General features: G+C 72.5%; 405 protein-coding genes, 4 tRNA genes, 1 other RNA gene, 14 pseudogenes and 2 riboswitches (1 of these 426 running past the window's edge). Of the genes and pseudogenes, 210 read left to right on the top strand and 214 right to left on the bottom strand.

From position 1 onward, the window contains the following. From AAC944_RS13115 to AAC944_RS13095, 5 genes are all read left to right on the top strand, one after another. On the top strand, positions 1-905 hold the 3' portion of the coding sequence (locus AAC944_RS13115; protein WP_030614588.1) for a 5-dehydro-4-deoxyglucarate dehydratase. It extends 34 nt beyond the left edge of the window; only the last 905 of its 939 coding nucleotides appear in the window; its start codon lies off the left edge, out of view; it ends in the stop codon at positions 903-905. Beyond that, a complete protein-coding gene (locus tag AAC944_RS13110; RefSeq protein ID WP_051871748.1) occupies positions 902-2227 on the top strand; it encodes a glucarate dehydratase family protein in 1326 nt (441 codons plus the stop codon). The genes AAC944_RS13115 and AAC944_RS13110 overlap by 4 nt, the downstream gene beginning before the upstream one ends. A 111-nt stretch (positions 2228-2338) precedes the next feature. After that, positions 2339-3424 (top strand): S-(hydroxymethyl)mycothiol dehydrogenase, encoded by a 1086-nt coding sequence (locus AAC944_RS13105; RefSeq protein WP_368397170.1) that lies wholly within the window; start codon positions 2339-2341, stop codon positions 3422-3424. Then, on the top strand, positions 3424-4053 hold the full coding sequence (locus AAC944_RS13100; RefSeq protein ID WP_030625132.1) for an MBL fold metallo-hydrolase: 630 nt from the start codon (positions 3424-3426) through the stop codon (positions 4051-4053). Before AAC944_RS13105 ends, AAC944_RS13100 begins: the two co-directional genes overlap by 1 nt. A gap of 95 nt (positions 4054-4148) precedes the next feature. Beyond that, positions 4149-5870: a hypothetical protein gene (locus tag AAC944_RS13095; protein WP_051872441.1), complete on the top strand. Its 1722-nt coding sequence runs from the start codon at positions 4149-4151 to the stop codon at positions 5868-5870. A gap of 16 nt (positions 5871-5886) precedes the next feature. On the opposite strand, the gene AAC944_RS13090 is transcribed toward AAC944_RS13095, so the two are convergent. Next, on the bottom strand, positions 5887-7224 hold the full coding sequence (locus AAC944_RS13090) for a 6-phospho-beta-glucosidase (protein ID WP_037773657.1): 1338 nt from the start codon (positions 7222-7224) through the stop codon (positions 5887-5889). A gap of 144 nt (positions 7225-7368) precedes the next feature. Here AAC944_RS13090 and AAC944_RS13085 point away from each other — a divergent pair, with 144 nt between their 5' ends. The 6 genes from AAC944_RS13085 (at position 7369) to era (ending at position 13118) form a co-directional block, all read left to right on the top strand. Beyond that, on the top strand, positions 7369-8511 hold the full coding sequence (locus tag AAC944_RS13085; protein WP_037773655.1) for a carbohydrate kinase family protein: 1143 nt from the start codon (positions 7369-7371) through the stop codon (positions 8509-8511). 142 nt (positions 8512-8653) lie between these two features. Next, positions 8654-9661 carry a PhoH family protein gene (locus AAC944_RS13080; protein WP_030625124.1) on the top strand — a complete coding sequence of 336 codons (1008 nt, stop codon included), beginning with the start codon at positions 8654-8656 and terminating at the stop codon, positions 9659-9661. An 11-nt stretch (positions 9662-9672) separates the two neighbouring features. After that, a complete protein-coding gene (ybeY, locus tag AAC944_RS13075; protein ID WP_030625122.1) occupies positions 9673-10170 on the top strand; it encodes an rRNA maturation RNase YbeY in 498 nt (165 codons plus the stop codon). Positions 10171-10174: 4 nt separating this feature from the next. Continuing rightward, positions 10175-11497, top strand: a complete 1323-nt coding sequence (locus AAC944_RS13070) for a hemolysin family protein (RefSeq protein WP_030625120.1) — start codon at positions 10175-10177, stop codon at positions 11495-11497. Between the two features lie 236 nt (positions 11498-11733). Continuing rightward, positions 11734-12087, top strand: a complete 354-nt coding sequence (locus AAC944_RS13065; protein ID WP_030625119.1) for a hypothetical protein — start codon at positions 11734-11736, stop codon at positions 12085-12087. A 92-nt stretch (positions 12088-12179) separates the two neighbouring features. Next, positions 12180-13118, top strand: coding sequence for a GTPase Era (era, locus tag AAC944_RS13060; RefSeq protein WP_030625117.1), 939 nt, complete (start codon positions 12180-12182; stop codon positions 13116-13118). A gap of 19 nt (positions 13119-13137) precedes the next feature. Here era and AAC944_RS13055 read toward each other — a convergent pair whose 3' ends face one another. The 4 genes from AAC944_RS13055 to AAC944_RS13040 all read right to left on the bottom strand — a co-directional run bounded on the left by AAC944_RS13055 (position 13138) and on the right by AAC944_RS13040 (position 17219). Next, positions 13138-14388 carry an MFS transporter gene (locus AAC944_RS13055; RefSeq protein ID WP_030625115.1) on the bottom strand — a complete coding sequence of 417 codons (1251 nt, stop codon included), beginning with the start codon at positions 14386-14388 and terminating at the stop codon, positions 13138-13140. After that, positions 14385-15755, bottom strand: coding sequence for a GH1 family beta-glucosidase (locus AAC944_RS13050; RefSeq protein WP_030625113.1), 1371 nt, complete (start codon positions 15753-15755; stop codon positions 14385-14387). The genes AAC944_RS13055 and AAC944_RS13050 overlap by 4 nt, the downstream gene beginning before the upstream one ends. An 80-nt stretch (positions 15756-15835) precedes the next feature. Next, positions 15836-16102: a protealysin inhibitor emfourin gene (locus tag AAC944_RS13045; RefSeq protein WP_030625111.1), complete on the bottom strand. Its 267-nt coding sequence runs from the start codon at positions 16100-16102 to the stop codon at positions 15836-15838. 31 nt (positions 16103-16133) lie between these two features. Beyond that, positions 16134-17219 (bottom strand): M4 family metallopeptidase, encoded by a 1086-nt coding sequence (locus AAC944_RS13040; protein WP_030625109.1) that lies wholly within the window; start codon positions 17217-17219, stop codon positions 16134-16136. A 321-nt stretch (positions 17220-17540) separates the two neighbouring features. On the opposite strand from AAC944_RS13040, the gene leuA (AAC944_RS13035) reads away from it, so the two are divergent. Both leuA (AAC944_RS13035) and AAC944_RS13030 read left to right on the top strand, forming a co-directional pair. Then, positions 17541-19307, top strand: a complete 1767-nt coding sequence (leuA, locus tag AAC944_RS13035) for a 2-isopropylmalate synthase (protein ID WP_030625107.1) — start codon at positions 17541-17543, stop codon at positions 19305-19307. A gap of 260 nt (positions 19308-19567) precedes the next feature. After that, the gene (locus AAC944_RS13030) at positions 19568-20257 is read left to right on the top strand and encodes a TerB family tellurite resistance protein (protein ID WP_030625104.1); all 690 of its coding nucleotides are present in this window, start codon (positions 19568-19570) and stop codon (positions 20255-20257) included. Here AAC944_RS13030 and AAC944_RS13025 read toward each other — a convergent pair. Next, complete coding sequence (locus tag AAC944_RS13025) at positions 20254-20448, bottom strand: DUF397 domain-containing protein (RefSeq protein WP_030625101.1); 195 nt, start codon at positions 20446-20448, stop codon at positions 20254-20256. The genes AAC944_RS13030 and AAC944_RS13025 overlap by 4 nt on opposite strands. Next, positions 20430-21257: a helix-turn-helix domain-containing protein gene (locus AAC944_RS13020; RefSeq protein ID WP_030625093.1), complete on the bottom strand. Its 828-nt coding sequence runs from the start codon at positions 21255-21257 to the stop codon at positions 20430-20432. Before AAC944_RS13020 ends, AAC944_RS13025 begins: the two co-directional genes overlap by 19 nt. Positions 21258-21338: 81 nt before the next feature. Here AAC944_RS13020 and AAC944_RS13015 point away from each other — a divergent pair, with 81 nt between their 5' ends. Continuing rightward, complete coding sequence (locus AAC944_RS13015) at positions 21339-21620, top strand: hypothetical protein (protein ID WP_051872440.1); 282 nt, start codon at positions 21339-21341, stop codon at positions 21618-21620. After that, entirely contained in the window at positions 21617-21832 is a 216-nt protein-coding gene (locus AAC944_RS13010) for a hypothetical protein (protein ID WP_030625089.1), read from the top strand. Before AAC944_RS13015 ends, AAC944_RS13010 begins: the two co-directional genes overlap by 4 nt. Before the next feature lie 11 nt (positions 21833-21843). Here AAC944_RS13010 and AAC944_RS13005 read toward each other — a convergent pair whose 3' ends face one another. Together AAC944_RS13005 and AAC944_RS13000 are read right to left on the bottom strand one after the other, a co-directional pair. After that, positions 21844-22185, bottom strand: coding sequence for an XRE family transcriptional regulator (locus tag AAC944_RS13005; RefSeq protein WP_030625087.1), 342 nt, complete (start codon positions 22183-22185; stop codon positions 21844-21846). Beyond that, entirely contained in the window at positions 22182-22538 is a 357-nt protein-coding gene (locus AAC944_RS13000; protein WP_030625085.1) for a type II toxin-antitoxin system RelE/ParE family toxin, read from the bottom strand. The genes AAC944_RS13005 and AAC944_RS13000 overlap by 4 nt, the downstream gene beginning before the upstream one ends. Before the next feature lie 175 nt (positions 22539-22713). On the opposite strand from AAC944_RS13000, the gene recO reads away from it, so the two are divergent. Further along, the gene (recO, locus tag AAC944_RS12995; RefSeq protein WP_030625083.1) at positions 22714-23460 is read left to right on the top strand and encodes a DNA repair protein RecO; all 747 of its coding nucleotides are present in this window, start codon (positions 22714-22716) and stop codon (positions 23458-23460) included. A 55-nt stretch (positions 23461-23515) separates the two neighbouring features. Further along, complete coding sequence (locus tag AAC944_RS12990) at positions 23516-24367, top strand: isoprenyl transferase (protein ID WP_030625079.1); 852 nt, start codon at positions 23516-23518, stop codon at positions 24365-24367. 76 nt (positions 24368-24443) lie between these two features. Here AAC944_RS12990 and AAC944_RS12985 read toward each other — a convergent pair whose 3' ends face one another. From AAC944_RS12985 to AAC944_RS12970, 4 genes are all read right to left on the bottom strand, one after another. Beyond that, a complete protein-coding gene (locus AAC944_RS12985; protein ID WP_030625076.1) occupies positions 24444-24869 on the bottom strand; it encodes a Fur family transcriptional regulator in 426 nt (141 codons plus the stop codon). A gap of 84 nt (positions 24870-24953) precedes the next feature. Further along, positions 24954-25853: a metal ABC transporter permease gene (locus AAC944_RS12980; RefSeq protein ID WP_030625073.1), complete on the bottom strand. Its 900-nt coding sequence runs from the start codon at positions 25851-25853 to the stop codon at positions 24954-24956. A gap of 1 nt (position 25854) precedes the next feature. Continuing rightward, entirely contained in the window at positions 25855-26637 is a 783-nt protein-coding gene (locus AAC944_RS12975; protein ID WP_030625070.1) for a metal ABC transporter ATP-binding protein, read from the bottom strand. A 29-nt stretch (positions 26638-26666) separates the two neighbouring features. Next, positions 26667-27653, bottom strand: coding sequence for a metal ABC transporter substrate-binding protein (locus tag AAC944_RS12970; RefSeq protein ID WP_030625067.1), 987 nt, complete (start codon positions 27651-27653; stop codon positions 26667-26669). Positions 27654-27855: 202 nt separating this feature from the next. Between AAC944_RS12970 and AAC944_RS12965 the strand changes: the two genes are divergently transcribed. Then, the gene (locus AAC944_RS12965; RefSeq protein WP_030625066.1) at positions 27856-29238 is read left to right on the top strand and encodes a glycine--tRNA ligase; all 1383 of its coding nucleotides are present in this window, start codon (positions 27856-27858) and stop codon (positions 29236-29238) included. Between the two features lie 57 nt (positions 29239-29295). On the opposite strand, the gene AAC944_RS12960 is transcribed toward AAC944_RS12965, so the two are convergent. From AAC944_RS12960 to AAC944_RS12945, 4 genes are all read right to left on the bottom strand, one after another. Then, positions 29296-29922, bottom strand: coding sequence for a TetR/AcrR family transcriptional regulator (locus AAC944_RS12960; protein ID WP_051872439.1), 627 nt, complete (start codon positions 29920-29922; stop codon positions 29296-29298). Positions 29923-30010: 88 nt separating this feature from the next. Next, positions 30011-31015 carry an aldo/keto reductase gene (locus AAC944_RS12955; protein WP_030625060.1) on the bottom strand — a complete coding sequence of 335 codons (1005 nt, stop codon included), beginning with the start codon at positions 31013-31015 and terminating at the stop codon, positions 30011-30013. 41 nt (positions 31016-31056) lie between these two features. Next, complete coding sequence (locus tag AAC944_RS12950; protein WP_438272824.1) at positions 31057-31674, bottom strand: MFS transporter; 618 nt, start codon at positions 31672-31674, stop codon at positions 31057-31059. A 96-nt stretch (positions 31675-31770) separates the two neighbouring features. Continuing rightward, positions 31771-33237: an MFS transporter gene (locus tag AAC944_RS12945; RefSeq protein WP_037773652.1), complete on the bottom strand. Its 1467-nt coding sequence runs from the start codon at positions 33235-33237 to the stop codon at positions 31771-31773. 144 nt (positions 33238-33381) lie between these two features. Here AAC944_RS12945 and dusB point away from each other — a divergent pair, with 144 nt between their 5' ends. Further along, the gene (dusB, locus tag AAC944_RS12940; protein WP_030625051.1) at positions 33382-34521 is read left to right on the top strand and encodes a tRNA dihydrouridine synthase DusB; all 1140 of its coding nucleotides are present in this window, start codon (positions 33382-33384) and stop codon (positions 34519-34521) included. Between the two features lie 8 nt (positions 34522-34529). Here the strand turns inward: dusB and AAC944_RS12935 are convergent, their stop codons facing one another. Continuing rightward, positions 34530-34691 carry a hypothetical protein gene (locus AAC944_RS12935; protein ID WP_196943387.1) on the bottom strand — a complete coding sequence of 54 codons (162 nt, stop codon included), beginning with the start codon at positions 34689-34691 and terminating at the stop codon, positions 34530-34532. Between the two features lie 15 nt (positions 34692-34706). Between AAC944_RS12935 and AAC944_RS12930 the strand changes: the two genes are divergently transcribed. The 6 genes from AAC944_RS12930 to AAC944_RS12905 all read left to right on the top strand — a co-directional run bounded on the left by AAC944_RS12930 (position 34707) and on the right by AAC944_RS12905 (position 43056). Next, positions 34707-35621, top strand: a complete 915-nt coding sequence (locus AAC944_RS12930; protein ID WP_030625049.1) for a LysR family transcriptional regulator — start codon at positions 34707-34709, stop codon at positions 35619-35621. A 111-nt stretch (positions 35622-35732) separates the two neighbouring features. Continuing rightward, a complete protein-coding gene (locus tag AAC944_RS12925) occupies positions 35733-36818 on the top strand; it encodes an S-(hydroxymethyl)mycothiol dehydrogenase (RefSeq protein WP_368397169.1) in 1086 nt (361 codons plus the stop codon). After that, positions 36818-37447 carry an MBL fold metallo-hydrolase gene (locus AAC944_RS12920; RefSeq protein WP_030618488.1) on the top strand — a complete coding sequence of 210 codons (630 nt, stop codon included), beginning with the start codon at positions 36818-36820 and terminating at the stop codon, positions 37445-37447. Before AAC944_RS12925 ends, AAC944_RS12920 begins: the two co-directional genes overlap by 1 nt. 242 nt (positions 37448-37689) lie before the next feature. Beyond that, entirely contained in the window at positions 37690-38487 is a 798-nt protein-coding gene (locus tag AAC944_RS12915; RefSeq protein WP_368397168.1) for a type 1 glutamine amidotransferase, read from the top strand. Between the two features lie 325 nt (positions 38488-38812). Further along, positions 38813-41578 (top strand): pyruvate, phosphate dikinase, encoded by a 2766-nt coding sequence (gene ppdK / locus AAC944_RS12910; RefSeq protein ID WP_078888715.1) that lies wholly within the window; start codon positions 38813-38815, stop codon positions 41576-41578. A 485-nt stretch (positions 41579-42063) separates the two neighbouring features. Then, positions 42064-43056 (top strand): ArsR/SmtB family transcription factor, encoded by a 993-nt coding sequence (locus AAC944_RS12905; RefSeq protein WP_078888714.1) that lies wholly within the window; start codon positions 42064-42066, stop codon positions 43054-43056. 7 nt (positions 43057-43063) lie between these two features. On the opposite strand, the gene AAC944_RS12900 is transcribed toward AAC944_RS12905, so the two are convergent. The 10 genes from AAC944_RS12900 to AAC944_RS12855 form a co-directional block, all read right to left on the bottom strand. Continuing rightward, positions 43064-43984, bottom strand: a complete 921-nt coding sequence (locus AAC944_RS12900) for a TauD/TfdA dioxygenase family protein (RefSeq protein WP_030618477.1) — start codon at positions 43982-43984, stop codon at positions 43064-43066. 284 nt (positions 43985-44268) lie between these two features. Next, positions 44269-45105 (bottom strand): carbohydrate ABC transporter permease, encoded by an 837-nt coding sequence (locus AAC944_RS12895; RefSeq protein ID WP_030618475.1) that lies wholly within the window; start codon positions 45103-45105, stop codon positions 44269-44271. Between the two features lie 3 nt (positions 45106-45108). Next, complete coding sequence (locus tag AAC944_RS12890; protein ID WP_030618472.1) at positions 45109-46023, bottom strand: carbohydrate ABC transporter permease; 915 nt, start codon at positions 46021-46023, stop codon at positions 45109-45111. Further along, positions 46020-47288 (bottom strand): ABC transporter substrate-binding protein, encoded by a 1269-nt coding sequence (locus AAC944_RS12885; RefSeq protein ID WP_030618469.1) that lies wholly within the window; start codon positions 47286-47288, stop codon positions 46020-46022. The genes AAC944_RS12890 and AAC944_RS12885 overlap by 4 nt, the downstream gene beginning before the upstream one ends. A 140-nt stretch (positions 47289-47428) precedes the next feature. After that, positions 47429-48604 (bottom strand): bifunctional 3-oxoadipate enol-lactonase/4-carboxymuconolactone decarboxylase PcaDC, encoded by a 1176-nt coding sequence (gene pcaDC / locus AAC944_RS12880; RefSeq protein WP_030618466.1) that lies wholly within the window; start codon positions 48602-48604, stop codon positions 47429-47431. 62 nt (positions 48605-48666) lie between these two features. Then, on the bottom strand, positions 48667-50088 hold the full coding sequence (gene pcaB / locus AAC944_RS12875; protein WP_037772637.1) for a 3-carboxy-cis,cis-muconate cycloisomerase: 1422 nt from the start codon (positions 50086-50088) through the stop codon (positions 48667-48669). Beyond that, entirely contained in the window at positions 50075-50653 is a 579-nt protein-coding gene (gene pcaG / locus AAC944_RS12870; protein ID WP_030618459.1) for a protocatechuate 3,4-dioxygenase subunit alpha, read from the bottom strand. Before pcaG ends, pcaB begins: the two co-directional genes overlap by 14 nt. After that, on the bottom strand, positions 50653-51420 hold the full coding sequence (gene pcaH / locus AAC944_RS12865; protein WP_030618455.1) for a protocatechuate 3,4-dioxygenase subunit beta: 768 nt from the start codon (positions 51418-51420) through the stop codon (positions 50653-50655). Before pcaH ends, pcaG begins: the two co-directional genes overlap by 1 nt. A gap of 9 nt (positions 51421-51429) precedes the next feature. Further along, the gene (locus AAC944_RS12860) at positions 51430-52209 is read right to left on the bottom strand and encodes a CoA-transferase subunit beta (RefSeq protein WP_030618452.1); all 780 of its coding nucleotides are present in this window, start codon (positions 52207-52209) and stop codon (positions 51430-51432) included. Further along, a complete protein-coding gene (locus AAC944_RS12855; protein ID WP_030618450.1) occupies positions 52209-53051 on the bottom strand; it encodes a CoA transferase subunit A in 843 nt (280 codons plus the stop codon). Before AAC944_RS12855 ends, AAC944_RS12860 begins: the two co-directional genes overlap by 1 nt. A 139-nt stretch (positions 53052-53190) precedes the next feature. On the opposite strand from AAC944_RS12855, the gene AAC944_RS12850 reads away from it, so the two are divergent. Next, positions 53191-53628 carry a MarR family winged helix-turn-helix transcriptional regulator gene (locus AAC944_RS12850; RefSeq protein WP_030618447.1) on the top strand — a complete coding sequence of 146 codons (438 nt, stop codon included), beginning with the start codon at positions 53191-53193 and terminating at the stop codon, positions 53626-53628. Between the two features lie 57 nt (positions 53629-53685). Here AAC944_RS12850 and AAC944_RS12845 read toward each other — a convergent pair whose 3' ends face one another. Continuing rightward, positions 53686-54438 (bottom strand): IclR family transcriptional regulator, encoded by a 753-nt coding sequence (locus AAC944_RS12845; protein WP_030618444.1) that lies wholly within the window; start codon positions 54436-54438, stop codon positions 53686-53688. 185 nt (positions 54439-54623) lie between these two features. Here AAC944_RS12845 and AAC944_RS12840 point away from each other — a divergent pair, with 185 nt between their 5' ends. From AAC944_RS12840 to AAC944_RS12825, 4 genes are all read left to right on the top strand, one after another. Then, positions 54624-54872 carry a hypothetical protein gene (locus AAC944_RS12840; RefSeq protein ID WP_030618443.1) on the top strand — a complete coding sequence of 83 codons (249 nt, stop codon included), beginning with the start codon at positions 54624-54626 and terminating at the stop codon, positions 54870-54872. A gap of 241 nt (positions 54873-55113) precedes the next feature. Then, positions 55114-56514: a condensation domain-containing protein gene (locus AAC944_RS12835; RefSeq protein ID WP_030618442.1), complete on the top strand. Its 1401-nt coding sequence runs from the start codon at positions 55114-55116 to the stop codon at positions 56512-56514. Positions 56515-56659: 145 nt separating this feature from the next. Further along, on the top strand, positions 56660-56989 hold the full coding sequence (locus AAC944_RS12830) for a hypothetical protein (RefSeq protein WP_030618441.1): 330 nt from the start codon (positions 56660-56662) through the stop codon (positions 56987-56989). 189 nt (positions 56990-57178) lie between these two features. Further along, positions 57179-57799 (top strand): TetR/AcrR family transcriptional regulator, encoded by a 621-nt coding sequence (locus AAC944_RS12825; RefSeq protein WP_196943112.1) that lies wholly within the window; start codon positions 57179-57181, stop codon positions 57797-57799. Here AAC944_RS12825 and AAC944_RS12820 read toward each other — a convergent pair. Further along, positions 57780-58034 carry a DUF397 domain-containing protein gene (locus tag AAC944_RS12820; protein WP_030618435.1) on the bottom strand — a complete coding sequence of 85 codons (255 nt, stop codon included), beginning with the start codon at positions 58032-58034 and terminating at the stop codon, positions 57780-57782. The two genes, AAC944_RS12825 and AAC944_RS12820, sit on opposite strands and share 20 nt — an antisense overlap. Continuing rightward, the gene (locus AAC944_RS12815) at positions 58031-58855 is read right to left on the bottom strand and encodes a helix-turn-helix domain-containing protein (protein ID WP_438272823.1); all 825 of its coding nucleotides are present in this window, start codon (positions 58853-58855) and stop codon (positions 58031-58033) included. The genes AAC944_RS12820 and AAC944_RS12815 overlap by 4 nt, the downstream gene beginning before the upstream one ends. 236 nt (positions 58856-59091) lie before the next feature. On the opposite strand from AAC944_RS12815, the gene AAC944_RS12810 reads away from it, so the two are divergent. Beyond that, positions 59092-59559 (top strand): ATP-binding protein, encoded by a 468-nt coding sequence (locus tag AAC944_RS12810; RefSeq protein ID WP_368397167.1) that lies wholly within the window; start codon positions 59092-59094, stop codon positions 59557-59559. A 5-nt stretch (positions 59560-59564) separates the two neighbouring features. After that, positions 59565-60971 carry an FAD-binding oxidoreductase gene (locus AAC944_RS12805; protein ID WP_030618427.1) on the top strand — a complete coding sequence of 469 codons (1407 nt, stop codon included), beginning with the start codon at positions 59565-59567 and terminating at the stop codon, positions 60969-60971. Here AAC944_RS12805 and AAC944_RS12800 read toward each other — a convergent pair. The 4 genes and pseudogenes from AAC944_RS12800 to AAC944_RS12785 all read right to left on the bottom strand — a co-directional run bounded on the left by AAC944_RS12800 (position 60940) and on the right by AAC944_RS12785 (position 66339). Further along, entirely contained in the window at positions 60940-61887 is a 948-nt protein-coding gene (locus tag AAC944_RS12800; RefSeq protein ID WP_030618424.1) for an oxidoreductase, read from the bottom strand. The two genes, AAC944_RS12805 and AAC944_RS12800, sit on opposite strands and share 32 nt — an antisense overlap. A 216-nt stretch (positions 61888-62103) precedes the next feature. After that, positions 62104-62480, bottom strand: a pseudogene (gene nirD, locus AAC944_RS12795) (nitrite reductase small subunit NirD). Next, positions 62477-65077 (bottom strand): nitrite reductase large subunit NirB, encoded by a 2601-nt coding sequence (gene nirB, locus AAC944_RS12790; RefSeq protein WP_030618420.1) that lies wholly within the window; start codon positions 65075-65077, stop codon positions 62477-62479. Before nirB ends, nirD begins: the two are co-directional and overlap by 4 nt. Before the next feature lie 2 nt (positions 65078-65079). Then, on the bottom strand, positions 65080-66339 hold the full coding sequence (locus AAC944_RS12785) for an NAD(P)/FAD-dependent oxidoreductase (RefSeq protein ID WP_030618417.1): 1260 nt from the start codon (positions 66337-66339) through the stop codon (positions 65080-65082). Between the two features lie 213 nt (positions 66340-66552). Between AAC944_RS12785 and AAC944_RS12780 the strand changes: the two genes are divergently transcribed. Next, positions 66553-67794, top strand: a complete 1242-nt coding sequence (locus tag AAC944_RS12780; RefSeq protein WP_051871979.1) for a BlaI/MecI/CopY family transcriptional regulator — start codon at positions 66553-66555, stop codon at positions 67792-67794. A 206-nt stretch (positions 67795-68000) separates the two neighbouring features. Here the strand turns inward: AAC944_RS12780 and AAC944_RS12775 are convergent, their stop codons facing one another. Both AAC944_RS12775 and AAC944_RS12770 read right to left on the bottom strand, forming a co-directional pair. Continuing rightward, on the bottom strand, positions 68001-69197 hold the full coding sequence (locus AAC944_RS12775) for a M20 metallopeptidase family protein (RefSeq protein WP_030618410.1): 1197 nt from the start codon (positions 69195-69197) through the stop codon (positions 68001-68003). Between the two features lie 83 nt (positions 69198-69280). Beyond that, positions 69281-70579: an MFS transporter gene (locus AAC944_RS12770; protein WP_051871978.1), complete on the bottom strand. Its 1299-nt coding sequence runs from the start codon at positions 70577-70579 to the stop codon at positions 69281-69283. A 149-nt stretch (positions 70580-70728) separates the two neighbouring features. On the opposite strand from AAC944_RS12770, the gene AAC944_RS12765 reads away from it, so the two are divergent. Beyond that, positions 70729-71748, top strand: coding sequence for an Lrp/AsnC family transcriptional regulator (locus AAC944_RS12765; protein ID WP_030618405.1), 1020 nt, complete (start codon positions 70729-70731; stop codon positions 71746-71748). A gap of 60 nt (positions 71749-71808) precedes the next feature. Here the strand turns inward: AAC944_RS12765 and AAC944_RS12760 are convergent, their stop codons facing one another. Then, positions 71809-72663: an aldo/keto reductase gene (locus AAC944_RS12760; protein ID WP_030618402.1), complete on the bottom strand. Its 855-nt coding sequence runs from the start codon at positions 72661-72663 to the stop codon at positions 71809-71811. A gap of 40 nt (positions 72664-72703) precedes the next feature. On the opposite strand from AAC944_RS12760, the gene AAC944_RS12755 reads away from it, so the two are divergent. Beyond that, on the top strand, positions 72704-73489 hold the full coding sequence (locus tag AAC944_RS12755) for a TSUP family transporter (protein WP_196943130.1): 786 nt from the start codon (positions 72704-72706) through the stop codon (positions 73487-73489). A gap of 34 nt (positions 73490-73523) precedes the next feature. Here the strand turns inward: AAC944_RS12755 and AAC944_RS12750 are convergent, their stop codons facing one another. Together AAC944_RS12750 and AAC944_RS12745 are read right to left on the bottom strand one after the other, a co-directional pair. Continuing rightward, positions 73524-74153: a sensor domain-containing protein gene (locus AAC944_RS12750; protein ID WP_030618398.1), complete on the bottom strand. Its 630-nt coding sequence runs from the start codon at positions 74151-74153 to the stop codon at positions 73524-73526. Positions 74154-74280: 127 nt separating this feature from the next. Then, positions 74281-74610 carry a cupin domain-containing protein gene (locus tag AAC944_RS12745; RefSeq protein ID WP_030618395.1) on the bottom strand — a complete coding sequence of 110 codons (330 nt, stop codon included), beginning with the start codon at positions 74608-74610 and terminating at the stop codon, positions 74281-74283. Positions 74611-74820: 210 nt separating this feature from the next. Between AAC944_RS12745 and cutA the strand changes: the two genes are divergently transcribed. Continuing rightward, a complete protein-coding gene (cutA, locus tag AAC944_RS12740; RefSeq protein WP_030618393.1) occupies positions 74821-75117 on the top strand; it encodes a divalent-cation tolerance protein CutA in 297 nt (98 codons plus the stop codon). A gap of 17 nt (positions 75118-75134) precedes the next feature. Here cutA and AAC944_RS12735 read toward each other — a convergent pair whose 3' ends face one another. Continuing rightward, the gene (locus AAC944_RS12735) at positions 75135-75833 is read right to left on the bottom strand and encodes a SanA/YdcF family protein (protein ID WP_051871977.1); all 699 of its coding nucleotides are present in this window, start codon (positions 75831-75833) and stop codon (positions 75135-75137) included. 112 nt (positions 75834-75945) lie between these two features. Between AAC944_RS12735 and AAC944_RS12730 the strand changes: the two genes are divergently transcribed. The 3 genes from AAC944_RS12730 to AAC944_RS12720 all read left to right on the top strand — a co-directional run bounded on the left by AAC944_RS12730 (position 75946) and on the right by AAC944_RS12720 (position 78001). Next, a complete protein-coding gene (locus AAC944_RS12730; protein WP_051871976.1) occupies positions 75946-76464 on the top strand; it encodes a gamma-glutamylcyclotransferase family protein in 519 nt (172 codons plus the stop codon). Between the two features lie 5 nt (positions 76465-76469). Then, positions 76470-77471, top strand: coding sequence for an adenosine deaminase (locus AAC944_RS12725; protein WP_030618382.1), 1002 nt, complete (start codon positions 76470-76472; stop codon positions 77469-77471). A 74-nt stretch (positions 77472-77545) separates the two neighbouring features. Continuing rightward, positions 77546-78001: a winged helix DNA-binding protein gene (locus tag AAC944_RS12720; protein ID WP_030618379.1), complete on the top strand. Its 456-nt coding sequence runs from the start codon at positions 77546-77548 to the stop codon at positions 77999-78001. A 25-nt stretch (positions 78002-78026) separates the two neighbouring features. Here AAC944_RS12720 and AAC944_RS12715 read toward each other — a convergent pair whose 3' ends face one another. Continuing rightward, positions 78027-80108 carry a molybdopterin oxidoreductase family protein gene (locus tag AAC944_RS12715; protein ID WP_030618376.1) on the bottom strand — a complete coding sequence of 694 codons (2082 nt, stop codon included), beginning with the start codon at positions 80106-80108 and terminating at the stop codon, positions 78027-78029. 219 nt (positions 80109-80327) lie between these two features. On the opposite strand from AAC944_RS12715, the gene AAC944_RS12710 reads away from it, so the two are divergent. From AAC944_RS12710 to AAC944_RS12685, 6 genes are all read left to right on the top strand, one after another. Further along, the gene (locus tag AAC944_RS12710; protein ID WP_368397166.1) at positions 80328-81152 is read left to right on the top strand and encodes a sirohydrochlorin chelatase; all 825 of its coding nucleotides are present in this window, start codon (positions 80328-80330) and stop codon (positions 81150-81152) included. Next, positions 81149-82708, top strand: a complete 1560-nt coding sequence (locus AAC944_RS12705) for a deoxyguanosinetriphosphate triphosphohydrolase (RefSeq protein WP_368397165.1) — start codon at positions 81149-81151, stop codon at positions 82706-82708. The genes AAC944_RS12710 and AAC944_RS12705 overlap by 4 nt, the downstream gene beginning before the upstream one ends. A gap of 178 nt (positions 82709-82886) precedes the next feature. After that, positions 82887-84152, top strand: coding sequence for an NAD(P)/FAD-dependent oxidoreductase (locus AAC944_RS12700; RefSeq protein WP_030618371.1), 1266 nt, complete (start codon positions 82887-82889; stop codon positions 84150-84152). 9 nt (positions 84153-84161) lie between these two features. Further along, positions 84162-84614: a GNAT family N-acetyltransferase gene (locus AAC944_RS12695; RefSeq protein ID WP_030618370.1), complete on the top strand. Its 453-nt coding sequence runs from the start codon at positions 84162-84164 to the stop codon at positions 84612-84614. 74 nt (positions 84615-84688) lie between these two features. Next, positions 84689-86605, top strand: a complete 1917-nt coding sequence (gene dnaG / locus AAC944_RS12690; protein ID WP_030618369.1) for a DNA primase — start codon at positions 84689-84691, stop codon at positions 86603-86605. A gap of 126 nt (positions 86606-86731) precedes the next feature. Then, the gene (locus AAC944_RS12685; protein WP_030618368.1) at positions 86732-87946 is read left to right on the top strand and encodes an RNA polymerase sigma factor; all 1215 of its coding nucleotides are present in this window, start codon (positions 86732-86734) and stop codon (positions 87944-87946) included. Positions 87947-87979: 33 nt separating this feature from the next. Here AAC944_RS12685 and AAC944_RS12680 read toward each other — a convergent pair whose 3' ends face one another. Together AAC944_RS12680 and AAC944_RS12675 are read right to left on the bottom strand one after the other, a co-directional pair. After that, the gene (locus AAC944_RS12680) at positions 87980-89425 is read right to left on the bottom strand and encodes an FGGY family carbohydrate kinase (protein ID WP_030618367.1); all 1446 of its coding nucleotides are present in this window, start codon (positions 89423-89425) and stop codon (positions 87980-87982) included. Between the two features lie 112 nt (positions 89426-89537). Beyond that, positions 89538-89837, bottom strand: a complete 300-nt coding sequence (locus AAC944_RS12675) for a hypothetical protein (RefSeq protein WP_030618364.1) — start codon at positions 89835-89837, stop codon at positions 89538-89540. A gap of 215 nt (positions 89838-90052) precedes the next feature. Here AAC944_RS12675 and AAC944_RS12670 point away from each other — a divergent pair. The 3 genes from AAC944_RS12670 to AAC944_RS12660 all read left to right on the top strand — a co-directional run bounded on the left by AAC944_RS12670 (position 90053) and on the right by AAC944_RS12660 (position 90537). Next, positions 90053-90125: transfer RNA gene (locus AAC944_RS12670), tRNA-Asn, on the top strand. Positions 90126-90130: 5 nt separating this feature from the next. Further along, positions 90131-90203 (top strand) — tRNA-Asn (locus AAC944_RS12665). A 257-nt stretch (positions 90204-90460) separates the two neighbouring features. Further along, a tRNA-Ile gene (locus tag AAC944_RS12660) sits at positions 90461-90537 on the top strand. A 132-nt stretch (positions 90538-90669) separates the two neighbouring features. Here AAC944_RS12660 and AAC944_RS12655 read toward each other — a convergent pair. The 3 genes from AAC944_RS12655 to AAC944_RS12645 all read right to left on the bottom strand — a co-directional run bounded on the left by AAC944_RS12655 (position 90670) and on the right by AAC944_RS12645 (position 95068). Further along, complete coding sequence (locus tag AAC944_RS12655) at positions 90670-91881, bottom strand: cytochrome P450 (RefSeq protein WP_030618361.1); 1212 nt, start codon at positions 91879-91881, stop codon at positions 90670-90672. A gap of 315 nt (positions 91882-92196) precedes the next feature. Beyond that, complete coding sequence (locus tag AAC944_RS12650) at positions 92197-94407, bottom strand: MMPL family transporter (protein ID WP_051871975.1); 2211 nt, start codon at positions 94405-94407, stop codon at positions 92197-92199. A gap of 112 nt (positions 94408-94519) precedes the next feature. Then, positions 94520-95068 (bottom strand): TetR/AcrR family transcriptional regulator, encoded by a 549-nt coding sequence (locus AAC944_RS12645; protein ID WP_030618355.1) that lies wholly within the window; start codon positions 95066-95068, stop codon positions 94520-94522. Positions 95069-95227: 159 nt separating this feature from the next. On the opposite strand from AAC944_RS12645, the gene AAC944_RS12640 reads away from it, so the two are divergent. Continuing rightward, entirely contained in the window at positions 95228-95464 is a 237-nt protein-coding gene (locus AAC944_RS12640) for a hypothetical protein (RefSeq protein WP_030618353.1), read from the top strand. A gap of 376 nt (positions 95465-95840) precedes the next feature. On the opposite strand, the gene paaE is transcribed toward AAC944_RS12640, so the two are convergent. The 10 genes from paaE to paaN form a co-directional block, all read right to left on the bottom strand. Continuing rightward, a complete protein-coding gene (gene paaE, locus AAC944_RS12635; protein ID WP_030618352.1) occupies positions 95841-96956 on the bottom strand; it encodes a 1,2-phenylacetyl-CoA epoxidase subunit PaaE in 1116 nt (371 codons plus the stop codon). Further along, positions 96956-97474 (bottom strand): 1,2-phenylacetyl-CoA epoxidase subunit PaaD, encoded by a 519-nt coding sequence (gene paaD / locus AAC944_RS12630; protein ID WP_030618350.1) that lies wholly within the window; start codon positions 97472-97474, stop codon positions 96956-96958. Before paaD ends, paaE begins: the two co-directional genes overlap by 1 nt. A gap of 356 nt (positions 97475-97830) precedes the next feature. Continuing rightward, entirely contained in the window at positions 97831-98721 is an 891-nt protein-coding gene (paaC, locus tag AAC944_RS12625; protein WP_030618348.1) for a 1,2-phenylacetyl-CoA epoxidase subunit PaaC, read from the bottom strand. Between the two features lie 248 nt (positions 98722-98969). After that, on the bottom strand, positions 98970-99293 hold the full coding sequence (paaB, locus tag AAC944_RS12620) for a 1,2-phenylacetyl-CoA epoxidase subunit PaaB (RefSeq protein WP_030618345.1): 324 nt from the start codon (positions 99291-99293) through the stop codon (positions 98970-98972). Next, positions 99290-100312 (bottom strand): 1,2-phenylacetyl-CoA epoxidase subunit PaaA, encoded by a 1023-nt coding sequence (gene paaA / locus AAC944_RS12615; RefSeq protein ID WP_051871974.1) that lies wholly within the window; start codon positions 100310-100312, stop codon positions 99290-99292. The genes paaB and paaA overlap by 4 nt, the downstream gene beginning before the upstream one ends. 35 nt (positions 100313-100347) lie before the next feature. Further along, complete coding sequence (locus tag AAC944_RS12610; RefSeq protein ID WP_368397164.1) at positions 100348-101529, bottom strand: enoyl-CoA hydratase/isomerase family protein; 1182 nt, start codon at positions 101527-101529, stop codon at positions 100348-100350. Between the two features lie 4 nt (positions 101530-101533). After that, positions 101534-102343: a 3-hydroxyacyl-CoA dehydrogenase family protein gene (locus tag AAC944_RS12605; protein ID WP_438272822.1), complete on the bottom strand. Its 810-nt coding sequence runs from the start codon at positions 102341-102343 to the stop codon at positions 101534-101536. 68 nt (positions 102344-102411) lie between these two features. Continuing rightward, positions 102412-103284 carry an enoyl-CoA hydratase/isomerase family protein gene (locus AAC944_RS12600; RefSeq protein WP_078888710.1) on the bottom strand — a complete coding sequence of 291 codons (873 nt, stop codon included), beginning with the start codon at positions 103282-103284 and terminating at the stop codon, positions 102412-102414. Continuing rightward, positions 103281-104519 (bottom strand): thiolase family protein, encoded by a 1239-nt coding sequence (locus AAC944_RS12595; protein WP_030618330.1) that lies wholly within the window; start codon positions 104517-104519, stop codon positions 103281-103283. The genes AAC944_RS12600 and AAC944_RS12595 overlap by 4 nt, the downstream gene beginning before the upstream one ends. Position 104520: 1 nt before the next feature. Continuing rightward, positions 104521-106284 (bottom strand): phenylacetic acid degradation protein PaaN, encoded by a 1764-nt coding sequence (gene paaN / locus AAC944_RS12590; protein ID WP_438272797.1) that lies wholly within the window; start codon positions 106282-106284, stop codon positions 104521-104523. 127 nt (positions 106285-106411) lie between these two features. Here paaN and paaI point away from each other — a divergent pair, with 127 nt between their 5' ends. The 5 genes from paaI to AAC944_RS12565 all read left to right on the top strand — a co-directional run bounded on the left by paaI (position 106412) and on the right by AAC944_RS12565 (position 110019). After that, positions 106412-106789: a hydroxyphenylacetyl-CoA thioesterase PaaI gene (gene paaI / locus AAC944_RS12585; RefSeq protein ID WP_030618324.1), complete on the top strand. Its 378-nt coding sequence runs from the start codon at positions 106412-106414 to the stop codon at positions 106787-106789. Between the two features lie 5 nt (positions 106790-106794). After that, positions 106795-108177 (top strand): phenylacetate--CoA ligase PaaK, encoded by a 1383-nt coding sequence (paaK, locus tag AAC944_RS12580; protein WP_368397163.1) that lies wholly within the window; start codon positions 106795-106797, stop codon positions 108175-108177. A gap of 4 nt (positions 108178-108181) precedes the next feature. Next, positions 108182-108799, top strand: coding sequence for a TetR/AcrR family transcriptional regulator (locus tag AAC944_RS12575; RefSeq protein ID WP_030618318.1), 618 nt, complete (start codon positions 108182-108184; stop codon positions 108797-108799). A gap of 247 nt (positions 108800-109046) precedes the next feature. Next, positions 109047-109430 (top strand): thioredoxin, encoded by a 384-nt coding sequence (gene trxA, locus AAC944_RS12570; RefSeq protein WP_030618315.1) that lies wholly within the window; start codon positions 109047-109049, stop codon positions 109428-109430. Continuing rightward, positions 109423-110019 (top strand): histidine phosphatase family protein, encoded by a 597-nt coding sequence (locus AAC944_RS12565; RefSeq protein WP_030618312.1) that lies wholly within the window; start codon positions 109423-109425, stop codon positions 110017-110019. Before trxA ends, AAC944_RS12565 begins: the two co-directional genes overlap by 8 nt. Positions 110020-110173: 154 nt before the next feature. On the opposite strand, the gene AAC944_RS12560 is transcribed toward AAC944_RS12565, so the two are convergent. From AAC944_RS12560 to pgfA, 11 genes are all read right to left on the bottom strand, one after another. Beyond that, positions 110174-111205, bottom strand: coding sequence for a rod shape-determining protein (locus tag AAC944_RS12560; RefSeq protein WP_030618310.1), 1032 nt, complete (start codon positions 111203-111205; stop codon positions 110174-110176). Between the two features lie 131 nt (positions 111206-111336). Further along, positions 111337-111852 (bottom strand): hypothetical protein, encoded by a 516-nt coding sequence (locus AAC944_RS12555; protein WP_368397270.1) that lies wholly within the window; start codon positions 111850-111852, stop codon positions 111337-111339. A gap of 172 nt (positions 111853-112024) precedes the next feature. Beyond that, positions 112025-112858, bottom strand: a complete 834-nt coding sequence (locus AAC944_RS12550; protein WP_030618307.1) for an FkbM family methyltransferase — start codon at positions 112856-112858, stop codon at positions 112025-112027. Then, complete coding sequence (locus AAC944_RS12545; RefSeq protein WP_051871972.1) at positions 112855-113115, bottom strand: Trm112 family protein; 261 nt, start codon at positions 113113-113115, stop codon at positions 112855-112857. Before AAC944_RS12545 ends, AAC944_RS12550 begins: the two co-directional genes overlap by 4 nt. A gap of 11 nt (positions 113116-113126) precedes the next feature. After that, positions 113127-114173 (bottom strand): DMT family transporter, encoded by a 1047-nt coding sequence (locus AAC944_RS12540; RefSeq protein ID WP_063759981.1) that lies wholly within the window; start codon positions 114171-114173, stop codon positions 113127-113129. Continuing rightward, the gene (locus AAC944_RS12535) at positions 114170-114922 is read right to left on the bottom strand and encodes a class I SAM-dependent methyltransferase (RefSeq protein WP_030618298.1); all 753 of its coding nucleotides are present in this window, start codon (positions 114920-114922) and stop codon (positions 114170-114172) included. Before AAC944_RS12535 ends, AAC944_RS12540 begins: the two co-directional genes overlap by 4 nt. Beyond that, complete coding sequence (locus tag AAC944_RS12530) at positions 114919-116322, bottom strand: condensation protein (protein WP_030618295.1); 1404 nt, start codon at positions 116320-116322, stop codon at positions 114919-114921. The genes AAC944_RS12535 and AAC944_RS12530 overlap by 4 nt, the downstream gene beginning before the upstream one ends. Beyond that, positions 116319-120863 carry an alpha-(1->3)-arabinofuranosyltransferase domain-containing protein gene (locus tag AAC944_RS12525; protein WP_078888709.1) on the bottom strand — a complete coding sequence of 1515 codons (4545 nt, stop codon included), beginning with the start codon at positions 120861-120863 and terminating at the stop codon, positions 116319-116321. The genes AAC944_RS12530 and AAC944_RS12525 overlap by 4 nt, the downstream gene beginning before the upstream one ends. Beyond that, a complete protein-coding gene (locus AAC944_RS12520; protein ID WP_030618290.1) occupies positions 120860-121585 on the bottom strand; it encodes a class I SAM-dependent methyltransferase in 726 nt (241 codons plus the stop codon). The genes AAC944_RS12525 and AAC944_RS12520 overlap by 4 nt, the downstream gene beginning before the upstream one ends. An 8-nt stretch (positions 121586-121593) precedes the next feature. Next, positions 121594-122787: a glycosyltransferase family 4 protein gene (locus tag AAC944_RS12515; protein WP_030618288.1), complete on the bottom strand. Its 1194-nt coding sequence runs from the start codon at positions 122785-122787 to the stop codon at positions 121594-121596. A gap of 107 nt (positions 122788-122894) precedes the next feature. Beyond that, a complete protein-coding gene (pgfA, locus tag AAC944_RS12510) occupies positions 122895-123929 on the bottom strand; it encodes a cell envelope lipid trafficking protein PgfA (protein ID WP_078888708.1) in 1035 nt (344 codons plus the stop codon). A 360-nt stretch (positions 123930-124289) separates the two neighbouring features. Here pgfA and AAC944_RS12505 point away from each other — a divergent pair, with 360 nt between their 5' ends. Together AAC944_RS12505 and AAC944_RS12500 are read left to right on the top strand one after the other, a co-directional pair. Beyond that, complete coding sequence (locus AAC944_RS12505) at positions 124290-124436, top strand: hypothetical protein (RefSeq protein WP_196943109.1); 147 nt, start codon at positions 124290-124292, stop codon at positions 124434-124436. A gap of 7 nt (positions 124437-124443) precedes the next feature. After that, positions 124444-125667 (top strand): PucR family transcriptional regulator, encoded by a 1224-nt coding sequence (locus AAC944_RS12500; RefSeq protein ID WP_368397162.1) that lies wholly within the window; start codon positions 124444-124446, stop codon positions 125665-125667. Here AAC944_RS12500 and AAC944_RS12495 read toward each other — a convergent pair. Together AAC944_RS12495 and AAC944_RS12490 are read right to left on the bottom strand one after the other, a co-directional pair. After that, on the bottom strand, positions 125660-126292 hold the full coding sequence (locus AAC944_RS12495; protein ID WP_030618279.1) for a mycothiol-dependent nitroreductase Rv2466c family protein: 633 nt from the start codon (positions 126290-126292) through the stop codon (positions 125660-125662). The two genes, AAC944_RS12500 and AAC944_RS12495, sit on opposite strands and share 8 nt — an antisense overlap. Positions 126293-126296: 4 nt before the next feature. Beyond that, on the bottom strand, positions 126297-126800 hold the full coding sequence (locus tag AAC944_RS12490) for a MarR family winged helix-turn-helix transcriptional regulator (protein WP_051871971.1): 504 nt from the start codon (positions 126798-126800) through the stop codon (positions 126297-126299). A gap of 96 nt (positions 126801-126896) precedes the next feature. On the opposite strand from AAC944_RS12490, the gene AAC944_RS12485 reads away from it, so the two are divergent. The 6 genes and pseudogenes from AAC944_RS12485 to AAC944_RS12460 all read left to right on the top strand — a co-directional run bounded on the left by AAC944_RS12485 (position 126897) and on the right by AAC944_RS12460 (position 135505). Beyond that, the gene (locus AAC944_RS12485; protein ID WP_030618273.1) at positions 126897-127916 is read left to right on the top strand and encodes an NADP-dependent oxidoreductase; all 1020 of its coding nucleotides are present in this window, start codon (positions 126897-126899) and stop codon (positions 127914-127916) included. 350 nt (positions 127917-128266) lie between these two features. After that, positions 128267-128695, top strand: coding sequence for an organic hydroperoxide resistance protein (locus tag AAC944_RS12480; RefSeq protein WP_030618270.1), 429 nt, complete (start codon positions 128267-128269; stop codon positions 128693-128695). A gap of 410 nt (positions 128696-129105) precedes the next feature. Then, a pseudogene (locus AAC944_RS12475) lies at positions 129106-130092 on the top strand (LacI family DNA-binding transcriptional regulator); the annotation flags it as partial. 308 nt (positions 130093-130400) lie between these two features. Then, positions 130401-132011: pseudogene (locus tag AAC944_RS12470) on the top strand (sugar ABC transporter ATP-binding protein); the annotation flags it as partial. 253 nt (positions 132012-132264) lie between these two features. Beyond that, positions 132265-134264: pseudogene (locus tag AAC944_RS12465) on the top strand (ABC transporter permease/substrate-binding protein). A gap of 305 nt (positions 134265-134569) precedes the next feature. After that, positions 134570-135505: a ribokinase gene (locus AAC944_RS12460; RefSeq protein ID WP_368397160.1), complete on the top strand. Its 936-nt coding sequence runs from the start codon at positions 134570-134572 to the stop codon at positions 135503-135505. Positions 135506-135650: 145 nt separating this feature from the next. Here the strand turns inward: AAC944_RS12460 and AAC944_RS12455 are convergent, their stop codons facing one another. From AAC944_RS12455 to AAC944_RS12440, 4 genes and pseudogenes are all read right to left on the bottom strand, one after another. Continuing rightward, positions 135651-137126 carry a nitrilase-related carbon-nitrogen hydrolase gene (locus AAC944_RS12455; protein WP_078888705.1) on the bottom strand — a complete coding sequence of 492 codons (1476 nt, stop codon included), beginning with the start codon at positions 137124-137126 and terminating at the stop codon, positions 135651-135653. Continuing rightward, positions 137123-138481 carry a PA0049 family protein gene (locus AAC944_RS12450; protein WP_037772625.1) on the bottom strand — a complete coding sequence of 453 codons (1359 nt, stop codon included), beginning with the start codon at positions 138479-138481 and terminating at the stop codon, positions 137123-137125. The genes AAC944_RS12455 and AAC944_RS12450 overlap by 4 nt, the downstream gene beginning before the upstream one ends. A 62-nt stretch (positions 138482-138543) precedes the next feature. Continuing rightward, a pseudogene (locus tag AAC944_RS12445) lies at positions 138544-139591 on the bottom strand (aldose epimerase family protein). A gap of 41 nt (positions 139592-139632) precedes the next feature. Beyond that, positions 139633-140556, bottom strand: a complete 924-nt coding sequence (locus AAC944_RS12440; protein WP_030618249.1) for an SGNH/GDSL hydrolase family protein — start codon at positions 140554-140556, stop codon at positions 139633-139635. A gap of 325 nt (positions 140557-140881) precedes the next feature. Between AAC944_RS12440 and AAC944_RS12435 the strand changes: the two genes are divergently transcribed. Continuing rightward, positions 140882-141376, top strand: coding sequence for a DUF3145 domain-containing protein (locus AAC944_RS12435; protein WP_030618245.1), 495 nt, complete (start codon positions 140882-140884; stop codon positions 141374-141376). Positions 141377-141440: 64 nt separating this feature from the next. Then, positions 141441-142319 (top strand): NAD(P)-dependent oxidoreductase, encoded by an 879-nt coding sequence (locus tag AAC944_RS12430; protein ID WP_030618242.1) that lies wholly within the window; start codon positions 141441-141443, stop codon positions 142317-142319. 89 nt (positions 142320-142408) lie between these two features. Here AAC944_RS12430 and AAC944_RS12425 read toward each other — a convergent pair whose 3' ends face one another. From AAC944_RS12425 to AAC944_RS12405, 5 genes are all read right to left on the bottom strand, one after another. Then, positions 142409-143689 carry a beta-ketoacyl-[acyl-carrier-protein] synthase family protein gene (locus AAC944_RS12425; RefSeq protein WP_030618239.1) on the bottom strand — a complete coding sequence of 427 codons (1281 nt, stop codon included), beginning with the start codon at positions 143687-143689 and terminating at the stop codon, positions 142409-142411. Positions 143690-143765: 76 nt separating this feature from the next. Beyond that, a complete protein-coding gene (locus AAC944_RS12420) occupies positions 143766-144014 on the bottom strand; it encodes an acyl carrier protein (protein ID WP_030618236.1) in 249 nt (82 codons plus the stop codon). Between the two features lie 103 nt (positions 144015-144117). Continuing rightward, entirely contained in the window at positions 144118-145164 is a 1047-nt protein-coding gene (locus AAC944_RS12415; RefSeq protein WP_030618232.1) for a ketoacyl-ACP synthase III, read from the bottom strand. 14 nt (positions 145165-145178) lie between these two features. Beyond that, the gene (locus tag AAC944_RS12410) at positions 145179-146135 is read right to left on the bottom strand and encodes an ACP S-malonyltransferase (RefSeq protein ID WP_030618229.1); all 957 of its coding nucleotides are present in this window, start codon (positions 146133-146135) and stop codon (positions 145179-145181) included. A gap of 89 nt (positions 146136-146224) precedes the next feature. Further along, positions 146225-147409 carry a PucR family transcriptional regulator gene (locus AAC944_RS12405; protein WP_030249149.1) on the bottom strand — a complete coding sequence of 395 codons (1185 nt, stop codon included), beginning with the start codon at positions 147407-147409 and terminating at the stop codon, positions 146225-146227. Positions 147410-147558: 149 nt separating this feature from the next. Here AAC944_RS12405 and AAC944_RS12400 point away from each other — a divergent pair, with 149 nt between their 5' ends. Beyond that, positions 147559-148248 carry a pirin family protein gene (locus tag AAC944_RS12400; RefSeq protein ID WP_078888724.1) on the top strand — a complete coding sequence of 230 codons (690 nt, stop codon included), beginning with the start codon at positions 147559-147561 and terminating at the stop codon, positions 148246-148248. 21 nt (positions 148249-148269) lie between these two features. On the opposite strand, the gene AAC944_RS12395 is transcribed toward AAC944_RS12400, so the two are convergent. Next, on the bottom strand, positions 148270-149094 hold the full coding sequence (locus AAC944_RS12395) for a serine hydrolase domain-containing protein (protein WP_030618221.1): 825 nt from the start codon (positions 149092-149094) through the stop codon (positions 148270-148272). Between the two features lie 198 nt (positions 149095-149292). On the opposite strand from AAC944_RS12395, the gene AAC944_RS12390 reads away from it, so the two are divergent. Together AAC944_RS12390 and AAC944_RS12385 are read left to right on the top strand one after the other, a co-directional pair. Continuing rightward, positions 149293-149772: a MerR family transcriptional regulator gene (locus AAC944_RS12390; protein ID WP_030618218.1), complete on the top strand. Its 480-nt coding sequence runs from the start codon at positions 149293-149295 to the stop codon at positions 149770-149772. 24 nt (positions 149773-149796) lie between these two features. After that, positions 149797-150813, top strand: a complete 1017-nt coding sequence (locus tag AAC944_RS12385; protein WP_030618213.1) for an aldo/keto reductase — start codon at positions 149797-149799, stop codon at positions 150811-150813. 250 nt (positions 150814-151063) lie between these two features. Here the strand turns inward: AAC944_RS12385 and AAC944_RS12380 are convergent, their stop codons facing one another. The 8 genes from AAC944_RS12380 to AAC944_RS12345 form a co-directional block, all read right to left on the bottom strand. After that, complete coding sequence (locus AAC944_RS12380) at positions 151064-152287, bottom strand: acyltransferase family protein (protein WP_030618211.1); 1224 nt, start codon at positions 152285-152287, stop codon at positions 151064-151066. A 25-nt stretch (positions 152288-152312) separates the two neighbouring features. Further along, on the bottom strand, positions 152313-153527 hold the full coding sequence (locus AAC944_RS12375) for an alpha/beta hydrolase (protein ID WP_078888704.1): 1215 nt from the start codon (positions 153525-153527) through the stop codon (positions 152313-152315). A 229-nt stretch (positions 153528-153756) separates the two neighbouring features. Then, a complete protein-coding gene (locus AAC944_RS12370; RefSeq protein ID WP_438272796.1) occupies positions 153757-154281 on the bottom strand; it encodes a YceI family protein in 525 nt (174 codons plus the stop codon). A 257-nt stretch (positions 154282-154538) separates the two neighbouring features. After that, positions 154539-155219 (bottom strand): response regulator, encoded by a 681-nt coding sequence (locus AAC944_RS12365; RefSeq protein ID WP_030618204.1) that lies wholly within the window; start codon positions 155217-155219, stop codon positions 154539-154541. Then, on the bottom strand, positions 155216-156550 hold the full coding sequence (locus AAC944_RS12360) for a sensor histidine kinase (protein ID WP_037772692.1): 1335 nt from the start codon (positions 156548-156550) through the stop codon (positions 155216-155218). The genes AAC944_RS12365 and AAC944_RS12360 overlap by 4 nt, the downstream gene beginning before the upstream one ends. Before the next feature lie 120 nt (positions 156551-156670). Beyond that, a complete protein-coding gene (locus AAC944_RS12355; protein ID WP_030618197.1) occupies positions 156671-157573 on the bottom strand; it encodes a DUF4429 domain-containing protein in 903 nt (300 codons plus the stop codon). A 132-nt stretch (positions 157574-157705) separates the two neighbouring features. Continuing rightward, on the bottom strand, positions 157706-158920 hold the full coding sequence (locus AAC944_RS12350) for an alpha/beta hydrolase (RefSeq protein ID WP_030618194.1): 1215 nt from the start codon (positions 158918-158920) through the stop codon (positions 157706-157708). 145 nt (positions 158921-159065) lie between these two features. After that, positions 159066-159731, bottom strand: a complete 666-nt coding sequence (locus AAC944_RS12345) for a TetR/AcrR family transcriptional regulator (RefSeq protein ID WP_051871969.1) — start codon at positions 159729-159731, stop codon at positions 159066-159068. Positions 159732-160172: 441 nt separating this feature from the next. Here AAC944_RS12345 and AAC944_RS12340 point away from each other — a divergent pair, with 441 nt between their 5' ends. Continuing rightward, complete coding sequence (locus tag AAC944_RS12340; protein WP_030618188.1) at positions 160173-160529, top strand: peptidase inhibitor family I36 protein; 357 nt, start codon at positions 160173-160175, stop codon at positions 160527-160529. 85 nt (positions 160530-160614) lie between these two features. Here AAC944_RS12340 and aceE (AAC944_RS12335) read toward each other — a convergent pair whose 3' ends face one another. Then, a complete protein-coding gene (aceE, locus tag AAC944_RS12335) occupies positions 160615-163362 on the bottom strand; it encodes a pyruvate dehydrogenase (acetyl-transferring), homodimeric type (protein ID WP_030618185.1) in 2748 nt (915 codons plus the stop codon). 536 nt (positions 163363-163898) lie between these two features. On the opposite strand from aceE (AAC944_RS12335), the gene AAC944_RS12330 reads away from it, so the two are divergent. The 6 genes from AAC944_RS12330 (at position 163899) to AAC944_RS12305 (ending at position 168419) form a co-directional block, all read left to right on the top strand. Beyond that, positions 163899-164339 carry a DUF3052 domain-containing protein gene (locus AAC944_RS12330; protein ID WP_030618182.1) on the top strand — a complete coding sequence of 147 codons (441 nt, stop codon included), beginning with the start codon at positions 163899-163901 and terminating at the stop codon, positions 164337-164339. A gap of 159 nt (positions 164340-164498) precedes the next feature. Beyond that, on the top strand, positions 164499-164957 hold the full coding sequence (locus tag AAC944_RS12325; RefSeq protein ID WP_030618179.1) for a peroxiredoxin: 459 nt from the start codon (positions 164499-164501) through the stop codon (positions 164955-164957). Positions 164958-165088: 131 nt separating this feature from the next. Beyond that, the gene (locus AAC944_RS12320; protein WP_030618176.1) at positions 165089-165664 is read left to right on the top strand and encodes a TerD family protein; all 576 of its coding nucleotides are present in this window, start codon (positions 165089-165091) and stop codon (positions 165662-165664) included. 101 nt (positions 165665-165765) lie between these two features. Continuing rightward, positions 165766-166341, top strand: a complete 576-nt coding sequence (locus AAC944_RS12315) for a TerD family protein (protein WP_030618173.1) — start codon at positions 165766-165768, stop codon at positions 166339-166341. 54 nt (positions 166342-166395) lie between these two features. After that, positions 166396-167526, top strand: a complete 1131-nt coding sequence (locus tag AAC944_RS12310; protein WP_030618170.1) for a DUF475 domain-containing protein — start codon at positions 166396-166398, stop codon at positions 167524-167526. A 158-nt stretch (positions 167527-167684) separates the two neighbouring features. Next, complete coding sequence (locus tag AAC944_RS12305) at positions 167685-168419, top strand: TerD family protein (RefSeq protein WP_030618168.1); 735 nt, start codon at positions 167685-167687, stop codon at positions 168417-168419. Positions 168420-168492: 73 nt separating this feature from the next. Here AAC944_RS12305 and AAC944_RS12300 read toward each other — a convergent pair whose 3' ends face one another. Next, complete coding sequence (locus AAC944_RS12300) at positions 168493-169599, bottom strand: TerD family protein (RefSeq protein ID WP_030618166.1); 1107 nt, start codon at positions 169597-169599, stop codon at positions 168493-168495. A 228-nt stretch (positions 169600-169827) separates the two neighbouring features. Between AAC944_RS12300 and AAC944_RS12295 the strand changes: the two genes are divergently transcribed. The 3 genes from AAC944_RS12295 (at position 169828) to AAC944_RS12285 (ending at position 174306) form a co-directional block, all read left to right on the top strand. Next, positions 169828-171006, top strand: coding sequence for an HpcH/HpaI aldolase/citrate lyase family protein (locus AAC944_RS12295; protein ID WP_030618163.1), 1179 nt, complete (start codon positions 169828-169830; stop codon positions 171004-171006). Continuing rightward, entirely contained in the window at positions 170999-173473 is a 2475-nt protein-coding gene (locus tag AAC944_RS12290; RefSeq protein ID WP_030618161.1) for a phosphoribosyltransferase, read from the top strand. Before AAC944_RS12295 ends, AAC944_RS12290 begins: the two co-directional genes overlap by 8 nt. An 80-nt stretch (positions 173474-173553) precedes the next feature. After that, a complete protein-coding gene (locus AAC944_RS12285) occupies positions 173554-174306 on the top strand; it encodes an HAD family hydrolase (RefSeq protein WP_368397269.1) in 753 nt (250 codons plus the stop codon). Positions 174307-174324: 18 nt separating this feature from the next. Here AAC944_RS12285 and AAC944_RS12280 read toward each other — a convergent pair whose 3' ends face one another. The 5 genes from AAC944_RS12280 to AAC944_RS12260 all read right to left on the bottom strand — a co-directional run bounded on the left by AAC944_RS12280 (position 174325) and on the right by AAC944_RS12260 (position 178353). Then, a complete protein-coding gene (locus AAC944_RS12280) occupies positions 174325-174537 on the bottom strand; it encodes an FmdB family zinc ribbon protein (RefSeq protein ID WP_030618155.1) in 213 nt (70 codons plus the stop codon). Between the two features lie 41 nt (positions 174538-174578). Continuing rightward, positions 174579-175553, bottom strand: coding sequence for a sugar kinase (locus tag AAC944_RS12275; protein ID WP_368397159.1), 975 nt, complete (start codon positions 175551-175553; stop codon positions 174579-174581). After that, a complete protein-coding gene (locus AAC944_RS12270; protein ID WP_030618150.1) occupies positions 175550-176188 on the bottom strand; it encodes a bifunctional 4-hydroxy-2-oxoglutarate aldolase/2-dehydro-3-deoxy-phosphogluconate aldolase in 639 nt (212 codons plus the stop codon). The genes AAC944_RS12275 and AAC944_RS12270 overlap by 4 nt, the downstream gene beginning before the upstream one ends. A gap of 100 nt (positions 176189-176288) precedes the next feature. Continuing rightward, positions 176289-176981 carry a DUF4383 domain-containing protein gene (locus tag AAC944_RS12265; RefSeq protein ID WP_078888703.1) on the bottom strand — a complete coding sequence of 231 codons (693 nt, stop codon included), beginning with the start codon at positions 176979-176981 and terminating at the stop codon, positions 176289-176291. A gap of 109 nt (positions 176982-177090) precedes the next feature. Next, a complete protein-coding gene (locus AAC944_RS12260; protein WP_037772620.1) occupies positions 177091-178353 on the bottom strand; it encodes a hypothetical protein in 1263 nt (420 codons plus the stop codon). Between the two features lie 233 nt (positions 178354-178586). Between AAC944_RS12260 and AAC944_RS12255 the strand changes: the two genes are divergently transcribed. The 6 genes from AAC944_RS12255 to AAC944_RS12230 all read left to right on the top strand — a co-directional run bounded on the left by AAC944_RS12255 (position 178587) and on the right by AAC944_RS12230 (position 183556). Next, a tRNA-Val gene (locus AAC944_RS12255) sits at positions 178587-178661 on the top strand. Positions 178662-178782: 121 nt separating this feature from the next. Beyond that, the gene (locus tag AAC944_RS12250; protein ID WP_196943107.1) at positions 178783-179442 is read left to right on the top strand and encodes a chemotaxis protein CheB; all 660 of its coding nucleotides are present in this window, start codon (positions 178783-178785) and stop codon (positions 179440-179442) included. Between the two features lie 23 nt (positions 179443-179465). Next, a complete protein-coding gene (locus AAC944_RS12245) occupies positions 179466-180209 on the top strand; it encodes a Crp/Fnr family transcriptional regulator (RefSeq protein ID WP_037772618.1) in 744 nt (247 codons plus the stop codon). Positions 180210-180325: 116 nt separating this feature from the next. After that, entirely contained in the window at positions 180326-181717 is a 1392-nt protein-coding gene (locus AAC944_RS12240; protein WP_030618135.1) for an FAD-binding oxidoreductase, read from the top strand. Positions 181718-182019: 302 nt separating this feature from the next. Further along, positions 182020-182589 carry a hypothetical protein gene (locus AAC944_RS12235; RefSeq protein WP_030618134.1) on the top strand — a complete coding sequence of 190 codons (570 nt, stop codon included), beginning with the start codon at positions 182020-182022 and terminating at the stop codon, positions 182587-182589. A 364-nt stretch (positions 182590-182953) separates the two neighbouring features. Beyond that, the gene (locus AAC944_RS12230; RefSeq protein ID WP_368397158.1) at positions 182954-183556 is read left to right on the top strand and encodes an STAS domain-containing protein; all 603 of its coding nucleotides are present in this window, start codon (positions 182954-182956) and stop codon (positions 183554-183556) included. Between the two features lie 105 nt (positions 183557-183661). On the opposite strand, the gene AAC944_RS12225 is transcribed toward AAC944_RS12230, so the two are convergent. Then, a complete protein-coding gene (locus tag AAC944_RS12225) occupies positions 183662-184552 on the bottom strand; it encodes an alpha/beta fold hydrolase (protein ID WP_368397157.1) in 891 nt (296 codons plus the stop codon). 157 nt (positions 184553-184709) lie between these two features. On the opposite strand from AAC944_RS12225, the gene AAC944_RS12220 reads away from it, so the two are divergent. Next, a complete protein-coding gene (locus AAC944_RS12220) occupies positions 184710-186380 on the top strand; it encodes a glycosyltransferase family 39 protein (RefSeq protein WP_078888700.1) in 1671 nt (556 codons plus the stop codon). A gap of 264 nt (positions 186381-186644) precedes the next feature. Here AAC944_RS12220 and AAC944_RS12215 read toward each other — a convergent pair whose 3' ends face one another. Continuing rightward, the gene (locus AAC944_RS12215) at positions 186645-187877 is read right to left on the bottom strand and encodes a 50S ribosomal protein L11 methyltransferase (protein ID WP_078888699.1); all 1233 of its coding nucleotides are present in this window, start codon (positions 187875-187877) and stop codon (positions 186645-186647) included. Between the two features lie 289 nt (positions 187878-188166). Here AAC944_RS12215 and AAC944_RS12210 point away from each other — a divergent pair, with 289 nt between their 5' ends. Next, a complete protein-coding gene (locus AAC944_RS12210; RefSeq protein ID WP_030618120.1) occupies positions 188167-189096 on the top strand; it encodes a universal stress protein in 930 nt (309 codons plus the stop codon). A 13-nt stretch (positions 189097-189109) separates the two neighbouring features. Here the strand turns inward: AAC944_RS12210 and AAC944_RS12205 are convergent, their stop codons facing one another. Next, positions 189110-189727 carry a DedA family protein gene (locus tag AAC944_RS12205; protein ID WP_438272795.1) on the bottom strand — a complete coding sequence of 206 codons (618 nt, stop codon included), beginning with the start codon at positions 189725-189727 and terminating at the stop codon, positions 189110-189112. A 331-nt stretch (positions 189728-190058) separates the two neighbouring features. On the opposite strand from AAC944_RS12205, the gene AAC944_RS12200 reads away from it, so the two are divergent. Further along, on the top strand, positions 190059-190643 hold the full coding sequence (locus AAC944_RS12200; protein WP_037772614.1) for a superoxide dismutase family protein: 585 nt from the start codon (positions 190059-190061) through the stop codon (positions 190641-190643). A 70-nt stretch (positions 190644-190713) separates the two neighbouring features. Here the strand turns inward: AAC944_RS12200 and AAC944_RS12195 are convergent, their stop codons facing one another. The 3 genes from AAC944_RS12195 to AAC944_RS12185 all read right to left on the bottom strand — a co-directional run bounded on the left by AAC944_RS12195 (position 190714) and on the right by AAC944_RS12185 (position 193932). After that, complete coding sequence (locus tag AAC944_RS12195) at positions 190714-191187, bottom strand: DoxX family protein (RefSeq protein WP_030618112.1); 474 nt, start codon at positions 191185-191187, stop codon at positions 190714-190716. 192 nt (positions 191188-191379) lie between these two features. Beyond that, entirely contained in the window at positions 191380-193098 is a 1719-nt protein-coding gene (locus tag AAC944_RS12190; RefSeq protein ID WP_051871967.1) for an alkaline phosphatase D family protein, read from the bottom strand. Positions 193099-193287: 189 nt separating this feature from the next. Continuing rightward, complete coding sequence (locus tag AAC944_RS12185) at positions 193288-193932, bottom strand: HNH endonuclease family protein (protein WP_030618107.1); 645 nt, start codon at positions 193930-193932, stop codon at positions 193288-193290. A 230-nt stretch (positions 193933-194162) separates the two neighbouring features. Between AAC944_RS12185 and AAC944_RS12180 the strand changes: the two genes are divergently transcribed. Both AAC944_RS12180 and AAC944_RS12175 read left to right on the top strand, forming a co-directional pair. Continuing rightward, positions 194163-194921, top strand: coding sequence for an ABC transporter permease (locus AAC944_RS12180; RefSeq protein WP_030618104.1), 759 nt, complete (start codon positions 194163-194165; stop codon positions 194919-194921). Positions 194922-195103: 182 nt separating this feature from the next. Continuing rightward, the gene (locus AAC944_RS12175; RefSeq protein WP_030618102.1) at positions 195104-195685 is read left to right on the top strand and encodes a TMEM165/GDT1 family protein; all 582 of its coding nucleotides are present in this window, start codon (positions 195104-195106) and stop codon (positions 195683-195685) included. Between the two features lie 64 nt (positions 195686-195749). On the opposite strand, the gene AAC944_RS12170 is transcribed toward AAC944_RS12175, so the two are convergent. After that, the gene (locus tag AAC944_RS12170; protein WP_030618099.1) at positions 195750-196412 is read right to left on the bottom strand and encodes an HAD-IA family hydrolase; all 663 of its coding nucleotides are present in this window, start codon (positions 196410-196412) and stop codon (positions 195750-195752) included. Between the two features lie 179 nt (positions 196413-196591). Beyond that, the gene (locus AAC944_RS12165; protein WP_051871966.1) at positions 196592-197629 is read right to left on the bottom strand and encodes a peptidoglycan-binding protein; all 1038 of its coding nucleotides are present in this window, start codon (positions 197627-197629) and stop codon (positions 196592-196594) included. Between the two features lie 310 nt (positions 197630-197939). Between AAC944_RS12165 and AAC944_RS12160 the strand changes: the two genes are divergently transcribed. After that, positions 197940-200000 (top strand): MFS transporter, encoded by a 2061-nt coding sequence (locus AAC944_RS12160; protein WP_030618094.1) that lies wholly within the window; start codon positions 197940-197942, stop codon positions 199998-200000. 50 nt (positions 200001-200050) lie between these two features. On the opposite strand, the gene AAC944_RS12155 is transcribed toward AAC944_RS12160, so the two are convergent. The 9 genes and pseudogenes from AAC944_RS12155 to AAC944_RS12115 all read right to left on the bottom strand — a co-directional run. Next, positions 200051-200557 carry a GNAT family N-acetyltransferase gene (locus AAC944_RS12155; protein ID WP_030618091.1) on the bottom strand — a complete coding sequence of 169 codons (507 nt, stop codon included), beginning with the start codon at positions 200555-200557 and terminating at the stop codon, positions 200051-200053. Between the two features lie 5 nt (positions 200558-200562). Then, positions 200563-200886 carry an antibiotic biosynthesis monooxygenase family protein gene (locus AAC944_RS12150; RefSeq protein WP_030618088.1) on the bottom strand — a complete coding sequence of 108 codons (324 nt, stop codon included), beginning with the start codon at positions 200884-200886 and terminating at the stop codon, positions 200563-200565. Between the two features lie 67 nt (positions 200887-200953). Beyond that, positions 200954-201641, bottom strand: a pseudogene (locus AAC944_RS12145) (helix-turn-helix domain-containing protein). Then, on the bottom strand, positions 201545-202009 hold the full coding sequence (locus AAC944_RS12140; protein ID WP_368397268.1) for a DUF6879 family protein: 465 nt from the start codon (positions 202007-202009) through the stop codon (positions 201545-201547). Before AAC944_RS12140 ends, AAC944_RS12145 begins: the two are co-directional and overlap by 97 nt. Before the next feature lie 380 nt (positions 202010-202389). Continuing rightward, on the bottom strand, positions 202390-203730 hold the full coding sequence (gene proP, locus AAC944_RS12135) for a glycine betaine/L-proline transporter ProP (protein ID WP_037772612.1): 1341 nt from the start codon (positions 203728-203730) through the stop codon (positions 202390-202392). Positions 203731-204211: 481 nt separating this feature from the next. Next, positions 204212-204892 carry a hypothetical protein gene (locus tag AAC944_RS12130; RefSeq protein ID WP_030618081.1) on the bottom strand — a complete coding sequence of 227 codons (681 nt, stop codon included), beginning with the start codon at positions 204890-204892 and terminating at the stop codon, positions 204212-204214. A gap of 146 nt (positions 204893-205038) precedes the next feature. Further along, complete coding sequence (locus AAC944_RS12125) at positions 205039-205557, bottom strand: DUF6114 domain-containing protein (RefSeq protein ID WP_368397156.1); 519 nt, start codon at positions 205555-205557, stop codon at positions 205039-205041. Beyond that, positions 205548-206168, bottom strand: coding sequence for a DUF6230 family protein (locus AAC944_RS12120; RefSeq protein WP_030618078.1), 621 nt, complete (start codon positions 206166-206168; stop codon positions 205548-205550). Before AAC944_RS12120 ends, AAC944_RS12125 begins: the two co-directional genes overlap by 10 nt. Positions 206169-206468: 300 nt before the next feature. Beyond that, positions 206469-206603: pseudogene (locus AAC944_RS12115) on the bottom strand (steroid C27-monooxygenase); the annotation flags it as partial. A 160-nt stretch (positions 206604-206763) separates the two neighbouring features. On the opposite strand from AAC944_RS12115, the gene AAC944_RS12110 reads away from it, so the two are divergent. Both AAC944_RS12110 and AAC944_RS12105 read left to right on the top strand, forming a co-directional pair. After that, entirely contained in the window at positions 206764-207933 is a 1170-nt protein-coding gene (locus AAC944_RS12110) for a steroid 3-ketoacyl-CoA thiolase (protein ID WP_030618075.1), read from the top strand. Between the two features lie 124 nt (positions 207934-208057). Beyond that, positions 208058-208582 carry a DinB family protein gene (locus AAC944_RS12105; protein ID WP_030618072.1) on the top strand — a complete coding sequence of 175 codons (525 nt, stop codon included), beginning with the start codon at positions 208058-208060 and terminating at the stop codon, positions 208580-208582. A 165-nt stretch (positions 208583-208747) separates the two neighbouring features. On the opposite strand, the gene AAC944_RS12100 is transcribed toward AAC944_RS12105, so the two are convergent. The 7 genes and pseudogenes from AAC944_RS12100 to AAC944_RS12070 all read right to left on the bottom strand — a co-directional run. After that, positions 208748-209182, bottom strand: coding sequence for a lytic transglycosylase domain-containing protein (locus AAC944_RS12100; RefSeq protein WP_030618068.1), 435 nt, complete (start codon positions 209180-209182; stop codon positions 208748-208750). Positions 209183-209521: 339 nt separating this feature from the next. Beyond that, entirely contained in the window at positions 209522-210382 is an 861-nt protein-coding gene (locus tag AAC944_RS12095) for an ECF transporter S component (protein ID WP_051871965.1), read from the bottom strand. An 85-nt stretch (positions 210383-210467) separates the two neighbouring features. Further along, complete coding sequence (locus AAC944_RS12090; protein ID WP_030618062.1) at positions 210468-212114, bottom strand: ABC transporter ATP-binding protein; 1647 nt, start codon at positions 212112-212114, stop codon at positions 210468-210470. Further along, entirely contained in the window at positions 212111-213274 is a 1164-nt protein-coding gene (locus AAC944_RS12085) for an energy-coupling factor transporter transmembrane component T (RefSeq protein ID WP_051871994.1), read from the bottom strand. Before AAC944_RS12085 ends, AAC944_RS12090 begins: the two co-directional genes overlap by 4 nt. Continuing rightward, positions 213271-213975 carry an SCO2322 family protein gene (locus AAC944_RS12080; protein WP_030618058.1) on the bottom strand — a complete coding sequence of 235 codons (705 nt, stop codon included), beginning with the start codon at positions 213973-213975 and terminating at the stop codon, positions 213271-213273. The genes AAC944_RS12085 and AAC944_RS12080 overlap by 4 nt, the downstream gene beginning before the upstream one ends. Continuing rightward, positions 213972-215231, bottom strand: coding sequence for an SCO2321 family membrane protein (locus tag AAC944_RS12075; protein WP_051871964.1), 1260 nt, complete (start codon positions 215229-215231; stop codon positions 213972-213974). Before AAC944_RS12075 ends, AAC944_RS12080 begins: the two co-directional genes overlap by 4 nt. Before the next feature lie 177 nt (positions 215232-215408). Next, positions 215409-215548, bottom strand: a riboswitch (cobalamin riboswitch). Between the two features lie 104 nt (positions 215549-215652). Next, positions 215653-215772: pseudogene (locus AAC944_RS12070) on the bottom strand (MBL fold metallo-hydrolase); the annotation flags it as partial. On the opposite strand from AAC944_RS12070, the pseudogene AAC944_RS12065 reads away from it, so the two are divergent. From AAC944_RS12065 to AAC944_RS12045, 4 genes and pseudogenes are all read left to right on the top strand, one after another. Beyond that, positions 215773-216075: pseudogene (locus tag AAC944_RS12065) on the top strand (aldehyde dehydrogenase family protein); the annotation flags it as partial. 323 nt (positions 216076-216398) lie between these two features. After that, positions 216399-219032 (top strand): class III lanthionine synthetase LanKC, encoded by a 2634-nt coding sequence (gene lanKC, locus AAC944_RS12055; RefSeq protein ID WP_030618048.1) that lies wholly within the window; start codon positions 216399-216401, stop codon positions 219030-219032. A 316-nt stretch (positions 219033-219348) separates the two neighbouring features. Beyond that, positions 219349-221877 carry an ABC transporter transmembrane domain-containing protein gene (locus tag AAC944_RS12050; protein WP_368397155.1) on the top strand — a complete coding sequence of 843 codons (2529 nt, stop codon included), beginning with the start codon at positions 219349-219351 and terminating at the stop codon, positions 221875-221877. Positions 221878-221939: 62 nt separating this feature from the next. After that, complete coding sequence (locus AAC944_RS12045) at positions 221940-224123, top strand: ABC transporter ATP-binding protein (protein ID WP_438272793.1); 2184 nt, start codon at positions 221940-221942, stop codon at positions 224121-224123. Positions 224124-224186: 63 nt separating this feature from the next. Here AAC944_RS12045 and AAC944_RS12040 read toward each other — a convergent pair whose 3' ends face one another. Together AAC944_RS12040 and AAC944_RS12035 are read right to left on the bottom strand one after the other, a co-directional pair. Next, on the bottom strand, positions 224187-224750 hold the full coding sequence (locus AAC944_RS12040; protein WP_368397154.1) for a helix-turn-helix transcriptional regulator: 564 nt from the start codon (positions 224748-224750) through the stop codon (positions 224187-224189). Between the two features lie 603 nt (positions 224751-225353). Then, the gene (locus AAC944_RS12035) at positions 225354-225977 is read right to left on the bottom strand and encodes a TetR family transcriptional regulator (RefSeq protein WP_030618036.1); all 624 of its coding nucleotides are present in this window, start codon (positions 225975-225977) and stop codon (positions 225354-225356) included. Positions 225978-226215: 238 nt separating this feature from the next. On the opposite strand from AAC944_RS12035, the gene AAC944_RS12030 reads away from it, so the two are divergent. The 4 genes from AAC944_RS12030 (at position 226216) to AAC944_RS12015 (ending at position 230330) form a co-directional block, all read left to right on the top strand. Further along, positions 226216-227574, top strand: a complete 1359-nt coding sequence (locus AAC944_RS12030) for a glycosyltransferase family 4 protein (RefSeq protein ID WP_030618034.1) — start codon at positions 226216-226218, stop codon at positions 227572-227574. A gap of 62 nt (positions 227575-227636) precedes the next feature. Then, positions 227637-228404 carry a class I SAM-dependent methyltransferase gene (locus tag AAC944_RS12025; RefSeq protein WP_030618033.1) on the top strand — a complete coding sequence of 256 codons (768 nt, stop codon included), beginning with the start codon at positions 227637-227639 and terminating at the stop codon, positions 228402-228404. Then, positions 228401-229471, top strand: coding sequence for a glucosidase family protein (locus tag AAC944_RS12020; protein WP_030618031.1), 1071 nt, complete (start codon positions 228401-228403; stop codon positions 229469-229471). The genes AAC944_RS12025 and AAC944_RS12020 overlap by 4 nt, the downstream gene beginning before the upstream one ends. A 64-nt stretch (positions 229472-229535) precedes the next feature. Further along, the gene (locus AAC944_RS12015; protein WP_030618029.1) at positions 229536-230330 is read left to right on the top strand and encodes a maleylpyruvate isomerase N-terminal domain-containing protein; all 795 of its coding nucleotides are present in this window, start codon (positions 229536-229538) and stop codon (positions 230328-230330) included. A 15-nt stretch (positions 230331-230345) separates the two neighbouring features. On the opposite strand, the pseudogene AAC944_RS12010 reads toward AAC944_RS12015, so the two are convergent. The 4 genes and pseudogenes from AAC944_RS12010 to AAC944_RS11995 all read right to left on the bottom strand — a co-directional run. Next, a pseudogene (locus AAC944_RS12010) lies at positions 230346-230482 on the bottom strand (LLM class F420-dependent oxidoreductase); the annotation flags it as partial. 126 nt (positions 230483-230608) lie between these two features. Beyond that, positions 230609-231484, bottom strand: a complete 876-nt coding sequence (locus AAC944_RS12005) for a DUF5336 domain-containing protein (protein WP_078888695.1) — start codon at positions 231482-231484, stop codon at positions 230609-230611. Between the two features lie 201 nt (positions 231485-231685). After that, complete coding sequence (locus AAC944_RS12000; protein WP_030618023.1) at positions 231686-232615, bottom strand: N-acetylmuramoyl-L-alanine amidase; 930 nt, start codon at positions 232613-232615, stop codon at positions 231686-231688. A gap of 98 nt (positions 232616-232713) precedes the next feature. Next, positions 232714-233364: a class I SAM-dependent methyltransferase gene (locus AAC944_RS11995; RefSeq protein ID WP_030618020.1), complete on the bottom strand. Its 651-nt coding sequence runs from the start codon at positions 233362-233364 to the stop codon at positions 232714-232716. A 475-nt stretch (positions 233365-233839) separates the two neighbouring features. Here AAC944_RS11995 and AAC944_RS36500 point away from each other — a divergent pair. From AAC944_RS36500 to gcvH, 4 genes and pseudogenes are all read left to right on the top strand, one after another. Beyond that, positions 233840-234118, top strand: a pseudogene (locus tag AAC944_RS36500) (thiolase C-terminal domain-containing protein); the annotation flags it as partial. Further along, positions 234115-235617, top strand: coding sequence for an MFS transporter (locus AAC944_RS11985; protein ID WP_051871961.1), 1503 nt, complete (start codon positions 234115-234117; stop codon positions 235615-235617). The pseudogene AAC944_RS36500 and the gene AAC944_RS11985, both read left to right, overlap by 4 nt. An 82-nt stretch (positions 235618-235699) precedes the next feature. Beyond that, positions 235700-236500 (top strand): SDR family NAD(P)-dependent oxidoreductase, encoded by an 801-nt coding sequence (locus AAC944_RS11980; protein ID WP_030618012.1) that lies wholly within the window; start codon positions 235700-235702, stop codon positions 236498-236500. 88 nt (positions 236501-236588) lie between these two features. Beyond that, on the top strand, positions 236589-236972 hold the full coding sequence (gene gcvH / locus AAC944_RS11975; RefSeq protein WP_030618007.1) for a glycine cleavage system protein GcvH: 384 nt from the start codon (positions 236589-236591) through the stop codon (positions 236970-236972). A 123-nt stretch (positions 236973-237095) separates the two neighbouring features. Here the strand turns inward: gcvH and AAC944_RS11970 are convergent, their stop codons facing one another. From AAC944_RS11970 to AAC944_RS11955, 4 genes are all read right to left on the bottom strand, one after another. Further along, a complete protein-coding gene (locus AAC944_RS11970; RefSeq protein WP_030618004.1) occupies positions 237096-237701 on the bottom strand; it encodes a response regulator in 606 nt (201 codons plus the stop codon). Then, positions 237698-238798, bottom strand: coding sequence for a sensor histidine kinase (locus AAC944_RS11965; protein ID WP_078888719.1), 1101 nt, complete (start codon positions 238796-238798; stop codon positions 237698-237700). The genes AAC944_RS11970 and AAC944_RS11965 overlap by 4 nt, the downstream gene beginning before the upstream one ends. A gap of 151 nt (positions 238799-238949) precedes the next feature. After that, positions 238950-239678, bottom strand: a complete 729-nt coding sequence (locus tag AAC944_RS11960) for an ABC transporter permease (RefSeq protein ID WP_030617998.1) — start codon at positions 239676-239678, stop codon at positions 238950-238952. Beyond that, complete coding sequence (locus AAC944_RS11955) at positions 239678-240628, bottom strand: ABC transporter ATP-binding protein (RefSeq protein WP_037772610.1); 951 nt, start codon at positions 240626-240628, stop codon at positions 239678-239680. Before AAC944_RS11955 ends, AAC944_RS11960 begins: the two co-directional genes overlap by 1 nt. Positions 240629-241069: 441 nt before the next feature. Between AAC944_RS11955 and AAC944_RS11950 the strand changes: the two genes are divergently transcribed. Further along, on the top strand, positions 241070-241954 hold the full coding sequence (locus AAC944_RS11950) for a MaoC/PaaZ C-terminal domain-containing protein (RefSeq protein WP_030617992.1): 885 nt from the start codon (positions 241070-241072) through the stop codon (positions 241952-241954). Between the two features lie 168 nt (positions 241955-242122). Continuing rightward, positions 242123-242424: pseudogene (locus tag AAC944_RS11945) on the top strand (short chain dehydrogenase); the annotation flags it as partial. 90 nt (positions 242425-242514) lie between these two features. On the opposite strand, the gene AAC944_RS11940 reads toward AAC944_RS11945, so the two are convergent. After that, positions 242515-242682 carry a hypothetical protein gene (locus AAC944_RS11940; RefSeq protein ID WP_196943096.1) on the bottom strand — a complete coding sequence of 56 codons (168 nt, stop codon included), beginning with the start codon at positions 242680-242682 and terminating at the stop codon, positions 242515-242517. Positions 242683-242810: 128 nt separating this feature from the next. Then, entirely contained in the window at positions 242811-244226 is a 1416-nt protein-coding gene (locus AAC944_RS11935; RefSeq protein WP_368397153.1) for a hypothetical protein, read from the bottom strand. 239 nt (positions 244227-244465) lie between these two features. On the opposite strand from AAC944_RS11935, the gene AAC944_RS11930 reads away from it, so the two are divergent. From AAC944_RS11930 to AAC944_RS11920, 3 genes are read left to right on the top strand one after another with little or no spacing between them, the layout of a single operon-like run. Then, positions 244466-245323: a Nif3-like dinuclear metal center hexameric protein gene (locus tag AAC944_RS11930; protein WP_030617985.1), complete on the top strand. Its 858-nt coding sequence runs from the start codon at positions 244466-244468 to the stop codon at positions 245321-245323. Continuing rightward, positions 245320-246063 (top strand): zinc ribbon domain-containing protein, encoded by a 744-nt coding sequence (locus tag AAC944_RS11925; protein ID WP_196943124.1) that lies wholly within the window; start codon positions 245320-245322, stop codon positions 246061-246063. Before AAC944_RS11930 ends, AAC944_RS11925 begins: the two co-directional genes overlap by 4 nt. Positions 246064-246069: 6 nt before the next feature. After that, positions 246070-247338, top strand: coding sequence for a bifunctional RNase H/acid phosphatase (locus AAC944_RS11920; protein WP_030617980.1), 1269 nt, complete (start codon positions 246070-246072; stop codon positions 247336-247338). 141 nt (positions 247339-247479) lie between these two features. On the opposite strand, the gene eda is transcribed toward AAC944_RS11920, so the two are convergent. Next, a complete protein-coding gene (eda, locus tag AAC944_RS11915; protein ID WP_030617976.1) occupies positions 247480-248136 on the bottom strand; it encodes a bifunctional 4-hydroxy-2-oxoglutarate aldolase/2-dehydro-3-deoxy-phosphogluconate aldolase in 657 nt (218 codons plus the stop codon). Between the two features lie 105 nt (positions 248137-248241). Next, positions 248242-249042: a peroxide stress protein YaaA gene (gene yaaA / locus AAC944_RS11910; protein ID WP_030617973.1), complete on the bottom strand. Its 801-nt coding sequence runs from the start codon at positions 249040-249042 to the stop codon at positions 248242-248244. A gap of 149 nt (positions 249043-249191) precedes the next feature. Between yaaA and AAC944_RS11905 the strand changes: the two genes are divergently transcribed. Beyond that, entirely contained in the window at positions 249192-250652 is a 1461-nt protein-coding gene (locus AAC944_RS11905; protein WP_078888693.1) for an RNB domain-containing ribonuclease, read from the top strand. Positions 250653-250676: 24 nt separating this feature from the next. On the opposite strand, the gene AAC944_RS11900 is transcribed toward AAC944_RS11905, so the two are convergent. Both AAC944_RS11900 and AAC944_RS11895 read right to left on the bottom strand, forming a co-directional pair. Continuing rightward, a complete protein-coding gene (locus tag AAC944_RS11900) occupies positions 250677-251321 on the bottom strand; it encodes a hypothetical protein (RefSeq protein WP_037772608.1) in 645 nt (214 codons plus the stop codon). Further along, on the bottom strand, positions 251318-252139 hold the full coding sequence (locus tag AAC944_RS11895; protein WP_030617968.1) for a MerR family transcriptional regulator: 822 nt from the start codon (positions 252137-252139) through the stop codon (positions 251318-251320). The genes AAC944_RS11900 and AAC944_RS11895 overlap by 4 nt, the downstream gene beginning before the upstream one ends. A gap of 154 nt (positions 252140-252293) precedes the next feature. Here AAC944_RS11895 and rnpB point away from each other — a divergent pair. Beyond that, an RNA gene (gene rnpB, locus AAC944_RS11890) (RNase P RNA component class A) lies at positions 252294-252695 on the top strand. A 434-nt stretch (positions 252696-253129) separates the two neighbouring features. Here the strand turns inward: rnpB and AAC944_RS11885 are convergent. Continuing rightward, positions 253130-253417, bottom strand: a complete 288-nt coding sequence (locus tag AAC944_RS11885) for a WXG100 family type VII secretion target (RefSeq protein ID WP_030617964.1) — start codon at positions 253415-253417, stop codon at positions 253130-253132. Positions 253418-253663: 246 nt separating this feature from the next. On the opposite strand from AAC944_RS11885, the gene AAC944_RS11880 reads away from it, so the two are divergent. The 6 genes from AAC944_RS11880 to AAC944_RS11855 all read left to right on the top strand — a co-directional run bounded on the left by AAC944_RS11880 (position 253664) and on the right by AAC944_RS11855 (position 263181). Continuing rightward, the gene (locus AAC944_RS11880) at positions 253664-258400 is read left to right on the top strand and encodes an FtsK/SpoIIIE domain-containing protein (protein ID WP_030617958.1); all 4737 of its coding nucleotides are present in this window, start codon (positions 253664-253666) and stop codon (positions 258398-258400) included. Between the two features lie 84 nt (positions 258401-258484). Further along, positions 258485-258751 carry a hypothetical protein gene (locus tag AAC944_RS11875; RefSeq protein WP_030617956.1) on the top strand — a complete coding sequence of 89 codons (267 nt, stop codon included), beginning with the start codon at positions 258485-258487 and terminating at the stop codon, positions 258749-258751. Positions 258752-258758: 7 nt separating this feature from the next. Then, on the top strand, positions 258759-259934 hold the full coding sequence (locus tag AAC944_RS11870) for an enoyl-CoA hydratase/isomerase family protein (RefSeq protein WP_368397152.1): 1176 nt from the start codon (positions 258759-258761) through the stop codon (positions 259932-259934). A gap of 62 nt (positions 259935-259996) precedes the next feature. After that, positions 259997-260956, top strand: a complete 960-nt coding sequence (locus AAC944_RS11865; RefSeq protein WP_051871959.1) for a hypothetical protein — start codon at positions 259997-259999, stop codon at positions 260954-260956. Further along, complete coding sequence (locus tag AAC944_RS11860; RefSeq protein WP_051871958.1) at positions 260953-261765, top strand: hypothetical protein; 813 nt, start codon at positions 260953-260955, stop codon at positions 261763-261765. Before AAC944_RS11865 ends, AAC944_RS11860 begins: the two co-directional genes overlap by 4 nt. A 423-nt stretch (positions 261766-262188) precedes the next feature. Then, a complete protein-coding gene (locus AAC944_RS11855; protein ID WP_196943094.1) occupies positions 262189-263181 on the top strand; it encodes a hypothetical protein in 993 nt (330 codons plus the stop codon). Between the two features lie 81 nt (positions 263182-263262). On the opposite strand, the gene AAC944_RS11850 is transcribed toward AAC944_RS11855, so the two are convergent. The 3 genes from AAC944_RS11850 to AAC944_RS11840 form a co-directional block, all read right to left on the bottom strand. Continuing rightward, complete coding sequence (locus AAC944_RS11850) at positions 263263-263793, bottom strand: hypothetical protein (RefSeq protein ID WP_030617944.1); 531 nt, start codon at positions 263791-263793, stop codon at positions 263263-263265. Between the two features lie 359 nt (positions 263794-264152). After that, entirely contained in the window at positions 264153-264506 is a 354-nt protein-coding gene (locus tag AAC944_RS11845) for a hypothetical protein (protein WP_030617942.1), read from the bottom strand. A gap of 317 nt (positions 264507-264823) precedes the next feature. Continuing rightward, positions 264824-265594: an SDR family oxidoreductase gene (locus AAC944_RS11840; RefSeq protein ID WP_030617939.1), complete on the bottom strand. Its 771-nt coding sequence runs from the start codon at positions 265592-265594 to the stop codon at positions 264824-264826. A 237-nt stretch (positions 265595-265831) separates the two neighbouring features. Here AAC944_RS11840 and AAC944_RS11835 point away from each other — a divergent pair, with 237 nt between their 5' ends. From AAC944_RS11835 to AAC944_RS11825, 3 genes are all read left to right on the top strand, one after another. Further along, positions 265832-267460: an alkaline phosphatase D family protein gene (locus AAC944_RS11835; protein ID WP_030617936.1), complete on the top strand. Its 1629-nt coding sequence runs from the start codon at positions 265832-265834 to the stop codon at positions 267458-267460. Between the two features lie 89 nt (positions 267461-267549). Beyond that, complete coding sequence (locus AAC944_RS11830; protein ID WP_051871957.1) at positions 267550-268929, top strand: multidrug effflux MFS transporter; 1380 nt, start codon at positions 267550-267552, stop codon at positions 268927-268929. A gap of 68 nt (positions 268930-268997) precedes the next feature. Beyond that, positions 268998-270053: a serine hydrolase domain-containing protein gene (locus tag AAC944_RS11825; RefSeq protein WP_030617933.1), complete on the top strand. Its 1056-nt coding sequence runs from the start codon at positions 268998-269000 to the stop codon at positions 270051-270053. 12 nt (positions 270054-270065) lie between these two features. On the opposite strand, the gene AAC944_RS11820 is transcribed toward AAC944_RS11825, so the two are convergent. Continuing rightward, complete coding sequence (locus AAC944_RS11820) at positions 270066-270293, bottom strand: hypothetical protein (protein ID WP_030617929.1); 228 nt, start codon at positions 270291-270293, stop codon at positions 270066-270068. Positions 270294-270366: 73 nt separating this feature from the next. Here AAC944_RS11820 and map point away from each other — a divergent pair, with 73 nt between their 5' ends. Both map and AAC944_RS11810 read left to right on the top strand, forming a co-directional pair. Further along, positions 270367-271224, top strand: coding sequence for a type I methionyl aminopeptidase (gene map, locus AAC944_RS11815; protein WP_030617926.1), 858 nt, complete (start codon positions 270367-270369; stop codon positions 271222-271224). Positions 271225-271355: 131 nt separating this feature from the next. Next, positions 271356-272045, top strand: a complete 690-nt coding sequence (locus AAC944_RS11810; protein WP_030617923.1) for a biliverdin-producing heme oxygenase — start codon at positions 271356-271358, stop codon at positions 272043-272045. Positions 272046-272068: 23 nt separating this feature from the next. Here AAC944_RS11810 and AAC944_RS11805 read toward each other — a convergent pair whose 3' ends face one another. Then, positions 272069-272746, bottom strand: a complete 678-nt coding sequence (locus AAC944_RS11805) for a PhzF family phenazine biosynthesis protein (RefSeq protein ID WP_030617920.1) — start codon at positions 272744-272746, stop codon at positions 272069-272071. Between the two features lie 248 nt (positions 272747-272994). Between AAC944_RS11805 and efeO the strand changes: the two genes are divergently transcribed. The 3 genes from efeO to efeU are packed head-to-tail and all read left to right on the top strand — an operon-like array spanning position 272995 to position 276322. Then, positions 272995-274131 carry an iron uptake system protein EfeO gene (gene efeO / locus AAC944_RS11800; RefSeq protein WP_030617917.1) on the top strand — a complete coding sequence of 379 codons (1137 nt, stop codon included), beginning with the start codon at positions 272995-272997 and terminating at the stop codon, positions 274129-274131. A 9-nt stretch (positions 274132-274140) separates the two neighbouring features. Beyond that, positions 274141-275442, top strand: coding sequence for an iron uptake transporter deferrochelatase/peroxidase subunit (efeB, locus tag AAC944_RS11795; protein ID WP_051871956.1), 1302 nt, complete (start codon positions 274141-274143; stop codon positions 275440-275442). A 28-nt stretch (positions 275443-275470) separates the two neighbouring features. Beyond that, a complete protein-coding gene (efeU, locus tag AAC944_RS11790) occupies positions 275471-276322 on the top strand; it encodes an iron uptake transporter permease EfeU (RefSeq protein ID WP_030617911.1) in 852 nt (283 codons plus the stop codon). A gap of 28 nt (positions 276323-276350) precedes the next feature. On the opposite strand, the gene AAC944_RS11785 is transcribed toward efeU, so the two are convergent. From AAC944_RS11785 to AAC944_RS11760, 6 genes and pseudogenes are all read right to left on the bottom strand, one after another. Then, a complete protein-coding gene (locus AAC944_RS11785; protein WP_030617909.1) occupies positions 276351-277097 on the bottom strand; it encodes a bifunctional DNA primase/polymerase in 747 nt (248 codons plus the stop codon). Between the two features lie 119 nt (positions 277098-277216). After that, on the bottom strand, positions 277217-277819 hold the full coding sequence (locus tag AAC944_RS11780; RefSeq protein WP_030617904.1) for a TetR/AcrR family transcriptional regulator: 603 nt from the start codon (positions 277817-277819) through the stop codon (positions 277217-277219). A gap of 3 nt (positions 277820-277822) precedes the next feature. Continuing rightward, entirely contained in the window at positions 277823-278779 is a 957-nt protein-coding gene (locus AAC944_RS11775; RefSeq protein ID WP_030617896.1) for a small ribosomal subunit Rsm22 family protein, read from the bottom strand. 128 nt (positions 278780-278907) lie between these two features. Beyond that, positions 278908-279534 carry a hypothetical protein gene (locus AAC944_RS11770; protein WP_030617893.1) on the bottom strand — a complete coding sequence of 209 codons (627 nt, stop codon included), beginning with the start codon at positions 279532-279534 and terminating at the stop codon, positions 278908-278910. A 98-nt stretch (positions 279535-279632) separates the two neighbouring features. Continuing rightward, positions 279633-281126, bottom strand: coding sequence for a sialate:H+ symport family MFS transporter (locus AAC944_RS11765; protein ID WP_030617890.1), 1494 nt, complete (start codon positions 281124-281126; stop codon positions 279633-279635). Beyond that, positions 281123-282081, bottom strand: a pseudogene (locus tag AAC944_RS11760) (dihydrodipicolinate synthase family protein). The gene AAC944_RS11765 and the pseudogene AAC944_RS11760 overlap by 4 nt, the downstream one beginning before the upstream one ends. 249 nt (positions 282082-282330) lie before the next feature. On the opposite strand from AAC944_RS11760, the gene AAC944_RS11755 reads away from it, so the two are divergent. The 7 genes from AAC944_RS11755 (at position 282331) to AAC944_RS11725 (ending at position 288604) form a co-directional block, all read left to right on the top strand. Continuing rightward, positions 282331-283041 carry a FadR/GntR family transcriptional regulator gene (locus tag AAC944_RS11755; RefSeq protein WP_030617884.1) on the top strand — a complete coding sequence of 237 codons (711 nt, stop codon included), beginning with the start codon at positions 282331-282333 and terminating at the stop codon, positions 283039-283041. A 206-nt stretch (positions 283042-283247) separates the two neighbouring features. Further along, entirely contained in the window at positions 283248-284351 is a 1104-nt protein-coding gene (locus AAC944_RS11750) for a sialidase family protein (protein WP_030617882.1), read from the top strand. Next, positions 284348-285700, top strand: a complete 1353-nt coding sequence (locus AAC944_RS11745; RefSeq protein WP_037772605.1) for an ABC transporter substrate-binding protein — start codon at positions 284348-284350, stop codon at positions 285698-285700. Before AAC944_RS11750 ends, AAC944_RS11745 begins: the two co-directional genes overlap by 4 nt. Continuing rightward, positions 285697-286614 (top strand): carbohydrate ABC transporter permease, encoded by a 918-nt coding sequence (locus tag AAC944_RS11740; RefSeq protein ID WP_030617876.1) that lies wholly within the window; start codon positions 285697-285699, stop codon positions 286612-286614. Before AAC944_RS11745 ends, AAC944_RS11740 begins: the two co-directional genes overlap by 4 nt. Next, the gene (locus AAC944_RS11735) at positions 286611-287456 is read left to right on the top strand and encodes a carbohydrate ABC transporter permease (RefSeq protein ID WP_030617873.1); all 846 of its coding nucleotides are present in this window, start codon (positions 286611-286613) and stop codon (positions 287454-287456) included. Before AAC944_RS11740 ends, AAC944_RS11735 begins: the two co-directional genes overlap by 4 nt. A gap of 84 nt (positions 287457-287540) precedes the next feature. Beyond that, positions 287541-288245: an NADPH-dependent F420 reductase gene (npdG, locus tag AAC944_RS11730; RefSeq protein ID WP_030617870.1), complete on the top strand. Its 705-nt coding sequence runs from the start codon at positions 287541-287543 to the stop codon at positions 288243-288245. A gap of 107 nt (positions 288246-288352) precedes the next feature. Continuing rightward, positions 288353-288604, top strand: a complete 252-nt coding sequence (locus AAC944_RS11725; protein WP_030617868.1) for a hypothetical protein — start codon at positions 288353-288355, stop codon at positions 288602-288604. 46 nt (positions 288605-288650) lie between these two features. Here AAC944_RS11725 and AAC944_RS11720 read toward each other — a convergent pair whose 3' ends face one another. Next, positions 288651-289439 (bottom strand): site-2 protease family protein, encoded by a 789-nt coding sequence (locus AAC944_RS11720; protein ID WP_030617865.1) that lies wholly within the window; start codon positions 289437-289439, stop codon positions 288651-288653. Positions 289440-289584: 145 nt separating this feature from the next. Here AAC944_RS11720 and AAC944_RS11715 point away from each other — a divergent pair, with 145 nt between their 5' ends. Further along, positions 289585-290139, top strand: a complete 555-nt coding sequence (locus AAC944_RS11715) for a DUF6578 domain-containing protein (protein ID WP_368397151.1) — start codon at positions 289585-289587, stop codon at positions 290137-290139. Between the two features lie 238 nt (positions 290140-290377). Beyond that, positions 290378-294169, top strand: a complete 3792-nt coding sequence (locus AAC944_RS11710) for an AfsR/SARP family transcriptional regulator (RefSeq protein ID WP_030617859.1) — start codon at positions 290378-290380, stop codon at positions 294167-294169. Positions 294170-294282: 113 nt separating this feature from the next. Here the strand turns inward: AAC944_RS11710 and AAC944_RS11705 are convergent, their stop codons facing one another. The 3 genes from AAC944_RS11705 to panB all read right to left on the bottom strand — a co-directional run bounded on the left by AAC944_RS11705 (position 294283) and on the right by panB (position 297251). After that, positions 294283-295113, bottom strand: coding sequence for an ABC transporter permease (locus AAC944_RS11705; RefSeq protein ID WP_030617856.1), 831 nt, complete (start codon positions 295111-295113; stop codon positions 294283-294285). Beyond that, entirely contained in the window at positions 295110-296138 is a 1029-nt protein-coding gene (locus tag AAC944_RS11700; protein WP_030617853.1) for an ATP-binding cassette domain-containing protein, read from the bottom strand. The genes AAC944_RS11705 and AAC944_RS11700 overlap by 4 nt, the downstream gene beginning before the upstream one ends. A 198-nt stretch (positions 296139-296336) precedes the next feature. Then, complete coding sequence (gene panB / locus AAC944_RS11695; RefSeq protein ID WP_030617851.1) at positions 296337-297251, bottom strand: 3-methyl-2-oxobutanoate hydroxymethyltransferase; 915 nt, start codon at positions 297249-297251, stop codon at positions 296337-296339. Positions 297252-297457: 206 nt separating this feature from the next. Here panB and AAC944_RS11690 point away from each other — a divergent pair, with 206 nt between their 5' ends. The 4 genes from AAC944_RS11690 to AAC944_RS11675 all read left to right on the top strand — a co-directional run bounded on the left by AAC944_RS11690 (position 297458) and on the right by AAC944_RS11675 (position 302637). Next, a complete protein-coding gene (locus AAC944_RS11690; protein ID WP_078888691.1) occupies positions 297458-299134 on the top strand; it encodes an MFS transporter in 1677 nt (558 codons plus the stop codon). A gap of 39 nt (positions 299135-299173) precedes the next feature. Beyond that, positions 299174-299854, top strand: a complete 681-nt coding sequence (locus tag AAC944_RS11685) for a TetR/AcrR family transcriptional regulator (RefSeq protein WP_051871955.1) — start codon at positions 299174-299176, stop codon at positions 299852-299854. 423 nt (positions 299855-300277) lie between these two features. After that, the gene (locus AAC944_RS11680; protein WP_063759984.1) at positions 300278-301198 is read left to right on the top strand and encodes an endonuclease/exonuclease/phosphatase family protein; all 921 of its coding nucleotides are present in this window, start codon (positions 300278-300280) and stop codon (positions 301196-301198) included. Between the two features lie 230 nt (positions 301199-301428). Continuing rightward, complete coding sequence (locus AAC944_RS11675; RefSeq protein WP_030617842.1) at positions 301429-302637, top strand: MFS transporter; 1209 nt, start codon at positions 301429-301431, stop codon at positions 302635-302637. Between the two features lie 103 nt (positions 302638-302740). On the opposite strand, the gene AAC944_RS11670 is transcribed toward AAC944_RS11675, so the two are convergent. From AAC944_RS11670 to AAC944_RS11655, 4 genes are all read right to left on the bottom strand, one after another. Further along, positions 302741-303220, bottom strand: a complete 480-nt coding sequence (locus tag AAC944_RS11670) for a nuclear transport factor 2 family protein (RefSeq protein WP_030617840.1) — start codon at positions 303218-303220, stop codon at positions 302741-302743. 77 nt (positions 303221-303297) lie between these two features. After that, positions 303298-305049: an NAD+ synthase gene (locus AAC944_RS11665; protein WP_030617837.1), complete on the bottom strand. Its 1752-nt coding sequence runs from the start codon at positions 305047-305049 to the stop codon at positions 303298-303300. Positions 305050-305160: 111 nt separating this feature from the next. Beyond that, on the bottom strand, positions 305161-306795 hold the full coding sequence (locus tag AAC944_RS11660) for a multicopper oxidase family protein (RefSeq protein WP_030617834.1): 1635 nt from the start codon (positions 306793-306795) through the stop codon (positions 305161-305163). 626 nt (positions 306796-307421) lie between these two features. Then, positions 307422-308510: a trypsin-like serine peptidase gene (locus AAC944_RS11655; protein WP_078888690.1), complete on the bottom strand. Its 1089-nt coding sequence runs from the start codon at positions 308508-308510 to the stop codon at positions 307422-307424. Positions 308511-308858: 348 nt separating this feature from the next. Between AAC944_RS11655 and glnA (AAC944_RS11650) the strand changes: the two genes are divergently transcribed. Then, positions 308859-310220 (top strand): type I glutamate--ammonia ligase, encoded by a 1362-nt coding sequence (gene glnA, locus AAC944_RS11650; protein ID WP_030617823.1) that lies wholly within the window; start codon positions 308859-308861, stop codon positions 310218-310220. Positions 310221-310286: 66 nt separating this feature from the next. Further along, on the top strand, positions 310287-313310 hold the full coding sequence (locus AAC944_RS11645; RefSeq protein ID WP_030617821.1) for a bifunctional [glutamine synthetase] adenylyltransferase/[glutamine synthetase]-adenylyl-L-tyrosine phosphorylase: 3024 nt from the start codon (positions 310287-310289) through the stop codon (positions 313308-313310). On the opposite strand, the gene AAC944_RS11640 is transcribed toward AAC944_RS11645, so the two are convergent. Next, the gene (locus AAC944_RS11640; protein ID WP_030617819.1) at positions 313298-313921 is read right to left on the bottom strand and encodes a TetR/AcrR family transcriptional regulator; all 624 of its coding nucleotides are present in this window, start codon (positions 313919-313921) and stop codon (positions 313298-313300) included. The two genes, AAC944_RS11645 and AAC944_RS11640, sit on opposite strands and share 13 nt — an antisense overlap. Positions 313922-314082: 161 nt before the next feature. Here AAC944_RS11640 and AAC944_RS11635 point away from each other — a divergent pair, with 161 nt between their 5' ends. Together AAC944_RS11635 and AAC944_RS11630 are read left to right on the top strand one after the other, a co-directional pair. Next, positions 314083-315600, top strand: a complete 1518-nt coding sequence (locus AAC944_RS11635; protein ID WP_078888689.1) for an APC family permease — start codon at positions 314083-314085, stop codon at positions 315598-315600. 65 nt (positions 315601-315665) lie between these two features. Beyond that, positions 315666-317288, top strand: a complete 1623-nt coding sequence (locus AAC944_RS11630) for an amidohydrolase (protein ID WP_030617811.1) — start codon at positions 315666-315668, stop codon at positions 317286-317288. Positions 317289-317318: 30 nt separating this feature from the next. Here AAC944_RS11630 and AAC944_RS11625 read toward each other — a convergent pair whose 3' ends face one another. The 3 genes from AAC944_RS11625 to AAC944_RS11615 are packed head-to-tail and all read right to left on the bottom strand — an operon-like array spanning position 317319 to position 320988. Then, positions 317319-318188: a phosphatase PAP2 family protein gene (locus AAC944_RS11625; RefSeq protein WP_078888688.1), complete on the bottom strand. Its 870-nt coding sequence runs from the start codon at positions 318186-318188 to the stop codon at positions 317319-317321. 36 nt (positions 318189-318224) lie between these two features. Beyond that, a complete protein-coding gene (locus AAC944_RS11620) occupies positions 318225-319346 on the bottom strand; it encodes a LacI family DNA-binding transcriptional regulator (protein WP_051871954.1) in 1122 nt (373 codons plus the stop codon). Next, entirely contained in the window at positions 319327-320988 is a 1662-nt protein-coding gene (locus tag AAC944_RS11615) for a glycoside hydrolase family 13 protein (RefSeq protein ID WP_051871953.1), read from the bottom strand. The genes AAC944_RS11620 and AAC944_RS11615 overlap by 20 nt, the downstream gene beginning before the upstream one ends. Before the next feature lie 221 nt (positions 320989-321209). Between AAC944_RS11615 and AAC944_RS11610 the strand changes: the two genes are divergently transcribed. The 7 genes and pseudogenes from AAC944_RS11610 to pulA all read left to right on the top strand — a co-directional run bounded on the left by AAC944_RS11610 (position 321210) and on the right by pulA (position 331248). After that, positions 321210-322478: an extracellular solute-binding protein gene (locus AAC944_RS11610; RefSeq protein WP_030617799.1), complete on the top strand. Its 1269-nt coding sequence runs from the start codon at positions 321210-321212 to the stop codon at positions 322476-322478. Between the two features lie 98 nt (positions 322479-322576). After that, positions 322577-323455 carry a carbohydrate ABC transporter permease gene (locus tag AAC944_RS11605; RefSeq protein ID WP_051871989.1) on the top strand — a complete coding sequence of 293 codons (879 nt, stop codon included), beginning with the start codon at positions 322577-322579 and terminating at the stop codon, positions 323453-323455. Between the two features lie 2 nt (positions 323456-323457). After that, the gene (locus tag AAC944_RS11600; RefSeq protein ID WP_196943118.1) at positions 323458-324288 is read left to right on the top strand and encodes a sugar ABC transporter permease; all 831 of its coding nucleotides are present in this window, start codon (positions 323458-323460) and stop codon (positions 324286-324288) included. A 1-nt stretch (position 324289) separates the two neighbouring features. Beyond that, positions 324290-325885, top strand: a complete 1596-nt coding sequence (locus AAC944_RS11595; protein WP_030617792.1) for a glycoside hydrolase family 13 protein — start codon at positions 324290-324292, stop codon at positions 325883-325885. Further along, positions 325870-326940: a LacI family DNA-binding transcriptional regulator gene (locus AAC944_RS11590; RefSeq protein ID WP_030617789.1), complete on the top strand. Its 1071-nt coding sequence runs from the start codon at positions 325870-325872 to the stop codon at positions 326938-326940. Before AAC944_RS11595 ends, AAC944_RS11590 begins: the two co-directional genes overlap by 16 nt. A 170-nt stretch (positions 326941-327110) precedes the next feature. Continuing rightward, positions 327111-328508, top strand: a pseudogene (locus tag AAC944_RS11585) (alpha-amylase); the annotation flags it as partial. A gap of 94 nt (positions 328509-328602) precedes the next feature. Continuing rightward, positions 328603-331248 (top strand): pullulanase-type alpha-1,6-glucosidase, encoded by a 2646-nt coding sequence (gene pulA, locus AAC944_RS11580; protein WP_078888687.1) that lies wholly within the window; start codon positions 328603-328605, stop codon positions 331246-331248. A 19-nt stretch (positions 331249-331267) separates the two neighbouring features. Here pulA and AAC944_RS11575 read toward each other — a convergent pair whose 3' ends face one another. Beyond that, entirely contained in the window at positions 331268-332191 is a 924-nt protein-coding gene (locus AAC944_RS11575) for a PP2C family protein-serine/threonine phosphatase (protein ID WP_368397262.1), read from the bottom strand. Positions 332192-332444: 253 nt separating this feature from the next. Between AAC944_RS11575 and AAC944_RS11570 the strand changes: the two genes are divergently transcribed. Continuing rightward, on the top strand, positions 332445-334508 hold the full coding sequence (locus AAC944_RS11570) for an ATP-binding protein (RefSeq protein WP_030617779.1): 2064 nt from the start codon (positions 332445-332447) through the stop codon (positions 334506-334508). Positions 334509-334543: 35 nt separating this feature from the next. Here the strand turns inward: AAC944_RS11570 and AAC944_RS11565 are convergent, their stop codons facing one another. The 6 genes from AAC944_RS11565 to AAC944_RS11540 all read right to left on the bottom strand — a co-directional run bounded on the left by AAC944_RS11565 (position 334544) and on the right by AAC944_RS11540 (position 342983). Further along, positions 334544-335242, bottom strand: a complete 699-nt coding sequence (locus AAC944_RS11565; RefSeq protein ID WP_030617777.1) for a TetR/AcrR family transcriptional regulator — start codon at positions 335240-335242, stop codon at positions 334544-334546. Positions 335243-335317: 75 nt separating this feature from the next. Beyond that, positions 335318-336412, bottom strand: a complete 1095-nt coding sequence (locus AAC944_RS11560; protein ID WP_030617774.1) for a PDR/VanB family oxidoreductase — start codon at positions 336410-336412, stop codon at positions 335318-335320. A gap of 1 nt (position 336413) precedes the next feature. Further along, complete coding sequence (locus AAC944_RS11555; RefSeq protein ID WP_030617771.1) at positions 336414-337331, bottom strand: metal-dependent hydrolase; 918 nt, start codon at positions 337329-337331, stop codon at positions 336414-336416. Positions 337332-337443: 112 nt separating this feature from the next. Then, on the bottom strand, positions 337444-339429 hold the full coding sequence (locus AAC944_RS11550) for a hypothetical protein (protein WP_030617769.1): 1986 nt from the start codon (positions 339427-339429) through the stop codon (positions 337444-337446). Between the two features lie 54 nt (positions 339430-339483). After that, the gene (locus tag AAC944_RS11545) at positions 339484-339720 is read right to left on the bottom strand and encodes a DUF397 domain-containing protein (protein ID WP_030617767.1); all 237 of its coding nucleotides are present in this window, start codon (positions 339718-339720) and stop codon (positions 339484-339486) included. A gap of 134 nt (positions 339721-339854) precedes the next feature. Continuing rightward, the gene (locus AAC944_RS11540; protein WP_438272792.1) at positions 339855-342983 is read right to left on the bottom strand and encodes an alpha-N-acetylglucosaminidase; all 3129 of its coding nucleotides are present in this window, start codon (positions 342981-342983) and stop codon (positions 339855-339857) included. 334 nt (positions 342984-343317) lie between these two features. On the opposite strand from AAC944_RS11540, the gene AAC944_RS11535 reads away from it, so the two are divergent. The 4 genes from AAC944_RS11535 (at position 343318) to AAC944_RS11520 (ending at position 347307) form a co-directional block, all read left to right on the top strand. Continuing rightward, the gene (locus AAC944_RS11535) at positions 343318-344109 is read left to right on the top strand and encodes a GNAT family N-acetyltransferase (RefSeq protein WP_030617764.1); all 792 of its coding nucleotides are present in this window, start codon (positions 343318-343320) and stop codon (positions 344107-344109) included. Further along, on the top strand, positions 344106-344963 hold the full coding sequence (locus AAC944_RS11530) for a lysophospholipid acyltransferase family protein (RefSeq protein WP_368397150.1): 858 nt from the start codon (positions 344106-344108) through the stop codon (positions 344961-344963). Before AAC944_RS11535 ends, AAC944_RS11530 begins: the two co-directional genes overlap by 4 nt. A 63-nt stretch (positions 344964-345026) precedes the next feature. Continuing rightward, positions 345027-345800 carry a hypothetical protein gene (locus tag AAC944_RS11525; protein ID WP_051871950.1) on the top strand — a complete coding sequence of 258 codons (774 nt, stop codon included), beginning with the start codon at positions 345027-345029 and terminating at the stop codon, positions 345798-345800. A gap of 70 nt (positions 345801-345870) precedes the next feature. Beyond that, entirely contained in the window at positions 345871-347307 is a 1437-nt protein-coding gene (locus AAC944_RS11520) for a PepSY-associated TM helix domain-containing protein (protein WP_037772600.1), read from the top strand. 63 nt (positions 347308-347370) lie between these two features. Here AAC944_RS11520 and AAC944_RS11515 read toward each other — a convergent pair whose 3' ends face one another. From AAC944_RS11515 to AAC944_RS11505, 3 genes are all read right to left on the bottom strand, one after another. Beyond that, entirely contained in the window at positions 347371-347913 is a 543-nt protein-coding gene (locus AAC944_RS11515) for a winged helix-turn-helix domain-containing protein (protein ID WP_030617753.1), read from the bottom strand. A 336-nt stretch (positions 347914-348249) separates the two neighbouring features. Beyond that, complete coding sequence (glnII, locus tag AAC944_RS11510; protein ID WP_030617750.1) at positions 348250-349278, bottom strand: glutamine synthetase; 1029 nt, start codon at positions 349276-349278, stop codon at positions 348250-348252. A 184-nt stretch (positions 349279-349462) separates the two neighbouring features. Further along, positions 349463-349876, bottom strand: coding sequence for an organic hydroperoxide resistance protein (locus tag AAC944_RS11505; protein ID WP_030617747.1), 414 nt, complete (start codon positions 349874-349876; stop codon positions 349463-349465). A gap of 210 nt (positions 349877-350086) precedes the next feature. Between AAC944_RS11505 and AAC944_RS11500 the strand changes: the two genes are divergently transcribed. From AAC944_RS11500 to AAC944_RS11480, 5 genes are all read left to right on the top strand, one after another. After that, complete coding sequence (locus AAC944_RS11500) at positions 350087-350596, top strand: MarR family winged helix-turn-helix transcriptional regulator (RefSeq protein ID WP_030617742.1); 510 nt, start codon at positions 350087-350089, stop codon at positions 350594-350596. A 186-nt stretch (positions 350597-350782) separates the two neighbouring features. Continuing rightward, positions 350783-351655: a HalD/BesD family halogenase gene (locus AAC944_RS11495; RefSeq protein WP_030617738.1), complete on the top strand. Its 873-nt coding sequence runs from the start codon at positions 350783-350785 to the stop codon at positions 351653-351655. Positions 351656-351743: 88 nt separating this feature from the next. Then, positions 351744-352625: a class I SAM-dependent methyltransferase gene (locus tag AAC944_RS11490; protein WP_368397149.1), complete on the top strand. Its 882-nt coding sequence runs from the start codon at positions 351744-351746 to the stop codon at positions 352623-352625. A gap of 98 nt (positions 352626-352723) precedes the next feature. Further along, a complete protein-coding gene (locus tag AAC944_RS11485; protein ID WP_196943116.1) occupies positions 352724-354478 on the top strand; it encodes a choline/carnitine O-acyltransferase in 1755 nt (584 codons plus the stop codon). 276 nt (positions 354479-354754) lie between these two features. After that, positions 354755-355519, top strand: coding sequence for a GNAT family N-acetyltransferase (locus AAC944_RS11480; protein WP_030617731.1), 765 nt, complete (start codon positions 354755-354757; stop codon positions 355517-355519). Here AAC944_RS11480 and AAC944_RS11475 read toward each other — a convergent pair. Both AAC944_RS11475 and leuA (AAC944_RS11470) read right to left on the bottom strand, forming a co-directional pair. Further along, positions 355468-356730, bottom strand: a complete 1263-nt coding sequence (locus AAC944_RS11475) for an MFS transporter (RefSeq protein ID WP_051871949.1) — start codon at positions 356728-356730, stop codon at positions 355468-355470. The genes AAC944_RS11480 and AAC944_RS11475 overlap by 52 nt on opposite strands. Continuing rightward, positions 356727-358547 carry a 2-isopropylmalate synthase gene (gene leuA / locus AAC944_RS11470; RefSeq protein WP_051871948.1) on the bottom strand — a complete coding sequence of 607 codons (1821 nt, stop codon included), beginning with the start codon at positions 358545-358547 and terminating at the stop codon, positions 356727-356729. Before leuA (AAC944_RS11470) ends, AAC944_RS11475 begins: the two co-directional genes overlap by 4 nt. Before the next feature lie 175 nt (positions 358548-358722). Between leuA (AAC944_RS11470) and AAC944_RS11465 the strand changes: the two genes are divergently transcribed. Further along, positions 358723-359412, top strand: a complete 690-nt coding sequence (locus AAC944_RS11465; protein WP_030617725.1) for a FadR/GntR family transcriptional regulator — start codon at positions 358723-358725, stop codon at positions 359410-359412. Between the two features lie 513 nt (positions 359413-359925). On the opposite strand, the gene AAC944_RS11460 is transcribed toward AAC944_RS11465, so the two are convergent. Then, positions 359926-360792: a hypothetical protein gene (locus AAC944_RS11460; protein WP_030617722.1), complete on the bottom strand. Its 867-nt coding sequence runs from the start codon at positions 360790-360792 to the stop codon at positions 359926-359928. Positions 360793-361234: 442 nt separating this feature from the next. Here AAC944_RS11460 and AAC944_RS11455 point away from each other — a divergent pair, with 442 nt between their 5' ends. Together AAC944_RS11455 and AAC944_RS11450 are read left to right on the top strand one after the other, a co-directional pair. Then, complete coding sequence (locus tag AAC944_RS11455; RefSeq protein ID WP_030617720.1) at positions 361235-361855, top strand: hypothetical protein; 621 nt, start codon at positions 361235-361237, stop codon at positions 361853-361855. Between the two features lie 226 nt (positions 361856-362081). Beyond that, positions 362082-362384, top strand: coding sequence for a hypothetical protein (locus tag AAC944_RS11450; protein ID WP_196943088.1), 303 nt, complete (start codon positions 362082-362084; stop codon positions 362382-362384). Here AAC944_RS11450 and AAC944_RS11445 read toward each other — a convergent pair. Together AAC944_RS11445 and AAC944_RS11440 are read right to left on the bottom strand one after the other, a co-directional pair. Then, positions 362373-363650, bottom strand: coding sequence for a tyrosine-type recombinase/integrase (locus AAC944_RS11445; RefSeq protein ID WP_030617712.1), 1278 nt, complete (start codon positions 363648-363650; stop codon positions 362373-362375). The genes AAC944_RS11450 and AAC944_RS11445 overlap by 12 nt on opposite strands. Beyond that, entirely contained in the window at positions 363643-363945 is a 303-nt protein-coding gene (locus AAC944_RS11440; RefSeq protein WP_030617709.1) for a helix-turn-helix domain-containing protein, read from the bottom strand. The genes AAC944_RS11445 and AAC944_RS11440 overlap by 8 nt, the downstream gene beginning before the upstream one ends. 424 nt (positions 363946-364369) lie before the next feature. Here AAC944_RS11440 and AAC944_RS11435 point away from each other — a divergent pair, with 424 nt between their 5' ends. The 4 genes from AAC944_RS11435 to AAC944_RS11420 all read left to right on the top strand — a co-directional run bounded on the left by AAC944_RS11435 (position 364370) and on the right by AAC944_RS11420 (position 369032). Further along, a complete protein-coding gene (locus AAC944_RS11435) occupies positions 364370-364600 on the top strand; it encodes a helix-turn-helix transcriptional regulator (protein WP_030617707.1) in 231 nt (76 codons plus the stop codon). Between the two features lie 712 nt (positions 364601-365312). Next, complete coding sequence (locus AAC944_RS11430; RefSeq protein ID WP_037772644.1) at positions 365313-366461, top strand: DUF3631 domain-containing protein; 1149 nt, start codon at positions 365313-365315, stop codon at positions 366459-366461. A 320-nt stretch (positions 366462-366781) separates the two neighbouring features. Further along, positions 366782-367363: a MobC family plasmid mobilization relaxosome protein gene (locus tag AAC944_RS11425; protein WP_030617701.1), complete on the top strand. Its 582-nt coding sequence runs from the start codon at positions 366782-366784 to the stop codon at positions 367361-367363. Beyond that, positions 367353-369032 (top strand): relaxase/mobilization nuclease domain-containing protein, encoded by a 1680-nt coding sequence (locus AAC944_RS11420; protein ID WP_030617698.1) that lies wholly within the window; start codon positions 367353-367355, stop codon positions 369030-369032. Before AAC944_RS11425 ends, AAC944_RS11420 begins: the two co-directional genes overlap by 11 nt. Positions 369033-369121: 89 nt before the next feature. Here AAC944_RS11420 and AAC944_RS11415 read toward each other — a convergent pair whose 3' ends face one another. The 4 genes from AAC944_RS11415 to AAC944_RS11400 all read right to left on the bottom strand — a co-directional run bounded on the left by AAC944_RS11415 (position 369122) and on the right by AAC944_RS11400 (position 372184). Further along, positions 369122-369700, bottom strand: coding sequence for an HAD domain-containing protein (locus AAC944_RS11415; protein ID WP_030617696.1), 579 nt, complete (start codon positions 369698-369700; stop codon positions 369122-369124). Between the two features lie 34 nt (positions 369701-369734). Next, a complete protein-coding gene (locus AAC944_RS11410) occupies positions 369735-370427 on the bottom strand; it encodes a class I SAM-dependent methyltransferase (RefSeq protein ID WP_030617693.1) in 693 nt (230 codons plus the stop codon). Continuing rightward, entirely contained in the window at positions 370428-371339 is a 912-nt protein-coding gene (locus AAC944_RS11405; RefSeq protein WP_030617690.1) for a phosphotransferase family protein, read from the bottom strand. Positions 371340-371434: 95 nt separating this feature from the next. Then, on the bottom strand, positions 371435-372184 hold the full coding sequence (locus AAC944_RS11400) for a hypothetical protein (RefSeq protein WP_030617687.1): 750 nt from the start codon (positions 372182-372184) through the stop codon (positions 371435-371437). A 219-nt stretch (positions 372185-372403) separates the two neighbouring features. Between AAC944_RS11400 and AAC944_RS11395 the strand changes: the two genes are divergently transcribed. Continuing rightward, complete coding sequence (locus tag AAC944_RS11395) at positions 372404-373759, top strand: NsdA family TPR-like regulatory protein (RefSeq protein ID WP_030617683.1); 1356 nt, start codon at positions 372404-372406, stop codon at positions 373757-373759. A gap of 10 nt (positions 373760-373769) precedes the next feature. Beyond that, complete coding sequence (locus tag AAC944_RS11390; protein ID WP_030617681.1) at positions 373770-374306, top strand: NUDIX domain-containing protein; 537 nt, start codon at positions 373770-373772, stop codon at positions 374304-374306. Between the two features lie 153 nt (positions 374307-374459). On the opposite strand, the gene AAC944_RS11385 is transcribed toward AAC944_RS11390, so the two are convergent. Further along, positions 374460-375524 (bottom strand): hypothetical protein, encoded by a 1065-nt coding sequence (locus tag AAC944_RS11385; RefSeq protein ID WP_030617679.1) that lies wholly within the window; start codon positions 375522-375524, stop codon positions 374460-374462. A gap of 491 nt (positions 375525-376015) precedes the next feature. After that, the gene (gene glnA, locus AAC944_RS11380; protein ID WP_030617677.1) at positions 376016-377425 is read right to left on the bottom strand and encodes a type I glutamate--ammonia ligase; all 1410 of its coding nucleotides are present in this window, start codon (positions 377423-377425) and stop codon (positions 376016-376018) included. Positions 377426-377709: 284 nt separating this feature from the next. Between glnA (AAC944_RS11380) and AAC944_RS11375 the strand changes: the two genes are divergently transcribed. Next, positions 377710-378177 (top strand): RDD family protein, encoded by a 468-nt coding sequence (locus tag AAC944_RS11375; protein ID WP_030617675.1) that lies wholly within the window; start codon positions 377710-377712, stop codon positions 378175-378177. Positions 378178-378429: 252 nt separating this feature from the next. Here AAC944_RS11375 and AAC944_RS11370 read toward each other — a convergent pair whose 3' ends face one another. From AAC944_RS11370 to lipB, 4 genes are all read right to left on the bottom strand, one after another. Next, positions 378430-379128 (bottom strand): DUF4191 domain-containing protein, encoded by a 699-nt coding sequence (locus AAC944_RS11370; RefSeq protein ID WP_030617673.1) that lies wholly within the window; start codon positions 379126-379128, stop codon positions 378430-378432. 10 nt (positions 379129-379138) lie between these two features. Further along, entirely contained in the window at positions 379139-379357 is a 219-nt protein-coding gene (locus tag AAC944_RS11365; RefSeq protein ID WP_030617671.1) for an SCO2195 family GlnR-regulated protein, read from the bottom strand. Between the two features lie 381 nt (positions 379358-379738). After that, the gene (gene lipA, locus AAC944_RS11360) at positions 379739-380689 is read right to left on the bottom strand and encodes a lipoyl synthase (RefSeq protein ID WP_030617668.1); all 951 of its coding nucleotides are present in this window, start codon (positions 380687-380689) and stop codon (positions 379739-379741) included. Positions 380690-380826: 137 nt separating this feature from the next. Then, positions 380827-381609: a lipoyl(octanoyl) transferase LipB gene (gene lipB / locus AAC944_RS11355; RefSeq protein WP_030617666.1), complete on the bottom strand. Its 783-nt coding sequence runs from the start codon at positions 381607-381609 to the stop codon at positions 380827-380829. Positions 381610-382136: 527 nt separating this feature from the next. Here lipB and AAC944_RS11350 point away from each other — a divergent pair. Further along, on the top strand, positions 382137-383657 hold the full coding sequence (locus AAC944_RS11350) for an NsdA family TPR-like regulatory protein (RefSeq protein ID WP_030617664.1): 1521 nt from the start codon (positions 382137-382139) through the stop codon (positions 383655-383657). A gap of 229 nt (positions 383658-383886) precedes the next feature. Here the strand turns inward: AAC944_RS11350 and AAC944_RS11345 are convergent, their stop codons facing one another. Then, the gene (locus AAC944_RS11345; RefSeq protein ID WP_438272791.1) at positions 383887-385491 is read right to left on the bottom strand and encodes an FAD-dependent oxidoreductase; all 1605 of its coding nucleotides are present in this window, start codon (positions 385489-385491) and stop codon (positions 383887-383889) included. Positions 385492-385794: 303 nt separating this feature from the next. Continuing rightward, on the bottom strand, positions 385795-386688 hold the full coding sequence (locus AAC944_RS11340) for a TIGR01777 family oxidoreductase (RefSeq protein ID WP_030617649.1): 894 nt from the start codon (positions 386686-386688) through the stop codon (positions 385795-385797). A 38-nt stretch (positions 386689-386726) separates the two neighbouring features. Between AAC944_RS11340 and AAC944_RS11335 the strand changes: the two genes are divergently transcribed. Continuing rightward, positions 386727-387248, top strand: coding sequence for a GNAT family N-acetyltransferase (locus tag AAC944_RS11335; RefSeq protein ID WP_030617647.1), 522 nt, complete (start codon positions 386727-386729; stop codon positions 387246-387248). 96 nt (positions 387249-387344) lie between these two features. Here AAC944_RS11335 and AAC944_RS11330 read toward each other — a convergent pair whose 3' ends face one another. Beyond that, positions 387345-387875: a DUF4240 domain-containing protein gene (locus AAC944_RS11330; RefSeq protein WP_196943114.1), complete on the bottom strand. Its 531-nt coding sequence runs from the start codon at positions 387873-387875 to the stop codon at positions 387345-387347. A 153-nt stretch (positions 387876-388028) separates the two neighbouring features. Here AAC944_RS11330 and AAC944_RS11325 point away from each other — a divergent pair, with 153 nt between their 5' ends. Further along, a complete protein-coding gene (locus AAC944_RS11325) occupies positions 388029-389027 on the top strand; it encodes an SDR family oxidoreductase (RefSeq protein ID WP_078888682.1) in 999 nt (332 codons plus the stop codon). A gap of 34 nt (positions 389028-389061) precedes the next feature. Here AAC944_RS11325 and AAC944_RS11320 read toward each other — a convergent pair whose 3' ends face one another. From AAC944_RS11320 to AAC944_RS11295, 6 genes are all read right to left on the bottom strand, one after another. After that, positions 389062-390072, bottom strand: coding sequence for a helix-turn-helix transcriptional regulator (locus tag AAC944_RS11320; protein ID WP_030617642.1), 1011 nt, complete (start codon positions 390070-390072; stop codon positions 389062-389064). A 252-nt stretch (positions 390073-390324) separates the two neighbouring features. Continuing rightward, the gene (gene aceE / locus AAC944_RS11315; RefSeq protein ID WP_030617640.1) at positions 390325-392997 is read right to left on the bottom strand and encodes a pyruvate dehydrogenase (acetyl-transferring), homodimeric type; all 2673 of its coding nucleotides are present in this window, start codon (positions 392995-392997) and stop codon (positions 390325-390327) included. A gap of 241 nt (positions 392998-393238) precedes the next feature. After that, positions 393239-393862, bottom strand: coding sequence for a GntR family transcriptional regulator (locus tag AAC944_RS11310; RefSeq protein WP_030617638.1), 624 nt, complete (start codon positions 393860-393862; stop codon positions 393239-393241). Between the two features lie 144 nt (positions 393863-394006). After that, a complete protein-coding gene (gene sucB / locus AAC944_RS11305) occupies positions 394007-395749 on the bottom strand; it encodes a 2-oxoglutarate dehydrogenase, E2 component, dihydrolipoamide succinyltransferase (RefSeq protein ID WP_368397147.1) in 1743 nt (580 codons plus the stop codon). A 54-nt stretch (positions 395750-395803) separates the two neighbouring features. Continuing rightward, positions 395804-397192, bottom strand: a complete 1389-nt coding sequence (lpdA, locus tag AAC944_RS11300; RefSeq protein ID WP_030616512.1) for a dihydrolipoyl dehydrogenase — start codon at positions 397190-397192, stop codon at positions 395804-395806. Between the two features lie 307 nt (positions 397193-397499). Then, positions 397500-399029 carry a leucyl aminopeptidase gene (locus AAC944_RS11295; RefSeq protein ID WP_030616514.1) on the bottom strand — a complete coding sequence of 510 codons (1530 nt, stop codon included), beginning with the start codon at positions 399027-399029 and terminating at the stop codon, positions 397500-397502. A gap of 401 nt (positions 399030-399430) precedes the next feature. On the opposite strand from AAC944_RS11295, the gene AAC944_RS11290 reads away from it, so the two are divergent. Continuing rightward, the gene (locus AAC944_RS11290) at positions 399431-400228 is read left to right on the top strand and encodes an endo alpha-1,4 polygalactosaminidase (RefSeq protein WP_438272821.1); all 798 of its coding nucleotides are present in this window, start codon (positions 399431-399433) and stop codon (positions 400226-400228) included. Between the two features lie 20 nt (positions 400229-400248). Here AAC944_RS11290 and AAC944_RS11285 read toward each other — a convergent pair whose 3' ends face one another. From AAC944_RS11285 to AAC944_RS11265, 5 genes are all read right to left on the bottom strand, one after another. Then, complete coding sequence (locus AAC944_RS11285) at positions 400249-401064, bottom strand: adenosylcobinamide-GDP ribazoletransferase (protein WP_051871886.1); 816 nt, start codon at positions 401062-401064, stop codon at positions 400249-400251. Then, complete coding sequence (locus AAC944_RS11280; protein WP_368397261.1) at positions 401061-401744, bottom strand: hypothetical protein; 684 nt, start codon at positions 401742-401744, stop codon at positions 401061-401063. Before AAC944_RS11280 ends, AAC944_RS11285 begins: the two co-directional genes overlap by 4 nt. 179 nt (positions 401745-401923) lie before the next feature. Beyond that, entirely contained in the window at positions 401924-403012 is a 1089-nt protein-coding gene (locus AAC944_RS11275; RefSeq protein WP_030616528.1) for a nicotinate-nucleotide--dimethylbenzimidazole phosphoribosyltransferase, read from the bottom strand. An 82-nt stretch (positions 403013-403094) separates the two neighbouring features. After that, the gene (locus AAC944_RS11270; protein ID WP_051871887.1) at positions 403095-403679 is read right to left on the bottom strand and encodes a hypothetical protein; all 585 of its coding nucleotides are present in this window, start codon (positions 403677-403679) and stop codon (positions 403095-403097) included. Between the two features lie 63 nt (positions 403680-403742). Beyond that, positions 403743-404981: a bifunctional adenosylcobinamide kinase/adenosylcobinamide-phosphate guanylyltransferase gene (locus AAC944_RS11265; protein WP_030616534.1), complete on the bottom strand. Its 1239-nt coding sequence runs from the start codon at positions 404979-404981 to the stop codon at positions 403743-403745. A gap of 183 nt (positions 404982-405164) precedes the next feature. Here AAC944_RS11265 and AAC944_RS11260 point away from each other — a divergent pair, with 183 nt between their 5' ends. Continuing rightward, the gene (locus AAC944_RS11260) at positions 405165-405392 is read left to right on the top strand and encodes a hypothetical protein (protein ID WP_030616537.1); all 228 of its coding nucleotides are present in this window, start codon (positions 405165-405167) and stop codon (positions 405390-405392) included. A 65-nt stretch (positions 405393-405457) separates the two neighbouring features. On the opposite strand, the gene AAC944_RS11255 is transcribed toward AAC944_RS11260, so the two are convergent. Next, positions 405458-406201, bottom strand: a complete 744-nt coding sequence (locus tag AAC944_RS11255) for a class I SAM-dependent methyltransferase (protein WP_078888646.1) — start codon at positions 406199-406201, stop codon at positions 405458-405460. Between the two features lie 50 nt (positions 406202-406251). Continuing rightward, positions 406252-406851, bottom strand: a complete 600-nt coding sequence (locus AAC944_RS11250; protein WP_030616542.1) for a DUF3043 domain-containing protein — start codon at positions 406849-406851, stop codon at positions 406252-406254. A 267-nt stretch (positions 406852-407118) separates the two neighbouring features. Here AAC944_RS11250 and AAC944_RS11245 point away from each other — a divergent pair, with 267 nt between their 5' ends. The 5 genes from AAC944_RS11245 (at position 407119) to AAC944_RS11225 (ending at position 413724) form a co-directional block, all read left to right on the top strand. After that, positions 407119-407904 (top strand): PspA/IM30 family protein, encoded by a 786-nt coding sequence (locus AAC944_RS11245; RefSeq protein WP_030616545.1) that lies wholly within the window; start codon positions 407119-407121, stop codon positions 407902-407904. Positions 407905-407960: 56 nt separating this feature from the next. Further along, positions 407961-408239 carry a PspA-associated protein PspAA gene (gene pspAA, locus AAC944_RS11240; RefSeq protein WP_030616548.1) on the top strand — a complete coding sequence of 93 codons (279 nt, stop codon included), beginning with the start codon at positions 407961-407963 and terminating at the stop codon, positions 408237-408239. Between the two features lie 197 nt (positions 408240-408436). Beyond that, on the top strand, positions 408437-409726 hold the full coding sequence (locus AAC944_RS11235) for a sensor histidine kinase (protein ID WP_030616551.1): 1290 nt from the start codon (positions 408437-408439) through the stop codon (positions 409724-409726). Beyond that, complete coding sequence (locus tag AAC944_RS11230) at positions 409723-410400, top strand: response regulator (protein ID WP_030616553.1); 678 nt, start codon at positions 409723-409725, stop codon at positions 410398-410400. Before AAC944_RS11235 ends, AAC944_RS11230 begins: the two co-directional genes overlap by 4 nt. A 159-nt stretch (positions 410401-410559) precedes the next feature. Then, positions 410560-413724: an efflux RND transporter permease subunit gene (locus tag AAC944_RS11225; protein ID WP_030616556.1), complete on the top strand. Its 3165-nt coding sequence runs from the start codon at positions 410560-410562 to the stop codon at positions 413722-413724. 60 nt (positions 413725-413784) lie between these two features. Here the strand turns inward: AAC944_RS11225 and nadA are convergent, their stop codons facing one another. After that, complete coding sequence (nadA, locus tag AAC944_RS11220) at positions 413785-414972, bottom strand: quinolinate synthase NadA (RefSeq protein WP_490368263.1); 1188 nt, start codon at positions 414970-414972, stop codon at positions 413785-413787. 291 nt (positions 414973-415263) lie between these two features. On the opposite strand from nadA, the gene AAC944_RS11215 reads away from it, so the two are divergent. Next, positions 415264-415617, top strand: coding sequence for a HesB/IscA family protein (locus AAC944_RS11215; protein WP_030616562.1), 354 nt, complete (start codon positions 415264-415266; stop codon positions 415615-415617). 114 nt (positions 415618-415731) lie between these two features. Here AAC944_RS11215 and AAC944_RS11210 read toward each other — a convergent pair whose 3' ends face one another. Further along, on the bottom strand, positions 415732-417327 hold the full coding sequence (locus AAC944_RS11210; RefSeq protein WP_030616563.1) for a hypothetical protein: 1596 nt from the start codon (positions 417325-417327) through the stop codon (positions 415732-415734). 163 nt (positions 417328-417490) lie between these two features. Next, positions 417491-417724, bottom strand: coding sequence for a hypothetical protein (locus AAC944_RS11205; protein ID WP_196943057.1), 234 nt, complete (start codon positions 417722-417724; stop codon positions 417491-417493). 141 nt (positions 417725-417865) lie between these two features. On the opposite strand from AAC944_RS11205, the gene AAC944_RS11200 reads away from it, so the two are divergent. Further along, positions 417866-418840: a carbohydrate kinase family protein gene (locus tag AAC944_RS11200; RefSeq protein WP_030616565.1), complete on the top strand. Its 975-nt coding sequence runs from the start codon at positions 417866-417868 to the stop codon at positions 418838-418840. 13 nt (positions 418841-418853) lie between these two features. Here AAC944_RS11200 and AAC944_RS11195 read toward each other — a convergent pair whose 3' ends face one another. Then, positions 418854-420245, bottom strand: a complete 1392-nt coding sequence (locus tag AAC944_RS11195) for a cysteine desulfurase/sulfurtransferase TusA family protein (RefSeq protein ID WP_030616567.1) — start codon at positions 420243-420245, stop codon at positions 418854-418856. A gap of 322 nt (positions 420246-420567) precedes the next feature. Between AAC944_RS11195 and ctaC the strand changes: the two genes are divergently transcribed. The 4 genes from ctaC to AAC944_RS11175 all read left to right on the top strand — a co-directional run bounded on the left by ctaC (position 420568) and on the right by AAC944_RS11175 (position 425043). Continuing rightward, positions 420568-421530 (top strand): aa3-type cytochrome oxidase subunit II, encoded by a 963-nt coding sequence (gene ctaC / locus AAC944_RS11190; protein ID WP_030616569.1) that lies wholly within the window; start codon positions 420568-420570, stop codon positions 421528-421530. Continuing rightward, positions 421527-423260: an aa3-type cytochrome oxidase subunit I gene (gene ctaD / locus AAC944_RS11185; protein ID WP_030616572.1), complete on the top strand. Its 1734-nt coding sequence runs from the start codon at positions 421527-421529 to the stop codon at positions 423258-423260. Before ctaC ends, ctaD begins: the two co-directional genes overlap by 4 nt. After that, the gene (locus AAC944_RS11180) at positions 423257-423655 is read left to right on the top strand and encodes a cytochrome c oxidase subunit 4 (protein ID WP_030616574.1); all 399 of its coding nucleotides are present in this window, start codon (positions 423257-423259) and stop codon (positions 423653-423655) included. The genes ctaD and AAC944_RS11180 overlap by 4 nt, the downstream gene beginning before the upstream one ends. 113 nt (positions 423656-423768) lie before the next feature. Next, positions 423769-425043, top strand: a complete 1275-nt coding sequence (locus AAC944_RS11175) for a L,D-transpeptidase (protein ID WP_030616577.1) — start codon at positions 423769-423771, stop codon at positions 425041-425043. A gap of 126 nt (positions 425044-425169) precedes the next feature. On the opposite strand, the gene AAC944_RS11170 is transcribed toward AAC944_RS11175, so the two are convergent. After that, a complete protein-coding gene (locus AAC944_RS11170; protein ID WP_030616581.1) occupies positions 425170-425571 on the bottom strand; it encodes a hypothetical protein in 402 nt (133 codons plus the stop codon). Positions 425572-425858: 287 nt separating this feature from the next. On the opposite strand from AAC944_RS11170, the gene ctaE reads away from it, so the two are divergent. From ctaE to AAC944_RS11140, 6 genes are all read left to right on the top strand, one after another. Further along, complete coding sequence (gene ctaE, locus AAC944_RS11165; protein WP_030616584.1) at positions 425859-426479, top strand: aa3-type cytochrome oxidase subunit III; 621 nt, start codon at positions 425859-425861, stop codon at positions 426477-426479. Between the two features lie 85 nt (positions 426480-426564). Continuing rightward, entirely contained in the window at positions 426565-427374 is an 810-nt protein-coding gene (qcrC, locus tag AAC944_RS11160) for a cytochrome bc1 complex diheme cytochrome c subunit (RefSeq protein ID WP_030616588.1), read from the top strand. After that, a complete protein-coding gene (gene qcrA, locus AAC944_RS11155; RefSeq protein WP_030616591.1) occupies positions 427371-428432 on the top strand; it encodes a cytochrome bc1 complex Rieske iron-sulfur subunit in 1062 nt (353 codons plus the stop codon). Before qcrC ends, qcrA begins: the two co-directional genes overlap by 4 nt. After that, on the top strand, positions 428429-430069 hold the full coding sequence (gene qcrB / locus AAC944_RS11150; protein ID WP_030616593.1) for a cytochrome bc1 complex cytochrome b subunit: 1641 nt from the start codon (positions 428429-428431) through the stop codon (positions 430067-430069). The genes qcrA and qcrB overlap by 4 nt, the downstream gene beginning before the upstream one ends. A 159-nt stretch (positions 430070-430228) precedes the next feature. Continuing rightward, positions 430229-431293 carry an anthranilate phosphoribosyltransferase gene (gene trpD, locus AAC944_RS11145; RefSeq protein WP_030616596.1) on the top strand — a complete coding sequence of 355 codons (1065 nt, stop codon included), beginning with the start codon at positions 430229-430231 and terminating at the stop codon, positions 431291-431293. 170 nt (positions 431294-431463) lie between these two features. Further along, positions 431464-431580: riboswitch (SAM riboswitch) on the top strand. Positions 431581-431797: 217 nt separating this feature from the next. Beyond that, complete coding sequence (locus AAC944_RS11140) at positions 431798-433204, top strand: aminotransferase class V-fold PLP-dependent enzyme (RefSeq protein WP_030616599.1); 1407 nt, start codon at positions 431798-431800, stop codon at positions 433202-433204. A 55-nt stretch (positions 433205-433259) separates the two neighbouring features. Here the strand turns inward: AAC944_RS11140 and AAC944_RS11135 are convergent, their stop codons facing one another. Further along, complete coding sequence (locus AAC944_RS11135) at positions 433260-433541, bottom strand: Lrp/AsnC family transcriptional regulator (protein ID WP_030616603.1); 282 nt, start codon at positions 433539-433541, stop codon at positions 433260-433262. Further along, positions 433538-434287 (bottom strand): rhomboid family intramembrane serine protease, encoded by a 750-nt coding sequence (locus AAC944_RS11130; RefSeq protein WP_030616606.1) that lies wholly within the window; start codon positions 434285-434287, stop codon positions 433538-433540. Before AAC944_RS11130 ends, AAC944_RS11135 begins: the two co-directional genes overlap by 4 nt. Before the next feature lie 191 nt (positions 434288-434478). Between AAC944_RS11130 and AAC944_RS11125 the strand changes: the two genes are divergently transcribed. The 6 genes from AAC944_RS11125 to AAC944_RS11100 all read left to right on the top strand — a co-directional run bounded on the left by AAC944_RS11125 (position 434479) and on the right by AAC944_RS11100 (position 441399). Continuing rightward, entirely contained in the window at positions 434479-434718 is a 240-nt protein-coding gene (locus tag AAC944_RS11125; protein WP_030616609.1) for a hypothetical protein, read from the top strand. An 18-nt stretch (positions 434719-434736) separates the two neighbouring features. Then, a complete protein-coding gene (locus tag AAC944_RS11120) occupies positions 434737-436107 on the top strand; it encodes an NYN domain-containing protein (RefSeq protein WP_078888635.1) in 1371 nt (456 codons plus the stop codon). Between the two features lie 317 nt (positions 436108-436424). Continuing rightward, on the top strand, positions 436425-437447 hold the full coding sequence (locus AAC944_RS11115) for a C40 family peptidase (RefSeq protein ID WP_030616615.1): 1023 nt from the start codon (positions 436425-436427) through the stop codon (positions 437445-437447). A gap of 333 nt (positions 437448-437780) precedes the next feature. Next, the gene (locus tag AAC944_RS11110) at positions 437781-438821 is read left to right on the top strand and encodes a C40 family peptidase (RefSeq protein ID WP_030616618.1); all 1041 of its coding nucleotides are present in this window, start codon (positions 437781-437783) and stop codon (positions 438819-438821) included. Between the two features lie 99 nt (positions 438822-438920). Further along, positions 438921-440195, top strand: a complete 1275-nt coding sequence (locus tag AAC944_RS11105) for a hypothetical protein (RefSeq protein ID WP_107054168.1) — start codon at positions 438921-438923, stop codon at positions 440193-440195. Positions 440196-440256: 61 nt separating this feature from the next. Next, positions 440257-441399, top strand: a complete 1143-nt coding sequence (locus AAC944_RS11100) for a glycosyltransferase family 4 protein (protein WP_030616623.1) — start codon at positions 440257-440259, stop codon at positions 441397-441399. Positions 441400-441576: 177 nt separating this feature from the next. Here AAC944_RS11100 and AAC944_RS11095 read toward each other — a convergent pair whose 3' ends face one another. Continuing rightward, positions 441577-443373, bottom strand: a complete 1797-nt coding sequence (locus AAC944_RS11095; protein ID WP_030616626.1) for an AMP-dependent synthetase/ligase — start codon at positions 443371-443373, stop codon at positions 441577-441579. Between the two features lie 265 nt (positions 443374-443638). Here AAC944_RS11095 and AAC944_RS11090 point away from each other — a divergent pair, with 265 nt between their 5' ends. The 6 genes from AAC944_RS11090 (at position 443639) to AAC944_RS11065 (ending at position 448803) form a co-directional block, all read left to right on the top strand. Next, the gene (locus AAC944_RS11090) at positions 443639-444400 is read left to right on the top strand and encodes a metallophosphoesterase family protein (protein WP_030616630.1); all 762 of its coding nucleotides are present in this window, start codon (positions 443639-443641) and stop codon (positions 444398-444400) included. A 178-nt stretch (positions 444401-444578) separates the two neighbouring features. Beyond that, complete coding sequence (locus tag AAC944_RS11085; protein ID WP_030616633.1) at positions 444579-445052, top strand: SRPBCC family protein; 474 nt, start codon at positions 444579-444581, stop codon at positions 445050-445052. Between the two features lie 2 nt (positions 445053-445054). Beyond that, positions 445055-446251, top strand: a complete 1197-nt coding sequence (locus AAC944_RS11080; protein ID WP_030616636.1) for an ArsA family ATPase — start codon at positions 445055-445057, stop codon at positions 446249-446251. Between the two features lie 138 nt (positions 446252-446389). Beyond that, a complete protein-coding gene (locus AAC944_RS11075) occupies positions 446390-446905 on the top strand; it encodes a DUF5304 domain-containing protein (protein ID WP_030616638.1) in 516 nt (171 codons plus the stop codon). A 171-nt stretch (positions 446906-447076) separates the two neighbouring features. Continuing rightward, positions 447077-448018, top strand: coding sequence for an ROK family glucokinase (locus AAC944_RS11070; protein WP_030616641.1), 942 nt, complete (start codon positions 447077-447079; stop codon positions 448016-448018). An 8-nt stretch (positions 448019-448026) separates the two neighbouring features. Further along, positions 448027-448803, top strand: a complete 777-nt coding sequence (locus AAC944_RS11065; RefSeq protein WP_030616645.1) for an endonuclease/exonuclease/phosphatase family protein — start codon at positions 448027-448029, stop codon at positions 448801-448803. A gap of 55 nt (positions 448804-448858) precedes the next feature. Here the strand turns inward: AAC944_RS11065 and AAC944_RS11060 are convergent, their stop codons facing one another. Both AAC944_RS11060 and AAC944_RS11055 read right to left on the bottom strand, forming a co-directional pair. Continuing rightward, the gene (locus tag AAC944_RS11060) at positions 448859-449629 is read right to left on the bottom strand and encodes a hypothetical protein (RefSeq protein WP_030616647.1); all 771 of its coding nucleotides are present in this window, start codon (positions 449627-449629) and stop codon (positions 448859-448861) included. Further along, positions 449616-450401, bottom strand: coding sequence for an alpha/beta hydrolase (locus AAC944_RS11055; protein WP_030616650.1), 786 nt, complete (start codon positions 450399-450401; stop codon positions 449616-449618). The genes AAC944_RS11060 and AAC944_RS11055 overlap by 14 nt, the downstream gene beginning before the upstream one ends. Before the next feature lie 214 nt (positions 450402-450615). Between AAC944_RS11055 and AAC944_RS11050 the strand changes: the two genes are divergently transcribed. The 5 genes from AAC944_RS11050 to AAC944_RS11030 all read left to right on the top strand — a co-directional run bounded on the left by AAC944_RS11050 (position 450616) and on the right by AAC944_RS11030 (position 455703). After that, positions 450616-451344, top strand: coding sequence for a lysophospholipid acyltransferase family protein (locus AAC944_RS11050; protein WP_030616653.1), 729 nt, complete (start codon positions 450616-450618; stop codon positions 451342-451344). Between the two features lie 123 nt (positions 451345-451467). Beyond that, positions 451468-452718, top strand: coding sequence for a MacS family sensor histidine kinase (macS, locus tag AAC944_RS11045; protein WP_030616656.1), 1251 nt, complete (start codon positions 451468-451470; stop codon positions 452716-452718). Next, positions 452715-453386, top strand: coding sequence for a response regulator (locus tag AAC944_RS11040; protein ID WP_030616658.1), 672 nt, complete (start codon positions 452715-452717; stop codon positions 453384-453386). Before macS ends, AAC944_RS11040 begins: the two co-directional genes overlap by 4 nt. Positions 453387-453555: 169 nt before the next feature. Next, positions 453556-454584 (top strand): 6-phosphofructokinase, encoded by a 1029-nt coding sequence (locus tag AAC944_RS11035; protein WP_030616661.1) that lies wholly within the window; start codon positions 453556-453558, stop codon positions 454582-454584. Positions 454585-454686: 102 nt separating this feature from the next. Next, complete coding sequence (locus AAC944_RS11030) at positions 454687-455703, top strand: 2-hydroxyacid dehydrogenase (protein ID WP_030616664.1); 1017 nt, start codon at positions 454687-454689, stop codon at positions 455701-455703. Here the strand turns inward: AAC944_RS11030 and AAC944_RS11025 are convergent. Next, on the bottom strand, positions 455669-457525 hold the full coding sequence (locus tag AAC944_RS11025; protein WP_030616666.1) for an anthranilate synthase family protein: 1857 nt from the start codon (positions 457523-457525) through the stop codon (positions 455669-455671). The two genes, AAC944_RS11030 and AAC944_RS11025, sit on opposite strands and share 35 nt — an antisense overlap. A 109-nt stretch (positions 457526-457634) precedes the next feature. Continuing rightward, positions 457635-457691: a trp operon leader peptide gene (locus AAC944_RS11020; RefSeq protein ID WP_107054172.1), complete on the bottom strand. Its 57-nt coding sequence runs from the start codon at positions 457689-457691 to the stop codon at positions 457635-457637. A 100-nt stretch (positions 457692-457791) separates the two neighbouring features. Between AAC944_RS11020 and AAC944_RS11015 the strand changes: the two genes are divergently transcribed. After that, positions 457792-459141, top strand: coding sequence for a class II 3-deoxy-7-phosphoheptulonate synthase (locus AAC944_RS11015; RefSeq protein WP_030616668.1), 1350 nt, complete (start codon positions 457792-457794; stop codon positions 459139-459141). A gap of 134 nt (positions 459142-459275) precedes the next feature. After that, complete coding sequence (locus tag AAC944_RS11010; protein ID WP_030616672.1) at positions 459276-459551, top strand: (2Fe-2S)-binding protein; 276 nt, start codon at positions 459276-459278, stop codon at positions 459549-459551. Positions 459552-459585: 34 nt separating this feature from the next. Here AAC944_RS11010 and bfr read toward each other — a convergent pair whose 3' ends face one another. Continuing rightward, the gene (gene bfr, locus AAC944_RS11005) at positions 459586-460089 is read right to left on the bottom strand and encodes a bacterioferritin (protein ID WP_030616675.1); all 504 of its coding nucleotides are present in this window, start codon (positions 460087-460089) and stop codon (positions 459586-459588) included. Positions 460090-460245: 156 nt separating this feature from the next. On the opposite strand from bfr, the gene AAC944_RS11000 reads away from it, so the two are divergent. Beyond that, positions 460246-460869, top strand: coding sequence for a sulfite oxidase-like oxidoreductase (locus AAC944_RS11000; RefSeq protein WP_030616678.1), 624 nt, complete (start codon positions 460246-460248; stop codon positions 460867-460869). A 19-nt stretch (positions 460870-460888) separates the two neighbouring features. On the opposite strand, the gene AAC944_RS10995 is transcribed toward AAC944_RS11000, so the two are convergent. Next, complete coding sequence (locus AAC944_RS10995) at positions 460889-461371, bottom strand: DUF4396 domain-containing protein (protein WP_030616682.1); 483 nt, start codon at positions 461369-461371, stop codon at positions 460889-460891. Positions 461372-461373: the final 2 nt, after the last annotated feature.

Genomic DNA, 461373 nt, shown 5'->3' with positions numbered 1-461373 from the left:
CGGGCATGGCCCGCGGCGTGCTGTCCTTCCCGCTCACCTCCTTCACCGACGGCGGCGCGCTGGACCTGGCCGCGTACCGGGACTACCTCGCGAGCCGGATCGCCGCCGGGCCGCCCGGCGCGCTCTTCCCGGCCTGCGGCACCGGCGAGTTCTTCTCCCTGGACGAGGCGGAGTACGGCCAGGTGATCCGGGCCGCCGTCGAGGCGGCGGACGGGCGGCTGCCGGTCGTCGCGGGCGTGGGATACGGCTGGGCGCAGGCCGCGCGGTTCGCCCGGATCGCCGAGGACGCCGGGGCCGACGCCGCGCTGCTGATGCCGCACTACCTCGTCAGGGCCCCGCAGGACGGCCTGGTCGCCCAGGTGCGCGAGGTCGCCTCCCGCACCGGGCTGCCGATCATCGCGTACCAGCGCGACCACGTCGCCTTCACCGCCGACAGCGTCCGCAGGATCGCGGAGATCCCCGGCGTCATCGGCCTCAAGGACGGCCACAGCGACCTGGACCGGCTCCAGCGCGCCAAGCTCGCGGCCCCCGACGGCTTCCTGTTCTTCAACGGCGCCGCCACCGCCGAACTCCAGGCCCGTCAGTACGCGAGCCTGGGCGTCACCGCGTACTCCTCCGCCGTGCACGCCTTCGCGCCCGAGATCGCCGGCGCCTTCTTCGCGGCGCTCGGCGAGCGGGACGACGCCGCCGTCGAGAAGCTGCTGACCGGTTTCTACATCCCCTTTGTAGAGCTGCGCGACCGGGTGCCCGGGTACGCCGTGTCGCTCGTCAAGGCGGCGGCCCGGCTGCGCGGCCTGCCCGTCGGCCCCGTACGCGCCCCGCTCACGGACCCCTCGGCCGCCGACCTCACCGCCCTCACGGCGCTCCTGGAGCGCGGCCTCGACCTGGTAGGAGCCACCCGATGACCGGCCGCCCGGCGACGTCCCCGGCCGCCGCTGACCTCACCATCGCCGGAGTCCGGCTCACCCCGGTCCTGGTCGCCGACCCGCCGCTGCTGAACACCCAGGGCGTGCACCAGCCGTACACCCCGCGGCTGATCGTCGAGGTGGTCACCGCGGGCGGCGTGACCGGCCTCGGCGAGACGTACGGCGACACCAAGTACCTCGACCTCGCCCGCCCCCTGGCCGACGCCCTGACCGGCCGCCCGGTCACGGACCTGAACGCGCTGCCCGCACTGGCCGCTGAGGTCTGCGGCGACTCGCCCGAGGCGACCGCCGCCGGCGCGGTGGACGTCGGCGGCCTGCGCGGCGTCCAGACCGCCGACAAACTGCGCCTCTCCGTGCTGTCCGGCTTCGAGGTCGCCTGCCTGGACGCCTGGGGCAAGGCCGCCGGGCTGCCCGTGCACGCCCTGCTCGGCGGCAAGGTCCGGGACCGCGTCGACTACAGCGCCTACCTGTTCTACCGCTGGGCCGAGCACCCCGGAGGCCACGGCGAGGCCGACGACTGGGGCGCCGCCGTCGACCCCGCGGGCATCGTCGCCCAGGCACGGCGGCTCGCCGACACCTACGGCTTCGGTTCCTTCAAGCTGAAAGGCGGAGTGTTCGAGCCGAAGGAGGAGATAGCCGCCGTCCGTGCGCTGGCCGAGGAGTTCCCCGGCAAGCCGCTCCGCCTGGACCCCAACGGGGCCTGGTCCGTGGAGACCTCCCTGACGGTCGCCGACGAGCTGGCGGACGTACTGGAGTACCTGGAGGACCCGACGAGCGGCACGGACCGCATGGCGCAGGTCGCGGCCCGTACGGAACTTCCCCTCGCCACCAACATGTGCGTGACGACCTTCGACGAGATCGCCGAGGCGTTCACCCGCGGCGCCGTCCAGGTCGTCCTCTCCGACCACCACTACTGGGGCGGCCTGCGCAACACCCGCGAACTGGCCGCGATCTGCCGCACCTTCGGCGTCGGCGTCTCCATGCACTCCAACACCCACCTCGGCATCAGCCTCGCCGCGATGACGCAGGTCGCGGCTACCGTCCCCCACCTCCACCACGCCTGCGACAGCCACTACCCCTGGCAGACCGAGGACGTCCTCACCGAGCGCCTCACCTTCGAGGACGGCGCCGTCGCGGTCACCGACACCCCGGGACTCGGCGTCGAGCTCGACCACGACCGCCTCGCCGCGCTGCACCAGCGGTGGCTGGACGACGACGGCAGCCGGCGCGACCGGGACGACGCGGCGGCGATGCGGATCGCCGACCCGACGTGGACGACTCCGGCCGTGCCGCGCTGGTGACTCCCCATGACCGGCCGGCGGGCGCCGGGGTGTCGCCCTCTGGGCGGGAATGCGGGGAACGCGTACGGTATGGGTCCGTCCCGTACGTGATCATCGAGAGGGGCTGCCTCCATGGCGCAGGAAGTACGCGGAGTCATCGCAGCGGGGAAGAATGAGCCGGTGCGGGTGGAGACGATCGTGGTGCCGGATCCGGGTCCGGGGGAGGCTGTGGTCCGGGTGCAGGCGTGCGGGGTGTGTCATACGGATCTGCATTACAAGCAGGGCGGGATCAGTGAGGAGTTTCCGTTTCTGCTGGGGCATGAGGCGGCGGGGGTGGTGGAGTCGGTGGGGGAGGGTGTCGCCGAGGTCGCGGTCGGGGATTTCGTGATTTTGAACTGGCGGGCGGTGTGTGGGCAGTGCCGGGCGTGTTTGCGGGGGCGTCCGCAGTACTGCTTCGCCACGCACAATGCCGGGCAGAAGATGACGCTGGTGGATGGGAGGGAGTTGTCGCCGGCGTTGGGGATCGGGGCGTTTGCGGAGAAGACGCTGGTGGCGGCGGGGCAGTGCACGAAGGTGGATCCGTCGGTGTCGCCGGCGGTGGCGGGGTTGCTGGGCTGTGGGGTGATGGCGGGCATCGGCGCGGCCATCAATACCGGCAATGTGGGCCGGGGTGACTCGGTGGCGGTGATCGGCTGTGGTGGGGTCGGGGATGCGGCGATCGCCGGGGCGCGGTTGGCGGGGGCGGCGAGGATCATTGCGGTGGATATCGATGACCGGAAGCTGGCCAAGGCGGAGTCGGTCGGTGCCACGCATACGGTGAACTCCAAGGCGGTGGACCCGGTGGCGGCGATCCGGGAGCTGACCGGTGGCTTCGGGGCGGATGTGGTGATCGAGGCGGTGGGGCGTCCGGAGACTTACAAGCAGGCGTTTTATGCGCGGGATCTGGCGGGGACGGTCGTCCTGGTCGGCGTGCCGACCCCCGACATGACTCTGGAGCTGCCGTTGCTGGACGTCTTCGGGCGGGGTGGGGCGTTGAAGTCCTCCTGGTACGGGGACTGTCTGCCCTCCCGGGACTTCCCGATGCTGGTGGATCTGCATCAGCAGGGGCGTCTGGATCTGGGGGCGTTCGTGACCGAGACGATCGGGATCGGGGATGTGGAGGAGGCGTTTGCCCGGATGCATGAGGGTGATGTGCTGCGCTCGGTGGTGGTGCTGTGATGGCGGCGCGTATTGAACACCTCGTCACCTCCGGCACGTTCACCCTCGACGGCGGCGCCTGGGACGTCGACAACAACGTCTGGATCATCGGCGATGACGAGGAAGCAGTCGTCATCGACGCCGCGCACGACGCGGACGCGATCCTCGCCGCGCTCGGCGGGCGGCGGCTGCGGGCCGTGCTCTGCACGCACGCGCACAACGACCACATCGACGCCGCGCCCACACTGGCGTCCCGTACCGGTGCGACGATCCACCTCCACCCCGACGACCTGCCGTTGTGGAAGCAGACCTACCCGAGCGGCGCGCCGGACCGGGAGCTGGCGCACGGGCAGGTGCTGACGATCGCCGGCACGGACCTCACCGTGCTGCACACACCGGGGCACGCGCCCGGTGCCGTCTGTTTCCACGCGCCGGACCTCGGGGTCGTGTTCAGCGGGGACACGCTCTTCAAGGGCGGGCCAGGGGCGACCGGGCGATCGTTCTCGGACTTTCCGACCATCATCGAATCGATCCGCGAGCGGCTGCTGACGCTGCCACCGCAGACGAGGGTGCTGACCGGGCACGGCGACAGCACCACCATCGGGGACGAGGCGCCGCACGTGGAGGAGTGGATCGCGCGGGGCCACTGAGGCGGGGCCGTACCGGTGTCGCTTGCTGCCGGTTTTCGAACCTTTGCGCCGCTCTCCCCTGCACTCCTGGAGGCGGGCCGGTTACCGTGCTCCGTATGGCAACCAGCACCGCACCGACCGCGCACGGCTACGCATTGCTGATTGCCGCCGATCCGCCGGTGCGGCGGCCGCTGCCGGCGACCACCGTGCTGCCGCAGCTGGCCGCCGTTCCGCCGGCGCACCTCGTGGGTGCGCCGTTCGCCAGCGCCGTGCAGCTGGCGAACCCGGACGACCCCAACACGGTGCTGACCCACATCCGTACCGCGGCCGCTGTCGAGGGCCCGCTGCTGATCTACGTGGCGGGTCACCTCCAGGTGGACTCGCGGCAGGGCAGACCGCATCTGGCGCTGGCCCGGACGGCGCCGCGCACGGTCCGGTACACCGCGCTGCCGTGGCACTGGCTCACCGCTGAACTCCAGCACCGGCCGCCGGGCAGCACCACGGTGCTGGCCGACCTGGCGGCGGCGCCGGAGGTCTGGCAGCAGCTGGGCGAGGGGCGGCTGTCGCTGGGCGGACCGTTCCTGCTGTACGGCACGGTCCAGCGCGGCGACAAGCGGGTCCGGCCCGCGCCGGCGTACACCCAGGCGCTGGCGCAGGCGCTGCGGACGACGGCCCGGCGGCCCGGTACGGAAGAACTGCACGGCTACGTGGCGCGCACCGCCGCGCTGGACGGCGCGACGACGCTGTGGCTGGGCGGACCGCCGGTTCCTGAGGGGACGGCGGATGCGTGGGTGGCCGCGCCTCCGGCTGCGTCTGCGTCTGCGCCTGTGGCACCTGGCCCGGTCGGAGCCGGTCCGGTCGGATTCGACCCTGCCTCCGGTCCGGTCGGATGCGACCCCGCCTCCGGTCCGGTCGCGTCCGGTCCGGTTGTGCCCGCTGCGTACGCGCCTGCTGTGCCCGCGCCCGCTCCCGTACCCGTGGAAGGGCCGGTTGCGGCCCCGGAGCAGGCCTCTGCGCCTGCGGCCGTACCCGCGCCCGGAAGCGCACCTGCGCCCGAGCCGGTGGCGGAGGCGGCACCCGTGCCCGCGCCCGAGCCCGAACCGGCGGTGGAGGCGTCCCTCGCGCCCGAACCGGCGGTGGAGGCGCCGCCCGCGCCTGAGTCGGCGCCCGCGCCCGTTCGTGCGCCCGAGCCGGAGCCCGACTACGAGCTGGCCCCCGCAGCTACGGACGTCCCGCCCGCCCCGGAGGCCAGCGGTTCGGCCACCCCGGAGGCCAGTGGTTCGCCGGCTCCGGAGGCCAGCGGTTCGGCCACCCCGGACGCCGACGGGCCGGCCACCGTGCCCCCGATGCCCGCGCGGCCGCCGATTCCCGTGGTGGCGGCCATACCCCCGGTGCCGGGGGCGGCGCCTGCCGAGGACCCGCACCACGCCGTGTTCGCCGCGGCCGCCGCCGGGCGGCACGGGGAGGCCGCCGCGATGGCCGCGGCCTGGGAGCAGGCGGCCCTTCGGAGTCACGGGCCGGTGTCCTCCGAGGCGGTGCACTGGATCGAGGTGCAGGCCGAGCTGGCCCGGCTGGCCGAGGAGCCGGTACGGGCGAGCGGGCTGTGGATGCGCTCCGCGCACGTCCGGCTGGCCGGCGGGCAGAGCGAGACGGACCCCGAGGTCACGGCCGCGGTGGACCGCGCCCACCACTGCTGGCACCAGGTCAGCGACCACGCCAGCATCCGGGACCTGGGTGTCGAGCTGGCGAACCTGCGCGACCGGGTCCCCGGCAAGAGCGGCGCCCGCGACGACGTGCAGCGCCGCCTCACCCAGCTGACGGAGCCCGCCGGCCGCTAGCCGGTCCCGCCGACCGTCAGCCGGTCCCGGCGAGCCCGGCCGCCTCGCTCGTCGCCCGCTCCAGGACGCGGGAGGCCACCGCGGGGGAGTCCACCAGCGGGTGCAGCGCGAGGGCCCGCAGCGCCGCCTCACGGTCCTTGAAGACGGCCGCCTCCACGGTCGCCCGCTCCACCGCCTTCAGCTGGAGCATCAGCCCCAGCTGGTCCTCGCGGAGCGGGGCGCACGGCAGCGGCTCGGCGCCGCCCGCGCCCACCTCGCACACCGTCTCGATGATCGCCTCGGGGGCGAGCGCCGGGACGGTCGTACCGTTGCGCACGTTCAGGATCAGCCGGGCCCGCCGGTCGTTCGCGATCGCGTGCATCAGGGCCAGCGCCACCCGGTCGTACCCGCCGCCCTCCAGGTCGCAGCTGTCCCGCTGCCAGCCGCCGCCGGCCTCCCGGCTCTCCGCCATGTACGTCTCCTCGCGCTCCAGGCGCGTGCGCTCCCACAGCGCGTACGCGTCCTCGGGGCGCCCGGCCGCCGCTTCGAAGAAGCCGCCCTGCTGACGGTCGAGGAAGGCACCGCGGGGCTCGTCCGCCTCCCGTACGGAGGCGAGCGTCTCGCGGCGGAAGTAGTAGTAGTGCAGGTACTCGTTGGGGAGCGCCCCGAGGGCGTGCAGCCACTCCGCCCCGAAGAGCCGGCCCTCCTCGAAGGAGCCGAGCGCTTCGGGGTCGGCGAGCAGCCCCGGGAGCAGATCGCGGCCCTCGTGGGCCAGCGACCGCAGCCACCCGAGGTGGTTCAGCCCCACGTAGTCGTACGTCACCGCGTCCGGGTCGGCGCCCGCGGCCCGCGCCGCCCGGCGCACCAGCCCGACCGGCGAGTCACAGATGCCGATCACACGGTCGCCCAGCACCTCCGCCATCGCCTCGGTGACCATGCCCGCCGGGTTGGTGAAGTTGATGACCCAGGCGTCCGGCGCCAGCGCCGCGGCCCGTTCGGCGATGCGCAGCGCCACAGGGATCGTGCGCAGCCCGTAGAGCACGCCGCCCGCGCCCACGGTCTCCTGGCCGAGCACGCCTTCGGAGAGCGGGATCCGCTCGTCGGCGACGCGTCCCGCCGTACCGCCGACCCGGATCGCGGAGAAGACGAAGTCCGCACCGCGCAGGGCGTCGTCGAGGTCCGCCGCGAGCCGTACCCGCACCGGCCGTTCCCGCCCCGCCGCCTGCTGCTCCAGGACGGCCGCGATCACCCGCAGGCGGTGCGGGTCGGTGTCGTACAGCGTCACCTCCGTCACGGCGCGCGTGGAGTCGTCGAGCAACGCGCGGTGGACCAGGGGTACCCGGAATCCACCACCACCGAGAATCGTGAGCCTCATGGGCCGGAACGTACCGCACGCGCGCGAGCCCGGACCCGCCCCGCCGTCGACCGCCCGGCGCCCTGATCCGGCACACTGGCGTGACGCGCACGGACGGAAGGGGCAGGCAAGGTGAGCGCTCGAGACGGAGAACGGTTCGCCCCCATGAGTCCCGCGCCGACGGTGCTCGATCCGCTCGCCGCCGTACGCGGGCCGCAGGACCCGGCCACGGATGTGTACCTCACCGGCACGGTGTTCCTGGACATCATCTTCACGGGGCTGGACTCGGCACCGGTACGCGGCACCGAGTCCTGGGCGCGGGGCATGGGTTCGAGCCCGGGCGGCGTCGCCAACATGGCCACCGCGCTGGCCCGGCTGGGCCTGCACACCTCGCTGGCCGCGGCCTTCGGGGACGACATGTACGGCGAGTACTGCTGGGACGCGCTGCGCCAGGGGGAGGGCATCGATCTGTCGATGTCCCGGAAGGTGCCCGGGTGGCACTCCCCGGTGACGGTCTCCATGGCGTACGAGGGCGAGCGCACGATGGTCTCGCACGGACACGAGGCGCCGCCGCCGGAGTCCGCCTTCGACGGCGGGCACGCGCCCGGCTGCCCGCCCGCCTCGCGCGCCTGCGTCGCCTCGCTGGTCCCGGGGCGCCGGGAGGGCTGGCTGGGCTGTGCGGCGGGCCGTGGCGCCCGGATCTTCGCCGACGTGGGCTGGGACGACACCGGGCGCTGGGATCCGGCCGACCTCGCCGACCTCGAACACTGCGAGGCGTTCCTGCCGAACGCCGAGGAGGCGATGCGGTACACGCGTACGGAGTCGCCGCAGGCCGCCGCCCGGAAGCTCGCCGATCTGGTGCCGGTCGCCGTGGTCACCATGGGGGCGCGGGGCGCCTGCGCGGTGGACGCGCGTACCGGCGAGAGCGCCGAGGTCCCGGCGATCGCGGTGGAGGCGCTGGACCCGACGGGCGCCGGCGACGTCTTCGTGGCGGGCTTCGTGACGGGCTCGCTCGCGGGGTGGCCGCTGGCGGACCGGCTGGCGTTCGCGGGGCTGACGGCGGCGCTGTCGGTGCAGGAGTTCGGCGGTTCGCTGTCCGCGCCGGGCTGGGCGGAGATCGCCACGTGGTGGCAGCGGGTACGGGATCACCACGTCGAGGCGCTGGCGGGTCCCGTGGGCGGCCGGGACGGCTGCGGCCTCCCGCTGCGCGACCGCTACGCGTTCCTGGAGGGCGTCCTCCCGGCCGCGTACCGTCAGTGGCCTCTGGCCCGTGCCCTCCCGACGATCGGCTTCCGCCGCGCGAGGTAGCGGGCCTCGCGGAGCGGCCCTCTCACCCGCCCCCGAAAAGTTCTCCGTCGTTGTCGGTGCCGCGTCGTACCCTGGACGTGCTCAGGAGAGCCGCAGGCATCGCTACGTAGAAATGGGGATCAGCAGGCCACAGAGCCGGCCCATGACGCAGACACCCACCAATCAGCAGGCGCGCGCCCAGTTCACCGTCCCGCCCAAGCACCCCATGGTCACGGTCCTGGGATCCGGGGACTCGTTGCTGCGCGTGATCGAGAACGCCTTCCCGGCGGCCGACATCCACGTCCGTGGCAATGAGGTCAGCGCGGTCGGAAATCCCGAGGACGTCGCGCTCATCCAGCGCCTGTTCGACGAGATGATGCTGGTGCTCCGCACCGGACAGCCGATGACGGAGGACGCAGTGGAACGCTCGATCGCCATGCTGCGCTCGGCGGACAACGGCGAGAGCGAGACGAGCGAGACCCCCGCAGAGGTGCTCACGCAGAACATCCTCTCCAACCGGGGCCGCACGATCCGTCCGAAGACGCTGAACCAGAAGCGGTACGTCGACGCCATCGACAAGCACACCGTCGTCTTCGGCATCGGCCCCGCCGGTACGGGCAAGACCTACCTCGCCATGGCCAAGGCGGTGCAGGCCCTGCAGTCCAAGCAGGTCAACCGCATCATCCTGACCCGGCCCGCGGTCGAGGCGGGCGAGCGCCTGGGCTTCCTGCCCGGCACGCTCTACGAGAAGATCGACCCGTACCTGCGCCCGCTCTACGACGCGCTGCACGACATGCTCGACCCCGACTCGATCCCGCGCCTGATGGCCGCCGGGACGATCGAGGTCGCGCCGCTGGCGTACATGCGCGGCCGGACGCTGAACGACGCGTTCATCATCCTGGACGAGGCGCAGAACACGAACCCCGAGCAGATGAAGATGTTCCTCACCCGGCTCGGCTTCGACTCGAAGATCGTGATCACGGGTGACGTGACCCAGATCGACCTGCCCGGCGGCACGAAGAGCGGTCTGCGCCAGGTCCAGGAGATCCTGGACGGCGTCGACGACGTCCATTTCTCGCGCCTCACCAGCACCGACGTCGTCCGGCACAAGCTCGTGGGCCGTATTGTCGACGCGTACGAGCAGTACGACAGCCGCAACGGAAAGCACTGAGCAGAGCAACGATGGCAATCGACGTCAACAACGAGTCCGGTACGGACATCGACGAGCAGGCGATCCTCGACGTCGCCCGCTACGCGCTCGCCCGGATGCGCATCCACCCGCTGTCCGAGCTGTCGGTCATCGTCGTCGACGCCGACGCCATGGAGCAGCTGCACATCCAGTGGATGGACCTCCCCGGGCCGACCGACGTGATGTCCTTCCCGATGGACGAGCTGCGGCCGCCGGCCAAGGACGAGGAGGAGCCCCCGCAGGGGCTCCTCGGCGACATCGTCCTCTGCCCCGAGGTCGCCAAGAAGCAGGGCGAGGACGCGCCGACCGGGCACTCCATGAACGAGGAGCTGCAGCTGCTCACCGTCCACGGTGTCCTGCACCTCCTCGGGTACGACCACGAGGAGCCGGACGAGAAGGCCGAGATGTTCGGCCTCCAGGCGGCGATCATCGACGGCTGGCGGGCCGAGCAGGGCATCGAGGGCCCGTCCCCGGCGCCCACCACCCGGTGACGCGGTGTCCGCCCAGCTGATCGCCGTCGCGGTCCTCCTCGTCGTGGTCGCCTGGCTCGCCGCCTGCGCGGAGGCGGGCCTCGCCCGTACGACCAGCTTCCGCGCCGAGGAGGCCGTACGGTCGGGCCGGCGCGGCGCGGCGAAGCTCGCCGCCGTCGCCGCCGACCCCACCCGCTACCTCAACGTCGCCCTGCTGGTGCGGGTCGGGTGCGAGATGGCCGCTGCCGTGGTCGTCACCTACTGGTGCGTGCGCCGGTTCGCCGAGACGTGGGAGGCGCTGACCGTCGCCATCGCGGTGATGGTGCTGGTGTCGTACGTCGCGGTGGGGGTCTCGCCGCGCACGATCGGTCGGCAGCACCCGCTGAACACCGCCACGGCCGCCGCGTACGTCCTCCTGCCCCTGGCCCGGATCATGGGCCCGATCCCGCAGCTGCTGATCCTCATCGGTAACGCGCTCACGCCCGGCAAGGGCTTCCGCAAGGGCCCGTTCGCCTCCGAGGCCGAGCTGCGCGCGATGGTCGACCTCGCGGAGCAGGAGTCGCTGATCGAGGACGAGGAGCGCCGCATGGTGCACTCCGTCTTCCAGCTCGGCGACACGCTCGTGCGCGAGGTCATGGTGCCGCGTACGGACCTGGTGTCCGTCGAGCGCTTCAAGACCATCCGGCAGGCGCTGACGCTGGCGCTGCGCTCCGGGTTCTCGCGCATCCCCGTGACGGGGGAGAGTGAGGACGACGTGGTGGGTGTCGTCTACGTCAAGGACCTCGCGCGGAAGGTGCACATCAGCCGCGATGCCGAGACCGAGCTGGTCTCCACGGCGATGCGCCCCGCGGTGTTCGTGCCCGACACGAAGAACGCCGGTGACCTGCTGCGTGAGATGCAGCGCGACCGCAACCACGTTGCGGTCGTCATCGACGAGTACGGGGGTACCGCGGGGATCGTCACGATCGAGGACATCCTCGAGGAGATCGTCGGCGAGATCACCGACGAGTACGACCGCGAGCTGCCGCCGGTGCAGGAGCTGGGCGACGGCCGGTACCGCGTCACGGCTCGCCTCGACATCGGCGACCTCGGCGAGCTGTACGGGCTGGAGCTGGACGACGAGGACGTGGAGACGGTCGGGGGGCTGCTCGCCAAGCTGCTGGGGCGTGTCCCGATCGCGGGGGCCCAGGCGGAGGTGGATCTGACGGCTGATGCCGTCGATCCGGCGCTGAAGGCGCTTCGGCTGACGGCGGAGTCGCCTGCGGGCCGCCGCAACAAGATCGTCACGGTTCTGGTAGAGCCGGTCGGCGCGGCGGCGCCGGAGGGGCCGGGGGCTGCGGTCGAGTAGGGCGTGCGGTCGTTGCCGGGTGCGGCGCCGGTTCGCCTGCGGCGGGCATTGCCGTTGCGCGGGGCTTGGCGTCACGGGGCGGGCCTCCGCGGTAGGGGGTCCGGACTGCTTCGCTTCACGTCCGGACCCCCTACCGCTCCGGCCCGTCCCCTCCCGTCGGGGTGGGTGGAAAGACAGGCCGTCGGGGTGGCGCCCCGTTGGAGTGTGCGGGTGGCAGAACGCATATCCTCGGGCGTATGAGCGAAGCTGCCCCCGTGGATCCGGAAGACCGCAAGATCATTACGCTCGCCCGTTCGGCGCGTGCCCGTAACGGTGTCGCCGAAGGCGCCGCCGTACGGGACGAGACCGGGCGGACGTACGTCGCGGGCACCGTCACCCTCGACTCCCTGAAGCTGACCGCCCTGCAGACCGCCGTCGCGATGGCCGTCGCCAGTGGCGCGCAGTCCCTGGAGGCCGCCGCCGTCGTGACCGAGGCGGCCACCGCGGCGGACGAGGACCGGGCCGCCGTCCGCGATCTGGGCGGTGCGGAGACCCCCGTACTGGTCGCAGGCCCCGACGGCGTCCTCCGCGAGACCGTCAAGGCCGGCTGAGCGCCCGAGGACGCGGAACCACCGGTCCGGCCGGCCCGGCCGGACCGGGCCGGTGGTCGGTGTCATGCCCGCGATCGGGGAGAATGGGCGCCATGAGCGTTCGTACAGACTCCTCCGCCCCGCACCGCGCCGGCTTCGCGTGCTTCGTCGGCCGCCCGAACGCGGGCAAGTCCACCCTGACGAACGCTCTCGTCGGTACGAAGGTGGCCATCACCTCCAACCGGCCGCAGACCACCCGGCACACCGTCCGCGGCATCGTGCACCGGCCGGACGCCCAGCTCGTGCTGGTGGACACTCCGGGGCTGCACAAGCCGCGCACGCTGCTGGGCGAGCGGCTGAACGACGTGGTGCGGACGACGTGGGCCGAGGTCGATGTGATCGGCTTCTGTCTGCCCGCCGACCAGAAGATCGGCCCGGGGGACCGTTTCATCGCGGGCGAGCTGGCCGGGATCAAGAAGACGCCGAAGGTCGCGATCGTGACCAAGAGCGATCTGGTGGACTCCAAGGCGCTGGCCGAGCAGCTGATCGCCATCGACAAGCTGGGGCAGGACCTCGGTATCGAGTGGCAGGAGATCGTGCCGGTGTCGGCGGTCGGCGACAAGCAGGTCTCCCTGCTCGCCGATCTGCTGGTGCCGATGCTGCCCGAGAGCCCGCCGCTGTATCCGGAGGGCGACCTCACCGACGAGCCCGAGCAGGTCATGGTCGCCGAGCTGATCCGCGAGGCGGCCCTGGAGGGCGTGCGGGACGAGCTGCCGCACTCCATCGCGGTCGTGGTCGAGGAGATGCTGCCGCGCGAGGACCGGCCCGCCGACAAGCCGCTGCTGGACGTGCACGCGATCGTCTACATCGAGCGGCCCAGCCAGAAGGGCATCATCATCGGCCCCAAGGGCAAGCGCCTGAAGGACGTCGGGATGAAGTCGCGGAAGCACATTGAGGCGCTGCTCGGTACGCCGGTCTACCTGGATCTGCATGTGAAGGTCGCCAAGGACTGGCAGCGGGATCCGAAGCAGCTGCGCAAGCTGGGTTTCTGAGCACGGGGAGCACGGGGGATCACGCCACGCTCCGGATGCGGCGTACGAAGAGTGCGCCGGCCAGGCCGGCCGCCGCGGCTGTCAGGTACAGCGCGGGATAGCCGCCCAGGTGGCGGACGACCGGGGCGGCCAGCGCCGGGGCGACCACCTGCGGCAGCGAGTTGGCGATGTTGATGATGCCGAGGTCCTTGCCGCGGTCGGCGGCGGCCGGCAGGACGTCCGTCATCAGCGCGAAGTCGACCGAGGTGAAGACGCCGAAGCCGATGCCCAGCACGGCGGCGGCGACCAGTGCGCCGGGCCAGGTCTGCCAGCAGGCGAGCAGCACGGTGGCCACCGCCATCAGCACCCCGGCCCACAGGACGAACGGCTTGCGGCGGCCCGTGCGGTCCGACCAGTGGCCGGCCGCCACGACGGTGGCCAGGAGCAGGGCGCCGTTGACGGCGGTGAGGAGCAGGACGCCGTTCTCCGGGTCCGGGTGGTGCAGCGCGTCGCGCAGGTAGTAGAGCAGGTAGAGCAGGACGAGGCTGTTGCCCAGGTTGATCAGGAAGCGGGTCAGCCAGGCCCAGGCCAGGTCCGGGTGGCGGCGCGGGCCGAGCCGGAAGCCGGACAGGAACGTGCGCCAGGAGAAGGGCGGGCGGTGGTCGGCGGGCAGCACCGGGTCGCGGTGCAGCAGGACGTACGGGAGCGGCGCGAGGAGCGTGAAGGCGGCGCAGGCGAGGTAGCCGGCGGTGATTCCGCCGGCCGCGGTCGCGAGGCCGGTACCGGCCAGGACGCCGAGGATCTGGGCCACGCCCAGCCAGCCGCCGACCGCGCCGCGCTGCCGCCGCGGCACCCGGTCCGGCACCGCGGCCGTGAGCGCCGCGAACGCGGCGCTGAGTGCCAGCTGTACCAGGCACCAGCCCAGCAGCATCGACGCCGGGCTGTCCGCGACGGCCAGCAGCGTGAGCCCGCCCGCACCGCCGAGGACGCCGCCCACGATCCAGGGCCGTCGGCGGCCGAAGCGGGCGGCCGTACGGTCCGAGGCAGCGCCGAAGAGGGGAGTGGCGGCCAGCGCGACGGCGGCGCCCGCGCCCGTCACCCAGGCCAGTACGGACTCCTTGGACGTGCCCGGGGGCGCGAGCCCGGCGGCCTGGGACGCGAGGAGGATCTGCAGCGGACCGAACCAGCCGACCCACAAGGCCCCGTTCGCGAGGGAGAGGGCGGCGGTCCAGCCGCCGCCGACCCGTTCGGCGGGCTCGGTCAGGGCGTCCGGGCCCGCCCCCGGTCTCACCGCTGGGCCCGCAGTGCGTCCCGGAGCCAGTGGAAGGACGCCTTCGGGGTGCGGGTGAGGGTTTCGTGGTCGACGTGGACCAGGCCGAAGCGCTGCGCATACCCCTCCGCCCACTCGAAGTTGTCGAGGAGGGACCAGACGAAGTAGCCGCGGACGTCCACCCCGGCGGTCATCGCCTCGTGCAGGGCCCGCAGGTGGCCGTCGAGGAACGCGATGCGTTCGGGGTCCTCGATGCCGTCGTACGAGCAGCCGTTCTCGGTGATCACGACGGGTGGGAGGGCGGTGCCGTAGCGGTCGTGGAAGGTGGTGAGCAGCTCGGTCAGGGCCTCGGGGACGACCGGCCAGCCGAAGGCGGTGCGGGGACGGTCGGTGATCTCGCGCGGCGCGAAGGGGAGCTCCGGTGGCAGGGGGATGCCCCCGAGGCCGGTCACGGGGGCCGCCGGGTCCGGTGCTCCCACCCGCGTCGGCTGGTAGTAGTTGATCCCGTACCAGTCCAGGGGCTGGGAGATGACCTTCAGGTCCTCGGCCACCGGGCCCGGCAGCAGTGCGGCCAGCTCCTCGTCCGGGTAGCGGCCGAGCAGCAGGGGGTCGGCGAAGAGGCGGTTGAGGAGGAGGTCGTAGAGGCCGGCGGCGCTCCGGTCGGCTTCGCTCTCGGAGGCCGGCCATGTCGGGCCGTGCGAGTTGGCGATGCCGACGCTGCCGGCGCCGCGGGCCCGGAGTGCCTGGAGTGCGAGGCCGTGCCCGAGGAGCTGGTGGTGGGCCGCGGGCAGCGCGTCGAAGAGCAGCTGCCTGCCCGGTGCGTGCACGCCCAGACCGTAGCCGAGGAGGGTGACCTCGGCGGGCTCGTTCAGGGTGATCCAGCGCGGTACGCGGTCCCCGAGGCGGGCCGCGACCACGTCCGCGTACGCGGCGAAGGCCTGTGCGGTGTCCCGTGCGAGCCAGCCGCCCGCCTCCTCCAGCGGCAGCGGGGTGTCCCAGTGGTAGAGCGTGGGGAGCGGCTGCACGCCGGCCGCCAGCAGCTCGTCGACCAGCCGGTCGTAGAAGTCCAGGCCCGCGGCGTTGACCCGGCCCGTGCCTCCGGGGAGTACGCGGGGCCAGGAGACCGAGAAGCGGTACGCGCCGGCGCCGAGGTCCGCGAGCAGCGCCACGTCCTCGCGGTAGCGGTGGTAGTGGCCGGTGGCGACGGTGGAGTCGGAGCCGTCCTTCACCCGGCCCGGTACGGCCGTGAACGCGTCCCAGGACGACCGGCCGCGCCCGTCCTCGTCGGCCGCGCCCTCGATCTGCTGTGCCGAGGTGGACACGCCCCACAGGAAACCGGCGGGGAAGCGGGGGAGGGAGCCGGGCGACGGGAGCGGCAGCGGCGTCATGGGCGGGATCTTCTTGACCCTTCAGTAACGTGTCAAGGGCGCGGGCGGAGCCGCCGGCCCGCCCCCCTGGCACGCGTTCGCTAGGCGCCTTCCTTGAGCACCCGGGTGATCAGCTTGCGCTGAGGATCGGTCAGCCGGGGATCGGCGCAGTACACCGTCCGGTCGCCGACGGTGATCTGGTACGTGAAACCGTCCGGCACGCCGACCGGCGGCTCGCTGCGTCCGTCGGCCATCGCGCGCGCGACCAGGTCGTCCCACTGCGCGGCGTCGGTCCGGTCGGCGGTGTCGATCTCGGCGTGCTTCTCTATCCCGGCGAAACCGCCGGTGCGCCTCACCTGAATCCGCATGGCGGCAGCCTTCTCCTCGGGACGCCGCCGGTCAATGACCCTGGCCGTTGGCGACCCCCACCTGCGACCAGGCTTTGACCACGGCCTGGTGTTCTTCGCCCTGGTCGCCGTACCGGGCCTTGGCGGCGTCGGTCGTCAGCTTGGCGAAATCCGCGAACTGGGCGTCCTTGGCGAGCTTCCCGCCGGTCAGTACGTCGTACCAGATCTGCCCCGCGCGCTCCCAGGCGTTGCCGCCGAGCGAGACCGCCGCGAGGTAGAAGGCGTGGTTGGGGATGCCGGAGTTGATGTGCACCCCGCCGTTGTCCTGCGAGGTGTGCACGTACCCGTCCATCGTCGCGGGCTGCGGGTCCTTGCCGAGCACGTCGTCGTCGTACGCCGTGCCGGGCGCCTTCATCGAGCGCAGCGCCGTGCCCTTGTCGACGGCCGGGCCCAGCAGCCCGTCGCCGATGAGCCAGTCCGCCTGCTCGGCGGTCTGCTCCAGCGAGTACTGCTTGATCAGTGAGCCGAAGACGTCGGAGACCGACTCGTTGAGCGCGCCGGACTGGCCGAGGTACTCCAGGTTGGCGGTGTACTGCGTGACGCCGTGCGTCAGCTCGTGCCCGATCACGTCCAGGGCGGTGGTGAAGTCGACGAACAGCTCGCCGTCGCCGTCCCCGAACACCATCCGCTCGCCGTCCCAGAAGGCGTTGGCGTACTCCTGGCCGTAATGGACCGTGGCGTCCAGCGGCAGGCCGACGCCGTCGATGGAGTGCCGGCCGTACGCCTTGAAGAACAGCTCGAAGGTGGCGCCGAGCCCCGCGAAGGCGCGGTTCACCGAGGAGTCCGATCCGGCGGGGTCGGACTCGCCGCGCACTTTCGTGCCGGGCAGGGTCTCCCGGTGCTCCGCGTCGTAGATCGTGCGCTGCGGCTTGTCGCTGCCGGCCCGTGCGGTGGCCGGGGCGGCGAGGCCGCGGACGGTGGTGAGACGGCGGCGGGTGCGCTGGAGCGCGTCGTGCTCCAGGGTGCGGCGGGCCCGGCCGGAGACCGTGTCGCTCTCGGCACGTGAGAGGTGGTCGAGGAGGTGCGGGGGGACGATCCCGCAGAAGGGATGGCTCTGGTTCGAAGAAGTGGCGTCCATGCGGCGAGCGTGGCACCGCGTGTGAGCCATGTCACTCCCCGCTGCCGAGATTCCCGCGATTGTGTGCTTGGTCGCTCATCGGCCACATCGGATCTCTCATCCCGCATACTGATACGGGACGTCCATGCGCCGTCGGTCTCGGCTACAGTGCTGAGCATCATGCGTTTCGGGCTGCTTCTTCTTAGCTGCCGCGGCGAGGGCCTGTAGTCGTAGGCCGACCCCCTCCCCGCGGAGTTCGGTGTTGCGGTTTCCCAAGCCCGTCGGCCGTCCCAGAGCGGACCCAAGAGTCCCGCAGCGGACCTAAGAGGAGCCCTACGCATCATGTCGAAGTCCGAGAACGCCATCGGTCGCCCGACCCCCATCACCGCCGACTCGGTCCAGCAGAAGCCGTCCGGTATGCCGGTGCACAAGTACGGCCGCTACGAAACGGTGGAGATCCCTGACCGTACGTGGCCGGACCAGCGCATCACCAAGGCCCCGCGCTGGCTGTCGACCGACCTGCGCGACGGCAACCAGGCGCTGATCGACCCCATGTCGCCCGCCCGCAAGCGCGAGATGTTCGACCTGCTGGTCAAGATGGGCTACAAGGAGATCGAGGTCGGCTTCCCGTCCTCCGGCGAGACGGACTTCAACTTCGTACGCTCGATCATCGAAGAGGGTGCGATCCCCGAGGACGTGACGATCTCCGTCCTGACCCAGGCGCGCGAAGAGCTGATCGAGAAGACCGTCGAGTCGCTGCGCGGCGCCCACCGCGCGACCGTGCACCTCTACAACGCCACGGCGCCCACCTTCCGCCGGGTCGTCTTCCGCGGCTCCAAGGAAGAGGTCAAGCAGATCGCCGTGGACGGCACGCGGCTGGTCATGGAGTACGCCGAGAAGATCCTGGGCGACGAGACCATCTTCGGCTACCAGTACAGCCCCGAGATCTTCACCGACACCGAGCTGGACTTCGCCCTGGAGGTCTGCGAGGCGGTCATGGACGTCTGGCAGCCCGAGGAGGGCCGCGAGATCATCCTGAACCTGCCCGCCACGGTCGAGCGTTCCACGCCGTCCACCCACGCGGACCGCTTCGAGTGGATGTCCCGCAACCTGTCCCGCCGCGAGTACGTCTGCCTGTCGACCCACCCGCACAACGACCGCGGCACCGCCGTCGCCGCCGCCGAGCTGGCCGTGATGGCCGGCGCCGACCGCGTCGAGGGCTGTCTGTTCGGCCAGGGCGAGCGCACCGGCAACGTCGACCTGGTCACCCTGGGCATGAACCTGTTCAGCCAGGGCGTCGACCCGATGATCGACTTCTCGCAGATCGACGAGATCCGCCGCACCAGCGAGTACTGCAACCAGATGGAGGTCCACCCGCGCCACCCCTACGCGGGCGACCTGGTCTACACCGCCTTCTCCGGCTCCCACCAGGACGCCATCAAGAAGGGCTTCGACGCGCGGGAGGCCGACGCGGCCGCCGCGGGCAAGAGCGCGGACGAGATCGAGTGGGCGGTGCCGTACCTGCCCATCGACCCCAAGGACGTCGGCCGCTCCTACGAGGCCGTCATCCGCGTCAACTCCCAGTCCGGCAAGGGCGGCATCTCCTACGTCCTGAAGAACGACCACAAGCTGGACCTGCCGCGCCGCATGCAGATCGAGTTCTCCCGGACCATCCAGGAGAAGACCGACACCGAGGGCGGCGAGGTCACCCCGGCGGCCATCTGGTCCACCTTCCAGGACGAGTACCTGCCCACCCCGGAGAACCCCTGGGGCCGTATCTCGCTGCGCTCCGCGCAGACCTCCACGACGACCGAGGGCACGGACGCGCTGACCGTCGAGGCGGTCGTGGACGGCCAGGACACGGTGCTGACCGGTACCGGCAACGGCCCGCTGGCCGCGTTCTTCGACGCGCTGCACGCGATCGACGTGGACGTCCGTCTGCTGGACTACGTCGAGCACACGATGAGCGAGGGCGCCGGGGCCCAGGCCGCCGCGTACATCGAATGCGCCATCGGCGACAAGGTTCTGTGGGGCGTCGGCATCGACGCGAACATCGTCCGCGCCTCGATCAAGGCCGTCGTCTCCGCCGTCAACCGCGCGAGCCGCTGACGCCCGTACGGGTGCATCCGGCAAACCCGCTGACCGGGTCCCGGACCGTACCGATGGGCCGGTTTCCCGGCCCGTCGTGAGGCCGCACGGAAGGCCCCGCCCCGCGTCTCCGCGCGGGGCGGGGCCTTCCGCATCTCCCGGTACGACATGCTGACGCGACGGACCTGATGTGGCTAACATCACGTCAGCGCGACAGCGTTGCCGCGGGAATACCTCCCGTGCCCGTCAGGGCCACGGGGGCGTTACGGAGGTTGGGCGTGATGCACAAGCTGGGCATGGTGGGCGTGCGCACGTCATGGCGCACGCTCGCCGACGGCGAATTCTTCTGCACCGAGTGCGGTGGTGACCGCAACTACCGCCGACGTACGGGCAAGCGCCGGCTGACCCTGCTCGGCATCCCCCTCTTCCCGCGCGGTACGGCCGGGCCCGTCCTGGAGTGCTCCTCCTGCCGCGGCCACTTCGGCCTCGACGCCCTGGACCACCCGACCACGACCCGCTTCTCCGCGATGCTCCGCGACGCAGTGCACACGGTGACGCTCGCGGTGCTCGCCGCGGGCGGTACGTCCTCCCGCCCCGTCCGCGAGCAGGCGGTCTCGGTCGTACGGGCCTCCGGCTTCACCGAATGCACGGAGGACCAGCTGCTCTCCCTGCTCGCCGCGCTCGCCGCGGACACGGGCCGGCTCCCCGGCACGTACCACGACGGCCGCGACGGGCTCGATCCCTGCGGAACCGCGCTGGCCATAGAGCTCCACGAAGCGCTGGAGCCGCTCGCCCCGCATCTCGCCCCTGCGGGGCGGGAATCCCTGCTGCTGCAGGGGGCCCGTATCGCGCTGGCGGACGGCCCCTACACCGGCCCGGAGCGGGAAGTCCTCACGACGGTGGGGGCAGCGCTGTCGCTGGACGACGCCGACACGGAGCGGCTGCTCGCCGCGGCGCGTACGCCCTCCTAGAGCTTGAGGGTCGCGACGAACCTCGTCCACGCGTCGGTGGAGAAGACGAGCACCGGGCCGTCCGGGACCTTGCTGTCCCGGACGGGCAGTACGCCGGGGACGTTGGTGGCGACCTCGACGCAGTTGTCGCTGACGCCGCTGCTGTAGCTGCTCTTGCGCCATTCGGCGATGCTCAGGTCCTGTGCGCGCATTGTCTCCAGTCCTCCGCTGCCGACTCGATCAGATGCAGGGACGCCTCTGGCGACAGAGCGACGGCCCTGAGCAGATCGTAGACCTCGGTCGAGCGTTTCACCGTGGCCGGTTCGTCCAGCAGTTCCCCGGAAAACTGGCCCTCTGTACAGGCAGTTGGTGGGGCGTCCTCGAACTCCATGAGCCGCAGGGGCCTCATGGCCGGAGGCGCCCCGACTGTGTACGGGACGATCTGGATCAGGATCCGGCGACTGCGCACGAGTTGCGTCAGGTGGTCCAGCTGCGCCGCCATGGCGCCCGGCCCGCCCACCGGGATGCGGAGGACGGTTTCGTGCAGGATTGCCCAGTACACGGGCGCCGCGGCGTCTTTGAGGATGCGGGCACGCTCCATCCGGGCTGCCACCATCTCCTCGATGGCCTGCTCGGTGTTGAGCGGGTTCGCGGCCAGCATGAGCGCCCGCGTGTACTCGGGCGTTTGGAGCAGCCCCGGCACGAGCATCGGCTCGAATTCGTAGATCTTGGTGGCGAGCGTCTCCAGCTCCACGACCGGCGCGAAGTAGTGCATGTAGCGCGGATTGTTAATCAGCTTCTCGCACAGGCGGGCGAAAAAGCCGTCCGTGTCCAGCGTCTCGTCGATTCGTTCGGCGACATCCAGTTGCGGTTTGCGGATCGCCTGTTCGAACTGGCCGATGTAGCCGCCTGATACGAAGACCCGCCTGCCCAGCTCCTGCTGGGTGAGGCCACCGGCCTCCCGCCGCCGTTTCAGCTCCGCGCCGAAGAATTCCCAGGCGACCTGACGTGGTTTGGCCATGGCCTAACTCCCTCGCGCTGCCGCGCACTTGTAGCGCGTACAAGGCTGCCGATTTTAGATCCGCACCCGCACGCTGAGTACATGAACAGCGAAAGTCTCCCGGAGGGAAAAACCGTGACGGGAAAGTGGAACAGGCGGTTGGCGGCGGAAAGCGTCGGGGACGCGGAGGCGGCGGTGCGGGAATTGCGGGACGTACTCGCGCGGGCCGGTGTCGTGCTCCCTTCGCTCCGCCTCGACCTCATTTCGTGCGCGTACGAAACCCCTCGGCCGCTGGTCGAATTCGGGCGTTGCACGGTCGGAACGGCACGGAAACTGATCGCCGTGCTGCAGGAGCGCGAGAAGGAAGCGAGCGAGGAACGATGAGCGCCGCGGTGGGTTCGTACGTCATGGACACCCGGACGGGCAGAGTCGGGCTGGTGATGGGAAGCGAGGGGCCGTACCTCCAGCTGCGGCCCGTCGGTGGCGGGCGGGAGTGGGACTGTGATCCCGAGGCGGTGCGCGACGCCACCGCCCAGGAGCGGCTGCGCGCGGCCACGGCGTATGTGAACGCCCGCAGCCGGGGCGAGGTGGGCTGATAGGGGCCGGCTCAGCCGAGGACGTACTGTTCGTCGCCGAATTCGGCGACGATCTTCAGTTTCCCGCCGAGCGCGCGGACATAGGCCGCCAGCGTGTCGACCTCGCTGCGTTCAAGTTCGCCGCGCTCGATGCGGGAGACTCGCGCTTGGGTGACACCCATGGCCGAGGCGACATCGACCTGGGAGGCGTGCTGGCGTTTGCGGATTTCCGCGAGGCGGTACGCGCGTACGGTCGCGATCATTTGTTCCGCACCGTGTTCGACTTCGGCCTGCTCGGCGGGAGAGAAGTCGAACTCCTTCACGAGGTCGCTCCAGCGGGCTGCGTTCGGGTTCGTGCGCGACGGACGGCTCACCGTTCCTCCTCCAGCTGTTCCAAGTGGTCTTCGCAGGCTTGCTCTGCGTGCGGGATCGCGGTCCGGTACCAGCCTTTCCAGTCGCCGGACTTGTCCCCTCCGACAAGGAAAACCGCGCGGCGCCCAGGGTCGAACACGAACAACAGGCGCACCTCGGTGCTGCCGGACGCCCCTGGGCGCAGTTCCTTCAGGTTGGCGATCCGGGACCCTCGGACGCTGTCGACGAGCGGGCGACCGAGGCCCGGGCCTTCCCGTTCGAGAGCAGTGATGGCCATGCTGATCTGGAGGAGCGTGGTCCGGTCCTCCTTGCGTAAGGCGTGCAGCCATGACAGCGCCGGCTCCACCGCGATCATGACCGCTATGACATGGTGCGCAAGCGTTGTACCCGCTGCTGAAGCTCGGGCGCAGAGCAACCTCTTCGGGGGACGTGCCCGCTTTTGGGGCGTACGGGGCGCGGGCGTGCGGTACCGGCTCGGGGAGAGTCGCGCCCGGCTCGGGCCCTGTCCTGCCGTACGCGACAATGGGCGCATGAGTCTGTTCCGTGATGACGGTGTCGTGCTGCGCACCCAGAAGCTGGGTGAGGCGGACCGGATCATCACGCTGCTGACCCGCGGGCACGGCCGGGTACGGGCCGTGGCCCGCGGTGTGCGGCGGACGAAGTCCAAGTTCGGGGCGCGGCTGGAGCCGTTCTCCCATGTGGACGTGCAGTTCTTCGCGCGGGGCGCCGAGCTGGTCGGGCGCGGGCTGCCGCTGTGTACGCAGAGCGAGACGATCGCCGCGTACGGTGGCGGCATCGTGCGGGACTACGACCGGTACACCGCGGGGACCGCGATGCTGGAGACGGCGGAGCGGTTCACCGACCACGAGGGTGAGCCGGCGGTGCAGCAGTACCTCCTGCTCGTGGGCGGGCTGCGGACGCTCGCCTCCGGGGAGCACGCCGCGCATCTCGTCCTGGACGCGTTCCTGCTGCGGTCGCTCGCCGTGAACGGCTACGCACCGAGCTTCGACGACTGCGCGCGGTGCGGAATGCCCGGTCCGAACCGGTTCTTCTCGGTCGGTGCGGGCGGAGTGATATGCGGGGAGTGCCGAGTGCCCGGCAGCGTCGTACCCTCCTCGGAGTCGATCGCGCTGCTCAGTGCGTTGCTGACGGGGGACTGGCGGACGGCGGACGCGGCCGAGGCCCGGCACGTCCGGGAGGGCAGCGGGCTGGTCGCGGCGTATCTGCAGTGGCACCTGGAGCGGGGACTGCGCTCGCTCCGCTACGTAGAGAAGTAACCACCCAAGAGCTCCACCCAAGAGCTGTACCGAAGAACTAGGAGACGTGGCACGCATGGCACGACGTGGGATTCTGGGCCGCTCGCGGCGGGAGTACCGGACGCCGGAGCCGCACCCGTCCGGTGCCCGGCCGCCGAAGATCCCCGGTGAGCTGGTGCCCGAGCACGTGGCCATCGTCATGGACGGCAACGGCCGCTGGGCGAAGGAGCGCGGCCTGCCGCGCACCGAGGGGCACAAGGTCGGCGCCGAGCAGGTGCTGGACGTGCTGCAGGGCGCCATCGAGATGGGTGTGAAGAACGTCTCGCTGTACGCCTTCTCCACCGAGAACTGGAAGCGGTCGCCCGACGAGGTGCGCTTCCTGATGAACTTCAACCGCGACTTCATCCGCAAGACGCGGGACCAGCTCGACGCGCTGGGCATCCGGGTGCGCTGGGTGGGCCGGATGCCGAAGCTGTGGCGCTCGGTGGCCAAGGAGCTCCAGGTCGCGCAGGAGCAGACCAAGGACAACGACGGGCTGACGTTGTACTTCTGCATGAACTACGGCGGCCGCGCGGAGATCGCGGACGCGACGAAGGCGCTGGCCGAGGACGTGAAGGCGGGGCGCCTTGACCCGTCGAAGGTGAACGAGAAGACCTTCGCGAAGTACCTGTACTACCCGGACATGCCCGAGGTGGACATGTTCCTGCGGCCCTCCGGTGAGCAGCGCACGTCGAACTACCTGATCTGGCAGAGCGCGTACGCCGAGATGGTCTTCCAGGACGTGCTGTGGCCGGACTTCGACCGGCGGAACCTGTGGGACGCGTGCCTGGAGTACGCCAAGCGGGACCGGCGCTTCGGCGGCGCGCTGCCGAACGAGGTCGCCCAGCCGGACCAGGCCCCGGGCCAGGCCGCGCAGCAGGGCGCCTGAGCGGACGCTGAAGGGCCCGGGAGCCGCCGCTGCGGCTCCCGGGCCCTTCCGTGCTTCTTCGGTCCTGTGGCGTCCCTCAGGACGCCCCCGCGGCCTTCGCGCAGTCACCGCACGTGCCGAAGATCTCGATCGTGTGCGCGACGTCACGGAAGCCGTGCTCCGCCGCGATCTGATCGGCCCACTTCTCCACCGCCGGGCCCTCGACCTCCACGGCCTTGCCGCAGGAGCGGCAGACCAGGTGGTGATGGTGGTCGTCGGTGCTGCACCGGCGGTAGACGGCCTCGCCCTCGCTGGTGCGCAGCACGTCCACCTCGCCGGCGTCGGCCAGCGACTGGAGCGTGCGGTAGACCGTGGTGAGCCCCACCGAGTCGCCCCGGTGCTTGAGCATGTCGTGCAGTTCCTGCGCGCTGCGGAACTCGTCGACCTCGTCGAGCGCCGCGGCCACGGCGGCTCGCTGCCGCGTCGACCGGCCGCGCACCGGAGATCCCGCGCTCGTCGCCACCGTTGCCTCCCTTAGGCGTAGAACATCCCCCTGCGGAACGTCCGGCCATTGTGCCAGGTGATGACCGGAGCCCGGGTGGGACGCTTACACCCGCACGCCGACGTCGTCGGCGGGCGGCCGGGCGCCCGGCACCTCCAGGGTGCACCCCTGCTCGTCCCGTACGGCCGCCCGCGCGCGTTTTTTCGCCAGTGGCGCCGCGATCAACGAGAAGACCGCGAAGACCGCGATGGCCAGCAGGACGATGCTCGCACCCGGCGGCACGTCCACGTAGAACGACACGGCCGTACCGGAAAGCGTGACGATCACGCCGATCGCCACCGCGATGGCGAGGGTCGCGGCGAAGCCGCGGGTGGCCTGCTGAGCCGCCGCTACCGGCACCACCAGCAGCGCGCTGACCAGCAGCAGCCCGACGGCGCGCATGGCGACGGTGACGGTGACGGCCGCGGTGACCGCGAGGAGGAGGTTCAGTACGCGTACCGGCAGGCCGGTGACGCGGGCGAACTCCTCGTCCTGGCAGATCGCGAAGAGCTGGCGGCGCAGCCCGAGCGTGATCACGAGGACGAAGGCGGCCAGGATCGCGGTGACCGTGACGTCCTCGGGGGAGACGCTGGTGATGGAGCCGAAGAGGTAGCTCGTGAGGTTCGCGGTGGAGCCGCCGGGGGCGAGGTTGATGATCAGTACGCCGCCGGCCATGCCGCCGTAGAAGAGCATGGCGAGCGCGATGTCGCCGCGGGTCTTGCCGTACGAACGGACCAGCTCCATGATCACCGCGCCGACCGTGGCGACCAGGACGGCCATCCATACAGGCGAGGTGTTGAGGAGCACGCCGAGCGCGACACCGGTCAGCGCGACGTGGCCGATGCCGTCGCCCATGATCGCCTGGCGGCGCTGCACGAGATAGATGCCGACGGCGGGCGCGGTGATGCCGACGAGAGCCGCGGCGATCAGCGCCCGCTGCATGAAGGCGTAGGTGAGGATGTCCATCTCAGGTCAGCAGTCCTGTCCGGACGGGCTCGTGGGCCGCGTCCGCGTGCGGGTGTACGTGATCGTGGCCGGGCAGGGCGTGCTGGCCGACGGCCTCCGGGGGCGGCCCGTCGTGGACGACGCAGCCGTCCCGCAGCACCACGGCGCGGTCGATCAGCGGCTCCAGGGGGCCCAGCTCGTGCAGCACGAGCAGGACCGTGGCGCCGGCCTCGACCTGCGTGCGCAGCGTCTGCGCCAGCACCTCCTGGCTGGCGAGGTCCACGCCGGCCATCGGCTCGTCCATGATCAGCAGTTCGGGCTCGGCGACCAGCGCGCGGGCTATCAGCACGCGCTGGTGCTGGCCGCCGGAGAGCGCGCCGACCGAATCCTTCGCCCGGTCGGCCATGCCGACCTTCTCCAGGGCCGCCGTCACGGCCGCCCGGTCCGCCTTGCCCGGCCACTTCAGCTTCGTACGGGCCAGCCGGCCCGCCGCCACGACCTCGCGGACCGTGGCGGGCACCCCGCCGGCCGCGGTGGTGCGCTGCGGTACGTAGCCGATGCGCGCCCAGTCCTTGAAGCGGCGCGCGGGCGTGCCGAACAGCTCCAGCTCGCCGGCGCTCAGCGGGACCTGGCCGACCACCGCGCGCACGGCCGTGGACTTGCCGGAGCCGTTGGCGCCGAGCAGCGCGACGACCTCGCCGCGCCGCACGGTCAGGTCGATGCCGCGCAGCACGGGGCGGGCGCCCAGCGCGGCGCTCGCGCCGCGCAGCGAGACGACGGCCGGGGTGTCGTCCGTACCGCTCATGGCAGCTCCTTCCCTGGCGTGGGGCCCGGTCACTTGGCGCCCAGTGCCTTCTGCAGTGCCTTGAGGTTGGACTCCATGACGGAGAGGTAGTCGTCGCCCCGGGACTTCTTGGTGATGCCCTCGATGGGGTCGAGCACGTCCGTCTTGGCGTGCACGTCCTTGGCCAGCGTCTTGGCCATGTCGGGGCTGGTGAGCGTCTCGAAGAAGACGGTGTGCACGTCGTGCTCCTTCGCCAGCCCCTGGAGCTCCTTCACGCGGCTGCCGCTGACGTCGGTGGCCTCCGGGTCCAGGCCGCTGATGGCCTCCTCGGTGAGGCCGTAGCGCTCGGCGAGGTAGCCGAAGGCGGCGTGGGTGGTGATGAAGGTGTCCGACTTACGGTTCTTCAGCCCGTCCTGGTACTCCTGGTCGAGCTTCTCCAGCTCCTTGACCAGCGCGTCGGTGTTCTTCTCGTAGTCGGCCTCGTGCTTAGGGTCCGCGGCGGCGAGGGTCTTGCCGACGCCCTTGGCGGCCTCGGCGTACTTCACGGGGTCCAGCCAGATGTGCGGGTCGAGGCCGGACTCGCCGTGGTCGTGGCCCTCGTGGCTCTCCTCGTGGCCCCCCTCGTGGCCGTGCTCGTCACCGTGGCCGCCGACCTCGGCGCCGTGGCTCTCCAGGGTGGTGAACGAGGCGGCGTCGGCGGTGTGCTTCACGCCGGACTGCTTCACGGCCTCGTCCACGGCCGGCTGGACGCCCTTGAGGTAGACGATCGCGTCGGACTCGCCGAGCTGGGCCGTCTGCTTCGGGCTGAGCTCCAGGTCGTGCGGCTCGGTGCCGGGGGCGGTGAGGCTGGTCACCGAGACGTGCTTGCCGCCGATCTTCTCGGCGAGGAACTGCATCGGGTAGAAGGACGCCGTCACGGCGAGCTTGCCGTCCTCCTTGCCCGTGCCACCGGAGGCGGAGCAGGCGGAAACGGCGAGAAGGCCCAGGACAGCGAAGCCGGCGAGGGCCGCGGTGGATATGTGACGGCGTACGTTCATGACAGTCATTTTCAACTAGGCTGGAAACGATTGTCAACAAACCAGGTGAGACGGGGACAGCGGCGGGAACCGATTTGATCCAGGGGGCATGGCCGCCGGTAACCTGAAGCATTCGCCCGCCCGTCTCCCGACCACCACCCCTCAAGGAGGCGCCAGGGCGCCGCTCCTATTAATCGTTCGTCGTCGCAATGAAGAGAGCACCGTGGCCGCCGACAAGATCGACACCATCGTCAGCCTGAGCAAGCGCCGTGGCTTCGTATACCCGTGCAGTGAGATCTACGGCGGCCAGCGCGCCGCCTGGGACTACGGTCCGCTCGGTGTGGAGCTCAAGGAGAACATCAAGCGTCAGTGGTGGCGCAACATGGTCACCTCGCGCGACGACGTGGTCGGTCTCGACTCGTCGGTCATCCTGGCCTCGGAGGTCTGGGTCGCGTCCGGCCACGTCGCCACCTTCACGGACCCGCTGACCGAGTGCACCTCCTGCCACAAGCGGTTCCGCGCCGACCACCTCGAAGAGGCCTACGAGGCCAAGCACGGCCGGCTGCCCGCCAACGGCATGGCCGACATCAACTGCCCGCACTGCGGCAACAAGGGCGGCTTCACCGAGCCCAAGCAGTTCTCGGGTCTGCTCTCCACGCACCTCGGCCCGACCCAGGACTCCGGCTCGGTCGCGTACCTCCGCCCCGAGACCGCCCAGGGCATCTTCACCAACTTCGCCCAGGTCCAGCAGACCTCGCGCAAGAAGCCCCCGTTCGGCATCGCCCAGATGGGCAAGTCGTTCCGTAACGAGATCACGCCGGGCAACTTCATCTTCCGCACCCGCGAGTTCGAGCAGATGGAGATGGAGTTCTTCGTCAAGCCGGGCGAGGACGAGCAGTGGCACGAGTACTGGATGGAGCAGCGCTGGAACTGGTACCGCGACCTGGGCCTGCGCGAGGAGAACATCCGGTGGTACGAGCACCCCAAGGAGAAGCTCTCCCACTACTCCAAGCGCACCGCTGACATCGAGTACCGCTTCCAGTTCGGCGGCTCGGAGTGGGGCGAGCTGGAGGGTGTGGCCAACCGCACCGACTACGACCTCTCCTCGCACTCCAAGGCGTCCGGCCAGGACCTGTCCTACTTCGACCAGGAGGCCGGCGAGCGCTACACCCCGTACGTCATCGAGCCCGCGGCCGGTGTCGGCCGCGCGATGCTCGCCTTCATGCTCGACGCGTACATCGAGGACGAGGCGCCCAACGCCAAGGGCAAGATGGAGAAGCGCACCGTCCTGCGCCTGGACCCGCGCCTGTCGCCGGTCAAGGTCGCCGTCCTGCCGCTGTCCCGGAACCCGCAGCTGTCCCCGAAGGCCAAGGGCCTCGCGGCGGACCTGCGCAAGAACTGGAACATCGAGTTCGACGACGCGGGCGCCATCGGCCGCCGCTACCGCCGCCAGGACGAGATCGGCACGCCGTTCTGCGTCACCGTCGACTTCGACACCCTCGACGACAACGCGGTGACCGTGCGCGAGCGCGACACGATGAAGCAGGAGCGCGTCTCTCTGGACCAGATCCAGGCTTACCTGGGCGGGCGTCTGCTGGGCTGCTGACGCAGCGGTTCGTCGGCGTGGCTCCCGGGGCGGGGCCGCGCCTTCGTGGCGGACGTGTCACGTCCGCTGTGCTTGATCGCGCAGTTCCCCGCGCCCCTGAGGGGCGCGGAGGCCGCGCAGTACCAGGTCGCGGACCGCGGCGTACTCCGACTCGATGGTCGCGCGGGACCACTCCGCCGCGTGCGCCGGATCGTGGAAACGGGCGGTCGCGTCGAAGACGGCGCGGGCCGTGGCCTCGGGGTCGGGGGACGTGAACACGCCCTGGGCGACGCCGTCCGCGACGATCCGGGCGAGCTGGCCGACGAGCTCGGCGACATGCGCGTCGACGACCCGCGCGGTCTCGGTCGTCAGGACCAGGTACGTCGCGAACAGCTCCGGGTCGTCGCCCGCCTTGTGCCGCTTGGCCGTGAAGAGCGTCTCCAGCCAGTCGGACAGCCGGTCGGCGGCCGGCCCCTCCGTGTCCCGCGCCAGCTCCTCCAGCCGCGCGCTCGTACGGTTCAGCCAGAGCTCCGTGACCGCCTCGCGCAGCGCCGCCTTCGTGGGGAAGTGCCGGTAGACGCTGCCGTGACTGACGCCCAGTACCCGCGCCACGTCCACCACCGTGGCCTTGGCCTGGCCGTGCCGGCGCAGCACCTCTTCGGTGGCCTGGAGGATGCGTTCGCGGGTCAGCGGCTCGGGCGGCATGGGACGGTCGGGCCTTTCGGGTCGGCGAGGGCGGGCGGGGCGCCGTGATACGGACGGTATCCGACGCCCCGCGTGCCGTCGCGTCCGGTCAGCGCTCGCTGTCCAGGTGCGCCATCTGGTTCGCCGGGTAGCGGTCGCCTGCCGCCGCGCCGGCCGGCACCGCCTGCTCGACGGCCGCCAGATCACCGGCGTCCAGCGTGACGTCCACCGCGCCGAGCGCCTCGGACAGCCGCTCGCGGGTACGGGCGCCGATCAGCGGCACGATGTCCTCGCCCTGGGCGAGCACCCAGGCGATGGCCGTCTGCGCGACCGAGACGCCCTTCTGCTCGGCGATCTTCCGCAGCGCCTCGACCAGGCTGAGGTTGTGGTCGAGGTTGGCGCCCTGGAAGCGCGGGCTCATCCCGCGGAAGTCGTTCGCGGCGAGCTGCCGGTCCCGGCTGAAGTGGCCGCTGATCAGGCCGCGGGAGAGCACGCCGTACGCGGTGATCCCGATGCCCAGCTCGCGGGCCGTGGGCAGGATCTCCTGCTCGATGCCGCGCGAGATGAGGGAGTACTCGATCTGGAGGTCGGAGACCGGCGCCACGGCGGCCGCCCGGCGCAGCGTCTCCGCGCCGACCTCGGACAGGCCGATGTGGCGTACGTGCCCGGCCTCGACCAGCTCGGCGATGGCGCCGACGGTCTCCTCGACCGGTACGTCCGGGTCCAGGCGGGCGATGCGGTAGATGTCGATGTGGTCGGCGCCCAGGCGCTGAAGCGAGTAGGCGGCGAAGTTCTTCACCGCGGCCGGGCGCCCGTCGTAGCCGGTGAAGCCGCCCTCGACGGTGCGCAGGGCACCGAACTTCACGCTCAGCAGCGCCTTTTCGCGGGCCCCGGCGGGCGCGGTGCGCAGCGCTTCGTTGATGAGCAGTTCGTTGTGGCCCATGCCGTAGAAGTCGCCGGTGTCCAGGAGGGTGATCCCGGCGTCCAGCGCGGCGTGGACGGTGGCGAGGGACTCGGCCCGGTCGGCGTCCCCGTAGAGCGCGGACATGCCCATGCAGCCGAGGCCGAGGGCGGAGGTCTGCGGGCCGGTGGTGCCAAGAGTGCGCGTCTGCATGACCCCACCGTCGCATGACAGCTGACAGATTTCAATAGTTGTCAGCTGATCGCAGATGTCGGCGCGTCGCGGGCCTCAGGAGAGGGCACGGGGCAGCCGGAGCGACAGGACCGGCATGGCCGGCAGGCCGACGAACTGCACGGCGAGCGCCGCGAGCAGCCACTGCGCTCGGCACGCCGCTCGACCACGTAGAACGCCCAGGCCAGCAGGGGCGCGGCGGCCGGCAGCAGCCATGACCACAGGGGGCCGCCGGCCGCCCGGCCCTCGGTCAGCGGCAGCAGCAGCGCGACCAGGGCGAGCGCGAAGAGCGCCGTACCGGCCCGGTCGCCGCGGGCCGGGCGCGCCGCCCGGCTGCCCGGTACCGAGACCCGGCCCAGCAGCAGGATGGCGATCACCACCGGCACGTTCACCAGGAAGATCGCGCGCCAGCCGGTACCCAGCAGGTCGGCGGAGACCAGCGGCCCGCCGAGCAGCTGCCCGGCGACCCCGGCGACGCCGCCCGTCGCGCCGTACAGGCCGAGCGCCCGGCCGCGCCGGCCGCCGGACGTGGTCGCGTGGCTGGTGGCCAGCGCCTGCGGCAGCATCACCGCGGACGCCGCGCCCTGCGCGGCCCGCGCCGCGACCAGCGTCCAGGCGTCCGGCGCGAGTCCGCACGCCAGTCGCGGGAACGGCTGGCGCGGCTGCAGGAGCTGGCGGTGGCGGCCCGGTAGCTCAGCCGACCGGGGCCCGGTAGCTCGGTCGGCCGGCCCGGCCGCTCAGCCGCCCTGGCGGCTGCCCGCCGGCCGGCCGTCCGCCGGTGCCGGCTCGCCCTCCAGCCGGTCGGCGGCGCGGCGGGCCGTCTCGCGGGCCCAGCGGCCGCTGGTGAGCGCGCCGACGAGGAGGACGGCCAGGCCGCAGCCGGTGAGGATCCGCCAGGCCGGGCGGCTCGCCTCGGCGAAGCGGTCGGAGGCGGCGGCCGCCCCGGCGCCGCTCGCCAGCACCGCACCGATGACGGCGACGCCCAGGGACTGGCCCACCTGGCGGCTGGTGGAGGCCACCGCCGCCGCGACCCCGGCCTGCGCACGCGGCATCCCGGATACGGCGGTATTGGTGATCGGCGCGTTGACCAGGCCGAAGCCGATGCCGAAGAGCACGTAACCGGTGAAGAGCAGCGGTGTGCTGGTCTCCGCCTCGAAGCCGGCGAAGAGGACGCCGCTGATCACCATGCCGGCACCGGCCAGCAGCAGCGGCAGCCGCGGCCCGCGGGCGCCCACCAGCCGCCCGGACAACGGTGCGAAGACCAGTGTCATCGCCGCCATCGGCAGCATGTAGAGGCCCGCGTGCAGCGCCGAGAGGCCGCGGACGTCCTGGAGGTAGAGCGTGTTGACGAAGAGGAAGCCGCCGAGCGCCGCGAACGCGCTCACGGCGATCACGGTCGCGCCGCTGAACGGTGCGCTGCGGAAGAAGCGCAGCTCGATCAGCGGTTCGGTGCGCCGCCGCTCGTAACCGATCAGCCCGGCGAGGGACAGCACGGCCAGTGCGGTGCAGCCCATGATCAGGGGCGAGCCCCAGCCCGCCTCGGGCGCCTCGATGATCGCGTACGTCAGGGAGCCGAGCAGCAGGATGACCAGCAGCTGGCCCACGGGGTCGGGGCGGCGCGGATGGGGCGCGCGGGAGTGCGGGACGTAGCGCATGGTCAGGAAGAGCGCGAGCAGCCCGATGGGTACGTTGATCCAGAAGATCGCCCGCCAGTCGACGGCCTCCACGAGCAGTCCGCCGACCACCGGCCCCGCCGCCATGCTGAGGCCGACCACGCCACCCCACACACCGATCGCACGGGCCCGCTCGCGCGGCTCGGTGAAGGTGTTGGTGATGATCGACATCGCGACGGGGTTGAGCATCGAACCGCCCACCGCCTGCACCATCCGGAACGCCACCAGCCATGGCAGGCTCGGCGCCAGGCTGCACAGCAGCGATCCGAGGGTGAAGACGATCAGCCCGGCCTGGAACACCCGGCGGCGGCCGAGCCGGTCCGCGGTCGAGCCGGCCAGCATCAGCAGCGACGCCAGGACGAGGGTGTAGGCGTCGATGGTCCACTGCATGCCGGAGACGGAGGCGTGCAGATCCTTGCGGAGGGAGGGCAGGGCGACGTTCAGGACGGTGTTGTCCAGGCTGACGATCAGCAGGCTCATGCAGCAGATCGCCAGCACGAGCATCCGTCGCCGGTGGGTGAGCTCGGGCATGGTTGAACGCTACAACGATTCGCTGTGCGCGGCCGGGCGGCGATGGCCGACCGCAGGGGCGACCCGCTTCGCACGTGCGCGACAATGGGAGACCGCACCCGTCCCGTACGTCGAATCCCTACCCGTCGAAGGAACCCGCTCCCTATGTCCTCGCTGCAGATCGGCCCGCACAGCGTGCAGCCCCCGGTGGTCCTCGCGCCGATGGCCGGGATCACCAACGCGCCCTTCCGGACCCTGTGCCGGGAGTTCTCGGGCGGCAAGGGCCTCTTCGTCAGCGAGATGATCACCACACGCGCGCTGGTCGAACGCAACGAGAAGACCATGCAGCTGATCCACTTCGACGCGACCGAGAAGCCGCGCTCGATCCAGCTGTACGGCGTCGACCCGGACACCGTCGGCAAGGCCGTCCGCATGATCGCGGAAGAGGACCTCGCCGACCACATCGACCTCAACTTCGGCTGCCCGGTCCCCAAGGTGACCCGCAAGGGCGGCGGCTCGGCCCTCCCGTACAAGCGCCACCTGCTGCGCTCGATCCTGCGCGAGGCCGTCGGCAACGCCGGATCGCTGCCCGTCACGATCAAGATGCGCAAGGGCATCGACGACGACCACATCACCTACCTCGACGCCGGGCGGATCGCCGTCGAGGAGGGCGTGACGGCGGTCGCGCTGCACGGCCGCACCGCCGCCCAGCACTACGGCGGCACCGCCGACTGGGACGCCATCGCGCGCCTGAAGGAGCACGTCGGCGCGGTCAGTGACATCCCGGTGCTCGGCAACGGCGACATCTGGTCCGCCGACGACGCCGTACGGATGATGCGCGAGACCGGCTGCGACGGCGTGGTCGTCGGCCGCGGCTGCCTCGGCCGCCCCTGGCTCTTCGGCGACCTGGTCGCCGCCTTCGAGGACCGGCCCGAGGACTACGCCCGGCCGACCATGAAGGAGGTCGCGGACGTCATGCTCCGGCACGCCACGCTCCTCGGCGAGTGGCTGGGCGACGAGGCCCGCGGCGTGATCGACTTCCGCAAGCACGTGGCCTGGTACACCAAGGGCTTCTCGGTCGGCTCCGAGATGCGCCGCAAGCTCGCCGTCTCCTCCTCGCTCGCCGAGCTGGCCGACCACCTGTCCGCGCTGGACCTCGACCAGCCCTGGCCGGCCGGCGCCGACGGCCCCCGCGGCCGCACCTCCGGCCGCAACAAGGTCGTCCTCCCGGACGGCTGGCTGGACGACCCGTACGACTGCACGGGCGTCAGCGTGGACGCGGAACTGGACACGTCGGGCGGCTGACCGGCCCCTCAGGGCGCGTCGTCCGTGGCGCAGGTGCGGATCGCGGCGTACGTGTCGGGGCGGGCGGCGCGCAGGTAGCGGGCCCAGGCGGTGCCGAGGCGGCGACGATCAAGAAGACGGTGCCGGGGTGGCGTGCAAGAAGGACCCGTACCGCAGCCCGGTCCCAGCATCTAGAGTGCTTAATCGTGGAACTCAGGCACCTGGAACACTTCGTCGCCGTTTCCGAGGAGCAGCACTTCACCCGTGCTGCCGAACGGCTGCACATCGCCCAGTCCGGCCTGTCCGCCTCCGTACGGGCCCTGGAACGGGAGCTCGGCGCCGACCTCTTCACCCGCACCACCCGCCGCGTCCAACTCACCGCCGCCGGCCGCGCCTTCCTCGTCGAGGCGCGCCGCACGCTGGCCGGCGCGGCGGCCGCACGGGAGGCGGTCGCGGCCGTACGCGGCCTGTTCACCGGCACCCTCGCCGTCGGCACCGAGCAGTGCATGGGCATCGTCGACCCGGTGTCGCTCCTGGCCGACCTGCGCGGACGCCACCCCGGCGTCGAGGTCCACATGGTCCAGTCCGGCTCGGCCCACCTGCTGGAGGAGATCCGCCGCGGCAGCCTGGACCTGGCGTTCGTGGTGTACGAGGGGCACGAGGAGGGGGTCCGCATCCGCCCCCTGGCGACGGAGCCGATGATGCTGCTGTGCCGCCCGGACCACCCGCTCGTCTTCAGCGGCGACCCGCTCCCGGCGCACAGCGGCGAATCGCTGGCCGTACAGGCGCTGGCCGGTGAGGTCTTCGTCGACCTGCACCGCGACTGGGGCGCGCGGCGGGCAGCCGACGCGCTGTTCGCCGCGGCGGGCACGCGCCGCACGGTGGCGATGGAGGTCAACGACGTCTACACCCTCCTCGACCTCGTGGCGCGGGGAATGGGCGTCGCGGTGGTGCCCCGCCCGGTCACCCACAAGGACCAGGCACGCGGCCTCGTCGCCGTACCGCTCGCCGCCAACACGGTGTGGAACGTGGGTATCGCCGTACCCCGCAGCGGCCGCCTCTCGCCCGCCGCGCAGGCCCTTCTGGCCAGCCTCCCCGAGATTGAGCACCAGAAGCGCTGAATCCGATCAGGATTGGATGTTGGACGCAGCTGAGTCGGAACGCCAGGGTGGACGCGGGGCGGGCAGGACAGGGCACCGTCCCGTGAACTGACGTGGCGAAAGGCTGCTCCCATGGCGCAGGAAGTACGCGGAGTCATCGCAGCGGGGAAGAATGAGCCGGTGCGGGTGGAGACGATCGTGGTGCCGGATCCGGGTCCGGGGGAGGCTGTGGTCCGGGTGCAGGCGTGCGGGGTGTGTCATACGGATCTGCATTACAAGCAGGGCGGGATCAGTGAGGAGTTTCCGTTTCTGCTGGGGCATGAGGCGGCGGGGGTGGTGGAGTCGGTGGGGGAGGGTGTCGCCGAGGTCGCGGCCGGGGATTTCGTGATTTTGAACTGGCGGGCGGTGTGCGGGCAGTGCCGGGCGTGTTTGCGGGGGCGTCCGCAGTACTGCTTCGCCACGCACAATGCCGGGCAGAAGATGACGCTGGTGGATGGGAGGGAGTTGTCGCCGGCGTTGGGGATCGGGGCGTTTGCGGAGAAGACGCTGGTGGCGGCGGGACAGTGCACGAAGGTGGATCCGTCGGTGTCGCCGGCGGTGGCGGGGTTGCTGGGCTGTGGGGTGATGGCGGGCATCGGCGCGGCCATCAATACCGGCAATGTGGGCCGGGGTGACTCGGTGGCCGTCATCGGCTGTGGCGGGGTCGGGGATGCGGCCATTGCCGGGGCGCGGTTGGCGGGGGCGGCGAGGATCATTGCGGTGGATATCGATGACCGGAAGCTGGCCAAGGCGGAGTCGGTCGGTGCCACGCATACGGTGAACTCCACGGCGGTGGACCCGGTGGAGGCGATCCGGGAGCTGACCGGTGGCTTCGGGGCGGATGTGGTGATCGAGGCGGTGGGGCGTCCGGAGACTTACAAGCAGGCGTTCTACGCCCGCGACCTGGCCGGGACGGTCGTCCTGGTCGGCGTGCCGACCCCCGACATGACTCTGGAGCTGCCGTTGCTGGACGTCTTCGGGCGGGGTGGGGCGTTGAAGTCCTCCTGGTACGGGGACTGTCTGCCCTCCCGGGACTTCCCGATGCTGGTGGATCTGCATCAGCAGGGGCGTCTGGATCTGGGGGCGTTCGTGACCGAGACGATCGGGATCGGGGATGTGGAGAAGGCCTTCGCGCGGATGCATGAGGGTGATGTGCTGCGTTCGGTGGTGGTGCTGTGATGGCGGCCCGCATTGAACACCTCGTCACCTCCGGCACGTTCACCCTCGACGGCGGTACCTGGGACGTCGACAACAACGTCTGGATCATCGGCGACGACACCGAGGCGATCGTCATCGACGCCGCGCACGACGCCGGCGCCATCCTCGAAGCCGTACGCGGCCGCCGCCTGCTGGCGATCATCTCCACGCACGCGCACAACGACCACATCGACGCCGCGCCCGAACTCGCCGACCGGGCGGCCGCGCCCGTCCTGCTCCACCCGGAAGACTGGCCGCTGTGGAAGCAGACCCACCCCGACCGGCTGCCGGACGGTGAGCTGGCGGACGGGCAGGTGTTCACGGTTGCCGGTACGGAGCTGACGGTGCTGCACACGCCGGGGCACGCGCCCGGCGCGGTGTGCCTGTACGCACCCGCTCTGGGGGCCGTTTTCACCGGGGACACGCTCTTCCAGGGCGGGCCAGGGGCGACCGGGCGGTCCTTCTCGGACTTCCCGACCATCATCGAGTCGATCAAGGAGCGGCTGCTGACGCTCCCGCCGGAGACGAAGGTGCTGACCGGGCACGGCGACACCACCGTCATCGGGGACGAAGCGCCCCATCTGGAGGAGTGGATCCGCCGCGGCCACTGAGCCGTAACCGCCCCCGTCGCTCGCCGACCGAACCGGCCCTCAGGGCGTCAGCCGCGCCACCCGCCGCATCACCTCGCGGCAGAAGCGGCCGGCGTCCTGGGGGCCGTCGGTGTACTGCGACGGTTCCGCCGGGCCGCCGGGCTGCCGGGGCGCCGGGCCGCCGGGCCGCCGGGCCGTACGGCTCGGGGTGCCGGTAAATGTGGCCCCGAACGATACGCCCGTACGAACCGAGCGAGGTCTCCGTGACGAAGCGCGCCCTGGTCATCGCCCACGACCACCTGTCCACCGCGGGACATGTCGGCGACCGGCTGGCGCAGCGCGGATACGCGTTCGACGAACTGCTCGTGGTCCCCGCCGAGCGGTACGCGTCTCCGGACGTCGAGCCCCGGTTTCCGGCGGTCGCCGAATATGACCTGATCCTGTCGCTCGGCGCGCCGTGGTCGGTGAACCGCATGAACGAGTGGATACGGGCGGAGCTGGACCTGCTGCGGGACGCGCGGCGGCTGGGCATACCCGTGCTCGGCATCTGCTTCGGTGGGCAGCTGCTGGCCGCCTCGCTCGGGGGATCGGCCGAGCGGGCCCCGCGCTTCGAGCTCGGGTGGACGGAGGTCGAGGCGGACGAGCCGGAGCTGGTCGGGCCGGGGCCGTGGTTCCTATTCCACGGGGACCGGTGGCTGCTCCCGGAGGCCGTACCGGAAGGGGGCGGCGCCGGTCTGCCGCTCCGCGAACTCGCGCGCAACGAGGTCGCGTCGCAGGCGTTCGTCTGCGGGCGGTCGATGGGGGTGCAGTTCCATCCGGAGCTGACGCCGGAGGTGCTGCGGGCCTGGTTCGACCACGACGACACGGGTGTCGCGGAGGCGCTCGGCGCCGACCCCGACGCGCTGGTCAAGGAGGTGCGGGCGGCGCTTCCCGAGACGCGGGAACGGGCGTACGCGCTCGTGGACGCCTTCCTGGAGCGGGTCGCGACGGCGGATGACGGCGGCGTTACGTGTCCGCCGGCGGGTCCGAATCGTGGGATCGGAGGGCCTCGCGGCGCGTGATTCTCGCCACCCTTGATAAGGGGGGCGCTCAGATGAGCGTTTCATCGGGGCTCTATGTCTCCAAGGCTGGCACTGGGTGCCATGGATCTTGAGTTCAAGCGATCAAGAGAGTCGTCGCGCTCCGTGCAGAATCGACCGTGATCATCCGCACCTTCCGGAGTCATGAGTTCAGAAGATGTATGCATGGGGTCGGGACAGGCGACTTTCGATCTGTTGGCTGACGCCGGGTTACGGGCGTATGTCGACCGAGTGGACGTACCCAGACGCCTTCGATCTGGGTATGTTCCTCGCCGTCAGGGCAGCCCGTCCGCGAGGAGTCAGTCCCGTGTCGGAAACACAAGATCCCCACGTAACCCAGTCGGCCGAGGCCGTGAAGTCGGCGAAGTTCGTCTACGACTTCACCGAGGGCAACAAGGACCTGAAGGATCTGCTCGGCGGGAAGGGTGCGAACCTCGCCGAGATGACCAATCTGGGACTTCCCGTCCCGCCTGGCTTCACGATCACCACCGAGGCATGCAAGGAGTACCTCGAGAGCGGTGCGGAGCCGGCGGCACTCCGTGCCGAGGTGTCCGAGCATCTGGACGCCCTGGAGCGCCGGATGGGCAAGAAGCTCGGACAGGCCGACGACCCGCTGCTCGTCTCGGTGCGTTCCGGTGCGAAGTTCTCGATGCCCGGCATGATGGACACCGTCCTGAACATCGGGCTCTCCGACGAGTCGGTGGGCGGCCTCGCCCAGCAGGCCGGCTCCGAGCGCTTCGCGTGGGACTCGTACCGCCGGCTCATCCAGATGTTCGGCAAGACCGTGCTCGGTGTGGACGGTGACCTCTTCGAGGAGGCGCTGGAGACGGCCAAGCGGGCCAAGGGCGTGAAGGTCGACGTCGAGCTGGACGCGGCCGACATGAAGAAGCTGGTCGGGCAGTTCAAGGAGATCGTCGCCAAGGAGACGGGCCGCGACTTCCCGCAGGACCCGCGCGAGCAGATGGACCTCGCGGTCCGCGCGGTCTTCGAGTCGTGGAACACCGACCGGGCCAAGCTGTACCGGCGCCAGGAGCGCATCCCGGGCGACCTCGGCACGGCCGTCAACGTCTGCTCGATGGTCTTCGGCAACCTCGGCCCCGACTCCGGTACCGGCGTCGCCTTCACCCGCGACCCGGCCAGCGGCCACCAGGGCGTCTACGGCGACTACCTGCAGAACGCGCAGGGCGAGGACGTCGTCGCCGGTATCCGCAACACCGTTCCGCTCGCGGAGCTGGAGCAGCTCGACAAGAAGTCGTACGACGAGCTGATGCAGATCATGGAGACGCTCGAAACGCACTACAAGGACCTGTGCGACATCGAGTTCACCATCGAGCGCGGCAAGCTGTGGATGCTGCAGACCCGCGTCGGCAAGCGGACCGCGGGCGCCGCCTTCCGTATCGCGACGCAGCTGGTCGACCAGGGACTGATCGACGAGGCGGAGGCGCTGCAGCGGGTCAACGGCGCGCAGCTGGCGCAGCTGATGTTCCCGCGGTTCGACGAGAAGGCGCTGCGTCCAAAGGGCGGGAGGGCCGAGCTGATCGGCCGCGGCATCGCCGCGTCGCCGGGCGCGGCCGTCGGCAAGGCCGTCTTCGACTCGTACACCGCGGTGAAGTGGTCGCGTTCGGGCGAGAAGGTCATCCTCATCCGCCGCGAGACCAACCCGGACGACCTCAACGGCATGATCTCCGCCGAGGGCATCCTCACCTCGCGCGGCGGCAAGACCTCGCACGCCGCCGTCGTCGCCCGCGGCATGGGCAAGACCTGTGTCTGCGGCGCCGAGGAGCTGGAGGTCGACACCAAGCGGCGCTGCCTGACCGCGCCCGGCGGTGTGGTCATCGAGGAGGGCGACGTCGTCTCCATCGACGGCTCGACCGGCAAGATCTACCTCGGTGAGGTGCCGGTCGTGCCCTCGCCGGTCGTGGAGTACTTCGAGGGCCGGATGCACGCCGGCGCGGACGACGCCGACGAGCTGGTCAAGGCCGTGCACCGGGTCATGGCGTACGCGGACCGGGTGCGCCGGCTGCGGGTACGGGCCAACGCCGACAACGCCGAGGACGCGGCGCGCGCCCGCCGGTTCGGCGCCCAGGGCATCGGCCTGTGCCGCACCGAGCACATGTTCCTCGGTGAGCGGCGCGAGATGGTCGAGCGGCTGATCCTCGCCGGCACCGACGACGAGCGGCAGGCCGCGCTCGCGGAGCTGCTGCCGCTGCAGAAGGGCGACTTCGTCGAGCTCTTCGAGTCGATGGACGGGCTGCCCGTGACGGTCCGGCTGCTGGACCCGCCGCTGCACGAGTTTCTGCCCGACATCACCGAGCTGTCGGTGCGCGTCGCGCTCGCCGAGTCCCGCAAGGACTCCAACGAGAACGACCTGCGCCTCCTCCAGGCCGTGCACCGGCTGCACGAGCAGAACCCGATGCTGGGTCTGCGCGGTGTCCGCCTCGGCCTCGTCATCCCCGGCCTGTTCGCCATGCAGGTGCGGGCGATCGCGGAGGCGGCGGCAGCGCGCCGGGCCGCCAAGGGCGATCCGCGTGCGGAGATCATGATCCCGCTGGTCGGTACGGTCCAGGAGCTGGAGATCGTCCGCGAGGAGGCCGAGCAGGTCATCGCCGAGGTCGAGCAGGCCCACGGTGTGGAGCTCGGGCTCACCCTCGGCACGATGATCGAGCTGCCGCGTGCGGCGCTCACGGCCGGGCAGATCGCCGAGTCCGCCGACTTCTTCTCCTTCGGTACGAACGACCTCACGCAGACCGTGTGGGGCTTCTCCCGGGACGACGTGGAGGCCAGCTTCTTCACCGCGTACCTGGAGAAGGGCATCTTCGGCGTCAGTCCCTTCGAGACCATCGACAAGGACGGCGTGGGCTCGCTCGTACGGAACGCCGCGGAGGCCGGCCGGGCCACCCGCCCCGACCTCAAGCTCGGCGTCTGCGGTGAGCACGGCGGCGACCCGGAGTCGGTGCACTTCTTCCACCAGGTGGGGCTGGACTACGTCTCCTGCTCGCCGTTCCGCATCCCCGTGGCGCGGCTGGAGGCGGGCCGCGCGGCGGCCGAATCCAAGGGCAGTGACAGCCGCTGACCCGTACCGAGGGCAGCGGTAGCCGCTGACCTCCGGAAAGACTCGTCTGCCGGTCGGTGCACGAACACCGGCCGGCAGGCGGCGGACGGCCGGTACGCCGGCCGTGGACGACCGGAGCCGCTGGATGGGCCCCCGACCCTCAGCCGATCAAGGGGCTCCGGTTCGCCTGAAACGAGGGCGGCACCTGTGCGGAGGTGCCGCCCTCGCCTTTTCCGGACTCCCCCCTCGGGAGCTGCCGCCGCCAGCTCGGCCCGGGCGGCGGCCTTCGGCGGGTAGCGGGACGGCCGGTGACGGCTCGTCACCCCCCACGGGTCCGAGCAATCCGTGCCGTCCGTATCGCCGCCGAATTGAGTATCAGCATTCCGGGAGTTCGGTCCCGGCGCGACCCTTTTCAGATCTGGCCAAAAGGGCGTGGTGACCCCACATGGGCGTGTGCATACTCGGGTGCTCGGGGGCCGACGACTGATGGCGATGGTGGGGTTTCGGTGCTGCGCGTCCATTTCAGTGGACCGGATCTGGCCCGCGTGCGGATCGCCGCACGCCCTGATGTGCTCTGGGAGACCGTTTTAAGTTTTCACCGACTTCGGGACCGGCAGGGTGGTACGGCGCTCAACGAATGGCGTACGGAAACCCGCTCCCGGTTGAATGGTGAAACACGCTACCTCTCCCCGCTGATACCGGCCAAGGGATATTTTCCCGATTTCCTTACGCCCCCCGAAGGGCTGCTCGGAATCGATGACGCACTCGCCGCGCTGAAGGCCACTCCGGCCCCGCGGCTGCACCGCGACCTCACCCGGCTCACCGACGGCCGGCTCGCCGACGGCCGGCCGCCCCAGCCCTGGCTGCGCGACCTCGCCCACGGCGACACCCGGCCGCTGCACCAGCTGACCGGCATCCTGCGCCGCTACCACGACGCGGCCATCGCGCCGTACTGGCCGCACGTACAGGCCCGGATCGAGGCCGACCGGGCGGCCCGCGGCCGGGCCCTGCTGGACGGCGGCGCCGACCGGCTGCTCGGGTCGCTGCCGCCCATGATGCGCTGGCGGCCGCCCGTCCTGGAGGCCGACTACCCCGTCGACCGCGACCTGTACCTGGACGGGCGGGGCCTGCTGCTGGTCCCGTCGTTCTTCTGCCGCCGCACCCCGGTCACCCTGTACGACCCGGACCTCACTCCCGTCCTGGTCTACCCCGTCGAGCACCACGCCCCGCGGCCCACGGCGGCCGCGGCGCCGGGCCGCTCGCTCGGCAAGCTCGTCGGCCGCACCCGCTCCGCGATCCTGCGGGGCATCGGCGGCGGCTGCACCACCAGCGAACTGGCCCGGCGCGCCGAGGTGTCGCTGGCCTCCGCCAGCCAGCACGCGACGGTACTGCGGGAGGCCGGGCTGCTGGTCACCCTGCGGCAGGGCAACGCGGTCCTGCACACCCTCACCCCGCTGGGCGCCGCGCTCATCCGCGGCGGCGCCCCCGCGGAGCCGTGAGCGGCCGTCAGAACGGCCGGTCGCCCGCGATGGCCACCCGCTCGGCGACCCGCCCGTGCGGCGCGTAGTCGGCCACCGCGTAGTGCTGCGTCGCCCGGTTGTCCCAGAACGCCACGTCACCCGCCTGCCAGTGGAAGCGCACCTGGAACTCCGGCACATGGGCCTGCTGGAACAACAGCCGCAGCATGCGGTCGCTCTCGTCCCGGTCCCAGCCCACGATGCGGGTGGTGAAGGAGGTGTTGACGAAGAGCATCTTGCGGCCGGTCTCCGGGTGGCGGCGGACGACCGGGTGCTCGACCGGCGGGAACTGCTCCTGGAGCGGGGCCAGTCGCTCGGCCGGGTAGAAGCGCTCGAAGCCGGGGATGAAGTCGTGCACGGCCGTGGCGCCGTCGATGCGGTCCTTCACCTCCTGCGGCAGGTTGTCGTACGCGGCGGCCATGTCGGCCCACATGGTGTCCCCGCCGAACGGCGGCACCTCGCGCAGCTGGAGCACCGCGCCCAGTGCGGGCCGCTCCCGGAAGGTCACGTCCGTGTGCCAGACGTTCTCGAAGGTGGGAGCCGTGGGGTCCTTCTTGTCGAAGCGCACCACGTCCTCGGAGTCACCGCGCGCCAGCAGCGGATTGGTCTCCAGCTCGCCCCAGTTGCGCGCGAAGTCCCGCTGCTGGGCCGAGGTGAGGTGCGCGCCGCGGAAGAAGAGCACCTTCCACTCCAGCAGCGCCCGGTTCAGCTCCGCGCGCAGGGCGTCGTCCAGCGGGCGGGAGAGGTCGAGGCCGCGGATCTCGGCGCCGATGGTGCGGGCCTGCGGGACGACCTCGAAGCGCTCGTACGGGCGCTCCTCCCAGCCGTCGGGCAGCCGGTTCAGGATGCGCTGCCCTTCGTAGAGGCCGCCGTCGGGGATGCGGTGGTCGCGCAGGACAGGGGTAGCCATGATCGTCACTGGTCCTCCTAGGGGGACAGGGAACGCGAAAGCGAGAAACACGCCCAGGGCCCGGTCAGCGGGCAGGGGCGTAGGTGATGCCGGTGCTGTGGAACGTCAGCGACAGGCGCAGGCCGGGGGAGACCCCACCCGGCCGCGGCGGCGCAGGAAGCTCAGGCCGCGGGGCGCGCACTCACCGTGGGGGCCGCAGTCCTGCGGCTCCCGCACACGGGAAGGTGTAAGCGCCATCATGTTCGCACCGTACCAGGCCAGCGCCGGGCGTCACCAGGCCCGGCTCAGTCGTCGATGCCGGTCCGCTCCACTCCGGCGACGATGTACCGCTGGAGCAGGAAGAAGACCAGGACCAGCGGCAGGATCGAGACCGCGGCCGCGAGGAACAGCTCGTGCAGGTTGACGTTCTGCGCGGTGGTGAACGTGGACAGCGCCACCTGCACCGTCCACGCCTCCCGGTCCTGGCCGATCACCAGCGGCCACAGGAAGGCGTTCCACGCCCCGATGAAGACGATCGTGCCGACCGCGGCGAACACCGGCCGCGAGTTCGGCACCACCACCCGCCAGTACGTCCGCCAGTACCCCAGCCCGTCCACCCGCGCCGCGTCCTCCAGCTCGCGCGGGAAGCCGAGGAAGTACTGCCGGAAGACGAAGCACGCGAACGCGGAGAAAAGGGTGGGGATGATCAGGCCGCGCAGGGTCGAGATCCAGCCGAGGGAAGAAACCAGGACGAAGCTGGGCACGAAGGTGACCGCCGCCGGGACCATGAGCGTGCCGAGGATCGCGTAGAACACCGCGTTCGCGTGCCGGTACGGGATGCGGGCCAGACCGTACCCGGCGAGCGAGGCGAGCAGCAGCGTGCCCAGCGTCGTGGCCACCGCGATCACCGAGGAGTTGAGCAGCGCCCGCGCCATGGGGAGGTTCGGGTCCGCGAACAGCTCGCCGACGTTGTCCCACTGGAGGGAGCGCGGGAAGAACGTCCAGTCCGGCGCCGTGATGTCGGCCTCGGTCGCCAGCCCGTTGCGCAGCAGCAGGTAGAACGGGATCAGGAACAGCAGCGCGAGGACGAGCAGCAGGGCCAGCCGCAGGGCCCGGCCCGCCCGGATGAGTGCCTGGTCCACCGGTCAGTCCTCCTTGCGGCCCAGCCCGAACCAGCGGGCCTGGACGATGGTCGCCACCGCGATGATCAGCGCGAGGATCACCGCGCCCGCGCTGCCGAGCCCGAGGTTCTGCTCGCTGCCGAGCGCGATGTAGTACAGGTAGACCAGCGGCGGCCGGGCGTACGGCGGGTAACCGCGGGAGTCGGAGAGCAGGTTGTAGAACTCGTCGAAGGCCTGGAAGGCATTGATGACGAGGAGCAGGACGACGGCCACCGAAGTCGCCCGCAGCTGCGGGAAGGTGATGTGCCGGAACGTCTGCCAGCCGGGCTTCGCGCCGTCCACCGCGGCCGCCTCGTACAGCCGGGGCGAGATCCGCTGCAGCCCGGCCAGGAAGAGGATCATGTAGAAGCCGGCCTGGAGCCAGAGCCGTACGGTGACGATGACCAGCCAGTACCACGGCGGGTCGGTCGACGACAGCCATGCCGTCTGATCGGCGCCGAACCACCCCAGCACCGTGTTGGCCAGCCCGAACCGCACCCCGTTGAAGATCGACAGCTTCCACACCAGCGAGGCGACGACGTAGCTGCACGCGGTCGGCAGGAAGAAGACCGACCGGAAGAACGCCTGCGCGATGCGCACCCGGTTCACCATCAGGGCCAGCCCCAGCGACAGCACGTACGTCGCGGGCACGATGAACGCCGAGAACAGCAGGAACGTCCCCAGGCTGCTGAGGAACGCGCCGTCGCCCAGCATCGCGAGGTAGTTGTCCAGCCCGACGAAGCGCGTCGGGGTGACGGTGTTGTGCGCGTCGAAGAAGCTGAGCCAGACGCTCCAGAGCAGCGGTACGTACGTGAACAGGGCCAGCCCGACCGCGAACGGGCCGACGAACACCCAGAACCACAGGTTGCGGTTCTGGGCGCCCAGCAGCGTGCGGATCACTTCTTCCTGACCCGGTCCAGCTCGGTGCCGGTCTTCCGTACGACCGCCGTCAGCTCCGACTCCGGGTTCGCGCCGTTCTTGATGATGCGGCTGAGCGCGTCCTGATAGGCGGTCTTCGAGGCGGTGGTCCAGAGCAGCGGTTCGGCGTAGCCGTGGTCCGTGGCGTACGCGACGGCGTCGGCCGCCGCGCCGGACCGCAGCTCCTTCGCCTTCTTGGCGAGGGAGATCCGGGCCGGGATGTGGAAGCCGTACGACAGCGCGAAGTCCCGCTGGTAGTCCGTGCGGTCGACCCACAGCCACTTCGCGAACTCCGCGGCCTCCTTCTTGTGCTTGCCGCGCGCGCTCACCGCCGAGCCGTACGCGCCGACCGGCACCGCGACCTTGCCGCCCGGGCCGTCCGCCGGAAACGGCAGCACCCCGAAGTCGTCCCCCAGCGCCTTCTTCACCTGCGGGAGCGCCCACAGCCCCGACCACTGCATGGCGGTCAGGCCCTGCGTGAAGGCGGCCGGGTCGGACCAGTCGGCGGGCGCGCCGAGGAGCAGGGACTTGTCGGCGTACAGCTCGTGGATCTTCCCGAGCGTGCGGGCCGCCGCCGGGTCGTCGAAGCCGACCTTGCCGTCCTCGGTGACGACCGAGAGGCCGGCGGCGTACAGCGGGGTGCCGCCGAGGGCGCCCGCGCCGCCGTCGTTCCCCAGGAACAGCCCCTTGACCTTGTCCTTCCGGCCCTTGGCGGTCAGCTCGCGGGCGGCGTCGACCAGTTCCTCGAGTGTGCGGGGCGGCTGCACCCCGGCGTCCTCGAGCATGCTCTTGCGGTAGTAGAGCAGCTGCATGTCGACGACCTGGGGGACGGCCCAGATCTTGTCCTGCCAGATCTTCGGCGCGAGCACGGCCTGGTTGAAGTCGTCCTTGGCGGGCGCGACCTGGTCGGTCAGGTCGACCACCTGGCCGCCGCGGATCTGGTCCAGCGTCGGGCCGTTGACCTCGAAGACGTCCGGGCCCGAGTCGGTCAGCAGGGCCGCGGCGGTCTGCCGGTCGTAGTCGCCGGGCCGCCACTGGACGGTGACGTCGGCCTTGTCGTACGCATCGGCGTACCGTTTCACCGCCTGCTCGGTGCCGGGCTCACCGTACTGGTGGTACCACTGGCTCAACGCCGGGCCCGAAGCCCCGCCGCCCCGGCCGGTGTTGGAGCCACAGGACGCCAGGGCGCCGGTGAGCGCGATACCGCCGCCGGCCGCCAACAGCCGCCGTCTGCCGAAGTCCGTCATGCCTGATGCCCCCAGCGCTCGTCGATGATCGACCCGGTGCGGCGACCACTCTGCCGCACCGGTGTGATGCACGCATGACACCCACATGAAACGCGCGGGGGATCATTCCGGACGGGGCGTACGCACCCCCGCCGCGCAGGTCACTCCAGCTCGGCCAGTACCTCCTGGGCGATGCCGAAGGCGGTGTTGGCGGCGGGGACGCCGCAGTAGACGCCGCTCTGCAGGAGTACCTCGCCGATCTCCTCGGGGGTGAGGCCGTTGCGTACCGCGGCCCGTACGTGCATGGCGAATTCGGAGTGGTGGCCGTGGGCGATCAGCGCGGTCAGCGTGATGCAGCTGCGGGTGCGGCGGTCCAGCGTGCCGCCGGTCCAGATCTCGCCCCAGGCGTACCGGGTGATGAAGTCCTGGAAGCGGGCGGTGAACCGGGTCTTCTTCGCCTCGGCCCGGTCCACGTGCAGATCACCGAGGACGGCCCGGCGGACGGCCATGCCGGCGGCGCGGCGGCCCGCGTCGTCGGCCGGTGCCTCCTCCGGCCTGGCGTCCGCGTCCGCAGCGGTCGCGAAGTGCGCGGCGAGCGCGGCGGTCACCGGCCCTGGCCGGTCCACGCCCGCGAGGTGGTAGGCGCCCGCGACCTCGGTCAGGCTCGCGCCGGGAATGCCGTCGGCGATCTCCCGGGCGTGCGCGGGCGGCGTCGCCGGGTCCTCGCGGCCCGCGACGACCAGCGTGGGCACGGTGATCCCGGCGAGCCGGTCCCGGATGTCGTACGAGGCCAGCGCCTCGCAGCAGGCGGCGTACCCGGCCGGGTCGGTGTCGAGGAGGTCCTTGATGAGGGCCTGGCCGCGCGGCGTCGCGGCGAACTCGGGCGCGAACCAGGTGCCCGGGCGGCCGGCCGCCATCGCCTCCGTGCCGTCCTCGCGGACCTGCGCGGCCCGCTCCTGCCAGGTGTCCGGGCCGCCGAAGTGGGCCGAGGAGCACACCACGGCCAGCCGGGTCAGCCGCTCGGGGTGGCCGGCCGCCAGCGTCAGGCCGATCGCGCCGCCGATGGAGATCCCGGCGTACGCGAAGGTGTCCCAGCCCTGCTTGTCGGCCAGCCCCAGCACGAGCCGGGCGAGGTCGTCCACGGCTGCCTCGGCGGGCACCAGCCCGGCCGCCGAACCGCCGTGCCCCGGCAGGTCCCAGCGCAGCACACGGTGGGTACGCGTCAGGGCGGCCAGCTGCGGCTCCCAGACGTCGAGCGAGGTGCCGAGGGACGGACCGAGGATCAGCGGCGGCGCGTCCTGCGGTCCGTCGAGTCGGTGGTGGGGGAGCTCGGCCATGGGGGACCTCCTCGGGGGAGTGACGGGTACGGGTGGGGAGCGGGTGCCCGGCGGGGCGGCTGTCAGGCGCCGGCCGCGGACGGCGGTGGCACGGGCGGGCCGGGCCGGCGCAGTGCCCGGTCGGTGAGGACGGCGGCGGAGCCGGTGTACGCGGCCGGGTCGGCCAGTGCGGTCAGCTCCTCCGGGGGCAGCGCACCGGCCACCTCCGGGTCGGCCCGCAGCACCTCGGCCAGCGTGCGGTCCTCCTCGACGGCGGTGCGGGAGGCGCGGGTCAGCGCGGCCTTGGCCGCCTGCCGCCCGAGCGCGGGCGCGAGCACGGCGGACAGCCGCTCGGCGGCCATCAGGCCCTTGGTCCGCATCAGGTTCGCGCGCATCCGGTCCGGGAAGACGCGCAGGCCGGCGGCGAGCCCGGCGGCCTGCTCGGCGGCGCCGCCGGCCAGCCGCAGCAGCTCGCGCAGCGGCTGCCACTCGGCGTGCCAGGCCCCGGCCGGGCGTTCGTCCTCGGCGGCGAGCGAGCCCAGCACGGTCCCGGCCAGGCCGGGTGCCTGCCGCGCCGCCGCGGCGAGCAGCGTCGCGCGTACCGGGTTGGCCTTGTGCGGCATCGCGGACGAGCCCCCGCCGCTGCCCTCGGCGACCTCGCCGCACTCGGTACGGGAGAGCACCAGCACATCAGCGGCGATCTTGCCGAGCGCGCCGGTGGCGAACGCGAGCGCCGACGCCAGGTCGGCGACGGGCGTGCGCAGCGTGTGCCAGGGGAGGTCCGGCTCGGCGAGCCCGGCCTCGGCCGCGTACGCGGCGATCAGCCGGGGCCCGTCCTCGGGCGTGAACGTCTCCGACAGCGCGCCGAACGCGGCCAGCGTGCCCGCGGCACCGCCCAGCTGGACCGGCAGCCGGACCGCGGCCAGCCGCTCGTACGCGTCCAGGACCAGCGTCCGCCAGCCCGCCGCCTTCAGCCCGAAGGTGGTCGGCACGGCGTGCTGGGTGAGGGTACGGCCCGGCATGACCGTGCCGCGGTGCGCGTCCGCCAGCCCGTACAGCGCGTCCGCCGTCCGGGCGAGGTCGGCCAGCACCAGGGCCACCGTCCGCGACGCGACCAGCATCGCGGCGGTGTCCCAGACGTCCTGGCTGGTGGCGCCCCGGTGGACGTACGGGGCGGCGTCCGGCGCGCTCTCCTTCACGGCCGCGGTGAGGTCCGCGACCAGCGGGATCACCGGGTTGCCGCCGGAGCGGGCGCGCAGCGCCAGGTCGCGCGCGTCGAACCGGCGCACGTCGGCCGCCGCCGTCACGGCCTCGGCCGCGGCCGCCGGGGCCTCGCCGAGCGCGGCCTGTGCCCGGGTGAGCGCGGCCTCCGCGTCCAGCATGGCCTGGAGGAACGCGGCGTCCCCGGTCGCGGCCTCGGCCGCCGAACCGGCCCGGACGGGGGCCAGCAGCCCCACGTCGTCCGGGCCGGTGGCCGGTCCCCCGGTCGGATCAGTCGAAGGCAAGGAAGACCGTCTCCTTCTCGCCCTGGAGGTGGATGTCGAAGCGGTACGTACGGTGCTTGTCCGCCTCGGCCCTGGCGAGAAGAGTCTCCCGCCGCGCGGGCTCCAGACCCGACAGCAGCGTGTCGCCGGCGGGCTCGGCGAGGTAGGCGCGGGTGAAGAGGTGGTGCAGCAGGCCGCGCGCGAAGACGCAGACCGAGACGTACGGGGCGCCGCCCGGCGGCAGCGTACGGACCGCGTAGTGCCCGTCGGCGTCGGTGGGCACCCGGCCGAAGCCGGTGAAGTCCACGCCGTTGCGGCCGTAGTGGCCGCCGGTCACCGGGTCGCGGCGGAGTGAGCCCGGTTTCCCGGCGAGCGAGCCCGCGGGGTCCGCCTGCCAGAACTCCAGCAGCGCGTCCGGTACCGGCTCACCGGCACCGTCGTACACGTACCCGTGCAGCGTGATCGTGTCCGGGTGGCCGGCGGGGGCGATCTCACCGCCGCCGGGGAAGGGCAGCGCGTACCCGTAGAACGGGCCGACGGTGTGCGACGGGGTGGGGGCGGGCGCGGGGGTGTGCTGCTCGGTCATCAGCGGCCTTCCTCGATCCAGGTGGCGGACGGGCCGTCCAGGACGATGTCCCAGCGGTAGCCCAGCGAGAACTCCGGCTGGGAGAGGTCGTGGTCGTAGGCGGCGATCAGCCGCTGCCGGGCGGACTCGTCGGTCACCGAGCGCAGGATCGGGTCGTACGGGAAGAGCGGGTCGTTCGGGAAGTACATCTGCGTCACCAGGCGCTGGGTGAACGCGTCGCCGAACAGCGAGAAGTGGATGTGGGCCGGGCGCCAGGCGTTGGTGTGGTTCCGCCAGGGGTAGGCGCCGGGCTTGATGGTGGTGAAGGAGTAGCTGCCGTCGTCGCCGGTCAGCACGCGCCCGACACCGGTGAAGTTGGGGTCCAGCGGCGCGGGGTGCTGGTCGCGCTGGTGGGCGTACCGGCCGGAGGCGTTGGCCTGCCAGATCTCGACCAGCTGGCCGCGCACGGGACGGCCGCGGCCGTCCAGCAGCCGCCCGGAGACGGTGATCCGCTCGCCGAGCGGCTCGCCGTGGTGCTGCTTGGTGAGGTCGTTGTCGAGGTCCGTGACGTCGGTGTGCCCGAAGGCGGGACCGGAGAGCTCCACGGTCTCCGGGTCGCCGTGCACCGCGACCAGCGGCTGCTTGGGGTGGCGCAGCGTGCTGGAGCGGTAGGGGGCGTAGTCCCGCGGCGGGTGGTGCGCGGCGGGCGCGCCGCCGGCCCGTGCCTTGTCGTACGCGTCCTGGAGCTCGGTGACTTCGCGGTCGATGTCGGCCTGGGTGAGTGCCATGGTGGTCTCCTACTTCTTCCCTGCGGCCTTGAGCGCCCGCAGCGCGGCCAGTTCCTCGGCGGTGGGCGGCGCGGTGGTGCCCACCTCGTCCGCGACCCGCAGCTCCCAGCCGGTGGCCTCGCGCACCTGCTCGACGGTGACACCGGGGTGCAGTTCGGTGAGGACCAGTTCGGCGGTGTCCGGGTCGGGCCGCAGCACGCCGAGGTCGGTGATGACGGCGACCGGGCCGGCGCCCGGCATGCCCAGCGCGGCCCGGTCCTTGGGCCCTGCTCCGTGGCCGAGCGTGGTGACGAAGTCCAGGGCGCGGACGAAGTTGCGGGTCGAGTGGCGCAGCACCATCAGCACCTTGCCGCAGTTGGCGGCGATCTCGGGCGCGCCGCCCGCGCCGGGGAGGCGGCCCTCCGGCTTGCCGTCGCCGCGGCTGACGACGGTGGTGTTGATGTTGGCGTACCGGTCGACCTGGGCGGCGCCGAGGAAGCCGACGTCGATCCGGCCGCCCTGGAGCCAGTAGTTGAACATCTCCGGCACCGGCACCACCGCGTCGGCGGTCTCGGCCAGTTCGCCGTCGCCGATCGAGAGCGGCAGCGCGGTCGGCTTGGAACCGATCGTGCCGGACTCGTAGATGAGGACCAGGCCCGGATTGACGGTGGCGCGGGCCAGGTTGGCGGCGGTGCTGGGCAGGCCGATGCCGACGAAGCAGGTTTTCGCGCCGGCCAGCGCGCGGGCCGCGTTGACCTCCATCAGCTCGTCGCGGGTGAACTCCGCCTCGGGGGCGTTCGCTTCGGACATCAGGCGTTCGCTCCTTCGGCCGTACGGGCTGCGGCCTCGGCGCCGCGTACGTGCGTCTCGATCCACTGCGTGAAGGCCTCGCGGTCCCGCGCGACCGGGTCCCAGGCCTGGTAGAAGGCGTTGTCGCGGACGGAGTAGCCGGTGGCGTACGAGGGGTGGGCGCCGCCGGGCACGTGGGCGACCGCGTCCAGCACCCAGGTCGGCAGGGTGATGCCGCCGGGGCGCGGCTCCAGGGTGTCCACGATCTCCTCGACGGTGACCAGCACCCGGCTCGCGGCGAGCGCGGCCTCCTTCTGCACGCCGGTCAGGCCCCACAGCTGCACGTTGCCCGCGCGGTCGGCCTGCTGGGCGTGGATGACGGTGACGTCCGGGTTCAGCGCGGCGACGGCCGCCAGCTTCTCGCCGGTGAACGGGCAGGTCACGGTGGAGACGGTGTCCGTGCGACCGGGGATGTCGCTGCCGCGGTAGCCGCGCAGCACGGCGAACGGGAGCTTGGACGCGCCCGCGACGTAACGGTTCGCCATGCCGGCGTGGCTGTGCTCGTCCAGCTCCAGGGGGCGCGGCCAGCCGTTCTCGACGGCGTCACGGAAGCGGTGCAGCGAGCCGACGCCGGGGTTGCCGCCCCAGGAGAAGATCAGCTTCTTGACCAGGCCTGCGCCGATCAGCTGGTCGTAGATGACGTCCGGCGTCATCCGGGCGAGGGTCAGGTCGGTGATGCCCTGGCGGATGATCTCGTGCGCCGCGGCGAACGGGATCAGGTGGGTGAAACCCTCCATGGCGACGGTGTCCCCGTCGTGGATGAGGTCCGCCACGGCGTCGTCGAGGCTGCGAATCTCGGCCATCATCACTCCGCGGGTGTGGGTCCAAAGAACGGTGCCGACGGTGAGCGCGCACTGCCGAAAGAAATGCTCAGTGCACTGATTAATTCGGCGATGGGCCGTAGACTTCCACCCAGTTCCTCATTCGTCAATGGGAGGCCACATGGCCGCGGTCGATCTCAGCACCCATCCCGGGCACCTGGCCCGCCGCCTGCAGCAGGCGCACTCGCTGCTGTGGGGCGCGATGGTGTCCGAGGAGACCACCTCCCCGCAGTTCGCGGTGCTCAACGCGCTGGTCGAGAAGCCCGACATCGACCAGCGGACGCTGAGCGAGCACGTGCACCTGGACCGCTCGACCATCGCCGACGTGGTCGCCCGGCTGGTCCGCCGCGGCCTCGTGGAGCGCGTACGCGACCCGCGCGACGGCCGCCGGAACGTCCTGAAACTCTCCGACGAGGGCGCCCGCCACCACCGCAAGCTCACCACGCGCACGGCCCGCATGAACCGGGTCTTCCTGGCTCCGCTGGACGAGGGCGAGCAGGAGACCCTGCTCCGCCTGATCGCCCGGGTCGCGGACGCGGCGGAGGAGCTGCGGGGCTAGCGGATCCGGCGCCGCGGACCGGGAGGGAGGAGGCGCGGGCCGGGCCGCCGCCGCAGGTCAGCCCGTGAGGGGCAGGCCGCCGCCCACCGTGCGGGCCGCCGCCGTCAGGGACGACACGAAGCGCGGCACCCGCTCGGCGGTGAAGCGCGCGGACGGGCCCCCGAAGGACAGCGCGGCGACCACCTCGCCGCCGCGCGAGCGCACCGGCACGGCCACCGAGGACAGCCCCTCCTCGTGCTCGCCATGGCTGACCGCGTACCCGGCGCGGGCCGCCTCCGCCGCCCACTCGGTGAGCGTGCGGGAGTGCTGTGCGCCGTGCGGGGAGCGGCGCGCGACCCGCTCGACCAGGGCCGCGTCCGCGCCGATCAGCAGCACCTTGGACGGCCCGCCGGCCCACAGCGGCAGCTCGTCGCCGACCCGTACGACGTGCCGCAGCGCCTGTGGGCCCTCCTCCTGGGCGATGCAGATCCGGTGCGCGTCGCGCCGTACGTACAGGTGCACCGTCTCCCGGTGCTCGGCCGCCAGCTCGCGCAGCGCGCGCCGGGCGGTGGCCGGGAGGCGCCAGCCCTGGTCCGCCAGCCGGACCCAGCGCAGGAACGTCGGGCCCGCGGTGTATCTGCCGTGCTCGTCCAGCCAGAGCAGGCCGTTCATGCGGAGCGTCTGGAGCAGGCGGAGCGCGGTGGTCTTGGGCAGTCCGCTGCCCTCGACGATCTCCCGGAGAGTCAGCGCGGGGCGCTCCTCCCCGAAGAGCCCCAGGATGTCGATGGCCCGCTGAACCGTCCGCATGCCGCCGCGCTCGCTCTCGCTCATGGCGACCAGTATGGGACGAGGTCCGCTGCGCGGACCAGGGGCAGGTGATCCTGCGATTACTCGTCAGCAACCTCTTGCAGGTAGTCAGCACACGTTCTATCGACACCGCAGCTCGGACCGAGCGGCCCGCACAGCGGACCAGCTCCGTACCGCGGACCCCGATCCGCGCAGCGGACCGGACGAAGGTGTCCCCGCATGAGTGCGACCCTGCGCCCCGCCTCGCCCCCGCCCGTCGTCCCCGACACCGCCGCCCCGCGCTCAGCCGCGCCCGCTACGGGCTGCTCGCCTGCCTCTCCGTGATCACGGCGATCAACCACCTGGACCGTACGCACCTCTCGGCCGCCCTGCCGCACATCAAGGAGGAGCTGCACCTCTCCGGCACCCAGCAGGGATACCGGACACCAGCATCCGCGCCGACCTGCGGGTCCTGCTGAGCAACCGGCCTTCGCCTGGGCGCTCGGCTGCATCGCCCTCGTCGTCCTGGTCGGCCTGCTCGCATACGCCCTGCTCATCGACAAGGTGGAGCGGGCCGAGGGCTGACCCCGGACCGGTACGACGATCGGTACCCCGTTTCTGTCGGCATCCCGGCTCGTTGGGTGAAAGAGCGGGTCCGGGTCATGGCCGCCCTGACCGCGCGAGCGACACGGCAACTGACAGGCGACGGAAAGAGCCATAGTGCTTCAGGTACCCATCGGAGACGCGGAGATCGCCCCGGGACATGTCTTCGAGTGGTCGGTGGTGACCGCGCGGATGCACGGCGCCGCCGAACCCTCCCAGCCATCCGAGACCACGACGTACAACCAGGCGAAACACTTCGCGGTGGCCCACGACACCCATGGCGACGACGACGCCGTCTCCGCCTACGTGGCCGGGTCGTTCGAGATCTCCGGGCCGGTCGACCGCGCCGCGCTGGAATCGGCACTGCTGCACTTCGTGCGCCGCCACGAAGTGCTGCGCTGCACATTCCAGCAGCTCGCCGGCGATCTGTCCTGCGACGCCCTGACCCCGGAGGACGTCGAGCTCAAATGCGTGGACGTGGGACCGGCCGGTTCCGCCGAGGAGGTCCGCGACTACCTGCACCGGTTCTTCCAGCGGGTCGACACGCTCTCCTGGCCGCTGATCATCATGGGCGCGGTGGTCCGGGACGAGTCCACCACGGTGTACTTCGCCTGCGACCACCTGGTGACCGACGGGCTGTCGACGCCGATCGCGGTGAACGACATCGCCACCGCGTACGCGGCGTACGCACGCGGCGAGGAGCCCGCCCTCCCCGAGGTGGGCAGCTACCTCGACTTCAGCCGTGCGCAGCGCGAGGACAACGCGGCCATGGACGCGGCGGACGCCCGGCTGGGCCGCTGGAAGGAGTTCATCGCGCGCGGTGACTGCTTCTTCCCGCCGTTCCCGCTGGACCTCGGTGTCGAACCGGGCCGGCTGTACCCCACGGTCAATGTGACGGAAACGCTTCTGCACGAGCGGGAGGCCGACGCGCTGGCGGCCCGGTGCGAGGCGGTCGGCGGACGGCTGTTCATGGGTGTGCTGGCCGCCGTCGGGGTATCCCTCCGCAAGGAGGGCGGGCCCGACGTCTACCGGGGCCTCATGCCGGTCAACGAACGCGGCCGGGGCGCCCACGCGCACACCATGGGCTGGTACATCAACACCATGCCCATCGAATTCCCGGTGGCCGAGGACCAGGAGTTCCCGGACGTCATGGCGGGCGTACGGGACGCCTGCGCGGAGATGCGGCGCCACGCGGACGTGCCCTTCGTCAAGGCGTGGCACCTGCTCGCCCCGCAGGACTACACCGAGCAGCGGTACTGGCCCTACGCGGTCAACTTCTTCTCCTACCTGGACTTCCGGAAGTCACCCGGTGCCGCCCACCACACGGCGCGGAACGCGAAGAAGCACCTCTGGGTCTCCCGCAGCAACGGCATCTGCTTCTGGTTCCACCGGAACGACACCGGACTGCACATGAACGCCATCCACGTCGACACCCCCCAGGCCCGGAAGACCAAGGCCGCCCTGGGCGGCACCCTCCGGCAGACGCTGGCGAACATGACGGCGGCCGGCACCTTCTGAGGACCAGTTCTGAGGACCGGCGAGGTCCGGCCGCCCCTCATCCGGACATCCCTCATCCGGACATCCCTCATGAGGAGCGGCAGTGGTGGTCCGCTCAGTGGACCAAGAGGCCCGTCAAGCGGTCCGGCGTCGTTACTCTGGCCGTATGACCCTGACACCGGAACTCCCCGCCGCCACCGCCGGCGACTGGTGGGTCACCACCGACCAGTCGCTGGCCGCCGCCGGGCAGCACAGCGCGGCCGCGCGTACCGCCCCCGACCTGCTGGCCACGCTCGCCGAGATCGGCCGGGTGCGGGCCGCGGCGGACTCCGCGCTCGGCGGCGCCGTCCGTGCCCTGCTGGCCTCCGGGTACGAGTGGGACCGCATCGCCGCCGCACTCGGCCTCCCGGACGCGGACGCCGCCCGCCGGGCCACCGCCGACGCCGTCAGCCGCGCGGACCGCGCACTGGACCGGCGCCTCGGCCACCACGACTGAGCCGCACCCCTTTTGGCAGCGCCCAGCCCGCTGGCTGAGTATTCGATCAGCGGGCTCATTGACACGCCCGGCTCCGGCCCCCCGTCGCAACTAACTGAACGCACAGTCAGTAATGGGAGCGGGTCGTGGCGGTTCCGCCGCCGCGCGGTGTCAAGGGTTTGCGCACGCCCCCGGCTGTAGGCTGGCCGCGTGGCAAGAGTCCGGTTGAACGTGGCCGAGCGGCGCGAGGAGCTGCTGCGCGCCGCCATCGAGCAGATCGAAGCACGGGGGGTCGCGGCGGTCCGCGTCTCCGACGTGGCCTCGGCACTGGGCGTCTCCAACGCCCTGGTCCTGTACCACTTCGCCACCAAGGAGAAGCTCGTCGCGGCGGCCTTCGCGCACGCCGCCGAGGCCGACCTCGCCCACCTGCGCCGCCTTCTCGGCCGCCGCACGACCGCCGTGCGCCGCCTGCGCGCGGCCGTCCGCTGGTACGCACCGGCCGGCCAGGCCAAGGGCTGGCGCCTGTGGATCGAGGGCTGGGCGGCGGCCCTCCGCGATCCCGTCCTCCGCGAGACGGCCGGCGGCCTGGACCAGGAGTGGAAGACCGCCCTCGCCGACGTGATGGCCGAAGGCGCGGCGGCCGGCGAATTCGACTGCCCCGACCCCAAGGCCGCGGCCTGGCGCCTCACCGCCCTCCTGGACGGCCTCGCCGTCCAGATGACCTCCTACCAGGGTCCGCTGTCGCGCACGACCATGCTCCAGTGGGCGGAGGAGGCGCTGGCCCGCGAACTGGGCCTCTCCCGCGAAGCCCTCACGGGCGCGTCTGCGTAGTCGCGTACGCGACGAACTCCGACCACGCGGCCGCGGGAACGGCGAGCCGCGGCCCCGCCGCGTCCTTGGAGTCCCGGACGTGGACGGTGTCGGGGGTCGCCGCGACCTCGACGCAGTCGTCGCCGTCGGAGCCGCTGTGGCTGGACTTCCGCCAGGAGAGGGCCACTTCGACGCAGCTGTCGCCGTCACCTGTGCTGTAACTGCTCTTGAACCAGGCGAGCTCGGCGTGACTCATAGCGCTCCTCGCATCCGCTCCAGCAGGCCGACGGAGTCCTCGGGAGTAAGGGCCTGTGAGCGCATCTTGGCATACCGCATCTGGAGCACGCTGATCTCCTTGGCGTCGGTGATCAGCTGCCCGGTGCGCTGGCCCTCGATGTAGCCGTACCAACAGGTGTCCGGGGTCTCCAGCAGCTGCATAGGCCCCTCAAGGGCGGCGTGTTCCTCGCGCGCGAGCGGCATGACCTGCACCTCGACGTTGCGCAGGGCTGCGCAGTCGATGACGTGGTCGATCAGCTCGCGCGTCACCGCCACGCCTCCCACGCGGCGCAGGAAGAGCGCCTCTTCGAGGATGAAGCTGAACGCCGTGTTCGGTCGCTCGCGCAGCAGCAGTTGTCGCTCCTGCCGGGCAGCGAGCCTGGCCCCGATCTCGTCGTCCGTGAGGGGCGGTACGCGACAGTGGAACACTGCGCGCGTATACCCCTCGGTCTGCAACAAGCCGGGTACCACCCGGCACTCGTACGTGCAGAGGCTCACCGCCTGTTCCTCCAGCTTTGCCCACTGGCGGAACCAGGCTGCCAGGCCCGGTTGGCGGGACAGGTGGCGGGCGGCGGCTCTCAGGGCGCCGAAGGCGTCGAGGACTTCCTCGGCGCGGTTCACGAAGTCGCGCGGTGGGAAACGGCGGCCCTGTTCGATCGAGGCGACCGTGTGCGGCGCGTACTGGACCAGCGGGGCCAGCTGCTCCTGTGTCAGCCCGGCCCGTTCGCGGAAGGCCTTGGCGACCGCGCCGAAACCCTTCAGGCTGTCCGACGACTCCGGTTCGCCGCCGCAACCCGTCATGCCCGTCATACCCGTATCGATCACCACGTCCGGTCACCTCCGGTGCACCCGCCCCGACTCCCCGCCCGACGCGCACATGGTTACGCGCTGTGATGCGTACTGTCCATACTCCGGACTCGTACGGTGGGCGGGAGTACGAGTCGCATGCCTGGTCAACGGGCGGTTTCCAGGTCGATCGTTGGCCCATGCTCATCCCGCCGGCTCATCGCCTGCCCCGGTCACCCGTCACCGTACGTATGTTCACGCGTCGTTTCAGCTCCACGCCCCGAGGGGCGCGCCTGGCGCGGCTGCTCGCCGAGCGGCGCCTCGTAGAGTGGGGCGTCCCGCACGGGAGTGACGCCTCCTTCGCCGCGCGGCTGGTCGTCGGCGAACTCGCCGCCAACGCCGCCACCCATGGGCGCGTCCCCGGACGGGACTTCGAACTCTCCCTCACGCTCCTCGCGCCGGCCGCGGCGCCCGCGACCCTCCGCATCGAGGTGAGTGACACCCGGGCCGAACGCGTCCCGCCGACCGCCGATGCGCTCTCCACCCCCTTCCCGTACGCCGACTCCGGACGCGGACTGCACCTCGTGTCCGCGCTCGCCACTCACTGGACCGCCCGCCCCCGCAGCCCCCTCGGCAAGACCCTCCTCGCCGAGCTGGAACTGCCGGCCGGGCAGTCCGGCGTCGGGCATTGCGGGGGTGCCGCGGCGGCAGGACTCTGAGCCACATGGACACCGAAACTCTCGAAGCGCTGAAGATCGCGGTGCGAGGGCCGGTCATCGGGCCGGAGGATTCCGGATACGACGCGGCCCGGAAGGTCTACAACGGGATGCTCGACAAGCGGCCGGCGGCCGTGGTCCCGTGCCGGGACGTGGTCGACGTCAGGGACGTCATCGCGTTCGCGCGGGATAAGGGGGTCGACCTCGCCGTACGGGGCGGGGGACACAGCGCGCCGGGGCTGGGGATCGTGGACGGCGGGGTCACCGCCGACCTGGCGTCGATGCGGTGGGTGCGGGTCGATCCCGAGGCCCGGACCGCGCAGGTCGGGGGCGGGAGCACGCTCGGCGACCTGGACCATGCGACGCAGGGCTTCGGGCTCGCCGTGCCCACCGGTATCAACTCGACGACCGGGCTGGGCGGGCTGACGCTGGGTGGGGGGCACGGGTACCTCACCCGCAAGTACGGCCTGACGGTGGACAGTCTGGTGGCGGCGGACGTGGTGCTGGCGGACGGGTCTTTCGTCACGGCGAGCGAGAGCGAGCACGAGGACCTGTTCTGGGCACTGCGCGGCGGGAGCGGGAACTTCGGGGTCGTCACGTCGTTCACGTACCGGCTGCACCCGGTGGGCACGGTCGGTGTCGGAACCACCGTGTGGCCGGTGGACCGTACGCCCGAAGTGCTCGCCTGGTACCGGGAGTTCATGCCGCAGGCCGACGAGGACGTGTACGGGTTCTTCGCGGTGCTGGCCGTGCCGCCCGGGCCGCCGTTCCCCGAGGAGCTGCACGGGCGGAAGATGTGCGGTGTGGTGTGGTGCCACACCGGTGACCCCGGGCGGACCGAGGCGGTGATCGGGGACGCGCTCGCGGGGGCGCGCGAGGCGGGGGAGCCGGCCTTCCACTTCACGACGCCGATGCCGTACGTGGAGCTGCAGAGCATGTTCGACGAGCTGCTGCCGCCGGGGCTGCAGTGGTACTGGCGGGGTGACTTCTTCGACCGGGTCCCGGACGAGGCGCTGGAGATCCACCGCAGGTACGGGGAGGAACTGCCGAGCGGACTGTCGACCATGCACCTGTACCCGGTGGACAGGGCCGCGCACCGGGTCGCGAACGACGCGACCGCGTGGAGCTACCGGGACGCGGTGTGGTCAGGGGTGTACGCCGCGATCGACCCGGACCCGGCGAACGCCGCGGCCCTGAAGGAATGGTGCGTGGGGTACATGGAAGCGCTGCACCCCTACTCCATGGGCGGCTCGTACGTGAACTTCCTTGGGGAGGGAGAAGGGGAGGAGCGGGTCCGGGCCACCTACCGCGAGAACTACGACCGGCTGGCGCGGGTCAAGCAGAAGTACGACCCGGACAACGTCTTCCACACGAACCAGAACGTCAGGCCTGCTTCGGCGGCGTCGAAGGCGTGAAGTCGTAGGTCACGTCCGTCAGTTGTTCCGACGCGGTCCAGAGCGCCGCCGCCGTGGTGTCGTTCCTCGTCCAGGGGGCGCGGAACGACGGGGCCGGTGCGCCGCGGAGGCCGCCCTGGGGGCCGAGGAACGCGTCGGGGCGCATGCCCGGTGCGGTCGCCGCGCACAGCGTGGGCAGCGCGCCGGACTCGGCGGGCTGGGCGAAGACGCGGTTGCCGAGGGTGGCGAGGCGTTCGGCGCGGTCGCGGCCCTCCATGCGGACGCCGGCCGTCTGGAGGTTGGTGGCGGCGTAGCCGGGGTGCGCCGCCACGGACAGGACGTCAGCGCCGGCCCGGCCGAGGCGGGTGGCCAGCTCGTGCGTGAAGAGCAGGTTGGCCGACTTGGAGCGGGCGTAGGCGATCCAGCGGCGGTACCGGTTCTGCTCGTAGTTGAGGTCGGTCAGGTCGATGTCGGCGAGGGCGTGGAGGCCGCTGGAGACCGTGACGACGCGGGCGCCCGGCGTGCCGAGCAGCGCCGGGAGGAGCAGGCCGGTCAGCGCGAAGTGGCCGAGGTGGTTGGTGCCGAACTGCATCTCGAAGCCGTCGGCCGTGCGGCGGTGGGGGAGGGCCATCACGCCGGCGTTGTTGATCAGCAGGTCGAGGCGGTCCGGGGCCAGGTCGGCGGCGAAGGCGCGGACGGAGGCCAGGTCGGCGAGGTCCAGCGTACGCAGCTCGAAGTCGGCGGCGGGGACCTCGGCGTGCAGCTGCGCTGCGGCAGCGGCGCCGCGGTCCTTGTCGCGGCAGGCGAGGATCACCCGCGCACCGCGGCGGGCGAGCTCACGGGCCGTGACGTAGCCGAGGCCGCTGTTGGCGCCGGTGACGACGGCCAGCCGGCCGGTCTGGTCGGGAATGTGGGACGTGCTCCAGCGGCGGGCCATGTCTGGACTCCTCGGTGCGTGTTGCTCGACGGTGCTCCTCGGCCGGGGCCAGGGTACGACGTACGTCCCGTGGGCCGGACGAAGGGTCTCCCGGCACGCCCTCCCCGTACGCGACCGCCCCGCCGCGCGCCGGGCAGGGCAGGGAAGGCGCGGGCGGGGCAGCCGGGTGGGCGGGGCGGCCGGGCGAGGGGGGGGCCGGGCCGCCGGGGGAGCCGATCAGGCGGCGGCTGCGGCCTCCGGGGTCAGGCGGGTTTCGTAGACCGGGACCGACACCGTGGTGTCGTCCAGGCAGGTGCCCGTCTCCAGGTCGAAGCGCTGCTTCAGAAGGGGGAGGCCACGTACGGGCGGCCGTCGGCGGAGCCGGTGAGGCCGCGGGAGAGGACGTAGGCGCCGGTGAACGGGTCGCGGTTGCCGATCGCGTACGTACGGCCGGCGCGGTCCAGGAAGACGGCGGCCTGTCCGCCGTCGGGCAGGAGCACGGCCACACCACGGCCGGGGACGAGCCCGGAGGGGGCGCAGACGGCCAGCCAGCCGCGGTCCGTGCGCAGTTCGACGGTGCCGGTCGTCAGCGGGCGGTCGAGGGTCTCGGTCATCGGGAAACGGTCCCTTCGAGGGTGCGGACGGGGAGGGTGGGGCCGGCCAGCAGGTCCAGGTCGGGCTTCATCTGGTCCCGCTCGGGGACGAAGCGGACGGACGGGTCGGGCGCGTCCGGCGCGTTGACGAAGGAGACGAAGCGGGCCAGGCGCTCCGGGTCGTCGAGGGTCTCCGCCCATTCGTCGCGGTAGTGGGCCACGTGGTCGGCCATCAGGGACTCCAGCTCGGCGCAGAGGCCGAGGGAGTCGTGGACGACGACGTCGCGGACGTGGTCCAGGCCGCCTTCGATGCGCTCCAGCCAGGCCGAGGTGCGCTCCAGGCGGTCCGCGGTGCGGATGTAGAACATCAGGAAGCGGTCGATCAGGCGGATCAGTTCGGCGTCGGAGAGGTCCTGCGCGAGCAGGTCGGCGTGGCGCGGGTCGGCGCCGCCGTTGCCGCCGACGTAGAGGTTCCAGCCGTTGGAGGTGGCGATGACGCCGAAGTCCTTGCCGCGGGCCTCGGCGCACTCGCGGGCGCAGCCGGAGACCGCGGACTTGAGCTTGTGCGGGGAGCGCAGGCCCCGGTAGCGCAGCTCCAGGTCGATGGCCATCCGGACGGAGTCCTGGACGCCGTAGCGGCACCAGGTCTGCCCGACGCAGGACTTCACCGTGCGCAGCGCCTTGCCGTACGCGTGGCCGGACTCGAAGCCGGCGTCGACCAGGCGGGCCCAGATGCGGGGGAGCTGATCGACGCGGGCGCCGAACAGGTCGATCCGCTGGCCGCCGGTGATCTTCGTGTAGAGGCCGAAGTCGCGGGCCACCTCGCCGATGACGATCAGCTTCTCGGGCGTGATCTCGCCGCCGGGGATGCGCGGCACGATCGAGTACGAGCCGTTGCGCTGGAGGTTGGCGAGGAAGTGGTCGTTGGTGTCCTGGAGGGCCGCCTGCTCGCCGTCCAGGACGTAACCGCTGGCTCCGAGGGTCGGCGCGAGCGAGGCGATGATCGAGCCGACGGTCGGCTTGCAGACCTCGCAGCCGTCGCCGTCCCGGGCCTCCGGGCGGCCGTGCGAGGCGAGGAGCTGCTCGTACGAGGTGAGGCGCAGGGTGCGGATGACCTCGTACAGCTCGGCGCGGGTGTGCGGGAAGCAGCCGCACAGGCCCTTGTCGACGGTGACGCCGCTCGCCTCCAGCTCGTCGTTGACCAGGGTGGTCAGCGCCTTCACGCAGGAGCCGCAGCCGGTGCCGGCCTTGGTGCACTTCTTGACCTCGGGGACCGTGCCGCAGGAGTGCTCGGTGACGGCCGCGCGGATGGCGCCCTTGGTGACGTTGTGGCAGTTGCAGATGACTGCCTCGTCCGGGAGGGCGGACGGGCCGAGGGCGACGGGGGCACCGGTTCCGGCGGGGAGGACCAGCTGCTCGGGGGAGATCGGCGGCACGGAACCGGTGAGCGGGCGGAGCGTGCCGTACGCCTCGGCGTCGCCGACCAGCACGCCGCCCAGCAGCGCGCCGTCCGCGCCGATGACGAGCTTCTTGTAGACGCCGGAGCGGGAGTCGGCGTAGACCACGTCCAGGCAGCCCTCGGTGGTGCCGTGCGCGTCACCGAAGGACGCCACGTCCACGCCGAGCAGCTTGAGCTTGGTGGAGGTGTCGGCGCCGGTGAAACCCGCGGGTTCCCGGCTCGGGTCGGCGATGGCGGCCGCTGCCGTCTCGGCCATCTCGTAACCGGGGGCGACCAGGCCGTAGACCCGGCCGTCGGCGGCCAGGGCGCATTCGCCGATCGCGAAGACGGCGGGGTCGTTCGCCGTGCGGCAGGAGGCGTCCACGACGATGCCGCCGCGCTCGCCGACCTCCAGGCCGCAGTCGCGGGCCAGCTGGTCGCGGGGGCGGACACCGGCCGAGAAGATCACCATGTCGGTGTCGATGCGGGAGCCGTCGGACAGCTCCATGCCGGTCACCGCGCCGTCCTCGCCCGCGGTGATCTCCTTGCCGCCGACGCCGGTGTGCACGGTGACGCCCATGTCCTCGATGGTGCGGCGCAGCGCCTCGCCGCCGCCCTCGTCGACCTGTACGGGCATCAGCCGCGGCGCGAACTCCACGACGTGCGTGTCCAGGCCCAGGCCCTTGAGCGCGCCCGCCGCCTCCAGACCGAGGAGGCCGCCGCCGACCACCGCGCCGGAGGAGACGTTCTTGGCGTACTCCTCGATGGCGAGCAGGTCCTCGATCGTCCGGTAGACGAAGCAGCCCTCGCTGTCCTTGCCGGGGACCGGCGGGACGAAGGGGTAGGAACCGGTGGCCAGGACGAGCTGGTCGTACCGGACGGTGAAGCCGGAGCGGGCGGTCACCGTGCGGGTGGCGCGGTCGATGGTCTCGGCCGGGTCACCGAGGCGCAGCTCGATGCCGTGCTTCTCGATGAAGTCCGCCTCGACGAGGGAGAGGTCCTCGGGGCTGCGGCCGGAGAAGTACGAGGTCAGCTGGACCCGGTCGTACGCGGGGCGGGGCTCCTCGCACAGGACGACGACGCGTGCGGAGCCGGTGACACCGCGGTCCGCGAGGGCCTCCAGGAAGCGCTGGCCGACCATCCCATGGCCGATGAGCACGATCGTGGGAGTGGCAGTCATGGTCAGTGGCCTCCATCATTGGTGAGCAGGTGGAGCACGGGAGCGGCGGGCAGTGGTTCGTCGCCCTCCCAGGTACGGGCGAGCGCGCCGACGGTGCCGAGATCGCCGAGGAGAATGCCGCCGACCAGCCGGTCCCCGCGGATCACGACGCGGCGGTACGCGCTGCGGGTGGCGTCACTGAGCCGGATGACGTCGTCGCCGGGGGCCGGGACGGTCTCGCCGAAGGCGGCGAGGTCCAGGACGGCGGCGGGGCCGGAGCCGGACGCGGCGCCCGCACCGCCCAGGGTCAGCCGGGTGAGCGCCCGCGTACCGCGGTAGGCGCGCGCCGCGTCGTCGAGCAGCCGCGCCGCCAGCAGGTCGGCCTGCTCCAGCGCGGGCCCGGCCAGCCCGTACGTCACGCCGTCGTGCTCGGCGCAGTCGCCGATCGCGAAGACGTGGGGGTCGTCGGTGCGCAGCGCGTCGTCGACGACGATGCCGCGCCGCACGGTGAGCCCGGCGGCCGCGGCCAGGCCGGTACGGGGGCGTACCCCGCAGGCGAGGACGACCAGGTCGGCGTCGAGCGCGTACCCGTCGGCCAGTTCGACCGCGCTGACCGCGCCGTCCGCGGTGCGCAGGCCGCGGACGCGGCACTCGGTGTGCACCTCGACGCCGAGGTCGGTCAGGTGGGCGGTGAGCAGCCCGGCAGCCGCCGCGTCCAGCTGGCGCTCCATCACGTGCTCGCCCTGGTGGGCGAGGACGACCTGGGCGCCGCGTTCGGCGAGTGCCCGGGCGGCCGATACGCCGAGCAGCCCGCCGCCGATGACGACCGCGCGGCGGCCCCCGGCGGCGGCCAGCGCCCGGCAGTCGTCCAGCGTGCGGAAGGGGTGGACGCCGCGCGGGAGATCGCCGGCGCCGGGCGCGAAGAGGCCGCGCAGCGGGGGCAGTACGGGGTTGGAGCCGGTGGCCAGGACGAGGACGTCGTACGGGACGGCGCGGCCGTCGTCGCAGTGCACCCGGCGCACGTCACGGTCGACGCGGACCGCCCGTACGCCGCTCAGCCACCGCGCCCCGGGGACCGCGGGCAGCGCGATCACGTCGGGGGCGTAGCGGCCCGCCAGCACCTCGGCGAGCAGGACGCGGTTGTACGGTGCGTGCGGCTCCTCGCCGATCACGGTCACCGCGTACCGGGCGTCCCCCCGGCTGCCGCCGGTGCCGAGCTGACGCGCGAGCCGGGCGGCGGCCATCCCGCCGCCGATCACCACCACGCGCTGTTTCGAGGTCATGCCGAGAAGCCTGCGGGGCGGCTGTTACCCGTCCGCATCCCGGTCGTTTCCTTCGGGGAACGCTGCTCTCCTCACACGGCGGGGTGCCGTGTGAGGAGCCTGGCGGCGCGCTGCCCGCCGCCCCGAAGATGGGCAGTCGCCGCAGGTCAGGGCTGTGACTCCGGGAAGCGGGACGTAGCGGAAGGCGTCCTTCCTATCCATTACGCTGCCTGCATGAACCGCCTCGGCCCCCTGGAACTGGCCATCATGCAGTGCCTCTGGGACGCGGCGCCTTCATCGATCCCAGCCGTCCGGGCCACGCTGCGGGGCCAGGGGCGCGCGCCGGCCTACTCCACGGTGCAGACCGTGATGAACCGGTTGGTCACCAAGGGTTTCCTGGTCAGGGAGGGCGCCGGCAGGGCCCTGCGCTACCGGCCCGCGCGGACGCACCCGGAGTACGCCGGGGGAGTGCTGCGGGAGGCGTGGGAGGCCACCGGCTGTTCGGCACCGGCACTGGCCCGGCTCCTCGCCGGACTGACCGAGGAGCAGCGCGGCGCCCTCGACGCCGAGGCCGAACGCGGCCCTGACGGGCTCCTCGCCGCGCCGGACGCCGCCGTGCCGCGCACCGCCCGTGCACGGCTCCCTTCCGACGTCGCGGGCCCCGCCGCACCGGCGGAGCGGTACCCCGAGGACTCCGACGGCGGCAACGGCCTGCTCGCCGACATCCTTCAGCAGCAGCTCCGCGACATCGGCATGACCCGCAAACAGCTGGGGGAGGAGCTGGGGCTGCATCCGGCGACCCTCCGGCGGCGCCTGGCGCGTCCGGCGGACCTCGACGCCGGCCGGCTGGCGGCGTTGATCCGGCCGCTGCGGTTCGGTGCGGAGACCCGGGCCACCGTCCACCGGCTGGCGGGGCACCAGCCGCCGCCGGACCCGGCCGGGGAGCCGGCACCGGAACTGGCGGTGTACCAGCGGCAGATCGACGCCGACCCGTACAACCCGCAGGTCTACTACACCCTCGGCTGGGAGGTCGTCCTCACCAACCAGGCATTCCGCGACTTCTTCCGGGCCGGTGCGCACGTCCCGCGGCACGCGACGGCCATGCCGACGCAGAGCACGCTCGGCTACATCACGGAACACCCGTACGCGTACCAGGTCCTCGGGAGCGGCAGCCGGCAGGACTTCCACGACTACTGGCTGATGGTCGCGCTGGCCCAGTTCGCCGCGACCTGGAAGCAGCACTCCGCCCGGCCCGACGTACGCCGCATGAGGGCGCGGCTGATGGCCCGCAGGAAGATCTGGCGCGCACTGCAGAGCGTGCCCGACTTCATCCGGGAACACGGGGACATCGCGGTGGGCACCGCTCCCCGTCCCATATTCGACCAGCGCACGAACCGTGCGACCTCCGTGCAACTCGTCACCGAGGAGCACCCCGGTGGCAGTCTCCAGCACTGCACCTTCATGCTGGCCGACTGAGAGCCTGCGTTTTCACCCCGGCCGGGGCTGACGAACGACGCCGCATCATTGATGAATGACAGTGCCGGTGTCATTTTTCCCCACGGGCAAACGGAACCGGCCATGATGTCCGCCGCGGCACCACGATCGCACCTCGCGACCGCACCGTGGAGCCGGTGGACTGGACCGCGCAGGGGACGGCCCAGCCCGCCCGCTCAGGGGCACCGTCAGGCCGCTGCCTTCGCCAGGCGGCGGGCCGCCAGTTCCGCGTAGACCGCGGCGCCGTCCGCGAGGACGGAGTCGTCGAAGACCGCGAGCGGGGAGTGGTTGTTGGGGGAGGTCTCGGGGTCGGCGCCGGGCGGCGGGGAGCCCAGCGTCAGCATCGCGCCCGGCACCTCGGCGATCACCCGGGAGAAGTCCTCCGAGCCGTGCAGCGGCTGCGGCAGCGGCGCGTAGAACTCCTCGCCGAGCGCCTCCCGTACGGTGTGCGCCACGAAGTCCGCCTCGGCGTGGTCGTTGACGGTCACCGGGTACTGCTCGACGAACTCCGCGTCCACCTCGACCCCGTACGCCTGCGCGATGCCCCGGCAGACCTCGACCGAGCCCTCCCTGACCTTGCGCTGGGCGGGGGGCGAGAAGCTGCGGACGGTCGCGTGGAAGGTCGCGGTGTCCGGGATGACATTCTGCTGGGTGCCGGCGTGGAAGGTGCCCACCGTCAGCACGACCGGGTCGAAGACGTTGAAGGTGCGGGTGATCCACGTCTGGAGCGCGGTGACCATGGCGCAGGCGGCCTGTACCGGGTCCTTGGCGCGGTGCGGCATCGAGCCGTGGCCGCCCTCGCCGTTGACGGTCACCTTCAGCACGTTGGACGCGGCGAGCGCCGGGCCGCCGCGGGTCCCGAAGACGCCGCTCCGCAGGCCCGCGGACATCACGTGGATGGCGTACGCGGCGTCCGGGCGGGTGCCGGAGGCGTCCAGTACGCCTTCGGCCAGCATCTGTCCTGCGCCGTCGAAGCCCTCCTCACCCGGCTGGAACATGAAGACCACGTCGCCCGCGAGGCGGTCGCGGTGCGCGGAGAGCAGCTTCGCGGCGCCAGCCAGCATCGAGGTGTGCAGGTCGTGGCCGCAGGCGTGCATCCGGCCGGTGTCGGCGGCGAAGTCCAGGCCGGTCTTCTCGGTGACGGGCAGCGCGTCCATGTCGCCGCGCAGCAGGACCGTGGGGCCCGGCTGCGCGCCGCGCAGCACCGCCGTGACGGAGCTCAGGCCGCTCCCGGTGCTGATCTCCAGCGGCAGGCCGTCCAGCGCGGTCAGCACGGTCTCCTGGGTGCGCGGCAGGTCCAGGCCGACCTCGGGGATGCGGTGCAGCGTACGGCGCAGCTGTACGAGGTCGCCGGAGAGGGCGCGGGCGTCGTCCCGCAGATTCATCTGTGCTCCTTCGGAGAGGGAGTGGCAGCAACGAGAGGACCGCAACGGGAGGGCTTCCACAAGAGGGCCTCCGCGGTGGGAGATCAGCGTTCGGCGGACTTCAGCGGGCGGATCAGGAAGGTCCCGGCGAGGGAGACGGCGGCGGCCCCCGCTGCCCACCAGGGCACCAGCGTCAGATGCCCGGCCTCGGCCAGGGCCTGGGCGAGCAGCGGGAACGTGCCGCCGAACAGCCCGATCGCAAGCGTGTACGGCACGCCCATCGCGACCACCCGCACCGCGACCGGGAACAGCTGCGCGAACAGCACGTTGGTGAGGCCGATGGGCGCCGCGATCAGGGCCAGGTACACCACCGTGACCAGCCACATCGGCACGGCCCCGTGCGCCAGCGCCAGCATCAGCGGCACGGTGGCCAGGGCCAGCAGGGACAGCCCGATCCGCAGGGTGCGCAGCGCGCCCAGCCGGTCGGCGAGCCGGCCCACCACGACCATGGACGCGACCAGCAGCACCAGCGGGCCCAGCATCGAGGCGGCCGACTCGGTGCCGGAGGCGACGCCGAGCTGCTGCGCGTACTGGGGGAGGTAGGTGGTGCCGTAGTAGTACCCGACGGTCGCGCCGACCGAGATCAGGAAGACGGCCGCCATGTTGCGCAGGTTCGACCGGTACAGCGCGCGCCGCTCGGCGCCCTTCGGGCCGTCCGCGCCCGCCTCGGCGAACTCGGCGCTCTCCGCCACACCGCGCCGGATCCACAGCGCCACCAGGCCGAGCGCCGCCGCGACCAGGAAGCCGATCCGCCAGCCGCCCCCGCGCACCCCGTCCTCGCCGAGCGTGACCAGCAGCAGCGTCAGCACGCCGAAGGAGAGGATGTTGCCGATCACCACGCCCGAGTACGAGATCGAGCTGTAGAGGAAGCGCAGGTGCCGGGGTGCGGTCTCGGTGACGTACGCGGCGGCGCTGGGGTTCTCGCCGCCCATCGAGAGGCCCTGGACCAGCCGCAGCACGATCAGCAGCACCGGCGCGGCGGTACCGATCAGCGCGGCGGTCGGCAGCACCGCGATCAGCACGCTGGCGCCGGAGATGATCGTCATGCTGAGGGTGAGGGCGAACCGGCGGCCGCGTGAGTCGGCGAACCGCCCCACCACGTAACTGCCGAAGGGCCGTACGACGAAACCGACGGCGAAGCCCAGGTAGGCCGCCAGCAGCTTGGTCACCGGGTCGTCGCCGGGGAACATCGCCGCGGCGAAGTACGGGGCCAGTACGGCGTAGACGGCCCAGTCGAAGGACTCCACGACACCGCCGACGGTGGCGGCCGCCAGTGCCTTGCGCCCGTTGCCGTCCGCCGTGCGTGGAGTGTCCGCGGCTCTCGCCGCGACCGCTGATGTCATCGCCAACCTCGTCTCGTAGGCCCGGACGGTGGATGTCCGGTGTCCGGCGGTGCCGAATGGCTCGAATGGATCGCCATGCTGACCAGCCGCCGAACGGAGAGAAACGGATTACCCTCAGGACGCAGGAAAACCTCGTGGAGGCGGTCGCCATGCAGGAAAACGCGCCTACGAACCTCAGTGAGCTCGACGCCCAGCTGATTCACGCCCTGCAGATCGCACCCCGCGCCTCATGGCAGACCATCGCCCCGGTGCTCGGCATCGACCCGGTCACCGCGGCCCGCCGCTGGAGCCGCCTGGAGCGCGCCGGGCTCGCCTGGGTCACCGCCTATCCGGGCGCCCGGCGGCTGGACCGGATGTGCGTGGCGTTCGTCGAGATCGACTGCGTGGCGGGCAGCGTCGAGGCGGTGACCCAGACACTCGTACGGCTCCCGCAGGTGGCCACCGTCGAGCACATGGCCGGCGGCCGGGACCTGGTCGTCACCGTCTTCGTGCCCGGTCTCGCCGCCCTCTCCGACCTGCTCCTGCGGCGCATCGCCGAACTGCCGGGCGTCACCGCCACCCGCGCCGCCATCGGCACCCGGGTCTACGGCGAGGGCAGCCGCTGGCGGCTGCGTGCCCTGGACGCCCGCCAGCGGGAGGCGCTGCGCACCGCCGAGGCGCCGGGGGCCGCAGCCGTGCCGCTGGACGCGCAGGACCGGGCGCTGATCACCGAGGTGTCGCGGGACGGGCGGGGCAGCGCCGTGGACATCGGGCGCGCGGTCGGGCTGAGCGCGCCCACGGTACGGCGCCGCCTCGGCCGGCTGCTCGCCGACCGGGACATCGCGCTCCGCTGCGAGGTGGCGCGCGAACTGACCGAGTGGCCGATCTCGGCGACCCTGTGGGCGAGCGTCCCCGCCACCCACCTCGCCGAGACCGCGCGGGTCCTGCTGGGCCTGCCCGAGGTACGGCTGTGCGCCGCCGTCACCGGCCGGCAGAACCTGCTCTTCACGCTCTGGCTGCAGTCGGTCCAGGACGTGCAGCGGCTGGAGATCCAGCTCGGCGAGCGGTTGCCGCACCTCCAGCTGCACGACCGGGCGATCGTGCTGAAGCAGTACAAGCTGATGGGGCGCGCGCTGGACGACCGGGGGCGCGCCATGGACGTCGTACCGGTCGACCCGTGGGCGGGCTGAGAACCAGGCGCAGGGGCGGCCGTCCGTACGGGCAGCCGCCCCACCGGTCCGGCCCGGCGGCTACCGGTCCGCCGCGGTCGCCAGCAGCTCCCTGTCCGCCGGGCTCAGGGCGAGGTCAGCGGCGGCGAGGTTCTCCTCCAGGTGCGCGAGCGAGCCGGTACCGGGCGTGGGCAGCAGGACGGGGGAGCGGTGCAGCAGCCAGGCCAGCGCGACCTGTCCGTGGCTCGCGCCGTGCCGCTCCGTGACGATGTCCAGGGCGCGTGCGGCGCCGCCGGTCAGCCCGCCGTTGCCGAGCGGGAACCACGGCAGGAACGCGATCCCCTGCCGTTCGCACAGCTCCAGCAGCTCCTCCGAGCCGCGGTCCAGGAGGTTGTAGCGGTTCTGCACCGAGGCGACCGGGGCGAGCGCCAGCGCGGCGGTGAGCTCCGCCGGGCCGATCGTGTCCAGCCCGAGGTAGCGGATCTTGCCCGCGTCCCGCAGCTCCAGCAGCGTGCCGATCTGGTCGGCGAGCGGCACCTTCGGGTCCAGCCGGTGCAGCTGGTACAGGTCGATGGTGTCCCGGCGCAGCCGCCGCAGGCTCGCGTCGCACATCGCGCGCAGCGACTCGGGACGCCCGTCGATGTGCCAGGCGTCCGGGCCCGTACGGACCACGCCGCCCTTGGTCGCGATCACCAGGCCCTCGGGGTACGGGTGCAGCGCCTCGGCGACCAGCTCCTCGGCGACCGCGGGCCCGTAGTTGTCGGCGGTGTCGATGAGGTTCACCCCGCGCTCGACCGCGCGCCGCAGCACCGCCACCGCGTCCCGCGGATCGGAGTGCCGTGGACCCCAGTAACCCGGTCCCGTCAGCTGTGCCGTGCCGTAACCGAGGCGCCGGACCGGCAGCCCGCCCCCCAGGGAGAAGATCTCTGAGTCCATAACTCCCCACCCTAGAACGGCCGGTGCTCCATAAGATCACCTGGTGCCTGACATATCCCTGACGACCCTGCTCCTGCTCTGCCTGGCCGCGCTGGCGGCCGGCTGGATCGACGCCGTGGTGGGCGGCGGCGGGCTGATCCTGCTGCCCGCGCTGCTCGTCGGCCTGCCGCACGTACCGGCCGCGTTCGTGCTCGGCACCAACAAGTCGGCGGCGGTGGTCGGCACGACGGGCGCGGCGATCACGTACGTGCGCAAGACGCCGCTGGACGTGCCGGCCGCGGTGCGCATCGGGCTGGCGGCGGCGGGCGGTTCGCTGGGCGGCGCGTTCCTCGCGGCGGGGCTGGACAGCGCGGTGCTGCGCCCGCTGATCATGGTGGTGCTGGTGGGGGTGCTGGCGTTCGTGCTGCTCCGGCCGTCCTTCGGGACCGCACCCGCGCCCTCGGGCCCGGTCACCCGGCAGCGGGTGCTCGCCGCCGTGCTGATCGCGGGACTCGGCATCGGCTTCTACGACGGGCTGGTCGGGCCCGGCACCGGCGCGTTCCTGGTCATCGCGCTGGCGGCGATCCTGCACATGGACCTGGTGACCGCGTCGGCCACCGCGAAGGTGGTCAACGTGTGCACCAACATCGGTGCCCTGGCGATGTTCGCCTACCAGGGCACCGTGCTGTGGGGGCTGGGCGCGCTGCTCGCGGCGTTCAACCTCGCGGGCAGCACGGCCGGCGCCCGGATGGCGCTCAAGAAGGGCGCCGGATTCGTCCGCGGCGTGCTGGTCGTGGTGGTCGCGGGGCTGCTGTGCTCGATGGCGTACGACCAGTGGCTGGCTTGAGCGGCAGGGGCTGCGGGCCGGTGGGCCTGGGGGCTCAGAGCTTGTTGAGGGCCTGGCGGAGGGTGGCCTTGAAGGCCGGTACCGGCGCGTGCGCGAAGGTACCCATCTCGCCCCACTGCACGACCGTGACCGTGCGGCCCGAGCGGCCCACGCCGAAGAGATGGATGCCCGGCTCGGACTCGGGCATCGAGGTGTGGATGCCGTAGACCCGGCCGCCGTCCGCCGCGCCGACCGTGCCGTAGTCCTTCCAGGACGCGGTGGAGCCGGGCTTGTCGTGCAGCCAGTCACCGGCGCAGCGCGCGACCTTCTGACGCAGCGCCGCCGCCAGCCGGCGCGCGCTGTCGTCGCTGGAGGTCACCACGCTGACCTGCCCGGCGCCGGTGTCGTACTCGGTCCAGTAGCTGCGGTGGTACGTGCCGTCGCCGCCGGGCACCACACCGCCGTCGAGACAGAACGGCTCCGGGTCCGGCAGTCCGGGCGTGACCTTCGAGGCGTACCAGGGCGAGGAGGCGTGCGGCGGGAGCTCGCCGGGCGCGAGGAAGCGCGGCGGCGTGGCGGCCGCCGCCGGGGTCGTGCCGGCGACGGTGGCGGCCAGCGCGGCAGCGGCGGCGGCGAGCGCGGTACGGCGGCGTACGGAACGGCGGCGCACATAACGGATGTGCATGGACGAGACCTTTCCCCCGTGGCGGTACGTAACGGAATCGCGGTACGTAACGGAACTCTCGTCGGTCAGACCGCCGGAACGGCGCGAAGGTTGTGCCGCCCGCCGTACCCGGGCGGCCCCAGCCGGCCTACATGCCGTCGACGTGCGTCACCGAGGTCAGCAGCAGCGCGGAGTTCTCGACGGCCGTCACCCCGTGCTTCTCGCGCGGGATCGTCGCGACCTGGCCCGCGATCATGTCCTGTTTGCCGTCGTCCGTGGTGATCTGCACGTGCCCGTGCAGGATCTGCATGCTGCCCGCCGGCGGCGAGACGTGCTCGTCCAGCGAGGCGCCGCCGATCAGCGCGATCACGGTCTGGCGCAGCGGCCCGTCGTGCAGGAAGAGCCGGGCGCTGCGGCCGTGCGGGTCGGCCTTGGCGTCGTCGAGCTGCTGGCGGGCGAGGGCGGTGAGGTCGTCCATGAGGGGCCCTTCGGTCGCGGAGGTGCCGGCGGTCCGGTGACGTGGTCCTGTTCCCCATCCTCGCGGGTGCGCCGGGCGCCGCAAGTCATCGGCGCGCCGTGGTACCCGTGGATGCGGAAGGATCAGGTACCCGCCCGACCGCAATCCAAAAGGACCGTTCCCGTGACCGACCAGCCCGAGCAGACCGCACCGCCCGCGTTCCTGACCGTGATGACGACGACCGACACGGCGGAGAAGGCCGAGACGCTGGCCCGGGGCGCGATCGAAGCGCGCCTCGCGGCATGTGCCCAGGTCAGTGCGCCGGTGACGTCCGTGTACCGCTGGCAGGACGCCATCGAGACGAGTCAGGAGTGGCAGGTGCTCCTCAAGACGACCGGGCACCGGTACCAGGAGCTGGAGGAGTACCTCCGCGGCGCGCACGACTACGACACCCCGGAGATCATCGCGACGCCGGTCGTCCACGGCGGCGCCGACTACCTGGCCTGGATCCAGGAGGAGACCCGCTAGCGGCTGGGCGCGGGCGTTCACCGCAGGGCCTGGGCCACGCCGTCCTCCTTCGGGCCGAGGAAGTGCGGGTCGGGGCGGAAGGCCGCGTCGGCCGCCGCCTTGCCGGCCGCGAGGATCTCCCGCACGCTCCCGTAGTACCAGGTGGCGTCGTGCGGATCGGCGGCGCCGACCCCGTACGCGTCGATCCCCGCGGCCCCGCAGAGCGCCAGCGCCCGCCGGACGTGGAACCCCTGGCTGACCAGCACCGCCCGGTCCACCCCGAAGACCCGGCGGGCGCGGCTGCAGGAGTCCCAGGTGTCGAAGCCCGCGTAGTCGCTGACGATCTTCCGCGCGGGGACGCCGCGCGCGGTCAGGTACCGGCGCATGGCGTCCGGCTCGTCGTAGTCACGGGTGCTGTTGTCGCCGGTCACCAGGATCGCCCGGACCCGGCCCGCGTCGTACAGCCCGGCCGCGGTGTCCAGCCGGTGCGCGAGGTACGGGGACGGTTCGCCGTCCCACAGGCCGGCCCCGAAGACCACCGCGACCGGCGCCGGCGGCACGTCGGCCGCGGTCCGCACCCGGTCGCCGGACGCCAGCCGCATCCAGGTCGCGGGCAGCAGCGCGAGCACGCAGACGGCCATCACGGCCTGCACCGCCCGCCGCCGCCCCCGGGCCGTGCGCGGCAGCCGCAGCCACCCCGCCACCCGCCGCACCAGGCCGTTCGCCCGCACCTTCATGACGCCCCCGTTCCGTCGCTCTTCGGTCAGCTGTCCGACCTACCGGACAGCGACGCGCCGCGGCCTGGCATGGTTGCAAGCGGGAAGAACGCACCAAGAGGAGAACCGACCCATGAACGACCGGCCCGCCGAGCACGAGCGGCTGCCCTTCTTCGTCTACGGGACGCTGCGACCGGGCGAGGCCAATCACGCCTGGGCCCTGCGCGGCCGTACCGCCGCCGAGCAGCCGGCGATGGTCCACGGGGCGCTGCTGTACGACGGGCCCGGCTACCCGTACGCCGTCCAGGGCCCCGCGGAAGCCGCGGTGCACGGCCATGTCGTCACGCCGCACGAGGCGGCGTACGACGAGGTCCTGGCGGTCCTGGACCGGCTGGAGGGCTACACGCCCGGCGCGCCGGACAACGACTACGACCGGGTCGCCTGCGAGGCCGTCCTCCCGGACGGCACCGCGGTCAGCGCCTGGGTGTACCTCGCCGCCGAACCCCTGGCCGGCCGCCTCCGCGCCGCCGGCACCCCGATCCCCGGTGGCGACTGGCTCGCCACCGGCCGACGTGCCGAGGGCCCGGTGGGCCCCGGCGTCGCCGCCAACGAGGGCCGCGCCTTCGCCGCCGCCGCACAGGAAGGTGCCTGAGCCGCATGAACACCCCCCACCCCCCGGTCCCCAAGGCCGAACTGCACCTGCACATCGAGGGCACGCTGGAGCCCGAGCTGGCGTTCGCGCTCGCCGCCCGCAACGGCGTCGAGCTGCCGTACGCCTCCGAGGACGAGCTGCGCCGCGCCTACTCCTTCAGCGACCTGCAGTCCTTCCTGGACCTGTACTACGCGCTGATGGCCGTGCTGCGCACCGAGGAGGACTTCGCCGACCTGGCGCACGCCTACCTCGCGCGGGCGCGGCAGCAGGGCGTACGGCACGTGGAGATCTTCTTCGACCCGCAGGCCCACACCGCCCGCGGCGTGCCCATCGGCACCGTCATCGAGGGCCTGAGCCGCGCCCTGGACGCCGCCCCGGAGACCTACGGCATCACCACCCGCCTCATCATGTGCTTCCTGCGGGACGAGAGCGCGGAGTCGGCCCTGGAAACCTTCGAGGCGGCCCGCCCGTACCTGGACCGGATCACCGCCGTCGGGCTGGACTCCGCCGAGGTCGGCAACCCGCCGTCGAAGTTCCGCGAGGTGTACGCGCTCGCCCGGGAGGCCGGGCTGAAGTGCGTGGCGCACGCCGGCGAGGAGGGGCCGCCCGCGTACGTGTGGGAGGCGCTGGACGTGCTCGGCGTGGACCGGGTCGACCACGGCGTGCGGTCCCTGGAGGACCCGGAGCTGGTGGCGCGGCTGGCCGCCGAGCAGGTGCCGCTCACGGTCTGCCCGCTGTCCAACGTCCGGCTGCGGGTCATCGACGACCTGGCCGACCACCCGCTGCCCGCCATGCTGGACGCGGGCCTGCTGGTGACCGTCAACTCCGACGACCCGGCCTACTTCGGCGGCTACGCGCACGACAACTTCACCGCGGTACGCGACGCGCTGAGCCTGGATGAGGCCACGCTGCACACTCTGGCGCGGAACTCCTTCACGGCGTCCTTCCTGGACGACGAGACCCGCGCCGCGTACCTGAAGGAGGTCGACGCGCACCAAGGGGCGTGACGTCAGGTCCGCTTGACCTCAAGTCCGCTTGAGCTCCTAGCTTCGCCCGCATACCGAACGGAGAGGGCGGAGCCATGGAGTACTCGCACAGCGACACCGAACTGATCCAGCAGCCCATCGGCTACTGGAGCTGGGCCGCGTACAAGGCGGTCGTCACCCGCACCCGCGGGGCCCTCGCGGAACTGGGCACCACCCAGCCGCAGTGGTGGATCCTCCACCAGGTCGCCGCCGCGCCGGACGGCCGGTCCCGTGCGGAGGTGACCGAGGTGCTCCGGGGTTACCTGGACGTCGGCGACGCGCTGGCGGAGGAGATCGACACCACGGTCGCCCGCGGCTGGATCACCCAGGACGCGGGCGGCCGCCTCCGTATGACGCCGGAGGGTGCGGCCTTCTACGCGAAGGCCGCGGCGCTCCAGAAGGAGCTGTGGGCCGAGCGCCACGAGGGCATCACGGACGCGGAGTACCTGACCACCCTCAAGGTGCTGCAGCGGTTCATCCACAACACCGGAGGGCGGGCCTGGCACCACTGAGGGCCGCGGTGCGGGAGCCGCGGCCCTACGGGGCCAGCCGTGTCAGGCGGACCGCGCAGACCTTGAACTCCGGCATGCGGGAGGTGGGGTCGAGGGCCGGGTTGGTGAGGGAGTTGGCGCGGCCCTCGCCCGGCCAGTGGAAGGGCATGAAGACCGTGTCCGTACGGATGGCGTCGTCGAGGCGGGCCGGTGCCACCGCCCGGCCGCGCCGCGACTCCACCGCGACCCGGTCGCCCTCCGCGATCCCGTACCGCTCCGCCAGCCGCGGGTGGAGCTGCACGAAGGGGCCGGGGGCCGCCGCGTTCAGCTCCGCGACCCGCCGGGTCTGCGCGCCCGACTGGTACTGCGCCAGCACCCGCCCGGTCGTCAGCAGCACCGGGTACTCCGCGTCGGCCTCCTCCGCCGAGGCGCGGTGCGAGACCGGCACGAAGCGGGCCCGGCCGTCCGGGGTGGCGAACCGGTCGAGGAAGAGGCGCGGGGTCCCCGGGTGCGCCTCGTCGGGGCACGGCCAGAACACGCCGTCCTCGGCCGCGATGCGCCGGTAGCTGATGCCGGCGTAGTCCGCGGCGCCGCCCGCCGAGGCCCGGCGCAGCTCCTCGAAGACCTCCTCGGCGTCGGCGGGGAAGCCCTTCTCGTGACCCAGGCGGGCCGCCAGGCCGTTCAGCACCGCCAGGTCCGTACGGACGCCGGGCGGCGGGTCGACGGCCCGGCGGCGCAGCAGCACGCGGCCCTCCAGGTTCGTCGTGGTGCCGGTCTCCTCCGCCCACTGCGTCACCGGCAGGACGACGTCGGCCAGCGCCGCCGTCTCGGAGAGGACGACGTCCGCGACGGCCAGGAAGTCCAGCGCACGGATACGGTCCTCGACGTGCGCGGCGCGCGGCGCGGAGACGACCGGGTTGGACCCCATCAGGAGCAGCGCCCGTACGTCCGTGCCGAGCGCGTCCAGCAGCTCGTACGCGCTGCGCCCCGGCCCCGGCAGGCTGTCCGCCGGGACGCCCCAGACGGCCGCGACGTGCTCCCTGGCGGCCGGGTCGTCGAGCTTGCGGTAGCCGGGCAGCTGGTCGGCCTTCTGGCCGTGCTCACGGCCGCCCTGGCCGTTGCCCTGGCCCGTGAGGCAGCCGTACCCGGAGAGCTCGCGGCCGGCCCGCCCGGTGGCCAGGCACAGGTTGATCCACGCGCCCACCGTGTCGGTGCCCTTCGCCTGCTGTTCGGGGCCGCGCGCGGTGAGCACCATCGAGGACGCGGCGTCGCAGAACATCGCGACGGCCGCGCGCAGTTGCGGCACCGGCACCCCGGTGATCCGCTCCACCAGCTCCGGCCAGTGCGCCATCGCGGCGGCCCGCGCCTCGGCCCATCCGGTGGTGCGCTCCGCGATGAACGCCTCGTCCGTACGGCCCTGCGCGACGACGAGGTGGAGCAGCCCGAGGGCCAGCGCGAGGTCGGTGCCGGGACGCGGCGCGAGGTGCAGATCGGCGGCCTCGGCGGTCCTCGTCCGGCGCGGGTCGACGACGATCAGCCGGCCGCCGTTCTCGCGCAGTTCGGTGAGGTAGCGCAGCGCGGGCGGCATCGTCTCGGCGAGGTTGGAGCCGACCAGGATCACGCACCCCGTGCGCGCCACGTCCGCCAGCGGGAACGGCATCCCGCGGTCCAGGCCGAAGGCGCGCCCGTGCGCGGCGGCGGCCGAGGACATGCAGAACCGCCCGTTGTAGTCGATCTGCGAGGTGCCGAGCGCGACCCGCGCGAACTTGCCCAGCGCGTACGCCTTCTCGTTGGTCAGCCCGCCGCCCCCGAAGACGCCGACCGCGTCGTTCCCGTACGCCTCCCGGGCCCGGCCCAGCCCCGCCGCCACCCGGTCCAGCGCCTCGTCCCAGGTGGCCGGGCGCAGCTCCCCGCCGTCCCGGACCAGCGGCTCGGTCAGCCGTACCCGGCGGTCCAGCACCTCCGCCGCGGTGCGGCCCTTCCCGCACAGCGCCCCGCGGTTCACGGGGAAGGCCGGGCGCTCGACCACCCGGACCCCGCCCTCCCCGGGGCGCAGCGACATGCCGCACTGCAGGGAGCAGTACGGGCAGTGCGTGTCGACCGTGCCGGTCGTGACGTCGGCTTTCATGGGGTTACCGTGCACTGCGCGCGTTTCCGGGGCCGCGCCATGGTGTTACGCGTCCGGCACGGTGCCCTCCCCGGAACGCGGCCTGCCGCGTGAGGACGGAGAAACGACTCGTCACCCCTGCGCAACGCCCCGGCAACTCTCCGCTGCCAGGGTTCCTCCATGACGGCGTCGCAAGCGCACCTTCCCGCTTCGGTTCCCTTCGACAGTACGGCGCAGCTCATGACAGAGATCACCGCACAGCTCAGCACGCAGCTCAGCCGGGTCAGACTCCACAGCCGCCGCACGGTCACGGGCGCCGGCGGCCCGGAGCGGACGCCGACGCTCGTCGCGGTCGCACACGGCAGCCGTGACCCCCGCGCCCTGGAGACCGTCACCGCCCTGCTCGACCGGGTACGGGCCCACCGCCCCGGACTGCCGGTACGCCTGGGCCACATCGAACTGAACGCGCCCCTGCTGCCCGACGTGCTCGCCGGGCTCGACGGGGACGCCGTCCTCGTGCCGCTGCTGCTGGGCCGCGGCTACCACGTCAAGTGCGACATACCGGCGATGGCCGCCGCCGCTCCCGGTGTCAGGACCCGCATCGCCGCGGCGCTCGGACCGCACTCGCTGCTCGCCGAGGCGCTCCACGCACGCCTCACGGAGGCCGGGACGCGGCCCGAGGCGCCCGGCACGGGCATAGTCCTGGCGGCGGCCGGCTCCCGGGACCCGGACTCCGCCGCCGACACCGGGCGCACCGCCCGCCTGCTCTCCGCGCGGCTCGGCGGCACGCCCGTCGTCCCCGGTTACGCGGCGGGCGCCGGCGCCACCGTCGAGGAGGCCGCGGCCGAACTGCGCGCCCGTGGCCTGCGGCCCGTCCTGGCCTCGTACTTCACCGCTCCCGGCCGCTTCGCCACCGCTTCGGCCGCCGTGCTGGAGGCCGCCGCTGCCCCCCTCGGCGACCACCCGGCCCTCGCCCGTCTCGTCCTGCACCGCTACGACCAGGCGCTCCGCTCGCGCACCGGTTCCGACCGAGAAGGGGCGGGTGCGGCTACCGTCGCGGTATGACGGGTACGCCCTTTCAGCCCACCGGCCGTCCGGCACACGAGGACGGCGCAGGACCCGCGCCGCGCGCCGAAACCCGCGCCGGCCGGGTACCGCGCCCCGACGCACACGCCTCGTACGACGCACACGCCTCGTACGACGCACACGCCCGGTACGAGGTGCACGCTCCCTACGAGGCAGACCCCGACGCGCCGCCGAATCCCACGGATCCGGCGGCGCCGGGACTGCCCGAGTACACCGGCTACACGCCCGCCGACGCCGAGCGCTGGGTGGCCGAGCCGGACAAGCGGCCGGGCCGTACGGCCTTCCAGCGGGACCGCGCACGGGTGCTGCACTCCGCCGCGCTGCGCAGGCTGGCCGGCAAGACGCAGGTCGTCACGCCCGGTGACGCCGCGTCCGGCGCGGGCCGGCCGCACGCCTGGGACGCCACCCCACGGACCCGGCTCACGCACTCCCTGGAGTGCGCGCAGGTGGGGCGGGAGCTGGGCGCCGCGCTCGGCTGCGACCCGGACCTGGTGGAGACGGCGTGCCTGGCGCACGACCTGGGCCACCCGCCCTTCGGGCACAACGGCGAACAGGCCCTGAACGAAGTGGCCGAGGACTGCGGCGGCTTCGAGGGCAACGCGCAGTCCCTGCGGCTGCTGGCCCGCCTCGAACCGAAACGGTTCGTCACCGCGGACGACGGCCGTGTCGTCAGCGTGGGGCTCAACCTCACGCGCGCCGCCCTGGACGCGGCGACCAAGTACCCCTGGAGGCGCGGCGGCCACCCTGAGGACCCGCGTTCGCGGAAGTTCGGGGTGTACGCCGACGACCTGCCCGTCTTCCGGTGGCTGCGGCAGGGCGCCCCCGAAGGGGCACGCAGCTTCGAGGCACAGGTCATGGACTGGTCGGACGACGTGGCCTACTCGGTGCACGACGTGGAGGACGGGCTGCACGCCGGGCACCTGGACCCGGCCGTGCTGTACGCGGAGCCCGAGCGCACGGAGATCTTCGCGGTGGCCGCCGACCGGTACGCGCCCGGCGCCGGCGACGCGGAGCTGGGCGCAGCGCTGGACCGGCTGCTGGGCCAGGAGTGGTGGCCGCACGCCTACGACGGCTCCGCGCTCGCCCAGGCCCGGCTCAAGGACGCCACCAGCCAGCTCATCGGCCGCTTCTGCCTGGCCGCCGAGACCGCCACCCGCGAGGCGTACGGTGACGGGCACCTCACCCGCTACCGGGCCGAGCTGGTCGTCCCCGAGGAGGCCCGCCTGGAATGCGCCGTACTGAAGGCGGTCGCCGACCGGTACGTGATGCAGCGGCCCGACCAGGAAGCGCTGCGCGCCGAACAGCGGGTGATCATCGTGGAGCTGGCCGGGGCGCTGCTCGCACGGGCACCGGACGGCCTCGACCCGCAGTTCCGGTCGCTCTTCGACGCGGCAGGGGACGACACCGCCCGGTTGCGGGCCGTCATCGACCAGATCGCGGCCCTCACGGACGCCTCGGCGCGCACCCTGCACGCCCGCCTCACCCGTCGCACGGGCCACGCACAACCGAAGCGCCCGCCCGTGCGTGACAACTAAGGGTGACGTAGCAAGGGCCTACCCTCTTCCCCCATCACGCTCTGTGCGGGACGCTCGAACCCTGCCGTGCTGACGGGCTCGAACGGGGGTATGGCTTTTTCGAACGGGGGCGCCAACGGGGGCCGATCGGGGGGCGTTCAAGGCGCAGACGCACTGCGCCGCAGCGAGGAGGAAGCAAGTGGTCGACGCACACCAGACGTTCGTCATCGTCGGCGGTGGCCTGGCCGGGGCAAAGGCAGCCGAGACCCTCCGGTCGGAGGGGTTCAGCGGCCGGGTGATCCTCATCTGTGACGAGCGCGACCACCCGTACGAACGGCCGCCGCTGTCCAAGGACTTCCTGATCGGCAAGGCCGAGCGGGACAGCGTCTTCGTGCACGAACCCGCGTGGTACGCGCAGAGCGACATCGAACTGCACCTCGGCCAGCCCGCCGTCGCCCTGGACCCGGTCGCCCGTACGGTACGGCTCGGGGACGGCACCCTCATCGCGTACGACAAGCTGCTCCTGGCCACCGGCGCCGAGCCGCGCCGCCTGGACATCCCCGGCACCGACCTGGCCGGCGTCCACCACCTGCGCCGCCTCGCGCACGCCGAGCGGCTGCGCGGCGTACTGGCCTCCCTCGGCCGGGACAACGGCCACCTCGTCATCGCGGGCGCCGGCTGGATCGGCCTGGAGGTCGCCGCGGCCGCCCGCTCCTACGGCGCCGAGGTCACCCTCGTCGAGCCCGCGCCGACCCCGCTGCACGGCGTGCTCGGCCCCGAGATCGGCGGGCTCTTCACCGAGCTGCACCGCGAGCACGGCGTCCGCTTCCACTTCGGCGCCACCCTCACCGAGATCACCGGGCAGGGCGGCGTCGTCCTGGCCGCGCAGACCGACGACGGCGAGGAGCACCCGGCGCACGACGTGCTCGCCGCCATCGGCGCCGCGCCCCGCACCGCCCTCGCCGAGCAGGCCGGGCTCGCCCTCGTGGACCGCGCGGAGGGCGGCGGCATCGTCGTCGACGCCTCGCTGCGCACCTCCGACCCGCACATCTTCGCGGCCGGTGACGTGGCCGCGGCGGCCCACCCGGTCCTGGACACCCGGCTGCGCGTGGAGCACTGGGCCAACGCGCTCAACGGCGGCCCGGCCGCGGCCCGCGCCATGCTCGGCCAGGAGGTCTCCTACGACCGCATCCCGTACTTCTTCTCCGACCAGTACGACGTCGGCCTGGAGTACTCCGGCTACGCCCCGCCCGGCTCGTACGAGCAGGTCGTGCTCCGCGGTGACGTCGGCAAGCGCGAGTTCATCGCCTTCTGGCTGGACGGCGGCGGCCGGCCGCTCGCCGCGATGAACGTCAACGTGTGGGACGTCACCGAACCGCTCCAGGCCATGATCCGCGCCGGCCGTGGCCTGGACGCCGAGGCGCTGGCCGATCCAGCGGTGCCGCTGGAGTCGTTCCTGTCGTAGCGTGCGGGCATGGAGATCCGTACGACGCCCGCGCCGGTGGCGGACATCTTCGACCTCCGCTGGTCGGTGCTGCGCCCCGGGCTGCCCGCCGAGGCCGCCGTGTACCCGGAGGACGCCGATCCCGGCGTCTTCCACATGGCGGCCTACGCCGGTGACACCGTGGCGGCCTGCGCGACCTTCTTCCCCGACCCCGTGCCGGGCGAGGAGGAGGTCCCCGCGTACCGCTTCCGGGGGATGGCCAGCGCCCCGGAGGTGCGCGGCCGGGGCTTCGGTGCCGCCGTGCTGCGCGCCGGCATCGAGGAAGCGGCGCGCAGAGGTGCCGAGCGCGTGTGGTGCAACGGGCGGGTCTCCGCGCGCGGCTTCTACGAGCGGATGGGCTTCACCACGGACGGTGAGACCTTCGACATCGTGCCGAGTGGCGCACATCACCGCTTCGTCCTGAAGATCGCCGCGGCCGGCTGAGGACAGGCGGGCAGGACGGGACCGGCGGGGGAGCGGACCCGGGAGTTGTCGGTGGTCCCCCGTAGAATTCTCGCGTGGCAGGCAGGATCAACGACGACGACGTGCGGGCGGTGCGGGACGCGGTCCCGATCGACGCCGTCGTGTCCGAGTACCTCCAGCTCCGCAACGCCGGCGGCGGCAATCTGAAGGGCCTGTGCCCCTTCCACGACGAGAAGTCCCCCTCCTTCCACGTCAGCCCCGCCAAGGGGCTGTACCACTGCTTCGGCTGCCAGGAGGGCGGCGACACCGTCGACTTCATCATGAAGGTCGACCACCTCTCCTTCGCCGAGACCATCGAGCGCCTGGCCTCCCAGGCCGGCATCACCCTGCGGTACGAGGAGGGCGGTTACGCCCCCGGCCGGCAGCAGGGCGAGCGGACCCGGCTGGTCGAGGCCCACAAGATCGCCGCGCAGTTCTACATCGACCAGCTGGACAGCCCCGAGGCCGAGATCGGCCGGAAGTTCCTCGCCGAGCGCGGCTTCGACCAGGCCGCGGCCCACCACTTCGGCGTCGGCTACAGCCCGGCCGGCTGGGACCACCTCACCCGCTTCCTGCGCGGCCGCGGCTTCACCGACAAGGAGCTGATCCTCTCCGGCCTCTCCCAGGACGGCCGCCGCGGCCCCATCGACCGCTTCCGCGGCCGCCTGATGTGGCCCATCCGCGACATCGCCGGCGAGGTCGTCGGCTTCGGCGCGCGCAAGCTCCGGGACGACGACAACGGCCCGAAGTACCTCAACACCCCCGAGACGCCGATCTACCGCAAGTCCCATGTGCTGTACGGCATCGACCTCGCCAAGAAGGAGATCGCCAAGGGGAACCGCGCGGTCGTGGTCGAGGGCTACACCGACGTCATGGCCTGCCACCTCGCCGGCGTCCGCAGCGCCATCGCCACCTGCGGTACGGCCTTCGGCGGCGAGCACATCAAGATCCTGCGCCGCCTGCTGATGGACAACGGCTCGGCGGGCGTGATCTTCACCTTCGACGGCGACGCCGCGGGCCAGAAGGCGGCCCTCCGCGCCTTCGAGGACGACCAGAAGTTCGCGGCCGAGACCTACATCGCCATCGCGCCCGACGGCATGGACCCCTGCGAGCTGCGCATCGCCAAGGGCGACGAAGCGGTCGTCGACCTCGTGGAGCCCCGCACCCCGCTCTTCGCCTTCGCCCTCCGCACCATCGTCTCCCAGTACCACCTCGACTACGAGGAAGGCCAGGTCGCCGCGTTGAACGCGGCCGTCCCCGTGGTCGCCAAGATCAAGGACCGGACCCTGCGCAGCCGGTACGCCACCCGGCTCGGCGGCATGGTCGGCCTCACCTCCCCCGCCGAGGAAGAGGCGGTGCGCCGCCGTGTGCACGCCCTGGCGGCCAGCTACGAGCGCGGCGGCGCGCGGCAGCAGCCGTCCCGCGCGCCGTCCGGTCGCGAAGCCAGGACCGGAGACGGGCAGCCGGAGCGGCCCGCCGTCCCCCGCGGCCCGCGCCTGGACCTGCGTACCCCCGCCCGCCGTGTCGAGCGCGAACTGCTGAAGCTCGCCCTCCAGCGCCCCGACCTGGTGGCCCCGACCTTCGACGCCTACGGTGCCGACGAGTTCACCGCGCCGCCGTACGCCGCCGTGCGCGAGGCCATCGCCACGGCCGGCGGCACGGCAGCGGCCGACGCCGGCTATCTGGCGCGGGTCCGCGAGGCCGCGCCCGACGACACCGTCGACGCCATGATCAGGGAGCTGGCCATGGAGCAGCTCCTGACCCGGCGTGATCCGGACGAGCTGTACGCCGGTACCCAGCTGGCCGCCGTGCGGCTGGCCGCCGTGGACCGGCGCATCGGCGAGATCCAGGGCGCCATGCGCCGCTGCGAGTCCGGCGGCGACATGACGGCCTACACCGCCCTCCAGCAAGAGCTCTGGGTCCTGGAGCAGTACGCCCGCTCCCTCCGCGAGCGCGGCGCCGCGGCACTCTGACGCCCGCGGGCGCCGCCCCCGCGGTCCGCCGGACCGTCCTTCGTAACCCCGGGTCACCCGCTGAATGCAAAAAGTCGTCGCACGCCCCTCGTGGCGGGAGTGTGTCGTACTCCACACTGAGAAACGGTGCCTGAGTCCTCGGAGCGCGGCGGATCCGGATGTAACGACCCGGAGCCCGACGCCAACCCGCTCGCGTTGTACGGGACGGACGGCGGCTCGGCCGCAGCCGTACCCGACCGTTGTGCCGCCTCAGCAGCGATCACCCTGGAGGTCGCCCCCGTGCAGACCCGGAGCCTCGCCGACGCGCCGGCCGCAGCGGCCGTCACCGTGCCCCAGCAGGCCGAGCCGCCCGCTCCCGAGATGCTGGCCGACGAGCCGGATCCGGCACCGGAGCCGCCGTCCGAGCCGCAGTCCAGGCCCGAATCGGGCGGCCCCTCCTCCGACCTCTTCCGCCAGTACCTCCGGGAGATCGGGCGCATCCCGCTGCTCACCGCGGCGGAGGAGGTCGAGCTGGCCCGCCGGGTGGAGGCCGGCCTGTTCGCCGAGGCGAAGCTCGGCAACACCCCCGACCTCGACTCCCAGCTCGCCGTCGACCTCGACAAGCTGGTGGTGCTGGGCCGGATGGCCAAACGCCGCCTGATCGAGGCCAACCTCCGCCTGGTCGTCTCGGTCGCCAAGCGCTACGTCGGCCGCGGCCTGACCATGCTCGACCTGGTGCAGGAGGGGAACCTCGGACTGATCCGCGCGGTCGAGAAGTTCGACTACGCGCGCGGCTACAAGTTCTCCACGTACGCGACGTGGTGGATCCGGCAGGCGATGTCCCGCGCCCTCGCCGACCAGGCCCGCACCATCCGGGTCCCGGTCCATGTCGTCGAGCTGATCAACCGGGTCGTGCGGGTCCAGCGCCGGATGCTCCAGGAGCGCGGTTACGAGCCGACGCCGCAGGAGGTCGCCGCCCACCTCGACCTGCCCGAGGAGCGGGTGAGCGAGGTGCTGCGGCTGGCCCAGGAGCCGGTCTCGCTGCACGCCCCGGTCGGCGAGGAGGACGACGTCGCGCTCGGCGACCTCATCGAGGACGGCGACGCCGCGTCCCCCGTCGAGTCCGCCGCCTTCCTGCTGCTGCGCGAGCACCTCGAAGCGGTGCTCTCCACCCTCGGCGAGCGCGAACGCAAGGTCGTCCAGCTCCGCTACGGCCTCGTCGACGGCCGGCCGCGCACCCTGGAGGAGATCGGCCGGATCTTCGGCGTCACCCGCGAACGCATCCGCCAGATAGAGTCCAAGACCCTGAACAAGCTGCGCGACCACGCCTTCGCCGACCAGCTCCGCGGCTACCTTGACTGACGCGGCCGGCCGCCGCGGGCCGGCCGCGAAGGCTCAGCCCGCCGTCGCCTCCTGGAATGCGCCCGGGTACGTCTCGTCCCGCACCGTCGTGTACTGCTGCCGCACCGCCTGGCCCACGGCCAGCTCCTCGCCCGGCTCGAACACCTGGCAGGCCGCGGCAGGCCAGGCCGGCGGCTCCTGCGCCGTGTGCGTACCGTGTGCGAGGCCCAGCGCCCACGCCGCCTGCCGGGCCGCGCCCACCGCCGCGTAGTCCGCCGGCTGCGGCACCACGACCTGCGCGCCCAGCAGCGCGGGCGCCGCTGCCTGTACGGCGCCCAGCTCGGCCGCGGCACCCAGCAGGAACACCCGGCGTACCTGCATGCCCCTGCCGCGCAGCACGTCCAGCGCGTCCGCGAGCCCGCACAGCATGCCCTCCACGGCGGCCCGCGCCATGTGCTCGGGCTTCATGCTCTCCCGCCGCAGCCCGTGCAGCGAGCCCGCGGTGTGCGGCAGGTGCGGGGTGCGCTCGCCCTCCAGGTACGGCAGCAGCACCATCCCGTACGCGCCGGGCGTCGACTTCAGGGCCAGGTCCGAGAGGCCCTCCAGATCCGTGCTCAGCGCGTCCGCCATGCCGCGCAGCACCCGTACGGCGTTGCTGACGTGCACGACCGGCAGGTGCATCCCCGTCGCGTCCGCGAAGGACGTGATCGTCCCCGTCGAGTCCGCCAGCGCCTCGTGGTGGATGCCGAAGACCGATCCGGAGGCGCCCAGCGAGACCACCGCGTCACCGATGCCGACGCCGAGGCCGAAGGCCGCCGCCATCGTCTCGCCCGTACCGGCGGAGATCAGCAGCCCCTCGGGCGTCACTCCGGCCGCGTCGGCCGGGCCGAGCACCTCCGGGAGCCGCACCTGGTGCCCGAGCGCCAGCTCGACCAGGTCCGGGCGGTACGCGCCGTTCGCCGCCGACCAGAAGCCGGTGCCCGAAGCGCCGCCCCGGTCCGTCGTACGCCGCGCCGGCCGCCCCAGCAGCTGCCAGACCAGCCAGTCGTGCGGCTGCATGATCTCGGCGACGCGCGCCGCGTGCTCGGGTTCGGCACGCGCCAGCCAGCGCAGCTTCGCCACCGGCTGCGCGGCGTGCGGTACGGACCCCACGCCCTGCGCCCACGCCGAGCGACCCCCGAGCGCGTCGATCAGGTCGGCCGCCGCGCTCTGTGCCCGCTTGTCGTTGCCCATCAGGGCGGGACGCACGAGCGCCCCCTCACCGTCCAGCGGCAGCAGACCGTGCTGCTGCGCCGAGACGCCGATGGCCTGCACCCCTTCCAGGAGCCCGCCGGCGGCCGCCTCGCCGAGTGACATCAGCCACGTCTGCGGATCGACGTCCGGCCCTTTCCCGTCAGGATGCGGGGCGTACCCCTGCCTGACGACGGCACCACTCTCGGTGTCACAGACGACGATGCGTGTGCTCTCGGACGAGCTGTCCAACCCGGCGACTATCCCCATGCGCCTGATGATGCCGCATGGGACGGACGGTACGGAAAGCGGTCTCCCCGGGCCGCGCTGCGGCGGCCCGGGGAGACCGGCGGGTCCGGCCGGGCGCTCCCGGCGGGCAGGCTCAGGTGTTGCTGGTGCCCCAGTCGTCGTCCGTGCCCGAGCGCTGCTCGCGGAGCGAACGCACGCGGTCCGTCACGGAGTTCGGCATCTTGTCGCCGACTTTGGCCGATACCGCGTCGTACGCCTTGGTCGCGGCCTGCCGGCCGGTCTGCGCTGCGGACTCCGCGGTGTTGCGGACTGCGGGGTTCTGCGCGACCCGCTGGGCACTCTTGCGCAGCTGTTCGTACCGCTCCCGCCCGGCCCGCGTGCCGAGCACGTATCCGATGGCCAGTCCCGCGATGAACGTGAGCCGGTAGCGCATCGCTCCACCCTTCTGTCTGGTCGTTCCCGCTCTCCGGTACCCGCCGTCGAAGCGGTCAGTCGCCGGGCTGCACTCCGTCTACCCGCGGCCCGGCTGATCACCCGTGGCCATACCGATTGGCGAAGCACCCCCCTGCTTGCGCTAATGTATGTGTCGCAGCGAGCGCACGCCGTCCGGAAGCCCGGACCGGAGTGCATTCGAGGCACACAGAGCATTCCCCTGTAGCTCAATTGGCAGAGCAGCCGGCTGTTAACCGGCAGGTTACTGGTTCGAGTCCAGTCGGGGGAGCGCAGTCCCCTGTAGCTCAATTGGCAGAGCATTCGGCTGTTAACCGGAGGGTTACTGGTTCGAGTCCAGTCGGGGGAGCAGGAAGAAGGAGGACCCCGCGAGGGGTCCTTTTTCGTGTCGGCGCCCGACGGCGGCGGACCGCCCAGAAATCGAACACCCCGGCCACTCCAAAGAGTGATCCTCTGGGTGGAACCGAACGGTGGGTGATCGCAGTCTTCACGACCGCACGCGGCAGTCCGCTCCGCGTTCGGCAGCCACCCGCGCGGGCAGCAGATCGTATGAGCGGCTATGCTGCGGCAGACGGCGCGCACAAATGTGCGCGGCGCGCCGTGTCGGGGGCGGTAGCTCAGCCGGTTAGAGCAGCGGACTCATAATCCGTCGGCCGTGGGTTCGAGTCCCACCCGCCCCACCACAGCAAAATCGATGCGACCTGCGAGGACGGTCAGGTCGCCGGCTGCGGCCCGATCCGGGCACCCGTGGCGTCACCGTAGGCACGGATCCGCGGACGTCTTGAGCGCGGGTCGCGCGGTATCTGTTCGACTGATCACCACGCGACCGGCAGGCGATAGGTGCCGAAGATCAGGGTGTCCAGCCGGAAGGGCACCTCCTCGACCGGCACCGCCAGCCGGAGGCCCGGCAGCCTGCGGAGCAGGGCCGGCAGGGCCACCGTGAGTTCCGCGCGGGCCAGGAGCTGGCCGAGGCACTGGTGGCTCCCGTAGCCGAAGGCGAGATGATCGCGTGCGTCGCGGGCGGTGTCCAGGGTGTCGGGCAGCGGAGTGCAGGCCGCGTCCCGGTTGCCTGCGGGCAGGCTCATGAACAGTCCCTCCCCGGCGCGTACGTGCCGGCCGCCGAGGGTGAGGTCCGCGACGGCCACCCGGGCGACCGAGTTCTCCACGACCGACAGGTAGCGCAACAGCTCCTCCACCGCGGCCGCGATCACATCAGGGTCCTCGGTGTCCCGTATACGGCTCAGCTGGTCGGGGTGGCGGAGGAGGGCCAGCGTGCCCAGGGCGATCATGTTGCCGGTGGTCTCATGGCCGCCGAACAGCAGCAGCAAGGCCGTACGGATCACGTCCTCGCGGGTCAGCTCCCCGGTGCGCACCCGCTCCGTGACCAGGCGGCCGATGAGGCCGTCCCCCGGCTCGCGCTCCAGGCGGACCACCAGATCCCGCAGGTAGTCGTGGAGGGCGGCCGAGGCGGCCTGCGACTCCTCGGCCGTGGCCGTCACGGTGATGGTCCGGCGGCTGTTCTCCTGGAAGAACTCATGATCCTCGTAAGGCACGCCGAGCAGCAGGCAGATCACCAGCGACGGCAGGGGCAGCGCGAACTCCGCCACGAGGTCGGCCGGTTGCGGTCCGCGAGCCATGCGGTCGAGCAGTTCGTCCGTCAGCCGCTGGATCCGTGGGGTCAGTTCCCGGACCCGCTTGGCCGTGAAGTCCTTGACGACCATGCGGCGGAGCCGGGCGTGCTCGGGATCGTCCATCCGCAGGAAACTCTTGGCCAGCAGGCTCCCCGGACCGCCGGCGGTCAGCCAGGGGAAGCCGGGGCGGGTGGCGTCCGCGCTGATCCGCGGATCGCTCAGCGCGGCCTTGATGTCCTCGTACCGGGTCACCACCCAGGCGGTGGCACCGTTCCACAGGCGTACGCGCTGCAGCCCCTGTGCCGCGCGCCAGTCGGCGTAGGCGGCGGGCGGGTCGAAGGGGCAGGCGCCGCTGCGCGCGGCGGGGTAGGCGGGAAGGTCAGTGAGGGTGCTCATGAGAACGCTCCGGAAAAGCGAGGGCGACAGCTTCCCTGGGGCCGGACGCGCAGCCGGCGACGGCGGCCGCGCCTGGCCACCACTCCCACGGTGCCCACCGCCGGGAGACACGGGAAGGGGCCCGGAGCAGTCACGAGAGCACGTCATGCCCCTTCCGGCACCAGCGGCGACAGGTGTCCCCACCGCTGCCGCCCGGCCTTCAGCGACCACGACGGTCCGGCCCCGCGGGGGCCGGACCGTCGTCTGCGGTCACCCTGCAGGGGGCCGGGCCGTCGTCTGCGGTCGCCCCGCGGGAAGCCGGACCGTCGTCTGCGGTCAGACCTTGGCCGACTCCGCCGATTCAGCCGATTCCGCCGACTCCGGCGCCTGTTCCGCGTCGTCGGAAGACTCCCCGGAACGCCGGCCGGCCAGCTGCCGCTGCAGCTTCTCGCCCTCGATGTCGAAGTCGGGCAGGGCACGGTCGACGGCGCGCGGCAGCCACCAGGCGCCCCGGCCGAGCAGCGACATCACGGCCGGTACGAGGGTCATGCGGACGACGAACGCGTCGATGAGCACGCCGACGGCGAGGGCGAAGCCGATCGACTTGATGATCGGGTCCTCCATGAACACGAAGCCGCCGAACACCGCGGACATGATCAGCGCCGCCGCGGTCACGACGCGCGCGTTGTGGCCCACGCCGCTGACGGTGGCCTGCTGGGCCGTGGCGCCGTGCACGAAGTCCTCCCGCATGCGCGAGACGAGGAAGACCTCGTAGTCCATGGCGAGGCCGAAGAGGATGCCGATGAGCAGGACCGGCAGGAAGCTCACCAGCGGCCCGGGCGTGTCGATGCCGAACGCGTCGGCCAGGTGGCCCTGCTGGAAGATGGCCACGGTGATGCCGAACGTGGCCCCGACGGTGATCAGGAAGCCCAGCGCCGCCTTGAGCGGCACCAGGAAGGACCGGAACACCAGCATGAGCAGCAGGATCGACAGGCCGACGACGAGCAGCAGGTAGACCGGCAGCGCGTCGGCGAGCTTCTCGGAGATGTCGATGCCCAGGGCGGTGGCGCCGGACAGGGCCACGGTGGCGCCCTTGACGTCGGCGACGCGTTCGCGGATGTCGTGGACGGTGTCCTCGGTGGCCGCGTCGGTGGGACCGGTCTTCGGGATGATGGTCAGCAGGGCGGTGGTACCGCGCTCGTTCAGCTGCGGCGGGGCGACGGTGAGGACGCCGTCGGTGCTCTTGATCAGCTGCATGGTCCGCTTCGCCGCTGCGCCGGTCGCCGCGGCGTCGTCGCCGTTGACCACGGCGATCAGCCGGCCGTTGAAGCCCGGCCCGAAGCCCTCGGTGGTCAGGTCGTACGCCTCCCGGGTCGACGAGCCCTCGGCGGCGGTACCGGCACCTGGCAGGGCCAGGCGCATGTCCTGCGCCGGCAGGGCCAGCGCGCCCAGCCCGACGATGCCGACCAGCAGGAGCGGGATGCGCAGCCGGGTGGTGAACCGGCCCCAGCGGAAGCCGAAGCCCTCACGCGCGGGCGCGGTGGCCCCGCCGGTGCGCTGCTTGCGCGGCAGCAGCCGGCGGCCCGCGAAGCCGAGCGCCGCGGGCAGCAGCGTCAGCGCCACCAGGACGGCGATCGCGACCGTGCCCGCCGCGGCCAGGCCCATGACGGTGAGGAAGGGGATACGGACGACGGAGAGCCCGGCCAGCGCGATGACGACGGTGGCGCCGGCGAAGACGATGGCCGATCCGGCGGTGCCGGTCGCGCGGCCCGCGGCCTCCTCGGCCTCGTGGCCCTCGGCGAGGTACTGGCGGTAGCGGGAGGTGAGGAACAGCGAGTAGTCGATGCCGACGGCCAGGCCGAGCATCAGCGCCAGGATGGGTGCCGTACTGGTCAGCTCCACGACGCCGCTGAGTGCGTACAGGCCCGCCATGCCCGCCCCGACGCCGATCAGCGCGTTCAGCAGGGTCATACCGGCCGCGACCAGGGAGCCGAAGGTGATGACCAGCACCACCGCCGCGACCAGGACGCCGAGCACCTCGGTCGAGCCGACCTCCACCTTGGCGTTCAGTACGTCACCGCCGTGCTCGACCCGCAGGTCCTTCGCGGACTCCCCGACGTGTTCGTACGCCGTGCGCTGGGCGTCGGTGACCTTGTCGGCGGTGGTGTCGAACTGGACCTGGACCAGGGCGTACCGGCCGTCGGGGGAGACGGAGCGGGCCTTGAAGGGGTCGACGGCGCCGATGACGCCGGGTACGTCGGCGGCTTCCCGCACCACCGGCGCGACCGCCGCCGGGGCGAGCTTCTCGCCCTTCGGCGCGGCGATGACGATGGTGCCGGTGACGCCGCTGGCCTGCGGGAACTGCTCGCGGAGCGAGTCCAGTGCGCGCTGCGACTCGGTGCCGGGCATCGTGAACTTGTCGGTGGTCGGCCCCATCAACGAGGCGGCCGCCCCGCCGAGTACCGCGAGCAGGATCAGCCACACGGCGACTATTCGTCCCCGTCGGCGGAAGGAGAACCGGCCGAGCCGGTAGAGCAGAGAAGCCATAGCAGGAGGTGTCTCTCGTCGTGGATCAGCAGTGGCGTCGTGGGTCAGCAGTGACGTCGTGGGTCGGCAGTGGCATCGTGGATCAGCAGCGACGTCGTGGATCATCAGTGGATCAGCGAGGGGCGTGCCCGAGCGTCCGCAGGGCGCCCCGGATCAGATGCGTACGCAACTCCTCGTCCGGTACGTCCACATCGCTGGCGCCGGTGATGAAGACGGCGCCCAGGACCATGTACGCCGCGACGACGTCCGAGTGCTCCGCCGAGCGGCCCGCCAGGGCGTCCAGCAGCCGGTCGACGGTCCCCGGGCAGATGCCCAGCGCCGGGTGGCTGGTCATCGCGGGGATGTCCTCGAACAGGACCTTCAGCTCGCGCCGGAAGCGCAGGGCGAGGTCGATGTAACCGGTCACGGCGGCACGGGCGGCTTCCTCGCCCGTCAGGCCGGCCAGTTGCTCGTCGAGCGCGGTGAGGCCTTCGCCGGCCGGGGTGAGCAGCTCGGTCAGTATCGCGTCCTTGCTGGTGAAGTGGTACAGCAGGGACGCCTTCGAACAGCCCACGAGGGTGGCGATGTCGTGCAGCGATGTGCCCTTGAAGCCGCGGGTGGCGAACAGGTGCAACGCCGATTCGAGGATGTGCCCGCGGAGCGCGGAAGCAGGACGTGGCATGCGCAACACCGTAACTGACCGATCGGTCAGAGCTGACCGATCGGTCAGCGAGTCGGCGCGTGAGGTGCGTCACCTTTGCTCGCTTTGTGGGGTGACGTAACTTTCCGCCGGGCCGCGCCGTTGACGGGGCGTCCGATGATCTTGTGCTGGAGGAAAGCCATGCGCGCTCGGCTCAGTTACGCCACCGTCGCCGTCTCGATCGCCGCGGCGGCGCTCGCCGGAAACGTGGCCACACCGGGCGACGCGGAGGCCGCCGGTCACGGGGCGGCCGACGTACAGCGCGACCCGTGCGAGCTGCAGGACGTCCACGTCCTCGACATCCCGGTCAAGGCCGTCAACGGCGTCTGCCGCATCAAACGCCATGCGGCCGAGGACCTGACGGGGGTTGTCGCCTGACGGGGCGTCGGGTGACGGGCTCATCGGTTGACGGAGGCCATCGGTTGATGGGCGTCGTCGGTTGATGGGCGTCGTCGGTTGACGGGGGTCGTCGGTTGACGCCACCTGCGTCGTGCGGGCCCTGGAAGGTCCCGTCGGCCCTGGAAGATCCCACCGGTCTTGGAAGGACCCGCCGGCCGGGGAAGGTCCCGCCGGTCTTGGGAGGGTGCGCTGCTCCGGAGTCATCGGCCGGTCGGCCGTCGGAGTGGGCGGTCGGTCGTTGAAGCCGACCGCCGGGTCGTCGAAGCCGACCGCCGGGGCGTCGAAGCCGAGCGCCGGTGTGTCGAAGCCGACTCTCAGCTGTCGAAGCCGAGCGCCGGGGTGTCGAAGCCGGCTCTCAGCTGTCGAAGTCGACCGTCAGGGTGTCGGAGGCCGGGAAGGTCTGGCAGGTGAGGACGTAACCGGCCTCGACTTCGTTGGTCTCCAGGGCGAAGTTGCGGCGCATGTCGGCCTCCCCCTCGCGGATCAGTGCGCGGCAGGTGCCGCAGACGCCGCCCTTGCAGGCGAACGGGACGTCCGGGCGGGCCTGCTGGGCGCCGTCCAGTATGGCGCGGTCGCGGGGGAGCGGAGAGGTGGTCGTACGGCCGTCGAGGGTGATGGTGACCTCGCTGACCGGCCCGTCGGCCGTGCCCTCTTCGTGCCGGGTCTCCCGGACCGGCTCGTCGTCGGCGTAGAACAGCTCCTGGTGGACGCGGCCCTCGGGCACCCCGAGGCCGGACAGTACCTGCTGCGCGTCGCGGACCATCCCGTGCGGGCCGCACAGCCACCAGTGGTCGGCGTCGGCCACGTCGACCAGTGCACCGATGAGGGCGGAGAGGCGGTCCGCGTCCAGGCGTCCGGAGAGCAACTCGGCCTCGCGGGGCTCGCGGGAGAGCACGTGGCCGAGCTGGAAGCGAGCGGGGAAACGGTCCTTCAGGTCGGCGAGCTCATCGGCGAACATCACCGTGGCGGTACGGCGGTTGCCGTAGAAGAGCGTGACGCGCGAGGTGTCGTCGGCGGCCAGCACGGACGCGGCGATGGACAGCATCGGGGTGATGCCGGAGCCGGCCGCGATCAGCACATGATGGCCGGGGACGGTGAGATCCGGCGTGAAGAAGCCGGTGGGCGCCATCACCTCGACCGTGTCCCCGGGGCGTACGTCGTTGACCAGCCAGGACGAGAACAGCCCGCCGGGCACGACCCGGACACCGATACGCGGGGCGGCACCGGCCGGTGCGCAGATGCTGTACGAGCGGCGCTCGTCGCGGCCCTCGATCTCCCGCCGGAGGGTGAGCGACTGGCCGGGCGCGAACGCGAACTCCCCGGCCAGCTCCTCCGGTACGTCGAAGCTGACGGCGGCGGAGTCCTCGGTCAGCGGCTCGACGGCGGCGACGCGGAGGGAGTGGAACGCCGGACGCCGGCGGGCCGGGGCCGCCGCCTGGGCGGGCGAGGCAGGCGCGGTGGGGGCGGTCATCAGATCTCCTTGACGTGCTCGTACGGTTCCCGGCAGCTGCGGCAGCGGCGCAGCGCCCGGCAGGAGGTGGCGCCGAAGCGGGAGAGCTCCTCGGTGTCGGCGGAGCCGCAGTGCGGGCAGGGCACGGCCCGGCGGGTCGGCGAGAGGTCCAGCAGTACCGGGCCTCCGGAGTGGCGCGGTGCGGGGCCCGGCGGGGCGATGCCGTGCTCGGCGAGCTTGCGGCGGCCCTCGTCGGAGATCCAGTCCGTCGTCCACGGCGGGTCCAGCACCGTCTCGATGCGGACGTCGGCGTACCCGGCGGCGCGCAGCCGGGCCGCGAGCGTGGCCCGCATCTCGGCCATGGCCGGGCAGCCGGAGTAGGTCGGGGTCAGGGTGGCGGTGACCGAGCCGTCCCCGGCCACCTCGACGCCGCGCAGCACGCCCAGCTCGGCGAGGGTGAGCATGGGCAGCTCGGGGTCCACCACCTCGGAGGCGATCCGCTCGGCACGGGACGCCACCGCTTCCGGAGCTACGCGCAACGCCCCCTTGTGCGCCGCCACTCGGCCGGCCGTGGCTCCCTGCGGCGTTGCCCGGTCGGCGGCGGTGGCGTGCGGTGCTGTGGGTTGAGCCGCTGTGTCCTGCGCCGTTGCCCGGTCGGCGGCGGTGGCGTGCGCCGTGGGGTGAGCAGCTATGCCCTGCGGCGTCGCTTGGTCGGCGGCGGTGGCGTGCGGTGCCGTACGGCGGGTCGTGGTGTCCGGCACCGTCGCCCGCTCGGCGGCGGTGGCCTGCGGCGCCGTGGGGCGGGCAGCGGTGTCCTGCGCCGCCGTCCGGTCGGCCGCCGTGCCGTGCTGTGCCGTGCGGTGCGCGGCAGCGCTGTGCGATGTCGTGCCCATCGTCACCACGCGGCTTCCGGATGGGCGCGGGCGACCTCCTGCAACTCCGCGAGCAGCGGCTCCAGATGCTCCGTACGGTCCCCGGCACGGCCGGAACCCGGTACGGCGGTGACCTGCTCGGGGGCCGTCAGCCCGGCGGCAGCGGCCACCTGCCCGAGCACCGCGCGGGTCGCCTCGGCCACGTCCGCCGCGGGCGCGCCGAAGGCCTCGGCCGTCCGGTCGGCGTACAGTTCGTCCAGCCAGGGGGCCAGCTCCGTCCAGGCCGCCTGCATGCGCCGGTGCGATTCCTCGGTGCCGTCGCCGAGCCGGACGACCCACTCCGCCGCGTACTGCCGGTGGTACGTCAGCTCCTTGACGCCCTTGGCGGCCACCGCCGCCAGCACCGGGTCCGCGCAGCCGGCCAGCCGCTCGAAGAGGGCCAGCCGCCATGCGGACTGCACCAGCAGCCGCCCGACGCAGCACGCGAAGTCGCCGCGGGGCAGCTCGGCCAGGCGGATGTTGCGGAAGTCGGCGGCGTCGCGGAAGTAGGCGTACGCGTCCTCGTCCCGGCCCGTGCCGTCGGCCTGCCCGGCGCGGGCGTACAGCAGCCGGGCCTGGCCGAGCAGGTCGAGGCCGATGTTGGCGAGCGCCATCTCCTCCTCCAGCTCGGGGGCGCGGGTGCACCACTCGGCCAGCCGCTGCGCGCTGATCAGCGCGTCGTCCCCGAGGGCCACGCAGACCGCGGCCAGCACCGCGGGGTCCACGCCCTCGGGCAGTGCCGTCGGCACGCCGTGCAGCGGGTCGGCGAAGCCCGTGCCGAAGGCCCAGCGGGCGTCGCCCTCGTCGCCGTCGGCCAGTGAGAGGTACACGTGGTCGTCGGCCGCGTCGTGAGCTTCACTGATGTCGGCTGCCATGTCTTTGCTGCTCCTGGTCGGGCCGGTCAGAAGGAACGGACTGAAGGGAACGGACTGAAGGGAACGGACTGATCGAACTGATCGGATTGGTGACGCTGTCGGCCGAGCGGGCTGTCGGCCGAGCGGGCTGTCGGCCGAGCGGGCTGTCAGCCGGGCGGCTGTCGGTCGGGACGACTGCCGGCCGGGTGGGTTGCCGGCCGGACGGGTCGCCGGGCGGGCTTCGGCTGGTGTGCGGGTGGCCGGGCGGGCTAGATGTGCGGGACGTCCGCCGGGATGTCGTAGAACGTCGGGTGGCGGTAGACCTTGTCGCCGCTGGGCTCGAAGAACGGATCCTTCTCGTCCGGCGTGGACGCCGCGATGTCGTCGCTGCGCACCGCCCAGATGGAGACACCCTCGTTCCGGCGGGTGTAGAGGTCCCGGGCGTGGGTGAGCGCCATCCGGTCGTCGGCGGCGCGCAACGACCCGACATGCACATGATTCAGCCCGCGCTTGCTCCGTACGAAGATCTCGTACAGCGGCCACCGGCCCTGGGTGCCGCCCCGCGCCTCCTGTGTCTCTTGCGTCCCGCTCATGCGGCGTGCTCCTTCTCGTCCTGGCGGGCCCGCTCGGCCGGCTGTCCCCGGCGGGCCTGCTTGGCGGCGTGCGCCGCCGCTGCTTCGCGCACCCAGGCGCCTTCCTCGTGGGCCGCGCGGCGCCGGGCCATCCGCTCGGCGTTGCACGGCCCGTCGCCCTTGATGACCCGCATCAGCTCGGCGAAGTCCGGCGTGCCGAAGTCGTGGTGCCCCCGCTCCTCGTTCCACTTCAGCTCGGGGTCGGGGAGGGTGACGCCGAGCAGCTCGGCCTGCGGCACGGTCATGTCGACGAACTTCTGCCGCAGCTCGTCGTTGGAGTGCCGCTTGATGCGCCAGGCCATCGACTGCGCGGAGTTCGGGGAGTCGTCGTCCGGCGGGCCGAACATCATCAGGGACGGCCACCACCAGCGGTCCACCGCGTCCTGCACCATGTCGCGCTGTGCCTGCGTGCCCCGCATCATCGTCCGCAGCAGCTCGTAACCCTGCCGCTGGTGGAACGACTCCTCCTTGCAGACCCGCACCATCGCCCGCGCGTACGGGCCGTACGAACTGCGGCACAGCGGCACCTGGTTGCAGATCGCGGCGCCGTCCACGAACCAGCCGATCACGCCGACGTCGGCGAAGGTCGGGGTGGGGTAGTTGAAGATCGAGGAGTACTTCTGCCGCCCTTCCAGCAGCCGCTGGGTGAGGTCGTCGCGGTCCGCGCCGAGGGTCTCTGCCGCTGAGTACAGGTACAGGCCGTGGCCCGCCTCGTCCTGGACCTTCGCGAAGAGGATCGCCTTGCGGCGCAGCGAGGGGGCGCGGGTGATCCACGCGCCTTCCGGCTGCATGCCGATGATCTCGGAGTGGGCGTGCTGGGCGATCTGCCGGATCAGCGTCTTGCGGTACCCCTCCGGCATCCAGTCCCGGGGCTCGACGCGCTGATCGCGGGCGATGGTGCGGTCGAAGTGCGCCTGGAGGTCCTGCTCCGGGGGCGGCGCCGCGGTGTCGCCCGGCGACGAGGAGGCAGAGCTTGGCATGTCCATCCTTCCCAACCGACCGTTCGTTCGGTTACTCAGTTTGGTGTATTCGGCCGTGTATGGCAAGAGGCGTCTTGCGATTCGTGGCAACGGACGCGGGGCCCGGATTCCGGGCCCCGGTCCCGCGCCCGGCGGAGCACCGTCAGCGCTCGGCGGAGCACCGTCAGTGCCCCCCGGCCGCCGGCAGCCTTCCGTCGGCAGTCCTCCGCCGGCTCCCTCCGCTCAGCGCCCTTCGAAGGCGGGGCACTCGCGGGCGAGGAAGGAGCGGACGGCCGCCTGATGGTCGTGCGTCGCGCCGAGGGCCGTCTGCGCCGCCGCCTCCCGCTCCAGCACGCCCCGCGTGTCCGTACCCCGCGTGTCCGCGCCCGCGCATCCCGCAGCAGCCGCTTGACCTCGGCGTACGCCAGGGTCGGGCCCTCCGCGAGGCGTCGGGCCAGCGCCAGCCCTTCGGCCGCGGCCGCACCGTCGGGAACCACGCGGTGGGCCAGCCCCCAGTCCAGCGCCTCGTCGCTGCCGAACCGGTCACCCAGCAGGAACAGCCCGGCGGCCCGGGACGGCCCCACCGCCTCGGCCAGCGACGCGCTCAGGCCCGTGTCGGCGGCCAGCCCGATACCGGTGAAGGCGGGGGCGAACCGGGCTCCGGCGGCCACCACCCGTATGTCGGCACAGAGCGCGAGCCCCAGGCCCGCGCCCACGCACGCCCCCTCGACGGCCACCACGACCGGCGGGGCGAGCGCACGCAGCGCCAGTACGACCGGGTTGTACTCCTCGGTGACCGTGGCGAACGCCGCCACCGGCCCCTCCTCCAGCGCCCGCGCGTGCTCCTTGAGGTCCTGGCCCACGCAGAACGCCTTGCCGCGGGCGGTGAGCAGCACGGCCCGTACCGCGTCGCGCTCGTCCGCCGCCCGGCGCACCGCGGCGAGCAGGTCCTGCTTCATGACGGTGTCCAGAGCGTTCCCCGCGTCCGGACGGTCCAGTTCGATCACCGCCACGCCGTCCCGAAGCCGGTACGCCACGCCGTGCCCCGCCAGGCCGTGCCCCGCCACCGCACCGGGTGTCGGCCGAGTACTGGTCGTCGCCTCCGTACCGGGCGTCGCCGATGTACCGACCAGATCATCCGTACCGACCGACTTACCCGTACCGACCGGCTCCTCCGTACCGATCGCCTTCCCCGTACCGAACCCCTCCGACCGGCCGGGCGTCGTTGCCGGGCTCACTCGCTCACTCCCATGTGTAGAACCCCTGCCCCGTCTTGCGGCCCAGTTCGCCGCGGGCCACCTTCTCGCGCAGCAGGGCGGGCGGCGCGAACCGTTCGCCCAGCGTGGCCTGCAAGTACTCCGCGATGGCGAGGCGTACGTCCAGGCCGACCAGGTCGGTCAGCCTCAGGGGGCCCATGGGGTGCTTGTAGCCCAGGCTCATCGCGGCGTCGATCGCGGCGGGCTCGGCCACGCCCTCCTCGACCATCCGGACGGCCTCCAGGCCGAGCGCCAGGCCCAGCCGGCTGCTGGCGAAGCCGGGGGAGTCCTTGACCACGACATCGGTCTTGCCGAGCGCACGCGTCCAGGCGAGCGCCGACTCCAGGGTGGCGTCCGCGGTGTCCGGGGCGACGACCAGCTCGATCAGCGCGGAGGCGGGCACGGGGTTGAAGAAGTGCATACCGAGGAAGCGGGCCGGCCGGCTGAGCGCGGTGCTCAGCTCCGTGACCGACAGCGAGCTGGTGTTGGTGGCCAGGACGGTGTCGTCGGACACCGCACGCTCCGCCGCGGCCAGCACCTTCGCCTTCAGGGCCGCGTCCTCCGGCACCGCCTCGACGACCAGCGCCGCATCGGCGGGCAGCTCCTCGGGGGAGGCGACCGTGGTCACCCGCGCCAGGACCGCCTCCACCGGCTCGGCGAGCCTGCCGCGCTCGGCGGCGCGAGCCAGCCCGGTGGCCACCCGGTCCAGCGCGGCGGCCGCGGCTTCCGCACCGCTCTCGACGACGGTGACCCGCGAGCCGGCCGCGGCGAACGACTGCGCGACGCCGGCGCCCATCCGGCCGCCGCCGATCACGCCCACCGTCTCCGGGGCCGCGTTCACCCCGGCCTCCTTCGCTGCCGCGCTCACGACCGCTCTCCCTTCTCCGCCGGGCCCTTCTCCGCCGGGCCCTTCTCCACCGGGCCCTTCTCCACCGGGCCCTTCTCCACCGGGCCCCTCTTCTCCAGGCCCCGCTTCTCCAGAAACCGCGTCATCCGGTCCTTCTTGTCCTGCCCTTCGAAGAGCACCGCCTGCGCGAGGTCGTCGGCGACCGGATGCGCACCGGGTGCGTCCATCACGAGCTTGGTCAGCCGCAGCGCGGTCGCCGAGGAGCGCGCCATCCGGTCCAGTACGGCATGCGCCCGCGCCAGCAGCTCGTCGGCGGGGACGACCTCCATGACGAGCCCCGCGGCGAGCGCCGCCGGCGCGTCCAGGTTCCGCCCGGCGAGCAGCACCTGCTTGGCGACCGACTCGCCGACCAGCTCCGGCAGCCGCCAGGAGGCACCGGCCGCGGCGAGGATGCCCAGCCCCGGCTCGGGGTTGCCGAACACCGCGTCCGGCCCGGCTATCCGGATGTCGCAGGCGTAACTCAGCTCGGCGCCGCCGCCCAGTGCCCAGCCGTCCACCGCAGCCACCGTCGGCATCGGCAGCCGCCGTACCCGCTCGAACAGCCGGCTGTTGATGCCTTGCAGCGCCTCGTCCCGGCCGCGGCGCAGCAGTTCGGCGATGTCGGCGCCGCCCGCGAAGACGCCGCCGTGCCCGGTGAGCAGCAGCAGCCTCGGGTCACGCTCCAGCAGGTCGCAGACCGCGTGCAGTTCGGCGATCATCCGCCCGCTGATGGCGTTGCGCGCCTCGGGCCGGTACAGGGTCACCACGACCCGGTCGTGCCGCTCCTCGACGCGCAGCGTCTCGTAGGCACCGGAGGCCGAGCCGGGCCCCGCCGTCACCGTCCCGCTCATACCCGCTCCACCAGCATCGCGACGCCCTGGCCGACGCCGACGCACAGGGTGGCCAGGCCCCGGTGGGCGTTCTCGCGCTCCAGGCGGCCGAGCAGGGTCAGCAGGATGCGGGCGCCGGAGCAGCCGAGGGGGTGGCCGAGGGCGATGGCGCCGCCGTCGGCGTTGACCTTCTCCTCGTCCAGGCCGAGCCGCCGGACGACGGCCAGCGACTGCGCGGCGAACGCCTCGTTGAGCTCGATCGCGTCCAGGTCGGAGAGCTTCCAGTCGGCCCGGCCGAGCGCCTTCTCCGTGGCCGGTACCGGTCCCAGGCCCATGAGGTTCGGCTGGAGGCCCGCCGAGGCGGAGGTGACGACGCGGGCCCGGGGCGTCAGCCCGTACCGCTGGACCGCGTCGGCGCTCGCCACCAGCAGTGCGGCCGCGCCGTCGGACAGCGGTGAGGACGAACCGGCCGTCACGACGCCGTCCTTGCGGAAGATCGTGCGCAGCGTGCCGAGCTTGTCGAGGGTGGTGCCGGGGCGCGGGCCCTCGTCGCGGGTCACCTCGGTGTCCGTGCCGTGCTTGCCGCCCTTGACCGGCACGGGGACGATCTCGCGGTCGAAGTGGCCGGCCTCCTGCGCCGCGACCGCCCGCTGATGGCTGCGGAGCGCGAAGGCGTCCGACTCGGCGCGGGTGATGCCGTCCAGGGCAGCGACCTCCTCGGCGGTCTCGCCCATGGAGAGCGTCGTCTTGGCGGTCTCCGGCCCGGACCCCGCCACCTCGCGGTCGGCCGCCGCGAACCGGGGGTTGGTGAACCGCCAGCCCAGCGACGTGTCGTGCACCTCGCCCGGTTTGGCCCAGGGCGTGCCGGGCTTGGCCATGACCCAGGGGGCGCGGGTCATCGACTCCACGCCGCCCGCGACGACCAGGTCCGCCTCGCCCGCCCTGATGGCCTGCGCGGCCGAGGCGACGGCGGTCAGTCCGGACGCGCACAGGCGGTTGACGGTGTACCCGGGCACGGTGTGCGGCAGGCCGGCCAGCAGTACGGCCATCCGCGCCACGTCGCGGTTGTCCTCGCCGGCCTGGTTGGCCGCGCCGAGTATGACCTCGTCGACCGCCTCGGCCGGAGCACCGGCGCGGCGCACCGCCTCGCCGACCACGAGAGCGGCCAGATCGTCGGGGCGTACGGAGGCCAGCGCGCCGCCGTACCGGCCCTGCGGCGTACGGACGCCGTCGACCAGGAAGACCTCGTCGGACACGTCAGTTCCCTTCGGTGGCGGTGGTGCCGGCCGGCTCCGGGGCGACGTGGCGCCGGGACTGGAGCACGTCGAACCGGCCCGTGATGAAGGCGGAGTCGGTGAGCGTGGCGGAGGCGGCCGGGTTCGCCGCGCTGCCGTGGAAGTCGCTGAACGCGGCGGTCTGGTTGGGGAAGACCGCGCCGGTGAGGTTCTCCGAGAGGTGGACGCCGGCCTCGAAGGCGGCGGCGCGGGTGGCCTCCAGGACGTCCTCGCCGGTGGCGTGCACGGTGGCGGTGAGCGCCCCGTGCGCCCGGACGGTCTCGGTGAACAGCCGCAGGCTGTGTTCGGTGGAGTCGGTGGCGATCACGAAGGAGACCGGGCCGAACCACTCCCGGGTGTACGTCCCGGCGTCGGCGGCCGCGTCCAGCAGCGCGACGTGCGGCGTGCTCAGCGTGGCGCCGTCGTACTCGGGGTGCGCGACGGTCTCCGAGGGGTGCACGGCCCGGCCCACGCCCGCCGCCTCCGAAAGCCGCACCCGTACACCGTCGTTGACGAGCGCGCCGAGCGTGCCGGCCGCCCGCTGCGGATCGCCGAGCAGCTTGTCCAGCGCGCCCGCCAGGTCCTCGGCGAACTCGGCCGCGGTGCGGGTGCCCTGGTCCGTACGGATGCCGTCGCGCGGCACCAGGAGGTTCTGCGGGGTGGTGCACATCTGGCCGCTGTAGAGGGACAGCGAGAAGGCGAGGTTGCGCAGCAGTCCCTTGTAGTCGTCGGTGGAGTCCAGCACGACGGTGTTCAGGCCGGCCTTCTCCGTGTAGACGACGGCCTGGCGGGCGTGCTCCTCCAGCCAGTTGCCGAACTCCTTGGAGCCGGTGAAGTCGACGACCCGGACGTCCGGGTGGAGCGCCAGCTCGGCGGCGGTGCGCTGGTCGGCGGTCTCGGCGGCGAGCAGCACCACGTCCGGGTCGAAGCCGGCCTCGGCCAGCACCTCACGGGCGATCCGGACGGTGATCGCCAGCGGCAGCACCGCGCCCGCGTGCGGCTTGACGATCACGGGATTGCCCGTGACCAGGCCGGCGAACAGGCCCGGGTAGCCGTTCCACGTCGGGAAGGTGTTGCACGCGATCAGCAGGTTCACCCCGCGGCCCACGGGCGTGAAGGTCTTCTCCATGACCAGGGGCTCGCCCTTGCGCTGCGGCTTGGTCCAGCGGGTCACGGCCGGGAGCTTCTTCTGCTCGGCCCAGGCGTACGCCACCGCTTCCAGGCCGCGGTCCTGTGCGTGCGGCCCGCCCGCCTGGAACGCCATCACGAAGGGCTGGCCCGTCGTGTGGTGCACCGCGTGCGCGATCTCGAAGCTCGCGGCGTTCAGCCGGGACAGGATCTCGGCGGCGACGCCCGCGCGGGCGTCCGGGCCGGCCGCGCGCCAGGCCGGGGCCGCCGCCTTCGCCGCGGCCACCGCCTCCTCGGGCGTCACGCGCGGGTAGTCGACGTCCAGCGGCAGGCCGTACGGAGAGCGCTCGGCGACGGCGACCGTGCCGCTCTGCGGATGGCCGGGGAGCTTGAAGACGCTGCCCAGGTGGGCGCGGAACGCGGCCTCGCCCGCGGGCGCCGCCTCCTCGCCGTACACCTTCGGGCTCGGCGACTCCGGATACGCGGACCAGTGGTCCCGGTCGCCGGCCGCGGCGACGGCCTGCTCCAGCAGGTCCTGGTGGCGGATGAAGAACTCGGCTCGGTCAGTGGCGCGACGGGAGGATCGGTCGTCGGCTCGGTCAATGACGCTCTCGGACAAGGAAGTCCACCTCTTGACAGGCACTTCAGATGCTGATTGTTTAACCGCGTCGTTACGCTAACCGAATGTTCGGTCGGGCAGCAAGGGTGGTTGATGGCCTGTGGAAAACTCCGGTCCGGCCCAGCGGATGTTCGCCGCGGACCAGGCGTCCCGGCGGCTCGGCATCGAACTGCTGGAGGCCGATGACGGGGCGGCACTGCTCCGCATGACCGTCGGCGAAACGATGGTCAACGGGCACGGCATCGCCCACGGCGGCTACCTCTTCCTGCTCGCCGACACCGCCTTCGCCTGCGCCTGCAACAGCCACGGCCCGGTGACCGTGGCCGCCGGCGCCGACGTGACCTTCGTGGCGCCGGCGAAGCAGGGGGACGTCCTGCTGGCCCGGGCCGAGGAGCGCGCGCGGTACGGACGGAGTGGCATATACGACGTGACCGTCCGGCGGGGTGAGGAAGTCGTCGCGGAGTTCCGGGGGCGAAGCCGCGTGATCCGAGGTGTGGAGGAATGAGCAGCATGGGCAGCAACCTGACGGCCGCGGTGGGCGAGGCACGGAGGACCGGCACCCCGCTTCCCGCGGACCTCCTGGACGCCGGCGAGCGGCTGAGCCGCGACGAACTCCGGGCGCAGCAGCTCAGGAACCTCCAGGCCACGCTGCGGCACGCGTACGAGAACGTGGAGCTGTACCGCAAGAAGTTCGACGCGGCCGGTGTGCGCCCCGAGGACTGCCGTACGCTCGCCGACCTCGCGCGCTTCCCCTTCACCACCAAGGCCGACCTGCGCGACACCTACCCCTTCGGGATGTTCGCTGTGCCCATGGCGGACGTCCGGCGCGTGCACGCCTCCAGCGGGACGACGGGACGCCCCACCGTCGTCGGGTACACCGAGGCCGACCTGGACATGTGGGCGGACGTGTTCGCCCGCTCGATCCGCGCGGCCGGCGGCCGGCCCGGCCACAAGGTGCACAACTCCTACGGGTACGGACTGTTCACCGGAGGGCTCGGCGCGCACTACGGGGCCGAGCGCGCGGGCTGCACGGTGATCCCCGCCTCCGGCGGCATGACCGCCCGGCAGGTGCAGATCATCCAGGACTTCCGGCCCGAGGTCATCCTCGTCACGCCCTCGTACATGCTCACCCTCCTCGACGAGTTCGAGCGCCAGGGCATCGACCCGCGCACGTCCTCGCTGCAGATCGGCATCTTCGGCGCCGAGCCGTGGACCGAGGAGATGCGCCGCGAGATCGAGGAGCGGATGGACATCCACGCGGTCGACATCTACGGCCTGTCCGAGGTCATCGGCCCCGGCGTGGCCCAGGAGTGCGTGGACACCAAGGACGGGCTGCACATCTGGGAGGACCACTTCCTTCCCGAGGTCGTCGACCCGGTGACCGGTGAGGTGCTGCCCGACGGCCAGGAGGGCGAGCTGACGTTCACCTCGCTGACCAAGGAGGCCATGCCGGTCATCCGGTACCGCACCCGCGACCTCACCCGGCTGCTGCCCGGCACCGCGCGCCCCGCCTTCCGCCGGATGGCGAAGGTCACCGGACGCTGCGACGACATGATCATCCTGCGCGGGGTGAACGTTTTTCCGTCCCAGATCGAGGAGATCGTGCTGCGCACCCCCGGGGTCGCCCCGCACTTCCGGCTGGAGCTCTCCCGGCGCGGCCGGATGGACCACCTGACCGTACGGGTCGAGGCGCGCGCCGACGCCGCCACGGAGGCGCGCGCTGCGGCCGCCGGGGCGATCGCCAAGGGCGTCAAGGACGGCGTGGGCGTGACGGTGAGCGTGGACGTCGTCGACCCGGAGACGCTGGAGCGCTCGGTCGGCAAGATCAAGCGCATCGTCGACCTCCGGGACAAGGGCTCAGCCGGGGCCACGGCGCCCGCCGTGGCACAGTGAGGGAATGATCAGACGACCCGACCGGACGCCGGGGGCACGGCAGGGCCGGACCACCTACGACCGCGACTCCCTCGTGGAGGTCGCGGTCGCGGTGTTCAACGAGCGCGGCTACGACGGCACCGGCATGGAGGAGCTGGCCCGCCGGCTGGGCATCAGCAAGTCCTCGATCTACCACCACGTGTCCGGCAAGGAGGAGCTGCTCGACCTGGCCGTCAGCCGGGCACTGGACGCGCTCTTCGCCGTGCTCGACGAGCCGTGCGGCGAGCACGCGGACGCCACGGCCCGGCTGGAGCACACCGTACGGCGCAGCGTCGGGACCCTGGCCGCCGAGCTGCCCTACGTGACGCTGCTGCTGCGCGTGCACGGCAACAGTGAGGCGGAGCAGCGCGCCCTGGAGCGGCGGCGTGATTTCGATCACCGGGTCGCGGAGCTGGTGCGGCAGGCGGCGGCCGAGGGCGGGGTGCGCGGTGACATCGACCCGGGGCTGATCAGCCGGCTGCTGTTCGGCACGGTCAATTCCCTGATCGAGTGGTACCGCCCGGACGGCGGACTGTCCGTCGAGGTGCTGGCCGACGCGCTGACCAGCATGGTCCTCGACGGGCTGCGGGTGCACCGGCCCTAGGGGGCGTGCCCGGCCACCGGCGTGCGCGGGTGGCTCCTGGGCCCCGCGACACGCCCGGGCGACGGTGCCTTCCGGATTCGGTGGAATTCGTATGCCTAGGACGGCGCAAGGTGGGCAGGGGTGCCGGGCGGCCGCGTGGCGCGGACCGCGGAGCACGGCATCTGGGACACCCTGGTGGAATACGCCTCTCCGCGTCTCCCGTTGACGCGGCTGAACACCGACGACCGGACCGGAAGCAGGGAAAGTAATGAGCACGGTAGAGCTCACCAAGGACAACTTCGACGAGATCGTCTCCGGGAACGACTTCGTCCTCATCGACTTCTGGGCCGAGTGGTGCGGTCCGTGCAAGCAGTTCTCGCCGGTTTTCGAGAAGTCCTCCGAGAAGCACCAGGACCTGATCTTCGCCAAGGTCGACACCGAGGCGCAGCCGGAGCTGGCCGCGGCCTTCCAGATCCAGTCGATCCCCACGGTGATGATCGTCCGGGACAACATCGCGGTCTTCTCGCAGCCGGGTGCGCTCCCCGAGGAGGCCCTGGAGGACGTCATCGGCCAGGCCCGCAACCTGGACATGGACGAGGTCCGCGCCTCCGTGGAGGAGGCCCAGAAGGAGCAGCAGGGCGGCAGTGAGTGAGCTGCTGCTGATCCGGCACGGTGAGACGGAGTGGAGCCGTTCGGGACAGCACACCAGCTGGACCGACCTCCCCCTCACCGAGCGCGGTGAGGAGCAGGCCCGGGAAGTGGGCCCCCTGCTCACCGGCCGGACGGTGGCGCTGACGCTGGTCAGCCCGATGGCGCGGGCCCGCAGGACCGCCGAGCTGGCCGGTCTCGCCCGTGCCGAGGTCGACCCCGACCTGGTGGAGTGGGACTACGGCGCCTACGAAGGCGTCCGTACCGCGGACATCCACCGCACGCGCCCCGAGTGGTTCCTGTTCACGGACGGTGTCCCCGCCGGCCCCGAAGGGCATCCGGGCGAGTCACCGGAGCAGGTGGGCGCGCGCGCAGACCGCGTGCTGGCCCGGCTGGCGCCGCGGCTGGCGGCGGACGACGGCGACGTGGTGCTGGTCGGGCACGCGCACTTCCTGCGGGTGCTGACGGCCCGGCGGCTCGGCCTGCCCGCCTCCGCGGGGGCGCTGTTCACCTTCGAGACCGGCGCGGTCGGCGTGCTCGGCACGGAACACGACCGCCCGGCGGTAGTGGCCTGGAACACCCGAACGCCCTGAGCGGCCGGGCGCTCGGCCGGGCCTACGGGGTACGCGTCGTACACGGGGCCCCGCGCGTGGCGTACGAGCGGCGGTTCTCCTCATACGTACGGAGCCCGCGAGCCGGACGGCTCGCGGGCTCCGCCGCGTTCATGGGTACAGCAGGCGCAGCACTTCAAGGGGCCAGCGGAGCCAGCTCCAGTGGGGAGACGTGGCCCTCGATCATCGCGGCCAGCCCCTCCACGGCGCAGGTGTCGGGGCGTTCGGCGACCTGCACGGGCATCAGCGTGCCCTGCCGGATCATCGGCTCCAGGCCGGGGACCAGCGCGCTGCCGCCCGCCAGCATGATGCCGCGCTCGACGAGGTCGGCGACCAGATCGGGCGGGCAGCGCCGCAGTACGTCGCTGATGGCGTCCAGGACGCCGGTCAGCCGGGCGGCGATGGCCCGGTGTACCCGGTCGGGCTCCACGCGGACGCAGCGGGTCTCACCGCTGACCACGTCCCGGCCGTGCACCTCCGCCGGGCCCGGCTCAGGAGTGCCGTCACCGGCGAGCGCCGTGTGCAGCGGGCGGACGTTCCGGCTGGCCACCATCAGCTCGTGATGCACCCGCAGGTGCTGGACGACGGCGTGGTCGATGGCGTCGCCGCCTACCGGGACGGTCTCGGCGGCCACGATGGACCCCAGGGACAGCACCGCGACCTGAGTGGTCCCGGCCCCGCAGACCACGATCATCGTGGCCTCCGGCTGCTCGACCGGCAGGCCGCAGCCCACGGCCGCCGCCACCATCGTGTCGACCAGCTCCACGCGCCGGGCGCCGAGCCCGGTCAGCGTCTCCACGGCGGCCCGTTGGGTCAGCGGCTCGCTCCCTGAGGGCAGGCAGACCGCCGCCCGCATGGTGGGTTTGCGCCGCCACGCGCGGCGCAGTTTGTCGCCCACCAGCTGTCGCAGCAGCCGTTGGGCCATCTCGATGTCCACGATCGTGCCGTGGCAGACGGGCCGGACCACCCGGATGTGGTCCGGGGTACGGCCTGCCATGTACTCGGCGCGGGCGCCGACGGCTATGAGTGCGCCGGTGCGGCTGTTGACGGCTGTAACGGTCGGTTCGTCGACGATCAGGCCGTGATTCTTCACGTACACCCGGGTGCGCGCTGCGCCGAGGTCGACGGCGACCGAGCAACGACGCAACTGCGCAACGCTGGTGGTCATGGGGTCCTCCGGGGGTGGGCCGAATGGGGTCAGGAGCGGCAGCACATCTCTCGACCGTCATCCTTCTGCCGCACGCGTCCGGCTGCCCGCTGAACGGGGCCGTGCGAGGGACCCACGGGCCGTCCGCCGGCCTACTCCACGAGGCGCTGCAGCAGGCCCCAGGTGAACTCCGCGACCCGCTGTTCCGGGCCTCCCGACGGGCCCGGAGTGGCGAATCCCAGCCGCCAGCGGGTGGGTGCCGAGCCCTCCATCGGGCGGGCCGGCGGGAACGCGCGTGCGACCTCGTCGACGGTGCAGCACCACGGCTCCAGGTCATCGGCCGTTCGGAGTACGGGGCCCGGCGCTCCCGGGGCACGGACCAGCCACTCGTTCCACACCGCGCCCCCGGGTGCGGTCAGCACCTCGAAGCGCAGATCGGGCCAGAGCGGCACCGGCCACGTCAGCGCCCGGCAGCTCAGGTCGCCGATCCGGCGGGCGGTGTCGGTCTCCGGAGGGCCGAGGACCGAGCGGTAGCGTTGCAGCGCGCCGCGGGACCGGGGTGAGCGGCTCATCGCCTGCCAGCGGCGGTTGGCCTCGCGCATCTCGGGGCGGGTCGCGCCCAGAGTGCGCAGCGCATCCTCCACCAGCCCCGGCTGGTGGTCGGCCATCCGGCGCAGCAGGACCAGCTGGAAGCCGAGCCGGCCCGGCACCCCGAGCGGCCCCTGCGGCCGTCCCTCGGGCTCCCGCAGCCGGCTCCGCGGCTCGGGCGGCGTCCCGTCCCTGCCGGGGCCGGGAGCACCCGCGCCAGGACCGTCGGTGCCGGGGTCGTCCGTGCCGGACTCATCGCCAGGGCTCATGCCGCACATCGTCGCGCAGTACGGGACGGGTCGCGGCCGGGTTCGTACGGTACGCGGGGTCCCCGGGGCCGCGGCCGCGTGGCAGGAACAGCACGGAGTTGACGTACCGGCGGTGCGGCACCAGTGTGCGGCGCACCAGGCCGTGCTCCGCCACGTAGGACGTGCGGGCCTGATGCCCCGGCAGGTCGAAGGCGGCGAGCGGCAGCCAGCGGTCGCCGGGCAGCACCCAGCCCCGGTAGTCGCGCGCCGCGAACCACTCCAGGACCGGCCCGAGCGGCTGGATGCGCGTCTCCAGCTCCACGAAGAGCGCCGGCCGGTCCCGGTCGACGGTGCGCTCCGCGCCGCGCAGCACGGCCGGCTCGCCGCCGTCCACATCGATCTTGATGAGCGTGACGTCGGACAGTTCCAGCTGGTCCAGGGTCAGGCAGCGGACCTCGATGGCGCCGCGGTGCAGCCGGCGGCGGACCAGGGAGGAGACGCCGCGGTCGCCGCGCCCGCCCGGGGGTAACCACAGTGTCGCGGTCCCCGAGCGGTCGCCGGCCGCGGCCGGCACCACCTCCACGTTGTCGGGCGTCACGGCCGCCAGCGCCCGCGCCAGGTGCGGCACCGGCTCCAGGGTGACGACCCGGTCGGCGCGGCGCGCCAGGTGCCGCGCCCAGGGCCCGTACCAGCCGCCGACGTCCACGGCCGTGCCGCCGGGCCGGCAGAAGTCGGAGAGCCTGCGCAGTTCGGGCTCGAAGCGCGGGTACAGCAGCGTCGCGGCGGCGGAGAGCAGCCGGGGCGGTACGTGCGGGGCGAGCCGGGCGGCGAGCGTCACGGCCGGTCCTCGCCTTCGGAGGGGCCCGCCGTACCGAGTACGCCGCCGGCCGTCTCCATACGGGCGAGCAGCCGCTCGTGCTCCTCCGGGGAGACCTGCTCCCCGGAGGAGGGCAGCAGCTGCGGGACGCCGTCCACGATGGGGTAGCGGCGGCGCAACCGGGGGTTGTAGAGCATGTCGTCCGCGGCTATGAGGGCCAGCGGCCCCTTGTCGAGCGGGCAGGCGAGGATCCGCAGCAGCGGGTCGTCCGGCTTCATGCGTCAGCTCCCTAGTACGAGTCCGGTGGCGGAACGGCGTCGGCCGTCGTGCGCCGGCGGGTGACGGAGACGGTACGCCCGGAGACCACCGCGGGCGCCGGTGCGGACGGCGCGGGCGCGGGCGTGGACGGCGGCGGGCGCCGGTCCAAGGCGAGCAGCGCGGCCAGCGCCACGGCCGTACCGCCCAGCCGCAGCACCAGCCGCACCGGATCACCGGGCAGCGGCTCGCCGAACGCGAGCGTGCCGCAGACGACGGCGAAGACCCCGCTCACGGCCGAGCTCACGGGGACGAGCAGCGAGGCCCGGCAGCGCTGGAGCGCCGCCTGCGACAGCACCAGCCCGGCCGCCCCCGTGCCCAGCAGCAGATACGGGTACGGCGTGGCCCACAGAGCCCCGAAGGCGGCGAGCACCTCAGGGACACCCGGCGGCCAGATGTCCCGCGCGCCGGTCCCTTCCGTGGCCTCCGGAAGCCCGGCCAGCCCCTTGATCGCCAGCGAGCTCACCCCGTAGAGCAGCCCGACCGCCACCCCGTAGGGCACACCCGTCCCCGTCACCCGATGGCGCCGCCGGGCCCGGCGCTCGGCCGCCGCGTACCCCCACAGCCCGGCGACGAGTGCGGGCAGCGCGCACGCCAGCAGTGTGCCGGTACGCGCCGTGCGGCCCAGCTCCGTCGCGTCCGCGCCGTGCAGCGAGGCGGCCACCAGCACCAGCGCGGCCGCCACCGCCACCGTCGCCAGCCGCTCGCGCCCCGTCGTCCGCTCGCCGAGTACCACCGAGGACAGCAGCAGGACCAGCACCAGACCGGCCGCGAAGAGGCCCTGCGCGGCCGCCACGGGCAGTGTGCGGTAGACCACCAGCTGCGCCGCGAAGCCGGCCGCCAGCGCCAGTGAGCCGGCCAGCCACAGCGGGCTGCCCAGCAGCCACCGCACGACCTGGACCGGCCGCCGGACGCTCAGCGGGGGCAGCCGGCTCAGCGCCCGCTTCTCCAGGACGAAGCCGCAGCTGTACAGGACGTTCGCCAGCAGTGCCGCCGCAACTCCCCATCCCGGCACGGTCACCGCGCCGTCCGGCGGGCGTGCACCAGCAGGATGGACGCCAGTGACGGCACCCGGCAGGCCGCACGGTCCAACGGACGCAGCGGCCGCGGCACATCGTGGTACGGCGCCCCGGCCATCCGTACGACCTCGAACCCCGCAGCGGTCAGGAAGCCGCGCAGCGCACGGGCGGTGTACAGCCGGAGGTGGCCGACGACCTGGCTGCCGGGGCGCCCGTGGATGCCGCGCAGGCTCACTTCCGAGAACACCGGCTGCACACCTGCCAGCAGGAGGCCGCGGTTGTACCAGGCGGCGAGGTTGGGTGTGGAGAGCAGCAGATGGCCGCCGGGACGCAGGACGCGCCGCAGCTCGTCCAGGGCCGCGTCGGGGTCCACCAGATGCTCGACGACCTCACTGAAGAGCACCGCGTCGGCCGCCCCGTTCGCGAACGGCAGCCCGGCGCCGGTCAGTTCGCCGCGCACCACGTGCGGGATGCGGTCCGTCGCCCGGCGCAGCGCGTCCTGCGACCAGTCGACGCCCACGAGGCGGTGGCCGGACAGGTACGGCAGCGCCGTGGCCGCCGCGGTACCGTCCCCGCAGCCGACGTCCAGAACGGTGGCCGGGGCCCGCCCGCCACCGGCCGGGCCGAGCGCACGGGCCAGCATCAGCGCCTGCCGCCGCCCCCGCTCGGCCCCGGAGGCGACGGGCACCAACGGATTCTCGTAGAAGTCCCGCAGGCCTCCGGGGCCGTGCCGCGCGCCGGTCGTGGTCATGCGTCCCTCCAAGAAGTCGCCGCCAGGGATTCCTCGAACAGCGCGCAGAGCGCTGAGCCCGCCGCGTCGTCCAGCAGCTCCCGGGACCAGCGCAGCGCCAGCTGGATCCGGCCGCCGGTGGACAGGGCGCTGACGGACAGCCCGCGGGGCATTCGGGCCGGTGCGGAGAACCACACGCCGGTGGCCCGGCCGCCCTCGGCACCGAAGTCGAGCGGGTAGGGCAGTCGGCCGATGTTGGACAGCAGGGCGGTCGAGGTCCAGGGCGCAGCCGCGGCACGGGCCCCGCGGGTCACGGCGGCCCGCACGCCGACCGGCAGCACGGGAACGGTCAGGAGGGTGCCCCCGAGCCCTAGTTGGGGCCCTGGTGTCGATTTCAGGGCCCTGGTGCGGGCCGCGGTGCGGCACAGCAGCCGGGCGACCGCGGCCGGGTCCGGTGGCCGGCGGCCGGCGGCCGGTGCCGCGTCCCGTAGGTCCGCGGGCCCGAAGCCCACCGGGACCAGCCGCGTCCCGTTGCCGAGCGGCATCCCGGTACCACGTGGCCGGTCGTCGACGGGCATCGTGAGGACCACGGGAGCGGGGCGGGCACCGTGCAGGTGGTTCCAGCGTGTCACCGTCAGGCAGGCAGCCACGAGGAGCTGGTCGTTGACGGTGTACGAGGGCGGGGACCCGGGCGCGCGGGGCGGACGGTCCGGTACGGGCAGATCGGTGAGGAGCATGCCGTTACCGGGGGCCGCGCGGCCGCGGTCGGCGGCGACCCGGGCCGGGCGGCGCAGCCCGAGGCACACGGGTGCCGCGCCTCCGCCACGGGTGCGCCGTTCGTCCACCGAGGCGGCGCGTACGGGCGGCGGCGCGGGGGAGTTGTCCGCGCCGCCGTACAGTTCGGCGGTGGTCGCCAGCAGACGCAGGCAGGACGGGGCGTCCAGCGCGGTGTGGTGGGCCACCAGGAGCAGCACCGCGCCGGGGCCGGTGTCCGGTGCGCCGGGCCGTTCGGCCGCCCCGGGCGTGATCACCTCCAGCCGTACGGGCGGTGCGGAGTCCAAGGAGGGACAGTCGGCGAGGGCCCGCTCCCGGGCGCGGCGCAGCGCCTCAGGGCCCGGCTCCGGACAGGACACGGGAACCGCGTCCGGTGCGCCGGCCGGCTGCCATGAGTACCGGCGGTGCCACCAGCGCGCGGGGCCCTGCCGCAGCAGCGCCCTCGGATGCAGCGCGAGCGCCTGACCGAACGCGGCCCGGAGGCGTGCCCCGTCCACACGCCCGGGCAGATGCGCCTCCACGTGCACCGTCTCCGGCTCCGCTTCCTGGGCGCAGTGCCGGGCGATCTCGTCCACGAGGGGGAAGGGGAACGGCCCGGTGGTGTGAGCGGCGGGGCGTGGTGTGCGGACCGGGTGGAAGGTGGTCATGAGGCGGGCCCCTCTCCTTCGGGGGGTTCGCTCTCACGCTTCTTCCTCCGGGGCAGCGGGGGCCGCCGACGGGTGTCACCGGCCGGTGGCGGGGTCTCCCGGTCCGGTGGTTCCTCGTCCGTCACGGGTGGCAGGACGGCGGTGTCGTCCTCGGAGCCGGGCGGGGCCTCACCGCCGGCCGGGGACGGCTTCTCCGCGGCCTCGGTGCCCTTTTCGGCGGGCAGCGGTCCGGTCGTGCCCTCCTCGTCCGGGAGCCGCTTCGTGGCGGGCTCCTCGGCCGTCGGCGGGCCGGTGGTGGCTGCCTCCTCGGCCGCGGTCCCGCCAGGCGCACCCTCTTCGGGTACGCCCTCATCGGCCGCGGCCCCCTCGGGCGCCCGCCGCTTCCGGCGGCCCGGACGCAGTGCCTTGGGCCAGAGCCGGCCCGGCGGTACCGTCACCACCGCGGCGGCCAGCGCAAGCAGGGCGAGGGCCTGGGCCGGGGCGCTGAACGGACCGCGGCCGAGCGCGGCCGGGAGACCGGCCCCGAAGGACGCCAGTACGCCCGCCGCCGCCATCGCGAGGAAGGCGAGCGGCGCGAGCAGGGCCGGGCGGGCCCGGGCGAGCAGCGCGAGCACGGGGACGACCGCCGCGAACGGCCCGGCGACGAGCGCCAGGACGGCGGCGAGCGCGACCACGCCGAGCACCCAGGAGGGCGCCGGGGGCGCCGTCGGCACCGGCAGCTCCGCCGCCCCCGCCCGCCGCCGTACCAGCGCGCACGCCGCGACCAGCAGGACGCCGACGGCACCGGTGATCAGCGCCGTCCGGTACTGCGCGGCCGGCGCGTAGTACAGGTGGACCGTGCCGCCTCCGCCCGCCGGGACCAGGAACGCCTGCTGCCAGCCGTCCACCCGCAGCGGAGTGAGCTCGCGGCCGTCCAGGGTCGCGCGCCAGCCGTCGTTGGCGTTCTCGTACGTCTGGAGGTACACCGCGCGCCCGGGGCCGATGTACGCGTCGCGGCTGTCGCCCGACCAGCCGGCACCGGCGATGACCCGGCGCGGGGCGACGGTCGTCGGTGCCGGTGCACCGCGGCGGAGGGTGACGTCGGTCAGCGCGAGCGGTCCGCGGTCACCGGCCTCCACGCGGTGCCGCCCCGCGGGCAGCGCGATCCGGCCGCCCTCGGCACGGCACAGCTCGACCTTCACGGGGCGGCGCTGCACCAGATCGCGGACCGGGCCCGCGGCCTTCGTGGCGTACCGCACGCCGTCCACGGTGAGTTCGGGTCCCTGACCGCACGGCAAGGAGAAGCGCGCGTCCCTCCTGGGCGGCGGGGTGCGGTACTTCTTCAGGGCCGGGAGGTAGACCTCGCTGAGGCCGACCGGGAGCTGGAGCGGCTGACCGGCCACGGGGTTGTGGATGGTCAGCGGCTTGACCTGGGAGACGGTGATGTCGAGGCGGTCGGTGGTGATCGGGTCGAAGCGGGCCATGCCGTTCTCGTCGACCCCGGCGGTCGCCGCCCCGTAGGGCGAGTTGATCAGAATCTGTTCGGGGCGGGTGGAGATGCCGCCCGCTGCGGGCAGCACGATCGTGTCGATCTTCTTCTTGCCGGGCCAGCGCAGGTGGACGGTGGGCTTGTCCCCGGCGACCCAGGCGGTGGTCAGATCACCGTCCACGAGGTTGCGCGGGCTGAGGGACTGGCCGGTACGGCTGGTGGAGTCGGCGGTGGCGGTGATCCGGTCGCGCTGGTCGGGCGCCGCCTTCGTGAGCAGCGCGTCCAGTTCGCGGCCCGGAACGGCCAGCGCTTCGGCGGACACCTTGTACACGGCGTCGGCGCCCGTGAGGAACTGCCGGTGCAGGCCTGTCTCGGCGGAGACCGGGGAGAGGCCGCCGGGGTCGCTGCCCCGGTGCAGCGCGTACGTCGTGGCGGGCGCGTCCGTGTACTCGGAGTCCGCGGGCACCTGGAGGAGCCGGGTGACCCGGACACCGGGGATGCCGATCTCCGAGATGCCTGCTCCGGAGACGCCGGCGCGAGGCAGCTGGGAGCCCAGGATGGTGACCTTCAGCCACTTCGCCCGCCCCTCCGGTGCCTTGACCGGCTGGCGCCGGCCGTCGGTGCGCAGCTGACTGACCGCGCTGCCGCGGTCCGTGGTCACGCGTACGGCCGTGGGCGCGGCGCGCAGCCCGTCACCGGGCAGCGGGGTGAGCGAGAGCGTCGCGGGGACGTCCACGGGCCTCCTGAAGGCGACCTTGAGCCATTGGCCGACCGGGTCGCCCGCGCTGCCCTCGGCCCATGCGGTGTCCGGGTCGCCGTCGAAGGCGTTCACCGGGTCGTACTGGGGCAGGTGGAAGAGCCAGCTGCCGCTGGAGGACGCGGTGACCGAGCGGGCGCCGCGCAGCACGGCGGTCGTCTGGTGCTCGATGCCGTGGACGGGCAGGATCTGGCGCGGCGGGCGGCCGGGGTCCTGCACGCTGTCCGGGCCGTTCCGCTCGGCGGCGGTGTACGTGTAGGACGTGTTGGTGTTGACGAGCCCGAAGCGGGTGTCGGCGCGGCGCAGGCCGTCCCCGTTGAGCTGGAGCGCGGGAGCGTCGACACCCGGGTGCCCGTCGCCGGTCAGCACCGTGGGCCGGTCGCGCAGCGCCGGGTCGGCGGCGAACTGCAGCAGCGCTTCGGGGCCGCCGCTGAGCCGCGCGGTGTCGGCCGCGGCCCGGGTGGTGACCTTCCCGGGGCGCGCGGTGTCCACCGGTTCGTAGATCTCCACCGCGCGCTGCCTCGGGTACAGGCCCTGCACCTGTACCGGCGTGTCGGCGGCGATCCGGCCGGCGGTCGTCAGCGGCCCGAAGGAGGCCACCTTGCGGTAGCCGGACGCCACGAGCGTGCGCCGGACGGTCTGCGGGGGAACGTAGCCGATCTGGTCGGGATCCAGGTCGTTGCGCACCACCACGTTGTAGAGCCCCGCCCGGCCCAGGAAGTCGCGCAGCCCCGGCACTTCGGAGCCGGTCATCAGCGCCTGCTCCACGGCGTCCATCGTGCGCCGCGAGCCCTTCGTCCCGAAGGGGACGAAGTCGCGCTGCGCCCAGCGGGACTCGGCGAGCACGTCCAGCGGCTGGTCGATGGGGGAGCCCCAGGTGTACAGGCCGTGCGCGGTGGCCGGGACGACCAGCGCGCGGTCGTCGGGGCTGTGGTCCGCGAGCCAGTCGGCGGTCCGCTGCCAGTACGTGGGCAGCTTCTTGAAAGCGCCGGGCTGCAGGACCGTGCCGTTCAGGTAGGGCAGCGCGAGGGCCGGCAGCAGGAGGAGCGCGACGGCCAGGGGGACGTACCGGCCGCCGGGCAGCGGCCGGCCGGCGCGTGGCCGGGCGGCCAGGCCCGTGAGGTGCGCCAGCCCGAAGGCCAGCGCGAGCGCGAGGCCGGGGGCGAACTTGTAGACGTTGCGGAACGGCTGCAGCGGGCCGTCCAGCCAGCTCTGCACCATCTCGTGCAGCGGGCCGCCGAGCACGCCCCCGTATCCCGCCAGTGTGACCGCCGCGACGACCAGCACGGTCAGCAGCAGCCAGCGCCGCTCGGGCAGGTCCCGGCGGGCCAGCCCGGCCAGGCCCAGCGCGGCGGCGAGCGCGGTGCCGATTACGGTGAAGACGCCGGCCACGAGCGTCCAGCCGGCCGGCAGCCAGGGCTCGCCGAAGTTCAGGTAGGCGACCCAGTTGCCGGCGCCGCGCAGCAGTTCGGTGGCCGACATCGTGCCCGTGGTGGCGTCGGCCTGCTCCACGTAAGGCATGAAGTTCTCGCCGTGCACGCCCAGGAGGAGCAGCGGCAGCGACCACCAGGCGGTGACCAGCAGGACGCCCGGCAGCCACCAGGCCAGCAGCTGCCACCGCCGGGAACCGGTACGGGTGAGCACGTAGAGCAGCGCGGGCACCAGCGCGGCGAGTGTGCAGGCCGCGTTGACACCGCCCATGAAGGGGATCAGTACCGCCGAACGTGCCGCGGCGAGCCGGGCGTTACGGCGCGGGTCGGCCAGCGGCAGCAGTACCCAGGGGAGGACGGCGCCGGGCAGCGCCGCGGCCGAGGTGGAGCCGATGACGATGGTGAAAGCGGGCCACAGCGCATACGTGGCGGCGCCCAGCAGCCGGGACGCCGGGCTGCCCATGTGCAGGCGCTCGGCCAGCCGCAGCGCGCCCCAGAAGGCGGCGGTCACCACGAAGGACAGCCACAGCCGTTCGGCGATCCAGACCGGCAGGTGCACCAGGTCGGCCAGCGCGTAGTACGGGAGCATCGGGAACGCGTAACCGATGTACTGGTCGGCGAGGCCCCCGAAGCCGGCCCGGTCGTGCCACAGGGAGCCGAGGTCGGTGAGGAACTTCCACGGGGCCAGCGCCACGCCGAGCTTCGTCTCGAACGTCATCCGGCCCGGCGACGGCGCCAGGAAGGCGACGAAGGACACCGCCCAGAAGGCCAGCAGCCAGCTCCGCCGCCGTGGCCGCTCCGGTGGTGGCCCCCCGGGTGCGGGCGTCGGAGTGCTCCCGGGGACGGGAGAGCCCGGAGAGCGCGAGGTGGCGAGCGTCTGGGTCATGGCAACCGCCGGAGTATGAGAAGGAGGTTCCAGGTGGCGACCTCGCGCACGCCGGGCAGGCGGGCGACGGCGCCGGCCAGGAACGGCGCGTAGCGGGAGCGGGCGGCGAGCACTTCGACGTCCTGGCGGGCCCGTACCTGGCGCAGCGTGGGCCCTACGTGGAGCGCGAAGAGGTTCTCGCCGAGGGTGTGTTTGGGGGTGCGTCCGGTGCGCCGCCGGTAGCGGTCGCGGGCCCGGCGCGCCCCCAGGTAGTGCCAGGGCGCCGTCTCGTGGCCGCCCCAGGGGGACAGCCAGTTGGTGAAGGCGACGTAGATCAGTCCGCCGGGGCGGGTGACCCGCACCATCTCGCTGAGGAAGGTGTGCGGGTCGGCGACGTGTTCCAGGACGTTGGAGGAGAAGCAGATGTCGGCCGTGCCGTCCGCGAGGGGCAGCAGGTAGCCGTCGGCGAGCACCGCGCCCTCGGGCGGAGCACCGCGCGCGTACAGCTCGGCCGGGTCCGGTTCGAGGAGCACCGCGAGCGCGCCGCGGCGGCGGAACTCCTCGGTGAAGTGCCCGGCTCCGCCGCCGACGTCGGCCACCACGGCACCGGCCAGCGGGCCGTAACGTTCCAGCTGGTCGGCGGCGTCCCGGGCGAGCAGCCCGTAACAGCCTTCGGGGTCGGTCTGCTCGCGCAGGAACGCGCGGAAGAGGGCGAGGGACCTGCGCAACGAAGGATCGCGCACCGCGTGCGTCACCTCCCCGGGGCCGTGCGGGCGGTCTCCGAGGCCTCCGCCGCCACCGCGCGGAAGCTGCTGACCGTGGTGCTCCAGCGGAAGCGCGCGGCGCGCAGCTCGGCCGCACGGCCCATCGCGTGGCGGCGCTGCCCACTGAGGGCGAGCGCGCACCAGTGGGCGGCGAAGGCGCTCTCCCCTCGGGCGAGCAGCCCGGTCACCCCGTCGTGCACGGAGTCGCGCAGGCCCGGTATGTCGAAGCCGACGGCCGGGGTGCGCCGGGCGGCGGCCTCCATGACCACCAGGCCCCACCCCTCGATGAGCGAGGGGTGCAGCAGCAGCCAGGCGCGGCACAGCAGTTCGTGCTTCTCGCGCTCGCTCACGTGGCCCGTGAAGCGGACGCCGGGGCCCGCCAGGTCCTCCAGACGGCGGCGCTCCGGCCCGTCCCCGACGATGACCAGGCGGCCGCCGGTGACCGGCCGTACGCGCTCCCACAGGCGCAGGAGCAGGCCGATCCGCTTGTACTCGACGAGTCTGCCCATGGCCAGGAACAGCGGTTCGGGGGACTTCGGGAGCAGCGGGCCCGGCTCCTCGACGCCGTTGTGGACCAGCCGGATGCGGTCCCCCGGTACGCCGAGGTCCCGCAGCGCCCCTGCGGTGGAGTCGGAGACCGCGACCATCAGGTTGCCGCGGTGGGTGCCGGCCAGCGCCCAGCGCTCCAGGCTGCGGCCCAGGCGCGCTGCGGGGGCCGGGTAGCGCAGCCCCCACAGGTCGGTGTGGACGTGGTTGACCAGGCAGAGGGTCGGTCCGCTGTGCCAGAGGGGCGCGAGGTAGGGCATCCCGTTGCACACCTCCACCAGCAGGTCGCAGTCGCCCACCTGGCGGGCGAACTGGCCCCGTATGCGCAGGAAGTGGCTCGCGTCACCGCCTGCCGAGACCACCCGGTAGTCGCGGTGTGCGGCGGGCCCGCCGCACAGCAGCGTGACCTGGTGGCCCAGCGCGGTGAGCCCTTCGGCGAGCCGGTCGACGAGGAGTTCGGAGCCGCCCGCCGCGGGGTTCCCGAGGTCGCGGCGGGCGAGGAAGACGATGCGGCGCGGGAAGGGCGGCGGCGCCGGGCGTGACGGCGTGCGGGCGTGCGGGCGTACCGGCCCGCGCCAGGGGCGTACGGGCTCCAGGGTAGGGGCGTGCGGCGGCGGTGGCACGTGCTGGGGCATCTGCGCTCCAACTCGTCTCAGGGTGCGGTACCTAGGGTGGGGGACGTACTGCGTACTGAGCCGTGCGGAACGAGCCGACCGGAAAGCGACGCCGGCCCGTGGGGACGTCAGTGTTCGCCGCGTGCCCCGCCCTGGCCACTCACCGGAGTGACAAATTCCGGCCCGGTGCCGCCCGCCTCTTCGTCACCGCGCGCAGCATCGGGGCGCGGTCGCCGCCCGATGGCCACGAGCACCGCGCCCGCCAGGGCCAGTACGCCGCCCGCCCCGGCCGTCCACGGCGGGACCGTCTCCCCGGCCAGCCGCAGCTTCGTGGCGTCCGCGTCCGCCAGCGCCACCTGCGCGCGCCGGGTGGCGGGCGTGAAGCGCAGCCGCCGGCCGTCCAGCAGCGTGACCACGTCCCGCTCCCCGCCGGGCGCCCGCAGCGTCCTGCGCGGCGAGATCACGGCGTCGACGATCCGGCCGGTGCGCCGGTCCACGACCAGCTCGATCCCACCGTTGGCGTACCACTCCTCGGCCTGGATCTGCGGCTGCTTCTTCCGGCCCACGAGCTTGCCCGGCACCTGCCTGCTGCCCGTCCTGGCCGGCGGCACGGACCCCGTGAACACGTAGCCCTGATAGCCCGCCACCCACCGCGTCCCGGCGAACCTGAGCGGGACCGCCGCCTGCAGCGTGTCGTCCCACCAGCGGTACGTGCGCCGCTGCACGTCGAAGGGGAACTTCAGGTACGCCTCGCCCTCGTAACGCGCGGGGGACTCCCCGCAGCAGTGCACGGGCTCGTTCGTCCGCCGGTCGGTGACCCAGCGTGCCGTGGTCCACAGCAGCGCCTTACGGGGGTCCTTCAGCCGCAGCGTCCGAGGGGTGTCGACGGTGGTGGACACGTCCCACACGGCGCGCCCGCTGCGCTCGCTCGCCGCCACGTCGCCGAGCACGTGCCGGGTGATGGTGATCCGGCCCTTTCTGGTCTCCAGGTCCTCCGTCTCGAAGTAGCGCCCGGTACCGGTGAAGACCGTGGTGACGTCGACGTCCACGGGGGTGCGCTTCGCCCGCGGCTCCACGTACCAGGCCAGCATCGCCGCCAGTACCAGCAGGAAGACGCCGCTGCCGAGCAGCGCCAGGGACAGGGGTGAGGCAGTCTTCCGCATACGGGCACTCCTGTGGTGAGGCAGGGGCGGGGGCAGTGCACGTGGAGCGACTTCGGTGGCCTTGGGACCCGGGGCCGACCGGCCGGGAAGGCGGCGCTGTACGGATGCGGGAGCACGGGCCCGGGTGGGACACGGTAGCGGCGGCCCCGCCGGGCCGCGTGGCGGTGTACGGAGGTGGGCCGAAGGGAAGCCGGAAGCGGGCCGAAACCGTCCCGGAGGCGGTTCCCGGCCATCGGCCCGGGAACCGTAGGGGAGTACTTGACAGACCGTCAACTCCCTTTCAGACTCGGCACACCGCGACTGCCGTCAGACCGGTACCGGGCGCCGCGCCCGCCACCACGACGAAGGGTCCGCCGCGCCATGCCGAGACTGCTCGCCGCAGCCCTGACCTGTATCGCCGCCGCCGCGCTGGCCGTCGGCGCGGCCCTCGGCGCCGTCGCCGCGCTGAACGCCACCCCGGAGCAGCCGAACGTCCCACTGGTCACCTTCGACCGGACCGGTGAGTAGGCGGGCGGTGGCCGCTGTGGGCCCCGCGTGGCGGGAGGTGCCGCGCCTCCGGGTGCACCGCTTCACCACCCTGGCCATGGACCAGGTGCCCGCCCTCGCCGAAGAGATCCTGCGCGAGATCCGCCGGGAGTACCCGCACCTGCCCGTCGTCCTGGACGAACTCGGCGAGCCCAAGGCGCTGGTGGGCATCCGCCGGGCGCTGGAGCACTTCGTCACGCACCTCGCCACGGGCGACGAGCAGCCCCAGGGCCTGCCGCAGGACTTCCAGGACTTCGGCCGGGGCGAGGGCCTGCACGGCCGCAGCCTGGACGCCCTCCAGGCCATCTACCGGCTCGGCGTACGGCTGGCCTGGCGGCGGCTCGCCGAGATCGGCCAGCAGGCGGAGATCCCGGCCCCGGCGATGTACGAACTGGCCGAATCCGGCTTCGCGTACCTGGACGGACTGGTCGCCCAGTCCGTACGCGGCCACGCCGAGGCCGCCGCCCGGCAGGCCGGCGAGCGGCTCCGGCTGCAACGACAGCTGATGGCGGAGATCCTGGACGGCGGCCCGGCCGTCGCCGAGCGCGCCGCCCGGATCGGCTGGCCGCTCCCCGAACGCGTCGCGGTCGCCGTGCTGTCGCGGCCCGCGCAGGAGGCCGTGGCACCGGCCGTCGGCCCCGGCGTCCTGCTGGACATGGAACGCGAGCGGCCGTGCGTGATCCTGCCGGAACCGGAAGCGGCGGGCCGGCACGGCCTGCTGGCGCGGGCCACGGCCGGCTGGTCGGGCGCGGTCGGGCCACCCGTACCGCTCGCCGCCGCGGCCGCCTCCCTGCACTGGGCGGAGGCCGCGCTCGGCCTCGTGGAGCGCGGACTGCTGCCCCCGGGGGAGCTGCTGCACTGCACCGAGCACACCGAAGCGCTCGTCCTGCTGCCCCCCGAAGAGCTGATCGCCGACCTCACCCGGCGCAGCCTGGCGCCCCTGGAGAGCTTCGGTCCCGGCCACGCCCGGCGGCTCGCCGACACCCTCCTCGCCTGGCTGGAGACGCGCGGCGGCGCACCGGAGGTGGCCGCCCGGCTCGGTGTGCACCCGCAGACCGTCCGCTACCGGCTGCGCCAGCTCCGCGACCTGTGGGGCGAGGAGCTGGACGACCCGGACCGGCGTTTCGCGCTGGAACTGGTGCTGCGGGCGCGGCGCTTACGGGAGGGCGCGGCGGCGGACGGGGCCTCCGCCGCCGGACGACGGGTCAGCTGAAGTCGAGATCGCCGGTGCGGGAGCGCTTGAGCTCGAAGAACTTGTCGTAACCGGCCAGCAGCCGGGCGCCGTCGAAGACCCGCACCGCTTCCTCGCCGCGCGGGATCGCGGACAGTACGGGGCCGAAGAAGGCCACGCCGTCGATGTGGATCGTGGGCGTGCCGACCTCGTAGCCGACCGGGTCCATGCCCTCGTGGTGGCTCTTCCGCAGCGCCTTGTCGTACGCGGTGCTGTGCGCCGCCTCGGCCAGCTCGGCGGGGAGCCCGGTCTCGGCCAGCGCCTCCGCGATCACCGCGTCCGTCTCCTCGCCGCGGCCGTCGTTGTGGATCCGTGTACCGAGCGCCGTGTACAGGTCGCGCAGCACCCCCTCGCCGCGCTGCTGGGCGGCGGCGACGCAGACGCGCACCGGGCCCCAGCCCCGCTCCAGCAGCTCCTTGTACCGCTCGGGGAGGTCCTCGCGGCCTTCGTTGAGGACGGCCAGGCTCATGACCCGGAAGCGCAGCTCCAGGTCGCGGTGGCGCTCCACCTCCAGAATCCAGCGGGAGGAGATCCAGGCGAAGGGACAGAGCGGGTCGAAATAGAAATCAACGACAGGACGGCTGTTTCGGCTGGTTTCGGCGCTCATGGCCTCAGACTAGAGGCGCGGTGCCCTCGCCGTCGGCGGTGCCGGCACCGCCGTCCGTGTCGTCGGCGTCGTCGGCGCCGTCCGCGTCCAGGCCCAGCATCCGGCGCAGCAGCTCCTTGAGCACCGTGCGCTCGGTGACGGTCAGGCCGCCCAGGGGCTCGCGGGCGAAGCCGAGCGCGGCGCGCAGCTCCTGGGCCGTGGTCCGGCCCTCCTCGGTCGGCGCGGCGAGCTTGACGCGGCGGTCGGCCGGGTCGGGGCGGCGCTCGACGAGACCGCGGGACTCCAGACGGTCCACGATCCCCGTGATGTTCGACGGCTCGCACTTCAGGCTCTGGGCGATGCGGCGCATGGGGAGCGGCTCCTGCGCGAGCAGGCTGAGCACGCGGGCCTGGGCGCCGGTCAGGGCGTGCTCGGCCGCGGCGTGCTCGTACTCCTCGTGGTAGCGGGCGACGACGGTGCCGATCAGTTCCACGACCTCGAGAGTCAACGGGTCGGTGCGAGGCGTCATACCCACGAGGATACCCGGTTGCTTGACAACCTGAAATATTGAGGAGCATGGTTGTTTCAGTACATGAAACATCTCCCGCATCAGGAGGCTCCGGGCATGTCCGCACTCCCCACGACCGGCCGCGAATGGCACCTCGTCGCCCGCCCGCAGGGCTGGCCGACCCCGGCCGACTTCGCCCTGCGAGAGGCCCAGATCCCCGAGCTCGCCGAGGGCCAGATCCTGGTCCGCAACCGCCACTTCTCCGTCGACCCGTACATGCGCGGCCGGATGAGCACGGCCAAGTCGTACACCGAGCCGTTCAAGCTGGACGAGCCGATGGAGGGCGGCGCGGTCGGCGAGGTCCTCGCTTCGAAGGCGGAGGGCTTCGCGGCGGGCGACCAGGCGCTGCACTTCGCGGGCTGGCGTGAGTACGCCGTGGTCAAGGCCAAGTCCGCGGTGAAGGTGGACCCTGAGGCCGCGCCGCTGAGCACCTACCTCGGCGTGCTGGGCATGCCGGGCCTGACCGCGTACGCCGGTCTGCTGCGGGTCGCGCAGTTCAAGGAGGGGGACGCGGTGTTCGTCTCCGGCGCGGCGGGCGCGGTCGGCGGCCAGGTCGGCCAGATCGCCAAGCTCAAGGGCGCGTCCCGCGTGATCGGCTCGGCCGGTTCGGACGAGAAGGTCAAGGTCCTGCTGGAGGAGTACGGCTTCGACGCGGCGTTCAACTACAAGAACGGCCCGGTGAAGGATCAGCTCAAGGAGGCCGCGCCCGACGGCATCGACGTCTACTTCGACAACGTGGGCGGTGACCACCTGGAGGCGGCCATCGCGTCGCTGAACCTCCACGGCCGGATCGCCGTCTGCGGCATGATCTCGCAGTACAACGCGACCGAGCCGACCCCGGCCCCGCGCAACCTCGCCCAGATCATCGCCAAGCGCTTCCGCATGGAGGGCCTGCTCGTCGGCGACCACTACGACCTGCAGCCGCAGTTCGTCGAGGAGGTCAGCGCCTGGATCCGCTCCGGCGAGCTGAAGTACCGCGAGACGTTCGTGGAGGGCATCGAGAACGGCGTCGAGGCGTTCCTCGGCATGCTCCGCGGCGAGAACACCGGAAAGATGGTCGTCAGCCTGCCCGCCTGAGTCCACCAGCCTGTCCGCCTGAGTCCGCAAGCCCGCTCGCCTGAGGCCGGCCGTCTGCCCGCCTGAGACCACCAGCCTGTCCGCCCGAGGCCGTCCGCCTGCCCGTCTGAGTCCACCCGCCTGCCCGCCCGAGGCCGTCCGTCCGAGCCGGACCGCGGCCGGGGTGTGCCGGCAGGGTCGTACCGTGGCCAGGTCGCGCGGCGGGGCCGTACCGTGGCCGCGTCGTACCGGCGGCCGGGGTGTTCGTCAAGCCCCCTTGCTGGTGAGGCTCTTGCGGGCGCCCGCTAGGCTCGTGGCAAGCCGTCGCGATCGTGGGCGCGAGTCGCGGCGTACGTACGAGAGGAATCCGTATGTCCATCCAGCCCGTCGACGTCGTCTACACCGCTGTCGCCACGGCGGAGAACGGCCGTGACGGCCGCGTCGCCTCCGACGACGGCAAGCTCGACGTCGTCGTCAACCCGCCCAAGGAGCAGGGCGGCAGCGGCGCCGGCACCAACCCCGAGCAGCTCTTCGCCGCCGGATACAGCGCCTGCTTCCAGGGCGCGCTGAGCGTCGTGGCGCGTCAGGAGAAGGCGGACGTGTCCGGCTCGCAGGTGACCGCCAAGGTCGGCATCGGCAAGACCCCGGCCGGCGGCTTCGGCCTCAAGGTCGAGATCTCGGCCTCGATCCCGAACGTCGACGCGGACACCGCCAAGGCGCTGGTGGAGAAGGCGCACCAGGTGTGCCCGTACTCCAATGCCACCCGCGGCAACATCGAGGTCACCCTGACCGTCGCCTGACACAGCGCTTGCCCCGGAGGGCCGCATCCGATCGCGGGGTGCCGCCTGCCCGGCCTGGAGGGCCGCATCCCGTTGGGGGTGCGGCCCTCCGCCTTTCCGGGGGCCGGGACCCCGGAATCCCCGGAATCCCCGGAATCCCGCCGCCTCGCCTCCCCGGTCCCGTGCCGGGCGCCGTCCGAGGCGGTCTTTCCGTCGGGTAGGGGGACGGGCACCATGTGTCCGAGCGGGCGCCATGTGTCCGGTGTGACGCAGGCTACTCGTGCGGTGTCTTGACGGCAGGGGGATGAAATCGATTACGTAGGCGCCGCACAGACGCGCGTAATCGATTACACCGAAATCTCACCGGAGCGGCCGCACCATGTCGGCGGGCCGCCCGGGGACCAACAGCAGAACGGGACGGCAAAGGCGCCATGGCGAACATCAAGGACGTGGCCGAACGAGCCGGGGTGTCCGTCGCCACCGTCTCGCGCGTGCTCAACGGCCACTCGCCGGTCGCGGCCACCCGCGACCGCGTGCTCGCCGCGGTCGCCGAGCTCGGCTACCGGCCGAACAACGTCGCCCGCGCCCTGCGCACCGCCCGTACCGGCGCGCTCGGGCTGATCATCAGCGACCTCACCAACCCGTTCTTCACCGAGCTGGCCGACGCCGTGGAGGTCGAGGCCCGCAGCCTCGGCTACAGCCTGGTCATCGGCAACGCCGGCGAGAGCCCGCAGCAGCAGGACGACCACATCCGTACGCTCGTCGACCGGCGGATCGACGGCCTGCTGGTCAGCTCGGCCGGTACCGGCTCGCCCGTGCTGCGCGAGGTCGCCGCGGCCGGTACGCCGCTGGTGCTGCTGGACCGGGCCGTGGACGGGCTGGACGTGCCGTGCGTACGGGCCGACGGCCGGGGCGCGCTCGTCGACCTCGCCGCGCACCTCGCCGCGCTGGGCCGCCGCCGCCCCGCGATCATCGTCGCGCCGGCCGGTACCCGGACCGGTGCCGACCGGCTGCGGTCCTTCCGTGAGGCGCTGCGCCCGTACGGCATCGAGCTGCCCGACGAGCGGGTCGGCTCCACGCCCGACCTGCAGCACACCGGCGGCCGCCGGGTCATGCGCGGCTTCCTGGACCTGCCCGAGCCGCCGGACGCGGTGCTCGCCACCGACAACCTGATGGCGCTCGGCGCGATGGACGAGATCCGGGCGCGCGGGCTGCGGGTGCCGGACGACGTGGCGCTGGTGGTCTACGACGACGTGCCGTGGTTCGCGCACACCGACCCGCCGCTGACCGCCATCGCGCAGCCCACCCGCGAACTGGGCCGGGCCGCCGTGCACACCCTGCTGGAACGGATCGAGGGCAGGCCCGCCGAGTCCGTACTGCTCCCGGCCCGCCTGGTACCGCGCCGCTCCTGCGGCGAGCGGGGGCCGACGGGTGCGCCGGGGACGACGGGTGCGCCGGGGACGACGGGTGTGCCGGAAACGGCGGGGCAGCCGGTGCCGGCAGGTCTGCCGGTGCCGACGGGTCCCCACTCGCCGACCACCGAGGGCGGCAGCGCCCGTATCAAGAGCGGCGCCCGTACAGAGAACGGCGCCCCTACGGAGAGCAGCACTCGATGCGACAGCGGCATCCATAACAGCAACAGCAGCAGCACCCGTACCGAAAGCGACACCCGTAACGAGAGCGACACGTACGACGAGAGCCACACTCACGACGAGAGGGGCAGCGCATGACCGGCGTCGAAGACGATGTGCCGGGCGGCCGCGAACTGCTGCGCGTGGAGGGGGTGACGAAGTCGTTCCCCGGAGTGCGGGCCCTGGACGGCGTGGACATGAGTCTGCGCGCCGGCGAGGTGCACGTGCTCCTCGGCGAGAACGGCGCGGGCAAGAGCACCTTGATCAAGGTGCTCTCCGGCGCCCACCGCCCGGACGGCGGCCGCATCCTGGCCGACGCCCGCCGCTCCGGTGACAACGGTGGCAGCAGCGACAACGGTGGCAGCGGTGGCGGCGGCGACAGCGGTGGCAGCGGCGACAGTGGTGACGGGCTGCGCGAGGTGCACATCCGGTCCGCGCAGGACGCCGAACGGCTCGGCATCGCCACCATCCACCAGGAGTTCAACCTGGTCCCCGGCCTCACCGTCGCCGAGAACATCTTCCTCGGCCGGCAGCCGCGCACCGTGCTCGGCCTGGTCGACAAGAAGACCATGCGGGCCCGTGCCGCCGAACTGCTGGAGCGGGTACGGCTGGACGTCTCCCCGAACATGCCCGTCGCCGAACTGGGCATCGCCCGGCTCCAGATGGTCGAGATCGCCAAGGCGCTGAGCCTGGAAGCGCGCATCCTGATCATGGATGAGCCGACCGCCGTGCTCACCTCCGAGGAGGTGGCGACGCTCTTCGGGCTCGTCCGCGAGCTGCGCGAAGCCGGCGTCGGCATCCTCTTCATCACCCACCACCTGGAAGAGATCGGCGCGCTCGGCGACCGGGTCACCGTGCTGCGCGACGGCCGCTCGGTGGCCGAGGTGCCCGCCTCGACCGACGAGGACGAGCTGATCCGGCTGATGGTGGGCCGGGACATCGCCGAGCAGTACCCGCGCGAGCGCCCCGAGGAGCCGGGCGCGCCGCTGCTCCGGGTACGCGGGCTGTCCCGTACCGGGCCCCGGGGCGGGCCGGTGTTCCAGGACATCGGTTTCGAGGTGCGGGCCGGGGAGGTCGTCGGACTCGCCGGGCTGGTGGGCGCGGGCCGTACCGAGGTCGCCCGGGCGGTCTTCGGCGTGGACGCGTACGACGCGGGCACGGTCGAGATCGACGGCAAGGAGCTGGCCCGCGGTGACGTGCGTGCCGCAATGCGGGCCGGGCTCGGCCTGGTGCCCGAGGACCGCAAGGGCCAGGGCCTGGTCCTGGACGCGTCGCTGCAGGACAACCTCACCCTCGCCCGGCTGGACCGCGACACCCGGCGCGGCCTGGTGGACCGTGGCGCGCAGCGGCGCGAAGCGGCCCGGGTGGCGGGCCGGTTGAAGGTACGGATGAGTGGTCTGGGGCAGCGCACCCGCACCCTCTCCGGCGGTAACCAGCAGAAGATCGTCATCGGTAAGTGGCTGCTGACCGACGCCCGGCTGCTGATCCTCGACGAGCCGACGCGCGGCATCGACGTCGGCGCGAAGGTCGAGATCTACCGGCTCATCAACGAACTGACCGCGTCCGGCCGGGCGGTCCTGATGATCTCCAGCGATCTGCCGGAGGTGCTCGGCATGAGCGACCGGGTGCTGGTGATGTCCCAGGGCCGGCTGGCCGGCGAGCTGTCGGCGGCCGAGGCCACCCAGGACGCGGTGATGGAACTGGCGCTCCAGGCCGCCCCCGGAAGCGCGAGGTACGACGGCACGGCGCAGGACGACACGGCGCAGGGCGGTACCACGCACGGCGGTTCGGCGCACGGCGGCTCGGCGCAGGGCGGCACCACGCAGGACGGCACGGCGCAGGACGACACGGTGCAGGGCGGCACCACGCACGGTGGCTCGGCGCACGGCGGCGCGACGCGTGATGGGTCGGGCGGCGAGGCGAACAACGGCAACGGCGAGAGCGCGAGGGAGGGCTTCGATGTCCGCTGAGGTGAAGACGGGGGCTGCTGCCGAGGCGGTGGGCGAGGCTCCGGCGAGGGACGGCTTCGGGCCGTGGTTCTCCCGTGCGGTGCTGCGGAACGGGCCGCTGGGCGGCCTCATCGTTCTGGTCGTGGTGATGGCGGCGCTCTCCGGGGACTTCCTGAACGGGCAGAACCTCCTCAACGTCGGCGTGCAGGCCTCCGTCACCGCGATCCTGGCCTTCGCCGTCACCTTCGTGATCGTCTCGGCCGGCATCGACCTGTCGGTCGGCTCGGTCGCCGCGCTGTCGGCCACGGTCGTCGCCTGGGCCGCCACCACCGAGGGCCTGCCGGTGTTCGTCGCCGTACTGCTCGGCCTCGCGGTCGGCGCCGCGGCCGGTCTGGTGTCCGGTGCGCTCGTCGCGTACGGCAAGCTGCCCGCCTTCATCGCGACGCTCGCCATGCTGTCGGTCGGCCGCGGCCTCGCGCTGGTGATATCCGGCGGCTCGCCGATCGCGTTCCCCGCTTCGGTCAGCAAGCTCGGCGACACCCTCGGCGGCTGGCTGCCGGTACCGGTCCTCGTCATGATCGTGATGGGGCTGATCGCGGCGCTGATCCTGGCCCGTACGTACACCGGGCGCGCGATGTTCGCCATCGGCGGCAACGAGGAGGCTGCGCGGCTCTCCGGCATCCACGTCAAGCGCCGCAAGCTGGTCATCTACGCGCTGTCCGGGCTGTTCGCCGCGGTGGCCGGCATCGTGCTGGCGGCCCGGCTCACCTCCGCGCAGCCGCAGGCCGCCACCGGGTACGAGCTGGACGCCATCGCGGCCGTCGTGATCGGCGGCGCCAGCCTCTCCGGCGGCTCCGGCAAGGCGTCCGGCACGCTCATCGGCGCGCTGATCCTCGCGGTGCTGCGCAACGGCCTGAACCTGCTGAGCGTCTCGGCGTTCTGGCAGCAGGTCGCCACCGGCCTGGTCATCGCCCTCGCGGTGCTGCTGGACACGCTGCGGCGGCGGAGCGCGCGGTGAGGGGGCGTGCGGTGAGGGGGCGTGCGGTGAGGAGGCATGGCGGCATCATGAGTGGGCGTGGCATGGCGGGGCCGCAGCGGCGCATTGGAGCGTTCGGGGTGGTGGGGGCCGTGCTGGCCGCCTTCGCCCTCAGTGGCTGCGACCGGGGCGGGGACACCGATCTCGGTCTCGCCCTGTCCACCCTGAACAACCCGTTCTTCGTGGGCATCAAGGCAGGCGCGCAGGCGGAGGCCGACGCACGCGGGGTGAAGATCAACATCACCGACGCGCAGAACGACCCCACCCAGCAGATCAATCAGATGGAGACGTTCACCAGCCAGGACGTCAAGGCCGCGATCATCAACCCGGTCGACTCCGACGCCGCCGTACCGGCCGTCGGCGTCGCCAACCGCGCCGACGTCCCCGTCATCGCCTTCGACCGCGGCGTCAACGGCGGCAAGGTCGGCTCCACCATCGCCTCCGACAACGTCGCGGGCGGCCGGCTCGCCGCGAAGACGCTCGCCGAATCGCTCGGCGGCAAGGGCAAGGTGGCGTTCCTCGAAGGCCAGGCGGGCACCTCGGCGGCGCGCGAACGCGGCCAGGGCTTCGAGGAAGGCATCAAGAAGTACCCCGGCATCGAGGTCGTCGCCCGGCAGCCCGCCGACTTCGACCGCGCCAAGGCGATGGACGTGACGGCCAACATGTTGCAGGCCCACCACGACATCGGCGGGATCTTCGCCGCCAACGACGAGATGGGACTCGGCGCGGCGAAGGCGCTCGGGGCCAAGTCGGGCAAGGCCGTGAAGGTCGTCGGTTTCGACGGCACGCCGGAAGGTGTCGAAGCGGTACGGAATGGGACCCTGACGGCAACCGTCGCGCAACAGCCGAAGCTGCTCGGCAAGCTGGCCGTGGACTGGGGGCTCAAGGCCGCCCGGCACCAGCCGCTGCCGAAGCAGATCAAGGTGCCGGTGGTGCTGGTGACCGCCAAGAACGCGGCGCGGTACGACGGATGACCGTGGCGCGGTACGACGGGTGGCCGTGGCTCGGGACGACGGATGACCGTGGCGCGGTACGACGGGTGGCCGTGGCTCGGGACGGCGGGTGGCCGTGGCTCCGGGCGGCGGGTGGCCGTGGCTCGGTATGACAGGTGGCCGTGGCGCAGTACGAAGGATGGCTGCGGCGCGGTACGGCGGGTGGCGGTAGCGCCGCACGACGGATGACCGTGGCGCGGTACGACGGATGACCGTGGCGCGGCAGCAGGACCATGGGCGGCGGCAGACCGCCGCCCGGCAGTGAACGAAGAATGGAAACGGCGGACGTGGACGCACACAACGACGACCACAGGGACGACTACGACTACGACGTGCTGGTGGTGGGCTCTGCCAACGCCGACCTGACGGTCCGGGTGGACCGGCGGCCGGACGCGGGCGAGACCGTGCTCGGTACGGATCTGGTCGAGTCGGCGGGCGGCAAGGGCGCCAACCAGGCAGCCGCCGCCGCCCGGCTCGGCGGCCGGGTGGCCCTGCTGGCGCGGATCGGCGGCGACGCCTACGGCGAGCTGCTGCTGAACGCGCAGCGCGCGGTCGGCACCGACGTCACGCACGTCATCGCCGACCCGGAGGCCCGCACCGGCACCGCGATGATCATCGTGGGCGCGGACGGTGACAACAGCATCGTCGTCTCGCTCGGCGCCAACGCGGCCCTCACCCCGGAGGACATCGCCGCTGCCCACAAGGTGATCGCGGGCGCCGCCGTGGTCTCCCTCCAGCTGGAGATCCCGATGGAGTCCGTGGAGGCCGCGGCCGCCGCGGCGGGTGAGGCCGGCACCCGGGTCGTCCTCAACCCCTCCCCGGCGCCCGAGAGCCTCGCCCCCGGCCTGCTCGCCGCGGCCGACCCGCTGGTGGTCAACGAGCACGAGGCGCGCCGGATCTCCGGTGCGGGGGCCGGCGGGCCGGCGGAATGGGCCCGTGCGCTGCGCGAACTCGGCGCCCGCTCGGTCGTCGTCACCCTCGGGGGCGACGGGGCGTACGTCCTGGACGCGGACGGGGAAGCGGTCGTACCGGGGGTGAAGGTGACGGCCGTGGACACCACGGGGGCGGGTGACGCGTTCACCGGTGCGCTCGCGGTGCGGCTGGCGCGGGGGGAGTCACTGGCTGCGGCCGCGCGCTACGCCGTGCGCGTCGGCGCCGCCGCCGTCACGAAGACCGGCGCGCAGCCGTCTTATCCGACGGAGGATGAGCTGCCGGAGGGCTGAGTGAAGGGCGGGGCCGCCTGGTGGGTGGGCTGGGGTGACCGCTCCGGCTGCCCGCCGGGGGGGTTCCGCTGTGCCCACCCTCCCCCGAGCTCTTGAGGAGCAGGGACCCCCTCGCCCTGCGGAACGAATGCCCACGGCGGGGGGGCTACAGGTCCTTCGGGCCGTATCGGCAGTGGTGGGCACCGGTCATCAGGGCCCAGTAGCGGTCGCCGTAGGACCAGTGCCACCACTCCGTGGGGTAGTTGACCAGGCCGGCGCCGCTGAGGGCCGTGCCGAGTATGCGGCGGTGGGTGCGGGCCTCGGGGGTGAGCCCCGGGGCGTGGGTGTAGCACGCGCCGCCGCTCTCCTCGGGGTCCGCGTTGATGCGCGTCCCCATGTCCAGCTCCGTGCCGTCGGCCGTGACCAGCAGCAGGTCCACCGCGCTGCCCGCGCTGTGCGGGGCTGTCTCCGGCGGGGAGACGTACCGGCTGGTGGCGTCCCGGAGAAGCGCGGGCGGCCACTCCGGATGTGCGGCCCGCAGCTCGTCGGCGTACTCCTGGAAGTAGCGGCGCTGCAGGGCCGGCGGGCGGTACCCCTCCGCCACCCGCAGCCGCAGGCCGTCGGGCAGTGCCGCCTGGGCGCGCAGCAGGCGGTCCACCACGCCCTCCCGCAGATGGGCGAAGGCGCCGTCGGAGTCCTCGCGAATCTCCGACACCAGCAGCTCGGGCGCTGCCGTCCGGACGTCGAGCAGCGGCTCACCGCACTCCACGACCGGCACCGCCGCCACCGCCGGGTCCGACATCAGCGTGATCCGCTCCCGCAGGTCGGCGAGGGCGAGTCCGGTCCCGCCGCCCGCGTCCGCGATCCGGCCGGTGTCCGGTGACCAGGCGCCGCTGCCCCCGCAGCCGATGCCCGGCCGGTCCGGGTTCCCCGGGCTGTCCGAGTTCCCCGGGCCACCCGTATTCCCCAAGCCGCCCGGGTTTCCCGGGCCTCCCGGGGCCCCCGAGACGCCCGGGTTCCCCAGTCCGCCCGGATCTCCCGGGCCCGGATGATTGGCCAGCACCACGTGCAGGCCGTGCTTCCGGGCGGCCGTCGCGTACACCTCCTCGGTCCGCGCCGCCGAGTCGTGCAGGGCGCTCGCCAGCAGCACCCCGCAGCCGTCCGCCGCGGCCCGCTCCCACACCTCCGGGTGCGCGGTGTCGTAGCAGGTGGCCAGGGCGATGCGGAGGCCGCCGAGCGTGCACCTGCCGTCCGCACGGCCCGGCGTGAAGACCGCTTTCTCCGGGCCGTGCAGATGCCGCTTGTCGTAGCGGGTCAGCAGCGCGCCGTCCGGGCCGAAGACGTACGACGTCAGGGCCAGGCCGCCGGCCGCCGCGGGCGCCGGGCAGTTGACCACCGCAGCGGTGCCCGTCGCCCGGCAGGCTGCCGTGACCGGCGCGAGGGCCGGATCGTCGGCGGCGAACGCGAACCGCCCGGGCTCGGCGGCGATACCGTCGAGCTCGTACCCCGTCAGGGCCAGTTCGGCGAAGACGACGAGGCCGGCACCGCGCCCGGCGGCCTCGGTGACCAGCCCGGCCATCCGCGCCGCGTTGGCGGCGGCGGCCAGCGGGACGGGGGCGAACTGCGCTGCTGCGACGATCATTTGCCCATCATGCACCCGCCCACTGACAACCGGCACGACGCGGCCTTCGTCACCAGTTCCCGTACCTGGCCGACGATGGCCAGCCGGTTGCGGACGAAGGTGGGGTCGGTGACGGTGCCGGTGGCCGGGTCGGTGTTGCCGGGGGCGAACTCCAGTACCGGCGTGTGCAGATGACCGCCGGACAGGGACCGGTCCACCGCGTCCCGCAGCAGCGTCGCCCGGTAGGCGATCTCGTTGGAGAGGTAGTCGCCGCCCCCGCCCGCGCGTGCCGTGGAGCCCGGGGTCGGTCCGTCCGGACGCTTCACCGGCTCGGTGCCGCCCGCCGGGATCTCGGTGACCTCCGTGTTGTCGTGCACCGGGTACGGGCCGGTCGCGTCGCCCGTGAGCGCCTCGTACGGCAGCGTCGTGCGCGTCCACTGGGGCTGCGGCCGGACCGTCGGTACACCGTCCGGGACGGGTACCGTCTCCGTACGCGACTCCCGCGCGTTGTCCGGGTAGCCGCCCCGCCAGGCCCCGTTGGTGCGCTCCACGTCGAAGCGGCCGGGCCTGCCCTGGCTGATCGTGGTGAAGAGATCGACCTGGCGCGGTCCGGGCCGGAAGTGCGGCAGCAGCGTGTGTTCCACGGTCCCCGCCGCGAAGTCCGACCAGCGGACCGGGAAGACCGCCGTCTCGATGCGTACGGTGCGCCCCGAAGCGGTGCGCACCGTCGTGCCGTCCAGCGCGAGCGCCGCGGCGCCCGAAGGGTTGCTGCGCCGCGGGTCGGCGTCCAGTTGGAACGGGTCGAAGCCGGTGACGAGGACGCGTGTGACGCGCCGGCCCGCCGGCAGGCCGATCGAGTCCTCGCCCCGGGAGGCGCGCTCCAGCGTCCCGGACAGTGCGGTGCGCCGCCCGTCGGAGAGTCCGAAGGACGGCTGCCATTCCCGGAGCGCACGGGTCATCTCCAGCCGCGCCCAGTACAGCGGTCGGTCGTCGTCCCGGCTGAGGTCCCCGCCCGCCGGGCCGCGCCCCTGGACCCGGTCCACGGCCCGTTCCCACAGCTCCTGCCCGGCCCGTGCGACGTACCGTTTCGCCGCCCCGTACGACCGGGTCGCGGCCAGCCCCCTGGTGAACTCCGGCCCGGCGTCATCGAAACCGCTGCGCCGCAGGATCTCCCGCGGCGCCTCCAGGGCGAGCCGCTGCTCCTCCACGGCCACCGGGGACGTGCTCAGGGCCACCGGGGACGGGCCCGCGGCCACCGGGGACGGGCCCGTGTCCGGAGCCTGGTCGCGGGCGGCCGCCGGGGCGGTCAGGGCAAGAGGGAGCGCGGTGGTCAGCGCGGCCCCGAGGACGAGGAGCCTGGTACGTATGCGTCTCATGGGGCGAGTAAAGCCGCCCGTCCCGTGTGCCGGTAGAGGGCGACCGGCCGCCGCCCCGGCCGTCACTCCGCCGAGAACGCCCACACCGTCCGCGACCGGAAGACCTGCCCCGGGCGCAGCACCGTACCGGGGAAGTCCGGCCGGTTGGGCGAGTCGGGGAAGTGCTGCGTCTCCAGGGCGAGGCCGGCGCCCGCCAGGTAGGGGCGGCCGGTGGTGCCCGTATACGTACCGTCCAGGTGTTCGGCGGTGTAGAGCTGGATGCCGGGCTCGGTGGTCGACAGCCGTACGGCGCGCCCGGAGGCGGGGTCGCTCAGCTCGGCCACCGGACGCGGCGCGGGCGCCTCCTCGGAGGGTGCGCCGATCGTCCCGGAGCCGTCGCCGACCACGAACGTGTGGTCGTAGCCGCGTCCTACTGTGCGGCGGGCCCGGAAGTCGAAGCGGGTGCCCGCCACCGGGGCCGGGGGGGCCGGCGGGGATGCCCGTCGGGTCCACCGGGAGGTAGTGACCGGCGTCCATCCGGAGCCGGTGGGTCTCCGCGCCGCCGCTGCCGTCCCCGCTGAGGTCGAAGTACGTGTGGTTGGTGAGGTTGAGGACCGTCGGCGCGTCCGTGGTGGCGCGGTAGTCGCAGGTGAGCTCGCCGGCCGGGGAGAGGGTGTACCGGACGCGGACGTCCAGGGCGCCGGGGAAGCCCTCCTCGCCGTCCGGGGAGACCCGCCGCAGCTCCACCCCGTCCGGGCAGGGCGCGGCGTCCCACAGGGCCGTGGAGAAGTTCGCGGCCCCGCCGTGCAGACAGTTCGGGCCGTCGTTGGCGGGCAGCGCGTACCGCTCCCCGTCGAGGGTGAAGGCGGCGCCCCCGATGCGGCCCGCGTACCGCCCGACCAGCGCTCCGAAGTACGACTCGCCGTGCGCCTGGTACCCGGCGACGTCGGGGAACCCGAGGGCGATCTCGCCCCGCCGGCCGTCCCGGTCCGGGGTCTCGATGCTCTGCACGATGCCGCCGTACGTCAGGATCCGTACCCGGACTGCGCCTGCTTCGAGTGTCCAGCGGTGGACGATACTGCCGTTTTTCAAGGTGCCGAAGGGCTCTCCGGCGGCGTGCGTCGCGCTCATACGCCGACCCTATGCCCGCGCGGAACCGCCACCGTGCCGGGTCAGCCCCCGCCTCCGGGGCGGGTGACGGTGCGGTAGGCCATCTCGGCCAGCTGCCGCTGCCCGCGTTTGCTGGGGTGGAACCAGTCCCACTCGCTCAACTCCCTGCCGGTGAAGCGGTAGTCGAAAACCGCCTGGTCGAACCGGCAGCGGCGGTCCTTCGCGCACTCCTCGCGCAGTGCCTCGTTGTACGCCACCACCTGGTCCCGCACCGCTGCCCTGCGGTCGTCAGCGGCGGGCGAGACGTCGTCGGCGTCGCGCAGCATCGACTGGCAGATCCCGAGCTTCCACACCTGCTTGCCCACCGGGTTCCGTCTGCCTTCCGACCACAGCCGCAGCAGATCGGGCACCGCGGCGACGTAGACCTGGGTCCTGGGCAGTGCCTGGCGCAGCTTCTTCAGGGACGTCCGGAAACCGGTGCGGAATTCGGCCGTCGACGTCATGGCGGAGGCGTTGTTGCGGCAGGCGTCGTTGGCCCCCACCAGGATCGTGACGAGTTCGGGTTTGTGCGGAACCGCTCGGTCGATCTGGCGCGGCAGATCGTTCATGAGCGCTCCGGTGCGCGCGAAGTTCCAGGTGTGCCCGGACTGTTTCGTGACCAGGCGGCTCGCCAGGCTGTGCACGGCGGGGTCGGTGCCGGTGGCCCATGAGGCGGCTGTGCAGTCGGCGAGCAGCCCGCAGGCGTCGAACCCGGCCGTTATCGAGTCACCGAGCGCGGCCACGGAGTCCGGACGGGTGTCCCAAACCGGTGTGGGGGACGGGCGCGGACTGGCCGGTTCCGTGCGCCCGTGCGCGCCTGGGGAGTTGTCGCCGCCGGAGCCGGAACCGCAGGCCGGGACGGTGAGGAGCAGCGCCGCCGCGAGCGCCGCCGGCAGTGTTACCGGCCGCCGGCGGGGGCGTCCGGCGGCCCAGTCGATCTTTGCCATCCCCTGTCCCCCTCCGACGTGCGAGTGATATCTCTTCCGTGAGCGACGGTACGTCACCTCTCGGCGGTCACAGCGCGGTAGCTTTGCCCCGTGGCCGTCGGGCGGCGACCCGAAGGAGTAGCGCACTCCGTACGAACAAATTACAACACGTCATTTCCTGTCCCTTTTGTGGCGAATTGAGCCCCATGGTGTTTACTGTAGGTAACCTCGCGTGCTGGTGCCGAAGTGATCATTGGGGCAGAATGTCAGCAGCTGTCCCGGCCGCGACCGGAACGGGCACGAGGCCGCTGGGGAAGGCGAACCTCGAACCGTACTGGAGGTCCCGGTGACGACACGTGGAGTTCTGTACGTCCACTCCGCTCCGCGCGCGCTGTGCCCGCACGTCGAATGGGCCGTCGCGGGCGTCCTCGGCGTGCGCGTCAATCTCGACTGGATCCGCCAGCCCGCCTCACCCGGCACCTGGCGCGCCGAGTTCTCCTGGCAGGGCGAGTCCGGCACGGCCTCCAAACTGGCCTCCGCGCTGCGCGGCTGGCACCTCCTGCGTTTCGAGGTGACCGCCGAGCCGTGCGCGGCCGCCGAGGGCGAGCGCTACAGCTCCACCCCCGACCTGGGCATCTTCCACGCCGTCACGGGAATCCACGGCGACATCCTGATTCCCGAGGACCGGCTGCGGGCCGCGCTGGCCCGCTCCGCGCGCGGCGAGACCGACCTGGAGGCCGAGGTCGCCAAGCTCCTCGGCAAGCCCTGGGACGACGAGTTGGAGCCCTTCCGGTACGCCGGTGAGGGCGCCCCGGTGCGCTGGCTGCATCAGGTCGTCTGACCGCCGCCCGGCCGGGGCGCGCGTCGTTGGGTTCGAGCGCACTCCAACGCCTACGGTGCGGGGTATGGCTGACAACACCTCAGTGGCAGTGCTCGGCACCGGGATCATGGGTGCGGCAATGGCCCGCAACCTCGCCAGGGCGGGCCTGGACGTCCGGGTGTGGAACCGCACCCGCGCCAAGGCCGCACCGCTCGCCGAGGACGGCGCACGCGTCACGGACACCCCCGCCGAGGCCGTGGACGGCGCCGACGTCGTCCTGACGATGCTGCACGACGGCCCGGCAGCCCTGGAGACCCTGCGCGCCGCCGGTACGGCGCTGAGCCCCGGCACGGTATGGGCCCAGTGCACCACCGCCGGCCTCGCATCCCTCGGCGAGCTCGCGCGCTTCGCCCAGGAGCACGGCCTGGTCTTCGTCGACGCGCCCGTCCTGGGCACCAGGCAGCCCGCCGAGGCGGGACAGCTCGTCGTGCTCGCGGCCGGGCCGGGCGCCGCACGGGAGCTGCTCGCGCCCGTCTTCGAAGCGATCGGCAGCCGTACGGCCTGGATCGGCGAGAACGGCGACGAGGGCGCCGCCACCCGCCTGAAGCTCGTCCTCAACAGCTGGGTGCTCACCGTCACCCACGGCGCAGCGGAGGCCATGGCCCTCGCCAAGGGCCTCGGCGTCGCCCCGCAGGAGTTCCTGGACGCCGTCGCGGGCGGCCCGCTCGACATGGGCTATCTGCGCGCCAAGACACAGGCGCTGCAGGAGGGCGACCTCGCGCCCAGCTTCCGGACCCGTACGGCCGAGAAGGACGCCCGGCTCATCGTCGAGGCCGGCGAGGCGGCCGGTGTCCGGCTGGACGTGGTGGCCGCGGGCGCGGAACGCTTCCGCCGCGCGACGGAGCAGGGCCACGGCGACGAGGACATGGCCGCGTCGTACTTCGCGAGCTTCGAGGAGAAGTAGGACCCGGGCCACGGCGGACGCGGCGAGGCCCGCCCCGGAGGACATCCGGGGCGGGCCTCGTCATGTACGACTCACGTACGACGCGCGTATCAGACCGTACGGAACGCCAGGACCACGTTGTGGCCGCCGAAGCCGAACGAGTTGTTGACCGCGGCGATCGTGCCCTCCGGCAGCTGCCGCGGCTCGTCGCGCACGATGTCCGCGTCGATCTCCGCGTCGAGGTTGTCGACGTTGATGGTCGGCGGAGCCTGGCGGTGGTACAGCGACAGGACCGTCGCGACGGTCTCGATGCCGCCCGCGCCGCCCAGCAGGTGGCCGGTCATCGACTTCGTCGCGGAGATCGCGATGTGGTCGACCTCGTCGCCCAGGACCCGGCGCAGCGCCTTGATCTCGGCGATGTCACCCAGCGGCGTGGACGTGGCGTGCGCGTTCAGGTGCACCAGCTCGGCCGGCTTGAGGTCGGTGTCGTCCAGCAGGTTCTGGACGGCCGCCGCGATGCCGCGGCCGGTCGGCTCGGGCTGCGCGATGTGGTGGCTGTCCGCCGACAGGCCCTGGCCCAGCGCCTCGCAGTACACGCGGGCACCGCGCTTGGCGGCGTGCTCGGCCGACTCCAGGACGACCACGCCGGCACCCTCACCGAGGACGAAGCCGTCCCGGGCGGTGTCGTACGGGCGCGAGGCCTTCGTCGGCTCGTCGTTGTTCTTCGACATCGCCATCATGTTCGCGAAGGCGACGAGGGGCAGCGGGTGGATCGCCGCCTCCGTACCGCCCGCGATGACCACGTCGGCACGGCCGGTGCGGATCATCTCGACGGCGTACCCGATGGCCTCGGCACCCGAGGCGCAGGCGCTCACCGGGGTGTGCACGCCCGCCTGCGCGCCGACCTCCAGGCCGACGTTGGCGGACGGGCTGTTGGGCATGAGCATGGGCACGGTGTGCGGGGAGACGCGGCGTACGCCCTTCTCCTTCAGCACGTCGTACTGGTCGAGCAGGGTGGTCACGCCGCCGATGCCGGAGGCGATCACGGTGCCCAGACGCTCGGGCGTGACGACGGCCGAGCCGTCCTCGGCGGTGTCCTCGCCGGCCGGACCGGTGAAGCCCGCGTCGGCCCACGCCTCACGGGCGGCGATCAGCGCGAACTGCGCCGAGCGGTCCAGCTTGCGGGCGACGGGGCGGGGCAGGACCTCGCCCGGGTCGACGGCCGCGGTGGCGGCCATCCGGACGGGCAGGTCGGCGAAGCGCTCGTCTTCCAGGGGCCGTACGCCGGAGCGGCCCGCCAGCAGACCTTCCCAGGTCGAAGCGGTGTCGCCACCCAGCGGTGTGGTTGCGCCGATACCGGTGACGACCACGGTGCGATTGGTCGCGTTCACGGGAATTCTTGTCTCCACAGGTAGAGGGGTCGAGAATCGACGGCGCCACCGCGGGGTGGCGACATGCGGGGCTGGGTCAGCCCTGGTGCTCGAGGATGTACTTGGTGGCGTCGCCGACCGTCTTGAGGTTCTTGACGTCGTCGTCGGGGATCTTGACGTCGAAGCGCTCCTCGGCGGCGACGACGACCTCGACCATGGACAGCGAGTCGACGTCCAGGTCATCGGTGAAGGACTTGTCCAGCTGGACGTCCTCAACGGGGATGCCGGCGATTTCGTTGACGATCTCCGCGAGACCCTTGACGATCTCGTCCTGAGTGGCGGCCATGATGGCGCTCCTTCGGTGTTTTTCGAGTGAAACTGTTGCTTTGCGGTGAAGTTCCGTACAGCGGTCGGAACGTCCGAGGACGACGGCGCTGCGTAGATCTTGCCTAGGGGAGAGTAACGACCGTGGCGGCGTACACGAGACCCGCCCCGAACCCGATGACGAGCGCGGTGTCGCCGCTCTTGGCCTGACCGGTCGCCAGCAGCCGCTCCATCGCGAGCGGGATCGAGGCGGCCGAGGTGTTGCCGGTGGTCTCCACGTCACGGGCGACCGTGACCGACTCGGGCAGCTTGAGCGTCTTCACCATCGAGTCGATGATCCGCATGTTGGCCTGGTGCGGGATGAAGACGTCCAGGTCCTCGGGGCTGACGCCGGCCACGTCCAGGGCCTCCTGGGCGACCTTGGCCATCTCGAAGACGGCCCAGCGGAAGACCGCCTGGCCCTCCTGGGTGATCGCCGGGTAGCGGATCTCGTCCAGGGCCAGCTGGTCGCCGGGGCCGTCGCCGCCGGGCACCGGGGTGCGGCGGTAGACGTCCCAGCTCAGGGTCTGCTTGATGGTCTCGGACTTGTCGCCCTCCGAGCCCCAGACCGTCGGGCCGATGGCCGGTTCCTGCGCCGGGCCCACGACCACGGCGCCCGCGCCGTCACCGAAGAGGAACGCCGTCGCGCGGTCCTCCAGGTCGGTCAGGTCCGACAGCCGCTCCACGCCGATGACCAGCACGTACTCGGCCGAGCCCTCGGTGACCATGCCCTTGGCCAGGGTCAGGCCGTATCCGAAGCCCGCGCAGCCCGCTGAGATGTCGAACGCGGCCGGCTTGCCGGCACCGATGCGGTGCGCGATCTCCGTGGCCACGGCCGGGGTCTGCTTGAAGTGCGAGACCGTCGAGACGATCACGCCGCCGATCTGCTCAGGGGTGAGACCGGCATCGGCGATCGCCTTGCCCGCCGCCTCCACCGACATCGCCGCGACGGTCTCCTCGGGGCCGGCCCAGTGGCGGGTGGCGATGCCCGAACGCGACCGGATCCATTCGTCGGAGGAGTCGATGTACTTGAGGATCTCCTCGTTCGGCACGACCCGGGTCGGGCGGTAGCCGCCGACACCCATGATGCGCGCGTACGGGGCGCCCTGCGCGGGCTTGATCTTCGAGGTCATGCTCTTCGGTCTCCTTATCCGGCCGAGTTCTCGGCTGCGGGAGAAGCGTGCTCGGCGATCAGCTCGCGGGCCGCGTCGAGGTCCTCCGGCGTCTTCAGCGCGAGGGTCTTCACACCCGGCAGCGCACGCTTGGCCAGGCCGACGAGGGTCCCGCCGGGGGCCGCCTCGATCATCGCGGTGACGCCCAGCTCCTTGAAGGTCTCCATGCACAGGTCCCAGCGCACCGGGTTGGCCACCTGGCCCACCAGCCGCTGCACGACCTCCTGGCCCGAGGCCACGGCCGCGCCGTCCTTGTTCGAGACGTACCGGGTGTGCGGATCGGCGGCGGACAGCTCCGCCACCGCGGCCTCCAGCGCGGACACCGCGGGGGCCATGTGCGCCGTGTGGAACGCGCCGGCCACCTTCAGCGGGACCACCCGCCGGGTGCCCTCCGGCTTGTCCTCGGCCAGCGCGGCCAGCTGCTCGGCGGTGCCGGCGGCCACGATCTGGCCCGCGCCGTTCACGTTCGCCGGGGTCAGGCCCAGCTTCTCCAGGTGCGGCAGCACCGTCTCCGGCTCGCCGCCCAGCAGGGCCGACATGCCGGTCTCGGTGACGGCCGCGGCCTCGGCCATGGCCAGGCCGCGCTTGCGCACGAGGGCCAGCGCGGCCTCGTCCGACAGCACGCCGGTCAGGGCGGCGGCGGCCAGTTCACCGACGCTGTGGCCGGCGGCGGCGCCGACCTGGGCCGCGACGTCCTCCGGCGACGTGAACAGCTGCCGCGCGGAGATCAGTGCTGACGCGACCAGCAGCGGCTGGGCGACGGCGGTGTCGCGGATCTCCTCCGCGTCCGCCTGCGTGCCGTAGTGGACCAGGTCGAGGCCGATGGCGTCGGACCAGGCACGGAGCCGGTCCTCGACACCGGGAAGGTCGAGCCAGGGGGTCAGGAAGCCGGGCGTCTGAGCGCCTTGGCCGGGAGCGACGAGTACGAGCACCCTCACACTCTCTCTTGTGGGAGGTCCCGCCCGCCCGTGGGGACAGGGACGAAGAACCATCGGGGTAATTGTTGGTGTCCGACAAAAGCTTAGGGTTGCGCCTCACCGTCGGCCAGACGCCCCAGGATGAGGGCGATACGCAAGGTGAACGCCGAGCGGACATCGGACGGCGACCATCCGGTGACGTCCGTCACACGTCGCAGCCGGTAGCGCACGGTGTTGGGATGCACGAAGAGCATCCGCGCCGCCCCCTCCAGGCTGCTCGCCTGCTCCAGGTAGACGCTCAGCGTTTCGAGGAGCGCACTGCCCGCTTCCTCCAGTGGTCTGTAGATCTCCTCCACCAGCTGATCGCGTGCTGCCGGGTCGCCGGCCATCGCGCGCTCCGGCAGGAGATCATCCGCCAGCACTGGCCGCGGCGCGTCCGGCCACGCCGCGCACGCCTTCAGGCCCGCCGCCGCTGCCTGCGCCGACCGCGTCGCCGCCAGCAGGTCCGAGACCACCGGGCCCGCCACCACCGGTCCCGCCGCGAACGGCCCGATCAGCGCTTTCGCGGCCTTCAGCGGCTCGTCGGAGCCGCCCGCGATCACCACCAGCCGGGTCCCGAGCACCCCCGTCAGCACCTGCAGCTTCGCGTGCCGCGCGGCGCGCCGGATCGCCTCCACCGTCAGCTCGCTGTCCCCGTCCGGGGCCGTACCGAGGACCACCGCGACGTGCTCGGGGGAGTTCCAGCCCAGCGCCGCGGCCCGGGACACCGCGCCCTCGTCCGCCTCACCGGACAGCACGGCGTTGACCACCAGCGACTCCAGCCGCGCGTCCCACGCGCCGCGTGCCTCCGCGGCCTGTGCGTAGACCTGTGCGGTCGCGAAGGCGATCTCCCGCGCGTACACCAGCAGCGCCTCGCGCAGCACCGACTCGTCACCCGGAGCGGCGACGTCGTCGATCGCGGTCTCCATGACCTCGATCGTGGTGCGGACCATCTCCACGGTCTGCCGCAGTGTGATCGCCCGGGTCAGCTCGCGCGGCGCCGTACCGAAGACGTCCGTGGAGATCGCCTGCGGGGTCTCCGGATGCCGGAACCACTCCGTGAAGGCCGCGATGCCCGCCTGCGCCACCAGACCGATCCACGACCGGTTCTCCGGCGGCATCGCCCGGTACCACGGCAGCGTCTCGTCCATGCGGGCGATGGCATGGGCCGCGAGCTTGCCGGAGGACTTCTCCAGTCGGCGCAGGGTCGCGGAGTGCGGGTGGGCGTCGTGCGATGCGGGTTCAGACACGGGGACAAGCCTGCCTCATCGGGGCGGGGTGATGGCGCGGTGGGGCTACGGTGGCCGAATGCTGTGTTGCCCCGGGGGACGACCCCCGGACCCCCGGCCGGGGGTCTTGAGGGCCTGACCGAAGCGGAATCGGAGGCGAAATTCCGGTGATCGAGGTGCGCAGAGCCCAGGACCGCTACCCGGGCGGGGACCCGCAGGCCGGCGTCGAGACCCGCCACGCCTTCTCCTTCGGCCATCACTACGACCCGGACAACATCAGGTTCGGCGCGCTGATCGCGTGCAACGAGGAGCGGCTGGCGCCCGGCGCGGGCTTCGACGAGCACCCGCACAGCCACACCGAGATCGTCACCTGGGTCGTCGAGGGCGAGCTGACCCACCGCGACTCCACCGGTCACGAGACGCTGGTCGGACCCGGTGACGTGCAGCGGCTCAGCTCGGCCGGCGGCGTACGGCACGTCGAGCGCAACGACGGCACGGAGCCGCTGTGCTTCGTCCAGATGTGGCTGGCACCCACGTCCTTCGGCGGCGAGCCCGACTACGAAGTGGTGCGCGGCATCGCCGACGGCACCCCGTACGCCGTGCCGCGTGCCGACGCGATGCTGCACGTACGGCGGCTCGCGGCGGGCGACCGTACGGCCGTACCGGACGGCGCGCGGGTCTACGTGCACGTCGTACGCGGCGCGGTACGCCTCGGCGACGCGCTCACCGACGGCGGACCGGCGCTGCTGGAGGCGGGCGACGCGGCGCGCGTCACCGACGCCAAGGAGCTGGAGCTGACCGCCGAGTCCCCGGCGGAGCTGCTGATGTGGGAGATGCGGGAGGAACCCACGTACGGCTGATGTTCCGGGCGCGGCCCGGTCTCAGGCCGCCCGCAGGTCCGCCAGCACCGCGTCCGTGAAGGGCGGCCACGCCTCGATCGCCCAGGGGCCGAACGCCCGGTCCGCGAGCGCGGCACAGGCGGCGCCCGCGTCCGGGTCCACCCACAGGAACGTGCCTGCCTGGCCGAAGTGCCCGAACGTACGCGGCGAGGAACCGGCACCCGTCCAGTGCGGCGACTTCCCGTCCCGGATCTCGAAGCCCAGCCCCCAGTCGTTCGGCTTCTGGTTGCCGTACCCCGGCAGCACGCCCGACAGCCCGGGGAAGACCACCGACGTCGCCTCCGCCAGCGTCTCGCGGGCCAGCAGCCGCGGCGCCAGCAGCTCGGCCCCGAAGCGCGCCAGGTCGGCGGCGGTCGACACGGCGTCCTTGGCCGGCGAGCCGCCCTCCGGCAGCTCCGTCGCCGTCATGCCCAGCGGGTCGAGCACGGCCTCCTTGAGGTACTGCGGGAAGGGGATGTCGGTCGCCTTCGTCAGGTGCTCGCCCAGCGCCTCGAAACCCGCGTTCGAGTAGATCCGGCGCGCACCCGGCGCCGCCATCACCCGGTCCTCGTCGAACGCCAGCCCCGACGTGTGCGCGAGCAGATGCCGTACCGTGGCGCCCTCCGGACCGGCCGGCTCGTCCAGCTCGACCGCGCCCTCCTCCACCGCGAGCAGCGCCGCGTACGCGGCCAGCGGCTTGGTCACGGAAGCCAGCGCGAAGCGGTGCTCCTGCGGTCCGTGCGCGCCGGCCACCGTGCCGTCGGCTCGTACGACGACCGCCGCAGCAGTGGGCACCGGCCAGTTCTCGATCATCCGCAGGCTCTCCATGGCCCCGAGCCTAAGCGATCCCCGCGCGGGCCCCGGCGGTGTCCCCCGGCGCCCCCTGACCGGCCCCGCCTGGCCCTGTCCGGCCCTGTCCGGCCCTGTCCGGCCAAATATTGCGTCAAGTCTGCGCTTGCTTGGAGTGCACTCCAGCTCTCTAGCGTTGAGGACGTCGTGAGGGAAACGGCGAACGGGAGAGACGGCATGTCGGTCATGGAGAGCGCCCCGGTCCGGACCCGGGAGCGGCCGCGCAACTGCGCCGGCCTGCGGGTCGGCCCGCGCCGGCCGGACGGCCGGGACCAGTACACGATCAGCGAGGTCGTCGAGCTCACCGGGCTCAGCGCCCACACGCTGCGCTGGTACGAGCGCATCGGACTGATGCCGCACGTCGACCGGACGCACACCGGCCAGCGCCGCTTCACCAACCGCGACCTGGACTGGCTGGACCTGGTGGGCAAGCTGCGGCTGACCGGCATGCCGGTCGCCGACATGGTCCGCTACGCCGAGCTGGTCCGCGAAGGCCCGCAGACCTTCCCCGAACGGGAGGAGCTGCTGACCGCCCACCGCGAGGACGTACGGCGGCGGATCGACGAACTGCGCAGCACGCTGGACGTCCTCGACTACAAGATCGACCTCTACGCCGACGCACGCCGGGCGGCGGAACGGGAGCACGAACGTGGCTGAGCCCGGCGGCAAGGGAGCGGGAACATGACCGAGAAGATCACCTCCGTCGAACTGGGCACGGGCGGACCGCGGGTCGGCGTCCAGGGTCTCGGCTGCATGGGCATGAGCTGGGCGTACGGCCCGGGCGCCGATGCGGGGCAGGCCCGCGCGACGCTGGAGCACGCGCTCGGCCTGGGCGTCACGCTCTACGACACCGCCGACGTCTACGGCGACGGCGAGAACGAGAAGCTCATCGCGCCGTTCATCCAGGCGCACCGCGACGAGGTGGTGCTGGCCACCAAGTTCGCGATCGTCGCCGATCCGTCCGACCCGTACAGGCGCAGCATCCGCAACGACCGCCCGTACGTCCGGCAGGCGGTCGACGGGAGCCTGCGGCGGCTCGGCGTCGACACCATCGACCTGTACTACATGCACCGCCGCGACCCGGACGTCCCCATCGAGGAGACGGTCGGCGCGATGGCCGAACTGGTCGCCGAGGGCAAGGTGAAGCACCTCGGCCTGAGCGAGGTCACGGGGGAGGAGCTGCGCGCCGCGCACGGTGTGCACCCGATCGCCGCCGTGCAGTCGGAGTGGTCGCTGTTCAGCCGTGACGTGGAGCGGAGCGTGGTGCCGGCCGCCGCGGAGCTCGGCGTCGGCTTCGTCCCGTACTCGCCGCTCGGCCGCGGCTTCCTGACCGGCTCGTTCACCAGCGCCGACAAGGAGCTGACCGAGGACGACTTCCGCCGTACGCAGCCGCGCTTCACCGGGGACAACGCGGCCGCCAACGCGCGTCTGCTCGCGCCGGTACGGGAGATCGCGGAGGCGCACGGGGCGACGCCGGGGCAGGTCGCGCTGGCGTGGGTGCAGCAGCGGGCCGAGGTGCACGGCCTTGCCGTCGTCCCGATTCCGGGTACCCGGCGGGCCGAGCGGGTTGCGGAGAACGTGGCGGCGGTCGGGCTTCGGCTGAGTGGTGAGGAGCTGGCTCGGCTGGAGCCGATCGCTGGGCGTGTGGCGGGGGATCGGTACGCCGACATGACGCCGACGTCCGCGGGGCGGGAGTAGGCGGCCGCCTGGGCTTGTGCGGGTCCGTTGCCGGGTGCGTCTCCGTTGCCGGGTGCGTGTTCGTTGCCGGGTGCGGCGCCGTTTCGCCTGCGGCGGGCGGTGCCGCTGCGCGGGGCTTGGCGTTACGGGGACGGGCCTCCGCGGTAGGGGGTCCGGACTGCTTCGCTTTACGTCCGGACCCCCTACCGCTCCGGCCCGTCCCCTCCCGTCGGTGGTGGGTGGAAAGACGGGCGGGTGAGGGGCGAGCTGGTCATGCCATGCCCAGGGCGAAGAGGGCGAAGGACGCCGCGAGCACCGCGGCACCGGCTCGGAGGGCGCGTCCTGCGGTCCAGGGTGCTTCGAAGCGGCGGGTGAGCAGGCCTATCGCGGTCAGCGTCAGGGCGAAGAGGGGGAGCCAGGCCAGGCGGGTGAGCAGCCAGGCCAGGGAGTCGGGGGGTGTGGTCAGGCCTGGGACCGGGCCGAAGCGTGCGGAGGGCACCGCCGCTGCCAGCATTGCGGTCTGGTGCCAGCAGAAGATGGTCATCGCGCAGAGGTTGACGAGCACGACCGGGGCCCAGAGTGCCGGGCGGCGTAGTAGTGCCGTGAGGCGGTCACGGAGCAGGATCGCGGCGCCGCACTGGGCCGCCGCCAGCGCGAGGACCAGCAGCGACGGCGGGTGCGAGTTGGTGCGGGGCGCGCCCGGGACGCCGACCGTGCTGGCGGGGTAGTGGAAGGCCAGGAGGAGGACGGCGAAGAGGGCCGTGCCGCCGGTCAGCAGGGTCCATGCGGCGCGTCGGCCGAGTCGTTGCTCGCCCCAGCAGACCCCCAGTTGGTACGCGAACAGCCAGCCGGGGAGGAGGTTGAGCAGCGCGAGCCAGGGCGGTACGGCGGCCGCGTACGGGCCGTAGCGGAGGAAGTCGATCACTGCGACGGATGCGAGGAGAGGTGCGGCAGCCCATGGTCCGAGCCGCCGTGCGGCACGTGCGCAGTACGGCGTGAGGGCGGTGACCGCGGCGTAGACGCCGACGAACCACAGGGGCTGTACGACCAGCGTCGCGCCCGTACGCAGCGTCGCCTCGGGTACGCCCGCCGCGGACAGTACTCCGATGAGCAGCGCCCAGACGGCCGTCACGGCGAGCACCGGGCGGCCCAGGCGGGCCAGCCGGCCGCTCAGCCAGTGTGCGGTGGACTCCCCGCGTCCGGCCGCGCGCCGGTAGGAGAGGACGGATGAGTATCCGCCTACCAGGAAGAAGATCCCCAGGAGTTGGAGGACCCAGCTCAGGGGGGCGAGGAAACCGAGCGTGGAGAGTGGGCTGGCGTTGTGGAGCGCGCCGTCGGCGTCCAGGGTGAAGCCGCCCACCAGCCAGTGGCCGGTCGGTACGGCGAGCAGCGCGAGTGCGCGCAGTCCGTCGATCGCGCGGTCGCGGTGGGCGGGGGTGCGGGCCTCGATGGCGCGGATCGCGTGGCCCGCCTTGTGCCGGAGCGCGATGGTCATGTCGGGTCCTTGGGTGAGGGCGCGCTCAGCGCACGCCGGAGTAGTGGCCGAGCACGATGTCGGCGAAGCCGGCCAGGGAGTCGGTGCCGGGGACGAGGTAGCCCGTGTGGCCCTCGGCGCGGTCCGCGGTGACGCGGCGCGCGCCGAAGGCGGGGTCGGTGGGGTCGGTGCCGTGCCCGAGGCCCAGCACTTCGACGTTCGGGATGCTGCCGATCCAGTCGGAGGTGTCCCGGGCCGCCCATACCCGGCCGCCGGCGTGCAGGTCGGCGGCCCGTTCCGTACGGGCGCCGGGGGAGCCGAAGAGGATGACGTCGCCGACCGCGGCCCGGCCGGCCCGGGGCGCGGCCAGGCCGCAGACCACCGAGCCGTAGCTGTGGCAGAGCAGCGCGGGGGCCGGGGCGCCGGTCGCGGCCAGTCCCGTCAGCAGCCGGGCCAGCCGTCCGGCGCCGGCTTCGGCGAGCCGCCCGGTGGCCGCGTCCGGGCCGAGGCCGACGGGGGTGGTGTAGCCGGCCCAGGCGATCACCGCGGTGGGGGTGGCCGGTGCGGTTGCGGTCATCCGGGCGCGCAGTGAGAGCGCCATGCCGGTCGGGGTGCCGTACCGGTCCCGCTCGCGGTCGAAGGTGCCGAGGTCGATGTCCGAGCCGGGCACCACCACCGCCGTGTGCCGGGCCGCGGCGAGGTCCCCGTACACCTCGGCGACCTGCCCCCGGCCGCGCGGGTCGAAGAAGAGGATCTGCCGCCCGGGGGCGAGGAGTTCGGTGTACCGGGCGGCCAGCGCGCGGGCCTGCTCGCGGTCCTCGGCGGTGCGGTCCGGGTCGTCGGCGCGGGCGTACTGGCGGGCGCGTTCGGCCCGCAGGGCGTGGGCGTTCGCGCGGTAGCGCAGCTGTACGGGGGCGCCGTCCAAGGTGCCGACGGTCATCGGGTGCCGGTCGGCGAGCCGTTGCCGTTCCGCCGGGGTCAGTCCCGCGAAGAAGCGGGCCACGGCGGCGGCTGAGGCGGTCGCCGGGTCGGGCAGCGGCCGGCCGAGGGTGCGGTCGGCGCGCCAGGCGGCGGCGCCCGGTGCGGGGCCGGTGACGGCGGTCTGCTCCGTGCCGGCCGCCCAGCCTCCGGTACCGGCGACGAGCGCGGCGGCCAGGGCGAGGGCGGCGATACCGCGGCGACGCCGGCGGGCACCGGTCCGCGTGCCGGTGCGGAGCGTGGCGGTGGTGTCGGCGGTACGCGGCGGAGTGCGCAGCGGCATCGTCGGTCTCCCTCTCCCAGTGGCGTGGCGGAGGGAAACGTAGGAAGGGGATGCCGGGTGCGGCGTCACACCGCGGGGCCAAGTGGCGGGTGATACCGGGGTATCGGGCTCTCGTCCGTACGGAGGAGAGGGGCGGTGCCGCGCCGCGCAGCTCCCCTGGGCGGCTTCGCCCCTGACAGGCGCGGCACCAGGTCCGGGTCGGTCACCGGACCACGAGTGAAACGGTTCTTCAGCCGGTGGGCGCGGTCCGGATGGCGGCGATGTCGAACTGGAGGCGGACCTTCTCGCTCACCATGGCGCCGCCCTCCGCCAGCTTGGCGCTGTACGTCAGGCCCCATTCGGAACGGTTGATGGTCGTGGTGCCGTCGAAGCCGACCCGCTGGTAGCCGAACGGGTCGGTGACGTGCCCGATGTAGGTCAGCTCCAGCACGACGGGGCGGGTGACGTCGCGGATGGTGAGGTCACCGGTCATGCGGTAGACGTCCTTGCCCGCCAGTTGCACGTCGGTGCTCTTGAAGGTCATCCGCGGGTGCCCCGCGGCGTCCAGGAAGTCACGGCCCATCAGGTGGGCGTCGCGCTGCTCCACGCCGGTGTCGACGCTGGCGGTGTTCAGCGCGATCTCGGCCCAGGAGCGGGCCGGGTCGAGACCGTCGAAGTAGAGCCGGCTCTCGAACTCCGTGAAGGCGCCGCGGACCGTGGTCACCATCGCGTGCCGCACGGAGAAGCCGATTCTGCTGTGCGCGGGGTCGATCATCCACTCTCCGGTGAGAGCGGCGAGGCCGGGATCGTCCGGGAAGCCGTCCCGGTCACGTGCCGCTGAAGCGGCGGTCGCCTCCGGAGAGTGAGCCTCCGGGTGGCGGGGGGAGGAGCTACGGCTGAACAATTTCATGATTCATGTTGTTACTAAGAAGCCGAGCGGCGCCGCAAGCCCTGCTCAGAGGACGGAACAACCCCTGCTCAAGGGCTACGCAGGTGCTTCACCGGTCCGCCGTGAGGCTGCCTGTCAGTCCGTCAGCGGTCACCGGGAGTCACCAGCCCCGACTCGTACGCGAAGATCACCGCCTGGGCCCGGTCGCGCAGGTCCAGCTTGGCCAGCACCCGCCCGATGTGCGTCTTCACCGTCTGCTCCGCCAGCACCAGCTCGGCCGCGATCTCCTGGTTGGACAGGCCGCGCGCGATCAGCTCCAGCACCTCGGTCTCGCGCGGCGTGAGCCCGTTCAGCCGCAGCGACTCGCGGTCCTTGCGGGGCGCGGGCCGCTGCCGCGCGAAGTCGGCGATCAGCCGGCGGGTCACCGAGGGGGCGAGCAGCGCCTCGCCGGCCGCCACGATCCGTACCGCGGAGATCAGGTCGGCCGGCGGCGCGTCCTTCAGCAGGAAGCCGGACGCGCCGGCGCGCAGCGCCTCGTACACGTAGTCGTCGACGTCGAAGGTGGTGAGCATCAGCACCTTCGGGCGGTGCACCACGCCCGGGGGAGGGGAGAGCAGCTGCCGGGCCGCCTCCAGACCGTCCATCTCCGGCATCCGGACGTCCATCAGGACCACGTCGGGATGGGTGGCGCGGCTGAGCTCGACGCCTTGTACGCCGTCCGCCGCGTCGCCGACGACGTCGATGTCGCTCTGCGCGGCGAGCAGCGCGGCGAAGCCCGCCCGCACCATGGCCTGGTCGTCGACGATGAGCACGCGGGTGGTCATGCGGGCGTCGGGTCCTTTTCCGTCGGGGGCTCCGCGAGCGGGAGCCGCGCGGCGACACGGTAACCCCCGTCCGGCAGCGGGCCGGTGTCCAGGGTGCCGCCCAGCAGCCGTACGCGCTCGCGCATGCCGACCAGGCCGTGGCCGGTTCCGGTGGTCTCCAGCGGCGCGGCGGAGCGCGGCGGCGGACCGTTGACGACCAGGACGGTCAGGCCCGTACGGTCCGGCGTCACCGAGACCCGGGTACGCGCGCCGGGCGCGTGCCGCACGACGTTCGCCAGCGCCTCCTGCACGATCCGGTACGCCGACAGGTCCACGGCGGGCGGGAGCTCGCCGAGCGCCCGGGACAGTGCCGACTTCACCGGCACCCCGGCCCGTACGGTTCCTTCCACGAGCCGCGACAGCTGGTCAAGGCCCGGCTGCGGCGTCTTCTCCGGGCCGCCGTGCCGCTCGCTCTCCTCGCTGCGCAGCACGCCCAGCAGCCGGCGCATCTCGGCCAGTGACTCGCGCGCGGTCGAGGCGATCGTCCCGAACTCCTCGGCGGCTTCGGGCGGCAGGCCCTGGAGGCGGTACGGCGCACTGTCCGCCTGCACGGTGATCACCGACATGTGGTGGGCCACGACGTCGTGCAGCTCGCGGGCGATGCGGGTGCGCTCCTCCAGCAGCGTGCGCCGGGCCCGCTCCGCCTCGCTGATCGTCGCCTGTTCCGCCAACTCCCGCCGGGCGTCCCCGCGTTCCCGCAGCGCGCCCGCCACCAGCAGCACCACGCCGGACAGTACGAACATCAGCACCCAGGTGCCGTCGCCGTCGCCCGATCTGAAGAGCTCGAAGAGGATGCCGGCGGCGCCGGTCACCAGCCAGACGGCGACGAGCGTGCGCCGCCGTTCCCGGAGTCCGAGCGCCACCATCAGGGCGAGGAGCCCGACGACCGTCGGGGCCGGCCAGGGGTACGGCGGTCCGGGCAGCGGCGCCGACATCGTCAGCGCCAGCGCGGTGGCCAGATCGGCCGCGAAGATCACCCACCAGGTCTGCAGCGGGCGGGTGACGGCGAGCAGCAGCGGCACGGTCTGGGCCACGCCGAGGGCACCGGCGAGCCCGCCGTTCATGCCGTAGTCGTTGCTCAGTACGACGATGGCGGTGGGCAGCAGCGAGACGGTGAACGCGAGGGCGACGACGTACGGCAGCCACCGCAGCCACGGGCGTGCGGCGTTGCCGAGGAGGGGATCGCCGGGGCGCGTCGGGGTGGTGAGGGCCGTGGCGAAGGCGCGCAGTGCGTGCCGGGCCGCAGGGAGGCCGGCGCGCGGGGGCTCGGGGGAAGGAGATGACGTGGACATCGCCGGTTCAGCGTAGGCCGCGCGGGTCCGGCCGGGCGTCATACCGGAGTCGTGAGCACGCGGTCATACCTGGGTATCAGGCGCGGGTGGTACCGGCCCGCGCACGGCACCGCCCGGCGGCTACAGCTCCGCCAGGAGTTCGGCCTTCTTCGCGCTGAACTCGTCGTCCGTCAGCAGCCCCGCGTCGTGCAGCTCGCCCAGCTGCCGTATGCGGTCGGCGATGTCGGCGGGGCCGCGGTGCGGCTCCAGGGTGCGGCGGCGCGGCGCGGGGGCGGGGGCCGGGCCCGCGTTCCGTACGGCCTGGAGGACGGCGGCGGCGAACGGCAGCGACTCGTGGACCGGACCGTAGCCGAGCCCGAAGATCACCGAGGCGGGGTCCTGGTCGGCGCCCTTCCCGTCCTCCTCCTCGGTGCCGTGCGCCAGCAGCCGCAGATAGCCGCTGTGCCACGCGCCGGGCGCCGTGGGGGCCGAGGAGCCGTTCTCCGGGGAGCGCCAGACCACGCCGGCCAGCCCGTCGACCGGGAAACTCTGGTCGCCGGACTTCCACTTCGCGGTCGAGGCGCCGGTCCAGAACCAGCGGAACGCCACCGCGTCACCGTCGAAGGTCGCCTTGCCGTCGTACGCCTTGAAGGTCAGCGGCGGCTCGGGCGCCGCCACGAGATGCCGGCCGGCGGGGCCGGCCGCGTCGCCGCCGAGGAGATCGTGCAGCTGGTCGCGGTAGTACGCGGCCTGCTCGGCGCGGTCGGCGGGGAGCACCAGGCGGTACGGGTCGGCGTCGTCCTTGAGCTGGCCGTCGGCCGCCTCCATCAGTGGATCGGCGCCCGGCCGTGGCCGGGCGTGCAGGACCACCGTCCCGCGCTTGCCTCGCGAGAGCGTAACCGTCCTCAGCGCTTCGTAGGGGATACGGCGCTCGCCGAGCGCCTGGAACAGCTTGGGCTTGCGGATCCCCCGTTCGAAGCGGATGAGTACGGAGTCCGTGTCGAACTCCCAGACGGCATGAAAACCGGCCAGCACATCACCCATGCGGTTCATCGTAAGCGGCGGGCCGCCCGCCCGTCCCCCTTCCGTACAGCACGTGCTACGCGCGTCACGCCGTTCCCGGTCCGCGGGGCGCGCGCTCGGGCCGGGAGCCCCGTACGGTGCCCGGCCTGCTCCTCACGCCAGGTCGGCCGCGCAGTCGCCGTCGTCGGAGGCGCAGCTGACGCCCGCCACCGCGCCGACCCCGACGAGGGCGAAATTGGCCAGACTCTGCGTCCCGCGGGCGAAGTACCCCGCGTGCCCGCTCGCGCCCGCCGCGGACAGCACCCGGGAGCCGAACGCCGGGTCCACCGGGTCGGCGCCGTGCCCCAGCCCGCCCAGCTCCAGGTACGGCACGTCCTGGATCCAGTCGTCGGCGTCCCGCATCGCCCAGACCCGCGCCGTGGTGTGCAGCGCCGCGGCGTTCTGGGCGCGCATGCCGGGGCTGCCCGCCACCACGATGTCGCCGACCCGGGAGGGCAGCTCACGGGCGGCCACCCCGCACACCACGGAGCCGTAGCTGTGGCAGAACAGGGAGACGTCGGCGCCGGCCGGCAGCGCGCCGACCATCGACTCCAGGCGCTGGGCGCCCGCCTGCGCCAGCTGCCCGGCCGCCGCGTCCACACCGATCCCGGCGGGCGCGGTGTAGTCGGCCCAGGCGATCACGGCCGTACGGGCGTCGGGGCGCACCGCGCGCTCCGCGTCGTACAGCGAGGAGGCCATGCCGACCGGTGCGCTGTCCGCCCGCTTGGTGCGCTCGAAGTTCACCAGGTTGGTGTCGACGCCGGGCACCACGACCGACACCCGGCGGGCGTGCGTCAGGTCGCCGAAGACCTCGGCGGCGCGGCCGCCGGCGGCCGGGTCGAAGGACAGGATCTGCCGGTCCGGCCGCATCAGGGACTCCAGCCGGTGCATCAGCCGGCCGGCTTCCTGGCGGCCTTCGGGGGTGAGCCGCCCGTCGTGCGAGCGCCGCTCGGCGACCTCCCTGGCCTTGTCCATCGCCGTGCGGTTGGCGTGGTAACGCAGGGTGGCGGGGGCGCCGGCCATGTTGCCGACGGCGAGCGGGTAGCGGTCGGCCAGCCGGAGCCGGTCGGTCTTGCCGAGCTTGGCGAAGAACGCCGCTATGCGGTGCGGGCCCGCCGCCGGGTCGGGCAGCCGGTGGCCGTGGAAGGTGCCGGCCGCCCAGGCGGCGCGGGAGCTGCCCAGCGGGTCGGTGTCGTCCTTCGTGCCTCTGATCCCCGTCCAGCCGGTCACGGCAAGCATCACGAACACCACCAGCAGGGCGAGTGCCGCGCGCCAGGCGGAGGACTGCAGGAAACCGGGGGGAGCGCCGAGCTCGGAGAAGGAAGTCACCGCGGGACAGCCTAGGAGACGGCGCGCGACGCTCGTGGATTGGGTGAGGCAACTCACGTTTCGCTGTGGGTCATTAGGGTCACAACGGACACTTGGTACCCGTTTGTCCCGCTCCGACGTACGGCGGCGTGCTCGTCCGAGCGAATCAGTGGGCTGTTTTGCGCCACTCGCCGGCGATCGCCGGAACGATCTGGTCCAGATGACCCTCGGTGACGGCGCGGATGGACTCCACGCTGCACTCCCCGGCCTCGCCCCACAGCCGCCCCGACAGCCGCATCACGCCGCTGAAGGCCGCGACCACGACCCGCGGACGCGGATCGGCGGCCGGGTCCAGGCCCTCGCGCCGGGCGATCACCCCCGCGATCAGCTCCTCCAGCTCGCAGCTGCGCCGCAGGTGCGCGGCGACCAGTCCGGGCGTGGACTCGATCATCTGGTACGTCCGCATGTGCAGTTCGACCGGGATGATCGACTCGATCACCTGGCCGAGGTCGTCCCAGGCGAGCAGTACCGCGTTGCGCAGCGCCTCCAGCGGGGTCTCGGCGGCCGGGCGGGCCTGCAGGGCCTCCAGGAAGCGCGCCTCGACGGTCTCCTGGACGGCGAAGACCACGTCTTCCTTGGTGGTGAAGTACCGGAAGAAGGTCCGCTGGGAGACGTCGACCGCCTCGGCGATCTCGTCGATCGTGGTCCGGTCGTACCCCTGCTCGGTGCACAGTTCCAGCGCGGCGCGGATCAGGGCGTCGCGCGTACGCCGCTTCTTCCGCTCGCGCAGTCCGCAGCGCAGCCCTTCACGCGGCGTCACCTCGGCTTTCATGCGCCGCCCTCCTCGTCGTAACACTGCTGCTCACGATACCTGTGTGCTAACTGACAGTTACCGACTCATGAAACGCTCTGTCAATTGTCAGTCACTGACATGAGTGATCCTGGTCCTCGGCGGCGCGATCGTCGCCCTCGCCGCCCCCGACGTCCGGTGGATCACCAACGTTGTACCTCCTCGCGCCGGCCTTATCCGACCTGCGGTGCGCAGCGGGCCGTACGTGGTGCCCCGCGCGGCACCGTCGTGGTTGCTCGCGCCCACGCGACGGGGCCGCAGATCGACTCGCGCCGCGCCCCGCCCTACGGGGCGCGGCAATCTCCGGGGCCCGTCTTCCCTCGTCCGGGTGGGCGGGGCCCGGTTGTGTTTTCCACGTACCGGCGGGGCCGCCAGCGTGTCACCGGACCGATCGTCACACGATCACGACACGGGGGGACCCACATGCGTACGACACTGCTCGCTGCCACGTTCGGCGCCGCCGCGCTGCTCAGCGCGCCCTTCGCCGCGGACGCGGCCTCCGGGGGCTGCGCCGCCGGGCAGCTCTGCCTCTGGCCGAAGGCCGGGTACGAAGGCCCGCGCGCGACCCACGAGCTCTCCGACACCGACATCGAGAGCTGCGTGCCGCTGCCGGACGGCCGCCCCGCGCGGTCCTTCGCGAACCGCACGGGACGCCCGGTGACCACGTACCAGAGCGCCGAGTGCGCCGAGACCGGCGAGTACGACACGTACCCGGGTGGTGGTACCTACGTGCCGGACTCGCCGTACGAGGTGCGGGCGATCAAGATCTGGGAGCGCTGAAGGCGCGCCCGCCGGAACGGCGAAGGGCCCGGGCAGCAAGTGCTGCCCGGGCCCTCACCCACGGGAAACGGTCACCGCGGAGCGGTCACGCGTCGCCGCCCGCCTCGCCGGCCTCCGCCGCCGTGACGTCCAGCAGCTGGTAGCGGTCGATGGCCTGCTTCAGCGCCGAGCGGTCGACCTTGCCCTCCTTGGCCAGCTCGGTGAGCACGCCGAGGACGATGGACTGCGCGTCGATGTGGAAGAAGCGGCGCGCCGCACCACGGGTGTCGGCGAAGCCGAAGCCGTCCGCGCCGAGGGACTGGTACGTCCCCGGGACCCAGCGGGCGATCTGGTCGGGAACCGAACGCATCCAGTCGGAGACGGCCACGAACGGACCCTCGGAGCCGGAGAGCTTCCGCGTCACGTACGGGACGCGCTGCTCCTCCTCCGGGTGCAGGAGGTTGTGCTCCTCCACGTCGACGGCCTCGCGGCGCAGCTCGTTCCAGGAGGTGGCCGACCAGACGTCCGCCTTGACGTTCCACTCCTCGGCGAGGATCTGCTGCGCCTCGACCGCCCACGGCACGGCCACGCCGGACGCCATGATCTGCGCCGGGATGGAGCCCGCCGTGGCCGGCTTGACCTTGTGGATGCCCTTGAGGATGCCCTCGACGTCCACGTCCTCCGGCTCGGCCGGGTGCTGGATCGGCTCGTTGTAGACGGTGAGGTAGTAGAAGACGTCCTCGCCCGGCTGCCCGTCCGCGGTCTCGCCGTACATACGGCGCAGGCCGTCCTTGACGATGTGCGCGATCTCGTAACCGTACGCCGGGTCGTAGGCGACGCACGCCGGGTTGGTCGAGGCCAGCAGCTGGGAGTGGCCGTCGGCGTGCTGCAGACCCTCACCGGTCAGGGTCGTACGGCCCGCGGTCGCACCCAGAACGAAACCGCGCGCCAGCTGGTCGGCCATCTGCCAGAACTGGTCGCCGGTCCGCTGGAAACCGAACATCGAGTAGAAGACGTACACCGGGATCAGCGGCTCGCCGTGCGTGGCGTAGGCCGAGCCCGCCGCGATCAGCGAGGCGGTGCAGCCCGCCTCCGTGATGCCGTCGTGCAGCATCTGGCCGGTCGGCGACTCCTTGTACGCCAGCAGCAGCTCGCGGTCGACCGACTCGTAGATCTGGCCCAGCGGGTTGTAGATCTTCGAGGTCGGGAAGAACGCGTCCATGCCGAAGGTGCGGTACTCGTCCGGGGCGATCGGCACGAAGCGCTTGCCGATCTCCTTGTCCCGCATCAGGTCCTTCAGGACGCGGACGAACGCCATGGTCGTGGCGATCTTCTGCTGGCCCGAGCCCTTCTTGGCGGTCGCGTACGCCTTGTCGCCCGGCAGCTCCAGCGGCTTGGCGCGCACGACACGGGTCGGGACGTACCCGCCGTTCGCCTTGCGCCGGTCGTGCATGTACTGGATCTCTTCGGAGTCCCGGCCCGGGTGGTAGTACGGCGGGTTGCCGTCCTCCAGGTCCTTGTCCGGGATCGGCAGGTGCAGCCGGTCGCGGAACATCTTCAGGTCGTCGACCGTCAGCTTCTTCATCTGGTGGGTCGCGTTGCGGCCCTCGAAGTTCGGGCCGAGCGTCCAGCCCTTGACGGTCTGCGCGAGGATCACGGTCGGCTGGCCCTTGTGCGCCTTGGCCGCCGCGTACGCCGCGTAGATCTTCTTGTGGTCGTGACCGCCGCGGCCCAGGTGCAGGATCTGGTCGTCGGTCATGTTCTCGACCATCTTGCGCAGCCGGTGGTCGTCACCGAAGAAGTGCTCGCGGATGTACGCACCGGTCTCGGTGGCGTACGTCTGGAACTGGCCGTCGGGCGTGGTGTTCAGCTTGTTGACCAGCACGCCGTCGCGGTCCTGCGCGAGCAGCGGGTCCCAGGAGCGGTCCCAGACCAGCTTGATCACGTTCCAGCCGGCGCCGCGGAACTGCGACTCCAGCTCCTGCATGATCTTGCCGTTGCCGCGGACCGGGCCGTCCAGGCGCTGCAGGTTGCAGTTGACGACGAAGGTCAGGTTGTCCAGGCCCTCGCGCGCGGCGATGGACAGCTGGCCGAGCGACTCCGGCTCGTCCATCTCGCCGTCGCCGAGGAACGCCCACACGTGGCTGTCGGAGGTGTCGGCGATGCCGCGCGCCTCCATGTAGCGGTTCATCCGGGCCTGGTAGATCGCGCCGAGCGGGCCGAGGCCCATCGAGACGGTCGGGAACTCCCAGAAGTCCGGCATCAGCCGCGGGTGCGGGTAGCTGGAGAGGCCGTTCGGGGCCTTGGACTTCTCCTGGCGGAACGCGTCCAGCTGGTCGGCGGAGAGGCGGTCCAGGAGGTAGGCGCGGGCGTAGACGCCGGGGGAGGCGTGGCCCTGGAAGAAGATCTGGTCGCCGCCCCGGCCGTCGTCCTTGCCCCGGAAGAAGTGGTTGAAGCCCACGTCGTACAGGGAGGCCGAGGAGGCGAAGGTGGCGATGTGGCCGCCGACGCCGATACCGGGGCGCTGGGCGCGCGAGACCATGACGGCCGCGTTCCACCGGGTCGCGTTCAGGATCTTGCGCTCGATCTCCTCGTTGCCGGGGAAGAACGGCTCGTCCTTGGTGGCGATGGTGTTGACGTAGTCCGTGCTGCGCATCTCGGGCACGGCCACGCGCTTCTCGCGGGCTCGCTCGATGAGGCGGAGCATGAGGTAGCGGGCACGTTCCCGGCCTCGCTCATCGACGGCTGCGTCGAGCGAGTCGAGCCATTCCTGGGTCTCTTCAGGATCGAAGTCCGGGACCTGGCTGGGAAGGCCGCCAATGATGATCGGGTTGCGATCGGATCCGGAAGCCACGCTGTTCCTTCGCTGTTCTGGTCGTGTCGTGCTCTGCCCATTCGTGATGCGTACGTAAGGCACACGGATGTCGAGCCCGAGGTCAGATTTCTGTCTCTGCTGGTGTCGCGCCGTCTTCCATCGTGTACCGAGGCACGCGGATACGTCATCTCTACCTGCTGGTAACCGTCCCCTGGGAGACGCCGCCGGAGGCGCGCTCCGGGGGAGAGCAAATCGCAACCATACGCCCATGTCGCGCGCCCGTGGCGGTCGGCCGTACGGATATCGAACACCGGTCTCCGGGCCGCTCCGCTCCCCAGGCCGGCCCGGTCGCGCGCGAGTACCCTAAGGAAGTGGTGCAACGCTGTGGCGTGAATCACTGTCCCGCGGGGTAGAAGGGGTCGCAGTTGCGGCGAGACGGCCGTATCCGTCACCGTTTTGGCGGTCTGGACGGCCGGGTACTTGCGCGATTCGCCCCGCCCGTGTGGACTACGCCCAATGCCCCGCGCACGCGCGAGGTGTAAGGCCTATCCACAAGACATGACAGGAGGCAATCCGTGAGCGCGACCGCGGACCACGCGGAGGAGCGGACCAACCCGGCCATCAAGCTGGGGTTCGAGCCCGGACAGGTGGTCCAGGAGATCGGCTACGACGATGACGTCGAGCAGGAGCTCCGTGAAGCCATCGAGGCCGTGATCGGCCAGGAGCTCGTCGACGAGGACTATGACGACGTGGCCGATGTCGTCGTCCTGTGGTTCCGGGACGATGACGGCGACCTGACGGACGCGCTGGTGGATGCCATCGGTCTGATCGACGAGGGCGGCGAGATCTGGCTGATGACGCCCAAGACCGGCCGCGACGGCTACATCGAGCCGAGTGACGTCAACGAGGCCGCGCAGACCGCGGGTCTGTCCCAGACCAGGAGCATCAACGCGGGCAAGGACTGGACCGGCAGCCGGCTGGTCACGCCGAAGACCGCCAAGTCCGGCAAGCGCTGAGCCGCCGAGCCGGCTCGACCCCGAGCCCCCTTCCGGAGCTTCCCCGGCCCCCGCGCCGAGGGAAGCCGCCAGGGAGGGGGCTCGACGCGTATCGGCCCAGGGGTCGGCACGTAGGGTTGGCGGGTATCTGTTCAGCATCTGCGAAGGGAAACAGAACCCATGGCGATCGAGGTCGGCGCGAAGGCTCCGGAGTTCGAGCTGAAGAACCAGCACGGGGAGACCGTCAAGCTCTCCGACTTCCGCGGCGAGAAGAACGTCGTGCTGCTCTTCTACCCCTTCGCCTTCACCGGCGTCTGCACCGGCGAGCTGTGCGCGCTCCGCGACGAGCTGCCGAAGTTCGTCAACGACGACGTGCAGCTGCTCGCCGTTTCGAATGACTCGCCGTTCTCGCTGCGGGTGTTCGCCGAGCAGGAGGGCCTGGAGTACCCGCTGCTCTCGGACTTCTGGCCGCACGGCGAGACCTCCCGCGCCTACGGCGTCTTCGACGAGGAGAAGGGCTGCGCGGTGCGCGGCACCTTCATCATCGACAAGGAGGGCGTGGTGCGCTGGACGGTCGTCAACGGCCTGCCCGACGCGCGTGACCTGAACGAGTACGCCAAGGCGCTCGACACCCTCTGAGACAACAACCGGCAACCCTCCGGGGCAACAGCAGGTAATCGGTGGGAACCGGTCACTAGGATCAAATCGTTGTTCTGATGCCATGCACGACGGGGGCGCTTTACGTACCCCTCGAATCTATGGGAGGACTCGTGGGAGTCAGCCTCAGCAAGGGCGGCAACGTCTCGCTGACGAAGGAAGCCCCCAATCTGACCGCGGTGATCGTCGGTCTGGGCTGGGACGCGCGTACCACCACCGGTACCGACTTCGACCTGGACGCCAGCGCCCTGCTGACCAACGACCAGGGCAAGGTCGCGAACGACCAGAACTTCGTGTTCTTCAACAACCTGAAGAGCCCGGACGGGTCGGTCGAGCACACCGGGGACAACCTCACCGGTGAGGGCGAGGGTGACGACGAGCAGATCAAGGTGAACCTGGCCGGCGTGCCGGCCGACGTCGCCAAGATCGTGTTCCCGGTGTCGATCTACGACGCCGAGACCCGCCAGCAGAGCTTCGGCCAGGTCCGCAACGCCTTCATCCGCGTGGTGAACCAGGCCGACGGCGTCGAGCTGGCGCGCTACGACCTGAGTGAGGACGCCTCCACGGAGACCGCCATGGTCTTCGGCGAGCTGTACCGCAACGGCGCGGAGTGGAAGTTCCGGGCCATCGGCCAGGGCTACGCCTCGGGCCTGCGCGGCATCGCGCAGGACTTCGGCGTGAACGTCTGACCGAGGACGTACCCGCCCGGCGCCGTACGCCCCCCAGGGGAGTGCGGCGCCGGGCGCGCTTGGGACCAGAGCAGAACCGACACGGGGAGGAAGCGAAGAACATGGGCGTCACACTCGCCAAGGGAGGCAACGTCTCCCTCTCGAAGGCCGCACCCAACCTCACCCAGGTCATGGTCGGCCTCGGCTGGGACGCGCGCTCCACGACCGGCGCGCCGTTCGACCTGGACGCGAGCGCCCTGCTGTGCAGCAGCGGCCGGGTGCTCGGGGACGAGTACTTCGTCTTCTACAACAACCTCAAGAGCCCCGAGGGCTCCGTCGAGCACACCGGCGACAACCTCACCGGTGAGGGTGACGGCGACGACGAATCGATCCTCGTGGATCTCAGCAAGGTCCCGGACCGGGTCGAGAAGATCGTCTTCCCCGTCTCGATCCATGACGCGGACGCGCGCGGCCAGAGCTTCGGGCAGGTCAGCAACGCTTTCATCCGCGTGGTGAACCAGGCCGACGGCAGCGAGCTGGCGCGCTACGACCTCAGCGAGGACGCCTCCACGGAGACGGCAATGATCTTCGGTGAGGTTTACCGGTACGGCGGTGAGTGGAAGTTCAGGGCCGTCGGACAGGGGTACGCGTCGGGCCTGCGGGGCATCGCTCTAGACTTCGGGGTCAACGTTTCGTAAAGCGCCGTCCACCCGTGCGCGGGGGACCCCACACAACGAGGGATTGGGTAGGAAGTGGTCCTGAAAACCTTTGGCTGGTCATTCGCCGTAACGGCGGCGGGCCTGGCCTTGGCCGGCGTCCTCTGGGGGTGGCAGGGGCTCGCGATCGTCGGGATCCTCTCGATCCTGGAGATCTCGCTCTCGTTCGACAACGCGGTCATCAATGCCGGAATCCTGCGGAAGATGAATGCCTTCTGGCAGAAGATCTTCCTGACCATCGGCATCCTGATCGCCGTCTTCGGCATGCGCCTGGTCTTCCCGGTCGTCATCGTGGCCATCACGGCCAAGCTGGGCCCGATCGAGGCCGTCGACCTCGCCATCAACGACAAGGCCCAGTACGAGCACCTCGTCACCGCCGCCCACCCGGCCATCGCGGCCTTCGGCGGCATGTTCCTGCTCATGATCTTCCTCGACTTCATCTTCGAGGAGCGGGACCACAAGTGGCTGGCCTGGCTGGAGAAGCCGCTGGCCAAGCTGGGCAAGCTCGAAACCCTTTCGATCATCATCGCGCTGGTCGTCCTGCTCGTCACGGCCATGACCGTGGCCACCGACGTGGCGCACGGCGGCGGTGACAAGAGCGCCACCGTCCTGCTCTCCGGGGTCGCGGGCCTGCTGACGTACCTTCTCGTCGGCGGCATCTCCGGCTACTTCGAGGACAAGCTGGAGGACGCCGACGAGGACGCGGACGCCGAGGCGAGCGCGCCGGCGAAGAAGAACGGCAACGGCTCGGCCGTCGGCCTGGCAGGCAAGGCCGCGTTCTTCATGTTCCTCTACCTGGAGGTCATCGACGCGTCCTTCTCCTTCGACGGCGTCATCGGCGCCTTCGCCATCACCAACGACATCTTCGAGATGGCGCTGGGTCTGGGCATCGGCGCCATGTACATCCGGTCGCTGACCGTCTTCCTCGTCCGCAAGGGCACCCTGGACGACTACGTCTACCTGGAGCACGGCGCGCACTACGCGATCGGCGCCCTGGCGGTGATCCTCCTCATCACCATCAAGTACGAGATCAACGAGGTCATCACGGGCGGGATCGGCGTCCTCCTGATCGCGCTGTCCTTCTGGTCCTCGGTACGGAAGAACCGGCTGGAGGCCAAGTCGGGCGCGGGATCACCACCGAAGTCCGAGGTCAGCTCGGGAGTGTGACGGGCGCCCGCGTGTGACCGGCGCCTGATTGAGGAACGCTTCTCTGCGGGGCGGCCACGAGAGCCGGGACCGGGGGCACCGCCCCCGGCCCCACCGGCTCCTCGGGCCGCCCCGCGGCAGTTGGATGCGATGGACCCGCAAGCGAGGGGTGGGGCGAAGTGTCGTTCTTGGGGAACTGGCGACGCGGCGGAACGCCGCAGTTCGACAACGGCGGAGCGTCGTACGTCGTCAAACTGACCAAACGCGATCCCGTGGTCTCGCTGACCAAACAGGGCGCGGCCAACGGCAACCTCCGGGTCAACCTTTCCTGGCAGATGCGCACCACGGACTTCGCGGAGTTCAGCGGCCGGCGGAAGAGCATCTGGCGCCACCCGGGCCAGATCTTCAAGCCCGAGGTGGTGCAGGCGCAGGGCCCGGCGGTGGTCAAGATCGACCTCGACCTGGCGTGCATGTACGAGCTCAAGGACGGCACGAAGGGCGTCGTGCAGCCGCTGGGGAACTTCCTCGGCGACCTCAACAGCCCGCCGTACATCCAGCTCAGCGGCGACGACCGGTTCGGCTCGGGGTCCGGCGAGACGCTCTACATCAACCTCGACCACCAGGACGAGTTCAAGCGCTTGCTGATCTTCGTCTACATCTACGACGGCACCCCCGCCTTCGACCGCACCCACGCCGTCCTCACGCTCTACCCGAGCAGCGGGCCGCGCGTGGAGATCGGCCTGGACGAGCGGGCGCCGCAGGCCCGTTCCTGCGCCGTCTTCATGCTGGAGAACGTCAAGGGCGAGCTGACCGTGCGCCGTGAGGTGCGGTACGTCTACGGCTTCCAGGCCGAGCTGGACCGGCTGTACGGCTGGGGCCTGCAGTGGGGCCGCGGCTACAAGACCAAGGTGTGAGGACCGGGCGCCCGCGGTGCGCGGCGCCCGCCCTCGAAGCCGTTCCCGCCCCGCAGCCGCCGCCCGGGGCGGCTCAGCGCCGCTGGAACTGCGGGCCCTGCGGCGGCAGCACCAGCGGCCCGTTCTCCGGCACCGGCCCGGCCGGCTGCCCGGGCGCGGGCGGCGGGTAGCCGTAGCCGGTGGCCGCGGTCTGCGGCTGCGGATAGCCGTAGGCGGGCTGCGCCTGGCCCGGCTCCTGCCGCGGGCCCGGATAGCCGTACGCGGGGCCCGGGGGCTGCTCGGGCGGCGGCCCGGGATGGCCGTACGCGGGCGGGCCCGGCGGCATCGCGGGCGGCGGGGGCACGTTCTCCGGGTAGCCGTAGCCGCCCGCCGGGGCGCCGGTGGGCGGCTGCGGCGCCGGGAAGGCAGCGGCGGCGGCCCCGGTGGACTCGGCGGCGGCCGGTTCGGGGAAGGGCACCGGCTCGGGCACGGCCTGGGTGACGTCCTCGGAGCCGGCCGCCGGCACGGCGGCCGGCGGCTCGGACACGGCACGGGTCACGTCCTCCGACCCCGGCACGGCCCCGGGCGCGGCCGTCGCCCCGTCGGCCGTCCGCGCGGCACCGGTCCCGTCCCCGGTGTCCCCGGTGCCCTCGCCCTCGCTCTCGTCCACCGAGATGCCGAACTCCGTCGCCAGCCCGACCAGTCCGCTGTCGTAGCCCTGGCCCAGCGCCCGGAACTTCCAGGCGTCGGCGCGCCGGTACAGCTCGCCGCAGATCAGCGCCGTCTCGTCGCCGGTCTCCGGCTCCACCTCGAACACCGCCAGTGGCCCGCCGTCTCCTTGCGCCGCGTCGTACAGCTCCACCCGCAGGTCCGTCACGTTGCCGAACGGGCCGCCGTCCGAGGAAGCGGCCACCACCACCCGGTCCACCGACGGGTCCAGCGCGGCGAGGTCCGCCTCGACGGTGTCGGTCAGCGCGTCGGGCAGCCGCTTCTTGGGCAGGTGACGCACCGAGCCGCTGGGGTGCCGGGGCTGGTTGTAGAACACGAAGTCCGCGTCCGACCGCACCCGCCCTTCGGCGCCCAGCAGCAGCGCCGAGGCGTCCACGTCAGGCACTCCCGTGCCCGGCGTCCAGCGCAGGACGGCCCGTACGGCAGTGGCGTCGAGGGGCACGTTCGACCCCTTCTGCATGGCGTGCGTCATGACGTCATCCTGCCTGCTGAACGGGGTGCCGGACAACGCGGGGGCGCCCCGGCGCGCGGGAACGGCGGCGGCGCGCACCCGCCGGCCGGGCTCATGACACGTGATTTTCACCCGCGCGGGAACTTTCCGCAGGGGTCCACACGTACGATTACCGGCCGGATCCGGACACCGGAAACCGAGGAAAGAACCACAGGGGTGGCCGAATCCCGCCCGCACCCGGGGAGTTGTATGCGTCATTTCGGACACCTGCCGCCCGACGTACGCGCGACGCTGTTCCACCAGGAGCCTGCGGAGTTCACCGCCGACTCCCCGCAGCGGCTGCTCGCCGTCGCGCTCGGTGCCACCCTCTACTCGCCCGCGACCAGGCCCCGGCTGGCCGCCGACGTGGTCAAGCAGGCGGCGCGCGGCGTGGTGTCGATGGTGCTGTGCCTGGAGGACTCCATCGGCGACGGCGACGTGGCGGCCGGTGAGGACAACCTCGTACGGCAGTTCGACGAGCTGGCCGAAACCGTGCTCCGTGCGCCGGAGACCCCGCTGCCCCTGCTCTTCGTCCGGGTCCGCACCCCCGACCAGATCCCCGACCTGGCCCGGCGGCTGGGTCCGGCCGTCCGGCTGCTCTCCGGTTTCGTGCTGCCGAAGTTCACCGCGCTGCGCGGCGTCCCCTTCCTGGAGGCCCTCGCCGCCGCCGAAGCGTCCTGCGGGCGGCGGCTGTTCGCGATGCCGGTCCTGGAGTCCCCCGAGCTGCTCCACCTGGAGAGCCGCACGGAGACGCTGCAGGGCATCGCCCGCACCGTGGACGCCTACCGGGACCGCGTCCTCGCGCTGCGCCTCGGCGTCACCGACTTCTGCTCCGCTTACGGCCTGCGCCGCGCGCCGGACATGACCGCCTACGACGTACGGATCGTCGCCTCCGTGATCGCCGACGTCGTCAACGTCCTGGGCCGCGCCGACGGCACGGGCTTCACCGTCACCGGGCCGGTCTGGGAGTACTTCCGGCTGCACGAGCGGATGTTCAAGCCGCAGCTGCGGCAGAGCCCCTTCCTCGGGCGCGCCGAGGAGCTGCGCACCTCCCTCATCGAGCACGCCATGGACGGCCTGCTCCGCGAGATCGAGCTGGACCGGGCCAACGGCCTCCAGGGGAAGACCTGCATCCACCCCTCGCACGTCGCCCCGGTGCACGCCCTCTCCGTCGTCAGCCACGAGGAGTTCACCGACGCGGCCGACATCCTGCGCCCCGAAGCCCACGGCGGCGGCGTCCTGCGCTCCTCGTACACGAACAAGATGAACGAGGTGAAGCCGCACCGCGCCTGGGCGGAGCGCACGCTGCTGCGCGCCGAGGCCTTCGGGGTCGCGCGCGAAGGCGTCAGCTTCGTGGAACTGCTGGCGGCAAGCGTGCCGCATGCCTGAGAACACGCCTGAGAACACGCCTGAGAAGAGGGACAACACAGTGGTGTGGACCGGCACATGGGTCGCGGAGCGGCTCGGGGTCGAACTGAACGGCGAGGACGGGCTGTCCGGCCTGCTGGGGCTCGCGCTGCGGCGCAACCCCAAGCGGGCCCATCTGCTCGTGTCGCAGGTGCTCGGCAAGCATGTGCCGCAGCGGCCCGACGTGGTGTACGAAGCGGGGCACGGTCTCGGCCGCCGGGTCCGCGCGCTGCTGGGCGACGAGGCCGCCGCGCGGGCCGTGGTCCTCGGGTACGCCGAGACCGCCACCGGCCTCGGGCACAGCGTCGCCGACGGCCTGGCGCTCGCGACGTACCTGCACTCCACCCGGCGCCCCGTGCCCGGCGTCGAGCAGGCCGGCGGCTTCGAGGAGGAGCACAGCCACGCCACCTCGCACCTGCTGCTCCCCGAGGACCCCGCCCTGCTCGCCGGCGACGGCCCGCTGGTCCTGGTGGACGACGAGTTCTCCACCGGGCGCACGGTCCTCAACACCATCGCGGCCCTGCACGCCCGTTACCCCCGCGCGCGGTACGTGATCGTGGCCCTGACCGACATGCGCTCCGCGGCGGACCGCGCCCGGCTGGAGAAGTTCGCCGCCGAGCTGGGGGCGCGCGTCGACCTGGTCGCGCTGGCCGCCGGCACGGCCGCGCTCCCGGCGGACGTACTGGAGCGCGGCCAGGCGCTGGTGGCGGAGTACGGCATGGAGCCCGCCGCCACTGTGCCCGCCGCCCGGGACGCGGCCGGCGCCGAGATCACCCGGACCGCCCTGGAGTGGCCCGCCGGTCTCCCGGACGGCGGCCGGCACGGCTTCACCCCGGACCACCGCGCCCGGCTGGACGCCGCGCTGCCGGCCATGGCGGCCCGGATCGCGGCCGCGCTGGGGGAGACCGGACGCAAGGAGGAAGCCCGCGTCCTCGTCCTCGGCAACGAAGAGCTGATGTACGCGCCGCTGCGGCTGGCCTGCGCGCTGGACGAGGCGCTGCCCGCGGAGATCCGGTTCTCCACCACGACGCGCTCCCCGGTGCTCGCCGTGGACGACCCCGGCTACGCGATCCGCACGAAGCTCGCCTTCCCGGCGCACGACCGCCCGGCGGACGGCCCGGGCGAGCGGTACGCGTACAACGTCGCGCCCGGCGCGGACCCCGGCCGCCGCTTCGACGCGGTCGTCGCGCTGGTCGACTCGGCCGGCGACACCCCCGAACTGCACGCGCCGGGCGGCCTGCTGGCCTCCCTCGCCGCGCACACGGACCAGGTCCTGCTCGGCGTCGTCCCCGCGTACAGACCGGGCGCCGGACCGCTGCGCGGCCCCGCCTTCTCCTCCTACGCCCCCGACGACGTCGGCTGGCTGCTCCAGGACTTCTCCGACGTCACCCTCGAAGCGCCCACCGAGGAGCGCGAGGAGGCCATCCAGCGCGGCGGCGCGCACTACGCCGAGTCGCTGCCCGTGGAGTACCAGCCCAGCGAGGAGTACCAGGCCCTCTTCCGCGCGGCGCTGGACACCTCGGCGGCCCGCATCGCCCGCGCCGTCGGCGCGGTCACCGAGACGGTCCTCGCCGAGCGGTCGCCGCGCCCGGTCCTGGTCTCCCTCGCCCGCGCCGGCACCCCCGTCGGCGTCCTGATGCGCCGCTGGGCACAGCACGCACACGGCCTGGACCTGCCGCACTACGCCATATCGATCGTCCGCGGCCGCGGCATCGACACCACCGCGCTGCGCTGGCTCGCCGCCCACCACGACCCGGCCGACGTGGTCTTCGTCGACGGCTGGACCGGCAAGGGCGCGATCACCCGCGAACTGGCGCAGGCGCTGCGCGACTTCCCCGGCGCGCGCTTCGACCCGCGGATGGCGGTCCTCGCCGACCCCGGCGGCTGCGTGGACACCTACGGCACCCGCGACGACTTCCTCATCCCCTCCGCCTGCCTGAACTCCACGGTCTCCGGCCTGATATCCCGTACCGTCCTCCGCGCCGACCTGGTGGGCCCGGACGACTTCCACGGCGCGAAGTTCTACCGCGAGCTGGCGGAAACGGACGTCTCCCAGCACTTCCTCGACACCGTCGCGGCCCGCTTCGACGAGGTCGCGGCGGACGCCCGCGCGGACGCCGCGGCGCTGCTCGCCGCGGACCGCGCGCCCACCTGGGAGGGCTGGGCAGCGGTGGAGCGGATCAGCGAGGAGTACGGCATCCACGACGTGAACCTCGTCAAGCCGGGGGTCGGCGAGACCACCCGCGTCCTGCTGCGCCGCGTCCCCTGGAAGATCCTCGCGCGCAAGGGCGCGGGCGCCGACCTGGAACACATCCGGCTGCTGGCCGCGCAGCGCGGCGTGCCCGTGGAGGAGACCGACGGCCTGCCGTACAGCTGCGTCGGACTGATCCACCCGCGCTACACCCGCGGCGCGACCGGCGCCGACGGCAAGGCGGTGGCGGCGAAGTGACCGGCTCCCCGACGCCCGTGCTGGTCGCCAGCGACCTGGACCGCACCCTCATCTACTCCGCCGCGGCCCTCGGCCTGACCATGCCCGACGCGCAGGCACCCCGCCTGCTCTGCGTCGAGGTGTACGGCCACAAGCCGCTGTCGTACCTGACCGAGACCGCGGCCGCGCTGCTCGCCACCCTGGCGGCCGCCCGGGACGCCTGCTTCGTACCGGCCACCACCCGCACCCGCGAGCAGTACGGCCGCATCCACCTCCCGGGCCCCGTGCCCCGGTTCGCGGTCTGCGCGAACGGCGGGCACCTCCTCGTCGACGGCGAGTCCGACCGGGACTGGCAGCGGACGGTCGCGGCCCGGCTGGCCGCCGAGTGCGCCCCGCTGGACGAGGTACGGGCACATCTGCTGCGTACCGCGGACCCGTCCTGGCTGCTGAAGGAACGCACCGCCGAAGACCTCTTCGCGTACCTCGTCGTCGACCGGGAGCGGCTGCCGGAGACCTGGGTGAAGGACCTCGCGGGCTGGGCCGAAGGGCGCGGCTGGACCGTCTCCCTCCAGGGCCGCAAGGTCTACGCGGTGCCGAAGCCGCTCACGAAGAGCGAGGCGGTCCGCGAGGCGGCGCGCCGCGCGGGTGCCGGCCGCGTCCTGGCGGCCGGCGACTCCCTCCTCGACGCCGACCTGCTGCTGGCGGCGGACCGCGGCTGGCGCCCCGGCCACGGCGAACTGGCGGAAGCGGGCTGGTCCGCGCCGCACGTCACCGCGCTGGAGGAGCGGGGCGCTGCGGCGGGGGAGGAGATCGTCAGGGCGTTCCTGGGAGAGGTGGCCGGCCCCGCGGCCTGAGGAGCCGGCCGGGGCGGCTCAACCGCAGCAGCCGCCCCCGCAGCAGCCGCCGCCACCGCCACCGCTCGGGGCCGGCGCCGCGGCCGTGCCGCCCACCGCCACGGCCGACAGCAGCTTCACCGTGTCCGCGTGCCCCTCGGGGCAGGGCGCGGGCGCGGCGGACTCGGCCATCGGCCGGCTGACCTCGAAGGTCGTCTCACAGGAGCGGCAGCGGTACTCGTATCGGGGCATGGGAGAAGAATACGGCGGCCCGCCGCGGGACAGGGAAGGCCTCAGCGCACCACCGTGCCCGGTGCCGCGCCCAGCATGCCCAGTTCGGCGCGGGTCGGGGCGCCCTCCCAGTCGCCGGGCGAGGCGACCGCGAACGCGCCCGTGGTGACCGCGCGTGCCAGCCGCCCGGCCACCGGCTCGCCGTCCAGCAGCGCTGAGAGGTACCCCGCCACGAAGGCGTCGCCGGCGCCGACCGCGTCCACCGCCCGTACGGCCTTCGCGGGCGCGTGCCGCGGCCCGTCCGCCGTGTACGTGGTGGCGCCCGCCGCGCCGAGCTTGACCACGACCTCGCCGACCCCGGTTCGCAGCAGCTCCGCGGCCTGAGCGGCAGGAGAGGACACGCTCTCCGGCAGGCACAGCGGCAGCTCGTCCTCCGAGGCGATCAGTACGTCCACGGACGGTATCCAGGCGGTCAGCACCTCGGCCGCCGCCTCCGCGTCCCACAGCCGGGACCGGAAGTTCACGTCGAGGCAGACCGTGCTGCCGTGCGCGCGGGCCAGCCGCAGGGCCCGTTCGGCGGCTTCACGCGCCTCGGGGCCCAGCGCGGGCGTGATGCCCGTGAGGTGCACGATGCGCGGCGGCGCGGCCGTGAACGCCCGCTCGGCGTCCTCGGCGCGCAGCCGCGAACCGGCCGACCCCGCCCGGTAGTAGTGCACCCGCGTCACCTCGGGCAGCCGGGGCTCGAACATCAGCAGCCCGGTCGGCGCCCCGCCGGTGTCCGTCGCCGCGTACGACACGTCCACGCCCTCGGCCCGCAGCGTGCGCAGCACCAGCTGCCCGGCCTCGTCGTCACCCACGGCGCCCGCCCAGCGCACCCGGTGCCCCAGCCGGGCCAGCCCGATGGCCACGTTGCTCTCGGCGCCCGCGACGGACACCCGCATCGTGCCGCCCAGCTTCAGCGGTCCGCTGCCGCGCAGGGCCACCATGGTCTCGCCGAGGGTGAGCACCTCCGGCCCGGCCGTGTGCGTACCGCTCACGCCAGCCCCTCCGCGCCCTCGGCGCAGACCTCCAGGAAGTCGGCGGCGCGGCGGCGCAGCCCGGCCAGGTCGCCGCCGTCCGCCGCGTCCCCGATCAGCGGCGAGCCGACGCCCACCGCCACCGCGCCCGCGGCCAGGTAGGCACGGGCAGCGGCCGCGTCCACGCCGCCCACCGGCACGAACGGCAGCTCCGGGAACGGCGCCCGCAGCGCCTTCAGGTACGCGGGACCGCCGAGGGAGGCGGGGAACAGCTTCAGGGCCGTCGCCCCGGCGGCCCGCGCGGCGATCACCTCGGTCGGCGTCAGCACCCCGGCCACCACCGGCAGCTCACGGCGTACGCACTCGTCGACGCCCGCGCCCAGCCCCGGCGTGACCGCCAGGTTCGCCCCGGCCTCGGCGGCCCGCGCGACGTCCTCGGCGGTGGTGACCGTACCCGCGCCCAGCCACGCGTCAGGCCCCAGCTCCTGCCGCGCCCGCCGGATGACACCGAGCGCGTCCGCGCCGCTGAGCGAGACCTCGACGAGCCGTACGCCCTCCTCGGCCAGGGCCATGACCGTACGGAAGGCGGCCTCCGGGTCCTGGCCGCGGATGATGGCGACGAGTCGCCCGGCCCGGAGCGCTGCGCTGAAGTCCATGATTCTCCCGGTGGGTGCGGCGGTGCGGAGGTCCTGCTGCCGCCATTCTGAATCACCGGTCAGGCGCGGTGCCCCCGCCCCGTTACGCGTCCTTGCCCCGTCACGCGCCGCCACGCCGCCGCGCGCGTGCCAGTTTCTGCCGGAGCCCCGCCTCCCGGCTGTGCCGCCGTGCCGTACGGGCGCGGTGCTCCCGGCTCGTGAGCTCCCGCTCCTGCGCCTCCCGCGCGGCCTTCCGCAGCAGCGCCGCCTGCTGGGGGTTGAGGCGGGAGGAGCGGGGCACCTCGTCCGGGTGCCGGGCGCGCCAGTACGGGTTGTCGTGCGGCAGGCCGCCGCTGACCCGGCCGTACATGCCGAAGACCAGCAGCAGGAGCCCGACCACGAAGCTGAACAGGACGTTCTGGAGGCGGAAGGCGAGGTAGTTGAAGCCCGTCTCCAGCAACGCCAGGTTGACGAAGCCGCTCAGCAGGAAGGCGACGCCGAGCACGGCGTTCAGGGTGGAGGCGGTATTGCCGCCGAGCACCATGCCCACGAAGAGCAGCAGGCCGATGACGACGGACAGCACGCTCAGCGCGCCGTTCGTGTTCAGCCCGGCCACCGTGTCGCCGCCGGTGTCGAAGAAGCCGATCCGGTCGATCAGGCCGAGGATGCCGAAGGCGACGAGGACCAGCCCCATCAGTCCGGCACCGAACCGGTAGACCCTGCTCAGCCGGTGGTCGACGGGCAGGTGCTCATCGAGCGTGATGCGCCGCCGGGGGTGGTGGAAAGGCCCGCGGAGGGCGTGGCCGACAGCCATGACCGGCCTCCTTTGCACAGACGTACGCGGGGGACCGCGGGAGTACCTCCCTCCAGCTTCCGCCAGGGGGCGCGAGGCCGCCATCGCACGGCGTGCGTCTGCCCGGCGCTCAGCCGCCGGCGCCGCCCCGCTCCTCACGGATCGCCTGGACCACCCGCGCCGCGGTCTCCCGCACCGCGTCCGTCTCCGTGAGGAAGTGCCACCAGTCCGGATGCCGGCTGCCCTCCAGCCCGGCCTCCGCACGCTCCAGCCGCGCCACCGCCTCGTCCAGCGGACGGGCGTGCCGCGGGTCGGGCGTACTGCGGCCCGCCATCGCCAGCCGCTGCGCGTCCCGGATCGCGAACCGCGTCCGCTCGACCTCCTTCTGCCGGTCGAAGGAGACCTCGTCCAGCCGCCGCAGCCGGTCCCCGGCGGCCGACACCGCCTCGTCCGTCGTGTTCAGCAGGGCCCGTACGGTCGCCAGCAGGCTCGTCGCGTCCGCCCAGCGCTGCTCGTCCCGCGCGCTCTGCGCCTCCCGCAGCCTGGTCTCCGCCTGCCGCACCGCGTCGGCCGCCTGGCCGGGCACCTGCTGGAGGTCCTGCCAGCAGGCCACGCTGTACCGCCGCCGCAGCTCGCTCAGCACCGGCTCGACGCCAGCGGCCCGCGTCGTGATGGCCTGCGCCCGCGTCCGCAGCGACACCAGCCGCTTGTCGATCTCCGCGGCCTTCTCGGGCAGCCGCTCCGCCTCGCTCCGCACGGCTTCGGCCCGCCGCAGGACATCATCCGCGCGCCGGATCGTCTCCTGCACGCCGTGCTGCCCGGCCCCTTGGTTCAGCTTGGTGAGCTCCGGCGACAGCGCCGCCAGCCGCGCCGCGAGATCGTCGGCTCTCAGCCCGCTGCCGCGCACCGAGTCCAGCGCCTGTGTCGCCGCGAGCAGCGCCTGCCGCGCCCGCTCCACCGCCGGCGCCAGCCGCGCCAGCTGTGACTCAGCGGTCTGCAGCAGCGGCCCGAGGCCCTGCGCGAACCGTTCCAGCTCCTTGCCGACCGCCGTCAGCTCGTCCTTCGCGCGGGTCAGGTCCGCCCGCGCCCGTGCGGCGGCGCCACCGTCGAGATCGTCGCGGTCCAGGTCGTGGGCGTCCACCGCCGCGATGTACGTCCGGCTGACCTCGTCGATCCGCCGGCTCAGGCCCGTGTACCCCTCGGCGGCCCGCCGCGCCCCGGCCGAGTCGTCCACCGCCGTGATCGTCTCGATCGAGATCCGCAGGTCCCGCTGCGCGGTGTCCAGCTCGTAGAACGCGGCCGCCGCGGCGTCCTTCGCCGCCTGTGCCTCGGCCCGCTGGCTCTCCCCGCGGCCGAACCACCGCCGCGTACCGCCCCCGGCGAACGCCATCATCCCCCCACCGACTCTCGCCGCGGCCGACGTGGGCACCGACGACGTGCTCGCCGCTCGTACAGCCGCGTGTATGTCGCCGTCACAACCCTCTCCCGCTCGCGTCGCCCCAGGCCCGAAGCCATTCTCCCACCCTGTACGGACGAACACACCGGTCGGTAGGTTCAGCATCCGGGCACTTCCCCCGACGGGTTTGCGAACCATCCCCGCAGGCAAGGTAGTCTGTCGGTTCATCCGGGCGCATAGCTCAGCGGTAGAGCGCTGCTCTTACAAAGCAGATGTCACAGGTTCAAATCCTGTTGTGCCCACCAGCGCGAAGACCCCTCGTCGATCTCGACGGGGGTCTTCGTCGTTCCGGTGGTGCGGCCGGGAGCGGTGGGCCGGAGTGAGGTGCAGGTGGATGTGTTCGGTGGCGGGCATTACTCTGGGGGCGTGTTCGGTACCGTGCAGAAGGCGGGGGGCGCCGCCGCCTTCGATGTGGTGTGCTTGGCGGCCTCGCTCGGGGGTGTGGAGGCCTACCGGGAGATCCTCAGCGAGCTGCCCGAGGGGTTCCCGGCGGCGGTGGTGCTCGTGCAGCACCGGCCGGTGCGGGAGTACGACTCGCTCATCAAGGTGCTCGCCTACCGTTCGGCGCTGCCGGTGCGGCTACTGGCCGACGGCGACCGGCTGACGCCCGGTGTCGCGCATGTCGTGCCCGCGGGCCACGGAGCCTCCTTCACGTCCGAGGGCGAAGTGTCGCTGCACCCCGTGGACGGCAGTCGGACGGCGGATCACGTCCTCGCCTCGGCCGCCGCCGCGTTCGGTCCCCGTCTCCTGGCGGCGGTACTGACCGGCCGGCTGGACGACGGCGCTCTCGGGGTGCGGCACGTCCGGGGGGCCGGTGGCCGGGTGTTCGCCCAGGACCTCAGCACTTCGATGGCCTCCGGCATGCCTCGCGCCGCGATCGCGACCGGCTGCGTAGACTTCGTGCTGCCCTTGCCGGTGCTGGCTCATGCGCTGGTCAGCCTGGTGATGGTGCCGGGCGCCGCGGGGCTGATGAGGGTGTCGTTGCCGCCCTGGGCGGCGGTGATCCCGCCGACGGTCGCCGGCTGACACCGGACGAAAGGCGAGCAGTCATGACGGGCAGCGGAGCCAGTCCCGACGATCTGCTGGGCAACCGGCTCCTGGCGGCTCTGCCGGACGCGGAGCGCGAACGGCTGTTCCCCCTGCTCAAGCGGGTCGACCTGGAGCTCTCGGAGAGGCTGTACCGGCCCGGTGAGCGGATCGACGCCCTGTGGTTCCCCATGCGCGGCGTCTGCTCGATCGTCGCCGAGCTGGACGGGCCGGACGTGGAGGTCGCCACCGTCGGCGACGAGGGGGTGGTCGGGCTCCCGGTGTTCCTGGGCGTCGGCATACCGACCGAGCGGGCGGTCTGCCAGGTCCCCGGCTGGGGATGGCGGATGGACGCCGACCTCTTCCGGCAGGAGCTCGCCCTGGTGGACGGACCGCTCCAGCACGTCATGCAGCTCTACACCCAGACCATGTTCACCCAGCTCGCCCGGAACGCCGCCTGCAACCGCAGCCACCGCACCCGGCAGCGGTGCGCCCGCTGGCTGCTGATGACGGCCGACCGGATGCACAGCAACCAGTTCCTGCTCACGCAGAAGTTCCTCGCGCAGATGCTCGCGGTGCGCAGGTCCTCGGTCAGTGAGGTCGCCGGCGCGCTGGCCGAGGAGGGGTGCATCAGCTACCACCGCGGCACGATCACCGTGCTGGACCGGGAACGGCTGGAAGCCAGGGCGTGCGGCTGCTACCGCGCCCTCCGCGAGTCCATCGACGCCGTGCTGCCGCCGGCTCCGGTGCCGTCCGGGGGCGCCTAGAGCCGCTCCGCGGGAAGCCCGTAAGTGCCCGTGCGCGACGGGCTGGCGGGGGCGGAGGGCGGCGCTACGCTCGGGGGACCGGGGGAGTGGACCCAGGCGGTACCAGGGGGTGTCCGATGGCGGCCCATGAGGCGAGCGGTGCGGCGGTGGACGGTCTGCGGGCCGGGTTCGCGGGGGAAGTGATCACGCCGGGGGACCCCGGGTACGACGAGCACCGTGGTGTGTTCAACGCGATGATCGACCGGCGGCCCGCGGTCATCGCGGGGTGCGCGACCGCCGAGGACGTCGGCCGGGCGATCCGTTTCGGGCGGGAACAGGGCCTGGAGATCGCGGTGCGCGGCGGTGGGCACGGCGTCGCGGGGACGGCGGTGAACGACGGCGGTCTCGTCGTCGACCTGCGCCGGATGAACGCCGCGACGGTCGACGCCGGGAGCCGCACGGTCCGCGTCGGTGGCGGCGCGACCATGGGCGACCTCGACCGGGCGGCCGCCGCACACGGGCTGGCGACGACCGGCGGCCGGGTGTCGACCACGGGCGTGGGCGGTTACACGCTGGGCGGCGGGTCCGGCTGGCTGGAGCGGAAGTACGGGCTGACCTGCGACAACCTCCTGGAGGTCGAGCTGGTCACGGCGGCCGGGGAGGCCGTGCGGGCGAGCGGGACGGAGCGCCCCGAGCTGTTCTGGGCGCTGCACGGAGGCGGCGGCAACTTCGGCGTGGCGACCTCCTTCACGCTCCGGCTGCACGAACTGCCCGCGTTCAGCTTCGGGCTGCTGGTGTGGCGCCCGGAGGCCGGGCCCGAGGTCATGCGCGCGTACCGCGACTTCATGACGGCGGCGCCGGACGAGGCAGGCGGCGGGCTGCTCTACCTCACGGGCCCGGCCGAGGAGTTCGTGCCCGCGCACCTGGTGGGCCGTCTCGTGGTGGCGTGCCTGGTCACGTACGTGGGGCCGGTGGCGGAGGCGCGGGAGGTGATGGCGCCGATGCTGCGCCTCGGGCACGAGGGCGAGCTGATCACGGACATGCCGTACGCGGAGTTCCAGTGCCTGCTCGACGACCCGCCCGGCTACCGGAACTACTGGTCAGCCGAGTACCTGGCCGAGCTGCCCGACCCCGCCGTCGACACCTTCTGCCGGTGCGCCGGTGACATGGTCGTGCCCTCGCCCTCCCAGCACCTGCTGCTGCCGCAGGGCGGCGCGGTCGCGCGCGGCGCGGCGGACCACCCGGTGCCCTGGCGCTCGGCGCCGTGGGCGGTGCACCCGCTGGGCCTCTGGGAGGACCCGGCCGACGACGAGCGGGCCCGGCGGTGGGCCCGCGGGCTGCGGGACGCCGTGCGGCCGTGGTCGAGCGGCACCGTCTACCTGAACTTCATCGGGGACGAGGGCGGCGACCGGGTCGTCGCCGGGGTCGGCGCCGACAACCACCGCCGGCTCGCCGCGGTGAAGGCCGAGTACGACCCGGACAACGTCTTCCGCCGCAACCACAACATCCGTCCGGCGCGGGCCGCCTAGGGCCTCTCGTTCGGCTCCGGCCTGCCGGCCTGTACGGCCATGTCCCTTCTGCCGGTTATGCAGGCCTGGTGACTTCACGCGCCGGAAGTGCGGCGGGAGGGGCGGATGTGACGTGCGGAGAGCCCAGGAGACGACTGAGATCGTCATGGGGGTAAGTGGCCGGAATCGGCCGGTTCCGCGTCGATCGTGAGTTCTATGGTGAGGCCAGGTGACCCTGGACCTCGGTCACGGCTGTTCAGCGTGTTCCGCACGAGCGGCAGCTCGGAGAGAAGTCCGTTTCCGAAGGAGAGCAGGGTCCGGCCATGGAGCAGAGTACGGCCGTCTCCCGTATGTCCCCGGCCCCCGGCCGACCCCCCGCGTTCCGCTGGGTGATCAGCGCACGGCGGCGGCCGGGCAGCGACAAGGAGGCCGCCGTCCTCGCCTGTGCGGTGCTGGACGCGCTCGGTGCCGCGGCGGAGGGGACCGCGTCCGTGGTCTCCGATCTGGCCCGGGCGACGGCCTACGTGATGGACCACGGCAGTGCCGACGCCTACCGCCTCACGATCGAGGTGGACGGCGGGCACTGTGCGGTGCAGGTCGACGACCGGGAGGGGGACGACCGGGACGGATGCCGCGCGCCGGCGGGGCCGGGCGCGGAGGAGCCGGCCGACGGCGGTGCCGGGCCCGTCGCCGCGGAGGCGTACGAGGGCCGGCTGCGGGTGCGGCGCCGTGCGGACGGCACGCTCGCGGTGTCCTTCCGCTGTCCGTTCCCGGCGGTCGCGGAGCTGGCGTCGGACGGTGCGAGGCGTACGGCGGCCGTCGTCCAGCTGCCCGTCGCGGCCTGCGAGAGGGTGGCGGACGCCGTCGCGACGGACCTGGTCGCGGAGGGCTGAACCGCGGAGTGCGCGGTCGTCGGGGTGGGTGCGGGGACGGGTCGCCCAAGGGTGAACTGTGGCGGAACACGGTTGCCGGAGAGTTGACCGGCGACCGCCGCGCTTTATGCTTTCTCCGACCGGGATTCCGTGCATAAATGCAGAGTTCGGAGTTTCCCGCGGTGTTTTACGCCGTTATTCGGCCGCCGCGGGCGCTTGGTATGCCGTCAAGCGATGTGACGAAAATTCACCCGACAGAGGCGTTCTGTCATGGCTGATCGATTCTGCGTCGCGAGGCCCGGTTACGGTGCCTGTGCATCCCAGACCCTGGTGCGCATCGGCCCATCGCCGTGTTCGATACGGCCTTAGCACAACTGGGGGTGACGTGGGGGGAAGCGACGCCGACGTGCAGGTATCCGTTCGCCAGGGAGGCGACACGGTGGTCCTGGCACTTCACGGTGAACTCGACCTGGCCATGGCACTACGCATCGAAGCCGACGTCCTGCTGGCGCTGCACGCCTTGTATGCGCTGCGCCGGTCGGTGATATTCCCCATTCCGCGCTCCGGGGCGGTATCAAGGGGGATTCCCGAAACCCTTCCCAGGGTGAAGGCGCTTCCCGACGTGTGTCCCGAAGCGCCGGTCGAAGCGATTCCACTGACGACAGCGTTTCCCGTGACGCTCTCCGGATTCACTTCCGAGGGACGGGCCGGCGGACTCCCCGACGGGTTCGCGGGCTCCGCGACGGCCGCCGCCGAAGCGGTCGAGACGCAGGAGAAGACGATGCTGATCGACCTGCGGCACGTCACGTTCATGGACTGCAGCGGCCTGGACCTGCTGTGCCGGCTGCGCGACCAAGTGACGGCACGGGGCGGCCGGCTGGCGCTCATGAACCTCCGGCCCATCGTGATCCGGCTGCTCAAACTGGCCGCGCTGCGCGAGCCGTTCGAGCTGATCGGGCAGGCGGACGACGGGCCTCCCGGCGCCTGACACCGGCCCGCCCCGGTCCCCGCGGGTGCGAGTCCGCCCGCGGGGGGCGGTGGTGCCGGACCCCGTGCGCAGCGCCCTGTGGGCCGGCAGGCGGCGCCCTGTACGTCAGTACGCGGCGCCCCGTAGGAATCCGGCCAGTTCGCGGTCGAACTCCTCGGCGTTCTCCAGGTGCACCATGTGGCCCGCGGCGGGGATACGGGCCCGCCGGGCCCCCGGTACCGCGAGGGCCACCGCATGGGCGTTGGCGGAGATGTCGGTGCTGTCGAGGTCGCCGTCCATGACCAGGGTCGGTACCCGGATGTCCGCCAGCCGGTCCGCCGCGCCGGCCTCCAGTGCCGTGCCGCGCCCCATCCCCTCGGCGTGCGCCGTCACGGTGGCGGCCGCCGTGGCCCGTACCCGCTCCCGCAGGACCGGATCGACCGCGGCGGGGTCGCGGTGCGGCCCGTCCACCCACATCCGCAGGAAGTGCTCGATGAAGAGCGTCACGCCGCCCGGCGCGCTCACCGCGGCCACCTGCTCCCTGATGTGGTGCAGCAGGAACGGGTCGGAGAACGTCCGGCCGCTGATGCCGGGGGCGGCCAGGACGAGTGCGGCCACGGCGTCCGGGTACGTCAGCGCGGTGTCCAGCGCGACACGCGCGCCGTGCGAGTGGCCGATCAACGTCGCGTGGCCGACGCCGAGATGGCCGAGCAGCGCCCGGAGGTCCTCGTGGTGGGCGTAGTCCCCGTCGACCGGGGAGGAGCGGCCGTGGCCCCGGGCGTCGTACCGGATCACCCGGTGGCCGGTGCGCGCGAGCCGGTCGAACTGCTCGTCCCACATGGTCCGGTCGAGCATGCCCTCGTGCAGCAGTACCAGCACCGGGCCGGCGCCCGCCGCCTCGTAGTACAGCTCGCCACCCGCCACGGGCGCGGTGCCCGACTCCACGTGCGGCCCCGTGCCGGTCACGCCCTGCGCGTCCGGTCCGACGACTGCGGGCATCCTCATATCGCTGCTCATGGTGCCATGATCACACTTTTGCGGTGGAGAGGGGAAGGGCGGGAGGGATCGGGCGGAGTCGGTCACTTCGGTGCCTGTCGTCCGGCGGCATGGATGCGCCGCACCCGCACCAGGCGTGTATAAACTGCATGTATACGTGGCGTGTAGAGTGCCGTCCATGTCCGCAGATCTCGCCCCTGTACCGATACCGGCCCGTGCGGTCCGCAGCCCGACCCGCGCGGAACTCACGCCGACGCGGCCGGTCTTCGGGCGTACGGTGCCCACGGGCGAACGGCCCGGCCCGCGCGCCGCGGCGGTCACCGCCCTCCCCGCGCTGCTCGCCCTCGCGCTCGGCTGCTGGGGCCTCACCCGCGAGCACAGCCTGTGGCGGGACGAGGCGGCGACCTGGCAGGCGGCCCGGCGTTCGGTGCCGGAGATCTGGGACCTCCTGGGGCAGGTCGACCTCGTGCACGGCCTGTACTACCTGCTCGTGCACGGCGTCTTCACGCTCGGTGGGCCGGGCCTGGTGGCGCTGCGGCTGCCGTCGGTCCTGGCCGTCGCGGTGGCGGCGGCCGCGACGGCGGCCACCGGGCGGCGGCTGGCCGGACCCTGGGCCGGACTGGCCGCGGGCCTCGTCCTCGCACTGATCCCCAACATCCAGCACTACGCCCAGGAGGGCCGCGCCTACGCCCTGGTGACCGCGTCGGTCGCCGTCGCCACCTGGCTGCTGGTCCGGGGCGCGGGCGTCGGCGTGGCGGGCCCGGGGGCGGTCCGGCGCCCCGGCGGCCCGGGGTGGTGGGCCGGCTACGCGGTCGCCGTGCTGTGCGCGGCGCTGCTGAACTGGTTCTCGCTGCTGGTGCTGCCCGCGCACGCCGTGACGGTGCTGCTCGCCCGCCGCCGGGGCCTGCGCGGCGTCCTCGTGCGCTGGCTCGGGTCCGCCGCGTGCGCCGTGGCCGGAGCGCTGCCTCTCGTAGTCGCCAGCCGTGCGCAGGCCGACCAGGTGTCATGGATCAAGCCGGTCGCCTGGACCACGCTGCTCGGCATCGCCGCACTGGTGGCCGTCGGCTGCGCCTGCGCGCGGGTGCCGTACGTCCGTGGCGGCGGAAGCGGGGCCGGGCGCGGAGGGGACGCGTACGGTGCCGCGGCCGGGGACCGGCCGGCCGCGCTGTCCCTGGCGTCCGTCGCGCTGCCCCTGCTCGTCGTGCCCCAGGCCGGTCTGCTGCTCGCCTCCCTGGTCCGCCCGCTCTACCTCGACCGCTACGTGCTCTTCACCAACATCGGCTTCGCGCTGCCCGCCGGCCTGGCGGTCGCGGCGGCCGTACGGGCCGGCGCCGCGCGCCTCCCGCTCCGTACCGGGGCGCTGCTGGCCGGGGTGACGGCCCTCGGGTTCCTGGCGCTGCTGCCCGTGGAGACGGGGCTGCGGACCGCCCAGAGCCGGGCGGACGACGTGCTGCGGCCGGCCGAGGTGGTCGCCGCGCAGGCACGCCCCGGCGACGGGGTGCTTTTCCTTCCGGCGGCCCGGCGGGACACGGAGCTGGTGCGCCCGGCGGCGTTCGAAGGGCTCGACGACCTCGCGCTGCGGGAGGGGCCGGTGGCCGGCGGCACGCTCAAGGGCACCGAGCACGCGCCCGCACGCATCCGGGCCGGGATGCTGGCCCACCGCCGGATCGTGCTGGTCACGGACGCCGCGCCGCCCGCTGCCCGGCCGGTCCCGGCGCGCGAGGCCATGAAGAAGCGGGTCCTGGCGACCGCGTTCACACGTGTCAGCACCACCGAGACACGCGGCCGCCGCGTCGACGTCTACGTACGGAAGCCCGGCCGGGACGGCCACGTGCGGAAGCCCGGCTGAGGGGCCGGGGCCCCGGCGGCCGCCCGCGCGCTCAGAGCCTGTGTCATCACCCTGGTCGGATCAGCGAACGTCGTCCGGTGCGTGCGATCGCAAGGCGGCTGGAAGCCCTCGAGGGGGCACCTCCCTGGCCCTCAAGGCCTTGGGGAGGAGCTACCAGGGCCTTTCCCCAACGCCGCGGCAATGGGGCTCCCCTGCTCGAGCGAAGCCGAGAGCTGGGGGAAGTGCCAGGCGGCGGACGCCCGGCCGGGGTGAGGACACCGGCTCTCAGTCCCCGGTGGGCCCCAGCCGCCACAAAGACGTCACCTCCGCCGCGCGGGCGGCGTGCAGCGGGTCCGAGGTGTCGCGGGCCTTCGCGTGCCGGGGCGCGACGTCCAGCCGGTCGAGCACGGTCAGTCCGGCCGCCTCGAACAGGGCGAGCAGGTCGGCCCGGGTGCGCAGCCCGAGGTGCTCGGCGAGGTCGGAGAGGATCAGCCAGCCCTCGCCGCCCGGCGTGAGGTGGTCCCGGAGGCCCGCGAGGAAGCCGCGCAGCATCCGGCTGTTCGGGTCGTAGACGGCGTACTCCACGGAGGACGTGGGCTTGGCCGGCAGCCACGGGGGGTTGCAGACGACGAGCGGGGCGCGCCCGGCGGGGAAGAGGTCGGCGGCGACGGCCTCGACCCGGTCCGCGACGCCCAGCCGCTCGGCGTTCCGCCGGGCACAGGCCAGCGCACGCGGGTCCTGGTCGGTGCCGATGACGCGCCGGACGCCGCGCCGGGCGAGCACCGCGGCCAGTACGCCGCTGCCGGTGCCGATGTCGAAGGCCAGCGGGAGCGGCTCGGCGGGCAGCGGCGCCCGGGCCACCAGGTCGACGTACTCGCCGCGCTGGGGCGAGAAGACGCCGTAGTCGGGGTGGATCCGGTCGCCGCCCAGTGCGGGGATCTCGACTCCCTTGCGGTGCCATTCGTAGGCGCCGACGAGCCCGAGCAGTTCGCGCAGCGAGACGACGGAGTGGGTGCCGCCGTCGGCGGCCGGGTCCGTGCCGCCGTCCTCCGGCGCGGGGCCGTACGCCTGGGCGCAGGCCGCGCGGACGTCGGGGGCGCGGTGCAGCGGGACGCCGTACCCGGCGTCGAGCGGCACCAGCAGCATGCCGAGGATGCGGGCGCGCTGGCTCTGTGCCGCACGGTGCAGGTGGAAGGCGCGGGCCGGGTCGTCGGCGGGCGCCGGCTTGCGGGGCCGCCGGTCGATCCGGCGGGCCAGTGCGGCCAGCAGCTGACGGGCGTTGTGGAAGTCGCCGCGCCACAGCAGTGCGGTGCCCTCGCAGGCGAGTTTGTACGCGGCGTCGGCCTTCGTGCGGTCGTCGGCGACCGTCACACGCCGCGGTGGCAGCGCGCCGTTCTCCGAACGCCACCGGGCGGTACGCGGCACCCCGGCTTCGCTCCAGGTCAGGACGGGCGCGGGGGAAGCGTCCGGCAGGGGGGCGGCGGTGGTCCGCAGGGCGTTCGGCTGGGGTGCGTTCATGACGTCCCGGATCAGGCGGTACGGCCGGCGGCACGTCCCGGAGGAGGGGCACGGCCCAGAAGCCGGGCGGTGCGGGGAAGTTCGATTTTACCGGCACCGGGGCACCCGCCACTTGCTGATCTTGCCGTCGCCCTTCCGGGCGCCTGTCCGGAAGACGCGCCTGTATCGCCTGTAATGCGTACTGGTCGCACCGCTCGCCGGAGTGGTACCGATCGCAGTGGCCGCGACGGCCCGGGAATCGGCGGGCCGCGGCGGCGTGCGGCTCGCCGTCGGATCGTAGGAGGCAGACATGGACAGCAGGCCGGTCGTCGTGGGGGTGGACGGGTCCCCCGACAGCGAGCGGGCGTTGCACTGGGCGGCCGAGGCGGCCCGGCTCCGCTCCGCGCCCCTCCAGGTCGTCCACGTGTGGCCGTACGTCACCTCGGCACGCGCCGCCGACGCCGAGGCGGGCACCGGCGATCCCGTACTGGAGGAGCTGCGGACGAAGCTGGCCGAGGGGCCCGAGCTGCCCGAGATCGAGTTCCGCAGTCTGAGCGGCCTCACGGATGTGATCCTCCCCGGACTCGGGGACCAGGCGCAGCTGCTGGTGCTCGGCTCGCGCGGCCGGGGCGGCTTCGCGAGCCTGCTGCTCGGTTCCAACGGCATGGCGTGCGCCGCGCACTCCGCCGGGCCCGTCGTGGTCGTCCCGCGCCCGGACCGGGGCGGGACGCGGCCGGAGCCGGCGGACGGGCACCGCCCCGGGACGGCGCACGGGCGCGTCACCGTCGGCGTCGACCCGACGGCGGAGGAGGCGGGGGACAGCAGCGCGATCGACTTCGCCTTCCAGGAGGCGGCCCGGCGCGGCGCGGCGCTGCAGGTGGTCGCCGCGTACATGTGGCCGATGGCCGTACCGGTGGCCTTCGACTACGTCGTCGCCTACGACACGACCCAGCAGGAGTACGAGGGCGCGCTGGTCAAGCAGGTGACGGAGGTGCTCGCGAGGTACCGGGAGCGCTATCCGGACGTCGTGGTGGAGGCCTCGCTGCGGCCGGCGGACGCGGCGGGTCAGCTGGTCGAGGAGTCGGAGCGGAGCGACCTGGTGGTGGTCGGCCGGCACCGCAGGCGGCTGCCGGTCGGCCGCCGGCTGGGCGCGGTCGCGCACGCGGTGCTGTTGCACGCGCTGTGCCCGATCGCGGTGGTGCCGGAAGAGGCGCGGGAGGAGCCGGGCACGTCCGGGTGACGTGCGGAGGCGCTCACCCGGAGTGTGCGGCGCCGCGCTCCGGCCGGCGCATCACGTACAGCGCGGCGGACCCGGCGGCGAAGAGCGCGAAGACCGAGACGGCCGTGCTGAACCAGGTCGCGCCGAGCAGATGGCCGCCGAAGTAGCCCAGGGTCACGCTGTACGCGGCCCAGGCCACGCCGGCCAGCATCGACCAGGGCAGGAACTCGCGGACGGTGCGGTGGGCGACGCCCGCGCCGAGGCTGACGACCGAGCGCCCGGCGGGCGCGAAGCGGGCGAGGACGACGACGATGCCGCCGCCCCGGGTGAGCGCGGTGCCGAGACGTTCCTGCGCTGCTGCCAGGCGGCGGGAGCGGGCGATGGCGCGGTCGAAGCGGTCGCCGCCGCGCCAGGCCACCCGGTACGCGGCCAGGTCGCCGAGGACCGAGGCGGTGGCGGCGCACAGGGCGAGCGCGAACAGGTCCGCCAGCGCTGAGCCGCCGCTCACCGACGGGACGCCGACGGCCGCGGTACGGGTCCCGGCGGCGGTCGCGGCCGCGATGAGCAGCACACCGCTGGGGAGGAAGGGCACGAAGACGTCGAGGAGGACGCAGAGTCCGACGATCAGATGAATCCACGGGGGATCCGCCAACGCCCCCAGACTGTCCAGCACCTCGTTACTCCAAGTCGTCCCCGGCCGCGACGTCGCATGGCAGCGGCAGGGGCGGCTTGTCGCTCGTACAGCCGTACAGCGTACGCCTGGGATGTCCCGAGATCGGCATCAGGGGTGGAAGGTGTTGTCCGAATCACGCATTTCCTGCCGGGCCGGTCGCCTGCTGGGCTACGCGGTGGGCCGCCCGGCCCGCGTCCGGCACCCGCCTGCCGTCCGGGACGGCTCGCGCGGCGGCCGATCGGCGGGGACGGTGTGCTCATGGCGCGCGCCCGCGCGCCTCGGTCACGGGGAGCGACGAGGAGGAAGTGGGATGGCGGCAGGAATCCTGGTGGGAGCGGCGGCGCTGCTGGTCGCTGCGGCGGTGCCCGCACACGGCGGCACGCCCGGTGGCGGCGACCTGGTGGTGGGCAAGGAGAGCCGGTTCGCTCCGGTGTCGAAGTTCGCTCCGTCCGAGGCGGTGACCTACGACACGAAGAAGGTGCCGGTCACGGCACGGATCGTGGTGGCGCAGTGGAGGAACGACCACGGAATGACCATCCGGCTGAAGGTCAAGGGGCTCCAGCCGCACCGTACGTACGGCTCGCACGTCCACACCAAGCCGTGCGGCACGAAGCCGGACGACTCCGGGCCGCACTACCAGAACCGGGTGGACCCGAAGCAGCCGTCCGTCGACCCCAAGTACGCCAACCCGCACAACGAGGTGTGGCTGGACTTCACCACGGACGCCGACGGTGACGCCTCGGTGTCGTCGAAGCACCACTGGTGGTTCAGGGCGGGTGAGGCGCGGTCCGTGGTGATCCACGACCACAAGACGCACACCGGGGCCGGCCACGCGGGGATGGCGGGCGACCGGCTGGGCTGCCTCACGGTGCCGTTCAAGCACGCGGCGAGGTAGCGGGGCCGGACACGACCTGAGGGCCGCCGGGACGGGCGGCCCTCAGGGCTGAGCGGAGTGGTGCGGTGGGTCAGGCGGCGCTGGGCTCGCGCCGGGGCGCTGCCGGTGCGGCGCTCCCGTCGCGGTCGCCGGAGCCGAAGAAGACCCGGTCCAGCGCCCAGGTGCCGGGGCCGGTGAAGACCAGCAGGAGGAAGGCCCAGCAGAACAGGGCCGAGAGCTCCCCGCCGTTCTGGAGCGGCCACAGCGCCTCGCCCTGGTGGACGGAGAAGTAGGCGTACGCCATGGAGCCCGAGCTGATCAGGGCGGCGGTGCGGGTGCCGAGGCCGAGCAGGACCAGGAGGCCGCCGACGAACTGGATCACGGCGGCGTACCAGCCGGGCCAGGAGCCGGCCGGGACGGTGCCGCCCTGCCCCATCGCGCCGCCGAGGACGCCGAAGAGCGAGGAGGCGCCGTGGCAGGCGAAGAGGAGGCCGGTGACGATGCGGAAGAGCGCGGTGGCGTGCGGGCGGGTGCGTTCGGTGAACGCGGAGAGGGCAGCGGGCATGACGAAGACTCCTGCGGTTCGGGACGTTAACCGAGAGGCCTGAAGGTTAGGCGTGCCTTAGTCGTACTTGCAAGTTCAAGTGTTCGATCCATGTAAGCTTGTTCGCTTGGTCTGAACCAATGGCGTGTCGTCACCATGGTCCAGACCAATACGGCCGTCAAGGGGTCGCGCAGCGACGGGATTTCCGCCGGCTCACGTCAACGATCGCTCCATGACCCGCTCCAGACGCACCTGACGTGCGCCCTTCGGGTGGCCCCCGCCGGCGCGCCGACCCGCCGTCGCCCGGGCCTGGTCCAGGCTCAGCCGGGCGTCCCGGCCGCGCAGGGTCAGGGTCATCAGCTGGTTGCCGAACCACGGGCCGCCGGTGCGGCGCCAGGACACCGGCGGCCGGGCGGCCCGTACGTGCCGCAGGAGCAGCCGGCCCAGCCACCGGCCCGGCCGGCTCCAGCCGAAGCGGAAACCCGCCCGCATGGCCGCCGGGATGCTGTTGTGCACCGGTGAGCAGGTCAGCTGCAGGACGCGGCCCGCCGGGCCGTCGCCCGCCGGCCAGTGCGGCTCCGCCACGTACGCGTGGTGCACGTCGCCGGAGAGCACGCACACCGTCGCGGGCGCCGCCGGGCCGGAAGCCGCCTCGGAGACCAGCTCGGCCAGCGCCGCGAAGGACTCGGGGAACGCGGACCAGTGCTCCAGGTCGGCCCGCTGCCGCAGCGACTCACCGTGCCGCGCCCAGCGCGGGCCGCGCGCGCCGCCGCACAGCGCCGCGTTCCACACCTCCGCGTCGTGCACCAGGTGCGGCAGCAGCCACGGCAGCGAACTGCCGATCAGCAGGTGGTCGTAGCTGCCGGGCGCGTCCAGCGCCTCCTGCCGCAGCCACTTCGCCTCCGCCGCGTCGAGCATCGCGCGGCGGCCCTCCTCCAGGACCCGGGTGGCGCGGGTGTCGACCATGACCAGGCGTACCCGCCCGAAGTCGCGCCGGTAGCTCCAGCGCGCGCAGGTGGGGTCGGCGTCCGCCGCTGCCGCGAAGTCGCGCACCAGCTCCGTGCCGTCCGCCGCGGCCCGCACCTGGCGGTAGAGCTCGTCGCGCGCCAGGTCGGCGGGGGAGAGGTTCCCGAGGTGCTGGTGGACCCAGTAGGACATCAGGCCGCCCAGGATGCGGTCGCGCCACCACGGGGTCGCGCGCATCCGGGTCTGCCAGGCGGCCGAGGTGTTCCAGTCGTCGATCACGTCGTGGTCGTCGAAGACCATGCAGCTGGGAACGGTGGACAGCAGCCAGCGCACCTCCGGGTCCAGCCAGGACTCCTCGTAGAGGTGGGTGTACTCCTCGTAGTCCGCGACCTGCGTCCACGGCGGCTGCGAGGTGTCCCGGCGGCGGGCCAGCAGGGCCGCGGTCGCCTCGGAGGTCTGGTCGGCGTAGACCTGGTCGCCGAGGAGCAGCAGGACGTCGGGGCGGGGGTGCGCGGGGTCGCGGGCCAGGGTGGCGGCGAGGGTGTCCAGCGCGTCCGGACCGGCCGGGTCGTGGCTGTCGCCCGGTACGCCCGGCACGGCCGCCAGGTGGCTCCGGCTCCCGGAGGGCGGCGCGGCCCAGCGGCAGGAGCCGAACGCCACCGACAGCGGGCCGCGGCCCCCGGGCGGCAGCGTGCGGATGACGGAGGGCGGATACGGGCCGTCCGGCAGCGGCCAGACCTGCGCACCGTCCAGCAGCACCCGGTAGGGCGTCTCACCGCCCGGCGCCAGGCCCTCGACGGGCACCAGCGCGTAGTGGTGCCCGGCGACCTGCCAGGTGCGGTCGGTGCCGGTGACGCCGCCGTCGCAGGCCACGGTCACCTCGCACGGCCCTTCGGTCTCCACCCACACCGTCGCGCTGTCCTCGTCCACGTAGCGCAGCAGCGGTCCGAGCCGCAGTCCGGTCATCGCGGTCCTCCCTCGCGCGGGCCGGTGCCCGCACCTCGGTACGGGCGGCCGCCCGAGCCTCGGGTCCGAGGATAGGAGGAGCGTCCGGGCTTCCGGGGCGGCCGGCGCCGCGCCCGGGAAGCGGGACGGGCGGCTCCGCGGGGCATGGGGTGGAGGGCGGAGCCGCCCGGGTCCGGGTGGACCGCCGCGTCAGCAGCCGTCCAGGATCTTCTTCAGCGCGCCCTTCTCGGCGGAGTCGGCGGTCATGCCGTACTCGTGCTTGACCCACACCCACATCCGCGCGTACTCGCAGTGGTACGAGGTCTTCGGCGGCAGCCACTCGGCGGGGTCCTGGTCGCCCTTGGACTGGTTCACGTTGTCGGTGACCGCGATCAGCTGGGCGTGCGTGAGGTCGTTGGCGAGCTGCTCGCGCCGGTCGGTGGTCCAGGCGGCGGCGCCGGACTTCCAGGCCTCCGAGAGCGGCACGACGTGGTCGATGTCGACGTCCGAGGACTGCGTCCAGGTCTCGCCGTCGTAGGCGGAGGTCCACGAGCCGCTGGTCGCGGCGCAGCTGCCGTCGGTCTCGACGTTCTCGCCGTCCCGCTTGAGGACGACCTCGCGGGTGTTGCAGCTGTCGCCCTGGTCGCTCCAGTGCGGGAACTTGTCGCGGCTGTAGCCGTCCTGCGACCCCTCGGCCTGCTCCTTGATCTCGGCGAGGTAGGTACGGGCCGTGGCGGCACCGGGCGGGGTGGGCGGTGCCGCCTGGGCGGTCTGGCCGCTGAGCACCAGGGTGCAGACGAGCGCGGCGGCCGAGCCGGCGGCGACGGACACGCGACGCGCGTAGACCTTGGACATCGGAACTCCCGTTGATGTGGGGGAAGACAGGAAGTCGTGAGGGGCGGTCGGACTGCCGGTCGGGTGACCGGCCGGACCACACGATGGCGAGGTGACGTTTCCGCCGCGTGGTCTTCAGGTAACAGAGTGACGACATGCTCACGTCAGATCAAGGGGTGACGCACCGCCAGACCGCCGCGCACGCCCGTCCGTTGCTCCTTTCCCCGAGCCCCCCGATCTAAGGTGATCGTGTGCTGCTGCCGGTGAACACCACCCTCGGGGCCGTGCTCGCGGTGCTGCTCGCCGCCGCCGTGACGGTCGCCGCGCTGTGCCGGCTGGACCACGCACGCAGCATCGCCGTCGCAGGTCTGCGGGCCGCCGTCCAGCTCGCCGCCGTCTCCTTCCTCATCGGCTGGGTGGTGCGCGCCGTCCCCCTGCTGGTCTGCTTCCTGCTGCTGATGTACGCGGTCGCGGTGCGTACGGCGGGCCGCCGCATCACCGCGAACCGCACCTGGTGGTGGGCGGCGGCGCCGATCGCGGCAGGCGTGCTGCCGGTGGTGGCCGTACTGCTGCTGACCGGTCTGGTGCCGCCCCGCGGGGTCACGCTCATCCCGGTGACCGGCATCCTCATGGGCGGGGCGCTCACCGTGACGGTGCTGAGCGGGCGGCGCGCGCTGGACGAGCTGGAGACGCGGCGCGGCGAGGTGGAGGCGGGCCTCGCGCTGGGCCTGCTCGACCGGGAGGCGCGGATGGAGGTGGCCCGGCCGGTCGTCTCCGACGCGCTGCTGCCGGGCCTGGACCAGACCCGGACGGTGGGCCTCGTCACTCTGCCGGGCGCGTTCGTCGGCATGCTGCTGGGCGGCGCCTCACCCGTCGAGGCCGGTGCGGTGCAGCTGTTCGTGCTGGTGGCGCTGCTGGCCGTGCAGGTGGTCGCGGTGGCGGTGGTGCTGGAGCTGGTCGCGCGCGGGCTGCTGCACCGCGTACGCTTGATCCCAGCAGAAGGGGAGTAGCTCTTCGCCGGACCGTCGACATACTGCAGGCCCTCGTGGCCTGCCGGCGCCCGGAGCGTACGGATCCCGATCCGTACGCCAGCGAGACCTTCGGCCGCAGTGTCCGACGCTGCCGTGCCGAAGCGACCCCTTTTCCCCGGGCCCCTTTCGGCGCGGCCCTATCGAACGAGGTATTCCACCCCGTGTTCAGCTTCTCCGTCGCAGCCGTCGTCTTCGGCGTCGTCTTCCTCGCCGAGCTGCCCGACAAGACCGCACTGGCCGGGCTGATGCTCGGCACGCGCTACCGCGCGTCCTACGTCTTCGCAGGTGTGGCCGCGGCCTTCGTGGTGCACGTCGCGCTCGCCATCGCCGCGGGCAGCGTGCTCACCCTGCTGCCGCACCGCCTGGTGCAGGGCATCGTCGGCGTGCTCTTCCTCGCCGGCGCCGCCGTCCTGCTGTTCAAGAAGGACGACGACGAGGAAGAGGTCAAGAAGCCCGCCGACCAGAGCTTCTGGAAGGTCTCGGGAGCGGGCTTCATGATGATCCTGGTCGCGGAGTTCGGCGACCTGACGCAGATCATGACCGCGAACCTCGCGGCCCGCTACGGCGACCCGGTCTCCGTCGGCATCGGCGCCGTCCTCGCCCTGTGGGCGGTGGCCGCGCTCGGCATCCTGGGCGGCCGCACGCTGATGCGGTTCGTGCCCCTGAAGCTGATCACGAAGATCGCGGCCTGCGTGATGATCGTCCTCGCGGGCTTCAGCCTGTACGAGGCGATCGCGGGCTGAGCCGCGCGGCAACGGCGAAGGGCGCCACCCCGTGCGGGTGGCGCCCTTCGTGGTTCTTGTGCGCTCAGGCGGTGACGTGCAGCCGTACGCCGCCCTCGGGGAGCACCTCGACGCGGAGCTGCGTCAGGTCGTCCACCCGCACCGTCGGCCCGAACGCTGCGGCCCGGCCGCCGACGCCCACGACGCGCATCCCGGCGGCCAGGCCGGCCTGGATGCCCGCCTCGGAGTCCTCGAAGACGACGCAGTCCTCGGGGGTGAAGCCCAGCTCGGCGGCGCCCTTGAGGAAGCCCTCCGGGTCCGGCTTGCTGGCGCTCACCGACTCCGCGGTGATCCGTACGTCCGGCATCGGCAGCCCGGCTGCGCCCATCCGGGCCTCGGCGAGCGCGACGGTCGCGGAGGTCACCAGCGCGTGCGGCACGGCGGCGAGCGCGGTCATGAAGGCGGGCGCGCCCGGCACCGGTACGACGCCGTCGGTGTCCGCGGTCTCCTGCTCCAGCATGCGCCGGTTGTCCTCGTGGTTCTGCTCCATCGGGCGGTCGGGGAGCAGCGCGGCCATGGTGGCCCAGCCCTGGCGGCCGTGGACGACCTTCAGCACTTCGTCGGCGTCCATGCCCTGCTCGGCGGCCCAGCGGCGCCAGCAGCGCTCGACGACGGCCTCGGAGTTGACGATGGTGCTGTCCATGTCGAGCAGCAGGGCGCGGGCGGTGAGCGTGCGGGATGCCGTCATCGGCGGACTCCTGTGCTGGAGAGCTGGAGTGATGCGAGACAAGCGGCCCCGCCCGCCGGTCAGGGGAAGCGGGCGGAACCACTTTGTTCATCCACGATACAAAGCACTTCCGCCACACGCCAAGCCCCCCTGGTCAGCAGACCAGGGGGGCGAGGTGGTACAGGGGACGAAAGGGCCGGTCAGGGCTCGGTGGTGAGGAACTCCAGGGAGGCGCGGGTCGCGCGTCCGTAGACGCCGTACGGGTCCTCGGTCTCGCCGTACGTCCGCTGGTACCTCGCCACGGAGGCCGTCACCCCGGCGTCGTACCGGCCGTCCGCGGGCCCGGCGTACAGGTCCAGCTGCGCCAGCCGCCGCTGCAGCTCCGCCACCTCCGGGCCGCTCGCGCCCTCGGACAGCACGCCCGTACCGGCGTCCGAGCCCGTGAGGAAGCGCCGGGCCTCCTCGCGCGTGCGCTCGGCGGTGTACGCCGTCGGAGCGTCCGGCGGGCGGCTGAACGGCGTCTCGGCGGCGGTGGCGGCCGCCCGCGCGCCGGGCAGCCGCGTCGCCGAGCGGGACGCCGCGCCCGGGGCGGTCGGCCGGGCCTCGGCAGCCTCGTCCGCGAGGCCGGCGGCGGGGCGCTCGCCACGGTCGGCGAGCACGTCACCGGCCCCGGTCCCCGCGCGCAGCTCGCCGCCCAAGAGCGCGGCACAGACCGAACCGGCCGCCGCGGTGACCACGAGCCCGGCCCGCAGCACCGGGCGCCTGTGCCGCTCCGGCCCGGGCAGGTCCCCCGCCGGCGCGGCGGGCGCGGGCGGCGCGTCCATGAACGTCACGGGCCCCGCGACGGGCAGACCGTCCGGTCGCAGGCCGGTGGTCCGCCGGGGGCCCGGCCCGGACGCCTGCCCGGCACTCTGCGGGGCGTGCGGCGGATGGAGGGCCGACGGCGCCGCGGACGACGCACCGACCGGTTCCGGGGCGTACCGCGCGGACGACGGCTCGGCGGGCGCGGCGCCCGGCCCGTACGTCCCGGCGGTGGCGTACGGCTCGGAGGCCGGAGCGGACGGCTCCGGGGCGCGCTGCGGGGCGTACGGCGGCCGGGGCACCCGGACGTACGAAGGCGGGGGGAACGCCGGCGGGCCGTAGGCGCGCACCGTGAAGACGCGGGGCCTGCGGGGCGGGTCCGGCGGATCACCGGGGTCGGGCGCGTCCGGCAGTGAGACGTACGGCCGGATGTGCAAGGGGTCGAAATCCTGGGCAGCCGCCTGCTCGCACCGGCAGCCGGGGCGGCCGCCCGTCCGGGCCGGGGCTAAGCAGGTCGGGCAGTTCCTGGCCTCCACGTGCGGTCCCCTCCCTAGTTCTCGGCTGCGATTATGCAGACGCCGCCGCCTCCTGCACAGGGCCCCCGGACGTGAACAACCGGAGTCCAACACATCGCCCAACGCGCCATAGCGGGGCAAAATGATCGGAACGGGGAGTGCGGCTCCGCTCCCCGGCCGCGGTCCGGAGCCCGACCCGCCCCGCCGCGGTTCCGACGTGAAGGAGACGTCCATGGCGCAGGACACCAGCGCTCCCGCCGCCCCCGCCGAGGCCCGGCCGCGGCGGACCGTCCTGGTGGCGATCGGCGCACTGCTGCTCGGCATGCTGATCGCGGCGCTCGACCAGACCATCGTCTCGACCGCGCTGCCCACGATCGTCAGCGAGCTCGGCGGCCTGGACCACCTCTCCTGGGTGGTCACCGCCTACCTCCTGGCGTCCACGGCGGCCACCCCGCTGTGGGGCAAGCTCGGCGACCAGTACGGCCGCAAGAAACTCTTCCAGACCGCCATCGGGATCTTCCTGATCGGCTCCGTACTGTGCGGCATCGCGCAGAACATGCCGCAGCTCATCGCCTTCCGGGCGGTCCAGGGCCTGGGCGGCGGCGGGCTGATGGTGCTGTCGATGGCGATCGTCGGGGACATCGTGCCGCCCCGCGACCGCGGCCGGTACCAGGGCCTCTTCGGCGCGGTCTTCGGCGCGACGAGCGTGCTGGGGCCGCTGCTCGGCGGGCTCTTCGTGGACCACCTCAGCTGGCGCTGGGTCTTCTACATCAACCTGCCCATCGGCGCGGTCGCCCTGATCGTCATCGCCGCCGTGCTGCACATCCCGTCGAGCCGCACCCTGCACCGCATCGACTACCTCGGCACCGCCCTGATCGCCGCGGTCGCCGCCTGCTTCGTCCTGATGACCTCGCTCGGCGGGGTCAGCTATCCGTGGGACTCCTGGCAGATCATCGGCCTCGGCGTGCTCGGCGTCCTGCTCCTGGGCGCCTTCGTACTGGCCGAGCGGCGGGCCGCCGAGCCCGTGCTGCCGCTGCGCCTCTTCCGGCTCCGCACGTTCGCGCTCACCGCGGCCATCGGCTTCGTCATCGGCTTCGCGATGTTCGGCGCGATGACGTACCTGCCGACGTTCCTCCAGGTCGTCCACGGCGTCTCGCCGACCATGTCCGGGGTGCACATGCTGCCGATGGTCATCGGCATGCTGCTCTCCTCGACGGTCTCCGGCCAGCTCGTCAGCCGCACCGGGCGCTACAAGGTCTTCCCGATCGCCGGCACCGCCGTCACCGCCATGGGACTGCTGCTCCTGCACAACCTCGACCGGTCCAGCGGCGTCGCCGAGATGAGCGCCTACTTCTTCGTCTTCGGCCTCGGACTCGGCCTGGTCATGCAGGTGCTGGTGCTCATCGTGCAGAACGCCGTGCCCTACGCCGATCTGGGCGTGGCCACCTCGGGCGCCACGTTCTTCCGCTCGATCGGCGCGTCCTTCGGCGTCTCGATCTTCGGCACGGTCTTCGCCAACATGCTGGGCCCGCGGATCGCCGACGCGCTCGCCGGCCGCCGGCTCCCGCCGGGCGTCGACCCCGGCAGGCTCGCCGAGGACCCGCGCGCGGTGGCGCAGCTGCCGCCCGGCGAGGCCTCCGGCGTGCTGGACGCCTACGCCACCTCGATCACGAACGTGTTCCTGTACGCGGTGCCCGTCGTCCTCCTCGCCTTCGCGCTGGCCTGGCTGCTCAAGGAGGAACCGCTGCGCGGGTCGGTCACGGCCCCGGACACCACCGAGGTGCTCTCCTCGAACCCCGTCGAACGCTCCTCGCACGACGAGTGCGCCCGCGCGCTCACCAAGCTGGGCTGCCTGGAGGGCCGCAAGAAGCTCTACGAGACGATCACCGCGCGGGCCGGGTGCGACCTGAAACCGGCGGCGAGCTGGATGGTGCTGCGGATGAACCGGTACGGCTCGGTGGAGCCCGCGCTGCTCGCCGAGCGCAGCGCCGTACCCCTCGGCGTGATCTCCGAGGCCACCCGGCAGCTGGAGGCGCGCGGGCTCGCCGAACGGGAGGGCATGCCGATGATGCTCACCGAGGCCGGGCGGCGGGTCGCCCACCGGCTCGCGGCCGCCCGCCAGGAGGCGCTGGCCGAACTCCTCGGCGACTGGTGGACCAAGGACCGCCCCACCGACCTGGCCGAGCTGGTGCGCGAGCTGACCGCGGAGCTGGGCGGCTCGGACTCCGAACGGCCGCACAACGGCGACGCCCGGCCCGTCCAGCGCCGCCCGGCGGGCCCGCGCCCGGTCTGAAGGACGCGCGGGCCGTCGGTTCTCCGAGCGGGAACGGCGGCCCGCGCCCGTCAGTCCAGCCGCTTCTCGAACCAGATCTGCGAGTACGGCCCCTCGTTGTACGCCGGTATCTCCGCGAACCCCGACCGCCGGTAGAAGGCGATCGCCTCCACCAGGTCGAGCCGGGTGTCCAGCCGGATGCGCCGAGCGCCTAGGCCGCGCGCCGCAGCCTCAGCGGCGGCCAGCAGCACCCCGCTGCCCCCGCTGCCGCGCAGCCCGGGCCGGACGTACATCCGCTTGAGCTCGGCCGTGTCGGCGGACAGCAGCCGGACGCCCGCGCAGCCGCCCGGCTCGTCGCCGAACCGGGCCAGCAGGAAGGCCCCGGCGGGCGGCGCCAGGTCGTCGCTCGGGTCCTCGGCGACGGCCCGGTCCAGCTCCTCGCCGGTGACCGGGCGGCCGTACCAGCGGGACGCCACCTCGTCGAGGTAGGCCCGCAGGATGGCGGCGGCCTCGGGCGAGGTGACCGGTGCCGCGCGGACCGTCCAGGTCGGGCGGCCGGTCACGCATTCCCCCGTCATGAGGGTCAGCCCTGCTTCGGAGCGGCCTGCTGGACGACCTCGAAGGACCACACGGTGGAGCCGGAGGCGGCCGGCTTCGGACGCTCGGCACCCTCGCCGCCCTGGTGCGCGGCCTTCATCGGGCCCTCCATCCACGCCTGGAAGGATTCCTCGTCCCGCCAGCGGGTGTAGACGAGGTACTGGTCGGTGCCCTCGACCGGACGCAGCAGCTCGAACCACTCGAAGCCGTCCGAGGACTCCACGGCGCCGGCACGCGAGGCGAAGCGCTTCTCCAGCACCTCGCGCTGCTCCTCCGGGACGGTCAGCACATTGATCTTCACGATGCTCATGCCGCCATCCTGCCGCATCCCCCGGAGCCGCCCCGGGGCGCCCCACGGCTGTCGGTCGGGGCTTTTGTCAGTCGGTCAGGGCATCGATGGCTGCTGTGACAAGTGAACGGGCCTCGGCGCCGTACTGGGCCAGCTCTGCCAAGTTCCCGAACGCCTTGAGGTACAGCCCGACATCGCTCGGTTGAGTTTCCTCGATCGACGCCGGCAGCGTTTCGATGTGTACGCGTCGGCGGTCAAAAATGGTGAACGTTTCCAGGGGCCATGAAACGCGGGGTGCGGTGAACGGAATTATTCCCAGCGAGACGGACGGAAGTGCCATGACCGACAGTAGATGTCCGAGCTGAGCAGCCATGACCTCGGTACTGCCGAAGCGATACCGCAATACTGATTCCTCGAGCAGCACGGCGAACCGATGGTCCGATCGAGGCCAACAAGGCTGTTGCATATCCGGGCGTTTGAAAGAAGCCTGGCACAACGTTGGAACAGTACACGTGGAACTGCCGTGTTTGTTCGTAGAGTGGAACGCCCGACTCCTGTAGCCGCCTGAGCCCTGTTCGCTGCAGCCGCTTCCACTGGACGTACATCGAATCCGCTTGCCGGTTGGCGGCAATGAGGTCGGCTGCCTGTTCGGGTACGCCGCACGCCGCACACCAGGCCCTCATGTCGGAGTCGCTGGGAGGCGTCCTGGCGTGCTCGATCCGGGACGACTTGGACTCGCTCCATCCGCAACGGGCAGCCGGCTCGCGGCCCGTGATGCCCGCGTCGAGCCGAAGCTCCCGCAAGCGGCCGGCCAGCGCTGCTCCGGCTTCCTGAGCTCTTGACGAAGGAGATGGCATGAGTGGGCTGTCCGGTTGTGCCTGGATGCTGTATTCGCTGTGCGGGATTGCTCGCTGCCAGACGGCCTCAACGCTTGCCCGCACAGTTTCAGCGTCTCGGTGTCCGTACTGGGTTCATCCGCGACATGACTGCCGTCCCCTGCGAAATGGCGCACGCGGAGCAGGTTTCCGTCGAACAGCCGGAAGTCGTTGGCGGGCAGGAGGACATCGGTTGCCTGCCTGCGCGGCAACCAGCGTACTTCGGAGCTCGCCAACGTGCGCGACCGTGCCCGTGCGGGCGGTGACATGACGACCGTGACCGACTGCAACGTCTTCATGCGTCGGCATCCGGAAGGGCACGCATGACTGCTCTGACATCCGGACCAGGACCCGCAAAAGGAGATGGGGAGATCACATGACCGCTTTGGCAGTCGAGACGTACGAGGCGCGTACGCCTGACGCTGAGGGTTGGCGTGGTGTGCCGTTCGCGCACCCCTGATGATGGCGGACGGCGGTAAGCATGACGGAGGGCCGATGCCGCCCGAGGCTCCGCGATCACCTGAGTCCAAGCCCTCGAACGGCACATAACCGTCTCCGGGACATCCCTCCCCGTCCCGGGTACAGACACGACAGTGCCCCCTGCCGGAGCAGGGGGCACTGTCGTGCAGTCGGTGCGGGAGCGGCGGGGTCAGGCCGCCTTGCTCAGCTCGCGGGCCTCGGCCTCGCTGGCCACCGCGGGCTTGGAGCCGGGCAGCGGCCGGCCGGCGCTCTCGGTCATCTTCCACACCGCGATACCGCCGATGACGCCGGCCGCCATCATGTAGTACGCGGGCATCATCTTGTCGCCGGTGGCGCTGATCAGGGCGGTCACGACCAGCGGGGTGGTGCCGCCGAAGATCGACACGGAGACGTTGAAGCCGATGGACAGCGAGCCGTACCGCACCTTCGTCGGGAACAGCGCGGGCAGCGTGGACGGCATCGTCGAGGTGAAGCAGACCAGCAGCAGGCCGAGCGCGGCCATGCCCAGGCCGATCGCGGCCAGCGAGCCCTGGCGGATCAGCAGCAGCGCCGGGACGGAGAGGACGAAGAAGCCGATGCAGCCGGCGGCGATGACCGGGCGGCGGCCGAAGCGGTCGGAGAGCCGGCCGGCGAACGGCTGGACGCACATCATCAGGGCCATCACGGCCAGCACGACCAGCAGGCCGTGCGTCTCGTCGTACTTCAGCTCCGAGGTCAGGTAGCTCGGCATGTACGACAGCAGCATGTAGTCGGTGACGTTGAAGACCAGGACCAGGCCGATGCAGAGCAGCATCGCGCGCCACTGGCCGAAGACCATCTCGCGGATGCCGGACTTCTTCTCGGCGGCGCGGCGCTCCTTCTCCTGCGCCGCGGCCTCCTTCTCCATCTCGGCGAAGGCCGGGGTCTCCTCCAGCCGCATCCGCAGGTAGAGGCCGATGATGCCCATCGGGCCCGCGATCAGGAACGGGATCCGCCAGCCCCAGGAGATCAGGTCGTCGTGGCTGAGCACCGCGGTCATCAGGGTGACCAGGCCCGCGCCGCCGATGTAGCCGGCGAGCGTGCCGAACTCCAGCCAGCTGCCCAAGAAGCCGCGCTTCTTGTCGGGCGAGTACTCGGCGATGAAGGTGGAGGCGCCGCCGTACTCACCGCCGGTGGAGAAGCCCTGCACCAGGCGGGCGATCAGCAGCAGGACGGGGGCCCAGACGCCGATGGCGGCGTACGAGGGGATCAGGCCGATGGCGAAGGTGCCGATCGCCATCATGATCATGGTGATGGCGAGGACCTTCTGGCGTCCGATACGGTCACCCAGCGGACCGAAGACCATGCCGCCGATGGGCCGGACGAGGAACGCCGCGGCGAACGCTCCGAACGTCGACAGCAACTGCGCGGTCGAGTTGCCCGAGGGGAAGAAGACCTGCCCGAGGGTGACCGCGATGTAGCTGTAGACGCCGAAGTCGAACCACTCCATCGCGTTACCGAGCGCGGCCGCCGAGACCGCCCGTTTCGCCATGGCCGGGTCGACGACCGTGGCACCGTGCCGCTGCTCGCCGGGCGGAGCCTGGGTTTTCGTATGGCTACGGGAATCGGGGGCGACGGTGTGCGTCGGCACGTGTTCGCTCGCCTGCGCTCTCTGGGACGACTGCATTGCAGAGCCCGTCGGGCCTCCGACGGGCGAATGTCGACCTTAGGGGCAGAACGGATCGTCACGGAGAGTGGTCAGTTGTGTTCGGGAAGGGGGTGAAACCCGCTCGTTGCAGGGGAGTCGCCATGGACAGAACGGACATCGCGAAAGTATTCCTGTGATCCTTATCGCTGCGATCCGGTGCAACTGAAGCCCGTTATGTGAGCCATCCCACGTGACGGCGCGGCGTTCCGGGGAACACCGCGCCGTCGGATCGTCGCCCGTCCAGCATCCGTCCGGCGGCTCCGCGGCGCTACTCGGACGGATGCGTACCGTCACGCCGTGACGGTCGGTGAGGAGGGGCGCCGGCTCAGCCGGTGACGGTGATCTGCGAGGCGGGGTCCGTCGTGTCGGACACCGCGTACGTGGCGCCGAACGTCGAGGCGGTCGCGCTCGTCGGGCAGCCGAAGCCGCCGGTGACGGTCACCGGGACCGACGCGCCGGAGAAGGTGAGCGTGGACGGCGCGCCGTTGGTCCAGCTGCCGTTGACGGTGGCCGGGCCGCCGGGCGCTGCCGTGACCGTGCAGCTGGCGAGGCCGCTGGTCTTCACGACGACGCCGCCCTGGGGAATGCTCATCACGGCGGTGCTGGGCGAGCCGTTCTGCATGGACACGCCCCACGTGCCGCTGGTGGTGACGGTGGCGCTGACGCCCGGCATGCTCGTCGTGCAGGAGCTGTACGTCGGTGCGCTGATCGTGCTGGCCACCGGGCCCGCGTCGTTGTGGTTGCCGGGCGCCGCCGGGACCTGGCCGGTGGAGTTCGACGCCGAACAGGTCACGGTCACCGAACCGGCCTTGAAGGTGGCCTTGCCGGTGAGCTTCGCGGCGAAGGCGTGGCCCGCGGGGCTGACGGTGGTGGAGCCGGCGGCGGTGCCCTGCGCGGGGGCGGCCGCGGTGGCCGGTGCGGTGACGGCCAGGCACAGCGCGCCCGCCGCCGCGACGCCGGTGCCGGTGGCGAGGAGGGCGCGGCCGGGTCTGAGGTGGTGTCTCATGAGGGGTCTCCTTGCGGTTGCCGTTGCGGGTGATCGGGTGATCGTGCGGTACCGGTACGGAGTGCTGGTGGTGCGGGGCGTCCTCGGCCACGGCCGAGGCGGCCGAGGACACCGTTCAGGGGAGGGCGGCCGGCGGCCGCCGTGCGCTAACCGGCAGGGGTGGCCGGGTCCGGTGCGGCCGGGTCCGTCGTGGCCGGGGCCGTGGCCGGGTGGGCGCCGTCGGCGGCCGGGGCCGCGCGCGCGGGGTCCCCGGCGGCCGGTTCCGGTGCCGGGCGGGGCTGCCACGCGAACATCAGGGCGCCGCCGACGATGCCGAGCACCGTGCCGATGAAGAAGCCGCCGAGGTTGGACATGACCAGCGCGGCGGCCGCCATCAGGACGGTCAGTACGCCTGCCAGTCCGCGGTAGTGCGGCGCGAACCAGGCGGTCAGGCCCATCACGATCATGACCAGGCCCATCAGTACGGACGGGATGCCGGCGATGCCCTGCTGGAGCATGACCTTCAGCGGCGCCAGCGGGATCACGCAGATCTCCAGGCCCGCCAGGACCGTGGCCAGCCCGCCCCAGAAGGGGCGCGCCTTGCGCCAGCGCCACCAGGCGGAGCGGGGCCGCGTCGCGTCGGCCCGCGCCGCCCGGCGGCCGCCCGCGCGCCGGGTCAGAAGCATTCCTTCTTGCCCTTGCTGATCTTCATGCTCAGCCCGGAGAGCTTGAAGGTGCCCGCGTTGGTCGCCCACGCGGTCTGCTTCAGGTCGGTGATGTTCACGTCGTCGGCCTGCTGCGCGAACGCGTCCTGCATGCCCTGCGCCTCGGCCGGGCCCTTGTCCAGCGTGGAGGCGTCCCGGCCGATCTCGATGTTGTTGAACGCCGCGTTGCCGGAGAGCTGGGTGGCGTCGACGTAGAGGTTCGTGGCCTCGACCGGTTTGCCGCCCTTGCCGGCGGTCAGGTTGAGCGAGATGTTGCCCAGTACCGGCAGCTTGGTGACCACCGACTGGCAGAGGTCGTTCAGCTCCGCCTTCTTGATGGCGGTCACCGCGACCGGCAGCAGCTCACCGCGTGCGTTGGCGTCCACGCCGCCGTACTGCGCGAAGCCGTCCCCCTTGAGACTGCTCGCGGAGACCTTGAACTGCTGGCCCGAGACGGCGAAGGAAGCCGCCAGCGCGCCGTTGGCCAGGGCGATGGCCAGGGCGGCCGTGCCCGCGAAGGCCGGGACGGCGAGCACGGCGAACTTCCGTGCGCTGACCCGTCCCGTGACCGGTCTGCCGTGTGCGTCTTTCATTGCTGTCCCCTTCGATGCGTGGATCGTTACCTGGGTGATCGATGCGGAGATACGCCGACGTGGGAGCGGCCGACGCATGGGCGATCGATGCGTGGGGGGAGAACGAGGCGCGTGGGGGTGGCGGGCGCGGCGGGTCGTGGCCGCGAGCCTGGTGTTACCGCCGGTGTTACCGGCGAGTTGAGTTGAATGTAAGTGCGCCAGTAGGTGTTGACAAGGTTCCGGGTCCGACGGTTTTCCGCCAAAAGGAAGAAGGCGGTGGCCACCGGCCCCGGCAGCCACCGCCCCTGCCACGTACGGCAGTTACCCGTAACTGACCCGCAGCTCCTTCACGCCGTTGAGCCATGCCGAGCGCAGCCGCCGGGGTGCGCCGCTGAGCGCGATGTCCGGTACGGCGTCGGCGATGGCCCGGAAGATCAGGTCGCTCTCCGGCACGGCCGGCCAAGTGGCAAGGCTCACGCGGGAAATGCTGGCGGATGCGGTCGACACCGCACCCTTGCGCGGGTGCGTGGGGCTCGTGAGACTGGGCGCGGAACTAGAACGCGTACTAGTTCTGCCCGGGGGCCGGGCCGCCCGGACAGCCAGGAGAGGACGAGTCATGGCCGCTGAACCCGTCATCGTCGAAGCCGTCCGCACCCCGATCGGCAAGCGCGGGGGCGCGCTCGCCGACCTCCACCCCGCCTACCTGCTGGGCGAGACGTACCGCGAACTCCTGGGCAGGACCGGCATCCAGCCGGACTGCGTCGAGCAGATCGTCGGCGGTACGGTCACCCACGCCGGCGAGCAGTCCATGAACCCGGCCCGCAACGCCTGGCTGGCCGTGGGCCTGCCGTACGAGACCGCCGCCACCACCGTCGACTGCCAGTGCGGCTCCTCGCAGCAGGCCAACCACATGGTCGCCAACATGATCGCGGCCGGCGTCATCGACGTGGGCATCGGCTGCGGCGTCGAAGCGATGTCCCGCGTCCCCCTGGGCAGCGGCTCCAGGCACGGCCCCGGCAAGCCCTGGCCCGACGAGTGGCACGTCGACCTGCCCAACCAGTTCGAAGCGGCCGAACGCATCGCCCGCAAACGCGGCCTGACCCGCGAGGACGTCGACGCGCTGGGCCTGCTCTCCCAGGAGAGAGCGGCCGCGGCATGGGCCGAGGAACGCTTCAAACGCGAGACCTACGCGGTCCAGGTGCCCACCACCGAGGAGGAGCAGGCGGCCGGCCAGGGCATGTGGCGGCTGGTCGACCGCGACGAGGGGCTGCGCGATACCAGCATGGAAGCGCTCGGCGGACTCAAGGCGGTCATGCCCACCGCCGTCCACACCGCGGGCAACTCCTCGCAGATCTCCGACGGGGCCGCCGCGGTGATGTGGGCGTCCAAGCGGATGGCCCGGGCGCTCAGGCTGAAGCCGCGGGCCCGCATCGTCGCCCAGGCACTGGTCGGCGCCGACCCGCACTTCCACCTGGACGGCCCGGTGGACGCGACCCGGGCCGTACTGGGCAAGGCCGGCATGTCCCTCGAGGACATCGACGTCGTCGAGATCAACGAGGCGTTCGCCTCCGTAGTACTGTCCTGGGCCCAGGTCTTCGAGCAGGACCTGGAAAAGGTCAACGTGAACGGCGGGGCCATCGCCCTCGGCCATCCGGTGGGCGCCACCGGAGCCCGGCTCATCACCACGGCCCTGCACGAACTGGAGCGCAGCGACAAGGAATTCGCCCTGATCACGATGTGCGCGGGCGGGGCACTGGCGACGGGAACGATCATCCAGCGCCTGTGACGGCCCGGCTTCACGACGACGACCGACGGCCGTTGTCAGTGGCGCCTGCCACACTCCTGCCATGACGACAGAACCGACGGAACCGGCGGGTTCGGCAGCCCCTCCGAAGATCCCTTCCGACAACATGCCGCCGGTCTGGGCGGGGACGGCCGAGCGTCCCGCCCCGCCGCTGGTCGGCGACGAGCGCGAGATCCTCACCTCGTTCCTCGACTGGCACCGCAGGACCTTCGAGCTGAAGTGCGCGGGCGTGCCGCCCGAGCGCCTCTCGGACAAGAGCATCCCGCCGTCCGGGCTGAGCCTGCACGGCCTGATCCGTCACCTCGCCGGCGTCGAGCACTGGTGGTTCCGCGTGCAGTTCGCGGGCGAGCGGGACGACTTCCCTTACTACTCCGACGACCACCCCGACCAGGACTTCGAGATGCTGGAAGGGGACCCGGCGGAGGAGTTCGCGTTCTGGCGCGCCGAGTGCGCGCACTCCCGCGAGCTCGTCGCCGCCGCGCCGTCGCTGGACGTCACCGGCACCCATGCGGCGAGCGGACAGCCCGTCTCGCTCCGCCGCATCCTGGTCCACGTCATAGCCGAGTACGCCCGGCACAACGGCCACGCGGACCTGCTCCGCGAACGCATCGACGGCGCGACCGGGGTCTAGGGCCCGGACACGCCGTCGGGGGAGAGAGAGAAAGGGAAGGGGAAGGGGAAGCGGGGAGCGGCGGGAGAGCCGTCCGCGGTCCGGTGCCGGCTCCGTACCAGTCGCCTCGGACCAGTTGCCGCAATACCAGTTGGCCCAGCACCAGCCGGCGCAGTACCAGTCGGCTCAGTACCAGTTGTGGGACTGCCAGAAGGACCAGGCGCCGCAGGGGCTGCCGTAGCGCTCGTTCATGTAGTTCAGGCCCCACTTGACCTGGGTCTCCGGGTTGGTCTTCCAGTCCGCGCCGGCCGTGGCCATCTTCGAGCCGGGCAGGGCCTGCACGAGGCCGTAGGCGCCGGAGGAGGCGTTGGTGGCCTGCGGGTCCCAGCCGCTCTCGCGCTCCACGATGTTGCTGAAGCACTGGTACTGCCGCTGGTCCGGGATCTGCTGGTGCGCCGCGGCCTGGGCCTCGCTCGCACCGGCCCGCTCGGCGGCGTGCGCCGGGGTGGCGGCGAAGGCGGCCGTGGCGGCGCCGAGGGCCACGGCACCGGCGGCGGCAGCGCCCGCGGCCCGCTGACGGGTGACGAGACGGGAAGCGGTACGGCCGGCGGCCGAGGACACGGGGGACAGCACGGAGGGAGGACCTTCCGACGGGAGCACGGGGCAAGGTGAGTCGCCGGGCAGCGGTGAGGTTTGCGGGCCCGGCGACCACTTCACCGTGGGAGGCGGCTCGGGGGGACGGCAAGCGATGCCGGTACGCGGCCGGTACGTAGGGGCTTCGTAGCGGGACGGCGGACCGGGACGGCGGACCGGGGCCCGGCCGGGGCAGGAGCGCGCGCCGCTTCCTGCTATGCGGTTTCGTATGTGACCAAGGTCCCTGTGCGGGGCTTCACAGAAGGCGGGGGCGGGGCGGGGTGGGGGGGAGGGGGGAGGCCCCCGGGGCGCCTCAACCGGGGCGCCTCAACCCCCGTCGCGCGTCGTCGTGAAGGTCACCGGGGTGTCGAACGCCGCGTGGCGGGTGGCGCGGCGGAGGGCCTTGAGGAGAGCGGGGCCGACGGTGAGGGTGAGGACGACCGTGAGCAGGGCGCGGGGGAGGTCCCAGCCGAGGGAGGTGGCCAGGCAGTACGTGACGAAGCGGGCGAGGTTCTCCGGGAGCGGGTCGCCGGGGACGAAGGAGACGCCGGAGGCCAGGCCCGCGATGTACGGCCAGCCCTGGAGGTTCATGATCAGGCCGTAGAGGAGGGAGGAGAGCGTGCCGTAGCCGGCCAGCAGCAGCATCTCGCGGCGGCCGCGCAGCCGGTCGGGCCCAGGGAGCAGGCCCGCGCCCATGGCCACCCAGCCCATCGACAGCATCTGGAACGGCATCCAGGGGCCGACACCGCCGGTCAGCAGGGCGGAGGCGAACATCGACACCGCGCCGAGCACGAAGCCGAAGCCGGGCCCGAGCACCCGCCCGGACAGCACCATCAGGAAGAACATCGGCTCGATGCCGGCCGTGCCCGCGCCCAGCGGACGCAGTGCCGCGCCGGCCGCGGCGAGCACGCCGAGCATGGCGATGGCCTTGGCGTCCAGGCCGGCGTCCGCGATGGTCGCCACGACCACCGCGAGCAGCAGCGGCAGCAGCGCGGCGAACAGCCAGGGCGCGTCCTTGGAGTGCGCGAGGCCGGAGGCGGAGTCCGCCAGCAGCGGCCAGCCGAAGGCCATCACGCCGACGGCCGAGACCAGGACGAGCGCGGCCACCGACCGCGGCCCGAGCCGGATCGCCCGTACCTGCCGCTGCACCGTACGGGCAGCCTGCGCCGTTCCCCGGCCCCCGCTCATGCCGTGCTCTTGCTCTCCCCCGCTCATGCCGTGCTCTCCCCGCTCATGCCGTGCTCCCCGCCGCTCATGCCGGGTTCTTCCCCGCTCATGCCGTGTGCTCCGCTGCGGCCAGCGCGTGGGTGACCTGCGGGACGGTGAGCCAGGGCAGCGGGGCGAGGACCTTGGAGACCTGCGGCGCGAAGGACGGGGAGGAGACCACGACCTCGGCGGTCGGGCCGTCCGCGACGATCTCGCCGTCGGCGAGGATGACGACGCGGTGGGCGAGCTCCGCCGCCAGTTCCACGTCGTGGGTGGCCAGGACGATGGCGTGGCCCTCGGCGGCGAGCCCGCGCAGCACGGTCACCAGCCGGGCCTTGGCCGCGTAGTCCAGGCCGCGGGTCGGCTCGTCCAGCAGGAGCAGTGGTGGCCGGGCGGTGAGGATGATCGCGAGCGCGAGGGCGAGGCGCTGGCCTTCGGAGAGGTCGCGGGGGTGGGTGCCGTCCGGTACGTCGGGCAGCAGCCGGGTGACCAGGGCGCGGCAGCTGCCGGGCGCGGCACCCGCGTCGGAGTCCGCTGCCGCGCACTCGGCGGCGACGGTGTCCGCGTAGAGCAGGTCACGCGGTTCCTGCGGTACCAGGCCGACCCGGCGGAGCAGCTCGCGCGGGCCGGTGCGGTGCGGCACGGCGTCGCCCACCCGTACCGAGCCCGCGGCCGGCTCGTGCCTGCCGACCAGCGTGTTGAGCAGGGTGGACTTGCCCGCGCCGTTGCGGCCCATCAGGGCGACGGTCTCGCCGGGGCGTACGGCCAGGCCGACGCGGTGCAGTGCGTCGATGCGGCCGCGGCGTACGGACAGCCCGGCGGCCTCGGCGACCGGCGCGGCGGCGGCTCCGGCCGAGGGCGGCGCTCCGGCGGCCGCGCCCGGGGACGCCGGGGACCGCCCGGCCAGCCGCTCGCGCAGCGCGCCGGCCTTGCGGCGGGCGTCCCGCACGGTCAGCGGCAGCGGTGACCAGCCCGCCGCCCGGCCGAGGGCGACGACCGGCGGGTGAACCGGGGAGACCGCCATGATCTCGGCGGGGTCGCCGATGACGGGTGCGGCGCCGGGCGCCGGCAGCAGGATGACCTGGTCCGCGTACTGGACGACGCGTTCCAGCCGGTGTTCGGCCAGCAGGACCGTCGTGCCGAGGTCGTGGACCAGCCGCTGGAGCACGGCCAGTACCTCTTCGGCGGCGGCCGGGTCCAGGGCCGAGGTCGGCTCGTCCAGCACCAGCACCTTCGGATGGGTGGTGAGGACGGAACCGATGGCGACGCGCTGCTGCTGGCCGCCGGAGAGGGTGGTGATGGCGCGGTCGCGGAGGGCGGCGAGGCCGAGGAGGTCGAGGGTCTCCTCGACGCGGCGGCGCATCACGTCGGGGGCGAGGCCGAGCGACTCCATGCCGTACGCCAGCTCGTCCTCGACGGTGTCGGTGACGAAGTGGGAGAGCGGGTCCTGGCCCACCGTGCCCACCACGTCGGCCAGTTCACGTGGCCGGTGGGTGCGGGTGTCGCGGCCGTCGACGGTGACCCGGCCGTGCAGGGTGCCGCCGGTGAAGTGCGGTACGAGGCCGGAGACGGCGTTCAGGACGGTCGACTTGCCGACGCCGGAGGGGCCGACGAGGAGGCAGAGTTCGCCCTCGGGGACGGTCAGGTCGATCCCCTGGACGGCGGGCGTACCGGCGTCCGCGTAGGTCACCGACACCTGCTCGAACCGGATCACGTCGTCGTCTCCTTCGGGTCCTTCGGGTGCTGAGGGCGCTGCTTCGCGGGCTTCGTCGGCGGGTTCGCCGGTACCGGGGCGACGAACGCCGGTACCAGGCCCACCAGGACCGACAGGGCCGGCCAGAGGGGGAGCGCCGGTGCGGTCAGCGGTACGGCCGGCGGGTGCAGGGCCGTGGACGCGTACCCGCTCGCCCAGATCATCAGCGCGGCCACCGCCACGCCGGAGCCCGCGACCAGCCAGGCGCGCGGTCCCCAGCGGTCGGGCCGGTAGCGGGTGCGGACCGAGCGCCGGCCGCCGAGCCACAGCCCGGCGAGCGCGGCGGCGAGCCCGGCGGCCAGCACCGGCAGTCCGTAACCGGCGCCCTGGGCCGCGAGCAGCCCGTACGTACCGGCGCAGATGCCGAGGAGGCCGCCGAGGGTGAGTGCGGTGGTGGTGTGCCGGACGGCGCGCGGCACCTGTGCGGTACGGCCGTATCCGCGGGCGTCCATGGCCGCCGCGAGCGCCACCGAGCGCTCCAGTGCGCCTTCCAGTACCGGCAGTCCGACCTGGAGCAGTGCCTTGAGGCCGCGGTCGGGGCGGCCGCGCAGCCGGCGTGCGGCGCGCAGCCGCTGGACGTCGGCGACCAGGTTCGGGGCGAAGGTCATCGCGACGACGACGGCGACGCCCGCTTCGTAGAGCGCGCCGGGCAGGGACTTGAGCAGCCGGGCCGGGTTGGCGAGCGCGTTGGCGGCGCCCACGTAGATCAGCAGCGTGGCCAGCTTCAGCCCGTCGTACAGCGCGAAGACCATGCCTTCGGCGGTGACCCGGCCGCCGATCCGGACGCCCCGGGCCCAGTCGGGCAGCGGCAGTTCGGGGAGCGTGACCAGGACGTGCGTACCGGGCACGGGCGAGCCGAGCACGAAGGCGAAGGCCAGCCGGATGGCGAGCACGACCAGGCCGAGCTTGACGAAGGCGCCGTAGGAACGGGCCCAGGGCGCGTCGGTGCGGCGGGCCGCGACGACGTACCCGGCGACGCCGATGAGCAGCCCGAGGAGGAGCGGGTTGGTGGTGCGGGACGCGGCCGTCGCCAGGCCCAGCGCCCACAGCCACCACGCCCCGGCGTGCAGCGCGCGCCCCCGGGCGGCGAGGGGTGCACGCAGCCGGTCGGGGGCGGTCATCGGCGCCGGCGCCGGGCCTGCCACACCGCGGCGGCGCCGAGGGCGGCGACCGCGGCGATGCCGCCGATCAGGCCGGTGGACGGCCCGCCGGCACCGGTGTCCCCGTCGGTCGCGCCGTCGCCGGTCGCGCCGTCGCCGGGCGAGGCCGCGTCGGCGGACTCCTCCGCCGGCCCGCCGGCCTGCTCGGCGCAGCCCTTCTCCGGGTAGCCGGCGATCGCGCACAGCAGCGCACCGGAGTCGTACCGCAGCGGTGCGGCGACCGCGGCGAGGGCCTCTCCGGCGCTGGCGTCCTCGGGCACCCGCGCGCACTCCGTCCGGGCCGCGGGCGGCGTCCCGCCCTTCGGGGCGTCCGCCTTCGTCCCGAAGTCGACGACGACCGCGACCCGCTTGCGGCCCTCGGCGGCCTTCGTCCCGCCGCAGACCGCGTCGAAGTCGACCGCCGGACGCGGGGCCGCGGCGCGCGCGGAATCGGCGCTGACCGTGAAGCGGAAGCCGGCCGTGGAGCCGTCCTCGGGGCGCGCTGTGGAGGGCCCTTCGGTGGCGTACGACCAGCCGCTCTTCCCGTGTGCCGTGGCGTCCGCCGTCCAGAAGGACCAGTAGCGGTACTCCTCGGCGTGCGCGGGCGCGGCGGCCAGGCCCGTGGCCGTACCGGCCAGGACCAGGGCGCCGGCGCCGCGCGCGAACCGTACGGCGTTCCTCACAGCTGGTTCTGCTTCCTGCGGCCGCTCAGCAGGAAGCCGATGCCCGCGCCCGCCGCCAGGCCGACGAGCACGACCCACCACACCGAGATGCCGCCGCCGTCCTGCTCGGCGTCCTTCTCGTCCGCCTGCGAAGCGGACCCGTCGGAGGCGGGCTTCGGTCCGGTCGCGTTCAGCTTGGCCACGAGGTCCGTGCCGCCGAAGTCGCGCGGGTCGGCGCCGGTGGCGTGCGCGGCGAGGATCAGCTGCGCGTACGCGGCGGGGCCGCTCTGCTTCGCCCAGGCGGCGGAGTGCCCGCGGAGCCACTCCAGCGGCTGCTTCGCGTCGTCCGGCCGGCCGGCGGCCGCCAGTGCGACCACGGCGTCGGCGGTGGTGCCGACGTCCGGCTGGTCCTCGGCGCCGGGCATGGCGGACATCAGGTGGTGGCCGTGCGCGTCCATGACGGAGACGAGGTGGTCGGCGCCTGAGTTCGCGGCGCCCTGGGCGTCCTCGGCCGCCTCCTCGCAGGAGGTCTTCTTCGCGGCGTGCCCGCCCGGCTCGACGACGAAGCCCTTCCCCACGGCCCCGGTCACCGCGGCCGCCGTCGCGTCCGCGTTGGCGGTGAGCTTCCCGTCCTTGGGCTGGAACGCGAACGCGCCGCGGTCCGCCTCCTTCACGTCGCAGCCGAGCCGGAAGGTGAGCAGCGCGTCGTACGGCGACGTGCCGTCCTTCTCGGGCAGCGCCGAGGCCTTCGTGCCGGTGGCGGTCAGCGCGCCGATCACGATCGAGGTGGAGTTGGCGTCGCTCGGGGCGCCGGCCGCCGAGCCCCAGCCGCCGTCGTCGTTCTGCGCGGACTTCAGCCAGGAGACGCCCTTGCGTACCGTGTCGGCGTGCCCGCCGACCGCGGCCAGCGCCTGGACGGCGGCGGCCGTCTGGTTGGTGTCCCGCATCGTCTTCGCGTCGCAGTCCTGCTTCTCGTCGGCGCGGTACGCGGTGAACGCGCCGTCGGCGCACTGCTGCCCCGCGAGCCAGTCCACGGCCCGGTCCGCCGGGCGCACGCCCGCGGTGTCCTGGGCCAGCAGCGCCAGCGACTGGCGCCAGACGCCGTCGTACTTCGGGTCCGTGCTGCCGTACAGGCCCTTCGGGAGCTTCGGGGAAGCGCTGGGCGCCGGGGTGTCGGCGAACGCGGCGGGGGCAGCGGCCGCGCACAGCACGGCGGCGGCCAGGGCCGCGGCGCAGCGGCGCGCCGGGGCGGCGAGGGAGCGGGCCGTGATGGCCATGGGGTCGGTGCCTCTCGGTCGGTTCGCGGGGTGCGCGAGGTGGGAGGTCACGCAGCCGCGCTCCGCCGCACCACGTCCGCGGCGTGCGCGGGCGCGGTGGCACCGGGCTCAGCTCCGTATACCTCGACGGTGCCGCGCGCCGGGTGGCCGAGGGAGGGCGGCCGTACGGTACGCGGGAGCCTTGGGTGTGCCCCGCCGGGTGTTCCGGCTCACTCCGGCGCGCTGCTGCGCGCCAGGGCTCACGGCTGCGGGTCAGCGCCGGTTTTCCACCGGCTTCCCCCGGTCGGGCACGAATGAACTTGTCGCAACACTTTAACCGGCGGGTAGCGGCCGGTCCGCGGCACGTACGGGACGGGTACGGCGGCCCGTACGCCAGGCGTCCGGAAGGAGCCCGCTCCACACGGCTCGGACGGCGTCCGCCTCACACCGCCCGGTACGCCACCGGGTCCGTGCCCGGCACCGGCTCGGCCGGCCCCCGCTTCACCAGCCGCCGCAGATGGGTCTCGGCCTCGGAGAGGGCGATGGTGCGCGAGCCGTAGGGGCCGCCCGCGAGGAGATCTTCGGGCCGGTGATCTGTCTGCTGCCGTACGAGGACGAGGCGGAGGCGGTACGGATCGCCGACGACTCCGACCACGGGCTGTCGGGGCCGGTGTGGACGGCGGACGTCGAGCGCGGCATCGAGGTGGCGCGCCGGGTGCGGACCGGCACGTACTCCGTGAACACCTTCGGCCTGGACACGCTCGGGCCGTTCGGCGGCTGCAAGAACAGTGGCATCGGGCGGGAGCCCGGCCCCGAAGGGTACGGCGCGTACCTGGACCACAAGATGATCCACCTCCCGGCGGGGGTTGTGCGCGAGCACGGCGCCGGAGGGGTTCCGGCTGGATTCCGCGTGGCAGTCCCACCCGGTGAAGGGCGAGGTGGACGCCGGGGAGGCGGTGCTGGTGGCGGCCGAAAGCTGTCCGGTCGAGGCGATCCTGATTACGGAGGCCGTCTCCGGGGAAGCACTCTTCCCGCCGGAGGAGTAACGCCAGGCGAACGTGCGTGCGACCAGCTGGTTCGTACTTAGAGTTACTCATGCGTTCCTCACGGTGACCTCATGACGTCTGTGACTGTCCACTCCCCCTTGCACGTGGAAATCTCTTCTCCACGCCGCCGAGGGGGGAGACGATGGACAAGCGGTACGAGGTGTACTGCCTGGCTGACAGGTATTTCTATGAAACCCCGGACCGTTTGTCCGTCGGGGAAGGTGCCGCAGCTGACGACAGTGCGGTGTACGAAGCGGCGCAGCGCGCGGTCCCCGAAGGGTGGCGTTGTTTCCTCTCCGGGGACTGGCTCCACGTGAATCCCGTGGACAGCGAGGGGAACCCGCGTCCGGGCAGGCCGGCCCAGGGGTGGAAGGTACATGTGTCGGCCTGCCCGGACAATGCGGAGAAGATTGCCTCCAAGGTGTGGGACTACTGCGTCTCCCGGGCCGTACCGTTCAAATTCGTGCCGGGTCCGCGACCGCTGCGGCTGCGGAATTCCAAATACGCGGACCGGGCGTCGAGCGGCAAATTTGCCACCATTTACCCGCTGGACGAGGCGGAATGCCATCGCATTCTGGAGGAGCTGGGCTCATTGCTGGACGGCGAGCCGGGCCCCTCCATCCTCAGCGACCTGCGGTGGCACGACGGCCCGCTGTACGTGCGGTACGGCGGGTTCGCGCGGCGGTACTGCGTCGACGGCACCGGGGCGCTGGTGCCCGCCATCGAGAACGCCGAGGGCCGGCTGGTCCCCGACCGCCACGAGCCCGCCTTCCGGCCGCCCGAGTGGGTGCGGCTGCCGGACTTCCTGGCCCCGCACCTGGAGGCGCGCAACGCTACCACCGTCGCCGACCTGCCGTACGCCGTCGAATCGGCGCTGCACTTCTCCAACGGGGGCGGCGTCTACGTCGGCCGGGACCGGACGACCGGGGAGCGGGTGGTCCTGAAGGAGGCCAGGCCGCACGCCGGGCTTGCCGCCGACGGCGCCGACGCGGTCACCCGGCTGGAGCGCGAACGCGCGGCGCTGCAGCGGCTGTCGGGCCTCGACGTGGCCCCGGAGGTGCGCGACTGGTTCACCGTCGGCGAGCACCGCTTCCTGGTCGTGGACAACATCCCGGGCAAGCCGCTGAACGCTTGCATGGCCGAGCGCCACCCGCTGCTGACCGCCGACCCCGACCCGGAGGAGCTGACCTCCTACACCGAGTGGGCGGTGGGCATGCACGCGGCCGTCGAGCAGGCCGTCACCGCGGTGCACCGCCGTGGCCTGGTCCTCAACGACCTGCACATGTTCAACGTCATGGTCGCGCCCGACGAACAGAGCGTCACCCTGCTGGACTTCGAGGCCGCCACGGACGCCGCCGACCGGCCCCGGCAGTCCCTCGCCCACCCCTGCTTCGTCGCCCCGCGCGACCGCACCGGCTACGACATCGACCGGTACGCGCTGGCCTGCCTGCGCCTCGCGCTGTTCCTGCCGATGACGACGCTGCTGGCGATCGAGCGCGACAAGGCCACGGACCTGGCCGAGACCATCGCCCGCGAGTTCCCCGGCGTACCGCCCGGGTTCCTGGAGGAAGCCGTGCGGACGATCTGCGCGCCCCAGCCCGTCAAGGCCCGGATCCGGCGCCCCGCGCAGGCCCGCCATCTCGTCGCGGTCGACACCCGCGAACCGTACGTCTGCGATCCGGCCGACTGGCCGCGCAGCCGCGAGTCCATGGTCCGGGGCATCCTCGCCTCGGCCACACCCGAGCGCACGGACCGCCTGTTCCCCGGCGACGTCGCCCAGTTCGCCGACGGCGGCGGACTCGGCATCGCCCACGGGGCGGCCGGTGTCCTGTACGCGCTCTCCGAGACGGGTGCCGAGGGGTTCGAGGAGGGTGAGGAGTGGTTATTGCGGCAGACCGCTCCGCCTCCCCTCGGCACCCCCCTCGGGTGCTACGACGGACTCGCCGGCGTCGCCTACGTCCTGGACCGGCTCGGCCACCGCGAACGGGCCGACGAGCTGATCGAGCGGGTGCTCGCCGAGAAGTGGTACCGGCTCGCGCCCGACCTGTACGGCGGGCTGGCCGGCATCGGTCTCACCCTGGACCACCTGGCGCGCGAACGCGGCGCACGCGAACTGCGCGACCGTGCGCTGGAGGCGGCCGGACACGCCGCCGACCGGCTGGAGAGCTGCGCGAACCGGGCCGGGCTGCTGCGCGGCGCGAGCGGCCCCGCGCTGCTCTTCCTGCGGCTGTACGAAGGCACCGGGGACCCCGGGCTGCTGGACCTCGCCGCGCAGGCACTGCGCAGCGACCTCGCCCGGTGCGTCCGCAACGAACGCGGCACGCTGCTGGTCGACGAGGGCTGGCGCACGATGCCGTACCTCGGTGCCGGTTCGGTGGGCATCGCGATGGTCCTGGACGACTACCTCACGCACCGCGCCGACGCGGAGTTCGAGGAGGCGCGCATGGCGATGCTGCCGGCCGCGCAGGCCCGCTTCTACGCGCAGCCGGGCCTCTTCAGGGGCCGCGCCGGCATGGTGCTGCACCTGGCCCGTACCACGACGCCCGACCCCGAGGTCGAGGCCGCGCTCGCCGCGCAGATCGCCGACCTGAGCTGGTACACCATGCCGTACCGAGGAGAACTGGCTTTCCCCGGGGACCAGTTGATGCGGCTCTCGATGGACCTGTCCACCGGGACGGCCGGCTGTCTCCTCGCCCTGGGTTCGGCGCTGCACGAGGAGCCCGTACAGCTGCCCTTCCTCCCGCCGCTGCCCGAACCGAACGCGTTGCGCCTCTGACCGGCGCACCGCCCCTGAACGGGTTCGTCCCGGAACCTGTCGGCCAGGGACCGTGAGGTGATAACAGGCCGGCGACGGCAGGGGAGGCGGTCGTTCCCGCACCGGACCGTGAGGTCCGGTCCGGTACGGCGCGGCCACCGCCCCTGTCGCCCGGTCTGCTCCGGCGAGGCCGATCCGGTACGGACCGGTGTGCGTGCGGCTCCCAGGAGCCGCACGCACACCATTTCCCCGCTCCACCCCTACGCCTGCGTACCGCCCTGTCAGGTACAGCTCATCAGCTCAGCTCAGCTCAACCGCTCGTCCGGGAGGAAGAACCGTGACCGCCAAACCCGCCGACCGGCTGCTGCTCGGCGCGCTGCGCCACAGCGCCCCCCGGGCCTCGGCAGTCCTGCTGCTCACCACCGGCGGCGCCGCGGTCGGTCTCGCCCTCCCGGCCGTCCTCGGCCACACCCTCGACCTGCTGCTCGACGGCCGCCCCGCCCAGCCCTGGCTGTTCGCCTGCGCCGGACTCACCGCACTGCTCGTCCTCCTCGGCACGCTCGACGGGCTGCTCACCGGCACCACGGACGCCCGCGCCACCGTCTGGCTGCGCCGCCGGGCGCTGCGCGGCGTGCTGGCCGCCGGGCCCACCGCCACCGACCGCCACGAGACCGGCGACCTGGTGTCGCGCATCGTGGGCAACGCCGCCACGGCCGGCACCGCGCCCACCGCGCTCGCCGCCACCGCCGCCACGGCCCTCACCCCCGTCGGCGCGCTGGTGGCGCTGGCCCTGCTCGACCCGTGGACCGCGGCCGCCTTCGTCGTCGGACTGCCCCTGCTGGCGCTGCTGATGCGCGCCTTCGTCCGCGAGACGGGGGACTGCGTGGCGCAGTACCAGCGGATCCAGGGCGACATCGCGGCACGGCTGCTGGAAGCGGTCGGCGGCGCCCGCACCATCGCCGCCGCCGGCAGCCACGAACGCGAGGCCGCGCGCATCCTCAAGCCCCTGCCGGCCCTCTCCCGCCAGGGCCACCGCATGTGGCGGGTGCAGGGCCGGACCACCGCCCAGGCCGCCGCGCTGATCCCGCTGGTGCAGATCGCCGTGCTCGCCGTCGGCGGACTGCGGCTGCTGAACGGCGCGCTCAGCATCGGCGACCTGCTCGCCGCCGCCCGGTACGCCGTGCTCGCGGCGGGCGTCGGCACGGTCGTCGGCCACCTCAACGGCCTGGTGCACAGCCGCGCCGCGGCCCGCAGACTCACCGAACTCCAGGACCTGCCCGCCATCGAGTACGGCGACCAGGAGGCCGCGGGGACGCACCCGCCGGCGGAGGCGGGCACGGCCGCGGGCGCGGAAGCGGGTGCCGGGGCGTGCACGGGGGCGCTCGAACTGCGCGACATCACCGTACGGAAGGCCGGCCACACCGTCCTGGACGGCCTCAACCTGCGCGTGCCCGGCGGCTGCACGATGGCCGTCGTCGGCCGCTCCGGCACCGGCAAGTCCCTGCTCGCCGCCGTCGCCGGACGGCTCGCCGAACCGGACGCCGGTGAAGTCCTGCTGGACGGCGAGCCGTTGCGCCACCTCAGCCACTACGCGCTGCGGCGCTCCGTCGGCTACGCCTTCGCACGGCCCGCGCTGCTGGGCGACACGGTCCACGACACCGTGGCGTACGGCGTGTACGAGCCGGGCCCCGGCGACGTGGAGGCGGCGGCCCACGCGGCGGGTGCCGCCTCCTTCATCCGGCGGCTGCCCGAGGGGTACGCCACGCCCTGCGCCGACGTGCCGCTGTCCGGCGGGGAGATCCAGCGGCTGGGGCTGGCCCGCGCGTTCGCGCACGCCGAGCGGCTGCTGATCCTCGACGACGCGACGTCCAGCCTCGACACGGTCACCGAACTCCGGGTCGGCCGCGCGCTGCTGCGTGACGTACGTGCCGGGACGCGCCTGATCATCGCGCACCGTGCCGCCACCGCGGCCCGCGCCGACCTGGTCGCCTGGCTCGACGCGGGCTGCATCCGGGCCCTGGCGCCGCACGCCACGCTCTGGGCGGACCCGGGCTACCGGGCCCTGTTCGGACCGGAGGAGACCGCGCCGCCCGCGGGGGAGGCCCGGCAGGAGAGCTGGACGGTGCCGGTGTCGGCCGAGGAGGACCGGACGACGGCCAGGCTGCCGGTGCGGAAGCGGCAGCCGAGGCAACCGGGCGCGAGCGGGCCGACGGCGGGGAAGTCGGCGGCCGGCGCGGGCGGCCCGCGGCCCCGGCGGGCGATCGGCCACGGGGGGCGCTGCCGCCGGCCGGCGGGGGAGGGGGCGGGCGCCGCTGCCCCGGGCACCTCGGGCAGCGGGGCCCCGGACGGTGGCCTCCCCGGCGGCGGCCGTCCGGGCGCCGGGGCCCCCGGCCGTGGCGCCCGCGGCGCGGCGGAGGCACCCGAACCGCGGCTCGGCGGCGCGCGGCTGGAGGGGCTGACGCCTGTGGAGGCGCAGTGGCCGCAGTCGGCGCCCGGCGGCACGAGCGTCCCGAGCTGGGCCCACGGCCGGCAGGCCGCGGGCGGGAGCGCGCCGGCCCCCCGGCGCAGGCCGCTGGCGGGTGCGGGACCGGTACCGGAGGGGATACCGGTGCCGGAAGGGATGCCCGTCACGCAGCGCCGCCGCCAGGCGCTGGCGGACCTGCTCGCACAGGGCGAGCCGCCGGCCCCCGGGGCGGTGCCCGGCCGGGCACCGGAGGCCAGGCCCGGGACGGAGGAGGCCGCGGCACCGCAGGCCCGGTCCGGCACGGAGGCCGCGGCGCCGCAGGCCCCGCGCCCGGAGGTGACCGCGGCGCGCGTCGTGGCCCTCGGTGACCGGCGCCCGGCGGACCGGCGGGGTGACCGGTGAGGCCGGACGGCACGCGGGCCGTTCAGGGGGAGCGGCCCGCAGCGGGAGGGGAACGGACGACGGTGGCCGACGGGAACGGAAGCGGGAGCGGCGTGCACGGCAGCGGAGCAAGAACGGACGGCGGGATACGGCTGCGGGACGGGGCCCGGCAGTTCCTGGGGCGGCGGCGGGCCGTCGTGGCGCGGCTGGCCGCGTGGTCCGTCGCCGAGGCCGCCCAGACGTTCCTGATCGGCTTCGCGCCGGCCCGGGCGATCGACGACGGCTTCCTCGCCGGCCGGCTCACCGTCGGCCTGGGCTGGCTGGCCGCCGCCGCGCTGGCCGTCGCGGTCGGCTCGTACGGTACGGGCCGGGTCTACCGTTCCGTCGCCGACCTGGTCGAACCGCTCCGCGACGAGCTGCTCCGACGGGTCGTCACCCGCGCGCTGCGGCAGGCCGACCACGGTGCGGTCTCCCGCGCCGCGCACCAGGTGGAGATCGCGCGCGACACCTTCGGCGCGCTGGTGATGGTGTCCCGGGGCTTCGTCTTCACCGCCGCCGGCGCCCTGATCGGCCTCGCGACGCTCGCCCCGGTGCTGCTGCTCGTCGTCCTGCCGCCGCTCGTGCTCGGCCTGGTGCTCCTCGCCGTGACGCTGCGTCCGACGGCGCGCGGCCAGGAGACGTACCTGGTGGCCGACGAGGCCATCGCCCGAGGGGTGGGCGTGGCGGTCGGCGGCCTGCGCGACGTGACGGCGGGCGGCGCGGAGGAACGCGTGGTGCGCGAGCTGGGGGAGCGCTTCGACGCCGAGTGGCGCGCGTCCCGCACCCTCGCCCGCTGGGGCGTCTGCCGGAACCTGGCGCTCGGCGTGGGCGGGCGGCTGCCGGTGGTCCTGCTGCTGGTCTCCGTGCCCTGGCTGCTGGACCAGGGGGTGACGCCGGGCGCACTGGTCGGCGCGCTGGCCTACCTCACGCAGGCGCTGCTGCCCGCGCTGCACGCCCTGCTGCACGGGCTGGGCACGTCCGGCACCCGGCTGGCCGTCGTCCTGCGCCGGCTGACCGGGACCGGGCGGTACGCGCCGGGCACCGGCCGCGCCGCTCCGGCGGGCCCCTCGGAGGTCACCGAGGCGGTGGAAGCGGCCGGTGCGGTGCCGGCCCCGCGCCCGCCCGGCCCGGCGGGACCCGGCCTCCCCGTCAGCGCGGGCCCCGCGCTCCCCGCCCGTGCCGGCGCTCCGGACAGGCTCGCGCTGCCGCCCGTGCCCGCCCTGCCCGCGCTGCCCCCGGCACCGGGCGTCCCGGCCCCGCCGGCCGACCGGCCCCGGCCTGCTCTCGTTCCCGTTCCCCCCGGCGGCCGGGCCGGCGGCGGGCGGCACGCCAAGCGCCCGCGGCACGCGCTGCCGCCCAAGCGGCTGACGCTCTCCGGCGGGCTTCCGGTGCTGGCCCGTGCGCAGGACGGACGGCCCGCGCAGGCGGCGGCCGGGTACTCCGGGGACGGTGCCGACGGCGCGCCCGAGCCGCTGCCCGCCTGGGCGACGCCGCCGGCCGGCAGCGGCCTGGCCCTGGAGGCGCGGGGGGTGTCCTTCGCGTACGGCGAGCACGCGACGCCCGTGGTGCAGGGGCTGGAGCTGACCCTGCCGGTCGGCGGACACCTGGCCGTCGTCGGGCCGAGCGGCATCGGCAAGTCGACCCTCGCGGCGCTGCTCGCGGGGGTGCTCGTCCCCGACCGGGGAGAGATCCGGCTGGGCGCGAACGGCGCGGGGTCCAGGCGCGTGCTCGTACCGCAGCAGGCCTATGTGTTCTCCGGGACGCTCCGCGAGAACATGCTGTACCTCTGCCCGCGCCCCGAGGCGGTGCCGGACGCCGCCCTGCGGGCCTCGGCCGTGGCCGTGGGCGCCGCCGGACTGGTGCAGCGGCTGGGCGGGTTCGGCGCGCGGGTCACGCCCGGCACGCTCTCGGCCGGCGAGCGCCAGCTGATCGCCCTGGCCCGCGCGCATCTCGCGCCGGCGCCGCTCGCCATCCTCGACGAGGCCGGCTGCCACCTGGACGCCGCGGCGGAAGCCCGCGCCGAGCGGGCCTTCGCGGCCCGGTCCGGCGGCTCGCTGATCGTCGTCGCGCACCGCATCAGTTCGGCGCTCCGCGCCGACCGCGTCCTGGTGATGGACGGTACGTACGCGCTGTGCGGGCGCCACCGCGATCTGCTGCGGCGCTCCGCGCTCTACCGCGACCTGGTGGGGGAGTGGACGGAACCGGCGTCCCCGGCGCTCACCCGCTGACCGGGCCGGGGCCGGGCCGCCCCCTGAGCGGGGTGCGGCCCGGCCCGTCCACGGGAGTACGGGTCACAGCCAGCCTTCCCCCTGGGAGATGCGGATGGCGTCGACCCTGTTGCGGGCGCCGGTCTTGCGGGTGATCGCCGACATGTAGTTGCGCACCGTCCCGTTGGACAGGTGCAGCATGCCGGCGATCTCGGCGACCGAGGCGCCCTCGGCGGCGAGCGAGAGCACGCTCAGCTCCCGCTGCGTCAGCGGCATTTCGGCGGCCTGGAGGAAGCCGAAGCCGAGCGAGCCGTCGATGAAGCGCTTGCCCGCCGCGACCTGCCGGATGCCGGCGGCCAGCTGCCGGGGCGAGCCCTCCTTGTCGACGAAGCCGAGCGCGTCGGCCTCGAAGGCCCGGCGCAGCGGCCCCGGCCGGCCGGCCGAGCCCAGTACCAGCAGCGCGGGGCCCCGGCGCGGCGCGGCCGCGCCCTCCCGGCCGCCACCGGGCGTGCACTCCGCCCCGCACGGCGCGGTCTCCGCCCCGCCGTGCGCCGGGTGCTCCCGGCATCTGGTGGTCTGCTGCGGGATGTGCGCGATGCGGCCCGCGGCGCGTGCCGGGGCGGCGTGGGTCCCGTGCGTGTCCGTCACGGTCTGCGTGCCGCCCGCCGGGGGCGTCCTGCCGTTCCCCCCTCTGCCGTTCACCGCGGCGCCGTGTGTCCCGGCCGCCGTTCTCGCCCCTCGGGCGCTCCGGTACGTGTCGTGATTCCGATACGCACCGTCACCCCAGCCGGGGTCCTCTCTCGGAGAAGTACCTTCGGCATGTGCCGCAGGCGCCACCCCGCTGTCCGATAGCTTTCGCAACGCATTCAGTCCGATCGGCACGGCGGAGTCCACATCGACCACACAGACGTCCGGCTGCAACGCGCGCACCCGGCTCGCCGCGCCGTCCGGCGTGGACACCGCCACCTCTATGTCGTTTTCCCTGCTGAGCACTTCGGCCAGCGCCCATCGGAACAGACAGACGTCGTGCACCAGCAGTACCCGGATCACTTCAGTCCCCCTCCAGACCCCCGTGTACCGGCATATTTGTCAGCCACCCCGAATTCATACCTGTAATGGCCGCGCCGTGGGGCCGCAGATCAGGCCAAGAGGGGGCAAGGGGGCGCACGGGTGCACGGCAAGATGCATGTATGCACTCCGTGACGGGGCGAACCGTGAGGCGCGGAAGCAGACGTGCCGGGAGGAAGCGGGCTATTCCGGGCGCTGGGGCGAGGTCAGCTCGACAAGCCGGCACACCGTCTCGATGTCGATCTTCACTTGCGCAATCGAAGCCCGCCCGGACAGCCAGGTGATGAGCGCGGAGTGCCAGGTGTGCTCGATGACCCGCACGGCCGAGAGCTGCTCGGGAGTGGCGGCGGAATCCAGCTCCATCGCGTCCAGGATGATCGCCGTCGTCAGCCGGGAGACGGTGTCCACCTCGGGACTCACCGACCGGTCGGCGAAGGTGAGCGCGCGCACCATCGCGTCCGCGAGGTGCGGTTCGCGCTGCATCGCGCGGAAGGCCCGCATCAGCGTCTGGGCCACCCGCGCCCCGGGATCACTCTCCGTCGGCGGCCGTTTGCGCAACGTCGCGTGCATGTGCTGCAACTGGTCCTGCATGGTCGCCACCAGCAGATGGACCTTGGAAGGGAAGTAGCGGTACAGCGTCCCCAGGGCGACGTTCGACAGCTCCGCGACCTCGCGCATCTGCACGGCGTCGAAGCCGCCGCGGCCGGCCAGCTGCGCGCTGGCGTGCAGGATCCGGCGTCGGCGCGCCTCCTGGCGCTCGGTCAGCGCGGGACTGGCAGGAAGCGCCGGCCGGTGTTCGGAAGTCATGTGTCCCATTCCGTGGCGGTCCGTCCGTGCTGCGGGGTCTTGTCGAGCTGCTGATCGGCTCAGCATGGCAGGGGGTGGGTCGTGGCGCGAATCACCTGGTGCGGCTCTTTTCGCCGAGTCTCCGGCCGGTAGATTCGAGCCTGGTGAACTCGTCGGTAACCGATCGGTTCTGTAACTTGTTCTAGATTAGCGCCAGCGGTTACGCTCCGGCGAAAGTCCAGTGAGAGAGGGGCCGAGAGTGTCCGCTGAGGCCGTCCAGGCAGCCGCCGCTCGCCCCGCCGAGGCCACCGGCGACCGCCCGCTCCGGATCGCCCTGCTCACGTACAAAGGGAACCCGTTCTGCGGCGGCCAGGGCGTCTACGTACGCCACCTCTCCCGCGAACTGGCCGGGCTCGGCCACTCCGTCGAGGTCATCGGCGCCCAGCCCTACCCCGTCCTCGACGGCGGCGTGCCCCTGACCGAGCTGCCCAGCCTCGACCTCTACCGGCAGCCGGACCCCTTCCGCACCCCGAGACGCGACGAGTACCGCGACTGGATCGACGCCCTCGAAGTGGGCACGATGTGGACCGGCGGCTTCCCCGAGCCGCTCACCTTCTCCCTGCGGGCGCGCCGCCATCTCACCGCTCGCCGCGGCGACTTCGACGTGATCCACGACAACCAGACGCTCGGCTACGGTCTGCTCGGCGACCTCGGCGCGCCGCTGGTCACCACGATCCACCACCCCATCACCGTCGACCGGCAGCTCGACCTCGACGCCGCCGACGGCTGGAAGCGGCGCGCCTCGGTCCGCCGCTGGTACGGCTTCACCCGTATGCAGAAGCGGGTCGCCCGCCGGCTGCCCTCGGTCCTCACCGTCTCCGGCTCCTCCCGCCAGGAGATCACCGACCACCTGGGCGTCCGTCAGGACCGCATCCACGTCGTGCACATCGGTGCCGACACCGACCTCTTCTCGCCCGACCCCTCGGTCCCCGAGGTCCCGGGCCGCATCGTCACCACCTCCAGCGCCGACGTACCGCTCAAGGGCCTGATCCACCTGGTCGAGGCGCTCGCCAAGGTCCGCACCGAGAACCCCGAGGCGCACCTCGTCGTGGTCGGCAAGCGCGCCGACGACGGGCCGGTCGCCGCCGCCATCGAGCGGTACGGGCTCGGCAGCGCCGTCGAGTTCGTCAAGGGCATCAGCGACGCCGAGCTGGTCGACCTGGTGCGCAGCGCCCAGGTCGCCTGTGTGCCCTCCCTCTACGAAGGCTTCTCGCTGCCGGCCGCCGAGGCCATGGCCACCGGCACGCCGCTGCTGGCCACCACCGGCGGCGCCATTCCCGAGGTCGCCGGGCCCGACGGCGAGACCTGCCTCGCCGTGCCGCCGGGCGACGCGGAAGCCCTCGCCGCGGGCCTCAACCGCCTGCTGGGCGACACGGACCTGCGCAGCCGGCTCGGCGCCGCGGGCCGCGAGCGGGTCCTCGCCCGCTTCACCTGGCGGCAGGCGGCCATCGGCACGGCCGAGCGCTACCGCGAGGCCATCGCGGCCCGCGCCGCCCACCGGCCCGCCGCGGCCCCCACCCCGGCGGCCGCCCCCCGCGTCGGCCGCACCCTGACCTGACGAACACCGCTCCCGGCCGACCCCCGACGGCCGGGACACCCCAGGACGAAAGCTGAGAGGCCGTGCTGACCGTCGACTTTTCCCGATTCCCGCTCGCACCGGGCGACCGCGTGCTCGACCTGGGGTGCGGCGCGGGCCGGCACGCCTTCGAGTGCTACCGGCGCGGCGCGCGGGTCGTCGCGCTCGACCAGAACGCCGAGGAGATCCGCGAGGTCGCCAAGTGGTTCGCGGCGATGGAGGAGGCCGGCGAGGCCCCGGCCGGCGCCACCGCCACCGCCATGGAGGGCGACGCGCTCGCGCTGCCCTTCCCCGACGACTCCTTCGACGTCGTGATCATCTCCGAGGTCATGGAGCACATCCCCGACGACAAGGGCGTGCTCGCCGAGATGGTCCGGGTCCTCAAGCCCGGCGGCCGGATCGCCGTCACCGTCCCGCGCTACGGCCCCGAGAAGGTCTGCTGGGCGCTCAGCGACGCGTACCACGAGGTCGAGGGCGGCCACATCCGCATCTACAAGGCCGACGAACTCCTCGGCAAGATGCGCGAGGCGGGCCTGCGCCCCTACGGCACCCACCACGCGCACGCCCTGCACAGCCCCTACTGGTGGCTCAAGTGCGCGTTCGGCGTGGACAACGACAAGGCGCTGCCGGTGAAGGCCTACCACAAGCTCCTGGTCTGGGACATCATGAAGAAGCCGCTGGCCACCAGGGTCGCGGAGAACGCCCTCAACCCGCTCATCGGCAAGAGCTTCGTCGCGTACGCCACCAAGCCGCACGAGCCGAAGGCGCCCGCCGCCGGTGCGCACGACGAGCCCGCGCGAGCCGCCCTGTGACGAGCCCCGGGCGCACCGAACGACTCGTCCTGCCCGGAGTGCTCACCGCGGAGCAGGCCGCCCGCACCGTCGCCGGCATCCTCGCGACCCAGCGCGCGGACGGCGCCATCCCGTGGTTCCGGGGGCACCACCTCGACCCCTGGGACCACACCGAGGCCGCGATGGCGCTGGACGCGGCCGGCGAGCACGAGCGCGCGGAAGCGGCGTACCTGTGGCTCGCCGAGCACCAGCTCACCGACGGCTCCTGGTACGCCGCCTACGCCGACGGGGACGCGGACCGGCCCACCGACCGCGGTCGCGAGACCAACTTCTGCGCCTACCTCGCCGTCGGCGTCTGGCACCACTACCTCTCCACCGGCGACGACACCTTCCTCGACCGCATGTGGCCCGCGGTGTACGCGGCGACCGAGTTCGTCCTCGGGCTCCAGCAGCCCGGCGGCGAGATCGGCTGGAAGCGCGAGGACGACGGCACGCCCGTCAACGACGCGCTGCTGACCGGTTCCTCCTCCGTGTACCAGGCGCTGCGCTGCGCCCTGGCCCTGGCCGACCAGCGCGGGGAACCGCAGCCGGACTGGGAGCTGGCGGCCGGCCGCCTCGGCCACGCGATCCGCCACCACCCCGAGCGGTTCCTGGACAAGTCCCGCTACTCGATGGACTGGTACTACCCGGTGCTCGGCGGCGCCCTGCGCGGCCAGGCGGCCAAGGAGCGCATCGAGGCGCAGTGGGACGACTTCGTCGTGCCAGGCCTCGGCGTCCGCTGCGTCCTGCCCAACCCCTGGGTCACCGGCGGGGAGAGCGCCGAACTGGCCCTGACGCTCTGGGCGATGGGCGAGTCCGACCGGGCCGTGGACATCCTCCGCTCGATCCAGCACCTGCGGGCCGAGGGCGGCATGTACTGGACCGGCTACGTCTTCGACGACGACACCATCTGGCCGCGCGAGCTGACGTCGTGGACGGCGGGCTCCCTGCTGCTGGCGGTGGCCGCGCTCGGCGGCGACGAGGCCACCACGGCCGTCTTCGGCGGCGAGCGCCTCCCGACGGGCCTGGACCCGGACTGCTGCAGCTGAGGCGACCGCGCCCCCGCCCCTCATATGCGGGGCGGGGGCGCGGAAACCGCACTACTGTGCGGGTATGACACGCCTTGGGCACGAGAGGTACTGCGAAGAGATCCTGGTGCAGGCCGGACTGTTCCGGGAGGCACTGCGGGGGGCGGACCTGAAGACGACGGTCCCCACCTGCCCGGAATGGACCCTCGGAGAGCTGACCCGGCATCTCGGCGGAGCGCTCCGCTGGATGGCGGCGACGGTGCGGACCCGGGCACAGGACATGGTGCCCGACGAGGACGTACCGGACTTCAAGGGGCCGGGGGACGGGGACCCGGCGGCGCTGGACGCCTGGTTCGGTGCGGGTGCGGAGGTGGCGGCCGCGGCGCTGCGGGAGGCCGGGCCGGACACCCGGGTGTGGACCTGGGTCGACCACCAGGCCGCGGGCTTCTGGGCGCGGCGCGCCGTGCACGAGACCGCGATCCACCGGGCGGACGCGGCAATCGCGGCGGGCGTCGCGTACCAGCTCGCGCCGGACGTCGCGGTGGACACCCTGGAGGAGTGGCTGGAGATCGGCACCGCGCCGCAGGCCCTGGAGCTCCGGCCGGAGCTCAGGCGGTTGCTGGGCCCGGGCCGCACCCTCTGCCTCCACGCCACGAACACCGGCGGCCCGGCCGGCACACGCTGGATCATCGACATGACCGGCGACCGGCTCACCTGGCGGCACGGCGAAGCCGACGAGGAGGCCGCCGTCATGGTCAGCGGACCGCTCACCGACGTCCTGCTGGTCTTCTACCGGCGGCTGCCGGCGGACACCCCGACGGTCCGCGTCCAGGGCGACCGCGACCTGTTCGACGAGTGGCTCGGCCTGGTGTCCTGGTAACGGGCGACGGCCCGGCGCGGTGAACGCGGCCGAGCTCCAGGACTCCGCGGTCCAGACGGAGGCGTAACCGTGCCGTTCCGCCTCGCGGGCGAGCTCGAGACGGCGGGGGCCGGGCCCCGTCCCCAGTAGCCGAGCGTCAGGCCGAGCCGCATGCCGACCCTTTCTGACGTGCCGTCAGGACGTCGTGCGGCGACTGTACGAGGCAGGTGCGACATGGCAACGGCCCCGCACCCACGAGCGGTGGGTACGGGGCCGCTGCGCTGCCTCGGCGCGCGGACTCAGCCGCGCTGGATGCCGGTGGTGTCCTGGAGGACGCCGCGGCGGCCGTCCTGGGTCTGCGCGATCAGCGCCTGGCCGCGCTGCTCGACCGCCAGGTACCAGGTGCCGGGCGCCAGTTCGGCGATCGGCGTCGGGGCGCCGTCCTCACCGTAGAGCGGGCGGGCGACCGGAACCGCGAACCAGAACGGCGCGAAGGCTTCGGCCGGCGCAGCGGCCTGCTGGTCGGTCGTGGCCGGGGCCGGCTGCCCGGCCTGGCCGCCCTGCGCGGGCTGCGGCTGGCCACCGAACGAGGGCTGACCGCCGTACGAGGGCTGGCCGCCCTGCTGCGGGCCGCCCGGGTAGCCGTAGCCCTGGCCCGGCGCCTGCTGCTGCGCGCCCGGGTAGCCGTACCCGGCGTTGACGCCGGTGTGGTACGGGGAGGCGGTGGCGGCGGGGGCGCTGATGAGCTTGGCCTGCAGCGCGGGGACGAGCGGCGAGGCGACGGCCGCACCGGCGAGGATCAGCGCGGCGATGAGGCCGATGATGAGGCCGGGACCCGCGCTGCTGACGCTGATGATCGTCCAGAACGCCGTCCAGGCGGCGAAGAGGGTGATCGCGACGCCGAACTGACCCAGGTCGAGACCGGCGACCTTGCGCGGCTGCGGCAGGGCGCGGCTCACGACGATCAGCGCCGCACCGATCACACCGGCCAGGTAGATGCTCATGACGAACGAGAGGGTGTCCCAGGCGTTGGAAGTCTCGACGTCCTGGCAGTACTTGGCGAGCTCACCGGAGCAGTCGGGGCCGCCGGTGAAATCGAGGAACGAGGCGATGAACAGCAACACCGCTGCTCCGATCACCACGCCGTCGCCTCGTGTGAGGGATCGGATGTTCACGTAAGAAGTCCTTTGCCGTTTTTCGTCATGGGTCGTGCTGTCACCGATTGCGCACGGTGCGAGGCGCGGGGGTGGCCCCATCGTAAGGGGGAACCTACCGCCCGATTCGCTGGGCCGTCTCGTCCCTGTATGAGCGCACTGCGGGGTACGGGCCGCGCCGGCGGGCAAGGCGCCCGTACCGTTCCGAACCCGGCTGTACCGTCAGTCGCGCAGGAAACCCGTGATGCCCTCGGTGATGCCGACGGCCGCCTTCTGGCGCCAGGCGGGATCGGTGAGGTGTGCGGCGTCCTGCGCGTCGCGCATGTTGCCGCACTCCAGGAACACCTTCGGCACCCGGGAGAGGTTGAGCCCGCCCAGGTCGGTACGGGTGTCCAACCCCTTGCCGTCCCCGATGTAGTTGGCCGGCGCGCTGCCGGTCGCAGCGACGAAGCGGCCCACGATGTGGTCGGCGAGGTCGCGCGACGGGCCGGTGATCTTGCGGGTGTCCGCGCCGCCGCTGTGCACCACGCCGGGGCGGATCACGTGGAAGCCGCGGTTCCCGGCCCCGGCGCCGTCCGCGTGGATCGAGAGGGCGGCGTCCGCGTGCGCCGCGTTGCCGATCTCGGCGCGCTCGTCCACGCAGGGGCCGTACGGGCGGTCGCCGTCCTGGGTGAGGACGACCTTCGCGCCTTCCTTCCGGAGCAGGGCGCGGGCGCGGCGTGCGACGTCGAGGGTGAAGGACGCCTCCGCGTACCCGGCGTTCGTGGAGGTGCCGGTCGTGTCGCACTCCTTGCGGGCGTTACCGACGCCGACCTGGCGCGCGATCTCCGCCGTGTGGTCACGGTTGGTGGGGTTGTGGCCGGGGTCGATCACCACGACCTTGCCCTTGAGCGGGCCGCCGCCGGCCGCCGGCCCGCGCTCCTTGCCCTCACCCTTGCCGCTGCCGGAGTCCTCGGCGCTGTCGTCCGGCCGCCCCGTGGGAGTGTGCTGCCCGGCAGCGGCGGGCCGGTCCGGGCCCGGTCTGCCCTCGGACGCCGTGCCGCCACCGGTGGCGCCGCAGCCGGCGCAGCCGAGGGCCGCCAGCACGGCCGGCACGAGGAGGAACGTGCGCGGGGAGCGGCGGGAGGTGGGGGGAGTACTGCCGTTCGACACAGCGCGATCGTAACGTCAGCTGGCCGGAAGACGGCGTTCCTGCCGGTGGCGCGTCCGGCACCGGACCTGACCGGGCTTCCCGCGTACGGGAGGGCCGGTCAGATCCCGTCGCCCGTGCGCCGCAGGACGCGCAGCGAGCGGTGCGCCGAGACCTCCGTGAACGCGCCGGACTCCAGTGCGCGCAGGTAGATGCGGTACGGGGCCTGGCCCGTCCACTCGTCCACCGGGTCGGGGAACACGTCGTGGATCACCAGCAGCCCGCCCGGTGCGACGTGCGGCGCCCAGCCCTCGTAGTCCGCCGTGGCGTGCTCGTCCGTGTGGCCGCCGTCGATGAAGACCAGGCCCGCCGGGGCCCGCCAGAGGGCCGCGGCCTGCGGGGAGCGCCCGACGAGCGCGAGGACGTGCTCCTCCAGCCCGGCCGCGTGCAGCGTCCGGCGGAAGGCGGGCAGCGTGTCCATCCGCCCGACCTCGGGGTCGACGACCTCCGGGTCGTGGTAGTCCCAGCCGGGCTGCTGCTCCTCGCTGCCGCGGTGGTGGTCCACCGTGACCGCGGTGACCCCGGCCGCCCGCGCCGCGTCGGCCAGCAGCAGCGTGGAGCGGCCGCAGTACGTGCCGATCTCGATCAGCGGCAGCCCGAGCGCAGCCGCCTCGGCGGCCGCGGCGTACAGCGCCAGCCCCTCGTCGACGGGCATGAACCCCTTGGCCGCCTCGAACGCGGCGAGCGTCTCCGGCTGGGGAGCGGCGGTCATGGGCTACCTCCTGGTGGCGGGCGCCGAGAACCGGTTACCGGCGCGTACGTCCAGCTCATCGTCGCGTACCCGGCCTCCTGGGCTGCGCGCGGGGTGCCGTACCCGCGCCGGGTGACCGTGCTCGTACGGTGTCCGGCGGCCGGTGGCCGGCGCCTGTCGCCTGTTGCCGCCACCCATTACCTGACTGGCCGTCAGTCACGGTCTTCCGTCTGACTGGAACCTGTTCCAGTGTGCCCGGCGTGGGCATCGGGTGCGGCTGCTCGGGCTGTCCCGGGGCCCGGAACCGCGTCCCCTCGTCCGAGCCCGGTCCCCCGGAGGACACGTATGACGGGCAAGGCGTACATCGTCGGCGTCGGCATGACGAAGTCCGAGAAGCCGGGGACGCGGGAGTGGCAGTACTGGGACATAGCGGAGGAGGCGGGCGGCGCGGCGCTCGCGGACGCCGGTGTCGCCTACGAGCAGGTCGAACAGGTGCCGGTGGGTGGTGAACCCCTCCGGCGGCCTGATCTCCAAGGGCCGCCCGCTCGGCGCCACCGGGCTGGCCCGGGCCGCCGAGCTGACCTGGCAGCTGCGGGGCGAGGGGGGTGCCCGGCAGGTACCGACTGGAGAAGCGGGTTCACCGGAGCCAGGAGACGAAGGACCGAGGAACCTGAGTCCCTGGCCCGGTCGTGAGTCCCGGGGGCCTAGGCCCTTCGGACCGGGACCGCTGGGCCGATTATCCGATGCCCCAGGCACCCGTCCGATGACACGATGACCACCATGCCCCCGCTCGTGACCACTGACCAGCAGCCGTCCGGAACCACCGCCCGCAAAGCCCCGCCCGCCTGGGCGGTGATGCTCGCGGTCTGCGCGGGGCAGTTCCTCGTCGTGCTCGACGTCTCCGTGGTGAACGTCGCGATGCCCTCGATGCGGTCCTCGCTCGGCCTGAGCGAACTGGGCCTGCAGTGGGTGGTCAACGCGTACGTGATCACCTTCGCCGGGTTCCTGATGCTCGGCGGGCGCGCCGCCGACCTCTTCGGACGCAAGCGGGTCTTCCTCGTGGGCCTCGGGCTCTTCACCGCGGCGAGCCTGGGCGGCGGGCTCGCCCAGGAGGCCTGGCAGCTGATCGCGGCCCGTACGGTCCAGGGCGTCGGCGCCGCCGTGCTCGCCCCGGCCACCCTCACCATCCTCACCACCTCCTTCCCGCAAGGCCCGGCCCGCACCCGGGCCGTGGCCACCTGGACCGCGGTCGGCGCGGGCGGCGGCGCGGCGGGCGGCCTGGTCGGCGGGCTGCTCACGCAGTTCCTGTCCTGGCGCTGGGTGCTGCTCATCAATGTGCCGATCGGTGCGCTGGTGCTGGCCGGTGCCGCGTTCTGCCTGAGCGAGAGCCGGCAGGAGGGGCGCCGCCGGCTGGACGTCCCCGGCGCGCTGCTGGTCACCGGCGGCCTCGCGCTCGTCGCCTACGGCATCGTGCAGACCGGCGAACGCGGCTGGACGGCCGCCGGCGCGCTGCTGCCGCTGCTCGCCGGGCTCCTGGTGCTCGGCGTCTTCGTGGCGGTCGAGGCCCGCTCGGACGCGCCGCTGATGCCGCTGACCGTCTTCCGGCCGCGGTCGGTGTGGGCGACGACCTCGGCGATGATCGTGGTCGGTGCCGGGATGTTCTCCATGTGGTACTTCCTCTCGCTCTACACGCAGAACGTCCTCGGCTACACCGCGCTCCAGGCGGGCCTGGCCTTCATCCCGCACTCCTTCTCCATCGTGCTCGGCTCCAAGGCCGCGCCCCGGCTGATGGCACTGCCCCGGATCGGCGCCAAGACCGTCGCCGTGGCGGGCGTGCTGCTCGCCGCGGGCGGCATGGCCTGGCAGTCGGCGATGGGCGTGCACGGAACCTACCTCGGTACGATCCTCGGCCCCGGCATCATGATGTCGCTGGGCGCGGGCCTCTCGGCCACCCCGATCGCCTCGATCTGCACGGCGGGCGCGGCGGCCGGCGACGCCGGACTGGTCTCCGGGCTGATCAACACCTCGCGGCAGATGGGCGGCGCGCTCGGCCTGTCGGTCCTGTCGACGGTCGCGGCCGGGGTCGCGGGCAGCGGCCGGGTGGCCCTGGCCGACGGGTATGCGCTCGCCTTCCGCGTCGCCGCCGTGGTGCTCCTGGCCGGTGTTCTGCTGATGCTCTGCTCCTTGCCGGGCCGCGAGTCCCCGCAGGGCCGCGAGAAGGACGGCGGACAGGGCAGCGGACAGGACGGCGCGGGAGGCGCCGCGCAGGCCTGACGGCCGGGCGGGCGTGGGGCGTCGGGCCTGGTCGGAGGGGCCCGGACCGGTTCCGCGGGTGGCGGCACGAGAGGATGCGGGCATGGCTGACACCGATACCGACACCGCTTCCGTACCGTTTCCCGCCACCGGCCGCCGCGTCCTGGTGAGCGGGGCCTCACGGGGCCTGGGACGGGCCCTCGCCCACGCCTTCGCGGAGAACGGCGACCGGGTCGCCGTGCACTACGGCTCGCGCCGGGCGGACGCCGAGGAGACCCTCGCCGCACTGCCCGGCGACGGCCACACGCTGCTGCAGGCCGACATCGGCGCCCCCGAAGGCGCCGCGGAACTGGTCGCCGCGGCCGACGCCGCGCTCGGCGGCATAGACGTCCTGGTGAACAACGCCGCGATCGTCAACACCCCGCACCCGCCCGCCACCACCTCCTACGCCGACTGGACCGCCGCCTGGCAGAGCCACGTCGCGGTCAACCTGCTCGGCACCGCGCACCTGAGCCACGGCGCGGCGCAGCGGATGATCGCCCAGGGCACCGGCGGGCGGATCGTCAACGTCGGTTCGCGCGGCGCCTTCCGCGGCGAACCCGACAACCCCGCGTACGGCGCCACCAAGGCGGCGGTGCACGCTCTCGGCCAGTCCCTCGCGGTGGCGCTCGCGCCGCACGGCATCGCGGTGGCGTCCGTGGCGCCCGGCTTCATCGACACCGAACGGGTCGGTGACCGGCTGGCCGGCGAGCAGGGCGCCGCGATCCGCGCGCAGAGCCCGTTCGGCAGAGTGGCCGAGCCGGCCGAGGTGGCCGCCGCCGTCCGCTGGCTGGCCTCCCCGGAGGCGCAGTGGAGCTCGGGCACCGTGCTCGACGTCAACGGCGCTTCGTACCTGCGGACCTGACCGCCCGCGCCCGTGCCCGGCGCGGCGGGGCACGGCAGCCCGGTTTCCGCCTTGTCGGCCCGGCGGCGGTGGTGCCACCGTCGTCGGCATGGCGAACATCCCCACGGACCTGTCGTACAGCACGGACCACGAGTGGCTCCGCCTGGACGGCGACCGGGCCACGGTCGGCATCACCGACCACGCCCAGCGGCAGCTCGGCGACATCGTCTACGTCGAACTGCCCAAGGAAGGCGAACGGTTCGAGGCCGGTGAGCCCTTCGGCTCCGTGGAGTCGGTCAAGGCCGTCAGCGAGGTCTACCTGCCCGTCGGCGGCACGGTGCTGGAGGCCAACGCCGCGCTGGCCGACTCCCCCGAGCTGATCAACGACGACCCCTACGGCGACGGCTGGCTGCTGGTGATCCGGGTGACCGGCAGCGCCGACGCACTGCTCAGCGCCGAGGGGTACGAGGACTACATCCAGCAGGAGGAGTAGCGGGGGAGGAACAGGCACAGCGGGGGAGCAGGAGGAGCGGCGGGAAGAGGGCGGGGGAGCAGGGTGCGCCGCCAGGGCCGCGGCCGGCGGCGGGGCGGCCGGCTCCTGCCACCGGTGGTGTGCCTACAGCCAGCCGTTGCGCCGCGCCGCCCGTACCGCCTCCATGCGGTTGCGCGTGCCCGTCTTGCCGATCGCCGCCGAGAGGTAGTTGCGCACGGTCGCCTGCGAGAGGTGCAGCCTGCCCGCGATGTCGGCCACCGTCGCGCCGTCCACGGCGGCGGTCAGCACCTCCTGTTCACGCGGCGTCAGCGGATTCGGCCCGGCGCTCAGCGCGGCCGCCGCCAGCCCGGGGTCGATCACCCGCTCCCCGGCCAGTACCCGCCGGATCGCCGCGGCCAGCTCCTCCACCGGCCCGTCCTTCACGAGGAAGCCGCAGGCCCCGGCCTCCATCGCGCGGCGCAGATACCCCGGCCGCCCGAACGTGGTCACGATCAGCACCTTGCAGTCCGGCAGCGCCTCCCGCAGGTCCGCCGCCGCGTCCAGGCCGCTGCGCCCGGGCAGTTCGATGTCCAGCAGCGCGATGTCCGGGGAGGTCTCCAGTGCGGTGCCGACGATCCGGTCGCCCGCCGCCACCTGCGCCACCACCTCCATGTCCGCCTCCAGATTCAGCAGCAGCGCCAGCGCGCCGCGCATCATCCCCTGGTCCTCGGCCAGCAGGACCCTGATCACCTGGACATCTCCTCCGCTCCCGGCAGTACGCCCGCGTCGTCGGGCAGCTCGGCCACCAGCCGGAAGCCGCGCCGCCCGTCGGGCCCCGCGTCCAGCGTGCCGCCGGCCGCCGCCAGCCGCTCGGCGAGTCCGGTCAGGCCCGTGCCGCCGCCCTCGCCAGGCGCCTCGGAGCTTACGGGACCCCGGCCGTCGTCGGTGATCGTCAGCCGGGCCCGGTCGCTGTCGACGCGTACCTCGATCTCGCAGCGGGAGGCGCCGCTGTGCCGTACGGCGTTGGTCACGCCCTCCCGTACGACCCAGCCCAGCAACGCGCCCGCCTGCGGCGACAGCGGCGGACCCGCCTGGCGCACGACCGGCTCGATGCCACCCGCCTGGAGCGCCGAGCGGGCCCGGTCCAGCTCGGTGGCCAGGCTGCCCTGGCGGTAGCCGGTGACCGCCTCGCGGATCTCGGTGAGCGCCTGCCGGCCCACCGCCTCGATGTCAGCGGCCTGGGCCAGCGCCGCTTCCACGTCCCGTGGGGCCAGGCGGCGCACCGCCTCCGCCTTCACCACGACCACCGAGAGGGTGTGCCCCAGCAGGTCGTGCAGGTCGCGCGAGAAGCGCAGCCGCTCCTTCTCGACCGCGGTACGGGCCAGCTCCCCCTGCGTGGCGTGCAGTCGGCGGTTGGCCTCGAAGAGACCGAGGATGGCCGCGGTGACCATGCCGGAGACGAACGTGCCGTAGCCGATGGTGGCCGAGTCCCACGGCTCGCCGCTGCCCCGCCCGGCGAGGGCCCCCGCCGACGCGCTGGCCACGAACAGGAAGAGGAACAGCGGCCTGCCGCGCAGCAGCGTCCCGCCCGCCAGCGACATCAGCGGGAAGAACAGCATCCAGGACCCGCCGTAGCCGATGGCGAGCGCGTACGTCACCGCCGCCAGCGCGCCCAGCAGCCAGTACGGCACCTGGGACGCACGGGCGCGGGAGTGGAAAGCGGCCCGCACCACCGCGATGTAGAGCGAGTTAAAGGCGAGCAGGCCCGCGCCGGCCAGCCAGGGGTTGCCGGCCCGGCCGTGGAGGGTGTTGGACAGCGCGCCCAGGCCCATGACCAGCCAGGGCATGAACGTGGCGGAGGTCGGCCCCTTCCGCTGCGGCGAGCCGACCGGCGTCGTCGGCCCCCACGTCCCCCAGAACGGCGTCCCGCAGTCCTTCTTGGCCATCCCGTCCTCAACTCCCGGGGCGCTGACTTCCCGTAGCCCGCCTCGCCGCACCTCAGACCGTCCGGGCCGCGCGCCGGTACGCGTACACCGCGTAGGCGCCGAAGACCGCCAGCCACGCCACCAGCACCAGGACCGTACCCGCCGACGGGCCGTGCCCCGCGGTGACGCTCCAGCCGAGCTCCGCGAAGCGGTTCGACGGCGTCCAGCGCGATATTTTCTCCAGCCAGCCGGGGAACGCGCCCGTCGGGAACCACAGTCCGCCGATGATCGCCAGCACCATCATGCAGCCGGCGTTCACCAGCCCCGCGGCCTGCGTCGTGAGGCGGTAGCCGTTGCCCAGGCCCAGCAGCGTGAACGGGGCGGTGCCCAGCCACAGCAGCACCACCAGCCCGGCCCACTGCACGGGTGACAGCCGCACGCCGTTGACCAGCGCCCCCAGCAGCAGTACCGCGACGATGGCCGGCAGCACGGTCACCGAGCTGCTCAGGCCGCGGCCCACCACCACCCGCGCCGGGGACAGCGGCGTGACCCGCAACTGCCGCAGCCAGCCGAGCTTCTTGTCCTCCGCGACGCCGTTGCCGGTGCCCAGGGCCGCGCCCAGCGCGCCGTACGAGGCCATGCCGACCATGGCGGTCACCTTCCAGGCGTCGGCGTCCTTCCCCGATCCTCCGCCGATGTTGGTGAGCAGGAGGTACATCAGCACGGGCATCCCGATGCCCAGGATCACGAAGCCTTTGTCGCGCAGCGTCCTGCGGATCTCCAGACGGATGTAGTCGAACATCACCGGGCTCCTTCGCCGACCGTCGCGGCGCCTTCCAGGGCACCGGTACCGCTGACCGCCGGGCCGTCGTCCATGGCGTCCTTGCGGGATGAAGTGAGGGAGAGGAACGCGTCCTCCAAGCTGGCCGGGGACACCTGGAGGCCCCGTATCAAGCCCAGCCGGGCCAGCGCGACCACCGTCGCGTCGGAGTCGCCGGTCCGCAGCAGCGCCCGGTCGGCCCGTATCTCCAAGGACGTGACGCCCGGCAGCTCGGTCAGCCCGTCGGTGGGCGTGCCGGCCAAGTCGAAGGAGACCAGCGCGCCGCCCACGGTGCGCTTGATCGCTTCGCCGCTGCCGTCGGCCACCACCCGGCCGCGGTCCACCACGACGATCCGGTCGGCGTTCTCATCGGCCTCGGTCAGGTAATGCGTGGAGAACACCACGGTGTTGCCGCGCCGCGCGTACGCCCGCATCGCCCGCCAGAAGTCCCGGCGGCCCTCGACGTCCAGCGCGGCGGTCGGCTCGTCCAGCACCACCAGGTCCGGATCGCCCGCCAGTGCCACCGCGAAGCGCACCCGCTGCGCCTGGCCCCCGGAGAGCCGGTCCACCCGCTGCCCCGCCAGCTCCTCCAGGCCGGCCAGCACCAGCGCCTCGGACACCTGCATCGGCTTCGGGTAGGTGGCCGCCACGAAGGCGATCAGCTCCCGCACCGTCACCCGCGGTATCGGCTGCCCGTCCTGCAGCATGGCGCCGATCCGGCCCTGGCGTACCGCCCGCTCGGGCGAGCCGCCGAACAGCCGGATCCCGCCGGACGTGGGCGGCAGCAGCCCGAGCAGCATGCTGATCGTGGTCGACTTGCCGGCGCCGTTGCGGCCCAGCAGCGCCACGGTCTCGCCGCGGCGGACCGTGAGCTCCAGCCCGTCGACGGCCCGCACTTCGCCGTAGGTCTTCACGACGCCCGAGAACACCACCGCGGCGTCCCGCGTGCTCCCCGTTGTTCCCGTTGTTCCCGTTGTTCCGGGTGTCCCCGTTTTCCCCGTTGCCCTCGTCATGCCCATGAATCTACGGACAACGGCGGTGATCTCGGTAGAAGAGAATGTCGCCGACCGGGCGGGACAAATGTCACGGGTGCGGCGGCCGAGGGCGCGAAGTCCCGTACCTGACGGCCTGTCAGGGGGTTCCGGGCTGGGCCCTGATGGGCTATACATGGCCCATCGGTAGAACGCGTTCTAGTGCGCCGGGCGGCGGCGCGGGATGCCGCGCTCCCGCCCCGGCCAGGCGCGCCACCGACCGCTGACGACCCCGGCCGGCCGACGGTGCGGACGCCCGGCCGGGGTCTTACCGCCCGCCGTACCCGCCCTCCGCACGCCACCCCGTACGCCCTCCGCACCACGGTGAAGGAGCCCCGCCCCATGCCCATCGACGCCGACAAGGCCGTTGCCGCCGAGCCGCGTACCTCCGACATCGCCTGGGACCACAAGGACGTCCAGCTCTACCACCTCGGCGTCGGCGCGGGCGCCGCCACGGAGGAGCGGCCCGGCGCCGCCACCGACCCGGACGAGCTGCGCTACACCCTGGAGAGCCGGCTGCACGTCCTGCCCAGCTTCGCGACCGTCGCGGGCGGCGGCATGGCCGTGGTCGGCGGGCTCTCGTTCCCCGGCATCGACGTGGACCTCGCGGCCGTCCTGCACGGCGCCCAGAAGATCACCTTGCACCGGCCGATCCCGCTCCGGGGCGCCGCCCGCCAGACCTCGACCGTCCCCGCCGTCTACGACAAGGGCAAGGCTGCGGTCATCGTGCTGCGTTCGGAAACGGCGGACGAGGACGGGCCGCTGTGGACCAGCGACACCCAGATCTTCGTCCGGGGCGAGGGCGGCTGGGGCGGCGAACGCGGCCCCTCCGACCGCCTCGGCCTGCCCGCACGCGCGCCGGACCGGACGGTGACCCGGCTGATCCGGCCCGACCAGGCGCTGCTGTACCGGCTCTCCGGTGACTGGAACCCGCTCCACGCCGACCCGGAGTTCGCCGCGCTCGCAGGCTTCGACAAGCCGATCCTGCACGGCCTCTGCTCGTACGGCGTGACGCTGAAGGCGGTGGTCGACACCGTGCTGGACGGGGACGTCGGCCGGGTCCGCAGCTACGCCACACGGTTCGCCGGCGTGGTCCACCCCGGCGAGCCGCTGCGCATCCGTATGTGGCGTGACGCTCCCGGGCCCGGGAGCGTCCAGGTGTCCGTCACCGCGCCCGACAGGGAGGACGCGCCGGTACTGGCCGACACCGTGGTCGAGCAGGCCTGAGCGGTCGGGCACGCCTGACCCGCTCGCCGCGCCCCGCCCCCCGGCGAGTCACCCGGGCGAGCCGCAGGAGGGCCGTACGAGCCGCAGGAGCGCTGGAAGGGCCATACGAGCCGCAGGAGCCCCCGCACCACCGCACCTTCCGTACCGTCCGTACCCGCGCTGCGCTTCGGCTCCGGGGAGCCGGGCGAGGGCGGACTCGGCCCGCTGGCGCCCGAGCACGTCGCACCGCTGGTCGGCTATCTCGCCGGACCCGCGGCCGGCCACGTCAACGGGCAGGTCTTCGTGGTGCACGGCGGTATGGCGGCGCTCCTCGAATGGCCGAAGGTGGCCGCACAGTTCGACGCCGCCAAGGACGTCTTCACGTACGAGGAGCTGGACGCGGCCCTGTCGCCGTCCTTCGGTACTTCGCGGACCGCGCTCCGGAGGAGGCGTTCGCCGCGCCGGAGGTCCTGAGCCTGAAGAAACGCTGAGCGGCCGGTCCGGCACGCACGACGGCCGTGGCCGCCACGGGAGACCTCTTCCGTGGCGGCCACGGCCGTCTCGGTGCTGCCTGCTGTCGCTCAGGCGTTCCGGGAATTCGTGGGCCGGCGGTGCCGCCCGGCGCCGGACGCCGCCGCGTCCTCGCTCGCCGCCGGGCCGCGGTGCTTGCCGGAGCCTGCGGCCGTGGCGGCCTGGGCGGAGGCCTCGTGCGGGCGCGCCTCGGTCGTGTCGGTTCGGGCTTCGGACATGGAAAGTGTCACTCCGTCAGATCGCTTACAGGTGTACGCGTCGGGACCGCCGCGGCATCACCGTCGGTGGCCGGGTCAACCGGCTGCGTAGCCCCCTTCCGAATTCTAACGGGGCGTACTTTCTCGCTCTACCGGGCCTCCCGGGCCGCCAGCGGCGCCTGCTGCAGCGGTACTGGCCTGCACGGTTGGGGATGCTCCGGGCCCCTGTACGGTTCCCCCGCCGCGGGGTCCGATTGTGCGGATGTTGTGCAGCCGTCCGGATGTCTGACGGTGGTTCTGAGGATTCCGGAAGCAGGCGGCACGGCGGACGAGGTGTCCCAGGAGACCCGTCTCAGTCGTTGCGAATGCGATCCGGGCCCCCGCGCCCCGGCCGGCACGGGGAGGGCGGACGACGTGGACGACGGGGCTGCGGGAGGGACCGCAGGCGTCGGCGGTGGGGAGCTGGTCCCCGCCTCCCACGACACGCTCACCCGTGCCACGCCGCACGGGGCGGCCGGTGTCGCGTACGGCAGGCGCAGCTCGCCGTCCGGCGTCCAGTGGCCCGTGCCGGCCAGCCAGCCCGCGGGCGCGGCCGGCTGCCGCAGCTTCCGCGCCGCGGGCCGCCACGTGGCGAGCCAGGTCCCCGCCGCCGAGTCCATCCGGAACGCCACCGCGCAGCTCTCCGGGGCGAGCAGCTGCCCCGGCTGGACGGCGAAGGGGGTGAGCGCGGCGTCCGCGGCGTGCAGCGCCTCGGGGAACCGCACCGGCAGCGTGCTGCCCAGTACGCCCCAGCCCATCCGGTCGTATCCGGGCGCGTCCGACCGCAGCAGTACCAGCCCGCTGTCGGGGTCGGCCAGCAGCAGCCGGTCGTTGCTCCGCTCGGTGATCTCCAGCAGCGGGCTGACCTCGCCGCCCCGGCCGAGGTCGATCACGACGGTCTTGACCGGCCCGTCCAGCTCGCGGTCCAGGGCCAGCAGGCGGCCCTCCCGGTCCAGCCAGGCGCCGCCGGTACAGCGGCCCGGCACCAGGGCGACCCGCTGCGGTCCGTCGCCGCCGTGCAGCAGCCAGACCGCGGTGGCCCGGCGCGGGCCGTCACCGCCCACGGGGGACAGGGCGTACGCCCGCGCGCCGCACGGGGCGGGCGGCAGCAGCGTCAGCTCCCCGGACTCCACGCTGCCCAGTGGCAGTTCGCCGGTGCCCGGCCCGGTGGGGTAGAGGAGGCCGACCGTGCTGTGCCCTTCCGCGCGGCGCAGGATCAGCACCCGGCCGTCACCGAGCGGCAGCAGCGCGCTGTCCGGCCGCTCGGGCCGGCGGCAGGGGAGCCGCACCGCGTACGGCTCGCAGCCGTCCAGCGTCCAGCGCTCGGGGAACCAGCCGCCGCCCGGCGCGGGGACGAGCCGTGCGGCGTACGAACCGTCGGCGGCGATCGTCAGGGGAGCGGGGCGGTGGGGCAGCCCGGTGAGTCCTCGCGGTCCGGAGACGCGAGGGGGACCCGCAGGGGTGTGCTCCGTGGCGTCCTCGGTGTTCCCGTCGGTCCTGACACGCTCAGTTGCACAGGCTGTCATTGAGTGGTCACCTCCAGTCACGATCGAAGCTAGTTTTCGCACTTCCTGCCGATCAACGGCTGATGGGTCACTTCACGCGTATGAGTGGCGGTTGTCCGATTCGCCTGCGGGTGGTGCGGCGGATGTGCCGGCGCGGCCGGTCCTGCCGGACCCGCGCGACGCCCCGCCAGGGCGCATCCGGCACCGTGCGGCCACCACGGCTGGGCGTTCGGCCACGGGTGGGAGGTAACCTTCCACCCGTGCCCGCACTGTCTGAAGTCCTCTCCGCCCTCGACGCCCTGTGGCCCGCCGAGCGGGCAGAGGCGTGGGACGCCGTCGGTACCGTCTGCGGCGATCCCGAAGCCCCCGTACAGCGGGTGCTCTTCGCCGTCGATCCGGTGCAGGAGATCGCCGACGAAGCCGTGCAGCTCGGCGCCGACCTGGTCGTCACCCACCACCCGCTGTACCTGCGGGGGACGACGACGGTCGCGGCGTCCACCTTCAAGGGCAAGGTCGTGCACACGCTGATCAAGAACGACATCGCCCTGCACGTCGCGCACACCAATGCCGACACCGCCGACCCCGGCGTCTCCGACGCCCTCGCCGGTGCCCTGGACCTGCGCGTGCTGCGCCCCCTCGTACCGGACGCGAGCGACCCCGCCGGCCGCCGCGGCCTCGGCCGGGTCTGCGAACTCGCCCACCCGATGCCGCTCGCCGACTTCGCCCGGTACGCCGCCGAGCGGCTGCCGGCCACCGCGCAGGGCATCCGCTTCGCCGGCGACCCGCAGCGCACCGTCCGTACGGTCGCGGTCTCCGGCGGCTCCGGCGACAGCCTCTTCGACGACGTACGCGCGGCGGGCGTGGACGCCTTCCTCACCGCCGACCTGCGGCACCACCCGGCCTCCGAGGCCACCCAGAAGAGCCCGCTCGGGCTGCTGGACGCCGCGCACTGGGCCACCGAGTGGCCGTGGTGCGAGCAGGCCGCAGCGCAGCTCGACGAGATCTCCGACCGGCACGGCTGGGACCTGCGCACGCACGTCTCCCGTACGGTCACCGACCCCTGGACCGCCCACGCGGCCTCCTCCCCGACCCCCGATTCACCAGGAGCCCCCAACTGAACGCCGCGCCCGCAGACCAGATCCGCCTCCTGGACGTCCAGTCCCTGGACCTCCGCCTCACCCAGCTCGCGCACAAGCGCAAGAACCTCCCCGAGCTGGCCGAGCTCCAGACCCTGGAGGGCGACCTCACCCAGCAGCGCGACCTCCTCGTCGCCGCGCAGACCGAGGAGAGCGACACCGCCCGCGAGCAGACCAAGGCCGAGCAGGACGTGGACCAGGTGCGCCAGCGCGCCGCCCGCGACCAGCAGCGCCTGGACTCCGGCGCGATCACCTCGCCCAAGGACCTGGAGAACCTCCAGCGCGAGATCGCCTCGCTCGCCAAGCGCCAGAGCGACCTGGAAGAGGTCGTCCTGGAGGTCATGGAACGCCGCGAGTCCGCGCAGGAGCGCGTCACCGAGCTGACCGAGCGCGTGCAGGCCATCCAGGCCAAGGTCGCCGACGCCGTCGCCCGCCGGGACGCCGTCTTCGCCGAGATCGACGACGAGGCCGCCACCGTCACCAAGGAGCGCGAACTCACCGTCGCCGACATCCCCGCCGACCTGCTGAAGCTGTACGACCGGCTGCGGGAGAAGCAGGGCGGCGTCGGCGCTGCCCGCCTCTACCAGCGCCGCTGCGAGGGCTGCCGCCTGGAGCTGGACATCACCGAACTGAACGACGTGCGGGCCGCCGCCGCCGACAAGGTCGTGCGCTGCGAGAACTGCAGCCGCATCCTGGTCCGCACGCCCGACTCGGGCCTGTAAGCCGCGATGCCGCGGACGTTCATCGTCGAGGCGGACGGCGGTTCCCGGGGCAATCCCGGGCCCGCCGGGTACGGCGCCGTCGTCATCGACCCCGGGACCGGCGAGACGCTGGCCGAGGCCGCCGAGTACCTCGGTACGGCCACGAACAACGTCGCCGAGTACAAGGGGCTGGTGGCCGGGCTGCGTGCCGCGTACGCCCTCGACCCCGAGGCGGAGATCAGAGTCCGGATGGACTCCAAGCTCGTCGTCGAGCAGATGTCCGGGCGCTGGAAGATCAAGCACCCGGACATGCAGCCGCTCGCGGCCGCCGCCAGGGCGGTCTTCCCGCCGGACCGGGTCACGTACGAGTGGATTCCCCGCGCGCAGAACAAGCACGCCGACCGGCTCGCCAACGAAGCGATGGACGCGGGCGCGGCAGGCCGCCAGTGGGAGCCGGGCACGTCGAAGGCGGCGCTCGCCACGGGCCCTCGTGAGCCGGCGGGCGCGACGGCCGACCCGCAGGGCGCTACGACCGGTCCGCAGGGCGTGACGGCCGGTCCGCAGGGCGCGACAGTCGGCCCCCTGGGTGCGGCGGCCGAGCCGCAGGCTGCCGGCCCGGACGCCGCCGTCACCGCCGCCCCGTCGTCCGGCTGGGCCGCCCCTGCCGACCTGGGCACCCCGACCACCTTCGTGCTGCTGCGGCACGGCGAGACCGCGCTGACCCCGGAGAAGCGGTTCTCCGGCAGCGGCGGCTCGGACCCCGAACTCTCCGCCGCCGGCCGCCTCCAGGCCCGCGAGGCGGCCGCCGCGCTCGCCGTACGCGGCACGGTCCAGGCGGTCGTCAGCTCGCCGCTGCGACGCTGCCGGGAGACCGCGGAGACGATCGCCGACCGGCTCGGCCTGGACGTGCGCGTCGAGGACGGACTGCGCGAGACGGATTTCGGCGCGTGGGAAGGCCTGACCTTCTCCGAGGTGCGCGAGCGCCACCCGGCCGACCTGAACGCCTGGCTCGCCTCCGACAAGGCCGAACCGACCGGCGGCGGCGAGTCGTTCGCGGCCGTGGCCCGCCGGGTCGAGCTCACCCGCGACAAGCTCAGGGCCCGGTACGCCGGGAAGACGGTCCTGCTGGTCACCCACGTGACGCCGGTCAAGACCCTGGTCCGGCTGGCGCTGGGCGCCCCGCCGGAGGCGCTGTTCCGTATGGAACTCTCCGCGGCGTCGCTGTCGGCGATCGCGTACTACGCGGACGGCAACGCGTCACTGCGACTGTTGAACGACACTTCTCACCTGCGGTGAGCCCGGCCGACGCGGCTACGGGGGCGGGGCTGTGCCCCGGCTGCCGACCGCCGCGCCGTCGTGACCGGTCGCGCAGTTTCCCGCGCCCCTGAAGGGCGCAGCGGTGCCGCGCCTCTGAAGGGCGCAGCGGTGCCGCGCTCCTCAGGGGCGCAGCGCAGCCGCCTCGGCCGCCAGCCGCGCGACCCGGTCCCAGTCCTTGGTGCGTACCGCGTCCGCCGGGAGCATCCACGTGCCGCCCACGCAGGCGACGTTCGGCAGGGCGAGGTACTCCGGCGCGTTGGCCGCCTTGATGCCGCCCGTCGGGCAGAACCGGGCCTGGGGGAGCGGCGAGGCCAGCGACTTCAGGTACGCCGTGCCGCCCGCGGCCTCCGCCGGGAAGAACTTCATCTCCGTGACGCCCTCCTCCAGCAGCGTCACGACCTCGGACGTGGTGGAGACGCCGGGCAGGAACGGCACCCCGGAGTCCTTCATCGCGCCGACCAGCCGCGGCGACCAGCCCGGGCTCACCAGGAAGCGGGCGCCCGCCGCGACGGTCTCCGCGACCTGCGCGGGCGTGATCACCGTGCCCGCGCCGACCACCGCGTCCGGAACCTCGGCCGCGATCGCCCGGATGGAGTCCAGCGCCGCCGGGGTGCGCAGCGTCACCTCGATCGCGGGCAGGCCGCCCGCGACGAGCGCACGGGCGAGCGGTACGGCGTCGGCGGCGTCCTCCAGGACGACGACGGGGACGACGGGGGCCAGGCCGAGGACGGAGCCTTCGGAAGCGGGGGAGGCGGAAGCAGAGGCAGCACTAGTCACGGGTTCATAGTGCGCCCCGGGCACATTCTTCGCAACGGGCGTTGCGCATGCTGCAATGCGGCGATGCTGTGAGGCGGTGACGCCTCCCGGGCGTGCGGGCTCCGGTCAGAGCTCGGTGACGATCACGTCCAGCGCCCACGGCTTGCCGGCCTTCACCGGGGCCTGCGCCTCGACCGTGTAGTCCAGCCCACGCAGCGCCTCCACCAGCTCCGCCGGGCTTGCCGGATCGAGTCCGGCGGAGAGCAGGTCGCGGACCATCCGGCCCTTGGTCGCCTTGTTGAAGTGGCTGACCACGGAGCGCTTCTCGACCCCGTTCACGATCTTCGACTGGAGCACCCGTACCGTCGCCGTCCGCTCGGCGACCTCGCCCTTCGGCTTCCACGCCGACGCGTACGCCGACGACCGCAGGTCCAGCACCAGCTCGTCCCCGGCCGCGGCAGGCATGACCTCCGCCATCGGGCCCCGCCAGTACGCGCCCAGTGCGCCCAGGCCCGGCAGCTTCACGCCCATCGAGCAGCGGTACGAGGGGATGCGGTCGGCGATGCCCACCGCGCCCCACAGCCCGGAGAAGACCAGCAGCGACCGCTCCGCCAGCTGCCGCGCCTTCTTGTCCAGCGTGGCCAGCCCCAGGGCGTCGTACAGCACACCGGTGTAGATCTCGCCCGCCGGGCGGGTGCCGGCGGTGCGCAGTGCGGCGTTCTTCGCGACCTCGCCCTTCAGGCCCTCGCTCAGGCCCAGTACCTCCTGCGCCTTGCCGGCGTCCGCCGCACACAGCTCGACCAGCTCGGTCAGCACGGCCTCACGGGCGGGCGCGAGGCCCGGCAGCGACAGCGCGGCCACGTCCAGCGGGGCCGCGCCGTCCTGCCCGTCGGCCTTGCCCTCGGACGGCGGCAGCAGCGTGAGCACGGTCGTTCTCCTTACGGCGGTACGGGCACGGGGCGGGCCGCCGGGTGGGCGGCCCCCGAGAACCCTATGCCGTCGCCGCGAGGGCGCCTGACGGCCCCAGGAGGTGCCGCTTGACGGCCCTCAGGAGGGATTTGTCCTAGTCTCGTGCCATGCCCCGTCGTCCGATGCGTGTGACCGACGAATCCCCCGAGGACACCGCCCCGCTGTGCGGAGCGCTGCGGGAGCTGCGGGCACGCGCGGAGATCCCGGCGGACTTCCCGGCCGAGGCCATGGCGGAGGCGGCCGACGCCGCGCGTGCCCCACGGCTGCCGGCCGAGGACGCGACCGGCCTCCCGCTGTTCACCATCGACCCGCCCGGCGCCACCGACCTCGACCAGGCGATGTACCTCGCGCGGCGGGAACCGGGCGGCTTCCGCGTGCACTACGCCATCGCCGACGTCGCCGCGTTCGTCACCCCCGGGGGCGCGCTGGACGCCGAGGCGCACCGCCGCGTGCAGACCCTGTACTTCCCCGACGGGCGGGTCCCCCTGCACCCGCCCGTCCTCGGCGAGGGCGCCGCCGGCCTGCTGCCCGACCAGGACCGGCCCGCCGTCCTCTGGCGGCTCGACCTGGACGAGTACGGCGCGCTCGTCACCACGGACGTGCGGCGGGCCGTCGTCCGTTCCCGCGCCCGGCTCGACCACGAGGGCGTGCAGCGTGCCATCGAGTCCGGCACCGCGGCGGAACCGCTCTCCCTCCTCCGCGACATCGGCCAGCTGCGCGAGGAGCGCGAACGGGACCGCGGCGGCATCTCGCTGAACGTGCCCGAGCAGGAGATCGTGGGGCGCGACGGCCGTTACCGCCTCAGCTACCGGGCCCCGTTGCCCGCCGACGGCTGGAACGCACAGATCTCGCTGCTCACCGGCATGGCCGCGGCCGGGCTCATGCTCGAATCCGGCACCGGGATCCTGCGCACCCTGCCCCACGCGCCCGACGGCGCGGTCGGCCGGCTGCGCCGTACCGCCCACGCGCTGGGCATCGACTGGCCGCACCACACCTCGTACGCGACGCTGATCCGCGGCCTCGACCCGGACCGCGCCACCCACGCCGCGTTCCTCCAGGAGTGCACCTCCCTGCTGCGCGGCGCGGACTACACGGTCTTCGACGGCACGGCGCCCGCGCCCGGCGACGCGGTGCACTCCGCGGTCGCCGCACCGTACGCGCACGCCACGGCGCCGCTGCGCCGCCTCGTCGACCGGTACGTCGCCGAGCTGTGCCTGGCAGCGGCGGCGGGGGAGCCGGCACCGGACCGGGTACGGGCGGCGCTGCCCGCACTGCCGGGGGAGATGGCGGAGGGCGGCCGGCGCGCCCACCGTGTCGAGCGGGAGTGCGTGGACCTGGTCGAGGCGGCGGTCCTGCACGACCGGGTCGGTGAGCTCTTCGACGGCTACGTCGTCGACGTCCACGAGGACCGGCCCCGCCAGGGCACCGTCCACCTCTGTGCCCCGGCGGTCGTCGGCCGCGTGGACGCCGCTCCCGACGCCCCGCCGCTGCCCCTCGGCCACCCCCTCCGGGTCCGGCTCACCGCCGCGGACCCGGGCCGCGCACCGGTCCGCTTCGTACCGGCCTGAGCGCGGGCCTGACCGCCCGGCGCGTCAGGAGGCGGCCGGCTCCGGCTCGGCGGCGCCCGCCTCCCGCGCCGCCTCGGCCGCCGCCCGCAGGGCCGTCACCGCCGCCCGTGAGTCGTCCGCGTGGAAGCGGACCGTACGCACCTCCTCGGGCGCCCCCAGGAACCGCCGTACGACCGTGACCGGCGCCGACAGCTCCAGTGTCACCGAGGTCTGCCCGGCGACGGCCGCCTCCAGGACGCCGGCGGGCGGCTTGTCCTTCGGGAAGCGGAGGTCGCGCCGCACGGTGCTGATCAGCTCCACGGGGACGGTGGCGTCGAGCCGGGCGCCGTTCCGTATGCGCAGCCCCTCGGGGCCCAGCAGATGCGGCCGGGTCACCGCGGCGGTGTGCATCCCGACCGCCATCAGCACCGTGTAGACGTCCAGCACCAGCACGATCCAGTGGAGCGTGGGGTGGTCCGCGAGCAGGAAGGAGACGCCGACGGTCTCGACGAGGCACACGAAGGCGAAGCCGAGCACCAACGGGGCCTGCGCCCGTGCGTACCCGAAGGCACGTACCTCGCGCGCTCCCGGGCCCGCGCCGTCCTGCCGCCGCACCACCCACATCCCCAGGCTGGCCAGCCACCGCCCCTCGTGCGCGAGCAGCAGACGCAGCGCCCGCCCCCGGTTCATCCCGCACGCTCCACGAAGAGACGGATCGCCTGCCGGAAGGCCGCGGCCTGAGCGGGTGCGAAGGACGCGTAGAAGGCGTCGAGCAGGGCCCGCGCCCCCGTCCGGTCCCCGGGCCTGGCGTCCTCCGCGGCCAGCGCCTGGTGCGCGCCGGCGGCCAGCTCGGCGCTGACCTCGTCCGGCAGGCACTCGTACAGCTGTCGTGCGGCCCGCGCCACCCTCGGGTCGTCCACCTCGGCCTCCGCCAGTTCGTCCAGCAGCGCGTACACCTCGTACGCGCGGTCCATCGCCCCGGGGTCGTCGAACGCCGCGCCGAGCAGCTGTGACACCTGCTCCGTCGCCGCGCCCATCCCCTCGAACAGCGTCATCAGCTCCCGCTCTTTGGCGGCCATCGCGGGCTCCGGGCCCGGACGCGCGGCAGACGCGTGCGCCATCTTCTTGAAGACGTCCGCCAGCTCCTCGGACACCGGGCCCTCGGCGGGCAGACCGCCGTGCTCCTCGGCCCGGCGCAGCAGCGTGCCCAGCCGCTGCCGCCGCTCGCGGAGGTCCGCCTCCTGCCGGGCCAGATCCGCGTCCAGCTCGGTCAGTACCTCCTGGAGGTCGCGTCGGGCGTCCTCGGCCAGTACGTCCCGCACCTCGTCCAGGCCGAGCCCCAGCTCGGTGAGGCGCCGCACCCGCGTCAGCAGTACGGCGTCCCGCAGCGCGTACTCCCGGTAGCCGTTGGCCCGGCGCTCCGGCTCGGGCAGCAGCCCCAGGTGGTGGTAGTGGCGTACGGTCCGGGTGCTGACCCCGGCCAGCGCCGCCAGCTCGCCGATCCTCATGCCGGCCGTCCGGTGTACGAGTTCTCCGTCTCCATGGCGAACAGTAGAAACGTTGACGCTGCGACAAGGTCAAGGACGCGGCGGTGGCGGTGGCAGCGGCAGTGGCCGGGGACGGCCCGCCGTGGCGTGCGGGTACGATGGTCGGCACGGCGGACGAGCCGGCCGGGCGGTCGCGTGGGGGTCTTCGGACCTCCCCGAGGAACGTCCGGGCTCCACAGGGCAGGGTGGTGGGTAACGCCCACCCGGGGTGACCCGCGGGACAGTGCCACAGAAAGCAGACCGCCGGGGCCGCGAGGCTCCGGTAAGGGTGAAACGGTGGTGTAAGAGACCACCAGCCTCCGAGGTGACTCGGAGGGCTAGGTAAACCCCACCTGGAGCAAGGTCAAGAGGGGCCGTCGCACGACGGCCCTGCGCGGATGATCGAGGGCTGCCCGCCCGAGTCCGCGGGTGGACCGCACGAGGCTGCCGGCAACGGCAGCCCTAGATGGATGGCCGCCTCCCCGAGGCCCGCGAGGGCCCCGGGAGACAGAACCCGGCGTACAGGCCGACTCGTCCGCCGCCATCCCCTTTCCTGCACCGGCACGTCGGCCGGGCGGCCGTGCGCCGTGCGGCACGTCGGCCTGCTCCACATGCCTCCCGGGCGCCGTTTCCTTCGTTGCCGGTGAGTCGTCGAGTTCTCCGCACGGCGCAATTCGCCACGGCCGTGACCGGGACCACAGGGCAAGAATCACGAAAACTCATCAATCCGGACAGCGATCGGATCTCCGGCTGCCTCTCTTGTGAATATTCTGTGGCCGCGCCGTAAGGGAGGCATGGAAAGAGGGAAAAGGCGTGTGAATTCTCGGGGCGGCGGTCCGGCCACCCAATACACCCCTTACCCCGTGCCGCTGAAAGCTAAAAGGGGTGAGGGTGGTGCCGGCCTATCCAGGCCGATACCACCCTCACCCCCGGTGCTGCGCGCGGGCAGCTTCAACCGTGGCAGTCGCCGGCTTACTTGCCGAGCTCCGCGTCGAGGTTCTCGAAGGAGTCCGCCGCCTTCTCCAGGTACTGGGCGAGACCGTCGAGGCCCTCGTTGGTCTTCGACATGCCCTGCTTGAACTCGTCGAAGTCCTGGCCGAACTTCTTCGACGCCTGCCGGGTGACGAAGCCCTTCTCGAGCAGGCCGTCGATGTAGGTCTTCAGGTCGTGGAGCTTCTCCTCGATGCGCTCCTTCTCGCGGTTCATCTTCTTCGCGGCGGCCCGCATGTCCTCATATGTGACATCGAGGTCTTTAGCCATGATGCTCCCCTTCCCTCCGTTAACAACCGCGAGGTCCCCCTCCCGGCACACGCATGGCGCGCACCGCTTCGGCACACGCCGCCTGGCACCCTAGTCGGTAACTCTCACCGGCGCATATGAGCGCAGCCGTGACGGCCATTAACTCCCCCCAAATCCGGATATTGTTGAGGCTCGCCACAGGTACCCGGCCGAGTTGCCGGGACGATATTCTCTTCCCCGTAGAGAGGCATTTCGAGGAGGAGCTAAGTGCGTTTGAAGCTGACCGTCGTCGACCCCTATACGCACGCCAGCAAAGACCTCGTCCTCGACGCTGACCCGGAAACCCGAATCGACGCCGTCGCCCGGGAGTTGGCAGCCCGGGTGCGGGGCGCGGGCGCGCCCGGCACGTTCCCCGGACAGCCCGGTCCCGTGCTCTACGTCGACAACTACCAGGTCGACCCCGCCCACACCGTCACCACCTCCCCGCTGCGCGACGGTGCGGTGGTGAGCCTGGACGACCCCTCCGGCACACTGCCCGGCGAGCAGTCCGGTGTCATCGAGATCCGGGTGGCCGGCGGGCCCGACGCCGGTGCCGTGTACCGGCTCGGCATCGGCCGGTACGACATAGGCTCCAGCCCGAACTGCCAACTCTTCATCAACGACCCCGAGTTGCCGCAGCGAGCGATGACGCTCTACGTGGTCTCGGCGGACGACCTCCGCCTGGCCGTGCACGACGGCGGGCAGGGCGTCGAGCAGGCCACCGGACAGCCCGGCGGGCCGGATGCGGCGCCCCGAAGCGGGCAGTCCGCGTTCGAGGTGCGTGTCGACGGCAAGCCCCTCGAAGGGCAGCAACTGCCGGTCGGCTCCCAGCTCGCCATCGGCAACACCCTGCTCGACGTCGACCGTTACATGCCCCCGGACGCGGCCCTGAAGTGGTCCGACGACGGCTCAGGCCTCGACTACAACCGCCCGCCGCGGCTGCGCCCGCCGGAGCGCACCACCAAGTTCCGCCTGCCGTCGCCCCCGAAGGAGTACGAGGCGCGGCCGCTGCCCTGGCTGATGGCGGCGTCCCCGCTCGTCATGGCCGTCACCATGGCGCTGGTGATGGGGCGTTCGACGTACCTGCTGATGGCGGTCTTCAGCCCGCTGATCATGATCGGCAACTACTTCTGGGACAAGAAGCACGGCCGCAAGTCCCACGCCAAGCAGGTCGAGGAGTACGAGGAGCACAAGGCCCGGATCGAGCGCGACGCGCAGGAGGCGCTGGTCCTGGAGCGCGGTGACCGCCGCGTCGACCACCCGGACCCCGGCACCATCTGGGCCAACGCCACCGGCCCCCGCACCCGTCTGTGGGAGCGCCGCCGCAGCGACGCCGACCACCTGCTGCTGCGGGTGGGCACCGGCCGGCTGCCCTCCGCCGTCGTCCTCGACGACCCCGAGCAGGACGACCACCGCCGCCAGGTCACCTGGGAGATCGCCGACACCCCCGTCGCCCTGCACCTGGGGCAGCTCGGCGTGATCGGCATCGCGGGTCCCGACGAGACCGCGCGCAGCCTGGCGCGGTGGACGGTGGCGCAGGCGGCCACCCTGCACAGCCCGCTGGACGTGCAGTTCTACGTACTCACCGAGGCGCACGCGCAGCAGAGCTGGGACTGGGTCCGCTGGCTGCCGCACGCCCGCCCGACGGCGCAGGACGCCAACGTCCTCATCGGGAACGACGCCGAGACCGTCGGCGCCCGTATCGGCGAACTCACCCAGATCCTCGAAGCCCGGCAGAAGGCCGCCCAGGAGAACCGCGGTCAGGCCGGCTTCTCCGACCCCGACATCGTCGTCGTCTGGGACGGCTCGCGCCGGCTGCGCTCGATGCCCGGCGTCGTACGGCTGCTCCAGGAGGGCCCGGCCGTATCGATGTACGCGATCTGCCTGGACGCCGAGGAGCGCTTCCTGCCGGGCGAGTGCAAGGGCATCGTGATCGCGGAGCCGCGCAACGCCCGGCACGCCCGGCACGAGCGCCAGGTCGGCGGTGGCGCGAGCGACGCTCTCGAAGCGCTGCGGCGGGCCGCCGAGGACGAGCAGAAGAAGAAGGCGGCCGAGGCCGGCCGGTCGCGCCGCAAGGGGAAGGGCAAGCGGAAGAAGAAGTCGCCCGCGGCCGCCTCGGCGGCGCTGACCAACACCGCCGCCGTGATGCTCTCCCTCGACAACCAGAGCGGCGCCCCCATGCCCGCGATGCCGACCACTGCGGAGCAGATCGACCCCTCCGTGCTGCGGCTGCGCGTGCAGCAGGAGGGCGCGGACAAGATCCTCGGCGTACGGCCCGACTTCGTCTCGCCGGCCTGGTGCGCCCGGGTGGCCCGGGCGCTCGCCCCGCTGCGCGACATCAGCGGCGAGGCGACGGACAGCGCGCTGCCGGACTCCAGCCGGCTCCTCGACGTCATCGGGATGGAGCCGCCGACGGCCAACGCGGTGATCGCCCGCTGGCAGACCGGCGGGCAGTCCACGCTGGCCATGGTCGGTGAGTCGTACGACGGACCGTTCGGCATCGACATCCGCAAGGACGGGCCGCACGGCCTCATCGCGGGTACGACGGGTTCCGGCAAGTCCGAGCTGCTGCAGACGATCGTCGCCGCGCTGGCGGTGGCGAACACGCCGGAGAACATGACCTTCGTGCTCGTCGACTACAAGGGCGGCAGCGCGTTCAAGGACTGCGTCAACCTGCCGCACACCGTCGGCATGGTCACCGACCTCGACGCCCACCTCGTCGAGCGCGCCCTGGAGTCGCTCGGCGCCGAACTGCACCGCCGCGAGCACATCCTGGCCCAGGTCGGGGCGAAGGACATCGAGGACTACCAGGACCTGGTGCGCCGCAACCCCGGCATGGCACCGCTGCCCCGACTCCTCCTCGTCATCGACGAGTTCGCGTCCATGGTCCGCGACCTGCCGGACTTCGTCACCGGCCTCGTCAACATCGCCCAGCGCGGCCGCTCCCTCGGCATCCACCTGATGCTGGCCACCCAGCGGCCGTCCGGCGTGGTCTCGCCGGAGATCCGGGCCAACACCAACCTCCGTATCGCCCTGCGGGTCACCGACGGCGGCGAGTCGTCGGACGTCATCGACTCGCCCGAGGCCGGCAACATCTCCAAGAACAACCCGGGCCGCGCCTACGTGCGCACCGGCGCCGCCTCCCTCATCCCCTTCCAGTCCGGCCGCGTCGGCGGCCGCCGCCCCGGCACCGTCGACCCGATGGCCATCGCCCCGTGGACCGGGGAGCTGGACTGGGCCGACCTGGGCCGCGCCGCGCTGGCGAAGCCCGCGGCAGCCAAGAGCGAGGAAGAGGAGATCACCGACCTGAAGGTGCTGGTCGACGCCGTCCGCGAGGCCAACACGTACCTGCAGATCCCGCAGCAGCACAGCCCGTGGCTGCCGGCCCTCGCGGAGACCCTGCTCCCGGAGGACCTGCCGCCGGTGCAGGGGCTGGGCGCGCTGCCCCCGGCGCCGTACGGCATCGAGGACCTGCCCTCGAGCCAGGCCCGCCGCGCGGTCGCGGTCGACTTCGCGACCTTCGGCCACCTGCTCATCGCGGGCGCGCCGCGCAGCGGCCGCTCCCAGGTGCTGCGGACGATCGCGGGCTCCCTGGCCCGCACCCTCTCCTGCGCCGACGTCCACCTGTACGGCATCGACTGCGGCAACGGCGCGCTGAACGCCCTGTCCAAGCTGCCGCACTGCGGCGCGGTGGTGAGCCGCAACCAGAGCGAGCGGGCCGTCCGGCTGGTCCGCCGGCTCTCGTCGGAGGCGAGCAGGCGGCAGGAGCTCCTTGCCCAGTACGGCTTCGCGGACATCGGCGAGCAGCGCGCCGGGTCGCCGGAGGACCAGCGGCTGCCGCACATCGTGCTGCTCCTCGACCGCTGGGAGGGCTGGATGTCCTCGCTGGGCGAGCTGGAGCACGGCGAGCTGACCGACGAGCTGCTGACCCTGATGCGCGAGGGCGCGAGCGTCGGCATCCACCTGGTGATCACGGGCGACAGGCAGCTGCTGACCGGTCGCATCGCCTCGCTCACCGAGGACAAGCTCGGCCTGCGCCTCGCGGACCGTACCGACTTCTCGATGCTGGGCATCAACAGCCGCAAGGTGCCGGACGAGATCCCGCCGGGCCGCGCGTTCCGCAACGAGACCGGTACGGAGATCCAGTTCGCGCTGCTGAGCGAGGACGCCACCGGACAGGGGCAGAACGCGGCGCTCGTGGCCATCGGGGAGGGGGCGGCCCGCCGGGACGCGGCGGTGCCGCGGGCCCTGCGGCCGTTCCGGGTGGACTCGCTGCCCAGCCGCATCACCTTCGCCGAGGCGTGGCAGCACATCGACCCGACGGCGGCCACCTCGCGGATGTGGGGCCTGGTGGGCGTCGGCGGCGACGACCTGACGGCCTTCGGCCCGGACCTGGCACAGGGCTCGCCGGGCTTCGTGATCGCGGGCCCGGCGAAGTCGGGCCGCTCGACGGTGCTGATGAACCTGGCGCGTACGTTCGTGGGCCTCGGCGCCCGCCTGGTCGTCGCCGCCCCGCGGAACTCCCCGCTGCGTGAACTCAAGGGCCTCGAAGGCGTGCTGGCGGTCTTCACCGGCAGCGACATCGAGGAGGACGAACTCCAGGAGGCCGTGGCGACGGCGTCCGTCGAGCACCCGATCGTCATCCTGATCGACGACGGCGAGCTGCTGGAGGACTGCGACGCGGAGGACGAGTTCAAGCGCCTGATCGCGACGGGCTCCGACCGCGGCATCGGCATCGTCATCGCCGGCGACGAGGACGACGTCTGCTCGGGCTTCAGCGGCTGGCAGGTCGACCTCAAGAAGTCCAAGCGCGGCCTGCTGCTGTCCCCGCAGGACACCTCGAGCGGCGAACTGATCGGCGTCCGCCTGACCCGCAGCGCGGTAGGCGGCCCGGTGAACCCGGGCAAGGGCCTCCTGCACCTGGGCAACGGGGAGGCGTTCACGGTGACTGTGCCGGTGGGCTAAGGCTCTCGATCAAGTGGTACGCCTGCCGGCCCGCGGGTGCGCGGGCCGGCAGGCGGTCCTGAAAAATCTCCACGGGGGTAATGAATGAGTAATCTGGTTGTTTCCTACGACGAACTGCACGAGATCAAGAAGAACTTCGGAACCCTCAAAAGGGAATTCGAGTCCTGTGCGGCCAACCAGGATTCCATGGCCGAAGCATACGGACATGATTCGATTAAATTTGCGATGGAAGCGTTCGCTGACAGCTGGGACGAGCACCGCAAAGACCTCATGAAACAGATGGGGGACGTGGAGAAGCGGGTAAGAAAGACCATCAAGTCTTTCAAGGAAGCCGACGGCGAAAAGGATTGATGATCTCGTGGCTAAGCGTCCGGTGGACTGGTCTCCGCTCGCTGAACAGGACCCGACTCCAGGTGACCCTCATGAGATAAGGGAGGAGGCTCGCCGACTCGAGGGCATCGGGGAGACCATCAGAGAGCAGTCGAGGAAGCTCCGCGAGGTCGGTAAGGGCGAAAACCTCAAGGGGCAATACGCCGAGAAGCTCAAAGAAGGCGCGGACGACCTTGCGGGAAAGCTCGCCAAGGCTGAGGGAAGGTACGACAAGGTAGGCGGTCTGCTCCGCAAATGGGCAGATGAACTGGAATATGCCCAAGGTGAGACGAGCAAGGCTCGCACCCAGGCCATGGTGGACGAGAAGGACGAGGACGCGCTGAAGGACGCCAGGGCTCGGATGGACGAGGCCGTGGCCAACTATCATCTCGCCGGCGTCAGAATCGCCAATCAAATTCGGCAGGCTCTCGACGACGCGGTCGAAGACAGCCTGTTCGATGACGTGGCCGGCTTCGTCGAGGAGCACGCCGACGACTTCAAGCTGATCGGCGACCTACTGAGCGACCTGACCGCGGTCCTGGGAACGCTGGCGATCCTCTCGCTCCCCTTCCCGCCCCTCGCGGCGATCTTCGGCACCGCCGCTCTCATCACGGGCGCGGGCGCGCTGGCGGCACACGGGCTGGCCAAGGCGGGCGGCGCCGACGTGAGCTGGCTGCAGATAGGGCTGGACGCGGTGGGGCTGCTGCCGGGGATCGGGCTGTTCGGCAAGGGCGTCAAGGTGGTCGGCAAGGTGGACAACGTGGCCGCCAAGTTCGGCGAGGGGTTCGCGGCCACGAAGATTCCAGGGCGGGCGACGAAGATCCTCGCCTGGGGTAAGGACTCGAAGGGTCTCACGGGCGGCATCGGTAAGGCAGGCCTGCTGAAGATCGGCGGCGGCTCCAACAAAATGTACGAGATTGCGCATGAGAGCAGTGGCCTGATGTCCCGCATGGGCGGTGTCGCCAAGGCCGGATATCTCGATGGTCAGCTCCTCGGATCCAAGGGGCTCAATATGATCCCAGGGGTGAATATCAACCCCACGGGTGCAGGAATTGCCATCGATGCGGGGATCAAGATAGCCCCCAAGGTTTTGAGTATCCCCCAGCATGTGGGGGAGGCCCTTTTCCCGGGTGACCAGTTCCAGAAGTCGGCTGCGGCCCACTGAGCGTCCTACCGGAATCAGCGGATTCAGGATCAGAGCCCTCACGTAGGAAGAAGCATACGCATATGAGTATCTGGCAGCCCGAACCGGGCGAGACCCTCCTCGCCCGGACCCCCGTCCGGTTCGCCACGGGCGCGGCGATGACCGTCAAGGGCATGCGCTGGTTCCGTGACACGGAACGGCGGGACATTCAGAGTGAACTCCCGGGCTGGCCCGATGGCCCGAGTTACACGGCCCGCACTCACGCGAACGCGGGCGCCCGCAACACCATCAAAGGGGCGCTCATCGCGGCGGGAGCCATCGTAGGCGGGATCCTGACCTCACAGGGAGGAAGCCCTGGCGGTGGCACGTGGCGGGATCCTTCCGACCCGGACGCCGGCTCGGACACCAGCCACGACCGGCCCGACGAGGTCGAGGACTTCCCCGTGATGTGGGCGGCGCCCGGCACCATCGCCCGCACCCTGCCCTGGCAATTGGATCCCGGCCGGGTGAACAAGAAGGAGTACACCACCCACGCCATCGTCACCGACCGCCGCCTCGTGATCGTGGGACTACCTGTCCACAAAGACACGGAGATCATCGAAGACGAGGTGCTCTGGGAGATTTCGCGCTCCGCCATCGCAGCGGTCGAGCGTAAGAACTTCAAGGACGGATGGGACATCAAGATTGTCTTCACGGACGGCTCCTGGTGCAGGCTTCAGGCCCACTCGCGATCTGATCTCACCGAATACCTCACCGGTCATCTCGACCTGATTCCGCTGGAATCGCTCCCGCCGGCGCATCAGGCAACCGCCCGGGCCTTTGCGGCGGCACAGCTCTGGGACGCCGGGTCTCCGACCGTCACTCGGTACACATGCGGGTGCTACCGGATCGCCGTGGCGGAGCCGACGACCGACTCGCGCTTCGGTATCAGCGGCGACTACACGATCATGGATGCCGAGGGCAGGGAACTCCAAGGACAGGCGCTTTCCGACCACATCCAGCACCTCTACTTCGCCCCCGCCAAGGACAACCCCAGCTCATGACGATTCCCTCCGTCCCCGCCGGCCCACCTGCGCCTGTGCCCGCCGACGCACTCGAGCCCCCTCCCGTCTGGTTCGCCACCCCCGACGGCTTCTTCGCGCTTCCTCTTGCCGACACGGCCGAGGAGCGTGCCGAGCGGGCCCAGGAGTTCGTGCGCGGTCTTTATTCACGTGGCGACGAGAGCATCTGGGAACCCGCCGCGGAGTATTACGCCGCGATAGCCGAGACCATGGCACAGTCCGGGGCTTCGTACGCCGCGATGGGCCTCTTTTCCACGGCGGAGGAGGGCGCGCTGGAGGGCGCAACGGTGGAGGGCGGCACCACCGCTCCGAGGTCCGAGGCCGATGCCCGACACGAACCCTCCCTGGGCGTCGTCCAATGCGCCTTCACCCTGGCCGTCGTCCCGACGGAGCGGCACCCGAACGATCCGGGCCGGGCCGCTGAGCGCATCCTTGAGACCCTCTCCCGCGATCAGCACAACGATGCCCGTCCGCTGGATCTGCCGTGCGGACCCGCGGTCTCCTGCATCACGCTGACCGAGTACCAACTGAACCCGGAAATCACGGCGACCGGCGAGGCGGCGAAGCTGCTCACCGGGCAGATCCAGGTCCATGTTCCGTTTCCCACAGGCCCGTTCACCGCGGTCTTCACCCTCCACACCGCCTCCACGGACTACTGGGCCGAGTTCTGCGATGTCATGACGGCGATCCTCCGGACGGTGTCCTTCGAGGAGCCGGAGATCGAGTTCGTGGACGAGGGTGAGGTCGTGAGCGCGGAAGAGAACGCGATCCGGGAGACGACTCAGAGGTGACCGGCGCTGATGGAGTGCAGCGCGCCCCGAGTGCCTCGACGTCACAGTCGACTGATTGGGCCGCGGGACGGAGGGGCGTCGTGCCGGTGCTGCGGCCGGCAGTTCCTTTCCGGGGCAGCGCCCGCGTAACGCACAGCGAAAGAAACACGCCATGAGACAGTCCGTCGATAGTCCCGTGACCCGGCAATCCAGTGCTTCTCCGTCCCACGCCACCGGTGACACCGCCTGGCGGCACCCCGCCACCCGTCGTGCCTGGATGGCCGGTCTCGCGCTGCAGCTGCTGGGACTTCCTCTCGGAGTTGCGGCCGGCGGTTTCGTCATCGCGCGTCTGCCCGGTCCGACGTGGGTGTGTTGGATTCTGGCTGCGGTGCTCGTCATCGCGGGGATCTGGGGGTCTGCCGCCAAGTCCCTCGTGTCAGGCGGATGTTCCGGGTGCGTCGCGTTCTGCGCGCCTATCCGTGGCAGGTTCACAAGAAGGGCCTTTCGTACTCGTTCGGCCGGCGTGACTCCCGGCATGGCGACAGGCACTGGTTCCAGGTTCCGGATCCGGACCATCCGAGGTCCTCGGTCACGGTCTACCTGGACGTGAACCGGTACACCCGCTGGTGGTTGGAGCGGATGTTCCCGCAGGCCCAGCCCGAGGCGAAGGCGGAGATCCGCACGCTGTGGGTTGTCGGCGATCCGCGTTTCCGTGCTGTGCTCGCGGTACCAGGAAAGCGCGGGCCGCGGCGCATGCTGGAGCTCCCAGAAGGGGGCCGACGGGCCGAGCGTCTTGCCCATGCCTCTCCCGCAGCACTGATCCGGGCCGCCAAGGCAGGTGTCGATCTGCCTGAACTCGCCATTCCGGCAATGGAAACGGACCGCACCCCGGTGGTACCGGCTCCCGAGCCGCCTCCGGGACCGGCCTGGTCCTTCCCGGCCACGCGTCGCTCGATGCGGCTACGGCTGCTTCGAGGGGCAGCCCTTCTGGCCGTCTCGCCGGTCCCCTTTCTCTGGCTCCTCCCGGGCGGGCATCAGGGGTACCACGCCGGCAAGGGGCTCGGATTCGTGCTGCTCATCACTGTGGTCCCGGCTTTCCAGCGTGTGCGGACCAGCTTCAGTCTGTATCGGAAGCTGCGCAGCAGAAATACCCCCTGGCGGACGACGGATGTCGAGATACGGCATCGTGGGCGTGCGCTGGTGCTGGTCACCGGCAACGAGGCGCTGCGCACGCAGTTCGCTCTTCGTCGGCCGCCGGCCGGGCGGGCGCAGGTCTGGTACGTGGGCGATATTTATGGGGAGGGTGTGGTGTCGCTGCGTGCCGACGGGGCTGTCATGCCTGTGCGTTGCGTGGAGCACGGGCGTCCCGTGGCGAAGCCGAAGGCCGCGGCGAGTGAAGAGCAGTCGCGTAAGCGCCAGTGGGGGCCCATCGGCTGACCGTGCGGGTCCGCACGGGGAACAGGCCGCGCGTCGGCCCGCACCGCTGGGGCGGCGCGGGGGCCTCGGCGGGTGCGGAATTCATTCCTTGCTCAGGATCACGCGGCCGTTTCCGGATATCGAAAAGATTTCCACGCAGTCAGCGCTGTAGTCCGCGATCATGAGGATCTGGCCTGCTTGCCAGGTCCTGGAATCCCGCTCGCCGGCTTTTACGTTGGCTACGGATTGGCGACTGCCTGAATAGTCGATCCAGAACAACAGGATTTCGTGGTCGGTGACGTTGTTCACCTCGTACTGCACCATGCCCCCGCCGGGCTGTGAACGAATGCGGCCCTCATAATTGCAGGCGTACGGGCCGGCTCCCGTGGTGTCCCAGTGCCAGTCGCCGTCAGCTGTCGGCTCCGTGGTGGGTGGGCTGGTGGTCGGCTCGGGGGTGGTCGGCTCGGCGGTGGTCGGGCCGGGCGTCGGTGTCGGACCGTTGGGGCGCGGAATGGCCAGCGCAATGGTGACCACGACGCCGATGACTGCGAATACGCCGCCGACCATGGTCCAGAAAGCGGCCGTCCGGCCGAGAAAACCACTCGTCCCACCGCTACCGTTCGGGTCGCTCACGACCCCTCCCCCCGAGGTTCGCCGACAGCTGCGCCCCCGCACCCGTTATCCGTCAAAGCAAAGCAGATCCAGTCAGGGCTTGGGTACCCGCGGCGAGTTCGCCGTTCGGCCGGTGCGGAGCATGGGTAAATCGCAGCTCTGCTGTCCCTCGCATTTCTCCGCGCCCCGCATGGTGAGTCGTGAGCCCCGCATGGTGAGTCGTGAGGGGACGGTGCCGCGCCCGTGACTCCGCTTCCTTGCTGTCTCAGGTGCGTGCTCGCCGGGCATCGTCACATCCCCACACCCCAGCCCGATCTCCCTCACAAAGCCGTCTCCACAACTGCACGAAAATCGGGGGCGAAGGGGGCGGGAACGAGAGGTCAGAGGAGGAAGGGGGTGGTGAGGCCCAGGGCGATCATGCCGGTGCACAGGAGCCAGAAGCTGATGCGGGTGCGGCCGCGGCGGCTGAGTTCGGCGGAGACGGCGCACAGGGCGATCAGGGTGAGGTAGGCGGCGACGGTGCGGGTCGAGGTGTGCGCGTCGACGTGTTCGACGAGGGCTCCGATGCCACCGGTCAGGAAGAGCAGCGAGACGACGAGCTGGGTGATGCGGGCCTCGCGCGGGGACGACGGCCGGTGGCGACGGCGGCGCAGTACCGCGCGGCGCTCCCGGGGTGTGGCGGACTCCAGGAGGAGCGCGGTCCCTTGGTCATCCAGGTCGTTGTGGGGAGGCATGCGCGGGATCGTACCGAGCGGTCGGCGGATGTGGGGGGTGGCACGGAAGGGGCGGTGGAGGTTGTCGGGGCGGGGTGTGGGGGACGTGTGACGGGGGTGTGAGTGCACGGCGGCGCGGCGGTACGGGGCCTCCGCGCCCCGGTGCGCCCGCCCGTGCCCCGTCGCCGTAAGAGCCCCGTACCCGTACAGCCCTGCCCGTGCCCCCGTACCCGTACAGCCCCGCTCGTGCCCCGCCGCCGTACCCCCGTGCCCCGTCGCCGTGCAGCCGTGCAGCCGTACGTCCTGCCCCGCCCCCGGCGTCCCCTCAGCCCCGCGTCTCAGCCCCGTCCGATGTACGGCATCGTGGTGGCCATGACCGTGGCGAACTGGACGTTCGCCTCCAAGGGCAGCGCGGCCATGTGGAGGACCGTGCGGGCCACGTCCGCCGCGTCCATCACCGGTTCGACGGCGAGTTCGCCGTTGGGCTGGAGGATGCCGGTCTGCATGCGGCCGGTCATTTCCGTTGCCGCGTTGCCGATGTCGATCTGGCCGCAGGCGATGTTGTACGGGCGGCCGTCCAGGGAGAGGGACTTGGTGAGGCCCGTCATGGCGTGCTTGGTCGCGGTGTACGCGACGGAGTGCGGGCGGGGGACGTGGGCGGAGATGGAGCCGTTGTTGATGATGCGGCCGCCCTGGGGTGACTGCTCCTTCATCGCGCGGAACGCCGCCTGGGCGCAGAGGAAAGCGCCGTTGAGGTTGACGTCGACGACCGACCGCCAGTCCGTGTAGGAGAGGTCCTCCAGGGGGACCGGCGGGCCGAAGGTGCCGGCGTTGTTGAAGAGCAGGTCGGTCCGGCCGAAGCGGTCGCGTACGGCGGAGAAGAGCGCCGCGACGTCGTCCTCGTCGGAGACGTCGGTGGGGACGGTGAGCAGCTTCGCGTCGTCCCCGGCCAGTGCGGCCGTCTCGTCCAGGGCCTTCGCGCGCCGCCCCGCCAGCGCCACCGACCAGCCGTCGGCCGCCAGCGTCAGGGCCACCGCGCGTCCGATGCCGGACCCGGCACCGGTCACCACCGCCACCTTCGGCACCTTCGGATTCTCCGTGTCAGTCATGGCGGCAGCGTAGGCCGTGCGGCGCCGGGCCATGCGGTCCGGCCCCGTACGCGAACCACCGGGCCTTGGCGTTCGTCCTCAATCGCCGGACCGGCCTGCAATTGTCCGATGCGGTCACACTCCTCATCCGGCCGTCATCGTTGCGTCGTACATCCGATGCCACGGCGCCGTTCCCTGCCTCTGCAATCACTGCTGACAACGAGCAGTCCGAGACCACTTCAGGCAGGGCAGGGGCAGATGACTCAGCACTCCCAGCACGACCAGCAGTTGCGGGCCGCGGCCGAGCACCTCGGCCGCCGTCGTTTCCTCACCGTCGCCGGGGCCGCCGCGACGCTCGCCTTCGCGACCAACCTGCCGGGCGGCGCGGCGCACGCCGCCGAGGCGGACGCGAAGCGGCTCACCGAGGACCCCTTCACGCTCGGCGTCGCCTCCGGTGACCCGCTCCCCGGTTCGGTCGTCCTGTGGACGCGGCTGGCGCCCCGGCCGTACGAGCCGGGTAACGGCATGCCCGATGCGCGGGTCTCTGTTCGCTGGGAGATCGCGCACGATGAGAAGTTCGCCCGTATCGCGGGGCAGGGCAAGGCCGAGGCGCATCCGGAGTTCAACCACTCCATACATGTCGAGGCGACCGGCCTCGGTCCGGACCGGGTGTACTACTACCGGTTCCGCGCCGGTGACTGGATCAGCCCGGTCGGCCGTACCCGTACCGCGCCGGCCCGCAGCGCGCAGCTCCGGAGCCTGCGCCTGGGCGCCGTCTCCTGCCAGGCGTACCACGACGGGTACTTCACCGCCCACCGGCACCTGGCGGAGGAGGATCTGGACGTCGTCTTCCACCTCGGGGATTACCTTTACGAGTACCCGGTGAACGCCGTCGGTGGCGCGCGCAACTACACCGACCGCACGCTGCCCGCGCTCTTCAACAAGGAGACGGTCACGCTGGAGGACTACCGGCTGCGGTACGCGCTCTACAAGTCCGACCCGGACCTCCAGGCCGCACACGCCGCGCACCCCTTCGTCGTCACCTGGGACGACCACGAGGTGGAGAACAACTACGCGTCCGGCGTCAGCGAGGACGAGCTGCCGCCGGCCGAGTTCCTGGCCCGCCGCGCCGCCGGCTACCGCGCGTACTGGGAGAACCAGCCGCTGCGCCGCCCGCAGCGGCCCAGCGGCTCCGACATGCAGCTCTACCGCCGGGTGCACTACGGCCGGCTCGCCCAGTTCGACATCCTCGACACCCGGCAGTACCGCTCGGACCAGGCGTACGGCGACGGCTGGCACGCGCCGGGCCCGGAGTCCACGGACGAGAGCCGGACGCTGACCGGTGCCACCCAGGAGCGCTGGCTGATCGACGGCTGGCGTGGGTCCGGCGCGCTGTGGAACGTCGTACCGCAGCAGGTCACCTTCGCCGAGCGGCGCAGCACCACCGCCGACACGTACAAGGTGAGCATGGACTCCTGGGACGGTTACACCGCCTCCCGGGACCGGGTGCTGGCCGGCGCCGAGGCGGCGGGTGTGGACAACCTCGTGGTCCTCACCGGTGATGTGCACGTGCACTACGCCCTGGACATCAAGAAGGACTTCGCCGATCAGAACTCGCGGACGCAGGGCGTGGAGTTCGTGACCACCTCCATCGCGAGCGGCAAGGACGGCGCCGACAAGCCCGCCAACTGGGACGCGTACATGGCAGCCAACCCGCACATGAAGTTCTACAACGGCCGCCGCGGCTACGTGCGGATCGAGCTGGACCAGGAGAAGGCGCGTGCCGACTACCGGACCGTGTCCGCGGTGACCACGCAGGGCGCGCCGGTCGCCACCGCCGCGTCCTTCGTCTCCGAGGCGGGCGACCCGGGGCTCAAGCCTGCCTGACCGGTACGCCGGGCGAATGGCGAAAAGGGCCGGGGGCCGCGCTGAACATGACACCATGGTGCGTACATCTACAAACCACGGAGACAGTCATGTCGGACCCCGGCCACGTCACGGCCGAGAGCCACCCCAACCCCCGGATATCCGCCGAGTCCCCTGACCCCGCCGCCGCCTCCGCCGTACCGGACCCGCCGGTCCCCGCCGCGACCGGCGCCCCGGTTCCCGCGGCCACGCGTCGCACCGGCCTCCTGGTCACCCTCGTCCTGGGCGGCCTCACCGCCGTCCCGCCGCTCTCCATGGACATGTACCTGCCGGCCCTGCCGGCGGTCACCCGGTCCCTGGACAGCCCCGCCGCCACCGTCCAGCTGACCCTCACCACCTGCCTCGCCGGCATGGCCCTCGGGCAGATGGTGGTCGGCCCGATGAGCGACAAGTGGGGGCGCCGCCGCCCGCTCCTCATCGGCATGGTCATCTACGTGCTGGCCACCGCCCTGTGCGCGGTCGCCACCAACGCCGAATTCCTGATCGCGGCCCGGCTGGTCCAGGGCCTGGCCGGCGCCGCCGGCATCGTCATCGCCCGGGCCGTGGTCCGCGACATGTACGACGGCGTGGCGATGGCCCGCTTCTTCTCCACCCTGATGCTGATATCCGGCGTCGCGCCGGTCGTCGCCCCGCTCATCGGCGGGCAGATCCTCCGGATCACCGACTGGCGCGGCGTCTTCGTCCTGCTCACCGTCATCGGTGTGCTGCTCACCCTCGTCGTCTGGCGCAAGCTCCACGAGACCCTGCCGCCGGAGCGCCGGCACGCGGGCGGCCTCGGCGCCGCGCTGCACACCATGCGCGCCCTGCTCGCCGACCGCGTCTTCGCCGGCTACCTGCTGGTCTCCGCCTTCGCCTTCGCCGCGCTCTTCGCGTACATCAGCGCCTCCCCGTTCGTGATCCAGGAGATCTACGGCGCCTCGGCGCAGACCTACAGCCTGCTCTTCGGCATCAACTCCGTCGGACTGGTCATCCTCGGCCAGGTCAACGGAAAGGTGCTGGTCGGGCGGGTGTCGCTGGACAAGGTACTGGCCGTCGGACTGGGCCTGATCACCGTCGCGGCCGCCGCGCTGCTGCTGATGTCCACCGGCGTCTTCGGGCACGTCGGGCTGGTGCCGATGGCCGCCGGACTGTTCGTGCTCATGGCCTCGATGGGCCTGGTCATGCCGAGCACCAACACCCAGGCGCTGCTGCGTACCTCGCACGCGGCCGGCTCCGCCTCGGCCCTGCTGGGCACCTCCACCTTCCTCATGGGCGCGATCGCCTCCCCGCTGGTCGGCATCGCCGGCGAGGGGACGGCCGTGCCGATGGCCGTCGTCCAGGGTTCCTGCGCACTTCTGGCGCTCGCGTGCTTCCTGGGACTGTGCCGTCCGTGGCAGCGTAGGGAGGAGTCCACGGAGGACGGCACGACCGGCGGAGGGAACCGGCTCTGAAAGCACCCGCACCACTACGCCACGGCACCCCCGCCCAGGCAGGGCTCGATCCGGCATGGACCCGGCGGCTGGTCGCGGAGGTCCGCGCGCTGCCCGAAGGGCCGGCGCCCTGCTGCGCGGGTGTCGTGGCGGTGGCCGGGCGCGGGCCCGTCGTCGCGGTCGAGGAGGCCGCGGGCTGGGCGCTGCGGTACGCGTCCTACGACGTGGCGCGGGGGCGTGGGGTGCCGCTGGCCCGGGAGCGGTGGGAGCCGGTGCGGGCCGGTACGGTCTTCGACCTCGCGTCGCTGTCGAAGCTGTTCACGGCCATCGCGGTGCTCCAGCGGGTGGAGCGCGGGACGCTCGGTCTGGACGATCCGGTGGCCCGCCACCTGCCGTCCGTCGCCCCCGCCGTAACGATCCGCCACCTGCTCACGCACACCTCCGGGCTGGCCGCCGAGCTTCCGCTGTACGACGGCCCCGCCGACGGCGCCGGGGGCGGGCGGCTCGGGCCGCTGTGGGCGGCGGCCGCCGACGCCGTACCCGGGCCGTTCCGCTACTCCGACCTCGGCTTCCTCACGCTCCAGCTGCTGCTGGAAGAGGTCGCGGGAGCACGGCTGGACACCCTCGTGCGGGACGGGATCACCGGACCGCTCGGCATGACCAGCACCACGTACGGGCCGCTGGCCCCGGCGGGCGTGGCCGCCACCGAGGCCGAGGCGCTGCTCAAGGCCCGGCGGCCGTCCTGCACGGGCGGCGTGGTGCGCGGCGAGGTGCACGACGAGAACGCCTACGCGCTGGGCGGCGTCGCCGGGCAGGCCGGGCTCTTCGCCACCGCGCAGGACCTCGCGGTGCTGTGCCGGGCGCTGCTCACCGGGGGCGGCCCGGTCCTGCGCCCGGAGACCGTCGATCTGATGCTCACCCCGCCCGGCCTGGGCTTCCGCATCGCTCAGCCCGGCTTCATGGGCGAGCTGGCGGAGCGGGGCGCCGCCGGGCACACCGGCTTCACCGGGACGAGCCTGGTGCTGGACCGGGCGTCGGACACGTTCCTGGTGCTGCTCACGAACGCGGTGCACCCGCGCCGCGGCGGCGAACCGGTGCCGCGGGCGCGGCTGGCGACGTACCTGGCGCGGGCGTCCGCCGGCTGATCCCCGGGCGCCTCAGGAGCTGCCGCCGGCCGTTCCCCTGTCGGTCCAGCGGGCGTCGTTCTCCCACTCCGCGTTCCTCTCGCGGGCGGTCTCCATCGCGTGCCCGGCCTCCTCGCGGGTGGCGTACGGCCCCATGCGGTCCGCCGCCCGGCACTCCGGGCCCTCCTCGACCGTGCCGTGCTTGAGGCAGTAGTACCACTCGCCGGGCTTTCCTGCCGTACCCCGCTTGAACAGTGCCATCCCGGCCTCCTCCACCTAGGGGCGCCTTGCCTGACGCCATCCTGCCCGATGGCTCGCGGATACACTCGCTGGCATGTCTGGCCAGTCTCTTCTTGTCCCGGGGACCATCTCCCCGCAGCGCCCCGTCCCCGCTTCCATCCCGCGTCCCGAGTACGTCGGCAAGTCGGGCCCCACCCCGTACACGGGCCCCGAGGTGCAGGACGCCGACACCATCGAGCGGATGCGCATCGCGGGCCGGATCGCGGCCCAGGCGATGGAGGAGGCGGCCAAGCTCATCGAGCCGGGCGTGACCACCGATGAGCTGGACCGCGTCGCGCACGAGTACATGTGCGACCACGGGGCCTACCCCTCCACGCTCGGCTACCGCGGGTTCCCCAAGTCGCTGTGCTCCTCGGTGAACGAGGTCATCTGCCACGGGATCCCCGACTCCACCGTCCTGCAGGACGGCGACATCGTGAACCTCGACGTCACCGCGTTCATCCACGGGGTGCACGGCGACAACAACGCCACCTACCTCTGCGGCAACGTCGACGAGGAGTCCAAGCTCCTGGTCGAGCGGACCCGTGAGTCGCTGAACCGCGCGATCAAGGCCGTGAAGCCGGGCCGGCAGATCAACATCATCGGCCGGGTCATCGAGTCCTACGCCAAGCGCTTCGGTTACGGGGTCGTCCGCGACTTCACCGGCCACGGCGTGAACACGTCCTTCCACTCCGGCCTGATCGTGCCGCACTACGACAGCCCGCACCACACCACCGAGATCAAGCCCGGCATGACCTTCACGATCGAGCCGATGCTGACGCTGGGGACGTACGAGTACGACATGTGGGAGGACGGCTGGACGGTCGTCACGAAGGACCGGAAGCGCACCGCGCAGTTCGAGCACACCCTCGTCGTCACGGACAGCGGGGCGGAGATCCTCACGCTTCCCTGATTGCGGGGGTCCCCGGGCGCGGGCAGGGGTAGGCTCTTACCGACAGGCTGTCGGGAACCGATTGACTTAGGTGAGCCTAAGTTGTCACAATCGGTTCCCGGCCGCTACCCATCGGTCCTTGGAGGCCCGCCATGGACGCGCACAGCACCGCCCTGCCCACGCCCTTCTCGACGCTGATCCGCACGGCGTCGCACGAGGCCCACACCGAGGCGGAGAACTCCTCCTTCATGGGCGACATGCTCGGCGGGCGGCTCGGTGTCTCGGCCTACCGCCGCTACACCGAGCAGCTGTGGTTCGTCTACCGCGCCCTGGAGGGCAGCGCCGACGCCCTCGCCGACGATCCGGTCGCCGGCCCCTTCCTGCGGCCCGAGCTGGCCCGCACCCCCGAGCTGGAGCGCGACCTCGCGCACCTCGGCGGGGCCGGCTGGCGCAGCGCGGTCCGGCCGCTGCCCGCCACCGAGGCGTACGCGGCACGGGTCGCCGAGTGCGCCCGCGACTGGCCGGCCGGCTACGTCGCGCACCACTACACCCGCTACCTCGGTGACCTCTCCGGCGGCCAGATCATCCGGGGCACGGCCGAGAAGACCTGGGGCTTCGCGCGCAAGGGCGACGGCGTCCGGTTCTACGTCTTCGAGGGCATCGGCAATCCGGCCGCCTTCAAACGCGAGTACCGCGCGCTGCTCGACGCGCTGCCCGTCGACGACCTGGAGAAGCAGCGGGTGGTCGACGAGTGCAAGCGTGCGTTCGCGCTGAACACCGCGGTCTTCCGCGAGCTGGGCGAGGAGTTCGGCGGGGGCGGCGCCAGCCCCCTGAGCGCCTGAGGTCCCGGTTCCGTACGGCGGTCCTAGCCGAGCCGCCGTACCTCGCTGAGCGTCACCCGGCCCCCGAGGCCGAGTTCCCCGCCGGGCCGCGGTCGCGCGAGGATCTGTGAGCCGCGGCCCTGGCGTACGTCCAGGGCGCGGCCCAGCTCGTGCGTGAGCTGGAGGGCCGCGGCGCCGGTCGCCTCGTCCTCCGCGATGCCGTCGCCCCGGCGCGGGAAGCCCCGCGCCCGCACTCGCCCCGCCGCCTCATCGGCCCAGGCCCACGCGTACAGCCACCCCTCGCCCGGGGGCGGCGCGGGCAGCGCGTCCACCTCGGCGGCCGAGGCGTACTGCCGCGGAGTGCGGCCCGTCGCCCACTCCGCGCGGCCCCGCACCCACGTGAACTCCCCGTCGTGCCGCACCGCCACCTCCCCGGCCGGCGGCCGCAGTACGCCGACGGGCTCGCCCAGTTCCCGCAGCAGCCAGGCCGTGCCGACCAGCGGGTGGCCGGCGAACGGCAGCCGCAGCGTGGGCGTGCGGATGTCGACCGCCCCGCGCCCCGCGTCGTCGACGAACACCGTCTCGCTGAACCCCAGCTCCTTCGCGAGCGCCTGCCGCGCGTCCGTGTCCCGGACCGCCGCGCCGTCCCGCACCACCCCCAGCGGATTTCCGCCCCCGCCGTCCGGACCGCAGAACACCCGCACCACATGAAGTTCCGTCATGGGTCCATTCAAGAGGCGTCCGAGATCATCGGCGGTACCGGCCCTTACCTTGACCTGCGCATTGCCGGGTCATTGCCCGTGCCTGGGGTGTCCGTTACGGCCTCGTTGTCCGTGAGAGGGGGATCACTGGACAGCCGGGTTGCGTTCAGGTAAGGCTCAGATAAGTTAGGCGCGCCTTAGTGGATGACCGACGCGCGCCGGGCCCGTCCCCCTTGCCCGAGCGCCGCCCGACCCTGCCTGGAGCCCGTATGCGAGCCCTCCGCTCCGCCACCGCCGCCGCGATCACCGTGGCCGCCGCCCTCACCGCAGCCGGCTGCGCCGCGAAGAGCGAGGTCGCAGGAACCGGGAAAGCCGGTGCCGTGCAGGTGACGGCGTCCGACGACGCGTGCGAGGTGTCGAGGAAGGAGTTCCCGGCCGGGCACGTGCGGCTCGCCGTCGAGAACAAGGGCAGCAAGGTCACCGAGGTCTACGTCTACGCGCCCGGCGACCGCATCGTCACCGAGCGGGAGAACATCGGCCCCGGCACCAAGGCCGCCATCACCGCCGAGGTGAAGGCAGGTGCGTACGAGATCGCCTGCAAGCCCGGCATGAAGGGCGACGGCATCCGGCAGAAGGTCACCGTGACCGGCAAGGGTGCCCCGGCGAAGCGGGACCCGAAGCTGGACGCGGCGGTGGCCGAGTACCGCAAGTACGTGCAGCGGCAGGCCGACGAGACGCTGCCCAAGGCGGAGGAGTTCGCCGGGGCCGTGAAGAGCGGCGACCTGGAAGCCGCGAAGAAGGCGTACGCGCCGTCCCGCATCGGCTGGGAGCGCACCGAGCCGGTCGCGGAGTCCTTCGGTGACATCGACCCCAAGGTCGACGTCCGCGCGGACGGCCTGGAGGACGGCCAGAAGTGGACCGGCTGGCACAAGCTGGAACAGTCCCTGTGGCAGCAGAAGAAGATCTCCGCGGACGACAAGAAGCTCGCCGACCAGCTGATCAAGGACCTCGAGGACTGGCAGCAGCGGGTCGGCAAGGCCGAGATCACCCCCACCAGCATGGCCAACGGCGCCAAGGAACTGCTGGACGAGGTCTACACCGGCAAGGTCACCGGTGAGGAGGAGCGCTACAGCCACACCGACCTGGTCGACTTCCAGGCCAACGTCGAGGGCGCGGAGAAGGCGTACGAGCTGCTGAAGCCGGTCGCGAAGAAGAACGACCCGGCGCTGGTCAAGGAGCTGGACAAGCAGTTCGAGGCGATCGGGAAGCAACTGGACGAGTACCGCGAGGGGGACGGCTTCGTCGCGTACGACACCGTCTCCAAGGGCGACCGCAAGGACCTGTCCGACGGCGTGAGCGCGCTGGCCGAACCCCTGTCCAAGCTCGCCGCCGCCGTGGCCGAGTAGGAGAAGCCCATGGCAGCACCGGAATCCGAGGAGATCGCCCGCAGCACGGCGGGCGCCCGGGACGAGAACGCGCGCACCCCGTCCCGCCGTGCGCTGCTCGGCTGGGGCGGCGCCGGGCTCGCGCTCGGCGCCGTCGCGGCCGGCGGCACCGCGGCGGTGCTGAACACCGGCGACGACCCGGCGCCCGCCGCCGAGAGCGCCGTCCCCTTCCACGGCCCCCACCAGGCCGGCATCGCCACCGCCGTCCAGGACCGCCTGCACTTCGCCGCGTTCGACGTCACCACCGACGACCGCGCAGAGCTGATCGCCCTCCTCAAGGAGTGGACGGCCGCCGCGGCGCGGATGACGGCGGGCCGCCCAGTGGGGGAGGGCGCGGTCGGCGGGCCCGCCGAGGCGCCGCCCGACGACACCGGCGAGGCGCTGGACCTCAAGCCCTCCCGGCTCACCCTCACCTTCGGCATCGGGCCCACGCTCTTCGAGAAGAAGGGCGAGGACCGTTTCGGGATCAAGGACAAGCGCCCCGCAGCCCTCGTCGACCTGCCGAAGTTCCCCGGTGACAACCTCGAAGCGGCCCGCAGCGGCGGCGACCTGTGTGTCCAGGCCTGCGCCGACGATCCGCAGGTGGCGGTGCACGCCATCCGCAACCTCGCCCGTATCGGCTTCGGCAAGGTCGCGGTGCGCTGGTCCCAGCTGGGCTTCGGCAAGACCTCCTCCACGACGCCGGACGCGCACACCCCGCGCAACATGTTCGGCTTCAAGGACGGCACCCGGAACATCGCCGGGACGGACACCGCCGCGCTCGACACGCACGTATGGGTGGGGAAGAACGACGACAAGGGCGCCGGGGCCTGGATGGCCGGCGGCTCCTACCTCGTCGCGCGCCGCATCCGGATGCACATCGAGACCTGGGACCGTACCTCGCTCAAGGAGCAGGAGGACATCTTCGGCCGCGACAAGGGCGAAGGCGCCCCGGTCGGGAAGCAGCGCGAGTTCGACGCGCCGCACCTGAAGTCGATGCTGCCCACCGCGCACGTACGGCTCGCCCACCCCGACTCCAACAACGGCGTCCGCATCCTGCGCCGCGGCTACTCCTTCACCGACGGCACGGACGGCCTGGGGCGGCTGGACGCGGGGCTGTTCTTCCTCGCCTACCAGCGGGACGTACGGGACGGCTTCGTGCCCCTGCAGCGCAGCCTCGCGCGCAGCGACGCACTCAACGAATACATCCAGCACGTGGGTTCGGCGCTGTTCGCCGTCCCGCCGGGCGTCCGCGGCGAGGACGACTGGTGGGGCCGGACGCTCTTCGCCTGACACCCGATGCACACGAGAGGGAACCGACGTGTTCGGTAACTATCTGATCGGCCTGCGCGAGGGCCTGGAGGCCAGTCTGGTCGTCTGCATCCTCGTCGCGTACCTGGTGAAGACCGACCGCCGTGAGGCGCTGAAGCCCATCTGGCTGGGCATCGCGGTCGCGGTACTCCTGGCGCTCGGCTTCGGCTGCGCGCTCCAGTTCGGCTCGCAGACGCTGACGTTCGAGGCGCAGGAGGCGCTCGGCGGCTCCCTGTCGATCCTCGCGGTGGGCCTGGTGACCTGGATGGTCTTCTGGATGCGGCGCACCGCGCGGCACCTGAAGGCCGAACTGCACGGCAAGCTGGACGCGGCGCTCGCCATGGGCACCACGGCCCTGGTCCTCACCGCCTTCCTCGCGGTGGGCCGCGAGGGGCTGGAGACCGCGCTGTTCGTCTGGGCCGCGGTCCAGGCCAGTTCGGACGGTACGCCCAAGCCGCTCATCGGCGTCGTACTCGGCCTGCTCACCGCCGTTCTGCTCGGCTGGCTCTTCTACCGCGGCGCACTCAAGATCAACCTGGCGAGGTTCTTCACCTGGACCGGCGGCATGCTCGTCGTGGTCGCCGCCGGTGTCCTCGCGTACGGCTTCCACGACCTCCAGGAGGCGCGCTTCGTCCCCGGCCTGGCGCACAAGGCGTTCGACATCAGCGAGCAGATCCCCGCCGACAGCTGGTACGGCACGCTGCTGAAGGGCGTCTTCAACTTCCAGCCCGACCCCACCGTCGTCCAGGTGGTCGTCTGGGCCCTCTACCTGATCCCCACGCTGCTCCTCTTCCTCGCCCCCGGCAGGGCCGACCGGAAGCGAGCCACCCCGGCGGCCGTGGACGGCGCCAAGGCCGTATAGCGGCCGGCAGGCGGGAGGCGGACGGGGCTCAGCGGCCGATCGGCCAGGCCGCCGACTCGTGCGCGTCCTCGTCGCCCGCGTGCGCGGCGCAGGCGTCGGTCAGCGTCTCCAGGAGGGACAGCGGGTCCGGCAGCGGGCGCTCCGGGCCGCGCAGCCAGGACACCGGCGGCTGGTCACCGCCGAGCCGGGAGGGCGGCAGCAGGACGTAGCTCCCACGGCAGTGCCAGCGCAGGCCCGGATGCTCGTCCATCGTCTCGGGATGGCAGTCCAGCTCGCAGGGCCACCACTCGTCCTCGTCGTCCGGGGTGCCGCGGGTGGCGGTGAAGAACAGCATCCGGCCCTGGCCGTACCCGGCACCGCTCAGCGCGACCGGGCCGACCTCGACGCCCTCGGCCTCCAGCCGCTCCAGCGCGGCGCGCCCGGCGTCCAGGGGCACGTCCAGCACGTCGTGGGCGATGCCGGTGGCGGTGACGAAATTGGCCTGCGGGTGTTTGCGCAGCCACTGCTGGACCTTCTCGCGGTCCGTGCTGGCGACGGTCTGCCAGCCGAAGGAGATCGGATGACGGCCCGGGGTGGGACAGCCGATGCGCTCACAGGAACAGCCGTAGCCGGAGGGGTGCGCCGCCGGGGCCAGCGGGAAACCCGCGTCGGCCGCTGCCAGCAGCAGGTCCTCGCGGCCGCGTCCGGCCGCGGATGATCCCGTGTCCGTATCGACGCCGTCCGAACCGCTCCTCGGCCGGCGCAGCCACTGGGAGAACCTGCTCTTGCGTTCCATCTATCCCCTCACTTCGAGCGGTGGTCTGGGATCAATGCTGCCACCATCCTCCTCCTAGGGTGACCGGAGCGGAGATTCGGGGTGTACGGGACGCGTTGTAAAGGGGGCGCACCCGGCGCTCAAGAGGGGCGCGGACGGAAGCCTGCGAGCGCCGTATCGACAAGGCTGTCGGTGAACGCGTACGTCAGTTCGCCGGTCCGCATCAGCCAGCGCTGTGAGAAAGGACTCAGCACCAGCTCCGCCGCGATCCGCAGGTCCACCCAGGCCGCGATCTCCCCGGCCTCCTGGGCCGCCCGCAGCCGCTCGACGTACACCCGCACGCCCGGCTCCAGCAGCCGCTCGACGAAGCGCGCCGAGAGCTGGGCGTCGGCCGCGCCGGCGGCTGCCAGCGCGCGGTACGGCGCCTGGAAGGCCGGGTCCCGGAACTCGTCCACCGTGGCCCGCAGCACGGCCTTCAGGTCCGCCGCGAGGTCCCCGGTGTCCGGCAGCCCCGCCGCGTACCCCTCGACGTCCGCGTCCGCGGTGAAGGCGTCCAGCAGCACGTCGGCCTTGGACGGCCACCACCGGTAGATCGTCTGCTTGCCGACGCCCGCCCGGGCGGCGATCCCCTCGATCGTGAGCCGCTGGTACCCGACCTCACCGACCAGCGAAAGGGCGGCGTCGAAGATGGCCTGCCGCGAGCGCTCGCTGCGGCGCGCGGCGTCCGGAGCTCTCTTCGCCACGGCCTACTCCCCGCCCGGCACGGTGCCGCCCCACGCGGCGTCGCGCGCCGCGCGGTACACGGCCCCCTGCCGCTTGGTGACCGTACGCCGCGCCAGACCGTCCTCGGTGCACACGTCGAGCAGTACCTGCCCCTTGCGCAGCTGCGGCTTGCGTACGATCCGGGCGGCCACCGGGCGCGCCTCGACGCGGGTCGCCGCGACGTACGCGAACTTCTCGTCCTCGTACGGCAGCGAACCGCCCTTCACCTGACGGTGCAGCGACGAGCGGTTCACCCGGGCCGAGAAGTGGCACCAGTCCTCGCCCGGGACGATCGGGCAGGCCGCGCTGTGCGGGCACGGTGCGACGACCCGCATCCCCGTCGCCACCAGCTGCTCGCGGGCCACGCGGATGCGCGCGTACCCGTCCGGGGTGCCCGGCTCGATCAGTACGGCCGTACGCGCCCGGGCCGCCGCCGCGACGACCGCCTCCCGGTCGGCGCCGGTCAGCTCGCCGAGCACGTACGACACGGTGACCAGGCCGGTGTCCTCGGGGACGGTCAGCCCCTCACCGATCACCTGGCGCTGCCAGCGGGTGTCGGGGAGCGTGCCGGCGGCCAGCTCCCGGCCGAGCGCGAGGGCCGGCTCCGCCCAGTCCAGCACGGTCGTCCGCAGCTCCGGCCAGACGTCGGCCGCCGCCCAGGCCGCCGCGCCCGTACCGCCGCCGATGTCGAGGTGCGAGCCGGGCGCCCAGCCGGGCACCCGCTCCTCGAACGCCGCCAGCGCGGACCGTACGGCCTCGAACGTCGCGGGCATCCGGTACGCGGCGTACGCGGCCACGTCCGCACGGTCCCTGAGCACCGGCGCGTCGGTCGGCGTCCGGCCCCGGTAATTGGCGATCAGCCGCTCGACCGCCGCCGATGCCTGCTTCGCAGGCAGGCCGTCGAGGAGCCCGGCCAGGGCGCCGCGGAGTTCTTCGTGCATTCCGCCGATTCTACGGGGCGGATGTCGGGCCTCTGGGGCGGATGCCGGGGGCCCGAGCTCGTCGCCGGGCGCCGTGGGGGGAGTGCGCCGGTCGGTGGTGGGTGCCGGTGGCGGGCCTCCGGTCGGCGTCACCAACGGGGCGGCGGGGGTGCCGTCAGCTGGTCCGCGAGGCGGGAGAGGCGGTCGCGGAAGCGGCGGTGGCGGCGGGGCGCGGGCAGGCTGTTCTCGCCGGCGGCCGCGCTGACCAGGTGCTGGACGGTGTCCAGGTCCAGGTCGGCCGGTACGTCCGGCCCCGGCGCTTCCGGCCCCGGGACGGCCAGCGCGTCGTGTGCGAGCCCCGCCAGCTCCCGGTCGCCCGCGTCCAGGGCCAGCACCGTCGCGCCGTTGCGCCGCGCGTCGTGTACCCGCTCCAGCAGGCCGGGTCCCGGCGCGTCCGGCGCCACGACCAGCAGGGTCTCGCCCCGCCGGGCCGTCTCCAGCCTGCCGAGACCCACCGACAGGTGTGCCGGGACGCCCAGCGGGACGCGGTGCCGCACCAGTGTCGGGGACAGTTCGGGGAGCCCCGACCAGGCGGCTTCGTCGTCCAGATGCGCCGCCAGGTGCCACGGCTCGTACTCCGCGCTGCCGACCAGCAGCAGCCCGCCGCCGTGCGGCGCGACGGAAGCGCGCAGCGACCCGGCGAAGCGGCGGGTGGCCTGGATCCACTCGGTCCCGGCGAGGACTTCGCGCAGCAGCGCGACGCGTACGGCATCCATGCCCCCGCATCCTGCCCCGCGCTGCGGTCCGCGTGTGCCGACGTCGAACGCCGCCACCCGTACGGGGCATGGCCGTTCGGCGTGTGCCCGTGGGCCGCCTACGCCTCCTGCTGCACGCGCGCCGGCCCCGTCGGCCCCGCGCCCTCCACCGCCGACTCCTCGGCGGCCAGGTGGTCGCGCGGGGCGTCCGGGTCGAGCAGGCGGTTCAGCCGGGCCGGTACGTCGAAGCCGACGAGCAGTACCACCAGGACCGTGCCGGCGAAGGTGAGCAGGGCCAGCGAGCCGCCCAGCGACCTGCCCTCGGCCAGGCTCGCGCCCAGGACCGGCGCCACCGCGCCGCCCAGCGCCCCCACGTTGTACGTGAAGCCCAGGCTCGCGGCCCGGCTCTCGGTCGGGAAGTGCCCGCCGATGTACCGGGGCAGCAGGCCGGAGATGCCGAAGCTGAGCGCCTGGAGGACGAAGAGCAGGACGCCGAGGACCAGCAGGCTGTCGCGGGCGGCGAAGACCGGGAAGACGAAGACGAGCGAGGCGAGCAGGGTGAACGCGTACGCCTTCTGCGCCCCGATCCAGTCGCCGACGAACCCCGCCAGCCAGCAGCCCGCCATGGTGCCGAACCCGGCGAAGAACAGCACGTTCGTGACCTCGCCGGGGGAGTAGTGCAGCTCGGTCTTCAGGTACGTCGGCAGCAGCGCCTGGATGGGCCAGGTGTAGAGGAAGGCGACGAAGACGGTGACGATCAGGGCGAGGTACAGCAGCCAGCCGCGGCGGCCGCCCAGCTGGACCGCGAGCCCGCCCAGGGCGAGCGCCGCGAGGACGGAGAGCACCGGGACCGCGCCCTCGCCCACCGGGGTGAAGACGCCGAAGAGGGCGAGCGTCGCGACGACCGTCAGTACGGTGTTGACCGTGGCGCGGACCGGTGTGCCGAACAGCGGCCGGAAGGGATTGGGCTTCGTCTCCCGTCCGGAGACCGTCGCGCTCCACTCATCGGCCTCCGGCAGGGCCCGCCGTACCCACAGCGCGATCAGGATCGGGGCCAGGCCGATGTAGAACATCCAGCGCCAGCCGAGGGACGGCACGACCCACTTGTAGCACTCGGCGGCCAGCACCGAGCCCAGGGAGAAGCCGGAGATCAGGAAGCCGCTGGCCCGGCCGCGTACCCGGGACGGCCAGCTCTCCAGCACGTACGTGGCGCTGGCGCTGTACTCGCCGGCCATGCCCATGCCGATCAGCAGCCGGGCCACGAACAGGCTGGTGAAGTCCCAGGCGAAACCGCACGCGAAGGTGCCGAGGGAGTAGAGCAGGATGCTCGCCACCATCGACGCCTTGCGGCCGAAGCGGTCGCCGAGCGCGCCGAGGACCGCGCCGCCGAGCCAGCGGGTGATGAAGGCGCCGGAGATCAGGCTCGCGCCCTGCACCGTGCTGAGCTCGAACTCGGCGCTGATCTCGGTCAGCACCAGGGTGATCAGTACGAAGTCGAAGCCGTCGAGGACGTAGCCGATCCAGGCGGCGAAGAACGCCTTCCAGCGGGCCGGGGTCACCTCTCGGTACCAGGGCAGCGCCGCCTTGCGCGCGGGGCGCGCGGGCCCCGTCATCGGACCGGCTCCAGGCCCGCGGCGGTCAGCCGGCGGGCGACCACGGCGACGGACTCCTGGCCCAGCGGGAGCTGCGGCGCCGCGGTGGCCGGGTGGTCGATGACGCCGAGCAGGTGCAGCGCCGCCTTGAAGGAGCCCAGCGCCGAGGAGCTGCGGCCCATCTCCGCCTCGGGGCCGGCGTCGACCATGCCGAAGAGCGCGACCAGCCGCTCCTGCTCGGCCGCTGCCGCCGCCCAGTCGCCCGCGCGGCAGGCGTCGTACAGCCGGACGTAGGCGGCCGGGTCGACGTTGCCGATGCCCGGCACCACGCCGTCCGCGCCGGCGAGCAGCGCGGCGTCCACGGTCAGTTCGGAGCCGGTGAGGACCGCGAAATCGGGCACCGGGCCGGTGCGGCGGCCGGCCCTGCCGCCCAGTTCGACGAGGAGCCGGCGCAGCCCGCCCTCGTCGCCGCTGCTGTCCTTGAGCCCGGCGAGCGTGCCGTCCTCGGCCAGCTCCCGCACCAGCGCGGGGGAGAGCTTGCTGTGCACCGACACCGGGATGTCGTACGCGAAGAGCGGCAGGTCCACGGTGGCCCGGAGCGTGCGGAAGTGCCCGGCGATCTCCTTGGGGTGCGTACGGGTGTAGAAGGGCGCGGTGGCCACCAGCGCGTCGGCGCCCAGCTCGGCGGCGGTGCGGGCGTGCTCGGCGACCCGGGCCGTGGTGGTGTCGATGACCCCGGCCAGCACCGGCACCCGGCCGTCCGCCGCCTTGATCACGGCTTCGAGGGCCGTGGCCCGCTGCGCGTCGGTGAGGTAGGCGACCTCGCTGGTCGAGCCGAGCGCGAAGAGGCCGTGCACCCCGCCGCCGACCAGGTGCTCCACGAGCCGCCCGAGGGAGCCGGTGTCGACCTCGCCGTGCGGGTCCAGGGGGTGCAGACCGGCGGTACGACACCGGTCAGCGGGGTGGGCAGTGCCATGACGGGCTCCAGGCGGTGATGGTGCGGGGCCGCCGACCACGGGTCCGGTGAAGAACGGGGGAACGGCCGGCGAACACGGGGAACGGCAGGTGATCGGACGTCGGACATGGGATGTCCTATGTCTGGGTCACAATAGACCCGCAGCGAAGGGATCGGTCAAGAGGTCGCGGGGCACGTCATCCGCCCCGCCGCCGGTCCGGTCAGCGGGGCCTGGACGCGGGTCCCGCGAGGAGACGGAGAGGCAGACACATGGCGCGCGGCACGATGTCCGAGGACGTCCAGGCGCAGATCAAACGGCTCATCCTGCGGCGGAAGCTGGTGCCCGGCGACCCGCTGCCGACCGAGGCCGAGCTCGTCGAGCTGCTCGACGTCAGCCGCAACTCCGTCCGCGAGGCCCTCAAGGCGCTCCAGGCCATGCGCATCGTCGAGATCCGGCACGGCTTCGGCACGTACGTCGGGACGCTCACCCTCGACCCGCTCGTGGAGGGCATCGCCTTCCGGGCCGCGGTCCGCCACCACCAGGGCGAGGCCAGCCTCTACGAGCTGATGGAGGTCCGCGAGGCGCTGGAGGCCGGGCTCGTCGCGTCGGTCGCGCGCGGTCTGCCCGCCGAGGACCTGGCCGTACTGCGCGGCCTGGTCGACCGGATGGAGAAGGAGGCGGCGGCCGGCCGGGTGGAGAGCGCCACCGACCGCGCCTTCCACCTCGCGCTGTACCGCTCGCTCGGCAACCACCTGCTCAGCGAGGTGCTGGACGCCTTCTGGGACGCGCTGCGCCGGGTCCGCAAGGACCTGGACGACAGCAGTCAGGACCCGGAGGTGACCTGGCGTCAGCACCAGGAGATCGTCACCGCGCTGGAGACGGGCGACGGCGACCGCGCGGTCGAGGCGATGCACCGGCACTTCGACGGCATCCGGGAGCGGCTGAAGGACGCCGCGCAGTCCCGCATCGGAGCCGTGTAACGGGCCAGGGGGCGGAAGGCTCCAGGAAGTCCGCCACGTCCGGTCTCCTTGCGTACAACCGAGGTTCACCCGTAGTTCCCCTGGCTGTGGCATCCGCGCGAGGCGGGCGACACGGGGCATGTCGGGTGCCTTGACGCCCCGTTGGGCGCTCCCTAAGGTCGCCGCAGGACAAGGGACGTCCTACGTCTGGTCGTTAGGGGCTGCCCGTGGCGTACGAGACTTCGCAACCCTTCCGCGCCGGGACCGGTGGCTACGCCAGTTACCGCATCCCGGCCGTGGTCGTCACCCGGGCCGGCACCCTGCTGGCCTTCGCCGAGGGCCGGGTCGCCTCGGCGTCCGACACCGGCGACATCGACCTGGTCCTCAAACGCTCCACCGACGGCGGCCGCACCTGGGGTCCGCTGACCGTCGTCGACCGCAACGGCACCGGCACCGCGGGCAACCCGGCCCCCGTCGTACTGCACACCGGCCCGCACGCCGGCCGCACCGTGCTGGTCCACGTACGCAACGCGGGCAGCGCCACCGAGAGCGCCATCCGCCGGGGCGAGGTGTCCGACGCGGACGGCCGCCGCGTCTGGATCCAGCACAGCGACGACGACGGCCTCACCTGGAGCGAACCCCGCGAGATCACCTCGCAGACGAAGCGGTCCGACTGGCGCTGGTACGCCACCACCCCCGGGCACGCACTCCAGCTCCGCGACGGCCCGCACGCCGGCCGGCTGGTCGTCCCCGGCAACCACTCCATCGCCCCCACCGTGCCCGGCGACACCGGCGCCGAAGGCCGCTACGACGGCGGCCACGGCCTGCTCAGCGACGACTCCGGTGACACCTGGCGGATCGGCTACACCGACTCCAACCCCAACGGCTACATCAACACCAACGAGACCACCGCAGCCGAACTCCCCGGGGGACGCCTCTACTTCAACGCCCGCAACGACTCCGGCGCGCCCGGCACCCGCGTCGACGCCTACTCCGCCGACGGCGGCGAACGTCTGGAGAAGCCCTTCCGGTCGCAGGCGGGCCTCGCGGCGCCCGTCGTCCAGGGCAGCGTGCTCCACCTCGGTACTCCGGACGTACTGCTCTTCTCGGCCCCCGCCGACCGGGAATCCCGCGCCCTGATGACCGTACGCGCCAGCCGTGACCACGGCCTGACCTGGTACGACGCCCATACCGTCAGCGGCCTCCCGGCCGCCTACTCCGACCTGGTACGGGCCGACCCCGGCACCGTCGGACTGCTCTACGAGACCGGCGACTTCAGCGCCTACTCGACGATCACCTTCCGCCGCATCCCCGTGGAGGAGCTGGCATGAGGACGTACGACACGATCCCTCCGGGCGGCGCGCGCCGCAGATCCGTGCTGGGCGGGGCCGCTGCCGTGGCCGCCGGCTTCGCGCTGGCCGGGTGCGGGGGCGGTGCCGAGGACGAGAAGGCCGCGCCCAAGGAACGCAAGAAGGGGCAGAAGATCACGCTGACCTTCTGGTCCTGGGTGCCCGGCATCGACAAGCCCGTCGATCTGTGGAACAGCAAGAACCCCGAGGTGCAGGTCAAGGTCGAGAAGGTGTCGGCGGTCAACGGCGCGCAGTACGCCAAGATGCACGCCGCCATCAAGGCGGGCAACCCGCCGGACCTCGGCCAGATCGAGTTCCCCGTCGTGCCCGGCTTCCTGCTCGACAACGGGCTGCTGGACCTGACGACCGTCGGCGGCGAGCGGTACAAGAGCCGGTTCGTGGGCTGGCAGTGGCAGCAGTCCGTCTTCGGCAAGGGCGTCTACGCCATCCCGCAGGCCTCCGGCCCCATGGGCCTGTTCATCCGCCAGGACCTCTTCGACAAGTGGGACATCGAGCCGCCCGCCACCTGGGACGAGTACGAGGCCGCGGCCAGGAAGATCCGCAAGAAGGGTGCCTGGATCGAGACCTTCGCGCCCACCAACGGCAACCGCTTCGCCGGCTACGCCTGGCAGGCCGGCGCCAAGTGGTACGCCGCCGAGGGCGACAACTGGACCGTCGCCATCGACGACGAACCCACCCGCAAGGTCGCCGACTACTGGGAAGCACTGGTCAAGCAGAAGCTCGTCAAGACCATCCCGGACCGCCAGAACGCCTGGTACAAGGACATCCAGACCGGCGCCATCCCCGCCTGGCTCGGCGCCAGCTGGGGCGACGCACTGCTCGTCGGCAACGCGCCCGACACCAAGGGCACATGGCGTGCCGTCCCCCTGCCGCAGTGGACCAAGGGCGCGAACGCGCAGGCCAACTGGGGCGGCTCGACCACCGCGGTGTTCGCCGGGGCCGCGTACCCCAAGGACGCGCTGGACTTCGCCGTCTGGCTCAACACCGACCCCGAAGCGATCAAGCTGCTCATCGAGGGCGGTTACGGGTTCCCCAGCGCGAAGACCGGCTACAAGACCAGCGACCTGGACGTCCACAAGGACTTCTTCGGCGGCCAGGCGTACAGCCAGGTCTTCCGGGAGGCCGGTGACCACGTGGACACCAGCTGGCAGTGGGGCCCTGGCGTCGACACCCTCTACCAGCGCCTGGGCGACGCCTTCACCGAGGCGCTGAGCAGCGGCGACTCCTTCCGCTCGGTGCTGAAGAAGGTCCAGGCGCAGACCGTGAGCGACCTCAAGGGCAAGGGCCTGAAGGTGGAGAGCGGCGGGTGAGACGGCCGACCCGCACGGAAGCCCGCAACGCCCGCGCGGCGGCGGGCTTCCTCCTCCCCTTCCTCGCCCTGTTCCTGCTCTGCTTCATCACGCCCATCGTGTACGCGGTGTGGCAGAGCCTGCACAAGACCGAACGCACCGGGCCGCTCGGCCTCGGCGGCGCGGAGCGCGAGGTCTTCGCCGGATTCGCCAACTACGCACAGGCGCTCGCCGACGACCGCTTCCTCTCCGGTTTCGGCCGGGTGCTGTTGTTCGGCGCCGTCCAGATCCCGCTCATGATCATCCTGGCGACCGTCCTCGCGCTGCTCCTGGAGAGCGCGAGCGCCCGCTGGGTGACGTTCTTCCGCAGCGCGTTCTTCCTGCCGTACGGCGTCCCCGGCGTGATCGCCTCGATCCTCTGGGGCTTCCTCTACGTCCCCGGCATCAGCCCGCTGGTGAAGATGGCGGACGCGGTCGGCTGGCAGGTGGACTTCCTGTCCCGGGACGCCGTCCTGTGGTCCATCGCCAACATCGTCACCTGGCAGTTCACCGGCTACAACATGCTCGTCCTGATCGCCCAGCTCAAGGCCGTCCCCCAGGAGCTGTACGAGGCGGCGCGCATCGACGGCGCGAACGCCCGCCAGGTGGCCCTCCACATCAAGATCCCGCTCATCCGCCCGGCCCTCGTCCTGACCTGCGTCTTCTCCATCATCGGCACGCTCCAGCTGTTCGCCGAGCCGATGGTGCTGCGGCCGCTGGCCTCCTCCATCGACTCCGGCTACACGCCCAACCTGCACGCCTACAGCGAGGCGTTCGTCGGCAACAACCAGCACCTCGCGGCCGCCGAGGCGGTCCTGCTCGCGCTGGTCGCCTGCGTCCTGTCGTTCGGCTTCCTGCGGCTGGTCGGGCAGCGGGGGAAGGGAGACGGCCGGTGACCCCCTCGGCGCTCCGCTACCGCATCATCACCTTCGCCCTGCTGACCGTCGCCGCGGTCTACTTCCTCGTACCGGTGTACTGGCTGGTGGTCTCGGCCACGAAGAGCAGCGGCGACCTCTTCGGCAGCTTCGGCTTCTGGTTCGCGAACCCCCGCCCCGTCGAGTACCTGACCGACGTCCTCACCTACGACCGCGGCATCTACGTCCGCTGGTTCGCCAACTCCCTGCTGTACGCGGGCGTCGGCGCGCTCGCCGCGACCCTGCTGTCCGCCGCGGCCGGCTACGCGCTCGCGAAGTTCCCCTTCCCGGGCCGGGAAGCGATCTTCAACGTCATCCTGGCCGGCGTGCTGATCCCCGGCACGGCGCTCGCCCTGCCGCTGTACTTCCTCTTCAGCGGCTTCGGGATGTCCAACACCTACTGGTCCGTGCTGATCCCCAGCGTGGTCAGCCCGTTCGGCGTCTACCTCTGCCGGATCTACGCGGCCGCCGCCGTTCCCGACTCGCTGCTGGAGGCGGCCCGGATCGACGGCGCGGGGGAGGGGCGGATCTTCGCGGGGCTGGGCCTGCGGCTGATGACCCCGGCCCTCGTCACCGTCTTCCTCTTCCAGTTCGTGCACATCTGGAACAACTACTTCCTGCCGCTGGTCATGCTCTCCGACTCCGGCCTGTACCCGATCCAGCTGGGCCTGACCTCCTGGACCGGCTACGCCGACCGGCAGCCCGAGCTGTACCAGTACACCGTCGGCGGCGCGTTCCTGTCCGTCCTGCCGCTGATGATCCTGATGACGGTGCTGCAGCGGTACTGGCGTACGGGGCTGACGGAGGGGAGCGTCAAGGCATGACCGGCGGGCGGCGCAGCTGCCCGTGAGCGGTGGCGCGGCCTGCCGCCCGTGTGCGGTACGGCACCGCGTGCCAGTATCGCTGGCATGACTACTGATGGAGAGCAGAAGAAGGCACCGGCCAAGGACCCCTGGGACCTCCCGGACGTGTCCGGGCTCGTCGTCGGCGTACTCGGCGGCACCGGTGACCAGGGCCGGGGGCTGGCGTACCGGTTCGCCAGGGCGGGCCAGAAGGTGATCATCGGCTCGCGTGCGGCCGAACGGGCACAGTCGGCGGCCGACGAGCTCGGCCACGGGGTGGAAGGCGCGGACAACGCGGAGTGCGCGCGCCGCTCCGACGTGGTGATCGTGGCCGTACCGTGGGACGGCCACGCCAAGACGCTGGAGTCGCTCCGGGAGGAGCTGGCCGGCAAGCTCGTCGTGGACTGCGTGAACCCGCTCGGCTTCGACAAGAAGGGCGCCTACGCGCTGAAGCCGGCGGAGGGCAGCGCCGCCGAACAGGCCGCGGCGCTCCTCCCGGACTCCCGGGTGACCGCCGCCTTCCACCACCTCTCCGCCGTGCTCCTCCAGGACCCGGAGGTCGCGGAGATCGACACGGACGTGATGGTGCTCGGCGAGAAGCGGGCCGACACGGACGTGGTCCAGGCGCTGGCCGCCCGCATCCCCGGCATGCGCGGCGTCTTCGCGGGCCGGCTGCGCAACGCCCACCAGGTGGAGTCCCTGGTCGCGAACCTGATCTCCACCAACCGCCGCTACAAGGTGCACGCGGGGCTGCGGCTCACGGACATGTGACGGGCGCGGCGCCGCGCCGCCGGGCCCGGGGGGCGGGCCGAACCGGGGCATGGGGGACACTGGAGGAGACCGCAGTACCGCAGTACCTCTGACAGGAGCCCCCTCCCATGCCCGCCCTGCCCTCCTCCGGCCCGGCCCGGCGCCTCGCCGTCTTCGCCCTCGTCGTCTGCGTCCTCGCGGTCGCCGCGGCCGTCGTGTCCTTCGTGGCGGGCAACCTCATCGGCATCGCATGGGTCCTGGTGGCCGGCGTCTCCAGCAACATGGCGTGGTTCTACCTGCGCCGCGCCAAGGCGGAGCGGGCGGCGGCGGAGGAACAGGCCCAGGCCCAGGCCCAGGCCCAGGCGCAGGCCCAGGGCTAGAGCAGGCTCAGGAACCGGGGGTCCGCCCCGTCCCTCCCCTCCCTGACTAGTACATCTGCGGCTCGCCCTGCCAGAAGCGGAAGAACTCCTGCCCGAGGTAGGTGTCGAGGTCCGAGACGCCCAGCGCCCCCAGGATCGCGTGCACCGCCTCGAAGAACACCTGGTTCACCCCCGGCACCCACAGCAGTCCGAAGACCGCGATCAGGCCGAACGGCGCGAACGGCTCGACCTGCCGCCGCAGCGTGTACGGCAGCCACGGCTCGATCACGCCGTACCCGTCCAGCCCCGGCACCGGGACGAAGTTCAGGATCGCGGCCGTCACCTGGAGGAGTGCGAGGAACGCCAGCGCGAACCTGAACGGCGCCGGCACGCCGCCCATCGCGCCCAGCCAGAACGGCGCGGTCACGACGGCCGCGAACAGGATGTTCGTCAGCGGGCCCGCCGCCGAGATCAGGCTGTGCCGCCAGCGGCCCCTGATCCGGCCGCGCTCGATGAAGACGGCGCCGCCCGGCAGCCCGATCCCGCCCATGATCACGAAGATCACCGGCAGCACGATGCTGAGCAGCGCGTGGGTGTACTTCAGCGGGTTCAGGGTCAGATAGCCCTTCGCCCCGATCGAGATGTCGCCGCTGTGCAGCGCCGTACGGGCGTGCGCGTACTCGTGCAGGCACAGCGAGACGATCCACCCGGACACCACGAACAGGAACACGGCGAAGCCGGTGCTCGCGGCGAGCTTCCCCGTCCACACGGCCCAGCCCGAGACCGCCATGACGGCGACGAGCGCGAGGAAGACGGGACTGACGCGCTGGTCCGCGCGCCGGACTGCGGTGGTCATCGTGCGGTGCTCCTGAGGGGGGGGGGAGGGGGCGGGAGGCGTACGGGGGACGGGGCCCCGCGTGGGGGAGGCGGCGGATCGTACTCGGAAAACGACGAGCGGGCTGCCGGTGGTTCCAGGCAGTCTGGTGCCCATGTTCGATCCGATGTCAGAACCCGCCGAGAACGTTTCTCCCCCGAACACCGCCGACGATGCGTCGGGGGCCGATGTGCCGTCCGGTGACGGCCCGTCCGGTGACGGCCCGTCCGGCGAGGTGCTGCGGATCTTCTACGAGGACTGGGAGATGGAGTGCTGCGGCACCCCTTTCTCCGTGGGGGACCGGGTCACCTGGACACTGAAGCGCGCGACGGGCCGCGCGAAGGACCGGATGTGGGACTGGGAGCTGAACAACCACGGCCCCGGCCCCGAGGACCCGTCCGCGATCACCGGCCTGGTCCGCTCCATCCAGATGGTCCTCCAGGGTTACCGGCGGCCGCCCGGCACCCATACGTACGAGGCCGTGCCCGGTGAGCGCCACCTGCGTCCGGTCCGTACGTGCCCGAAGTGGTTCGCCGACGGCCGGGCCGACGGGGCGGCGGGCCACCGCCCGGACCACTACGTGGGGGAGAGCGGCGTCCTGGTGGAGCTGGAGGTGGGGCCGCCCGCCGGTGCCGCGGCCGGGGCTGCGGGTGCGCGCGCCGACGCGCCCGGCGGAGGCTGAGCCCTGGGGCCGGGGGAGGTTGAGCCCCGGGGCCGGCCGAGGCTGAGCCCAGGGCCGGGGGAGGTTGAGCCCCGGGGCCGGGGGAAGCTGAGCCCCGGGGCCGGGCCGCGGCGAGTGGCGCACGGAGCATGTGGGAGTCGGGGGAGTACGGGCAATGCCGGGGGCGAGGGGGATGACGGGGGAGCGGGCAGCGGTGGGGGACGGGCGAGGCATCCGGGGCGTGGACGACAATGGGCCGGTGCGCTACGAAATCCTCGGGACGACCCAGGCACGCCGGGACGACGGAACCGACGTCGCCCTCGGCGGCGCCCGCCTGCGCGCACTCCTCGCCGCCCTCGCGCTCACACCGGGGCGGCCCCGTACCGCCGACACCCTGATCGCCGACGTCTGGGGCCCGGGGCCGGACGGGTACGCGGTGCCGGACGGGCCGTCCGGCGGTGGCCTGCCGAGGGACGCGGGCGCCGCGCTCCAGGCGCTCGTCGGACGGCTGCGGCGGGCCCTCGGCCACGCGGCGGTCGTCTCCGTGACCGGCGGTTACTACCTGGCCGCCGCCCCCGACGACGTCGACCTACACCGCTTCGAGCGGCTGGCGGGCGAGGGCGAACGCGCGCTCGCGGACGGCGACCCGGCGAAGGCCGCCGCACTGCTGGACGACGCGCTGGCACTGTGGCGCGGCCCCGCCCTCGCCGACCTCCCGGACGCGGTCGCGGAGGCGGCCGGGGCCGAACGGCTGCGCCTGGACGCGCGGCGCGTCCGCCTCGCAGCGGACCTCGCGCTCGGCCGCGCGGACGAGGCGCTCCCCGCCCTCACCGCGCTCTGCCGCCGGCACCCGCTCGACGAGCCGCTGCACCTTCTGCGGCTGCGCGCCCTCCGCGACACGGGCCGCACGGCCGAGGCGCTGGACGCGTACGCCCGCCTCGCCGCCGACCTCGCCGACCGTCTCGGCACCGACCCGTCCCCGGCCCTCCGCACCCTCCACGCCGAACTCCTGGAGGCAGCCTCGGCGCCCCTGCCCACGCCGGGCCCGGGGGCTCACCCGGCGACCCCGCCGCCGGGTTCGGCGCCCGGCCTGCCCTCGTCCTCGTCCTCGTCTTCTTCTTCCTTTTCCTCGTCCTCGTCCTCGTCCCCACAGTCCCGGCGGCGGGCCGGGAACCTGCGCGCGCGGCTGACATCGTTCGTCGGGCGCGAGGCGGAGCTGCACACCCTGCGCGCCGACCTGTCGGCCCACCGTCTCGTGACGCTGCTCGGGCCGGGCGGCGCCGGGAAGACGCGGCTGTCGCAGGAAGGCGCGGAGGCCGCGGCGGCCGGCGAGCCCGGCGCCTGGCCGGACGGCGTGTGGTTCGCCGAGCTCGGCCCCGTGCAGGACCCCGGTACGGTGCCGGAGGCCGTCCTCACCGCACTCGGCGCCCGCGAGACCGTCGTACGCGGCGGCGCCGCCGAGGGGCTGCGGGCCGCCGCCGATCCGCTCGCGTTCGACCCGCTCGCGCAGCTCGCCGAGCACTGCGCGGGCCGCCGCATGCTGCTCGTGCTGGACAACTGCGAGCACGTCATCGACGCGGCGGCCCTGCTCGCGGAACGGCTGCTGGCCGAGTGCCCCGGCGTGAGCGTGCTGGCCACCAGCCGGGAACCGCTCGCCGTGCCCGGTGAGCTCGTCCGGCCGGTGGAACCGCTGCCCGATCCCGTCGCGCTGCGCCTGCTCGCAGACCGGGGTGCCGCGGCCCGGCCCGGCTTCCGGATCGAGGACGACCCGGAGGCGTGCGCCGAGATCTGCCGCCGGCTGGACGGCCTGCCGCTGGCCATCGAACTGGCCGCGGCCCGGCTGCGGTCGCTCGCGCCGCGGCAGCTCGCGGACCGGCTGGACGACCGTTTCCGGCTGCTGACCAGCGGCAGCCGTACGGTACTGCCGCGTCAGCAGACGCTGCGCGCGGTCGTCGACTGGTCCTGGGACCTGCTCGACGCCCCCGAACGCGCGGTCCTCCGCCGCCTCTCCGTCTTCTCCGGCGGCACGGACCTCACCGCGGCGGAATCCGTCTGCGCGGACACCCCGGATGCCCCGGACACCTCCGGCCTCCCGGACACCTCGGCGACTCCGGACACCCCGAACACCGTCGGCCTCTCGGACACCTCGGCGACTCCGGACGGCCCGGCCGCCGCCCCGGTCGCCCCACCCGACTCGGCTCCCACCGCCGTCCGCGCCGACGCGGCCGCCCCCGCGGAAGACGCACCCGCCGGTCCGGGCACGCCCGGTGCTTCGGGCACGCCTGCCGGTGCGAGCAGGTCCGGCGGGCCGGGCATGCCTGGTGGTCCGGGCACGCCTGTAGACCCGGGCACACCCGGTCGGGAGGCGCCTGGCCGGCAGGACACGACCGGCGCATCGCCCGACCGGGCCGGGCGGCTCGTCGCACCGGGGGACGTGGCTCCGCTGCTCGGTTCGCTTGTCGACAAGTCGCTGGTGGTGGCCGGGCCGTCGGCCGACGGGGAGATGCGGTACCGGCTGCTGGAGACCGTCGGGGAGTACGCCGGGGAGCGGCTGGACGAGGCGGGGGAGCGGGGCGCGGCCGAGCGGCGGCACCTCGTCGCCTACCGCGAGCTGGCCCGTACGGCCGACCCCTTGCTGCGCGGCCCCGAGCAGCGCCACTGGCTGGACCGGCTGGAGCAGGAGCACGACAACCTCCGTACCGCACTGCGGCGCGCCGTCGCCGCCCGCGACGAACACGAGGCGCTCTGCCTCGTCCTCTCCCTCCAGTGGTTCTGGACGCTGCGCGACCACCGCGGCGACGGCCGCACCTGGACCGCGGCCGCCGCCGGGCTCGGCCCCAACCCCTTCCTGCCGCCGGTCACCCCGGCCCCGCCTCTGCACGAGCGCCCCATCGACGCCCCGCCGCCGATGCCGCCCGAGCAGCTCCTCGAAGCCCGGCGGGAGGTCCGGCTGGTCGCGCTGGCCAACGAGGACAACGACATGCGGGCGTTGCAGCGGCCCGAGCAGCAGGAGGAGCTGCGCGGCGTGGTCGCCGCCTACCGCGGCGGCCTGCCGCAGACCTGCCGGGTGCCGGGCGTGATGTGGTTCTTCGCGGTCATGCTGACCGGCCACGTCGACGACCTGGTCGGCCTGGCCGACGAGACCGTACGCGGCTGCCGGGAGTTCGGCTACGACTGGGAGCTGGCGTTCATCCTCCAGCTGCGGGCGAAGATCCAGAACGACCGGCCCGGCGGCCTTCCACAGGCGGCCCGCGACGCCGACGAGGCGCTGGCGATCTTCCGCAGGATCGGCGACGCGTGGGGGGTCGCCGAGGCACTGGCCGGGCGCGGTGAGGCCCGCGAGGGAGACGGGGAGTACGGCCTCGCCGCCGACGACTACCGCGCCGCGATGCGGTACGCGGCGGAGCTCGGCGCGCACGGCCAGCTCCCGCTGCTCAAGACCCGGCTGGGCGGCGTGCTCACCGAGTCGGGCGACGTGGAGACGGGGGAGCGGCTGCTGCGCGAGGTGCTGGAGGAGGGACAGCACGGCAACCGTGACGCCATGCCGTTCGCGCGCGTGCAGCTCGCCACCTGGCTCACGACGGTCGGCCGGCACGGCGAGGCCCGGCACCATCTGGAGCGGGTGCGGGAGGAGTACGTCGACCGGTTCGCGCCGGAGATGTTCCTCGGCATGGTCGAGGGAGCGCTCGCCGCGCTGGACGTGGAGGAGGGCCGGTACGACGGCGTACTGACCGCCCTGCGCGGGGCCGTCGCCAAGATGCGTGACCCCCTCACCCAGACGATCGCTCCCGACCTGCCGCTGTCCCAGCTGCTCGTCGCGGCCCGCGTACTGGCCCTGACGGGCGGCGAGGCCGGTGCGGCGGACGGCGCCCGGCTGCTGGGCGCCTTCGACGCGCTGCGTGCGCCCCGTCGGCACACGCCGCGCATCACCTCGTTCAGCCGCGCCGCGGCGGAGGAGGCCGTACGCGCCGTCCTCGACGGACCGGCGTACACCGCCGCCCACGCCGCGGGTGCCGCCCTCACCCTGGACGACGCGCTGGCCCTGATCTGACCTTGGTTGTCCTCGATCTACTTCCAGCTGACCTTGATCCGAGCTCCAGCTGACCGGCCTTGTGCCGACATCCGGGGGAGGTCGGAACAAGGCCGGCCCCATCGGCCCCGTGCTCAGGTCTTCGAGCGGAACTTCCGGACCGCCAGCGGCATGGTGACGGCCGTGATGCCTATCGCCCAGGCCAGTGTGATCAGGGCCGGCTGGGCCACCGGGCCCTGGCCGCCCAGGAGGCTGCGGGCCGCGTCGGCGAGGTTGGAGAGGGGGTTGACCTTCGTGAACCCCTCCAGCCAGCCGGGCATCGACGTGGGCGGCGCGAAGATCGACGAGCCGAACTGCAGCGGCATCAGCACCAGCATCGCCATCCCCTGCACGGCCTGCGGCGTCTTCACCGACAGCCCCAGCAGGATGAAGATCCACATCAGCGCCGCGCCGAAGACGGTCGACAGCACGATCGCCGCGACGAACTCCGGCACCGAGCCCCTGATCTCCATGCCGAGCAGGAAGCCCATGCACAGCAGGATCGCGGTGGCGATCAGCATCCGGCCGATCTCGACGACGATCTTGGCTATGAGGACCGAGGACCGCGCGATGGGCATCGTGCGGAAGCGGTCCATCACACCCTTGCGGAAGTCCTCGTTGACACCCGTGCCGACCGCCATGGCGATGTTCATGCCCATCATGGCCATCATGCCGGGGACCAGGTACTGGACGTACTCCTGCTGATTGCCCTTGCCGGCGATGGCGCCGCCGAAGACGTACACGAAGAGCAGGATGAAGATGATCGGCATCAGCAGGACGTCGAACATCGACTCCGGGTCCTGCTTGATCTGCAGGGCGTTGCGCCGCACCAGCGCGCCGATGTGGCGCAGGTTGGCCCGCAGGCCGATCCGGCCCTCGGCGGCCCCGGGCTTCGCGACGGGCGCCGTGATCGTTGCGGCGCTCATGCCGCGACCTCCTCGTACTGGGCGTCCGCCGGCTCGGCGGGCGCTTCGGTCTCGGACGTCTTCTGGCCGGTGATGGCCAGGAAGACCTCGTCCAGGCTGGGCAGGTGGGTGTTGATGCCGGCCAGCGCGAAGCCGCGCTCGCCGAGGACGTTGACCACCGCGGTCAGCTGCTCGTCGCTGATGATCGGGACGTTCACCACGCCGTCCTCGTGGTCCGCCGTGGCGCCGGCTATGCCGTCCAGGCCGGCCTGCGTGATCGCGCCGACCATCCGGTCCAGCTCGCCGCCGACCGCCGGGCGGATCTGCAGCGTGCGCCCGCCGACCTTGGCCTTCAGCTCGTCCACCTGGCCCTCGGCGATCACCCGGCCGCGGTCGACGACGGTCAGCTCATCGGCCAGCCGCTCGGCCTCTTCCATGTACTGCGTGGTCAGCAGGACCGTCGCGCCGTCGCGGACGAGGTGGTTGACCTCGTCCCAGACCTCGTTGCGGGTGCGGGGGTCGAGGCCGGTCGTCGGCTCGTCCAGATACAGCACGGCGGGCCTGCCGATCATCGACGCCGCGAGGTCGAGGCGGCGGCGCATGCCGCCGGAGTACTTGCCGGCGGGGCGCTTGGCGGCCTCGGTGAGCGAGAACCGCTCCAGCAGCTCGTCGGCGCGGGTCCGGGCGTCCTTGCGGGAGAGGTCGAGCAGCCGGCCGATCATGTAGAGGTTCTCCCGGCCGGAGAGCTTCTCGTCCACGGAGGCGTACTGCCCCGTCAGGCCGATCGTGCGGCGCAGGGCGCGCGGCTGGCGCACGACGTCGTACCCGGCCACGACGGCCGTGCCGGCGTCCGGCACGAGGAGGGTGGAGAGACAGCGCACGAGCGTGGTCTTGCCCGCGCCGTTCGGCCCGAGCACGCCCATGACCGTGCCTTCCCGCACGTCCAGGTCCACCCCGTCGACGGCCTTGACGTCGCCGAAGTGCTTGACCAGGCCCCGGACTTGGACGGCCGTGCGGCCGTCGGCGGAGTGAGTGTTCTGCGTCATGGGTCCACAGTGACAGGCACCACTGACAATGCCCCGACAGAGCGCCTACAGCCCAGGCCAGCCCCCTGCGCCCCACCGACAGACGACCGACAGCCCCTTCCCCGGGGCGGCAGGAACCGCCGACGGGGCGCCGGCGAAGTTCGCCGGCGCCCCGTGCGCCGCGGAGGGGTGGAGCGCTGGTACCCCGGCCCCCAGGGCTCAGTGGAAGGTGTGTTCCTCCGCCGGGAAGGTGCCGCCGACGACGTCCTCCGCGAAGGCCTTCGCCGCGTCGCCCAGTGCGTTCCGCAGCTCCGCGTACTGCTTCACGAAGCGCGGCACCCGGCCCTTGGTCATGCCGGCCATGTCCGTCCAGACCAGGACCTGCGCGTCGCAGTCCAGGCCCGCGCCGATGCCGATCGTGGGGATGTGCAGCGAGCGGGTGACCTCGGCGGCCAGTTCGGCCGGTACGGCCTCCAGGACCACCGCGAAGGCGCCCGCGTCCTGCACCGCCTTGGCGTCCCGCAGCAGCTGCTGGGCCGCCTCCTCGCCGCGGCCCTGCACCGGGTAGCCGCCGAAGGCGTTGACCGACTGCGGGGTCAGCCCGACGTGGGCCATGACCGGGATGCCGGCGTCGACCAGCAGCTTGATCTGGTCGGCCGAGCGCTCGCCGCCCTCCAGCTTCACCGCGCCCACGCCGGCCTCCTTGACCAGCCGGGTGGCGTTGCGCAGCGCCTGGACGGGGCCTTCCTGGTACGCGCCGAAGGGCAGGTCGGCGACGACGAGGGCGCGCTCGGTGCCGCGTACGACGGCGGCGGAGAGCAGTGTCATCTCGTCCATGGTGACGGGGACGGTCGACTCGTACCCGAGGTGGCAGTTGCCCATGGAGTCACCGACGAGCAGGACGGGGATGCCCGCGTCGTCGAAGACGGAAGCGGTCATCGCGTCGTACGCCGTGAGCATGGGCCACTTGTCGCCGCGGGACTTGGCGGCGGCGATGTCGCGGACGGTGACGCGGCGGGAGCGGGTGCCGCCGTAGAGCGACTTGACCCCGGTGGCCTTCGGGTCGGCGCCGGGCTTCCCGTCCTGTGTCCCCTGCTTCTTGTCCTGCGTCTGGGCAGGCGAGATCTGCGTCATGACGACGGCTCCTGTTCAGGTCATCTCGAGGCGCCCTGACGGCGTCCCCGGACTCACTGCCCATGCTGACACGCCACAGCGGACCGGTGGAAGAGGGCCCGGCGCCCCCTCCCCGGCGAGGAGCAGAGTGCCCCGCAGCGTTACGTGCCACGTACAGCTAACGATACGGAACGGTGCCGTATCGATATTGGCGTACGCTGAGTCGTATGGCACGTTCATCCGCTTCTCCGCCCGGCGCCGGTGCCGCCGGGAGTCCCTCCGACGGCCCGGGCACAGCCGCGTCGGGCGCCGCCCGGCAGGTGCCCGAGCACATCCACCGCCGCCGGTGGGCGATCCTCGCGGTGCTGATGCTCAGCCTGCTCATCGTGGTGCTGGACAACTCGATCCTGAACGTGGCGATGAAGACGATCGCCACCCCTGCCCCCACCGGCCTCGGCGCGAGCCAGAGCCAGCTGGAGTGGGCGATCAACTCCTACACGCTGGTCTTCGCGGGCCTGCTGTTCACCGCTGGGCTCCTCGGTGACCGGCTGGGCCGCAAGAAGATCCTGCTCACCGGCCTGGTGATCTTCGGCCTCGGGTCCGTGCTGGCCGCCGTGTCCGGTTCGCCCGGCCAGCTGATCGCCTTCCGCGCGGTGATGGGCCTCGGCGGCGCGCTGGTCATGCCGGCCACCCTCGCCATCCTCATGAACGTCTTCGAGCGTGACGAGCAGCCCAAGGCCATCGGCATCTGGGCCGGTGGCGTCGGCCTCGCCATCGCGATCGGCCCGATCGCCGGCGGCCTGCTGCTCGCCCACTTCTGGTGGGGCTCGGTCTTCCTGGTCAACGTGCCGATCGTGCTGATCGCGCTGGCCGCGATGGTGCTCCTGGTCCCGGACAGCAAGGACCCCCGGCCCGGCCGGCTCGACCCGGTGGGCGTGCTGCTGTCCGTCGTCGGCCTCGTGCTGCTGGTGTACGGCATCATCAAGGGCGGCCAGCTCGCCGACTTCACCGACCCGCAGGTGCTCGGTACGGTCCTCGGCGGCCTGCTGGTCCTGACCGGTTTCGTGCTCTACGAGAAGCGCATCGACCATCCGTCGATCGACATCGGCTACTTCCGCAAGCCCGCCTTCTCCGCGGCCGTCGCCGCCATCGCGCTGGTCTTCTTCGCGCTGATGGGCGTCACGTTCTTCATGGTCTTCTACATCCAGAGCGTGCGCGGCTTCTCCCCGCTCCAGGCGGGCCTGCTGCTCCTGCCGCTGGCCGCCGCTCAGATGATCTTCGCGCCGCGGGCCCGGCACGTCGTCGACCGCTTCGGCGCCCGCGTCGTCTGCACGGTCGGCATGCTGCTCGTCGCCGTCACCATGTCCGGCTTCGTCCTGATGGGCACGGACACCCCGATCTGGGTGCTGGAAGTGCTCTTCTTCCTCCAGGGCACCGGCATGGCGCACATCATGCCGCCGGTCACCGTCTCGATCATGCAGTCCCTGCCGCGCGAGAAGGCCGGCTCCGGGTCGGCGCTGAACAACACGTTCCGGCAGGTCGGCGGCACGCTCGGGGTCGCCGTCCTGGGCTCCGTGCTGTCCGCGACCTACCGCAACGACATCGAGGGCACGCTGAACGCCGTACCGGGCCTGCCGGACGCGGCGCGGCACGCGGCGGGCGAGTCCATCGAGGCCACGCTCGGCGTCGCCGACAAGCTGGGGCCCGCGGGGCGGCAGCTGGCCGCCGCGGCCGACGACGCCTTCGTGCACGCCATGCACGTCACCGCGCTCGGCTCCGCCACGGTCGCCGTCGTCGGTGCGCTGGTCGTCGGCCTGTTCCTGCCCGGCAGGGCGGCCGACCGGCCTGCCGGGCCGCCCCAGGAGACGCCGCGAGAGACTGCTCCCACGGGGCGGCGGCCGTAACGGCTCCCCGGGCGGTACGGAACGAGAGGCGGGCCAGGCGTGACGAGCGCGAAACGGGACGGGACACCGGCCGACGAGGCGGAGCGGACCGCGGCGGAACCGTCCGCCGCGGCCGGGCCCTCCTGCGCGGCGGCCGTCCGGAGGCCCGGGCGGCCGCGCAACGAAGCACTGGAGTCCACGATCATCGAGAGCGTGCTGGACCTCCTGGAGCGCGACGTCCCGCTCGCCGACCTGTCGATGGAGCGCATCGCCAGGGAGGCGGGCGTGGGCAAGGCTACGGTGTACCGGCGCTGGTCCGGCAAGACCGACCTGATGCTCGACGTCATGCGCTCGCTGGAGGAGGAGAACCCCGAGCTGCCCGGGGAGTCGGTCCGCGACGACCTGGTGTCGCTGCTGGAGTTTCTGCGCCGCCGCGGCCTGGCCAAGCGGAACTCCGCTCTGATGCGGACGGTGATCACCCAGGTCAAGGCGCAGCCCGAGCTGTGGCGTGAGTACCACGACACGGTCGTCCAGGCGCGCCGTGACGCGCTGCTGGCCGTCCTGCGGCGCGGGATCGCCGGCGGCGAGATCCGCGGGGACTGCGACATCGACGTCCTCGCCGACCTCTTCGTGGCGCCGATGCTCTCCCGGGCGCTGCTGCACGAGTGGAAGGAACTGCCCGAGGGGCTCGCCGAGCAGATCGTCGACACGGTCCTGGACGGGGTGCGCCCGCGTACGTGAGCCCCGGGGTACCGGCCGTGCAGGGGCGGCTACGGGACGGCCCGGGGCGGCCTTGCGGTCCCTACCGGGCGGCGTTGCGGTCCGTCCCGGGCGGCAGGCAGAATGATCTTCCCGCGCCCGAATCCGCGCCCGAATCCGACCGCTCCATGAGCGCTTCATGCCCGTTCTGTCACAGCACCTGTCGGTGCGGGCGGCCGCGGAACTCCTGGCCAGTCGTGCATCGTCCCCTGAGGGGACAGCACAGGCTGAGCGTCGCCTATGGTCGAAGGCCCTAGGGTCGGTGGCCAGGCGGGGCGCACGAAGTACGGCAGTGAGGGCATCGGGATGACGCAGGCGTACATGTCGGAGGCGGGCCGGGGCGCGGACCCCGACGGGACCGGCCGCCGGACGGGCCGTCTGTCCGGCTGGTGGCGTCGCGAGGGCATGTGGCGGCGCGGGATCGTGCTCGCGGCGCTCGCCGTGGTGCTCGGCCTGCTGATGGTCCTGCACGCCGACGTCCCCAATTCGGTGGGCAATCTCGGCAGCCTGCTGGAGACCTTCCTGCCGTGGGTGGGGCTGGGCGTTCCGGTGCTGCTCGTCGCGGCCCTGCTGCGGCGCTCGGCGACCGCGCTGGTCGCACTCGTGCTGCCGGCGGTCGTCTGGGCGAACCTCTTCGCCGGGCAGCTCACCGACAAGTCCGGCAACGCCGGCAATCTGACGGTGGCCACGCACAACGTCGACGCGGCGAACACCGACCCGGCCGGCACGGCCCGCCAGGTCGCCTCCTCCGGGGCCGACGTGATCGCGCTGGAGGAGCTGACCGCCGAGGCGCTGCCCGAGTACCGCGCGGCGCTGGCGAAGCAGTACCCGTACCGCACGGTCCAGGGCACGGTCGGCGTGTGGAGCAAGTACCCGCTCTCCGACGCCCGCCCGGTGGACATCAAGATGGGCTGGACGCGGGCCCTGCGCGCCACGGTCACCGCGCCCGACGGGCAGCGGGTCGCGGTCTACGCGGCGCACCTGCCCTCGGTCCGGGTGAAGGTCAAGGCCGGGTTCACCGCGAACCAGCGGGACCGGAGTGCCGCGGCGCTGGGCGAGGCCATCGCGCAGGAGCGGCTGTCCAAGGTCGTGCTGCTCGGCGACCTGAACGGCACGATGAACGACCGGTCGCTGGCCCCGGTCACGGCGCAGATGCGGTCGGCGCAGGGCGCGGCCGGTGACGGCTTCGGCTTCAGCTGGCCGGCCGCTTTCCCGATGGCCCGGATCGACCAGATCATGGTCAAGGGCGTGGACCCGGCGTCGGCGTGGACGCTGAGGTCGACGGGCAGCGATCACCTTCCGCTGGCGGCGTCCTTCAAGATCTGAGCCGTCGGCGACGGCGAGAGGCCGCGGGGCGGGACCACGGGAGTGGTCCCGCCCCGCGGTGTTTCCCTCATTTTTCCCTCTTCCGGGGCCGGGACTTGTCCCCGTAACGCCCTGTTCGCGCGCAGGAATGAAAACCCTGAGAGACTTTGTTCCCGGATAGAACTTAACGCTGTCCCTGTCTCGCGCGCGCCACCGTGGGCGCGCCTCCCTTTGATCCCGAAAGGTCACACATGCCCTTGGCTCTGCTCGCGCTCGCGATCTCGGCCTTCGGTATCGGCACCACCGAGTTCGTGATGATGGGCCTGCTGCCCAACGTCGCGGACGACCTGGGCACCTCCGTGCCCACCGCCGGCTACCTCGTCTCCGCCTATGCCATCGGTGTCGTCATCGGCGCCCCGCTGCTGACCGCGCTCGGCTCGCGCATCCCCCGCAAGCGGATGCTGCTGCTCATGATGGCGGTCTTCACGGCCGGCAACCTCGCGTCCGCGCTCGCCCCGAACTTCGGCATGCTCGTCGCGGGCCGGCTGCTGGCCGGTCTGCCGCACGGTGCGTTCTTCGGTGTCGGCGCGGTCGTCGCGGCCCGGCTGGTGAAGGAGGGCCGCCAGGCCCGCGCGGTCGCCACGATGTTCCTCGGTCTGACCGTGGCCAACATCGTCGGCGTGCCCGCCGCGACCCTGCTCGGCCAGCACCTCGGCTGGCGCGCGACCTTCCTGGTCGTCGCCGCCATCGGGCTGATCGCCATGGCCTCGCTGGCCAAGCTCGTCCCGCACGTACCGCGCGACGAGCAGAACGGCGTGCGGCAGGAGATCCGGGCCCTCGGCAACCGCCAGGTGCTGCTCGGCCTGCTCACCGCGGTCTTCGGCTTCGCCGGCGTGTTCGCCGTCTACAGCTACCTCGCCTCGATGATGACCAAGGTCACCGGCTTCGGCGAGGGGACCGTCCCCGTCGTGCTCGCCCTCTTCGGCATCGGTATGACCCTCGGCGCGCTCGCCGCGGGCCCGCTGACCGACCGGGCGCTGCGCCCGACGCTGTTCGGCGCGCTCGGAGCCCTCGCCGTCACCCTCGTCGTCTTCGACTTCACCGTGCACGTGAAGTGGGCGGCGCTGGTCACGGTCGTGATCCTGGGTGCGGTCGGCTTCATGACCACCACACCCCTCCAGATGCTGGTGATGAACAAGGCCGAGCACGCCCCGACGCTCGCCTCCGCGTCCAACCACTCCGCGTTCAACCTCGCGAACGCGGGCGGTGCCTGGCTCGGCGGCGTCGCGATTGCCGCGGACTGGGGCTGGACCTCCCCGACCCTGGTCGGCGCGGTCCTGGCGGTCGTCGGCCTCTCCATCGCGGTGACGGCCGCTCTGATGGACCGCTCGCCGAACCGGTCCCGCATCGTTGCCACCAGTGACGACAAGGCCCGGCACGAACCCGCCCGGCTCGGCTGAGCCAGGCGGTCCGGACGACCCGGCCGGCAGGGCGCCCCCGTGGCGTCCTGCCGGCCGTTTCCGTATCCGTCGCGGTCGAGGCCGTTTCCGTTCCCGGCGGCGATCACCGCGGCAGTACCGGCTCCACGCCCTCGGGCAGGACCGGGGGCTGTCCCGTGGTCCAGATCGCCTCGACGGACATCCGGGAGATCCGCCAGCCGTCGTCCGTGCGGCGCAGCTGCGCGTCGTAGCGGCCGCCCACGGTGAACAGGGGGTCGGCGTCCGGGCCGCGCCGCTCCAGGGTGGCGGGGTGGTGCACATGGGTCATCAGCGCGTTCCAGGACGCGGTGGCCGTTCCCGAGGCGGCGTCGGCGTCGACGAGGACGTCGGCGGAGACGTGCTGGGTCCGGGCGAACCGCCCGATCGCCTCCTCGGTGTGGCGCACCGCGGCGGCGCCCTCCGCGAGGCCGATCGGCGTCACCGTACGGACGTCGTCGGTGACGTAGGCGCGGGCCCACCCCGCGTCGAACTTCCGCTCGTCCAGGGCGCGGAAGAAGCGGCTGACGAGCAGGGTGATCTCGGCATGATCCTGTGAAGTGGTCATGGCACGAGCCAACAGCCTCAAGTGCGCTTGAGGTCAAGCCCGTTCCGGAGGCCGAGCCCGTTCCGATACGCGGTGTCTCACCCCTCGCGCCACCGGTTGGTCACCGGCAGGCGGCGGTCCTTGCCGAAGCCCTTGGCGGAGATCTTGGTACCCGGCGGGTACTGCCGGCGCTTGTACTCGGCCGCGTCGACCAGCCGCAGGACACGGGTCACCAGCTCCGGGGCGAAGCCGCGGGCGATGATCTCCTGATGGCCGAGGTCCCGGTCGACGTACAGGTCCAGGATCGCGTCGAGCGTCGGATAGTCGGGCAGCGAGTCGGTGTCGACCTGACCGGGGCGCAGCTCGGCGCTGGGCGGCTTGGTGATCGAGTTCTCCGGGACGGGCGGTGTCTCGCCGCGCTCCGCTGCCGCCTGGTTGCGCCACTTCGCGAGCTGGAAGACGGTCGTCTTGTAGACGTCCTTGATCGGGCCGTACGCGCCCACGGAGTCGCCGTAGAGCGTCGAGTAGCCGCACGCCAGCTCGGACTTGTTGCCGGGGGCCAGGACGAGGTGGCCCTCCTGGTTGGAGATCGCCATGAGCGTCGTGCCGCGGATGCGGGACTGCAGGTTCTCCTCGGCCAGGCCGGTGAGCGGGAGGGACTGCATGTAGGCATCGAACATGGGCCCGATGGGGACCGTGCGGTAGTGCAGCCCCGTGCGGCGGGCCAGTTCGGCGGCGTCGTCCTGGGAGTGCTGGGAGGAGTACCGGGACGGCATGGAGACGCCGTACACCTGCGCAGCTCCGAGGGCGTCGACGGCGACGGCCGCGACCAGCGCCGAGTCGATGCCGCCGGACAGCCCGATGACGACGCTGCGGAAGCCGTTCTTGGTGACGTAGGCGCGCAGGCCCATGACCAGCGCGCCGTAGATCTCCTCGGACGCGTCCAGGCGGGGGGCCGGGGCGGGCGGCGACAGCGCTTCGTACGGCGGCAGCGGGTCGGCGGAGAGGGTGACGTGGTCGATGCGGAGGCCGTCGTCCACGACGCCGGACGGCGGTTCCGCCGCGGCGGCCGGCAGGTCCAGATCGAGGAGCAGGCACTCCTCGGTGAACTGCGGGGCCCGGGTCAGCACCTCGCCGTGCGCGTCGACCACGATCGAGTCGCCGTCGAAGACCAGGTCGTCCTGGCCGCCGGTCATCGCCAGGTACGCCGTCGTGCAGCCGGCCTCCTGGGCGCGCTTGCGCACCAGCTCCAGCCGGGTGTCGTCCTTGTCCCGCTCGTAGGGGGAGGCGTTGACGGACAGCAGCAGGCCGGCGCCCGCCGTACGGGCCGCCGGGACCCGGCCGCCGTCCTGCCACAGGTCCTCGCAGATGGCGAGGGCGATGTCGACGCCGTGCACCCGGACGAGGGGGAGGGTGTCGCCGGGCACGAAGTACCGGTACTCGTCGAAGACGCCGTAGTTGGGCAGGTGGTGCTTGGCGAAGGTGAGCGCCACCCGGCCGCGGTGCAGCACGGCGGCGGCGTTCTGCGGGGCGCCGGCGGGCCGTCCGTACCGGGGCCGGGCCTGCTCGCAGCGGTCCAGGTAGCCGGTGACGACGGCGGTCCCGCCGAGGCCCTCGTCGGCCAGCCGGGCGGCGAGGGCGCGCAGCGCGTCGCGGCTCGCCTCGACGAAGGAGGGCCGCAGCGCGAGGTCCTCCACGGGATAGCCGGTCAGCGCCATCTCGGGGAACGCGGCCAGGTGCGCTCCCCGTCCGGCGGCTTCCCGGGTCCGGCGCACGATCGTTTCGGCGTTCCGCGCGATGTCACCCACGCAGAAGTCCGCCTGATGCAGAGCGAGTCGAAGTCGGGGCACGCGGCCGAGTGTAATCGTCGCACTGACGTTATAGGGGGCGCCGGCGTTTCGGGGGTGTTGCCGGAGCGGTTCCCCGCACCTCCGGTGCGGGGATCCGCGGGCGCCGGCGGCCTACTTGCGGTAGCCGAGGACCGTCATCATCCCGGACTCCGAGTGGTAGACGTTGTGGCAGTGGAGCATCCACAGGCCCGGGTTGTCGGCGTCGAAGTCGGCGTGCACGGTCTCACCGGGCAGCACGATCGCGGTGTCCTTGCGCGGGCCGCTGCCGCCGCCCAGCGCGAAGGTGTGGCCGTGCAGGTGCATCGGGTGCCACATCGTGGTCCGGTTGCGGAAGGAGAGCCGTACGCGTTCCCCCGCACGGACCGGGTAGCGCTGGTCGGGGTCGTACGGCAGCCGGTTGAGCGCCCAGTCGTACTTCGCCATCGAACCCGTGAGGTCGAACGTCACGGTGCGGTCCGGCGTGCGCGACCGCAGCCGTACGGACGGACCGGCCTTCAGGCGGTCCGCGGTCAGCAGCTTGCCGGACAGCTCGGCGGGGCGTACGGAGGCGTCGGGCGCGGCGCCGCCGCCGGTGCGCAGCACGGCCAGCCCGGTGCGCTTCTTGCCCTCGGCGAGCGCGGTGAGCGGGAAGGCGCCGTCCCCGGCCGTGACCAGCACGTCGTAGCGCTCACCCATGCCCAGCAGCAGCGCGTCGGTGTCCTGGTGCGCCACGGGGAAGCCGTCGGTGTGGGTGACCGTCATCGCGTGGCCGCCGAGCGCAACCCGGAAGGCGGTGTCGCCGCCCGCGTTGATCAGGCGGATGCGGATGCGGTCGCCCGGCCGGGCCCTGAACGTCTGCGGGTCCGTCGCCGTACGCCCGTTGACCAGGTAGTACGGGTACGCCACATCGCCCGCGTCACCGCCGAGCAGCTTGCTGGTGGCGCCCATCGTCATCCGGGAGGGGCCGTCACCCGCCGCGGCCGCCGTCTTCGACGTCATCGACATGGCCGACATGTCGTGGCCCATGTCACCGTGGTCCATGTCACCGTGGTCCATGCCGCCCATGCCCTTGCGGAGTTCGGCGAGCACGGCGTCCGGGGTGGAGCCGTCCACCCCGTCGACCCAGTCGTCCAGGACGACGACCCACTCCTTGTCGTACTTCAGCGGCTCCTTGGGGTCCTCGACGATCAGCGGCGCGTACAGGCCCCGGTCCTGCTGGGTGCCCGAGTGCGGATGGAACCAGTACGTGCCGGGGTGGGCGGTGGTGAAGCGGTACTCGAACGACCCGCCGGGCCTGACGGCGCGCTGGGTGAGGTCCGGGACGCCGTCCATGTCGTTGCGGAGGGCGAGGCCGTGCCAGTGCATCGACGTGGCCTGCGGGAGGTGGTTGGCGAGGGTGAGGGCGAGGGTGTCGCCCGCGGTGGCCCGGATCTCCTTGCCGGGGAGCGCGTCGCCGTATGCCCAGCTGCGGACCGTACGGCCGCCGAGGTCGAGGCGGGTGGCGGCGGCGGTCAGGGCGACCTTCCGGACGGTGCCGCCCTTCCTGGCGCGGGCCTTCTCGGCCGCGGCGACCTCCTTGCCGTCGGGGGACACGAAGCCGTCGGGGCCCACGGGGCGGGCGACGGTCCGCCCGTCGGTGCCGGAGTGGCCGGAGTGGCCGGAGTGGCCCTTCCCGGACGTGGAGCCGGACGAACAGGCGGCGAGCAGGCTGCCGCCCGTGGCGGCGAGGCCGGCGCCGAGCACGGCGCGGCGGGTGTGCGTACGCATGGTGGAACACCTCGTGATGTGGTGCGGGTGGATGAGCAGGGCGCGCGGGCCGCTGACGGGTACGGCGGGGAGCCGGTACGGGTGTCGGCGGCCGGGCGCTGCTACACGCGCAGCACGGAGAGGCGGGCGAGGTGTTTGTGCCGGGGGAGGGGGCGGCGGTATCGGCCACAGGGCACGCAGCAGGCGGGCCGGCGCCGCGGCGGACAGCCCGGCGGGGCGCCGCCGGACGAGCAGTCCGGCGGCGGTCAGCAGCGCGAGCGTCCCGACGGAGAGCACGGCCAGGCAGACCGATCCGGGGTCCATGCCGTGCGGGCCGGGTGCGGAGGCGTGGCCGTGGGCGTGCTCGGCGCGGGCGTGCTCGGCGTGGGCGGGGGGAGGCTGCGCGGCGTCCATGGGGGCGGCGTGTGCCGCCCTCGGCGCGGCGCCCTCCCCGTGCTGCATCGGGTGCCCGAACGTGTGCATGGTGACGATGCCCGCCACCAGCGCCGCGAACAGCAGCAGCCGGCCGCACCAGGCGGCGGCCTTCCGCTGTGCGCGCATCGGGGGCTCCCGCGGGGGCAGGGGTACGGACGGACGGACCTACCGCAGCACCTTACCCCCACGGGGTATGGAAGCGCGTCCGGGGCTCAGCTCCCCTGTGCTTGGTGGTAGAGGTTCTTCGCGTCGTCGCCGAAGTACGGCCCGAACATCACGTTGGGCAGGAAGGTGTAGCCGAAGCTGTTCACCGATGACTGCAGGCCGGTGCCGGTCGTCTCGTCGAACGACTCGAACCACGGGCCGCCGCTGGAGCCGCCGGTCATGTTGCAGGTCAGCGCGTGGTCCTTGGTGAGCAGCGGGTCCTTGGTGCTGTTGCCGCTGCAGTAGATGAGCTTGCTGCCGTCGTACGGGTCGGCCGCCGGGTAGCCGAACGCGTACATCTTCTTGTTGTAGCCGGTGTTGAAGGCGACGCCCTGGCCGCCGACCACGTCAGTGAGCCGTTTGCCGTCGAGCGGGGCGACGACCGCGGCGCCGATGTCGTAGTTGATGTCCTCGCTCGCGGTCCACTGCGGGGTGGCGAGGGTCTTGGTCGCGGCCCACTTGCCGTGCGGGGCCTGGCCGTCGTGGTAGGCGGGCACGAAGACCCAGTTGGTGTGCCAGGCACCGTCCAGCTTCACGCAGTGCCCGGCGGTGAGGACCGTACTGCCGTTCTGGCTGGTCACCGCGTCGCCGGAGCAGGAGGCCTGGCGGCCCTGGTAGGTGAAGAACACCCGGCCGGTGGTCCGGACGACCTTGCCGCCGCCGGTCCACGGGGCACCGGCCTGCGGGAACGCCTTCAGGGAGGGCAGGCGCACGGACGGCAGCGGCAGGGTGGGCGCGACGGTCGTCTTCTTGCCGCGCGGTATCGCGTCCGCCGTGGCGCGGGCCGCCGTTCCGGTGAGCTTCTTGCGCACGCCGGACAGCAGGTCCAGCGGTTTCGCGGCGCGCATGCGGTCGGCGGTCCAGTAGGCGGCCGCCTTCTTCGCGTCGTGCTTCTTCGTGTCCTGCTTCTTCGTGTCCTGGACGGAAGCGGCCGGTGCGGAGCCGGGCCGGTCGGCCGCGGTGGCCGGTGCCGCGAGTGCCGTGGCGCCGAGCGCGCCGGCGGCGAACAGTGCCGCAACGGTTCTGCAGGCCGTGCGGGCGGCCGTGCGGGAGCGGTGGCGCCGGTCGGTGCCGGCGTCCTGGGCGGTGTGTCTCACGCGTACCCCCTGGTGCGATGGCCACGCGGGTGCCGCGGGCCACGACGTACGGGCCGCCGGCCGGCGGCCCGGAGCGGAGCGGGCGGTGCGGATCAGCGCTGCGCGCGGTGCGGAGGACAGCGCCGTGCAGAGGCAGGGTCCCACCGCCCTGGCGTCGCTGTCAGGGGCGCGTCAAGGGTTTGGCCGGAACGGCAGGGGACCGCGAAACCCCGTGCGTCCCCCGGGCCTGCCCGAAGGGGCCGCGACAACGTAATGTGACGGTAACCCCCGCACGCGATACTGGCGTGCCGCGCCCCGCCCCGGGGCAAGGGCGTGGACAGGCCGTTCGACCTGCAAGGATTGGTGAACATGGACAAGCAGCAGGAGTTCGTGCTCCGCACGCTGGAGGAGCGCGACATCCGCTTCGTACGGCTGTGGTTCACCGATGTGCTCGGTTTCCTGAAGTCGGTCGCGGTGGCCCCCGCCGAGCTGGAGCAGGCCTTCGACGAGGGCATCGGCTTCGACGGTTCGGCCATCGAGGGCTTCGCGCGGGTCTACGAGTCCGACATGATCGCCAAGCCGGACCCCGGCACCTTCCAGATCCTGCCGTGGCGCGCCGAGGCCCCGGGCACCGCCCGGATGTTCTGCGACATCCTGATGCCGGACGGCTCCCCGTCGTACGCCGACCCGCGCTACGTCCTCAAGCGCATCCTGGCCAAGACCTCCGACCTCGGGTTCACCTTCTACACCCACCCCGAGATCGAGTTCTTCCTGCTCAAGGACAAGCCGGTGGACGGCGGCCGGCCGACCCCCGCCGACTCCTCCGGCTACTTCGACCACACCCCGCAGAACGTGGGCATGGACTTCCGGCGCCAGGCGATCACGATGCTGGAGTCGATGGGCATCTCGGTGGAGTTCAGCCACCACGAGGGCGCCCCGGGCCAGCAGGAGATCGACCTCCGGTACGCCGACGCGCTGTCCACCGCCGACAACATCATGACCTTCCGGCTCGTCATGAAGCAGGTCGCGCTGGAGCAGGGCGTGCAGGCGACCTTCATGCCGAAGCCGTTCTCGGAGTTCCCCGGCTCCGGCATGCACACCCACCTCTCGCTCTTCGAGGGCGACCGCAACGCCTTCCACGAGTCGGGCGCCGAGTACCAGCTCTCCAAGGTCGGCCGGTCCTTCATCGCGGGCCTGCTGCGGCACGCGGCGGAGACCTCCGCGATCACCAACCAGTGGGTGAATTCCTACAAGCGGATCTGGGGCGGCGCCAACCGCCCGGCGGGCGCCGGCGGCGAGGCCCCCTCGTACATCTGCTGGGGTCACAACAACCGCTCGGCACTGATCCGGGTCCCCATGTACAAGCCCGGCAAGATGGGCTCGACCCGGGTCGAGGTGCGCTCCATCGACTCCGGTGCCAACCCCTACCTGACGTACGCGGTGCTGCTGGCCGCCGGACTCAAGGGCATCGAGGAGGGGTACGAACTCCCCGCCGGCGCCGACGACGACGTGTGGGCCCTGTCGGATGCCGAGCGGCGCGCGCTGGGCATCGAGCCGCTGCCGCAGAACCTCGGCGAGGCCATCTCCCTCATGGAGCGCAGCGAACTCCTCGCGGAGACCCTCGGCGAGCACGTCTTCGACTTCTTCCTGCGCAACAAGAAGCAGGAATGGGAGGAGTACCGCTCCGAGGTCACCGCCTTCGAGCTGCGCAAGATGCTGCCCGTGCTCTAGCGGCGCCGACGCCGCGCATTCATCTGAAAAACCGATCCGGCAGGTTCTCCGAGAGGCAACCGCCCGATGGCACTTCCCGCTCCGCAGGGACGGCGGAGCAGCACGTTCACCCGGCTGCTGCGGTACGGATTCACCGACCCGCAGGCAGCCGGGAAGCTGCTGGACGCCCCCGAACTGTCCTCCGTACGGTCCGACTCGGTGCTCCTCGAAGCGCTCGGGGCCACCGCCGACCCGGACCAGGCGCTCAGAGAGCTCGTCCGGCTGGCCGAGGCGCAGCCGCAGGAGGACCAGCAGCGGCTGCTCTCCACGCTGGTGGCCGCCAAGCCGCTGCGGGACCGGCTGCTGGGCGTGCTGGGCGCCTCCGAGGCGCTCGCCGACCACCTCGTACGGCACCCCAGGGACTGGGAGACGCTGGCCACGTACGAGTCGGTCGACCTGCACCCCACCACCCCGGAGTTCGAGCAGGCGCTCGCCGAGGGCATCTGGGGCGAGCGGGGCGCGAAACTGTCCCGCGAGGACGCGCTGCGGGTCGCGTACCGCCGCGCGCTGCTGGGCATCGCGGCCCGTGACGTCTGCGGCACGACGGACGTGGCGCAGACCGCTGCCGAGCTGGCGGACCTGGCCACGGCCACGGTGCGGGCCGCACTGGAGATCGCCTCCGAGGAGCAGCCCGGGGACGCGGCCGTCAGCCGGCTCGCCGTCATCGGCATGGGCAAGTGCGGCGGCCACGAGCTGAACTACGTCTCCGACGTGGACGTCATCTTCGTCGCCGAGCCCAAGGACGGCGTCGAGGAGTCCGACGCGCTGCAGGCCGCCACCCGGCTCGCGGCGCGCATGATGCGGGTCTGCTCCGACGTCACGCCCGAGGGCACGATCTGGCCCGTCGACGCCAACCTCCGCCCCGAAGGCCGCAACGGCCCCCTCGTGCGCACCCTCAGCAGCCACCTCGCGTACTACCAGCGCTGGGCCAAGACCTGGGAGTTCCAGGCACTGCTGAAGGCCCGGACGGTGGCCGGCGACCCGGAGCTGGGGCAGGAGTACGTCGACGCGGTCACCCCGCTGGTCTGGCAGGCCGCCGAGCGCGAGAACTTCATCACCGACGTACGGCAGATGCGCCGCCGGGTCGTCGCCAACATCCCCGCCGGCCAGGTCGACCGCGAGCTCAAGCTCGGCCCCGGCGGCCTGCGGGACGTGGAATTCGCCGTGCAGCTGCTCCAGTTGGTGCACGGCCGCAGTGACGCCACGCTGCGCAGCGCCACCACGCTCGACGCGCTGAAAGCCCTCGCGGCCGGCGGCTACGTGGGCCGCCAGGACGCCGCGGCGCTGGACAAGGCGTACCGCTTCCTGCGCTCCCTGGAGCACCGCATCCAGCTGCACAAGCTGCGCCGTACGCACCTGATGCCGGAGGACGAGCACGAACTGCGCAGGCTCGCCCGTTCGCTCGGCATGCGCACCGAGCCCGTCGACACCCTCCGCAAGGAGTGGAAGTGGCACGCGCGCGAGGTGCGCCGGCTGCACGAGAAGCTGTTCTACCGCCCGCTGCTCGACGCCGTCGCCGTACTGGACCCGGGCGAGATCCGGCTCTCCGCGAAGGCCGCCGGGCAGCGCCTGGAGGCACTGGGGTACGAGGACCCGGTCGCCGCACTGCGCCACCTGGAGGCGCTGGCCTCCGGCGTCACCCGCAAGGCCGCCATCCAGCGGACCCTGCTGCCGGTGCTGCTGGGCTGGTTCGCCGACTCCGCCGATCCGGACGCGGGGCTGCTCGGCTTCCGCAAGGTCTCCGACGCGCTCGGCAACACGCCCTGGTACCTGCGCCTGCTGCGTGACGAGGGCGCGGCGGCGGAGAACCTGGCGCGGGTGCTGTCGGCCGGCCGGCTCGCCCCCGACCTGCTGCTGCGCGCCCCCGAAGCGGTGGCGCTGCTCGGCGCGCCGGACGGGCTCAAGCCGCGTGGCCGGGCCGCGCTGGAGCAGGAGGTGCTGGCCGCCGTCGGCCGCGCGGACGGCGCGGAGCAGGCGGTGGCGGCGGCCCGCGGAGTGCGCCGCCGTGAGCTGTTCCGCACCGCGGCCGCCGACCTGATCGGCGCGTACGGTACGGAGGCCAGCCCCGCCGAGGAGGACCACGGGCAGGCCGTGGACGCCGTGGGCTCGGCGCTCTCCGACCTGAACGCCGCGACGGTCGCGGGCGCGCTGCGGGCCGCGGTGCGCGAGCAGTGGGGCGACACCCTGCCGACCCGCTTCGCCGTGATCGGCATGGGCCGCTTCGGCGGCCACGAGCTGAACTACGGCTCGGACGCGGACGTGCTGTTCGTGCACGAGCCGCGGGAGGGCGCCGACGAGCAGGAGGCCGCCAAGGCCGCGTTCGCGGTGGCCAACGAGATGCGCCGGCTGCTCCAGCTGCCCTCCGCCGACCCGCCGCTGCTGATCGATGCCGATCTGCGCCCGGAGGGCAAGACGGGCCCGCTGGTGCGCTCGCTCGCCTCCTACGCCGCGTACTACCGCCGCTGGTCGCTGACCTGGGAGGCCCAGGCGCTGCTGCGGGCCGAGCCGGTCGCGGGCGACGAGGCGGTCGGGCGGCGGTTCATCGAGCTGGCCGACCCGCTCCGCTACCCGCGCGAGGGGCTGAGCGAGGATGCGGTGCGCGAGATCCGCCGGCTCAAGGCCCGGATGGAGTCCGAGCGGCTGCCGCGCGGCGCCGACCCGACGATGCACACCAAGCTGGGGCGCGGCGGCCTGAGCGACGTGGAGTGGACGGTCCAGCTGCTCCAGATGCGGCACGGCCACGAGCTGCCGGAGCTGCGCACCACCCGGACCCGGGTGGCGCTGGCCGCGGCGCGCGCCGCCGGGCTGATCGGCGAGGACGAGGCCCGGACGCTGGACGAGGCCTGGGTACTGGCCACGCGCGTGCGGAACGCGGTGATGCTGGTACGCGGCCGGCCCGGCGACACGTTCCCGGGCGATGCCCGGGAGCTGGCCGCGGTCGGGCGCTACCTCGGGTACGAGGAGGGGCACGTCGGGGAGATGCTGGACGACTACCGGCGGACCACCCGGCGGGCGCGCGGCGTCGTCGAGGAGTTGTTCTACGGGGCCTGACGCGGGCCGGTTCTCAGCAGCTCCCGGCAGTGACCGAGGAAGCCCGCCAGGGTCAGGTCGAAGGCCTGGTCGGCGCGGGAGGGGCCGGTGGCGGCCTGGGCCGTGGCCAGCCGGGGGACCTCGACGCCCGCGCTGACGTCCCACATGGTGTCCGGCGCCGACATGTCCAGGGCCGAGCCCAGCACGATGTTGTCCAGGCCGGTGATGACCGGCAGGACGAGGGACGGGGCGAAGCCCGCCGCCAGCAGCAGCCCGGCCACGGTCTCGTACTGCGCGAGCACGCGCGGCGCGCGCACCGGTGAGGTCATGAGCATCGGGATGGCACGCGGATGGGCGGCGAACGCCGCCCGGTAGGAGCGCGCCCAGCTCTCCAGGGCCACGTCCCAGGCCACGCCGTCCAGCGTGCCCGGGTCGATCTCGTCGGTGATCCGCTCCCGCAGCAGTTCGATCACGCCGGCCCGGCCGTCCACATGGTGATACACCGAGGCGGTCTGCACGCCGAGCCTGCGGGCCACCTCCGGCACGCTGAAGTCGCCTTTGTCGTCGACGAGTTCGAGCGCCGTCGCGCCGATGCGCTCCCGGTCCAGCAGGGCCTTCCGCGGCCGCCCCATCTCTGATCTCCCGCCCGTGAGGTCTTCCGGAATCGTACGGCGGCGGCTACATTACCGAAAACCGAAAGGCTTTAGGTTTTCGCCCGCGGTCAAGCTGCCGTTCCACCCGCGTTCGTGCCGGACCGCCCACCCCCTCTCCCGCAGCAGAAGGGCAGGAGCGCATGGCCGTAGAGTCCGGGGCCCGCGACGGGTCGCCGCAGCACACCGCACCCCCACCCCGCGAGGGCGCCGCCGACCTGCGCAAAGGCACCCTCGGCGTCGCCGACATCGCCTTCTTCGTGATCTCCGCAGCGGCCCCGCTCACCGTCATGGCCGGCGTCGCGCCGCTCGCCATCGGCGTCGGGGGCATCGGCGCGCCGGTCGGCTACCTCCTCGCCGGCGCCACCCTCGCCCTCTTCGCGGTCGGCTTCACCGCCATGACCCGGCACGTCCGGCACGGCGGCGGCTTCTACGCCTTCATCACCCGGGGCCTGGGCCGCCCGGCCGGCTTCGGCGCCGCGACGCTGGCCCTGCTCGCCTACAACGGCATGCAGATCGGCGTCTACGGCCTGCTCGCCACCGGCACCCAGGACGCGCTGGAGGCGCTGTGGGGCGTCCACGTGCCCTGGCCGGTGATCGCGCTCGGCGGCGTGTTCGTCATCTGGTACCTGGGCTACCGCTCCATCGACTTCGGCGCGAAGGTGCTCGGCGTCCTGCTGGTCGCCGAGACCGGCATCCTCGTGCTGCTGGCCGGCGGGGTGCTGCTGGACGGCGGCGCCGAGGGCCTGGCACTGGACTCCTTCACGCCCGGCAACGTCCTCGTGCCCGGCACCGGCGCGGTCCTCGCCTTCGCCTTCGCCGCGTTCACCGGCTTCGAGTCCACCGCCATCTACCGCCGCGAGGCCCGCGACCCGGGCCGCACCCTCCCGCGCGCCACCTACATCGCCGTGGCGTTCCTCGGTCTCTTCTACGCGTTCAGCGTCTGGATCGTCATCCAGGCGTACGGCGGTACGAAGGTCCTGAAGGCGGTCGCCACCGACCCGGCGGGCCTCTTCTTCGCCGCCACCACGCACTACGTCGGGCCCTGGGCCGCCGACCTGATGCACGTCTTCATCGTCACCAGCATCCTCGCCTCCCAGCTGGCCTTCCACAACGCGATCAACCGCTACGGGCTCGCGCTGTCCGAGGAGGGCGTGCTGCCGCCCCTGCTCGGCAAGGTGCACCCCAAGCACCGCTCCCCGTACGTCGCCGGGGTCCTCCAGAGCATCCTCGCGCTGCTGGTCGTCGCGGGCTTCGCGCTGGCCGGCGCGGACCCCTACCAGCAGCTGCTGCTGTGGATGAACACCCCCGGCATGATCGGCCTGCTGACGCTCCAGGCGGTCACCGCCGTGGCCGTGCCCTGCTTCTTCCGCCGCATCCGGCACACCGAGGGCCGCTGGCGCACCTGGATCGCGCCGGCCGCCGCGACCGTGCTGATGGCGGGTGCCCTCTGGCTGGTCGTCGACAGGATCGACCTGATGACCGCGGCGCCGTTCGCGACCAACGCCGCGCTGGTCCTCACCGTCCCCGCCGCCTTCGCGGTCGGTCTGCTGCTCGCCCTGCGGATCCGGCGCAGCCGGCCCGAGGTGTACGCGGAGTTCGCCGCCGAGCCCGCCGAGCCCGCCGAGCCGGAGGCTCCCGCGCGGCACCCGGCCGGCTGACCGGCCGCCCGTACCGACCACCACCCGCACCGACCCCGTACCGCCCCTCCCGTAAGGAGACCGCAGTGTCCCAGCCCCTTCCCGCCGCCGACACCGTCCTGACCGGCGCCCGCGTCCGCACGCTCGACCCCGGACGCCCCTGGGCGGGTGCCGTCGCGGTCAAGGACGGCCGGATCGCGGCCGTCGGCGAGGAGCGGGACGTACGGGACTGGCGCGGTGCGCGCACCGAGGTCATCGACCTGGGCGGGGCCACCCTCACCCCCGGCCTGGTCGACGGGCACAGCCACCCCGTCTGGGGCGTGGAGATGTCCACCGGGCTCGACCTCTCCGGCTGCCGCGACCTGGCCGGGCTGCGGGACGCGCTGGCCGGTGCCGCGCGCACGGCGGACCGCGGCGGCTGGGTCCTGGCGTACGGCCTGGACCACAACGTCTTCGGCGGCCGGCCCGTGCACCGCGACCTCATCGAGCCCGCGCTCGGCGGGGTGCCCGCCTTCATCCGCCTCTACGACGGGCACTCCGCGCTGGCCACCGGGCCCGCGCTGGCCGCTGCGAAGATCGACGGGCCGCGCGCGTTCGACCAGCGCGCCGAGGTCGTCTGCGACGCCGACGGGCGGCCCACCGGGCACCTCGTCGAGCACGCCGCGATGGACCTGATGATGCCGGTGCTGCCCCGCCCGACGGCCGCCGAGCGGCGCGCCCGGCTGCTCACCCTGCTGCGCGGGATGGCCGCGACCGGCCTGACCGGCGCGCACGTCATGGACCTGGAGGGCCCGGACGTCCTGGACCTGCTGACCGGCATCGAGGACGGTGACGAGCTCCCCGTACGGCTGCGGATCGCGCCCTGGTGCATGCCGGGTGCGGACACCGAGGCCCTGGACCACCTGATCGCCCTCCAGGAGCGGGCCGGCCGGCACTGGCGGGTCGGCGGCGTGAAGTTCTTCATGGACGGCACCGTCGAAGGCGGCACGGCCTGGCTGGAGCACGCCGACTGCCACGGCCAGGGCACCGAGGCCTTCTGGCCGGACCCCGCCGCGTACACCCGCGCCGTCCACCACCTGGCCCGGGCCGGCGTACGGACCGCCACCCACGCCATCGGGGACGCCGCGGTCCGGCACGTGCTGGACACCGTCGAGGCGATGGACGACCCGGGACAGCGCGGACGGCACCGCATCGAGCACATCGAGACCGTGCCGGACGCGCAGCTGCCCCGGTTCGCCGCGCTCGGGGTGGCCGCCTCCATGCAGCCCACCCACACCGCCTACACCCGCGCCGACCACACCGACGAGTGGTCCAAGCGGGTGGGCGAGGAGCGCGCGGGCCGGGCGTGGCGGTGCCGGGACCTGCGGGATGCGGGCGCCGTGCTGGTCCTCGGTTCGGACTGGCCGATCGCCCACTACGACCTGCGGGGCGTGCTCGCGACGGCCCGGCTGCGGCGCCCCGCCGGCTCGCCGGAGACCGCGCCGGTCACCGTCGAGCAGGCGCTCACGGGAGAGATGGCACTGGAGGGCTGCACCTCGCACGCGGCGCTGGCGGTGGGCGAGGAGGGATACGCGGGGCGGATCGCACCGGGCTACCGGGCCGATCTCACCGCGCTCGGGGTGGACCCGGTGACGGCCCCGGCCGACGAGGTGGGCCAGGCGCCGGTCGCCCTGACGATGACCGGCGGACACGTCGTCCACCGCGCCTGACGCGGGCCCCGGCCGGGTGCCGGGGCGCTCTCACGCGCCGGACGGGCTCGGTTCCGACGGACGGGTCGGGGCCGGGCCCGGCCGGGGCAGCCGGGAGAGGGCGGTGCCGTACCACAGGCGGGCCACCGTGAAGGCGAACGCCAGGCAGAGCACGCCGCCCACCGCGTCCAGCCAGAAGTGGTTGGCGGTGGAGATGATCACCACCAGGGTCAGTACCGGGTACAGGACGCCCAGCGCACGCACCCAGGCCGCGCGCGCCAGCAGGGCGATGGTGACGCCGCACCACAAGGACCAGCCGATGTGCATCGAGGGCATCGCGGCGTACTGGTTGGACATGCTGGCCAGGTTGCCCGAGGCCATCGAACCCCACGTGTCGTGCACCAGCACCGTGTCGATGAAGTGCCCGCCGGGCATCAGGCGGGGCGGCGCGAGGGGGAAGAAGTAGTAACCGAGCAGGGCGACCGCGGTGGTGAGGAAGAGGACCAGGCGCGAGGCGGCGTAACGGCCGGGGTGGCGGCGGTAGAGCCAGACCAGGACCCCGACGGTCACGAGGAAGTGCAGGGTGGCGTAGTAGTAGTTCATCGCCACGATCAGCCACGTCACGGCGTTCATCGCGTGATTGACGGTGTGTTCGACGGCGATGCCGATGCTGTGCTCGGTGCGCCAGACCCAGTCGGCGTTCCGCAGCGCGGCGGCCTTCTGCTCGGGCACGGCGTTGCGGATCAGGGAGTACGTCCAGTAGCTGACCGCGATCAGCAGGATCTCGAACCACAGCCGAGGTCTGGCCGCGCCGCGCACCCGGGCCGCGGTCACCCGTCCACGCGGTGGTTCCGTGCGCTGCGGAGGGGGCGGCGGTGCGTCTCTCCGGTCCTCCAGGATCCTCGCCTTGGCATCACCCATAAGGCGACAGTCTGCCAGAAATCGGGGTAGACCCGATCATCCCGCAGTCGGGTCCTGGACAGCCTTTCTCACCCTGGAGGGGGAGGGTATCCCCCCACCGCCGTCCGGGTCGGCACGGCGCGCCGACGCCGTCGAACCCCGTACCACCAACTCGGGATGGAAGACGAACTCGCTCCGCAGCGGCGCCCGCGAGGACTCCTGCGGGCTCTCCTGCGGGCCGGCGCCGACCTCCTCCAGCAAGGCCCGCACCGCCGCCTGCCCCATGGCCTGCACCGGCTGCCGGATCGTGGTCAGCGGCGGGTCGGTGAACGCGATCAGCGGGGAGTCGTCGTACCCCACCACCGAGACGTCGTCGGGCACCTCCAGGCCGCGCTGGCGGGCGGCCCGGATCGCGCCGAGCGCCATCATGTCGCTGGCGCAGACCACCGCGGTGCAGCCGCGCTCCAGCAGCGAACCGGCCGCCGCCTGCCCGCCTTCCAGGGTGTAGAGGGAGTGCTGCACCAGCTCCTCGGCCGCGTCCGGGCCCATGCCGAGCTGCTCGCGCATGGCGCGCAGGAAGCCCTCGATCTTCCGCTGTACGGGCACGAAGCGGCGCGGGCCGACCGCGAGGCCGATGCGCTCGTGGCCGAGGGCCGCGAGATGGGTGACCGCGAGGGAGATCGCCACCCCGTCGTCCGGCGAGATGAACGGCGCCTGGACTTTGTCCGAGTAGCCGTTGATCAGGACGAACGGCACGCCCTGGCCGCGCAGCGCCTCGTACCGGCTCATGTCCGCCGTGGTGTCGGCGTGCAGTCCGGAGACGAAGATGATCCCGGCCACGCCGCGGTCCACCAGCATCTCGGTCAGCTCGTCCTCGGTCGAGCCGCCCGGCGTCTGCGTGGCGAGCACCGGGGTGTATCCCTGGCGGGTCAGGGCCTGGCCGATGACCTGCGCGAACGCCGGGAAGATCGGGTTCTCCAGCTCGGGCGTGATCAGCCCGACCAGTCCGGCGCTGCGCTGCCGCAGGCGCACCGGGCGCTCGTAGCCCAGGACGTCCAGTGCGGCGAGTACGGACTGGCGGGTGGTGGCGGAGACGCCGGGTTTGCCGTTGAGCACCCGGCTGACGGTGGCCTCGCTGACACCCGCCTGTGCTGCGATGTCAGCCAGGCGCGCGGTCATGGAAGGCGACCTTACCGGTCGGGATGCGGCTTGCCCACCACGCGCAGGATTCGCCGGGCAGGCGCACCCGGCCCTCTCCGGCGCGGACCGGCGCGCTGGCGAGCAGCAGTTCGCCCTCGGCCGACACCTCCAGCGGCCGGGTGCGGGTGTTCAGCACGCACAGGAACCCGTGCCTGCGCAGCGCCAGTACCCCCTCCGGTGCGTCCAGCCAGGTCATCGTGGAGTCCCCGAGGCCGGGCAGGGCGCGGCGCCAGGCGAGCGCCGAGCGGTACAGCTCCAGGGTGGAGCCGGGGGTGCCGGTCTGCGCCTCGACGCTCAGCTCCGCCCAGCTCGCCGGCTGCGGCAGCCAGCTCCCGCCGGGCCCGAAGCCGTACGGCGGTGCGGTGCCGGACCAGGGGAGCGGTACCCGGCAGCCGTCGCGGAAGCCGTCCTGGCCGTCACCGCGGAAGAACGCCGGGTCCTGGCGGACCGCGTCGGGCAGTTCGGTGACCTCCGGCAGCCCCAGCTCCTCGCCCTGGTAGAGGTAGGCGGAGCCGGGGAGCGCCAGCATGAGGAGGGTGGCGGCGCGGGCCCGGTCCCGGCTGCCGAGCCGGGTGGCGTGGCGGACCACGTCGTGGTTGGAGAGCACCCAGGTCGTGGGCGCGCCGACCAGCGCGGTGGCGGCCAGCGAGTCGTCGATGACGGTGCGGAGCGCCGTGGCGTCCCACGCCGCTTGCAGGAAGTGGAAGTTGAACGCCTGGTGCAGCTCGTCGGGGCGTACGTAGCGGGCCAGCCGGCGGGCGTCGGGGGCCCAGGCCTCGGCGACGCCGATCCGCTCGGCCGGGAGTACCCCGGGCCGGAGGCCGCGCGAGTAGGCGTCCAGCAGTCGGCGCCAGTGGCGGTGGATCTCGTGCACGCCGTCCTGGTCGAAGAAGGGCAGCACGTCGGTGCCGATGAGGCGGGCCTGCTGCCGGCGGCCGACGTCGGGCAGCCCCGCCGCCTTGACCATGCCGTGCGCGACGTCGATGCGGAAGCCGTCGACGCCGCGGTCCAGCCAGAACCGCAGGATCGCGTCGAACTCCGCGCGTACCTCGGTGCGCTCCCAGTCCAGGTCGGGCTGTTCGGGCGCGAAGAGGTGGAGGTACCAGTCGCCGCGCTCGGTGCGGGTCCAGGCCGGGCCGCCGAAGACCGACTCCCAGTCGTTGGGCGGCAGCTCGCCGTGGCTGCCGCGGCCCGGCCGGAAGATGTACCGCTCGCGGGCCAGGTCCGGGTCGCGGAACCACGGGTGCTGGTCGGAGGTGTGGTTCGGGACGATGTCGACGATGACGCGCAGGCCCAGTCCGTGGGCGGTGTCCAGGAAGTCCTGGGCGTCGTCGAGGGTGCCGAACAGCGGGTCGACGGCGCGGTGCTCGGTGACGTCGTATCCGCCGTCGGCCTGCGGTGACGCGTAGAACGGCGTCAGCCAGACCGCGTCGGCACCCAGCTCCTTCAGGTACGGCAGGCGGGCGCGGGCGCCGGGCAGGTCCCCGATGCCGTCACCGTCACCGTCCCCGAAGGAGCGTACGTAGATCTGGTAGATGACGGCGTCGCGCCACCAGCCCGTGCCGGGGCGGTCGGGGGCCGGCGGCGCGGCGGGCGAGGGAAAGGTCAGCTCATCGGTCATCGGCCGTCCTTCGGTCGATCGGGCTACGGAAAGATCAACGCCCCGGCGGGCCCGGGGGTGACGGCCCGAGGTAACCGGGCTGCAACATCTTCCGGTGTACTTGCAGAAATTTGCCGCAAGCTCTTTCGGTTTCTTTTCGCCGCTGTTACGTTCCTGACGCCCTCTCGGGCGTTTCCCTGCGTATCTCGTGCGTATCTCGGCCCTTTTCAGAAGGAGTTCACATGCGACGACGTGGCATAGCGGCCACCGCGCTGGTCGCGGGTCTGGCACTGACGGCGACCGCGTGCGGCGGCGACGGCGGTGGCGACCAGAAGAGCGGGGGTGAGCTGTCGGGCACCGTCACCTTCTGGGACACCTCCAACGACGCGGAGAAGGCGACGTACAAGGAGCTCGCCGAGGGCTTCGAGCGCGAGCACCCCAAGGTCGACGTCAAGTACGTGAACGTGCCCTTCGGCGAGGCCAACGCCAAGTTCAAGAACGCGGCCGGCGGCAACTCCGGGGCCCCCGACGTGATGCGCACCGAGGTCGCCTGGGTCGCCGACTTCGCCAACCTCGGCTACCTCGCGCCGCTGGACAACACCCCGGCGCTGGACAAGAACGAGGACTACGTGGAGCAGGCGGCGGGCAGCACCCGCTTCAAGGGCAAGACCTACGCCGCGCCCCAGGTCATGGACACCCTCGGCCTCTTCTACAACAAGAAGCTGCTCGAGGAGGCGGGCGTCGAGGTCCCGAAGACCTTCGACGAGCTGAAGGACGCCGCCAAGAAGATCAAGTCGAAGACCGGGGCGACCGCGCTCTACCTGCGCGGCGACGACCCGTACTGGTTCCTGCCCTACCTCTACGGCGAGGGCGGCGACATGGTCGAGGCGAAGGGCAAGAAGGTCCTCATCGACGACCCCGAGGGCGTCCGGGCCTTTGCGACGATCAAGGACCTGGTGGACTCCAAGGCCGCCGTCACCGACGCCACCGACGGCCAGGAGAACCAGCTCAAGGCCCTCAAGGACGGCGACGTCGCGATGGCGATCGACGGGCCGTGGGACATCGAGGGCGCGCTGGCCGGCAAGGAGTTCAAGGACAAGGGCAACCTCGGCGTCGCGCCCGTGCCCGGCGGCAGCAAGGCCCAGGGCTCCCCGCAGGGCGGCTGGAACCTCTCCGTCTACGCCGGGTCCGGCAACCTCGACGCCTCCTACGAGTTCGTGAAGTACATGAGCTCCGCGAAGGTCCAGCAGAAGACCACCGAGAAGCTGAGCCTGCTGCCGACCCGCAAGTCGGTCTACGAGGTGCCGTCCGTCAAGGACAACGAGATGGTGAAGTTCTTCCGGCCCGCCGTCGAGAAGGCCGTCGAGCGCCCCTGGATCGCCGAGGGCAACTCCCTCTTCGAGCCGATCAAGGTCCAGATGAACAAGGTCCTGACCGGCAGCGCCACCCCCGACCAGGCTGCCAAGGCCACCGGTGACGCCTACCGGAAGCTGCTCAAGGACTACAAGTGACCACGCTCGCCCCTCCGAAGAGCCAGGAACGGGCGGCGCGCACCGCGCCGCCCGGCCGGGTGCGCCGGGCCCTGAGCACCCACTGGTACGCCTGGACCATGGTCGCCCCGGTGGTGCTCGTCATCGCGGTCATCATCGGCTACCCGCTGGTCCGCGGCCTGTACCTGTCGCTCACCGACGCCACCGAGGCCAACGTCGCCCGCGACATCGGCATGAACCACATCCCCGCCACGTACACGTTCGTCGGCCTCGACAACTACACGGCGGTGCTGAGCGACGGCGTCTTCTGGAGCCGGCTGGGCTGGACCGTGGTGTGGACCGTCGCCTGCGTCGGGATCACCTTCGCGCTCGGGCTCACCCTCGCCAACCTCCTCAACCGCAAGATGAAGGGCCGGACCTTCTACCGCCTCGCGCTGATCCTGCCCTGGGCGATCCCGGCCTTCATCTCCGTCTTCACCTGGCGGCTGCTCTACAACGAGAAGCACGGTCTCCTCAACAAGCTCCTCCAGGGCGGCGGCATCGACGCGATCCCGTGGCTCAACGACCCGACCTGGGCCAAGCTCTCCGTCATCGTCGTCAACGTCTGGCTGGGCGTGCCCTTCATGCTCGTCGCGCTGCTCGGCGGACTCCAGTCCATCCCCGGCGAGCTGTACGAGGCCGCCGAGATGGACGGTGCCAACGCCTGGCAGCGGTTCCGCAACATCACCGTGCCGTCCCTGCGGTCCGTCTCCAGCACGGTGATCCTGCTCAGCACGATCTGGACCTTCAACATGTTCCCGGTGATCTTCCTGCTGACGCGCGGCGGGCCCGGCGACGCCACCGAGATCCTCGTGACGTACGCCTACCGGCTCTCCTTCGTCGACAGCCCGCGCAACTTCTCCTCCTCCGCCGCCTGGGGCGTACTCATCCTGCTGATGCTCTCGGCCGTCGCGGTGGTCTACCGGCGGGCGCTGCGCAAGCAGGGAGAGGTGTGGTGACGATGCGCGACAAGAAGCGGAGCCCGCTGGCCTCCACCGGCCTGCACGCCACCCTCATCATCGCCGCCGTGGTCGCGGTCTTCCCGCCGCTGTGGCTGCTGGTGACCTCCTTCAAGCCGAAGAACGACGCCTTCACCACCGCGCCGGTCACCGACTTCACCTTCGCCAACTACACCCACGTCCTGGCCGAGACCTCGTTCCTGACCTGGTTCGGGAACTCCGTGGTGATCGTCGGCGTGACCACCGTGCTCGGCGTCTTCCTCGCCGCCACCACCGGCTACGCCGTCAGCCGCTTCCGCTTCCCGGGCATGCGCCCGCTGATGTGGCTGCTGCTGATCACCCAGATGTTCCCGGTCGCGGTGCTGATCGTCCCCCTCTACAACCTGATGGCGGGGCTCGGCCTGCTCAACCAGCCCACCGGCCTGGTCATCACCTACCTGACCATCGCCGTGCCGTTCTGCGCCTGGATGATGAAGGGCTTCTTCGACACCATCCCGGTGGAGATCGACGAGTCGGGCCGGGTCGACGGGCTCAACCCCTTCGGCACCTTCTGGCGGCTCGTCCTGCCGCTGGCCCGCCCCGGGCTCGCCGTCACCGGCTTCTACACCTTCGTCACGGCCTGGGCCGAGGTCGCCTACGCGTCGGCCTTCATGACCGGTGAGGAGAACCTCACCCTCGCCGGCGGCCTGCAGACCTTCGTCAGCCAGTACAACAACGACTGGGGCTCGATGACCGCCGCGGCCGTGATCGTCGCCGTGCCCGCGGCCGCCGTCTTCGCCTTCGCCCAGCGCCATCTCGTATCCGGCCTGACCGCCGGCACGACCAAGGGATGACATGAACCAGAACTCCACCACCCCTGCCACCGGCTGGTGGCGCGACGCGGTGATCTACCAGGTGTACCCGCGCAGCTTCGCCGACGGCAACGGCGACGGCATGGGCGACCTGGCCGGCATCCGCGGCCGCCTGCCCTACCTCAAGGAGCTGGGCGTCGACGCCGTCTGGCTCAGCCCCTTCTACGCCTCGCCGCAGGCCGACGCGGGCTACGACGTCGCCGACTACCGCGCCATCGACCCGATGTTCGGCACCCTCGACGACGCCGAGGCCGTGATCCGCGAGGCCCACCGCCTCGGCCTGCGGATCATCGTCGACATCGTCCCCAACCACTGCTCCGACCAGCACGAATGGTTCCGCCGCGCGGTGGCCGAAGGCCCCGGCTCGACGCTCCGGGACCGCTTCCACTTCCGCAAGGGCCGCGGCGAGAACGGCGAGGAGCCGCCCAACGACTGGGAGTCCATCTTCGGCGGCCCGGCCTGGACCCGGCTCCCGGACGGCGAGTGGTACCTCCACCTCTTCGCCCCCGAGCAGCCCGACTTCAACTGGGACCACCCCGCCGTACGCGACGAGTTCCGCTCCATCCTGCGCTTCTGGCTGGACCTCGGCGTCGACGGCTTCCGCGTCGACGTGGCGCACGGCCTGGTCAAGGCCGCCGGGCTGCCCGACATGGGCCACGGCGAACAGCTCAAGCTGCTCGGCAGCCAGGTACTGCCCTTCTTCGACCAGGACGGCGTGCACGAGATCTACCGCTCCTGGCGGCAGGTCCTGGAGGAGTACGCGGGGGAGCGGATCGCGGTCGCCGAGGCCTGGACGCCCAGCGCCGACCGCACCGCGCTCTACCTGCGCCCCGACGAGCTGCACCAGGCGTTCAACTTCCACTACCTGAACACCGGCTGGGACGCGGCGGCGCTCCGCGAGGCCATCGACGCCTCCCTGGACGCCATGCGGCCGGTCGGCGCGCCCACCACCTGGGTGCTCTCCAACCACGACGTGGTCCGGCACCGCACCCGGCTCGGCGGCGGCCTGCCGCGCGCCCGCGCCGCCGCCCTGCTGATGCTCGCGCTGCCCGGCTCCGCCTACGTCTACCAGGGCGAGGAACTGGGCCTGCCGGAGGTCACGGACCTGCCCGACGAGGTACGCCAGGACCCCTCCTTCTTCAAGGAGAACGGGCAGGACGGCCTGCGGGACGGCTGCCGGGTACCGCTGCCCTGGTCCGGTACGGAGGCGCCGTACGGCTTCGGGACCGGCGGCAGCTGGCTGCCGCAGCCGGCCGCGTGGGCGGAGCTGAGCGTCGCGGCGCAGACCGGCGACCCGGACTCCACGCTGGAGCTGTACCGCACCGCGCTCGCGGTCCGCCGGGAGCACCCGGCGCTCGGCGCCGGCGAGTCGGTGGAGTGGCGGCCCGCGCCCGACGGCGTGCTCCACTTCCGCCGTGCGGGCGGCTTCACCTGCGCGGTGAACACCACGGCGGAGCCCGTACGGATCACCGTCCCCGGCCGCCCCCTGCTGTCCAGCGGCACGCTGCCGCAGCAGCTCCCGGGCAGCCCCGGCACGTACGAGCTGGCCGCTGACACGGCCGTATGGTGGGCGGAGTGACACTGCCTCCGAGGCTCTCGGACATCGCGGCACAGGCCGACGTCAGTGAGGCCACCGTGAGCCGGGTGCTCAACGGGCGGACCGGGGTGGCCGGGGCCACCCGGCAGCGGGTGCTGGCCGCGCTGGACGTGCTCGGGTACGAGCGTCCGGTGCGGCTGCGGCGCCGCAGTGCGGGGCTGGTCGGGCTGGTCATCCCGGAGCTGACCAACCCGATCTTCCCGGCGTTCGCGCAGATCATCGAGCAGGCGCTGGCCGGGCACGGCTACACGCCCGTGCTCTGCACGCAGATGCCGGGTGGCGCCACGGAGGACGAGCTGGTCGAGCAGCTGGAGGCGCGGGGCGTCACCGGCATCGTGTTCCTGTCCGGGCTGCACGCGGACACCGGCGCCGATCCGTCCCGCTACACCCGGCTCACCGCGCGCGGCGTGCCGTACGTCCTGATCAACGGCTACAACGAGCACGTACACGCGCCGTTCGTCTCGCCCGACGACCGGGCCGCCGCGCGGATGGCCGTCACCCATCTCGCCGCGCTGGGGCACACGCGGATCGGGCTGGCCGTCGGCCCGTCCCGGTACGTGCCGTCCCGGCGCAAGGCGGAGGGGTTCACCGCGGTCATGGGTGAGCTGTTCGGCCTGCGCCGGGGAGAGGCCGAACGGCTCGTCCAGCACACGCTGTTCAGCGTCGAGGGCGGGCACGCGGCGGCGGCCGCGCTGCTGGAGGCCGGCTGCACGGGGGTGGTGTGCGGCAGCGATCTGATGGCGCTGGGCGTCGTACGGGCCGCCCGGCAGCGCGGGCTCGCCGTGCCGGGGCAGCTGTCGGTGGTCGGCTTCGACGACTCGCAGCTCATCGCCTTCGCCGACCCGCCGCTGACCACCGTGCGCCAGCCGGTACAGGCGATGGCGACGGCCGCGGTCGGCGCGCTGATCGAGGAGATCCAGGGGAATCCCGTGCAGCGCACGGAGTTCGTCTTCCAGCCTGAGCTGGTGGTACGGGGTTCGACGGGGCCGGTCCCGGGGGGACCGGTCCGGCCGGCCGGGCGCGTGGGACCCGCGTGACGGCGGGTCCCCGGCCGGCCGGACCGGAGTGTTGCCCGGTGAAGTTAACACCGTTGCAATAGCTTGCGAAAGGTCTTGCAACAACGGATTGCGGCGGCTACAACTGCATCAGCCTTACGGGCATGGCGCGTTGCCGGGCAAGGCTTCCGTTCTCCCCCTCAGGAGGAACCATGCCCCACCGCAGTTCTCCGGTCCGCCGCAGATCCCTGGCCCGCGGCTGTGCGGCCGCGGCCCTCGCCCTCACCGCGGCGGCCCTCGCCGTCCCCGCCCAGGCGGCCCCGCCCGGCGCGAAGGACGTCACCGCCGAACTCTTCGAATGGCGCTACGACTCCGTGGCACGCGAGTGCACGGACACCCTCGGCCCGGCCGGATACGGCTACGTCGAGGTCTCCCCGGCCACCGAGCACATCCAGGGCGGCCAGTGGTGGACCTCGTACCAGCCGGTCAGCTACCGGATCGCCGGCCGGCTCGGCGACCGCACGGCCTTCAAGAACATGATCGACACCTGCCACGCGGCCGGCGTGAAGGTCGTCGCGGACGCGGTCATCAACCACATGTCCGCCGGGTCCGGCACCGGCACCGGCGGCTCGTCGTACTCCAAGTACACCTACCCGGGCATCTACCAGCCGCAGGACATGGACGACTGCACCGCGCAGATCAGCAACTACCAGGACCGCTACAACGTCCAGCACTGCGAGCTGGTGGGCCTGGCGGACCTGGACACCGGCGAGCCCTACGTCCGCTCCCGCATCGCGCAGTACCTGAACGACCTGCTCTCGCTCGGCGTGGACGGCTTCCGCATCGACGCCGCCAAGCACATGCCCGCGGCGGACCTCGCCGCGATCAAGGGACGGCTGAGCAAGCCGGACGTGTACTGGAAGCAGGAAGCCATCTACGGGGCGGGCGAGGCGGTCTCGCCGACCGAGTACCTGAACACCGGTGACGTCCAGGAGTTCCGCTACGGCCGCGACCTCAAGCGCGTCTTCCAGAACGAGAAGCTCGCGTACCTGAAGAACTTCGGCGAGGGCTGGGGCTACATGGCGAGCGGGAAGTCCGGCGTCTTCGTCGACAACTGGGACACCGAGCGCAACGGCTCCACGCTCAGCTACAAGAACGGCGCGGACTACACCCTCGCCAACGTCTTCATGCTGGCCTGGCCGTACGGCTCCCCGGACGTCCACTCCGGCTACGAGTTCTCCGACCACGACGCCGGCCCGCCCAACGGCGGCACCGTGCACGCCTGCTGGCAGGACGGCTGGAAGTGCCAGCACAAGTGGCCCGAGATCAAGTCCATGGTGGCCTTCCGCAACACCGCGGCCGGCGCCCCCGTCAGCAACTGGTGGGACAACGGCAACGACGCGATCGCCTTCGGGCGGGGCGACAAGGCGTACGTCGCGATCAACCACGAGGGGTCGAGCCTGAACCGTACGTTCCAGAGCTCACTGCCCGGCGGGAACTACTGCGACGTCCAGAGCGGCCGGACCGTCACGGTCGACGGCTCGGGCCGGTTCACCGCGACCCTCGCCCCGAACACCGCCCTCGCCCTGCACACCGGCGCCCGCAGCTGCGGCTGACCCGCCGCGCGTCAGGCCCTCCGATCCGGCCGCCCGGCGACCTCCCCGCCTGCCGGGCGGCCCTTCACCCCACCGAGGAGAATCCGCCGTGACCGGCACCCTCCGCCGAACCGTCACCGCGCTCGCCGCGGCGCTCTGCGCCGCGGCGGCCGCCGCGCTGCCCGGCGCCCCGCCCGCACAGGCGGCCCCGCCGCCCTATCCCGCCAAGGCCGAGGCCCAGTGGATCGACCGGGACACCGTCGTCTGGAAGGGCGCGCCCGACCCGGCCGGCGGCACCCTCCAGCTCGAATCCGGCCCCGACGGCGACCGGCGGCTGCGCCTGGCCCCCGGCACCCTCACTCCCGCCGAGCGGGCCAAGTACCCGCACCTGAAGGACTTCCCCGCCTTCACCGTCGACCCCCGCGACCAGGCGCAGGCCGCCACCGCGCTGCGCGACCGCCTCGTCGCCACCCGCCGGGCCGCCGACGGCAGCCTGCGCGAGACCACCGGCGTGCAGATACCGGGCGTGCTGGACGACCTGTACGGCGCCGCCGCCTCCCGCACCCGGCTCGGCCCGGTCTTCGACCGCGGCCGCCCCACCCTCTCCGTCTGGGCACCCACCGCGCGCACCGTCGCCCTCGAACTCGACGGCCGTACCGTGCCGATGACCCGCGACGACCGGACCGGCGTGTGGCAGGTGACCGGCGCCCGGGGCTGGACCGGCAAGCCGTACCGCTACGCCGTCACCGTCTTCGCGCCCGCCGCGGGGAAGACCGTCACCAACAAGGTCACCGACCCGTACTCCACCGGGCTCACCGCCGACTCCGAGCACAGCCTCGTCACCGACCTCACGGACCCGAAGCTGGCCCCCAGGGGCTGGGACCGGCTGAAGAAGCCCGCCGCCGTGCCGCTGCGCGACGCCCGCATCCAGGAGCTGCACATCCGCGACTTCTCGGTCGCGGACCGCACCTCGAAGCACCCGGGCCGGTACCTCGCCTTCACCGACCGGTCCTCCGACGGCATGAAGCACCTGCGTACCCTCGCCCGCACCGGCACCAGCCACGTCCACCTGCTGCCCGCCTTCGACCTCGGCACCGTCCCCGAGCGGCGCGCCGACCAGGCCGTACCCGACTGCGACCTGGCTTCCTTCCCGCCGGACTCCGAGAAGCAGCAGGAGTGCGTCGCGAAGACCGCCGCCAAGGACGCGTACAACTGGGGCTACGACCCGCTGCACTACACCGTGCCCGAAGGCTCGTACGCCTCCGACCCGGACGGCACGGCGCGCACCGTCGAGTTCCGCCGCATGGTGCAGGGTCTGAACGGCGCCGGACTGCGCACCGTCATGGACGTCGTCTACAACCACACCGTGGCGAGCGGCCAGGACCCGAAGTCCGTCCTGGACCGCATCGTCCCCGGCTACTACCACCGGCTGCTGGACGACGGCACCGTCGCCACCTCCACCTGCTGCGCCAACACCGCGCCCGAACACACCATGATGGGCAAGCTCGTCGTCGACTCGATCGTCACCTGGGCGAAGGAGTACAAGGTCGACGGCTTCCGCTTCGACCTGATGGGCCACCATCCGAAGGCCGGCATCCTCGCCGTCCGCAAGGCCCTGGACGCACTGACCGTGCGCAAGGACGGGGTGGACGGCAAGTCGGTCGTCCTCTACGGCGAGGGCTGGAACTTCGGCGAGGTCGCGAACGACGCCCGCTTCGTGCAGGCCACCCAGAAGAACATGGCCGGGACCGGCATCGCCACCTTCGACGACCGCGCCCGCGACGCCGTACGCGGCGGCGGCCCCTTCGACGCCGACCCGCGCGTCCAGGGCTTCGCCTCCGGCCTCTGGACCGACCCCAACTCCTCGCCCGCCAACGGCACCCGGGACGAGCAGAAGGACCGGCTGCTGCACTACCAGGACCTCATCAAGGTCGGGCTGACCGGCGGCCTCGCCGACTACACCTTCACCGACAGCGCCGGCCGTACCGTCAAGGGCTCCCAGGTCGACTACAACGGCGCACCCGCCGGATACGCCGCGGCGCCCGGTGACGCCCTCGCCTACGCCGACGCACACGACAACGAGACCCTCTACGACGCCCTCGCCTTCAAGCTCCCGCAGGGCACGAAGGCCGCCGACCGGGCCCGTATGCAGGTGCTCGCCCTGGCCACCGCCACCCTCTCCCAGGGCCCGGCGCTCTCCCAGGCCGGCACCGACCTGCTCCGCTCGAAGTCCCTGGACCGCAACTCCTTCGACAGCGGCGACTGGTTCAACGCGCTGCACTGGAACTGCGCCGTCGGCAACGGCTTCGGGCGCGGCCTGCCGCCCGCCGCCGACAACAAGGACAAGTGGCCCTACGCCCGGCCGCTGCTCGGCGACCCCGCACTGCGCCCCGGCTGTGCCGAGATCACGGCGGCCTCCGCCGCGTACCGGGACCTCACCCGCATCCGCGCCACCGAGCCGGACTTCGGCCTGGCCACCACCGACGAGGTGCAGCGGGCACTGTCCTTCCCGCTGTCCGGCCCCGGCGAGACGCCCGGAGTGATCACCATGCGGCTCGGCCGGCTGGTCGTGGTCCTCAACGCCACCCCCGAGCGGCAGGAGCAGACCGTACGGGCCGTGGCCGGGGCGCCGTACACCCTGCATCCGGTGCAGGCACGCGGCGCCGACCCGGTCGTGCGCGCCTCCGCGTACGACGGGCGGACCGGTACCTTCACCGTGCCGGGCCGTACGGTCGCGGTCTTCACCCGCGGCTGACCCGGTCCGCGGCTCCGGCTCAGCCCCGCTTGCCCGTCCGTTCCCCCGGTGCACGCATCGCGGGAACGGACGGGAACATGCCGTGGACGTCCGGCTGGCACAGCATCAGCGCCAGGTCGTCCCGGAGCGGCGCCGCGGTGTGCGCCGTCACCAGGGCGTGCAGCGCGTCGAGCGCGTCGTCGAGCGTGGGGAGGGTCAGCGCCTCGTGGACCCGCTCGTCCAGCGGGAAGGGCTCAGCGTGCGCGTCGAGCGCCTCGGTGAGCCCGTCGGTGTAGAGCAGCAGCCGCTCGTTGGCGGCGAGCCGGACGCGCTGCCGGTGCTGGTCCGGCCCTAAGCCGAGCGGCAGCCCGGCCTCGACGGGGGACAGCGGCTCCAGCCTCTCCCCGACCCGCAGCGGCGGCGGATGCCCGCAGTTCACCAGCCGCACCTCGCCCGGCGCGAATTCGGCGAGCACCGCCGTCACGAATCCCTCCGCGTCCAGCTCGGCGGTGAGCCGGTCGTCCAGGATGCCGGTCAGCGTGACCAGGTCGGGTGTGGTGAAGGCGTGGTCGCGGAAGCAGCCGATGGTGATCGCCGCGAGCCGCGCCGCCTCCAGGTCGTGGCCGCGCACGTCACCGATCAGCACCCGCAGGCCGTACGGGGAGCGGGCGACGTTCAGGAGGTCGCCGCCGATCTGGACGTACTCCGCCGCGGGGAAGTAGCGCGCGGCGATGCTGACGCCGCCCAGGTCGCCGGAGAGGGGCCGCAGCAACGCCTGCTGGGCGCTCTGCGCGACGCCGAGCAGAGCGGTGTCGTGGGTGCCGGAGGCGGGCGGGGGCGAGGGCCGGTCCGGGCCGGCGGCGGCCCGGCGGGAGAACCATGAGCGCCGCACGGCGAGCACGCCGCAGCAGACGCCGGAGGCGAAGCCGCAGCCGTACCCGAGCAGCGCGCCCATGATCCCCATGCCGGTCAACCCACGTCTCTCCCACGCCACGGCGGTGGGATGGCCACTCTGGCAGCGCGGCGGAGAGCGGCGAAAGGGAATGCAAGAAGCTGGTGGGAGTCGATCGCCCAGCGGTCGGATGTGTCGTGGGATGACGCGCAGACGGTCGGTTCCGGAGGCCGGGGCGCACCTCGTGTGACCTGCGGACAAACTGGGCGGATCACTGGTGAGCGGGCGCCGGCGCCCGCGTCCGGAAGATCGGCGAGGAGCGGACGTGAACGGCACTTTCATCGGGCGCGCCGTCGAACTGGCGGTACTGGACCAGGCGCTGGGCGAGCACCGCCTGGTCACCCTCACCGGCGTCGGCGGCGTGGGCAAGACCCGCCTCGCGGCCCGCGCGGCACACGCCCGGCGCACCGGCCACCCCGACGGCGTCCACTTCGTCGAGCTGTCACCGCTCCAGGACCCGGCGCTGCTCGCCGTCACCATCGCCGAGACGCTGCGGCTGGCCGACCGGACGACCCGGCACCAGACCGACGTGCTCTGCGAATGGCTCGCCGACAAGGACCTGCTGCTCGTCCTGGACACCTGCGAGCACCTCCTCGCGGCCTGCGGCGAACTGGCCGAGCTGATGCTCGCCGCCGCGCCGGGCCTGACCGTGCTCGCCACCAGCCGCCAGCCGCTGGGCCGGGACGCGGAACACGTCCTGCCGATGCGGCCGCTCTCACTGCCCGCGCCCGGCAGCGCCGATCCCGGCACGAGCGACGCCCTCGCCCTGCTGCGGGACCGCGCCGAAGCGGCCGCCCCCGGACAGCGGCTCACCGAGCGGTACGCGGCGGAGTCCGCCGAGCTCTGCCACCGCCTGGACGGCATCCCGCTCGCCATCGAACTGGCCGCCGCCCGGCTCGGCAGCCTCACCGTGCCCGGCCTGCTGGCCCGGCTGCACGCCCGCTTCGAGGTACTGAGCACCGAAACCGGCAGCCGTACGCCGCGGCGCCACCGCACCCTGCGCACCACCATCGGCTGGAGCCACGAGCTGTGCGAGCCGCTGGAACGCCTGCTGTGGGCCCGGCTGTCCGTCTTCCGCGGCGGCTGGTCCCTGGAGGCCGCGCGGGAGGTCTGCGCCGGCGGCCCGCTGCCCGGAAGCCGGGTCGAGTCCGTCCTGCGGGGCCTCGCCGAGAAGTCCGTCGTGCAGTGCGAGCGGTCCGGGGAGCCGCCGCGGTACCGCATGCTCGACACCCTCCGTGAGTACGGCGCCCAGTGGCTCGCCGAACTGGGCGAGACCACCGTCCTGGGGGACCGGCACGCCGCGTACTTCCGTGCCCTCGCCAAGGCCGGTGACGCCGCCTGCATGGGCGCTGACCAGGTCGCGTGGCACCGGCGCCTGCACACCGAGCACGCCAACCTCCGCGCGGCACTGGACTTCCTCGTGGCGCGCCGCGACGGCCGGGCCGCGCTGGAGACGGCGGGCGCACTGTGGTTCTTCTGGTTCGGGTGCGGCCGCCAGCGCGAGGGCCGCGGCCACCTCAGCCGCGCCCTGGAGCTGGTACCGGAGGACTGCCCGGAGCGTACGAAGGGGCTGTGGAGCCACGGCACCCTCGCACTGATCCAGGGCGACCTGGACGTCGCCGCTGCGGCCGGGCGGCAGTTCGCCGAGGCCGTGGCCGGGCAGGACGACCCCGACGTCCGGCATGCCGTGACCTACCTCGTCGGCGGCACCCACTGCCTCAAGGGCGACCAGCGGAGCGCGTACGAGGTGCTGGACGCGGCCCCGGACGACCCGGGCGACGGCCGCGGTTACCCCGCGGCCTGGCTGCTCACCCGGCTGCTGCGGCACTTCGTCCAGCTGCAGTGCGGACAGTTCGCCGAGGCGGCGGCGGACGCGGCGGTGACCCGCGCGGAGTGCGAGCGCCGCGGCGAGCTGTGGGTGCGCTGCTTCGCCGGGTACATGCAGGCCACCGCCGAACTGGGGCTGGTCGACCTCGGGTCGGCGCTGGCGCACGGCCGCGAGGCGCTGGCGGGGATGCGGTTCCTGCAGGACAGTCTGTGCACGGCGATGATCCTGGACGTGCTGGCCGCCGTGCTCGGCGCGGCGGACCGCGGGGTGGCGGGGGCCCGGCTGCTCGGCGTCGCGGACGCGGTCTGGCTCACCGTCGGCCGCCGCCAGTTCGGCGCCCCTGAGCTGAGCGCCGCGCGCGCCGACTGCGAACGGCGGCTGCGTGCGCAGCTCGGCGACGCCGGGTACGAGAAGGAGTTCCGGCGGGGTCTCGCGGCCGACGCGGAGGACGGCATCGCGTACGCGCTGGGCGAGCCGGCGCTGCTGGCGGCGGAGGGCTGACCGCGGATCCCGGCACACCCGGGGCCGGGCCGTGCTCAGGCGTCGCTCGGCACCAGTGCGAACAGCCGGGCCGCCAGGTCGGCGAACGGCCCGTCGATCGGCTCGGCGGCGAGGATCGCCCGCAGCGTGTCCGCCATCTCCTCGTCGTACGCGGCGCTCACCGCGGCCAGCGCGGCGAAGTCGTGCACCAGCTGCCGTTCCAGCTCCTCGCGCGGGATGCGCTTGCCGTCCAGCCACTGCAGCGCGGTGGACTCCGCCAGCGAGATCCAGGAGCGGATGACCAGTTCCATGCGCGGCGCCGGGGCCGCCAGGCCCAGGTGGTCGACGATCTGCTCGTACGCGGACTGCCGGACGCCGTTGATCATCGCGCTGGTGCGGCTGGAGCCGACCGCCGGGCCGCCGCGCATCAGCGCGGAGAAGCCGGGGCCGTGCTCGTCGACGAAGTCGAAGAAGCGGCCCATCACCCGCAGCAGCCGCTCGCCCAGCGGCCCTTCGCGCGGCTCGACGAAGCGCGTCGCCAGCTCGTCGGCGGCCCGGCCCAGCGCCGCTTCGTACAGGCTCTGCTTGCCGGGGAAGTAGTGGTAGACCAGCGGCCGCGAGATGCCCGCGGCCTCGGCTATCTCGTCGATGGACACATCCTCCGGGGCGCGGTGGCTGAAGAGGCCAAGAGCCACGGAGATCAGCTGTTCACGGCGTTCCTCGACACCCATCCTGCGGCGCACCCCGGTCGTCATACGAACACCCTAACGACCGGGGTGCGGCAGCGGTATGCCACCGACGGTGACCGGCCGGACGCGCACCGGTTCCGGCTAGAGGTCCAGCACCAGCCGTTCTCCGCGGCACCGCGAGACGCAGATGAGCATCTGGTCGTCGCGTTCGGCGTCGGTCAGCAGCTCGTCGCGGTGGTCGATGTCGCCTTCGACCACGTTCTGCAGACAGGTTCCGCAGAATCCCTGCTCACAGCTGTACGGCAGGTCCGGCAGCGCCTGTTCGCGGAGGGCCCGCAGGATGCTCTGGTCACCGGCCACCGACACCGTACGGCCGGTGCGCCGCAGCTCGACCTCGAAGGCGCCGCCCGCGGTGCCGCCCGGCCCGGCCGCCGGTGCGAACGCCTCGGTGTGCAGCTCCAGTCCGTCCGGCAGCAGGGCGGCGACCGCGTCCATCAGGGGCTGCGGGCCGCAGCAGTAGACGGCGGAGTGCGGCGGCGCGTCGGCCAGCGCGGCGGCCAGGTCCGGCCGCCCGTCCTCGTCCTCGGCGACGACCGTCACCCGGTCCGCGTTCGCCCCCGCCAGCTTCTCGATCTCGGCCAGGAACGGCATCGAGGCGCGCGTCCGCCCGCCGTAGAGCAGCCGCCACGGCACGCCCTCGCGCTCCGCCTGGCGCAGCATCGGCAGGATCGGCGTGATACCGATGCCGCCCGCGATGAAGAGGTAGGCGTGGCACTCGTCCAGCCGGAAGCGGTTGCGCGGCCCGCGCACCTCCACGACCGTGCCCTCCTGGAGCTGCTCGTGCACCTCGCGCGAGCCGCCCCGGCCGTCCTCGACGAGCCGGACGGCGACGGTGTACGTACCGCCGTCGGCGACGTCACCGCAGAGCGAGTACTGCCGCACCGCGCCCGAAGGCAGCACGAGGTCGATGTGCGCGCCCGGCTCCCAGCCCGGCAGCCGCTCGCCCTCCAGGCGCAGCCGTACGACGCCTTCGGCCTCCTCGGCGCGCTCGACGACGAGGAGTTCGCGGCGCCCGCCGCCGGGACGCCCGGTACCGGATATCGGCTCCTCCAGGGCCGGCATCGGCCAGAGCGGGGAGTCCTTGACCCGGCGGCGCAGGGCCCGGCCGACGAGCAGGGCGGCGCCGGTGGCCACCACCAGGGTGCGGACGCGGCGGGAGCGGAGGATGGCGGTCATGTCAGGCGGCTCCGGGGGAGGTACGGGCTTCCGCCGCCGTCGCGGCGGGGGAGGCGGCGAGGTAGGCGGCGGCCTGTGCGGTGCTGCCGTACTGCGAGGGGTGGTACGCGCGGTGCAGGTACTGGGGGATCGTGCGGACCACGGCGCCGGTGGTCGGCAGGACGCCCTGCCGCCCGGCGCGGAAGAACTCCTTGAAGGAGGCCTTGCCCTCCAGCAGCGTCGGGTCGTTGGCCATGAAGAAGCGCACGCCGCGCTGCCACAGGAAGACCAGCGCGGCGAAGGCGGTGGCCCAGGTGCGGGTGCGGCGCCGGTAGCCGCCGTCGAGGTGCATGAAGAGGTCGAAGGCGACCGAGCGGTGCTCGACCTCCTCGGCGCCGTGCCAGCGCAGCAGGTCCAGCATGGTCGCGTCGGCGCCCTTGGCGTCCAGCGCCTCGGCGTTGAGCACCCAGTCGCCGAGGAACGCGGTGTAGTGCTCGATCGCCGCGATCAGCGCGACCCGCTCCAGCAGCCACCACTGCCGGGCCCGGCCCGGCGGCAGGGTGCGGTCGCCGAGCAGTTTCTCGAAGAGCCAGTCGACCTGCGCGGTGTACGGCGCGGGGTCCAGGCCCTGCTTCTTCAGGTGCGGCAGCACGTCGTCGTGCGCCTGCGAGTGCATCGCCTCCTGGCCGATGAACCCGATGACGTCGGCGCGCAGCCGTTCGTCCCGGATGTACGGCAGCACCTGCTTGTAGACGTGCACGAACCAGCGCTCGCCGGCCGGCAGCAGGAGGTGCAGCACGTTGATGGTGTGCGTGGTGGACGGGTCGCCCGGGACCCAGTGCAGGGGCGTTGCGGCCCAGTCGAAAGCGACGTTGCGGGCCTTGAGCGGGATGTGTTCCGACGCGACCGGCGCGGGCCGCAACGAGGCCTTGTTAGACATGGCGTCAATGTACTGGGGAGTAAGTGCGAGCGACAGCCCCTTGCAGGAGATTTCCCGCCGGTACGCGAAAGGGGCCACGGACCGCGCCCGTGACCCCCGCACCCGCCCGTCCTCAGTGCAGTGCCGCCAGCCCTCCGCCGCCCGGCAGCCGGGCTGACAGCCGCGCGTGCGCACCCGCCTCGGCACGCACCGCCAGCAGCCGGCCCTTCGTCCGGCCGGTCACGCCGCCGCCCGCCGTCACCCCGCGCACCTCGGGGCTGCCCGCCGCCACCAGCCACCAGTGCCCGTCCGCCGACTTCCACAGCACCCCGGCCAGCGCGTGCGGCGACCGCGGCCCGCAGGCCCGGCCGCCCTCCGCGCGGGCCGCCACCGCACCCGGCGGATACCGGCGCGCGCCCGGCCCGCCACCGGCCCCCGCCACCGGCGCCTGGAACTGCGCCATCGTCCGGCTCCCGGCCCCGCGCCAGGTCTCGGCGCGGGTGCACAGCCAGGCCGCCGTCCCGCCACGCTCCGGCAGCCGCTGGCGCGCGTACTCCCAGGCGTTCACCTCCCGCACGCCCAGCGCCCGGACGGCCGGCAGCAGGCAGGCCGTCCGCGCCCAGGCCGTCAGCGCGGCCTTCCCGGCGGGCTCGGCCGCCCGCCCCGGAGCGCCGTACGTCAGCCGCGCCGGGGTCAGTTCGCCCAGGTCGGTGTAGAGCTGCCCGCCCATCGTCAGCGCGGGCCAGCGGGTGCAGGACGGACCGTGCGCGGGTGCGGGCGCGGGGACCGTCACCCCGTCCGCCGTACGCCGCAGCGTGGCCGGCCGCTCCTCCGGGCCGCCGGCCAGGTCGGCGAATTCCACCGTGCGCACCCAAGGGGCCGTCAGATAGCGGACGTTGCCGTCCGTGCGGCTGACCACCAGCGCCGCGGCACCGGCCGGGCCGGCGCCGTCCGTGCGCGCGAGGTCCAGTGCCGCGCCGCCGCCCGGCCCGTCCGCCGACTCCGCGTACCGCACCACGCGCAGCCCGTCGTACAGCAGCACCACGGCCGTCCGGTCCACCTCGCCCGCGTACAGCAGCTGCGCCGGCCCCGCCGCGGGTCCGGCCGGTGTGCCGGGCGTCGCGGAGACCTGCACCCGGCCGCCGGGACGCGCCCAGGCCGCCAGCGCGCGGCGCAGCAGGGCCGTGTCGTGGACCCGGGCGCCGCGCGCCGGCCAGGCCGAGAAGTCCGTACGGACCGCGGTCCGCCAGGCGTCCTCGGGAACGCGGGTCAACTTGCGTGGGTCCAGGGCCGCTTCGGCCGCCGCGTTACGGGCGTACGGGGGAGCCGCGGCGCCGTCCCGGCCCCAGCCGTCGCCCGGCAGGGCCAGCAGCGCCCCGCACACCACCGCCGCGACGACCGCCGCCAGCACGGCCCGCACGTGCTGCCGCCGCCGGATCAGGTCCGTCGGCCGCGCCTGGAGCGAACAGGGGTCGAACTCGGCGGAGTCCAGCAGCGATCCGTCCCGGCTGCCCGCAGGGGCCGCGGCGCCCGCCGCCTCGGCCGACGCGTCGCGCGGCTCCGGCACGCCCGCCGCCGCCAGGACGCGCCGCACCTCGCGGTCGTCCATGCCCTCCAGGCCGCGCAGCGCGTACGCCGCGCGGGCCGGCGCGGACAGGGCCGACAGGGCCTGGTCCAGGGCGAGTTCGTCGGCACCGCCCGAGCGCGGGAAGAGCCGCAGCCCCCACACCTGGGGGAGCAGCGGCGGGAGCGGGGGGAGCGGCAGCCGCCGGCGCCCGAAGCGCAGCGCCGGACGGTCGGCGGCGAGCGCCGCGCGCAGCACCCGCTGCCGCACGAAGGCGTATCCCGGGTCCGGGCCGGGCCGCCCGTCACCGGGGCGCTGCGCGGGCAGTACGGTCTCCTCGGCGGCGGTGCGGTGCCGGGGCAGCGCCCGCTGGGTGACGGCGTGCGCGGTGAGCACCCGGCGGTTGCGGCCGAGCCGGGGCGGCAGCACCAGATAGGCCAGCCGCACCAGCCGGGGGTAGTGCTCCACGAGTGCGGCTTCCGCCTGCTCGACGTCGATGACGCCGAGCGGGGAGGTGCGGTCCGGTGGCGGAGTTATCGCCTGCTGCTGTTCCACGTTCCGTAGAACGAGTGATTCATGGGATGGTCACTTCGGCCACCGGACGCTTGCTCAGTGCTGCCGGTCGAGGTCGAACTCGCCGTCCCGGGCGCCCAGGACGAAGGCGCGCCACTCGCCCTCGGTGTACCGCAGCACCACGTCGGGGTCGGTGGAATTGCGCATCGCCACGGCACCGCGCTCCAGGAACGCGATCTCCACGGCCTCCTCGGCGTCGCCGGGGGCGCGCTGCCAGACGGCGTCGGAGATGTCGAGGGCGTAGAGCCACTCCTTCTCAGCTGCGGCGCTCATGCGGTGCTCTCCTCGCGATAGCCCGGTCGGTACGGAGGTCAGCGTACGCCGCGCGGGCCGGTCACGGGGAGCGTGCGAACGACCCCGGACAGTGTTCCGCCGTCCGGGGTCGTCACCGTGCCGTGGCCGGCCGGTCAGTCGGTACGCCAGTCGCTGAACTCCACCCGGCCGCGGGCCTCCGAGCCTCCGTTGGCCGCCGACATGTGCAGGCCGGCGTCCTGCGCGTCGGCCGCGCCGGGCACGGTGGCGGTGGCGACGGCGCGCCAGGTGGTGCCGTCGTCCGTGGAGTACTCGCCCTTGAACGTGCCGCCCGCTTCCCGCGAGAGCCGCAGCGTCACCGGCGCCTTGACGCCCGTGACCCGCTCGTACCGGTCCAGGGTGCCGTCGCCGTCGGTGTCGTAGGACAGCGCGACACCGTTGGCCGGGGTGACGGAGAGGTTCACGAACCCCGTCGAGCCCGCTTTCCCCAGGTCGTTGCGCACGACGATGCCGGCGCGTGCCCAGGGCCCGGTGGCCGTCTGTTCGGTGACCTTCACCGTCACCGAGCCGCCCGCGCGCAGCGCGCCCGCGCGGTAGACGGCACCGAACTCGGCGGTGGCCTTCCACAGGTCGGCGCCGGCCCCGTCGATGGCGAACCGCCCGTCGAGCTGACCGAAAACCGCCTCGTTGGTGGTGACCGTGCGCAGGTCGTCGTCCAGCGGTCCGGCCACGAAGAGCGACCCCGTGCGCACCGTCGAGACCGCCGTCTCGCCCTTCGGCCCGTAACTCACCGTCAGTTCGTACGGCATCGGCTTGAGCGGCGACGTCAGGGGCTCGGCGGGTGCCGCGACCCGCCAGTCGACGTCTCCCTTGCCGCCGGCCGGTATCGACGGGAGGGAGACGGGACCGCGGTCCTCGGCGTCCAGCCCGCTCAGCGCGAAGTCCACCCGGCCGGTGTCCCGCAGCCCGCTGAGGTTGTGCAGGGTCGCGGTGAGCGTGGTCGAGCCGCCGGGCTCCATGGCGGCCGGTGCCGCGCTGACGAGGACCCGGCCCTGGTACGGCGCCTTGGCCAGCACGTCGTGCACCTTCCGGGCGGTGCGGTAGGCGTCCGTGGTGGGCCGCAGCGGGTAGTCCTTGCGCTCGCGGGTCCACGGCTCCTCGATGGCGTACCAGTCGAAGGTCTTCGGCTTCCGGCCGGCGGCGAGCGCGTCCTCCAGCTCGTCCAGGTACCGCTGCCACTGCGGGAGGTGGAAGTCGCCGATGAGGCCCTGCCAGTCGCGGTTGGCGTAGTTGGCGAGTTTCCCGCCGTCCGCGGTGGGCCGGTCCGCCCAGGTCGTGATCAGCACCCGTGCGGTGCGCTCCAGCTGCGCGGCCTCCTTGTCGTCGGCCGCCATCCGCTTGGCGGCGTCCAGCCAGGGGCCGAGGAGGAAGTGCCGGTGGGCGCCGGTCATCTCCTCGCTCAGCCGCATCAGCTGGAGCCAGAGCCTGGCGAGGGCGCGGAAGGCGGCGAGGTCCTTGCGTGTGTAGGCCTCCTGGAGCTGGGGGATCAGCTGCCAGGAACGGTTCGCCAGCGCCTGCCGGGCCCAGTCGGTCAGGTCCAGCCGGTAGGCGTCGCTGTTCCGCAGTGCGGGCCGGACGCCCAGCAGCGCGGCGAACGCGACGTCGAACCGCGCCAGGTCGAACGCGGGGGTGTGGGTGGCGTAGTGCGTGCCGGACCGGGCCGACAGCGACGGGCGCGCCGCGAAGACCGAGTCGTGCGGCCGGCCGTCCTTGCTGCTGATCTCGTACGTGCTCTCCCGCAGCGCCGCGAACGCCGCCCGCGCCCTGGCGTCCCGGCCGCCGTACCGCGCGTCCGCGTATCCGTCGAACCACGCGGCGCGGTCCACCGCCTCGTCCCGCCACGCCAGCTCGCTGAAGAGCTCGAACGCGGCCGGGTCCCGCTCGGCGGCCTCGGCCATGTACGCCGTGCCGACGAGCTTGCTGCCCTTCTTGTCCCGCCACTTCGTGAACCGTTCGGCCCACATGTGGGTCTTGGCCCCTATGGTCGTCCGGCCGCCGAAGTTCGGGATGGTGCCGAAGGCGTACGGCACGTCGCCCCAGTCCTTCTCCCGGTCCTGAACCGTCTCCAGGTCCGAGAGGCCGTCCACGATCAGCATGTGCCGGTGGTCGACGGCGTCCAGCAGGTCGCGCCGCGGATTCTCCTGCCAGCCGAGGATCACCCAGACGGCGTCCTTGTGCGCGGCCAGCATCGCCCGCTCCACGGCCTTCGCCGCGGCCGGCACCGGTACGTCGCCGGGGTTGCCGCCCTCGTGCAGCAGGTCCATCTTGAAGTGCCGGACGGTGCCGAAGATCTCCTTCTGGTGGCGGTAGAAGGACCGTGCCACCTTCGCGAAGACCGGCGTACGCGGGTCCAGCCAGTCCGGCCGCTTCAGGCCCGCCCAGTTGCCCTGCGGGACGACCTTGGCGCCGGGATTGCGCTTCACGAAACCGTCCGGGACGGTCCCGAAGTAGCCCGGCAGCACCGGGTGCATCCCCAGCGACCGCAGCCGCTCGGCGATCCGGCGGCCGAGGTCGGTGCGCTTGGCGAGCAGCTCCTTGCTGACCGGGCCGCCGTAGCCGCTCATGTTCTGCAGCAGCCACCACGGCTGGTGGGTCGGCGCGGGCAGCCAGGCCCGTGCCTCGGCGTCGGAGTATCCGAAGTCCTTGAGCACCCGGTGGTACACGGCCTCGGAACCGGTTGTGACCAGCACCTCGTTCACGCCGTGCAGCGCCAGGACGTCGATCATCCGTTCCCAGCTGCGCCAGTCGGCGTACGGCGCGGTGTACCCGTCGTGCGTGTCGTTGAGCGCGAAGCGGTGGGCCAGCGCGGTGGAACGCTCCAGCGGGCTCTTGGGTGCGGGCAGCTTCGCCGGCAGGTCCAGCTGTTCGCCGGCCCAGGAGATGTGGGCCTGGCAGACGTACTTCAGGTACCAGTTGACGCCGGTCAGCATCGCGGCCGGGCTGGTGCCGGTGACCTCGATGCGGCCGGGGGCGCCGGTGACGCGGAACCGCTCGGAGGTACCGGCGGCCCGCTTCTGGGGGGTGAGGCGGAACTGATCGGCGTGCTGGGGGAGGAGGCGCTGGAGCGCGGCGCGCGCGGGTGCGGTGTCGAAGGGAGCTGCGAGGGGTGCGCGGCCCGTCGGGCCCGCGGGGCGCGCCGGCTCCGGTACGGCGGAGGCGGCCATGGCGGGGGTATGCCCGCCGATCGCGGCGGTGACACCCAGGGCGCCGGCGGTACCCAACACGTTGCGTCTAGTGACGTGGCTCACGCATGCCCCCACTGCTCGGCAGTATCAACGGTTACGTGCGAGGGGAAACGCTAACGGCCGATCAGCTCGTAACCAAGGATGTTGATACGACCAGAACGCGCCGAATGTCGCTGGTGTGAGCCAGTGGAGTGAAAGGGGGCGGGCGTACGTCCGGACGCCCACGTGGCTTCGGCGCCGGGCGTTGCCCCGGCCCTTCGGGGCCAGTGTTCGGCGGTTTCTTACCCGCGCTCCTCCTGGGCTTCACGCGACGGGACGGCGGGCGGGAGGACAGTCGGCCGGGCGGACCCCGCTCACCCGGATCGGAGCTGTCATGTCCACATCTCTTCCGACGACGACCCCGTACCCGCAACCCCACCCCACCCCGCACGTCCCCGCCGCGTACACCACCGCCATCGCCGACTCCACCGCGCAGATCCGCGCCGCGCAGCGGCTGCGCCACCAGGTCTTCGGCGAGGAGCTGGGCGCCACGCTGCACTCCCCGCTGCCCGGCCACGACATCGACGACCACGACGACCTCGCGGACCACCTGATCGTGACCGAAACCGCCACGGGCGACGTGGTCGGCACCTACCGGCTGCTGCCGCCCGGACGCAGCGAACGCCTTTACTCGGACGGCGAGTTCGACCTCTCGGCCCTGGACGCGCTGCGCCCCTCGCTGATCGAGGCCGGCCGCTCCTGCGTCCATCCCGACCACCGCACCGGTGCCGTCATCAACCAGATGTGGGCGGCGCTCGCCCGCTACACCCTGCTGTCCGGCCACCGCTACCTCGCCGGCTGCGCGTCCGTACCGCTCGCCGACGGCGGGCGGTGCGCCCGGGCCGCATGGGAACTGGGCCGGACCAAGCACGCCGCCCCCGAAGAACTGCGCGTACGGCCGCACCGCCCCTGGCTGCCGGACGCGGGCACCGCCTCCGCCGCGGCCGGTGCCGTCGCCTACGCGCAACTGCCGCCCCTGCTCAGGGGCTACCTGCGGGTGGGCGCCTGGGTGTGCGGGGCCCCCGCGCACGACCCGGAGTTCGACGTGGCCGATTTCTTCGTCGTGCTCGACATGGACCGGCTCAGCGACCGGTACCGGCGGTTCTTCCTGGGCGACCAGCGGTGAGCGCCCAGGCCGCGGCGCCCGGCACCGTACGGCCCGGTGTCTGGGACACCTTCTCCACCTGTACGTCCGGATGCATCGCCCACGGCGCGCCCCGGGTGCCGCTCGCCGGGACCGCACGCCGTGCCGCCTCCTTCGCCCACGTGCTGCTGCGGGCCGCCGCCGACCGCGACCGGCTCGCCGAGCCCGGCCGGCTGCGGCGGCACGCGCGCGCCGCACTCGGGGCGCTCGGCGTGGCGCTGGCACACGACGGCCCGCTGCTGACCGTCGCGGCGGAGGAAGCCGGCGGGGCGCGCCGGACCGGCACGCTCGTCGTCGTCAACCACATCTCCTGGCTGGACATCCTCGCGCTGCTCGCCGTCGAGCCGGTCCCCATGCTCGCCAAGCGCGAGGTCGCCGGCTGGCCCGTCATGGGCCCGCTCGCCCGGCGCGCCGGTACCCGCTTCCTCGACCGGGGCAGCCCGCGCGCCCTGCCGCTCGCGGTGGCCGACCTCGCGGCGGCGCTGCGCGACGGCCGCTCGGTGGTGGTCTTCCCGCAGGCCACGACGTGGTGTTCGGCGACCGCCGGGGTGTTCCGGCGCGCCACGTTCCAGGCGGCGATCGACGCGGGCGCGCCGGTGCGGCCGGTCACCGTCCGGTACCTCCAGCACGGCGCGCCCTCCACGGTGGCCTCCTTCGTCGGCGAGGAGGACCTGGCCTCCTCGCTGCGCCGGGTGCTCGCGGCGGGCGGGCTCACCGCCCGGGTCACGGTGCACGCGCCGCTGCCCTCGGCCGGGCGGGACCGGCGGGAACTGGCGGCGGCCGCCCAGGCGGTGGTGCTCGGGCCGCGGTACCGGGAGCCGGCCGTGCACGCCTGACGCCGTCCGGGGCGGCCCACCCGGGGGCGGCGGGGGTGTGCGGGGGTGACAGGATTGCGGCCCGTGACCTCCGACGCCCGCCCGCCGTTCCGCGCCGTGCGTGCCGCGCTCTTCGCGGCCGTGTGCGTGGTGCTGGCGGCGGCCGGGCACGCGGTCATGTCCGGGCACGGCATCCCGCCCGGTGTGCTCGGCGCGGCCTTCGCCGTGGTCGGCGCGGCGGCCTGGCTCGCCGCCGGCCGGCAGCGCGGCCTGCCCGCCATCGCGGGCGGCGTGCTGACCGTACAGGCCGCCCTGCACCTGGCCTTCGCCGCGGCACAGGGCTCCGGGCACGCGCACCCGGCCGGTGACCCGATGACGTCCGGCATGTCCGGTACGGCCGGGATGCACGGCGCTTCGGGTACGCACGGCGCGACAGGCGCGCACGGGATGACCGGCTCGCACGGGACGGCGGGCATGCACGCCGGGCACGCCATGGCCGGTATGTCCGGTGACGGCGCCGCCCTGCACGCCGGGCACGACATGGCGGGCGGTATGTCCGCCGGCATGACGGCCGCCCATCTCCTCGCCGCCCTGCTCTGCGCGCTCTGGCTGCGGCACGGCGAGGCCGCCTTCTTCCAGCTGCTGCGGTGCGTGGCGGCCCTCGCCTTCCGGGCGCTGCGGCTCCTCGTCGCGGTCTGCTCGGGCCCCGCGCCGGAACGCCGGCAGCGGATCCCGGTCCGTACCCGGCCGCGCGTGCCCCGCTGGGAACTGATCGCCGACGCCGTCAGCCGGCGCGGCCCGCCACCGGGCGCGGTGCTCCATGTCACCGCGCCCGCCGGACCGCGCCCACCCCACTGAGGACCGGGCCGGGACACGGCCGTGGCGCGGACATTCCTCATGTCCGCCGCTGAAAGGTGAAGGCATCACCATGTCCGTACTCGACCCTGCCCGCGCGCACGCGGCCGCCGAGCCGCCGCCCCGCCGCACCGGATGGCCCGCACTGCGCCCGCTCGTCCTGCGGCTGCACTTCTACGCGGGACTGCTCATCGCCCCGTTCCTGCTCGTCGCCGCCGTGACGGGCCTGCTGTACGCCGGTTCCCTCCAGGCGGAGAAGATCGTGTACGCCCACGAACTCCGCACCGAGCCCGGCGACTCCGTCCTGCCGCTCTCCCGCCAGGTGGACGCCGCCCTGCGGGAACACCCCGAAGGCACGCTGACGGCGGTCCGACCGTCCGACGGGCCCGGCGCCACGACCCGGGTGATCCTCGACGCGCCGGGGCTGGCGGACGACAACTCCCTGGCCGTCTTCGTCGACCCGTACACCGGCGAGGTGCGCGGGGCGCTGGAGAGCTACGGCAGCTCCGGCGCGCTGCCGCTGCGTGCCACCCTCGACCACCTCCACCGCGACCTGCTGCTCGGCGAGCCCGGCCGGCTCTACAGCGAGCTGGCCGCCAGCTGGCTGTGGGTGGTCGCGCTCGGCGGGGTGCTGCTGTGGCTCGGGCGGCGGCGTGCCGCGCGGCGGCTGCGCGGTACGACGGGACGGCGGCGCACGCTGTCCTGGCACGGGACGGTCGGCCTGTGGTCGGCCGTGGGCCTCGTCGCGCTGTCGGCGACGGGCCTGACCTGGTCTGCGTACGCGGGCGAGCACATCGGCCGGGTGCAGGACGCGCTCGGCGGCGCCACCCCCGCCGTGTCGACGGAGATCCCCGGCGCGGCGGAGACGCCGGGCACGGACCACGGCGCGCACGCCGGGCATGAAAGCCACGCCGGGCACGAGGGCCACGCCGGGCACGGCGGCACCGGCGCCCGTCCGCTCGCCGGACTCGACGCCACCCTGCGCACGGCGCGGCAGGAAGGCCTGGACGGACCCGTCGAGGTGCGCGTACCGACCGCCGCCGCGCCCGCCTACGTCGTCCAGCAGACCGACAAGGAGTGGCCCGAGCGCCTGGACTCGATCGCGGTCGACCCGGCGAGCGGACGGGTCACCGACCGGCTGGACTTCGCCGATCACCCGCTGCTCGCCAAGGCCACCCGGTGGGGGATCGACCTCCACATGGGCCTGCTGTTCGGCCTCGCCAACCAGGTGGCGCTGGCCGCCCTGATGGTCGCGCTGATCCTGCTGATCCTCTGGGGGTACCGGATGTGGTGGCAGCGCCGCCCGCGCCGCGACCCCGGATGCAGGGGCGGCCGCGCCTACCCGCGCGGGGCGTGGCGGCAGGTTCCGGTATCGGTGCTGCTGCCGATGGCGGCGGTGGCGGCCCTGGTCGGCTGGTTCCTGCCGCTGTTCGGCATACCGCTGCTCGGCTTCCTGGTGCTCGACGTGTGCGCCGGTGCCCTGGCCCGGCGGCGTGCCCGGATCGTCTGAGGCGGCGGTCCGTCGACGGGCCGCGGGGCCCGGCCGCACCGGCCGGGCCCCGCGGGCCTTCCGTCAGGAGACCGGCACGTACTTGTAGCCGACCCGCCGCACCGTGACGATCGAGGCGCGGTGCGCCGGGCCCAGCTTGCGGCGCAGCCGGGCGATGTGGACATCGACCGTGCGGCCGTCGCCGACGTGGCCGTAACCCCACACCGTCGTCACGAGCTGATCGCGGGTGTGCACCCGCTGAGGGTGCGCCACCAGATGGGCCAGCAGCTCGAACTCCAGGAACGTCAGCTCCAGTTGGCGGCCCTGGACGTGGACGGTGCGGCGCTCCGGGTCGACCTGGAGGCCGCCGTCGCCGTAGACGGTGGCCGGGGCCGCCGGCTCCGGCAGCGGCTTCTCGGCGGCCGGTACGAGGACGAGGTAGCCGACCATCGGGGGCCGGCCCGGCAGCTCGGGCAGGGTGTGCGGGGGAGCCGGCAACCAGGTGGCGTCGGCACCCAGGAGGTCGGCGACCGGCGGTACTTCGCCGGGGGCCACGGCACGCAGCCGGGGCGGGGCGGGAACGGTGGCCGTCGGGGGAGTGGCAGGAAGGGGTCGGACGTTCGTCATCGAGGTCAGCTCTTTCGCGCAGAGGGGCGTCAGGGACGTCGTGCGCGCGGGCAGGGCTGTGTCTGTGGGTGCGTTGCGGGCCCGCGCTCAGTGCGCGCGGCAACACAGACGGTCGAAGAGGTGATCCTGCCGGGACGGCCAGAAGGGCTCCAGGTCGGTGCGACCCGTCGCGCTGTCGTTGAGGCTGGCCATGCCCCCATTGAACCAGACCGGACTTGATCTGTCCTTCGTCCGCCCGTCATGCGGACCCGCATGCGCGAGGGGCGCCCCGCGTCGAGCGGGGCGCCCCTCAAGGGAGTTGCGTGGCCGCAGGCTCTCGCCCGGGGCGGCGCCGGATCAGACCTGGAGGGCCTTCGCCAGCGCAGTGCAGCAGGTGTCCACCATCAGGCGGGTGACCACGTACGGGTCGACGTTCGCGTTCGGGCGGCGGTCCTCGATGTAGCCCTTCTTGTCCCGCTCGACCTGCCACGGGATGCGGACCGAGGCGCCGCGGTCGGACGCGCCGTAGCTGTACTGGTCCCACGGGGCGGTCTCGTGGGCGCCGGTCAGGCGGTCCTCGATGCCGGTGCCGTACTGGCGGACGTGCTCCAGCGGCTTGTCGCCCTCGCCCAGCGCCTCGCAGGCGGTGATGATCGCGTCGTAGCCCTCGCGCATCGCCTTGGTGGAGAAGTTGGTGTGCGCGCCCGCGCCGTTCCAGTCGCCCTTGGCCGGCTTGGCGTCCAGGGTGGCGGAGATGCCGAAGTCCTCGGCGGTGCGGTAGAGCAGCCAGCGCGCGACCCACATGTGGTCGGAGACCTCCAGCGGCGGCAGCGCGCCGACCTGGAACTCCCACTGACCCGGCATGACCTCGGCGTTGATGCCGGAGATGCCCAGGCCGGCGGCGAGGCAGTTGTCCAGGTGCTTCTCGACGACGTCACGGCCGAAGATCTCGTCCGCGCCGACACCGCAGTAGTAGCCGCCCTGCGGGGCGGGGAAGCCGCCCTCGGGGAAGCCGAGCGGGCGGGTGCCCTCGAAGAAGGTGTACTCCTGCTCGATGCCGAAGATCGGCTCCTGGTCCGCGAACTTCTCCGCGACCTCGCGCAGGGCCGCGCGGGTGTTGGAGGAGTGCGGGGTCATGTCGGTGTTGAACACCTCGCACAGGACGAGGATGTGGTCGCCGCCGCGGATCGGGTCCGGGCAGGAGAAGACCGGCTTCAGCACGAGGTCGGAGGCGTGGCCCTCCGCCTGGTTGGTGCTGGAACCGTCGAAGCCCCACAGCGGCAGCTCGGCCGTGTCGACGCGCTCCGAGAGGATCTTCGTCTTCGAGCGGAGCTTGGCGGTCGGCTGCGTGCCGTCGATCCAGATGTACTCGGCCTTGATGGTCACGGGGGCTTGCCCTTCCTGCGGGGTAGTACGAATACGCGTGCGGGCGTACTCGTGCACAGTGGCAACGGGCCGTTTCCCTGCCATTGCTCGTATGTGAACCCCGTGTTACTCAGGACCTCGAGTGACGCACCCCACCCCGAGTGGGGCGGGGCGTTCGCGGAGGTAACCGGGCATAGCGTCCGCGTTACTCGACGACGATCTCCACGGGAATGTTGCCGCGGGTCGCCTTCGAGTACGGGCAGACCTCGTGCGCCTGCTTCACCAGCTGCGCGCCGGTCTCGCCGGCGAGCGAGTCGGGGAGCTCGACGCGCAGGGTGACGGAGAGGCCGAAGCCGCCGGCCGGGTCGGAGCTGATGCCGACCTCCGCGGTCACCGACGCGTCCTTGGTGTCCGCCTTCGCCTGCCGGCCGACCAGGCCCAGCGCGCCGGCGAAGCACGCGGCGTAACCGGCCGCGAACAGCTGCTCGGGGTTGGTGCCCGCACCGTTGCCGCCGAGCGCGGGCGGCATCGCCAGCGCCAGGTCCAGCTGCCCGTCGGAGCTCACGGCGCGGCCGTCGCGTCCGTCGGCCGTGGCCACCGCGGTGTACAGAGCGCTCATCAGAACCATCCCTCTCCGAGATACGGGCCGGCCGGCCGGCGATCCGGCCCCGGTCTCCCTGACGCCGCTACTACAGCACACAATTAAGTGGTGCACAACTTAAATGTGCGCCACCGTAGTGTGTGCAATGGTGGTGCGCGCGATCGGAGAGCGCGCAAAGCAGCCGGATAGGCTGGCCGTATGGCGGAGAAGGAGACGGCGGGGAAGCGGATGACCGAGAAGGGGGCCGGCCGGGCGGACACGGACCCGGGGACGGAGACCGCGCCGCAGGACCACCTCCGCCTCGACCAGCAGATCTGCTTCGCGCTGCACGCGGCGACCCGGGCGTTCGGCGGCCTGTACCGCACCGCCCTGCGCGACCTCGGCCTCACCTACCCCCAGTACCTGGTCATGCTGGTCCTCTGGGAGCACGGCGAGCTGCCCGTGAAGCGGATCGGCGCCCATCTGCGGCTCGACTCCGGCACCCTCTCCCCGCTGCTCAAGCGCCTGGAGGCGGCGGGCCTCGTCCGCCGGGAGCGCAGCGCCGCCGACGAGCGCTCGGTCACCGTCCGCCTCACCGCCGACGGGGACGCCCTGCGTACGCGCGCCGAAGAGGTGCCCCGCCGGATCGCCGCCGCCACCGGCCTTCCCCTCGCCGAGCTGGCCGACCTCCGCGGCCGGCTGAACGCCCTGACGGAGACCCTGGACGCCGCCTCCCTCGACGGCCCGGAGTGCACCTGATCCCGCACCGGGGCCGCACCTGATTCGGCAGGTGGCGTACGGCCGCCCGGCTTTCTCCACTCACCCGGCAGGTATGCCTGCCGGGCCCGTGTGACGTGTCACAGCCGGCAAAGTGCCACTGTGGCACCTCAACTGCGTTACTCATCCGTAGAGTTGGGGAGTCCGCCCGCGCGTGGAGAGGATCGCATGAGCACGCTGGAAGCCATGACGCTCGACCAGGTGGTCGACACGACCCGCTACCCCCTGACGGAACCGGCCGGGGCCGAAGGCCGGGCAGTGATCGCCCGGGCCCGTCGTGACCTGGCCGAACTCGGCTGCACCGTACTGCCGGACTTCGTCCGCGCGGAGCTGCGCGACCTGCTGCGCCAGGAGTGCTCGGCGCTCGCGCCCCGTGCGCACTACGACGTCGAGACGGTCAACGTCTACAACATCGCGGTGGACGACTCGCTCCCGGCCGACCACCCCGGCCGCATCCCCTTCGAACGGGGCAACGCCTTCGTCGCCCGGGACCGCATCCCGCAGGCCGCGCTCATCAGCCAGCTCTACACCCACGAGGCGTTCCGCTCCTTCATCGCCCGCTGCTTCGGCCTCCCGGAGCTGCACGAACTCGCCGACCCGCTGGCCGGGCTCGTCCTGAACGTCGTCGAACCGGGCCGGGAGCACCCCTGGCACTTCGACACCAACGAGTTCACCGTCAGCATGCTGACCCAGGAGGCCGAGGCCGGCGGCGCCTTCGAGTACTGCCCCGGCATCCGCTCCGCCGAGGACGAGCACTTCGACGACGTGCGCGACGTCCTCGAAGGGCGGGGCGAGCGGCTGATCCGCCGCCTTCCGCTGCACACCGGCGACCTCCAGCTCTTCAAGGGCCGCTACTCCCTGCACCGCGTCAGTCCCGTGCAGGGCGACACCGCACGCCACTCGGCGATCTTCGCGTACAGCGAGCGCCCCGGCGTCATCGGCAGCGTGGCCCGCACCCGCCAGCTCTTCGGCCGGGTGCTCCCCGAACACCTGGCGGCGGCCGAGCGCCGCGCCGTGCGGGGCGACCAGCTGCTGGACTGAGCGGCCACGGGGCATGCTCCGACGGAAGGGCGCCCCGCAGCACACCGCAGGACGTTTTCCCACTCGCGATCCACGGAGGAGCAACCCCGTGCGCTTCGACACGACCGGAAAAGTCTCGCTCGACCACATCTACACGCAGCCCGACCCGCGCGCGTACTTCACGGTGCTGCGCACGCTGGACTACTGCGTACCGCAGCTCGCCAAGCCGTACTTCGCCAAGTTCGTCAAGGAGTACCGCGAAATCCACCGGGTGGCGGTGCCCAAGGTCGTCGACATCGGCTGCTCTTACGGCATCAACGCCGCCCTGCTGAAGTACGACGTGACCATGGACGAGCTGTACGCACGCTACGGCGGCGACCCGGCCGCCGGCCTCACGCGCGAGGAGCTGCTGACGCGGGACCGCGAACTCTCCCGCGCCCGCCGGCCCGCGCACCCCACGCGCGTCGTCGGCCTGGACGCCTCCGAGAACGCGCTGTCGTACGCGCGGCAGGCCGGCTTCCTCGACGACACCGTCCACGCCGACCTGGAGAGCCACGACCCCACGCCGGACCAGCGCGACCGGCTGACCGGCGCCGACCTGGTGTTCTCCACCGGCTGCATCGGCTACGTCACCGAACGCACGCTCACCCGCGTCGTCCGCGCGCAGGGCGGCCACCTGCCCTGGATGGCCCACTTCGTGCTGCGGATGTTCCCGTTCGACCCGGTCGAGCGCGAACTGGCCGCCCTGGGCTACGAGACCACCCGCGTCGACGGCATGTTCAAACAGCGGCGGTTCGCCTCCCCGGAGGAACAGGCGCTCGTCCTGGACACGATGTCGGAAGCCGGAGTGGATGCCACCGGCCTGGAAGCGGAAGGCTGGCTCTACGCACAGCTCTACGTCTCCCGGCCGTACGGCCCGGCAGGACGCACCAGGTCCCTCGGACGCACCAGGTCCCTTGACCGTCACGACCCGAATCGAGAGCAGCTTTGAACCCCAGTCGGTCCACGGCCACCGCCACCCCGGCGACCGCCGCCCCGTCCAGCTCCGCCGCCCCCTCCACCTTCGTCCACGAGGACACCCTGCCGCGGGTGCCGCTGCCCTCCCTGGCGGACAGCTGCGAGCGGTTCCTCGCCTGGTGCGGACCGCTGCTGACGCCCGAGGAGCGGGCGGCGACCGAGGCGGAGGTGGCCGCCTTCCGCAGCCCGGACGGGCCGGGGCCGGTCCTCCAGGCGGCACTGGAGGGGTACGACAGCACGCCGGGCGTGCACAGCTGGCTCGACACCTTCTGGCCGTACCGCTACCTCGGCCGCCGGGACCGGATCGCCCTCAACGCCAACTTCTTCTTCCTCTTCCAGGACACCGGGCAGCCCCAGGTGGCGCGGGCGGCCGGACTCATCGCCGCGGCCGTCGCCTACAAGCGGCGGCTGGACCGGGAGGAGATCCCGCCCGTGGTGCTGCGCGGCGCGCCGCAGACCATGGAGCAGAACAAGTACCTCTTCTCCACCACCCGCATCCCGGGCGCGCAGCAGGACACGGTCCGCCACCCCTACTCCGAGGAGTGGCCGGGCCCCTCCGACGCGCGCCACGTCGTGGTGTTCTTCCGGGGCGCGATGTACCGCATGGACGTCCTCGGCGCCGACGGCACGCCGCACGGCCTCGCCGACCTCGAAGCGGGCCTGGCCGCCGTCATGAAGGCCGGTACCGAACCGGCCGCGCCGGGCACCTCCGTCGGCCACCTCACCACCATGGCCCGCGCCGAATGGGCGGCGGCGCGCGACGCGCTGCGCGCGTACCACCCCGGCAACGCGGCGGCGCTCGACGACATCGAGACCGCCCTCTTCTGCGTCTGCCTGGAGGACTTCGCGCCCGCCGACACCCAGGAAACCTGCGACGAACTGCTCTACGGGGACCGCGGCAACCGCTGGTTCGACAAGGCCGTCTCCTTCGTCGTCTTCGCCGACGGCCGGGCCGGCATCAACGTCGAGCACTGCGGCCTGGACGGCACGACGATCCTCAGCTTCGTCGACACCCTCCTCGGCACCCCGGCCGAGGAGCAGTCCCGCGAGTCCGGCGCCCGCTCCCAGGGCCGTCCCGAGCTCGCCCCGCTCCACTTCCACCTGGACGACGCCCTCCAGGCACAGATCCGCACCGCCGCCGAGGCCTTCGCGCAGTACGGCGCCGACACCGCCACCCGGACCGTCTCCTTCGACGACTTCGGCTCCACCGCGGCCAAGGCCCTGCGTGTCTCGCCCGACGCGTTCGTCCAGCTCGCGTACCAGCTCGCCCATCAGCGCGCCAAGGGCAGGCTGGGAGCCACGTACGAATCGATCGCCACCCGGCAGTGGCGGCGCGGCCGCACCGAGGCCATGCGCGTCGTCACCCCCGAGATCCAGGCGTTCGTGGCCGCGATGGAGGACCCGGCGGCCGACGCCGGCACCCGCCGCGCGGCCTTCCGCGCGGCCGCCACCGCACACGTCACCCGCGCGAAGGAGTGCCAGGCGGGCGACGCGCCCGAACAGCACCTCTGGGAGCTGGAACTCATCCAGCGCCGCCGCGGCGCCGAACTGGGCATCACCGAGCAGCCGGCCCTCTACCGCTCCCCGGGCTGGACCGTCATGCGCGACGACTACCTGAGCACCAGCTCGGCCCCCTCCGAGTACATCCAGTACTTCGGCTTCGGCTCCACCAGCAGCCGCTGCATCGGCATCGCGTACGTCCTCCTCCCCGACCGCTTCAACCTCTACCTCAGCACCCCCCGCCCGGTCGCCGACCAGATGCACGCCTTCGCCGGCCACCTCAGCGCCGCGGTCACCGAACTCCGGGAGCTGCTGGCGGGGGAGTAGCGCGTCCCGTTCCGCCCCGGCACACCGAGGGCCGCCACCCCGCTCCGGGGTGGCGGCCCTCATGGATGTATCACTCACGAATGTGCTGGTGGCGCCGGATTTGCCCCGGCCCCGGGGCGGTGTGTCAGAGTGGACCGTCCCGGTGGGCCGGGCGCGCGCGTGCGCTGCCGCTGCCGGGGACCCCCTTACTCAGACGGACCTTCCTGCCGTGCCTCCCGCATGCCCGGAATGTCGGAGTCTGCTCACATCCCTGTACCTTCCCTCCCTCAGAGAGCGATGCTGGCAACGACTCTTGTCCCCCGGACCGCCGACCTGTTCGACCAGGGCCTGGAGCGCCGGGCCGGTTCCGCGCTGCTGCGCTTCGGTGCCGCGCGGCAGCGCCCGGCCGACCGGATCGGCTGGACCGGCGAAGGCGCCGCCGCCTGGCTCGACGACGCCCGCGGCCATGTGTGGAGCGTCGGCGAACCGGAAGCCGCCGCCGGCCTCGTCCTGCGCGCGGCACTGACGATGCCCGACCGGATACGGGAGTTCACCGGCCCCCGCGGCACGGAGACCCTGGTCGGCCGCCACCTCCCGGTGACCGGCGTCGTCGAGTGGATCTTCCGCTGGACGGTGGAGGAGCCGCCCGTGCAGCGCGGTGAGGACCGGGTGGTGGCCCTCGACGAGAGCCACCACGACGAACTGCTCGCCTTCCTCAACGCGCACAGCCCAGCGCACTCGACCGGCCCCGGCTCCGCGGACGTCAGCCTGTGGGCCGGCATCCGCGACGCGGACGGCCGGCTGGTCGCCTGCGGCGCCCTGAGCAGCCTCCGGGACAGCGGCGCCCCGCTGATGGCCTCCGTCGCGACCGACGCGGCCCTCCGCGGCCAGGGGCTCGGCGCGGCGCTGACCTCCTGGCTCACCCGCCACGCCGTACGCCGCCACGGCTTCTGCACCCTCTGGCAGCTCACCGACAACGCCCCCGCCGAACGCCTCTACGACCGCCTCGGCTACCGCAACGAGGACCCCTGCGTCTCGGCCCGGATCTCCGACGGCGGCTGAGGCGACGGCGACTCGGGCGCGTCCGGCGTGGACCCGGGCGCGTCCGGGGTGCGGTCGGACAGCCGGAGCGCCATGACGACGGGCACCAGGAAGACGGCGACCAGCACGTAGAACGTGACGCTCAGGCCGCTCGCGTCGGCGAGCCGGCCGAACGCGGGGGAGCACAGGCCGCCGGCCGCCATCGCCAGCCCCAGCGTCAGGCCACTGGCCGTACCGGGGCGGCTGGGCAGGTAGTCCTGGGCGAGCGTGACCTGCGCGGCGAACGGCAGGAACATCGCGACACCGAAGACGACGGCACTCACCACCAGCACCGGCAGCGCCGGGGCCCAGGCGATGACCAGCAGCGCGGGCAGCGCCACCAGGTAGCCGACCCGGATCGAGGTCATCCGGCCGTACCGGTCCCCGACCCAGCCGCCCAGCAGCGTGCCGACCGCCCCGGCCGCGGTGAAGCAGGTCAGCACGGCGGCACCGGCCCCCGCCGAGCTGTCCAGGTCGCGCTGCGCGTGCAGCGACACCATCGAGGTGACCATGACGTACGGGATGGACCACCCGATGATGACGGCCACCAGGCGGGCGAAGGAACGCCAGTCGTCCGCCTGCGCCGCGCCGCTCGCCCCCGCCGCGGCACGGGCCGCGGCGGACGGCGGGACCGCCGTCGTGTGGCCCCGCCACCGCATCCAGGGGCCCTTGAGCACCCACAGCACCGCCATGACCAGGGCGGGAATCGCCAGCAGATAGCTCCCGGAGAAGCCCGCCGAGCCGATGACCAGGGTGACCAGCGTCGGTGCGAGGGAACCACCGACCGTGCCGCCGACCGAGAAGACGCTCATCGCCTTCTGCGACGACCCGCCGGCGGCGCGCGCCTGGCTGGTCGCGGGCGGGTGGTAGGCCGCGATGCCGATCCCGGCCAGCGCGATGAACAGCCAGGTGGCCGCATAGCTGCCCGCCAGCCCGGCCGCCACGACGCCCAGCGCGGCGGCACAGAACCCGGCCGGCACCAGCCAGGGCCGCGGCTTGCGGTCCGAGAGGACGCCGAACACCGGCTGGAACAGGCTGGAGATGCCGCTCGCCGCGAACGCCAGGCCGGAGACCGCGGCGTAGCTGTAGTGGCGCTGGGACATCAGGAACGGCAGCATCGCCGGGATCGCGCCCTGGTACAGGTCGTTGACCACATGCGTGCCGGACAGGAAGCCGAGCTGTCCCTTCTTCATCGGGCACCCCCGGACTCACCGGCCGGACGGGTCCGCAGCGCGCGGTTGGCGGCGGCCAGGACGGCCTGTACCGACGCCACGAGTACGGAGGTGTCCCAGCCGGCGCCCCAGCACGTCGTACCGTTCACCCGGCACTCCGCGTAGGCGACGGCCGGGCTGCCCGGACCGGTGGCCGTCGCGTGCTCGGTGTAGTGCAGGATGTCGAGCGCGATCCCGGCGGTCCCGAGTGCCGCGGCGAAGGCCGACAACGGTCCGTTCCCCGTCCCGCCGTACTGGTGCTCCTCCCCGTCCGTGCGCAGGGTGCAGGTGAACCGGTGCTCCCCGGGCGCCGTCTCCGCCGTGTGCCAGGAGACCAGCGTGACCGGGCCGTCCTCGGCCGGAGCGAGGTAGGTGCTGCGGAACAGCTCCCACAGGTCCTTGTGGGTGAGCTCCTGCCCGTCGGCGTCGGTGACCCGCTGCACCGCGCGGGAGAAGTCGGGACGCATCCCCTTGGGCAGGTCCAGGCCGTGGTGGGTGTGCAGCAGATGCGCGACCCCGCCCTTCCCGGACTGCGAGTTGATGCGGATGACTTCCTCGTACGTACGGCCGATGTCGCCCGGGTCGATGGGCAGGTACGGCACCTCCCACGGGGCCTCCGACGCGGGGACGCCCAGCTCGGCGGCGCGCTCGGCGTGGTGCGCCATGCCCTTGGAGATGGCGTCCTGGTGGGTGCCGGAGAACGCCGTGTGCACGAGGTCGCCGCCGTAGGGGTGGCGCGGCGGGACCGGCAGCCGGGTGCAGTGCTCCACCACTTCCCGTACGGCGTCGATGTCGGAGAAGTCGACCATCGGGTTCACGCCCTGCGTGTACAGGTTCAGGGCCAGCGCGACCAGGTCGACGTTGCCGGTCCGCTCGCCGTTGCCGAACAGACAGCCCTCCACCCGCTGCGCCCCCGCCAGGACGGCCAGCTCGGCGCAGGCGACACCGGTGCCGCGGTCGTTGTGCGGGTGCACGGACAGGATCACCGAGTCACGCCGCGCCAGGTGGCGGTCCATGTACTCGATCTGGTCCGCGTAGACGTTGGGTGTGGCGATCTCCACCGTCGCGGGCAGGTTGAGGACCACCGGCCGGTCCGGGCAGGCGTCCCACAGCTCGGTCATGCTGTCGCAGACCTCCAGGACGTAGTCCGGCTCCGTGAGGTTGAAGACCTCGGGGGAGAACTCGAACCGGATGTCGGACCCGGACTGCTCCTCCGCGCGCCGCATCAGATGGGTGCCGGCCTCCCGGATCAGTCCGTGCAGCTCCGCGCGGGACCGCCCCAGGACCACGTCACGCCAGGTGGGTGCGGTGGCGGTGTAGAGGTGGACCAGGACACGCGGCAGTCCCGCGACGGACTCGACCGTCCGGTCGATCAGATCGTCACGGGCCGCGGTGAAGACGGAGATCGTCACGTCCTCGGGCACCGCGCCGCTGGTCGCCAGGTGCCGGACGAAGTCGAAGTCGGCCTGGCTGGCGGACGGATAGCCCACCTCGATCTCCTTGAACCCCATGGTGCACAGGAGGTCGAACATCCGGCGCTTGCGCGCGATGTCCATCGGCTCGGCCAGCGCCTGGTTGCCGTCGCGCAGGTCGACCGGCACCCACAGCGGGGCCTGCTCGATCCGGCGGGACGGCCACGTCCGGTCCGTCAGGGGCAGCGCGACACGGGAGTGCGCGGGCCGGTAGCGGTGGTGCGGCATCGCACTGGGCCGCTGCGGATTCCACGCCGGAGCGTGCGCGGGAACCTCGCCCGACGGGGTACGCAGCGTGGGGAACGTCGTGGTCTCGGAGGAAGCCATGACTGGGAACTTCTTTCGTCGGTCAACGGATGACCGGCAGCACGGCACCCCGCGGCGGGGTGCCGGTCGCGTCAGGCCCCGCCGCGGCGGCCAAGAAGAAGGAGTCCGCACAGCGTCATACCGCGTACACTAACCACAGCTCAGCTCCTCAGACAACCTGAGAGGTAAGGACCTCGTGACTCTCGGTGCGCTCCGCCCCAGCCCCCTGGTCGAACAGGCCACCCAGCACCTACGCGATCAGATCACCGGAGGCGACTGGCCGGTCGGCACCAAGATCCCCGGCGAGACCACCCTCGCCAAGACCCTCGGCGTGGGCCGCTCCACTGTGCGGGAAGCCCTGCGCGCCCTCGCCGGGGCCGGCCTGGTCCAGGCCCGCCAGGGCGCCGGCGTCTTCGTCGTCGCCACCGAGCCGCAGGAGGACTGGGCCGGCCAACTGCGCAGGTCAGCCGTGACCGACGCCTACGAAGTCCGCATGCTGATCGAGGTCGAGGCCGCACAGCTGGCCGCGGAACGCCGCACCGACGCCGACCTCACCGCCCTCCACGCGGCCCTGGACCGCCGCCGCGCGGCCGCAACCGGCAGCGACGCCGAATTCGTCGACGCCGACATCGCCCTGCACCACGCCGTCGTCGCCGCGGCCCACAACCCCGTACTCACCGCCCTCTTCGGCGAGTTCGTCCCCGTACTCCGCCAGCGCCTGATCGACCTCGTGGAACTCCTCGACCTCCGCTCCGCCGACCCCAACCACGGCGACGCCGGCCACGCCGCCCTCGTCGACGCCGTCGCCACAGGCAACGCCGCCGCAGCCGGCCACGCCCTGCGCGAAGAACTCCAGCAGACCCTCACCCGCCTCCAGTCCCTCTGAGCCCGCCCTCAGCCGTTCCGACAACGCCCTCCCGACAACGCCCGAGGGCCACCACCCCGGCTGCGGGGTGACGGCCCTCGGCGAGAAGAGCAGGTGCTCTTTAGATGTCGAAGTACAGCTGGGAAACGCTTCTGACCTGCTCGGACGTGTGACCCACGACGAGCTCGGTGCACAAGCGGTGCACTGGAGGAGCGTCAGACGGAATCGCTACGCCTCTTGTGACTTCGGCGGTGTGCCTTGCGGTACTTGCCAGCGACTCGTCGCTGCCGTACGGCCGTCCCGGCGGTACGGCGGCGGTGCTCCAGGACGGCGATCCACCATGCCAATCGGTCACGGGACTCATCTGGGATGAGCATTCGCAGGGCCCGGAGACAGAAGAAGACCACGCTAGTGAATGCGACGACCAGGCATGCTGCCCACCAAGGCATGCCGGTGCCAAAGGCCCCAAGGATCTCGATCACGACGCGAGTGCTTTCTCTCGGTAGCTCATAGAGACGAATGGCGTGCGGCCGACTAGGAACGTCGCGAGCGAAGGCGGAGCGTAGCGTTGCCGAGCGTGATGGCGAGATGGTCGGGTGCCGACACCGTCCTGGCCCCGGGAATGCCGATGACCGGATCAGTCAATGAAGCGGCCAGGTCGTCTGGATAGGGGTATGAGTCCCATCGCAGCTCCCAGCTGTCACCGGTCCCTTGAAGCTGCCGGTCTTCACCGAGACTGCGGGGATTGCCGAGCCAGCCTGAGCGCTGCAGGGGGTCGTAGAACCAGTTGCCGATTGCCCACCTGCGGTGAGGGTCTCGTGCTGAGATGCGGCAGAAGACGCCGGCCAGCAGGCACTGTGCGTACTCAGTCATGGGAGGCACGCTGGCAAGCTGTTCGCGTTCGCCGGGAGTGAGCGGAGCGTCCACGGTGAAGAAATCGACGTAGGACTTCCTTCGTGCGCCGGCAGGCTTCCCTGACGGATTGTCCGTGACTACGAACTGAGCGTCGGTGGGCAGATGCCGCATGATGTAGGTCCCGTACCCGCGGTGCTCCTCAACCCGCAGACCCGGCAACCCGCCTACCCCGTTCGGCTCCGGCAGCAGGTAGTCGACCACGTTGTGGGGCACGTCAGTGATGAGCACCATGCGATGGAACCGTGGGGACGCCGTGATGGTGTACGCGGAGAGGGCAGCCATGCGCCACCCTGCGGGAGTGCTGTAGTCATACCCGCGGTTCAGCAATCCGAGTGCGAGCAGTGCACGTAGCTCTCGTTGCCCTGCGATACACACATCTAGCCCGATGGAGTGGTCGCGGGCGATGCCTGCTTTGGCTGCGTCGAACTTCTCGCCGGTGTATAGCAAACGAGTACGGGCCGCCATGTTTCGCTGGCTTTCGGGCATGCTTCACCTCACACCGCTGCCCGGTCAGCGAATCAGAGCCACATACCTTGTGAAACCACGCGTCGTTTGCTGCGTCGCGGAGTAGGTGCTCCACACCCTGCACAGCTTCCGTGAGTACCGGGCTCACATACTTCTGCTGGCAACCGGGCCTCCGCGGACCGGCATCTGGCCGCACTGTACCCGATGTCTGTCCACCTCTGCGTCGAGTTACAGGAAAGCCTTAGCACAAGCGGGGCGTGCGTTCGCCTCCGCCACTGGCCCGCCTGAGGGGGGCGGGCAGCGCCGTTGTGGGTTTGCGACGCAGCGTTCGACGCAGAAGCGGATAGCGAGGGAGAGGCAGCCGTCGCCGCCTGGCAGTGGTCTCCCATCGGCGGCGCTCTTTCTCAGCCAGAGGTGCCGCCGACGGCCTGCGCTTGGGACCTAGGGAGATCACACTGGTGGCATGGAGCAGTTCCTGTTGGTGATGCTTGGTGCGATCGTGTCCTTCATTGCGAGCTATTTCGCGCATCGCTGGGAGGCTAAGCGAGCCAAGAGCGAGCGTCTGGAAGGGAGGCAGGACGCTGCTGTGGCGGCGCTATCGGAAGCGTTTGTGCGGATTGAGTGCCACCTGCGCAGCATGCCCTGGGAGCCAGATCCGCCCCCGAAGACAGGACCGGACGTGATCAGGGAGGAGGTGCGAGAGGAGTACTACCTACAGGCGCGGGAGTGGGGAACGGTTCTGAATGACTCGCTGGGCCCTGCCAAGATCGCAGCCTATGTCGTCCGAAATGACGAGCTGCGCGAACGCCTCCTCCGCACACTTGAGCTTTTGGAGAACTGGGAGGAGATAGATAGGTGCACGCCGATCCGCCGGCAGTGGACATTCCAGGCCGTGACCGAACATGCCGTTGAGTGCATGGGTGCCTGGCGACGTGGTGATCCCATCCCAAGAGAGACCGGCGCCTTCACTGTGGCCTGGAAGGAGTGGGAGCGAAGCAACCAGTCTGAGATGAGACGAATGCTCAGGGCTAGACTGAGGAACCCCGATGGTTTGGGTCCCAGGTCCGAAGCCAGCGACGAATGACCAGTCAAGCTAGGGCCGACTGACACGGCAGCGCCGTGGGCCGCGCCTTCCGAGGGTGGAAGAACTTGACCCACGGCCCACAGGCGACACAGGAGAGCGAAAAAAGCGTTCTGACCTGCTCGGACGCGTGTTCCACGGCCGGTCCATTGTACAAGCGGTGCACATCGCGGGGGAGAAACGACGGGCTGGCGTTTCGAACAGCCCTCGGCGGCACATCCTGTCCCTCATGACTGACACACCAAAGGAACAGCTCGATGGTTTCGTACGCGCCATCAACGATCTCCACATAGCCACCGTGCCTGCTCAGGACGCTCGCGCGGTGTCCGAAGCTGCTGCCAACCTCCACTCAGGCAGCGGCTACCTGAACGCCCCGATGGAGGTCCTTGAAGCGTTCTCGCGAGCCATCGAGATCGGTTACGCGGCTGCTCTCCAGGACGTCCGTCGAGGCAAGTTCGACATAGATATCCAGGAGTGGCGGTGGATCTGCTCGAAGGCGAGTGAGGCGGGTGGGACCTCTTCAGGCGGCTAGGCGGTAGCGTCGGCCGATCGCCTTGCGGGCCTTCTCGACCGCACCCGTCACACGGTGGACGTAGCGGTGGAGGGTAAACGCAGGGTCCTCGTGGCCGAGGAGGTCGGCGAGCGTGTAGACGTCGACGCCCTCGTTGATCGCCTCGGAGGCGAAGAGGTGCCGTAGTGAGTGCATCATCTTGTCCCGGCACTCTTGCCACTTGCGGCCCCTTCCGACGGGCTTGTCGTTGAGGGCTGCTATCGCGCCGATTGCCTCCAGGGCGCCCTTCCAGAGGTAGTTGAAGTAGTTCTTGTTCAGTGGCTTCCGCTCGCGCGTGGTGAACACGAGGCGGACGGTGATCGGCTCGGCGCCCTTCTCCAGCCAGGGAAGTGAGACTTCGACCGGCGGATGCTTACGCATGTGCTCGGTGAGCAACGCCGCCAGCTCGTCGCTGAGCGGCACGAACCGATCCTTCGGGTCGTCCTCTGTGCCGCCCTTCGGGGGAGCGAAGACGAGCGTGCCGCGATCGTGGGCGATCTGACGGCGTATGTGGACGACCTTGTTCTTCTGCAGCCAGTTGACGTCCTCGGGGCTGAACCCGAAGATCTCGCCCTGCCGCATGCCCAGTCCTCGGCCGCAGTCGACTGTGGCCTGGTAACGCTCGGGCAAGTGCGGCCGTAGGGCATCCGTCTGCTCCCACGACAGCGGTACATCCTTCGCCGTCTTCTTTGACCGCCGGGGCTTCACCCGCTTCACCGAGCCTGTTTCACAAGGATTCTTGGCGATCAGGTCGTCGTCCACGGCCATGGCCAGGATCGAAGATAGGTGTGTGAAGACGAGGCCCACGGTCGTCTCGTCGAGTACCTGCAGCCGGTGCTTGATCCAGGTCTGCACGGTGGACGACTTGACCTGGCGCAGCTTGAGCGCCCCGAGCGGTTCGATGATGTGGTTGCGTACGCGTGACTCGTACTGGGCGTACGTCCGGGGATTGTCGAAGATCTGGTTCTCCAGCCACTGCTCGGCCACCGACTTGAGCTGGGCCTCGCCCTTCCTCGGATCGATGTACGTTCCGTCGTCGACGCCGCTCCGCATCTTGGTGAGGTGTTGCCGGGCGTCCTCGAACCGGTCGAAGCTCTCGCTTTGCTGGTTCCCTTCCGGGTCACGCCACCGGGCCAGCCAGCGCTTTCCGCGCCCGTGTTCGCCGGAGGGTACTTTGCCGTGGTTCTTGCACTTCTCCTCGCCGGGCTGCGGCCGCTTCTTATGCCAGCGGTCGTACGGCTCAGCCAAGGAGGGCCTCCTGTACAGCTGCGGAGCGGGAGGTGACGCTGAGATCCGTCCACTGGGGCAGAAGGGCAGCCGGGGGTATGCCGAGGGCGGCGGCGATGGTGACGAGGTCGTCGATGTCGCAACGGCGGCGGGTGCGCTCGGTGCGACTGAGGGCGATGTTGGTCAGTGGCCGACCCAGTGCGGTGCAGCGTTCGGCGAGCTGGTGCTGGGAGAGCCCACGCGCCAGGCGCAGGCTCTCGATGGTGCGGGCGGCCTGGATTCCGGCAGGGCCTATTTCGATGGGTCGTGTTGCCATGACAGAAAGCTGTAACTCGAATTACCGGGCCGTGGCAAGCGATGGCTCTGAAACTTTCCATAACTCGCATCCGACGGGTAAAGCGAGATGCGGGATGAGCGATTCAGTGAAGCCGGAATTTTGTGCTATGGTCCCGCGCCGCCACTGCGGCGACAGGCATCGCCGCTCGTCACAGCACCCTCCTGGCCTCGTGGTTCTTTCTGGGAGGGTTGATCGGTTCCGCCCGGACCTTCCGGTGGTAATCGGTCAGATGGAACTCTGATTTTTGGCGATGAAGATCAACAGGGGATTTGCTTTTACGGTGACAGCCCAGTCGGCGATGTGCCGTTTGGTGGGGCCGTGAAAGCTCTGCACAATGCCGCTGGATGCGGCAGGAAAACTGTGGTCATCATGTCCAGCCCCCTATCCCTGTTGAAGGAGACCCATGCCCCGAAACTCTCGCCCCGTAATCGCCGCCGGCAGCACGAGCCGCACCCCGCTGGCCACGCCGGAGGAGGTCGCCGCCTACCTCGGTGTGCCGGTGAAGACCCTCTATCAGTGGCGGCACCGCCGTACGGGCCCGAACACCCTCAAGGTCGGCCGCCACCTGCGCTACCGCTGGCCGGAGGTGGACGAATGGCTCGCAGCCCAGGCCACGTACGACCTCACGGCCTGACCGGCACCGAAACAGTGCGGCCCCCGGCGCGCCAACGCCGAGGGCCGGCTCCCCAACTCGCTGCCCTTTCCTGAACAAACGAACCGGTGAGAGGCGGGGCTTCGCCCGCCCTGCCTCTCACCAGAGAGGAACATCCATGGGCGACTCTACGTCCCCCGCTGCTTCGAACACATCCTCCAAGGTCGTGTGGCCGCAGGTCGCGGTCCCCGGTCAGGGCATTCCCGGGCGCCGTCCGGACAAGTTCGACATACAGTCCCCTGTAGTGCGGACCACGGGCCAACCGGACCACGGCGTTGGTCCGCAGCCACCCGAGGGCGCGGACCGATCCGCCGACGAGGCGCGGACCACGCTACCGACTCCGTTCCAGACCGCCGCAGGAGCAGAAAAGAAGCAGGTCAGCGACGCGCGGACCGGACCACGGGCCGCGGACCACACCGGCCCCGGCGGACCAGATCGCCTCCCGAGTGCGGACCAGGGCTCTGGTCTCGGTCCGCTGGTTCCGGATGCGGACATCGATCCTCACGACGCGAGCGGTGCACCAGAAGACTGCGATGGTGACCGTGGTTCCCACCAGCCACTGCGGACCAGCGGCCCTGCGGCGGAGACCGCGCAGCACGGAACCGTGGCCGCCCCTGACGCCGGGCAGGAGGACGGAGGCCACGACGGTGCCGGCGTCGAGGCGACCGGTGACGGGGCCACACTGCTGGACGAGTTGCGGTCGGCGATCGGCCGGTACGTGGTGGCGCCGAGCGAGGAGGCACTGACCGCGGTCACCCTGTGGGTGGCGGCCTCCCACATTCAGCCCGCCCTGCAGCACGCGCCCCGCCTCGCGGTGGTCGCGGCGACCAAGGGGGCCGGCAAGTCCCGCGTCCTGGACGTGCTCCACGAGACCGTCCACCAGCCGATGATGACCGTGAACACCTCCCCGGCGGTGGTCTTCAGGGTCATCGGCAAGAACCCGCCCACGCTGCTGGTGGACGAGGCCGACACCATCTTCGGCCCCAAGGCGGGTGACAAGGAGGACCTGCGTGGCCTGCTGAACGCCGGGCACCAGCGCAACCGGCCCGCCTGGCGCATCTCCGGACCAGAGCACAAGCCCACCCCGTATCCGACCTTCGCCATGGCCGCGATCGCGGGGATCGGCGACCTGCCGGACACGATCATGGACCGGACGGTCGTGCTCCGGATGCAGAAGCGCAAGCCCGGCGAGAAGATCACCCCGTTCCGCTCGCGCTACGCCAAGCCTGAACTCAACGCGCTGCGCGACAAGCTGGCCGCCTGGCTGGGGCCGCTGCGCGGGACGGCCGCCCGTATGGTGCCGAGGATGCCGGTCGAAGACCGGGCCGCGGACACCTGGGAGCCGTTGGTCATCGTCGCTGACCTGGCCGGTGGTCACTGGCCGGACAAGGCCCGCGCGGCCTGCCTCATGATGACCCGGTACGAGGCCGTCCAGGACGAGCAGAGCAGCCTGAAGACGCGACTGCTGCGTGACATCCACCGCATCTTCGCCGAGAACCAGGACCCTGAGGTCCTGGCCACGCAGGATCTGGTTGTTGCTCTGATCCAAGATGTGGATGGCCCGTGGGCGGAGTATGGCACCAAGGGCCTGAACGCCTACCACCTGGGCAACCTGCTGCGGGATTTCGGCATCAGCTCGGCCAATTACCGGTTCACCAAGAACAAGCAGGCCAAGGCATACATGCGCAACCGCTTCCTCGACGCCTGGGCCCGCCACTGCCCCGATCTCACTGAGACCGCGCCCGAACCGGCACACGGCGCCGCGCCCGCGCGCTCGGTGGTACACACGCTGCCGCCCGTCGGACCTCCAGGGGAATTTCCCGGCCCCGAGCGCGCCCGCTGACCCCAGCCTGAGTCCGTATCACTGCGTCGCATCCGTCCCCGCGCAGGTCAGCGCGGGGACGGATCGCCTTTCCGGGACGCATCTCTCCGTACCTGCCCGTGTGTCCGTACCTGTGCTGACCAGCCCTGCGACGGATGCAACGGATGTGACATCACCCGCGCACACGCCACCGGAGCACCGCCATGTACGACAACAGCACCAACGACGCCGCCCCCTCGCGCCGCCGCAGGGGATGGTTCGGCCTGGGCCGACGAACAGCAGCAAGCTGGAGCGAACGAGCCTCTAACGAGGCTTCGTCCGCGCTTGCCCCCGCCCCTGGTGTGGCGGAGGAGGAGGCCGGGCGCCAGCGGACGCCCGAGCCAGGGGAGGGGGTGGCCGAGCCCAACGCTGTCCCTTCCGACGCTGTTCCTCCCGACACGGTGCCTGACGAGCCGCCCGCCGACACCGCGCCGCCTGTCGAGCACCCTTCGTGGCGCGAGCCCGACGCCCCGACCCTGCCCGCGCTGATGAACCGCAAGCGCACCACCGAGAAGCGCGACCAGGACAAGACCATCCGCTTCACTCCCACTGCGGTCCGCATCATCGCCGCGGAGGCTACGCGGCGCGGTCAGAAGTTCGCTGGGTTCGTTGGCGACGCCGCACTCGCCGTCGCCCTCGGCCAGACCACCCTGACCGGCAGCCCGGAAGACGACCCGGCCCGCCCCCTGGTGGAGGCCGTCGAGGCGCACGTCACCGCGCTCAACCGCATCGGCAACAACCTCAACCAGATCACCATGGCCATCAACAGCGGAACCATCCCCGACCACGCCGAGGCTGTACTCGACCACGTAGACCAGGCCGTCGAGCACAGCTATCAGCTGATGGACAAGCTCATGGAGGAAGGTGCCGCATATGGTGCCTGATGTCTCCACCGGCTCCGACACCCGCGGCCTGATCAAGTACCTGTTCGGCAAGGGGCGGTGCGAGGAACACACCGACCCGCACATCGTGGCCGCCTGGGACATGGCCGGCGCCCCCGACCCCGGCCGTGACCCGCGTGCCACCTTCAGCCTGCTCGCCAAGCGCCTCGACCACCACGTCGACCTGCGCCCACGCGAACTCGGTGCCAAGCCACCCAAGCACGTGTGGCACTGCCCGGTACGCACCGCGCCCGGTGACCGCTACCTGACCGACGCCGAGTGGGCCGAGGTTGCCCGCCGCGTCGTCGCCACCACCGGCATCGCCCCCGAGGGAGACGCCAAGGCATGCCGGTGGATCGCCGTGCGGCACGCGGATGACCACATTCACATCCTGGCCACTACCGTCCGCGCCGACGGCCGCCGCCCGCGTACGAATCGGGACGGTTGGCGGGCCCAGAAGGAGTGCCGGAAGATCGAGACCGAGTATGGCCTACGCCGCCTCAAGTCCGGCGACCTGACCGCCCCCAAGACGCCCACCGGGGCGGAGCGAGCCAAGGCCGAGCGGCAAGGCCAGGAGGTGACCGCGCGGGAGTGGCTGCGGGAACGCGCGTACGCGGTTGCCGCCGCTGTCCAGAGCACCGACGACTACTTCACCGTCCTTACCTCGCTCGGCATCCAGGTCAGGCCGCGCATCAGCGCCAAGAACGGCGAGATAGACGGCTACAGTCTGGCTGCCCCCGGCGACACCGTCTTCTTCGGCGGCTCCAAACTCGCCCCCGACCTGTCCTACAAGCGCCTGGCTGAACGCCTCCCCAGCCAGAAGATTGCTGACCCTCCGCAACCGGCGGCGGACCCGGCCGACCCGTGGCGTCGCACCGAATCAGCCGTCCGCGCAGCCCGCACCGTGCTCGAAACGGGTGACGCCGCTACCGCCCAGGGCCACCTGGACGCCTTCGCCGACACCCTGCACAACCTGGCCCGCGTCACACCGCCCGGCACGCACCGAGCCGAACTGCAAGTGGCGGCACAGGCGTTCAACCGGGCCCGCCGCTCGGCAATCCGAGCCGACCACCAGGCCGCTACTGAGCTTCGCCAAGCCGCCAAGGAACTCGTCTATGCTCCCGACGTTCCGGGCGGAGTCGCCATCGCTCTCGTATTCACTGCCCTGCACCTGGCCCGTGCCGCCGCCCAGTGGCACGAGCAGCGCGGCCACGAGCAGCAGGCCGCTGCCGCCGAAGAAGCGTTCCGCCACTTGCAGGAGGGTTACCGCCAAGCCGCCGAGCCCGCCCTGGCAGACCTCGCCCAACGTGTCCCGCGCCCCCAGACCACCCAGCGCTTTGAGGCCACCGTGCGTCAGACCCTCCCCGACCACTCTGACCGCATCATTACCGACCCCGCCTGGCCCGCCCTGGCCACCACCCTTGCCATGACCGAAAGCGCCGGCCACAACGCCCACCGCCTCCTCGCCGAGGTGGCCGCCCGCCGGGAACTCGACACGGCTGAACGCCCCGCCGAAGTCCTCAACTGGCGCATCACCGTCCAACCCAACAAGCGCGCACAGGCAGCACAGAAACGAAGTGCCTTCCGCGGCACTTCGCCCATGCCGATCGCACTGCGACCTCCGGCCACAGCGGTAAACACAAGGCCCGATGAACGTGGTCGCCATCGATAGCGGTACCTTCAATCGGTATCGCTGAGTCCGACCTGATGCCCTCGCCGCTACGAGCGGGGAGGGCATCAGCGCTTCCTGGCGAATTTCTGTCACGCGGCTTCGGCGCCGTGCGGCGCGTCCGCCGCGCCGGTCCGTGCGCTTCGCAGCTGCGCCGCCCACGTCGTGACCTGGGTGACGTGTTCGAGGAGCAGCCCGACATGAGGGTCAGGCTGCACCAGGAGGGTCGTCAGGCCGCCAGCGGTGCGTTCTGCGGCCCAGGTGTGGTCGAGGCCGGTGAAGTCGTCGTCGATCCAGGCGACCGGTGCGTCGCCGAGCCAGCCGTCTACGTAGTCGCGTTTCCACAGGTAGCCGTTGGGGTGGCTGGTCGTGATCTGTGGGCGGGGAAGGTCGACGTACGGGAGGGGCGGGAGGCCGAGCAAGGGCCCGATCATGGTGGCGGCGTCCTGGCGCCAGCTCGTGCACCAGACCGGCGCGAAGATTCCAGTACGGATGAGGTCCAGAAGCATGGGGCCGTGGGCTGGGTTGAGCCAGACCGTGACGGGCTGGTCAGGGTTCCGGCCGGTCGGGAGGACGTCGTGGCGGTCGTGGGTTGCCGGGGTGGTCCCCTCCGAGGAGGGGAAGGGGACCAGGACGCCGTCGATGTCCATGAGTAAGTAGGGCAGGCGCATCGGTACCTCCGGGTAGGTGGGTGAGGCGTGTGGGTCAGTCCTTGCGTGCGGTGATGAGGAGCGTGGTTGGGCAGGAGCCGCTGCGGGAGCCGTAGAACTCCTGAGCCGCGGTGAGCCGCAGACCAGCGCGGTCCAGGTGGACGGCCCAGCGGTCGGTGTCGAACTCCCAGCGGGCGATCGGCAGGCGGGAGCCATCAGGTACCGCGACGTAGTCCCGGAGCGGCCGGTCATCGAGGGAGGGGCGTCGCCCTCCCCGGGCGGGGTGCGGTACGGAGAAGGCCAGGATGCGGCCTGGGCGTAGACGGTCTGCGATGGCGGGCAGCAGGAGCTTGGGGTCGACGAGTCCGACGGCACCGAAGACCGAGTAGATCGCGTCGTACGGCTCGTCGGTGGCTTGCAGATAGTGGAGCGCGTGGCCGGCGGTGAAGGTGACGCCGGCCAGGCGCCCGTAATGGGATCGGGCACGACGGACCTGGAGGCCGACGAGGTCCACACCGGTAGCTATGGCCGCTCGGCGGGCGGCGAGGTAGGCGACGTTGTGGCCGGGGCCGCAGCCCAGTTCTAGGATCCGCATGCGCCGCAGGTCCGTGCCGAGGATTTCCGAGCCGGGGCCGAGCCCCGGTCGGGTGGTCCATTCCATGCGGCGGGGGATGGGCAGGGGCTGGGCGGGTTTGTGCTGGGTGCGCTGGGGGGCGTGGGCGTGCCAGGGGGAGGCTTGGGCCAGCATCTAGACCGCCAGGAGCTGGAGGGTGTCGGTGAGGTGGCGGCGGACAACCTTGATGTAAGCGGGGTCGGTGGCCGGGTCGTTGATCCAGCGGATGGACTGCTCCATGAACCATTCGATGGCCCACATCCGGTGCCATCCCAGCGCCCATGCCTCCGCCGACAGCCCACCGCGTCGGGCCAGGGCGTCGGGAGTTCCGCCCTGGGCCGTGTACGTTTCCAGCAAGGCGCGCAGGCGTGCGGGGTCGGGGCTGCCGATGGTGCCGTGCCAGCTGGCGAGGTCGAGCAGGCCAGGGCCGGTGAAGGCGCGGGCGAAGTCCAGCAGCCGCCAGCCGTGGTGGCCGAGGTGGAGGCTGGTGGGATGGAACTCGGAGTGCACCCAGCCGAAGGGGGCGATGGCGGCGCCCTCTGCCCGCGTGTCGGCGGCCTTGGCGATCTGCCCCAAGCCGGTTTCGATGTCGTCAGTGTCCTGCCAGCGCCCGGCCTCGCGAAGGCACCCGAGATGCTCCAGGGCGCGAAGAGGTAGTTCTCGAAGCCCCTTCTCATCCAGCGTCGTCAGCGCGTGGGCCGGCTCTGCTCCGTGCAGGGCGACCGCGGCAACGGCGCCGTCGAGGCTGTCGGCCTCACGGACCGGCTCGCCGAGGTCTTCCAGCAGCATGCCGAGCCAGCCTTCACGTACGGCCGAGGCGTGGACCTGCGGCACGGGTACACCGCAGGTGTGGGCCAGGCGAAGGGCCTGGTCCTCGCGGTCGAACGGTCGCTGGGCGTACTTGAAGATGGCCGTACTGCTGTCGGGAAAGGTCAGCCGTTCGACGCCGGACATCGACCACACCCGTACTTTCTCCCGCTCCGGTGTGGGCTGGGTGGTGACGGTGCACAGGTCGGTGAGCAGTTCGGCGATCAAGGTCTCGTCCATGGGCGGTGCTCCGGTCGGTGAGGTGAGCTGGTGGCGTCCGGGGCGGGCGAATGCGGCCGGCCCGCCCCGGAGCCGTACAGGTGCCGCGAGAGCGGTTACGCGGCCGAGGTCACGCGGTGGGCGTAGACCCGTTCGATCCACCCGGCCTTGAAGGCGGCCAAGTCCTCGCGGAAGGTGGCCATCGAGGCACCGTAGGGCGCGACGACGCCACCGGACTGGTCAGGCACGGACTGGCAGCCGTGCACCAGCCGCCCGCCGAGCGCGGCATGCGCCTTGATGGACTCGATCCGGCGGTGCTCGTTGAACCAGCCTCCGTGGTAGACCTCGTCGAGCAGGCCGCCCATCGCCTCGTCGAGGTCGAAGACGACGGAAGTGGCGGCCGGGAAGAACCAGCACGGGCCGACATTGGAGATGCGCCCGTCCAGCTCCACCTTGTTCAGCGCCATCAGTGTTGCGGCCTCGCGCAGCATCCGCAGATGCGCCGCGGTGATCTGCGGCAGGCCCAGGCCCGCCAGGTGCTCCTCGCGAAAGAGGTAGGCGTACACCTCGTACGCGGTGGCCAGCACACGGGCCGGGTCCGAGGTGGACTCGGCGTGCTCCTTGATGAACTCCAGCGCCAGCTGCTCGACCGCGCTCTCCGCGGTCTCCTCGACGGGCAGCAGCCGGGTCTTGACCAGCTCCCAGTCGGCGACGAGCCAGCTCGCGGACTCGAATCGGAAGAAGTACTCGGCCGGGTCGATGGTGATGCGCCGGCCCTCGACCTGGATGCCGGACAGGCGGCTCCAGCGCGGATCGAACGCCTCGGGCAGCTCGACCGTGAAGGCCGCGGTGTTGATGGTGGTCACCGTGTCTCCGTCTCTCATCAGACGGGCCGGGGCATAGGAATGCCCGGGCCCATGGCGGTGTACGGAACTGCGGGAGCCGCCCGGCCAAGGGGGAGCCTGGAACACGGTCTTGCCGTTCCGGGCGGCTGCGAATAAGTGAACCGCCCGCCACACACAGTGGGTACGGTGGTGAGGGGGCCGAGGGGTATACACGGTTTACAGCTCTGGATCGGGGAGGCCGTGGCAGCGCCCAGAGAACCCAACGCACGCCTGCGCGAGACCATCGAGGCCATCGGCTGCACATACGAGGCGCTGGCCAAGGACGTCCGCCGCATCGCCGCTGAGAACGGCGAGATCGTCAACACCAATAAGTCGGGCGTCTCCCACTGGGTGAACGGCATCCGGCGCCCCTCCGGCCGGATCCCGCAATATGTCGCCGAGGCGCTCTCCCGCCGTGCCGGACGCACCATTACCCCTGCCGACATCGGTCTGGCCGCCGCCGAAACGTCCGCCCTCGGCGACGCTGACCCGGTGATTGCGGCAACCGAACTCGGCAGAGCTGATGTCGAGCGCCGTCACTTCCTCGCGGTCGCCACCTTCACCACGGCCGGCGTCGCCATGCCACTGGGATACGACCATGAGGCCACCTCCCGCATGCTCCGCGCCAGGACCGCCACCACCGCGGTCGGGGCTGAGGACGTCGACGTGGTCCGCCAGATCACCGCCGCCTTCAGCGCCGCCGACGAACGCCTCGGTGGCGGCCACGGCCTGACCACCGTCACCGCCTACCTCGCCGACACCGCCGCCCCCATGCTCCGCGCCCGCTTCCCCTCCGAAGACGTACGCCGGGCCGCCTTCGGCGCGGTCGCCGAACTCGCCTATCTCGCAGGCTGGAAACACCACGACCTCGGGCAGGAAGGCGCAGCCCAGCGCTACTACCAGGTCGGCTACCAGCTCGCCTGCGAAGCCGACCCCCACGGCCACGCCGCCTGGATGATGCGGGCCCTCGCCCACCAGGCCCTCAGTCTCAAACAGCCACACCACTGCGTCGACCTCGTCGAAGGCGCCCTCGCCCGCGGCCTCGGCCACGTCGACGGCCAGACCGAAGCCCTCATCCACATCACCCACGCCCGCGCCTACGCCGCCGTCGGCGACAAGGCCCCCGCGGCCCGCGCTCTCCTCGCCGCCGAAGACGCCCTCCTCCGCGACGACAGACCTCAGCCCAGCTTCTCCCTGGTCAGCGGCCCGGCTGCCGGCACCGTCGCCAGCCACACCGCCCGCACCCTCACCGATCTCACTGACCACCCCGGCACCGAACTCCAGCACCGAGCCGCCCTCACCCGCTGGGACCCGATCAAGTACAAGCGCGTCCACGCGCTCACCTACGCGGACCTCGGCGACAGCCTCGCCGCCCAGGCCCGCGCCGACGAAGCCGTCGCTGCCTGGACCCAAGCCCTCACGCTCATGAACGGCATGACGTCCGACCGCACCCGCAAAGCGATTTCCTCCATCAGATCGACACTCGCGATCTACCAGCGCCGCAAAGTGCCCGGAGCCGCCGACCTCGCCCGCCGGGCCCGCGAAGCCCTGACCTAACTGACCTACTATGCCGATCAACCCGGCCGACGAAGGGATCACCGTGGCTCAGCCGAACACCGACGACCGCCCCCAGGCACTCAAGCCCGCCCTCGACTCCATGACCCTCCTCGTCGCGGCCGTCATCGTCCACGACAAGGCCACCAACCGCGTCGTTCTCCTCCAACGCAGTGAGAACGCCAAGTTCGCCCAGGGCATGTGGGACCTCCCCGTCGGCAAGAGCGAGCCCGGAGAGCCCATCACTGAAACCGCCGTCCGCGAGCTCTACGAGGAAACGGGCCTGACGGTGAAACCGGAATCGCTCAAGGTCGCCCACATCATCCACGGCGCCTGGGGCGTCGAAGCCCCCAACGGCTTCCTCACCGTTGTCTTCGCCTCCCACGAATGGACCGGCGAGCCCGAGAATCGCGAACCGCGCAAGCACGCCCAGGTCCGGTGGGTCGGCACCGACGCTATTCCCGAAGCGTTCGTCGACACCACCGCCAGCGCCCTCCACCGCTACCTTGACGATGGACCCCAGGTGTCTCTCGCTGGTTGGCGTCAGTAAACACTCGCCTCATTCGTAGGGCCCGGCAATGGCAGTGACTCCGGGGAGCCGCCTGTGAGCCATGAGCTGCTGGCCCAGCCCCATTGCCTGCACGTGCTATATCTCTGGCGGCGAGGGCAGCCTCTGAGAGACATGGACGAGGGCCGACTGCAGTCAGCTCGCGTTACTCCGGCGATGGCGCGGGAAGGGGACGCCGATCGGCCAATGCTCGGGCAGGCCGAGGGCGGTGTAGATGGGGCAAGTCGGTGGCTGGTGTTCGACGTGGGCATCGATCACCTGTGCCGTTGCCCAGGTGGGGAGGACAAGGGCCGGGAGCGATCTGGGGTCGGAACTATGCCAAAGGACGGGGGTGTGCTTCGTCCAGGTCCAGGGCGCCGGGTTGTTGACGGTGAGCACACCGCTGACCCGCCTGTGAGCGTGGTCGTAGGTTGCAGTCCAGTATCCGTCGGGCTGCCGGCCGAAGGTCGGCGTGCTGTTGCGCACGTACTCGACAGAGGTCCCGTACAGTGCGCTCTCTACGTCTTCGTCTTCGGGGAAGGCGCCCGCACGGCCAACCGCCACGATGAACGGCAGCGCTAGATCGCCGTATTTCCCTCCCTTCTCCTTGACCGCGTCGAGCACTTGATCCGACTCGTCATTGAACCAGGTCATCGGGGGGTAGAAGCCGATTGTCCTGCTCGTTGGATCTCCTCGCCTATCGGGGCTACGAGGGATCGCCTCGAACGAGAGGGACCAGCCGGCCTCCTGCCAGGTGTGCTTGGGCAATGGCGCCTCGTCGGCGATTACCTGATCGGGATCCAGGCTGGCGAGCCACCGCTCCAGTCCAGTTTTCAGCCGCCTCTGCGACGGTGTTCCCGACCCTGTCTGGTGAATCCTGTATGACACGAAGAAATTGGGGCTCGGTACACCGTCGATGGCATCGATCAAGACGGGTGGGAGCTGCTTGTTGGATACCGTGCCGTCCAGGCGCTGGACTGTCCATTTCGCCTCGACGACGAATTGCTGGCCCTCGCGGGTGACCAGGAAGTCGGGGTTTGTGCCGCGAGTACCTATTCCAGGCTCGATCTCCACGGTGCAACCGGACCCAAGCAGCATCTCGTGCAGATACAACTCCCACAGCGCGGAGGAAACGTTCGCGTCGGAGTTCCGGTCGCGAAGCCGACTGCGCAAGCTGGGCTGATCCTGATCAGGGAGGTGCGAGCACCACTCGTTGATCACATCCCGAACCTGATCCCAGTACGGCCCGGCGATCCTGTCATAGAACTCTGATTCCGGCTCCGCAGCTCGCCTCGGCGAGGCGTCTGTCCGATTCCAGCTAGCGTATACGACCACGACCAATGAGCGTAGATGGTCCCTCCGGCAACTCCCATACATTTTCTGCGGCCGGGTGGGCTGCAGGGCTCAGGTGGGATGGTTCTCTGGACGCTGCCATGTCTCTCGCAGTTCACGTCAGGTAGCGGATCAGAGCCAGCCTGTGAGGAAAGACGTCGTGACTGGCATGTGGTCCGAGCAACGAGTGAAGGCCGTCACTTATAAGTGACGGCCTTCACTAACGTGCCTGACACCGAGTCAGGGTTTGCGTGCTGCGGTGCACACGCGGTGCACAAGGGGGCGGAAAACAGCTGGGAACCATGAGAACTCAGGAGAAGAGTCTCCGCAGGTCACAGCCGGTTTCCGAGGATCCCGCCCAGGTCGCCCGACCTCGCCTCTTAGATGTCGAAGTACAGCTCGAACTCGTGCGGGTGCGGGCGGAGCTGGATCGGGGCGATCTCGTTGGTGCGCTTGTAGTCGATCCAGGTCTCGATCAGGTCCGAGGTGAAGACGCCGCCCTGCTGGAGGTACTCGTTGTCCGCCTCCAGGGCGTCGAGGACCGCGGGGAGGGAGGTCGGGACCTGCTGGACGTTCGCGTGCTCCTCGGGAGCGAGCTCGTAGAGGTCCTTGTCGATCGGCTCGGCCGGCTCGATCTTGTTCTTCACGCCGTCCAGGCCCGCGAGGAGGAGCGCGGAGAAGGCCAGGTACGGGTTGGAGGACGGGTCCGGGGCGCGGAACTCGACGCGCTTGGCCTTCGGGTTCGAGCCGGTGATCGGGATACGCATGGCCGCGGAGCGGTTGCGCTGCGAGTACACCATGTTGACCGGGGCCTCGAAGCCGGGGACCAGGCGGTGGTAGGAGTTCACCGTCGGGTTGGTGAAGGCCAGCAGCGACGGGGCGTGCTTGAGGATGCCGCCGATGTAGTAGCGGGCGGTGTCCGAGAGGCCCGCGTAGCCCTGCTCGTCGTAGAAGAGCGGCTCGCCGCCCTGCCACAGGGACTGGTGGACGTGCATGCCGGAGCCGTTGTCACCGAAGATCGGCTTGGGCATGAAGGTCGCGGTCTTGCCGTTGCGCCAGGCGACGTTCTTCACGATGTACTTGAAGAGCATCAGGTCGTCGGCCGCGGCGAGCAGCGTGTTGAACTTGTAGTTGATCTCGGCCTGGCCGGCGGTGCCGACCTCGTGGTGCTGGCGCTCGACCTTCAGGCCCTGCTTGTCCAGCTCCAGGGAGATCTCCGCACGCAGGTCGGCGAAGTGGTCGACCGGCGGGGCCGGGAAGTAGCCGCCCTTGTAGCGGACCTTGTAACCGCGGTTGTTCTCGACCGCGCCGGTGTTCCAGGCGCCCGCCTCGGAGTCGATCTCGTAGACCGAGCGGTTGGCGGAGGTCTCGAAGCGGACCGAGTCGAACACGTAGAACTCGGCCTCGGGGCCGAAGAACGCGGTGTCGGCGATGCCGGTGGAGGCGAGGTAGGCCTCGGCCTTCTTCGCCACGTTCCGCGGGTCACGGCTGTACTGCTCGCCGGTGATCGGGTCGTGGATGAAGAAGTTGACGTTGAGGGTCTTGTCCCGGCGGAACGGGTCGACCCGGGCCGTGGAGAGGTCCGCGCGCAGCGCCATGTCGGACTCGTGGATGGCCTGGAAGCCGCGGATCGAGGAGCCGTCGAACGCGAGCTCCTCGGCGGGGTCGAACGCCTCCGCGGGCACCGTGAAGTGCTGCATCACACCGGGCAGGTCGCAGAATCGGACGTCGACGAACTTGACGTCCTCGTCCGCGATGAACTTCTTGGCCTCGTCGGCGTTCTGGAACATCCAACTCCTCCTAGCCCGGTCACCGGTCGGCGGCTCGGGGTTGCTCCTCGGATCGCGACCATGTGCGGTGGCGCGCTCGCCCGACCATAGGTAGGCGGGATTTCCCAAGCATGACCCATTTGTTTCGCACAGGTTAACCGGCGCGCGGTGCGCGTGACCCGCCGTGGTGGGCGGTGCGCGCACCGGTACGGCCCCGTTACGCCGTACGGCGAGGTGGTCGCGGCGCCCCGTCCCCGGGCGCCCCGGCCCGCCGGAAATGTATGCGGTCGCAGTACCGTGGACGGGTGGACAACAGGCAAGCAATGGGATCGTGGCTCTCCGGGCCCCGCGCGGCGGCCGAGGACATGGGCATCGACTTCGGCTACCGGGGCCAGCAGCTGGGGCTGCCGGAGCACGGACCCGGCTCGGTCGCCCGGCCGGGCCGCCGGATCGTGGCCCTCCTGATCGACTGGGCGCTGTGCATGCTCATCGCGTACGGACTGCTCAGCGGCGGCAGGGCGAACGCGGCGAGCAACTGGGCACTGCTGGTCTTCCTCGTCCTCAGCCTGCTCACCGTCGGCACGGTCGGCTTCACGCCCGGCAAGCGGCTGCTGGGCCTGCGGGTGGTCGCCGAGGGCGGCGGCCGGCTCTCGCTGCCGCGGGTGCTGCTCCGTACGGTCGCGCTGATGATCGTCATCCCGGCCGCGATCTGGGACCGCGACGGCCGCGGCCTGCACGACCGGCTGGCGCGGTCGGTCCAGGTGCGCATCTGAGACCGTTCCGTACGCGCGCGTACGGAACGGTCTCCCCGGCCGGTCCGGGGCGGCGGTCTGCGCGCGCACGTAGGGCGGCCGTCTCCGGGAGACGCAGACGGGCCCGGGGTGCGGCCCCGGCACTCGTATGACCGGCGCACCCGTACGGCCAGCGGCCCGGGACCACCAGGTCCCGGGCCGCTGGCCATGTCGTCGGTACGACGGCCATGTCGTCGGTACGACGGTCATGTCGTCGGTACGACGCCGGAGGCGTCAGCGCATCCGGCCGCCCTTCGGCATCCGCATGCCCTTGGGCATCGGCCCCTTCGGCACCGGCATGTTGCTCATCAGGTCGCCGAGCGCCCGCAGCCGGTCGTTGACCACCGTGACCTGCGAGCCCGGCAGTACGCGCGGCAGCTTCATCAGCGTCGTACGGAGCTTCTTCAGCGGTACCTGGCCCTCGCCGTCACCGACCACGAAGTCGTGGACCGGGGCGTCGGAGACGACGCGGGCCATCCGCTTCTTCTCCGCCGCCAGCAGGCCGCGGAGCCGGTTCGGGTTGCCCTCGCCGACGAGCACGATGCCGGCCTTGCCGACCGCACGGTGCACGACGTCCTGGTTGCGGTTCATCGCGACCGCGGGCGTCACCGACCAGCCGCGGCCGATGTTCTCCAGCACCGCGGCCGCGGCTCCCGGCTGGCCCTCCATCTGACCGAAGGCGGCCTTCTCGGCGCGCCGGCCGAAGATGATCGCCATGGCCAGGAAGGCCAGCAGGAAGCCCAGGATGCCCAGGTAAACGGGGTGGCCGATCAGGAAGCCGATGGCAAGGAGAACGCCGAATACGACGATGCCCACGCCCGCGACGACAAGACCGACCTTGGAGTCGACCCGACGGGTCATCTTGTAGGTCAGGGCGATCTGCTTGAGCCGCCCGGGGTTCGCAGAGGTGTCTGCGTTTTCCTTCCTCGCCATGTACGGAAGTTTACGTGGCCGGGGTGCTCCGGGTCGCCGCGGCCTCCAGTACGTACTGGGCGGCCCGCCGGTCCTCGGCACGACGCCGGTCCTCGAGGACGGCGGTCCAGGCATTTCGGCGGGCGGTGCGCTGACCGTTGCGCATCAGCAGCGATTCCACGGCGCGCAGGGCACCGGTGACGGACGGGATCGGCAGAGCGGCGGTGTCACGGACGGGCGCGGCCTGCATGGCGTGAGTCCCCTTCGGGGTGGTGGGAACAACGGGGGTGTGAGCGGTGCGTTCAACCATCGTCACGGAAAGCGTCACGGAACGGTGTTACCAACGGATGACCGGACGGTCAAACTGCCATGAAACGTCGGTGCGGCCCGCACCGCTCCAGCCTGGGAGAAGTACGGACCGCGTCCTCCGGCGTGTGCCGGGATTCACATCATCGGGGTCCTGGAAGGCCGCTCGCGAATGCAAAGAATCCACGGATGAAGCCAGGGATGATCATGCGGATGGAGGGCGCCCGAGCGTGATCGACGAGGCGCGTGACGACGTCCCGTCCGCCATGCGGCCCACCGCGCGGGCGCTTCCCGAAGGTGATCGGACCGAGCCCGCCGACGGCGGTCACACCGCCGGGCGCTCGGCCTCCGCCGCGCGCTGCTCCATCGCCTGCTGGTAGAGCCGGCCGGCCCGGTACGAGGAGCGGACCAGCGGCCCGGACATGACGCCCTTGTAGCCGATCTCCTCCGCCTCCTCCTTGAGCTCGACGAACTCCTGCGGCTTCACCCAGCGGTCGACCGGGTGGTGCCGCACCGACGGGCGCAGGTACTGGGTGATCGTGATCAGCTCGCAGCCCGCGTCGTGCAGGTCCTGCAGCGCCTCACTGATCTCCGCACGGGTCTCGCCCATGCCCAGGATCAGGTTCGACTTGGTCACCAGGCCGTCCTTACGGGCCTCCGTGATGACCTTCAGGGAGCGCTCGTAACGGAAACCGGGACGGATCCGCTTGAAGATCCGCGGCACCGTCTCCACGTTGTGCGCCAGCACCTCGGGGCGCGAGGAGAAGACCTCGGCCAGCTGGTCGGGCTCCGCGTTGAAGTCGGGGATCAGCAGCTCCACGCCCGTGTCGGGCATCAGGCCGTGGATCTGCCGGACGGTCTCGGCGTACAGCCAGGCGCCGCCGTCCTCCAGGTCGTCGCGGGCGACGCCGGTGATCGTGGCGTACCGCAGACCCATCGTCTGCACGCTTTCGGCCACGCGCCGGGGCTCGTCGCGGTCCAGCTCCTGCGGCTTGCCGGTGTCGATCTGGCAGAAGTCGCAGCGGCGGGTGCACTGGTCACCGCCGATGAGGAAGGTCGCCTCGCGGTCCTCCCAGCATTCGAAGATGTTGGGACAGCCCGCCTCCTGGCAGACCGTGTGCAGGCCCTCGCTCTTCACCAGGCCCTGCAGGTGGTTGTACTCGGGGCCCATTTTCGCCCGGGTCTTGATCCACTCGGGCTTGCGCTCGATGGGGGTCTGGCTGTTCCGGACCTCCAGGCGCAGCATCTTGCGTCCGTCGGGTGCGACAGCGGACACTCCGGCTCCCTAAGCTTCGTTTCTTCGGCGTACCCAGGGTACGCCCGTTGATTCGCACGTCTTTACGTGCTGCGCAACCCGCTACCACCGGGCTGCATTCCGCCGGGCCCGCTCGTGGGCGGCGCCGGCGGGCCGGGTCAGACGGCGCGGGGCAGGAGCTCGGCGTTCTCCAGCACGTCCCGCAGGTGCTTCTCGGCCACCGGCAGCACCTCGTCGATGGTGACCTCACGGCCCAGCTCGTACGAGAGCGACGTCACGCCCGCGTCCCGGATGCCGCACGGCACGATCTTGTCGAACGAGGTGTTGTCCGGGTTCACGTTCAGCGCGAAGCCGTGCATCGTGACGCCCTTGGCCACCCGGATACCGATCGCCGCCAGCTTGCGGTCCTCACGGCGCTGCCCCGCGTTGGAGGGGGCGTACTCCGGGCCGTTCAGCCGCGGGTCGAACAGCTCGTCGTTCACGCGCGGGTCGAAGTCGAGGTTCAGGCCCCCCAGCGCCGCGCGCTGCTCCACCGGGTCGCCCAGCACCCACACGCCGCTGCGGCCCTCGACGCGGCTGGTCTCCACGCCGAACTCCGCCGCCGTACGGATCAGCGCCTCTTCGAGGCGGCGCACGTGCGCGACCACGTCCACCGGGCGCGGCAGCTTCTGGATCGGGTAACCGACCAGCTGGCCCGGGCCGTGCCAGGTGATCTTCCCGCCGCGGTCCACGTCGATGACGGGGGTGCCGTCCAGGGGGCGCTCGTCGTCGGTCGTGCGCCGGCCCGCCGTGTAGACAGGCGGGTGCTCCAGCAGCAGACAGGTGTCCGGGATCTCGTCGGCGAACCGGGCGGCGTGCACCCGGCGCTGCTCCTGCCACGCCGTCTGGTATTCGACGCGGTCGGCGCCGAAGCCCATCCGGACAAAGCGCAGCTCACTCATGGCGGCTCCTCTTATTGCAAGACCTTCGCGCCCGTCACCACTGTACGGCCGTGGCCAGGAAGCCCCGCGGGCGGCCGGTCCCGGGCCGGTGCGGGCGGGCGGGAGAGGAGGACGGGCACCGGTGGCGAGGGGGCCGGGAGGCCGGCGGAAGGTCGGGGCGGGCTCCGTTCGTGACGGTGGCCGGAAGGGCGTGCCGGAGGGACAGCTCGTACGGGTGACCGGAAGGTGTTCGGTGGCGGTCTCCGGGAGCGGGGCTCTACGGGGCGGCGGCCGCCGGGGGCACGGCCGCCGAGGGGCGGCTGAGCAGGGGCGCAGCGCGGAGCGGGGACCGGGCGCGCGGAGCGGGGCCCCGGGGGCCGCATCGCCTCGTGGTGCTGTGCTCACACGATCGGATGAACGCGGACGAAACGTGGCCGGAACTCCTCCTTGGGCCGCTACATTCACGCCGTTCCAGGAGGGCGAAAGCGCCGGACGGTGTCGACCGGGCCCGGTCGGCGCGGCCCGGAAGGCAGGAGACCGTAAAGCTGATGACGGAACGACCCGACCCAGGCCCACAGCTTGAGGGATCGCCGCAACGCACACCCAACCGCAGACTCGCCGCGCTGATCGCGGAGGCGGGGTTCTCCAATGCCGGTCTGGCCCGCCGGGTGGACCAGCTGGGGCTGGAACACGGGCTCGACCTGCGCTACGACAAGACATCGGTGACCAGATGGCTGCGCGGCCAGCAGCCACGCGGCACCACCCCCGCACTGATCGCCGAGGTGTTCACCCGCCGCCTCGGACGCCGGCTGTCGGCGCAGGACCTGGGTCTGGACGCCTGCGCACCCGTGTACGCCGGGCTGGAATTCGCCGCGACACCCGCCGAGGCGGTGGACATCGTCAGCGGCCTGTGGCGCAAGGACTCCGGCAGCCACGCCGAACTGCGCAAGATCGCGTTCACCCCGGCGGGTCTGGTCGTACCCAGCCGCGACTGGCTCATCGGCCGCGCGGACGAACGGGTCGCGCGCGGCGAACCGGCCCCCGAGCACGGCCCTCCCGGACCGCCCGGGCACCCCGGGCCGCCCCGGGTGCCCGCGCAGATCCGCGCAGGAGTGCCCCGCCAGCGCCGCCCCGACCGTCCGGAGCGCCCGGACCCGGCGCACGGCTACCGCGTGTCCAGCGGGGACATCGCGGCCCTGCGCTCGGTCGGCGAACTCTTCAGGACGCTGGACCACGCGTACGGCGGCGGCCATGCCCGCCAGGCACTCGTGCGCTACCTGGAGCACGAGGCCGAGCCCATGCTGCGCGGCTCCTACAGCGAAACCGCCGGCCGACGGCTCTTCTCCGCCACCGCCGACCTGACCCGGCTGGCCGGCTGGACCTCGTACGACATCACCGCGCACGGGCTCGCGCAGCGCTACTTCGTACAGGCGCTCCGGCTGGCTCAAGCAGCCGGCGACCGCGCGTACGGCAGCTACGTCCTGATCACGATGAGCCGGCAGGCGGTGTACCTGGGCCACGGCCGGGAGGCCGTCCAGCTGGCGCGGGTGGCCCAGCAGGGCATCGGCAGCGGGCCGCCGCCCCTGGTCCAGGCGCTGCTGCACGCCGCGGAGGCACGCGGGCACGCCGTACTGGGCGAGGTACGCGCCTGTACCGCCTCCCTGGCCCGCGCCGAACGGGCCCTGGAGGCCGCGCGCCCCGGTGACGAGGTGCCGCACTGGGCACGGCTCTTCGACGAGGCACAGCTCGCGGACGAATTCGGGCACTGCCACCGCGACCTCCAGCAGTACCGCGCCGCGGCACAGCACGCCGAGCGGTCGCTGCAGCTCCGCGGCGCCGGTTACGCCCGCAGCCGGCTGCTCTGCCGCATCGTCCTGGCGACCGCCCGGCTCGGCCTCGGCGAACTGGAACAGGCCTGCACGCTGGGCGCGGAGGCGGCCGTACAGGCGGCGGAGATGCGTTCCGTACGGGTGCATGAGTACGTACGGGACTTCGAGCGCAGGCTGGAACCGTACCGGGACGCCGCACCCGTACGCGGCTACCGCGACAAGGTGACCGCGCTGGGGTGAGACGCGCGGAGGACGGGCCCGACGACGGGGCCGGGGCGGCGATCACGCCACCCCGGCCTTGTCGTGTCCGCGTGCGGGTGCGGGTGCGGGTGCGGGGCTCAGGGCGAAGTCGTGCTGCGGTGGGGTGGTGACGGGGTCCTGCCGAGCCCGGGTGGGCCTGCCGCCGAGCACCAGGCACGGCCGCCGGGCACCGGCCGCCGGGCACCAGGCACCGGTCGCACCGTCGTCGTCAGGCGGCGTCGGGCAGGGGATGGGCGGATCCGTCGTCCGGTACCGCGATGCCGAAGTCCTGCAGCAGCGCGTGCGCGGCGCGGCGGCCGGACCGCAGGGCGCCCTGGACGGTGCCGGTGTCGCGGTGGTCGCCGCACACGTACAGCCCGGCCAGCACGCGGACCGGCCGGAACGGATCGTGCGGCGCGGGCATGGCCGGCACGGCGTACGGGTCATGGTGCGCGGCCAGCAGCCGCCAGCCGTCGGTGGCGGTGCCGTACAGCCGCTCCAGCTGCGGGCGGACCGTCTTGTCGAGCGCGCCGGCGGGCAGCGTGGCGGCGGAGCCGAGCACGGCCGTGGTGATCAGCGACCTGCCGGGCGGGGTGCGGGAGGGGTCGACCGCGCTCGCGGCATAGCTGTACGCCACCGGCCCCTCGGTCGGCAGGAACAGCGCCGCGTCCTGTGCCTGTGGACAACTCAGGGAGGTGTCGGCGGTGTGGTGCAGCATGGTCACCGGATGGAAGTCGGGGACCCGCAGCCCCGGCAGCAGCTCAGCGGCGTCGCGCGCTCCCGTGGCCACGAGCGCGGCGCGGCAGCGCAGTTGACGGTGATCGGAGGTGGTGACGAGCGTGGTGGAGACGGAGACGGCGCGGACGGACGTGCGCACGGTGCCCGGCGGCAGCGAGGCGGCGAGCAGCTCGGGGACGCTCGCCGCACCTCCCGCCGGCAGACAGAGCCGCCCGGTGGCGAAGGCGCGCAGGGTGAGGGCGGCGCCGAGGCTGGAGCCCTGCAGCGTGGGGTCGCCGAGCAGGGCGGTCAGCAGCGGACGCAGCGCGGCGGCGCGGGGCGACAGGACGTCGTGGACGGGCTGGTCGCGGCCCGGGCCCGGGGCGGTCCGGGAGGACCGCTGCGCGCCCGGGGCGGTGCGCAGCGCGGGCAGCCGGGACGAGCCGAGCGTGGCGAGTGCGGGCAGCCGGGGGGAGCCGAGACCGGGGAGCCGGGACACTCCCAGGGACGGCAGGCGCGCGGTACCGAGCGGTCCGAGCTGCCCGAGCGTGCCGAGCGACCGGATCGGCCCCAGCGGCCCGAGGGAAGGCAGGCGGGCGGTGCCGAACGGGGGCCGCAGGGACGAAGGGAGCAGGGACGACGGGCTCAGCGGGCCGCCGGGCGAGGGCAGGCGGGAGCCGAGCGAGGGGATACGGGCGCCGGAGCGTGACGAGGGGCGTGCGGAGGCGCGCGTAAGGGCGCGTGCCGTGGAGAGTGCGACCCTTGTGCTCCGGACGGCGCCGATATGTTGTGCGCGGCGCCCGTTGTGCAGGCAGATACCGGGGGCGAAGGGCCGTAGCGCGAGGTCGTCGAGGGCCGGGGTTCTGCTCAGCTCCGGATAGGAGCTGACCAGGAGCTGACTGCCCCGGTCCAGGCGGAAGCCGTCCAGTTCCTCGGTGGTCGCGCGGCCACCGACGCGGTCGGCGGCCTCCAGGACGGCGACGGTGGCGCCGGCGCGGGTGAGGTGGTGTGCGGCGGCCAGACCGGCCACTCCACCACCGACGATGACGACGTCCACGGTGTCCGACGGGGGCACCGGCTGGGGCGAGGGGTTTCGGGAAGCGGGGCTGCGCGGCACGGGTCCCTCCCTGGGTCGGCCGGGGTTTCGGCCCACGTCTCATGCCCTTCGCAAGCCTCCCTGATACCCACCCCCGCAACCGGACCGACGCACACGGGGTCGCACACCCCTCACCCGCCCCGGAAATGCCAGAGGCACCACCGCCGAGTCACAACGAGAGGGGCCGGGGAGGGAGGGGCGGGTCCCACCCGTTGGCCGCCCACCCGGGTCGCCTTCCCCACCCGGGTCGCCTTCCCCGCCCGCTCCGCGCCGGCCGCCCGCCCCCGGGGGGCCCGGCCGGGCCCGGATCCCGGCCCGGGATGACTAGGCCGCCTGGATGGCTGAGGTGATGGTCGGGTGGGTGAAGGTGAAGTGGGAGGCCTGGAGGCGGGTCGGGATGATGCGTTGGCTCTGGAGGATGTTGTCGGCGAACTCGCCCAGGGCCAGGCGGAGGGCCGGGGGCGGGACGGTGAAGAGGGTGGGGCGGCGCAGGGCCTTGCCCATGGCGGCCGTCGCCTCGCGGTTGGTGACCGGTTCCGGGGCGGTGAGGTTCACCGGGCCGGACAGCGTGTCGTCGTCGATGAGGTGGCGCAGGGCGCGGATGTGGTCGTGGAGGGAGATGAACGACCAGTACTGGCTGCCGTCGCCCAGCCGGCCGCCCAGGCCCGCCTTGAAGAGGGGGAAGAGGCGGCCCCAGGCCCCGCCGGTGCGGGAGACGACCAGGCCGGTGCGCGCGAAGGCGGTACGGATGCCCGCCTCGACGGCCGGGTCGGCGGCGGCCTCCCAGTCGACGCAGACCCTGGCCAGGAAGTCGTCGCCGGGCGGCGCCTCCTCGTCCACGCGGCGCGCCCCGGTCTCGCCGTAGTAGCCGATCGCGCTGCCGCAGACGAAGGAGCGCGGCGGGGTGTCGAGGGAGGCGAGGGCCTCGGCGATCGCGGCCGTGCCCAGGACCCGGCTGTCGCGGATCGTCTTCTTGTACGCGGCTGTCCAGCGGTGGTCCCCGACGCCGGCGCCCGCGAGATGGACGACGGAGTCGCAGCCCGCGAGCGACGCGGTGTCGACCGTCTGCCGTCCGGGATCCCAGGCCACTTCGTCGGCGGCGCGTGGCGCGTGCCGGACGAGACGCAGTACCTCGTGCCCGTCCGCGCGCAGTGACCGCAGGAGCGCCGTGCCGATGAGACCGGTCGAGCCGGTGATCGCGATCCGCATGGTTCCCATACTGCCGGGGGCAGCACGCGCGTGGCACAGTGACCCGCATGCCCGAGCTGACCGTACGTACCGCTGTGCCCGCCGACGAGGCCGCGCTGGGGGCGCTGGACCGGCGGACCTGGTCGCCGCTGCACTCCGTCCAGCCGCGTCCGGAGCCGCCGTACGATCCGTTCTTCGACGCCTGGCACGTCCCGGACGACTTCCTCGTGGCCGAGGCGGACGGGCTGATGGCGGGCTATCTGCGGCTGGTGCGGCCGACGCCGCTGCCCTGCAATGCCCATGTACGGCAGATACAGGGCCTCGCCGTGGACGACCGGGTGCGCGGCCGCGGGGTGGCCCGCGCGCTGCTGGCCGCCGCGGTCGAACGGGCGGCGGCGGAGGGCGCGGAACGGATGACCCTGCGGGTGCTGGGGCACAACGCGCCGGCCCGGCGGCTGTACGAGTCGGCCGGGTTTCGGGTGGAAGGCGTCCTGCCGGGGGAGTTCCTGCTGGCGGGGGAGTACGTGGACGACGTGCTGATGGGGCGGAGGCTGGGGGAAGCGCCGGGAGCCGTGGAAGCGGCGGACTGAGATCCGTCGTCGTACGCACGTACGTGCCTTGCGTGGCGGCCCCGGCGTGACAACTCAGGCGTAGCGGCTCAGGTGTAAAGGCTCAGGAGTAGCGGCTCAGGTGTACGGGTCGCCGCGGAAGCGTTCCCAGAGGGCGGGGAAGCGTTCCTCCAGGGCCGCGTCGTCCTCGAAGTCGATGACGGTGCCCAGGGGTTCCCGGGGCGCGGGGGCGATACCGAGGTCGGGCATCACGATGCCGGTGAGGCGTTCGTACGCCTCGTCCGCCGCGTACCCCAGGTCCTCCGCGTCGCCGTCCTCCTCCTCGTCGAACTCCGGGAGGAGGTCGGCGAGCCGGTCGGGATCGTGCAGCGCGCCCTCGAAGACCTCCCGGCCCTGGCCGATCAGCCAGCAGCGGAAGTAGTCGAAGGCGTCGTCGCTCGCGCCGTCCAGCAGGATGACGGCCGCGGCCCACAGGTCCCAGGTGTACGCGCGGTTGTAGCGCGCCTCGAAGTGCCGGGCGAAGTCGAGCACGGCGTCGGGGTCGAGCCGCATCAGCCGCTCGATCAGCTGATCGGCCTGTTCCTCGGGGTCGCCCTCGGCGGCTTCGCGGGAATCGTCGATGAGCTCCCAGAACTCCGTCTCGTCCATCACAGGGTCCAGCATCCAGCCTGCCGCCCGGCGACGCACGCGGAGCGCGGGCATCCGTCCGGGTCGTTACCGACACGGAATTCCGCGGAAAACCGGACAGGAGGTGACGGAATTGGGTGCGAAGGTCGGCGCATGCGAAGGGAAGGGGAAGCGATGAGCGACGAGCCGGTACGGACGACCGGGAAGCCGGGCGATGCGGCCGAGCAGCCGGCCGGGGCGGCCGGGGCGCTGGAGGGCAAGGTGGCGCTCGTCGCCGGGGCCACCCGGGGTGCGGGGCGGGCGATGGCCGTGGAGCTGGGGCGGGCCGGCGCGGTCGTCTACGTCACCGGGCGTACGACGCGGGAGCACGTCAGCGAGGTGGGCCGGGCGACCGAGACGATCGAGGGCACGGCGGAACTGGTGACCGCGGCGGGAAGGGACTCCGGCACCGGCGGCACCGGCATCGCCGTACCGGTCGACCATCTGGAGCCGGACCAGGTGCGGGAGCTGGTCGAGCGGATCGAGCGGGACCATGGGCGGCTGGACGTGCTGGTCAACGACCTGTGGGGCGGTGACCAGCACGTCGAGTGGGACAAGAAGGCGTGGGAGCACGACCTCGGCAAGGGGCTGCGCGTGCTGCGGCTGGGCGTCGAGAGCCATCTGATCACCAGCCGGTACGCGCTGCCGCTGCTGGTCCGGCGGCGCGGCGGGCTGCTGGTGGAGGTCACCGACGGCACGGCCGAGTCCAACCGCGAGTACCGCAGGCCGCTCTACTACGACCTCGCGAAGAGCGCGCCGATCCGGATCGCGCACGACCTGGCGGAGGAGCTGGCGGAGTACGGGTGCACGGCGCTCTGCCTCACGCCGGGGTGGCTGCGGTCGGAGGCGATGCTCGACACGCACTTCAAGGTCACGGAGGAGAGCTGGCGGGACGGCTGCGCGCAGAACCCGCACTTCGCGATCTCGGAGTCGCCGGTGTTCGTGGCGCGTGCGCTCGCGGCCCTGGCCACCGACCCGGACGTGGCGCGGTGGAACGGACGGTCGCTGTCCAGTGGCGGGCTGGCGCAGGTGTACGGCTTCACGGACGCGGACGGCTCGGCACCGGACGCCTGGCGGTACATCGAGGAGGTCGAGCGGAGGGGCAAGCCGGCGGACGTGACGGGATACCGGTGACCGAGCCGCGGCGCGGCCGTGCGGGCAACCGCGGCTACTCGTACAGCGCGTGCGTGCGGCGGGCCGCCTCCGCGAAGCGGGTGCGCAGCCCGGGCGGGGCGAGGACCTCTGCCTCCGGGCCGAGGCCCAGCAGCTGGGAGTAGGCGACGTCGGGCGACTCGACGGCGAGGACGACGGTGATCCGGCCCTCGTCGTCGGGGTCCGACGCCGCGTCCAGAGCCTCCCGGGCCGCCACGCGGTCGGTGACGTGCGGGAGCTGCCGGGCGCCTGCGGGCGTGAGCCGTACGGTCACCTCCTCGCGCAGGATCGAGCGGGCGAACTGGGCGGCCCGCTCCGCCCAGAAGGCGGGCAGGTCGAAGTCCGGGTCGCGGATGAAGCGGTCCTCGCCGACGGCGGCGGAGCGGAAGCGGTCGACGCGGTACACCCGGTGGCCCTCGCGACGTCCCTGGGGCTCCTGGCGCCCGCGGCCCCCGTCGCCGCCGTCCGCGCGCGCCACGAGATACCAGACCCCCGCCTTCAGGACCAGCCCGTACGGCTCCAGGACGCGGTCGACCTCGGTGCCCTTGCGGCCGTAACGGGCTGTCAGCACGCGGTCGTCCCACAGCGCCTCGGCGATCGCGGGCAGCAGTTCCGGCGTGCTCGGGGTCTGGTACCAGCCGGGCGCGTCCAGGTGGAAGCGCTGGGCCGCGCCGGTCGCGGCGTCCCGCAGCTCGGGCAGGAGGGCCGCCGAGACCTTCAGACGGGCGGCGGAGGCGGCGTCGGCCAGGCCCAGTTCGCGCAGTGCGGAGGGCACGCCGGAGAGGAAGAGGGCTTCGGCCTCGCTGCGGCCGAGGCCGGTGAGGCGGGTGCGGTAGCCGCCGACCAGGCGGTAGCCACCGGTCCTGCCGCGGTCGGCGTAGACGGGTATGCCGGCCTCGGAGAGGGAGAGGACGTCCCGGGCGACCGTGCGCTCCGAGACCTCCAGCTCGCGCGCCAGCTCGGCCCCCGTCATGGAGGGCCGGGACTGGAGCAGCAGCACCATCTTGATCAGCCGGGCAGCGCGCATGCGGACATCATGCCGCCCGCCACCGACAGCCGGGCCGGCTCCGACCGTCGGCCGGGCCGAGAAGAAGAGGTGTCCCGTGCGGAGGTCCGGGCGCGGGTGGATTGCCTCCGCACGGGAGCTGTGGGGCGTACGGGCGCGCGGCCCGTACGCCGGGGGTGGCGCCGGGGCTCCCTCACGGCCCCGACGCCCGCCGGGAGGTACGGTCCCGGTGCTGACCGGAGCGCTACGGCCCCGGCGTCCTGCGGGTACGGCTCACAGGCCGTACTTCTCGGCGGCCTCCTTGACCGTCTCCGCCTTGACCTCGCCACGGCGGGAGAGGGCGGCGAGCACCTGGACGACGACCGACTGCGGGTCGACGCCGAAGTAGCGGCGGGCGGCCTCACGGGTGTCGGAGAGACCGAAGCCGTCGGTGCCGATGGAGACCCAGTCCTGCTCGACCCAGGGGGCGATCTGGTCGGGCACGGCCCGCATCCAGTCGCTGACCGCGACGACCGGGCCCTCGGCACCGGCCAGCGCGCGGGTCACGTAGGGCACGCGGTCCTCGCCCTTCAGGCGTGCGGCGTCGCACTCCAGCGCGTCGCGCCGCAGCTCCGTCCAGGACGGCGCGGACCAGACGTCGGCCGCCACGTCCCACTCCTCGGCCAGCATCCGCTGCGCCTCAAGGGCCCAGTGGATCGCCGTGCCGGAGGCCAGCAGCTGGGTCTTCGGGGCCTTGTCGGTGGTGCCCTCGGCCTCCTTGAAGCGGTACAGGCCCTTGAGGATGCCCTCCTCCACGCCCTCGGGCATGGGCGGCTGCACCTTGGTCTCGTTGTAGACCGTCAGGTAGTAGAAGACGTCCTCGGCGTTCTCGCCGTACATCCGGCGGAGGCCTTCCTTGACGATCACCGCGACCTCGTAGGCGAACGCGGGGTCGTAGGAGAGGGCCGCCGGGTTGGTGGAGGCGATGAGGTGCGAGTGGCCGTCGGCGTGCTGCAGGCCCTCACCGGTCATCGTCGTACGGCCGGCGGTCGCACCGATCACGAAACCGCGGCCGAGCTGGTCGGCGAGCGCCCAGAACTGGTCGGCGGTCCGCTGGAACCCGAACATCGAGTAGAAGATGTAGAACGGGATCATCGGCTCGCCGTGGGTCGCGTACGCGGTGGCCGCGGCGGTGAAGTCGGCGAGCGCGCCGGCTTCGGTGATGCCCTCGTTCAGGATCTGACCGTTCTTGGCCTCCTTGTAGTACAGGAGCTGGTCACGGTCGACCGGGTCGTAGGTCTGGCCCACGGGGGAGTAGAGGCCGGCGCTCGGGAAGAGCGACTCCATGCCGAAGGTGCGGGCCTCGTCGGGGACGACGGGGACCCAGCGCTTGCCGGTCTCCTTGTCCCGCATCAGGTCCTTGACCAGCCGGACGAACGCCATGGTCGTGGCGATCTCCTGCGAGCCCGAGCCCTTCTTCAGCGCGTCGAACGCCTTGTCCGACGGCATCGGGAGCGGTTTCGGGGTGACCTTGCGGGCCGGGGCCGGGCCGTCGAGCTCCGCGCGGCGCTTGCGGAGGTACTCCATCTCGGGGGAGTCCTCGGCGGGGCGCCAGTACGGCACCGTGTCGCCCTCCAGCGCGCTGTCCGGGATGGGCAGCTCCAGGAGGTCCCGCATGGCGCGGAACTCCTCGCCGGTCAGCTTCTTCATCTGGTGATTGGCGTTGCGGGACTCGAAGCCCGCGCCGAGGGTGTAGCCCTTGACGGTCTGCGCCAGGATGACGGTCGGCGCGCCCTTGTGCTCGACGGCGGCCTTGTACGCGGCGTAGACCTTGCGCGGCTCGTGGCCCGCGCGCGAGGTCTGGAACAGCTCGATGATCTTGGCGTCGGACAGGCCCTGGCCGATGCGCTTCAGGGAGTCGTTCGCGCCGAAGAAGTGGTCGCGGATGTAGGCCGCGTCGCGGGTGGCGTACGTCTGGAACTGCGCGTCCGGGGTCTCCCGGAGGCGGCGGACCAGCGCGCCGTCGGCGTCCTGCGCGAAGACCTCGTCCCAGGCCTGGCCCCACAGGGACTTGACGACGTTCCAGCCGGCCGCGCGGAACTGGGCCTCCAGCTCCTGCACGATCTTGAAGTTCGGGCGGACCGGGCCGTCCAGGCGCTGCAGGTTGCAGTTGATGACGAAGGTGAGGTTGTCCAGGCCCTCACGGCCGGCCAGCGCCAGTGCGGCGGTCGACTCGGGCTCGTCCATCTCGCCGTCACCGAGGAACGCCCAGACGTGGGAGTTCGAGGTGTCCTTGATCCCGCGGTGCTCCAGGTAGCGGTTGAAGCGCGCCTGGTAGATCGCGGATATCGGGCCGAGGCCCATGGAGACGGTGGGGAACTCCCACAGCCAGGGGAGGCGCCGCGGGTGCGGGTAGGAGGGGAGGCCCTCGCCGCCGGCCTCGCGGCGGAAGTGGTCGAGGTGGTCCTCGGTGAGCCGGCCTTCGAGGAAGGCGCGGGCGTAGATGCCGGGGGAGGCATGGCCCTGGATGTAGAGCTGGTCGCCGGAGCCGTCCCCCTCCTTCCCGCGGAAGAAGTGCTGGAAGCCGGTCTCGTAGAGCCAGGCCGCCGAGGCGAAGGTGGCGATGTGGCCGCCGAGGCCGTCCTTGGAGCCGCGGGTCACCATGGCGGCCGCGTTCCAGCGGTTCCAGGCGGTGATGCGGGCCTCCATCGCCTCGTCGCCGGGGAACTCCGGCTCGTCGGCGGTGGGGATGGTGTTGACGTACTCGGTCTCCAGCAGGCCGGGGAGGGTGGACCCCTCGGTCTGCGAGGCGTGCTCCAGAGCGCGGCGCATCAGGTAGTCCGCGCGCTGCGGGCCCGCTGCCTTGGTGACGGCGTCCAGCGACTCACGCCACTCGGCCGTCTCCTGCGGGTCCCTGTCCGGGAGCTGGTCGAGCTGGTTGTACGCGGGGCGTACGGGATCGGGCATGGGTGGCCCCTTTCCGGACGGAGGGAGGGAGGGTGCGAGAGCTTGCTGGCAGGCAGGGTGTCGCGCCCCACTGGCCGACGATACGCCCCTGATCGATGATCGATCAACGCTCGAAGGCGGAAAAACCGCAGGTCGGCACGGGGTGCCGCCGATTTGGGCACCGCGTGCCAGCCTCAGATGAGCCCCCGGAGGCTCACTCCGCTACGCCTCCCGGACCGGCTCCCGGCCGCCCCGGTCTCCCTCAGACGCGAGGCGCGCAGCTCAGGACGTGTGTCCGCAGAATTTCGCCGATCTTGGGGTCGCGCCGCCGGAACGCGTCGACGATCTCCTGGTGGTCCTGGGCGTGCGACCGCGGGTCGGGCGAGAACCACCGGATCGACAGTGTGGTCCACACCTCCACGCCCAGCGACTCCCAGGTGTGCAGCAGCACGTCGTTCTGTGCCGCCCGGATGATCTCACGGTGGAAGGCCACCGTGTGCCGCACCTGCGCCTCGCCGTCCGCCGCCGCGTCGGCCGTGGTGAGCGCCGCCACCTCGCGCTCCAGGGCCGTGGTGTCGTCCGCCAGCCGCCCGGCTGCCAGCTCCGCGGCGACCTGCTCCAGGCCCGCGCGGACGGGATAGCTCTCCTTGAGGTCGGCCGCGGTCAGATTCCGTACCCGTACGCCCTTGTTCGGCGCCGACTCGATCAGCCGCAGGCTCTCCAGCTCGCGCAGGGCCTCCCGTACGGGCGTCTGACTGACCTCCAGCTCCACCGCGATCCGCCGCTCGACGATCCGCTCGCCCGGCTGCCAGCGGCCGCTGACGATCCCCTCGAGGATGTGCTCGCGGATCTGCTCGCGCAGCGAGTGGATGACGGGTGGGGTCATGCGGGTGCTCCTTAGCCGGACGGGCCGGCGCGCGGGACGGGCAGGCCAACGGTTCATTATCTGCGGGGACGCAACGGGGGACGGCCCCGGTTCGTACGAACCGGGGCCGTCCCCTTCGTCACACCTGCTGAAAGCCGGTCGGGCTCAGAGACCGATCTCGGTCTCGAACTCGGCGGCCTCCAGGATCTGCTTGACCGTGGTCAGGTAGCGGGCGGCGTCCGCGCCGTCCACCAGACGGTGGTCGTAGGAGAGCGACAGGTACGTCATGTGGCGCACCGCGATCGTCTCGCCCAGCTCCGGGTGGTCCACGACCACCGGACGCTTGACGGTGGCACCGATACCCAGGATGGCGACCTGGTTCGGCGGCACGATGACGGTGTCGAACAGCGCACCGCGCGAGCCGGTGTTGGAGATGGTGAAGCTCGCACCCGACAGGTCGTCCGGGCTGATCTTGCTCTCGCGGACCTTGCCGGCCAGCTCGGCGGTCTTCTTCGCGATGCCCGCGATGTTCAGGTCACCGGCGCCCTTGATGACCGGGGTCATCAGGCCCTTCTCGTTGTCCACCGCGATTCCGACGTTCTCGGAGTCGAAGTAGGTGATGGTGCCCTCGTCCTCGTTGATCCGGGCGTTGATGACCGGGTGGGCCTTCAGCGCCTGGACCGCGGCCTTGACGAAGAACGGCATCGGCGAGAGCTTCACGCCCTCACGGGCGGCGAAGCCGGCCTTGGCCTTCTCGCGCATCCGCATGATCTTGGTGATGTCCACCTCGACCACGGAGGTCAGCTGCGCCTGGCCGTGCAGGGCCTTCATCATGTTGTCGCCGATGACCTTGCGCATCCGCGGCATCTTGACCGTCTGGCCACGCAGCGGCGAGGCCTCCAGGACCGGAGCCTTCGGCGCGGCGGAGGCGGCCGGGGCGGCAGCGGCAGCCGGAGCAGCGGTCTTCGCGGCCTCGGCGGCGGCGATGACGTCCTGCTTGCGGATGCGGCCACCGACGCCGGTGCCCTGGACCGAGGCCAGGTTCACGCCGTTCTCCTGGGCCAGCTTGCGGACCAGGGGGGTGACGTAGGCGCCGTCGGGCTCACCGGCCGGGGCCACCGGGGCGGGCTGGGCGGCCGGAGCCGGAGCCGGAGCCGGGGCGGCCGGCTGCGGGGCCGGAGCGGGGGCCGGGGCCTCCTGCTTCGGCGCCTCCTGCTTGGGGGCCTCCTGCGGGGCGGGCTGCTCGGCGGCCGGCGCGGGCGCCGGAGCGGCGGGGGCCTCGGCCGGGGCCGGGGCAGCACCCTTCTCGCCGATGACGGCGAGCTTGGCGCCGACCTCGGCGGTCTCGTCCTCGCCCACCACGATCTCCAGCAGGGTGCCGGAGGCCGGGGCCGGGATCTCGGTGTCGACCTTGTCGGTGGAGACCTCCAGCAGCGGCTCGTCGGCCTCGACCGACTCGCCGACCTCCTTCAGCCAGCGGGTGACGGTGCCCTCGGTGACCGACTCGCCCAGCGCGGGCAGCACGACGTCGGTGCCGGAGGCGCCGCCGGCCGGGGCGGCGGCGGGCTGCTCGGCCGGGGCCGGGGCAGCCTCGGCGGCGGGCTGGGGCTCGGGCTCGGCGGCCGGCGCGGGCTGCTCCGCCGCGGCGGGCTGCTCGGCGGGGGCACCGGAGCCGTCGTCGATGAGGGCCAGCTCGGCGCCGACCTCGACGGTCTCGTCCTCGGCGACCTTGATGGACGCCAGGACGCCGGCCGCGGGGGCGGGGATCTCGGTGTCGACCTTGTCGGTCGACACCTCCAGCAGGGGCTCGTCGGCCTCGACGCGCTCACCCTCGGCCTTCAGCCAGCGGGTGACGGTGCCCTCGGTGACGCTCTCGCCGAGCGCCGGAAGGGTTACGGAAACCGCCATGGTTCCAGTTGCTCCTTACGAATTACGGATGTGGTCGTCGCGCCCGGACTGAGGTCAGTCGTGGGAGTGGAGAGGCTTGCCGGCCAGCGCCAGGTGGGCCTCGCCGAGTGCCTCGTTCTGGGTGGGGTGCGCGTGGATGAGCTGCGCAACCTCGGCCGGCAGTGCCTCCCAGTTGTAGACCAGCTGGGCCTCGCCGACCTGCTCGCCCATACGGTCACCGACCATGTGGACGCCGACCACGGCACCGTCCTTGACCTGGACGAGCTTGATCTCGCCCGCGGTCTTCAGGATCTTGCTCTTGCCGTTGCCCGCGAGGTTGTACTTCAGAGCGACGACCTTGTCGGCGCCGTACAGCTCCTTGGCCTTCGCCTCGGTGATACCGACGGAGGCGACCTCCGGGTGGCAGTACGTCACGCGCGGCACGCCGTCGTAGTCGATCGGCACGGTCTTCAGACCGGCCAGCCGCTCCGCCACCAGGATGCCCTCGGCGAAGCCGACGTGCGCGAGCTGGAGCGTGGGAACGAGGTCACCGACGGCGGAGATGGTCTCCACGTTCGTCCGCATGTACTCGTCGACGAGGACGTAGCCGCGGTCCATGGCGACCCCGGCCTCCTCGTAACCGAGGCCCTGCGAGACCGGGCCGCGGCCGATGGCGACCAGCAGCACCTCCGCCTCGAAGGTCTTGCCGTCGGCGAGGGTGACCTTGACGCCGTTGTCGGTGTACTCGGCCTTTTCGAAGAAGGTGCCGAGGTTGAACTTGATGCCCCGCTTGCGGAAGGCGCGCTCCAGCAGCTTGGAGCTGTTCTCGTCCTCGACCGGGACGAGGTGCTTCAGGCCCTCGATCACCGTGACGTCGGTGCCGAAGGACTTCCACGCCGAGGCGAACTCGACGCCGATGACGCCGCCGCCCAGGATGATCGCGGACTCCGGCACGCGGTCCAGCGTCAGCGCGTGGTCCGAGGAGATGATGCGGTTGCCGTCGATCTCCAGACCCGGCAGCGACTTCGGCACGGAGCCGGTCGCCAGCAGGATGTGGCGGCCCTGGACGGTCTGGCCGTTCACGTCGACGGAGGTGGGGGAGGACAGCCGGCCCTCACCCTCGATGTAGGTCACCTTGCGGGAGGCGACCAGCCCCTGCAGACCCTTGTACAGGCCCGAGATGACCTCGTCCTTGTACTTGTGGACCCCGGCGATGTCGATGCCCTCGAACGAGGTCTTGACACCGAACTGGGCGGCCTCACGGGCCTGGTCCGCGATCTCACCGGCGTGCAGCAGCGCCTTGGTGGGGATGCAGCCGTTGTGCAGGCAGGTGCCGCCGAGCTTGTTCTTCTCGATCAGGGCGACGTCCAGGCCGAGCTGCGCCCCGCGCAGGGCAGCCGCGTAGCCGCCGCTACCGCCTCCGAGGATCACTAGGTCGAAAACGGTGCTGGCGTCGTTCGCCACGTCACGTCCTCCATGCATGGGTACGCCGGAGCCGGTCTCCGATGACCGGACGGCGGCTGTGGTTCGGCCGCTTGTCTACTTCGGCCCTGGGTAAGGGGGGCCCTGTCCTGCCAGGCCCCATCTTCGCACTTGTTGAACACGGACGGGACGGCGGGCCGGGCTCCGGGCCCGCCGATCGGCTGCCCGGACCGCGTACCCAGCCGCACGACCGTGCGGATTTCGTCGAGAGCGAACACCCGGGGCCGTGCGCACGCGAGGCCCCGGGCGGCGGGCCCGGGGCCTTACGGGGTGAGGGCTGCGCCGCAGGTCAGAGCAGGTCGCCCGCCGCGGTGCGCTCGGCCAGCCGGACCAGGGTGCGGACCGCGGAGCCGGTGCCGCCCTTGGGGGTGTAGCCGTACGGGGCGCCCTCGTGGAAGGCCGGGCCCGCGATGTCCAGGTGCGCCCAGGTGATGCCCTCGCCGACGAACTCCTGGAGGAAGAGGCCGGCGACCAGGCCGCCGCCCATCCGCTCGCCCATGTTCGCGATGTCGGCGACCGGGGAGTCCATGCCCTTGCGCAGCTCGGCCGGCATCGGCATGGGCCAGGACTGCTCGCCCACCTCGGTGGCGATCTCGTGGAGCGAGGTACGGAAGGCGTCGTCGTTGGCCATGATGCCGAAGGTGCGGTTGCCCAGGGCCAGCACCATGGCACCGGTCAGCGTCGCGACGTCGACGATCGCGTCCGGGGTCTCCTCGGAGGCGCGGGTGATCGCGTCGGCGAGGACGAGGCGGCCCTCGGCGTCGGTGTTCAGCACCTCGACGGTCTTGCCGCTGTACATGGTCAGCACGTCGCCGGGGCGGGTCGCCGAACCGGACGGCATGTTCTCGGCGAGCGCGAGCCAGCCGGTGACGTTGACCGGGAGGTTCAGGCGCGCCGCGGTGACGACCGCGGAGAACACGGCGGCGGCGCCGCTCATGTCGCACTTCATCGTCTCGTTGTGGCCGGCCGGCTTCAGGGAGATGCCGCCCGAGTCGTAGGTGATGCCCTTGCCGACCAGCGCCAGGTGCTTCTTCGCCTTGGCGTGGGTGTGGCTGATCTTCACCAGCCGCGGCGGGTTCTCCGAGCCCTGGCCGACGCCCATCAGGCCGCCGTAGCCGCCCTTCTTGAGCGCCTTCTCGTCCAGCACCTCGACCTTGAGGCCGTACTCCTTGCCCGCGGCCTGCGCCTCGGCGGCGAAGGTCTTGGGGGTGAGGCCGTTGGAGGGGGTGTTGATCAGGTCGCGGGCGCGGTTGACCTCCGCGGCCAGCGCCTGCGCACGCTCGGCGGCGGCCTTGTGGGCCTTGTCGCGCGGCTTGGCACCCAGGACGGCGATGTCGGCCAGCGGCGCGGACTTGTCCGTGCCCTTCTTGGCGTCGCCGTTGCTGCTGCGGTAGGCGGTGAAGCTGTACGCGCCGAGCAGCGCGCCCTCGGCGACCGCGGCGACCGCGTCGGCGTCCGCGACGGGCAGCGCGAAGGCGCCCTTCTTGGCGCCGGCCAGCGCGCGTGCGGCGGCACCGGCGGCGCGGCGCAGCGCCTCGTTGTCGTAACCCTCGCCCTTGGCCGGGGCCTCGCCCAGGCCGACCGCCAGCACGACCGGCGCCTTGAGCCCCCCGCCTGCCGGGACCTTGGTCACCTCGCCCTCGGCGCCGCTCGCGCCCAGGGTCTCCAGGACGTCGGCCAGCTTGCCGTCGAAGGCCGACTCCACGGCCTCGGCGCCGGGCGCCAGGACGGGGCCCTTGTCGCCCTTGGCCAGGCCGATGACAACGGCGTCCGCGCGCAGCGTCGCGGCGGAAGAAGTACTGAGGGTCAGTGCAGTCACGGTATTGAAGGTCCTGTTCCGTCCGGGGAATCCATGGGCGCTCGTGGCGCCGCTGGCGCCGAGCCTACGCTCGGGTGCCCTGCCCGGTCCCGCCCGATGCCATACCCGTGCCCCCGGCCGACCGGTCGAATTGTCGCCTCTCACGACGAACTCCCCTCTTTTCGCCGACACTTGGCGGACATCGGGACGTGGATACGGATTCATCCGGAGGGTGTGGCGCCGGGCCGGGGCAACCGTCCACCGCCGATCACCGTCCCCCAGGACGGACGCGCACCTGCGCGCACGGCGTACAACAGGAAAGTGGAGACCGCTCAGTGGAACGACCGGCAGCCGCCCGAAGACTCCTGTCCCTCCGGCCCCGCCGCACCCGGAAGCGGCGCGGCGCCCGCCGGGCGCCCCTCCTGCTCGGCGCGGCGGGCCTGGTGCTCGCCCTCGCCACCGCCTGCGGCACGGCCCCGGCCGGGGACGGGGGAGACGGCACGAAGGACCGGGCGGCGGGGGAGCGGTGGCGGCCGAAGCCCGGTACGGACTGGCAGTGGCAGCTGAGCGGCCGTCTCGACCGCGGCGTCGACGCGCCCGTGTACGACATCGAGGGCTTCGACCACACGAAGGCGACCGTCGCCGGCCTGCACCGCGACGGCCGCAAGGTGATCTGCTACCTCAGCGTCGGCGCCTGGGAGGACTGGCGGCCCGACGCCGGTGACTTCCCGGAGTCCGTGATCGGCAGGTCCAACGGCTGGGAGGGCGAGCGCTGGCTGGACATCCGGCAACTGGACGTCCTGGAACCGCTGCTGGCGAAGCGGTTCGACATGTGCCGCGACAGGGGCTTCGACGCGGTCGAGCCGGACAACGTCGACGGCTACGCGAACCGCTCCGGCTTCCCGCTGACCGCCGCCGACCAGCTGACGTTCAACCGCATGGTGGCCCGACTCGCGCACGAGCGCGGCATGGCGGTCGGCCTGAAGAACGACCTCGACCAGATTCCGCAGCTGGTGAAGGACTTCGACTTCGCGGTGAACGAGCAGTGCGCGCAGTACGACGAGTGCGATCGGCTCACGCCGTTCATCCGCGCCGGCAAGGCCGTCTTCCACGTGGAGTACGAACTGCCGACGGACCGCTTCTGCGCGACGTCGCGGAAGCTGAAGCTCAGCTCGCTGCGGAAGGACATGGACCTGACGGCCTGGCGGCAGACCTGCTGACCCGGCGGTGACCGGCGGCGTCAGCCGAGGGCCAGCACCACGACGGTCACCAGCCCGGCCGTCTCCGCGAGCCCGCCGAAGACGTCCCCGGTCACCCCGCCGAGCCGCCGCCGGCAGTGCCGCAGCAGCAGCTCGGCGGCGCCGAGGCCGAGGAGCACGGCGAGCGCGGCGTGCAGCGCCCCGTACGCTCCGCCGTACGTCCCGGACCCCACGGCCGCCGCCACGGCGACCACCAGGACCCCGGCGAGGACCGCCGCCCGGCCCGGCACGGTACCGGCGACCGCGGCCCCCAGCCCCTCGGCGCGGGCCGCCGGTACGCCGGTGCGGGACGCGAGCGTGAGGGCGAGGCGGGCGGTGACCGCGCCGGCCACCGCCGCCACCGCGCCCGCCGCCCAGCCGGCCGCGTACAGCTCGTACCCCGCCGCGACCTGCGAGAGGAGGACGAGCAGCAGGACGATCACGCCGAACGGGCCGATGTCGGACTGCTTCATGATGCGCAGCGCGTCCGCCGCCGGCTTGCCGCTGCCGAGCCCGTCGGCGGTGTCCGCGAGCCCGTCCAGGTGCAGGCCGCGGGTGAGCGCGGCGGGCACCGCGACCGTGCCGACGGCCGCCAGCAGCGGACCGCCGCCCAGCAGGAGCAGGACCGTACCGAGCGCCGCCGCGCACACCCCGACGACCAGCCCGGCCAGCGGCGCGCAGAGCATTCCGCCGCGGGCCGTCGCGCGGTCCCAGCGGGTCAGCCGTACGGGCAGCACGGTCAGCGTCCCGAAGGCGAACCGCAGCGCGTCGGCGGTGGTCGGGGGACCGGAGGGGGGCTCGGTGGGGGTGGTGCTCACCGCGGCAGGCTAACCCGCGGCCACCGCGTCCAGGCGGCCCGGGCCTCCGCCGCCCCGCAGCCCGCCAGCACCGCCACTATCGCCGCGAGGTGCTCCTTGCCCGCGAGATTGGGGGCGACGACGACCTCGGCGACCATGGCGGCCACCACCAGCGCGCCGGTCGCCCACGCCCGGTACCGCCAGCAGACCGCCACCGCGAGGCCGACCACGGCGGCGGACGGACCGGCGTCGACGACCTGTCCGTCCGCGGCCGGCAGCCCGAACGGGACGTCCGGGCCGAGGGCCACGCCCATCCGCGCGTACAGCGTCCCGGCGAGCGAGGCGGCGTACGCGATCAGCAGCGTCCGGCGCCGCCCCAGTACGGCTTCGGCGATCCCGAAGACCACCAGGATCTGCGCCAGCGCGCCCCACACGGGCAGGTCGAGGGCGGGCACGAACAGCGACAGCGGCGTGCGGAGCAGCCCGATCCACAGCGGCTCACCGGCGCGCACGGCACCGAGCTGCTGGACGGTCCCGTATCCCCAGTGCTGGTGCTGCGCGAACTGGCAGAACGCGGTGAGGGCCAGCGCGGCGAGCGTCATCGGGACCGCGCGCAGTACTCCGGCGCCGAGCGCGGGCCGCAGCGCGGCCAGCAGCGGTCCCCACTCCGCGCGCGCGGCGCGGCTCAGATGATCACGGATGAGCGGGTCGACGGTGCACCACCGGGGCGAGGACGTGGGACGGCACCTCGGGCGGTACCGGGTCCGCGCCGGGCCGCGCCGACCGTGTAGCTAGACCGGCCGGCGCGGCAGGAGGTTGAGCGGGCCGCCCGTGATCTGTGCCTCGGCCCGCTCCGGGAGCCCGTGGCCGTCCAGGCGGATCAGTCCTCGGCGGCGTCCTGTGCCGGGGTGCCGTCCTGCTCCGGCTCCCGTACCGGCAGCTCGGCCGCCAGCGAGGCGGCGGCCTGGACCAGCGGCAGCGCGAGGAGCGCGCCGGTGCCCTCGCCGGCCGTGACGCCGTGGTCGAGCAGTGGGGTGAGCGCGATCCGGTCCAGCGCCTTGCCCTGCGCGGGCTCGCCGCTGGCCTGCCCGGCCAGCCACCAGTCCGGCGCGCGGAACGCGATCCGCTGCGCCACCAGCGCGCACGCCGCCGAGACCACACCGTCCAGGATCACCGGCGTCCTGCGGACCGCGCTCTGCAGCAGGAAGCCGGTGGCCGCGGTCAGGTCCGCGCCGCCGACCGTGGCCAGCAGCGCGAGCTGGTCGCCGAGGACCGGACGGGCCCGGCGCAGCGCGTCGCGGATCGCCGCGCACTTGCGCATCCAGGCCAGGTCGTCGATGCCGGCGCCGCCGCGCCCGGTGACCACCGAGGCGTCGGTGCCGCACAGGGCGGCGATCAGCGCGCCCGCCGCCGTGGTGCCGCCCACGCTCAGGTCCCCGAGCACCACCAGGTCCGTACCGGCGTCCGCCTCCTCGTCGGCGATCGCCATGCCCGCGCGGAACGCCTGCTCGGCCTCCTCGGGCGTCAGCGCGTCCTCGATGTCGATACGGCCGGAGCCGCGGCGCACCCGGTGCCGGGTGACGTCCTCGGGCAGCTCGCCGGGGTCGCAGTCCAGCGCCATGTCGACCACGCGCGGCGCGGCACCGAAGCGCCGCGCGAGGACCGCCGCCGGGCTCGTCCCGTCCAGCACCGCGCGCACCAGGCCGGCGGCGCCGCCCGCAGGCCGCCCCGAGACACCCAGCTCCGCCACCCCGTGGTCACCGGCGAACAGCACCGTACGGACCCGGTCGAGCGGGCGGACCGGAACCTGCTGCTGTACGGCGGCCAGCCAGTCGCCCAGCTCGTCGAGGCGGCCCAGGGCGGCCGGCTGCACGAGGCGGCGCTCCCGCCGCTCCTCGGCATCCCGGCGCCGGCCGCCGTCGGGGCGCTCGATCAGGTTCGCGAAGTCATCGAGGTTCAGGGCGCTCATTCGGCGCAGGTTACCGGCAACGCGCCCTTCGGTGCGCGGGCGCCCGGGGCCGGGACCGCGCCCGGCCCGGACCGGAACCCGCTCAGCCCCCGAAGCGGAATTCGGTGAGGGCCGGTGCGGCGGCCCGGCGGGCGCTCCACGAGCGCCGTTCCGTGCCGACCGGCCAGTCCCCTGTGGTGGCCGCGAGGTGCCGGAGCGGGGCGTCCAGCAGCAGCGTCGCGCCGGGCAGCCGGCGGGCGCACAGCACGCACAGCTCGTGCAGCGCACCGGGCGCGGGCGGCGGCCCGAAGGCGAGGACGAGGACGCCGAGCGCGGGGCGGGTGACGGCGGCCGGCCAGTGGGGCCCGGTGGCCCGCCCGGTGAGGGTGTGCCACCGCGGGCCGTCCGGCAGCAGCATCCGGCGCAGCGCCGCGGTCCCCGGCTCCTCGACGGTCAGCCAGCGCAGCTGCCCGTTGTCCACCCGCCAGAACCCGGGGTCCAGGCCCTCGCCGAGCGCTACGACCGTGGCCTGCGGGCGGTCGCGCAGATACCGGCGCACCGCCTCGTCGAACCGGCCGGCGGCCGGGCGCGCCGCCGCGTCGGCGGGCCGGGTGCGCCAGGTCTGCCAGGTGAGGCGGGCGTACCGGGTACGCCGTACGGCCGGGGTGCCGTGTCCGGGCGGTTCCATGCCGCCAGGTGACGGTACGGAAGGCCGCCGGGCAAGCGGGACACGGTACGGCGGCCGCGCGTGTCACCCGCGCAGCGTAAGGGCCTGCCCCGCGACGACCAGGAGGACGTGCTCGCACTCGGCGGCGAACGCGGCGTTCAGACGGCCCAGTTCGTCCCGGAAGCGGCGCCCGGCGGGGGTCGCCGGGACCACCCCGGAGCCGACCTCGTTGCTGACCGCGACCAGCGGCCTGCGGGTGGCGCGCACGGCGGCCACCAGCTCCGCCACCCGCGCGTGCAGCGCCCGTTCGCCGCCACCCGCCCAGGTCTCGTCGTCCCAGGCGCCCACCTCGTCCATGGCGTGCGTGAGCCACAGGGACAGGCAGTCGATCAGCAGCGGGGAGGCGGCGGTCTTCTCCGCGCCGGGCCCGTCACCGGCCTCGTCCGCACCGGCCAGCAGGGGCACCAGGTCGCAGGTCTCGGCGGTCCGCCAGGAGGCCGGGCGGCGCTCGCGGTGTGCGGAGACCCGCGCCGCCCACTCCGCGTCGCCGTTCCGCAGCCCACCGGTCGCGACGTACAGCACGTCGGGGAAGGCCGCGAGCCGCCGCTCGGCCTCGACGGACTTGCCGCTGCGCGCACCGCCCAGCACCAGCGTCCTGCGCGGCAGGTCGGGCACCGCGTGGTACTCGCCGACCAGCAGCGACGTGCCGTCGGGCACCGCGCGGGCGCCCAGCGCCGCGAGCCGCCGGTGCAGCTCGGCGCCGGGCGGGGTGTCGTGGTCGATGTGCACCGCGACGACGTCGGTCGTCGCGTCCACCGCGCCGCTCGCGCGCAGCCGCGCCAGCGCGTCGGGGCGGCCCAGCACGTCCAGCACGACCATCTCGTACGGCCCCTTGCCCTCGGCGGCCCCGGCGGGCGCGGCGCCCGGCGGCAGGTACAGCAGCCGCTCGCCGTACGGGCCGCCGATCTCGTACCCGGTGCCCGGCACGTCCACCGCCACTGCCCGCACCCGGTGCCCGTCCAGCAGCGCCAGCTCCCGGCCGTCCGCGACCCGGCCCGGCTGCGGCAGCCCGGTGGGGACCTCGACGGCGGGTCCCTCGTGCGGGTGCGACAGGAGCACCTGCCGTACCCCCGTGAGCGACTGGCCCGCGCGGGCCGCGGCGAACGCGGCCCCCGGTGTGAGGTCGAGGAGCAGCGCCCCGTCCAGGAGCAGCGCGGTGGCCGCCCGCGCCGCGTCGCCCGTGGCGCCGGCGCAGGAGGCGCAGGGGCAGCCGGGGCGGGGCAGACCCTCGGGGGCACCGGTGCCGAGCAGTGTCAGTTCCACGCGCCGATTTTCTCCTGACCCCGGCTCGCGGGCGCGCGGGGGGACCTCTCGACACGGCCGTTAGGCTGCTGATTGATCAGTACGCGCACCACGGGACATGACACCTGAGCGGCAGAACAGGGCATGACCACTGCACGGCACCAGCACGAGCGAACACGTACCCGGTGGGACCAGGAGGCGGACATGGCGTGGACGTGGCGGTTCGAGAAGGCCGACGGTACGGAGGCCACTGCGGGAACGGAGCCGGAGGACTTCTCCACGCAGGGGGATGCGGAGTCCTGGATCGGCGAGGAGTGGAAGTCGCTCCTGGACTGCGGCGTGGACCAGGTGACCCTGTTCGAGGACGGCGCGAAGGTCTACGGCCCGATGAGCCTGCACGCCGAGGAGAGCGGCGAGGCGGCGGAGGGCTGAGCGGCTCACGGCACGAGTGAGGGGCGGCGGGCCCGGTGGCCCGCCGCCCCTTCACGTCCGCGGGATCAGCCCCGTACGCCGCAGACGTGCAGCAGGGCCGCCACCGCGCGGTACGGGTCGGTGCGCCCGGCGCGTTCCTCGGCCGCCAGCAGCCGGGTCAGCTCCTCGGCGGGCGGCGGCACGGCGTCGTCGGCCGCGAGGTCGGTGAAGAGCCGTACGCCGTACCAGGTGTGCAGCGGCGCCCCGATCCCGGCGAGGGTGGTGGTGAGCGCCGACAGCCGGTCGGCGCGCACGCTCAGGCCGAGCCGGTTCTTGTAGCGCGGCGAGTCGAAGGCCGACAGCGCGGTGTCCCAGTCGCCGGACAGCCCGGGGCGCAGCGCCAGCGCGTCGGCGTTGCGCACCAGGACGGACAGCAGGCCGCCGGGCGCCAGTACCCGGGCCAGCCCGGCGAGCATCGGGTCGGGGTCGTCGACGTACATCAGGACGCCATGGCAGAGCACCACGTCGAAGGTGCCGGCGGGGAAGTGCACGCCGGTGTCCCGGCCGTCGCCCTCGATCAGCCGGACCCGCTCCTGGATGCCGGCCGGCTCACCGGCCAGCGTGGTGCGGGCGGCGGCCAGCATCGTGGGGTCCGACTCCAGGCCTGTGACCTTGTGCCCGGCGCGGGCCAGGCGCAGCGCCTGGGTGCCCTGGCCGAGGCCGACGTCCAGGACGCGCAGCCGCTGGCCCACCGGGAACCGCGCGGAGATCTGCTCCTCCAGCTGCCGGGCCACCAGCTCCTGCCGGACGGTGTTCCGGATGCCCCCCAGCTCCTCCAGCCAGGGCTCGGCCCCTCCGGCAAAGCCGGAGGAACCGGTGCTCAGGGTCGTTCTCCCCGCTTGACCTGCGGCTTGGGCAGCCGCAGGCGGCGCATCTGGAGTGTGCGCATCAGGGCGTAGGGCTTGACGCCCTTGAGGTTCTCGTTCGGGAAGCGCTCCTTGAGGCGCTTGGTCAGGCCGACCCAGACGGTGATCGAGTCCAGCACGATCAGCAGGATGACGACCAGCCACAGGATGAGCGCGATGCTCTGGATCTGCGGCACCCGGATCATGGTGAGCACCAGGATGATCACTGCCACCGGCAGGAAGAACTCCGCGACGCACCAGCGCGAGTCGACGTAGTCGCGCGCGAATCGGCGGACCGGGCCCTTGTCCCGGACGGGGAGGTACCGCTCGTCACCGTTGGCCAGCGCCTCACGCTGCCTGGCCATGTCGGCGCGGCGGGCCTCCCGCTGGGCCTTGACGGCCTCCTTGCGGTTGGCCGGCGCCGAGTGCGCGCGGGCACGGCGCTGGGACTGCGCCTGACTGCGCTTCGGCGTCGGGCGGCCCTTGGGGGCCTGCGGGTCGCGGGGCTGCTGGGGCTGGTCCGCGGTCACCTTGGAGGTCGCGGCCTGCTCATCCTTCGAACGGCTTCGGAACACAGAACCCAAGGGTACGCGGTCGCTCTCCGTGGGCCAGTGTCCGAGGGGAACGATCCGGCAACGGCCGCGTGGGTACCCGTACCCCCTCTACTCCCTGCGCTTGAGAAAAGGAGCTGCCTGATCGTCCTGCAGGAGGAGCACATCCGGGTCCAACCAGTGCGGTAATGGAACCGGGGCCCGTACTGTGGGGTCTGTAGATGTGCTGGAGCCGAAGCCCGAAGAAACTCGGTCAGAAGGGGGCGCGCGAGGCCCATGAGCGATGGTGTCATGAAGCGGATGGGGATGATCTTCCGCGCGAAGGCCAACAAGGCCCTGGACCGGGCCGAAGACCCGCGCGAGACCCTCGACTACTCCTACCAGAAGCAGCTGGAGCTGCTCCAGAAGGTGCGGCGCGGGGTCGCCGACGTCGCGACCTCACGCAAGCGCCTGGAACTCCAGCTCAACCAGCTCCAGGGCCAGTCCGCCAAGCTGGAGGACCAGGGCCGCAAGGCGCTCGCGCTCGGCCGTGAGGACCTGGCCCGCGAGGCCCTCTCCCGCCGGCAGTCCCTGCAGCAGCAGGTGACCGACCTGGAGACGCAGCACCAGACGCTGCAGGGCGAGGAGGAGAAGCTCACCCTCGCCGCGCAGCGCCTCCAGGCGAAGGTGGACGCCTTCCGTACGAAGAAGGAGACCATCAAGGCCACCTACACCGCGGCGCAGGCGCAGACCCGTATCGGCGAGGCCGTCTCCGGCATCTCCGAGGAGATGGGCGACGTCGGCCTGGCCGTACAGCGTGCCGAGGACCGGACCGCGCAGATGCAGGCCAGGGCCGGGGCCATCGACGAGCTGCTGGCGTCCGGCGCGCTGGACGACCCGACCGGCATGGCCAAGGACGACATCACCGCCGAGCTGGACCGCATCTCCGGCGGCGGCGACGTCGAGCTGGAGCTGCAGCGCATGAAGGCCGAGCTGGCCGGGGGCACCTCCGGCGGCCAGCAGGCCATCGAGGGCGGCCAGGGCGGCCAGGCCCAGCAGGCACCGCAGCAGGACCAGCCGCGTTTCGACAAGCAGTGACCGGCGGACGCGGATAGCCTCGTCGGGATCGCCGGACCGGACCAGAGGAGACCGTCGTGATCGTACGGATCATGGGCGAGGGGCAGGTAAGGGTGGCGGACAGCCACTTCATCGAGCTCAACAAGCTGGACGACGAGCTGCTCGCCGAGATGGAGAACGGTGACACGGACGGCTTCCGGCGGACCCTGGGCGCGCTGCTCGACGCGGTGCGCCGGCTGGGCGATCCGCTGCCCGACGACTCCCTGGAGCCTTCGGAGCTGATCCTGCCCGGCCCCGACGCCACCCTCGACGAGGTTCGCGAGATGCTCAGCGACGACGGCCTCATCCCGGGCTGACCCGCCCGGCCACCGGCGATCCGGCCCCGCCGTACGGGACCGCGGCCGCCCGGCACACCGGCGTTCCCGCCCCGCCCGTACGGGACCGGCGACCGCCCGGCTTCATCCAGCAAGGCAGCGCCCCGGCCACCGGGCCGCCGCCCGCCGATTCCCTCGGCGGGCGGCGCCCGGCGGCCGGGGCGCTACCGTTTCTTCCCGTGACTCCCCTCGCCCCCGGACAGGGCCCGCGGCCAGGGCCCGCGCTGCTCGCCCGGCTCCGCGCGCATCCCGTCGCGCTCGACACGGTCCTGGCGGCGGCCGTCTTCGCGGCGATCCTGGTCGGCGCGGCGGCCGGTCCGCACGGCCGGTACGGACCCCGCTTCGGCGAACGGCCACTGGCGGCCACCACGGTCCTCCTCGCGGCGCTGGCCTGCGCCGCCCTGGTGCTGCGCCGCCGCTACCCGCGCAGCGTCCTCGCCTTCACCTGCGCCATGACGCTGGCCGAGCTGGTGACCGCCACCAGAGATCCGCGCGGGCCGGTCGCCGCCGCCTCGGTCATCGCGGTCTTCACCGTCGCAGCCCGCACCGACCGCCCCACCACCTGGCGGACCGGCGCGCTCACCGTGCTGGTGCTCACCGCCGCCGCGATGCTCACCAGCACTCGTCCCTGGTACGCGCAGGAGAACCTGGCGATCTTCGCCTGGACGGGCATGGCGGCCGCGGCCGGGGACGCCGTCCGCAGCCGCCGGGCCTTCGTCGACGCGATCAGGGAGCGGGCCGAGCGGGCCGAACGCACCCGCGAGGAGGAGGCGGGCCGCCGGGTCGCCGAGGAACGCCTGCGCATCGCCCGCGAACTGCACGACGTCGTCGCCCATCACATCGCACTGGTCAACGTGCAGGCCGGCGTCGCGTCGCACGTCATGGACAGCCGCCCCGACCAGGCCAAACAGGCCCTCGCCCACGTCCGTGAGGCATCCCGCTCGGCGCTGGAGGAACTGCGCGCCACGGTCGGCCTGCTGCGCCAGTCCGACGACCCGCAGGCCCCCACCGAACCGGCACCGGGGCTCGGCGTCCTGGACCAGCTGATCGACGGGTTCGTACGGGCCGGGCTCCCCGTCGAGCTGGAGCTGCCGCCCGGCAGCCCCGAGGGCCTGCCGGCGTCCGTCGATCTGACGGCGTACCGCATCGTCCAGGAGGCGCTGACCAACGTGCGCAAGCACGCGGGCGAGGACGCCCGCGCCACGGTGCGGATCGTCCGGTCGGCCGACGCGCTGACGCTGACGGTGCTGGACGACGGCGGCGGCCGGCCCGCGCGGCCGCGCCCGCGCCCGGGTGGCCAGGACGGGCCGGAGGGGCCGGCGGAAGGCGGCGGGCACGGCCTGATCGGGATGCGCGAGCGGGTCGCCGCGCTCCGCGGCACGGTGGAGACCGGGCCCCGCCCGGCCGGTGGATTCAAGGTACGGGTACGGCTGCCGTTGCAGACCGCGCGCACGGGGGAGACGACATGACGATCAAGGTGCTGCTCGCCGACGACCAGGCGCTGCTGCGCAGCGCGTTCAAGGTGCTGGTGGACTCCGAGCCGGGCATGCAGGTGGTGGCCGAGGCGTCGGACGGCGCCGAGGCGTACGAGCTGACCCGGTCGGCGGCGCCCGACGTGGTCCTGATGGACATCCGGATGCCCGGCGTGGACGGTCTCGCCGCCACCCGCATGATCAGCGAGGACCCGGAGCTGTCCGGCGTACGCGTGGTGATCCTGACGACCTTCGAGGTCGACGACTACGTGGTGCAGGCGCTGCGGGCCGGCGCGAGCGGCTTCCTCGGCAAGGGCGCCGAGCCCGACGAGCTGCTCAGCGCCATCAGGGTCGCGGCGGCCGGGGAGGCGCTGCTGTCGCCGGTGGCCACGAAGGGGCTGATCGCGAAGTTCCTGGCCCAGGGGAGCGGGGAGGACGGCGCTGCGGGCCCGGAGGCCGAGCGGCTGGCGTCGCTGACCGGGCGGGAGCGCGAGGTGCTGGTGCTGGTCGCGGGCGGCCTGTCCAACGACGAGATCGCCGAGCGGCTCACCGTCAGCCCGCTCACGGTCAAGACGCACGTGAACCGTGCGATGGCCAAGCTGGGCGCCCGCGACCGGGCCCAACTTGTGGTCATAGCGTACGAAAGCGGACTCGTCCGCCCGCGGGTGTAGCAGCGGGTGGAGCGGGGCGTACTGCGGACGCGGTACGCCCCGGCCGTGGAAATGGACCTGGGTGCTAGGGAAACAGCGCTTCCCGTGCCGGATCGTGTAAACGGGCCCGCCATGGGCCGGTGCCGGAAGCGTTCAGAACAAAAGAGAGAGACCCCACCCATGTTCAGGCTGTCCCGACTCAGCCTCGCACAACGGGGCCTGATAGCACTGATGTCGATCGTCGCGATCGTCTTCGGGGCCATCGCGATCCCACAGCTGAAGCAGCAGTTGCTGCCGTCCATCGATATGCCCATGGTGTCCGTCGTGGCGCCGTACCAGGGCGCCTCGCCCGACGTCGTCGAGAAGCAGGTCGTCGAGCCGCTGGAGGACGGCATCCAGGCGGTCGACGGCATCACCGGCGTGACCTCCACCGCCAGTGAGGGCTCGGCCGTGGTCATGGCCGAGTTCGACTACGGCAACGACTCCCAGCAGCTGGTCGCCGATGTCCAGCAGGCCGTCAACCGGGCCCGCGCCAAGCTGCCCGAGGACGTCGACCCGCAGGTCGTGTCCGGCGGCACCGACGACCTGCCGACCGTGGTGCTGGCCGTCGCCGGAGGCGAGCAGGACCAGCAGGCCCTCGCCGACCGCCTGGACCGCAGCGTCGTCCCGGCCCTGAAGGACATCGACGGCGTCGGCCAGGTCAGCGTCAGCGGCGTACGCGACCAGGTCGTCGCCGTCACCCCGGACGACGCGAAGCTCGCCAAGGCAGGGCTCACCCCGGCGGCGCTCGGCCAGGCCCTGGAGGCGGGCGGCGCCTCCGTACCGGCCGGTTCCTTCTCCGAGGACGGCAGGAGCCGCACCGTCCAGGTCGGCAGCGGCTGGACCTCGCTCCAGCAGATCAAGGACCTCACCGTCTCGCCGGCGGCGGCCGGTGCCGCGGCGGGCAAGGCCGGGGCCGGCGCGCCGGTACGGGTCGGCGACATCGCCACCGTGCAGCAGGAGTCGGCCGCCCCGACCTCGCTCACCCGCACCAACGGCAAGCCCAGCCTCTCGGTCCAGATCACCATGGACCAGGACGGCAGCGCCGTCGCCATCTCCGACGCGGTCAAGGACAAGCTCCCGCAGATCCGCGCCGACCTCGGCAAGGACGCGGACGTCACGGTCGTCTCCGACCAGGGCCCGCAGGTCTCCAAGTCCATCGAGTCCCTCACCACCGAGGGCCTGCTCGGCCTGGTCATGGCCGTGATCGTGATCCTGGTCTTCCTGCTGAGCCTGCGCTCGACGCTGGTGACCGCGGTGTCCATCCCGCTGTCCGTCGTCATCACGCTGATCGTGCTGTGGACCCGCGACCTGTCGCTGAACATGCTGACCCTGGGCGCGCTGACCATCGCCATCGGCCGCGTCGTGGACGACTCCATCGTCGTCCTGGAGAACATCAAACGGCATTTGGGCTACGGCGAGGAGCGCAAGCACGCGATCCTCACGGGCGTCCGCGAGGTGTCCGGCGCGATCACCTCCTCCACCCTCACCACCGTCGCGGTCTTCCTGCCGATCGGCGTGGTCGGCGGCATGGTGGGCGCCCTCTTCGGCGACTTCTCGATCACCGTCACCGTGGCCCTGCTGGCCTCGCTGCTGGTCTCCCTCACCGTCGTCCCGGTCCTCTCGTACTGGTTCCTGCGCGCCCCGAAGGCCGCCGAGGGCGGCGACCCGGAAGCGCTGCGCAAGGAGGCCGAGGAGAAGGAGAGCCGCAGCGCGCTGCAGCGGCTGTACGTACCGGTGCTGCGCTTCGCGACCCGGCGCCGGGCCACCAGCCTGGTCATCGCCGTCGTCATCCTCATCGGCACCTTCGGCATGGGCCCGCTGCTCAAGACCAACTTCTTCGACCAGGGCGACCAGGACACCCTGTCCGTCCAGCAGGAGCTGGCGCCCGGCACCAGCCTCGCCGCCGCCGACAAGCAGGCGAAGCGGGTGGAGAAGGTGCTCGCCGACACCGACGGCGTGCAGGACTACCAGGTCACCGTCGGCTCGTCGGGCATGATGGCGGCCTTCGGCGGCGGCTCGTCGGCGAACCAGGCGTCGTACCAGGTCAAGCTGGCGAACGCGGACGACTCCGACCGGGTCGTCGCGGACATCCGGGACGGCCTGGAGAAGCTCGGCCCCGCCATCGGCGACACCACCGTCTCCGCGGGCCAGGCCTTCGGCAACCAGGACCTGAGCGTGGTCGTGAAGGCCGCCGACGCGGACGTGCTGAAGGACGCCGCCGAGCAGGTACGGAAGAAGGTCGCGGGCCTGGACGACGTCACCGACGTCACCAGCGACCTGGCCCAGAGCGTGCCGCGGATCTCCGTCACCGCGAACGAGAAGGCCGCGGCCGCCGGTTACTCCCAGGCCACCCTCGGCCAGGCCGTCGCCCAGGCGGTACGCGGCACCACCAGCGGTACCGCGCTGCTGGACGACGCCGAGCGGGACGTCGTGGTGAAGTCGGCGCACCCGGCCACCACCGAGGCCCAGCTGAAGAAGCTGACGCTGCCCGGCCCCGCGGGCATGGTGAAGCTCGGCGACATCGCCGAGGTGAAGACGGTGGCCGGCCCGGTGCAGATGACCCGCATCGACGGCGCCCGGTCCGCGACCATCACGGCCAAGCCGACCGGCGACAACACCGGCGCGGTCACCACGCAGCTGCAGTCCGCGCTGAACGACCTGGACCTGCCCAAGGGCGCGACCGCCGAGATCGGCGGCGTCTCGGCCGACCAGGACGAGGCGTTCAGCTCGCTCGGCCTGGCCATGCTGGCGGCCATCGCGATCGTCTTCATGCTGCTGGTCGCGACCTTCCGGTCGCTGATCCAGCCGCTGATCCTGCTGGTGTCGATCCCGTTCGCGGCGACCGGCGCGATCGGCCTGCTGGTCGCGACCGGTACCCCGATGGGCGTCCCCGCGATGATCGGCATGCTGATGCTCATCGGCATCGTCGTCACCAACGCGATCGTGCTGATCGACCTGATCAACCAGTACCGGGCCCAGGGGTACGGCGTCGTCGAGGCGGTCGTCGAGGGCGGCCGCCACCGGCTGCGGCCCATCCTGATGACGGCCCTGGCCACGATCATGGCCCTGCTGCCGATGGCCCTCTCGGTCACCGGTGACGGCGGCTTCATCTCCCAGCCGCTGGCCGTGGTCGTGATCGGCGGCCTGATCACCTCCACCCTGCTGACCCTGCTGCTCGTCCCGACGCTCTACGCGATCATCGAGCTGCGGCGGGAACGCCGGGCGGCCAAGAAGGCCGCGAAGCGGGCCGACGGCCCGAAGGCCACCGACGAGGACCGCACGCCGGAACCCGCCGGAGTCTGACCCGCACAGCACGTGGGGCCCGTACCGCATCCCGGTACGGGCCCCACGCGCATGCCACGGCTACGGGAGAGCCAGCATCCGCTCGAGCGCCAGCTTCGCGAAGCTCTCCGTCTCCTTGTCGACCTCGATCCGGTTGACGACCTTGCCGTCCACCAGGGACTCCAGGGCCCACACGAGGTGCGGGAGGTCGATGCGGTTCATGGTCGAGCAGAAGCAGACCGTCCTGTCGAGGAAGACGATCTCCTTGCCCTCGGGAGCGAAACGGTTCGCCAGCCGGCGGACCAGGTTCAGCTCCGTACCGATCGCCCACTTCGACCCGGCCGGCGCCGCCTCCAGGGCCTTGATGATGTACTCCGTCGAGCCGACGTAGTCGGCCGCCGCCACGACCTCGTGCTTGCACTCCGGGTGCACCAGCACGTTCACGCCCGGTATCCGGGCCCGTACGTCCTCGACCGACTCCAGCGAGAAGCGGCCGTGCACCGAGCAGTGACCGCGCCAGAGGATCATCTTCGCGGCGCGCAGCTGCTCGACGGTGAGCCCGCCGTTCGGCTTGTGCGGGTTGTAGACCACGCAGTCGTCCAGGGACATGCCCATGTCGCGGACGGCGGTGTTGCGGCCGAGGTGCTGGTCCGGCAGGAAGAGCACCTTCTCGCCCTGCTCGAAGGCCCAGTCCAGGGCCCGCTTGGCGTTGGAGGAGGTGCAGATCGTGCCGCCGTGCTTGCCGGTGAAGGCCTTGATGTCGGCGGAGCTGTTCATGTACGAGACGGGCACGACCTGGTCGGCGACGCCGGCCTCGGTCAGCACGTCCCAGCACTCGGCGACCTGCTCGGCGCTGGCCATGTCGGCCATCGAGCAGCCGGCCGCCAGGTCCGGCAGGACGACCTTCTGGTCGTCGCCGGTCAGGATGTCGGCGGACTCGGCCATGAAGTGCACGCCGCAGAAGACGATGTACTCGGCGTCCGGGCGCGCGGCCGCGTCCCGCGCGAGCTTGAAGGAGTCGCCGGTCACGTCGGCGAACTCGATGACCTCGTCGCGCTGGTAGTGGTGCCCCAGGACGAAGACCTTGTCGCCGAGCTTCTCCTTGGCGGCGCGGGCGCGCTCCACCAGGTCGGGGTCGGAGGGCGCGGGCAGGTCGCCCGGGCACTCGACACCGCGCTCGCTCCTCGGGTCGGCCTCCCGGCCGAGGAGGAGCAGCGCGAGCGGCGTGGGCTGCACGTCGAGGTCCTGACGGGGCTGGGCGGTGGTCACGACACGCACCCTCTCTTTTCTGCGGACAGGAGTTTCTGCGAACCGGCTTTTCGTCTAATTGACGTTATCTATCATAGCCGCTTCACGTCAGTTTGACGATGGGCATTGTGTCGATGTGACGCATCACCCGAGAGGCCGTGCACCGACAGCCGCTGACCTTCGGGACCGGGTGTGCGAGCATGAGGAGGGACGGAAAATTCCGCCAGAACTTCGAGCCCGCCCGGAATGAATCCGGGGCCCCGTCGGTTACTGCCGAGGGCAAGGGGTCCGTACAACCCGGGAGAGATGTAGATGAGCGTTCAGGACGAGACCACCGTCAGCGACGGCATCATCCTGTCCGACGCGGCCGCGTCGAAGGTCAAGAGCCTGCTGGAGCAGGAGGGCCGGGACGACCTCGCGCTGCGGGTGGCCGTTCAGCCCGGTGGCTGCTCCGGCCTGCGCTACCAGCTCTTCTTCGACGAGCGCTCGCTCGACGGCGACGTCGTGAAGGACTTCGGCGGCGTGAAGGTCGTCACCGACCGGATGAGCGCCCCGTACCTGGGCGGTGCCTCCATCGACTTCGTCGACACCATCGAGAAGCAGGGCTTCACGATCGACAACCCCAACGCCACCGGCTCCTGCGCCTGCGGCGACTCCTTCAGCTGAGCCGGCCGGCTCCGGCGACACGGAGACACAACGACGAAGGCGGCGTGCCCCTCGGGGAACGCCGCCTTCGTCATGGCCGCCCAAGAGCCTCCGGCTCACGGCGGCGGCCCGCCGTCACTTCCGCGGTACGGTCTCACCGCTGGAGGCGTCGATGACCTCCCGCCCGTCCAGCGGGGAGTCCAGCGTCACCGTCTCGGTGAACTGCTTGGCGACCTTCACGCAGACCCCGCCCGGCTTCTTCTCCTTGCCGGTGACCTGCGCGGTCACGGCCGTACCCGACTGGTCGGCGCTGGCCGAGTAATTGCTGCACACGCCGCCCCAGAAGCGCAGCGTCAGCTTCTTGCCGTCCTTGGAGACCGAGTACGACTCCAGGCTCTGAGCGCCCTTCTTGTTCTCCTTGCCGCCCTGCGGGGGCTGCGCGGGCCGCTGCGTCGCGGCGTCCCCGGCGTCCCGGTCCACCACGTACTTCGGGTCGACCGCCGGGTGCGCGACCGTCGTACCGGCGTCCTTGCCGCCGGTCGAACCGGGCTGCCGCACCTCGTACATCCACGACGGCACCAGCGCCTGGCTGCCGTTCACGAACTGCACCGACAGGCCGAACCTGGCACCGGTCACCTCGGCGGGCGAGGGCTTCCCGGGCGCGGGCTCACAGGGCGCGACGTCCTTGCCGGCGTCCTTCCCCGTCTTCCCGGCCTTCTCGCCCTTGTCCGGCAGCGGCGTGGCGCACTTGGTGTCCTCACCCTTGCCCTCGCCGGAGCCCGTCCCGCCGTTCAGGTGGGCGAGCGTCTTCTCGGCGCTCAGCACCGGATACGTGTCGCCCTTGGCCGGCCGCGCCAGCTGTCCGCTGCCGCCGACCACCTGGCCGTCGGAGCCGACCTGGAGGTCGCTCTGCCAGCCGTACGTCGGCAGACCGCCGATCACCGGGTTCGCGGAGACGATCCGCACCGCGCCGGACAGCCCGCCGGCGTCCAGCTTCGCGCCCTCCTGGCCGAGCGCGGCGAGCACCGGCTTCACCGCCTGCTTCGCCTTCTCCTGGGACACCGCGCCCTTGCCGCTGCCGTCGTCCTCGGTGCTGGCCTCCCGGCCGCGGTACGAGGGGCAGCCGGGCCCGTCGGAGGAGTGGCCGGTCTTCGCGTCCGCCGCCTCGCCCTTGGGCGCCGCGGGCAGTGCGCAGTTGACGCCGCCCGGGGTGCCGTACTGCGCGAACGTCCACGAGCCGGTGCCGGCCTTGGCCACCTGGAGCACGGGACCGCGGGAGTCCTTCTCCTGGCCGCCGACCTTCCACGTACCGCCCTCGGAACGGATCGCGCCCGACACGTCCAGCGCCTTGGCCAGCCGGGCCACCGCGTCCTTGCCGACCGGGCCCTGCGGGCGGTAGACGGGCGCGTCGGCCGGCCCGTCCGGCAGGTCACCGGCCGGGCGGTACCCCGCGCCCTGCGGGTTCGGCTCGCCCGGCGCGATGCCCTCGCGCGACTGGCCGTACCCCTCCAGTGCCAGCGGCGGGGGATCGGCCGCCGGGCCCGCGCTGCCGTCGCCGCCCTGGCCGGAAGCGCCCGATGCCCAGTACGCCGCGCCGCCGCCGGCCAGCAGCACGGCCGCGGCCATCGAGGCGACCACCAGCGGGCTGCGCCCGCGCCGCCCCGGGGTGGTGGGGGTGTCGGTGGGGTTCTTCCCGCTGCCGGTGGCAGGGGGAGTGTCCTCGGTGCTCACCGCATCGCTCCTTCGGCTCCGCTGAACAACTGATGCGCCATCCTCCGTGAGGGGGACGCCGATTGGACGGAGCCGGGCCGCGGGCGGTTCCGCCCGCGGCCCGGACGGGCCCTCGGGAGCCCGCGGAAGAGCGGTGGTGGAGGTGGCTCGCCGTACTCGTTACTCAGTCGCCGTACTCGGACATCCCGTCCAGCAGTTTCGCAGAGGCGGCGGGGACCGTGATCCCGCGGAGCTCGGCGGCCGGGCGCTGCGGAGCGGCGAACAGGCCGTCGGTCCGCCAGTGCGGTGCCATGCGGGCGCAGTCGCCCCACAGTTGCTCCATCGAATCCGGCTCGGCGCCGTCCGGGCGGCGGCCGTCCGGGCGAGCTGCTGTGACGGGCTTCACATATTTGGTCATACGCGCACCGTACGCACCCTTCGCCCCGCGGAAGAAGACCTACTATCTGGTAGTTTCGCCAGGTCGGAAGGGTCGTCCCGAACCGGTAGCGTTGGGTCACGTCCGTCACCGCCCCACGCCTCCCCGCAGGAGCGAATCGCCGTGCGTATCGCAGTCACCGGCTCCATCGCCACCGACCACCTGATGACCTTCCCCGGACGCTTCGCCGACCAGCTGGTCGCCGACCAGCTCCACACGGTCTCCCTCTCCTTCCTCGTCGACCAGCTCGACGTGCGGCGCGGTGGCGTCGCCGCGAACATCTGCTTCGGCATGGGCCAGCTCGGCACCGCGCCGATCCTGGTCGGCGCCGCCGGCAACGACTTCGGCGAGTACCGCGCCTGGCTGGACCGGCACGGCGTCGACACCGCCTCCGTCCGGATCTCCGAGGTGCTGCACACCGCCCGCTTCGTGTGCACCACCGACGCGGACCACAACCAGATCGGCTCCTTCTACACCGGTGCGATGAGCGAGGCCCGGCTGATCGAGCTGCAGCACGTCGCCGAGCGCGTGGGCGGCCTGGACCTGGTCCTGATCGGCGCCGACGACCCCGAGGCGATGATCCGCCACACCGAGGAGTGCCGCTCCCGGTCCATCCCCTTCGCGGCCGACTTCTCGCAGCAGATCGCCCGCATGGACGGCGACGACATCCGCACCCTCATGGACGGCGCTGCCTACCTCTTCTCCAACGAGTACGAGAAGGGCCTCATCGAGTCCAAGACCGGCTGGACCGACGAGGAGATCCTCGGCAAGGTCGGCACCCGCGTCACCACCCTCGGGGCCAGCGGCGTCCGCATCGAGCGGGAGGGCGAGCCGGTCATCGAGGTCGGCGTCCCCGAGGAGAACGCCAAGGCCGACCCGACCGGCGTCGGCGACGCCTTCCGCGCCGGCTTCCTCTCCGGCCTCGCCTGGGGCGTGTCCCTGGAGCGCGCCGCGCAGGTCGGCTGCATGCTGGCGACCCTCGTCATCGAGACGGTCGGCACCCAGGAGTACGAGCTGCGCCGCAGTCACTTCCTGGACCGCTTCACCAAGGCGTACGGCCACGAGGCCGCCGCCGAGATCCAGCAGCACCTGGACTGAGGTCCGGCACGGCCTAGACGCGGCGCCGCACCACGTACGCGGCGCCGCGCTCCCGGGGCTCCGGGGCTTCCCCCAGGTACTCCTGGCCCTGCGTCCAGCACCACGCGGGGATGTCCAGCGCCGCCACCTCGTCGTCGGACAGCACCGTCACCGTCGTGCCGACCGGCACCTCCGCGACCGCCTTGGCCAGCTCGATCACCGGCACCGGGCAGCGGGCGCCGAGCGCGTCCACGACGACCTCACCGGCCGCGCCCTCCGGAGCCCGCGCGGGCCGCGCCGGCGCGCCCAGCTGTTCCCGTATGCCGGCCACCGCGTCCGGCAGCACCGCCAGGAAGCGGTCCACGTCCGCCTCGGCGGTCCCGGCCGGCAGCGACACCCGCACGTTGCCCTCGGAGAGCACGCCCATCGCCTTCAGGACGTGGCTGGGCGTCAGCGTGCTGGAGGTGCAGGAGGAGCCGGAGGAGACGGAGAAGCCCGCCCGGTCCAGCGCGTGCAGCAGCGTCTCCCCGTCGACGTACAGGCAGGAGAAGGTCACCAGGTGCGGCAGCCGCCGGACCGGGTCGCCGACCACCGCCACGTCCGGCACCAGCTCCGGCACCCGCGAGCGGATCCGGTCCACCAGGCCGCGCAGCCGCGCCGCCTCGGCCGCCGCCTCCGCGCGCACGGCACGCAGCGAAGCGGCCGCCGCCACCACCGCCGGGATGTTCTCGAAGCCGGGCGCGCGCCCCGACTCACGCTCGTCGGCCGGTCCCTGGTGCGCGAAGCGGGTGCCCTTGCGCACCGCCAGCAGCCCCACCCCGGCCGGGCCGCCCCACTTGTGCGCGCTGCCCGTCAGCAGCGACCAGGCGCCCTCGACCGGGCCCCAGGCGAGCGACTGGGCGGCGTCCACCAGCAGCGGCACGCCCGCCTCGCGGCACGCCTCGGCCGCCTCGGCCACCGGCTGTTCGGTGCCCACCTCGTGGTTGGCGGACTGCAGGACGGCCAGCGCGGTGTCCGGGGAGAGCGCCGCCGCGAACTCCCCGGCGGCCACCCGGCCGGTACGGTCGCAGCCCACCACGGCCACGGTGCCGCCGGCCGCCTCGTGCGCCTCCGCCGCGTGCAGTACGGAGGAATGCTCGACGGCGGAGTGGACCAGGCGGCTGCCGACACGCCGGCGTCCCGCCAGCGCGCCCGCCACGCCCGTGTGCACCGCGCGGGTGCCGGACGGAGTGATCACCAGCTCGTCGGGGCGGCAGCCGACCGCCTCCGCCGCCGTCTCACGCGCGGCGTCCAGCAGCAGCCGGGCGCGCCGTCCCTCCCGGTACAGCCGGGCCGGGTCGGCCCAGCCCTCGTCCAGGGCGGCGAGCAGCGCCTCGCGGGCGACCGGGTGCAGGGGAGCGGAGGACGCGGCATCGAAGTAGGGCACGGCAAAACGCTAACGCGTTCGGACCGGGGCCCGTCGGGCGGAGCGGGCCGGGCCGGGGCGGTGTCCGGCGGGCCGGGCGCGGCGTCAGATGCCGGGGGGAAGCGGGGAATCCGGTTGCCGTGGGGGCCCGCCGGGAGGGGAGTGCCACCCCTTCGGGGGGTGACGCGCCGCGTTGGGCACCCTCCCCGCGCGACGCCAAATAGCGTCCAGTAGGGTTTGGTCCGCATAAACATCCAAACCCCTGCCCGTGACGGGCCGGCGACCGACCAGCTGAGACGGCCGCAGCCGGTCATTGCGGGCGAGACTCTCGGGAAGGCGCTACGTGAGTCCCAACGGCTCCGACCGCTCGTCGCGGCGCCCGATGCGGCGGAAGCTGCCGCAGGTGCTGGCTGCGGGCCTGGTCCTGGCGACCGCGACCGGTTGCACATACAAGGACTTCCCCCGCCTCGGCATGCCAACGCCCGTCACGGACGAGGCGCCGCGGATCCTCTCCCTTTGGCAGGGCTCCTGGGCCGCCGCCCTCGCAACGGGCGTGCTGGTGTGGGGCCTGATCATCTGGAGCTGGATCTTCCACCGCCGCAGCCGGACCAAGGTGGAGGTCCCCGCACAGACCCGGTACAACATGCCGATCGAGGCGTTGTACACCATCGTCCCGTTCATCATCATCGCGGTGCTGTTCTATTTCACCGCGCGCGATGAGAACGAACTCCTGAAGACTTCCAAGAAGCCGGACCACGTCGTGAACGTCGTGGGCTTCCAGTGGAGCTGGGCGTTCAACTACATGGAGGACGTCGACGGCGACAAGTCGAATTCGGCGGTCAACTCCAAGGAGCTCTCCGCGATCCCGGACAAGTGGAAGAAGTCGGCTCCCGCGGGTGCCGAGGGCGTCTACGAACAGGGCACGCCGGGCGAGCGGAACCCGCAGAACGGCAACCCCGGCCCCACGCTGTGGCTGCCCAAGGGCGAGACCGTCCAGTTCATCCTGACCTCGCGTGATGTCATCCACTCCTTCTGGGTGGTGCCGTTCCTGATGAAGCAGGACGTCATCCCGGGTCACACGAACGTCTTCGAGGTGACTCCGAACAAGGAGGGCACCTTCATGGGCAAGTGCGCCGAGCTCTGCGGCGTTGACCACTCCCGGATGCTCTTCAACGTCAAGGTCGTGTCTCCCGAGCGGTACCAGGAGCACCTGAAGGACCTGGCGAAGAAGGGCCAGAACGGTTACCTGCCGGCCGGTATCGAGCAGACCGACCACGCCAGGAACGCGGAGACCAAGAACAAGTGAGCATCCTCAACGAACCTCAGGGTGCCGCCGCCGCATCGGCCTCGGCAGCACCACCCGTACGCAGGAAGCAACCCGGCAACGTCGTGGTGAAGTGGCTGACGACCACCGACCACAAGACGATCGGCACGCTCTATCTGGTGACGTCGTTCGCCTTCTTCTGCATCGGCGGCCTGATGGCGCTCTTCATGCGCGCCGAGCTGGCTCGTCCCGGCACGCAGATCATGTCGAACGAGCAGTTCAACCAGGCGTTCACGATGCACGGCACGATCATGCTGCTGATGTTCGCGACGCCGCTGTTCTCCGGGTTCGCGAACTGGATCATGCCGCTGCAGATCGGCGCGCCCGACGTGGCGTTCCCGCGGCTGAACATGTTCGCGTACTGGCTGTACCTCTTCGGCTCGCTGATCGCGGTGGCCGGCTTCCTCACCCCGCAGGGTGCGGCCGACTTCGGCTGGTTCGCCTACTCCCCGCTGTCGGACGCGGTCCGTTCGCCGGGTGTCGGCGCCGACATGTGGATCATGGGTCTGGCCTTCTCCGGCTTCGGCACGATCCTCGGCTCGGTCAACTTCATCACCACGATCATCTGCATGCGCGCGCCCGGCATGACGATGTTCCGCATGCCGATCTTCACGTGGAACGTCCTGCTGACCGGTGTGCTGGTCCTGCTGGCCTTCCCGGTGCTGGCCGCCGCGCTGTTCGCCCTGGAGGCGGACCGTAAGTTCGGTGCGCATGTGTTCGATGCGGCAAATGGTGGCGCATTGCTCTGGCAGCACCTCTTCTGGTTCTTCGGACACCCAGAGGTGTACATCATCGCGCTGCCGTTCTTCGGCATCATTTCCGAGGTCATTCCGGTCTTCTCGCGGAAGCCGATGTTCGGTTACATCGGCCTGATCGCGGCGACGATTTCGATCGCGGGTCTGTCGGTGACCGTGTGGGCGCACCACATGTACGTCACGGGCGGCGTACTGCTGCCGTTCTTCTCCTTCATGACGTTCCTCATCGCGGTTCCGACCGGTGTGAAGTTCTTCAACTGGATCGGCACGATGTGGAAGGGCTCGCTGTCCTTCGAGACCCCGATGCTCTGGGCGGTCGGCTTCCTGATCACCTTCACCTTCGGTGGTCTGACCGGCGTCATCCTGGCCTCGCCGCCGCTGGACTTCCACATCTCCGACTCGTACTTCGTCGTGGCGCACTTCCACTACGTCGTCTTCGGTACGGTCGTCTTCGCGATGTTCGCCGGCTTCCACTTCTGGTGGCCGAAGTTCACCGGCAAGATGCTGGACGAGCGGCTCGGCAAGATCACGTTCTGGACGCTGTTCATCGGCTTCCACGGCACCTTCCTGGTCCAGCACTGGCTGGGCGCCGAGGGCATGCCGCGCCGTTACGCCGACTACCTGGCGGCCGACGGCTTCACCGCCCTGAACACGATCTCGACGATCAGCTCCTTCCTGCTGGGCCTGTCGATGCTGCCGTTCATGTACAACGTCTGGAAGACGGCGAAGTACGGCAAGAAGATCGAGGTCGACGACCCGTGGGGCTACGGCCGCTCGCTGGAGTGGGCGACCTCCTGCCCGCCGCCGCGGCACAACTTCCTCACGCTGCCGCGTATCCGCTCGGAATCCCCGGCGTTCGACCTGCACCACCCTGAGATCGCCGCGCTCGACGCGCTCGAGAACGACGGTCAGAAGGACACGGCGCTCATGGGCGGCACGAAGGAGGCCGGCAAGTGAAGATCCAGGGCAAGATGTTCATCTGGCTCTCCGTCTTCGTCCTCGCCATGGCGATCGTCTACGGCGTCTGGTCGAAGGAGCCGGCGGGCACCACCGCGCTGTTCCTGGCGTTCGGTCTCTGCATCATGATCGGCTACTACCTGGCCTTCACGGCCCGGCGGGTGGACGCGGGTGCGCAGGACCGCAAGGACGCGGACGTCGCGGACGACGCCGGTGAGGTGGGCTTCTTCAGCCCGCACAGCTGGCAGCCGCTCTCGCTGGGCATCGGCGGTGCGTTCGCCTTCCTGGGCGTCGTCTTCGGCTGGTGGCTGCTGTACTTCTCCGCTCCGATCATCCTCGTCGGCCTGTTCGGCTGGGTGTTCGAGTACTACCGGGGCGAGAACCGCACGCAGTAAGCGCGGCATCGAACGGACGGGTCGGGCCCGGTCACTCCACGGAGTGACCGGGCCCGACCCATTTGCAGTCCTTCAACGCGCCGCACCGGCGTGGCTCTTCCTACTTTGTGTCCATGAGCCATATGCCACGATCCCGGACGGTGCTCAGCTCGGCGCTCCTGCTGCTGCCGCTGGCGGCGGGGGCCACCGGGTGCGGCGGGGCGTCGTCGGATCCGCTCGCCGCCCAGCCCTACGACGCGGCCGGCCAGATCGCGGCCAACGCCCCGGCGGGCGAGCAGAAGGCCGATCCCGACGCACCGCTGGAAGTCACCACCAAGGGCGACGAGGCGCGGATCACCGACGTCACCGCGACGGACGCCGCCGGACGCTACGTCCGCGGCCGGCTGACCGCCGACGGCACGCGCTGGCGCAGCACCGTGCCGCTCGCCGCCGGCACCCGCTACACCGTGCGGGTGAGCACCGAGGACAGCGACGGCGCACCGGGCCGCAAGGTCCTCCATGTGGAGACCGAGGGCAACGGCGACCGGCGGCTGCGGGTCACCTTCGGACCCGACAGCGGCACGTACGGCGTCGGCCAGCCGCTCACCGCCGAGCTCAGCCGCCCGGTGCGCGGCGCGCGCGCCAAGGCCCTCGTGGAAGGCGCCCTGAAGGTCGACAGCAACCCGCGCGTGGTGGGTTCCTGGCACTGGGCGGACGACAGGACGCTGCACTACCGCCCGCGCACGTACTGGCCCACGCACGCCACCGTCGAGGCGTACAGCAACCTCCAGGGCCTGAAGGTCGCCAAGGGCCTGTACGGCGGGCCCGCGAAGCCGGTGCGGATCCGCACCGGCGACCGGGTCGAGGCGCTCACCGACGCCGCCGCGCACCGGATGACCGTCCGGCGCAACGGCAAGGTGATCAAGACCCTGCCCGTCACCACCGGCAAACCCGGCTTCGACACCCGCAACGGCATCAAGGTCGTGCTGGGCAAGGAGGCCTTCGTCCGGATGAACAGCAACACCGTGGGCATTGCGCGCGGCAGTTCGGAGTCCTACAACCTGCCGGTCCACTGGGCCACCCGGGTGACCTGGAGCGGCGAGTACGTCCACGCCGCGCCCTGGTCCGTGGGTTCGCAGGGCGCCGCCAACGTCAGCCACGGCTGCACCGGCATGTCCACCGCCGACGCCCGCTGGTTCTTCGGCCACGTACGCGTCGGCGACCTGGTCGAGGTGGTCAACAGCAAGGGTGACGCCATGACTCCGTTCGACAACGGGTTCGGCGACTGGAACATGCCGTGGGACAAGTGGCGCGCCGGCAGCGCTCTCGGCGGCCGGCTGAGCGGCGCGGGGAGCGGCGAGAAGGCCTCCGGGCCCGCCGCAGCGGCCCGGCTGCGCCCGCAGGTCTGAGCGGGCCGCAGAAAGACACGCGAGGGCCGCAGAACGGCACACAGCGCCTCGTCCGGACATCGGGGTCCGGGCGAGGCGCTGTACGTCTGCGTGCCGGTGTCGGAGCCGGGGCTATGGCACCCGCTCTCAGGCCTCTGTGAGCAGGCGGCGGCGCAGCAGCCCCGCCAGCGCGTCGGCGAACGCCACCGGGTCGACCGGATGGGTCACCGCGGCGTCGGCCCGGCTCCAGGTCGCCAGCCAGGAGTCCTGGGGGCGGCCGATCAGCAGCAGCACCGGCGGGCAGTGGAAGATCTCGTCCTTGATCTGCCGGCACACGCCCATGCCACCGGCCGGCGCGGTCTCGCCGTCCAGGACGCAGGCGTCGATGCCGCCCTGCTCCAGGGCCGCGAGGACGGCCGGGAGTGTCGCGCACTCCACAATCTCCACCTGCGGCACGTCGGCGGCGGGGCGCCGGCCGGCCGCGAGGCGTACCTGCTCGCGGGTGCCCGAGTCGTCGCTGTAGACCAGCACCGTGGCAGTCGCCTGCATCGTTCCTCCACGCTTTTGGGGAGCACCGTTCACGGGAGCACCTCGGGGGCCGGTTCCCGTTCAGCGGATGCTACTGCCCGGAAGGGCCCGCGCAGGAGGGTCCGTACCGGACGAAGATCTGCCCGACGGCCCGTCAGGACTGGTCGGAGCGGGGGCGTCAGGGGGGCGCGGAACGTCTGCTTCCCCCCTTCGGGGGACCCCCGCGCTGGACCGTATGGCCAGGGCACACCCCCTTGACACACCGAACGGCACCCCCCGGAGTGAGCGCAAGATAAGCGACCGACATAATGTCGGTCGTGGCGACAGCAACAGCAGTAGAAACCGGGCACGCGCACCCGTCGGTCAATCGGCCGAACCTCACCAGCGTCGGAACCATCATCTGGCTGAGTTCCGAGCTGATGTTCTTCGCGGCCCTCTTCGCGATGTACTTCACCCTCCGATCGGTGACCGGAGCTGATTACTGGAAGGAATCCGCCGATGCGCTGAATCTTCCGTTCTCCGCGACGAACACCACGATCCTGGTGCTCAGCTCCCTGACGTGCCAGCTCGGTGTTTTTGCGGCCGAGCGCGGCGATGTCAAGAAGCTCCGGGCCTGGTTCGTGGTCACCTTCATCATGGGTGCGATCTTCATCGGCGGTCAGGTCTACGAGTACACGGAGCTGGTCAAGCACGAGGGGCTCTCGCTCTCGTCCGGCCCGTACGGCTCGGTGTTCTACCTGACCACCGGCTTCCACGGACTGCACGTGACAGGCGGTCTGATCGCCTTCCTGCTGGTCCTGGGCAGGACGTACGCGGCCAAGAGGTTCACCCACGAACAGGCCACCGCGGCCATCGTCGTGTCCTACTACTGGCACTTCGTCGATGTCGTCTGGATCGGCCTCTTCGCCACGATCTACCTGATCAAGTAGGTAGTCCGGTCCCGACCGGACCCGCAGTTCAGACAGACACAGACCAGAAGCATCGACGCAGAAGATCCTGACACCGGGGTAATCCGTGAAAAAGCTCTCCGCACGACGGCGCCATCCGCTGGCGGCGCTCGTCGTCCTACTCTTCGCGCTGGCGGTCACTGGGGGGCTGTACGCCGCGTTCGCGCCGGCGGACAAGGCTCAGGCCGATGACACCGCCCAGTCTCTTGCCATCAAGGAGGGCAAGAAGCTCTTCGCCGTGGGCTGCGCCAGCTGCCACGGCACCGGCGGTCAGGGCACCTCCGACGGCCCGAGCCTGGTCGGCGTGGGCGCTGCCGCCGTCGACTTCCAGGTCGGCACCGGCCGTATGCCGGCGCAGCAGCCGGGCGCTCAGGTGCCGCGGAAGAAGAACATCTACAGCCAGGCCGAGATCGACCAGCTGGCGGCGTACGTCGCGTCGCTCGGCGCCGGTCCGTCCGTGCCCAGCAAGAGCGACTACAGCAAGGACGGGGCCGACATCGGCAAGGGCGGTGAGCTCTTCCGTACCAACTGTGCCCAGTGCCACAACTTCACCGGTAAGGGCGGCGCCCTGACCAACGGCAAGTTCGCACCGTCGCTCGACGGGGTCGACCCGAAGCACATCTACGAGGCCATGGAGACCGGCCCGCAGAACATGCCTTCGTTCGGTGACGGCTCCCTCTCCAAGGCCAACAAGAAGGACATCGTCGCGTACCTCGGTGAGGTCAACGGCGACAAGACCGCGAGCCCTGGCGGCATGGACCTCGGTGGTCTCGGCCCGGTCAGTGAGGGCCTCTTCGGTTACATCTTCGGCCTGGGCGCGCTGGTCGCGGTCGCCATCTGGGTCGCAGCCCGGACTACGAAGGCCAAGAAGTCATGAGTGAGACTGGACGACACGCAGACGTGCCAGAAGAGAACCTTCCCAGTGGGCGGGACGACGCTCACGGTGCCGTGGCGACGAAGGACAACCCCTTCGCCGACCCGGGGCTGCCGCCCCACGAGCACCGCATCCAGGACATCGACGAAAGGGCGGCCAAGCGCTCCGAGCGCACCGTGGCGCTGCTCTTCACGGTGTCGATGCTCGCGACGATCGGCTTCATCGCCTCGTACGTGATCTTCCCGATCGACAAGATCATCTACGTCTGGCCGCTCGGCCACATCAGCGCGCTGAACTTCGCGCTGGGCCTGACGCTCGGCGTGGCGCTGTTCTGCATCGGCGCCGGCGCGGTCCACTGGGCCCGCACGCTGATGTCGGACGTGGAGGTCGCCCAGGAGCGGCACCCGATCGAGGCCGAGCCCGAGGTCAAGGCCAAGGTCATGGCCGACTTCCGGGAAGGCGCCGCGGAGTCCGGCATGGGCCGCCGCAAGCTGATCCGCAACACCATGTTCGGCGCGCTGGCCCTGGTGCCGCTGTCCGGTGTGGTGCTGCTGCGCGACCTGGGCCCGCTGCCGGAGAAGAAGCTCCGCACCACGGGCTGGAAGAAGGGCGTCCGCCTGGTCAACCAGTCCACCAACCTCCCGCTGCGTCCTGAGGACATCGCGGTCGGCTCGCTGACCTTCGCCAAGCCCGAGGGCCTGGAGGAGGACGACCACGAGTTCAACCAGAAGATCGCCAAGGACGCCCTGATGCTCGTGCGGATCCAGCCGCAGAACATCAAGGACAAGCAGGAACTTGAGTGGTCGCACGAGGGCATCGTGGCGTACTCGAAGATCTGCACCCACGTCGGTTGCCCGATCTCCCTGTACGAGCAGCAGACGCACCACGTGCTCTGCCCCTGCCACCAGTCCACCTTCGACCTTTCCGACGGTGGCCGCGTGATCTTCGGTCCGGCCGGCCACGCCCTGCCGCAGCTGAACATCACGGTGAAGGACGGCTACCTCGAAGCCGTCAGCGACTTCGCGGAGCCCGTCGGCCCGAGCTTCTGGGAGCGCGGATGAGTAACGAGACGAGCGCGACCAACGCGCGCCGCGGCCAGGCGCCGCGGGGCGAGCGGATCGCCGACTGGGCGGACGGCCGGCTGGGCATCTACAGCCTCGCCAAGTCCAACATGCGCAAGATCTTCCCGGACCACTGGTCCTTCATGCTGGGTGAGATCTGCCTCTACAGCTTCATCATCATCATCCTGACCGGCGTCTACCTGACGCTGTTCTTCCACCCGAGCATGGCCGAGGTCGTCTACCACGGCTCCTACGTGCCCATGCACGGCATCCGGATGACGCAGGCCTTCGAGTCGACGCTGGACATCAGCTTCGACGTCCGCGGCGGCCTGCTGATCCGGCAGATCCACCACTGGGCCGCGCTGGTGTTCGTCGCCGGCATGATGGTCCACATGATGCGGGTGTTCTTCACCGGCGCCTTCCGCAAGCCGCGCGAGGTCAACTGGCTGTTCGGCTTCCTGCTGCTGGTGCTCGGCATGTTCACCGGCTTCACCGGCTACTCGCTCCCGGACGACCTGCTGTCCGGTACCGGTGTCCGGTTCATCGAGGGTGTCATCCTGGCGATGCCGCTGATCGGCTCGTACCTGCAGATGTTCATCTTCGGCGGGGAGTTCCCCGGCCACGACATCATTCCGCGGTTCTTCTCGATCCACGTGCTGCTGCTGCCGGGCATCATGCTCGGCCTGCTGGTGGCGCACCTGATCCTGGTCTTCTACCACAAGCACACCCAGTTCCCGGGTGCCGGCAAGACCGAGAAGAACGTGGTCGGCATGCCGCTGCTGCCGGTCTACATGGCCAAGGCCGGAGGCTTCTTCTTCCTGGTCTTCGGTGTGATCTCGGTGATCGCCGCGATCGCCACCATCAACCCGGTGTGGGCCATCGGTCCGTACCGTCCGGACCAGGTGTCCACCGGCGCCCAGCCCGACTGGTACATGGGCTTCGCCGAGGGTCTCGTCCGTGTCATGCCCGGCTGGGAGTGGACCATCGCCGGTCACTACACCGTCAACTTCGGTGTGCTGATCCCGATCATCATCTTCCCGCTGGTCCTGGCGGCCATCGCGGTCTACCCCTTCATCGAGTCCTGGGTCACCGGCGACAAGCGTGAGCACCACCTGCTGGACCGCCCGCGCAACGCCCCGACCCGTACCGGCTTCGGTGTGGCCTGGCTGATCGCGTACCTGGTGATGCTGGTCGGTGGTGGCAACGACCTGTGGGCCACCCACTTCCACCTGTCGATCAACTCGATCACCTGGTTCGTCCGGATCGCGTTCTTCGTCGGCCCGGTGCTCGGCTTCATCGTCACCAAGCGGATCTGCATGGGTCTGCAGCGGCGCGACCGCGACAAGGTGCTGCACGGACGCGAGTCCGGCATCATCAAGCGGCTGCCGCACGGTGAGTTCATCGAGGTGCACGAGCCGCTCAGCCAGGAGCAGCTGCACGCCCTCACCCAGCACGAGCAGCCCAAGCCGCTCGAGATCGGCCCCGAGGTCGACGAGAACGGCGTCAAGCGCAAGATCAAGCGCTCGCAGAAGCTGCGCGCCAAGCTCTCCAAGAGCTACTACGGCGAGGACAACTACATTCCGAAGCCGACGGTGGAGGAGTACCAGGAGATCACCAGCGGCCACGGCCACCACTGATCTCCACGGGGCCAGGTCTGCACACCGGGCCGACCCCGAGCACGTAGCAAAGAACGCCACCCAGAGGGCCCTGTCCGAGCACCGGACAGGGCCCTCCGGCGTTGCACCGGGCCCGATAGGCTCGACCGAAGCAGTTGGGACGAACCAGGAGTGTGGACCATGAACGTTGTGACCCCGGATGGCGGCGGCAGCGTGGCGGCCCGCACCTGGCCGGGCGTGCTGAACGCCCTCCTCGAAGGCCGTGACCTCTCCGCCGACTCCACCGAGTGGGCGATGGACCGGATCATGCGCGGCGAGGCCAGCGACGCGCAGATCGCCGGCTTCGCGGTGGCCCTGCGCGCCAAGGGCGAGACCGTCGCGGAGATCTCCGGACTGGTCCGCGCGATGTACGAGCACGCCAACCTCATCGAGGTACCGGGCCCCAGCGTGGACATCGTCGGGACCGGCGGCGACGGCGCCAAGACCGTCAACATCTCCACGATGTCCTCGGTCGTGGTCGCCGGCACGGGCGCGAAGGTCGTCAAGCACGGCAACCGCGCCGCGTCCTCGGCCAGCGGCGCGTCCGACGTCCTGGAGAAGCTGGGCGTGAACCTGGACCTGACGCCGCGCCGGGTGGTGGAGGTCGCCGAGGAGGCGGGCATCACCTTCTGCTTCGCGGTGAAGTTCCACCCGGCGCTGCGGCACGTGGGTGCGGCGCGCGGCCAGCTGGGGATCCGGACCGTCTTCAACTTCCTCGGTCCGCTCACCAACCCGGCCCGGGTCCGGTCCCAGGCGGTCGGGGTGGCCGACGCCAGGATGGCGCCCATCGTCGCCGGCGTCTTCGCCGAGCGCGGGCACTCGTCCCTGGTCTTCCGCGGTGACGACGGCCTCGACGAGCTGACGACGACCACCACCTCCCGGGTCTGGGTGGTGCGCGACGGCGCGGTCCGCGAGGAGTCCTTCGACCCGCGGGACGTGGGCATCGGCCTGGTCCCCGTAGAGGCGCTGCGCGGTGCGGACGCCTCCTACAACGCGGACGTCGCGCGCCGTCTGCTGGCTGGTGAGACGGGCCCGGTACGGGACGCGGTACTGCTGAACTCGGCGGCGGCGCTGGTCGCGCTGGAGCCGACGGACGCGCCGCTCACGGAGCAGATCGCGGCCGGGATCGCCCGGGCCGCCGAAGCGATCGATTCCGGGTCGGCCCAGCGCGTCCTGGAGCGCTGGGTGACCGTCTCGCAGGCGTAACCCGGAGGCGCAGGCGACCCCGCGCCCCGCTAAGGGCGCGGGGAACTGCGCGACAAGCCGCAACGGCGCCGCACCCGGCAACGGGGAGACGACCCTCCCCGGCGGCCGAGGGGTGTCCGCATCCCGGACGCCCCTTGCGGCTCCGCGATCATGTGGCATGATTCTCGCCAGGTCACGAGTGACAGCGATCAGGCCCCGGCTTGCTGTCCGGCAACCCTCCGTCCGTGGCGGGGTGCCCCGGGTGATGACCAGGCCGCAGGCAGCAAGGCCCGCGGCAAGCGCGGATCCCTCGCCAGGGATCCTGGTTATCGAGGGAGCTCTTCCGTGATGCAGCGAATGCGATAGGGCCGGTCGGCCCCTTTTTCCCACACCCCGCCTGTGGCGCCCCTCTGTACGCGTCGTACGAGGTTCATGTGCGCGCCCGCGGGTTCCTTCCACGCCCCGTGCGTGTCATTCGCCTACTCCGTACGTTCGTACGGTTTTACGCCTCCGGGAGACTCCGCCATGTCCGTGCGCGCTGAAACCGCCATCCCCTCCGCCGACGCCGACCCCGCCTGCACCGCCGCCGCGCCGCTGCCGGTCCTCGGCCGTGACGTGCGCGTCCCGCTCGTCACCGGCGGCGAGGTCACCTACGCCGCGCTGGACTACGCCGCCAGCGCCCCGGCCCTGCAACGGGTGTGGGACGACGTGGCCGCGTACGCGCCGTACTACGGCAGCGTGCACCGCGGCGCCGGGTACCTCTCCCAGCTCTCCACCGACCTCTTCGAGAACAGCCGGAAGACGGTCGCGGAGTTCCTGGGGTGCCGCGAGGCGGACCAGGTGGTCTTCACCCGGTCCACGACCGACTCGCTCAACCTGCTGGCGGGCGTGCTCCCCGCGGGCACCCGGGTGTTCGTCTTCGAGACCGAGCACCACGCGTCGCTGCTGCCCTGGGAGCAGCGGGACGATCTGACCGTCACCTATCTCGACGCGCCGAGCTCCCCGCGGCAGGCGGTCGACACGCTGGAGAAGGCGCTCGCCACGCGTGAGCCCTACGGCCCGGCCCTGGTGTGCGTGACCGGCGCGTCGAACGTGACCGGTGAGCTGTGGCCGGTACGTGAACTGGCGGCCGCGGCCCACGCGCACGGCGCGCGGATCGTCCTGGACGCGGCCCAGCTCGCCCCGCACCACCCCGTCGACATCGCCGGCCTGGACGTGGACTGGGTGGCCTTCTCCGGCCACAAGCTCTACGCGCCCTTCGGGGCCGGCGTGCTGGCCGGCCGCGCCGACTGGCTGCAGGCGGCCGAGCCGTACCTGGCCGGCGGCGGCGCAAGCCGTACGGTCGCGCGCCGGGAGGACGGGGGAGTGGCGGTCGAGTGGCACACCACGGCCGCCCGCCATGAGGCCGGTTCCCCGAACGTGATCGGCGTGTACGCGATCGCCTCCGCCTGCAAGGCGCTGACCGAGGCGGGCTTCGACGCGCTGGTCGCGCGGGAGCGGCAGCTGATCGCGAAGGTGCGGGCCGGGTTGGCCGAGGTGGCGCAGGTGAAGGTGCTCTCGCTCTTCGGCGACGACGCCGCCCGGGTGGGCGTGCTGTCCTTCGTCGTCGAGGGCTGGAACAGCTCGCACTTCGCTGCCGCGCTGTCCGCGGAGTACGGCATCGGCGTACGGGACGGACTCTTCTGCGCCCACCCGCTCGTGCGGACCCTGCTGGGCAGCGACCCGCAGGACCCGGGGGAGTGCGGCGCGCCGGACGCCCGGCCGGGGGAGCGGTCGCTGAACGCCATCCGGGTGAGCTTCGGGGCGGGGACGCCCGATGAGCACGTGGAGCGGTTCGTACGGGCGGTCAAGGAACTCGTCACCGAGGGCGCGCGGTGGTCCTACCGGACCGAGGAGGGGCGCTGCGTCCCGGACCGCGGCGCGGCGGTCTGAGACCACGGACGACGGACGGCGGGGTCCCTGCGGGGCCCCGCCGCGGCGTTGCGCGTCAGGCGTCCAGCCCGATCGCGAACGCCGCTTCCAGGTCGTGCTGAGAGTACGTGCGGAACGCGATGTGGGTCTCGGTGGAGGCGACGCCGGGGACCTTGCTGATCCGGCCGGGGATGACGTCGGCCAGCTCGTCGTGCTCGGCCACCCGGACCATCGCGATCAGGTCGTGCGCGCCGGTGACCGAGTAGACCTCGCTGACGCCGTCGAGGGCCGCGATCTTCTCGGCGATCTCCGGGATCTGGTCCACGCTGGTCTTGATGAGCACGATCGAAGTGATCACGGTTGGCTCTCTCCCTCGGTCGGCCGTTCTGTGGGCCCCACCCTACCGGGGAGCCCCGGCGCGGCCTGCGGTGGAGCGTCCGGTACGCGGTAGCGGACCCAGGCGTACCCGAAGCCCAGCAGGAAGCCCACGACGTGGGCCAGGTAGGCGACGCCGGGGCCGCTCGCCGCGCGCTGCGCCGCCAGCCACTGGAGCACGAACCAGAAGAGCAGCACCGCCCAGGCAGGGAAGCGCAGCGGCAGGAAGAAGAGGAACGGGAAGAGGCTGGTCACCCGCGCCCGGGGGAAGAGATAGAGGAAGGCGCCGAGCACGCCGGAGATCGATCCGGACGCGCCGACCAGGGTCTGGCCCGAATCGGCGTGCGCCGCCGCGTAGCCCAGCAGGGCCACGTAACCGGTCAGGACGTAGAAGACCGCGAAGTGCAGCCGGCCCGTCCTGGCCTCGGCCATGCCCCCGAAGACGTAGAGGAAGAGCATGTTGCCCAGCAGGTGCAGCCAGCTGCCGTGCACGAAGAGCGCGGTGAGCGGGGTGAGCAGCGCCTTCGGGTCGCCGCTCCACAGGTCGCGGGGGATGACGCCCCAGCGGGCGAAGTACGCGCTCTGTGCCTGCAGGAGCGATTCGCCCGTGCCGTGTATCCCGTTCAGCCCCGACGCCGGGCCGATGACGAAGACCACGCAGCAGATGCCGATGAGGACGTTGGTCGTACGGGAGAACACGGTGCGCAGGGACGGGGGCGAGGCCGACATGAAGTGATCATGCCGTAATAGCCACAAAGGGGACAGAGTGCCTCGCCGTGTTCCGGCAGCCGGGCGCGGACGGCGGCGGGCCGCCGCCAGGCCGTAGGGTTACGGGCAGTACTTTCCGTACTTCCGCAGTTCGACGGCGCACCGCGTGAATCCGCACGACCGCACGACGCTTGACGAAAGAGGACGAGAGAATGGCTGTTCCCCTGCCGACGGCCGAAACCCGGTGGCGCTGCACGCTGTGCGGCAACCTCACGCGTTTCGACGTGACCCGCCGGTCCAAGGTGGTGGAGTACGTCCACCTCGACCTGGCCGGTGAGCCCAAGGTCGAGGAGCGCGAGGTGCTCAGTGAGAGCATCGAGTCCGTCCGCTGCCGCTGGTGCAACGCGGTCGACCAGATCGAGCTGGTGGACCGGCCCGGCGCGGACGCCTGAGATCGGAGCGGTGCAGCAGTGGTGGAGCGTCCAGCAGGGCATGAGGGGGAAGAGCGCGACCCGGAGGCCGGTGCGGCCGACGAAGTGCTCGACCGTCCCCTGCCCGAGGGCGTGCGGCGCCGTGTCGTGGCGCTCACCGCGGAGTCCTTCGGCGGCCTGACGGTCGCCGAACTCCCGCCACCACTGCGCCAGTACGCCCGCTTCACGCCCTCCCGGCGGGTGAAGTTCGCGGGCAACGCGATGGCCGCGGCCCTGGAGAGCGATCCGGTCTTCCGGCAGCGGATCGCGGCCCGGCTCCGCGAGACCCAGCGGGAACTGGCCGACGCCCTCCAGCAGGGCACCCCGCCCGCCGCCGCCGACCCGCAGGACGTCGCGGCGGCGGCGTACGTTCTGCGCCCGCCGGGCTGGGTGAAGCTGGTCGCCGCTGCGGGCGAGGAGGTCCGGCGCGCCGACGAGCTGCGGGCCGACGAGGAGGCCGAGCGGGAGCTCGCGCGGCTGCGGGAGGAGCTGGCCGAGGCACGGGCGGCGGCCCGTACCGAGGCCGACAAGGCCAGAGGCGACCTCGAAGCGGCGCGCAAGGAGAACGACGTGCTCCAGCGCAAGCTGCGCAGCGCGCTCAGCGACGTCAAGCGCGCCCAGGCCGCGGCGCGCAAGGCGGAGGCCGAGACCGAGTCGCTGCGCTCGGCGGCGGCCACGGAGAAGGCGACCGCCGACAGCGAGATGCGCCGGCTGAAGGCCCGGGTCGCGGAGGCGGAGTCGGCGCTGGAGGCCGGCCGCCGTGCCGCGCGCGAGGGGCGCAGCGTGGAGGACATGCGCCTCCGGCTGCTGCTGGACACCGTGCTGGACGCGGCTCAGGGGCTGCGCAGAGAACTGGCGCTGCCGCCCGCCAACGTCCACCCCGCCGACACGGTCGACGCGGTGGAGCCGGGCCGGATGACGCCGAAGGACGTCGCCAACCGCGCGCTGTCCGACATGGATCCGCAGTTGCTGGACCAGCTCCTGGCGCTGCCCCAGGCCCACCTCGTGGTGGACGGCTACAACGTCACGAAGACCGGCTATCCGACGATGCCGCTGGACAAGCAGCGGCTGCGGCTGCTGGGCGGCCTGGCCGTACTGGCCGCGCAGACCGGTGCGGAGATGACGTGCGTCTTCGACGGTGCCGAGCTGGCGGCGCCGGTGCTGCTCGCCCCACCACGGGGCGTAAGGGTTCTTTTCAGCAAACCGGGCGTAACGGCCGATGAGTTGATTCGTCAGCTCGTACGGGCCGAACCGCCGGGGCGTCCGGTCGTGGTGGTCTCCACCGACCGCGAGGTGGCCGACGGAGTGGCGAAGGCGGGGGCCCGTCCCGTCGCATCGGCCCTTCTCCTCAAGCGACTTGCCCGTACCTGAGCGCGCGTGGAGCGCTGTGCGCGCCGTGTGGGATAGAACACTCCGGCTGCCTTTTCCCGGTGTCTGAGCGTCAATTCCCTGCTACAGGCGGTGCGCTATTGGTAAAGGATGCGCGTGTGACCAACTTTTTTCCCGTGAAGATTTGAAGCGATCACAACTCGGTTACTAAGGTCAGGCCTCGAACCTTCATGCAGTTGATCATCCAACCGGGATGAACAGTGAAGGAACCGCCGAGTCCGCGGCGTTCACGCGGAGCCGGGGACCCCAGTTCCCCCCACCACCCGGTAGGCGGCTGAAGGAAGAAGGAGCTCGCCCCCGTGGCGTCCCACCGTCGACCCAAGCAGCCGAGCCGCACGCGCGTCACCGTGTTCACCGCGACCGCCGCTGCGGCAGTCGCCCTCTCCTCCCAGGCCGCCCAGGCCGCGCCGAAGCCGACCAAGGAAGAAGTCAAGTCCGAGGTCGACAAGCTCTACGAGCAGGCGGAGCAGGCCACCGAGAAGTACAACGGGGCCAAGGAGGACCAGCAGAAGCTGCAGAAGGAGGTCGACCGCCTCCAGGACAAGGTCGCCCGCGGACAGGAGGAGCTGAACAAGCTCCGCAAGGGCATCGGTGCCGTGGCCTCGGGACAGTACCGCAGCGGCAGCATCGACCCCTCGGTGCAGCTCTTCCTCTCCGGTGACCCGGACACCTATCTGGAAAAGGCCTCCACGCTCGACCAGTTGAGCGGCAAGCAGGCCTCGCAGCTGAAGATCATCGCGGACAAGCAGCGCACCCTGTCCCAGGAGCGCGAAGAGGCCGCGGACAAGATCAAGGACCTCGCCGACACCCGCAAGGCGCTGGGCGACAAGAAGGACGAGATCCAGGGCAAGCTCAGCAAGGCCCAGAAGCTGCTCAACACCCTCACCGCGGAGGAGCGCGCCGAACTCCAGAAGAAGGAGGAGCGCGCCAACCGCGCCAACAGCCGCGTCGACCTGGGCAGCGCCGTCCCCAGCTCCCAGCGTGCCGCCGCCGCCCTCGCGGCCGCGAAGACGAAGATAGGATCGCCGTACGTCTGGGGCGCCACCGGCCCCTCCTCCTTCGACTGCTCGGGCCTGACCTCCTGGGCGTACCAGCAGGCCGGCCAGTCGCTGCCGCGCACCTCGCAGGCGCAGGCGTCCGCCGGCACCCAGATCGGCCGTGACCAGCTCAAGCCGGGCGACCTGGTGCTCTTCTACAGCGACCTGCACCACATCGGCCTGTACGCGGGCAACGGCCAGGTGCTGCACGCGCCCAAGCCGGGCGCCGCGGTGCGTTTCGAGGCCATGGACAACATGCCCTTCATGTACGGCGTCCGCGTCTGACGCGGTACGCCTTCGCGAGGCCGGACACACCTTCCGTGTCCGGCCGTTCGCGGTTCCGGAGCCGGGACGCGGCTGACGCTGCGTGACCGGGGCGTGCCGACACGCCGGAGAGCGCCCGGACGCGCCGCCCGATCGGGCGAATTGCGGCAGTAGCCGCTGACTTACCGCCTCGCCGGTGACCTGCACGGTCAACGTCGAGGCGGATTTTTGTGCGGGGTCCGGGGTCTTTGGCCGGGATGTACCGGCGCGATTACTGTCTGCCCTCGCAGCCGCCGGTCACCGACCGCCCGCCCCGGGCGGCAGGGGCTGCACGGGAAGGGAGAGCGGCCTCACGTGGCGTCCCACCGCCGTTCCTCGCAGGCCGGTCCGCAGGGCCCGGCACGGATCACGCTGATGTCGGCCGCGGCCGCGGCCACCGCCGCACTGACCGCGGTCCCCGCCGCCGCGGACCCCGGCACCGACCGGACCGCCGGCCGCGCGGAGCTCACCTCGCGCGTCGACGCGCTCTACGCCGAGGCCGAGCGGGCCACCGAGAAGTACAACGGCGCCAGGGAACGCACCGCCGAGCTGCGCGACCAGGTGACCGTGCTCCAGGACCGCACGGCCCGCGCCCAGGAGCGGGTGAACCGGCTGCACGACCGGCTCGGCGCGATGGCCGCCGCCCAGTACCGCTCCGGCGGCGTGGACCCCTCGCTCGCCCTGATGCTCTCCGCGCACCCGGCCGACTACCTCGACAAGGCCCAGATCCTGAACCGGCTCGGCACCGCACATGCCGGGCGGCTGAACAGCCTGGTGGACGCCGAGCGGGTGCTGAACAAGCAGCGCCGCGAGGCGGCCGGCCGGCTGGCCCGGCTGGAGGAGTCCCGCCGCGCCGTCGCCCGCCACAAGCACGCCGTCGAGCGTAAGCTCGCCGCCGCCCGGCGGCTGCTCGACGCGCTGCCCGCGCGGGACCGGGCGGAGTACACCCGGGCCTCACGCGGCCCGCGGTCCGGCTCGCTCCCGGAGCCGCCCGAGCTGCCGGCGCTCTCCGGCCGCTCCTCGCTGGCGGTGGCCGCCGCGCGGTCCGCGGTCGGCGCGCCGTACGTCTGGGGCGCGTCCGGGCCGAGCTCCTTCGACTGCTCCGGGCTGATGCAGTGGGCGTACGCCAGGGCCGGGGTCTCGCTGCCACGCACCTCGCAGGCGCAGCGGTACGCCGGACGCCAGGTGCCGCTGTCCCAGGCCCGCCCCGGCGACCTCGTCATCTACCGTTCGGACGCCAGCCACGTCGGGATGTACGTGGGCAACGGACAGGTCGTGCACGCCCCGCACCCGGGCGCGCAGGTGCGCTACGACCCGGTCGGGATGATGCCGGTGGCCGGGGTGACCCGGGTCTGATCTCCCGCGGCGGCCGTCCCGGCTGTGCCGCACGCTCGATCCGGTGACCGTCGGCCGGATGTTGCCCGTCCGTATCCGCTCACGCATACGATTTGCCGCGTGGCGGAAAAGCAGCGGCCGTACCGGCGGCACTCGGCGGTGACCTGGGCGGCGGGCGGCCTGGCCCTGCTGCTGGCGGTGCTCACGGGCTGCGGGGGCCCGGCCACCGAGCGGACCGGGCCCGCGGCCGTGCAGCGGCTGCTGGACGCCCGCGCCGCCGCCGTCCGCGACGGCGACGCCGACGCTTTTCTGAAGTCCGTCGATCCGAGCGCCGAGGGCTTCCGCGACCAGCAGCGGCGGATGTTCGCGAACCTGCGCGGCGTGCCGCTCGCCGACTGGCGCTACCGCGTCGTGCGGACCGGCGCCTTCCCGCTCCCCGGTGCCACGGGCGGCGGCCCCCGGATCGCCGCCGAGGTCCGGCTGAGCTACCGCCTCGCCGGGTACGACACCGTGCCGGTCACCGCCGTCCAGTACCTCACCTTCACCCGGCGTGACGGGCACTGGCGGCTCAGCTCGGACACCGACGGCGCGGCCGACGGGAAACGGACGGCGCGCCAGCTGTGGGACCAGGGCCGGGTCCGGCTGGTGCGCGGCGAGCACAGCCTGGTGCTGGGCACCGGCCAGTCCGCAGTGCGCCTGCGCGAGCTGGCCCGGCGCGCGGACGCCGCGGTGCCCGCCGTCACCGACGCCTGGCCGGGCCGCTGGTCGCGCGAGGTGGTGGTCGAGGCGCCGGACTCCGTGCGCCGCATGGCCGAACTGCTGGGCTCGCCGGACGACTCCGCGTACGAGGGGATCGCGGCCGTCACCACGGGCGAGGCGGGTGCCTCGGCCCGCGCCCCGGCGGACCGGGTCATCGTGAACCCCGAGGCGTACGGGGAGCTGAGCGACCTCGGCCGCCGGGTCGTCCTCACCCACGAGACCACGCACGTCGCGACCCGTACCGTGACGACGGCCGCCACCCCGCTGTGGCTCTCCGAGGGGTTCGCCGACTGGACCGCGTACCGCACCGCGCACCGCTCGCCGCGGGCCGCCGCGCCCGAACTGACCCGCGCGGTGGCCGCCGGCCGGCTGCCGGAGCGGCTGCCGGCCGCCGCCGACTTCGGCTTCGACGCGGGCGCCGACCGGCTGAACCGCGCGTACGAGGGCGGCTGGCTGGCCTGCCGGATGATCGCCGACACGTGGGGTGAAGGCCGCTTGGCGGCCTTCTACCGGGCGATGGCGAAGGCCCCGGAGGGGCCGGAGGGCCTCGACCGCACCCTGCGCACCGAACTCCACCTCTCGGCGTCGGACTTCACGTCCAAGTGGCGGGCATACGTACAGGACGTCCTGGCCTGAGCCCCGTGACCACGACGGTGAGTCGCCGGGTCACCGGCCACACCCGGTACTGTCGCACCCGATGGACAAGACCCTGATCGTCACGAACGACTTTCCGCCCCGTCCGGGTGGCATCCAGGCCTTTCTGCACAGCATGGCGCTCCGCCTCGACCCGGAGAAGGTCGTCGTCTACGCGTCGACATGGAAGCGCAGCGCGGACGGCGTCGCGGCCACGGCGGCCTTCGACGCAGAGCAGCCGTACCCCGTCGTCCGGGACCGTACGACGATGCTGCTGCCGACGCCCCAGGTGACCCGTCGCGCGACGGCCCTGCTGCGGGAACACGGCTGTACCTCGGTGTGGTTCGGCGCGGCCGCGCCGCTCGGCCTGATGGCGCCCGCGCTGCGCAAGGCCGGCGCGCGCCGGATCGTGGCCACCACCCACGGCCACGAGGCGGGCTGGGCGCAGCTGCCGGGCTCCCGCGAGCTGCTGCGGCGGATCGGTGAGGGCACCGACACGCTCACCTACCTCGGCGAGTACACCCGCTCCCGCATCGCGCGGGCGCTGACCCCGGCGGCCGCCGGGCGCATGGTGCAACTGCCGCCCGGCGTGGACGAGAAGACCTTCCACCCCGGCTCCGGCGGCGACGCGGTCCGCGCCCGCCTGGGGCTCACCGACCGCCCGGTCGTGGTGTGCGTCTCCCGGCTCGTGCCGCGCAAGGGCCAGGACACCCTGATCGAGGCGCTGCCGCGGATCCGGGCCGAGGTCCCGGACGCGGCCCTGCTGATCGTCGGCGGCGGCCCGTACGAGAAGGACCTGCGTGGGCTGGCGGCGGCCCGCGGCGTCCAGGAACACGTGTACTTCACCGGCGCCGTCCCGTGGGAGGAACTGCCCGCGCACTACGGGGCCGGGGACGTCTTCGCGATGCCCTGCCGCACCCGGCGCGGCGGCCTGGACGTGGAGGGCCTGGGCATCGTCTACCTGGAGGCGTCGGCCACCGGACTGCCGGTCGTCGCGGGCGACTCCGGCGGCGCCCCGGACGCGGTCCTGGAGGGCGAGACCGGCTGGGTGGTGCCCGGCGGCTCCCCGGCCGCGGCTGCCGACCGGATCGTCCCCCTGCTCCAGGACCCCGCCCTGCGCCACCGCATGGGCGAGCGCGGCCGCGCCTGGGTGGAGGAGAAATGGCGCTGGGACCTGCTCGCCGAACGGCTGCGGACGCTGCTCTGACGCGCGCCGCTGACGTACCGGCCGTGCCTGCGGCCGGCTGGGCACCGCCGGTTGTCGCCGTGGTGGTTGCCCGCCGTCGCGGCGGAGAGGATGTCCGCCGCGACGGCGAGAAGCCCCGCGGTGCGGCCCGGCGGTGCCCAACCGGCCGCTCCCACCGGCGTCGGAGAACCACCGCGCTCAGCGGTCCCGGTACAGCCCCTCGATGTCCTCGGCGAAGTCCTTCGCGACGACGTTGCGCTTGAGCTTGAGGGACGGGGTGACATGGCCCGACTCCTCGGTGAACTGGGTCGGCAGGACACGGAACTTGCGGACCGACTCGGCGCGCGAGACGGCCGCGTTGCCGTCGTCCACCGCCCGCTGTACGGCCGCCAGCAGCTCCGGGTCCTCGGCGAGCTCCTCGGCGCTCTTGCCCACCTTGCCGTGCTCGGTGGCCCAGCGCGGCAGGAACTCCTCGTCGAGGGTGATCAGCGCGCCGACGAAGGGCCGGCCGTCGCCGACGACCATGCACTCGGCCACCAGCGCGTGCGCCCGGATGCGGTCCTCGATGACGGCAGGCGCAACGTTCTTGCCGCCGGCCGTCACCAGGATCTCCTTCTTACGGCCCGTGATGGCGAGGTAGCCGTCCTCGTCCAGCGTGCCGAGGTCACCGGTGTGGAACCAGCCGTCCGAGAGCGCGTCGGCGGTGGCCTGCTCGTTGTTCCAGTACGTCGTGAAAAGGTGCTCGCCGTGCAGCAGCACCTCGCCGTCGTCGGCGATGCGGACGACCGAGCCGGGCAGCGGCTGGCCGACCGTACCGATCTTCTGCCGGTCCCAGGGGTTGAACGCGGTCGCGGCGCAGGACTCGGTGAGGCCGTAACCCTCCAGGACCGTGAAGCCGATGCCCCGGTAGAAGTGGCCCAGCCGCTCGCCCAGCGGCGCGCCGCCGGAGATCGCGTGCGTGGCGCGGCCGCCGAGCACCGCCCGCAGCTTGCTGTAGACCAGCCGGTCGAAGACCTTGTGCTTCAGCCGCAGGGCCACCGAGGGGCCCGCCGCGGTGTCCGACGCGCGGCTGTAGGCGATCGCGGTGTCCGCGGCCTTGTCGAAGATCTTGCCCTTGCCGTCGGCCTGCGCCTTGGCCCGTGCGGTGTTGTAGACCTTCTCGAAGACGCGCGGCACGCCGAGCACCATCGTCGGCCTGAACGCGGCGAGTTCGTCGGTGAGGTGCTTGATGTCCGCGACGTGGCCGAGCTTGATGGGGGCCATGACGGAGGCGACCTCGACCAGCCGCCCGAAGACGTGCGCGACCGGGAGGAAGAGGAGCACGGAGGAGTCGCCGGTACGGAAGAGGGGCCGCAGCCGCTCGACGATGTTGCCGCACTCGGCGAAGAACGCGCGGTGGCTGAGGACGCAGCCCTTGGGGCGGCCCGTCGTGCCCGAGGTGTAGACGATCGTGGCAGGGGAGTCGGCGTCGGCGAGGGCGCTGCGCGCGTCCACCTCCTCGTCCGGCATGCCGTCGCCCGCGGCGTGCAGCCGGGCTATCGCGTCCCGCTCGATCTGCCAGATGTTGGCGAGCGCCGGGAGCCGGTCGCGTACGGACTCCACCGCGGCCTCGTGCGCGGGCGTCTCCACCACGCAGGCCACCGCGCCGGAGTCGCCCAGTATCCACTGGATCTGCTCGGGCGAGCTGGTCTCGTAGACGGGGACGGTGACCGCGCCCGCGCTCCAGATGGCGAAGTCCAGCAGCGTCCACTCGTACCGGGTGCGGGACATCAGGCCGATCCGGTCACCGGGCCCGACACCGGAGGCGATCAGGCCCTTGGCCACGGCGCGCACCTCGGCGAGGAACGCGGCGGCGGTGACGTCCTGCCACTGCCCGGCGACCTTGCGGCCGATGACGGCGACATCGGGGTGCTGCGCGGCATTCCGGCGGATGAGATCCGTCAGATTGCCGTCCGCGGGGACCTCGTAAAGGGCCGGAAGGCTGAACTCGCGCAAGACTGCTGCTCCTCGGTGGCCGCCGGCGTCACCACGCTGTGCGTCAGGCCGGCTGCGGTCCATGATCAGGCAGGGGGGATTGGACTGCCCGGACGTTACCCATCGGTATGCCTTCGGGGATAGGGGGTCCCGCCCAGATGTTTTATGCGTCACACATCCTTGGGCGGCTCCCGCGGCAGCGTAGTCGAGGATTTCGGTGACTCGGAAGTAACCGCAGGTCGGCGGGGTCTCCCGGCGCCGGTCCCGGGGGCCTAATCTGAGCCGTATGCGCGTACATGTGGTCAGTGACGTACACGGCAACGCCCGGGACCTCGCCGCCGCCGGCGACGGTGCGGACGCCCTGGTCTGCCTTGGCGACCTGGTCCTCTTCCTGGACTACGCCGACCACTCGCGCGGCATCTTCCCCGACCTCTTCGGCACCGAGAACGCCGACCGGCTCGTCGAGCTGCGCACGGCCCGCCGCTTCGAGGAGGCCCGCGAGCTGGGCCGACGGCTGTGGGCCGGGCGGGACAAGCACGCCGCCATCGAAGGCGCGGTACGCAAGCAGTACGCCGAGATGTTCGCCGCCTTCCCCACTCCTACGTACGCCACTTACGGCAACGTCGATCTCCCCGATCTTTGGCCGGAGTTCGCCGGTCCCGGCACCACCGTCCTGGACGGCGAGCGGGTCGAGATCGGCGGCCGGGTCTTCGGCTTCGTCGGCGGCGGGCTGCGCACGGCGATGCGCACGCCCTTCGAGATCAGCGACGAGGAGTACGCCGCGAAGATCGAGGCGGTCGGCGAGGTGGACGTGCTGTGCACCCACATCCCGCCGGACGTCGCCGACCTGTGCTACGACACCGTCGCCCGCCGCTTCGAACGCGGCAGCCGCGCCCTGCTCGAAGCCATCCACCGCACCCGGCCGCGCTACTCCCTCTTCGGCCACGTCCACCAGCCACTGTCCCAGCGGATGCGGATCGGCCGGACGGAGTGCATCAATGTCGGGCATTTCAACGCCACCGGGACGCCGTTCGCGCTGGAGTGGTGACCTTCGCGGTGCGCCGGCACCCGCGGTGGCCCGGCCCGCGCCCGCGGACCGCGGGTCGGGGCGGCCCCCGCCGCGCGGTAGCCTTCAGCAGCAGGGGCGGACCCGGTTCCCGCACCGTCGGACACGGGCCCCCACGAGTCGGCGCACCGGCACGAATCGGTATGGAGGAGTCACGGCGATGGCCGAACACACCAGCTCAGACATCACGATCGAGGCGGCACCCGCCGTTGTGATGGGAGTGATCGCCGACTTCGACCGCTATCCGGAGTGGACCGGTGAGGTCAAGGAGGCCGAGGTCAAGGAGAAGGACGACCACGGCCGCGCCCGGCAGGTCCGGCTGGTGCTGGACGCCGGCGCCATCAAGGACGATCACACCCTCGCCTACACCTGGACCGGTGAGCACGAGGTCAGCTGGTCCCTCGTGAAGTCCCAGATGCTGCGCGCCCTGGACGGCTCCTACCGCCTGACGCCGGTGGACGGCGGGGTGCGGACGAAGGTCACGTACCAGCTCACCGTCGACGTCAAGATCCCGATGCTCGGCATGATCAAGCGCAAGGCCGAGAAGGTCATCATCGACCGCGCCCTGGACGGCCTGAAGAAGCGCGTCGAGAGCGGCGCCCCGGGCGCCTCCGACGAGGCCGCGAGCGGCTGAACGTGCGTACGGTCCTCGTCACCGGTCCCGGCGGCGCGGGCCGCACCACCGTCGCCGCCGCCACCGCCCTCGCGGCGGCCCGGCGGCAGCAGCGCGTCCTCTTCCTCACCCTGGAGGGCGGCGTCCCCGAAGCGGCGCTCGGCACGCCGCTGACCGGCGAGCCCAGCAGCCCGGCGCCCGGCCTGTGGGCCGCCAGGGTCGACACCGTCGGCCACTTCCGCCGCGAGTTCCTGGCCTTCCAGGAGCGCGCCGCCACCGCGCTCGACCTGCTCGGCGCCGCCCCGCTGGACGACGACGAACTCACCGAACTCCCCGGCGCGGAGATCTTCGCGCTGCTGCACGCGCTGCGTGCCGCGCACGAAGCGGGCGCCTGGGACCTGATCGTCGTCGACCTGCCGCCCGCCGACCGGGCCGTCCGGCTGCTGGCCCTGCCCGAGCAGGCCCGCCGCTGGCTGCGCCGGCTGCTGCCCGCCGAGCGCCAGGCGGCCCGCGCGCTGCGCCCGGTGCTGGCCCAGCTCGCCGGGGTGCCGATGCCCGCGCAGAAGGTGTACGAGACCGCCGCGCGCTGGGAAGAAGAACTGGCCGCGGTACAGGCGGTCATCGAGGATCCGGGCACGAGCGTGCGGCTGGTCGTCGAGCCCGGCCCGGCGGGCGCCGCCGACCTGCGTACCGCACGCGCCGGGCTGGCCCTCTTCGGCCACCGCCTGGACGCCGTGGTCGCCAACCGGCTGCTGCCCGCCGGCTCCGCCGACCCCTTCCTGGCCGGGCTCTCCGGCCAGCAGCAGACCGCGCTCAAGGAACTGCGGGAGGAGTTCGCCGGGGTGCCGGTGCACGAGGTGCCGCATCTGGGCCGCGATCCGCAGGGGCCCGAGGAACTGGCCGAGCTGCTCGACGGGCCGGCCGGCGGGACCGGGGGGACCGGTGAGGGGGACGCCCCGGACCTCGCCGGGACGGTGGAGGACCGGCTCGCCGAGGACGGGCTGCTGGTCTGGCGGCTGCCGCTGCCCGGTGCCGCCCGGGACAGCCTCGGCCTGGTCCGCCGCGGTGACGAACTGATCGTCACCGTCGGGCCGTTCCGGCGCATCCGTACGCTCCCCTCCGTACTGCGCCGCTGCACCGTCTCCGGCGCCGGGCTGCGCGACGGCGCGCTGCACGTCCGCTTCACCCCCGACCCCGAGCTGTGGCCGCAGGAGCGCTGACCCCGGCGCGCGGCCGTGCCGCACGCGCCGTGCACGTCGAGAATCCGTGCAGGTCCGGCCTGAGGGGCGTGTGGGTACCGCCGTTCCGGTAACGTCGAAAGAGCCCGCCCTCCGACGTACCGCCGCCAGGAGCCCGTCATGACCGATGACACCGAGCGCCCAGCCGACCGCGATTCCCGGGCGGACGACGACGCCTGGGAGCAGGCCTGCGCCGAGGACCTGGCAGCGGAGCGGGCCCGCCGGCGCGCCGAGTACGGCCGGCAGCCCGGCAGCGCCGCCGAGGAGCTGCGCAAGCTCGCCGAGGCGGTCACCGACAGGATCGCGGGCATCCAGCTGCCCGGCGCGATCGGCGGCATGGCCGCCAAGGGCGCGGTCAACCACCTCCTCCAGCAGGCCAGGGCCGCCGTCGAGCCGGTCGTCGAGCGCAACCCCGAGGTCTTCGACCACCTCGCCGCCGCCGGCTCCGAGCTGCTCGCCGCGTACCGCTCCGCCGTCGAGGCCGGCGAGCGCCGCTGGACCCGCGGCGCGGCCGACGGCCAGGACGCCACGGCCCGCGGCCCGCACGCGGACACCCCGGACGGGCCCGGCGGCGGACCGCGTGACGACGAAGGCCCGGCGGGCGCGTCCGGCAGCGAGCGGATCGACCTGGACTAGGGCCGCTCGTCCGGATCGTGCCGGGCCCCGGTTCCGGCGCCGCTCCCGGGCCCGGTCCGGGCCGCCTGCCGCACATCACGTGCCCGGCTGATGATCCATCGGCCTCCGGTCGCCCCCCGGCTCCGGTACGGTTGTCCGTTGGCGGGGTTCGACCGGAAAACTGAGGGACACATGGGACTCACCATCGGCGTCGACATCGGCGGCACGAAAATCGCGGCCGGCGTGGTCGACGAAGAGGGCACGATCCTCGAGACGTGCAAGGTGCCGACCCCGCCGACCTCCGAGGCGCTGACCGAGGCCATCGCCGACGCGGTCCGCGCCGTCGGGGCCGGCCACCAGGTGGAGGCCGTGGGCATCGGCGCCGCCGGGTACGTCGACGAGAAGCGCGCCACGGTGCTCTTCGCCCCGAACATCAACTGGCGCCACGAGCCGCTCAAGGACAACGTCGAGCAGCGCGTCGGCCTCCCCGTCGTCGTGGAGAACGACGCCAACGCCGCGGCCTGGGGCGAGTACAAGTTCGGCGCCGGCCAGGGCCACAGCGATGTCATCTGCATCACGCTCGGCACCGGCCTCGGCGGCGGCATCATCATCGGCAACAAGCTGCGCCGCGGCCGCTTCGGCGTCGCCGCGGAGTTCGGCCACATCCGGGTCGTGCCCGACGGCCTGCTCTGCGGCTGCGGCAGCCAGGGCTGCTGGGAGCAGTACGCCTCCGGGCGTGCCCTGCTCCGGTACGCCAAGCAGCGTGCCTTCGCCACCCCGGAGAACGCCGAGATCCTGCTCGGCCTGGGCGACGGCACCTCCGAGGGCATCGAGGGCCGGCACGTCAGCGAGGCCGCTCGGCAGGGCTGCCCGGTCGCCGTCGACTCCTTCCGCGAGCTGGCCCGCTGGGCCGGCGCGGGCCTGGCCGACCTCGCCTCGCTCTTCGACCCCTCCGCCTTCATCGTCGGCGGCGGCGTCTCCGACGAGGGCGAGCTGGTCCTGGACCCGATCCGCAAGTCCTTCCGGCGCTGGCTGGTCGGCAACCAGTGGCGGCCGCACGCCCAGGTCCTCGCCGCTCAGCTCGGCGGCAAGGCAGGCCTCGTCGGCGCCGCCGACCTGGCACGCCAGGGCTGAGCGCGGTGGTGGCCGAGCGCCCGGAGACCGCCGCCGGGTTCCCGCAGTCCGCGACCGAGTCCGACGGCTCCGCCGTCGTCCGGGTGCTCAGCTACAACATCCGCTCGATGCGTGACGACCGGGCGGCGCTGGCCAGGGTGATCCGGGCCTGCGCCCCCGACGTCGCGCTCATCCAGGAGGCGCCGCGCTTCTTCCGCTGGCGGAAGGCCGCGGCGGCCCTGGCCCGGGAGTCGGAGCTGGTGTACGCCACGGGCGGCGCGACCGCCTGCGGGCCGATGATCCTCACCTCGCTCCGCGCCCACGTGGAGCGCGCCGAGGACATCACCCTCCCGAAGACCCCCGGCCTGCACCGGCGCGGCTTCGCGACCGCGGTGCTGCGCATCGGGGGAGCCAGGCTCGGGGTGCTCAGCGCGCACCTGAGCCTGAGCGCGGCGGAGCGGTACGAGCAGGCGGGGCTGCTCCTGGAGCGGCTCGCGCTGCTGGACGCGCCGCACGCGGTGGCCGGCGGCGACCTCAACGACCGGCCCAAGGGCCGCAGCTTCCGGCGGCTGGCCGGGTCCCTGACGGATGCCTGGCAGGCCGCGCCGTGGGGCGGGGAGTACACCTCCACCCCGCACGATCCGCATCAGCGCATCGACGGCGTGTTCACCACCTCCGGCGTGGAGGTGCTGGCGTGCGGCGTGCCGATCGACCTCCCGGGCGTACGGGAGGCGGACCTGCTGGCGGCCACGGACCACCTGCCGGTACTGGCGGCGCTACGGGTACCGGCTGAGATCGCCCCGTAGGGGCGCCCAAGGGGCGCGGGGAACGGCGCGACCGGCCACGACGGCGGGACAGCCGTCAGACGACCGCGCCGCCCCCGGGCCGGGGATCGTCGTCCTCGTCATCGGTCTTCATACGGGCGAAAAGCGTCGCGGAGCCGCCCAGGAACCCGCCGATCCCCAGCGTGGTGATCCACCACGTCACCGGCTGCTGGAAGACCATCATCATGATGAGCAGCAGCGGGCCGCCCAGCAGCGCGATCCAGGCGAACTTGGTCGTGACGTCGGCCTGCGGCAGCGGCGGGGGCTCGGGCGGGGTGAAGTGCCCCTCGTCGTCCTCGTCGAAGTCGCCGTCGGACGGCTCGGCGGCCGACCAGTCGCGCGGCCCGACGCCCGGCGCGAACACGACGAAGCTGCCGGGCCGGTCACCGGAGGCGCCGCCGGGCCGGTCGGCGGGACCGCTCTCCGGCCGCTCGGCGGGCGGCGCGTCACCCGCCGCCTCCTCACCGGCGCCCGGCCGCGACGCCTCGGCGGCCTTCTCCCGCCCCGCTTCCAGGCTCTTCTCCGGCTCCTTGCCGAGGGACGTGTCCAGGGACTTGTCCAGCTCCTTCGCCGGCTCCTTCACCGGTCCCTTCTCCAGGCCCAGCCCCTTCTCCCAGTTCTCCAGGCCCTTCTCCAGGTCCAGGTCGGTCACCGGGCGCTCCGGCTCACCGGCCTCCGGGCGCAGCGATACCGGCGCCGACGGCCGGTCCTCCGGCGCGGGAAAGGCCGGCTCCTCGCCGTAGGAGGCCACGATCTCGGCCCAGGCGGCGTCCTCGTCGAGAGGATCGCGCGGGTCACGCTCGCCCACTGGTGGTCGTCCCCTCCCCCTTCACGGCCGGTGCGAGGCGGGCGATGAAGTCGTAGGTGTCCTCGAAGATCTGCTCCGCGTCGTGGTCCAGGGTCGCGACGTGGTAGCTGCGCTCCAGCAGCTTCTGCCGCAGGTCCTTGGACGAGACCCGGCTCATGATGCGTTCGGAGTCGGCCGGCGGCACGACGTGGTCCTGAGGGCTGGTCATCACCAGCAGCGGCTGGGTGACCTGCGGCAGCTCGGCGTCCACCAGGCGGAAGAACTGCCGTACGGAGTGCGCGGCGTGCAGCGGGACCCGGTCGTAGCCGGTCTCCATCGCGTTTGCCTGGCAGATGTCGCTGGTCAGGCCCTTGGTCGAGCGGACGAGGTGGCGCAGCACCGGCAGCAGCGGGGCCGCCGCGTCGTGCACCTTGTTCGCCGGGTTCACCACGACCAGGCCGCTGATCGCGTCGCCGTGCCGGGCGGCCAGCCGCAGCGACAGCGCGCCGCCCATGGACAGGCCGCAGACGAAGACCTGGTCGCAGCGGGCGGTCAGGGCGCGCAGCTCGCGGTCGACCTCGGCGTACCAGTCCTGCCAGGTGGTGACCTGGAGGTCCTGCCAGCGGGTGCCGTGCCCCGGCAGCAGCGGCAGCGAGACGGTCAGCCCGCGGGCCGCGAGGTACTCGGCCCAGGGGCGTACGGACTGCGGGGAGCCGGTGAAGCCGTGGCAGACGAGGACGCCGACCTGACCGCCTTCATGGCGGAACGGCTCGGCCCCGGGAAGGAGCGGCACCGGAGGACTCCGATCGGTAAAGGGGAAGCGCCGGCCTGCGGCGAGAGCTGGTAACTGCAGGGTACGCAAAGCTCAGCCGCCCGGATAGGTCCGCAGGGAAGGGTGTGCCGTGCAGGGAGCGGCCGCGGCACCACGCACGGTGAGGAGGCGGGCCGCCGCGCGGGTTAAGGTCTTTGCGTCGCACACAGAAGGAGTGGCGTTGATCTACGGCGCAATGAAGTTTTCCGTCGGCAACTCGCTGAAGCTGGCGTTCCGCCCCTGGGTCGAGGGCCTGGAGAACATCCCTGCCGAGGGGCCGGCGATCCTGGCCAGCAACCACCTGTCGTTCTCGGACTCCTTCTTCCTGCCCGCGGTGCTCGACCGGAAGGTCACGTTCATCGCCAAGGCCGAGTACTTCACCTCGCCCGGCGTCAAGGGCAAGCTGACGGCCGCGTTCTTCAAGGGCGTCGGCCAGCTGCCGGTGGACCGTTCCGGCGGCCGCGGTGCCGGCGAGGCGGCGATCAAGAGCGGTATCGAGGTGCTGGAGCGCGGCGAGCTGTTCGGGATCTACCCCGAGGGCACCCGCTCGCCCGACGGCCGGCTCTACCGGGGCAAGCCCGGCGGCCTGGCCCGGGTGACGCTGGCCACCGGCGCGCCGGTCATTCCCGTCGCGATGATCGACACGGAGAAGGTGCAGCCGCCCGGCAAGATCGTGCCGAAGATGATCCGGCCCGGCATCCGCATCGGGAAGCCGCTGGACTTCAGCCGGTACCACGGCATGGAGGGCGACCGCTTCATCCTGCGGTCGGTCACCGACGAGGTCATGTACGAGATCATGAAGCTGTCGGGCCAGGAGTACGTCGACATCTACGCGACCGCGGCCAAGCGGCAGCTCGCCGAGGCCGCCAAGAAGCAGGCCGAGGCGGAGAAGGCGGCGCGGAAGTCCGGGCCCGGCGCTCGGTAGAGCCCGGCGAGGGGGGTGGGCCAGATGACGTCCGAGGACCGGATACCCGCCGTGGCGGCGGACCCGGCGAGCACGACGGCGGAGAGCGGCAAGGGGCGGGCCAGGCAGCCCCGGGTGCTGCGGATGTCCGTCGAACTCCCGCTGTGGCGGGCGCTGACGGGGTACCGCATCCTCACCCTGGTGTACGCCGTGGCGATCTTCTCGCTCAACTACCGCGAGTACGCGCACCCATTGGGCGGCGCGGCCTACATGGCGGCGCTCACCGCATGGATGGTGCTGACCTGGCGCTGGACCACGTCGGCCGAGCGCTGCACCCGCCGCTTCCTCTTCGGTGACCTCGCCTTCGCGGTCGCCGGCATCCTGCTCACCCCGATCGTCGACACCCACGCGCGGATCGCGGGCGGCGCGCCCACGCTGCCGTCGATATGGACGGCCGGCGCGGCCCTCGGCTTCGCGATCAAGGGCGGCTGGCGCTGGGCGGCGGGCGCCTCCTCGGTGGTGGCGGTCGCCAACCTCGTGGAGCGCCAGGAGTTCGCCCGGGACACCGTCCACAACGTGCTGCTGGTGTGGGTGGCGAGCGTGGCGATCGGCTACGTCGTCGAGGTGGCCAGGGCCAGTGAGCGCACCCTGGCGCGCGCCCTCCAGATCGAGGCGGCCACCCGCGAACGCGAGCGGCTGGCCCGCGACATCCACGACAGCGTGCTCCAGGTGCTGGCGATGGTGCAGCGGCGCGGTGCCGCCCTCGGCGGCGAGGCGGCGGAGCTGGGCCGGATGGCGGGCGAACAGGAGGTCGCGCTGCGCACGTTGGTCTCCAGCGGCCTGGTGCCCGCGCAGCGGCCCGTGCCCTCCCCAGGAGCGGCGGACGCGGCGTACGAGGACGGCGCGGCGGACGGACCCTCGTACGGGGACAACTGCGTCCCCGAGGGGCAGGAGGGGCTCGCCGACGAGCCGTGCGACGTACGGGCGCTGCTCGCGCCGCACGCGGGCGCCGGGGTCACCTTCTCCGAGCCGGGCGCCCCGGTGCTGCTCCCGGCGGCGCGGGCGGCGGAGCTGGCGGCGGCTGTCAGTGCCGCGTTGGACAATGTGCGGGTGCACGCGGGAGCCGGGGCCCATGCGTGGATTTTGGTCGAGGACGAGCCGGAGGCGGTGATCGTGACGGTGCGGGACGACGGCCCGGGCATCCCCGAGGGCCGGCTCGCCGACGCGGAGCGGGAGGGCCGGCTCGGGGTCGCGCTGTCCATCCGCGGGCGGCTGCGGGACCTCGGCGGCAGCGCCGAGTGGGTCTCGGTCCCGGGCCAGGGCACGGAAGTGGAGCTGACGGTGCCCAAGGGCGGTACGCCCGAGGGCGGACGACGGGGTGAGGCAGGCGTATGAGTGAGCCGCAGGGCGTGAAGGTCATGGTCGTCGACGACCACCCGATGTGGCGGGACGCGGTGGCCAGGGACCTGGCCGAGGCCGGGTTCGAGGTGGTCGCGACCGCCGGGGACGGCCCGCAGGCGGTCCGCAGGGCCCAGGCAGCGGCGCCCGACGTGCTGGTCCTCGACCTCAACCTCCCCGGCCTGCCCGGCGTCGAGGTCTGCCGCGAGCTGGTCGGCGGCAACCCCCGGCTGCGGGTCCTGGTGCTGTCCGCGAGCGGTGAGCACGCGGACGTCCTGGAGGCCGTGAAATCCGGTGCCACGGGCTATCTGGTGAAGTCCGCGAGCACGGACGAGCTGATCGAGGCGGTCCGCTCCACCGCCGCCGGCGACCCGGTGTTCACCCCTGGCCTGGCCGGGCTGGTGCTGGGGGAGTACCGCCGGCTGGCGACCGAGCCGGCCCCGGCCACCGAGGACGAGCCGGGCGCGCCGCGGCTCACCGACCGCGAGACCGAGGTGCTGCGCCTGGTCGCCAAGGGTCTGTCGTACAAGCAGATCGCCGAGCGCCTGGTCATCTCGCACCGCACGGTGCAGAACCACGTCCAGAACACCCTCGGCAAGCTCCAGCTGCACAACAGGGTCGAGCTGGTCCGGTACGCGATAGAGCGCGGCCTGGACACCCCCTGACGGCGTGGGCGCGCCCCCGCGCCGTTCCGGCAACCGCTCGTACGAGTGAACGGCGCCGCGCCAACGCCCCGGAAAATCACCGGAATCCGCCCCTCGTCCCTCTCCTGAGTGACCTGGATCACCATTAGCGTGACCCGCGTCGGTCCATCACGGGCGAAGGGAAGTAGCGATGCGGGTCGGAGTGCTTACCGGTGGCGGCGACTGCCCCGGTCTGAACGCGGTCATCCGGGCGGTGGTCCGCAAGGGCACCCAGGAGTACGAGTACGGCTTCGTGGGCTTCCGGGACGGCTGGCGGGGGCCGCTGGAGGGCGACACGGTACCGCTGGACATCCCGGCGGTCCGCGGCATCCTGCCCCGCGGCGGCACGATCCTGGGGTCCTCGCGCACCAACCCCTTCAAGCACGAGGAGGGCGTCCGGCGGATCCGGGAGAACCTCGCCAAGAACGAGGTCGACGCGCTGGTCGCCATCGGGGGCGAGGACACCCTCGGCGTCGCGGCGCGCCTGTCGGACGAGCACGGCGTCCCCTGCGTCGGCGTCCCCAAGACCATCGACAACGACCTCTCGGCCACCGACTACACCTTCGGCTTCGACACCGCCGTCGGCGTGGCCACCGAGGCGATCGACCGGCTGCACACCACCGCCGAGTCGCACATGCGGGTCCTCGTCGTGGAGGTCATGGGCCGGCACGCGGGCTGGATCGCGCTCCACTCCGGCCTGGCGGGCGGCGCCAACGTGATCCTCATCCCCGAGCAGCGGTTCGACGTCGAGCAGGTCTGCGACTGGGTCGAGTCCCGTTTCAAGGTCCGCTACGCGCCCATCGTGGTCGTCGCCGAGGGTGCCATGCCCAAGGACGGCCAGATGGTGCTGAAGGACGACTCCACCGACTCCTTCGGGCACGTCCGGCTCTCGGGCGTGGGGGAGTGGCTGGCCAAGGAGATCGAGCGGCGCACGGGCAAGGAGGCGCGGACGACCGTACTGGGCCACACCCAGCGCGGCGGCACGCCCAGCGCCTTCGACCGCTGGCTGGCCACCCGCTTCGGGCTGCACGCCATCGACGCCGTGCGCGACGGCGACTTCGGGAAGATGGTCGCGCTGCGCGGCACGGACATCGTCCGGGTGCCGCTCGCCGAGGCCACCGCGAAGCTGAAGACGGTGGACCCGAAGCTGTACTCCGAGGCCGGGGTCTTCTTCGGCTAGCCAGGCGGCGGAGTGTCCGTCCTGTACGGCGGCGCCCGGCGGTGGGCCGTATATTCGGCCCATCGCCGGAAATCGCCCGATACGGGAGTGGTGGGAGCAAGCGTGGAAATCCTGGCATTCGGCGTGCAGGCCGACGAGCGTCCGCTGCTGGAGCGGGCCTTCGAAGGCCGGCACCAGATCCGCAGCCTCGACGTCTTCCTCAACCGCGACACGGCCCCCATCGCGCACGGGTACGAGATCATCAGCTCCGGCGTCAACGCCGATCTGAACGCCTGCGTCCTGCAGGAGCTGGCGGCCGGCGGGACGAAGATGATCGCCCAGCGCTCGACCGGCTACAACAACATCGACCTGCGGGCCGCCGCCGACCTGGGCATGACCGTCGGCCGGGTCTCGGCGTACTCGCCGTACTCGGTCGCCGAATTCGCCTGGGGCCTGGCGATCGCGGTCAACCGGCGGATCGTGCGCGCCGCGGGCCGCACCCGCGGCTTCGACTTCCGTCTCGACGGCCTGATGGGCCGGGACCTGCGCGGGCGCACCGCCGGCGTCCTCGGCACCGGGAAGATCGGCGAGGCCTTCACCCGGATCGCCCACGGCTTCGGGATGCGCCTGCTCGGCTGGGACATCGCCGAGAACCCGGCCTGTACGGAGCTGGGCATGACCTACGTCGAGCGGGACCGGCTCTTCGCCGAGTCCGACCTGGTCTCGCTGCACGTACCGCTGGTGGAGAGCACCCGGCACATCGTCGACGCGGCGGCGCTCGCCGCCATGAAGGACGACGCGATCCTGGTCAACTCCAGCCGCGGCGGCCTGGTGGACACCGCGGCTCTCGTCGCGACCCTCAAGGAGGGCCGGCTGCGCGGCGTGGGCCTGGACGTCTACGAGGAGGAGGCCGGCCTCTTCTTCCTGGACAAGTCGCTCGAAGTGGTCCAGGACGACACCCTCGCCCGCCTGATCACCTTCGGGAACGTGCTGGTCACCTCGCACCAGGCGTACTTCACCGAGGACGCGGTCGGCCAGATCGTCGACACCACGCTCGCCAATGTCGAGGACTACCTGGCCGGCCGCGCCGGCGAGAACCTGCTCGTCACACCAGAACGGCCGCCAGCAGCTGAGAGGTGATCGCCGAGCCGTCCAGGCTCAGCACCGACTCGGGATGGAACTGCACCCCCGCGAAACCGGGCCCGCGCAGCGCGTGCACGTCCCCGCTCACCGCGTCCCGGCTCAGCTCCACGCGGTGCATGGCCAGCTCCTCGACGGTCGCCTCGTCGCAGCGGGCGGTGAAGGTGTTGTAGAAGCCGACCGTCTCCTCGCGCCCGAAGAAGTCGATCCGCTCCTGCGCCCCCTGGAACGGCACGTCCTTCCGGACGATCTCCAGCCCGAGCACCGCCGCGATCAGCTCGTGGCCCAGGCACACCCCGAGCAGGCCGTGCTTGTGCTCGCGGAGCAACTCGGCCGCCAGTCCCCGCAGCGCCCGCATCTTCGGGTCGGCCGCGTCGGAGGGGTTGCCGGGCCCCGGACCCAGCACGACCGGCCCCTCGTGCGCGAGCGCCGTCTCCCGCAGCCCCGGCTCGTCGTACCGCCGTACGGTCACCTCCAGCCCCGAGGTGCGCAGCAGGTGCGCCAGCATCGCGGTGAAGGTGTCCTCGGCGTCGATCACCAGCGCGTGCCCGTCCAGTGCCGCGGTCGGCGCGGTGGTCTGCATCCGCAGCCAGAACGGCGCGAGGTCCGCCCGGCGCGCGTCCAGCGCGGCCCGCACCCGCGGGTCCTCGGCCAGCCGCGGCGGCGCGGCGGCGGTGCTCCGGGCCGGTGCCTCCCGTACTCCCAGCGCGGTGAGCACCCCGGCGGCCTTGGCGTGCGTCTCGGCCACCTCGCCCGCCGGGTCCGAGCCGCGCACCAGCGTCGCCCCGACCGCCACCCGCAGCTGCCCGCCCGCGTCGATGTCCGCGGTACGGATCAGGATCGGCGAGTCCAGCGTCTGGGCACCGCCCGCGTCCCGGCCGATCAGCGCCAGCGCGCCCGCGTAGTAGCCGCGCCCGCCGGGCTCGTACCGCTCGATGACCCGGCACGCGTTCTGGACGGGCGAACCGGTGACGGTGGCCGCGAACATGGTCTCCTTGAGCACCTCGCGGACGTCCAGGGTGGAGCGGCCGCGCAGCTCGTACTCGGTGTGCGCGAGGTGCGCCATCTCCTTCAGGCGCGGGCCGATCACGACGCCGCCCTTGTCGCCGACCGTGCACATCATCTTGAGCTCTTCGTCGACGACCATCGACAGCTCCTCGATCTCCTTGCCGTCGGCGAGGAAGCCCAGCAGGCCGTCGGCGGTGGGGCCGCCGGCCGGGTAGCGGTAGGTGCCGCTGATCGGATTCATGACCACCGTGCCGCCGCTCATCCGGACGTGCACCTCGGGGCTCGCGCCGACCAGGGTGCGCTCGCCGGTGTGCACCACGAAGGTCCAGTACGCGCCGCGCTCCGTGGCCAGCAGCCGCCGGAACAGGGCCAGCGCGTCGGCCCGTCGGAAGTCCGGGATCTCGCCCCGGAACGTCCGCCGGATGACGAAGTTCGCGCCCTCACCCTGGCCGATCTCCGCGTCCAGCACCCGCCCGACGATCCCGGCGTACTCCTCGTCCGTGACGTCGAAGGTGCCGTCCGTGACCGTCACCGCGTGGTCCGGGAGCTGCGCCAGCGCGTCGGCGAGCGGCAGCTCGTACCGCTCCTCGGGCGTCAGCGCCGCCAGCGGCGTGCCGTCGTCGCGTACGTCGAAACCACGCTCCCGGATCTGCCGGAACGGCACCAGGGCCAGGCCCTCGGGGAGGTCCGCGAGCCGGTCGTACGTGGTGACCGGGCCGATGAGCACCTCGACCGTGTCGTGGTCGCGGCCGGGGGTGCGGCGGCGCAGCAGCGCGAAGGGCCGGTCGTCGGCGAGCAGCTCGGCAAGGTCCATGATCTCGTCCTTCTCTCACTCAGGGGGCTGGGGAGAGGGACGGGCCGGGACCGGAAAGACCGAAGGCCGCCCCTCGGGCGGCCTTCGCAGTCTGTGGTGTGCGCGCGAATCAGTGGGCCGCCGGATGAGCGGTCCACCACCAGTCCATGGTTGTCTGCGCGAACATGCTCTGCACCCTACCCGATAGCGCGGTGGGCGCTGTGGGCCCTGTCTCATACTGCGGTCGGCGTACTGGACGGCCTCCGATACCCCGTAATGTTGACGAGGTGACCGTGAACGCTGAAATCCACGCCGGTGGCCACACCTGGCGAGACCTGCCCGCGGCGCAGCAGCCTGACTGGCCGGACCAAGAGGCTCTGCGCGATGTGATCGCGGAGCTCGAGTCCTATCCGCCGCTCGTCTTCGCGGGTGAGTGCGACCAGCTGCGCGAGCGCCTGGGAGCCGTTGCCCGTGGAGAGGCGTTCCTGCTGCAGGGCGGGGACTGCGCCGAGGCGTTCGACGCGGTGTCGGCCGAGCACATCCGCAACAAGCTCAAGACGCTGCTCCAGATGGGCGCCGTCCTCACGTACGCCGGGTCCGTGCCCGTCGTCAAGGTCGGCCGGATCGCCGGCCAGTACAGCAAGCCGCGCTCCAAGCCGACCGAGACCCGCGACGGCGTCACCCTGCCGACCTACCGCGGCGACTCCGTCAACGGCTTCGAGTTCACCGCCGAGGCCCGTATCCCGGACCCGCAGCGGCTGAAGCGGATGTACCACGCCTCCGCCGCCACGCTGAACCTCGTGCGCGCCTTCACCACCGGCGGCTACGCCGACCTGCGGCAGGTGCACGCCTGGAACCAGGACTTCGTGAAGTCCTCGCCCTCGGGTCAGCGCTACGAGGCGCTGGCGCGCGAGATCGACCGGGCGCTGAACTTCATGAACGCCTGCGGGGTGGACCCGGAGGAGTTCAAGACCGTCGAGTTCTTCGCCTCGCACGAGGCGCTGGTGCTGGACTACGAGACGGCGCTGACCCGTACGGACTCGCGTACCGGCAAGCTGTACGACGTCTCCGGCCACATGCTGTGGATCGGTGAGCGCACCCGGCAGCTGGATCACGCGCACATCGAGTTCGCCTCGCAGGTGCGCAACCCGATCGGCGTGAAGCTCGGCCCGACGACCACGCCCGAGGACGCCCTCGCGCTGATCGACCGGCTGGACCCGGACCGCGAGCCGGGCCGGCTGACCTTCATCACCCGCATGGGCGCGGACAAGATCCGCGACAAGCTGCCCGAGCTGGTGGAGAAGGTCACGGCTTCGGGTGCGCAGGTGGCGTGGATCACCGACCCGATGCACGGCAACACCTACGAGGCGGCCTCCGGGCACAAGACGCGCCGCTTCGACGACGTGCTGGACGAGGTCAAGGGCTTCTTCGAGGTCCACAAGGCGCTCGGCACGCACCCGGGCGGCATCCACGTCGAGCTCACCGGTGACGACGTCACGGAGTGCGTCGGCGGCGGCGACGAGATCTTCGTCGACGACCTGCACCAGCGGTACGAGACGGCCTGCGACCCCCGTCTGAACCGCAGCCAGTCGCTGGACCTGGCATTCCTGGTCGCGGAGATGTACCGGGATCAGTAGACGGGCGCGTAGACGCAAGGTGGGGCGCGGATTCTGTGATCCGCGCCCCACTGCGTTGTTAAGCGCCCGCCGTGGCGGGTAAGGTAAGGGTAACCTCACTCAAGATCAACCGAAGCTACGAGAGAAGGGCGGGGGTGAACCGCGTGTACGTCTGCTCGTGCTTCGGAATCACTGAGGACCAGGTACGCGAGCACGCGGACGCGGGCGCGTGCACACCGCGCCAGATCGCCTCCGCCTGCAAGGCCGGCACCGACTGCGGCGGCTGCGTCCGGCGCATCCAGGCCGTGCTGGGCCGCGGCACCTGCCCCCGCCGGCGGCTGGCCGACCAGGGCGCCCCCGCCCTCGAAGAGCTTCCTCAGGCGGCGGAGGAACTGCCCGGAGCTCCCGAGGAGCTGCCCGAAGCGGCCTAGTGGCCGGGTGACCCGGCGGCCGTCCGTCCGCCGCCTAGACGGAGCCCGGCCCCGAGGCGTCCGGCTGGGTCTGCTCGATCACCGTGGACAGGTACAGCGACTCGCCGAGCTTCTCGATCAGCTCCAGCTGGGTGTCCAGGTAGTCGATGTGGTGCTCCTCGTCGGCGAGGATCGCCTCGAAGACGTTGGCGGACGTGATGTCGCTCTTGTTCCGCATCACCTCGATGCCACGCCGCAGCCGGTCGATCGCCTCGACCTCGATCTGCCGGTCGGCCTCGAACATCTCGGTCACCGTCTGCCCGACGCGGACGTGGAAGAGCCGCTGGTAGTTGGGCAGGCCGTCCAGGAGCAGGATGCGGTCGGTGAGCACCTCCGCGTGCCGCATCTCGTCGAAGGACTCCGCGCGCGTGTACTTGGCGAGCTTGGTCCAGCCCTTGTGGTCCTGCAACTTGGCGTGCAGGAAGTACTGGTTGATCGCGGTCAGCTCGGCGGTCAGCTGCTCGTTCAGGAACTCGATGACCTCGGGATCTCCCTGCATGACTGCAAGGCTCCTTCCACACGTCGACTGGACAGGTGCCGGGCATCCTTCCACCGCGGCGAGTGGAGCGTCCAGTAAGTGCAGGCTTAGTGGGAGTTGCCCGAATCGGTCCCGTGCTGGTCATCAGCACCCCTTCCGGTCTGACACCATGGAGGCATGGGTCAGCCGGATAGCCGCGAAGAGGAGCTTCCTCAGCTGCCTCCGGGGCAGCGACTGCAGCGCGGGTGGCCGGTCACGCACTACGGACCCGTGCCCAAGTTCCGTCCCGAGCGGTGGGAATTCCGCGTCTTCGGGGCCACGGCCGACGGTGACAAGCACTGCTGGACGCACGAGGAATTCACCTCGCTGCCGTACGACACCGTCGTCGCCGACATGCACTGCGTGACGAAGTTCAGCATGCTGGGTGCCGAATGGGGCGGGGTGTTGACGCGTACGGTGCTCGACCTGGCGCCGCCCGCTCCCGATGTCACCCATGTGATGGTGTGGGCCGAGTACGGCTTCAGTTCGAACATGCCCCTGGCGGACTTCGCCGGCGAGCGCTGCCTGTTCGCCAGCCACCGGGACGGCGAACTGCTCACCGCCGAGCACGGTTTCCCCGTACGGCTCGTCGTGCCGCATCTGTACGCCTGGAAGGGCCCCAAGTGGGTCCGCGGCATCGAGTACATGACGGCGGACCGCCGCGGCTTCTGGGAGGAGCGCGGCTACCACAACCTCGGTGACCCGTGGCGCGAGCAGCGCTACTCCTACCAGGAGGAGCCGGGCGACGGACCGGAGCTCTGAGCTCGAGCCCCGGTACCCCTCAGTGGTACTGGTGCACCACCGCGTGGCCCTTGCCGCGGCCGATCATCCACCGGTTGACGGGCGTGGTCACGAGGAACGCCACGACCAGCGAGAACGCCAGCGCCCCCCAGAACAGCCACTCCGACAGGTGGGCGTCCATCGCGCCCGGGACGAGGGCGAGCACGCCGTTGTCGACGAGCTCCATGACCGCGATCGAGACGGTGTCGGCGGCCAGCGCGACCTTCACGGCGGCCCGGAGGTCCAGGCCCGCCTTCAGGACACCGCGGAGTGTGAACGAGTAGCCGAAGAGGAACGCCAGGGCGATGGCGAGGACCATCGTCGGCACGTTGTGCCAGCCCAGGGCCGTGCCGATCACCATGCCGAGGACCTCGCCGATGGCACAGCCGGTGAGGCAGTGCAGGGTGGCCTTCGCGGCCGTCGCCCAGCCGGCCGGAGCGTGGGCCGCGTGGTCGTGCCCGGCGTGTGTGTGCTGGTGCTGCATGG

Source organism: Streptomyces sclerotialus, from assembly GCF_040907265.1.
In the GTDB taxonomy this organism is placed as follows: domain Bacteria; phylum Actinomycetota; class Actinomycetes; order Streptomycetales; family Streptomycetaceae; genus Streptomyces; species Streptomyces sclerotialus.
The sequence above is the reverse complement of the archived record's forward strand: the minus strand, read 5'-3'. Positions and strand labels throughout refer to the sequence as shown.

Coding starts and splice junctions, on each gene's coding strand:
- AAC944_RS13110 (WP_051871748.1), top strand. CDS start 902: ATGACCGGCCGCCCGGCGACGTCCCCGGCCGCCGCTGACCTCACCATC.
- AAC944_RS13105 (WP_368397170.1), top strand. CDS start 2,339: ATGGCGCAGGAAGTACGCGGAGTCATCGCAGCGGGGAAGAATGAGCCG.
- AAC944_RS13100 (WP_030625132.1), top strand. CDS start 3,424: ATGGCGGCGCGTATTGAACACCTCGTCACCTCCGGCACGTTCACCCTC.
- AAC944_RS13095 (WP_051872441.1), top strand. CDS start 4,149: ATGGCAACCAGCACCGCACCGACCGCGCACGGCTACGCATTGCTGATT.
- AAC944_RS13090 (WP_037773657.1), bottom strand. CDS start 7,224: ATGAGGCTCACGATTCTCGGTGGTGGTGGATTCCGGGTACCCCTGGTC.
- AAC944_RS13085 (WP_037773655.1), top strand. CDS start 7,369: ATGAGTCCCGCGCCGACGGTGCTCGATCCGCTCGCCGCCGTACGCGGG.
- AAC944_RS13080 (WP_030625124.1), top strand. CDS start 8,654: ATGACGCAGACACCCACCAATCAGCAGGCGCGCGCCCAGTTCACCGTC.
- ybeY (WP_030625122.1), top strand. CDS start 9,673: ATGGCAATCGACGTCAACAACGAGTCCGGTACGGACATCGACGAGCAG.
- AAC944_RS13065 (WP_030625119.1), top strand. CDS start 11,734: ATGAGCGAAGCTGCCCCCGTGGATCCGGAAGACCGCAAGATCATTACG.
- era (WP_030625117.1), top strand. CDS start 12,180: ATGAGCGTTCGTACAGACTCCTCCGCCCCGCACCGCGCCGGCTTCGCG.
- AAC944_RS13050 (WP_030625113.1), bottom strand. CDS start 15,755: ATGACGCCGCTGCCGCTCCCGTCGCCCGGCTCCCTCCCCCGCTTCCCC.
- AAC944_RS13045 (WP_030625111.1), bottom strand. CDS start 16,102: ATGCGGATTCAGGTGAGGCGCACCGGCGGTTTCGCCGGGATAGAGAAG.
- AAC944_RS13040 (WP_030625109.1), bottom strand. CDS start 17,219: ATGGACGCCACTTCTTCGAACCAGAGCCATCCCTTCTGCGGGATCGTC.
- leuA (WP_030625107.1), top strand. CDS start 17,541: ATGTCGAAGTCCGAGAACGCCATCGGTCGCCCGACCCCCATCACCGCC.
- AAC944_RS13030 (WP_030625104.1), top strand. CDS start 19,568: ATGCACAAGCTGGGCATGGTGGGCGTGCGCACGTCATGGCGCACGCTC.
- AAC944_RS13025 (WP_030625101.1), bottom strand. CDS start 20,448: ATGCGCGCACAGGACCTGAGCATCGCCGAATGGCGCAAGAGCAGCTAC.
- AAC944_RS13020 (WP_030625093.1), bottom strand. CDS start 21,257: ATGGCCAAACCACGTCAGGTCGCCTGGGAATTCTTCGGCGCGGAGCTG.
- AAC944_RS13015 (WP_051872440.1), top strand. CDS start 21,339: ATGAACAGCGAAAGTCTCCCGGAGGGAAAAACCGTGACGGGAAAGTGG.
- AAC944_RS13010 (WP_030625089.1), top strand. CDS start 21,617: ATGAGCGCCGCGGTGGGTTCGTACGTCATGGACACCCGGACGGGCAGA.
- AAC944_RS13000 (WP_030625085.1), bottom strand. CDS start 22,538: ATGATCGCGGTGGAGCCGGCGCTGTCATGGCTGCACGCCTTACGCAAG.
- recO (WP_030625083.1), top strand. CDS start 22,714: ATGAGTCTGTTCCGTGATGACGGTGTCGTGCTGCGCACCCAGAAGCTG.
- AAC944_RS12990 (WP_030625079.1), top strand. CDS start 23,516: ATGGCACGACGTGGGATTCTGGGCCGCTCGCGGCGGGAGTACCGGACG.
- AAC944_RS12980 (WP_030625073.1), bottom strand. CDS start 25,853: ATGGACATCCTCACCTACGCCTTCATGCAGCGGGCGCTGATCGCCGCG.
- AAC944_RS12975 (WP_030625070.1), bottom strand. CDS start 26,637: ATGAGCGGTACGGACGACACCCCGGCCGTCGTCTCGCTGCGCGGCGCG.
- AAC944_RS12970 (WP_030625067.1), bottom strand. CDS start 27,653: ATGAACGTACGCCGTCACATATCCACCGCGGCCCTCGCCGGCTTCGCT.
- AAC944_RS12960 (WP_051872439.1), bottom strand. CDS start 29,922: ATGCCGCCCGAGCCGCTGACCCGCGAACGCATCCTCCAGGCCACCGAA.
- AAC944_RS12955 (WP_030625060.1), bottom strand. CDS start 31,015: ATGCAGACGCGCACTCTTGGCACCACCGGCCCGCAGACCTCCGCCCTC.
- AAC944_RS12945 (WP_037773652.1), bottom strand. CDS start 33,237: ATGCCCGAGCTCACCCACCGGCGACGGATGCTCGTGCTGGCGATCTGC.
- dusB (WP_030625051.1), top strand. CDS start 33,382: ATGTCCTCGCTGCAGATCGGCCCGCACAGCGTGCAGCCCCCGGTGGTC.
- AAC944_RS12935 (WP_196943387.1), bottom strand. CDS start 34,691: ATGCTGGGACCGGGCTGCGGTACGGGTCCTTCTTGCACGCCACCCCGG.
- AAC944_RS12925 (WP_368397169.1), top strand. CDS start 35,733: ATGGCGCAGGAAGTACGCGGAGTCATCGCAGCGGGGAAGAATGAGCCG.
- AAC944_RS12920 (WP_030618488.1), top strand. CDS start 36,818: ATGGCGGCCCGCATTGAACACCTCGTCACCTCCGGCACGTTCACCCTC.
- AAC944_RS12900 (WP_030618477.1), bottom strand. CDS start 43,984: ATGGCTACCCCTGTCCTGCGCGACCACCGCATCCCCGACGGCGGCCTC.
- AAC944_RS12885 (WP_030618469.1), bottom strand. CDS start 47,288: ATGACGGACTTCGGCAGACGGCGGCTGTTGGCGGCCGGCGGCGGTATC.
- pcaDC (WP_030618466.1), bottom strand. CDS start 48,604: ATGGCCGAGCTCCCCCACCACCGACTCGACGGACCGCAGGACGCGCCG.
- pcaG (WP_030618459.1), bottom strand. CDS start 50,653: ATGACCGAGCAGCACACCCCCGCGCCCGCCCCCACCCCGTCGCACACC.
- pcaH (WP_030618455.1), bottom strand. CDS start 51,420: ATGGCACTCACCCAGGCCGACATCGACCGCGAAGTCACCGAGCTCCAG.
- AAC944_RS12860 (WP_030618452.1), bottom strand. CDS start 52,209: ATGTCCGAAGCGAACGCCCCCGAGGCGGAGTTCACCCGCGACGAGCTG.
- AAC944_RS12855 (WP_030618450.1), bottom strand. CDS start 53,051: ATGGCCGAGATTCGCAGCCTCGACGACGCCGTGGCGGACCTCATCCAC.
- AAC944_RS12850 (WP_030618447.1), top strand. CDS start 53,191: ATGGCCGCGGTCGATCTCAGCACCCATCCCGGGCACCTGGCCCGCCGC.
- AAC944_RS12845 (WP_030618444.1), bottom strand. CDS start 54,438: ATGAGCGAGAGCGAGCGCGGCGGCATGCGGACGGTTCAGCGGGCCATC.
- AAC944_RS12830 (WP_030618441.1), top strand. CDS start 56,660: ATGACCCTGACACCGGAACTCCCCGCCGCCACCGCCGGCGACTGGTGG.
- AAC944_RS12820 (WP_030618435.1), bottom strand. CDS start 58,034: ATGAGTCACGCCGAGCTCGCCTGGTTCAAGAGCAGTTACAGCACAGGT.
- AAC944_RS12815 (WP_438272823.1), bottom strand. CDS start 58,855: ATGACGGGTTGCGGCGGCGAACCGGAGTCGTCGGACAGCCTGAAGGGT.
- AAC944_RS12810 (WP_368397167.1), top strand. CDS start 59,092: ATGTTCACGCGTCGTTTCAGCTCCACGCCCCGAGGGGCGCGCCTGGCG.
- AAC944_RS12805 (WP_030618427.1), top strand. CDS start 59,565: ATGGACACCGAAACTCTCGAAGCGCTGAAGATCGCGGTGCGAGGGCCG.
- AAC944_RS12800 (WP_030618424.1), bottom strand. CDS start 61,887: ATGGCCCGCCGCTGGAGCACGTCCCACATTCCCGACCAGACCGGCCGG.
- nirB (WP_030618420.1), bottom strand. CDS start 65,077: ATGACTGCCACTCCCACGATCGTGCTCATCGGCCATGGGATGGTCGGC.
- AAC944_RS12785 (WP_030618417.1), bottom strand. CDS start 66,339: ATGACCTCGAAACAGCGCGTGGTGGTGATCGGCGGCGGGATGGCCGCC.
- AAC944_RS12780 (WP_051871979.1), top strand. CDS start 66,553: ATGAACCGCCTCGGCCCCCTGGAACTGGCCATCATGCAGTGCCTCTGG.
- AAC944_RS12775 (WP_030618410.1), bottom strand. CDS start 69,197: ATGAATCTGCGGGACGACGCCCGCGCCCTCTCCGGCGACCTCGTACAG.
- AAC944_RS12770 (WP_051871978.1), bottom strand. CDS start 70,579: ATGACATCAGCGGTCGCGGCGAGAGCCGCGGACACTCCACGCACGGCG.
- AAC944_RS12765 (WP_030618405.1), top strand. CDS start 70,729: ATGCAGGAAAACGCGCCTACGAACCTCAGTGAGCTCGACGCCCAGCTG.
- AAC944_RS12760 (WP_030618402.1), bottom strand. CDS start 72,663: ATGGACTCAGAGATCTTCTCCCTGGGGGGCGGGCTGCCGGTCCGGCGC.
- AAC944_RS12750 (WP_030618398.1), bottom strand. CDS start 74,153: ATGCACATCCGTTATGTGCGCCGCCGTTCCGTACGCCGCCGTACCGCG.
- AAC944_RS12745 (WP_030618395.1), bottom strand. CDS start 74,610: ATGGACGACCTCACCGCCCTCGCCCGCCAGCAGCTCGACGACGCCAAG.
- cutA (WP_030618393.1), top strand. CDS start 74,821: ATGACGACGACCGACACGGCGGAGAAGGCCGAGACGCTGGCCCGGGGC.
- AAC944_RS12735 (WP_051871977.1), bottom strand. CDS start 75,833: ATGAAGGTGCGGGCGAACGGCCTGGTGCGGCGGGTGGCGGGGTGGCTG.
- AAC944_RS12730 (WP_051871976.1), top strand. CDS start 75,946: ATGAACGACCGGCCCGCCGAGCACGAGCGGCTGCCCTTCTTCGTCTAC.
- AAC944_RS12725 (WP_030618382.1), top strand. CDS start 76,470: ATGAACACCCCCCACCCCCCGGTCCCCAAGGCCGAACTGCACCTGCAC.
- AAC944_RS12720 (WP_030618379.1), top strand. CDS start 77,546: ATGGAGTACTCGCACAGCGACACCGAACTGATCCAGCAGCCCATCGGC.
- AAC944_RS12715 (WP_030618376.1), bottom strand. CDS start 80,108: ATGAAAGCCGACGTCACGACCGGCACGGTCGACACGCACTGCCCGTAC.
- AAC944_RS12710 (WP_368397166.1), top strand. CDS start 80,328: ATGACAGAGATCACCGCACAGCTCAGCACGCAGCTCAGCCGGGTCAGA.
- AAC944_RS12705 (WP_368397165.1), top strand. CDS start 81,149: ATGACGGGTACGCCCTTTCAGCCCACCGGCCGTCCGGCACACGAGGAC.
- AAC944_RS12695 (WP_030618370.1), top strand. CDS start 84,162: ATGGAGATCCGTACGACGCCCGCGCCGGTGGCGGACATCTTCGACCTC.
- AAC944_RS12680 (WP_030618367.1), bottom strand. CDS start 89,425: ATGGGGATAGTCGCCGGGTTGGACAGCTCGTCCGAGAGCACACGCATC.
- AAC944_RS12675 (WP_030618364.1), bottom strand. CDS start 89,837: ATGCGCTACCGGCTCACGTTCATCGCGGGACTGGCCATCGGATACGTG.
- AAC944_RS12655 (WP_030618361.1), bottom strand. CDS start 91,881: ATGAGCACCCTCACTGACCTTCCCGCCTACCCCGCCGCGCGCAGCGGC.
- AAC944_RS12650 (WP_051871975.1), bottom strand. CDS start 94,407: ATGGCTTCTCTGCTCTACCGGCTCGGCCGGTTCTCCTTCCGCCGACGG.
- AAC944_RS12645 (WP_030618355.1), bottom strand. CDS start 95,068: ATGCCACGTCCTGCTTCCGCGCTCCGCGGGCACATCCTCGAATCGGCG.
- AAC944_RS12640 (WP_030618353.1), top strand. CDS start 95,228: ATGCGCGCTCGGCTCAGTTACGCCACCGTCGCCGTCTCGATCGCCGCG.
- paaE (WP_030618352.1), bottom strand. CDS start 96,956: ATGACCGCCCCCACCGCGCCTGCCTCGCCCGCCCAGGCGGCGGCCCCG.
- paaC (WP_030618348.1), bottom strand. CDS start 98,721: ATGGCAGCCGACATCAGTGAAGCTCACGACGCGGCCGACGACCACGTG.
- paaB (WP_030618345.1), bottom strand. CDS start 99,293: ATGAGCGGGACGCAAGAGACACAGGAGGCGCGGGGCGGCACCCAGGGC.
- paaA (WP_051871974.1), bottom strand. CDS start 100,312: ATGCCAAGCTCTGCCTCCTCGTCGCCGGGCGACACCGCGGCGCCGCCC.
- AAC944_RS12605 (WP_438272822.1), bottom strand. CDS start 102,343: ATGGGCGCCGGCGTCGCGCAGTCGTTCGCCGCGGCCGGCTCGCGGGTC.
- AAC944_RS12600 (WP_078888710.1), bottom strand. CDS start 103,284: ATGAGCGGGACGGTGACGGCGGGGCCCGGCTCGGCCTCCGGTGCCTAC.
- paaI (WP_030618324.1), top strand. CDS start 106,412: ATGTTCGCCGCGGACCAGGCGTCCCGGCGGCTCGGCATCGAACTGCTG.
- paaK (WP_368397163.1), top strand. CDS start 106,795: ATGGGCAGCAACCTGACGGCCGCGGTGGGCGAGGCACGGAGGACCGGC.
- AAC944_RS12575 (WP_030618318.1), top strand. CDS start 108,182: ATGATCAGACGACCCGACCGGACGCCGGGGGCACGGCAGGGCCGGACC.
- trxA (WP_030618315.1), top strand. CDS start 109,047: ATGAGCACGGTAGAGCTCACCAAGGACAACTTCGACGAGATCGTCTCC.
- AAC944_RS12560 (WP_030618310.1), bottom strand. CDS start 111,205: ATGACCACCAGCGTTGCGCAGTTGCGTCGTTGCTCGGTCGCCGTCGAC.
- AAC944_RS12555 (WP_368397270.1), bottom strand. CDS start 111,852: ATGGCCGACCACCAGCCGGGGCTGGTGGAGGATGCGCTGCGCACTCTG.
- AAC944_RS12545 (WP_051871972.1), bottom strand. CDS start 113,115: ATGAAGCCGGACGACCCGCTGCTGCGGATCCTCGCCTGCCCGCTCGAC.
- AAC944_RS12535 (WP_030618298.1), bottom strand. CDS start 114,922: ATGACCACGACCGGCGCGCGGCACGGCCCCGGAGGCCTGCGGGACTTC.
- AAC944_RS12530 (WP_030618295.1), bottom strand. CDS start 116,322: ATGACCACCTTCCACCCGGTCCGCACACCACGCCCCGCCGCTCACACC.
- AAC944_RS12525 (WP_078888709.1), bottom strand. CDS start 120,863: ATGACCCAGACGCTCGCCACCTCGCGCTCTCCGGGCTCTCCCGTCCCC.
- AAC944_RS12515 (WP_030618288.1), bottom strand. CDS start 122,787: ATGCCCCAGCACGTGCCACCGCCGCCGCACGCCCCTACCCTGGAGCCC.
- pgfA (WP_078888708.1), bottom strand. CDS start 123,929: ATGCGGAAGACTGCCTCACCCCTGTCCCTGGCGCTGCTCGGCAGCGGC.
- AAC944_RS12505 (WP_196943109.1), top strand. CDS start 124,290: ATGCCGAGACTGCTCGCCGCAGCCCTGACCTGTATCGCCGCCGCCGCG.
- AAC944_RS12495 (WP_030618279.1), bottom strand. CDS start 126,292: ATGAGCGCCGAAACCAGCCGAAACAGCCGTCCTGTCGTTGATTTCTAT.
- AAC944_RS12490 (WP_051871971.1), bottom strand. CDS start 126,800: ATGACGCCTCGCACCGACCCGTTGACTCTCGAGGTCGTGGAACTGATC.
- AAC944_RS12485 (WP_030618273.1), top strand. CDS start 126,897: ATGTCCGCACTCCCCACGACCGGCCGCGAATGGCACCTCGTCGCCCGC.
- AAC944_RS12480 (WP_030618270.1), top strand. CDS start 128,267: ATGTCCATCCAGCCCGTCGACGTCGTCTACACCGCTGTCGCCACGGCG.
- AAC944_RS12455 (WP_078888705.1), bottom strand. CDS start 137,126: ATGATCGTCGCAGCAGCGCAGTTCGCCCCCGTCCCGCTGGCCGCCGCC.
- AAC944_RS12450 (WP_037772625.1), bottom strand. CDS start 138,481: ATGAGACGCATACGTACCAGGCTCCTCGTCCTCGGGGCCGCGCTGACC.
- AAC944_RS12440 (WP_030618249.1), bottom strand. CDS start 140,556: ATGGCAAAGATCGACTGGGCCGCCGGACGCCCCCGCCGGCGGCCGGTA.
- AAC944_RS12430 (WP_030618242.1), top strand. CDS start 141,441: ATGGCTGACAACACCTCAGTGGCAGTGCTCGGCACCGGGATCATGGGT.
- AAC944_RS12420 (WP_030618236.1), bottom strand. CDS start 144,014: ATGGCCGCCACTCAGGACGAGATCGTCAAGGGTCTCGCGGAGATCGTC.
- AAC944_RS12415 (WP_030618232.1), bottom strand. CDS start 145,164: ATGACCTCGAAGATCAAGCCCGCGCAGGGCGCCCCGTACGCGCGCATC.
- AAC944_RS12395 (WP_030618221.1), bottom strand. CDS start 149,094: ATGGAGAGCCTGCGGATGATCGAGAACTGGCCGGTGCCCACTGCTGCG.
- AAC944_RS12390 (WP_030618218.1), top strand. CDS start 149,293: ATGTCGGTCATGGAGAGCGCCCCGGTCCGGACCCGGGAGCGGCCGCGC.
- AAC944_RS12385 (WP_030618213.1), top strand. CDS start 149,797: ATGACCGAGAAGATCACCTCCGTCGAACTGGGCACGGGCGGACCGCGG.
- AAC944_RS12380 (WP_030618211.1), bottom strand. CDS start 152,287: ATGACCATCGCGCTCCGGCACAAGGCGGGCCACGCGATCCGCGCCATC.
- AAC944_RS12375 (WP_078888704.1), bottom strand. CDS start 153,527: ATGCCGCTGCGCACTCCGCCGCGTACCGCCGACACCACCGCCACGCTC.
- AAC944_RS12370 (WP_438272796.1), bottom strand. CDS start 154,281: ATGATCGACCCCGCGCACAGCAGAATCGGCTTCTCCGTGCGGCACGCG.
- AAC944_RS12365 (WP_030618204.1), bottom strand. CDS start 155,219: ATGACCACCCGCGTGCTCATCGTCGACGACCAGGCCATGGTGCGGGCG.
- AAC944_RS12360 (WP_037772692.1), bottom strand. CDS start 156,550: ATGTCCACGTCATCTCCTTCCCCCGAGCCCCCGCGCGCCGGCCTCCCT.
- AAC944_RS12355 (WP_030618197.1), bottom strand. CDS start 157,573: ATGGGTGATGTGCTGGCCGGTTTTCATGCCGTCTGGGAGTTCGACACG.
- AAC944_RS12345 (WP_051871969.1), bottom strand. CDS start 159,731: ATGAAAGCCGAGGTGACGCCGCGTGAAGGGCTGCGCTGCGGACTGCGC.
- AAC944_RS12340 (WP_030618188.1), top strand. CDS start 160,173: ATGCGTACGACACTGCTCGCTGCCACGTTCGGCGCCGCCGCGCTGCTC.
- AAC944_RS12325 (WP_030618179.1), top strand. CDS start 164,499: ATGGCGATCGAGGTCGGCGCGAAGGCTCCGGAGTTCGAGCTGAAGAAC.
- AAC944_RS12315 (WP_030618173.1), top strand. CDS start 165,766: ATGGGCGTCACACTCGCCAAGGGAGGCAACGTCTCCCTCTCGAAGGCC.
- AAC944_RS12300 (WP_030618166.1), bottom strand. CDS start 169,599: ATGACGCACGCCATGCAGAAGGGGTCGAACGTGCCCCTCGACGCCACT.
- AAC944_RS12295 (WP_030618163.1), top strand. CDS start 169,828: ATGCGTCATTTCGGACACCTGCCGCCCGACGTACGCGCGACGCTGTTC.
- AAC944_RS12290 (WP_030618161.1), top strand. CDS start 170,999: ATGCCTGAGAACACGCCTGAGAACACGCCTGAGAAGAGGGACAACACA.
- AAC944_RS12285 (WP_368397269.1), top strand. CDS start 173,554: ATGCCCGACGCGCAGGCACCCCGCCTGCTCTGCGTCGAGGTGTACGGC.
- AAC944_RS12280 (WP_030618155.1), bottom strand. CDS start 174,537: ATGCCCCGATACGAGTACCGCTGCCGCTCCTGTGAGACGACCTTCGAG.
- AAC944_RS12270 (WP_030618150.1), bottom strand. CDS start 176,188: ATGGACTTCAGCGCAGCGCTCCGGGCCGGGCGACTCGTCGCCATCATC.
- AAC944_RS12265 (WP_078888703.1), bottom strand. CDS start 176,981: ATGGCTGTCGGCCACGCCCTCCGCGGGCCTTTCCACCACCCCCGGCGG.
- AAC944_RS12260 (WP_037772620.1), bottom strand. CDS start 178,353: ATGATGGCGTTCGCCGGGGGCGGTACGCGGCGGTGGTTCGGCCGCGGG.
- AAC944_RS12245 (WP_037772618.1), top strand. CDS start 179,466: ATGACGGGCAGCGGAGCCAGTCCCGACGATCTGCTGGGCAACCGGCTC.
- AAC944_RS12240 (WP_030618135.1), top strand. CDS start 180,326: ATGGCGGCCCATGAGGCGAGCGGTGCGGCGGTGGACGGTCTGCGGGCC.
- AAC944_RS12235 (WP_030618134.1), top strand. CDS start 182,020: ATGGAGCAGAGTACGGCCGTCTCCCGTATGTCCCCGGCCCCCGGCCGA.
- AAC944_RS12225 (WP_368397157.1), bottom strand. CDS start 184,552: ATGAGCAGCGATATGAGGATGCCCGCAGTCGTCGGACCGGACGCGCAG.
- AAC944_RS12220 (WP_078888700.1), top strand. CDS start 184,710: ATGTCCGCAGATCTCGCCCCTGTACCGATACCGGCCCGTGCGGTCCGC.
- AAC944_RS12215 (WP_078888699.1), bottom strand. CDS start 187,877: ATGAACGCACCCCAGCCGAACGCCCTGCGGACCACCGCCGCCCCCCTG.
- AAC944_RS12210 (WP_030618120.1), top strand. CDS start 188,167: ATGGACAGCAGGCCGGTCGTCGTGGGGGTGGACGGGTCCCCCGACAGC.
- AAC944_RS12200 (WP_037772614.1), top strand. CDS start 190,059: ATGGCGGCAGGAATCCTGGTGGGAGCGGCGGCGCTGCTGGTCGCTGCG.
- AAC944_RS12195 (WP_030618112.1), bottom strand. CDS start 191,187: ATGCCCGCTGCCCTCTCCGCGTTCACCGAACGCACCCGCCCGCACGCC.
- AAC944_RS12190 (WP_051871967.1), bottom strand. CDS start 193,098: ATGACCGGACTGCGGCTCGGACCGCTGCTGCGCTACGTGGACGAGGAC.
- AAC944_RS12185 (WP_030618107.1), bottom strand. CDS start 193,932: ATGTCCAAGGTCTACGCGCGTCGCGTGTCCGTCGCCGCCGGCTCGGCC.
- AAC944_RS12170 (WP_030618099.1), bottom strand. CDS start 196,412: ATGACGGCATCCCGCACGCTCACCGCCCGCGCCCTGCTGCTCGACATG.
- AAC944_RS12160 (WP_030618094.1), top strand. CDS start 197,940: ATGGCGCAGGACACCAGCGCTCCCGCCGCCCCCGCCGAGGCCCGGCCG.
- AAC944_RS12155 (WP_030618091.1), bottom strand. CDS start 200,557: ATGACGGGGGAATGCGTGACCGGCCGCCCGACCTGGACGGTCCGCGCG.
- AAC944_RS12150 (WP_030618088.1), bottom strand. CDS start 200,886: ATGAGCATCGTGAAGATCAATGTGCTGACCGTCCCGGAGGAGCAGCGC.
- AAC944_RS12140 (WP_368397268.1), bottom strand. CDS start 202,009: ATGTCACCGCCCGCACGGGCACGGTCGCGCACGTTGGCGAGCTCCGAA.
- proP (WP_037772612.1), bottom strand. CDS start 203,730: ATGGCGAAACGGGCGGTCTCGGCGGCCGCGCTCGGTAACGCGATGGAG.
- AAC944_RS12130 (WP_030618081.1), bottom strand. CDS start 204,892: ATGAGACACCACCTCAGACCCGGCCGCGCCCTCCTCGCCACCGGCACC.
- AAC944_RS12125 (WP_368397156.1), bottom strand. CDS start 205,557: ATGCTTCTGACCCGGCGCGCGGGCGGCCGCCGGGCGGCGCGGGCCGAC.
- AAC944_RS12120 (WP_030618078.1), bottom strand. CDS start 206,168: ATGAAAGACGCACACGGCAGACCGGTCACGGGACGGGTCAGCGCACGG.
- AAC944_RS12110 (WP_030618075.1), top strand. CDS start 206,764: ATGGCCGCTGAACCCGTCATCGTCGAAGCCGTCCGCACCCCGATCGGC.
- AAC944_RS12105 (WP_030618072.1), top strand. CDS start 208,058: ATGCCGCCGGTCTGGGCGGGGACGGCCGAGCGTCCCGCCCCGCCGCTG.
- AAC944_RS12095 (WP_051871965.1), bottom strand. CDS start 210,382: ATGAGCGGGGGCCGGGGAACGGCGCAGGCTGCCCGTACGGTGCAGCGG.
- AAC944_RS12085 (WP_051871994.1), bottom strand. CDS start 213,274: ATGACCGCCCCCGACCGGCTGCGTGCACCCCTCGCCGCCCGGGGGCGC.
- AAC944_RS12075 (WP_051871964.1), bottom strand. CDS start 215,231: ATGGCCATCACGGCCCGCTCCCTCGCCGCCCCGGCGCGCCGCTGCGCC.
- lanKC (WP_030618048.1), top strand. CDS start 216,399: ATGGACAAGCGGTACGAGGTGTACTGCCTGGCTGACAGGTATTTCTAT.
- AAC944_RS12035 (WP_030618036.1), bottom strand. CDS start 225,977: ATGACTTCCGAACACCGGCCGGCGCTTCCTGCCAGTCCCGCGCTGACC.
- AAC944_RS12015 (WP_030618029.1), top strand. CDS start 229,536: ATGACACGCCTTGGGCACGAGAGGTACTGCGAAGAGATCCTGGTGCAG.
- AAC944_RS11995 (WP_030618020.1), bottom strand. CDS start 233,364: ATGACCGCCGCTCCCCAGCCGGAGACGCTCGCCGCGTTCGAGGCGGCC.
- AAC944_RS11985 (WP_051871961.1), top strand. CDS start 234,115: ATGACCACCATGCCCCCGCTCGTGACCACTGACCAGCAGCCGTCCGGA.
- AAC944_RS11980 (WP_030618012.1), top strand. CDS start 235,700: ATGGCTGACACCGATACCGACACCGCTTCCGTACCGTTTCCCGCCACC.
- gcvH (WP_030618007.1), top strand. CDS start 236,589: ATGGCGAACATCCCCACGGACCTGTCGTACAGCACGGACCACGAGTGG.
- AAC944_RS11965 (WP_078888719.1), bottom strand. CDS start 238,798: ATGCCCTGGCTGGTCATGGGCCTGGGCGCGCTGTCCAACACCCTCCAC.
- AAC944_RS11960 (WP_030617998.1), bottom strand. CDS start 239,678: ATGTTCGACTACATCCGTCTGGAGATCCGCAGGACGCTGCGCGACAAA.
- AAC944_RS11950 (WP_030617992.1), top strand. CDS start 241,070: ATGCCCATCGACGCCGACAAGGCCGTTGCCGCCGAGCCGCGTACCTCC.
- AAC944_RS11940 (WP_196943096.1), bottom strand. CDS start 242,682: ATGTCCGAAGCCCGAACCGACACGACCGAGGCGCGCCCGCACGAGGCC.
- AAC944_RS11935 (WP_368397153.1), bottom strand. CDS start 244,226: ATGACAGCCTGTGCAACTGAGCGTGTCAGGACCGACGGGAACACCGAG.
- AAC944_RS11920 (WP_030617980.1), top strand. CDS start 246,070: ATGCCGCGGACGTTCATCGTCGAGGCGGACGGCGGTTCCCGGGGCAAT.
- AAC944_RS11905 (WP_078888693.1), top strand. CDS start 249,192: ATGCCCCGTCGTCCGATGCGTGTGACCGACGAATCCCCCGAGGACACC.
- AAC944_RS11900 (WP_037772608.1), bottom strand. CDS start 251,321: ATGAACCGGGGGCGGGCGCTGCGTCTGCTGCTCGCGCACGAGGGGCGG.
- AAC944_RS11895 (WP_030617968.1), bottom strand. CDS start 252,139: ATGAGGATCGGCGAGCTGGCGGCGCTGGCCGGGGTCAGCACCCGGACC.
- AAC944_RS11885 (WP_030617964.1), bottom strand. CDS start 253,417: ATGGCTAAAGACCTCGATGTCACATATGAGGACATGCGGGCCGCCGCG.
- AAC944_RS11875 (WP_030617956.1), top strand. CDS start 258,485: ATGAGTAATCTGGTTGTTTCCTACGACGAACTGCACGAGATCAAGAAG.
- AAC944_RS11865 (WP_051871959.1), top strand. CDS start 259,997: ATGAGTATCTGGCAGCCCGAACCGGGCGAGACCCTCCTCGCCCGGACC.
- AAC944_RS11860 (WP_051871958.1), top strand. CDS start 260,953: ATGACGATTCCCTCCGTCCCCGCCGGCCCACCTGCGCCTGTGCCCGCC.
- AAC944_RS11855 (WP_196943094.1), top strand. CDS start 262,189: ATGTTCCGGGTGCGTCGCGTTCTGCGCGCCTATCCGTGGCAGGTTCAC.
- AAC944_RS11845 (WP_030617942.1), bottom strand. CDS start 264,506: ATGCCTCCCCACAACGACCTGGATGACCAAGGGACCGCGCTCCTCCTG.
- AAC944_RS11840 (WP_030617939.1), bottom strand. CDS start 265,594: ATGACTGACACGGAGAATCCGAAGGTGCCGAAGGTGGCGGTGGTGACC.
- AAC944_RS11835 (WP_030617936.1), top strand. CDS start 265,832: ATGACTCAGCACTCCCAGCACGACCAGCAGTTGCGGGCCGCGGCCGAG.
- AAC944_RS11830 (WP_051871957.1), top strand. CDS start 267,550: ATGTCGGACCCCGGCCACGTCACGGCCGAGAGCCACCCCAACCCCCGG.
- AAC944_RS11820 (WP_030617929.1), bottom strand. CDS start 270,293: ATGGCACTGTTCAAGCGGGGTACGGCAGGAAAGCCCGGCGAGTGGTAC.
- map (WP_030617926.1), top strand. CDS start 270,367: ATGTCTGGCCAGTCTCTTCTTGTCCCGGGGACCATCTCCCCGCAGCGC.
- AAC944_RS11810 (WP_030617923.1), top strand. CDS start 271,356: ATGGACGCGCACAGCACCGCCCTGCCCACGCCCTTCTCGACGCTGATC.
- AAC944_RS11805 (WP_030617920.1), bottom strand. CDS start 272,746: ATGACGGAACTTCATGTGGTGCGGGTGTTCTGCGGTCCGGACGGCGGG.
- efeO (WP_030617917.1), top strand. CDS start 272,995: ATGCGAGCCCTCCGCTCCGCCACCGCCGCCGCGATCACCGTGGCCGCC.
- efeB (WP_051871956.1), top strand. CDS start 274,141: ATGGCAGCACCGGAATCCGAGGAGATCGCCCGCAGCACGGCGGGCGCC.
- AAC944_RS11785 (WP_030617909.1), bottom strand. CDS start 277,097: ATGGAACGCAAGAGCAGGTTCTCCCAGTGGCTGCGCCGGCCGAGGAGC.
- AAC944_RS11775 (WP_030617896.1), bottom strand. CDS start 278,779: ATGCACGAAGAACTCCGCGGCGCCCTGGCCGGGCTCCTCGACGGCCTG.
- AAC944_RS11770 (WP_030617893.1), bottom strand. CDS start 279,534: ATGGATGCCGTACGCGTCGCGCTGCTGCGCGAAGTCCTCGCCGGGACC.
- AAC944_RS11765 (WP_030617890.1), bottom strand. CDS start 281,126: ATGACGGGGCCCGCGCGCCCCGCGCGCAAGGCGGCGCTGCCCTGGTAC.
- AAC944_RS11755 (WP_030617884.1), top strand. CDS start 282,331: ATGGCGCGCGGCACGATGTCCGAGGACGTCCAGGCGCAGATCAAACGG.
- AAC944_RS11745 (WP_037772605.1), top strand. CDS start 284,348: ATGAGGACGTACGACACGATCCCTCCGGGCGGCGCGCGCCGCAGATCC.
- npdG (WP_030617870.1), top strand. CDS start 287,541: ATGACTACTGATGGAGAGCAGAAGAAGGCACCGGCCAAGGACCCCTGG.
- AAC944_RS11725 (WP_030617868.1), top strand. CDS start 288,353: ATGCCCGCCCTGCCCTCCTCCGGCCCGGCCCGGCGCCTCGCCGTCTTC.
- AAC944_RS11720 (WP_030617865.1), bottom strand. CDS start 289,439: ATGACCACCGCAGTCCGGCGCGCGGACCAGCGCGTCAGTCCCGTCTTC.
- AAC944_RS11715 (WP_368397151.1), top strand. CDS start 289,585: ATGTCAGAACCCGCCGAGAACGTTTCTCCCCCGAACACCGCCGACGAT.
- AAC944_RS11705 (WP_030617856.1), bottom strand. CDS start 295,113: ATGAGCGCCGCAACGATCACGGCGCCCGTCGCGAAGCCCGGGGCCGCC.
- AAC944_RS11700 (WP_030617853.1), bottom strand. CDS start 296,138: ATGACGCAGAACACTCACTCCGCCGACGGCCGCACGGCCGTCCAAGTC.
- panB (WP_030617851.1), bottom strand. CDS start 297,251: ATGACGCAGATCTCGCCTGCCCAGACGCAGGACAAGAAGCAGGGGACA.
- AAC944_RS11690 (WP_078888691.1), top strand. CDS start 297,458: ATGGCACGTTCATCCGCTTCTCCGCCCGGCGCCGGTGCCGCCGGGAGT.
- AAC944_RS11680 (WP_063759984.1), top strand. CDS start 300,278: ATGTGGCGGCGCGGGATCGTGCTCGCGGCGCTCGCCGTGGTGCTCGGC.
- AAC944_RS11675 (WP_030617842.1), top strand. CDS start 301,429: ATGCCCTTGGCTCTGCTCGCGCTCGCGATCTCGGCCTTCGGTATCGGC.
- AAC944_RS11670 (WP_030617840.1), bottom strand. CDS start 303,220: ATGACCACTTCACAGGATCATGCCGAGATCACCCTGCTCGTCAGCCGC.
- AAC944_RS11660 (WP_030617834.1), bottom strand. CDS start 306,795: ATGCGTACGCACACCCGCCGCGCCGTGCTCGGCGCCGGCCTCGCCGCC.
- glnA (WP_030617823.1), top strand. CDS start 308,859: ATGGACAAGCAGCAGGAGTTCGTGCTCCGCACGCTGGAGGAGCGCGAC.
- AAC944_RS11645 (WP_030617821.1), top strand. CDS start 310,287: ATGGCACTTCCCGCTCCGCAGGGACGGCGGAGCAGCACGTTCACCCGG.
- AAC944_RS11640 (WP_030617819.1), bottom strand. CDS start 313,921: ATGGGGCGGCCGCGGAAGGCCCTGCTGGACCGGGAGCGCATCGGCGCG.
- AAC944_RS11635 (WP_078888689.1), top strand. CDS start 314,083: ATGGCCGTAGAGTCCGGGGCCCGCGACGGGTCGCCGCAGCACACCGCA.
- AAC944_RS11625 (WP_078888688.1), bottom strand. CDS start 318,188: ATGGGTGATGCCAAGGCGAGGATCCTGGAGGACCGGAGAGACGCACCG.
- AAC944_RS11620 (WP_051871954.1), bottom strand. CDS start 319,346: ATGACCGCGCGCCTGGCTGACATCGCAGCACAGGCGGGTGTCAGCGAG.
- AAC944_RS11615 (WP_051871953.1), bottom strand. CDS start 320,988: ATGACCGATGAGCTGACCTTTCCCTCGCCCGCCGCGCCGCCGGCCCCC.
- AAC944_RS11610 (WP_030617799.1), top strand. CDS start 321,210: ATGCGACGACGTGGCATAGCGGCCACCGCGCTGGTCGCGGGTCTGGCA.
- AAC944_RS11605 (WP_051871989.1), top strand. CDS start 322,577: ATGGTCGCCCCGGTGGTGCTCGTCATCGCGGTCATCATCGGCTACCCG.
- AAC944_RS11600 (WP_196943118.1), top strand. CDS start 323,458: ATGCGCGACAAGAAGCGGAGCCCGCTGGCCTCCACCGGCCTGCACGCC.
- AAC944_RS11595 (WP_030617792.1), top strand. CDS start 324,290: ATGAACCAGAACTCCACCACCCCTGCCACCGGCTGGTGGCGCGACGCG.
- AAC944_RS11590 (WP_030617789.1), top strand. CDS start 325,870: ATGGTGGGCGGAGTGACACTGCCTCCGAGGCTCTCGGACATCGCGGCA.
- AAC944_RS11575 (WP_368397262.1), bottom strand. CDS start 332,191: ATGGGGATCATGGGCGCGCTGCTCGGGTACGGCTGCGGCTTCGCCTCC.
- AAC944_RS11565 (WP_030617777.1), bottom strand. CDS start 335,242: ATGACGACCGGGGTGCGCCGCAGGATGGGTGTCGAGGAACGCCGTGAA.
- AAC944_RS11560 (WP_030617774.1), bottom strand. CDS start 336,412: ATGACCGCCATCCTCCGCTCCCGCCGCGTCCGCACCCTGGTGGTGGCC.
- AAC944_RS11555 (WP_030617771.1), bottom strand. CDS start 337,331: ATGTCTAACAAGGCCTCGTTGCGGCCCGCGCCGGTCGCGTCGGAACAC.
- AAC944_RS11545 (WP_030617767.1), bottom strand. CDS start 339,720: ATGAGCGCCGCAGCTGAGAAGGAGTGGCTCTACGCCCTCGACATCTCC.
- AAC944_RS11535 (WP_030617764.1), top strand. CDS start 343,318: ATGTCCACATCTCTTCCGACGACGACCCCGTACCCGCAACCCCACCCC.
- AAC944_RS11520 (WP_037772600.1), top strand. CDS start 345,871: ATGTCCGTACTCGACCCTGCCCGCGCGCACGCGGCCGCCGAGCCGCCG.
- AAC944_RS11515 (WP_030617753.1), bottom strand. CDS start 347,913: ATGACGAACGTCCGACCCCTTCCTGCCACTCCCCCGACGGCCACCGTT.
- AAC944_RS11505 (WP_030617747.1), bottom strand. CDS start 349,876: ATGAGCGCTCTGTACACCGCGGTGGCCACGGCCGACGGACGCGACGGC.
- AAC944_RS11500 (WP_030617742.1), top strand. CDS start 350,087: ATGACCGAGAAGGGGGCCGGCCGGGCGGACACGGACCCGGGGACGGAG.
- AAC944_RS11495 (WP_030617738.1), top strand. CDS start 350,783: ATGAGCACGCTGGAAGCCATGACGCTCGACCAGGTGGTCGACACGACC.
- AAC944_RS11480 (WP_030617731.1), top strand. CDS start 354,755: ATGCTGGCAACGACTCTTGTCCCCCGGACCGCCGACCTGTTCGACCAG.
- AAC944_RS11475 (WP_051871949.1), bottom strand. CDS start 356,730: ATGAAGAAGGGACAGCTCGGCTTCCTGTCCGGCACGCATGTGGTCAAC.
- leuA (WP_051871948.1), bottom strand. CDS start 358,547: ATGGCTTCCTCCGAGACCACGACGTTCCCCACGCTGCGTACCCCGTCG.
- AAC944_RS11460 (WP_030617722.1), bottom strand. CDS start 360,792: ATGCCCGAAAGCCAGCGAAACATGGCGGCCCGTACTCGTTTGCTATAC.
- AAC944_RS11455 (WP_030617720.1), top strand. CDS start 361,235: ATGGAGCAGTTCCTGTTGGTGATGCTTGGTGCGATCGTGTCCTTCATT.
- AAC944_RS11450 (WP_196943088.1), top strand. CDS start 362,082: ATGACTGACACACCAAAGGAACAGCTCGATGGTTTCGTACGCGCCATC.
- AAC944_RS11440 (WP_030617709.1), bottom strand. CDS start 363,945: ATGGCAACACGACCCATCGAAATAGGCCCTGCCGGAATCCAGGCCGCC.
- AAC944_RS11435 (WP_030617707.1), top strand. CDS start 364,370: ATGCCCCGAAACTCTCGCCCCGTAATCGCCGCCGGCAGCACGAGCCGC.
- AAC944_RS11420 (WP_030617698.1), top strand. CDS start 367,353: ATGGTGCCTGATGTCTCCACCGGCTCCGACACCCGCGGCCTGATCAAG.
- AAC944_RS11415 (WP_030617696.1), bottom strand. CDS start 369,700: ATGCGCCTGCCCTACTTACTCATGGACATCGACGGCGTCCTGGTCCCC.
- AAC944_RS11410 (WP_030617693.1), bottom strand. CDS start 370,427: ATGCTGGCCCAAGCCTCCCCCTGGCACGCCCACGCCCCCCAGCGCACC.
- AAC944_RS11405 (WP_030617690.1), bottom strand. CDS start 371,339: ATGGACGAGACCTTGATCGCCGAACTGCTCACCGACCTGTGCACCGTC.
- AAC944_RS11390 (WP_030617681.1), top strand. CDS start 373,770: ATGCCGATCAACCCGGCCGACGAAGGGATCACCGTGGCTCAGCCGAAC.
- glnA (WP_030617677.1), bottom strand. CDS start 377,425: ATGTTCCAGAACGCCGACGAGGCCAAGAAGTTCATCGCGGACGAGGAC.
- AAC944_RS11370 (WP_030617673.1), bottom strand. CDS start 379,128: ATGGCGAGGAAGGAAAACGCAGACACCTCTGCGAACCCCGGGCGGCTC.
- AAC944_RS11365 (WP_030617671.1), bottom strand. CDS start 379,357: ATGCAGGCCGCGCCCGTCCGTGACACCGCCGCTCTGCCGATCCCGTCC.
- lipB (WP_030617666.1), bottom strand. CDS start 381,609: ATGAGTGAGCTGCGCTTTGTCCGGATGGGCTTCGGCGCCGACCGCGTC.
- AAC944_RS11350 (WP_030617664.1), top strand. CDS start 382,137: ATGACGGAACGACCCGACCCAGGCCCACAGCTTGAGGGATCGCCGCAA.
- AAC944_RS11340 (WP_030617649.1), bottom strand. CDS start 386,688: ATGGGAACCATGCGGATCGCGATCACCGGCTCGACCGGTCTCATCGGC.
- AAC944_RS11335 (WP_030617647.1), top strand. CDS start 386,727: ATGCCCGAGCTGACCGTACGTACCGCTGTGCCCGCCGACGAGGCCGCG.
- AAC944_RS11330 (WP_196943114.1), bottom strand. CDS start 387,875: ATGGACGAGACGGAGTTCTGGGAGCTCATCGACGATTCCCGCGAAGCC.
- AAC944_RS11325 (WP_078888682.1), top strand. CDS start 388,029: ATGAGCGACGAGCCGGTACGGACGACCGGGAAGCCGGGCGATGCGGCC.
- AAC944_RS11320 (WP_030617642.1), bottom strand. CDS start 390,072: ATGCGCGCTGCCCGGCTGATCAAGATGGTGCTGCTGCTCCAGTCCCGG.
- aceE (WP_030617640.1), bottom strand. CDS start 392,997: ATGCCCGATCCCGTACGCCCCGCGTACAACCAGCTCGACCAGCTCCCG.
- AAC944_RS11310 (WP_030617638.1), bottom strand. CDS start 393,862: ATGACCCCACCCGTCATCCACTCGCTGCGCGAGCAGATCCGCGAGCAC.
- sucB (WP_368397147.1), bottom strand. CDS start 395,749: ATGGCGGTTTCCGTAACCCTTCCGGCGCTCGGCGAGAGCGTCACCGAG.
- AAC944_RS11275 (WP_030616528.1), bottom strand. CDS start 403,012: ATGAGCGCCCTGAACCTCGATGACTTCGCGAACCTGATCGAGCGCCCC.
- AAC944_RS11270 (WP_051871887.1), bottom strand. CDS start 403,679: ATGGAACCGCCCGGACACGGCACCCCGGCCGTACGGCGTACCCGGTAC.
- AAC944_RS11260 (WP_030616537.1), top strand. CDS start 405,165: ATGGCGTGGACGTGGCGGTTCGAGAAGGCCGACGGTACGGAGGCCACT.
- AAC944_RS11245 (WP_030616545.1), top strand. CDS start 407,119: ATGAAGCGGATGGGGATGATCTTCCGCGCGAAGGCCAACAAGGCCCTG.
- AAC944_RS11230 (WP_030616553.1), top strand. CDS start 409,723: ATGACGATCAAGGTGCTGCTCGCCGACGACCAGGCGCTGCTGCGCAGC.
- AAC944_RS11225 (WP_030616556.1), top strand. CDS start 410,560: ATGTTCAGGCTGTCCCGACTCAGCCTCGCACAACGGGGCCTGATAGCA.
- AAC944_RS11215 (WP_030616562.1), top strand. CDS start 415,264: ATGAGCGTTCAGGACGAGACCACCGTCAGCGACGGCATCATCCTGTCC.
- AAC944_RS11205 (WP_196943057.1), bottom strand. CDS start 417,724: ATGACCAAATATGTGAAGCCCGTCACAGCAGCTCGCCCGGACGGCCGC.
- AAC944_RS11175 (WP_030616577.1), top strand. CDS start 423,769: ATGAGCCATATGCCACGATCCCGGACGGTGCTCAGCTCGGCGCTCCTG.
- AAC944_RS11170 (WP_030616581.1), bottom strand. CDS start 425,571: ATGCAGGCGACTGCCACGGTGCTGGTCTACAGCGACGACTCGGGCACC.
- ctaE (WP_030616584.1), top strand. CDS start 425,859: ATGTCGGTCGTGGCGACAGCAACAGCAGTAGAAACCGGGCACGCGCAC.
- qcrA (WP_030616591.1), top strand. CDS start 427,371: ATGAGTGAGACTGGACGACACGCAGACGTGCCAGAAGAGAACCTTCCC.
- qcrB (WP_030616593.1), top strand. CDS start 428,429: ATGAGTAACGAGACGAGCGCGACCAACGCGCGCCGCGGCCAGGCGCCG.
- trpD (WP_030616596.1), top strand. CDS start 430,229: ATGAACGTTGTGACCCCGGATGGCGGCGGCAGCGTGGCGGCCCGCACC.
- AAC944_RS11140 (WP_030616599.1), top strand. CDS start 431,798: ATGTCCGTGCGCGCTGAAACCGCCATCCCCTCCGCCGACGCCGACCCC.
- AAC944_RS11130 (WP_030616606.1), bottom strand. CDS start 434,287: ATGTCGGCCTCGCCCCCGTCCCTGCGCACCGTGTTCTCCCGTACGACC.
- AAC944_RS11125 (WP_030616609.1), top strand. CDS start 434,479: ATGGCTGTTCCCCTGCCGACGGCCGAAACCCGGTGGCGCTGCACGCTG.
- AAC944_RS11100 (WP_030616623.1), top strand. CDS start 440,257: ATGGACAAGACCCTGATCGTCACGAACGACTTTCCGCCCCGTCCGGGT.
- AAC944_RS11090 (WP_030616630.1), top strand. CDS start 443,639: ATGCGCGTACATGTGGTCAGTGACGTACACGGCAACGCCCGGGACCTC.
- AAC944_RS11085 (WP_030616633.1), top strand. CDS start 444,579: ATGGCCGAACACACCAGCTCAGACATCACGATCGAGGCGGCACCCGCC.
- AAC944_RS11075 (WP_030616638.1), top strand. CDS start 446,390: ATGACCGATGACACCGAGCGCCCAGCCGACCGCGATTCCCGGGCGGAC.
- AAC944_RS11070 (WP_030616641.1), top strand. CDS start 447,077: ATGGGACTCACCATCGGCGTCGACATCGGCGGCACGAAAATCGCGGCC.
- AAC944_RS11050 (WP_030616653.1), top strand. CDS start 450,616: ATGAAGTTTTCCGTCGGCAACTCGCTGAAGCTGGCGTTCCGCCCCTGG.
- macS (WP_030616656.1), top strand. CDS start 451,468: ATGTCCGTCGAACTCCCGCTGTGGCGGGCGCTGACGGGGTACCGCATC.
- AAC944_RS11040 (WP_030616658.1), top strand. CDS start 452,715: ATGAGTGAGCCGCAGGGCGTGAAGGTCATGGTCGTCGACGACCACCCG.
- AAC944_RS11035 (WP_030616661.1), top strand. CDS start 453,556: ATGCGGGTCGGAGTGCTTACCGGTGGCGGCGACTGCCCCGGTCTGAAC.
- AAC944_RS11025 (WP_030616666.1), bottom strand. CDS start 457,525: ATGGACCTTGCCGAGCTGCTCGCCGACGACCGGCCCTTCGCGCTGCTG.
- bfr (WP_030616675.1), bottom strand. CDS start 460,089: ATGCAGGGAGATCCCGAGGTCATCGAGTTCCTGAACGAGCAGCTGACC.
- AAC944_RS11000 (WP_030616678.1), top strand. CDS start 460,246: ATGGGTCAGCCGGATAGCCGCGAAGAGGAGCTTCCTCAGCTGCCTCCG.
- AAC944_RS10995 (WP_030616682.1), bottom strand. CDS start 461,371: ATGCAGCACCAGCACACACACGCCGGGCACGACCACGCGGCCCACGCT.